The organism is Streptomyces finlayi (assembly GCF_014216315.1).
GTDB lineage: Bacteria > Actinomycetota > Actinomycetes > Streptomycetales > Streptomycetaceae > Streptomyces > Streptomyces finlayi_A.
Map to the genome: position 1 here is coordinate 3,823,410 of NZ_CP045702.1, position 457,042 is coordinate 4,280,451.

Below are 457,042 nucleotides of genomic sequence, written 5' to 3' on the forward strand. Positions count from 1 at the left end.
CGGTGACGCCTTCACCATCGCCTACACCCTGCCCACGATGATCTACATCCTCACCGTGGGCGGCGGGCTGAACTCGGTGTTCGTCCCGCAACTCGTCCGTTCCATGAAGAACGACGAGGACGGCGGAGAGGCATTCGCCAACCGGCTGCTGACTCTCGTGATGGTGGCACTCGGCGTGATCGTCGCCGTGGCGGTGTTCGCGGCTCCCTGGCTGATCGGCATGATGTCGCAGACCATCGCGACGAACCCCGACGCCAACAGCGTCGCCGTCACCTTCGCCAGGTACTGCCTGCCGACCATCTTCTTCATGGGTGTCCATGTCGTGATGGGCCAGATCCTGAACGCCCGCGGGAAGTTCGGCGCGATGATGTGGACCCCGGTCCTCAACAACGTCGTCATGATCTTCACCTTCGGCCTGTTCATCTGGGTGTACGGCACCTCGGGCGAGTCCGACATGGGCGTGACGACGATCCCCGACGAGGGCGTCCAGCTCCTGGGAATCGGCACGCTGCTCGGGCTGGTCGTCCAGGCCCTCGCGATGATCCCTTACCTGCGCGAAGCAGGTTTCCGCTTCCGCCCGCGGTTCGACTGGAAGGGCCACGGGCTCGGCAAGACGATCAAGCTCGCCAAGTGGACCGTCCTGTTCGTCCTCGCCAACCAGGCGGGCGTCCTGGTCGTCACCCAGCTGGCGACCTCGGCGGGCGAGGCATCCGGCAAGAACGGCACGGGCTTCCTCGCCTACTCGAACGCCCAGCTGATCTGGGGCATGCCGCAGGCCATCATCACCGTCTCGGTCATGGCCGCTCTGCTCCCGCGCATCTCCCGGGCGGCCCATGACAACGATCCCGGCGCCGTCCGCGACGACATCTCACAGGGACTGCGGAACTCGGCCGTGGCCATCGTGCCGGTCGCCTTCACCTTCCTGGCGCTCGGCCTGCCCATGTGCACCCTGCTGTACGCCACCAGCGGCACCGAAGCGGCCCGCTCCATGGGCTTCATCCTGATGGCGTTCGGCCTCGGCCTCATCCCGTACTCCGTGCAGTACGTCGTGCTGCGCGGCTTCTACGCGTACGAGGACACCCGCACCCCCTTCTACAACACCGTCATCGTGGCGGCGGTCAACGCAGCTGCCTCCGCGCTCAGCTACGTGCTCCTTCCGGCCCAGTGGGCCGTCGTCGGCATGGCGGCCTCGTACGGGCTGGCCTACGCGGTCGGCGTGGGAGTCGCCTGGCGCCGGCTGCGCAACCGGCTCGGCGGCGACCTGGACGGCCCCCGCATCGTGCGCACCTACGCACGGCTCTGTCTGGCGGCAGTCCCCGCGGCGGTCGTCGGCGGCGGCATCGGCTTCGCCCTCCTCGCCGCTCTGGGCGAGGGCGCCCTCGGCTCGCTCGCCGCATTGATCTGCGGCGGCATCGTACTGCTGGGCGTCTTCTTCCTGGCCGCGAAGAAGATGCGCATCGAGGAGCTCAACGGCATGGTCGGCATGGTCCGGGGGCGACTCGGACGGTAAGTGGGAAAACCGGGCAGCACAACCTTCGCCGGACACCGCGTGTCGTGCATAGCGCCGGAGTGTGGGCACAATTGGCGTGACTGTGCAGAGCCGGCTGGCATCGCTCAACGGATGGGGAGGCAGGAACGACGGTGGCGGAACGTAGCACGGCTGCCGTCGACGTGGCCGACAACAGCGGCAGTAAGCCGCTGACCGCCAAGGCGGACGAGGCCACGACCGACGGGACCGCGGAACCCCAGGACGCAGCAGGCGTGACCCCCAAGGACTCGGCCGGTGGGCGAGAGAACTTGCGTGACATCCCCCCGGCGCCGGATGTGCACAGTGGCCACAAGCTCGCCGGACGGTATCGCCTCGAAGAGTGCGTCACCCGTCTGGACGGATTCAGCAGCTGGCGCGCTGTGGACGAGAAGCTGCGCCGCGCGGTGGGAGTGCATCTCCTCCCCGCAGACCACCCGCGTGCCCGCTCCGTGCTGGCCGCCGCCCGGTCCTCCGCTCTGCTCGGAGACCCGCGCTTCGTCCAGGTCCTGGACGCCGTCGAGGAGGACGAACTCGTCTACGTCGTCCACGAATGGCTCCCGGACGCCACCGAACTCACCGCCCTGCTGGCCTCCGGCCCCATGGAGGCTCACGACGCGTACCAGCTCGTCAACCAGATCTCCCAGGCGATGGCGGCCGCGCACCGCGAGGGCCTGGCTCACCTGAGGCTCACGCCCGGAGCGGTGCTGCGCAGCTCGACCGGGCAGTACCGGATTCGCGGCCTCGCGGTGAACGCCGCCCTGCGGGGCATCACCGCGGAGCGCCCGCTGCGTACGGACACCGAGGCCATCGGGGCCCTGCTCTACGCCGCCCTGACCCATCGCTGGCCCTACGAGAACGATGCCTACGGGCTTTCGGGTCTGCCCAAGGGAGTAGGGCTGATCGCCCCCGACCAGGTGCGGGCCGGCGTTCACCGCGGACTCTCGGAAATCGCCATGCGCGCGCTCGCCAACGACGGCGCCACCGCCTCCCGCCAGGAACAGCCCTGCACCACGCCGGACGAGCTGGCCAAAGCTGTCGCGGCCATGCCGCGCATCGTGCCGCCGGAACCGACGTTCACCGCACCGCCCGAGTACCAGCGCACCACCTACCAGCAGGGCACCTACGGGCGTCCCTCGTCCCGTCCGAGCCATGCGCCACAGCCCGTCATGGCGCCGCCGCCCCCGCTGCAGAGCCGCACAGGCAGGGCCCTGAAATGGGCCGTGTCCGCACTCCTGATCGCGGCGCTCGGTCTCGGCAGCTGGCAGCTGGCCGAGACCGTCCTCGACCGTGACAAGGGCCCCGTGGACCCGGGCACCACCCAGACGACCCCGGACGACGACAAGAAGAACGAGGCGGACGAAACCGGCAAGCCCATCACCATCACCGGAGCCAGGGACTACGACCCGCTCGGTCGCGACGGCTCCGAGAAGCCCGCCGCGATAAAGAACGTGTACGACGGTGATCCCAGCACCTTCTGGCACACGGACGGCTACGCCACCGCCGCCTTCGGCAACCTCAAGGACGGTGTCGGAGTTGTCCTCGACCTCGGCAAGGTCCAACAGGTCGGTGCCGTCGATGTCTCCTTCCTCGGAGGCACCACATCGGTCGAACTCCGGACGACAGAAAGCTCAGCCGTGCCGGCGTTTCCCAGCGGATTCACGAAGGTTGCCGACGGATCAGGAGTGAAGGTGTCCCTCAAGCCCGGCGAAGCCGTGAAGGCGCGGTACGTTCTCGTCTGGCTGACCAATCTGCCACTGGGCGATGACGGTAGATTCCGCGGCAAGGTATCGGCCATCAAGATCACCAGCTGACGGCAGCAGGGGAGGGGGCTCACCGTTGGACAACGCCAGATTCGCCGACACGAACGACCAGGATCTTCTGGCCCAGCACGTAGCCGGTGAACCGGACGCCTTCGGTGAGCTCGTGCGGCGGCATCGTGACCGGCTCTGGGCAGTGGCCCTGCGCACGCTCGGCGATCGTGAAGAGGCAGCGGACGCTGTGCAGGACGCCCTTATCTCCGCCTTCCGTGCCGCCCACACCTTCCGGGGCCAGTCAGCGGTCACCACATGGCTGCACCGCATCACCATCAACGCCTGCCTCGATCGCGCCCGCAAAGCGGCTTCGCGGAAGACGTCCCCGGTCGATGACGCCGATCGTCTCGATCAGCTCCTCGAACCCCACGAGTCCGCCGAGGCACCCGCCGAGCGCCAGGATCTGCACCGCGAGCTCCTGGCTGCGCTAGCCAGGCTGCCGGCCGAACAGCGCGCCGCGCTCGTCCTCGTCGACATGCAGGGCTACCCGGTCGCCGAGGCGGCTCGCATCCTCGATGTTCCGACCGGCACCGTGAAGAGCCGCTGCGCGCGTGGACGCGCGAGACTGGTCCCCATGCTCGCTCATCTCCGCGGTGATGCCGGGGACAGCGGCGGCTTCGCTGCGGGAAGGAACCGCACGCAGGCGCCATCCGTCCCACCGGCGGCGGGACCGAGAGATGCAGGGGTAAATGATCCTGCTGCTGCGAAGGGAGGAGGTGGGCGCTCGTGACTTCCACGGCCGACACGGACCAGCACCCGGACGTCTCGGAGATTTCTGATCTCACGGAGGGACTCCTCTCCGCCTCCCGCACGGCGGACGTCCGTCATCACATCGACGGATGTGCGCTCTGCGACGACGTCCGAAGTTCGCTCGAGGAGATCCGCGGTCTGCTCGGGACGCTGTCCGGCTCCCAGAAGATGCCCGACGAGGTCGCCGGCCGTATCGATGCGGCGCTCGCCGCCGAAGCGCTCCTCAACGCCACCGCTCCCACTGAAGCGACCTCTGTTTCACGTGAAACAGAAACTCCTGCCGAGGAGTCAGCCGGTTCCAAGTCCGGCCCCTCCGGCCCCACGGATCGCCCTGCGGGACACCCGCGGGGAACGACAGGTCCCAGTCGTCGTCCCGCCCGTCGTCGGCGCCGGACTGCTGTGCTCGGTGCTGCTTTCGGTGCAGCGGTTGTCGGTGTGAGCGTTTTCCTTCTGCAGTCGGTTCAGCCGTCATCTCAGAGCTCGGACGCCGCGAAGATGGCTGACAGAAGCTCCAGCACGGCAGGCGGCGGTGCCCGCACCTTCTCGGAAGGCACGCTGGAAGGCCGCGTCGACGCCCTCCTCACCAGCGCGTCGGCTTCTCAGCTCCCGGGTGACGAGAAGAGCGAGCCGACCACCGACTCACGGCTGACCCCTGAAGTGTCGTCCGCGGACCCCTCCGCACCGAGAAGCCCGCTCCGCGCTTCCGCCGTCCCCGTGCCCTCCTGCGTACAGCAAGGCACCGGTCGCGACACCCCGCCGCTGGCCGTCGAAGAGGGCATCTACCAGGGCACCGAGGCCTACCTCGTCGTCCTGCCCCACCCGACGGACGACTCGCGCGTGCAGGCGTATGTCGTCGATGCGGTCTGTGTGGACACCACCCCAGCCGCAAAGGGAAAGCTGCTCCTTACTCACTCCTACACCCGCCCCTGAACTCTGCGCCGAATGCCGCGGCACGTCGGGAATGCATGGCCCGTAGGATCCGTTGGGTGGGGTGAGAGTCGTTGAACCGGCCCCAGTAGGCAGTAGGCAGTCTGCAGAGACGAGGAAGACACCTGTGAGCGACGTCCGTAATGTGATCATCATCGGTTCCGGGCCGGCGGGTTATACCGCCGCCCTGTACACGGCTCGTGCGTCGCTGAAGCCGCTGGTGTTCGAGGGCGCTGTCACCGCTGGTGGTGCTCTGATGAACACCACCGACGTGGAGAACTTCCCCGGCTTCCAGGACGGCATCATGGGCCCCGAGCTCATGGACAACATGCGCGCCCAGGCTGAGCGCTTCGGCGCTGAGCTCATCCCGGACGACGTGGTCGCCGTCGATCTGACCGGTGAGATCAAGACCGTCACGGACACGGCGGGTACGGTTCACCGAGCCAAGGCGGTCATCGTCACCACCGGTTCCCAGCACCGCAAGCTCGGTCTGCCCAACGAGGACGCCCTCTCCGGACGTGGCGTCTCCTGGTGCGCGACCTGCGACGGGTTCTTCTTCAAGGACCAGGACATCGCTGTGGTGGGCGGCGGCGACACCGCCATGGAGGAAGCAACCTTCCTTTCCCGCTTCGCCAAGTCCGTGACGATCGTCCACCGCCGTGACTCCCTGCGTGCCTCCAAGGCCATGCAGGAGCGCGCCTTCGCCGACCCGAAGATCAAGTTCGCCTGGGACAGCGAAGTCGCTGCGGTCCAGGGCGAGAAGAAGCTTTCCGGTCTGACGCTGCGCAACACCAAGACGGGCGAGACCTCCGAGCTCGCGGTAACCGGCCTGTTCATCGCTGTCGGCCATGACCCGCGCACCGAGCTCTTCAAGGGCCAGCTCGACCTCGATGACGAGGGTTACCTCCAGGTGGAGGCGCCCTCGACGCGCACGAACCTGTCGGGTGTATTCGGCGCCGGAGACGTCGTCGACCACACCTACCGCCAGGCCATCACAGCTGCCGGTACCGGATGCTCCGCCGCACTCGATGCCGAACGCTTCCTTGCCGCGCTCTCCGACGAGAAGCTTGCCGAACCGGAGAAGACCCCCGCGGTCTGACCCACGGTGACCCCACCCCACCCCGCGAAGTTAAGGAGGCCGCCGTGGCCGGCGCCCTGAAGAACGTGACCGACGACACCTTCGAAGAGGTAGTCCTCAACAGCAAGAAGCCCGTACTGGTCGACTTCTGGGCCGCTTGGTGCGGTCCCTGCCGCCAGATCGCCCCCTCCCTGGAGGCAATCGCGGCTGAGCACGGGGACCAGATCGAGATCGTCAAGCTGAACATCGACGAGAACCCGGCCACCGCCGCCAAGTACGGCGTGATGTCCATCCCGACGCTCAACGTCTACCAGGGTGGCGAGGTCGCCAAAACCATCGTCGGCGCCAAGCCGAAGGCCGCGATCCTGCGCGACCTCGAGGCCTTCATCGGCGAGTAGCGCGACCAGCAGCCAGCGCGCTCTGTTTCACGTGAAACGGGCCCACCCTCAGAGGGTGGGCCCGTTTCCCTATGGGTGCCGGTCTACTCAGAGCGGCCGCAGCGCCGGCTCCTTCTGGACAGCGCCCAGCAGTCTGTCCAAGGCCAGCTCGACGTCTTCCTTCCAGGAAAGTGCCGTCCGCAGTTCGAGTCGCAGACGTGGGTACTTGGGATGCGGACGTACGGTCTTGAAGCCGACCGCCAGCAAGTGGTCCGCCGGGAGAACACAGGCGGGTTCCTTCCACCGGGCGTCACCGAACGCCTCGATGGCCTTGAACCCACGACGCAGCAGATCCTTCGCGACTGTCTGCACCAACACCCGGCCCAGCCCCTGCCCCTGATAGCCCGGCAGGACCAAAGAGGTGATCAGTTGCACGGCGTCGGGTGCCACCGGGCTCGTGGGGAACGCGGTCGAGCGCGGGACATAGGCAGGCGGCGCGTAGAGAACGAAGCCGGCCGGCACGTCGTCCACGTACACGACTCGGCCGCAGGAGCCCCACTCCAGCAGAACGGCGGAGATCCAGGACTCCTTCTCCAGTTCGGTCCTGCCCGCCTTTACCGCAGCTTGCCCACTGACCGGGTCAAGCTCCCAGAAGACACACGAGCGGCAGCGTCCGGGGAGATCCGGAAGGTTGTCCAAGGTGAGCGGTACGAGCCGACGCCCCATGAAGGCGGTTCCTCACTTCCTTCGCCCGCCGCACCACGTGCGGCTGCCAGCGCACTCCGTTCCCGGAACAAGCTGCCGAAGAACCCTCCGACAGCCCCCAAGCCCAGGCCGACCGTCACCAGCCGACTGCGGCTCACTGCTCGCATACCCACGACCTCCTCCGAGGTGGCATCAAGGTGAGTGCGCCATACCAAAACGAATCGTATCCACCCAGACGTGCCACGGAAACCGGGAGAGAGCAAAGGGCGGACCGTGGTCCGGCACATGCCCGGCCCCGGCCCGCCCTCGGTTCGATCCGAACGGTCAGTCCTCGTCGCCCTCGGCGCCCTCGGCGGGCTCTTCGGCGAGTACCCGGTCCAGCACACGCCCCTCACCCGGGGCGAGGCTGCCGAGAATGCGGTCCAGATCCTCCATCGAGGCGAACTCGACGACGATCTTGCCCTTCTTCTGACCGAGGTCGACCTTTACCCGCGTCTCGAAGCGGTCCGAGAGCCGAGTCGCCAGATCCCTCAGAGCCGGGGACAGCCGGCCGCCCGCACGTGGCCCCTTCGGCTTGGCGGAACTCGCAGGGGTGGACCCCAGCAGAGTCACGATCTCCTCCACGGCCCGCACCGACAGCCCTTCAGCGACGATGCGGTGGGCCAGTCGGTCCTGCTCCTCCGAGTCGTCCACCGAGAGCAGGGCCCGTGCGTGACCGGCCGACAGCACGCCTGCCGCGACCCGGCGCTGCACCGGCGGTGAGAGCCGCAGAAGCCGCAGTGTGTTGGAGACCTGCGGACGGGACCGGCCGATCCGGTCAGCCAGCTGATCGTGCGTGCACTTGAAGTCCCTCAGCAGCTGGTCGTACGCCGCCGCCTCTTCCAGGGGATTCAGCTGGGCACGGTGAAGGTTCTCCAGGAGAGCGTCGAGAAGGAGCTTCTCGTCGTCGGTCGCCCGCACGATCGCGGGAATCCGCTCCAGACCTGCCTCACGACACGCCCTCCAGCGCCGCTCGCCCATGATGAGCTCGTAGCGGTCGTCCGCCACCTTTCGCACCACGACGGGCTGGAGGAGACCCACCTCCTTGATCGAGGTGACCAGCTCGGCAAGCGCGTCCTCGTCGAACACCTCACGTGGCTGCTTGGGGTTCGGGGTGATCGACCCCAGAAGAACCTCGGCGAAGTACGCTCCGGCCGCATCCCGCATCTCGGCTGCCGCCTCCGGCTCGGCGACAGGAGCACTGGGCTCCGGCACCACCGGCGCAGTCGGCAACGTGGTCACCTTGGCCGCGGCCACACCCCGCTCGGCGGTGCGTACATGATTCGCGCCCGGCCCGGACCCGAGGGACCCGACCTGTCGCTCCTGCGGTGCAGCGGGGATCAGCGCACCGAGCCCACGTCCCAGCCCTCTACGACGCTCACTCACTGAATGCCCTCCGAAACCCTCTGCTGGCTGTTCTGACTGCCCGTCCGGGCATGCTGTGCCTCGTAGTGCACCCCGACGCCCCTCAAGGCGATCTCGCGGGCCGCCTCGAGGTACGACAAGGAACCGCTGGAACCCGGGTCGTACGTCAGCACCGTCTGCCCGTAGCTCGGCGCCTCGGAGATACGCACCGACCGCGGAATGCTGGTCCGCAGCACTTCCTTGCCGAAGTGGGTGCGCACCTCCTCCGCAACCTGGGAAGCCAGCCGCGTCCTGCCGTCGTACATGGTGAGCAGGATCGTCGACACGTGCAGATCCGGGTTGAGATGTCCTCGTACCAGGTCGACGTTCCTCAGGAGCTGACCCAGCCCCTCCAGCGCGTAGTACTCGCACTGGATGGGGATCAGGACCTCGGCACCGGCGACGAGGGCGTTGACCGTCAGGAGGCCGAGCGAGGGTGGGCAGTCGATGAGGATGTAGTCGAGCGGCTGCTCATACGCCTGGATCGCCCGCTGCAGTCGGCTCTCGCGTGCCACCAGTGACACCAGCTCGATCTCCGCACCGGCGAGATCAATGGTGGCAGGGGCACAGAAGAGACCTTCGATGTCCGGGACGGGCTGGACCACTTCGGAGAGCGGCCTGCTGTCGACCAGGACATCATAGATGGAGGGGACTTCGGCGTGGTGGTCGATCCCCAGAGCCGTGGAGGCGTTCCCCTGCGGGTCGAGGTCGACCACCAGGACGCGAGCACCGTGAAGTGCCAGGGCTGCCGCAAGGTTGACCGTGGAGGTCGTCTTGCCTACCCCACCCTTCTGGTTGGCCACCACCATGACCCGCGTCTGGTCAGGTCGGGGCAGCCCCTCGCCGGCGCGGCCGAGGGCCTCAACCGCCAGCTGGGCCGCACGACCGATGGGTGTGTCGTCCATCGGAGGCGGTGTTTCACGTGAAACACCGTCCCCCGCAGACTCGGTTCGGGGACCGGGGACCGGATCGGTCATCGGTCCCGCGATGTTGGCGTCGGACCGCAAGGATTCACTCTCCTCGACTTCAGGCTCGCAATGAGCAGAGCCTGCCATGCTTTCGGGGTCGTGAACCAGCGAGGCCCGCTCTTCTGTGGATGAATCCACTTCTGTGGACAACTCGGCAACCCGTACGAGCTTGCGGTCGCGCGGCGTGGCAGCCGCACGACCGCGGCTGATGATTCCCTGCAGCAGAGAGCGACGTTTCACGTGAAACACGATGCCCGCGAAGCGCCGTCAGCCTTCTACGACACTCCGCACCAGGTACGTATGGCTGCTTGTATGGAGCATCACCGACAGAAAGCACGAACTGTACGTAAAGCCCGGAAACGGTCAGTCATGACCGTGTCCGGGCCGCCGCTCAGCGGCGTCGGCGGGTGCGGCTGACCCTCGCCGCCTTGGCCCTCTTTGCGGCGAACCTCACACCGCCGGGACTCTCTCCCACCACCACGCGTACCACCGTGGTCGTCGGATCGACCACGCCCTCCCCTACGTGCAGCACCTCGGTCTCCACCACTCCGAGCTTGCTGAGCGCAGCGCGGGCTCCGTTGATCTCCTCCTCGGCGGCATCACCCTTGAGCGCAAGCATCTCCCCGTACGGCCGCAGCAACGGAACGCCCCAGCCGGCAAGTCGGTCGAGCGGAGCCACGGCGCGAGCCGTCACGACATGGACCGGCTGCAGGGTGCCGAGGACTTCTTCCGCCCTGCCCCGCACGACCGTCACGTGATCAAGCCCCAGCAGCTCGACGACCTCCTGAAGAAAGTTGGTCCGCCGCAACAGCGGCTCCAGCAAGGTGATCTTCAGGTCGGGCCGCACCAGAGCCAGCGGGATGCCGGGAAGACCCGCCCCGGAGCCCACGTCGCAGACCGTGACACCTTCCGGAACCACCTCGGAGAGCACCGCACAGTTCAGCAGGTGGCGCTCCCACAGCCGCGGTACCTCGCGAGGGCCGATCAGCCCGCGCGTGACCCCCGCGTCCGCAAGCAGTTCCGCGTATCGGACAGCCTCTGGGAAGAGCTCACCGAATACCGCCTGCGCCTCCTCAGGCACCTGGGGGAGCTCTGCTGCCTCCGTCACGGGGACCGTCCTTCCGTACCGCACTAGCGCACTGTGGGTGGCTGACTATCAGGCTGACAAAGATCGGCCCCGCCTGCGAACAGACGGGGCCGACAGTACAAGGATCCGGTCAGGCCGGCAGAACGACGACGAAGCGCTGCGGCTCCTCGCCCTCGGACTCGCTGCGGAGACCTGCTGCCGCGATCGCGTCATGCACGACCTTGCGCTCGAACGGCGTCATGGGATCCAGCTTCACCGGCTCACCGGAGCTCTTGACCTCGTCCGCGGCCTTGGCGCCCAGCGCGGCGAGAACCTCACGCTTCTGAGCCCGGAAACCGCCGATGTCCAGCATCAGACGGCTGCGGTCGCCGGTCTCCCGGTGGACAGCGAGACGCGTCAGCTCCTGAAGCGCCTCCAGGACCTCACCGTCGCGCCCGACCAGCTTCTGCAGATCGCGTGCGGACTCGCTGATGATCGAAACAGCCGCCCGGTCAGCCTCTACGTCCATGTCGATATCGCCGTCGAGGTCAGCGATGTCGAGCAGGCCCTCAAGGTAATCAGCCGCGATCTCACCCTCCTGCTCAAGGCGGGTCAGAGTGTCGCTGCCCTCAGCGGCCGCGGTCACGGTGCCTTCCGTCACGGATGGACTCCTTCTTACTTCTTGGACGGGTGCTTGGGCCGCTGCGGGCCCTTGCGCTGTCCGGACTTGGCTTGGCGTGAGGAGCCGGAAGCGGGCTTGCCCGCCGTCTTCGGCTGGTCGTCCTGTGCTGCGTCCTGCGAGGCGTCCCGCTTCTCCAGCGAGGTCTTGGCCTCCGGCTCGGTGGAGTCGGCTTCCTTGGCCGCACCGGACTGGGCGGCACCCGTGTGGCGCTTCGCCTTCGTCTGGCGTTTGGGCTGCTGACGCTTCGGCGCGGGAGCACCCTCGGCCTCGGCGATCGCGGCGTCGCTCTTGGCGACGGTGCCGTCCTCCTGGGCCGCGAGACCCAGCTTGGCCAGACCCGTGATGAACTTGCGCTCGATGTCGTTACGCTCCGTGCCCTTGGCCACGACCCGCTTGACCGTGTTGCGCCGCGTCCGCCCGCGTACCTGCCCATGAGCGGTGACACTCTTCAGCACACGCCCCAGGTACTGCTCCTGCGCCTTGCTGCCCGGAGTCGGGTTCTGGTTGATCACGTACATCTGCTGACCCATGGTCCAGACGTTGGTGGTCAGCCAGTAGACAAGGACACCGACGGGGAAGTTGATGCCCATCACGGCGAAGATGATCGGGAAGATGTACATCAGCATCTTCTGCTGCTGCATGTACGGGGTCTTCACCGTCAGGTCGACGTTCTTCGTCATCAGCTGGCGCTGCGTGAAGAACTGCGAGGCCGACATCATCACGATCATGACGGCCGTGACGACACGGACGTCCATCAGCGAGGCACCGAGCGCCTGGACCTTCTCTTCGGTGTCCATGAACTTCGCGGCCAGCGGAGCGCCGAAGATGTGTGCCTGACGCGCGCTGTCGAGCAGCGACTGGTCGATTTCGCCGATCTTCTTGTTCGAGGCGATGGACGACAGCACGTGGTACAGGGCGAAGAAGAACGGTGACTGCGCCAGGATGGGAAGGCACGAGGAGAGCGGGTTGGTACCCGTCTCCTTGTACAGCTTCATCATCTCTTCGGACTGACGCTGTTTGTCGTTCTTGTAGCGCTCCTGGATCGCCTTCATCTTCGGCTGGAGCACCTGCATGTTCCGGGTGGACTTGATCTGCTTGACGAAAAGCGGGATCAGACAGATCCGGATCAGGACCACCAGGGACACGATGGACAGGCCCCAGGCCCACCCCGTGTCATCACCGAAGAGCGCGCCGTAGACCTTGTGGAACTGGACGATGACCCAGGAAACAGGCCAGGTGATGAAGCTGAACAGACTGGCAATCGTGTCCACTAATCAGGCTCCTTGAGCTTTGGACGAGGTCTCTGTGGCCGGGCTGAGGGGTTCGGAGACCGACCCTCCGGACGGCACATCAGCGGCGGAGTCCCCGCCCTTGCCACCGCGCGAAGAGCTGCGCAGCAGTTCGTGCCAGCGCGGACGTTTGCGCGGCGGAACATGGTCCACACCGCCGGGTGACCACGGGTTGCACCGAAGGATGCGCCAGGCGGTCAGCGCTGTTCCCTTGATCGCACCGTGCCGGTCGATCGCCGTATATCCATAGTGGGAACACGACGGGTAGTAGCGGCAGACAGGCCCGAGAAGCGGGCTGATCGTCCACTGATACAGCTTGATGAGAGCCAGCAGCGGGTACTTCATCGCGCGCCCCCTCCCAGTAGCCGCTGAAGGGCGGCGTCCAGGTCTCGGGCCAGCTGGGCATGCTCGGCGTCGCCCGATCCGGGCAGCGCTCGTACGACAACAAGGCTACCGGGGGGCAGCTGAGCCAGCCGTTCGCGGACCAGATGGCGAAGCCTTCGCTTCACCGCTGTGCGTACGACCGCTCCACCCACAGCTTTGCTGACAACGAAACCCGCACGCGGCGGGGGAGCACTCTCCCCAGTCACGTGCGGGTCCGTTGAACCGCTGCTCAGATGGACGACAAGTAGCGGGCGACCAGCCCGGCGTCCTCGTCGTACCGCGGTCGCGAAGTCCTCGCGCCGCCTCAGCCGATTCTCGGTAGGCAGCACGTCATGGACCTGTTAGCGATCAGGCGGACAGGCTGCTGCGGCCCTTGACACGGCGGTTCGCAAGAATCGCACGGCCGGCACGGGTACGCATACGCAGGCGGAAACCGTGGGTCTTGGCACGACGACGGTTGTTCGGCTGGAAGGTGCGCTTGCTCACTCGGGGGCTCCAGAAATGATCGTGGATTGGCGGGACATCGCCTGGCTGTCACCGTGCGCCCACGAGGAACTCGCGTAAACGCCTTCAGTGCACCGCTTCACGATCACACGATCGTGATCTTTGCCCATCGGAGGCAGGCGGCAGCAGCCATCGACAACTCGACCTGGTCACGGTACGCGCGGCTGCGCCATCCGGTCAAACCGGCCCCGCGCGACCCCCCGCTGTGCACAGCCTGTGGACAACAACTTGAACCGTTCGGGTCGGCCTGACTACCGTGGATGAACTCCGGTTCTTTTCCTTCCCGACTGCCGGGCCTCACCCGACCCGACCCATCCCGTCCCGAGAACCACACATTCGTGGGACCTGCGAGAGAGCGTGCCCTGTGGCTGACGTACCTGCCGATCTTGCCGCAGTGTGGCCACGCGTGCTGGAGCAACTGCTCGGGGAGGGGCAGCAGGGCATCGAGCCGAAGGACAAGCAGTGGATCGAGCGCTGCCAGCCCCTGGCCCTGGTCGCCGACACCGCACTGCTCGCCGTGCCGAACGAATGGGGCAAGCGCGTCCTGGAGGGCCGGCTCGCGCCGCTCATCAGCGAGACGCTCACCCGTGAGTGCGGCCGTCCGATCCGAATCGCGATCACCGTCGACGACTCGGCGGGCGAACCGCCGTCCCCGCCGGCACCCCCGATGCATCAGTCGCACCAGGGCCAGCAGTCGCATCTCTACCAGGGGCAGCGCGACGAGCCCCAGCACGACGACGCCTACGACAATTACGGCCGCCGGCCCTCCGACGACGGCATGCCCACGGCCCGGCCGGCCTACCCGGACTACCAGCAGCAGCGTCCCGAGCCCGGCGCCTGGCCGCGGACCCAGGACGACCTGTCCTGGCAGCAGCCCCGGCATGGCGGCTATCAGGACCGCGACCCGTACGCGAACCCGCGCCCCCAGCAGCCGCAGCACGACTACCGTCCCCAGCCGCCGGAGCGCCAGGGATACGAGCAGCAGCGACCCGACCGTCACGACATGCAGGAGTCTCAGCCCCAGCACCGCCAGAACGGCCCCGGCACTGGACGCGGCGGCCATCCCGGCACGATGGGCGGGCAGTCCTCGCCCTCATCGCGTCCCGGCGAACCGCAGGCCCGGCTGAACCCGAAGTACCTCTTCGACACCTTCGTCATCGGTGCGTCGAACCGATTCGCGCACGCCGCGGCCGTGGCCGTCGCCGAGGCCCCCGCGAAGGCGTACAACCCCCTCTTCATCTACGGGGAGTCGGGGCTCGGCAAGACCCACCTGCTGCACGCCATCGGGCACTACGCGCGGAGCCTCTATCCGGGGACCCGGGTGCGGTACGTGAGCTCGGAGGAGTTCACCAACGAGTTCATCAACTCGATCCGCGACGGCAAGGGCGACACCTTCCGCAAGCGATACCGCGATGTGGACATCCTGCTCGTCGACGACATCCAGTTCCTGGCGAGCAAGGAGTCGACGCAGGAGGAGTTCTTCCACACCTTCAATACGCTCCACAACGCGAACAAGCAGATCGTGCTCTCCTCGGACCGGCCGCCCAAGCAGCTGGTGACCCTCGAGGACCGGCTCCGCAACCGTTTCGAGTGGGGCCTGACGACCGATGTGCAGCCGCCCGAGCTGGAGACGCGCATCGCGATCCTCCGTAAGAAAGCGGTCCAGGAGCAGCTCAACGCCCCGCCCGAGGTGCTGGAGTTCATCGCTTCCCGCATCTCGCGGAACATCCGGGAGCTGGAGGGCGCCCTGATCCGGGTGACCGCCTTCGCCAGCCTCAACCGGCAGCCGGTCGACCTCGGCCTGACCGAGGGCGTACTGAAGGATCTGATCCCGGGCGGTGAGGACGCGGCCCCCGAGATCACCGCGCCGGCCATCATGGCGGCGACCGCCGACTACTTCGGCCTGACGGTGGAGGACCTCTGCGGATCCTCGCGCAGTCGCGTGCTGGTGACCGCCCGACAGATCGCCATGTACCTGTGCCGTGAGCTGACGGACCTGTCCCTGCCGAAGATCGGCGCCCAGTTCGGCGGCCGTGACCATACGACGGTGATGCACGCGGACCGGAAGATCCGTGCGCTGATGGCGGAGCGGCGCTCCATCTACAACCAGGTCACCGAGCTCACCAACCGCATCAAGAACAGCTGACGAGCCGGGGACTCGGCTCCGTACGACGAAGGGCGCCCCCGGGAGGCCGTTTTCGGTCCTCCTGGGGCGCCCTTCGTCGTGGAGACAGGGACGGGGAGAGACCGGCAAGGGACCGAAAGAGGGCCGGAGGAGGCCCGTCACGCGGCCGCAGAGGGCTCCGTTGGGCGCTGAAGATGCCTCCGGAGCCGCTCGAAACCCCTCGCGAACGGCGACCGGGCAGCTCCTCCGCGCTTTCGCTGTTCGAATAGCCCCTCGTGGAAGGCACTTCTCCACAGATCTGCGGGTAATCCGCCGTCCACAGCCTGGGGACTACAAAGTTGTCCATAATGCGTCCACAGGTAGGACTGTCGATAGTTCATCAGACCAGGTCAGGTGGCTGGGGATTTGTGGTCAACGATGATCCACAGCCTGTGGACAACTTATTTGTCCACAGGGGGCCGTTGGGGTTGTCCACCGTCGGCCCACAGGCTGGATGATGTTGTCCCCAGCTTCTCCACACCCCTGTCCACTGTTCGGCAACCCGACATGCCCTCTCACCGTCCGGAGTGAAAGGCGTCACACCAAGGGGGTCGGTTGGGCTGTGGGCAACCGGGGTAAAGCTGGGGACGGCCCTGGGGAGAAGTGACCGTCTCCTGTGTACCGGGTGTGCAGAACTTTCGTGTGTCCACAGAACCCCTTAGTTGTCCACCGGTGCCGCCCACAGGGTCGGTGGACAAAAAACCGGGCCTGACCTGCGAAAACGAGGTTATCCACGGTTTCCACAGGCCCTACTACTACTGCCACACATAGTTAGCCAGGAATCCGCTTCGAAGTGGGGCCTGTGCATAACTTCGGCCGGACCGCTCCGGACCGCTTCTCGCGACTTGACCCCGAGCAGCAACGAGTGTCGGTGCCGTACGTCAGACTGGACCCCGGCGTCCTCCCCAGCCCCACGGCAGGAAGACCCGACCAGACGACGAAGGCCAGCAGGGCGAGCGAGCAACAGCAGGAGGCGGTTCCGGTGAAGATCCGGGTGGAGCGCGATGTACTCGCGGAGGCGGTGGCCTGGGTGGCCCGGAGCCTCCCGGCCCGTCCGCCGGCCCCCGTTCTCGCGGGCCTTCTCCTGAAGGCCGAGGACGGAGCCCTCAGCTTCTCGAGCTTCGACTACGAGGTCTCGGCACGGGTCTCGGTGGACGCGGAGGTCGACGAGGACGGCACGGTGCTCGTCTCCGGCCGGCTGCTCGCCGACATCTGCCGCGCCCTTCCGAACCGGCCGGTGGAGATTTCCACAGACGGTGTACGGGCGACCGTGGTCTGCGGCTCCTCGCGATTCACACTCCACACCCTTCCTGTGGAGGAGTACCCGGCGCTGCCGGAGATGCCCACAGCGACCGGCACCGTTGCCGGTGAGGTCTTCGCATCGGCCGCCGCCCAGGTGGCCATCGCGGCGGGCCGGGACGACACGCTGCCCGTCCTCACCGGGGTGCGGATCGAGATCGAGGGCGACACCGTCACCCTCGCCTCCACCGACCGCTACCGTTTCGCGGTCCGTGAGTTCCTGTGGAAGCCGGAGAACCCGGACGTCTCGGCGGTGGCCCTCGTGCCCGCCAAGACGCTCCTGGACACGGCCAAGGCACTGACCAGCGGTGACACGGTCACGCTCGCGCTGTCCGGTTCCGGTGCCGGTGAAGGTCTGATCGGTTTCGAGGGCGCGGGCCGGCGTACGACCACGCGGCTGCTCGAAGGCGACCTGCCGAAGTACCGGACGCTGTTCCCCACCGAGTTCAACTCGGTCGCGGTCATCGAGACCGCCCCCTTCGTCGAGGCCGTCAAGCGTGTGGCCCTCGTCGCCGAGCGGAACACCCCGGTGCGCCTCAGCTTCGAGCAGGGTGTGCTGATCCTGGAGGCGGGTTCCAGCGACGATGCACAGGCTGTGGAGCGCGTCGACGCCGTGCTCGACGGTGACGACATCTCGATCGCCTTCAACCCGACGTTCCTGCTGGACGGACTCAGCGCGATCGACTCCCCGGTCGCACAGCTCTCCTTCACGACGTCCACCAAGCCCGCCCTGCTGAGCGGCCGGCCGGCCGTCGACGCGGAGGCGAACGACGCGTACAAGTACCTGATCATGCCGGTCCGCCTCTCCGGCTGATCCGGCGATCGGACCCTTCACGGCAGCACCCGGCGGGCTCGCTCGACGCTGAGCAGGCCCGCCGCGCTGTCCCCTGCCGGGCGTAGGCTCGGCCTTGGGTACGAATCGGCACAACGCTTAAGGAATCTCTGATGGAGCTCGGTCTCGTCGGCCTCGGCAAGATGGGCGGCAACATGCGCGAGCGCATCCGCCGCGCAGGCCACACCGTCATCGGTTACGACCGCAACCCGGATGTCTCCGACGTCCAGAGCCTCGAAGAGCTCGTGGGCAAGCTCAAGGGCCCGCGGGTCATCTGGGTGATGGTCCCGGCGGGCGCCGCGACCCAGTCCACCGTCGACGAGCTGTCGGCCCTGCTGTCGCCCGGCGACATCGTGGTCGACGGCGGGAACTCCCGCTGGACGGACGACGAGAAGCACGCCGTCGAGCTGGGCATCAAGGGCATCGGCTTCGTCGACTGCGGAGTCTCCGGCGGTGTCTGGGGCCTTGAGAACGGCTACGCGCTGATGTACGGCGGCGACGCCGAGAACGTCGCGAAGGTCCAGCCGATCTTCGACGCCCTCAAGCCCGAGGGTGAGTTCGGCTCCGTGCACGCGGGCAAGGTCGGCGCCGGCCACTTCGCGAAGATGGTCCACAACGGCATCGAGTACGCCATGATGCAGGCCTACGCCGAGGGCTGGGAGCTCCTGGAGAAGGTCGACTCCGTCACCGACGTGCGCGAGGTCTTCCGCTCCTGGCAGGAGGGCACGGTCATCCGTTCCTGGCTGCTCGACCTGGCGGTCAACGCGCTGGACGACGACGAGCACCTCGACAAGCTGCGTGGGTTCGCCGCCGACTCCGGAGAGGGCCGCTGGACGGTGGAGGCCGCCATCGACAACGCGGTGCCGCTGCCCGCGATCACCGCGTCTCTCTTCGCGCGGTTCGCCTCGCGCCAGGAGGACTCCCCGCAGATGAAGATGATCGCCGCGCTGCGCAACCAGTTCGGCGGCCACGCGGTCGAGAACAAGAAGTAGATCAAGAAACGATCAAGAAGCAGTTCGAGCAGTACCGGCTCGGAGCAGGAAATCGGGAGGTCGGCGCACATGCATGTCACGCATCTCTCGCTGGCCGACTTCCGCTCGTACGCCCGGGTCGAGGTTCCTCTCGACCCGGGCGTCACCGCGTTCGTGGGGGCCAACGGCCAGGGCAAGACGAATCTCGTCGAGGCCATCGGCTATCTCTCGACACTCGGCAGCCATCGTGTCTCGTCCGATGCGCCGCTCGTGCGGATGGGAGCCGAGCGGGCCGTGATCCGGGCCGCCGTCACCCAGGGCGAGCGTTCACAGCTGATCGAGCTCGAACTCAATCCGGGGCGGGCGAACCGCGCCCGGATCAACAGGTCTTCGCAGGTCAGACCCCGTGACGTACTGGGCATCGTACGCACCGTGCTGTTCGCTCCCGAGGATCTTGCCCTGGTGAAGGGTGATCCCGGGGAGCGCCGCCGCTTCCTCGACGAACTGGTCACGGCGCGATCGCCGCGGATGGCCGGGGTCCGTTCCGACTACGAGCGGGTGCTGAAGCAGCGCAACACCCTGCTGAAGTCCGCGGCGATGGCACGCAGGCACGGTGGCCGTTCGATGGACCTGTCGACGCTGGACGTCTGGGACCAGCATCTGGGCCGGGTCGGTGCCGAGCTGCTCGCGCAGCGGCTGGACCTGATCGCGACTCTGGAGCCCCTCGCGGACAAGGCGTACGGCGATGTCGCCCCGGGCGGCGGACCCGTGACCCTGGAGTACCGCAGCTCGATCGGCGCCGGGGTGGAGCCCGCACGGACCCGTGACGAGCTGTACGAGCAGGTGATCGCGGCGCTCGCGGAGGTCCGTAAGCAGGAGATCGAGCGGGGCGTGACCCTGGTCGGTCCGCACCGTGACGATCTTCTGCTCGGGCTGCGCGGGATGCCGGCGAAGGGTTACGCGAGTCATGGCGAGTCCTGGTCGTACGCGCTGGCGCTGCGCCTGGCCTCGTACGAGCTGCTGCGCTCCGAGGGCAACGAGCCGGTGCTGATCCTGGACGACGTGTTCGCGGAGCTGGACGCGCGGCGCCGGGAGCGGCTGGCGGAGCTGGTGGCCCAGGGTGAGCAGGTGCTGGTGACGGCCGCCGTGGACGACGACGTCCCGGGCGTGCTCGCGGGTACGCGGTACGAAGTGTCCGAGGGCGGTGTGGAGCGGGTATGAGCAGCCTTAGAAGGATGTCGGGGGTCTCGGGTCCCGGTCCGGGCGCTGCCGAGCCCTCGCTGGATTCCGTGGGTGAGCCGGATGTACGGGAACGGGTGGCGAAGCAGCCGGAGGTCTCCGGGGTCGACCTGGCACGGGTGGCCCTTCGTGCGGCCAAGGAGCAGGCACGTGCGCGTGGCGCTGCGGCGCAGCAGAAGAAGCAGGCCAGGCGCGGTGGTGGTCTGCGGTCGGGGGCGCGGTCGGACGGTCGTGATCCGTTGTCGCTGGGTTCGGCGATCAACCGGCTGATCACCGAGCGCGGGTGGGAGACGCCCGCGGCGGTGGGTGGGGTGATGGGGCGGTGGCCGCAGATCGTGGGCGACGATCTGGCGAATCACTGTGTGCCCCTGCGGTACGACGAGGCTCCGGCCGAGCGTGTGCTGACCGTGCAGTGCGATTCGACGGCGTGGGCGACGCAGCTGCGGCTGCTGGCTCCGCAGCTGGTGGCCCGGTTGAACGCGGATCTCGGGCACGGCACGGTGCGTGTGATCAAGGTGCAGGGGCCGACGGGCCCGCAGCGTCGCTTCGGACCCCTGCGGGCGCCGGGAAGCAAGGGCCCCGGGGATACGTACGGCTGAGCTGGCGTTTCCCGCTCCGCAGCGAGTGTGCCCCGGCCTGTGCCGGGGCTTTTCGCTGAGTGGCGCCCGGCAGTTCTCCCCTCGGGGCGCTGCCCGCTGCTCCCGGGGTGCGGTGTTATGCACAGGTTCGCGGCCGACTGTGGATCTGCGGCGTCCCTCACCGTAGCGAGAGGTTGACAGGCCGAAGCGCTCAATGCCCGTGTGAGCCTCCTCAGCCCCCTTCCCGGATATGGGGAGTCGGCAGGCTCCGGTTCAGGGCGGCACATGGGGACTCAGGTACCGGCAAACCCCCATTCGTGTCGGCGCTACCGGTAGACTGGTGAGTAATCCCGTCCCTGTGCGGGATTCGTCGATACAAGCCGAACGACGCAGCCGCTCCCGCCTGTCCGGAGAACGGCCTGTGCTGTGCCAGAAAGGGCGCTTCGTGGCCGATTCCGGCAACCCCAACCAGAACAACCCGTCCACAACCGGTGAGAACGGCGAGGTCACGTCCTCGTACGACGCCAGTGCGATCACGGTGCTCGAGGGCCTGGACGCGGTCCGCAAGCGGCCTGGCATGTACATCGGTTCCACCGGTGAGCGCGGTCTCCACCACCTCGTGCAGGAGGTTGTCGACAACTCGGTCGACGAGGCGATGGCCGGGCACGCGGACGCCATCGACGTCACGATCCTCGCCGACGGCGGGGTGCGCGTCATCGACAACGGCCGCGGCATCCCGGTCGGCATCGTGCCGTCCGAGGGCAAGCCGGCCGTCGAGGTCGTGCTCACCGTGCTGCACGCGGGCGGAAAGTTCGGAGGCGGCGGCTACGCCGTGTCCGGCGGTCTGCACGGCGTCGGTGTCTCCGTGGTCAACGCCCTGTCCACACGGGTGGCCGTGGAGATCAAGACGGACGGCTACCGCTGGACCCAGGACTACAAGCTCGGTGTCCCGACGGCCCCGCTGGCGCGTCACGAGGCCACCGACGAGACCGGTACGACCGTCACCTTCTGGGCCGACGGGGACGTCTTCGAGACGACCGAGTACTCCTTCGAGACCCTTTCGCGCCGCTTCCAGGAGATGGCGTTCCTCAACAAGGGCCTCACTCTCAAGCTGACGGACGAGCGCGAGTCGGCGAAGGCGACGGTGGGCGCGGACAGCGTCGAGGCGGTCGACGTCCCCGAGGAGGAGACGACCCGGACGGTCACGTACCACTACGAGGACGGCATCGTCGACTTCGTGAAGTACCTGAACTCCCGCAAGGGCGACGTCATTCACCAGTCGGTGATCGACATCGAGGCCGAGGACAAGGAGCGACTCCTCTCGGCCGAGATCGCGATGCAGTGGAACACGCAGTACACGGAGGGGGTCTACTCCTTCGCCAACGCGATCCACACGCATGACGGGGGTACGCACGAGGAGGGCTTCCGTGCGGCGCTGACCTCTCTGGTCAACCGGTACGCGCGCGACAAGAAGCTGCTGCGCGAGAAGGACGACAACCTCACGGGTGAGGACGTCCGCGAGGGTCTGACGGCGATCATCTCGGTGAAGCTGGGCGAGCCGCAGTTCGAGGGCCAGACGAAGACCAAGCTGGGCAACACGGAGGCCAAGACCTTCGTGCAGAAGGTCGTCCACGAACAGCTGACGGACTGGTTCGACCGGAACCCGAACGAGGCCGCCGACATCATCCGTAAGGGCATCGCCGCGTCGACCGCCCGCGTGGCGGCCCGCAAGGCCCGCGACCTGACCCGCCGCAAGGGGCTCCTGGAGAGCGCCTCGCTGCCGGGCAAGCTCAGCGACTGTCAGTCGAACGACCCGACGAAGTGCGAGATCTTCATCGTCGAGGGTGACTCCGCCGGTGGTTCGGCGAAGTCCGGTCGTAACCCGATGTACCAGGCCATCCTGCCGATCCGAGGCAAGATCCTGAACGTCGAGAAGGCCCGGATCGACAAGATCCTGCAGAACACCGAGGTCCAGGCCCTCATCTCGGCCTTCGGAACCGGGGTCCACGAGGACTTCGACATCGAGAAGCTCCGCTATCACAAGATCATTCTGATGGCGGACGCCGACGTCGACGGCCAGCACATCAACACCCTGCTGCTGACGTTCCTGTTCCGCTTCATGCGGCCGCTGGTCGAGGCGGGGCACGTCTACCTCTCGCGCCCGCCGCTCTACAAGATCAAATGGGGCCGGGACGACTTCGAGTACGCGTACTCGGACCGCGAGCGCGACGCCCTCGTCGAGCTCGGCAAGCAGAACGGCAAGCGGACCCGGGAAGACTCGATCCAGCGCTTCAAGGGCCTCGGCGAGATGAACGCCGAGGAGCTGCGCATCACCACGATGGACCAGGACCACCGGGTCCTCGGCCAGGTCACCCTGGACGACGCGGCGCAGGCCGACGACCTGTTCTCGGTGCTGATGGGCGAGGACGTCGAGGCACGGCGCTCGTTCATCCAGCGCAACGCCAAGGACGTCCGTTTCCTCGACATCTGAGTCGGCCGTACAAGCAAGCCGCAGTGCGAAAGGACTTTGACCAGCAATGGCCGACGAGAACACCCCTGTGATGCCCGACGAGGAGCCCGCTGTCCCGGGCATCGGTATGCGTGTCGAGCCCGTCGGGCTCGAGACGGAGATGCAGCGCTCCTACCTCGACTACGCGATGTCCGTCATCGTGTCGCGTGCCCTGCCGGACGTGCGGGACGGTCTGAAGCCCGTCCACCGCCGTGTGCTGTACGCGATGTACGACGGCGGCTACCGGCCCGAGAAGGGCTTCTACAAGTGCGCCCGCGTCGTCGGTGACGTCATGGGTACCTACCACCCGCACGGCGACTCCTCGATCTACGACGCGCTCGTGCGACTGGCGCAGCACTGGTCGATGCGCATGCCGCTCGTGGACTCCAACGGCAACTTCGGTTCTCCGGGCAACGACCCGGCCGCGGCGATGCGGTACACCGAGTGCAAGATGATGCCGCTGTCCATGGAGATGGTCCGGGACATCGACGAGGAGACCGTCGACTTCAAGGACAACTACGACGGCCGTAACCAGGAGCCGGTCGTCCTCCCGGCGCGGTTCCCGAACCTGCTGATCAACGGCTCCGCGGGCATCGCGGTTGGTATGGCCACCAACATCCCGCCGCACAACCTGCGCGAGGTCGCGGCCGGTGCGCAGTGGTATCTGGAGCACCCGGAGGCTTCGCACGAGGAGCTGCTGGACGCGCTGCTCGAGCGGATCAAGGGCCCCGACTTCCCGACGGGCGCGCTCGTCGTCGGCCGCAAGGGCATCGAGGACGCGTACCGCACGGGCCGCGGCTCCATCACGATGCGCGCGGTCGTGGCGGTCGAGGAGATCCAGGGCCGCCAGTGCCTGGTCGTCACCGAGCTTCCGTACCAGACCAACCCCGACAACCTCGCGCAGAAGATCGCCGACCTGGTGAAGGACGGCAAGGTCGGCGGCATCGCCGACGTCCGTGACGAGACGTCATCGCGCACCGGTCAGCGCCTGGTCGTCGTGCTCAAGCGCGACGCGGTCGCCAAGGTCGTACTGAACAACCTCTACAAGCACACCGACCTGCAGACGAACTTCGGCGCGAACATGCTGGCGCTCGTCGACGGTGTGCCGCGCACCCTGTCGATCGACGCGTTCATCCGCCACTGGGTGACGCACCAGATCGAGGTCATCGTCCGGCGTACGAAGTTCCGGCTGCGCAAGGCCGAGGAGCGGGCGCACATCCTGCGCGGTCTGCTCAAGGCGCTGAACGCGATCGACGAGGTCATCGCACTCATCCGGCGCAGCAACACGGTGGAGATCGCCCGCGAGGGCCTGATGGGCCTCCTGGAGATCGACGAGATCCAGGCGAACGCGATCCTGGAGATGCAGCTGCGCCGGCTGGCCGCACTGGAGCACCAGAAGATCACCGCCGAGCACGACGAGCTCCAGGCGAAGATCAACGAGTACAACGCGATCCTGGCGTCGCCCGAGCGGCAGCGGCAGATCGTCAGCGAGGAGCTGGCGGCGATCGTCGAGAAGTTCGGCGACGACCGGCGTTCCAAGCTGGTGCCCTTCGACGGGGACATGTCCATCGAGGACCTGATCGCCGAGGAGGACATCGTCGTCACGATCTCCCGCGGCGGCTATGTGAAGCGCACGAAGACGGACGACTACCGCTCGCAGAAGCGCGGCGGCAAGGGCGTGCGCGGCACGAAGCTCAGGGAAGACGACATCGTCGACCACTTCTTCGTGTCGACGACGCACCACTGGCTGCTGTTCTTCACGAACAAGGGCCGGGTCTACCGGGCGAAGGCGTACGAGCTTCCGGACGCCGGCCGGGACGCGCGCGGTCAGCACGTCGCCAACCTGCTGGCCTTCCAGCCGGACGAGCAGATCGCCGAGATCCTGGCCATCCGTGACTACGACGCGGCGCCGTACCTGATCCTGGCGACGAAGGGCGGTCTCGTGAAGAAGACCGCGCTCAAGGACTACGACTCGCCCCGTTCCGGCGGCGTCATCGCGATCAACCTCCGGGAGACGGAGGACGGCAGCGACGACGAACTGATCGGTGCGGAGCTGGTATCGGCCGAGGACGACCTGCTGCTCATCAGCAAGAAGGCCCAGTCGATCAGGTTCACCGCGACGGACGACGCGCTGCGTCCTATGGGCCGTGCCACCTCGGGTGTGAAGGGCATGAGTTTCCGTGAGGGCGACGAACTGCTCTCGATGAATGTTGTCCGGCCGGGTACGTTCGTGTTCACTGCCACCGACGGCGGGTACGCGAAGCGGACCCCCGTCGACGAGTACCGCGTTCAGGGTCGGGGCGGCCTGGGTATCAAGGCTGCCAAGATCGTGGAGGACAGGGGCTTGCTCGTCGGTGCGCTGGTGGTGGAGGAGACGGACGAGATCCTCGCCATCACGCTCGGCGGTGGTGTGATTCGCACGCGAGTCAATGAAGTCAGGGAGACGGGCCGTGACACCATGGGCGTCCAACTGATCAATCTGGGCAAGCGTGACGCCGTCGTCGGCATCGCGCGCAACGCCGAGGCCGGTCGTGAGGCTGAAGAGGTCGATGGGACCGTTGATGCCGAAGGCGAGACGGTCGAGGCTCCGGCCGAGAACGTGGTCGAGGGCACTGCCGGGGGCACGGAGCCTTCGGCCGGGTAGCACGAGGAGTAGAGCGTGAGTGGAGCCACGGGCGCCGGTTCGGCCGCTTCCGGAGATGGAGCGAACGGTGCCCGTGGCCCTGCCACGGACTCCCAAGGGGGCACTGTGACGGACACTCGGGGGCCACAGCCCCAGTACGAGGGATATGCGACCGGGCCGTTGCCCGGTGAGCGTGAGCCCGCCCAGGGACCTGTGGGTCCCTACCACCCGCCGCAGGCGTACGCGGCGCCTGCGGGCGGCACACAGGGCGGGGGCGGCACCATGGGGGGATCGCAGGCCACACGCCGTCCTCGGACGGGCGCACGGACCACTCCGCGAACGCGTAAGGCGCGTCTGCGGGTGGCCAAGGCCGATCCGTGGTCGGTGATGAAGGTGAGCTTCCTGCTCTCCATCGCACTGGGCATCTGCACGGTGGTCGCGGCCGCGGTCCTGTGGATGGTGATGGACGCGATGGGCGTCTTCTCCACCGTGGGCGGCACGATCAGCGAGGCCACCGGTTCGAACGAGAGCAACGGCTTCGATCTTCAGTCGTTCCTGTCGCTGCCGCGGGTGCTTGTCTTCACCTCGGTCATCGCGGTGATCGACGTGGTGCTGGCCACCGCGCTGGCGACGCTGGGCGCCTTCATCTACAACTTGTCGGCCGGCTTCGTGGGTGGTGTCGAGCTCACTCTGGCCGAGGACGAGTAGCGCGCCAGGTATCGATTTTGGGACTGGCCCCGACGTGCGCTAATCTTCAGAAGTCAGCGCACAGCGCGGCGGGGCTATAGCTCAGTTGGTTAGAGCGCATCCCTGATAAGGATGAGGCCACAGGTTCAAATCCTGTTAGCCCCACCAGTACGGCAGAGGCCCCCAACCATTCGTGGTTGGGGGCCTCTGCCGTTTCCAAGGGGATCTTGGCTGTCCGGTGCGGGCGGCAGCCGATGCCGGCTTGCGGGGGCACCGGGGGTGTGGCAGTGGTGGTGCGGGATCAGCGGGTGCGGGACCGGTGGCGAAGGATCAGCTCAGCGGTGCGGGCGCACGGAAAAGGCCCCTGTCCGGTGTGAACCGGACCTGGGGCCCTGGGGGTCGGTCGTGGGTGCCGCTCGGTGCTCCCGGCCTCCGCGCGGCGCTCTCAGCGCGCGCTGTGCCGTCAGGGCGGAAGAAGTGAGGAGTCGCTCGCCGGGGCGCCGTGGGTGGTGCGTGTGCCGTCCGTGGTGAGCGTGGCGTCCGTCGTGTCGGCGGACAGATGCCGGGTGGCGGGCGAGGAGCCGTGGGCCTCGGCGCGGATGCGCTGCTTCATCGTGGGTGGCAGCGCCCTGTCGCGCGGAAGGGTCCATCGGACCGCCGGGGCTGTCGGAGTTGCCGCGGTGGCACCCGTGTGCTCGTGGGTCGTGACCGTCGGCTCGGCGGCCGTGGCCTGGCTGGTGGCGAGACCCAGCGTCGCCAGGATCGCGAAGAAGGCGGTGATGAAGGCGGTCCAGATGCTCTTGATCCTGCGGGCGCTCATGGCCCCTCGCTTTCGGGTGGTCCGGTTTGCTTACCTTTCCGATGATGTGGATTCGGCCCGCGATTTCGGCGACCGACGCCCCGGGCGCGCAGTTCTTCGGATGAACACCACTCGTATGGTGCAACCGGTCCGGAGAATGGCGATTTGGACGGTCGGGTGAGGTGGGTGACCGGGCCGCAGTTGTGTTCCAGGCAGGTCACCGATCGGTATCGGCCGGTGTGTATAGTCGATCGGCAGAAGTCCCTTACGCCAAGGAAAGACGAGGTCGCGCGGTGAAGAAGCTTCTCCTGGTCGCACTGGCTGCCATCGGCGGGCTCCTCGTGTACCGCCAGATCCAGGCGGATCGCGCCGAGCAGGATCTGTGGACGGAGGCGACCGACTCCGTGCCCGCAGGTTCGGGTGTGTGAGACGGAACAGTCCGTTGCGGGCCCCGGTCGCTGAGCGGCCGGGGCTTCGTGCTGCCCGGGGTGCGTGTCCGCCGTTGCGGGAACGTGACAGTGATGCTCTTGAGTTCACCTACGCAAATCGCTAGCTTGCGAGAGCAAATCAGCTGGGATTTCCGTCTAGGGGGCACGGGTGACGGCACGTGAGCACCGCCGCGCTGCGGCAGCAGGGGTGTTGGTCGGCGGGGCGTTCCTCGCCCTGATGGCAGGGGCGCTGCCGGTCGCGGCGTCGGCGTCGGCGCAGGCGGTCGACGGCGATACGAGTGGGTCCGGCGGCAGCAGTCTCGTCATGGTGCTCGACTCGTCCGGTTCCATGGGCGACGACGACGGCGCGGGCAGGACCCGGATGGAGTCCGCACGCGCGGCCGTCGGCACGGTGGTCGACGCCCTGCCCGACGGGCATCCCACCGGCCTCCGGGTCTACGGGGCCGACCGCCCGCAGGGCTGTACGGACACCCGGCTCGTACGGCCGGTCGAGAAGCTGGACCGGGACGCCGTGCAGACGGCTGTGGCGGCTGTACGGCCCCGAGGTGACACCCCCATCGGGCTGTCCCTGCAGAAGGCCGCGGAGGACCTTCCCGAGCCCTCCGGCGGTGCCGTCGGCACGCGTACCGTCCTGTTGATCTCCGACGGCGAGGACAACTGCGGTACGCCGAAGCCCTGCGAGGTCGCCGAGCAGCTCGGAAAGGACGGGACGGGGCTGCGAATCGACACCGTGGGCTTCCAGGTCGAGGGCGCGGCCCGCGAGCAGCTGGAGTGCGTCGCGCGGGCGGGCAACGGGCGGTACTACGACGCGCCGGATGCCGCCGCACTGGCCAGGCAGCTCCAGCGGGCGGCACAACTCTCCGCGCACGGGTACCGGTTGAAGGGTGAGCGGGTCGCGGGCGGAGCCACCGTAGGCCGGGCTCCCACGCTCAGGCCCGGGCAGTACCTGGACACGATCGGACAGGGTGAGAAGCGGTACTACGCCGTCGACCTGGACGCGGTGTCCACGGTGGACTTCGCGGCGACGGCCGTGCCGCAGCCCGGTGCGGCGGTCGATACGTTCGACGGTCTGAGCACCGCCATCGTGTACGGCGCGGGCAGCGGCTGCGTCACCAGCACCGAGCACTTCTCCCAGCGGGAGGGGGCGACCCCGCTGACCTCGGCCGTCTCCCGTATCCGTTCGGTGGACGGAAACCGCCGTTGTGACGAGGCGGGCCGGTACTGGCTCGTGGCGGAGCGGAAGAGCAAGAAGGGTTCGGACGGGGCGCGTTGGCCGGTCGAGCTGCTGTACGGGGTGGAGGCGCCGCTCGCCGGTGGCGTGACTCCGGCCCAGTCGCAGTCGGAGTACGGGGCCGGTGGCAAGACTGCCGTACTGCCGAGCGGGGACCCGCGTGACGTGCGGGGCGGCACCGGCTTCAACGACGCCAGGAAGCTGGGCGAAGGGGTGTGGCGTGACCGGGTCCTGCCGGCGCAGACCCTTTGGTACAGAGTCCCTGCCGGGTGGGGCCAGCAGGTCCGCTACGACGTGGAGTTCGCCAACGAGCCGACGGTGAAGGGGTTTTCCGGTACCTATTCGTACGGCGGGACGCAGCTGTTCACCCCGGCCCGCTTCCCCGTCAGCACGGAGGGCGGCGAGTTCGCGCCGACGACGCTGTACAGCGGGCGTCCGGCGGCGGTCAGGATGGGGTCGGTGCCGGTCGCCTGGACCAACCGTTTCGAATACGGCTCCGCCGTCCGGCCCGTGCACAGCAAGGGCGACTTCTACATCGCCGTGACCCTGGGCGCGAAGGCCGCGGAGATCGCGGAGAACCCGCGGATCGGCTTCGTACTGAGGGTGGCGGTACTCGGGAACGAACTGGCCGGGCCGCAGCACGGTGCGCCCGCCCTGGCGGACAAGGGCGGCGACGAGCACGGCAAGAAGGCGGACAATCAAGGCAATTCCACTGCGGCCGAAGACATCGGTGGGGCGGGCGGGGCAGGATGGACCGGCAGCGCGGCCGCTGCCGGAGCGGGCGCCGTGGTGGCTGTGATCGCGGGACTCGTGTTCGTACGCAGTCGGCGCAGGGCGGCCACGCAGACGACGAGGGGAAGCGCGTGAAAAGGCAGCGCAACAGGGGCCGGGTGACGCTCGCGTCCATCGCGGCGATGTGCGCGGTGGCGGCGCTGCCGGGGCAGGCGCACGCGGCCGACGAACCGGCTCCGTACGCCTTCGACCCCGACGCGAAGAAGGTACCGGGGGCGGAGACCAACGCCGAGGCGTCGGAGCTGACGTCCGGTTCGGTCTACCGGAGTGCGATCAAGCCGGGCCAGAAGCTCTACTACCGGCTGAACCTCGACGACGCGACCAGCGCCTACGTCTCCGCGGTGGTGGTGCCCGAGGCGGGCGGCAAGGTCGCCTACGGGGACGGCATCACCATCAGCATCAGGGACATCGACGACACGCAGTGCAGTGCGGAGGACGCGAACTTCGGCCCGGCGGAATTCGCCCGCCCGATCGCCGCGTACGCGCACCGGATCGTCGAGAAGGGCAACAGCACCTGCCGCGAAGGCGGTGAGTACAACGTACTGATCGAGCGGAAGAGCACCGCGACCTCGTCCCCCGCCGAGTGGGACCTGGAACTGCGCTACGCCTCGGAACCGGAGGCGAAGGCCGCCGACGCACAGGCGACCGTTGCGCCGGAGAACTGGTCATCGGCCTCGCCCACCCCTCCCACGGGTAAGCGGAAGAGGGCCGGCGGCAGCAGTTTCCACGACGCCACCGGTCTGGTGACCGGTGAGTGGCAGGACGACATCGCCGCCGGGCAGACGCGTTTCTACCGGGTCCCGGTGGACTGGGGACAGCAGATCTTCGCCAGCGCCGCGCTCAGCAACAACAGCAGGTCGACCGAGTATCTGGGCAATGCGCTCGCGCTGTCACTGGAGAACCCGGCCCAGGGCCATGTCGACAGCGAGACGCTCTCCTACTCAGGAGAATCCGCCTCCGTCGCGCTGGCACCGCTGCCTCCGGTGGACTACCGGAACCGGTTCGACCCCGCGTCCGACGTCAGCGCCATGCGCTTCGCAGGCTGGTACTACCTGTCGGTGACGCTGAGCCCGGAAATCTCGAAGTTCTACGGCGACAAGCCGCTTCCGCTGCGGTTGAAGGTCAGCGTCCGCAATGAGGCGAAGGAGTCGCCGTACGCGGGTGCGGCCGGCATCTTCGGTGTCAGCGACGAGGACAAGGACATGGCGCAGAGCGGGCAGAGCGCCCCGCAGGCGGCTCGGAGCGGCACGATGCGGCTGGTGGCCGCAGCCGGGATCGGCGCGGGAACCGTGCTGGTGCTCGGGCTGGGGGCGTGGACGCTGCTGGCCAGGCGCCGCACGGTTCCTGCCGTTGTTCCGCCGGGAGCGGGCGGGCCGCAGCCGCCGTACGGTGGTCCGCCGCCGCAGTCCTGGTAGGGCGGGGGCTCCGGGCGGAGGGCTCCCGCGTGCGGGCCAGGTCGGCGGATTCGGCCGTCGGCGGATTCGGTCCGCGGGTTCAGGCCTGGAGGTCAGGCCTGGGGTTCAAACCTGCGGGTCAGATTTGGGTCAGCGCCCAGATGCCCGCCGCGAAACAGAGCAGAGCGACGAGCAGGACCGGGATCGCCACCTTCGGGGGCGGTCCCGGACGCGTCTGGCGGGCGGGCGGGCCGTGGTGCGGGGTGGCGGCCGTCGAGATCGGCGCGCCGGGATGCGGAACCTGCGGGTGTTGGGCGGTGTAAGCACGAGTAGGAGACGGATCGTGCTGCGCCGCGGTGGCGGGGGCCTGGGCGAGATCCGGCGTGGCGGCGGGGAAGGGGGAGCCAGGATGCGTCTGGAGCGGAGGGTGCGGGATGGTCGCCTGAGCCGGGGGAGGTGGTGGCGTGGTCTGCCGGGGAGGCGGCGCGAGGTGGAAGCTGCCGGTCTCCGACATGGGGGCGGGGACGGGCGTGGGCGTGCCCGGCGGCTGCGCACCGGAAGCCGGGGAGTAGGTCTGCGGGTACGGCTGCTGTGCGTTCGGCTGCTGGGCGGAGTTCTGCGGGGCCTGTGCGTCCTGCCGGGCGTTCTGGGGCGCAGGCTGCGGAGTTACGGCCTGGAGAGGCGTCTGCGCGGGCGACTGGGCGGCTGTCCGGGCGGCTGCCTGGCCCCCGGTGAGGGGGCCTGCGGGGCCGAATCCGGCCGGCAGCGGTCCGATCTGGTCGAAGACCTCTACCGGCTCCTCGCCCTCGCCCGGCTCGGGCAGCATTTCGACTGCCGCCGTGAGGGCCTTGCGCGCGCCCGTGGCCGTCCGGAAGCGGGCCTGCGGGTCGGGTTGCAGCAAACCGGCGAGGACCTGCCACAGCGGCTCGGGGATTCCCTGCGGAGCACTGGGAGTGCCGTACGAGGCGAAGTGCTCGACGAGCGCCTGGGAGTCGGGCTTCTTGCCCTGGAGCAGATAGAGCGCGACGAGCCCGACCGCGAACAGGTCGGCGGGGAAGTCCGGCTCGGCGCCCATCATCTGCTCGGGCGCGAAGTAACCGGGGGTTCCCACGACGTAGTTGGTCTCGGTCAGCCGGGGCTCGCCCTTGCGCATCGAGATACCGAAGTCGGAGAGCCGCAGATGCGGCCTGCCGGCCCCGGTGGCCTCCATGAGGATGTTGGCCGGCTTGATGTCGCGGTGCACGACACCTTCCGCGTGCACCGTGGACAGCCCGGAGAGCAGCTGGTCGAGGAGCATGCAGACGAAGCGCGGGGGCAACGGGCCGTAGTCGCCGATGACATGGGCCAGCGAACCGCCGCTGACGAGGTCCATGGTGAACAGGACCTTGTCGTCGTCGGCGGCCCAGCTCGCGGGCGCCAGCACATGGGGGTGCTCGATCCGCAGGGCCTGCTCGCGTACGAAACGCAGCAGCGTGTGAGCATCGCTCTGCTGAAGCACCTTGGCCGCCACATAGCGGCGACGGCGGTGGTCCCAGGCACGCCAGACGGCGCCGACCCCACCGCGTCCGATCGGATCGATCAGCTCGTACCGACCAGCGAAGACCTCACCCATTGCGCTGCGTCCGCTCCCAGTTCATTTTCGGCTCGTGCCCGGTTCCAGGGAGTCGTCTCCCGGCCCGGTTGCTCAGCTCTGGTGTCCTTCGTAGTGCGCTACCGCGTCCGCGGTGCGCCCGGCGCCGTACACCTTGAGGAACTCTGCCAGTTCCGGGTGCGTCGGGGCGAGGGAGTCCGCCGCATCGATGATGTCTCCCGCCGCGGCGACCGACCGCAGAAGGGACTGGATCTCGCGTACGACACGCCTGACGGTAGGTGCTCCGCCCGTGGTCGAGGTCTGACCGGTGGAGGTCAGGACCGACCCGCCCTGTGACTTCTTGATCTCTTCCATCCGGTCGGTCGCCTCTCCCGCACTGAAACTGCCGTCCGCGACCTGGCTGGCCAGTTCCTGAAGGGCCTGGACCCGCTGTACGACCGCGGGGTTGCCGATCTTGGCGCGCTGGCCGCTCATCAGCTGGGAGAGCATGGGAGCCGACAGCCCGAGCACCGCGGCGAGCCTGGCCTGGTTCAGGCCGAGATCATCGATCAGCCGACGGAAGAGCGCCCCCAGCGGCTCTCCGTACCAACTGCGCTGAAGCTCTCTGGCTCTCGCCGTCGCCTCTTGCTGCGCTGCGTCCATTTGCGTCTCCCCTTCGCTGCGGCTTCGCTGCTGCGAACCTCGTCGTGCATCTTACGGAGAGGGCTTGCCGACCGGGAGTCCTAATCCTTTTGCGGGTTTCAGGGGGTCACCCGGTACTCTGTTCTGCGACGGTCGCCGCGACACGGACGTGTTCGGTGCTGTCCCCGTTTCGGGGCCTTAGCTCAGTTGGTAGAGCGCTGCCTTTGCAAGGCAGATGTCAGGAGTTCGAATCTCCTAGGCTCCACATCGCTACATCCCTCTGACCTGCGGATACGCAGTCTGGGGGGCTTTTTGTCCCGATTTTCTGTGTTGATACGTCAACGCGATGGTGTTGACAAGAGGAGGTCAGAGGCCCGAAAGCCGGGTTATCTCGGGGTTTCCTGCCGGGTCTCGCTCTCCTGTGGTTCTCCTGGGCATAGCCGGGATGCGCGGTGCCCCGGCCGCCAAATGCCTCGTGCGGGGCGACGACCATCACCAGGTTGGCCAGCATGACCGCGATCAGCGCCAGTCGCGTGGGCGTGCGTGTCAGGTCGAAGAAGTTCGTGAATCAGACGGTGGAGAACCCGGCCCAGGGTGACCCGATGGTGATCTTGATCGAAACCCGGCTGGGCGAAGAAGTCGTAGGTTTAAGTCCGACACGGGTCGACGGCTCTGCGCACGGGCCATGACTGGTTGGCTGGGGAGCCTCATGGGTCACTGCCCCCGTATCGACGGCACACAACGGGCCGACACCGGCCCGAACGTCGAGCCTGGAGTGCCGGGCGCGAACACCAGGAGCAGAACAAGGCCGTGCCCCGAACGGGCGGCTCTTATGCTTCCGCAGCTGACCGTCAGGGTGGCAACCTCGCGGTCGGGCAGGGCGTCGACGCGTTTCCCGGTCTCGGCGTCGATGACGATCGTGGCATAGCGGTGGCGGCGGCGTAGGGGGAAGTCGTCGACCCCGACCACCCGCGCGGTTCTTTGATTAGCCAGCCCCTGTCCGCCATTCGAGCCGCCTTCGACCGGACGCCCTCGATCTTCGCCGGCACCCGCTCCAGACCGAGCGCCGAAGCGATCTCCCCGCAGGGCAACGCCGTCTCCGAAGCGGCCAGGACCTTGACGATCTGCTGATAGTCCGGCGAAAGCGCCGACACCTCGTGTTCCGCCGGGGGTTGCGGCCGGTGTCCACGCTGTGCGCCATCTTCCCGAGTGGGGCGCTGACGCGCTGGTCGCCAGGGCCGCCCCTGAGGCGTACGAAGGACACCGAGTGCCCTTCGTCGACCTCAATCGCTGAGGCCGATAGCGCGCCCCTCGGGAGGTGGGCCGGGAGCGCGGTGGCGTAGTCGAACCTGTGGCCGTTACAGGTGGGACGCGATGGCCGGCATGAGGTCCTGGAAGGTGCGGCCGTCGGCCGGGCTGCCGATGGCCGTCATCTGCCAGCCGGTGCCGTTCCGTTGTACCTTGGCCATGATCTGGGCGGTGTGTCGGCCGCCGCCGGTGAGGGTGTAGCGGGCGAGTTCCTGGCCGTTGGTTTCGTCCAGGAGGCGGCAGAAGGCATTGTCGACCTCCTCGAAGGTCTGGCCGGTGAAGGAGTTCACCGTGAAGACGATCTGGTCGATGTGGGCGGGGACGCGTTGCAGGTCCACGACGATCGACTCGTCGTCGCCGCCCTGGCCCGCGCCGCCGACGCGGTTGTCGCCGGTGTGGCGTACGGATCCGTCGTCGCTCACCAGGTGCTGGAAGAAGACGACATCCCCCGGCTGCTTGTCGGCGAAGAGCACCGCCGAGGCGTCCAGGTCGATCTCGCGGGCCGTGAGCTTGGCGAGAAATCCCTTGCGGGGTGCGGACTTCCAGCCCAGTCCCATCCGTACGACGCTCAGCGCGCCGCCGTCGGACTTGCTGAGGCTGATCTGCTGGCCCTTGGTCAGGTTTACGGACATGTGCTGCCTCTTCGTTCGGGTCGGGTGAGCGGCGCGCTGTCGGCCGGGGGAGGGCCTCGTGCCTTCGGTAGCGCGCGAAGTCAGGTGCGCGCGGGCCCGCTGCCGGTGCCGCCGCCCGGCCGCTCGCCGGCACTGTTGCCGGGTTGCGCCCGGATGATGCGCGGGGCCGGCTGCTGTGGGTCGGCCGCGGCGGCCTCGGTCTTCATCGCTTTGGTCTCACTCTTCAGGATGCGAGCCGCCTTGCCCACGTTGCGGGCCAGCTCCGGAAGCTTCTTGGCACCGAAGAAGACAAGGACCACGATCAGGAGTATCGCGAGCTCGCTGAGTCCGAACATTGGCATCCGCTCTCTTGAAGTGGCCGTGGAGGACGGGGCGGGCACGGGGCGCCGAACGCGGTCCGCACCCCGTGCGGCAGTGGCAGGTCAGACGTTGACGCCGAAGTCTTTGGCGATGCCGGACAGTCCGTTGGCGTAACCCTGTCCGACCGCGCGGAACTTCCACTCCGCTCCGTTGCGGTAGAGCTCGCCGAAGACCATCGCGGTCTCGGTGGCGGCGTCCTCGGACAGGTCGTAGCGGGCGAGTTCGGCGCCGCCTGCCTGGTTGACCACACGGATGAAGGCGTTGCGTACCTGGCCGAAGCTGTGACCGCGGTTCTCGGCGTCGTGGATGGAGACCGGGAAGACGATCTTCGATACGTCGGCGGGGACGGCGGCCAGGTTGACCTTGATGACCTCGTCGTCGCCCTCGCCCTCACCGGTGAGGTTGTCGCCGGTGTGCTCGACCGAGCCGTCCGGGCTGGTGAGGTTGTTGAAGAAGACGAAGTGCTGGTCGGAGGCGACTTTCCCGGCTTCGTTGACCAGCAGGGCGCTGGCGTCGAGGTCGTAGTCGGTGCCGGTGGTCGTGCGGACGTCCCAGCCCAGACCGACCAGTACGGCGGTCAGGCCCGGGGCCTCCTTGCTGAGCGATACGTTGCCGCCCTTGGCCAGGCTCACACCCATGTCGTACCCCTATCCCGCGTATATCGCGTGTGGAGGAGCCGGGTCCGTTGCCCGGCTTCCCAGTGACAGCCATAAATCTACAGGACTGTAGAAATGAATGGGGCTTGTCAGGGCGGGCGCATCGGTATCGGCTCGAAGTGGGTGTTCAGGCCCGGGCGGTCAGAGGTGCAGGCCGGTGTAGGCGGGGCCGACGGTCAGGGTGACCGCGCCCGGTGTGGAGTTCTGGTCGGCTTCGGGGGTGGCCGGGGTCCTGAGCCGGGCGGCCAGGGCGCGGGCCTGTTTTTCGAGGCCGGGCGGGTAGGTCACGGTGGTTGCACCGGCGCGCCGGCGCGTTGTCGGTGCTCGTGACCGTGTAGCCGGCCGGGCGCAGCTGTTCGGCGGCTTCGCCTGCCGGCCGCTGGTGTCCGTGCCGTTGAGGATCTGGATCCTGACGGCGTGGGCCGGGGTGCGCGGTGACGCGGTGAGTTCGGCCTTGTCGATTGCCCGGTCGTTGGCCAGATCGGTGAACAGGTCCTGTGCCTGCGGGCACTGCCTGGAGATGTTGGCCCTGTCGGTCGGGATGTCGACTCATGGTGTCCAGGTCCTTGCCGTACTTCGCGTTCGCACCGTCGCGGCTGTCCGACCCGACGACCAGGATGTTCTTCGCGCCGGGGCTGAGATTGACCGGACTGTCGCCCCCGATCTGGTTGTCGACGTCCGTCGCGTGGATGTTGCCGCCCAGTCGCTGGTACAGCCATGCCCCTGTCCCGCTCGCACCGACGAGCAGGACGACGAGAATGCTGTCGGCCCAGGTCAGGAACCAGCCTCGCCAGGTCAGCCGGGCCTTTCGGGCTTTCGCGCGGTGATCTCCCCGCCGCCGGGCGCCGGGCCCGTGCTGTCTCGCCATACCGCTGACCTGCACCACCCGGCCCGCGGGCCCTGTCGTCCTGCGCACCGCCGTACCGCCCGGCCCCCGGCCCCGTTGAATCCGTGAAGGCGGAACCTGGAATCTACAGTGGAGTAGAAGATAGTGGACGCGGGCGGAGGGGACGGCTGATGTCCAACGTCGCTGCCCAGGCCGCCCTTGTGTGGTCGCGTACAAGGCAGCCGCACCAACACCGGTCGAACGGAGTCGGGCGGCCGGGCTATCAGTCAGTACGATGAACCGCTCCCGTAGCGTTACGCGCGGGCCACGAAGCGGGAGGGAGACGACATGACGGACCAGAACCAGGACGGTGCCGGCCGGCATCCTCGCCGCCGCGGCCAGGGAGAACTGGAAGCACAGGTGCTGGCGGCGCTGCGACAGGCACCGGGGCCGGTGAACGCCGCCTGGGTGCAGGAACGGCTCGTCGGCGATCTCGCGTACACCACCGTGATCACCATTCTGACGCGCCTGCACGCCAAGGGAACGGTCGCCCGGGAGCGGACCGGCCGGTCCTTCGCCTGGACGCCGACTGCGGACGATGCTGGGCTCGCCGCCTTGCGGATGCGGAAGGTGCTGGACGGGGAGGCGGATCGTGAGGCCGTCCTGGCCAGCTTCGTGACCGCCCTTCCTCCGGGGGACGAGCAGCTTTTGCGCGGCCTACTGGCCCAGACGACCCACGAAGCGGAAGACTGACCTCATGGGGGTCTTCGTCTTCCTGCCGCTCGTACTGCCCTTAAGCGCATGGCCGATCGCACGCCTGGCCGAGCAACACCTTCATCCGCGCGCCGCCACCCTGCTGCTGACAGTGGTCGCCGCTGTGCTCGCGGTGTGCAGCACCCTGTGCCTGGCGCTGCTGATGGTCGTCGGTACCGCGCAGCTGCCCGGCAACCCACTGCCGGACGGCTGGTCGGACCCGGAGGTGCGCGTGGCGGTGCCGTACGACGAGGTGGCGGGCAGGGTGGCCATCCCGGCCCTGATCGCCGTGCTCATCTCGTGTACCAGGACGGGGTGGCGGCATCACCGCGTACGCCGCCGCGCCGGACGGGCGCTGGGGGGACTGCCCGCGACGTCGGTGGCGGTACTGCGGGACGAGACGCCGTACGCGTACGCCCTGCCTGGTGGGCGCCGCGACCGGGTCGTGGTGACGACCGGCATGCTGGCCGGTCTGAACGCACCGGAGCGCCGGGCCCTGTTCGCCCATGAGCGTGCCCACCTGTCCGGCCGTCACCACCGCTTCCTGCTGGCCGTGCAGCTCGCCGCGCGGGCCAACCCGTTCCTGCGGCCGCTGCGTACCGCCGTGATCTACACCGCCGAGCGGTGGGCGGACGAGGACGCGGCTGCGGTGGTCGGCAACCGGCGCGTCGTGGCACGGGCGATCGGCAAGGCCGCGCTGGTCTCACGCGGCGCGCCCATCGCCACCCTCGCGGGGTTCGCGGCCGCCGGGCCGGTGCCGCGCCGGGTGGCCGCCCTGCTGGGGCCGGCCCCCGTCGCACGCGTCTGGCCGTCCGTATTCACCACGGTGGGACTGGCGGCCTGGGGTGCGGCGGCGGGCACCACGGTCTCGGCGCTCTCCTCCGCGAACGCAGCCGTCACCTTGTTCTTCATCCTGCACGCGGCCACACCGATGTAGACGGCCTCAGTGCCGACGGGGGGCCTGCCGCCTGATCAGCGGCGGGCCTTGAAGCGTTCGAGCGCGGTCACGCCCACGGCGGCGAGCGCGATCTGGATGACCCATTCGATCCAGTCGACGCCCTTGGTGTCCGCGACGCCGAGACCAGCCGCGATGCCGGTGCCGACGAAGGCCGCGGCGATGCCGACGCCGATCGTCCACAGGACGCCGATGCGCCGGCGCCCCGGCAGGACGAGCCGGCCGAGTACGCCGATGACGATGCCGATCACGATCGCGCTGATGATGCCGGAGATCTCCATCACTGTCCCTTCTCGCTACGTCTTGTGCTGTGCGGATGCCCGCGGCGGACGTGACCACGCGTAGGGCGGTGCTGTGGCAGAAAGTGGCCGAGCCCCGCCCGGACGCGGGGGGTTACAGGTCGAACTCGTGCGGCGGCAGGTCGAGAGTGAAGCACGCCTCGCGTACGACGGCCTGCTCGTCCTTGTCGAAGTCGCCGTCCGCTCCGCCGATGACGATGCCGATCTGGATGACGGCGCGTGCCTCGGCGGGCTTCTTCTTCGCCTTGGCGATCTCCTGCATCACGCTGACCTTGCCGAAGGCGAAGTCGGCGGTGAGCTTGTTCAGGTTCTCGTCGAAGCGGCGCCGGAGGTCGTCGGCAGGAAAGTTCTGCAACACCTCGTTGGTGGCGATGAGCTGGGCGACGCGCTGCCGCTCGGATGCGTCGACGGTACCGTCGGCGGCGGCCACGAGGGCGCACATCGCCATGCTCGCGTCGCGGAAAGAGCCGCTCTTGAGGTCGTTCTTCTTCGCCATGAGCTGGGTCTGCATCGTCGATGCGGATTCCTTGAGGCGGTCCCAAAGGGCCATGAGCACTCCGTATGTGTAGGGGCTGCCCGGCCGAAGGGAGACGGCCCGGACAGTCATTTCTTCTACATTTATGTAGAAGTTATCAGGGTCGGCAAGGGCGTCTCAGCCCTCTTCGCCCTCTTCCTCGTCTCCTTCGAAGAAGTCGCCGACCTCGTCGACGACTTCGGCCGCGACCATCCCTCCGACGACGCCGACGGCGAGTCCTGCCGCTCCGGCCGCCACGACGGTGCCCATGCCGGGGCCGGAGCGGTGGCTGTGACCGTCGCCGTGGTGATGCTCGCCGTGCTCGTACGAACCGTGGCTGCCGTGCGAAGCGTGAGCGCCGTACGAGGCTCGGTGCTCGACCAGTTGGCGCATCCAGGCATCGACCTCGCCGTTCCAGTCGCGGTGCTTGACGTCGTGGTGGCTGACGGTGAAGCGGGTCGCCGAGTCATGCCCCTCGGAGAGGAACCCGCCGCGCTTGTCGGCCTCCAGGACCACGTCCATCCCGCCCGGGTTCGCCAGGAAGGTCACCTCGATCTCGTTGACCGCGTGCGCGTACTGCGCCGAGGGGGCGACCTCGATCTCCTGGTAGAAGGGCAGCTGCTGGCCGGTCCCTCGAATGTGTCCCAACTCCAGGTCGGCGGACTTGAAGGTGTATCCGCGCTGCCCGAGGGCTTCGAGGATCGCCTCCTGCGCCGGCAGCGGTTGTACCGCGAGCGGGTCCAGGTCACCCTTGTCCTTGGCGCCGGCCACCGACAGCTCGGTACGCACACCGAGTACGACGCCGAGGCTCTGGCCGTGCAGTTCGGTGATGGGGGTCTCCCACGGCAGCGTCACGCTGAAAGGAACGCTGCGCTGCTCCCCTTCGGCGAGGCGGAAGTTGCCGCCGACGGCGAACCGGTCGAAGACGACGGCACCCTCGTGCTCCCCGCCCTCGTGTTCGGCCTCGACCCGGGCGACCAGCTCCAGGACGATGTGCTCGATCGTGAAGTCCGCGTTGCCGCCCTTGAGGCGGATCTGCCCGGTGAGGCTGCCTCCGGGCAGCACCGCACCCGCATCAAGGACCGTGTCCACCGTGGGCCCGCCCACGCCGAGTGAGCCGAGCAGCCGTTTGAACACCATCGTGGCGTTCACTCCTTCTTCTGTGCGTGTGGTTCCTGAGCGGCACGCCGGTTGTGCTCCGAAGCCCTGGAGCGCAACCGGCGTACAGAACGTGGTTACTTGGCGGAAGTATTCAGCGCGGCCAGGGCCTGCGCCCACCGCACGTACTTCAAGTCGGCCAGATCGGCGACCGTCTTGACGCCGAACGCCTCCTGGAGGAGCTCGCCGTCCCGGTCCGAGACCCCCTTCAGCGCGGATATGGGGGCGGTGAGTACCTCGGGCAGACTCTTGTCCGCCCACGCCTTGTCCAGCACCTTGTCCAGATTGATCGAAGCCACGACGGCCCTCCCACGGAATTCGGATGGATGGTGCGTGCGACTGGCCGGGACCGGAAGGTCCGGGCCACCCGCACTTCTTCTACATGCATGTAGAAGCATAGGGCCGTGAGGTGGCGTCGGGGTCGGAACCCAGAGACTTGGGACTACTGGCACCCCGCCGTGCTCGTTTGCCATTCCTTTACAGTGAGTGTAGAAGTACGCCGTTTCTATGCCCCCTGTCATGACGCTCTTGAGAAGGAGCTACGGACCCGCGATGGGTGAACCTCCCAGTACCAGCCGTGCCATTCCCTGCCCGCAGAGCGTGAACCGCGGGACGGGGGTGACACGGTGACCGAAGTTCTGTTGCTTCTCCTTGCCCTCGCTCTGACGCTGGCCTGCGCGCTGTTCGTCGCGGCCGAGTTCTCCCTGACCACCGTCGAGCGCGGCGAGCTGGAGCGCGCCGCCGAGGCGGGCGAGCGCGGCGCCGTAGGGGCGCTGAGGGCCGTACGCAAACTGACCTTCCAGCTCTCCGGCGCCCAGCTCGGCATTACCGTCACCTCGCTGGTGATCGGCATGCTCGCCGAACCGTCCCTGGCCTCCCTCCTGCGCGGCCCGCTCGAAGGGCTCGGGCTGGGCGCTGCGGCCTCCTCCGTTGCCACGGTGCTGGGCGTCGCCGCCTCCACCGTGGTGCTGATGGTGGTCGGTGAGCTGGTGCCGAAGAACTGGGCGATCTCGCGTCCGCTCGCGGTCGCCAAGGTGGTGGCAGGGCCGCAGCGCGGCTTTACCGCGGCCTTCGCGCCGTTCATCCGGCACCTGAACAGCACCGCGAACCGGTTCGTACGCCGCTTCGGCCTGGAGCCGGCCGAGGAGCTGGCCTCCGTCCGAACCCCGGAGGAGCTCGTGGCACTCGCCGAGCACTCAGCGCGTGAGGGGGCGATCGAGGTGGACTCCGTCGAGCTGTTCGTGCGGACCTTGCGACTGGGCGAGCTGACCGCGGAGAACGTGATGACCCCGCGCATCGACGTTCTCGCACTCGAAGCGCACGCCACGGCCGCCGACGCGGCCAACCTCACCCAGGCAACCGGCCTGTCCCGCTTCCCCGTCTACCGCGAGAGCCTGGACGAGGTCATCGGCACCGTCCACATCCGCGATGTCCTCGCCCTGGCCGCCCAGGAGCGGGCGACCACCCCGGTCACGGCACTCGCCTCCCCGCCCCTGCTGGTGCCCGACAGCCTCCCGGCTGACCGGCTGCTGGAGCGGATGCGTGCGGAGCGCACGATGGCCGTCGTCATCGACGAGTACGGCGGCACAGCAGGCGTCGCCACCGTCGAGGACATCGTGGAAGAGGTCGTCGGCGAGGTGCGCGACGAGCACGACCCGCTGGAGGTCCCCGACCTTTTGCCCGCGCCCGCGACCGAGGACGGCCGCGCCAACTGGGAGGCCGATGGCAGCGTACGGATCGACCAGCTCACCGCCATAGGGCTGACCGCGCCCGACGGTCCCTACGAGACCGTTGCCGGCCTGATCGCGACCCGTCTGGCCCGTATCCCCGCCCCGGGCGACAGCATCGAAATCGGCGGCTGGCGGCTGGACGTGCTGGACATAGAGCACCACCGGGCCGACCGGGTGCACATCACCGAGCCTGCCCGGCTCACACAGCATCTGGAGGAGGCCCGATGACCACCCTGCAACTCGCCATCGGCACCCTGACCCTGCTGACGAACGCGTTCTTCGTGGCGGCCGAGTTCGCCTTGATCGCCGTACGTCGCAGCCAGATCGAACCGGCAGCTCGCCAGGGCCATACACGTGCCCAGATCACCCTGTGGGGCCTGGAGCACATCTCCCAGATGATGGCCACCGCCCAACTAGGGATCACTGTGTCCTCGCTGGTGCTCGGCGCAGTCGCCGAACCTGCCATCGCCCACCTGCTGGAACCGGGCTTCGAGGCAGCCCATGTCCCGCACGCCCTGGTCCATCCGGCCGCCTTCGTCATCGCCCTCTCCGCGGCCACCTACGCGCACATGCTGATCGGCGAGATGATCCCCAAGAACATCGCGCTGGCCGAGCCCGCGAAGACCGCGCTGCTGCTCGGCCCTCCGCTGGTCGCGCTGACCCGCGCCCTGCGCCCGCTGGTGTTCTCCATCAACGCCTTCGCCAACGCCCTGCTGCGGCTGCTGAAGGTCGAGACGAGGGACGAGGTCGAATCCGTCTTCACGGACGACGAGCTCGCCCGCCTGGTTGAGGCATCCAGCGCGGCCGGGCTGCTCTCGGCAGCCGACAGCGAGCGGCTGCGTGACGCCCTGGAACTGGGCACCCGGCCGGTCGGCGAGATCGTCCTACCCACCCAGAAGATGCATACCGTCGACCACACCATCACCCCCGCAGGGCTGGAACGCATCGCGGTAGCAGCCAAGCTCTCCCGCTTCCCGGTAACCGGCCCGGCCGGAGCCGTCCTCGGCTACCTGCATATCAAGGACACCCTGGGAGTGGCCGACCGGGACAAGCCCTTCCCGCGCACCGCGTTGCACCCCGTCACCCGGATCCGCATCGAAACCCCGCTGGACGACACCCTCACCGCGCTTCGTGCCGCCGACAGCCACTTGGCCGCCGTAACCGGCGAGGCCGGTGTGGTCATCGGGTACGTGACCATGGAGGACGTACTCGAAGAACTCGTCGGCCCGGCAGCCGCCACCGCATAGCCGGGCGTCCCCCGGGCCCATGCCTACACCGGGTCCCGGATCTTCCCAGGCAGTGCGCGGCAACACTGCCTTACACACACATTTTCCTCATCCACCCATTCAGAAGGAGCGCTCCTTGTCTGCCAGAACGACGGGCCTCGATTCGCCGGGGCACAACCGCAGGCCACTCGGCCACAGCCGTGACACGCGGTGCGGTGTCCTCGCTCGATCGACTCGCCGATGAGTGCCGTACTGGGGCTGCTGGCCGTTGTTCTGCTGACCGTCGGCACCGGCTATTTCGTCGCCCAGGAATTCGCGTACGTCGCCGTCGACCGGCTGGCACTGGCCCGGGACGCCGAGGCGGGCGACACGCGAGCCGCTCGTGCCCTGAAGGTGCTGGAACGGCTCTCCTTCATGCTCTCAGGCGCGCAGCTGGGCATCACAGTCACCGGTCTGGTGGTCGGCTTTCTCGCCGAGCCTTCCGTCTCCGCGCTGCTCAAGCCCGTGCTGGAGGGCTTTGGCCTGTCCGGCGGAGCCGTCTCCGCGATCTCCGTCGTGCTCGCCTTCGTCCTGGCCACCTTCGTACAGATGGTGCTGGGTGAACTGGCCCCGAAGAACCTGGCGCTGGCCGTGCCCGAGCAGCTGGCGAAGTCACTGGCTTCCTCCACCCTCGTCTATCTGAAGATCGTGGGCCCGGTGGTGCACGTCTTCGACGGCGTCGCCAACAAGCTGCTGCGCAAGGTGGGGATCGAGCCGGTCGAGGAGCTGCACCACGGCGCGACCCTCGAAGAGCTCAGCCATCTGATCGGCGAGTCCCACGAGAAGGGCCACCTGCCGGCCGACACCGCCGAACTCCTCGATCACGCACTGGAGTTCTCCGAGCGCACCCTGGACGAGGTGATGGTCCCGCGCGCGGACGCCGTGTTCGTACGCAAGAACGCCACCGCCGCCCAGGCCGTCGAGCTGATCGCCAAGCACGGCCACTCCAACTACCCGGTCCTGGGCGACCACCCGGACGACGTCGCAGGGGTCCTCGGCGTACGGGATCTGATGCGGCTGCCCGCCGCCCTCTTTGAGCGCACCACCGCTGGAGAGGCCGCTCGCCGGGCTCTGTTGCTGCCCGACACGCTCCCGCTGCCGGACGCGGTGGCACAGATGCGTGAGCGCGACGACGAGTTCGCGGTCGTCCTCGACGAGCACGGCGGCGTCGCCGGGATCGTCACGTATGAGGACATCGCAGAGGAACTGGTCGGCGACATCGTCGACGAGAGCGACACCGTCGTCGAGCTCGCTGTCGCCGACGGGAACGGCTGGCTTGTGGACGCCGGGCGCCGCCTGGACGAGGTCGAGTCCGCCACCGGCATCGCGCTCCCCGAGGAAGAGGACTACGACACCGTGGCCGGCCTGATCATCGACCGACTCGGCCGATTCCCCGCCATCGGCGACCACCTCACCGCGGACGGAGTCCGTATCCAGGTACTGAGCCTGGACCGCCACGTCCCCGAACGCGTACGTATCGAGCCGATCGAGCAGTCGGACCAGGGGGCACAGGCATGAGTTTCCCCATCGCACTCTTCATCACCGTCGTGCTGCTCATCGGCAGTGGCTTCTTCGTCGCCGCCGAGTTCGCGCTGGTCGCAGCCAAGCGACACCGCATGGAGAAGGCAGCAGCCGAAGGGCAGCGAGGCGCCAAGGCAGCGCTCGCCGGAATGCGTGAGCTGTCCCTGATGCTCGCGGGCGCCCAGCTCGGCATCACCATCTGCACCCTGGGCCTGGGCTCCATCTCCAAGCCGGCCATCTCCCACCAGGTCGACCCGCTGCTCGTCAAACTGGGTCTGCCCAGTGGGCTCAGCTACGGCATCGCCTTCGCCTTCGCCATGCTCGTCGTCGTCTTCCTGCACATGGTGATCGGCGAAATGGCCCCCAAGTCGTGGGCCATCGCCCACCCCGAGCGCTCAGCGATGCTGCTCACCCCGCCCTTCCGTGCCCTGGTGAAAACCGTACGGCCGCTGATCTGGCTCCTCAACAAGATCAGCAACTTCCTGGTACGGATGTGCCGCGTGCAACCGCGCGACGAGCTGACAGCCGTGCACAACCGCGAACAGCTCACCCACCTGGTCGCCGAGTCCGAACGCCTCGGCCTGATCAACAAGACCGACTCCGAGCTGATCACCCGCTCCCTGACCGAACCACAGACCCCGGTCGCGGAGCTCCAGACCCCGGCAGGCGACATCATCACCGTCCCCGCCGACGCCGACCTCGACGCGATCCTGGCCACAGCCACCGCAGCCGACCGCTCCCGCCTCCTCGTCCGCGATGGCGACGCGGTCCTCGGATCGATTCACGCCCGCGACGCCCTGGTCGCCCGCACCCGCGGTCGCAATGTCACCGCACGCGAACTGGCCCGGCCCGTACCCGAGCTGCACAGCGGCGACAGCATCGCGCACGCGGTCGAGCAACTACGCCGCAATCGCGCATCGCTCGCCGTCATCCGCGACGAGCACGGTCGGCTTACCGGACTGATCAGCCTGGACGACCTGATCGCCCGGCTGATGGGGCTGCAAGCCGCTTAGCGCGCCAAGGCTCAGCGAGGGTGTCCCAGAGCGTACGCCTTGCCCTGGGCCGGGTACGGGATCCACAGCTTCCTCAGATTTGCTCAAGCGTTGCCGGGTGCCGTGTGCCGACCGCCCTGAATGATGAGGGTGAGAGGCTCTGGTCGGCGGGTGAAATTCACTAGAGCAATGGATGTCGGACCCGTGTTGATACGTCAACACGGGAGCTTGATCGAGGCGGATGGAGCAGGATGCAGGAGGATGGAAACAGGTCCTAATGTCCCGGTTCTCCGGCGTTTCCGCAGGTCAGAGACATAACGGTTTTGGGTTCGAATCTCCTAGGCTCCACTCAATAAATGCCCTCTGAACTGCGGAAACGCAGTTTCAGGGGGCATTTTTTGTGCTTTGAGATACGGGTTTCCGGGCCGGACCTTGGTGCTCTTCGTGCGGCCGGCGGACTCGTGGTGGCCGGGGCAGACCCCGGCCCAGGACGCGAGGTGCTTGGCCGTCGCGAAGCGGGCGCCGCTTCGTGCTCGGAGTGCGGACGCACGCCATCAGCCCCGTCAGGGCAGACAGAAGCACCTCCGGCGCGCGCCGAAGGAATTACCACGCCCCCGGCGCGCACCGAAGGTGCGCTGGATCTCTGAACTGCGGAAACGTGGTTCGGAGGGTGCTTTTCGTTCCCTTCGCGGTTCGGGTGTGTGGCCGACGAGGAGATCCTTGGTGGCGACGGTTCCGGAGGCTCGGAGTCGGCAAAGTGCCCCCTGACCCGCGAAATCGCAGGTCAGGGGGCACTTTGTACGTGGTGCCCGGTCAGGGGCGGTCGTCGCGGTCGGTGCCGTCCAGGCGGTTCGCCTCGGCGTCGGAGTGCCTGGGCTGGACGTCCGGGTCGAAAACCGTCTGGCCGCTGCCGTCGACGGAGCTCAGGGGTGCGCGGTCGTCCACTTCCGTGGGGGCAGGCGGTTCGACGAGCCAGTCCGGGTTGGCCTGCTTGTCCCACCACCTCCAGGCGGCGTAGGCGCCACCAGCCACGAGGCCGAGCACGGTGAGGTTTCTGGCCAGCCGGCCGGCCTTGGCCCGCCGCCGGTGTTTCCTGACCAGCTTCTGGATTTCCTTGGCCGTCACCTGGCCGCGCAGTGCGGCCAGTGCCGCCGCACTGCGTGCGGCGGCCTCCTCGGCCATCGGCTGGGCCATGGACACCGCGTGCTCGACGCGCGGAACGGTGTAGTCCGCGGCGCTCCGGGCGGCGTGGCGGGTCCGGACCGCGGCGCGCTGTGCGGCCAGATCCACCTTGGGCGGCACGTGTGTACGCGCCAGTTCGATATGTGGTGCGAGGTGTGCCACGTACTGGATACGGGCCTGGTGGGCTGCCTTGGACATTTTGGGCGCGATTCGCACACGTGCCTCGTGTGCGTAGTGCGCTGCCTGTTCCTTGGCCGTGTCGGCATAGGGCGCCACCACTTCCGCGGCGTGCTGCGCGCTCTCCTTCGCCGAGTCGGTTGCGGCGCGCACGCTGTCGATGCGGGTCACGAGATCCTCCTCCTTGGTGGCGGGTAGGTACTCCGCCTTTCCACCCAAGTCGAAATCATGCCCGCGGGTGCCCCGCGTGGCATGCGGGGCGGGCATCCGGGTCATGCATCTCCATCCCGGACATTGGGGTGCAAGGGGAGCGTGGCGACGACAATGCCACGGTTCGGGCCGCGGCGCGCCACATCGTCGTGCACTCGGCCCTGTGGGCCCTCGCGGCCGCATGTCGCGACCGGTGCTCCGTGCGAGGATCGGGGACGTCAGTGCGTACTTACGGAAGGCAGACTGTGGCCGAGCAGCTTTACGCCACCTTGAAGACCAACCACGGCGACATCGAGATCCGGCTCCTGCCGAACCACGCGCCCAAGACGGTCAAGAACTTCGTCGAGCTCGCCAAGGGCGAGCGTGAGTGGACCCACCCGGCGACCGGGCAGAAGTCCACGGACAAGCTGTACGACGGCACTGTCTTCCACCGGGTCATCAGCGGCTTCATGATTCAGGGCGGTGACCCGCTGGGCAACGGTACGGGCGGCCCTGGGTACGAGTTTCGTGACGAGTTCCACCCGGACCTCAGCTTCAACAAGCCCTACCTGCTCGCCATGGCCAACGCGGGCCCCGGCACCAACGGCTCGCAGTTCTTCCTGACCGTTTCGCCGACCGCGTGGCTGACCGGCAAGCACACCATCTTCGGTGAGGTCGCCGGTGACGCCGACCGGAAGGTCGTGGACGCGATCGCGGCCGTGCCGACCAACCCGCGCACCGACCGCCCGGTCCAGGACGTGGTGATCGAGTCCGTCGTCGTCGAGACGCGCTGAACCGGGGCCCTGCGCCGACCGGCCCTGCCTCTCCGGAGGGAACCAACCGCCCTGCTCGTCCGTACTGTTACATAGCGGACGAGCAGGGCGTCGGCGTTTCCGTCGACGCAGGGACGCAGGGACGCAGGACCGACCGAGGGGCGAGGACCGATGGACCAGCAGCCGCCAGCAGGCCAGGACCCGTCCGCGGTCTCCGACAGCCCGCCCACCTGCTACCGCCACCCCGGTCGCGAGACGGGTATCCGCTGCACCCGCTGCGAGCGCCCCATCTGCACCGAGTGCATGGTCGACGCGTCCGTCGGCTTCCAGTGCCCCGACTGCGTCCGTGGGGGCTCCGGCACCGGACACCATCCGGCCGCGAACCAACCCCGCACGGTGGCGGGCGGCACCGTGGCCGCGGACCCGCGGCTGGTCACCAAGATCCTGCTCGGCATCAATGTGGCGGTCTTCATCGCGGTGCTGGCCGTCGGGGACCGGCTGCTCGACGATCTGCTGCTCTTCGGCCGGGCGTACGCCCCCGACGGGCTGGAGGGAGTCGCCGAGGGGCAGTGGTACCGGCTGCTGACTTCGATGTTCCTGCACCAGGAGGTGTGGCACATCGCGTTCAACATGCTGGGGTTGTGGTGGCTCGGCGGACCGCTGGAAGCCGCCCTGGGCCGGGCCCGCTACCTCGCGCTCTATCTGCTGTCGGGGCTGGCGGGCAGTGCCCTCACCTATCTGATCGCCGCGCCCCAGCAAGCCTCGCTCGGTGCCTCGGGATCGATCTTCGGTCTGCTGGGTGCCACGGTCATCCTGATGCGCCGGATGAACTACGACATGCGGCCGGTCCTCGCGCTCCTCGCGCTGAACCTGCTCTTCACCTTCACCTGGGGCGGCATCGCCTGGGAGGCCCATGTCGGTGGTCTCGTCGCGGGCATCCTCATCGCGATCGCCATGGTGCACGCCCCGCGCGAGCGCCGGAACCTGGTGCAGTACGGGACCTGCGCACTGGTTCTCGTCGCGGTGATCGGTATCGTCCTCGCCCGGACCGCAGCGCTCAGCTGAGCAGGTCCTGAGCGATTTTGATCCTTCGGGACCAGAGTTGTCCACAGAGGGTGCCAAATCTTGTGCATCCCGTGGGGAACATATGCGCCCCTTGTCGCTGAGCTGGGTTTTTCCAGTCAGGACAAGGGGCGAACCCTCCCCGAACGGGGGAGGGTGTAGTCACACCGGCGTCAACTTCGGCGCAGGTTATCCACAGATCGTCCGACCTTTTCCCCCGCCTGTGGATAACTCTGTGGGTAACTCAGGGCAGGGCTTGCGGGAGCGGAACTGATCGTGGTGGGACTACGGAGCGGGACTACGGAGCGGGACTACGGAGCGGGACTACGAGGTCGCCCTACCGAGGGCTACTTCCACTGGGTGGAGACACCGAAGCCGCCGGCGATGAAGCCGAAGCCGACGACGATGTTCCAGTTACCCAGTGCCTTGATGGGCAGGTTGCCCTCGGTCACGTAGAAGACGACGATCCAGGCCAGACCGATCAGGAACAGCGCCAGCATCACGGGCGCCACCCAACTGCGGTTGGTCAGCTTTATGTTCGTGGCCGTCTTCGCCGGAGGGGGCGTGAAGTCGGCCTTCTTGCGGATACGTGACTTCGGCACGAGGAACTCTCCTGTCGATGCGCTGCGTGACCGCGCAGAGAACTGTGGCTGACGCCGGGGCTGGGCACGGAGGGGGAATGCTGCCGCCCCCGGGCGTCCGTTAGCGTAGTGCTTCCGTGGCGCCTAAGGAGATAAGGGTACGTTGAGCAATTCTGCCGACCTTCCCGAAGACCCGGTCCGGGACGCCTCGCGATGGGCGGTCCGGGGGCTCACCGCTGCCGTTTTCGCCCTGGCCGGACTGATCTTCGTCACCAGTGCCAACACGGCCAAGGGTACCGACATCCGTACGGACTCCTCGCTGCTGAAGCTCTCCGATCTGATCCAGCAGCGCAGTCAGAACAACGCCGACCTGAACGAGTCGACCGCCGCGCTCCGCGAGGACATCGACACCCTGGCCCAGCGCGACGACGGCAGCAGCAAGGCCGAGGACGCCAGGCTCAAGGCGCTGGAGAAGGCGGCGGGCACCACGAAGATCACTGGAGAAGCGGTCGGCGTCACGCTCGACGACGCTCCTCCGGACGCCACGGCCAACCCCGGGTACCCCGAGCCGCAGCCCAATGACCTGGTCATTCACCAGCAGGACCTCCAGGCCGTCGTCAACGCGCTCTGGCAGGGCGGCGCCCGCGGCATCCAGGTCATGGACCAGCGGCTGATCTCCACGAGCGCCGTCCGCTGCGTGGGCAACACCCTGATCCTCCAGGGCCGGGTCTACTCCCCGCCGTACAAGGTCACCGCCGTGGGCGACCCCGACCGGCTCAAGCAGGCACTCAACGACTCCACGGCGATCCAGAACTACCAGCTGTACGTGAAGGCGTACGGACTGGGCTGGAAAGTCGACGAGGACGACCGGGTGACTCTTCCCGGCTACTCGGGCACAGTGGATCTCCACTACGCGGAGCCTGTGGAGTAGTCCCCCGGGGAGGCTGGCCGGTGTCGCTGCGACTGTTCGTCAGAAGTTTCAGCGAGCTGTGCATCACCGTGGGCGCACTGATCATCCTCTTCGTCCTGTACATGCTGTTCTGGACGGGCGTGAAGGCGGCCGGAGCCACCGAGGGCGAGATCGACACGCTCCGGAGCCGGTGGGCCCAGGGCGCCGTCTTTGTGCCGACGCCCGCGCCCGCATCCGATTCCGGACCCGGGCCCGCACCGGCCCCCGGTCCCGTACCCGCAGCTCCGGCGTACCGGGACGGAAAACCTTTCGCGATGATGTACATCCCCCGCTTCGGCAAGGGCTGGGAGTGGCCCGTACTGGAGAACACCGCGGTCAGGACCTTGCAGAAGGGACTCGGCCACTACGCGGGGACCGCTCGGCTGGGGGAGACGGGCAACTTCGCGGTGGCCGGTCACCGGCGGACGTACGGGGACCCGTTCAAGGACTTCCCGCGGCTGCGTCCCGGGGACGCGGTCGTGCTGACGGACGGGACGACCTGGTTCACGTACCGCATCGGCAAGAGGCCCTACCGGACCGTTCCCGGCGACACGGCGGTCATCGACCCCGTGCCCCGCAAGTCCGGTTTCGACGGCCCGGGCCGCTACCTCACGCTGACCACGTGCGAGCCGGAGTGGGGCAGCAGCCACCGGCTGATCGTCTGGGCCCATCTGGATGCCACCCAGCCCGTGACAGACGGCAGACCGGCGGCTTTCCACAGCTGACCCACGCCTGAGCCCCGGCCCTTTAGTCTGGGTGCTGTACCGAATGAAGGGGACGGCATGTACGGCTGGATCTGGCGGCATCTGCCGGGCAACGCGTGGGTGCGGGCAGTCATCTCGCTCGTGCTGGCCCTGGCTGTCGTCTACGCGCTCTTCCAGTACGTCTTCCCCTGGGCCGAGCCGCTGCTTCCGTTCGGTGATGTCACGGTGGACGGCGAAGGCACCAGTGGAGCGGGGACCGGTCAGTGAGCGCACGCATTCTCGTCGTCGACAACTACGACAGCTTTGTCTTCAACCTCGTCCAGTACCTCTACCAGCTCGGCGCCGAGTGCGAGGTGCTGCGCAATGACGAGGTGACCACGGCCCACGCCCAGGACGGCTTCGACGGAGTCCTGCTGTCGCCGGGTCCCGGTGCTCCCGAGCAGGCCGGGGTCTGCATCGACATGGTGCGCCACTGCGCCGCCACGGGCGTCCCGGTGTTCGGCGTCTGCCTCGGGATGCAGTCGATGGCCGTCGCGTACGGGGGCGTGGTGGACCGCGCCCCGGAGCTGCTGCACGGCAAGACCTCACCGGTGACCCACGAGGGCAAGGGCGTCTTCGCCGGGCTTCCGTCCCCCTTCACCGCCACGCGCTATCACTCGCTCGCGGCCGAACCGGACACGGTTCCGCCCGAGCTGGAGGTCACGGCGCGCACGGCGGACGGCATCATCATGGGGCTGCGCCACCGCGAACTGGCGGTGGAGGGTGTGCAGTTCCACCCGGAGTCGGTGCTCACCGAACACGGTCACCTGATGCTCGCCAACTGGCTGGTGCGGTGCGGGGACGCGGGGGCCGTGGCGAGGTCGGAAGGGCTCGCGCCGGTGGTGGGCAAGGCCGCCGCGTGAGCGGACCCCGCCCCGAACGAGGTGCCGGAGACGAAGGCCCGTACGCACAGGGTGCGTACGAGGCCGACGGCACGTTCGTGGCGGCGATCGACCAGCTCGCGGACCCGCTGACGGACCCCCTGCCCGGTCAGCGGCCGGGTCAGCACGCCTCGCCCTGGTTCAGGGCGGGCAACATCCCGGCCGACGGTGCGACCCCTCCGGCGCCGCCCCGCGCACAACAGCCCCAGCAGGGGCTCCAGGGGGCCCAGCAAGCCCAGGAAACCCCGAGGGAGTGGTACGACCCCGAGGGCTACGAGCGGGACTGGTACCGCCAGGCTGAGCCGGTCCGGAGCACGGCTTCCGCCGCTGCCCCTCCCCCAGGGCCGGAACCGGGACCGGGGCCGGACGTGGTGAGCCGCCCCGCTCCGCCCGCTGCCCCGGTTCCCGCGGACGACGAAACGGTCGGTCTCCGTACGGCCGATGTGGCGCCGCCCCCGCGGCCTTCGGCAGCCGCCGACGGACCTCGTACCCAAGGACGTGCCGAGCGCCGGAAGGCGGCCAAGGGGCGAGGGCGGCGTCGTACGGAAGCCACGGCCGGGGCGGACCCGGAAGCGGCGCGGCCCGCCGCTCCGATGTCACGGGTGGAGGCGCGCAGGGCGGCCCGCGCGGCCAAGGACAGCCCGGCCGTCGTCGCCAGCCGGGTCGTGGGCGAGGTGTTCATCTCGCTCGGCGTGCTGATGCTGCTGTTCGTCACGTACCAGCTCTGGTGGACCAACATCCGTGCCGACCTGATCGCCGGCAAGGAGACGAACAAGATCCAGGACGAATGGGCGAGCGGTGAGCGCAGACCCGGGGTCTTCGAGCCGGGGCGGGGCTTCGCCATCATGCACATTCCGAAGCTCGACGTCGTCGCGCCGATCGCCGAAGGCATCGACAAGGAGAAGGTCCTCGACCGGGGAATGATCGGCCACTACGGCGAAGGCAAGCTGAAGACCGCGATGCCCTCGGCGAAGCAGGGCAACTTCTCGGTGGCGGGACACCGCAACACCCACGGGGAACCGTTCCGCTACATCAACAAGCTGCTGCCCGGCGACCCGATCGTCGTGGAGACACAGGACGCCTACTACACGTACGAGATGACGAGCATCCTTCCCCAGACCTCGCCCTCCAACGTCTCGGTGATCGCGCCCGTCCCCGCCGGCTCGGGATTCACCGCGCCCGGCCGCTACCTCACCCTGACGACCTGTACGCCCGAATTCACGAGTACGTACCGCCTGATCGTCTGGGGCAAGATGGTCGACGAACGGCCGCGCAGCAAGGGGAAGCCCGACGCGCTCGTGGGCTGAACATCATCACGACAGGGGCGGTGCGGTGGCAACGAGGACCGAGCACGAGGCGCGGAACGGCGGGACCGGGTCTCCGGTTCGCCGCGGCGGCCGTCACCCTGTCGCCACCGCGATCAGCGTCTTCGGCGAACTGATGATCACCGCGGGCCTGGTGCTCGGCCTCTTCGTCGTCTACTCCCTGTGGTGGACCAACGTCCTCGCCGACCGCGCGGCCGACAAGCAGGGCGACACGGTCCGCGACCGCTGGGCGGGCGGACCGGGAGCCCTGGACACCAAGGACGGCATCGGATTCCTGCACGTCCCCGCCATGAAGAACGGTGAGGTGCTCGTCAAGAAGGGCACCACCACCAAGGCGCTGAACGACGGCATCGCGGGCTATTACACGGACCCGGTGAAGTCGGCCCTCCCCTGGGACGACCAGGGAAATTTCACGCTCGCCGCGCACCGGGACGGGCACGGCGCCAAGTTCCACGACATCGACAAGGTGAGGGCGGGCGACCCGGTCGTCTTCGAGACCCGGGACACCTGGTACGTCTACGAGGTCTACAAGAAGCTCCCCGAGACCTCGAAGTTCAACGTCGGTGTGATCGAGCCGGTGCCGAAGGAATCAGGTGTGAAGAAGCCCGGCCGCTACATCACGCTGACGACCTGCACGCCGGTCTTCACCTCGAAGTACCGCTACATCGTGTGGGGCGAGCTGGTGCGTACGGAGAAGGTCGACCGGGACCGGACCAAGCCGGCCGAGCTGCGCTGAGCCGCCCGGCTGCTGAGGTACCGCGAAGGGCCCCGTTCACCATCTGGTGGTGAACGGGGCCCTTCGTTCGTACGGGGGGTGCCTGTGTGGCCGTGCGGATTGGCTCCGGTCAGTCCCTGGAGCCCAGGCCGCCGAAGAGACCACCGCCGTCGTCCCCACCGTTACCGCCGCCGCCACCGTCAATGGTGAAGAGGGTGACGGTGCTGCCCTTCGGCACCGGGGTGTTGCCGCCCGGATTGCTGTTGAGCACGGTGGCGTTCGGCTTGTCCACGGAACCGGGGGCGAGCGCGACCACGAAACCGAGGCCCTCCAGCTGGCTCTTGGCGTCCTGGTACTTCTTGCCCACCAGGTCGCCCGGAACAGTGACCTGCTCCGGCTGCGGCGGGCCCTTGGAGACCTTCAGGACGATCTGGACATCCTTGGCCTGCTTGCTCGGCCCGTTCGGCGTCTGCTCGACGACGACGCCGGCCGGCTCGGTCGAGTCGACCTCCGCCTTCGAGACGCTGACGAAGCCGAGGCCGTTGAGCTGGGCCAGTGCCGCGTCGTACGTACGGGTGCGCACGTCAGGAAGGGAGAACATCTTCTCCTTGGCCACAGTGATCGTGACCTCGGACTCCTTCTCGGCCTTCGAGCCGCCCTCCGGGTCCTGCTTGACGACCGTGTCCGGCGTCTGCTCGGACTCGACCGACTTGACGGTCACCGAGAAGCCCTGGTCCTCCAGGGTCTTGCGGGCGTCGGACTCGGTCTCGTCGGTGACGTCCGGGACCTCGACCTTCGGCGCCCCGGAGGAGACGACGACCGTGACGGTCTCATTCTCCTTCATCTCGCCGGTGTCCGGCGACTGGCTGCAGATCTTGTCCTTCGCCTGGGCCTCGCACGGTTCCTTGCCGCCGACCTTGAGGGTGACGCCGGCGTGGGCCGCGAGTTTCTCCGCTTCCGGCACGGTGGATCCGACCAGGATCGGGACCGGGACGGTGCCGTCGTCCCCGTTGGAACCGAAGACGGCCCTGCCGATCAGGATGGCGCCGACCAGTACGAGAACGCCCGCGACGACCAGCAGGATCGTCGAGGTGTTGCTCTTCTTCTGGCGCCGCCGGTCGGGGCGCTCGTCGTGTCCGTGGCGGTCGTCCGCGTTCACGGGCGGGAGCATGGAGGTCTGCGCGTTGTGCGGGTCGGCAGGGCGCAGGGCGGTCGTGGGCTGGTCCGGGTTGTAGCCGCCGTAACCGCCGTAGCCCGCCGCGCCCATCGCCGCCGTGGCCGCGACCGGCTGACCGTCGAGGCAGGCCTCGATGTCGGCCCGCATCTCGTCGGCCGACTGATAGCGGTAGTCGGGGTCCTTGGTGAGGGCCTTCAACACGATCGCGTCCATCTCGGGCGTGATCTCGGGGTCGAAGTTGCTCGGCGGCTGAGGCTCTTCCCGTACGTGCTGGTAGGCGACCGCGACCGGCGAGTCCCCGACGAACGGCGGCCTGACCGCGAGCAGCTCGTAGAGCAGGCAGCCCGTGGAGTACAGGTCGGACCGTGCGTCGACCTGCTCGCCCTTGGCCTGCTCCGGGGAGAGGTACTGGGCGGTGCCGATGACGGCGGCGGTCTGGGTCATCGTCATACCGGAGTCGCCCATCGCGCGGGCGATGCCGAAGTCCATGACCTTGACCTGACCGGTGCGCGTCAGCATGACGTTCGCCGGCTTGATGTCACGGTGCACGATCTGGGCGCGGTGCGAGTACTCAAGCGCCTGGAGGATGCCCACCGTCATTTCGAGGGTGCGTTCGGGCAGCAGTCTGCGACCTGAGTGCAGCAGTTCCCTGAGCGTCGACCCGTCGACGTACTCCATCACGATGTACGGGATCGAGACCCCGTCCACGTAGTCCTCGCCGGTGTCGTAGACAGCGACGATCGCGGGGTGGTTGAGCGAGGCGGCGGACTGGGCCTCACGGCGGAACCGGGCCTGGAAGGACGGATCGCGGGCCAGGTCGGCCCGCAGCGTCTTCACGGCGACGGTGCGTCCGAGCCGGGTGTCGTGGGCGAGGTAGACCTCGGCCATGCCACCACGGCCGAGCACCGAGCCCAGCTCGTACCGGCCGCCGAGGCGACGCGGCTCTTCCATACGTTCCAGCCCTCTCCGTCAGTCCCGACCGCACCCGTGTGTGGTCCGGCGGTGCGCTGTTCGCGCATACGCTACCGGGCACGCGCCAGGCGATCGGCCCGCCCCCGGCAGCTGATATCCGACCGGTATCCCAATGTGCTGGCATGACGGCCGCTGTGACGGCCATCACATGCCGTCGATGACTGCCTTCATCACATTCCTGGCAATCGGGGCGGCCAGCCCGCCACCGGAGATGTCGTCCCGGTTGGCGTCGCCGTCCTCGACCACCACTGCGACGGCCACCGGGGAGCCACTGTCGGTCTTGGCGTACGAGATGAACCAGGCGTACGGCTTCTCGCTGTTGTCGAGACCGTGCTGGGCGGTACCGGTCTTGCCTCCGACTGTGACGCCGTCGATCCGGGCGTTGGTTCCCGTGCCCTTGCTGACGACCGTCTCCATCATCTGCTGGACCTTCCGGGCGTTCTCGCCCGAGAGCGGTCGGCTGAGCTGTTCCTTCTCGTGGTTGTGGATGACGTCCAGGTTGGGCGCCTGGCGCTGGGCGACCATGTACGGCTGCATGAGCTTGCCGTCGTTGGCGATCGCGGCGGCGACCATGGCCATCTGGAGCGGGGTGGTGCGGTTGGACGCCTGACCGATGCCCGCCATCGCGTTCTGCGGCCGGTTGTCCTTGGGGTAGATGCTCGCGTCGGAGCGGACCGGAGTGAAGATCTCCTTGCCGAAGCCGAACTTCTCGGTCTGCTCGATCATCTTCTCGTTGCCGAGGTCGTCGCTCATCTTGCCGAAGACGGTGTTGCACGACCAGCGGAGCGCTTCCCGGAGGGAGGCGTTCTCACACGGGATGGCGCCCTCGTTCTTCAGCTGGACGCTCGTCTGCGGCAGCGTCCAGGGCAGCGGGGACTCGGTCTTCGCGTCGATGTCGTCGTAGAGGCCGTTCTCCAGCGCCGCGGCGGCGGTGACGACCTTGAACGTGGAGCCGGGCGGATAGGTCTCCCGCAGGGCCCGGTTGAGCATGGGCTTGTCTTTGTCCTTGAGGAGCTTCTGCCGAGCGTCCGAGTCCTTGAGGGAGTTGCCCGCGAAGACCGAAGGATCGTACGAAGGCGTGCTGGCCAGGGCCAGGATGGCGCCGGTGCGCGGGTCGATCGCCGCGACCGCGCCCTTCTTGCTGCCGAGGCCCTTGAAGGCGGCTTCCTGGGCGGCCCCGTCCAGCGTCGTGACGATGTTGCCGCCGGTCTTCTTCTCGCCGGTGACCATCGACAGTGTCCGGTCGAAGAACAGCTGATCGTCATTGCCGGTGAGGATGCCGTCCTCGATGCTCTCCAGCTGGGAGGCGTCGAAAGCCTGGGAGGAGTATCCGGTGACGGGCGCCCACATGGGCCCGTCCTTCCAGACCCTCTTGTACTTGAAGTCACTTCCGCTGGTCTCGACGGAGCCGGTGACCGGGTTGCCGTCCACGATGATGTCGCCGCGCTCGTGTGCGTACCGCTCGATCTGGACGCGGCGGTTGTACTTGTGACCGTTCAGCTCGTCGGCGCGGACGTACTGGAGCCAGTTGTCCCGGATGAGCAGGGCGAGGACGAGCACCCCGCAGAAGATCGCGATCCGGCGCAGTGGCTTGTTCACGGCCGGACGACCTGCGTCATCTCGGCGTCGGAAGTGGGCGCGGGAGCCGGTGCGGGGCGGCGGGCGGTGTCGCTGATGCGGATCAGGATGCCGATCAGTGCCCAGTTGGCGATCACGGACGAACCGCCGGCCGCGAGGAACGGCATGGTCATGCCGGTCAGCGGGATGAGTCCCATGACGCCGCCGGCGACGACGAAGACCTGGATGGCGAAGGAGCCGGACAGGCCGACGGCGAGGAGCTTGCCGAACGGGTCACGGGCGGCGAGTGCGGTACGGACACCTCGCTCGACGATCAGACCGTAGACGAGCAGGACGGCCATCATTCCGGCGAGGCCGAGTTCCTCACCGACGGTGGCGAGGATGAAGTCGGAGTTGGCGGCGAAGCCGATCAGGTCGGAGTTGCCCTGGCCGAGGCCGGTACCGAGGGTGCCGCCCGAGCCGAATGCCATCAGGGACTTGGACATCTGCTCGCTCGCGTCCTCCTTGCCCCAGCCCGCGAAGGGGTCGAGCCAGGCGGTGACGCGCTGCTGGACGTGCGGCTCGAACGTGGCTACACCGACGGCGCCGGCCGCGGACATCAGCAGACCGAAGACGATCCAGCTGGTGCGTTCGGTGGCGACGTACAGCATGACGACGAACATGCCGAAGAACAGCAGTGAGGAACCGAGGTCGGTCTCGAAGACCAGGATCAGGATCGAGAACGCCCAGACCATGAGGATCGGTCCGAGGTCACGGCCTCGCGGCAGGTAGAGACCCATGAAGCGGCGGCTGGCCAGTGCGAGGGCGTCGCGCTTGACCATCAGGTAGCCGGCGAAGAAAACCGTAATGATGATCTTGGCGAACTCACCGGGCTGGATCGTGCCGACGCCGGGGATCTTGATCCAGATCTTGGCACCGTTCACGGCCGGGAAGAACATCGGCAGGATCAGCAGGAACAGCGCCAAGACCATGGAGATGTACGTGTAGCGCTGGAGAAGTCGGTGGTCCTTCAGCGCCACCAGAACGACCACCAGAAGCCCCACCCCGACTGCGGAGAACAGCAGCTGCTTGGAGGCGGCGGGGGCGAAGGTTTTGAGTGCCTGGAAGCGTTCGGACTGGTCCAGGCGCCAGATGAGCGCCAGTCCCAGACCGTTCAGCAACGTGGCCAGCGGCAGTAGCAGCGGGTCCGAGTACGGGGCGAACTTGCGGACTACGAGGTGTGCCACGCCACCCAGTAGGGCGAGCCCGATTCCGTATCCGAGCATGCCGGAGGGCAGCTCGCCGTTGATGGCGAGGCCCACGTTGGCGTAGGCGAACACCGAGATGAAGACGGCGAAAATGACAAGCGCCAGCTCGGTGTTGCGGCGACTCGGTGCGTCGATCGCACCGATGGTGGTCGTGTTGGTGACAACGCTCATGTGCTGGGGCCCCCTACGGCTTACTGCTTACCGCACTGCGGGACCAGCTTTTTCTCTTCCTCCGAGAGGCTGGGGCCGGGAGTGGGAGTCGCTGCGGTCGGCTTGGTCCCCGTTGCGGAGGACGCGGCGGAAGTCTTGTCTGCGGGAGCACCGGCGGTGCCCCCGGCCTGGCCCTCGCCGGTGCGGGCGTCGGCCTCGGCCTCGGCTGCGCGGCGCTGGGCGTCCTTCTTGCAGGCGGATGCCTGTGCGGCGAGTTCGCCGACCTTCTTGCGGGCGTCGCCGAGGCTGCCCTCGGCGATGGTCGCCTCGACCTGCTTGCGCTGGTAGGGCGGGAGGTACTTGAGTTCGATCTCGGGGTGGTTCTTCTCGACCTTCGAGAGCGAGATCCAGGCGAGGTCCTGGCTGATGCCGCGGTACAGCGCGACGTTCTCGTCCTTCGCACCCACGTAGTACTGCGTCTGGGTCCAGCGGTAGCCGCCGTACAGACCGCCGCCGATGACAGCGAGCGCGAGGATGACGTAGAAGGACCGCTTCAGCCACTTGCGGCCGCCGCGCGGTTTGGTGAAGTCGTCGTCGGTGTACGAGCCGAAGGCGCCGTCCGGCGCTCCGGCGTAACCGTTGTCGTCTCCGCTGCCGGGCGGGCCGAAGCCGCCGGCGGGCGGCGGGACGGGGCGGCCGAGTCCGGCCGCGCGTCCGGCCGGGGTCTGCATGGCCCCGCCGTCGTTGTGCTGGGCGGCCTGGTTCTCGGCGACCGCTCCGACGATGACCGGGGTGTCGTTGAGCTGACCGGCCAGGGTGTCGTTGCTGTCGACGTCCAGGACGTCGGCCACGATGCAGGTGATGTTGTCGGGGCCGCCGCCGCGCAGGGCCAGCTGGATGAGGTCCTGGATGGTCTCCTGGGGGCCCTGGTAGCTGGCCAGGGTCTCTTCCATCGTCTGGTGGGACACGACGCCGGAAAGCCCGTCCGAACAGATCAGATAGCGGTCACCGGCCCGGACCTCACGGATGGAGAGGTCGGGTTCGACGTGGTCACCGCTGCCGAGCGCCCGCATCAGCAGGGAGCGCTGCGGGTGGGTCGTGGCCTCTTCCTCGGTGATCCGGCCCTCGTCGACGAGACGCTGCACCCAGGTGTGGTCCTGGGTGATCTGCGTCAGCACACCGTCGCGCAGAAGATAGGCGCGGGAGTCGCCGACGTGGACGAGGCCGAGGCGCTGACCCGTCCAGAGAAGGGCGGTGAGCGTGGTGCCCATGCCCTCCAGCTGGGGGTCCTCCTCGACCATCAGACGCAGCTGGTCGTTGGCCTGCTGGACCGCCGTGCCGAGCGAGGTCAGGATGTCGGAGCCCGGCACATCGTCGTCGAGCTGGACGAGCGTGGAGATCACCTCTGAGCTGGCGACCTCTCCGGCCGCCTGGCCGCCCATGCCGTCGGCGATGGCGAGAAGGCGAGGGCCGGCGTAGCCGGAGTCCTCGTTGCCTTCCCGGATCATGCCCTTGTGCGATCCGGCGGCGAAGCGCAGGGACAAGCTCATGCGCACCTCGCCCGTCGGTTCGGGGTACAGCCGGTCTCGAGCCACACTGCCCACCCTCCGGTCGGGAGCCGGGCCGGGTCCGTCGTAAGGACCGCCGCGGCTCGCTCGCTCCGCTCGCTCATTGTCGTACTACTTCCGCAGCTCGATGACGGTCTTGCCGATGCGGATCGGCGCGCCCAGCGGAACAGGCGTCGGGGTGGTGAGTCGGGTCCGTTCGAGATACGTGCCATTGGTGGACCCGAGATCCTCGACGATCCACTGGCCGTCACGGTCCGGGTAGATCCTGGCATGCCTGCTGGACGCGTAGTCGTCGTCCAGCACGATCGTTGAGTCGTGCGCCCGGCCCAAGGTGATGGTCTGGCCCTGGAGCGCCACCGTAGTACCCGTGAGGGTGCCTTCGGAGACGACCAGTTTGGTGGGTGCCCCGCGGCGCTGGCGCCCGGGCTGCTGGCGCTGCTGCGGTGGAGCCGCGGCGGCGGATGGTTGGCGCGCCTGTTGCGGGCGCGTGTCGGCGGCAGTGCGGCGTGAGCCGCGCTGCGTGACGCGCGTTCCGAACAGGTCGCTTCTGATGACCTGGACGGCCACGATCACGAACAGCCACAGAACGGCTAGGAAACCTAGCCGCATGACCGTCAGGGTCAGCTCTGACATTGCCCCCGCTTCACCCTTCGGCTTGCCGGTAAACGATGGTTGTACTACCCACGACGATCCGCGAGCCGTCGCGGAGCGTAGCGCGGGTGGTGTGCTGCCCGTCTACCACGATGCCGTTGGTAGACCCGAGATCCTGGATCGTCGAGGGCGTTCCGGTCCGGATCTCACAGTGCCGGCGCGATACGCCGGGATCGTCGATCCGCACGTCGGCGTCGGTGCTTCGTCCCATCACCAACGTCGGGCGGGAGATCTGATGGCGGGTGCCATTGATCTCGATCCAGCGCCGTACCTGTGCGTCCGGCAGGGCGCCGGGCGTGGTCGGAGGGCGCCGGTCGGTCGAGGGGCCGCCTGAGCGTCCTGCGCCCGGCGGCGGGGCCGCGGGCATGGGCGGAGCGGCGGTCGGGGGGTAGCCGTAACCTCCGGGCGCCTGGGGGGCGGCGGGCCGCCCGGGGGCCGGACGGTTCGGCTGTGCGTGCGGGGGAGGACCGGCCGGCGGCTCGGACTGGCTCCCCTGTGACGAACTCGACGCGAGCGTCCGGCTGCGGACACGGTAGAGCCCGGTGTCGAGGTCGTCGGCCTTCTCGAGATGGACCTTGATCGGGCCCATGAAGGTGTAACGCTGCTGCTTGGCGTAGTCCCGTACGAGGCCGGACAGCTCGTCGCCGAGTTGTCCGGAGTACGGGCTGAGCCGCTCGAAGTCGGGTGTGCTCAGCTCGACGATGAAGTCGTTGGGTACGACGGTCCGCTCGCGGTTCCAGATCGTGGCGTTGTTGTCGCACTCGCGCTGGAGGGCGCCGGCGATCTCGACCGGCTGTACCTCGGACTTGAAGACCTTGGCGAAGGTGCCATTGACCAGACCTTCGAGACGCTGCTCGAAACGCTTCATGACTCCCATGGGGCACCTCCTCCGGTGTCGTCATCCCTGTACTGCTTACTGATCGTATCCACGCGTCGGGAAATCGGCTGGTTCCCCTTCTCTGCCCAGTGGATGAGTGTCACCCCTCACACGGATCGTAGAGGTGACCTCCTCATAGTGTCCCGCACGTGGGGTGCGGTCAGGAGGAGTGGGTACGGGGGTTCCGCGTTCCCGCTTCCCCTCATGTGTTCGCCAAAACAACGGATGTGAATCCACCCAGTCCATCGTGCTAATCTTCCGGTTGTCGCCAGGCGCTCACACCGAACGGTGAGAGAGTCTCAAAACAACACTCATGCGCGAGTGGCGGAACGGCAGACGCGCTGGCTTCAGGTGCCAGTGTCCTTAGGGACGTGGGGGTTCAAATCCCCCCTCGCGCACAATGGAGCACCGATGGCTGGTGCTTGGCAGTAACGCAGAAACGGTCGTCATCGGAGTCACGATGGCGGCCGTTTCCGCGTTGTGCTGCGTGGGGTCGGCGGACGGTGACGCGACGGGGCAGGGCATCTTCTTCCTGCTGGTCGTGCTGAGCATCGGCTCGTACGCGTCGGTCGCGGTGATCGGTGGCGCGGGAGCGGTGCCGGCGCTGTGGATCAAGGCCGGGCCGGCGCTGTGGATCAGAGCCGGGCCGGCGGTCGGTGCCTCGCTCGTGGTGAGCGTGGCCGGCATGGCGCTCGCCGGGCCGGTGTTCGGCCTCGTGGACCACGGGCTGGGCGGGCTCTGGGCGATGGCCTGGCTCTACTCGGCGGGCATCCTGCTGATCGGTGTGGGACTGCACACCTTCCTCAGGCGCTGGACGACGCTCGGCCTGATGGTGCTGTTCGTCATGCTCAACTTCACCAGCTCCGGCGGAATCTTCCGGCCCGAGTTGCAGTGCAGCCCGGTTCCTTCGGGGCCCTCCACTCGTTCCGGAACGGCGCGGGCTTCGTCGAGGGCGTTCGCAGCCATGTGTACTTCGGTGGCCACGCGCTGGGCGTCACCTGCTGGTGCTCGCGATGTGGTTCGTGGCGGGGCTGGGTGCTGGTCCTGGTGGGTGTGGCCGGGTGGGCCGAGGCGCGGCGGCGTGGGGTCGTGGCGGCTGCGGAGGCGCCTGGTTCCCGGGCCCGGGCCGAGGAGGAGATGGAGGAGATCGTCGGCGTCTGACCGTCTGACCGTCGGACCGTCGGACCGTCGGACCGTCGGACCGTCGGACCGTCGGCACGCGGCGAGCGGTGCGACAAGCGGCCTCCGATTCGGCGGTCGCAGGGGCCCTCGTGGCCCTCGGCGCCGTTGTCCACAGGGAGATCGACTACTTGTCCACAGGACCGGACGATTGTTCGCGAACGGCGGTACCTTCATCGGGAAGTGACGGCGGACGGCCGGCAGGCGGGGGAGGCGGCGTTCCATGGGTGAGATCGATACGACTGCACCGGGGCAGCGGACCGGGGCGGGTGGCGTGCGGATTCCGGTCGTACCCGGGTTCGCGCGGCGCTCGGCACCGGGCTCGTCGGCGGCGGGGGCCAACGGTTCGCCGAAGGCGGCGGGCAAGGCGCTGAGAGGCCGGGTGCCTCGGTCCGCGCACAGCTCCCTTGCCCTGCCCCCCGGCCGCCCCGACGCCGTACAAGCGGTCGAGGAGTCGAACCGGGGCCGGGTGCCCGGACTCACTCCGATGAGGGTGGGGCGGATGGTGGCCACACCGTTCGCCTTCATGCGCGGCTCGGCTGGGCTGATGGCCCACGACCTCACGGGTACGCCGGTCACCGGGGTGGGCGCGCAGATCTGCGGGGACGCGCATGCCGCCAACTTCGGGCTGTACGGCGACGCGCGCGGCAATCTCGTCATCGATCTCAACGACTTCGACGAGACGGTCTTCGGCCCGTGGGAGTGGGACCTCAAGCGGCTCGCCACCTCGTTGGTGCTCGCGGGGCGCGAGGCCGGTGCCGACGAGGACACCTGCCGCAAGGGCGCGTACGACACCGTGGGCGCGTACCGGCGGACCATGCGACTGCTGGCCGGACTGTCGGCGCTCGACGCGTGGAACGCCATCGCGGACGAGGAACTCGTCTCGCACACGGACGCGCGGGACCTCGTGGGCACTCTGGAGCGGGTCTCGGAGAAGGCGCGCAACAACACGAGCGCCCGTTTCGCGGCCAGGTCCACGGAGGAATCGGAGGACGGCGGACGCTGCTTCATCGACGCGCCGCCGGTGCTGCGCCGGGTACCGGACGAGGAGGCGGCGGCGGTCGCCGCCGGGCTCGGCGGTTATCTGAACACGGTCTCCGAGGACCGGGTGCCGCTGCTCGCCCGCTACGCGATCCACGACGTGGCGTTCCGGGTGGTCGGCACGGGAAGCGTCGGTACGCGGTCCTACGTGGTGCTGCTGCTGGACCACCGGGGGCAGCCGCTGGTCCTTCAGGTGAAGGAGGCCAGGCCCTCCGTGCTGGCCCCTCATCTTCCGCGGGCCGGTTTCGACGTGGCCGAGGTCGCGCACGAAGGCCGCCGGGTGGTGCTCGGGCAGAAGCGGATGCAGGTCGTCAGCGACATCCTGCTCGGATGGGCCGACGTCGACGGGCGGCCGTTCCAGGTGCGTCAGTTCAGGAACCGCAAGGGCAGTGTGGACCCGGCGGCGCTCGCGGCCGATCAGGTCGACGACTACGGGCGGATGACCGGTGCGCTGCTCGCCCGTGCCCACGCGCACAGTGCCGATCCTCGTCTGCTGGCGGCCTACTGCGGCAAGAACACCGAGCTGGACGAGGCGATGGCCTCCTTCGCCGTGACGTATGCCGACCGGACGGAAGCGGATCACGCCGAGTTGGTGCGGGCGGTCGCGGCGGGCCGCATAGCCGCCGAGCCCGGCGTCTGACCGAGATCCCGGAGGCCTGGCGTCCTCGGTGTGCCGGTCCTGGCCATACGCTGGACGGGTGACCCACGAAGCCGCCGGGGTGCCAACCACCCGGAACGACGATGACCGGCAGGACAACGACCGGCAGGACGCGCAGTCCGCTGCCCAGGGCGAGCCGCGGGGCGGCCGGCCCGATGGTGGGGACGGTGCGGCCTCTGCCGGAGGCGCTGCGGCCTCGGCGGAGGGTGCGGCGCCGCGTCCGCAGGAGCGGCTGGCCAAGGCCGTGCGGGTGGCCGAGCAGGCGCTGATCGAGTTCGAGATCGCGGTGGAGACCTTCCGGGTCGAGGTCGAGAACTTCTCCCGGCTGCACCACCAGAAGCTCGGCCCGATGTACGCCCGGCTCGACGAGCTGGACGCGCTGATCGCGGAAGCCCATGCGTCCAGGACCGGAGATCCGGAGGATGTGCGCAAGGCCCAGGAGGCGCGGGCGATCGTCATGCCGATGCCCGGGGTCGAGGAGCTGTTCCACGACTGGATGGACTCCGACGGCCTGTCCCCCGAGGCCGCCGCGATGCTCACCGAGCAGCCCGTCAGGCCGCCCAAGCGGGTCAGGCCCAGCGAGGAGGCCCGCAAGCTCTACCGCGAGCTGGCACGCAAGGCGCACCCGGACCTGGCGCCGGACGAGAGCGAGCGGGAGCGCCGCGATGAGTTCATCACCCGGGTGAACGCCGCCTACGGGCGTGGCGACGAGGCACTGCTGAGGGAACTGGTCCAGGAATGGGAGGCGGGACCGGTCGCACCGGAGGCCCGGTTCAGCGAGAGCGAAGAGCTGTACGCACGGCTGGAGTGGCTCAGCCGGCGCAAGGAACTGCTGGCGGTGCTGGCCAAGGAGCTGGAGCAGAGCGCCATCGGGTCCATGCTGCGCATGGCGCCGGATGACCCGGACCGCTTGCTGGAGGACATCGGCGAGAAGCTGCTCGCCGAGGTGTCACAGCGTGAGGCCGAGCTGGCGGACCTGGTGCAGTAGCGTTCCGGGTATCCCCTGCCGCGTACGTACGAGAGAAGGCATGACCCATGAATTTCGCCCCGTTGCCCTCGGTGGATGTCGCGGCGGTGCCGTCGGACGGCTTCGTGCTGGACGTCCGGGAGAACGACGAGTGGGCGGCCGGGCATGTCGAGGGCGCGCTGCACATCCCCATGAGCGACTTCGTGGGCCGCTTCGGTGAGCTGACCGAAGCGGCGGAGGACGGACGGCGTGTCCATGTGATGTGCCGGGTCGGTGGCCGGTCGGCCCAGGTGACGCAGTACCTGGTCCAGCAGGGCATCGACGCGGTGAACATCGACGGCGGGATGCAGGCCTGGGACGGTGCCGGGCGGCCGATGGTCGCGGACGGCACGGTCCCGGCCTTCGTCCTCTGAGAGTTCAGCCGGACCTACGGCGAGGTCAGCCGAGGGCGTGGGCGGCCAGCAGGTCGCCCAGCGCCTCCTCATGGGCTGCCGCAGGTCCCAGCGAGAGCTCGATCTGCTTCGCCCAGGCGTGGAAGCGGTGCAGGGGGTAATCGGTGTCGGCGCCGATGCCGCCGTGCAGATGCTGAGCCGTCTGCACGACGCGGCGTACGCCTTCCGAGGCCCAGATCTTCGCCACGGCGATGTCCCCGGCGGCGGGCAGGGCCCCGTCGGCTCCGGTGGAGAGCCGCCAGGCGGCCTGCCAGAGGGTCACTTCCATGGCGCGCAGATCGATGTACCGGTCGGCGGTCTGCACGGCGACGGCCTGGAACGTGGCGACGGGAAAGCCGAACTGCTCCCGCTCGCCCGTGTACGCGCTCGTCATGGCGAGCACGCTCTCGCCCAGACCGAGTGCGAGCGCGCACGTTCCGGTCGTGAGGACGTTGCGCAGCCACTCCCAGGCGCCCTCGGCTTCGATCAGCTCATGGTCGTCGACGTGGACGGCGTCGAGCCCGACCTCGGCGAAACGCTCGCCGCTCGTGGACACCTGCTCGGCCAGACGGACGCCTTCGTGCGTACGGCGGACCAGGGCGAGGACGGCTCGTCCGTCCGCCGTGTGGGCGGGTACCGCGATCCGGTCCGCGCACTGGGCCCACGGCACCGCCGACTGCACCCCGTCGAGCACCCATCCGGCTGCCTCGGCTGTTGTGGCCGTTGCGGGAGTACCGGTCTCTGTTCCCGTTCCTGTCCTGGTCGCTGTTCCGCGCAGCGGGGCCCGGCGGGCCGTTACGGAAAGCTCGGCCGGGTCGTGGCCGGTGCGGCCGTTGGCTCCGACCGTGAGGACCAGCTCGCCCCGGCCGAACTTCGGCAGCAGCTCCGCCGCCAGAGCCGCGTCGCCGTACCGCTGTACGACCATGGCGACCGCGCAGCCTTCCAGCAGGGGTATCCGGGCCAGCACCTTCGCCGACTCGCGCAGCACGAGACAGAGGGCGATCAGGTCGAGCCCCGCGCCGCCGTGTTCCGGGGCCAGCGTGAGGCTCAGCAGGTCCGTGCGCGCGAGCCCGGACCAGAGTGGCCGGTCCATGTCCTCGGCCACCGCCCCCAGGGTCAGGGCCGGGCTGGGAACACCGTCGGGCGCGACCCCGGCGAAGACCGACGTCGCCGCTTCGACCACCGCCCGCTGTTCCTCGGTGAAGGTGAAGTCCACTGTCCCGGCCTCCCGCGAACCGTAGTGTCCCTGAACCGCCGGGCCCGCGACCGGACCTGACGGGCCCCGACCTGACGGGCCGTCAAGATAGAACAGGTTCCAGGAGAAGGGAACAGGGCGAACGGGGCCGGTGCTCACGCTCGGCGCAGTCAGCGGTCGAAGTCGAGCTTCACCTCCGGGGTGACCGGGTGCGACTGGCAGGCGAGGACGAAGCCGGCCTCGGTCTCCTCAGGCTCCAGCGCGAAGTTACGGTCCATCCGCACCTCACCCGACACGAGGAACGCGCGGCACGTGCCGCACACGCCGCCCTTGCACGCGTACGGGGCGTCCGCCCGGCTGCGCAGCACCGTCTCCAGAAGAGATTCCGCGCCCTGCACCGGCCAGCTCCCCGAGCGGCCGTGAAGAGTCGCGGTGAGGGTGCTGTCCGCGGGGGCGTCGATGCGGGCGGCGGGGGCCGGGCCGTCATCGACGTGGAAGATCTCCTGGTGGATACGGGAACGGTCGGCACCCAGCTCCCGCAGCGCCTTGTCCGCACCCTGCACCAGGCCGAGCGGCCCACAGAGGAACCAGCCGTCGACGTCCGCGACGGACAGCAGAGCCGGCAGCAGGCCGGTCAGCCGCTCCCGGTCCAGGCGGCCCGACGGGAGACCGGCCGCCTGCTCCTCCCGCGAGAGGGCGGTGACCAGCTGGAACCGGTCCGGGTAGCGGTCCTTGAGGTCGGCCACCTCGTCGAGGAACATCGTCGAGGCCGCTGTCCGGTCGCTGCGGATCAGACAGAACCTGGCTGCCGGTTCGCGGGCCAGCAGCGTCGATGCGATCGACAGCACAGGCGTGATGCCGCTGCCGCCGACGATCGCGGCGAAGAATCCCGGCCGCGGCCGGAGCACGAAGCGGCCCATCGGAGGCATCGCCTCCACCTGGTCACCGACGGCCAGTTCCTTGAGGGCGTACGTGGAGAACGCCCCGCCGTCGACCATGCGGATGCCCACACGCAGCACCGGGGAGGCCGGTGCCTCGACGGCGGGTGTGCAGATCGAGTACGACCGGCGGATCTCCTGGCCGTCCAGGGCGTAGCGCACGTTGAGGTGCTGGCCAGGGATGTGGCGGAAGGTCTCGCGCAGGTCGTCCGGCACGGCGAAGGTGACGGCCACCGCATCGTCCGTGATCCGTTCGATCGCGCTGACCCGGAGCGGATGGAACATCTACAACTCCTTGAAGTGGTCGAACGGCTCGCGGCAGGCCACGCAACGGCGCAGCGCCTTGCACGCCGTGGAGGAGAAACGGCTCAGCAGCTCGGTGTCGGTCGACCCGCAGTGCGGGCAGCGCACCGCGAGGGTCAGGGGCACCGGTCCGCCCGTGCCGCCCTGGGGGCGCGGGGGTGCGATACCGAACTCCGAGAGCTTGCGCCGCCCCTCGTCGCTGATGTCGTCCGTCGACCAGGCGGGGGCGAGGACGGTGACCACCGAGACGTCCTTCATGCCGTGGTCGTGCAGGACCCGCTCGATGTCGGCGGACATGGCCTCGATCGCCGGGCAGCCCGTGTACGTCGGGGTGAGCCGCACCGTGACACTGTCCGGACCTTCCATGTGGACACCGCGGAGCACGCCGAGCTCCTGGAGGGTCAGTACGGGAAGTTCCGGGTCGGGAACGGCGCCCGCGAGCCGGTGCAGCTCCGCTTCCAGCAGGGTCTCCGTCACCATGACGCCCCCGGGTGGCTGCGGTGCAGGTGCTGCATCTCGGCGATCATCCTGCCGAACGGCTCGGTGTGCAGTCCCTGGCGGCCGGCGCCGGCCTGCCAGCCGCCGGACTGCGGTCCTGCCGGGACGGTGAGCGTGGCACGCTCCACCACGTCCGTCACGGCGGCGAGCCAGTCGGCCCCGAGTGCCTGCCAGTCGATGTCGATGCCTTCGACGGGCTGGAAGAGCTCGCCGGTGAAGCGCCACAGGGCGTCGAGGCCGCTCCGCATGCGCTCGTGGCTCTCCGCCGTCCCGTCACCGAGGCGCAGGGTCCACTGCTCGGCGTGGTCGCGGTGGTAGGCGACCTCCTTGACCGCCTTCGCCGAGAGGTCGGCGAACTCGCCGTCCCCGGCTGCCAGCCGCTCGTACAGCAGGTGCTGGTAGACGGAGAAGTAGAGCTGCCGGGCGATGGTGTGGGCGAAGTCGCCGTTCGGCTGCTCGACCAGCTGCACGTTGCGGAAGGCCCGCTCCTCGCGGAGATAGGCCAGCTCGTCCTCGTCGCCGACGAGTGAGAGCAGCACGCGGGCCTGGCCCAGCAGGTCCAGGGCGATGTTGGCGAGCGCCACTTCCTCTTCCAGCACGGGGGCGTGGCCCGCCCACTCGCCCAGCCGGTGGGAGAGCACCAGTGCGTCGTCGCCGAGGGCGAGGGCCGCGGTCACAGGTGCTTCACCCCTTCCGGGATCTCGTAGAACGTGGGGTGCCGGTAGGGCTTGTCGCCGGACGGTTCGAAGAAGGAGTCCTTCTCGTCCGGCGAGGAGGCCGTGATCGCCGTCGACGGCACCACCCAGAGGGAGACACCCTCGGAGCGGCGGGTGTACAGGTCGCGTGCGTTGCGCAGGGCCATTTCGGCGTCCGGGGCGTGCAGGCTGCCCGCGTGGGTGTGGGACAGTCCGCGCCGTGAGCGCACGAACACCTCCCACAGCGGCCAGTCGGTGGAACTGCTCATGCCGTTGCCTCCCCGGGCTGTGTGGCCGTTCCGGTGGGTCCGGGCCGTCCTGCGGTGTGCTTCGTGGCGTATGCCGCCGCCGCGTCGCGGACCCAGGCGCCCTCTTCGTGCGCTGTGCGGCGCTGGGTGAGGCGCTGCTCGTTGCAGGGCCCGTTGCCCTTGAGGACCTCCTGGAACTCCGTCCAGTCGATCGCTCCGAAGTCGTGCCGGCCCAGCTCCTCGTTCCACCGGATGTCCGGGTCGGGGAGTGCGAGCCCGAGTGCCTCGGCCTGGGGGACGCAGATGTCCACGAAGCGCCGGCGCAGCTCGTCGTTGGAGTGCCGCTTGATCTTCCAGGCCATCGACTGCTCTGAGTGCGAGGAAGCATCATCCGGCGGGCCGAACATCATCAGGGACGGCCACCACCAGCGGTTCACCGCGTCCTGCGCCATCTCGTGCTGGGCCGGGGTCCCGCGGCTGAGGGCGAGCAGCAGCTCATAACCCTGTCGCTGGTGGAAGGACTCCTCCTTGCAGATCCGGACCATCGCGCGGGCGTACGGGCCGTAGGAGCAGCGGCAGAGCGGCACCTGGTTGGTGATCGCGGCTCCGTCCACCAGCCAGCCGATCGCGCCGACGTCCGCCCAGGTCAGCGTCGGATAGTTGAAGATCGACGAATACCTCTGGCGTCCGGCGTGGAGCTTGTCGAGCAGCTCCTCGCGGCTCGTGCCCAGGGTCTCGGCTGCGCTGTACAAATACAGCCCGTGTCCCGCCTCGTCCTGGACCTTGGCCATCAGGATCGCCTTGCGGCGCAGCGAGGGCGCGCGCGTGATCCAGTTGGCCTCGGGCTGCATACCGATGATTTCCGAGTGGGCGTGCTGGGCCATCTGGCGGACCAGCGAGGCCCGGTACGCCTCCGGCATCCAGTCGCGCGGCTCGATTCGGTCGTCCGCTGCCACCGCTGCGTCGAACGCCGCGGTACGGGCCGCTTCCTGTGCCGCGTCCCGCTCCGTCTCCGCCGCGCCTGCCGCGCTGTGCTTCTGCTGGTCCGCAGTCACTGCCGCCATCCCGGGCTCCCTACCGACCGATCGTTCGGTTCAATGACTTCAATGGTGAGTCGGCGGCCCGTAGGGTGTCAACCCTGTGGATAACTGAGTGGTGATCGACGGCGATCGGGGCGGGATGGATGCGGACCACGGCGGGGGCGCCGAGAGCGAGCGGAAGGCCGCGTGGCCGGAAGCGGTGGGCCACCGGGCCGACGGGCCTGTCGGCGAACCTGCCGACGGGGGTACGGACGCCGGTACGGGCCGGATTCCCCGGCAGGACGCAGGGCGCGATGCCGGGCTGGACCCAGGGCCGAACGGGTCGCCACATCTCTCGCCGGCCGCGGATACGAACGGTGGAGGGGATGTCGTCCCTCCGGCGGCCGCAGCCCGCCGGAGCGGGATAGCCGGGCTCTCGCTCCCGTACCAGGTCGTCGCCGCTCTGGCACTGGCCGTGCTCGGGGTGCTGGGGGCCGTACACCTGGCCATGGTGTTTCTGCACGTCGCGCCGTCCAACACCCTGACGAAGCAGCACAGCGAGGCGATAGACGACTGGGTCTACCCGGAGTTCGAGCAGAACTGGAAACTCTTCGCTCCCAACCCGCTCCAGCAGAACATCGCCGTACACGTGCGTGCCGAGGTGGCAGGCGACGACGGCCGCCGCATCACTCCCTGGATGAGCCTGTCCGGTGAGGACGGCGAGGCGATACGCGGCAACCTCCTCCCGAGCCATGTCGATCAGAACGAACTCCGTCGCGGCTGGGACTTCTTCCTGAACTCGCACGACAGCGAGAACCGTTCCAACGGTCTGCGCGGAGACCTCTCCGAGCGCTACGTCCGCCGCATCGTGATGCTGCGCCTCGACGCGCACGACTACGGCGGCACGGTCGAGCGCATTCAGGTCCGCTCCGCCGTACGGTCCGTCCCGGCACCGGCGTGGAGCGAGGAAAAGACCAACACCAGGCCCACCTACCGGGTACTCCCCTGGTGGACCGTGGACCCCGCCGATCTACCAGGGGACGACGCGGCGGCGCGGGCGTCGCAGGGCGAGGAGACGGACAAGTGAGCACTCCCACCGAGGTGCGGGACGGCGGCCTGGACTCCGGCCGGTTCCCGGGCCCCACGCCCGTCGGCAAGCTCGCCCGCGGCATCCAGCGTGTCACTTCGGCAGCCCTGGGGCCGTACCAGAGCGCCGTCATCCGGATCGGCTTCTCCGCCACGTACCTGCTGTTCCTGCTGCGCGAGTTCCCGCACCGCCACGAGATGTACGGGCCCGACGGCCCGTGGCAGTGGGGCATGGCGGAACAGCTCATAGGGAACAACGGCGCCTTCACGGTGCTGATGTGGTCGGACGGCACGGTGTGGTTCGAGAGCGTGTACGCGCTCGCGCTGGTGTCGGCCGCGCTCCTGATGGTCGGCTGGCGCAGCCGGACCATGTCCGTCCTCTTCATGGCCGGTGTGCTGTCCCTGCAGAACCGCAGCATCTTCATGGGCGACGGCGGCGACAACGTCATCCACCTGATGGCGATCTACCTCGTGCTGACCCGCTGCGCACAGGTGTGGTCGCTGGACGCGCGGCGTGCGGCGCGCAATGCGGCCAGGGCGGCGGACGGCCTGGCTCCGGTCCGGGACGTGGCGGGCCCGGTCCTCTGGGCCGTGCTCGGCCCCGTCCTCCTTGTGGCCACGCTCATGGGCGGTCTCGGCGACACGTACTGGCTGCCGGTCCTGCTGTGGGTGTTCTGGGTGGGCAACGGTGCCTGGTGGGCCGCGAACCGCTTCGCCCCGGACGGGGAGCCGCGCTCACTGCTCGACGTCCTGGCCAACCTCGCCCACAACGCCACACTCGTCGTGATCATGGCCGAGGTCTGCCTGATCTACGCGACGGCCGGCTGGTACAAGATCCAGGGAACGCGCTGGCAGGACGGTACGGCGCTCTACTATCCGCTCAAGCTGGACTACTTCACGCCGTGGCCCGGGCTCTCGGGCATCCTCGCGTCCAGCGGCCTGGTGGTGATGGTGCTGACGTACGGCACGGTCCTCGTGCAGGTCGCCTTCCCGTTCACGCTGTTCAACCGGCGCGTCAAGAACGTGCTGCTGGTCGCCATGATCGGCGAGCACGCCGGGATCGCCGTGCTGCTCGGACTGCCCTTCTTCTCCATGGCGATGATCGCCGCCGACGCGGTGTTCCTGCCGACGGTCTTCCTGGTGTGGCTGGGGGGCCGGGTCACGCTCACGCGGGAGAGGCTCTTCTCCCGTCGCCGTGGAGGACACGGCCCGGCGTCCGACCGCGAGCGGGCGGAGGAGGGCGAGGGGGAGGTCTCGCGGCAGCGTGGCGGCGCGGGTCATACGCTCGTCGGGTGAGCAGCGAGAACGGCACTACAGAGCCCCCTTCGAACGGGGCACCCGATCCGGCGGCGGAACCGGTCCAGTACGACGAGGGATACGGGCCGGAGGTCGGCGTCGGGCCCCACCCGCTGCCGTGGCCCGAGGGGGAGCGGTACGACCCCGAGCTGCTCGCCCACGGAGACCGGCGCAACGTCGGCGACGCGTACCGGTACTGGACGCGGGAGGCGATCGTCGCCGATCTGGATCTGCGGCGGCACGACTTCCATGTGGCGGTGGAGAACTGGGGCCACGACTTCAATATCGGCTCGGTGGTGCGTACCGCGAACGCCTTCCTCGCGAAGGAGATCCACATCGTGGGCCGGCGGCGGTGGAACCGTCGGGGGGCGATGGTCACCGATCGTTACCAGCATGTGCGGCATCACCCCGACACGGCTGATCTGACCGCTTGGGCGGCGGCCGAGGGGCTGCCCATCATCGGCATCGACAACCTTCCCGGTGCGGTGCCCCTGGAGCGGACCGAGCTGCCGCGGCGCTGCGTCCTGCTCTTCGGGCAGGAGGGCCCGGGGCTCACGGAGGAGGCGCGTCAGCACGCGTCGATGGTGTGCTCGATCGCGCAGTTCGGATCGACTCGGTCGATCAACGCGGGGGCGGCGGCCGCGATTGCCATGCACGCGTGGGTGCAGCGGTACGCGGACGTTCCGGAGCCGGGCGGTTCGGGGGGCTGAGCGGGCCGTGGGTGCCGGTGCCGGGTGCCGGGGTGCCGGTGGGTGGGGAAGCCGGCGAGCCGCAGGCTTCCCCACCCACCCGGTTTCAGGCCTGGCGGCGGACCTCGATGACCCGGAAGCGGTTCGCGACGAACGCGCCGTCGCACAGTGCCGCGTTAGCCGCCGGGTTTCCACCCGAGCCGTGGAAGTCCGAGAAGGCAGCGGTCTGGTTGACGTACACCCCGCCGGTCAGGTTCAGCGAGAGCTGGGCCGACTCCTCGAAGCAGACCGTCTCCACCTCGCGCTCGACCTCCGGAGACGTGGTGTACGCGCCGACCGTCATCGCTCCCTTTTCGCGGATCGTGCGTCGCAGCAGGGCCAGCGCGTCCGCCGTCGAGACGACCGAGACCGCGAACGAGACCGGGCCGAAGCACTCCGACAGATAGGCCGCGCCGTCGTCCGCCTTGGTGCCGTCGAGCTTGACGATGACCGGCGTACGGACCACCGCGTCCGGGAAGTCGGGGTTGGCCACCGTGCGCGATGCCAGGGCCACCTCGCCGAGCTCCGCGGCGCCGTCCACCCGGGCCTTCACGTCCGGGTTGACCAGGGCGCCCAGCAGGGCGCCGGCCCGGGCATCGTCGCCGAGCAGGCCGGTGACGGCGGCGGCGATGTCGGTGACCACGTCCTCGTAGGACTTGTCGCCCGCGTCCGTGGTGATGCCGTCGCGGGGGATCAGCAGATTCTGCGGGGTGGTGCACATCTGGCCGCTGTAGAGCGAGAGCGAGAAGGCCAGGTTGGCCAGCATGCCGCGGTAGTCGTCGGTGGAGTCGATGACGATCGTGTTGACTCCCGCCTTCTCCGTGTAGACCTGCGCCTGGCGGGCGTTGGCTTCCAGCCAGTCACCGAAGGCGGTCGACCCCGTGTAGTCGATGATCTTGATCTCGGGACGCAGTGCCAGGGTCTTGGCGATGCCCTCGCCCGGCCGCTCGGCCGCCAAGGCGATCAGGTTCGGGTCGAAACCTGCCTCGGTGAGGACCTCGCGTGCCAGCTGGACCGTGAGCGCCAGCGGAAGCACCGCGCGCGGGTGCGGCTTTACCAGGACCGGGTTTCCGGTGGCGAGGGAGGCGAAGATGCCCGGGTAGCTGTTCCAGGTGGGGAAGGTGTTGCAGCCGATCAGCAGCGAGATACCGCGACCCACCGCGGTGAACGACTTGCTCAGCTGGAGCGGGTCGCGCTTGCCCTGGGGCTTGGACCAGTCGGCGGTCCGCGGAGTGCGGACCTGCTCCGCGTACGCGTACGCCACCGCCTCCATGCCGCGGTCCTGGGCGTGCGGGCCGCCCGCCTGGAACGCCATCATGAACGCCTGCCCGCTGGTGTGCATCACGGCGAGGGCCAGCTCATGGGTGCGTGCGCTGATCCGGGAGAGGATCTCCAGGCAGACCAGGGCCCTGGTCTCCGGTCCGGCCTCGCGCCAGGCGCCCATGCCCGCGCTCATGGCCGGCAGCAGGACGTCCAGATCGGCGTGGGGGTACTCGACGCCGAGGGCCGGCCCGTACGGAGAGGTCTCGCCGCCCGTCCAGCCGTCGGTGCCGGGCTGGCCGAGGTCGAGCCGGGTGTTCAGCACGGCGTCGAACGCGGCCTTGCCCTCGGCCGGGCCCAGGCTGCCGGGGGCACCGCCCTCGCCGTATGCCTTCGGGTGCTCGGGGTGCGGGGACCAGTAGGCGCGCGTACGCATGGCGTCGAGGGCCTGGTCGAGCGTCGGGCGATGGGTCTCGGACAGTTGCTGGGGGGAGAGCTCGGCGGCCATGACGGACCAACTCCTCATCGAGCTGGGCAGGGACGGGCGGACGGAGTTAGAGTAACCGAACGATCGGTCGGGGCAAGGGCCCCCGAGCAACCTGTGGACAACTCATGGGGGAGGATCGCGGGCATGACTACGGCCAAGCGGGACACGTACACGCCTGAGACGCTCCTCACCGTGGCCGTCCGTGTCTTCAACGAGCGTGGCTACGACGGCACCTCGATGGAACACCTCTCCAAGGCGGCCGGCATCTCCAAGTCGTCCATCTATCACCACGTGAGTGGCAAGGAAGAGCTGCTGAGGCGGGCCGTCAGCCGGGCGCTCGACGGGCTCTTCGCGATTCTCGACGAGCCCGGCGCGATGCGCGGGCGCACGATCGAGCGGGTCGAGTACGTGACGCGCCGGACCGTCGAGGTGCTGACGACCGAGCTGCCCTACGTCACGCTGCTGCTGCGCGTGCGGGGCAACACGAAGACCGAGCGCTGGGCGCTGGAGCGCCGCCGCGAGTTCGACCAGCGGGTGTCGGAGCTGCTCAAGGCGGCGGTGGCGGACGGCGATCTGCGCGCCGACGTCGACATACGCCTGGCCACGCGGCTGCTCTTCGGGATGGTGAACTCCCTGGTCGAGTGGTACCGCCCGCACCCCGGCGGCTCCGCCGAGGCGGAGCAGCTGGCGGACACGGTGGTCCAGCTGGCCTTCGAGGGGATGCGGGTCACTCGCTGACCAGGCCCTGGGCCAGATCCGTCGGGCGGTCCGGCCCCGGCCCCAGGTCGGTCTCCTCGAACACCAGCAGGGTGCGGGTGGAGAGCACCTCGGGGATGGACTGGATCCTGGTCAGGACCAGTTCGCGCAGCGCCCGGTTGTCCGGGGTGTGGACCAGGAGCAGTACGTCGAAATCGCCGCTCACCAGCGCGATGTGCGTGGCTCCCGGGAGTGCCTGGAGCTGTTCGCGCACCGTGCGCCACGAATTCTGGACGATCTTGAGCGTGATGTACGCGGAGGCGCCCTGCCCCGCCCGCTCATGGTCCACCCGTGCGCTGAAGCCACGGATCACGCCGTCCTCCACGAGCCGGTTGATGCGGGCGTAGGCGTTGGCGCGCGAGACGTGGACGCGGTCGGCGACCGACCGTATCGAGGCGCGGCCGTCCGAACGCAGGATGCGGAGGATGTCGCGGTCGATGGCATCGAGCGGTCTGGCGGGCGGAAGAGGGCCCGGGTCCTCGCCCCTCTCGGCCATTTGTTCAGACGCCATCTCCCCGTACCTCCCTGTTGTGGACGACCTGCGCCTATCCCAGGCTGTGGAGAACCGTTTGTCCACAGGCTGACGGCGCCTGTAGCCAAACTGCCGCCGCGACCGAACAATCGGTAGGTGAGGCGCACCACAACCGCGCCTCCCTTACCCCTCGACATTTCGACATATTTCGACACCCTCGATCTACCTCGATGCCAGGAGGTGCTTGTCATGACGGTCCAAGAGCTGCCCGGCGCGGCTGCCTACCGGCCCACGCCGCCCCCGGCCTGGAAGCCGCTCACAGACCCGGCGCCACTGCTCCCGGACGCGGAGCCGTACCGCGTGCTCGGCACGGACGCGGCGGCCGACGCGGACCCCGCTCTGCTGCTGCGGCTCTACACCGAGCTGGTGCGCGGTCGCCGCTACAACGCGCAGGCCACGGCCCTGACCAAGCAGGGCAGGCTCGCCGTCTACCCGTCGAGCACCGGGCAGGAGGCATGCGAGATAGCGGCCGCGCTCGTGCTGGAGGAGCAGGACTGGCTCTTCCCCAGTTACCGCGACACCCTCGCGGCCGTCGCACGCGGACTCGACCCCGTCGAGGCACTGACCCTTCTGCGCGGCGACCGGCACACCGGATACGACCCGCGCGAGCATCGCATCGCCCCGCTCTGCACCCCGCTCGCCACCCAGCTGCCGCATGCCGTGGGTCTGGCCCACGCCGCGCGCCTCAAGGGCGACGACGTGGTCGCCCTCGCGATGGTCGGCGACGGCGGTACCAGTGAGGGCGACTTCCACGAGGCGCTGAACTTCGCGGCCGTCTGGCGTGCCCCGGTCGTCTTCTTCGTACAGAACAACGGCTTCGCGATCTCCGTCCCGCTGGCCAAGCAGACCGCGGCGCCCTCCCTGGCCCACAAGGCCATCGGATACGGGATGCCCGGCCGGCTGGTCGACGGCAACGACGCGGCCGCCGTGCACCAGGTGCTCGGTGAGGCGGTGTCCCGCGCCCGGCGTGGTGAGGGACCGACGCTCGTCGAGGCCGTCACCTACCGGATGGAAGCCCACACGAACGCCGACGACGCCACGCGGTACCGCGTCGACAGCGAGGTCGAGGCATGGCGGGCTCACGACCCGATCCGGCTTATGGAGCGGGAGCTGACCGGGCGCGGACTGCTCGACGAGGGCGGCATCGTGGCGGCGAAGGAGGCGGCGGACGTGATGGCCGCCGGACTGCGGGAGCGGATGAACGCCGATCCGGTGCTCGATCCCATGAGCCTGTTCACGCACGTGTACGCGGAGCAGACGGAGCAGCTGCGCGAGCAGGCGGCGCGCCTGCGCGTCGAGCTGGACGCCGAGCACGACCAGCACGACGACGACCCGGAGGAACGGCGATGACGACCGCAGCGGCGGTTCCCGGCACGCAGTCGGGGAAGGCCAAGCCGGCCACCATGGCGCAGGCCCTCGGGCGTGCGCTGCGCGACTCGATGGCCGAGGACCCTTCGGTCCATGTCCTCGGTGAGGACGTCGGCACGCTCGGCGGGGTCTTCCGGATCACCGACGGCCTGGCCAAGGAGTTCGGCGACGACCGTTGTACGGACACTCCGCTGGCCGAGGCGGGAATCCTGGGCGCGGCGGTCGGCATGGCGATGTACGGGCTGCGGCCCGTGGTCGAGATGCAGTTCGACGCCTTCGCCTATCCGGCGTTCGAGCAGCTGATCAGCCATGTCGCCAAGATGCGCAACCGGACCCGGGGCGCCATGCCGCTGCCGATCACGGTGCGGGTGCCGTACGGCGGCGGAATCGGCGGGGTCGAGCACCACAGCGACTCCTCCGAGGCGTACTACATGGCCACGCCAGGTCTGCACGTCGTCACACCGGCCACGGTCGATGACGCCTACGGGTTGCTGAGGGCGTCGATCGCCTCCGACGACCCGGTGATCTTCCTGGAGCCGAAGCGGCTGTACTGGTCGAAGGCGGCCTGGTCGCCGGAGGCCCCGGCGCCGGTCGAGCCGATCGGACGGGCGGTCGTACGGCGTTCCGGACGCAGCGCGACGCTCATCACGTACGGGCCGTCCCTGCCGGTCTGCCTGGAGGCGGCGGAGGCCGCGGTGGCCGAGGGCTGGGACCTCGAAGTCGTGGACCTGCGCTCGTTGGTGCCGTTCGACGACGAGACCGTCGCCGCGTCCGTTCGGCGTACGGGGCGGGCCGTGGTCGTCCATGAGTCCTCCGGATTCGGCGGCCCCGGCGGGGAGATCGCCGCGCGGGTCACCGAGCGGTGCTTCCACCATCTGGAGGCGCCGGTGCTGAGGGTCGCCGGATTCGACATCCCGTATCCGGCGCCGATGCTGGAGCGGCACCATTTGCCGGGAGTGGACCGGGTGCTCGACGCGGTGGCCCGTCTGCAGTGGGAGGCGGACAGCTGATGGCTCAGGTGCTGGAATTCAAGCTGCCGGACCTCGGTGAGGGGCTGACCGAGGCGGAGATCGTGCGCTGGCTGGTGGAGGTCGGCGATGTCGTCGCCATCGACCAGCCCGTCGTCGAGGTCGAGACGGCCAAGGCGATGGTGGAGGTGCCGTGTCCCTACGGGGGCGTGGTGACGGCGCGGTTCGGCGAGGAGGGAACGGAACTTCCGGTCGGAGCACCGCTGCTCACGGTGGCGGTCGGTTCCCCGGAGTCCGGGGCGGGCTCCGCCACGGGATCGGGGACCGGGGCAGGGGCGAACGGTTCCGGCTCTCATTCCGGTTCCGGTTCCGGTTCGGACGGGGCCGAGTCGTCGGGCAACGTGCTGGTGGGTTACGGCACGGGGGCGCCGGCGGCACGTCGCCGCCGGGTCCGTCCGGAGTCGGTCTCGGCGCGGCCCGTGGCGCCCGAGCGGGCTCCCGCCGCCGCGGGTGCCGCCTCTCCCGCCGTCGCCGGACAAGAGGTGCGAGGGCCGGTGGCCGTTGTCTCGCCCCTCGTACGCAAGCTTGCCCGGCAGCACGACATCGATCTGCGGCGGGTGGCGGGGTCGGGGCGTGACGGGCTGATTCTGCGCGCCGACGTCGAGGCCGCGATCCGCGCGGCGACGGAGCGGACGGCCGCGGATGCCGCTGGGACGGGCGCACCCGTGGCGGCTCCGGTGGTCGCTGCGGCGCCCGGTGCCGGCTCGGCGCCACGGTCCGGGCTCGGTGCCGCCGAAGAGCGGGTTCCGTTGCGCGGGGTACGCGGCGCGGTGGCCGACAAGTTGTCGCGCAGCCGGCACGAGATCCCGGACGCGACGTGCTGGGTCGACGCCGACGCCACGGAACTGATGGCGGCCCGCGCGGCGATGAACGGTGCCGGCGGTCCGTCCGCGGGCCCCAAGGTGTCCGTGCTCGCGCTGCTGGCCCGTATCTGCACGGCGGCCCTGGCCAAGTTCCCCGAGCTCAACTCGACGGTGGACCCGGCCGCGCGGGAGATCGTGCGGCTCCGCGACATCCACCTGGGCTTCGCCGCCCAGACGGAACGCGGACTGGTCGTGCCGGTCGTCCGGGACGCGCAGTACCGGAACGTGGACTCGATCGGCGCCGAGATCGCTCGGCTGACCGAATCGGCCCGTACGGGGAAGCTGACGCCGGCCGAGCTGACCGGTGGCACGTTCACGCTGAACAACTACGGAGTGTTCGGGGTCGACGGTTCGACACCGATCATCAACCATCCGGAAGCGGCGATGCTGGGCGTCGGCCGGATCATGCCCAAGCCGTGGGTGCACGGGGGCGAACTGGCCGTACGCCAGGTCGTGCAGCTCTCGCTCACCTTCGACCACCGGGTCTGTGACGGAGGCACGGCGGGCGGGTTCCTCCGGTACGTTGCGGACTGCGTGGAACAGCCGGCGGTGCTGCTGCGCACCCTGTAGCGGCGGTGGTGTGGGCCGCGCGGGACCGGGCCGGCGGGTACGTCAGGTCCCTGGGGGATCAGCCGGGACGGGGTACACGCATACTCGGTGCATGACCGCCTATGACGCCATCGTCCTTGCCGGAGGGGCCGCCGAACGCCTCGGCGGAGCCGATAAACCCGGGGTCCTGGTCGGCGGCAGGTCGCTGCTGGACCGGGTCCTCGCGGCCTGTGCCGGAGCCGGGACCACCGTGGTGGTAGGGGGCCGGCGGCCGACAGGCAGGCCGGTGACCTGGACGCGAGAGGTGCCGGCCGGCGGGGGGCCCTTGGCGGCACTCGGGGCCGGGGTGCGGCACACGACGGCGGAGCACGTTCTCGTACTCTCCGCCGACCTGCCGTTCCTCGGCGCGTCCACGGTCGGGGCGCTGCTGGCAGCCGCAGGCGAGGACAGCCGGGAGGGCGCCCTGTGCACCGATCCCGGCGGGCGAGACCAGCCGCTCGTCGCGGTGTACCGGGCCGAGCCGCTGCGCCGTGAACTCGCTCTGGTGGCCACCGAGCACGGCAGCCTCGCGGGTCTGCCCCTGCGGCTGCTGACGGCCGAACTGGACCTCGCCCGGGTCGAGGCCGGTCCGCTGGACTCTTTCGACTGCGACACCTGGGAAGACATCGCCACAGCCCGGGCCCGCATCAGGGAGCATGGGACCGTGCTGGATGAATGGATCACCGCAGTCAAGAACGAACTCGGCATCGACCTCGACGTCGACACCGGCCTCCTGCTCGACCTCGCCCGGGACGCCGCTCACGGCGTCGCCCGGCCGGCCGCGCCGCTGACCACTTTCCTGGTCGGTTACGCGGCGGCGAAGGCGAGCAGCGGTGACGCCCCGGAAGCGGTGGCGGACGCGGTGGCCGAGGCCGCCCGCAAGGCCGCCGCGCTCGCCCTCCGGTGGGAGGAGGAGGCGGGGGCCACGAAGAGCGAGGCCGATCCGCAATGACGGGACATCACGAGCCCGGTGCCGGTACCGGCGGCTTCCCGCCGCCGGGTGCCGACTCGTCCTCGATCCCGGCGATGGCGGCGGAAGACGAGCGGGCCGTGGAAGAGGCTCTGGCCCTCGTGGCATCGAACCGTCCGGACCGCGGGGTGCGTCCGGGAGAACGGGAGCCCTCAGCTCCGGGCTCCTCAGCCGCGCACTCCCCAGCTCCGTGCTCCCCAGCTCCGGGCTCCTCGGCCCCGGACTCCCCAGCCTCGCACTCTCCCCTCCCGCGCTCCCCCGCCGCCGTGCCGTCGCCCCCCTCCCGCCCCAGGCGCTCACGAGCGAGAGCCACCCCCTGGGAAGAGGCACGCGCCCTCGCCGCACGGGCCGGGCGGGACTTTCCCGTAGCCGCGCACCGCCTTCCACTCGACCGGGCCCTTGGGCACGTCCTCGCAGAGGCGCTCCGCGCGCTCACCGATCTGCCGTCCTTCGACACCTCCGCCATGGACGGCTGGGTCGTCGCCGGGCCGGGTCCGTGGACCGTCCGGGAGGGTGAAGGGCTCCTTGCCGGGCACGGGGCGCCGGGCGCGCTGCCGGACGGAGAGGCCGTGCGGATCGCCACCGGGGCCCGTCTCCCGGCAGACGCCACCGCCGTCATCCGCAGCGAGCACGCGCACATCGACGAGTCCAAAGGGCTGCTCTACGCACAGCGCGAAGTCGTTCCCGGGCAGGACATCAGGCCCCGTGGCCAGGAGTGCCGGACCGGTGACGAACTGCTCCCCGCCGGAACCCTGGTGGCTCCAGCCGTCCTCGGGCTGGCCGCCGCTGCCGGCTACGACGCCCTGGCCGCCGTGCCCCGCCCCCGCGTCGACGTCCTCGTACTCGGTGACGAACTCCTCACCTCCGGCCTCCCGTACGACGGGCTCATCCGGGACGCGCTCGGCCCCATGCTCGGTCCCTGGCTGCGAGCCCTGGGCGGAGAGGTCGGCGAACCCCGCCGGCTCGGGGACGACGCGGCGGCTCTGCGCCACGCCCTCACCACATCCGACGCCGACCTCGTGGTGACCACGGGTGGTACGGCCGCGGGCCCGGTCGACCACGTCCACCCGGTCCTCGCCGACATCGGCGCCGAGCTGTTGGTCGACGGGGTCGATGTGCGCCCCGGCCACCCCATGCTGCTGGCCCGGCTCCCCTCCCCGGGGCCGTACGTCGTGGGCCTCCCCGGCAATCCCCTGGCAGCCGTCTCCGGTCTGCTCACGCTTGCCGAGCCCCTGCTGCGGGGCATCGCTGGGCGGACGGCCCAGGACCCGTACCGGGCGCTCGTCCATGACGAGGTCCAGGGGCATCCGCACGACACCCGGCTCGTGCCCGTCGTCCATCGGGCGGCGCGCGGGGGCGGGTTGGACCACGTCGTGCCCCTCCACTACAACGGCCCGGCCATGCTCCGGGGGATCGCCGCCGCTGACGGGCTGGCAGTAGTGCCACCGGGCGGGGTACGGTCCGGCACCGAGGTGGAGATCCTCGATCTGCCGTGGGCCTCGGCGATGCCGTGGACGGAAGGGTGTTTCACGTGAAACTTCCCGGCCAGGACGCGATGGCCAGGCGCGCCGAGGAGCACATCGTCCCGACGCGGGTGATGTTGCCTCGCCGGGTCATGGACCGGCCACTGCGGCAGGTGGCCAAGCGGCTGGCGATGGCGATGATGGTGCTGGTCGCCACGGTCCTGATCGTCTATCTGGACCGGAGCGAGTACCACGACAACGCCGACGGCAGCGTCGACTTCCTCGACGCGGTCTACTACGCGACGGTGACGCTGTCGACCACCGGTTACGGCGATATCGTTCCGTACGGTGACGGCGCCCGGCTCATGAACGTGCTCCTGGTGACGCCACTGCGCGTGCTCTTCCTGATCATCCTGGTCGGCACGACTCTCGAGGTTCTGACGGAGCGGACCCGTGAGGACTTCCGGCTGAACCGTTGGAGAAGCAACTTGCGTGAACACACCGTGGTCGTCGGATTCGGCACGAAGGGCCGGTCGGCGATCCAGACGCTGTGCAGTACGGGCCTGAAGAAGGAACAGATCGTCGTCGTCGACCCGGCCTCGAAAGTGATCGAGGCCGCCAACGCCGAGGGCTTCGTGGGCGTGCTGGGTGATGCGACGCGCAGCGATGTGCTGCTGCGCGCCGAGCTCCAGAAAGCGCGTCAGATCATCATCGCCACCCAGCGCGACGACACCGCCGTCCTGGTGGCGCTGACGGCGCGCCAGCTGAACCGCGGAGCGAAGATCGTCGCTGCCGTGCGCGAAGAGGAGAACGCGCCGCTGCTGCGTCAGTCCGGCGCCGACGCGGTGATCACCAGCGCCAGCGCGGCCGGGCGTCTGCTCGGTCTCTCCGTGCTCAGCCCGAGCGCGGGCACGGTCATGGAGGACCTGATCCAGCAGGGCAGCGGGCTCGATCTGATCGAACGGCCGGTGATAAAGGCCGAGGTGGGCAAGAACGTGCGGGAGGTCGAGGACCTGGTCGTCAGCGTGCTGCGGGGTCACCGGCTGCTCGGTTACGACGATCCGGCGGCCAGCCCGGTGCAACTGACGGACCGCCTCATCACGATCGTGCGCGCTTCTCCGTCCAACCTCCAGGCGGGCCTTCCGCAGGGGAACGGGCGGCGGTAGCGCGGGGCGGGAGGGCGCCGTGAGCCCTCGGCTCGCTGCCGGTGCGCGCCGCACGGAGTAGCCTCGCCGCCATGCATGCGATCACGATCCCCGAACCCGGTGGCCCCGAGGCGCTCGTATGGGCCGAGGTGCCCGATCCCGTACCAGGCGATGGCGAGGTCCTCGTCGAGGTCATGTCCAGCGCGGTCAATCGTGCCGATGTGCTGCAGCGGCAGGGCTTCTACAACCCGCCGCCCGGCGCCTCCCCCTACCCGGGCCTGGAGTGCGCGGGCCGCGTCGCGGCGCTCGGCCCCGGAGTCACGGGCTGGTCGGTCGGCGACGAGGTGTGCGGGCTGCTCGCGGGCGGCGGTTACGCGGAGAAGGTCGCCGTACCGTCCGGGCAGCTCCTCCCCGTACCCGAGGGTGTGGATCTGACGACGGCCGCGGCGCTGCCCGAGGTGACGGCCACCGTCTGGTCCAACGTCTTCATGGTGGCGCACCTGCGCCCCGGCGAGACCCTGCTCGTGCACGGCGGGTCCAGTGGCATCGGCACGATGGCCATCCAGCTGGCCAAGGCGGTCGGCGCACGCGTCGCGGTCACGGCGGGCGGGCCCGGGAAACTGGCGCGTTGCGCGGAACTCGGCGCGGACATCCTGATCGACTACCGCGAACAGGACTTCGTCGAGGAGATCCACAAGGCGACGGACGGCGCGGGTGCCGACGTCATCCTCGACATCGTCGGTGCGAAGTACCTGGACCGGAACGTGCGGGCGCTCGCCGTGAACGGCCGCCTCGCGATCATCGGTCTCCAGGGCGGTGTCAAGGGCGAGCTGAACCTGGGCGCGCTGCTGAACAAGCGGGCCGCGGTGACGGCCACCTCCCTGCGGGGGCGTCCGCTCGCCGAGAAGGCGGCGATCGTGGCCGCTGTGCGCGAGCACGTCTGGCCGCTGATCGCCGGTGGTGTGGTCAGGCCGGTCGTGGACCGTACGGTGCCGATGGCGGACGCCGCCCAGGCGCACCGGGTACTGGAATCCAGTACGCACATCGGCAAGGTGCTCCTGCTGGCACCGGCAGCCGTCTGAGCAGGGCGAAAGCGCAGGGGCCCGGCACACGACGCGGAACGTCACGTGCCGGGCCCCTGTGGCGTGTAAGGGCGCGGGCGGTGCTTACAGGTACGGGCCGGACCGGATCGGTCCGTGGGGGTCCGAGCCGCCTTCCTCGGCCTCATGGCTCGTTCCGGGCGGCAGGGCACGCCGCATCTGCTCCAACTGGGCACGGGCAGCCATCTGCTGGGCGAACAGCGCCGTCTGGATTCCGTGGAACAGCCCCTCCAGCCAGCCGACCAGCTGGGCCTGAGCGATCCTCAGTTCCGCCTCCGACGGCACCGAATCCTCGGTGAACGGCAGAGAGAGACGCTCCAGTTCCTCCACCAGCTCCGGCGCCAGCCCGTCCTCCAGCTCCTTCACGGAGCTGGCGTGGATGTCCTTGAGCCTGACGCGGCTCGCCTCGTCGAGAGGAGCCGCCCTGACCTCCTCCAGGAGCTGCTTGATCATGCTGCCGATGCGCATGACCTTCGCCGGCTGTTCGACCATCTCCGTCACCGGGACCTCGCGGGATTCGTCGCCACCGTCACCGCCGCCGATAGCCATTCCGTCCTGCCCCACTACGAGGACTTGGGGGTGCTCCTGCGACCGGTCATTCCTCGGCATCTCCATGCCGCCATTGTCTCGCACACGTGCCGTACACCACGGTGGTGCCCCCGGAAAGGAGTGATCACCCTCTCCGAGAGCACCGGAAGAGCCGGTCAGTGGCGCTTCTTCACCCCGCCCGCCTGGCCTGCATCGTCTGCGAGCCGGAGAACGCGGCGGCGAGCAGGCCGGCCAGTACCGGTACGACGAGAGCCAGGAGCCCGATGGTCTCCCACGGCAGCACGATCGGTGTGTACGCGGAGTCCATGGGCTGCTCGCGCATCGACTCCATCGCGTCGCGCAGATCGATCAGACGCAGAGCCACCGCGGGTACGAGGCCGGCGGCTGTCCCCAGCAGGACCCCGGTGAGCGCGACCACCAGGCACTGGAAGCCGGAGAGCGTACGTCGCACGGACGGAGGCGCGCCCACCGCGCCGAGTGTGGTGAGGTCGGCCTCCGCGTCCGCCTTGGCCAGACCGGTCGTGATCGCGGCGGCGCCCAGGGTCACCAGACCGGCGAACAGGGCGAGGATCAGCAGGACGATGTCGGTGCCGTTGCCGAGCCGATTGCCTGACATCAGGTAGGCACCGCCACCGGCCAGTTCGATCGCCGACGCGGTCGCCTGGTCCTCTGCTTCCGTCGGGCGGTGGGCGAGGGGGTAGACACTCCCGTAGTCCTGGGTGTGCAGACCGAGCCGCTCCGCCGTCCGCTGCGGAACGATCAGACGGATGCCGGGGGTGTCGGCGTACGCGTCCGGGGCGACGTGGACCTTCAGGCGGTCCGTCGTGCTGCGTGCCGCGCCCGGGTGCGGCACGCGGTTCTCGGTGTCGCGGTCGTTGTACGTGTGCACGGCCTTGAGGGTGACCTCGCCGTTCTTCGCGTACGCCGAGTTGAGCAGGACCGGTGTGCCCGCCGCCAGGGCCTCGGCCGCCGCGGGGTCGTCGAGTTTCACGTACGTCGTGAGCAGCTTGGCGTCGCCCACCACGATCTTGGAGGAGTCCGTGCCGAAGGTCGTCATGAGCATGAACTCGTCCACGCAGGGCGGCGAACTCATCAGGTTCTTGTGCTCGGTGGCGGACAGCTTCCGGGCGAGCGCCTTGGCGCCCGCGCCGCTCAGCGGGCAGGTGTGGCCCTTGCCGGTGGGTTTGACCAGCTCAAGGGTGCCGCAGCCGTTCTCCTCCTCGTAGTAGACGGAGCAGTCGCTGCCCGCCCAGACCCGTCCGTAGTCGGCCCGTCCGCCGCTGAGGGAGAGATGCCGCTCGGCGGCCGCCCGCGCCAGGGGAAGCTGCGTGACCTGTTCGGGGCCGTCGGCGACGAGCGCGGCCGTGCCCTGGGTGAGCGAGGGCGTGTAGTCGTACTCCTGCTCGGCCATCGTGCTGCTGGTGTACGTGGCGATGGCCACGGTGCCGGCGACGGCCGCCATCACGGCGGCGACGGCGGGCGCGGTGCGGCCCCGGTTGCGGGACGCGTCGCGCAGTGCCATCCGGGGAGCGAGCGGCAGTCTGCGACCGAGCCGCCCGAGGAGTCCGACGAGTACGGGGATGCAGGCGAGGACGCCGAGTTCGGCGAGGACCGAGCCGCCGGCGACCATGGGCGTATCGCCGTTGACACCGCCGTGGACGGCGATCGCGACTCCGCACGCGATGGCTGCGGCGCCCAGGGAGGGCAGCACGCGGGAGCTGCGACGGGTCCCGCGCCGGCCGGTCAGGGATTCCAGTACGGACTGCCGGCCGGCCACGACCGCCGGGGCGAGTGCCGCCAGAACGCCGGTGACCAGACCGAGCGCGGCGATGGCCAGGAGTTCCCCCGGGGGTACGGAGAGTTCACCGAAGCGGTTGCCGGTCCACCCCTCGATCAGCGGACGGAACAGCACGGTCAGCGCGAGTCCGGCCACGACGCCGAGCACGGCGCCGACTCCACCGAGCACAGCGCCACCGGCGAGCACCACGGCCCGGATGTGACTCCGGTCGCCACCACACGTACCGAGCAGGCCGAGCTGTCTGCGCGACCGGCGTGCGCCGACCGCGAAGGCCGGTCCGGCGAGCAGCACGATCTCCAGAACGGTCAGGGCGACGACGGTGACGACCGCCGCGCTCGTCCCCACCGAACTTCCGGAGCTGCCGCTCATACGGGCGGCCATCGGGATGTCGGAGTTCGGCGGCGGGTCGAGGACGACCTCGCGGGACAACACCAGGACGCCCTTCTCGTTGGCTTCGAGCACGTCAGGCCAGCCCACTCCGGCTCCGCCCGCGGCCTTGACGAGCCACTCCGTACCGCCTGGCTGGGGCGGCAGGACCGTGTCGTCGCGGTCGGACGCCGTCTTCCACGGGGCGATGACCGCGCCCGGATCGGCGTACAGCGCCTTCTTGTCCAGGTCGTCGGGCAGTTCGACGGTTCCGGTGAGCGTGTACGTCGTGCCGGGGCCGCGCACCGTGACGCGTGAGCCGATACGGAGTCCGGACGAGTCCATGAAGGGCTCGGTGGCGACGAGCTCGTCCTTGCCGTCCGGGAACGCGCCGTCCACCAGCTCGATCTGGCCCCGGGCCAGCGGGTCCGCGGTGCGGAACTCGACGATCTCCGTGCGCGCGATGCCGTGCCGGGTGGTGACGACGGCGGGTACGGACCGCTTGGTGAGGTGGCGCGACCCCTTCGGGAACGCGCTCGGCACGTCGACCGGGCCGCTGCTCTCCACGCCGGTGAGTGCCTGACCACCCCATGTGGCGCCGTCCGGCATCTGCTCGACGGGCCCTCCGCCCATGCCCGGGTCGCTGTACACCGCGTCGGCCGCACCCATGCGGGCCGTCAGTTTCTCGGCCCGGTCGGGCAGGGCACTGCGATACGTCACATCGGCGGCCGACACCCCGAGGACCGGCAGGGCGATCATCGCGACCACCAGCGCGCTGCGGCCCTTGGCCCGCATGGCGTCCCGGCGGGCCATCCGGAAGGCGGCACGCCACCCCGAGAAGACGCTCACTTGGCGCCCTCGGCGGTGAGCAGTGAGTCGGCGCCGGACACGAGTGTCTGGTCGACGATCGAACCGTCGCGGAGGAACACGACCCGGTCCGCCCAGGCCGCGTACCTCGGTTCGTGCGTCACCATCACCCCTGCCGCGCCCTGGTCGCAGCGGCTGCGCAGGAGTGCGAGGACGGACTCGCCGGTCTCGGAGTCGAGTGCTCCGGTCGGCTCGTCCGCGAGGACGAGGCGGCGGTCCCCGACCAGGGCGCGGGCGATGGCGACGCGCTGCTGCTGGCCGCCGGACATCTCGTCGGGGAAGCGGTCGGCGATCTCGCCGAGGTTCATCTCCTCCAGTGCGGCGAGGGCTTCCTTGCGCGCCTTGCGGAGTGAGACGCCGTCGAGTTCGCGGGGCAGGGCGATGTTCTCCGCGGCGGTGAGGGCGGGGATGAGGTTGTAGTCCTGGAAGACGTAGCCGACGCTGCGGCGGCGGAGGGCGGAGACGCCTTTGCGGCCGAGCGCGGCGATGTCCTGGCCCTCGATGACGACCTGCCCGCTGCTCGCGGTGTCGAGGCCGCCGGCCAGCGTCAGCAGGGTCGACTTTCCGGAACCGGAGGGCCCCATCACGGCGACGAGCTCGCCCGTGTGGACGGACAGGTCGACCCCGCGCAGCGCGTGGACCCGGGCGACACCGGAGCCGTGGGTGCGCGTCAGCGCCCTCAGCTCCAGCACGGGCGCGTCCACGGACAGGCCGGTGGACGGAGACGGAGACGGAGACGGCGACGGCGACGGAGACGGGACGGACGAGGACATGGCGGGCGTTCCCCCCTGGGATGTTCTGCTGGGCTCTGGGCTCTGGGCTCTGGGTCTTGGTCTGCGAGTACGCGAAGTACGCGAGCGAGCGGGTGTACGGGTGCGCGGGCGCACTGGTGAGGCCGCGGGCGTGGATGCGGTTGCGGTCAGTGGCCGGTGCGGGGCCGGGCCTCCGCGGCGGCGCGGGCGGTGCCGCGCGCCGCGGCGGCCCGGCCCGGCCGGGCCTCCGGTTCGGTGGCGGCGGCCTCGGCAAGGCGTACGAGACGCGATTCGCAGTGGTCCAGCCACCGGGCCTCCGCCTCGGCCTGGAAGATCAGCTGCTCCACCACGAGGAGCCAGGCGACGTCGTCCCGGTTGGCCGGAGCCGCCGTGAGGGCCTGTGCCTTCAGCCGGGTGTACTCCTGCATCGCCTTCAGGGTGTGATGGCGCTGGGCCTGGATCACCGCCCGGATGTCGACGCCCGGGGCGCCGACCGCCATGGCGAGCTTGATGGCCAGCTCGTCGCGGGGCGGGTTGCTGCGGTCCACGGGTGTCCCGAACCAGCTGAGCAGTTCGCTGCGGCCGTCGTCGGTGATCGAGTAGAGGGCGTGGCCCGCGTCGTCCTCACCGTCCTGGACGACCATGCCGTCGCGTTCCAGCCGGCTGAGCGTGGTGTACACCTGGCCGACGTTCAGCGGCCAGGTGGAACCGGTGCGCGACTCGAATTCGGTACGGAGCTGGGAGCCGTAACGCGGCCCTCGCTCCAGGAGGGCCAGAAGCCCGTGACGGATCGACATACTCAGTATGTATACCGAGTATGCTCCTTCGGGCAAGCCCTGAAGCGATCGTGTGCGGCTCAGCGGGCGCGGCGCATCCGGAAGGCCAGGAATCCGAGACCCAGGCCGACCAGGGCGATTCCGGCCCCCAGCGACACCTCCTGGACCTGCCGCACGGCGGGGCCGTCCAGTGCCTGAGGAGCCGACTGCGGCGCGCCGGCCGACGTGCTGGGCGTGACCTCGGCCGGAAGCACCTCACCGATGTCCGGCTCCGGCTCCTCCTCTTCGAGCAGGGCGTCGGCGCGGGCGAGTTCCAGCGGCGACAGCGAACGTCCCGGCCTGGTGCGCCCCTCGCCCGCCGGCCTGCCCGCGAGGGGCGACCGGACGGCGGAGGCGGACGGGCTCGCCGACGATCCGCCGGGCGGCGGCGCCGCGCTCCCGGAAGGCGGCCCGGCCGGACGGGAGGCCGCTGGGGGGAGCGCGGACGGTGAGCCGGAGGGGACGGCTGGCGGCGACGTGGAGGCCGCCGAGGCCGAGGGTCCTGCGGACGGCCGGGAGGCGGGCGCTGAGGGCGTCGGCCCCGGTGCCGAGGGGAGGGGCGGGGCGGTGGCCGTGGGGGCGGGCGAGGGGCTGCCCGTGGCCGCAGCGGGAAGGTCGGCCGAACGGCTCGTACCGGGAAGGTCGGCCGAACGGGGGGCGAGCGCGAGGGGTCCCCGCGCACCCGCGTCCGAGGGAGGAGTGCCTGCCGAACGGTGCGCGGCCCCGCCGGGCGCACCGGGCACCCGCTCTGCCGCGTACGTCCAGCTCACGGGTCCCAGCACCGCCGCCGCGCTCACCGCCAGGCAGAGCACGCGGCGCGACGCCCGGGACCACCGAGACGGGAGGAGTCCAGGAGCCATGCGCTCAGAGTCACACGGGCGGATATGTCCGGCATCCCGGATGCCGCCCCGCTCCGTCGGACGGGTGTGGACGCGCCGACCGGTGTCAGGCGGGGTCGCCCGTGGAGATCCTCAGTTCGAAGTGGGCACCGCGCTCCGGAATGGCCGTACCGGAGGACGGGAACTGGTCGACGACCTGGTCCTCGGCGTAGGTGTTGCCCTCCACGTCGATGACCTTGACCGTCCAGCCCGCAGCCAGGGCGCATGCCTTTGCCGAGAGGATGTCCTTGTAGATGAACCTCGGAGCCTGCACCTTCTGCGGGTCGTCCGAGTCCTCCATCGCGTCCGTGCAGTCCTCTTCGTCCATCGTCCGGTTGCGCTCCGGCGGCTTGTGCTCGCCGGCCACCGTCTCCCCCGTGCCCGGGTCGCCGGTCTTGCCGGTCTCCGGGTCGTCCTTGTTCAGGGTCAGCGCCGTGACCAGGCCGCCGATCGCGAGCAGCGCGACCACGACCGAGCCCACGATGACCGGCATGTTCCGCTTGGAGCCACTGCCGCCGTGGCCGCCGGTCCCCTGCGCGGACATCGTGTACGGGGGAGGTGTCCGGTGCGCCGGGGTGGCCGGGCTCTGGTACGCCTGCGGGTAGCCGTAGCCGTAGCTCGGCGCGGGCGCCGGAGTCGGGGCGTACGGGCCCGGCTGCTGGAACGGCTGGTGGGGTTGCGGCTGGTACGGCGTCTGCACGCCCTGCGGTGCGGGCGTGCCCTGGTCGACCGGCGGGAAGACGGCGGCGCCGACACCCGCGCCGCTGTGCCCCGGTGCTCCGCCGCTGACGATCACCGGGGCGCCGGACCGGCCGCCCGCGTTCAGCACGCGGGTGACCTCGTCCTGCATCGCGGCGGCGCTCGGAAAACGCTCGTTCGGGTTCTTCTTCAGCGCGCGGGCGACGAGCGCGTCCATCGCGGGAGTGATCGAGCGGTTGATGGTCGACGGAGCGACCGGCTCCTCCTGCACATGCGCGTACGCGATGGCCAGCGGCGAGTCCGCGTCGAACGGAATACGTCCAGTGAGCAGCTGGAACAGCATGATGCCGACCGAGTAGAGGTCGGACCGCGCGTCCACGCCGCGCCCCAGCGCCTGCTCGGGGGAGAGGTACTGCGGGGTGCCGACGACCATGCCGGTCTGTGTCATCGACGTCACGCCCGACTGCATGGCGCGCGCGATGCCGAAGTCCATGACCTTGACGATGCCGCGCTTCGTCATCATGACGTTGCCGGGCTTGATGTCCCGGTGGACCAGGCCCATCTCGTGGCTGGTCTCCAGCGCGGCCAGCACGTCGGCCGTCACCTTGAGCGCCTTGTCGGCCGGCATCGCGCCGTACTGCTGGATGTCCGACTGGAGGACGGAACCGAGCGGCTGGCCCTCGACGTACTCCATGACGATGTACGGCATCAGCGCGCCGCCGAGCTCGTCCTCGCCGGTGTCGAAGACCGAGACGATGTTCGTGTGCTGGAGCTTCGCGACCGCCTGCGCCTCACGGCGGAAGCGCTCGCGGAACGACTGCTCGCGTCCCAGCTCCGTGTGCAGTGTCTTGATCGCGACCTGACGGTCGAGCGCCGAGTCGTACGCGAGATACACGGAAGCCATCCCGCCCTCGCCGAGCAGGTCGCGCAGCTGGTAACGGCCGCCCGCGACCGAACCGCCCGCGTAGCGACCCTGAGCGCCGTGTGCGCCGTCCTGGCTCATGACTAGCTTCCCCCTCGGCGCGCAACTGAGACGTGACGCGAAGATCCCGTACTCCGGCCAGTCTGCCCGAGGGGTACGACACGTCAAGCCAGGTGCCCGTTCCGTGACCGTACGCACAAGAAGCGTCTCGGAAGCGTTACAGGAACAGCATGGAATTTGCGTACTCGGCACGCGAGCCGATTGGATGGCCGGTCCCTCTCGGAACAGGGGTGTCGGGCGGAGCCTGTAGCGTGACGTGGCAATGCAGCAAGGCACCCGTGACACCCGCGGACGCGCGGACCGAAACGACGGCGAGGACTGATGGCACCCGGATCCGAAGCAAACGGCGGCGGAGTTTCGGATGGCACCGACTCCTGGGGTACCGGCGGTGTGGTCGGAGACGGGCGCTACCGGATGACCCACCGGCTCGGCCGCGGCGGCATGGCCGAGGTCTACGCCGCGGAGGACGTACGTCTGGGACGCACCGTGGCGGTGAAACTGCTCCGTTCCGACCTCGCCGAGGACCCGGTCTCCAAGGCCCGCTTCACGCGTGAGGCGCAGTCCGTCGCGGGCCTCAACCACCACGCGATCGTCGCCGTGTACGACTCCGGCGAGGACGTCGTGGGCGGCCGGACCGTCCCGTACATCGTGATGGAGCTCGTCGAGGGCAACACCATCCGCGACCTGCTGCTCAACGCGGAGTCCCCGCCGCCCGAGCAGGCCCTGATCATCGTCTCGGGTGTGCTGGAAGCTCTCGCGTACTCGCACCAGCACGGCATCGTGCACCGTGACATCAAGCCCGCCAACGTGATCATCACGGAGTCCGGCGCGGTCAAGGTCATGGACTTCGGCATCGCCCGTGCGCTGCACGGCGTGCAGTCGACGATGACCCAGACCGGCATGGTCATGGGCACGCCCCAGTACCTCTCCCCCGAACAGGCACTCGGCAAGGCGGTCGACCACCGCTCCGACCTGTACGCCACCGGCTGTCTGCTCTACGAGCTGCTGGCCCTGCGGCCCCCGTTCACCGGTGAGACCCCGCTCTCGGTCGTCTACCAGCACGTACAGGACATCCCGGTCCCGCCGTCCGAGGTCTCGGACGGCGTACCGCCGGAGCTGGACGGGATGGTGATGCGCTCGCTCGCGAAGGACCCGGACGACCGGTTCCAGAGCGCCGAGGAGATGCGCGGTCTCGTCCAGTACAGCCTGCAGATGCTCCAGGTGCAGGGCGGCCACACCGGTACGTGGAACACCGGCCCCGTCATGGCGCGCGAAGGCGGCCACACCTCGCCGATGAGCTCGGTGGGCGGTACGCCGGCGATGGGCTACCCGACGCACGGGGACACCTCGCAGGGCCCGATCCTGCCGCCGATGAACCCGGATGACGGCGGTTACGTCGGCGGCGGGCACAACGGCGGCCGCGGCCGCGGCAAGATGTGGCTGTTCGTCCTGCTCGCCCTGGTCGCGATCGGTGCGGGGGTCGCCTTCGCCGTCGACGCGGCGCAGGAGACCGGTACGAAGAAGCCGCAGACGCCCGCCACCACCCCGGCCTCGCCCTCGCCCTCGAAGTCGTCGGAGACACCGTCCGAGGAGCCGACGGAGGAGACCGAGGCGCCGGACACCTCCACGGGCGGCCAGTGGGAACCCACCGCCGAGCCCACCTGGACCCCCGCCCCGAAGCCCACCGAACCCACCGGCACGCCGACCACCACGCCGCCCACCACCGCTCCCGCCACCGACGGTGGCACCGGGACGGACGCGGGCACGGGTGACGAGGGCGGCACCGGCGACGAGGGCGGCACGGGCGACGAGGGCGGCACGACCGAGGGGACGACCGAAGGCACCACCGAGGGCGCGGCCGAGGGCGCGTCGACCGGAGCGGGCGAGGCAGCCGGTACCGTCGCGGGCACCACGCCGTAGGGGCCCGCGCCCGGCCCTCACTCCGTGAAGGCCGCGCAGACCGCCTCGTACTCACGCGTCCACCACACCGCCAGGGCCGACACCGCAGGGAACTGCGGGTCGGCCCTGCGGTCGTGCAGGCGATAGCGCCAGCGCAGTATCCAGAAGTCGTTGAGCCGCTCCCACCACACCCGGTGCACCGCGGCGGCCAGCTCCGCCGTGCCCGCCCCGGCCGCCCGCCGGTAGGCTCGCGCGTACGCCCGGACCTTCTCCAGGTCCAGTTCCCCGGCCGGCCTGACGAAGAAGATCGCCGCGGCCCGCACCGCCTCCTCCGCGCGCGGCTGGACGCCCAGCCGGTCCCAGTCGACGATCGCGACCGGATCGGCGCCCCGGTAGAGCAGGTTCAGCGGATGGAAGTCGCCGTGCACCCATCCCGTGGCCGGTCCGTCCGGGGTGGGCGGCTTGCGGTGGGCGTGCTGTTCGAGCAGGGCGCGGCGCTCGACGAGCCGGTGCACGGCCAGCTCGTCGAAGGCGTCGCGGGGGCGCAGCCCGCGCGCCGCGGTCAGCAGGTCGTCGATCAGCTCGAAGGTGTCGGCGGGCTCGGGACTGCCGTAACCGGGCCGGGGCGGCGGGCCGCCGCCCGGCCCCATCACCTGTTCAAGACCGGTGTGTACGGCTCCGAGCAGGGCCCCCAGCCGGCGCGACTGGGCGGTGGTCAGCTCGGAGCCCGCCCGGTGGAGGCCGTCGATCCAGGGGTGCAGGGCGTAGCAGGTGCCGTCGATCACCGTGACCGTGTCACCCTCCGTGTCCGTGATGGGCGGGGCGACGGGGACGCCGAGCGAGTGGAGCCGCTGGGTGGCCCGGTGCTGGCGGACGATCGTGGCGCGGTCACCGGTGGCGTCGTCGAGGTGGTGCTTGTCCAGATGGTGCTTGAGGAAATACGCGCCACGCGTGGTGGAGACGCGGTAGCCGTGGTTGAGCAGGCCCTTGGTCAGGGGCTCGCAGGCGAGCGGTTCACCGGCATCGGGATAGCGGCGCAGCACCTCGCCGACCGGGGGAACAGGTGGACGGGTTGCATATGAGCGCGGCACTTACCAAATGGTAGATCACGCTACGTGGCCGATTCGCTGACTTGCGTGGAAGCTCAGAGTGTGCAAGGTGACGAAGTGCGGTTCGAGCCGGAGATAGACCGGATCGAAGGGCTCGTCATTGGCCGTGAGAGGCACGGGACCGAAGAGTTCCCGCTGCTCGGGGCGGGGATGGACGATCCTGGCCGGTCCGGTGAACTGCACGGACCAGGGGTCGTCGCCGCCGTCGGCCGCGGTGTTGAAGTTGTCCGCCCCGTACGCGATGACGCTGCCGTCGCACGCTTTGTGGTGGCCGAGCCCCCGGTGCAGCCGCAGGAGCACCTGGTCCTCGGCCACGATGTGGCGGGCCACGGCCAGAATGGGGAGCGCTCGCATGCTCGTCGCCAGGCGGCCGTACGGCACCCGGCCGAGCAGCTCGATCGCGTGGAGTTCCTCAGAGGCCATGCGTCCACTGTCCGCCACCTGTAGGGCCGGGGTAAGGGTCCGCGGCCCCGGTTGACCCGGGACCAAAGTCCCGTAAGCGCCGGAGCCGCGCGATCACCGGGGGTTCCGGCCGATCACCGCGGGTTCCACGCGGTCACCGCGGTTTCAGCGGCGCTCGGCCTGGAGGCGGGCCACGTACGCCGCGGCCTGGGAGCGGCGCTCCATGCCCAGCTTGGCGAGCAGGCTGGACACGTAGTTCTTGATCGTCTTCTCGGCGAGGTGGAGCCGCTCGCCGATCACCCGGTTCGTGAGTCCCTCCCCGATCAGATCGAGGATCTTGCGCTCCTGGTCCGTGAGGCCGGACAGCTTGTCGTCGCCCTTGCCGTTCGGCCCGTCGCGCAGCCGCTCCAGCACCCGCGCGGTCGCCGCCGGGTCCAGCAGCGACTTCCCGGCCGCCACGTCCCGTACCGCGCTGAGCAGCTCGTTCCCGCGGATCGCCTTGAGTACGTAACCGGAGGCACCGGCCATGATCGCGTCGAAAAGGGCCTCGTCGTCGGCGTACGACGTGAGCATCAGGCACTTGATGTTCTCGTCCTGTGAGCGGACCTCGCGGCAGACCTCCACCCCGCTGCCGTCCGGCAGCCGTACGTCCAGGACCGCCACGTCGGGCCGGGTGGCGGGGATGCGGACCAGTGCGTCCGCCGCCGTGCCCGCCTCTCCGACCACCTCGATATCGGCTTCGGAGGAGAGCAGTTCATGCACCCCGCGGCGGACCACTTCGTGGTCGTCCAACAGAAATACGGTGATTTTTCCATCTTCGCGCACAAACGCAGTCTCACACACTCACCCCTTCCCTGCCGCTGCCGGCCGGGATAACGTGCCGTTGTTCCGGCGGCCTGCAAGGCTGTTACCAGTGCTGTGACCAGCGAGAGTTCCCGTTTTTCTCGATTTACTTGGAAATCCAAGCAAAAACGCAGGTCAGAGAGTGCTTCGCAGTTATGCGCTGCACTGGGTAACGTGCCTTTGGCAGGGTGCTCGCCGGGGCACCTGTCACGCCTGTTCCCGGCCGAGCTGCACCCACCCCGTGCACGGGTCCGGACATAGGCGAGCCGCACTGGTTCCCGGCAGACCCCGGGTACCGGACCGACGGAGGAGCACGCACGTGACCGTGGAGAGCACTGCCGCGCGCAAACCGCGACGCAGCAGCAAGCGGACCAGCGCCGCGAAGACGCCACAGAGTTCCGAGCCTCAACTCGTACAGTTGCTGACCCCCGAAGGGCAGCGCGTCGAGCACCCGGACTACGAGATCGACCTGACCGCGGACGAGCTCCGCGGCCTGTACCGGGACATGGTCCTCACCCGGCGCTTCGACGCCGAGGCGACCGCGCTCCAGCGCCAGGGCGAGCTGGGCCTGTGGGCCTCGCTGCTGGGCCAGGAGGCCGCGCAGATCGGCTCCGGCCGGGCGCTGCGCGACGACGACTACGTCTTCCCGACCTACCGGGAGCACGGCGTCGCCTGGTGCCGGGGGGTCGACCCGACCAATCTGCTCGGGATGTTCCGCGGCGTGAACCACGGCGGCTGGGACCCGAACACCAACAACTTCCACCTGTACACGATCGTCATCGGCTCGCAGACCCTGCACGCCACCGGCTACGCCATGGGCGTCGCCAAGGACGGCGCGGACTCGGCCGTGATCGCGTACTTCGGTGACGGCGCCTCCAGCCAGGGCGATGTCGCGGAGGCGTTCACCTTCTCGGCCGTCTACAACGCCCCCGTGGTGTTCTTCTGCCAGAACAACCAGTGGGCGATCTCGGAGCCCACCGAGCGCCAGACCAGGGTCCCGCTCTACCAGCGCGCCCAGGGCTTCGGTTTCCCCGGCGTCCGGGTCGACGGCAACGACGTACTCGCGTGCCTGGCCGTCACCAGGTCGGCGCTGGAGCGGGCGCGCCGCGGCGAGGGCCCGACCCTCGTCGAGGCGTTCACCTACCGCATGGGCGCCCACACCACCTCCGACGACCCGACGAAGTACCGGGCGGACGAGGAGCGGGTGGCCTGGGAGGCCAAGGACCCGATCCTGCGCCTGCGGACGTACCTGGAGAACGAGAAGGTCGCCGACGAGGCGTTCTTCACCGCGCTGGACGAGGAGAGCGAGACCCTCGGCAAGCGCGTACGGGAAGCGGTACGGGCCATGCCCGACCCGGACCCGATGTCGCTCTTCGAGCACGGCTACGCGGACGGGAGCAGCCTCGTCGACGAGGAGCGCGCCCAGTTCGCCGCCTACCAGGCATCGTTCGCAGACTCTGCCGAGGAGGGCAACTAGCCATGGCCGTGGAAAAGATGTCCATCGCGAAGGCGCTCAACGAGTCGCTGCGCCTCGCCCTCGACACGGACCCGAAGGTCCTGATCATGGGTGAGGACGTCGGCAAGCTCGGCGGCGTCTTCCGGGTCACCGACGGACTCCAGAAGGACTTCGGCGAGGGCCGGGTCATCGACACCCCGCTCGCCGAGTCCGGGATCGTCGGTACGGCGATCGGTATGGCCCTGCGCGGCTACCGGCCGATCGTGGAGATCCAGTTCGACGGGTTCGTCTTCCCCGCGTACGACCAGATCGTCACGCAGCTGGCGAAGATGCACGCCCGTTCGCTCGGCAAGATCAAGCTGCCGGTCGTCGTGCGGATTCCGTACGGCGGCGGCATCGGTGCCGTGGAGCACCACAGCGAGTCGCCGGAGGCCCTGTTCGCGCACGTCGCGGGGCTGAAGGTCGTGTCGCCTTCCAACGCGTCCGACGCGTACTGGATGATGCAGCAGGCCGTGCAGAGCGACGACCCGGTCATCTTCTTCGAGCCGAAGCGGCGTTACTGGGACAAGGGCGAGGTCGACACCGAGTCCATCCCCGGACCGCTGCACAAGGCGACGGTGGCGCGTACGGGCACCGACCTCACGCTCGTCGCGTACGGGCCGATGGTGAAGGTCTGCCTGGAGGCGGCCGCGGCCGCGCAGGAGGAGGGCAAGTCGGTCGAGGTCCTCGACCTGCGTTCGATGTCCCCGATCGACTTCGACACGATCCAGACATCCGTGGAGAAGACCCGCCGCCTGATCGTGGTCCACGAGGCCCCGGTGTTCTACGGCTCGGGCGCGGAGATCGCCGCCCGCATCACGGAGCGCTGCTTCTACCACCTCGAAGCACCGGTGCTGCGTGTCGGCGGCTACCACGTCCCGTATCCGCCGGCCCGGCTCGAGGACGAGTACCTGCCGGGACTCGACCGGGTGCTCGACGCCGTCGACCGCTCGCTGGCGTACTGAGGAGAGGGTTCGTGACGACGATGACCGAAACGTCTGCTCGCTTCCGTGAGTTCAAGATGCCCGATGTGGGCGAAGGACTGACCGAGGCGGAGATCCTCAAGTGGTACGTCCAGCCCGGTGACACCGTCACCGACGGCCAGGTCGTGTGCGAGGTCGAGACGGCCAAGGCGGCCGTGGAGCTGCCGATCCCGTTCGACGGGGTCGTGCACGAGCTGCGCTTCCCCGAGGGCACGACCGTCGATGTCGGCCAGGTGATCATCACGGTGGACGTGGCGCCGGGCAGCGGTGACGCGGCCCCCGCCCCGGTGGCGGAGCCCGTGGCGGCTCCGCAGCCGGCTGCCGAGCCGGAGGCGCCGAAGGGCCGCCAGCCGGTCCTGGTGGGCTACGGCGTGGCCGAGTCCTCCACGAAGCGCCGCCCGCGCAAGGGTGCCGAGGCCCCGGTACAGGCCGCCGCGGCGGTACAGGGTGAGCTGAACGGCAGCGGCAGCGGCGGGGTGGTGCCGGAGACCCGGCCGCTCGCCAAGCCGCCGGTCCGCAAGCTGGCCAAGGACCTGGGCATCGACCTGTCGACGGTCACGCCGACCGGCAAGGACGGCATCATCACCCGTGAGGACGTCCACGCGGCGGCCGCGCCGGTGGCGGAGCCGGCCGCTCCTGCCGCTGCCGCTGCCGCCGAGCCCGTGGCGTCGGCGCCGGTGGCTGCCGCAGCCTCCGCCCCGGGTGCCCGGGAGACGCGTATCCCGGTCAAGGGCGTGCGCAAGGCCATAGCGCAGGCGATGGTGGGCAGCGCCTTCACGGCTCCGCACGTCACCGAGTTCGTGACCGTCGACGTGACGCGCACGATGAAGCTGGTGGCGGAGCTCAAGGAGGACAAGGACATGGCGGGGGTGCGGGTCAATCCGCTCCTGATCATCGCCAAGGCCCTCCTGGTCGCGATCAAGCGGAACCCGGAGGTCAACGCCGCCTGGGACGAGGCCGGCCAGCAGATCGTCCAGAAGCACTACGTGAATCTGGGCATCGCCGCGGCCACCCCGCGCGGACTGATCGTGCCGAACATCAAGGACGCGCAGGAGCAGACGCTGCCGCAGCTCGCCGCGTCGCTGGGCGAACTGGTCTCCGTCGCGCGCGAGGGCAAGACGTCTCCCGCGGCGATGTCGGGCGGCACGGTGACGATCACCAACGTCGGTGTGTTCGGCGTCGACACGGGAACGCCGATCCTGAACCCGGGTGAGTCCGCGATCCTCGCGGTCGGGGCGATCAAGCTCCAGCCCTGGGTCCACAAGGGCAAGGTGAAGCCCCGACAGGTCACCACGCTGGCGCTGTCGTTCGACCACCGCCTGGTCGACGGCGAACTCGGCTCCAAGGTCCTCGCGGACATCGCGGCGATCCTGGAACAGCCGAAGCGGCTGATCACCTGGGCCTAGCGGGTCCGGTGGTACGTGTTCGAGAGGGCTCGCGCGGAGTTCGCGCGGGCCCCTCGTCATGTCCGGCGTCGCCGCGGCGCACGGAGAAGGGGCCCCGCGAGCGCGGAGCCCCTTCTCCGTGCGCCGCGGGGCTACAGCTTGAAGCCGTAGTCCATGAGCTTCTTCGCGTCCGCGGTCCGGTTCGCCTCGGACGAGGAGGTGAGGACCGTGCCGATGACCGTCTTGCCGTTACGGGTCGCGGCGAAGACGAGGCAGTACTTGGCGGTCGGCCCCGAGCCGGTCTTCACGCCGATCGCGCCGCTGTACGAGCTGAGCATCTTGTTGGTGTTGGTCCACGCCATGTAGCGGTATCCGCCGCTCTTCGTGGTCACCTTCTGCTTCGTCGACTTCGTCTTGACGATCGCGCGGAAGGTGGAGCTCTTCATCGCGCTGCCGGCGATCTTCGTCAGGTCGCGCGGGGTGGAGTAGTTGTTCCCACCCCCTATGCCGTCGAACGAGTCGAACTTCGTGTTCTTCAGGCCGAGGGACTTCGCGGTGGCGTTCATCTTGCCGATGAACGACTTCACGCGGGCCCCGCGCGTGGTGCCCGTACCGAACTTGTCGGCGAGGGCGTACGCGGCGTCGCAGCCCGACGGGAGCATGAGCCCGTACAGGAGCTGGCGGACGGTGACCTTGTCGCCGACGATCAGCCGGGCCGACGAGGCGCCCTTGGAGACGATGTAGTCGCTGTACGCCTTCTGGATCGTCACCTTCGAATCCAGGTTCAGATTCTTCTGCGACAGCACCACCTTGGCGGTCATGATCTTGGTGGTGGAGCCGGTGGAGCGGCGCGTGTCCGCGGCCTTGGTGAAGAGGGTCTTGCCGGTGCCGTCGTTCATCACGAAGCCGCCCTTGGCGACGATCGTGGGCTTCGGCGGTGCGGCTGCCTGGGCCTGGGTGGCGAAGGCGCTGCCCGCGAGGACGGCGCCGGCGGTGAGGGCCACGGTGGCAGTGGCGGTTGCGCGGTATCCGCGCTTCATGCCGAGATTCAACTGAACGCTCCAAATGCCCGTGATATGCGGCTACATAAGGGTGCCGCTCGGTGATGAGACTCATGACCCGGGGTAATGGATGTACCGCAACAGGGGTGAATTCAGGGGTATTTCCGGAGTGCCGCCGACCGGCTGCGGTATTTCATATCGTGGACCGGTCATCGCATGCGTCCATGTTGTATCTATGCTGTGTGCATGCCTGCCGCGCCCGCCGTTCCCGCCAAGCCCGCCGTCCCCGCCTCGCTCAGGCGGCCGCCCGCCGCCGACCGTGTCTACACCCACGTCAAGGACGCTGTCCTCGACCGTCGTTACCAGGGCGGGACGCTCCTCACCGAAGGCGATCTGGCGGAGGCCGTCGGCGTATCCCGTACGCCCGTGCGCGAGGCGCTGCTGCGTCTCGAGGTCGAAGGGCTGATCAAGCTCTACCCGAAGAAGGGCGCCCTCGTGCTCGCCGTCTCCGCGCAGGAGATCGCGGACGTGGTGGAGACCCGTCTGCTGGTCGAGGAGTTCGCGGCCCGCAAGGCCGTCCCCGCGTCCGCGCAGCTGATCCGCCGGCTGGAGGACCTCCTGGAGGAGCAGCGGCAGAAGTCCGAAGATGGTGACCTCGCAGCCGTCGCCGTCAGCGACCGCTGCTTCCACGCCGAGATCGTGCGCAACGCGGGCAACGAGATCCTGTCCCGTCTCTACGACCAGCTGCGCGACCGGCAGTTGCGGATGGGCGTCGCCGTGCTGGAGGCGCACCCCGGCCGGATCGCCGCCAACATCACGGAGCACGGGGAACTGCTGGACGCCATCAGGGCCGGGGACGCGGACGCCGCCGCGCAGGTCGTACGGCGCCACGTCAGCCGGGTCAAGGTGCTGGTCCGGGGTGAGGACCGGTGAGTTCCGGGGCCGCCCCCACTCTCTCCCTGCCCGGTGACCCGCCCGGTGGCCGGCGTGCCGCCCGGATCTGGGGCATCGGCGTCGCCGTCTACTTCGTCGCCATCATCTTCCGTACGAGCCTGGGAGTCGCCGGACTCGACGCCGCGGACCGCTTCGACGTCAACGCGTCGGCGCTTTCCACGTTCTCCATCCTCCAGCTGCTCGTCTACGCCGGTATGCAGATACCCGTCGGGCTGATGGTCGACCGGCTCGGCACCAAGAAGGTCCTCACGATCGGGGCCGTGCTGTTCACCCTGGGACAGCTCGGCTTCGCGCTCTCCCCCTCGTACGGCATGGCGCTGGCCTCGCGCGCCCTGCTCGGGTGCGGCGACGCGATGACGTTCATCAGCGTGCTGCGGCTCGGCAGCCGGTGGTTCCCGGCCCGGCGGGGGCCGATGATCGGGCAGGTCGCCGCGCTGTTCGGGATGGCGGGCAACCTCGTCTCGACCCTGTTCATCGCCCGCGCGCTGCACGGCTTCGGCTGGACCACGACATTCGTGGGCAGCGCGGCCGCCGGTGTCGTCGTGCTGGTGTTGCTGCTGCTGTTCCTCAAGGACCATCCCGATGGCCACGAGCCGCCGCCCGCCGAGCACGCGGGCGCCGCGTACGTGCGCAAGCAGATCGCCGCGGCCTGGAGTGAACCCGGCACCCGGCTCGGGATGTGGGTGCACTTCACCACCCAGTTCCCCGCCATGGTCTTCCTGCTGCTCTGGGGCATGCCGTTCCTGGTCGAGGCCCAGGGGCTGAGCCGGGGAACGGCCGGTGAGCTGCTCACGCTCGTGGTGCTCTCCAACATGGCGGTGGGGCTCGTCTACGGGCAGATCATCGCCCGGCACCACGCGGCGCGTGTCCCGCTGGCGCTCGGTACGGTCGCGACGACGGCCCTGCTGTGGGCCGTGACGATCTTCCATCCGGCCGACCACGCGCCTATGTGGCTGCTGGTCATCCTGTGCCTGGTGCTCGGTGCCTGTGGCCCGGCGTCGATGATCGGCTTCGACTTCGCGCGCCCCGCCAACCCGCCGGAGCGCCAGGGCACGGCGTCGGGGATCGTCAACATGGGCGGCTTCGTCGCCTCGATGACCACGCTGTTCGCGGTCGGTGTGCTGCTGGACGCGACCGGCGACAACTACCGGATCGCGTTCGCCTCCGTCTTCGTCCTGGAGGCGCTCGGCATCACCCAGATCCTGCGGCTGCGGGCCAGGGCGGCGCTCAGGGAACGCGACCACCACGTCGTCAGCAGGGTCGAGGCTGTGCACGTGCCCGCGTGACGCGTCGGCACCCCGGCCGGCGGCGCGCCCGTCTCGTCGCTCGAGGACGGGCGTCGCCGACCGGTGGAACTACGGCGTCACGGCGAAGTGGTGCAGGATCGCGGCGCCGAGGTCCTGGTCGCCCTCGACCTTGATCCGGTCCGCGACCGCGGTCGCCCTGACCCTGCCGCAGGCGAGGCGGTAATACGTCTCCCAGTCCATCGCCAGCGTCACGGCGGGACCCAGGGAGGGCGCCCCGTCGATCGAGCCGCGGCCGTCCGCGTCCACACGGACCGTGCGCAGGAACTCCACCGGCCCGTGCACATCGAGCACCACCGCCGAATTGGCGGGCGCGCCCGCGTCCTTGGCGACGACCTTCGGCAGTGCGGAGAGCAGGGTGTCCCGGGCGACGAGGGCGCCGGGGGAGTCCAGGTTGCCCGGGAGGCCCAGCGTCGTACGCAGGTCCTGCTCGTGCACCCAGACGTCGAAGGCCCTCATGTGCAGCGCCACTTCCAGCGTCTGTTCCGTCCCGAGCGGCGCCCGGACCATGGTCTCGGGGGCCCGCGACTCGTTGCGCAGCTGGCGGGCGCGGCGGATGACGGTGTACTCCAGCTCGGAGGTCATCTCCGGCGCGGTGTGGTGGCGCCGCACGTCGACCTGCATCTCCATGTACCGCGTGAAGTCGTTCTGCACGTGGTACAGATCGCGCGGCAGTGTGTGGATCGGGCGCGGATCGCCGAGCATCTCGCACTCCATGCCGATGATGTGCGACACGATGTCGCGCAGCGACCAGCCGGGGCACGGCGTGCGGCGATTCCACTCCCCTTCGACGAGCGGCTTCACCAGCTCGGCTATCGACTCGATGGAGTGGGTCCAGGCGTCGGCGTAGGTCTGGAGGCTGGGATGGACGGTCACGGGACCCCTCGTGCGGTTCTGCGGTGCATGGGCTGGAGAGCAGGGAGTACCGGCGCGCTGGCCGGAACTGACGGCGCTGTCTGCGGGATGCTGTCTGCGGTTGAGGTTCGTTGGCTAAGTTACGCTGCGAGCAGGCACCCCGGCAGTGCTTTCGTGTGACGATCGTAGGCCCGTGTTGACGGCTCGAATGCCAGGACGGTGGTAGTGTGCGCGCCTCCCTCATCCAGATCGCAGTAGAACCGGACGAATCCGTCAATGCCCGCAGAGAACGCGTGGCTTCACTGGTCGGCTCCCAACGGGGCGCGGACCTGGTGGTTCTCCCGGAACTCTGGCCGGTCGGCGCCTTCGCCTACACCGCGTTCGAGGACGAGGCCGAACCTTTCGAGGGCCCCACGCATCAGGTGATGGCGAAGGCCGCGGCGGAGGCCGGGGTGTGGCTGCACGCCGGCTCCTTCGTCGAACGGGCGTCGGACGGCGCCCTGTACAACACCTCGCTGGTCTTCTCGCCCGAAGGCGAGCGCGTGGCCTCCTACCGCAAGATCCACCTCTTCGGCTTCGACAAGGGCGAGGCCGTGATGATGGGCGCGGGCGAGGAACTGGTCACGGTCGCTCTGCCGCAGACCACCCTGGGTCTCGCCACCTGTTATGACCTGCGTTTCCCGGAGCTGTTCCGCGGGCTGGTCGACGCGGGCGCCGACACCCTGGTCGTGGCCGCCGGCTGGCCGGAACGCCGCCGCGCCCACTGGACCCTGCTGGCGCAGGCCCGCGCCGTCGAGAACCAGGCGTACGTCCTGGCCGTCGGCACCGCGGGCACGCACGCCGACGTCCCGCAGGCCGGGCACAGCATCGTCGTCGACCCCTGGGGCGAGGTGCTGGCCGAGGCGGGCGGGGACGAGGAGATCCTGACCGTGGAGTTCGACCCGGCCAGGACGGCCGCCACGCGGGACCAGTTCCCGGCTCTGAAGGACCGCCGCCTCGGCCTCGCCGCGCCGCGCTGACTCATGGGTGCGGGCGCCTGTTTCACGTGAAACAGGCGCTGGATCATCCCTCCTTGTCCGCGAGCACGATCACGCACATCGACACGGCGATGAGCAGGGCGGTGTCGGCGTCCTCGCGTACGACGTCGATGCCGTACGTGTCGCGCACGGTGAGCCGGCGCCTGGAGATCTGGGCGAGCAGCTCCCCGTCGTAGTCGATGGCGAACTCGCGGTCGAGGATGCGTCCGCTGACGTCGAGTTCGGTGCCGTCCACCAGCGTCACCCGGTAGTGGTTGCGCAGCAGCGACAGCCGCTTCCGCTTGACCTCGGCGAGTGGTTCGCCGTCGCGTTCGATGATCATCGTGTCGCGCAGGCTGATCAGCTTCTGCCGCAGCTCGATGAGGATCCGGCCCTGCGTGTCCTTCAGCTCGAAGGTGTCCCGCATCCGCATGGCCTTGCCGTCGACCAGGAAGACCTTGCGGCCCTCCGTGTCCTCGATCCAGTAGTCGTCACCGATGGCGAACAGTCGCTCACGTACGAGAAGTCTCATGGCTCACAGGGTCCCCGAGCCCCCTGCGGAATGCGTGCAGGGCACGGTGAGGGCCGACGTTCATACCAGGATGGCAAGCTTGAAGCATGAACGATGCCGCCCCGGCGCCCACCCCCGCGCCCCGCCGTGCCCGTGTCCGTGCCCCCGAGCTGATCGGCAAGGGGGGCTGGATCAACACCGGCGGCAAGGACCTGAAGCTCGCCGACTTCCGAGGTCGCACATTGATCCTCGATTTCTGGACGTTCTGCTGTGTGAATTGTCTGCATGTCCTCGATGAGCTCCGTGAGCTGGAGGAGAAGCACCGCGACACGGTGGTGATCATCGGTGTGCACTCGCCGAAGTTCGTGCACGAGGCCGAGCACCAGGCCGTCGTGGACGCCGTCGAGCGGTACGAGGTTCATCACCCCGTCCTCGACGATCCCGAGCTCGCCACCTGGAAGCAGTACGCCGTACGGGCCTGGCCGACGCTCGTCGTGATCGATCCCGAGGGGTATGTCGTCGCCCAGCACGCCGGTGAGGGGCACGCGCACGCCATCGGGAAGCTGGTCGAGGAGCTGGAGGCCGAGCACGGCGCGAAGGGCACGCTGCGGCGGGGCGACGGCCCCTATGTCGCTCCGGAGCCGGTGGCCACGTATCTGCGCTTCCCCGGCAAGGCGCTGGCCCTCCCCGACGGCGGCTTCCTGGTCTCCGACACCACACGGCACCGCCTGGCCGAGCTCGATGGGGACGGCGAGACCGTCCGCCGGTACTTCGGTACGGGTGAGCGCGGGCTGGTGGACGGCGGGCCGGACGAGGTCAGGTTCAGTGAGCCGCAGGGGCTCGCCGTGCTGCCCGACGGGCGTATCGCCGTCGCGGACACGGTCAACCACGCGATCCGGGCGCTCGACCTGGGCACCGGCCTGACGAGCACGCTCGCCGGGACCGGCCGCCAGTGGTGGCAGGGCGCCCCGAACCACGGCCCGGCCAAGGACGTCGACCTCTCCTCGCCCTGGGACATCGCCTGGTTCGACGACCGCCTGTGGATCGCGATGGCGGGCGTGCACCAGCTGTGGTCGTACGACCCCGGGACCCTGAGCGTGCGGGTCGAGGCGGGCACGACGAACGAGGGACTGGTCGACGGGCCCGCCGCCGAAGCGTGGTTCGCCCAGCCCTCCGGGCTCGCCACCTCCGTCGACGGCGAGCGGCTGTGGGTCGCGGACCCGGAGACCTCCGCCCTGCGGTACGTCGAGCGGGACGGCTCCGTCCACACCGCCGTCGGTACCGGGCTCTTCGACTTCGGTCACCGCGACGGCGCCGCCGGCCAGGCACTCTTCCAGCACCCGCTGGGCGTCACCGCGCTGCCCGACGGGTCCGTCGCCGTCAGCGACACGTACAACCACGCGCTGCGGCGGTACGACCCCGTGAGCGGCGAGGTCACCACGCTGGCCACGGATATGCGCGAGCCCAGCGACGCGGTGCTGGCCGACGGTGATCTGGTCGTCGTGGAGTCGGCCCGGCACCGGCTGACCCGGCTGCGGCTGCCCGAGGAGGCCGTACGCGTCTCGGGCGAGGCCCACCGGACGCAGCGGGAGGCCACCGAGGTCGCGCCGGGGGCGCTCCGGCTCGATGTGGTCTTCCAGGCGCCGGCCGGTCAGAAGCTGGACACCCGGTACGGTCCCTCGACCCGGCTGCTGGTCTCCTCCACGCCGCCCGAACTGCTGGCGGAGGGGGCGGGGCCCGGCACGGACCTGTTCCGGGAGCTCGTCTTGGCGGACGGGCTCACGGAAGGCGTGCTGCACGTCTCGGCGATGGCGGCGTCCTGTGACGACGACCCGGACAACGAGTACCCGGCCTGCCATGTCCACCAGCAGGACTGGGGCGTGCCGCTCCGGGTGACCGCCGATGGTGTGTCCCGGCTGCCGCTGGTGCTCGCGGGCATGGATGACGCCTGACCTTCTCGTCGCTCTCCGACGGCGGCGCCGCGTGCGGATACGCGGGCGGGCCCGGTCCGGTGGAATCCTCCGGACCGGGCCCGCGGGCCGTTCGGGGTGCCGGCCCGCGCCCCGTTCGGGGGTGACGGGCGCCCGCGCTCCGCTCGGGGAGCCGCCGCTCAGAAGTCGTCGGCGCCGTTGCGGAGTTCGGGGGTCCAGTAGCCGGTGGCCCAGACGGCCGGGTCGACGGCGATGCCGCCGGAGCCTGGAGCCTGCACGGTGGCCGTGTGGTCGCCGCCCTCGAGTTGTACGGAGAAGGCGGACACCGGCTCGTTCTCCTCGTCGACGCCGCCGTCGGACAGCTTCACCAGGGCGTACGCGGGAGCACCGGCCGGGAGCACGACCGGGGCGGCCGGCTTGCTCTTGGCGACGGCGGGCACGTTCTCCTTGTGGCTCTCCAGGAACTGGACCTTCGGGAAGCCCTTGATCGTGCAGCTCTGTCCGGAGGTGTTCTTCGCCGTGAGGACGATGTGTGTGTAGGGCGGGCCGTCCTGGCGGGCGGCGCTGATGGAGACGTCCTCGGTGGTGCAGACGGGTGCGGCCCCGGAGGCACCGGTGCCCGCGGTACCGGTGCCGGTGGTCTGCGCGGCGGCGGTGTCCTGCGGGGTCCCGGTGTCGTCGGCGGGCGCACCGCCGCCGCCCGGTGCGGAATCCTCGGCGGTGGCGGATGCGGAACCGCTGTCCGCCGGGCCTGCGGACTTCGTGCCGGACGCGTCCCCGCCACAGGCGGTGAGGGCGAGGGCGAGCGCGGCGGTGGTCGCGGCGGTGAGCAGGGCGGATCGGTGACGGTACGTGCGCATGAGGGGTCCCCCGGGTCGGGTGGTGCGGAGTCCGACGCGTCGGGTGGTCGGTCCGGCGGTCGACGGGCTGAGAGGTGGGGCGATCCGGGGCTGTTTCCCGTCGTTGCGGTGAAACGCCCCTGACCTGCCGACATCCATGAGTCTGCCGCCCGACGGTGACGTTTCGCTGTCGTGCCGCTAACGTCCGGCCGCGATCCCGCCGCGCGAGCCCCCGGCCGCCGCGTCAGCCCGGCGCGTCAACACGCGCGTCAGCCCGGCGCGTCAGCCGTCGTCGGAGAGCCTGAGGACTGCCCGCTCGTACCGTCTGCTGTGGTCCGGATCTGCCGTGACCTGGCACAACGCTCCCAGGGCCCGTACCGCGCCCTCGCTGAATCCGGTGTCCTCCGCCTCGCGGGCGGCCCGGTTGAGCAGCCGTATGCCCTCGCTCTTCGCGCCCAGCGCGAGGTGTGCCTCGCCGCAGAGGGTCGTCAGCAGCACCCGGCGGGCCGCCTCCTCGTGCTCGGGTCCGAGATCCAGGGCGGCACGGGCGGCGTCGAGCGCCTCCTGCGGCCGGTTCGCGGCGAGCTGCATCCGGGCGAGGTGCTGCAGGGCGAGCATCTCGGTGTGGGCGTCCCGCTCCTCGCGGCCCAGCTCGATGGCCCTCGCGCAGCCCTCCAACGCCGACTCCAGATCCCCCTGTCCGGCCTGGACGATCGCCAGGTTGATCAGCGCGGTCGCTTCGCCGAGCGGGTCCCCGGCCTGCCGGGCGAGGCCCGGGGAGCCCTCGAGCAGGGCGACGGCCTCGGCGGTCCTGCCCTCCTCGGTCAGGACCCAGCCGAGCAGCGTGGTCACCCGGGACTCGGCGTACGGATCGCCGAGGTCGCGCGCGGCGGCGAGGGCCGTCTCCAGCATCGGCGTCCAGTTGTCCCGTGCCCGCCACACCACCTGGGGCCACTGGAGCAGGATGATCCGCCAGGCCCGGTCGTCGAGCCCAGCGGTACGGGCCGCGGCGGCGGCCAGGGTCAGGTCCTCGCGTTCCGCGGACAGCCAGTGCATCGCCTCAGCGCGGCCGGTGAAGTCGCGTACCGCGGTGGGGCGGTGGAAGGCGTCCGGCAGGACGAAGCACGGCTCGCCCCCCGGCTCGGCCGTGTCGGCGGCGGCGAGCGCGGTCGCGATGTAGTGGTCGAGGACGCCGATGAGGGCCTCGCGCCCCGAGGCCGGGTCCAGGCCACGGGCGTACAGGCGGACGAGGTCGTGCAGGACCCAGCGGGCGGGCGCCGTCTCCGTGACGAGGTGGGCGGCTCCGAGGCGTTCCAGCGCGGTCGCCGCGGTGACCGGGTCGGTGCCGGCGAGCGCGGCCGCCGTGTACGGGTCGAAGTGCCCGCCGGGGTGGTGGCCGAGGCGGGCGAAGTGGTGCACGGCCTCGGGCGGCAGCTGCTGCACGGTCAGCCGCAGTGCGGCCGAGACGCCGGTGTCCTCGCCTTCGAGGTAGGCCAGCCGGCTCTGTTCGTCGGACAGTTCGGCGGCCGTCCCGGCCAGGGTGCGCCCCGGGCGGCCCGCCAGGCGTGCCGCGGTGACCCGGAGGGCGAGCGGCAGTCCGCCGCAGAGCTCGGCGATGCGGCGGGCCGCCACGGGTTCGGCGAGCACCCGCTCCTCGCCGAGCACGCCCGCCAGCAGGGCCACGCCGTCCTGCGGGCCGAGGATGTCGAGGGGGACGGGCCTGGCCGCGTCCGAGGCGATGATGCCTTCCAGCCGGTGGCGGCTGGTGACCACGGTGACGCAGTCGGTGCCGCCCGGCAGCAGTGGCCTGAGCTGGGCGGAGTCGCGGGCGTTGTCGAGTACGACGAGGAGACTGCGGCGGGCGGTCATCGAGCGGAAGAGCGCGGCGGCGGCCGGGACGGATTCCGGGACTCGGCGGGGTGCGACGCCGAGTGCGAGCAGGAACTCGCGCAGGATCTCCAGTGGTTCGGACTCACCGGTGTCGCTGAAGCCGCGCAGATCGGCGAAGAGGCGCCCGTCGGGGAACGCGGCGAGATTGCGGTGCGCCCATTGGAGCGCGAGTGTGGTCTTTCCGATGCCCGTCGGCCCGGTGACCAGGCAGATGGGTGCCTCGCCCGCCGCGGCCCGGGACAGTGAGGCCAGTTCGGGGAGCCGCCCGTGGAAGCCGCGCGGTGCGCGGGGCAGCAGGTCGGCGGTGTGTGACTCGCTGCCGTGGTGCGCGGGAGCGAGGGCGGGGGCGAGGGGGGCCGGCACGTCGACGCCGATGGCCGCCGGGCGGAGCTGCGTGGGCACGGGTCCGGGGCCGTCGGAGGACCGCGGGCCCTCCCCGGGGTCGCCCCGCAGGATCAGGGCGTACGCGTCGGCGAGTTCACGCCCGGGATCCACGCCCAGCTCGTCGGCGAGCAGCCGCCGGGTGCGGTGGAACCAGTCCAGGGCCTCCGACTGCCGGCCGGACCGGTACAGGGCCGTCATCAGCGCCGCCGCCAGCGACTCCCGCATCGGGTGCGCCACGGCCTCCGCCCGCAGCACCGCGGCGGCCCGGTTGTGTTCGCCCAGGCGGGCATAGGCACCGGCCAGCTGCTCCACCGTGGCCAGCCGCGACTCCTCCAGGGAGTGCGCGGCGGCCTGGAGCGGCGGGCCGGCGAACACACCGGTGAGCGGGGGGCCCTGCCACAACGCGAGGGCTTCCTTGAGCATCAGCACGGTGTCGGTGGCGCTGCGCTGCTCGCGCGCGAGCATGAGCAGCTCCTCGAACCGCTGCGAGTCGAGCAGTGATTCCGGCACCCGCAGCAGATAGGCGTCGCCGAGCGTGGTCAGTTCGACCTCGTACGCCTGGGCGTCGGCGCCCATCAGGAGGGCGCGCAGCCGGGACACATGGCCCTGGATGACGGTACGCGCGTGCAGCGGAGGTTCGTCGTCCCACAGCGCGTCCGTCAACTGGTTGATGGAAACGGGCGTGTTGGCGCGCAGTAGCAGGGCTGCGAGCAGGCTACGGCGCTTGGCGGGCCCCAGCGGGAGGGGACCCGAGAGGGTGTCGATGGAGACGGTGCCGAGCAGCCGGAACTCCACGAGTGCCTCTCGGTGGGGGGGAGGGACGCACCCGGTCGGGCGACGCGTGCACCCAGAATATCGGGGCGCGGGTGCGCCCGGATGCCCGGTGCTCCCAGGTGGGACCGGCCGTCCCCCGGAGCCTTACGGGTAGCGGCGTCCCTCCTCGGGTACGACCGCCGTGGGCGGTACGACCATGCGGCGGCGGCGCGCGATGCTCACATAGGTGAGGACGCCGATGAGTCCGACGACCATCATGATCCAGCCGACCAGGTCGACGTTGACGCTGTCCAGTTTCCAGTCGGTGGCGAAGGCGAGAATTGCCCCTGCCCCGATGAGGACGATGCATCCTCCGAGTCCCATGAGTTCTGCCTCCTCGATGGCCCGGAGGCTCCGGGCCGGTGTACGGATCGCGTACCCGGCTTGCCAACGCCCATGCGTGGGAAGGCCGTCGGGACAACAGCAGGCACCCCCCGGCCGCTGGGCCAGGGGTGCCTGGTGGTCACACTGCCGCGGTGTGCCCGGTGACCGGGCAGACGCCTGTGGGTTCGGCACCGTCGACACTCTGATCAGGGCGTTCCGCCGCAGGCTCGACACGACACCGACCGTGTACCGGCGCCGGTTCCGGACCGGCACGGAATGACAGCGGTCCCCCTGCCGTCCGCCGGCAGGGGGACCAGCGGGTGGTTCTGTCAGCCCGCCAGGAACGCCGTCAGCGCGTTCGCGAGCAGGTACGGGTCGTCGGCGCCGCACAGCTCACGGGCGCTGTGCATCGACAGGATCGCGACGCCGACGTCGACGGTCTGGATGCCGTGACGGGCGGCGGTGATCGGTCCGATCGTCGTTCCGCACGGCATCGCGTTGTTGGAGACGAACGTCTGCCACGGCACCCCGGCCTTCTCGCACGCCGCCGCGAACACGGCCCGGCCGCTGCCGTCGGTCGCGTACCGCATATTGACGTTGACCTTGAGGATCGGTCCGCCGTTGGCCACCGGGTGGTGCGTCGGGTCGTGGCGCTCCGCGTAGTTCGGGTGCACCGCGTGCCCGGTGTCGGAGGAGAGGCAGACGGTGCCGGCGAAGGCACGGGCGCGGTCTTCGAGACTGCCGCCGCGCGCGAACACGGAGCGCTCCAGGACGGTGCCCAGCAGCGGGCCGTCGGCGCCGGTGTCCGACTGCGAGCCGTTCTCCTCGTGGTCGAACGCGGCGAGTACCGGGATGTACGGAATCTTGTCGTCCGGCTGTCCGGCGACGGCCGCGAGCGCGGCGGTCGCCGCGTGCACGGAGAGCAGGTTGTCCATCCGGGGGCCGGCCAGCAGCTCCCGGTCGCGGCCCAGATAGGACGGCGGCTCGATGGCGTGCGGCATCAGGTCCCAGCCGGTCACGTCCTCGGCGTCGACGCCCGCCTCCTCGGCGACGAAGCGGATCAGATCGCCCTCCTCGACGTCGCCCAGGCCCCAGATGGGCTGCATGTGCTTCTGGCGGTCGAGCTTGAGGCCGTCGGAGTTGGCCGACCGGTCGAGGTGGACGGCCAGCTGCGGTACGCGCAGGAGCGCCCGGTCGACGTTGACCAGCCGGTGCGTGCCGTCGCGCAGGGAGAGCCGGCCGGCCAGGCCCAGGTCCCGGTCGAGCCAGGTGTTCAGGAGCGTCCCGCCGTAGATCTCGACGGCGACCTGGCGCCAGCCGTACGAACCGGTGTCCGGCAGCGGCTTCACCCGGAGGTTCGGCGAGTCGGTGTGTGCTCCGGCGATCCGGAACGGGGTGTGCGCCTCGGCGCCCTCCGGCACGTACCAGGCGATGATCGCCCCGCCGCGCAGCACGTACTTCCCACCGGAGGCCGCGTCCCAGGCCGCGGTCTCCTCGACCTGCCGGAAGCCGGCCTTCTCCAGTCGCGCGGCGGCGGAAGCCACCGCGTGGTACGGGGAGGGGCTGGCCATCAGGAAGGTCATCAGGTCGTCGGTGTGCCCGCGGTCGAAGCGGAGGGGAGAACTCATGTTCTTCACTGTAACGACGGTGGAGAGGGAGGATTCACGGTTGCCGCGCGGTGGCACATGCCGCGTATGCCGAGCGTGCCGGTACGCCCGTGGGAACCATCGGTACAGCCGTCGGCGCCAAGCACTTGATCATGGACTTGGTACGGCTCCGGAGGTCCTGTCGCTTCTCGGTGTTCGATTGAACTGGTGGGCCGACGCGAGCGCCTTCTCCAGCGCGGGCCGCACCTTCACCCGGGTGCTGTTCTGCTCCTTGTGAACCTTGTGGTACTCCGCACTGTGGAGGCCTCCAAGCTGGCTCGCCAGCTCTTGGCGGGCGGTCGACGTCCTCGCGTACATAGAGAAGGCCCGCCCCGTAGCGGACGCTGTTCAACAGCGTCCGTAGCGGGGCGGGCCTTCTCGCAGGCTGCGACAGGCGGGACGCGTACTAGAACGCGGCCTCGTCCAGCTCCATCAGCGAGTTGTCGACGGCCTCCGCGAGCGCGCGCTCGGCGCCCACACCCGGCAGGATGTTCGCGGCGAAGAACTTCGCCGCGGCGATCTTGCCCTGGTAGAAGGCGACGTCCTTCGGGGAGGCGGTCGGCAGCTTCTCGGCGGCCACGGCCGCGCCCCTGAGCAGCAGGTAGCCGACGACGACATCGCCGGAGGCCATCAGCAGCCGGGTCGTGTTGAGGCCGACCTTGTAGATGTTCTTGACGTCCTCGCCGGTCGCCGTGAGGTCGGTGATCATCGTGCCGACGATCGCCTCCAGGTCCACGGCCGCCTTGGCGAGCGAGTCGACCGCGGTGGCGAGCTCCTCGTTGCCCTGGTGCTCGGCGAGGAACTTCTTGATCTCCTCGGAGAGCGTGTTCAGCGAGGCGCCCTGGTCGCGGACGATCTTCCGGAAGAAGAAGTCCTGGCCCTGGATCGCCGTGGTGCCCTCGTACAGGGTGTCGATCTTGGCGTCACGGATGTACTGCTCGACCGGGTACTCCTGGAGGTAACCGGAACCGCCGAAGGTCTGGAGCGACTGGGCGAGCTGCTCGTACGACTTCTCGGAGCCGTAGCCCTTCACGATCGGGAGCAGCAGGTCGTTGAGGCCGTTCAGCGCCTTCGCGTCCTCGCCCGCGGCCTCCTTCTCCTGGATCGCGTCCTGGACGGTGGCGGTGTAGAGCACGAGGGAGCGCATGCCCTCCGCGTACGCCTTCTGCGTCATGAGCGAGCGGCGTACGTCGGGGTGGTGCGTGATGGTGACCTTGGGCGCCGTCTTGTCCATGAACTGCGAGAGGTCCGTGCCCTGGACGCGCTCCTTGGCGTACTCCAGCGCGTTCAGGTAACCCGTCGACAGCGTCGCGATGGCCTTCGTGCCGACCATCATGCGGGCGAACTCGATGATGCGGAACATCTGGCGGATGCCGTCGTGCTTGTCACCGACGAGCCAGCCCTTGGCGGGGTGCTGGTCGCCGAACGTCATCTCGCACGTGTTGGACGCCTTGAGGCCCATCTTGTGCTCGACGTTCGTCGCGTACACGCCGTTGCGCTCGCCCAGCTCGCCGGTGGTCCAGTCGAAGTGGAACTTCGGGACCATGTAGAGCGACAGGCCCTTGGTGCCGGGGCCCGCGCCCTCGGGGCGCGCCAGGACGTAGTGGAGGATGTTCTCGGACATGTCGTGCTCGCCCGAGGTGATGAAGCGCTTCACGCCCTCGATGTGCCAGGAGCCGTCCTCCTGCTCGACGGCCTTCGTGCGGCCGGCGCCGACGTCCGAACCCGCGTCGGGCTCGGTCAGCACCATCGTCGAGCCCCACTGCTTCTCGACGGCGATCTCCGCGATCTTCTTCTGCGCCTCGTTGCCCTCTTCGAAGAGGATCCCGGCGAAGGCCGGGCCGGAGGAGTACATCCAGACGGCCGGGTTCGAACCGAGCAGCAGCTCCGCGTAACCCCAGATCAGGGAGCGCGGCGCGGTGGTGCCGCCGATCTCCTCGGGCACGCCCAGGCGCCAGTACTCGGAGTCCATGAAGGCCTGGTACGACTTCTTGAAGGTGGCGGGCACCGGAGCGGTGTTGGTCTCCGGGTCGAACACCGGCGGGTTGCGGTCGGCGTCCGCGAAGGAGGCGGCGAGCTCGTTCGCCGCGAGGCGGTTGATCTCGTCGAGGATGGTCTTCGCGGTGTCGACGTCCATCTCGGCGAATGTGCCGGTGCCATACACCTTGTCGCGCCCGAGGACCTCGAAGAGGTTGAACTCGATGTCGCGGAGATTCGACTTGTAGTGCCCCATGGGAAGGCTCCGTAATCAATAGCAGTGGCGCGCAGCGCCCCGGGGAGGGGTCAGGGTCGGGCGACGAGCTGGCGTGGGTATATCAGCTGACCTCTACGATGATGCTACCCGTCAGTAATAAGGCGCAACCCCTCAAGGGGCCGATGTGTCCGATTACTCTTTGCGGCATGTACGGCTATGACCAGAACCCGGGCGCGCAGCAGCAGATGGGTGGCGGCTACGGCGAGCAGCCGCTGTATCCCGAACCCTCGCCGCCGTCCCTGGCGGACGCGGTCCGGGCCTTCACCACGGGCTCTCTGTCCGCGGAGGACTTCCAGCAGATCTTCGCGACCTCGAAGGTCTACTGCCCGCGCGGGGACAATCCGGGGTTCCTGGCCCTGCACAACACCCAGCAGCCCGTGATCCCGATGTTCACCACCCTCAAGGAGCTGCGGCTGTACGCGGGCAAGGAGTCGAAGTACTTCGTGATCACCGGCGCCGAGGTGATCGACCTGCTGCCCACCGGCTACGGCTTCGTCCTCGACATGGAGGGCGACCACCGCATGGTCTTCGACGCCAAGGCCGTGGAGCAGATGGTCGACTTCGCGATGCGCCGGATGTACGGCTAGGACTCGTCGCTTCCAGGACGGCCGACGCGCGGCCGTCCTGGCGGGCCCGCACCCCTGGGGTGCGGGCCTTCGTGCTGTCCGGGGCCGGGCGGGGAATGGATCCACCCTTGCAGGATGTTCACCATTCAACTAAATTGGAATCAGGACAATCCAGGAGGTGGCTTCCGATGCCCGCAGTGACCGTCGAAAACCCGTTGAGCCTGCCCAAGGTGGCTGCCCAGGGCGACGCCGTGGCCCGTCCCGTGCTCGCGGTCACGACCGCGCCCACGGGGTTCGAGGGGGAGGGCTTCCCGGTGCGCCGGGCCTTCGCGGGCATCGACTACAAGCACCTCGACCCGTTCATCATGATGGACCAGATGGGTGAGGTGGAGTACGCCGCGGGCGAGCCGAAGGGCACGCCCTGGCACCCGCACCGCGGCTTCGAGACCGTGACCTATCTGATCGACGGCACCTTCGTCCACCAGGACAGCAACGGGGGTGGCGGCACCATCGAGAACGGCGACACCCAGTGGATGACAGCCGGCTCCGGCCTGCTGCACATCGAGGCCCCGCCGGAGTCCCTCGTCATGTCCGGCGGCCTCTTCCACGGCCTCCAGCTCTGGGTGAACCTGCCCAAGGCCGACAAGATGATGCCCCCCCGCTACCAGGACATCCGCGGCGGTCAGGTCCAGCTCCTCGCCTCCCCGGACGGCGGCGCGCTGCTCCGTGTCATCGCCGGTGAGCTGGACGGTCACGAGGGCCCGGGGATCACCCACACCCCGATCACGATGATCCACGCCACCGTCCGTCCCGGCGCCGAGGTGACCCTGCCCTGGCGCGAGGACTTCAACGCCCTCGCGTACGTCCTGGCCGGGCGCGGCACCGCCGGCGCGGAGCGCAGGCCCGTCATCAAGGGGCAGACCGCCGTCTTCGGCAGCGGCTCCTCGCTGACCTTCCGCGCGGACGATCTCCAGGACGGCAACAGCCCCGACCTGGAGATCGTCCTGCTCGGTGGCAGGCCCATCCGCGAGCCGATGGCGCACTACGGGCCGTTCGTGATGAACAGCCAGGCCGAGTTGAAGCAGGCGTTCGAGGACTTCCAGGCCGGACGCCTCGGCACCGTGCCCGCCGTCCACGGAATGTGACCCCCCGTCCGCCCGCCGGGCACGGGTGACGAGCCGTCACCCGTACGCCCGCGCGGGCGGGCCGCCGTACGCGCTCCGTGATCGGGTGGGGAGAGTGCAGACCCCCAAGCCCCTCCTGCCCGACGGCGCGCGCCGGACAGCCGCGTGGTGCTGCGTCCTGCTCCTCGTCATGGGTGTCACCGCGGTCGCCGTCTGGCTGTGCATCGTGCTCAAGACGGCCGTCACGCCGGTCCTGCTCGCGCTGCTCGGTACGGCGCTGCTCGGCCCCGTCCACCGCCGGCTGGCCGCGCACGGGGTGAACCGTTCGCTGGCCGCCGGACTGACCTGTGCCGCGCTCGTCGCGGTGGTGGGCGGCGCCGGGTACATCGTCGCCACCGCGCTCATCGACACGGGCGGCCAGATCGTGGACTCGCTCAAGGACGCCGGTCAGTGGATCATCGACCACTTCGGTGTCGCGGACGGCACGGACGTGGACGACCTCGCCGACAACGCCAAGAACCTCGTCGGGAAGTTCGGCGCCAGTGCCGCGGGCGGCCTGCTCAGCGGGATCAGCCTGGTCGGCTCCTTCGTGGCGACCGGCTTGCTCGCTCTGCTGCTCACGTTCTTCTTCCTGCGCGACTCCGACCGGGCCGCGAACCTCGCCCACACCATCGCCCCGCGCGGCACCGGTGATCTGGTGGAGGCCGTGGGGCGGCGGGCCTTCGAGGCCGTCGAGGGCTTCATGCGGGGCACCACGTTCATCGCGCTGATCGACGCCCTGTGCATCACCGTGGGTTTGCTGGTCCTGAGCGTCCCGGGGGCGGTGGGGCTGGGGGCGCTGGTGTTCGTCGGGGCCTACATCCCGTATCTCGGGGCGTTCATCTCCGGTGCGGTGGCCGTCCTGGTCGCGCTCGCCGACCGCGGTCTCGTCATCGCGGCCTGGGCGCTCGGGGTGGTGCTCGCGGTCCAGGTGCTGGAGGGCCATGTCCTCCAACCGGTGATCCAGAGCCGTACGGTCCAGATGCACCCCGCCATGATCATGATCGCGCTGACCGCGGGCGCCAGTGTCGCGGGCATCCTGGGCATGCTGCTCGCGGTCCCGTTGTGCGCGGCGGCGTTCGGAGTCATCGGGGAACTGCGGAAGGGGTACGCGGCCCCGGAGCGCGGCGAGCCGCCGGAAGCCGGTGAGGGCCCGCCCGCGAGCCGGGCCGACGCCTGAACCGCCGCCGGCCCGGCCTCAGGGAGCGGGCGGCTCCTGCGTCTCCTGCAGCTCGAACCAGATCGACTTCCCCTCGCCCCGCGGGTCCACCCCCCACGCGTCGGCCAGCATCTCCATCAGCACGAGCCCACGCCCGCTGGACGCCATCTCGCCCGGCCGCCGTTTGTGCGGCAGCTCGTCGCTCCCGTCGGCGACCTCCACGCGCAACCGCCGCTCGCCCCGCTCCCCGCCGGCCTCCGCCACCATCAGCGCGTCGCCGTCCGTGTGGACGAGCACATTGGTGGCCATCTCCGAGAGCATCAGCACCGCCGAGTCGACCTGCTCCGGGTCGGCCCAGTCGTGCAGCAGTTCGCGCAGCTGCTGCCGGGCCGCCGCGATCCGCTCCGGATCGGCCTGGGCGATGGTCATGGCGGTGCGGCGCGGGGGCGCCTGCCGTGTCGTGGGGCCCTCGCGGCGGAGCACCAGGACGGCGATGTCGTCCTCGCGCCGGTCCGCCAGCGGCCCGGTCGTGTAGTGGGACGTCGGGCCGTGCACGGCTTGGACCAGGGCGTCGGCGAGCTTCTCCAGGTCCCCGGTCGGCTGCTCAAGGATCGGCCGTAGCCGCTGCCAGCCGGTCGCCATGTCGTGTCCGCCGGTCTCGATGAGCCCGTCCGTGCACAGCATGATCGTTTCGCCCGGTTCCAGAACGACCCTGGTCGTCGGATAGTCCGAGTCCGCCTCGATGCCCAGGGGCAGTCCACCCGCGGTCTGCCGGATCACCGCGGTGCCGTCCACACTGATCACCACCGGGTCCGGATGTCCTGCCCGGGCGATGTCCAGGGTGCCGGTCTCCGGGTCGGCCTCCGCGTACAGACAGGTCGCGAAGCGCGGGCCGGCGCTCTCGCAGCCCCCCTGCTCCTCCGCCAGGCCGGCGAGGAAGCGCGAGGCCCGGGAGAGCACCGCGTCGGGGCGGTGTCCCTCGGAGGCGTACGCGCGCAGGGCGATGCGCAACTGGCCCATGAGTCCGGCGGCCCGTACGTCATGGCCCTGGACGTCACCGATGACGAGGGCCATACGCCCGTTGGGCAGCGGGATCATGTCGTACCAGTCGCCGCCGACCTGGAGCCCGCCGCCGGTGGGGACGTAGCGCGCGGCCACCGGCATCCCCGGGATGCCGGGGCCCAGCGACGGCATCATCGAGCGCTGGAGGCCCAGCGAGAGCTCGCGTTCGGTCTCTGCGGCCCCGGCACGGTCCAGAGCCTGGGCGAGCATCCGGGCGACCGTCGTCAGTACGGCGCGCTCGTCCGGCGAGAAGGACACGGGGTGCCGGAACCCGGCCATCCAGGCGCCCATCACGTGCCCGGAGGCGATCAGCGGCAGGAACGCCCAGGAGCGGCGTCCGAAGCGGCGGGCCAGCGGCCAGGTGGCGGAGAACTGCCGCCGGTACTCGTCCGGCGACGGCAGATAGATCGCCCGCCCCGTCCGTACGGCCTCGGCGGCCGGATAGTCCGTGTCCAGGGGCATGTCGGCGAAGGGGTGCTCGTCGCCCACGTGGTGCCCGTGGTGCCCGATGATCGTCAGCCGCTCTCCCGCGACGCCGAACACGGCGAGGCCGTCCGGCGAGAACCCGGGCATCGAGAGGGAGGCGGCGACCCGCAGCACCTCCTCGGTGGACCGTGCCTCGGCCAGCGCCCGGCCCGCGTCGAGCAGGAACGCCTCACGGGAGCGGCGCCAGTCCCCGGTGATCGCGGTGTGCTCGGCGGTGGAGTCCGGTTGCGGCTCGGCGACTTCCTGGAGGGTGCCCGTCAGCACGTAGCTCTGCGGGCCTCCGCCGGCCCGCAGGACCGGCTTCGACCGGCTGCGCACGATACGGAGCACGTGGCCCGCCTCGTCCACGATCCGCAGCCGGGCCTCGGCCAGGGTGCCCTCGGAGACCGCGAGATTCACGACCCCGTAGATCTCGTTCCAGTCGACCGGGTGGAACCGGGAACGCACCATGGACTCTCTGAAGTCGCCGGGCTCGGCGGGCAGGCCGAGGAGCCGGGCAGCCTCCGCGTCGAGCGTGACCGTCCCGGCTTCGTTGTCCCAGCACCACAGACCGGTCGCGATCGCGGCCAGGACTTCCTCGGTGCGCATTGCCCCACTTTAAGAAGATGTGCCCGCAGGACGCCACCGAGGGGACGGGGCGCCGGGCCGGCCGGCCGGGGGCCCGGACCCGTCGCCCGATGTCTCCCGCAAGACCTCGAAACGACAACGGCAATGCTGGGGTGCGGACGCGGACGGTAGCCTGGGGTGGCTGAGACCGCCCTCCTGTTCCCCGTCGGTCTCGATCCGCCTCGAATCGCTAAGACTGGATGAACGACGATGCATCGGTACAGGTCCCACACCTGCGGCGAGCTCCGCGCCTCTGACGTCGGCACCGACGTCCGGCTGAGCGGCTGGCTGCACAATCGCCGAGACCTGGGTGGCATCCTCTTCATCGATCTGCGCGACCACTACGGTCTGGTGCAGCTCGTCGCCCGCCCCGGCACCCCCGGCAACGACGCCCTGTCGAAGCTGACCAAGGAGACCGTCGTCCGGATCGACGGCAAGGTCTCCGCGCGCGGCGCCGACAACGTCAACCCGGAGCTCCCGACCGGTGACATCGAGATCGAGGTCACCGAGGTCGAGGTCCTGGGAGAGGCGGCCCCGCTGCCCTTCACGATCAACGCCGAGGACGGCGTCAACGAGGAGCGGCGTCTGGAGTACCGCTTCCTCGACCTGCGCCGCGAGCGTATGCACCGCAACATCATGCTGCGCTCGTCGGTCATCGCCTCCATCCGCTCCAAGATGGTGGCGCTCGGCTTCAACGAGATGGCGACCCCGATCCTCGCCGCGACGTCCCCCGAGGGCGCCCGCGACTTCGTGGTCCCCTCCCGGCTGAACCCGGGCAAGTTCTACGCGCTGCCGCAGGCCCCCCAGCAGTTCAAGCAGCTGCTGATGATCTCCGGCTTCGACCGCTACTTCCAGATCGCCCCGTGCTTCCGCGACGAGGACGCCCGTGCGGACCGTTCGCCCGGCGAGTTCTACCAGCTCGACGTGGAGATGTCCTTCGTCGAGCAGGAAGACGTCTTCCAGCCGATCGAGAAGCTCATGACCGAGCTCTTCGAGGAGTACGGCAACGGCCGCCACGTCACCTCGCCGTTCCCGCGCATCCCGTTCCGCGAGTCGATGCTGAAGTACGGCAACGACAAGCCGGACCTCCGCGCGCAGCTGGAGCTCGTCGACATCTCCGACGTCTTCGCGGACTCGGAGTTCAAGGCCTTCGCCGGCAAGCACGTCCGTGCCCTGCCGGTCCCGGACACGGCGGGCCAGTCCCGCAAGTTCTTCGACGGCCTCGGCGCGTACGCGGTCGAGCACGGCGCCAAGGGCCTCGCCTGGGTCCGGGTCGGCGAGGACGGCACCCTGGCGGGTCCGATCGCCAAGTTCCTCACCGAGGCGGACGTCAAGACGCTCACCGAGCGCCTGTCCCTCGTCCCCGGCCACGCCGTGTTCTTCGGCGCGGGCGAGTTCGACGAGGTCTCCAAGATCATGTCCGTCGTCCGCGTCGAGGCCGCCAAGCGCTCCGGCCACTTCGAGGAGGGCGTCTTCCGGTTCTGCTGGATCGTCGACTTCCCGATGTACGAGAAGGACGAGGAGACCGGCAGGATCGACTTCTCGCACAACCCGTTCTCCATGCCCCAGGGCGGCATGAAGGACCTGGAGGAGAAGGACCCGCTGGACATCCTGGCGTGGCAGTACGACATCGTCTGCAACGGCACCGAGCTGTCCTCCGGCGCCATCCGCAACCACGAGCCCGACGTCATGCTCAAGGCGTTCGAGATCGCCGGCTACGAGGCCGAGACCGTCGAGAAGGAGTTCGCGGGAATGCTGCGCGCGTTCCGCCTCGGCGCCCCGCCGCACGGTGGCATCGCCCCGGGCGTCGACCGCATCGTGATGCTGCTCGCCGACGAGCCCAACATCCGCGAGACCATCGCCTTCCCGCTCAACGGCAACGCCCAGGACCTGATGATGGGCGCCCCGTCCGAGCTGGACGAGACCCGTCTGCGCGAGCTGAACATCCAGCTCCGCAAGCCGGTCGCCTCGGCGAAGGACAAGGACAAGGACAAGGACAAGGACAAGACGGAGAAGTAGCCCGTCGATGTTCCACGTGAAACAGCCCCCGGTGCTCAGTCGGGGGCTGTTTCACGTGCGGGTGCCGCGCGTGGGGCGCGGGGCGGTGGTCCGCGTACGGCCGGACGGCGCGTCTGAAGAGGCGTCAGGAAGGCCCCAGCGCACAATGCGACCTGAGACCGCGTCAGCCGAGTCACTCAGGAGCCCTCGTCGTGTCCGCTTCCCGACGTCCGTACGCCACCCTCGCCGCACTGCTCCTCCTGGTCCTCACCGGCTGCTCCACACAAGCGCCCGCACCCCCCGAGCCGCGCGGTGCGCCAGGTCCTCAGTCGATGCCGGCGTCCGCGCGCCCGAAGGCTCCCCGGCCCGCGGAGATCCCGGCCCTCGGCCCGCGGACCAGGGCCGCGATCCCGGCCACGGCACGGCAGGCGGTCGTCGTCACCGGTAAGGCCCGGGACTCCAACCGGTCCACCGCCGTCCTGTACGCCCGTGACGACCTCGCCAAGGGGTGGAAGGCGGCGGCGGGCCCGTGGCCCGCGCACAACGGCCTGGAGGGCTGGACGGACTTCCATGTGGCGGGCGATCTCAAGTCGCCGGTCGGCGTCTACACCCTCTCCGACGCGGGCGGGCGGCTTCCCGATCCGGGGGCCCGGCTCCCGTACGACGAGCATCCCCGGTTCGCGTTGAGCGGCGAGGGGTTCTTCGGGGAGTCGCTCGAAGGGTCCTTCGACTACGTCGTCGCCATCGACTACAACCGCACGCCCGGCGTCACCCCCCTCGACCGGGAGCGCCCGCTCGGCGAGAACCGGGGCGGCGGCATCTGGCTCCATGTGGACCACGGTGGCCCGACCCAGGGCTGCGTCTCGCTTCCCGAAGCCCGGATGAAGGACCTTCTCCGGGCCCTCGACCCGGCGAAGAAGCCGGTGATCGTGATGGGGGACGCGAAGACCCTACGCCGCTGAGGAGCCGGGCGGCAGACAAGAGGGCCGGGACCGCGGGTGCGGTGTCCCGGCCCTCTGCCGTCGTGCACAGGTGCCTAGCGGTGCCTACGCGGCGCCCAGCGGTGCCTACGCGGGCTTCTCCTCCAGGCGCGGGAACAGCACCGCGCCCTTCGTCACCGTCGCCCCTGCGGTCAGCAGGCCCCAGGTGCCCGCGTCCTGCACCCGCTGACCGGCCAGGGCGCCCAGGGACTCCTCGGCGCCCAGGGACTCCCACAGCTTCTGCGAGGTCTCCGGCATCACCGGGTTCAGCAGGACGGCCACACCGCGCAGCGCCTCCGCGGCGGTGTACAGGATCGTCGCGAGACGGGCCTGACCCTCCGGGGAGGTGTCCTTGGCGACCTTCCAGGGCTCCTGCTCCGTGATGTAGCCGTTGACCTGCTTCACGAAGTCGAAGATCGCCAGGATGCCGGCCTGGAAGTCGAGGTCGTCGCCGATCTTCCGGTCGGCGATGGCGACGGCCTTCGCCAGCCCCTCCTGTACGGCCTGCTCGGCGTCACCGGCGGCCGTGGCCTCCGGAAGCGCCCCGCCGTAGTACTTGCCGACCATCGCCGCGAGGCGAGAGGCGAGGTTGCCGTAGTCGTTGGCGAGCTCGGAGGTGTAGCGGGCGGTGAAGTCCTCCCACGAGAACGAGCCGTCGTTGCCGTACGCGATCGCGCGCAGGAAGTACCAGCGGTACGCGTCCACGCCGAAGTGCGAGGTCAGGTCCTGGGGCTTGATGCCGGTCAGGTTCGACTTGGACATCTTCTCGCCGCCGACCATCAGCCAGCCGTTGGCGACCACCTTGCCGGGCAGCGGCAGCCCCTGCGCCATCAGCATCGCGGGCCAGATCACCGAGTGGAAGCGCAGGATGTCCTTGCCGATCAGGTGCACGTCGGCCGGGAAGGTGGTGTCGAACTTCTCCTGGTTGGCGCCGTAGCCGACGGCCGTCGCGTAGTTGAGCAGCGCGTCGACCCAGACGTAGATCACGTGCTTCTCGTCCCACGGCACCGGGACGCCCCAGTCGAAGGTCGAACGCGAGATCGACAGGTCCTGGAGGCCCTGCTTGACGAAGTTCAGCACCTCGTTGCGGGCGGACTCGGGCTGGATGAACCCGGGGTTGGCCGCGTAGAACTCCAGCAGCTTCGGGCCGTACTCGCTGAGCTTGAAGAAGTAGTTCTCCTCCTTGAGGAGCTCCACCGGCTTCTTGTGGACGGGGCACAGCTTGGTGCCGTCCTCGGCCTCGATGAGGTCGCCCGGGAGCTTGTACTCCTCACAGCCCACGCAGTACGGGCCTTCGTACCCGCCCTTGTAGATCTGGTCCTTGTCGTACAGGTCCTGCACGAACTCCTGCACACGGTCGGTGTGCCGCTTCTCCGTCGTACGGATGAAGTCGTCGTTCGTGATGTTCAGGTGCTCCCAGAGGGGCTTCCAGGCCTCCTCGACGAGCTTGTCGCACCATGCCTGCGGGGTGACGTCGTTCGCCTCGGCCGTACGCATGATCTTCTGACCGTGCTCGTCCGTGCCGGTGAGGAACCACACCTTCTCGCCGCGCTGACGGTGCCAGCGCGTGAGCACGTCGCCTGCGACGGTCGTGTAGGCGTGGCCCAGGTGAGGAGCGTCGTTGACGTAGTAGATGGGGGTCGAAACGTAAAACGCCTTCACGCCTTCGCTCGACTCCTGCTTCTCGGTTCCAGTGGCCGCCATGGTCGAAATCCTAACGGCCATCGGCTGGTCCCCTCGCACGGATAAACGCGGCGCGGTACGACGACGGCGGTGCCCGGCCGCTGGGGCGGGCACCGCCGTGTCGGTGCTGTGCGTGGATCAGACGTGGATCACAAGGGGATCAGCTGCTGGTGACGTCCTCGCGGGCGGCGGTCCAGGCGGGGAGCGCGGACAGGATCTCCCGGTAGAGCGTGGCGTCCGGAACCTCGCGCGGCGCCGGGCCGGCGTGGAAGAACGCGGCGTTCTCGACGTCGAGCCTGCGCAGGAAGTCGAAGCCCTTGGCGTCCTCGTCACCGAAGGCGACGAACTGGAAGAACAGCGGCAGCCGCGCCGCGTCGGCCAGTGCCTGGCGGGCGGCCTGCTTGGCGTCCGGCGGGCCGTCGGTCTGGAAGATCACGAGAGCGGGACCGGTGGCTTCCGACTTCTCGTAGTGCGCGACGATCTCCTCGACGGCACGGTGGTAGTTGGTACGTCCCAGACGGCCGAGCCCGGCGTGCAGCTCGTCGATCCGGCCCTCGTGGGCGGTGAGGTCGACGGCTCCGGTGCCGTCGATGTCGGTCGAGAAGAAGACGACGGGCACGGTGGCGTTCTCGTCGAGGTGCGCGGCGAGGGCCAGGGTGCGGTCGCCCAGGTGCTGGGCGCTGCCGTCCTTGTAGAACGGCCGCATGGACCCGGACCGGTCGAGCACCAGATAGACGGTGGCGCGGAACCCGGTGAGCCCGTGCTCCTTGAGCCCGGCCTGCGCGGCCTGGTAGGAGTCGACGAGCTGGGGCGCACGGGCCTTGACCTGGGCGAGGGACACGGCGGGTTTGGCCGCGGGGGCGTCGGCGGGACTGTCGGTGGCGACGGGCTCCACGGTGGCGGGCTCAGCAGCGGCAGGCTCGGTGGCGGCGGGCTCCACGACGGCAGGCTCGGTGGCGGCGGGCTCCACGACGGCGGGCTCGGCGGCGGTGGGCTCCACGACGGCGGGCTCGGCGGCGGTGGGCTCCACGGCGGTGGGCTCCACGACGGCGGGCTCGGCGGCGGCGGGCTCGGCGGCGGCGGGCTCCACGACGGCGGGCTCCACGACGGCGGGCTCGGTGGCGGTGGGCTCGGCGGCGGTGGGCTCCACGGCGGTGGGCTCCACGGCGGCGGGGGGCGGGATGATGGCGGAGACGGAATTGGTCTCAGGCGCGGCCTCGGCCTCGGCGGCCGGTTCGGCCTCGGCCTCGGACTTGACCTCAGCCTCGGGGGCCTGCTCGGGGGTTGCCTCCGGGGCCGGCTCCGGGGTGACTTCGGCCGTCTCCGTCTCCGCCGCTGGGGTCGCTGCGGCTTCCGTCTCGGGCGCCGTCTCGGGCGCCGTCTCGGGCGCCGTCTCGGGCGCCGTCTCCGTCTCCGTCTCCGTCTCCGTTTCCGTTTCCGTTTCCGGTGCCGGGTCCAGGTCGAGCGTGATCGGTTCCGGCTCCGCCTCGGGCTCGCTTGCGGCGGCGACCGGCTCGGTCGTCGTCTCGGGCGCCACCTCGGGCGGGGCTACCGCTTCGGCGACTGGCTCCGCGACCGGCTCCGCGACCGCTTCGGCCGTCGCCGGCTCCGCGGCGGGAGCCGCCTTCTTGTGGGAGGCGGAGCCCTGGGCCGGGACCGTGGGCGTGGTGGCGGGGGCGGACGACGAAGTGGCGGCCGCCTTGTCAAAGGCAGCCGCCACCAGGTCCGAGGCCAGTCCGCTGTCCCGCTCGCCGGACCGCGCGGCCGGCGTGGTCGCCGAGGAGCCGGACAAGGAAGAAGCGGACGAGGAAGAAGCGGAAGTGGAAGCGGAGGGAGAAGTGGAGGGGGAGGACGAGGCCGGGGCCGGCACCGACGCCTTCACGGCCGGTGCGGGCTCGGCCGCCGAAGTCGTCTCCGGCTCCGGCTCCGTGGGCTGGGTGCGCTCGGCCTGGGGCGGGACGGTGGCCGTGGCCGACTCGTCCTGCTCCGTGCGGCCGAACACCTTGCGCAGCAAGCTCCGAATGCCCATGGGCCAAGCCTTTCGCATGAGTTGGGTGCGTGATATGTCCGTCCTGCGGGAATTGATTCCTGGCCAGGGCGGATACGTAAGGTTAGCGGCCGGATCCGGCCGTTCGGCGGCACGGCCCGCCCCGGGGACAACTGAGCCTCAACCGAGCCCCAACCGAGGCATTGCCGATTTCCGGCCACATGGGGAGAGCAGCGGTGGCCCGGACTTCACCCCGCGTTCACCGGGAGTCCCTCCTACCGCGTGACTGCGCACCTACCGTCACGCAGGACACACAAATGGAAGGAATCCACGTGCGCAATCTGCTGCCGCTCATCAGCTCGCATCCGGGCGGGCGCTCTGGGCTGACCTGCCGCTACCGCTGCGGCGACGCCTGCTTCCAGGAGATACCGAACACCAGCGACAACGAGTACGCCGGCGATGTCATCGCCGGTGCCCTGTCGCGCCGGTCGATGATGCGCGCCGCCGCCGTGGTGACCGTTGCCGCTGCTGCCGGGACCGCCACCCTCGCCGGTCCGGCCGCCCCGCAGGCCGAGGGCGCCGCCCTCGCAGCTCCGGGCCGCTCGCCGAAGTACCCGCACAAGCCGGGCGTTTCGGGTGCTCGCGGGCTGCGGTTCGCGCCCGTGGCGCCCAACAAGGACGACAAGGTCACCGTCCCGGACGGCTACGAGCAGAACCTCGTGATCGGCTGGGGTGAACCGATTCTGCGCGGTGCCCCCGCGTTTGATCCGGACCGTCAGACCGCGAAGGCGCAGGCGGGCCAGTTCGGCTACAACGTCGACTTCCTCTCGCTGCTCCCGCTCCGGGGTGAGCGCGGCCGCCAGGTCCTGGTCGCCAATCATGAGTACACGGACGAGAACCTCATGTTCCGTGGTTACGATCCGGCCAATCCGACCCGTGAGCAGGTCGAGATCGCCTGGGCGGCGCACGGGCTCTCCGTCGTCGTGGTCCAGGAGGAGCACCGCACAGGGAAGCTCGCCGCCATCGGCCGTCACCCGCTGAACCGCCGCCTCACCGCGACCAGCGAGTTCCGGGTCACCGGACCTGCCGCCGGCAGCCACCTGCTGCGCACGTCCGCCGACCCGTCCGGCCGCAAGGTCCTCGGCACGCTGAACAACTGCGCGGGCGGCACCACTCCGTGGGGCACCACGCTGCACGGCGAGGAGAACTTCAACCAGTACTTCGCCAACGGTTCGAGCGCCACCGACAAGCGGTACGGCATCGGTTCGTCCACCACCGAACGCAAGTGGGAGCGTTTCGACAAGCGCTTCGACGTCGCGCAGGAGCCCAACGAGCCGCACCGTCACGGGTGGGTCGTCGAACTCGACCCGTTCGACCCGGAGTCCACCCCGCGCAAGCGCACCGCGCTGGGCCGCTTCAAGCACGAGGCGGCGCAGCCCCGGCTGACCTCGGACGGACGCCCGGTCGTGTACATGGGCGACGACGAACGCTTCGACTACTTCTACAAGTTCGTCTCCAGCAAGCGGATGAAGAAGGGGAACTCGCGGGCCGCCCGCGAGCACAACCTGACCCTGCTGGACGAGGGCACGCTGTACGTCGCCAAGCTGACCGGCGACTCCCCGGCCGCCGAGCTCGACGGCACCGGAAAGCTGCCCAGCGACGGTGAGTTCGACGGCAGCGGCGTGTGGATCCCGCTGGCGACCGACAACGTCTCGCACGTGCCGGGCATGACGGCCGAAGAGGTGTACGTCTTCACCCGTCTGGCCGGTGACAAGGTCGGCGCCACGAAGATGGACCGCCCCGAGGACGTCGAGCCGTCGCCGCGCACCGGCCGCGTCTACATCGCGCTCACCAACAACACCGACCGCGGCAAGGCCGGGAAGGCCGGCGCGGACGAGGCGAACCCGCGCAACCTCAACAAGCACGGCCAGGTCCTGGAGCTGGCGGAGCACTGGGACGACCCGGCGGGCGACGGTTTCGCCTGGCGGCTGTTCCTCGTCGCGGGTGACCCGAACGACCCCTCGACGTACTTCGCCGGCTTCCCCAAGGAGAAGGTCAGCCCCATCTCCTGCCCGGACAACGTGGCCTTCGACGACCACGGGAACCTGTGGATCTCCACGGACGGCAACCAGCTCGGCTCCCACGACGGCCTCTTCGGCGTCGCGACGCAGGGCGAGCGCCGCGGTGAGCTGAAGCAGTTCCTCACCGTCCCGACCGGCGCCGAGACCTGCGGCCCGGTGATCCAGGACCGTCGCGTCCTGGTCGCCGTGCAGCACCCGGGCGAGGTCGACGGTGCGACCGTCGAGAAGCCGGCGAGCAGCTGGCCGGACGGTCCGGGGAAGATCGTCCGCCCGTCCGTCGTCGCCGTATGGCGCAAGGACGGCAGGGACATCGGCGTCTGATCCCGCCGATTCCCACTGCCGAAGCAGGCAGAACACCAGCCCTGCGCCCATGCGGTGCAGGGCTGATGTGCGTCGCAGGAAGGGTGTCCGCGCTCCCGAGACGCCCTGCCGGCGTGGCCCGGCCGCTGGGGTGACGGCCAGTCAGTCCAACGTGACCTGCACGTTTCTCACGAAGGGTCCCCACACGGGAATACCGTCCCGCAGAACACGTCTCACGGCCTGTGCCGTGGTGGCGGGGGCGATGCTGCGGACGGAAAGTCCGCTCGTACGGCGCCCGTGTGCCTGCGCCCCATTAGAGTCGGTCCCATGGTTTCCGGTGAGGCACCGCAGGCGGCGGGCAGCGTCCGTGTCGACGTCTGGATCTGGTCGGTCCGGCTGACGAAGACCCGGTCGCAGGCCGCGGCCGCCTGCCGGGCAGGACATGTGCGGGTCAACGGCGACCGCGCCAAGCCGGCACAGGCACTGCACACGGGCGACGAGGTGCGGCTGCGGCACGACGGCCGGGACCGGATCGTGGTCGTGTCGAAGCTCGTGAAGAAGCGGGTGGGCCCTCCCGTGGCGGCCGAGTGCTTCGTCGACAACAGCCCGCCTCCGCCGCCCCGCGAGATCGCCCTTCAGGTCCCGGTTCGCGACCGCGGCACGGGCCGCCCCACCAAGCGCGACCGGCGCGAGATGGAGCGCCTCCAGGAGCGGGGCCCCGGGCCGGACCGCTGAGCCGGTCACTCTGCGTGTTTCACGTGAAACACCCCTGAGGCCGGAGGACCTAGGGTTGAGGCGAGGCGATCGCCCTGGCCGCGGCCACTTCCTGACGCAGCGGCTCCAGCACACTGTCCTCGTCACCCACCAGCTCGGCCCGTACCTCCACCAGCTCCTCGCTCGACCGGAGTCCCTCCGACAGCTCCCGCAGCTGCTGCTCGGCCGCGGCCACCTCGGCGGGCAGGGGCGCCGCGGCCCCGTGGTCGACCCGGACCCGGGCCGCCGTCGTCGCGTCCACGATCCGTTCGACGGCGACGACCAGCGGCCACCAGGCAGCGGCGTGCGTCCCGACGGGAGGCGGTTCCGTGAGCGCCCGCTGGAATTCGGAGCGCACGGCCGAGAGATCGCGGTAGAGCCGGCGCCGGGTCCGAACCCGTTCCGCCTGATCGGCATCGAGGCCGTCGAAGGCAGACGCCACATAGTCGGCGATGTCCGTCACCGCGTCCGCGAGCCGGGAGCCGATCCGGGTGTGCCAGCTCTCCGGCCAGAGCAGATAGCCGGCCACCAGCACGATCGCGCAGCCGAGCAGACTGTCCAGGAGACGCGGCTGGACCAGTGCGATGCCCTGGTGGTTCAGCAGGTCGGACAGCAGCAGGATGACCGGGGTGATGGCCGCGGTCTGGAAGGCGTACCCCTTCGCCGTGAGTGCGGGAATGAGCGCGGCGAGCACCACCATGACCGGCACGTCCCACCACCCGATGGGTACCTCGGCCAGCACCGGTGCCGCGATGACGAGCCCGGCCGCCGTGCCGACGGCGCGCAGCACCGCCCGGGAGAAGACCGAACCGAAGTCCGGCTTGAGGACGAAGGTGACGGTCAGCGCGACCCAGTACGACCGTTCCACGTCGACCAGCGAGGTGAGTGCCTGCGCCAGTCCGATGCACAGGGCCAGGCGCAGTCCGTACCGCCAGGACGTCCCGGAGAACAGCACACTGCCGGCCGACCGCCGGATGCGTACGCCGAGTGCCGCGGGCCGCCCGAGCCGGTCGTCCACGTTGTACGGATCGGGTTCGGTCTTGTGGACGACGGCTGCCGCATGACGCAGGGCGCTGTCCACCGCGCGGGTGGCGGGGGACTCGGGTTCCGGGAGGTCGAGCACCGGTACGCCGCCGCGGTTCTGCTCCACGTCGTCGGCCAGCGCGCGTACCGCCGCCGGAATCAGGCCGGGCAGCGGGCGCCGCGTCAGATGGGCGGCGGGCGCCGCCTCGAGGAGCGGGATGACGACGTTGAGCTGGGACAGCAGCCGCACCATGGAGGTGCTGCGCCCGTGGTAGAGCGCCCGGCGGGCGAGCACCAGGTCGTAGGAGGCGTTCAGCGACTGGGTGACGTCCTGGCGCCGCTCCTCGTACGCGGACGTGCCGGCGGCGGCCAGCAGGTCGGCGATGGCTCGGTAGGTGTCCGCGACGGCGGCCCGTTCGGGGAGTTTTCCGCGGAACGGCCAGGCCAGCAGGGTCAGGACGAGCACCACGAGTCCGCCGACTGTGAGCAGCAGCGGGGCCACCCACCAGGGGTTCGGCATGGGCAGTCCGGCGCCGACCACCGTGTTGAGCAGGAGCAGCAGTCCGGAGACCGAGGCCACGGCGCCGATCGTCGACATCATCCCGGAGACGAGGGCGATGACGGTGAGCACGGCGACGGCCGCCCAGCCCGTGTCGAAGACGAGCGTGCCGAGCATCATCCCGAGGGCGCCGAAGATCTGCGGCACGGCGATGTTGAGGATGCGCATCCGGTAGGCGTCGGCGGTGTCGCCGATGACCCCGGACAGCGCGCCCATCGAGACGAGAGCGCCGTACGTCGGACGGTCGGCCGCGAACCCGACGGCGAGTGGAGCCGCCAGCGCCACGGAGGCGCGGGCGACGGCGGCCCAGGGAACGGGAGCGGTCTGCGGGCGCAGTCCGCTCAGCAGCCAGGGCGGCGGTGCCGCGCGCTTCCGTCCGGCGTCGGCCCCGGCCACTGCGTGCCCCCTCCGTACCGCCCTGGTGCGGGTCAGCTCTTGTAGTTCTCGACCTCTTCGGCCGGCCTCACCTTCGCCGTTGACGGGTCCTCACCGAATTCGCTGAGGGCGCGGCGGCGGCGCAGGAGGTCCCAGCACTGGTCGAGCCTGACCTCCACCGTACGCAGCCGGGCCTTCTCCTCGTCGGAGAGCCCCATCTTCGCGGTGGAACGGTCACGGAGGGCCCGTTCCTCGGAAATCAGCTCGTCGATGGTGTCGAAGATGTCCCGGTCGGCCATGACGCCTCTTTCGGTCGCGGGGTGGTGGTTGTGGTGGGCATGCGGTCAGAGCACGAAGAGGGTCTTGCCGCGCGCACCGCCCGCACGGTTCTCGGCGAGTGCCTGGGGTGCCTTCTCCAGTGGGAGTTCGAGGGCGATCGGCACGCTCAGAGTTCCGCTCGCGGTGGCCTTGGCGAGGGTGGCGAGCAGGACGGCCGTCGGGGACAGGCGGAAGTCGGCCGCTCTCGTGCCGGCGGGGGCGGTCGCCGGACCGGCGGCACCCCGGGTGCTGAGGGCGACGCCACCGGTGCGTACCAGCGCCGCGTGCGGAGTGAAGGAGGCATGGTCCGTGGAGACGAGGTCGACGACGGCGTCGACGCCGTCAGGACACACCTCGCGCACCGCCGCTTCGAGGGCGCCGGGTCCGGCCGTCGTGTCGATGGTGACCGAGGCCCCCAGCGCACCCATCCGGGTCCGCTCGTCGCCGCGCACCGCCGCGAGCACGCGCACGTCCCGTGCGGTGGCGAGCTGCGTCAGACAGCTGCCGACACCGCCTGCCGCACCGATGACGAGCAGCCGCCCGCCGGGGCGTACGGCCGCGGCCTCCAGGATCTGCGCGGCGGCCATCCCGGCCGACGGGAGCGCGGCGGCGGTCCGCAGGGGCAGTTCGCCGGGGGCCAGGACGATGGGGGAGTCATGCGGTACGGAGACGTACTCGCAGTACGTCCCGGTCCCGGGCTCCGGCCCGGAAGCGGTCCCGGAAGCGGTCCAGGGAGTGGCCCCCGGAGCCGGCCTCGTGACCCGGCCGAGGACCGCGTCACCCACCCGGAAGGGGTTGTCGCCGCTGCCGATCATGTCGACCCTGCCCGCGAAGTCCACGCCGATGACCAGGGGGAACACCTGCCGGGCCGGATCGCCTCCGGCGCCGTCGGCGGTCATCCAGTCCTGCGGGTTGAGGGAGGCGTACTCGATCTTCACCCGCACCTCGCCCGCCGCGGGTTCCGGCTTGGGGACCTCGACGAGACCCGGCTCCGCGCGGAACGCTGTGACGGCGATGGCTCGCATGACGGAAGACCTCTCAGTCGCCCCCGACTCTCACGGTCCCACTCTCGCCCGGCCCGCACGCGAGCGCACATCGGACCCCGCCGGTCTCCCGCGCCCGTACGGCAGTGGGGGAAAGGCGCTACCCGGCGCTGGGCGCCCGGCGCGTCAGCACCACCCGCGCCACCACCGCACCGACCGCCACCACCGCCCCCACCAGCAGCACCACCCACACCGTCGTCCGCAGCGAGGCGGTCAGCGCGTCGAACACCGCCGCCGCCCCGTCCCGGTCGCTGCCCGGCACCTCGTCCAGCACCCGGCTCCGGCCCACCGCGACCAGGACCCGCAGCACGAGCGCGCCGAGCACCAGCCCCGCCCCGGCGACCGAGGCGGCGAACAGCGCGCCCCGCAGCCGCCGCCGTACCGCCGCCGTACCCACCACCAGGACGATCAGCACCAGCGTCCCGATCGCGGGCCAGACGCTGCAGTACCGCAGCCATCCGAGCCGGCCGCGCAGTTCGTCCGCGCGGTCGGCCGAGAGCAGAGTGATGTCGGTGTGCTGGACGGGAATCAGATCCGCGAACGGCACTCCGTCGTTGACGAGTCCTTCCTTGACCTGCTGGACCACCGGAGCCAGATCGATGATCACGGGCTCCCCGCTGTTCCCGTCCAGAGCCTCGGTCACCGTCTCGTGGGAGGTCCGGTTGGCGAGGTCCCAGGCGTTCTGGAACGCCTCCGTCGTCGTGAACGACCGCACGGCGCCGCGCAGCAGCTCCTCGACGGCGTCCTGGAGCGGCCCCACGTCCAGCTGCTTCATCGCCTCGTCCGTGATCAGACCGGCCACCGTGCTCTGCACGGCGGCGTCGGAGGCGAGCGGGGAGAGCGCGGTGACATACCGGTCGGTGTCGTCGATCTCCAGGTCGACCCAGGCGGCCAGGGCGCTCAGGGGCACCAGTACGGCGAGCAGGACGAGCATGACGGCCGACAGGGTGACGGAGAGGTAGGTGCGCACACGCTCAGGGAATCCCGTACGGGGCCGGGGCGCCCCGATCCGTACGCCATTCGAGTTGCCGGGCGGCGCGGTCGGGTGTGCCCTGGAGGAACGGGGACGAGGGAAGGAGCTCTCCGCCATGGCCACACACGCAGCCATGCCGTCCCGCGGGTCCCACGGGTCCCGCACGCGGACGACTGCCCGGCATCACGGTCCGCTCGCCTGGATGGTGCCCCTCGCACTGGGCGTCATCTTCGGTTTCTACGCGGCGTTCATCGAGCGGGACGGCGGCCCGGTCACCGGCGGACAGGTCGTGCTCGGACTGGTCTCGGGCGTGGTCCTCGCCGCGCTCTGCTTCGCCCTGGGCCGCTACCGGCACGCGCTACCGCGTGAGCTGCGGGCCGCGGCGTTCGGTGCGCTGACGGCCTGTGCGATCGGATTTCTGACGAGTCTTACCGGTACCAGCGTGCTGCGGTCCGCCGGCATGGGAGCGTTGGTGGGAGCCGGTGTGTTCTGCGTCGCCTTCTACGTCTACTACACGCGGGAGGACTGAGCACCGGGGCCCTGAGGGGGAGCACGTCCGATCGCAGGCGCGACCGCCGGAACACTCCGGCGGTCGCCGTTCGCCGCGCCACCCCCTCGCAACGACAAGGGATGGAACATGACGACGGAACTGGCCATCGAGACCAACGGGCTGGTGAAGATCTTCGGAGACAACCGCGCGGTCGACGGCGTCGATCTCGCCGTGGCGCCCGGGACCGTGTACGGCGTCCTCGGGCCGAACGGCGCGGGGAAGACCACCACGGTACGGATGCTGGCGACGCTCCTGCGCCCCGACGGCGGCGAGGCGCGGGTGTTCGGCAAGGACGTCGTGAAGGACGCCGACGCCGTACGCGGTCTGGTGAGTCTCACCGGGCAGTACGCCTCCGTGGACGAGGACCTCACCGGTACCGAGAACCTCGTACTGCTCGCCCGGCTCCTCGGCCACGCGAAGCCCGCGGCGCGTACGCGCGCCGCGCAGTTGCTGGAGGCGTTCGGGTTGACCGGGGCGGCCGGCAAGCAGGTGAAGAACTACTCGGGCGGTATGCGCCGCCGAATCGACATCGCCGCGTCCATCCTGAACACCCCGGACCTGCTCTTCCTCGACGAGCCGACGACCGGGCTCGACCCGCGCAGCCGCAACCAGGTATGGGACATCGTGCGGGCCGTCGTCGCCCAGGGCACCACGGTCATGCTGACCACCCAGTACCTGGACGAGGCCGACCAGCTGGCCTCCCGGATCGCGGTCATCGACCACGGCAAGGTCATCGCCGAGGGGACGAAGGGCGAACTGAAGGCATCGGTCGGCGCCGGCTCCGTGCATCTGCGGCTGCGGGACGCCGAGCAGCGCCCCGAGGCCGAGCGGGTGCTGTCCGCCGCGCTCGACGCGACCGTGCAACTGGACGCGGACCCGGTCGCCCTCACCGCCCGCGTCAACGGGCACGGCACCGAACAGGGTGCCGCCGAACAGGCCGCACGCGCCCTCGCGGAGCTGGCCCGCTGCGGGATCACCGTGGACAACTTCTCGCTGGGACAGCCCAGCCTCGACGAGGTCTTCCTCGCGCTCACAGACAGGAAAGGAGTGGCGGCATGACCACCACGACCGACAGAACCGGGCTGCCCGAGGACGCCGCACTCGCCGCGCCCGACGCGGAGAGCCTCGCCGCCCTGCTGGTCGGCCAGGAGCGGCCGCCGAGACCGAGCGCGCTGTCGGCGTCTCTCACGTTCGGGTGGCGGGCCATGCTGAAGATCAAGCATGTGCCGGAGCAGCTCTTCGACGTGACGGCGTTCCCGATCATGATGGTGCTGATGTACACGTACCTCTTCGGTGGTGCGCTGGCCGGTTCCACCCAGGAGTACATCCAGTTCCTGCTGCCCGGCATCCTGGTGATGAGCGTCGTGATGATCACGATGTACACCGGGGTCGCGGTCAACACCGACATCACCAAGGGAGTCTTCGACCGCTTCCGTACGCTGCCGGTCTGGCGGCCCGCGGCGATGGTCGGCTATCTGCTCGGGGACGTCCTGCGGTACATCCTGGCCTCGGCGGTGATGCTGACGGTCGGCATCCTCATCGGCTACCGGCCGGACGGCGGACCGCTCGGTGTGCTGGCGGGCGTGGCGCTGCTGGTGGTCTTCTCGTTCTCGTTCTCGTGGATCTGGACCATGTTCGGGCTGATGCTGCGCACTGAGAAGTCCGTGATGGGCGTCAGCATGATGGTGATCTTCCCGCTGACCTTCCTGAGCAACGTCTTCGTCGACCCGAGCACGATGCCGGGCTGGCTCCAGGCGTTCGTGAACAACAGCCCGGTGACGCACCTCGCCTCCGCCGTACGGGAACTGATGGCCGGCGGCTGGCCCGCGACGGACATCGTCTGGTCGCTCGGGTGGTCGGCGCTCTTCGTGGCGGTGTTCGGCTCGGTGACGATGCGGCTCTACAACCGCAAGTGAGGACGCGGTTCCGCGCCGCGTCCTCACTCCCGGTCGCACATGCCCGGGGGCGGGCACAGACTGGAAGGCGAGGGGGTTCTCGGGTGCGGCACGGCCGATCGGCTCTGGAGGAGTCATGACGGCAACCACGCGGACGGATACGCCCGTCGCCATGGAAGGCGACGGTCTGGAACTGCGTATGCGGGACGTCGGCGGAGACATGTCCGTCGCCTTCGTACGGTTCCCGAAGGGCACGGACATGGGTCCGGCGCTCAAGGGGCAGCCCGATGACCTGTGCCAGTGCCCGCACTGGGGCTACCTGCTCAAGGGCCGGCTGAAGATGCGGACCAAGGCCGGGGACGAGGTGTACGAGGCGGGGCAGGCGTTCTACTGGCCGCCGGGTCATGCGCCCGAGGCGCTTGAGGACTGCGAGTACGTGGACTTCTCGCCCACCAAGGAGTTCAACGAGGTGATCGACCACGTCAAGGCGCAGTCGGCCTGACAGGCGTGGAGCGACCGGCGGCACCGACGACGAGCGGCACCGACGACGAGCACGCAGGACGAGCACGCAGGAGGGGCGGCCCGCATGACGCGGGCCGCCCCTCCGCCGCCGTTCCCGTCAGTCGCGTACGAAGGTCACCTCAGGCGCGTACGACGGTCACCGGGCACGGTGCGTGCTGGGTGACGTGGAGGCTGACCGAGCCGAGCAGGGTGGCCGCGAAACCGCTTCGGCCGCGGGCGCCGACGACCAGGAGACTCGCGCCCTTGGCCCGCTCCAGGAGTGCCTGCGTCGGGTTGCCGATCACGACGATCTTGCTGATGGCGGCGGCGCCCTCCGCGCCGAGGGCCTCCTCCAGCGCCTCGTTGAGCGAGACGGTGGCCAGGGCCTGAGGGTCGAAGTCCTCCGGCAGGCCCGGCATCATGGACGCCCAGCTGGTCGCGGGATACTCCCAGCTGTTCACCGCCTCGACAAAATCGCCGGTCAGTTCGGCCTGGCGTACGGCCCAGTGCAGTGCCTTGATCGACGACTCGGAGCCGTCCACGCCCACGACGATCCTGCCCATGTCTGCCTCCAGCTCGGTTCAGCTCGGTCCAGCCTGATGCGACGTTCGGTCCAACTGTAATCAAGCCGGATATTCCGCCCCGTCGGGGTGCCTGCGGCGCGTCAGTCCAGGCGGAGGTCGGCGAGCTGCTGCTCGAACGGCACGACCGCGTCCTCGCCGTCGGCCAGGCCGAGCGCCCTCGTCGCCCCGGACACCGTCCGTCCCAGGACCGCCGAGGCGAGCTCGCCCCCTGCCCGCCGGATGCGGGCGGGCAGGCCCTCGGTGTACTCGTCGCCGGACGAGCCCCAGTCCTCCGAGGCCGCGTACACGGAGGTCGGCAGGGTCACGGCCCGCAGATAGGCGAAGAGCGGGCGGAGCGCGTGCTCCAGGACCAGCGAGTGCCGGGCCGTGCCGCCCGTCGCCGCGATCACGACGGGCTTGCCGGTCAGCGCGGTGTGGTCGATCAGGTCGAAGAACGACTTGAACAGTCCGCTGTACGAGGCGGTGAAGACCGGTGTCACCGCGATCAGGCCGTCCGCCTCCGTCACCGCTTCCATCGCGTCCCTCAGGGCGCGCGGCGGGAATCCGGTGACCAGGTTGTTCGCGATGTCGACGGCCAGATCGCGCAGCTCGATGATCCGCACGTCGACCCTGCGGTCCTGGTCGGCCTCCAGCCGCTCACGGGCGGCCCCGGCCACCCGGTCGGCCAGCAGCCGGGTGGACGAGGGGCTGCTCAGCCCGGCCGAGACGGCGACGATCTTCAGGGGAGCGGTGGCGAACACGGTACTCAGACCTCCTTGGCGGCAGTGGTGGCGGCGACCGCCGGGTGGACCGGGCTGCTCTCCGGCACTCCGGCCGGCCGCAGCCGGGCGAACTCCTTGCGCAGCACCGGCACGACCTCTTCGCCGAGGATGTCGAGCTGCTCCAGGACCGTCTTGAGCGGGAGTCCCGCGTGGTCCATCAGGAACAGCTGGCGCTGGTAGTCGCCGACGGAGTCACGGAAGGACAGGGTCCGCTCGATGACCTCCTGCGGGGAGCCGACGGTCAGCGGGGTCTGCTCGGTGAAGTCCTCCAGCGAGGGCCCGTGACCGTAGACGGGCGCGTTGTCGAAGTACGGGCGGAACTCCCGTACCGCGTCCTGCGAGTTCTTCCGCATGAACACCTGGCCGCCGAGGCCCACGATGGCCTGCTCCTCGGCGCCGTGCCCGTGGTGGGCGAAGCGCCTGCGGTAGAGCTTCACCATCTTCTCGGTGTGCTCCAGGGGCCAGAAGATGTTGTTGTGGAAGAAGCCGTCGCCGTAGTACGCGGCCTGCTCGGCGATCTCCGGGGAGCGGATGGAGCCGTGCCAGACGAACGGCGGGACGCCGTCCAGCGGGCGCGGGGTGGCGGTGAAGGACTGGAGCGGGGTGCGGAACCTGCCCTCCCAGTCGACGACGTCCTCGCGCCACAGCTTGTGCAGCAGGGCGTAGTTCTCGATCGCCATCGGGATGCCCTGACGGATGTCCTTGCCGAACCAGGGGTAGACCGGTCCGGTGTTGCCGCGGCCCAGCATCAGGTCGATGCGGCCGTCCGCGAGGTGCTGGAGGGTGGCGTAGTCCTCGGCGATCTTCACCGGGTCATTGGTGGTGATCAGCGTGGTGGAGGTCGAGAGGATCAGGCTCTCGGTGCGGGCGGCGATGTAGCCGAGCGTGGTCGTCGGCGAGGACGGGACGAACGGCGGGTTGTGGTGCTCACCCGTCGCGAAGACGTCCAGGCCCACTTCCTCGGCCTTGAGCGCGATCTCGATCGTCGCCTTGATGCGCTCGTGCTCGCTCGGTGTCCGACCGTTCGTGGGATCGGTGGTGACGTCTCCGACGGTGAAGATCCCGAACTGCATGACGCCCGCCTCCAAGAGGTTTTGGTTGAATATTGAACTATGTGAACACATCCTACAACGAGGCACCCCCGCGACCTGTTCCGTATCCCCGGACGTGTCGGTTTCCGCTGGTCGGCGCCCCACCGCTCGGCCCGCGCGATCGCTTCCCGCCGTGCCCCGAAGATCTCCTCCCGGGCCGGGACGGAGGAGAGCCCGGTCACCGGAGCGGCCGGCACGATGAGGTGCCGGCCGGCGTAGGTCGTGGCGTGGTGGGTGAGAACCCCGTTGCGGAGGGTGGGGCGGTGCCGGGAGCGCCGAGCAGTCGCGGCCAGGTCGATGACCAGGCTCGTGTCCCAGGCGCGGGGGCGGTCCTTCGGCCAACCGCCCGGACGGAGCCGGGCAGTTACTCCGAGGTCAGTGCTTCAGCGCGGCAAGACCCTTCTTCATGTCCTCGGCGTTCATCACCGGCTGGATCTCGATCCTCGCGCCGAGCTGCTCGAAGAGCGGCTCCGCGATGCTGGGCAGCCGTGAACTGTCCTGCATGTCGAAGACGAAGGTGCAGGACCGGCCGCCCTCGCTGGGGCCGAAGTAGGACGCCTCGGGCTTGAGCGCTTCCATCATCTCCTGCATGACCTTCAGCAGCTGGCCGCTCTTGAGCGCGTCGTTCGAGACCTGGGTGTCCAGGTGTGCCCTCATCATGACTCTCATCGCAATTTCGCTCCTCACGCCCACCACGACCGGCGCGGTGCGGTCCGCGCTCGCTGAGACCTGGTGACGTCCCGCTCAGGCTCTCCTCGGGTGATCGGGGCGGCAACATCTCGTCCGCCGTCCGAGCCGGGCCGGTGCGTACTCCGGACGCGCCGTACGCCCACGGCCCCTCCCCGTACACTGGGCCGCATGACCTCCGTACTGTGCCGGAACTGGTGGCGCTCCTCCTAGGAGCGGCCACCTCATCTGCACGGAACCAGGGCCGTTCGACATGGACGGCCCTTTTTTGCTGCCTCCGGGCGGCGCGGATCCCCGGTTCGGCGGGCCGTCCTCCACGCATCAGCTACCCGCGCGAGGAGAGACCGACCGTGACCATCACCGCTTCCTCAATCCCGGCCACCGCGATCCCCACCACGCCCGCACAGACCCGCAGCACCGAGCTCGAACAGCAGCTACGGCACACCCCCGAACGCTTCCGGGTCCTGACCGGCGACCGCCCCACCGGCGCCCTCCACCTCGGCCACTACTTCGGCACCCTCCACAACCGGGTCCGGCTCCAGGACCTCGGCGCGGAGGTCTTCGTGCTCGTCGCCGACTACCAGGTCCTCACCGACCGGGACGTCGCCGAACGGCTCACCGAGTACGTGGACGGGCTGCTGCTCGACCATCTGGCGACCGGCATCGACCCCGCGCGCACCACGGTCTTCAACCACAGCGCCGTGCCCGCCCTCAACCAGCTCCTGCTGCCCTTCCTGAGCCTGGTCTCCGTCGCCGAGCTGGGCCGCAACCCCACGGTGAAGGACGAGATCGCGCACTCCCGGCAGTCCTCGGTCAGCGGGCTCATGTACACCTACCCCGTCCACCAGGCCGCCGACATCCTCTTCTGCAAGGGCAACCTGGTGCCCGTCGGCCAGGACCAGCTGCCGCACCTCGAAGTGACCCGGACGATCGCCAGGCGCTTCAACGAGCGGTACGGGGCCGTCTTCCCCGAACCGGACGCCCTGCTCTCCGCCGCACCCCTCCTCCTGGGCACCGACGGCACCAAGATGAGCAAGAGCCGCGCCAACTCGATCGCGCTCTCCGCCGACGAGGACGAGACGGCGCGGCTGATCAAGGGTGCGAGGACGGATGCCGAGCGCCGCATCACGTACGACCCGGAGGGCAGGCCCGGAGTGTCGAGCCTCGTGCTGCTCGCCGCGCTCTGTCTCGACCGCGACCCGCACGAGGTCGCCGAGGAGATCGGGAACGGCGGCGCGGCCGTCCTCAAGCGGACGGTGACCGAGGCGGTCAATACGCGCATGGCGCCGATCCGGGCCCGGCGCGCGGAGTACGCGCAGGACATGGCGTACGTACGGTCGGTGCTGCGCGCGGGCAACGAACGGGCGAACGAGATCGCCGAACGGACCCTGGACGAGGTACGGGACGCGATGGGCGGCCTGCGGTAACCGCGCCGGGCGGCTTCAGCGGCGCGTCATCGTCCGCTGCCCGCGCAGGAGTTCCGCCAGACCACGGCGGGTCGCGGCGATCACCACACGGTCCTCGGGGCGCAGTACGTACCCGGGGTGCAGGTCCCAGACCAGCCCCTGCGTCTGCCCTGCCGTCCCGGCGGCCGTCAGGTCGCGCTGCCGGTCTGCGGGCGGGGTGGCGTCCAGGGCCAGGACCCGCCAGGCACCCGCGCGGAACGCCTGCTCGACCGTGCGGCCCTCCAGCTGGGGGTGACCGGCCACCCCCAGCGCGGCGAACAGCATGACCTTCCGCTCGACCGGGATGGCGCCGAGGATCTGCCGGCCCATCATGGCGCCCGCGAACGACGGGGCGGCCAGATGGGAGACGGACCGGGAGCGGGTCAGGGCCTGGGGATGGGCGGTGCGCAGGGTGCGGTAGACGGCGTCGGCGAACCCGTCGTCGTACAGGCGCAGCACCACCCGCAGGTCCGGTTTGACCGAGCGGGCGTACAGCGCCGCCTCCAGATTCGTGGTGTCGATGCTGGTCAGAGCCAGCAGGGCACCCGCGCGATGGATCTTCGCCGCTTCCAGGACGCCTTCCTGGGTGACATCTCCTATGACCGTCGGGACATGCAGGCTCCGGGCCAGCGGGATACCGCGCGCCTCCGGGTCCTCCTCCACGACGACCACCGGGATGTTCAGTTCGCGCAGCCGCACCAGGACACGGGTGCCGATCTTGCCGAGTCCCAGCAGCACCACGTGTCCGGACAGTCCGCGTGGCGGGCGGCGCAGCGACGAGGTGGTGCGCAGGGAACCGAACGTCTCCAGGACGGCGGCGACCAGCAGGGGCAGCAGCATCAGTCCGGCCAGGCCGGAGAGCAGCTGGATGATCTGTCGGCCCGGCGGGTCGTCGAGCGCGGGGTCACCCATCGCGAACAGGTCGAGCAGCGTCAGGTAGGCGGCGTGCAGGGGGTGGTAGCCCGTGGACAGCACCGAGGCCACGGCCAGGCCGAGAACGGCCGCCGCGACGCCTGCCGCCGACCAGCGCAGCCTTCGCGAGAACACCTGGCTCAGCGGCGCGCCCCGCCCGCCCATGCGCTTCGCCGGCCGGTCCGGGTCCGCCTGGCTGATGTTCTCCAGGACGATGGTTCCGCGACCGGCGGCGGCCGCCACCGAGGCGGCGTCCGGGAGGAGCTGCGGCCCCTCGCCGCTGCTGTCGGAACCCTCGGCGCCCGCCGGGTCGTGCGTGGTGGAGGAGAGCAGCGCGAGCGTGCACAGCCCCGGGTCGGCCACCTCGCCGTGGCGTGGCGGCGGCCGCTCGGCGGCCCGCAGGAGCAGCCCTTCGGCCTGGATGACCTTGCTGCTGCCGGTGAGGGCGGTGGCGGCGAGCGCGGGGGCCGCCGTGTCCGCGTCGGAGAGGACCGTGGTGGAGGCGTCGAGCGCCACCTGGTCGAGTCCCGGCATGGCCAGCACCGCCGCCTGGTCGAGCAGCGTCTCCAGATGCTGGCCGAGCTTGCGGTTGTAGAGCCGGATGACCAGGCGCACCCGTGGGTTGAGGCGGCGGGCGGTCAGGGCGGCCCGGATGTTGCGCTCGTCGTCGTCGTAGACGAGCGCGAGCGCGGCGGCCCGGTCGATGCCCGCGTCCTCGAACACCTCGTCGGAGGGCTCGGGCGCCTCCAGGATGCGTACGGCCTCGACCCCGGCGTTCGTGTCGCCGGCCGCGGTGCCTGCCGCGCCGCCGTTGCGGTTCATGGCCGCCGACATGCGGCCGAACAGGGCCGCCGCCCGGCCGCGTTGGGTCATCTGGCTGTCCGCCCGGCCGGGGTCCCGGCCCGGCGGGAGGACCAGGGTGACCCGCTCGCCGTAGACGTAACGGAGCTCCACGGCCAGGCGCCTGGCCAGGGTGTCGTCGCCGCAGACGACCATGTGCCCGCCTTCGGCGGCACGTTGGGGCTGCTGAGGTAGTGGGGGCACGAAACCCAGCATGCCTTGCTCCCTCCGGTTCAGTCCGGCAGGTCGGTGATCTTGGCGTGACGCGCCCGGGGCGGGCCGGCGAGGAGGTGGCGCGGGTCCGTCGCCCGGACGATCGCCGTCTCGACGGCCGCGATCCGGTCCGAGAGCAGCCCCAGCGCCGCGACCGCACGGGACATGGGGTCGCCGTCCGGTCCGCCGAGTGCCTGCGTCCGTACGTACGAGGCGGTGACCGCCGCCCAGCGGTCGGCCTGCCCGGGGGTGAGGGTGCCGCGCAGGGCGGCCAGCTTCAGCAGGCTGGACTCGGCTCCGGTGGTGAGCGTCTGGGCCTCGCCCGCGTAGTGGTCGTCGATGACGGCGGACAGTTCCTCGTCGTTCATGACGGGCTCGATGCGCTCCGCGATCTTGTTCATGTCGCGGTAGGAGCCCTGGAGCCGGAACGGCGGCTCGGTGCGCGTCGCGTCCGTCCGCGCCGCCGAGGCGATGTACGCCGCGTTCACCGCGAGGACGGTGTCGCGGGCGGTCAGGAGGTGCCGGAGAACGGCGACGATCCGGTCCCTCTCGGCCGGGGTGTACGGGTGTTCCAGCCGGTCCGCCCGCGCCGAGGGGTCGGTCCCGGAGGCCATCCGGACCAGCAGCGCGAGGTCTTCCCGGGACCGGCCGGCCAGGGGGGCGAGCGCCGGGTTTGCGGTCAGCGCGTTCTCCACGAAGCTCAGCGCGAAGACGTCCTCGCGGCCACTGAGCACCTCGCCGAGATTCCAGACGTCGGCCCGGTTCGCGAGCATGTCCGGAATCCTGAACCGCTCCCCGGACTCGGTGTACGGATTGCCCGCCATGCACACCGCGAACCGCTTTCCCCGCAGGTCATAGCTGCGCGGCTCACCGTTCCTCACCCCTTCGACACGCCGGGTGGCATCACAGAGCGGAATGAACTTCTGGAGCAGTTCCGGCGAGGTGTGCTGGATGTCGTCGAGGTAGAGAAGGGTGTTGTTGCCCGCCTCCAGGGCGAAGTTGATCTTCTCGATCTCGTGGCGCGCCGTCGTGTTCTTCGCCTGCGCCGGGTCCAGGGACGTCACGTCATGGCCCAGATTCGGCCCGCTGATCTTGACGAGGACCATCCCGAGCCGGTCGGCGACGTACTCCATGAGCGTCGTCTTGCCGTAGCCCGGCGGTGATACGAGCAGCAGCAGGCCCTGCGAGTCGGTGCGCCGGTCGGCGTCGGCCGTTCCAAGCTGCTTGGCCAGGCTGTCCCCGATCAGCGGCAGGTACACCTCGTCGAGCAGCCGGTTCCGTACGAACGCCGACATCACGCGCGGCCGGTGGTCCTCCAGCCGCAGCTGCCGGCGTGCGTCGGCCACGAGACGGGTGCGCTGCTGCTGGTAGGCACGGAAGCCGGGGACCGTTCGGGCGCGGAACTCCTGGGTACGGGCGAGCAGTTCATCGATCCGGACAGTCGTCCGGCCCCCGTCGATCCGGGGGTGGTCGCCGAGCAGACCCTCGACGACAGCGGTGAGCGGGGCGTCGCACGCGTACCGCTCCAGCCCCGGGCACAGCTCCACGGCCACGGCCTCCGCCAGCTCCCCCGGCCCGGCCTCCGCCCCGCTCGCGGCGGCGTACGGGCCGAGCCAGCCCTCGACGAGCTGGCGCCGCGCCGCGAGGTCGCCGCCGAGGGCGGCGAGGTCGTCGTCGTACGCCGTAGTGCCCGTGGAACCACGGAACGTGTCGAGGAACGCGCGCGTCGCCGCGCTCGTCACGAACCCCGCGGGGCCGCTCGTCAGCTCCTCGAAGAGGTACGCGGCGACGGGATCCGCCGATTCCCCGCCGACCGCCTCGGCCCACTCCTCCTGGAGTACGGCGATGGCGGGCGCGAGCCCGAAGGTGTCGCGGGCCCGGGCCAGCGACACGGCACGGCGGGTCCAGGACGTACGCCGGGCCTCGTCGGCCCCGTACGTCCAGAACAGTTGCGCCGCGGCCCGCACCTGCGGCGGGAAGCGCAGCAGCCCCGCCCCCGCGTGCAGCCGCAGCAGCGCCGTCAGAAGAGCGGTGGCGTCCTCGTCGTGGACCCCGCGCTGATAACCCTCCTCGTACGCGGCTGCCGCCGACTCCCTTACCAGCGCGGCGAGTTCAGCGGCCCCGAGAGCGGCCAGGGTGTCCGCTCCGTGCGTGTCCAGGAGCCGCGCGGCGAGGTGTTCGGCGCGGTAGACGGACGGCGACTCCGAGGGCAGGAGCATGTCCCAGTAGGGACGGGTCGCCGCGAACGCCGGGTCGGTGACCGGCGCGCGGTAGTCCGTCCCGGTGAGGGTGAGGGCGAGGCCGTCGCCGGACGGGACGAGCGTCAGATCGAAGGGCTGGGTGGTGACCGCGAACCGGTGCCGTCCGAGCCGGATCACGGAGCCGCCGTCGGCGTACAGTTCCGTGCGGTCGCGCAGTGCCCGCCCGGCCTCCTGCCGGGCCGCCTTCAGCCGGCCGTCCAGCTCCTCGGCGCGTACGGGATCGCCCAGTTCACGCAGCTCGTCCGCTGTGCGGCGCACCTTGGCGACCATCGGGTCGGAGGCGAAGTAGGTGTGGACGGCGTCCAGGTCCGCCAGTCCGGTCAGCCGCCGGGAGACCGTCTCCAGGACCCGGCTCGCGGAGTCGGCGAGCCGCTCGGCGCGCCGGGCGCGGGCGTCCTGGAGGGCCTGCTTACGGGCCGAGAGCGCCTCGTAGACCTCGGTCCGCCGCTCGCCCAGCGCGCCGAGGAAGTCGTCGGAGTCCGCGAACCGGGATTCCAGGTTCTCCAGCCTGAGCAGCAGCCGGGCCAGCTGCTCGTCGCAGGATTCGGGGGAGTCCGCGGCGGCCAGTGCCGCCGTGACAGCCTGCCCGAGCAGGGCGAACTCGGCCGCGAACTCGGCCCGCCCCTCGTGCGAGAGCAACTCCCTGCGACGGGCGTCGAGCGTGGCTCGGGCCCGGTTCGCACCGCCCAGCACCTCCCCGATGCGCTCCAGGATTGACGTACGGACGGTCGCGTCACCGATGTCGAGACCGGTGACCAGGTCCGTGACGGTGCTCAGGCCGTCCGTCATCGCCGCCAGCCGGCCGGCCGCCGCTGAGGCGTCCGCGACGGTGGCGAGCTCCGCCGCTTGCGCCGTGAGCCGCGCGATGTCCTCGTGGTACCCGGTGAACGCGTCCGCACGGCCGAGGAAGGCCACGGCCCGCTGGGTGGCCGACGCGAGGTCGCTCTCGGCGTCGGCGCAGAGCGCGGCGATCCGCTCGGTGTCGGCGTACCGCATCTCGGCGAGGGTCGCCAGGTGGCCCTGCGCCTCGCGCAGTTCGGTGAGCCGGTCCACCCACGCGGCGGCGGTGTCCGGGGCCTCGCCGCGGAGACGGCGGACCAGGGCGGTGAGCCGGTCAGCCGTCTCGGTGAGGGCCGCGGCGGCCCGGCCGGTCAGCTCGGTGACGGTCTCGAACTCGGCGAGAACCTGCTGGGCCGTCTCCCGCAGCTCCCCCAACGGCGCGTGCAGCGAACCCAGTTCGGCGTCGGCCAGCCAGTGGTACCGGTCCCCTGCCCGTACGCAGTCGGCGACGAGCTGTCGGTACACGGCGGCCGTCGGTGTCATCGTCCGGACGCCGTGGGCCAGGGCGAGGCAGTCCGAGATCCCGCGCACCAGGTCGGCGTTGCCTGTCCGGGCGAGGGGGCCGGTGCCGGCCGGCCGTGCGGCGGCGTACGTGTCGGAGACGTACGGGGTCCGCCAGCGCTGCAGGGGGTGCACCCGGCTCGCGCCGTCGGCGTTCTCGCGGAGCAGCACGAGCGTGCCGTCGTCGAGCAGGGCGTGGCCCCGCCCGGTGAGCGGAGTGGCGACTTCCTGGCGGATCAGGTTGTACGGGAGGAGGAGCGTGCGGCTCTCGTCCCGGGAGCGGAAGACGTACAGGACGTCTTCGCCGTTGGGTGAGCGGACGGCCCCTTCGAAGACCGGGTCGGTCAGCTCCTCCGCGATGTCGAACGTCTTGGCGATGCCGGTGGTGAGGTAGTAGCCGCCTGGGAAGATGATCCCCTGGTCCTCGGGGAGGCGGTGGCAGGACGGCCCGATCCCGTCGAGCCGCTCGACGGCCGACAGCAGGGTGTTGAAGACCAGGTACCGCCAGGTCTCCTCCTTGTAGGGGCGCACCCGCAGCAGGACGAGCGGCCCGGACTCCGCGTACTCGACGTCGGCGTCCGCGAGCGACTGGAGGGGCTCGTCGACCGGTTCCTCGTAGATGCCTCCGGGCGACTCGGTGTCGTTGACCGTCTTGACCGTGAGCGAGCCGCCGAGCGTGTCGACGAACAGCGCACCGGACCCGCCGACCGCGATGTGCGGATGGCGTCCGGGGACGTGCGACTCGCGGCCCGTGGGGGTCCAGGTGAAGTCGTGCGCGTCGGGGAAGACGTGATCGCGGTCGCCGCGCGCGTCCATGAACGGTCCGGGGGAGCCGTCGGGCCGCAGCTCCCACCGCAGGACGCGCAGGTCATCGGCGGTCTCCCCGGTCCGGAAGACGGCGAGCAGCCGACCGTTGACCCGGCGCAGCCGGAGCAGCCGCGCGTCACGGAAGTAGCGGTGCAGCCCGGCGAACTCCCGCACGAAGGCCTCGTCGGAGAGCGGCCCCCCGTCTCCCTTCGCCTCCTCCAGTTCGGCGGTACGGAGCAGGAGGACGTCCTCCACCGAGACGTCACCGCCGGCCCCCGGCCCCCGCTCGAACCCGAACAGCAACTGCCCGCCCACGGCCACCAGGTCCCGGACGACGGCCTGCCGCCCGGTCCGGATCTGCTCGGTGGACAGCAACTCCAGTCCAGCGGACCCGAACTCCTCGGTACGCCGGGCATTCAGCGCCTCGGCCCGCCGGACCAGTTCCCCGGCCTGCCGTGCGAGCCGCCGCCGAAGCACCTCATAGGCCCCGTCCTCCACACCGGTCACGCCCCCGAGGCTGCTGTCGCTGTCCATGACGTACGGCTCCCTAATCCCTGTCCGCAACCAATTCCCCGCCGCCGTTCCCGGCCGGCCGACCGGAGCTCGTCCGGCGGCCCGCATCCAGCCCATCCCGCCGGGCCATATGAAGCCCGTCCGGCGATTGAGGACAAGACGTCCACCAGGACGGGCCTCACCTCTCGGACCGGCCCGCCCGCAGGTTCCCTCCCGGTCCCCAGCCCTGCCGGGCCATATCAAGCCCGTCCGGCGATTGAGGACAAAGCGGCCCCCGGCCCGCCCGCCGCCCTACGCGACCGCCACCCCGCTACGCGACACCGGCACCGCACCCGGCACCGCACCCGGCACACCCTCCGTACCCCCCACCCGCACATCCGCCAGCCCCAACTTCCGCGCCGCGTCCAGCAACTGCTGGACCTGACCGGCCGGGGCCCCCGAAGACGCCCCCATCATCCGCATCAGCAACGCCGACACCGTGAGGTTCTGCACGTCGCCCGTGGACACCGACCCCAGGACCCGAGTGAGGTCGTCCGTGAACGACGAGTCCCCCTTCAGCCATCCCCCGGCCAGCGCCTGCGCGGTCTGGGAGTTCTCCACGAACCCGTCGATGCTCTTGCCGAGCGAGATCGACGACACCAGCCGGTCGAAGAAGACCGAGTCGCCGCCGACGATGTCGATGTCCGCGTTCTCCAGCCCCGTAGCCAGCACCGTGGCCTGCGCCTCCGCCACCTGCCGCTGGACCTCCAGCCCCGCGAGCCGGATCTCCTTCTCCGCCTCCAGCCGCAGCCGGTACTCCTCGTGCCCCCGCGACGCGTCGTCCAGCGCCGCCATCGCGGCCGCCTTCTCCGTCAGCCCCGCCGCCTCGGCCTTCAGCTTCTCGCCGATCATCGCCGCGTCCGCCGTCGCCTGCGCCTGCGTACCCTCCGCGACCGCGAGTGCCTTGAAGCGAGCGCCCTCCGCCTCGGCACGCAGCCGCGCACCCGTCGCCTCCGCCTCCGCGCGCCCGGCCTTCTCGATGACGTCGGCGTTCGCGTCGCGGACCTGGACCTCCGCCAGCCCGGCCGCTGCCGACTCCGCCTGAATGCCCTCCGCGAGCCGCAGCTTCGCCTTCGAGTCCATGTCGGCCGTCTTCAGCCGGGCCTCCGCCAACGTCAGCTGCTCAGCGGCCAGATGCGTCGCCGACACCTCCGCGGCCTCCGCCGCCTTGATGTCCTTGACCAGCTTCTCCTGCGCCTCCGCCTCGGCCGCGATGATGACCGCCCTGCGATGGCGCTCCGACTCCTCGACCGCCCGCAGGGTCAGGATCGACTCCTCCTGCTCCGCGACCGTTCGGTCCACCGCGATCCGCTCCCGGATGACGTCGGCGACCTCGCGGCGCTCGGACTCGACCTCCTTCATCGCGGCGATCCGGTTCAGCTCGGTCTCGCGCTCGCGACCGATGACCTCCAGCATCCGGTCCTTCTCGATGCGCTCGTTCTCGACCGCGATGACCCGCTCACGGTTCTTCTGCGCGACGGCGATCTCCCGGGCCTGGTTCTCGCGCTGGATGCCCAGCTGCTCCTCGGTCCTGATGAACGCCCCCTGCGAGCCGAGCCGTTCCTCCTCCTGGACCCGCGCCGTCGCGGCCTCCTCACGTGCCCGCAGCGACTCCACCTCGCGACGCTGCTTGATCTCCGCCTCGGCCTGCCGGCGCTCCAGCTCCAGGATCGTCTCCCGGGCGTCGACGTCCTGCCGGGTGATCTCCTTCTGCTCGGTGCGCTGGAACTCGTTGGTGCGCACGTGCTCGATCGCCGTCAGCTCGGTGATCTTCCGGATGCCCTGGGCGTCCAGGATGTTGGCGCTGTCGAGCTGCACCATCGGTGTCTGCTCGAGGAAGTCGATCGCCGCGTCGTCGAGGTGGTACCCGTTCAGGTCGGTGCCGATGACCCGGATGATCCGGTCCCGGAACTCCTCGCGCTTGGTGTAGAGGTCGACGAAGTCGAGCTGCTTGCCGACCGTCTTGAGCGCCTCGGAGAACTTCGCGGCGAAGAACTCCTGGATCGCCACCTTGTCGCTCGCCCGCTGCGTACCGATCGCCTGGGCGACCTTCACGACGTCCTCGGACGTCTTGTTCACCCGGACGAAGAAGTTGATGTGGATGTCGGCGCGGATGTTGTCCTGACAGATCAGCCCTTCGCGCCCGGTGCGGCGGATCTCGATGGTCTTCACCGAGATGTCCATGACCTCGGCCTTGTGCAGCACCGGAAGGACGACGGCCCCGGTGAAGGTGACGTCCACCTTCTTGGTCTTGGAAATGATCAGCGCCTGGCCCTGCTCCACCTTGCGGAACAGACGGGTCACGACGAAGAGGAGGGCAAGGGTGATGAGCAGGACAACGGCGACGAGCACGCCGATGCCCAAGGAGATGGAATCCATGACAGTCCTTGGCGGCTGGTGAGGAGAAGAAGAGGGAGGAGGGCGTCCGGTGAGCGGTCAGCCGGTGGTACGCGGCAGCTCTCGTGGCCCCGGATCGAGCGCGGTGTCGTAGGGCGAGACCCAGAAGAACTCGCCGTCGTCGTCGTACGCGTAGAGGAGCCCCGCGCCGCCCGCGACGAGTGGCTGTCCGGCGTCGTGCGCCGGAAGTGGTGGGTGCGGGCGCAGACGCCGGACCTGCACGACGGCGGTCGAACCGTCAGCAGCCGCGACCTCGGCCTGCCCGAAGTCGGCAGTGACGGTTCCGGTGCGGATCGTGCAGACCTGCCCGAGGAAGTCCTGCCGGGAGGGCGGTGACTGTGCTGGGAAGCGTCGGCGGAACAGGCGTACCAGCGTCCGTACCGTGCCCCAGGAGAGCAGCAGCGCTCCGGCCGGTACGGCGACGGAGAGCACGGCCCTCGTACCGCCGGTGGCGGCGCTGCGGTGCAGCAGTACGGAGCCGGTGAGGCTGGTGAACCAGGCGACGAGGACCAGCAGGGACACCGAAACGGTGACCGGCACCCCGGCGATCCCGGCCGACTCGGCATCGATGTCGGTGTCGAAGGCGTCGTGACCTGCGGCTCCGGCCAGTACCAGCAGCCAGTAGCACACGACGACGACCAGGGCGGCACCGAAGAGAACGGCAGGGAACGCGACTGCGGCAGTCAGGAATTCGGTCATCGTCCACCCCCTGCGTCCTGTGCTCCGTGTCCGGTACGGGAGGGAGGCAGCCGGCTGCCGCGTCACCGCGAACGGCTTGCGGCAGCCGGGCCGTCCCCCGTGCCCCCCGTGTGTTCCCCCGTGCGTTCCCCCGTGTGGTGCTGACCGAAGAGTGACAGCCGGTACCGTTTCACCGCACTGCCGGAATCCGGCAATCTTTACGCATCGCTGATGCCGGGCACCGGCAGCCGTCCGGAGGCGTTGAGGAAGCGTCGGAGACGTAGCAGGACGGGGGAGGGGTACACGTGCCGGATCCGGAGATTCCCGGAGGGTTCCTCGGGGACTACGCCCGCATATTGGGCGAAGTCGCCGCGACGGGGCGCCGGTTGACCCGCGAGGAGTTGGAGGTCCGCCGCGCCCTCGGCCGCGAGGCCGCCGAGGCCGGCCATCAGCTGCGCGCCCTGGTGGCCATGCATCTGGCGCAGACCCGCACCGCCTGGCCGCAGGCCGCGACCGCGGCGCCGGCCACGGCCGATTCCGTCCTGGCGGCCGTGGAGCAGGCGGTCGACGCCTTCGCCGAGGGCTTCGAGCGCGCCCAGCGACTCACCGTGCGGCGTGAGGAGGCGGCGCGGCGGGAGTTCATCGACGACCTGTTGTACGGGCGCAGCGACCTGGGCCGCCTCGCCGAGCGGGCCACCCGTTTCGGGCTGCGGCTCTCGCGCGCCCATGCGGTGGCCGTGGCGGCGGGCCCGGAGGCGTACACCGAGACGGACGCGGTGCCGCGGCATGTGGAATCCGCGCTGCTGGCCCGCTTCGGCAGCCGGAAGATCCTGCTGACCACGAAGGACGGGCGGCTGGTCTGTATCGCTCCCGGCAGCCAGCCGGACGTCCTGCGCTACTTCGCCAAGCAGGCCCACGCGGCCACGGACGGTGGTCAGGTCGCGGTGGGCCGCCCGCACCAGGGGCCCGGTGGTGTCGTCCACTCGTACGACGAAGCGCTCGACGCCCTCGACCTGGCACGGCGGATGGGGCTCGAAGAGCCGGTGCTGTACGCGTCCGAGCTGCTGGTCTACCCGGTGCTGACCCGCGACCGGGAGGCGATGGCCGACCTGGTGCGCAGTGAGCTCGGCCCGCTGCAGAAGGCGAGGGGTGGCGCGGAACCACTGCTGAAGACGCTCTCGGTGTACTTCGACGCGGGCTGCGTCGCGGCCGAGACGGCCCGCCGACTGGCGCTGAGCGTAAGGGCCCTGACGTACCGGCTGGAGCGCATCCGCCAGCTGACCGGCTCGGACCCCTCCGACCCGGTGCACCGGTACACGCTCCAGACCGCGGTGATCGGCGCCCGTCTCCTGGACTGGCCGGCCAATGAGCTCTGAGAGGAAGGTGGCCGGGGGCGCCCGAGGGGGTGTGTGCGCCCCCGGCCTGTGCCGGGCGTGGGGCCGATGGCCGGTCGGTCCGCGGTCATCCGGCGGTCCGCGGTCATCCGGCGGTCCGCGGTCATCCGGCGGTCCGCGGTCATCCGGCGGTCTGCGGTGCCGGAGTCCTTGTCCGGGCCTGAGTGGGGCCGTCTACAGGTCGAACTCGTGCGGCGGCAGGTCGAGCGCGAAGCACGCCTCGCGGACGACGGCCCGCTCCGAGGCGTCGAAGTCGCCGTCGGCACCGCCGATGATGATGCCGATCTGGATGACCGCACGCGCCTCGGCGGGCTTCTTCTTCGCCTTGGCGATCTCCTGGAGCACGCTGACCTTGCCGAACGCGAAGTCCGCGGTGAGCTGGTCGACGTACGTGTTGAAGCGCCGCTGGAGGTCGTCCGCCGGGAAGTTCTTGAGCACGTCGTTCGACGTGATCAGCGCGGCGACGCGCTGCCGCTCGGGCGGGTCGATGGAACCGTCGGCGGCGGCGACCAGTGCGCACATGGCCATGCTCGCGTCGCGGAACGCCCCGCTCTTGAGGTCGTTCTTCTTCGCCTCCAGCTGCGTTTGCATCGTCGACGCGGATTCCTTGATCCGATCCCACAGGGCCATGCCGTCTCCATAGGTTGCGTTGGACGAACTGCGCGGTTCCCATCGAACTCTACAGACCTGTAGAGACAAACGGGCGAACGCCACGCGGCCCCGGACGGGTTCACGTCCCGTTGCTCACCCTGCCGCGTTCCCGCCGCCCGCCCCGTGCCCTCCAGGGCCGGGACACACCCGTGCCCGGCCGGGGAACCCCTCGGCCGGGCACGGGTGGTGGTGCGTGCGCTGTCAGTCGGTGATGTCGATCTTTCCGTCGGTCCTGGGGTCCGCGGCCTGGGCCGGGACCTCCGGGGCCGGGGCCGTGCGGTTCTTCAGGTTCTCCAGGAGGGCGCCGAGGTCGACACCCGTCGTGGAGTTGAGGAGTTCGATTCCCTGCGCCACGTTGTCCGTGACCGTGCGGGCCAGCTGGCTGGCGCCGTCCGTGGAGATGACCGTCAGCTTGTCGATCGCGCTCAGCGGCTCGGAAGCCTTCGCGACGACCGTCGGCAGGACCTCGACCAGCATCTGGAGTACCGCCGCGTCCCCGTACCGGGCGAACGCGTCGGCCTTCTTGTGCATGGCCTCCGCCTCCGCCGCGCCCCTGGCCGCGATCGCCGCGGCGTCCGCCTCGCCCTCGATGCGTACCGCGTCGGCCAGGGCCGAGCGGTGCAGCTTCTCGCCCTGACCGGTCAGACGGGAGCGCTCCGCGTCCGCTTCGGCTTCCTTCACCTGGGCGACGCGGCGGGCCTCCGCCTCCTGCTCGGCCTGGTAGCGGGCCGCGTCCGCGGGCTTACGGACCTTGGTGTCCAACTCGCGGTCGGTCAGGGCCGCCTGGCGCTCGGCCACCTTCTCCTGCTCCTGGAGCACTTCCTGCTGGCGTGCGGCCTCGGCAAGCGGGCCGGCCGCGTTGGCCTTGGCGGCCGCCGCTTCCGTCTCGGCCTTGATCTCCGCCTGCTTCAGGTAGTACGTCCGCTCGGCGATGGCGATTTCCTCGGCCGCCTTCAGGCGGGCCTGCTCCGACGCACGGCGCGCGATGGCCTCCGCGATGTCGGCCTCCTGCTTGGCACGCGCCGCCTCGGGCCGGCCGAGGTCTTCGAGGTACGAGCCCTCGGTGGTGATGTCCTGGATCTGGAAGGCGTCCAGGATCAGCCCCTGCCCGGAGAGGCTGGCCTCGGCCTCCTCGGCGACCTGGCTCGCGAAGGCGGCACGGTCGCGGATGATGTCCTCGACCGACATCCGGCCCACGATGGCGCGCAGTGCGCCGGACAGCACTTCCTGGGTGAAGCCGACGATGCCGTCCTGCTGCTGGAGGAAACGCTGGGCGGCGGCCCGGATCGCGTCCTCGCTGCCGCCGACCTTGACGATCGCGACGCCTTCCAGGTTCGACTTCACGCCGCGCAGGGTGACCGCACCGCGCACGGCGATCGGGATGTGGCGGCTGGAGAGGTCCAGGGTGAACTTCTGCTGGACGAACGGCACGACGAAGACGCCGCCACCGACGACGACCTTCTGGCCGCTGTTGTCGATGCTGGTGGCGCCGGTGACCGGATCGGTCGACCTCTTGCCGCGCCGACCGGTGATGATGAACGCCTCGCTGGGCCCGGCCACCTTGTAGCGGGTGATCACTACGAGGCCGAGGAGTACGACGAGTACGACGATGCCGATGACGGCAATCAGGACTGGGCTCATGAGAAGGGTCCCCCCTGCCTCCCGACGAGGGGGACGGCAGATCGTTTTTTCGGTCGAACAGTCAGTGGTGGACGGTCAGACGGTGGTCAGCGTTCCACCGGGCGTACCTGGACCGAGGTGGTCGACAGTGCGGCCTCCACCCAGATCTCGGCGCCCCGTTCGACGGGTTGCGGGCTCTTCGCGGCGAACTTCACGGTCTGGCCCGCCAGTCGCAGCAGCACCTCGCCGTACCCCCCGGCCGGAATCGGCGTGACGACTGATCCCGAGGTGCCGATCAGATCGTCCTCGCGCGGCGTGGGGGTCGTCTGGTCCCGCATGAGGGCCCGGCTGAGCTTCCAGGTCACCCACGCGGCGGCGATGCCGGCGGCGACGCCGGCCGCGGTGGCCGCGACCGCGCCGAGGCCGGTCGTGCCCAGGACGATCGCGCCGCCGAAGCCGAGCATCGAGAGGAAGCCCGCGATGACCGGCAGCGAGAGGAAGCCGTCGAGCAGGCCGTCCAGTACGCCGCCGAACAGCCCTTCGAGGATCCCGTCGAAGATCAGGGAGAGCGCGAGAAGAGCAATTCCCGCAATGCCGAGACCAAGAAAGAAGGTCACGCGATCACTCCCCGGTTTTTCGATCTTCTCGACGTATCCCGACATCTACCGTCGAACTGGCTGGATGATCCCATACGTCGAGGGCCCGTCACACTGCCGGGTCCCGGCAGTCTTTACGCGACTTTGATGCCGGACAGACGACCGGCGAGGGTGTCCAGCGACTGGAAGGTCGCCCCGAACAGGGCCACGTGCTTCCATCGCAGATCCCCGTCAGGACCCACCAGGAAGATCGCCCGCCGCACGCCGATGCCGGGTGCGGAAACCCCGTAGGCCTTGGCGATCTCGCGTCCCTCGTCGGCAAGCAGCGGCATCCGCAGCCCGTGTGCGCGGGCGAACGCCTCATGGCTGTCCACACCCTGTGGACTGATTCCCCAGACCTCGGCGTCGAGTCCCTCGAATGTCTCGAACCCGGAAGAGTAGGAGCAGAGCTGCTTCGTACAGACCGGAGTGTTGTCTCCCGGATAGAAAGCGAGGACGACGGCCCGCCCGCGCGCCTTCGAGAGCGTGAAATCGCTGCGCTCGAAAGCGTCGTCGGTGAGAATTCCGCCGGGCAGGGTGAAGTCCTGGACCAGCTGTCCGAGTTGAGGTCCCGATGCCATGATGGCTCCCTTGGTTGCCGTACGTGGACGCATGCGTGCCCCGTACCGTGAACGTATGGCAAACCACCCACCCCTGGCTGCGGTACTCCTCCTGCACGGTGGCCGTGAGGCAGGCACCGGGCCGCCTCCCTTCGGCCCGCTGAATCTGCCGGCGGTCCGGATGCGCCCCTTCCGGCAGGCCGTCACGAAGGCCACGCTCCCGGCGGGTGTCCTCGTGCGCAGCGTCCGCTACACCTGCCGCGGCTGGAACGGGCCCCGCGAAGACCCCCTCCACGACGCCGTACGCGCCCTCGACGCCCTTCGGCACGAGGCCGGTGACGTGCCCGTGGTGCTCGTGGGTCACTCCATGGGCGGCCGCGCCGCCCTCCGCGCCGCCGGGCACCCTCTCGTACGCGCAGTGGTCGGCCTCGCCCCTTGGTGCCCGCCCGAGGACCCGGTCGAGCAACTCGGGGATCGTGACGTCGTCCTGCTCCACGGCAGCCACGACCGCGTCACGAGCCCCCGCTCCAGCCGGGCCCTGGTCGGCCGGGCGCGCGGTGCGGGAGCCCGGACCTGCCTCGTCACGGTCGAGGGCGGTGACCACGCGATGCTGCGCCGCGCCCCGCTCTGGCACGAGCTGACGGCTGCCCTGGTCACCGGACTACTCGGTCGGAACGCCCTGCCGGACGCCGTCTCCGCCGCGCTCCGGCTGCCCCCGGACGCCGACTCGGCTCAGGGCGCGTTCGGTATGGACGCACTGCCGCGCCCGTACGCCGTGGCGCGCACGGAGGCGCGTTCGTAGACCTCCGGGTCCGGTACGCGGGCCGGCACTCGGACCACACGTCCTGCCTCGAACTAGGCGCCCTTCGGGGCGTAGTGGCTCAGGAACATGTCGACGCCGCTCGTGATCAGACGGTCCGTGGCGGTGTCGTCGACGGCGGTCCCGTACGAGCTGAAGACCAGGTGCGGGAAGACGAGCAGCGCGTAGAGCTGCACGATCGCCGTCTCCAGGTCCGGGATGTCCAGACGGCCCCGTTCCGTGAGCCGGCGCAGGGCGTCGGCGACGGCCGGGTGGTGACCCTCGGGGCCGTGGCCCTGCCAGGCGGTCCCCAGTTCGGGGAAACGGTGCTGCTCGGCGGCGACCAGGTTGCGGAGGGCGGCGACGTCCGTGTTGCCGCGTACCGCCGCCACCCAGGCGCGGGCCGCGTCGACGAAGGCCGTGCGGAGGTCGGCGGCGTCGGCCAGGCCGGTGAGCGCTGCCGTGGGCGCGCCGCCGAGCGGTTCGTCCAGGGCGCCCGTGATGACGGCCGTGAACAGGGCTTCCTTGCTGCCGAAGTGGTTGTAGACCGTCACCTTCGATACGCCCGCCTCGGCGGCGATGACGTCCATGCCCACGCCGAAACCCTCACGGAGGAACGCCGTGCGGGCGGCTCCGACGATGGCCAGGCGCTTCGCTTCGGCGCGGGGTCCGGCGGGGGGCTGCTTGGCGTTCATGGGGACAGGCTAGCAGCGAGTTGAACTGTACAGTTGAGTTCAAATGAACTGCACCGTACAGTTCATTCCATGAGTCGTTCCGAGGTTCGTCAAGGCCATTCCCCTGCCCGTCCCGACGCGCATCCGCACCCTGACCACCCCGCCGTCCCACGGCGCTGGGCCGTCCTCGCACTGATCTGCGCCGGCCAGTTCATGCTGGTGCTCGACGTGACCGTGGTGAACGTCGCGCTGCCCGGCATGGCCGCCGATCTGCACCTCGGCCGCACCACGCTGACCTGGGTCGTCACCGCGTACACCCTCTGTTTCGGCGGCCTGATGCTGCTCGGCGGACGGCTCGCCGACGCGCTCGGGGCGCGGCGGGTGCTGGTCGCGGGGCTGGCCGTCTTCACCGCCGCCTCGCTGGCCACCGGGCTCGCGGACAGCGCCGCGCTGCTGATCGGCGGCCGGATCGCGCAAGGCGTCGGGGCCGCGCTGCTGTCACCCGCCGCGCTGTCGCTCGTCACCACCACGTTCCACGGCGAGGAGCGCAACAAGGCGCTCGGCGTGTGGGCCATGATCGGCGGTACCGGTTCGGCGATCGGGGTGCTGCTCGGCGGTGCGCTGACCGCGGGGCCGGGCTGGCAGTGGGTGTTCTACGTCAACGTTCCCGTGGGCCTGGCGCTGCTGGTGGCCGTCCCTCTCCTCGTCCCGGCCCGTGCACCGCAGCCGGCCCGGCTCGATGTGCCCGGCGCGCTTCTGGTCACCGCCGGTACCGGTGCGCTGATCTACGGGCTGGTCGAGGCCGGGGACTCCGGCTGGGGCTCGGCGGCGACGCTGCTCCCGCTCGCGGGGGCCGTCGTGCTGTACGTGGGCTTCGCAGGGGTCGAGCGGGTCGCGAAGGCGCCGCTGATGGACCTGCGCATGTTCACACGGCGACCGGTGCTCGCGGGGGCGTTCCTGATGCTGATCGCGACGGCGCTGCTGATCGCGTTCTTCTTCCTCGGTTCCGTCTACCTCCAGCACGGGCGCGGCTTCGGGCCGATGAGGACCGGTCTCGTCTTCCTGCCCGTCGCGCTCGCCGTCGGCGTCGGCGCGCATCTCGGGTCACGGCTCGTCGGGCGGATCGGCAGCCGTACGACCGCTGTGGGCGGGATGGTGACCGCCGCCGCCGGGTGCGTACCCCTGACGTGGCTTTCGGCGGACAGCAGTGTGTACGGGGGGCTGCTTCCCGGGCTCGTCGTGGCCTCGTTCGGGCTGGGCGCGGTGTTCGTGACGGCGACGACGACGGCGCTGGCCATGGTGGACCACCGGGAGGCGGGGCTCGCCTCGGGTGTCGTGAACACCTTTCACGAGGTGGGGGGCTCCATCGGGGTGGCGGTCGTGTCGACGGTCGCCGCGGCGGGGATCGCGGGCGGGAGCGCGGCCATCGGGGCGTTCGGTGACGCGTTCACGGTGTGTGCGGTGGCGGCCGGGGTGAGCGCGGTGGTGGCGCTCGCGCTCGTACCGCAGGGGAAGCCGCAGTTGTCGGGGCCGCACGTGCACTGAGCGGTGGCGGAGCGCCGTGGGAGCAAGCTGGAGGACCTGCTGGAGGAGGTGCTGGACCGGTTCGGGCAGGACGCGGAGGTCGGCATCGCCGTCATGGCCTCCCGGACTTCGCGCTGAGAGCGCCGGGTCCGCCGACGGACGGACGGGCGGGCGTTGTCGGTGGGCGGTGGGAGGATCAAGGGATGGAACCCCTCCTCCTCGCCGATCTCGAAGCTGCCATCAGAAGCAGTTGGGACGCCGACACGACCACTCCCGTTCACCGCCCGCACTGGAATCCCGACAATCCGGCGCGGGACCAGTGCGGGGTGACGGCCATGGTGGTCAACGATCTGCTCGGCGGCGAGCTGATCCGCGGTGAGGTCCGGGTCGACGGCGTACAGACGGACTTCCACTGGTGGAACCGGCTGGGCATGGGCATCGAGATCGACCTCACCCGTGAGCAGTTCGGACCGCAGGAGATCGTGACGGGCGGCACGGTCGTGCCCCGCCCCGCGGAGATCGTGAGGCTCCGCGAGGAGTACGAGCTGCTGCGCGGGCGGGTGCTGGAGCGGCTGCGGGGGCAGGTGCGGCTGCGGGTGTGACGGCTGGGGGAAAAATCACCAGCCCGTCCACAGAAGGTGGTTGACCAGTAGCGCGACCACCGCCTGTGCGGTCAGCCAACCGCGCCGGGCCGTGTCGGGGAGCAGTGCGGCGGCGGGCAGCAGCCAGAGGACGAAGGGCTGCCAGATCCGTTCCGTCTCCGCCTTGCTCATGCCGGAGAGGTCCGCGACGAGCAGGGCCAGGAGCGCCGCCAGGGCGAGGAGACCCAGTCGCTGTGCCGCGTCCGCCGGGTCCCGGCCGGTCCCGCTGCCCGGGCGCAGGGTGCGTACGGCGCCGGGGGCCGCGGACAGCGCGCGGCGCAGGCCCGCGACGGTGGCGAGGCCGGCGGCGAGGGTGGTGCAGGCGAGGTTCGCCCAGACCCAGTAGCCGTACGGGCGGACGCCGCCCGCGCCTTGGTAGTAGCGCTCGACGAGCAGGTGGTAGGCGTCCCACCAGTTGAAGCCCGCCAGGGTGAAGGCGAGCGGGACGACCGACGCACCCAGCAGGAACGGGACGAGCGGGCGTGCTGTCCGGGCGAGTGCGAGGACGGCGAGCAGAAGCACCGCGATCAGCGTCAGCCCGTACGACAGGTAGCAGGTCAGGCCGAACAGCAGCCCGGAGACGAGTGCCGGAGCCCAGATGCCTTTCGCCCCGCCGCCCGTCGCGCCGCCGGCCATTGCGCCACGGCATCCGCGCCGCGTCGCCGCCAGTGCCAGGAAGGTCACCGACCAGGCGGCGACCGCCGCGAAGTAGCCGTCGGCCGAGACACCCGCCCACACGGCGACGGGGGCGAGGACGAGGAACGGAGCGGCCCGGCGCGCGAGGTGTTCGTCGCCGAGGGCGCGGAGGGTGATCAGGACGGCCACCGAGGCGGACACGGCGAGCAGGAGACACCACAGGGCGGCCCAGGCGCCGCCGCCGAGCCCGATGCGGTCCAGGCCGACGAAGGTCAGCGTGGCGCCCGGCGGGTGCCCGGCGACATGGGCCGGCCAGTTGCCCGGGGGGCCGATCAGGATGTGGTCGTCGAAGCCGCGCAACGCGGCGCCGATGTCGTCGAACCGGTCGATGACCCGCAGATACTCGTGCTTCGTGGTGAGGCGGCGTGCGACGCCACGCTCCCAGCCGTCGATGAGTGCCAGCGACAGCGTCCAGGCGAGAGACGCCGTCCAGGCGGTGAGGAGCAGACCCCGCCACGGCAGCCGCGCGGCGAGGACCGGCCCGTACGCGATGACGGCCACGGCCACCACGACGGCGGCCGGGGTGCCGGGGCCCACGTGCGGATCCCATGAGGCCAGCAGCGGTGGCCACTGCACTCTGAGACTCCCGTTGGCGTGCTGGATCGCGCGTCCGACGAGCACGGCCACCGTGACGAGCAGGACGCCCGCCCCGGCGGCGAGCAGATCGCGGAGCCGCCCGTAGCGGTCATCGGGGCTGAGCGGGGCCTCGGATTTCAGCGGGTTCTCGGTTTTCAGCGGGTTCTCGGTCTTCACGCTCGCACGGTATGCAGGCGGGGACGGCTTGCGGCGGTGCCACGGGGTGACGTCAGACTTTTGTCAGGAGTCGCAGCAGCCCCGGCTCCCCGTACCGGACATAGCGTCGGAGCATGGACGCCAGACGCCGGATCCGTACGCTGCCCAGACCTCTGCCCAGACCTCTGCCCAGATCCCTGCCCAGACCCCTGCGCGGCGCCTTGACCACCCCCGCCGACCCCGGGTTCTGGCGCAGCCCGGTACGCGGGGTCCGCTTCACGGCGGTGCTCGGAGTCGTCCTGCTCGCCGGACTCACGCTGCTGTTCGTGACCGGGCTGCTGTCGTACGCCGCCTACAACCCGGACCTGGCGGCGGTCAACGACAAGACGCCGGGCAAGGGATGGCTCGGGTTCTATCTCTTCGACTGGCCGACCGGCCCCGTGTGGCTGTACCGCCTGAACCAGGGGCTGCACGTCACCGTCGGCATCGCGCTCGTACCCGTCCTGCTGGCGAAACTGTGGTCGGTGATCCCGAAGCTCTTCACCCTGCCGCCCGTCCGGTCCATGGCTCACGCGCTGGAGCGGATCTCGCTGCTGCTGCTCGTGGGTGGCGCGTTGTTCGAGTTCCTCACCGGGCTGCTCAACATCCAGCTGGAGTACGTGTTTCCGGGGTCCTTCTATCCGCTGCACTTCTACGGGGGATGGGTGTTCTTCGCCGCGTTCCTCGCCCACACCGCGCTGAAACTCCCCCAGGCCGTACGGGCGCTGCGCGGCGGTGTCCTGCGCGAGGGCGTCCTCCCGGCGGACCGGGACGAACCGGCGCCACCCGGCCCCGCCCCGGCGACCGTCACCCGGCGCGGCGCTCTGGCCGTGGTGGGCGCGGGGTCCCTGCTGATGCTCGCCACGTCGGCGGGACGGAGCTTCGACGGACCGCTCCGCGCCACCGCGCTCCTCACCCCGAGGGGCGGCGCGGAACCCGGCCGGGGTCCCAACGGCTTCCAGATCAACAAGACCGCCGCGTACGCCGGTGTCACCCGGGCCGATACGGGCGAGGGCTGGGCGCTCACCGTCAGCGGGCCGGCCGGTGAGATCCGGCTGTCCCGCGACCGACTGCTCGCGATGGACCAGTACAGCGCCGCCCTGCCGATCGCCTGTGTGGAGGGCTGGTCGACATCGGACCAGTGGTGGCGTGGGGTACGGCTGCGGGATCTCGCGGCGCTCGCCGGATACCCGGCGGACCGGCCGCCGGACGTCCTGGTGGAGTCCGTGCAGCGGCGTGGCTCCTTCCGCCGGGTGGCACTCCGCGACAACCAGGTACGCGACCCCCGCTCACTGCTCGCCCTGCGGGTCAACGGCGAGGATCTGTCGCCCGATCACGGATATCCGGCGCGGATCATCGTGCCGGCGGCGCCGGGCGTGATGAACACCAAATGGGTGGGCCGGCTGACCTTCGGAGAGCTGCGATGAGTACGCGGGCGGAGCGGCCCGGGCCGCGAAGGGGAGTCTGGCAGCGGTGGTACGGGGACGGGCCGCTGCATCTCCTGCTGCTGGCCGCCACGTTCTGCCTCGCGGGGTACGCGGGCGTGCGGCTGCTGGACGGCGACACGGTCGGCATCGTCCTGTGGTTCGCCGGCGCGGCACTCGTGCACGACCTGGTGTTCGTACCGGCGTACTCCCTGGTGGACCGGTCCGTGCGCCGGGTGCTCGGCCCGTGGTCCGGGCGGATCAACTTCGTACGCGTACCGGCCCTGCTCTCCGGTCTGCTCCTGCTGACGTGGTTCCCGCTGATCACCCGGCAGACAGAACGCTACGAGTCCGCGAGCGGGCTTTCCCCCGACGTGTTCCTGGGGAACTGGCTGCTGATCACGGGCGGGCTGTTCGCGGCGTCGGCGCTCTGGTTCGTGGTCCGCGCCGTGCTGCTGAGACGCAGGGACACGAAGGGGCGGCCGCCCGTCTCCCACTGATCGACGGGCTGCCAGTGGGGCGGGCGGGCGTACCGGAGCAGGGCGGGTGTGGAGAGGCGGGCCCAGGGGAAGAGCGCCTCGGTGGCTGCGCCCGACCGCGTACCGCCTGCCGCTGTGCCCGCTCCCGATCCCGCTCCCGCTCCCGCTCCTGCCCCTGCCCCTGTCTCCGTCCCTGTCTCCGCCCCCGTCCCGCCGCGTCCGTCGTCCAGCCGGACCAGGACCCGTTCGTCGATGTCCTGGGCCGTGGTCTCGGCGATGAGGAGGCCGCCCGGCGCGAGGAGTTCGGCGGCCCGGTGAAGGAGCGCGTGCGGATCGCCGCCGATGCCGATGTTGCCGTCGATGAGCAGAACCGTTCCCCAACGGCCCTCGCCGGGCAGCGGATCGAAGACACTGCGGTGCAGAGCCGAGCCGCCGAGGCGCAGAGTGCGGGCGACGGCCGCCTCGCTCACATCGATGCCCAGCGCGCGGTGTCCGTGCGCGGCGAGTTCCGCGACGAGGCGGCCGGGTCCGCAGCCGACGTCCAGGACCGGGCCCTCGCAGCGGCGCAGCGCCGACAGGTCCGCCGTGTCGGCGTCCGCGCACCAGCGCTCGACGTCCAGGGGCAGCAGCCAGCCGTCCGTGCGCCGCAGGAACAGCGGACCGTGGCCGTTGCGCAAGGCGTTCGCGTACGGATCGGTGGCCCAGGGGGCAGGGGTGAGTGCCGGGTGCGCCGTATCCGTCGGGGCGTTCATCGGGCCGCTGCCGGGGTCAGCCGGGCGAACGCGGCGGCGAACGCGCCGTCCGGTGCGGCGGCGGCTACGTGGCCGGCGTCCCGCGCCGTGTCCACGTCGCGGAGTCGCGGCAGGTCGCGCACGGTGAGTCCCGCGTCCACGAGGCGGCGGCGCTGGACCGCGCCGGTCTCCGGGACGGACATCGGTACGCCGAGCAGCAGGCCGGGATCGGGGGTGGCGAGGCCCAGCGCCCAGAATCCGCCGTCGTCGGCCGGTCCGAACCAGGCGTCGCAGTGGTCCCAGCCGTCCGGGGCGAGGGCGCCGGCCAGGTGGACGGCACCGGCCTGCGGGGTGTCCATACCGAGGAGGAGCGTGGGGCCGGTGCAGCCGGCGAACGCGGCGGCGAGCCGTTCGTCGAGGCCACCCGTGCTCTGCGGGACCACGTCGATGCCTGGCGGCAGCCACGGTCCCGGCCGCCCGTCGAGGACGACGACCCGGCGCCGGGCGGGGAGGGCGAGGACGGTGCGCAGCGTGTCGGCGAGGGCGGCCTCGGCGAGCTGGGCCGCTTCGACAGGGCTGAAGGGGGGACAGAGACGGGTCTTGACCCGTCCGGGGACGGGTTCCTTGGCGATGACCAGGAGCGTGGTGGGGCCGGTGGGGCCGGTAGGGTGAGTGGTCCGGCTCATCGCGTCGCCTCCGTGTGTACGGTCACCGAGCGGCCCGGTGGCTGCTGCCGCAGCACCGCCCGCATATCGCGCACCGCGTGCCAGGTGCCCCGCCAGGTGCCGGTCACCTTCGACTTTCCGGTGCGGGGGAGGTACGGGACGTCCCTCTCCGCGACGCGCAGTCCGGCGTCGGAGGCCCGCACCACCATCTGGAGCGGGTAGCCGCTGCGGCGGTCGGTGAGCGCGAGGGCGAGCAGGTCGGTGCGGCGGGCGGCCCGCATCGGGCCGAGGTCGTGCAGGCGCAGACCCGTGCGGCGGCGCAGCATCCGGGCCAGCGCCAGATTGCCGGCCCGTGCGTGCGGCGGCCAGGCGCCCTTGCCCTCGGGGCGGCGGCGGCCCAGCAGCAGGTCGGCCTCCCCGCCGGCGATCCCCCGTACGAAGGAGGGGAGCAGAGCCGGATCGAGTGAGCCGTCGCAGTCGCAGAAGCAGACGTACTCCGCGGTGGCCGCGAGCAGCCCGGCGTGACAGGCCGCGCCGAAACCACGCCGCGGCTCGTGGACCACCGTCGCGCCGAGCGAGCGGGCCAGCCCGGCGGAGCCGTCCGTGGAACCGTTGTCGACGACGATCGCGCGCCAGCCCGGCGGGATGCGTGACAGCACGCCGGGCAGAGCGGCCGCCTCGTCGAGGCAGGGCAGGACGACGTCGGCGCGGGGGACTGCGGAGCTGTGCGGTGAGGAGTCGGTCACGCTGTTCACCCTACGGAGCAGAATCCGGCATTTCGGGCGTCAGGATCTTACGAAACGTGGACATCGGCCAACCGGGGCACTCTGTGGAGGCCCGCGCCGCGCCGGCAGGTGCCAAGGTGGGAGCCATGCTGACCACCCCACCGACCGCCCGTCCCGATGCCCCGGCCGGGTGGGTGCTCGTCGTGGACGACGACCCGACCGTGGCCGAGGTCGTCGCCGGCTATCTGGACCGGGCGGGTTACGGGGTCGAGCGGGCCGACGACGGGCCTTGCGCACTGGAGCGGTTCGCCGTGCGGCGGCCCGATCTGGTCGTCCTGGACCTGATGCTGCCCGGCATGGACGGCTTCGAGGTCTGCCGCCGGATGCGTGCGCGGGGGCCGGTACCGGTCATCATGCTCACGGCGCGGGGCGACGAGGACGACCGCGTCCTCGGCCTGGAGACGGGGGCGGACGACTACGTCACCAAGCCGTTCAGCCCGCGCGAGCTCGTCCTGCGCGTCGACTCCGTACTGCGCCGGTCCCGAACCGCGACCGGGCCGGACGCCGGAAGGCCGCCGGCGCCGTTCGGCGGCGCCGGGCTCGTCCTCGACCCGGCGGCGCGCAGCGCGACGCGCGACGGCGCCGTGCTCGCCCTGACGCTCCGCGAGTTCGACCTGCTGGCGTACCTCCTGCGCCACCCGGGCCAGGTGTTCACGCGTGAGGAGCTGATGCGGGAGGTCTGGGGCTGGGACTTCGGCGACCTGTCGACGGTGACGGTCCACGTACGGCGCCTGCGCGGCAAGGTCGAGGCGGATCCGGCCCGGCCCCGTCTGATCCGCACGGTGTGGGGGGTGGGCTACCGCCTCGATCTCCAGGGCGGTAGCGCCCCCGACGCGGGGAGCGGGACGCCGTGAACGACATCCTGCTCATCGCGCTCTTCGCCTTCATGGGCGCCGCCGCCGCGGGCCTGCTGGGCGCGCTCGTCCTGCGGATCTTCCGGCACCGTTCCCTCGTCGTCTCGCTGACGGTCGTCGCGGCGGTCGCCGTGACGGCGATGCTCGCGGGGACGCTCGCGGTGGCCTGGGCGATGTTCCTCTCGCCGCACGACCTGACGGTCGTCACGACCGTGGTGGCCATGGCCGCGGTGGTCTCCCTCGCGACGGCGATGCTGCTGGGCCGCTGGGTGGCGGCGCGGAGCCGTGACCTGACGCTGGCGGCGCGCTCCTTCGGGGACGGCGGTACGTTCGCGGCCCCCGAGGGCGAGGTGACGGCCGAACTGGCCGCCCTCACCAGGGAGTTGGCGGCCACCAGTGCCAAGCTGGACAGTTCCCGGGAGCGGGAACGTGCCCTGGAGACCTCACGGCGTGAACTCGTGGCGTGGATCTCGCACGATCTGCGGACGCCGCTGGCGGGACTGCGGGCGATGTCGGAGGCGCTGGAGGACGGGATGGCGCCGGACCCGGCGCGCTATCTGCGGCAGATCCGTACGGAGGTGGAGCGGATGAACGACATGGTCGGCGACCTCTTCGAGCTGTCCCGTATCCACGCCGGGTCGCTGACGCTGACCCCCGCGCGCGTCTCCGTGTACGACCTGGTCGGGGACGCCCTCGCGGGTGCGCATCCGCTGGCGCGTGAACACGGTGTACGGCTGGTGGGTGACCGGATCGACTCGGTGCCGGTGGAGGTGGACAGCAGGGAGATGAGCCGGGTCCTGGGCAACCTCCTGATCAACGCGATCCGCCGCACGCCGGCCGACGGCACGGTGGCGGTCGCGGCCCAGCGGTGCGAGGGCGGGGTGATGCTCTCGGTGACCGACGGGTGCGGGGGGATTCCGGAGGAGGACCTGCCCCGGGTCTTCGACACGGGCTGGCGCGGCACGCACGCCCGGACCCCACCGGCGGGCGCGGGCCTGGGCCTGGCGATCGTGCGCGGCATCGTGGAGGCGCACGCGGGGCGTGCGGCGGTACGGAACGTGGTGGGCGGCTGCCGCTTCGAGGTGACGCTGCCGGTGTCCCCGGGCTGAGGCCCGCTCCCCCGTCCTCGGACGGCGAGGGCTCGTCCTCAGACGGCGGACGGGCTCGGAACGCCCCGCAGACCCGCCGCGGCGAACTCCTTCATGCCCGCCTTGAAGCCGACCTCCGGCCGCCACCCCAGCTCTCCGCGCAGCCGGGCCGAGTCCGCCGTGATGTGGCGTACGTCCCCGAGGCGGTACTCCCCGGTGACCACCGGAGCCGGCCCGCCGTGGGCCGAGGCGAGTGCGGCGGCCATCTCGCCGATCGTGTGCGGCTCCCCGCTCCCCGTGTTGTACGCGGTGAAGGAACCCGGTGCCCGCTCCGGCAGGGCTTCCAGGGCCCTGACGTCCGCCGCCGCCACATCCCGTACATGGACGAAGTCCCGCCGCTGCCTGCCGTCCTCGAAGACCCGGGGCGCCTCACCCCGGGCCAGCGCCGAGCGGAAGAAGGAGGCGACCCCGGCGTACGGGGTGTCGCGCGGCATCCCCGGGCCGTACACGTTGTGGTAGCGCAGCGACACCGCACGGCCGCCCGTCGACCGTGCCCACGCCGCCGCCAGATGCTCCTGGGCGAGCTTCGTCGTCGCGTACACGTTCCGCGGATCCGCTGGAGCGTCCTCCGGGACGAGGCCGGGCACGAGATCCGCCCCGCAGGAAGGGCAGAGGGGTTCGAAGCGGCCGGCGGCCAGATCGGCCTCCGCCCTGGGGCCGGGCCGCACCTTCCCGTGCCGGGGGCAGTCGTACCGGCCCTCGCCGTAGACCACCATCGACCCGGCGAGCACCAGACCCCGTACGCCCGCCGCCGCCATACCGGCGAGCAGCACCGCCGTGCCGAGGTCGTTGCACCCCACATACGCGGGCGCGTCCGCGAAGTCCTTGCCCAGCCCGACCATCGCCGCCTGGTGGCACACGGCGTCGATCCCGGCCAGCGCCCCGGCCACCGCCTCCCGGTCCCGTACGTCGGCGACGACCGACCGGACGCCGTCGGGGACCGCGGGCGCTGAACCCCCCATGTGCGCCGACGGCAGCAGGGCGTCCAGCACGACCGCCTCATGCCCGGACGCGACGAGGGCCCGGACGATCTCCGACCCGATGAACCCGGCTCCGCCGGTGACCAGTACGCGCATGAACGCCACGCTAGGCCCGGCGGGACCGTACGGCCCGGCTCGGCGCACCCGTGTCACCGGAACGTAAGACCCCGGCACGGGTACCGGGTCCGGACAGGGGTGTAGCCCTTCACGACGGGGGATGCGTGAAGGGCTACGCCCGCATTATGGCCCCACGCCAGGCGCGCATCCAACTGACCAACCGGTCAGTCGGGAGCGCGTCCCGTGCACGCGAGCCGGCCCCTGAGCGGTACGCCCGTCGATGCCGCGTGCCGCTTCGCCGCCCCGAGGATCAGCTCCGAGAAGCCCTGCGTGTCAACGGGGAGCTGCGGCGTCCAGGGACCGGCAGCTGAATATCTGCATTGGCCGACATAGAATATTGCCAGCCGGCGGGGGAAATTACCGAAGGGGCGGCCGCAGTTTTATGCCCGCGACCCGAGTGACATGGCCTACAGTCCCGATCCCGGCGAATCGTGCTACTGTTGATCTCAGTTGCAGTTGTGGTTCCCAAAACTTCAAGTGCTCTCGCCGGTTCTATATCGGTGGGCGCGCTTTTGTATTTCCGGGTCTTTTCCGGAAGGGGCAATCATTTGCGGCGACGTAGGGCTCGCACAGTGTGAGCTCACGGGCACTGCCCCGAAGGAGATATGACATGGCTACTGGCACCGTGAAGTGGTTCAACGCGGAAAAGGGTTTCGGCTTCATCGAGCAGGAGGGTGGCGGCGCTGACGTCTTCGCTCACTACTCGAACATCGCCTCTTCCGGCTTCCGCGAGCTGCAGGAAGGCCAGAAGGTGAACTTCGACGTCACGCAGGGCCAGAAGGGCCCGCAGGCGGAGAACATCACCCCCGCCTGATCACCTCAGGCGTATGGCGCAGCTGGGGCCCGCACCTTGGGGTGCGGGCCCCAGCTCGTTGTTGTTTTCGGGGCCCGGCGACGAGCCCCCGCAGGACCGAGTACCATGCTCCACCCCGCACGTACCACATCTTGACCGATCCATGACCGATACCTGAGCGACTCCCCGGTGACTTGTTCCGGATGCATGTCGGTCATGTCGAAGCAGTCAATCTGAAGCAGTCAATCTGAAGCGCCGGATACGGCTTGTTCCCAGCGGCCGCGCTTTATTTTTCGTATTTCATCGGCTCGTTCTTGCGATTCTTGGCGCCGCTCAGGCTGCTGCTGCCCGATAGAGAATCCCTCGATACGCGCCATATCGAGGAAGGTTCTGCATGAACCGCGATCGCACAGCTCGTACGAACGACCGATTTTCCCGGACTCGCGCAGGCGGTCCGTCCGCAGGCAGCAGTCGCACCGCCAACGGGTTCCGCTCGGCTCCTTCGAGCCGTCAGGGAGGCTCCTCCCAGGGCCGTTCCGGTGGTGGCTCGGGCCGCTCCGGTGGCTACGGCGGCCGTCGGCCCGCAGGGCTCAAGGGCGAGTTCGCCCTGCCGGTGACCATCACCCCGGCGCTGCCCGCGGTCGAGGCCTTCGGTGACCTGGAGATGCCCGCACCGCTGATGGCGGCGCTCGTCGCCGAGGGCATGTCGGTGCCGTTCCCGATCCAGGCAGCCACCCTGCCGAACTCGCTCGCCGGACGCGACGTCCTGGGCCGTGGCCGTACCGGCTCCGGCAAGACGCTCGCCTTCGGTCTGGCCCTGCTGGCCCGTACCGAGGGCCGCCGCGCCGACGCCCGCCGTCCGCTGGCCCTGGTCCTCGTCCCCACCCGGGAACTGGCCCAGCAGGTCACCGACGCGCTCACCCCCTACGCCCGGTCCCTGAAGCTGCGCATCGCGACCGTCGTCGGCGGCATGTCGATCGGCCGCCAGGCCAGCGCCCTGCGCGGTGGCGCCGAAGTCGTCGTCGCCACCCCGGGCCGGCTGAAGGACCTCATCGAGCGCGGCGACTGCCGCCTCGACCGTGTCACCATCACCGTCCTCGACGAGGCCGACCAGATGGCCGACATGGGCTTCATGCCCCAGGTCACCGAGCTGCTCGACCAGGTGAGCCCCGACGGGCAGCGGATGCTGTTCTCGGCCACCCTCGACCGCAACGTCGACCTGCTCGTCCGTCGCTACCTCAACGACCCGGTCGTCCACTCGGTCGACCCCGCGGCCGGTGCGGTGACGACGATGGAGCACCACGTGCTCTACGTCCAGGGCGCCGACAAGTACGCCACGACGACCGAGATCGCGGCCCGCGAGGGCCGGGTGATCATGTTCCTGGACACGAAGCACGCCGTGGACAAGCTCACCGATCACCTGCTTTCCAGCGGTGTACGGGCCGCGGCCCTGCACGGCGGCAAGTCCCAGCCGCAGCGCACCCGCACCCTTGACCGGTTCAAGACCGGGCACGTGACGGTGCTCGTCGCCACCAACGTCGCCGCTCGCGGCATCCACGTCGACAACCTCGACCTCGTCGTGAACGTCGACCCGCCGAGCGACCACAAGGACTACCTGCACCGCGGCGGCCGTACCGCCCGTGCCGGTGAGTCCGGCAGTGTCGTCACGCTGGTGCTGCCCAACCAGCGCCGCGAGATGACCCGGCTGATGGCGGACGCCGGCATCACCCCGCAGATCGCACAGGTCCGCTCCGGCGAGGCCGAGCTGAGCCGGATCACCGGTGCCCAGACCCCGTCCGGTGTCCCGGTCACCATCACCTCACCGCCGTCCGAGCGGTCCAGGAGCGGTGGTTTCGCCGGCCGCGGCCGTCGCAGCCGCCCCGCGCAGGGACGCCGCCCGGGCGCACCCGCGGCGGAAGCACGTACCGCGGCGCCGCAGCGCCGCACCGACCGGGCTGCGTGAACCCGAACCGGTAAGTCCCCGTCCGGCCGTCCCCACCACCTTGTTGAGGCACTATGCGCTGTGTCATCGCCCGCTTCCCCTTCGATCTGTTCAAGAACGAAGTCGAGGATTCGATGAAGGGCATCAAGCCCGAACCCGTCACCGGTGACGCGGTGGTCATCAGCCGCCGGGTCTACCCCGTCAAGCAGGTCGGCGAGGTGATCACCCGGCAGGACCGTCGTGACTTCTCCTCCTCCGAGGTCACCCGGGCGCTGACGCGCCTCGGTTTCACCTGCCGTTCGGCCGCGGTGCCCGCCCCCGCGGTGCCCCTCACCCCGATGGAGAACGCGTCGGCGCTGCTCGGCACGCCGGACCCGGTCTGAGCCCTGGTCCGCGCGCGTAGCTCGTCACTCGCGTAGAACGCACCGCACCCCTGTGCCCGTGGTCCGGGCCCAGGGGTGCGGTGCGTTCTACGTGACAGCCGTTCCGCCGGTCGACGCAGACAACTGGCGCTCATCGAGAACAGGGCCACTGTCACCGGCTGAGGCGACCGTCCGTACGGACGAGAGGTCAGGGCGCGGGCTTCGGCGCGGGCTTCAGGGCCCAGTTCATCCGGGGCTCCACGATGATGCGGAACACCCGCCGTACGGGTGAGGTGCACAGCAGCGTCACCATCACCGCGGCGGCCACCGTCACCGCTACCCGGCCGAGCGGGGTCTGCAGGAACGCGTGGTCGTAGAAGTCCTCGTACGTCGCGGTCCTGATGACGAAGCCGTGCAGCAGATATCCGTAGATCGTGCCCGCGCCGAGCGCGCTCATCCACAGCTTCCCGGTCGGCACCCAGGCGAGGAAGCACGCGCTGAGCACCACGGCTGCCGCGAACAGCAGAAGCGTCATCGCGGCCCCCGCCCAGACGGGCGAGGCCAGCTCCTCGGCGCTCTGGCGCCGGTAGAACCACCGGGTCGAGATGCGCGGGACCGCCCAGTAGGCGACGAGCAGCGCCACGGCGCAGACCGGCAGGGACAGGATCCGTGCCATGGGGCGGCGCACCAGGTCGAAGTGGTGCGGGCGCAGCCGCAGACCGAGCACGTAGAACGGCAGGAACTGCAGTACGCGCTGGAGCTGGAGGTCGCCGCCGATGCCGTTCATCATCGACGCCATGGCCGCGATGGCCACGGACACGGCCACCGGCCGGCGGATCACCTGCCAGATCGGGGTGGTCAGCCGCCAGATGAACAGCGCGGGCAGGAACCAGAGCAGCCAGTACGGGTCGACGATCGTCAGCGGCTGGGAGGGGCGCTCCACCAGGCGCTCGAACACGGTGTACGCGACTTCGAAGATGACGTACGGCACCAGGAGCTGGGTGACCAGCTTCCACACCCGCTCCGGCCGCAGGTCGAAGCTGCGGGAGAAGTAGCCGGCGATCACGATGAAGACCGGCATGTGGAAGGTGTAGACGAAGGTGTAGAGCGCCTCGACCACGCGCCCGCTGCCGGGCAGGGGTTCCCAGGCGTGGCCCATCGCCACCAGGACGATCGCCAGATATTTGGCGTTGTCGAAGAACGGGTCGCGGCCGGGGCGGGCACCGGCCGCCGCTGTCCCGGCTTCCGCTGGGGCCTGGCTCGGTGTCTGCGAGGTCAAGGAGGTCACGCCGACACCCTAGTGACCGCCGCGAGCGAGGTTTCCGGTGCGTGGGGGCGGGCGGTGCGGCCGACGCTTCTTGCGTGGGCGTTTTGTGGGGTTTTCTTGCGTGTATGAGCGATGGAGTACCCGGAGACCTTCGCCCTCCGGTGGCATACGCGAGCAGTGGCGCGACGACAGCCATGGGCATGACCACGTCGGCTGCCCGTCCCCGTGGTCATCTTCGAGATCGTGCTGGGCGTTCTCAGCGGGCCCGACATACTCGGCTGGGCGCGTGGCGGGGTACGGGATCCAGCTCGCCGCGGCCCGGGGCGGCGCCGACCGGCAGCCACGCGATCGTGGGCGCCGCCATGGTGTCCGTACTGACGTATCCGCTGGTGGCCGTCAGGCTGCTGCGCACGTCGGACGGTCAGTGGCCGGGGACGCCGCCCCTGTCCGCGGAGACGGCGCACCCGTGGTGACGGCAGGCCCGGTCAGGCTCCTGGGATGAGGACGATCTTGCCGACCGTGCGGCGGGCGAGCAGGTCCTCATGGGCGCGGCGGGCCTCCGCGAGCGGGTAGCTGCCTCCGGCCACCGGCTTGAGGCGCCCTTCGGCCACCAGGCCGAAGAGTTCCTTGAGCGGACCGCTGACCGCACCCGGAGCCGCCAGGGCCGGCCGCAGCCAGAAGCCGACGACCGCCGCGTTGAGCCGGTTCAGCCGGGCCGGGTCGAGCGGGGTGAACCCGGACCGGGCCGCGTTGCCGTAGCTCACCAGCCGGCCGAAGGAGGCCAGGGACCCCAGGGCCTGGTCGAAGAGCTCGCCGCCCACCGCGTCCAGGACGACGTCCGCCTTCTCCCCGTGGGGGTACGTGATCACCGCGTCCGCACCGAGTCCGAGGACGAGGCGTTCCTTCGCGGGGGTCGAGACCTGGGCGAGCACCCGTCCGGCGCCGAACTCCCTGGCCAGCTGGACGGCGAGGCTGCCCACTCCGCCGGCCGCCGAGTGGACGACGACCGTCTCGCCCTCGCGCAGGCGGGCCGCCGAGCGGAGCAGGTGCCAGGCGGTCAGGCCCTGCATCATCAGGGAGAGGGCTTCGGCGGCGCCCAGGTCCTCCGGGATGGGCTGGACGGCGGACTCCTTGGCGACCACCTGCTCGGCATAACCGCCCGAGACCCTGGCGAGCACCCTTGTGCCGTCGGCGGTGCGGCCCACGACCTCGCTGCCGGGGACGAACGGCAGTGCGTCGGCGGTCAGGTAGGACCCGTCCACCTGATGGGTGTCCGCGAAGTTCACCCCGGCCGCCTCGACGGTGAGGAGCACCTCTCCGGGGCCCGCGACGGGAGCGGCCAGTTCAACGGGTATGAGGACTTCAGGGCCACCGAAGCGGCCGAACTGGATAGCGAGCATGCCGCACGGTATCGCGCGGCCACCCGCAGTCGGGAGAGGGACAGAATTTCGGCCAGATACAAGAAAGGACGCCTGAAACCAGACGGCCGGTTTGTTAGCCTGATGTGTCCGTCGTCCTCCTGCGTTCACGCGGACCGCCGGACCTGCCCGGACCCGACCGACCAGTTGTTGATCACGCCCCGGAGCGTCAGGATGGCCAAGCAGGACCGTGCGGTGCGTACGCGCGAAGAGTTGATCCGTTCGGCCGCCATGGCCTTCGGCCGGAGCGGGTTCGGGCTGTCCTCGCTCTCCGACATCAGCAACGGCGCCGGAGTCAGCAGCGGCGCCCTGCACTTCCACTTCAGCAGCAAAAGGGAGTTGGGGGAGGCGGTCGAGTCGGCGGCGGCGGAAACGCTGCACGGAATCATGGCGCCGTGCCCGCCCGGACACCCCGATCCGCTGCGCCTCCTGGCCGACACCTCCCACCTGCTGTCCCAACGCCTCACACAGGACGTGGTGCTGAGAGCCGGGTTCGCGCTCGGCGGCGACGCCGCCTGGCAGGGGGGCGCCGAACTCTGGCTCCAGTGGCGCGGTTGGGTCGCGGCGACGCTGGCCGTCGCCGGTGAACGGGGCGAGCTGGCGGCGGACGTGTCGGCCGACGCAGTGGTGTCCGCCGTCACGGCGGCCGTGGTGGGCTCGGAGATCCTGGGGCGTGCGGATGCCGAGTGGTCCTCGTGCCGCGCGGTCACCCAGTTCTGGTCGCTGATGCTGCCTCGGCTCCGGGTGCGCGCGGAGGAGGCGGGGCTGCCTGAGCCCGTATCGAACAGCCCTGCGACACTGCGGCCATGAGCAACGATCTCCTCTCAGACAAAGTCGTCCTCATCACCGGGGCGAGCAGTGGCATAGGCGCGGCGGCGGCCCGCGTGTTCGCCCAGGAGGGCGCGAAGGTGGTGCTGGCCGCCCGGCGCGAAGAACGCCTGGCCGCGCTGGTCGCCGAACTGCGGGACAAGGGCGCGGATGCGGCCTACGTCGTCACCGACGTCACCGTGGCGCAAGACGTCTCCCGGGCGGTGGACTTCGCCGTATCGACGTACGGGCGGCTGGACTCGGCCTTCAACAACGCCGGTCTCGGCGGTGACCGGACGCCGATGCACCTGATGGGTGACGACGTCTACGACACCCTCATGGACGTCAACGTACGGAGCGTGTGGAACTGCCTCCGGTACGAGATCGCCGCGATGCTCACCACGGGTGGCGGCTCGATCGTCAACAACAGCAGCGTCGCCGGGCTGGTCGCGATACCCGCCGCCGCACCCTACATAGCGTCCAAGCACGCCGTGGTCGGCCTCACGCGGGCCGCGGCCGACGAGTACGCCGGGCAGGGGATCCGGGTGAACGCCGTCGCTCCCGGGACGACGCGCAGCGAGATCACGGCCGACTGGTTCGGGCGCAACCCCGGCCTGGAGGAGATGGTCAACTCGCGTACTCCGCAGGGCCGTACGGCTGAGCCCGAGGAGATCGCGGCGGCTGCGGCGTGGCTGCTCAGCGACCGCTGCCCGTTCCTCACGGGCACGGTCGTACCGGTGGACGGCGGGTTCATCAACCAGTGACACCCGCGTACGGGGCGGGGGCCGGCGGACTGCCGGCCCCGCCCCGTACGGTCCACGGCGCTACGTGACGGGGCCGCTCAACTCGATGTGGAACGCGGGCTCTTCGTCCTGCACACCCGTGACCCTCACCGCGGTGAGGCCGACGCCGGGGGACGGCAGCACCTCGGCCTCGAGCCAGCAGGGCCGGTCGAATTCGACGTACCGCCCGAACGCGCTGGCTATGCCCGTGGGCTCGAAGGACGCCGGGGAGAACACCGCATTCGCCGCCTGGTAACCGGCCTCCATGAGGGCCAGTCCGGGGACGTGGTCGACCGGGTGGTCGAAGAGCAGGGTGTTGTCGGCGTCGTTGCGCAACTGCCAGCGGTGGGGGTGCTCGGTGGCGGACAGCGCCACGTCCGCCGGGGTGATCCGGCCGACGCTGTGCGGGGCGACGGGAGCGGGAAGCGGCCATTCGTTCCAGCTGCCGGAGAGGTGTTCACCGCGCAGCCGGCGGTAGGCGGCCGGCGAAATCCAGCCGAACTCGGAATTCGCCACCGCCACAGTGGTGTTGTGTTGGGTCACGTGAACATCCATGCCGAGGCCGCTGACGTTCTTCCCGCGGCGGGTGGGCTCCGACACCTTGATCCCGATCTGCAGGGCACAGGGGCTGTCGGTAGGCACCCGGAAGCCGGGCCGGACCGTGAAGTTGAAGTCGTGGAGCAGAGTCTGATGACTGAGCGGTACGTCGTAGGCGGCATGGGCGATGACGAGGCCGCTCTGCCGGATGGTCTGCGTCAGCACCCGGGGGTCGTAGGCATGACCGACGGCGCCGGCGGGCCAGCGGGCGGTGAGCGTGAAGTCACCGGGGCCCAGGCGTTTCCAGTCGGTGATGAATACGGAGGTCGAGCGTCGGAGATGGACGATCTCCTTGGGCACGGCGGTCAAGTTGTCGTCAATGACTGGAGATTCGGACACGATCCCCCCCGGACGTGGCGCAGTGTGATGATGCTCGCGCTGATATGATACCGGCTCACCCGTTTGTTTTGAAGTAAGCGCAAAGACGAGGTCAAGGGAGCGCAAGTTGGCCAGACAGCAACGGGCGATCCGCACGCGCAGGATCTTCCTGGAAGCGGCGGCCGAGGTCTTCGACGAGCACGGTTACGACGCCGCCACGATCGCATCGATCCTTGAGCGGGCTGGACTCACCCGAGGTGCACTTTACTTCCACTTCACTTCGAAGGAAGAGCTTGCGCGAGGAGTTCTCGAAGAGGCGGTGACCGCCGAGGGGCTCACTCCGCAGGTGTTCAAACTCCAGGAATGGGTGGACATAGCCCTGCTGCTGGCGTACCGGCTGCCTCGTGAGCCGATGCTCAGCGCGTCGATCCGACTGTCCGTCGACCCGCGTGCCCGGGGTCTTTTCGGTACCCGCTGGCCGGACTGGATCGAGATGGGTACGGAGATCCTCACGGAGGCGAAGGCGCGCGGGGAACTGCTTCCGCACGTCGATCCCGAGGTCACGTCGCGGCTGTTCGTCGGGGCGTGGACGGGAGTTCAGCTGGTCGCGGAGTCGATGGCGGAGCCGCCGGACCTGGTCCGGGAGATCTCGGCCCTCTTCGAACTCATCCTTCCCAACAACGCGGTCCCGGGCGTGCTGTCGCGGCTGGACATCTCTCCGCACCGCGCCGAGCGCCTTCTCAGGGAGAGCAGGGAAGCGGTCGCCTCCTGACCGGGGCGCCGAGGGTCCGCCGACGGGTCCGAGGGGCGGGAATGGCCGAAATGGCCGGAATTATTCGGATGGGCGTAAAAAGCGCGCCCGGTATGTTTTGCCAGCGGCCCTGGGACAGGGGGTCGCCTTCTTCTTCGGGGCGCTCCCTCCTTGATCCTGACTCAGGGCCTGGCGCTCCGCGCGCTTCGCCCCTGCCCGAGCCCTGGGCCGCCCCTCCCGCCCCCGCTTCACTCGGTTGGCTGGCACGGCTGCGAGGTGGACGCGCAGCCCGCAGGGTGGACGTATGCCCATGTGGTCGCGTCGGCTCGTGCTGTGTGCCGTGTTCATGCCGCTGGCTTTCCTGGTCCTCCGGGACGCCCCGGTACGGTTCGACGCGCCCGAACACCACAGCCTCCCCGTGGCTCCGCCCGGGGCGCCGCGGCCCGACATCGTCCCCCGGTCGTCGTGGCATGCCGACGAGCGCATGGTCAAGCACGCGGCGGCGTACACGGGCCGGGTGAGCGCCGCCTTCATCCACCACACGGGGCACGCCAACGGCTACGACTGCGCCGACGCCCCTGAGCTGCTGCGCTCCATCCAGGAGAACCACATCAAGGCGGACGGGTGGGACGACATCGGCTACAACTTCCTCGTCGACCGCTGCGGAACCATCTACGAGGGCCGGGCCGGCGGCATCACACGGCCGGTGCGCGGCGCGCACACCAAGGGATTCAACGCGGACACCGTGGGAATCGCGGCGATCGGCACCTTCGGGGCCGGAGTGCCCGTTCCGGCGGCGGTCGTGGAGGCGGTGGCCCGGGTGATCGCGTGGAAACTGCGCCCCGGGATCGACCCGCGGGGCTCCGTGCGGCTGGTCTCCACGAACGACGAGAGCCGGTACCCGAAGGGCCACGCGGCCGAGCTCCACGTCGTGTCGGGACACCGGGACAGCTATCTCACGGACTGCCCCGGCGACGCGCTGTACGGGCAGCTGCCCGCCATCCGCGAGGCGGTGGCGGCCTTCCGCGAACGCCGGCGGTGAGGCCGGCGTACGCGGAAGGCCGCGAGGGCCGCTGAACGCCCACCGGCACCCGTACGCCCACCGGCACCCGTACCGCATGACCTACCGGGACACGTACTGCGCCAGGACGGCCTGCACCTCGTAGATGTCGACCCCCTTGGAGAAGGTCTTCGTGACCGGCAAGGGGGCCCCGGAGATCCAGATGTTCAGTTCGGCCTCGAGGTCGAACGTGCCGGCGGTCTCCACCGAGAAGTGCGTGATGCTCCGGTACGGGATCGAGTGGTACTCCACCTTCTTGCCCGTGATCCCCTGCTTGTCCACGAGAATGAGCCGGTGGCCGGTGAACAGAATCGTGTCGCGGATCAACAGATAGGCGGCGCTGATCTGTTCGCCCTGTGCCAGCAGCCGGGCGTATTCCTCCTGGGCCTTGCCAGGATCGATCGTGTGCGCGTTTCCGAACAGTGCCATGTGCGACCCCACCTACTCGTACAGAACGATTTTTTCGCACTGTAGTACGGCAGGCCGGGGGACCTAGTCGGCCGGCGCTACGAGTGGGCCCTGTCCTGCGGCTTCTCCGTGTCCGCTGCCCGGTGCCGGCGGCAGTCGGGGTTCTTGCACGGGCCGGGTTCCCATACGGGGACGAAGATCCCGAGCGTCTTGCGCCGGGTCAGTGTCGCCTCGACGGGCTGCTTGCAGACCCGGCACGTGAATTCCGTCCGTCTCTTGGGCTCACGCTGGTGACTGGGCATGTTTCCACGGTAATCCCGTGACAGACGTGCGGAAAGTTTCCCCTGGGCGCACCCTGGTAGAAGGGGATGTCCGGAGGGGGTTTCCGGAGGTGGACGACATGTTGAAGACCGCTGTCGGATGGCACATCGAGCTCGAATTCGAGGAGGACAGCAGCCACACGCGTGCGGCTGCGATGGTGCGCCTCCCTGACGGGACCGAGATGCGCTCGCACGGCTATGCCAGCCGTCACCCGAGTGACGCCGAGCAGCCGAGGGTGGGCGAGGAGATCGCGGGCGGCAGAGCACTCAACGAACTGGCGATGAAGCTGCTGACCAAGGCGCACGACGAGATAGACGAGGCGTCGGGACGTCCGTCCTACCCGCTGACTCCGTGAGCTCGCAGATCTCCGCATCAATCACGGTTTCTCCGCATTCACGGTTCCTCTGCGTCACGGTTCACCCGGCACCAGGTGCCGGGTGAACCAGTCGCGTGCGAGGTCGGTGACCGTGTCCAGGGCGCCCGGTTCCTCGAAGAGGTGCGTGGCCCCGGGCACGACCTCCAGGCGGCTCTCGCAGCGCAACTCGGCCTGAGCCCGCCGGTTGAGGTCGAGCACCTGCTCGTCGTGACCGCCCACGATGAGCAGGGTGGGAGCCCGTACGTCCCCGAGCCCCGGTCCGGCGAGGTCGGGACGACCGCCGCGTGAGACGACCGCGCCGACCTCCGCGTCGGGGGTCGCGGCTGCCCGCAGGGCGGCGGCCGCGCCGGTGCTCGCCCCGAAGTAGCCGATCGGCACGTCCACCCGGTCGCGCAGCCAGCCCGTGGCATGCCTCAGCCGCCGGGCCAGGGTCTCGATGTCGAAGACGTACGCACGGTCGCCCTCCTCCTCGGGAACGAGCAGGTCGAAGAGGAGGGTGCCGAGACCGGCCCGGTTCAGGCCGTCCGCCACCGCACGGTTGCGGGGGCTGTGGCGGCTGCTCCCGGAGCCGTGGGCGAAGACGACGACCGCCCCGGCGTCCTCGGGGAGGGCGAGTTCTCCGGGCAGGGTGAGGCCGTCGGCCGTCACCTCGGCCTCGGTCGTACGGACGGGGCGGTCCGGCGCCGTGCCGCGGTGGGCTGCCCGGGCCAGCAGCGCGACGACCTCCTCGTCGGGGGTCTGCGAGAAGTCGCGGTACCACTCGCCGACGGCGGAGAACAGGGCCGGCGCCGACAGGCACACCACGTCGTCCGCCCGGGCACGGAGCCGCTCGACCGCGCTCGGCGGCGCCACGGGCACGGCGAGCACCACGCGGGCCGCCCCGTGTTCCCGTACGACTTCGCACGCGGCCTCGGCCGTGGCGCCGGTCGCGATCCCGTCGTCGACGAGGATCACCGTGCGGCCCTCCAGCGGCACCCGGGGGCGGCCGGCGCGGAACGCGCGGGCGCGGCGGGTGAGTTCCGCCTGTTCGGCACGTTCGACGGAGGCGGCTTCCTGTTCCGATACGCCGGCCCGGCGGACGATCTCCTCGTTGATGACCTTCACCCCGTCCTCGCCGATCGCACCGAACCCCAGCTCGGGGCGGTACGGAACGCCGAGTTTGCGGACGACGATCACATCGAGGGGCGCACCGAGGGCCCGCGCCACTTCGAAGGCCACCGGGACGCCGCCGCGCGGCAGACCGAGGACGACGGGACGCTCCTTCGCGAGGTGCCGGAGCGCTTCGGCAAGCTGCAGTCCCGCTGTGGTGCGGTCGGTGAACAGCACGCCGGTTCACCCCCAAACCGGGGAGACGGGAACCACGTACACGTACTTCGAACCAACCTCATCCGGGGCGGTCCGGCAAGTCGGGGCACGGGCGGCCGTCAGCCCTCGGCGGTCCGGCGGCGGAGCCCGTACACGGCGGCTCCCGCGAGGAGGACCGAACCACCGATGAGGACGGAGTGGAGGGGCAGAGTGAAGGCGAGCGCGAGACAGCCGGCCAGGCCGAGCAGGGGCACGGGTACGGGCGGGCGGCCCTCGTCGGGGCCGAGGGTGCGGGCGGCGGCGTTCGCGACGGCGTAGTAGACGAGCACGCCGAAGGAGGAGAAGCCGATGGCGTCCCGTACGTCGATCGTCGCGGCCAGGACGGCGACGACGGCGCCGACGGCGAGCTCGGCGTGCTGGGGGACACCGAAGCGGGGGTGGACGGCGGCCAGCGTACGGGGGAGGTGGTGGTCGCGGGCCATGGCCAGTGTGGTCCGGGAGACGCCCAGGATCAGGGCGAGCAGCGAACCGAGGGCGGCGAGGGCCGCACCGGCGCGCACGACGGGGGCCAGGGCCGGGACGCCCGCCGCGTGCACGGCGTCGGTGAGCGGGGCGGTCGACTGGGCGAGCCGGTCCGGGCCGAGGACGGCCAGGACGGCGACGGCGACGGCGGCGTAGACGACGAGGGTGATGCCGAGGGCGAGGGGGATGGCCAGGGGAATCGTGCGCTTCGGGTCGCGGACCTCTTCGCCGAGCGTCGCGATACGGGCGTATCCGGCGAAGGCGAAGAACAGCAGCCCTGCGGCCTGGAGCACCCCGCTCGCCGTGATGTCGCCGCCGAGGTCGAGACGGGCGGCCCGGACCGTTTCACTGGTGAGGAGCGCGGTGACGACGGCGGCCAGGACGGCCAGGACGACGGCCACGATGGTCCGGGTCAGCCAGGCCGCCTTCTGCACACCGGTGCAGTTCAGCGCGGTCAGCACCACGACGGCGGCCACCGCCACCGCGTGCGCCTGGCCGGGCCAGGCGTAGGCGCCGACGGTGAGGGCCATGGCGGCGCACGAGGCGGTCTTGCCGACGACGAACGCCCAGCCCGCCAGGTAGCCCCAGAAGTCGCCCAGGCGTTCGCGGCCGTAGACGTAGGTACCGCCGGACCGCGGGTAGCGGGCGGCGAGCCGGGCGGAGGAGGTGGCGTTGCAGTACGCGACCACGGCGGCGAGCGCCAGGCTGAGCAGCAGCCCGGAACCGGCGGCCCCGGCGGCGGGGCCGAGCGCGGTGAAGACACCGGCGCCGATCATGGAGCCCAGTCCGATGACCACGGCGTCCCGCACTCCGAGCTGCCGTCGCAGCTCACCGGTCTCCGGCTGACTCATGGCTTGGTCCTCCCCGCGCGTCCGGGCGTACGGCCCGGCTTTCGGCGCACGGTAGCGCAACGAGGTGTCCGGGCAGGGGAGGGGGCGTGCCCTAGGTCCGCGACCGCGACGTGACCGGCGCCACAGGAGAGTGCTTTGCTTTCCCTTTACTATTGGGGGGCCCGGGTGGCATCCGCCCCGGATCCGCACCGTATGACCGCCAGGAACGACCACCGTAAACCGCCATCCGAACCGAAAAGGAGCTCCGGTCCCGCAATGGGTGAGCCTCCCAGTACGAGCCGTGCCATTCCCGCCCCGCTGCATCGCAGGGCGGCGGTGGCACGGTGAGCGAAGTCCTCCTTCTCCTCCTCGCGCTCGCGCTGACGCTGGCATGTGCGGTGTTCGTCGCGGCCGAGTTCTCCCTGACCACCATCGAACGTGGTGAGCTGGAGCGGGCCGCACGGGCCGGTGAGCGAGGCGCCGAGAGCGCCCTCAAGGCCGCCAAGCGCCTCACGTTCCAACTGTCCGGCGCCCAGCTCGGCATCACCGTCACCTCCCTGGTCATCGGCATGCTCGCCGAACCCTCCCTGGCGGTGCTGCTGCGCGGCCCCCTGGAAGCGGTCGGCCTGCCTCCGGGCGCCGTCCCGGCCGTCGCCACAGTCCTCGGCGTCGCCGCCTCCACCGTGGTGCTGATGGTGATCGGCGAGCTCGTACCCAAGAACTGGGCGATCTCCAACCCGCTGGCCGTCGCCAAGGTGGTGGCCGGTCCGCAGCGTGCGTTCACCGCCTGCTTCGCGCCGCTGATCCGGCACCTGAACAACACCGCGAACCGGGTCGTACGCCGCTTCGGCCTGGAACCCGCCGAGGAGCTGGCCTCCGCCAGGACCCCGGAGGAACTCGTCGCCCTCGCCCGGCACTCCGCCCGTGAGGGCGCGATCGAGCAGGACTCCGCCGAGCTGTTCGTCCGTACCCTCCACCTCGCCGAGCTGACCGCCGAGAACGTCATGACGCCGCGCGTCGACGTCCGCGCCCTGGAGGCCGGCGCCACCGCGGCCGACGCGGCCAAGCTCACCCTGGCCACCGGTCTCTCCCGGTTCCCCGTCTACCGCGGCAGCCTCGACGAGGTCATCGGCACCGTCCACATCCGTGACGTACTCGCCCTGGACGAGCCGCTGCGCCACCGGACCCCGGTCACCGACCTGGCCACCGCCCCGCTCCTCGTCCCCGACTCGCTGCCCGTGGACACCCTCCTGGGCCGGCTGCGGCAGAGCCGCACGATGGCGGTCGTCATCGACGAGTACGGCGGCACCGCGGGCGTCGCGACCGTCGAGGACATCGTCGAGGAGGTCGTCGGCGAGGTCCGCGACGAACACGACCCCGACGAGCGGCCCGACCTGGCGCCGGGCGCACCGTCCCCGGACGGGCGCGCGGTCTGGCAGGCGGACGGCAGCATCCGGCTCGACCAGCTCGAAACCATCGGCTTCGACGTGCCGGAGGGCCCGTACGAGACCCTCGCGGGCCTGGTCGCGACCAGGCTGGAACGCATTCCCGTGCCGGACGACGGGATCTTCGTGGACGGCTGGCAGCTGACCGTCCTGCACGTCGAACACCACCGCGCCGACCGCGTACGCGTCACCGCGCCCGCGTCGGCTCCCGAGCCGGCTCCCCTGCCGGACGCCGCGTCACTCGTCGAGGAGGGCTCCCGATGACCATGCTTCAGCTCGCCATCGGTCTGTTCACCCTCGTCACCAACGCCTTCTTCGTCGGGGCGGAGTTCGCCCTGATCTCCGTACGGCGCAGTCAGATCGAACCCCGGGCCCTCAAGGGCGACGCCCGCGCCAGGAGCACGCTGTGGGGTCTCGAACACCTCTCGGCCGCGATGGCCACCGCCCAGCTCGGGATCACCATCTCCTCCCTCGTCCTGGGCGCAGTGGCCGAACCGGCCATCGCCCACCTGCTGGAGCCGCCCTTCGCGACGGTCGGCGTGCCCGAAGCGCTGGTGCATCCCATCGCCTTCGTGATCGCGCTGGCCCTCGCCACGTATCTGCACATGCTGGTCGGCGAGATGATCCCGAAGAACATCGCGCTGGCCGCCCCCGCACAGACGGCGCTCGCGCTCGCCCCGCCGCTGGTGGCGCTGACCCGGGCGCTGCGCCCGTTCGTCTTCGGAATCAACGCGTCCGCCAACGTCCTGCTGCGGCTGATGAAGGTCGAGCCCAAGGACGAGGTCACGTCCGTCTACACCGACGACGAGCTCGTACGGCTGGTGAAGGACTCCAGCGAGGCCGGTCTGCTCGCTCCGGCCGACGGCGAACGGCTGCGCGACGCCCTGGAGCTGGGTACCCGGCCCATCGGCGAGGTGATGGTCCCGCTCAACAGGACCGTCACCGTCGGCCATGACATCACCCCGCAGCAGCTGGAACGAGCGGCGGCGACCTCGGGCTTCTCCCGGCTGCCGGTCACCGGCCCGGGCGACGAGATCCTGGGATACCTGCACATCAAGGACGCCCTCGGGGTCGCCGAGCGGACCCAGCCGCTCCCGAGGAGCGTCTTCCACGCCGTCATCCGCGTCGAGATCGACACCCCGCTCGACGACACCATGACCGCGATGCGGGCCGCGGGCACGCACCTGGCGGCCGTGACCGGCGGCAAGGGCACCGTCATCGGCTTCGTCACGATGGAGGACGTACTGGAGGAGCTTGTCGGCCCCGCCGCGACAGGCCGCGCGTGACCGTGCCTTCGGCCCGCGTGACCGGGCCCTCGGCCCAGGTGTCCGTTCCGCCGGGTGGGGAAGCCCCCAAAAGCCCCGGGGCTTCCCCACGCGCGGGCACGGGCGCCGGTCAGCGCAGGGACGACAGCATCTCCGCGCCGAACGGAATGATCTCGCCGGTCCGCCCGCGCAGCGTCTTGGCCGCCCACTCGGGGTCGGCGATCAGCGCACGGCCGACGGCCACCATGTCGAACTCGTCGCGCTCCAACCGCTCCAGCAACTGTCCGACGCCGGTGACGCCGGAGCTGATGCCCTGGAAGGCGCCGAAGAAGTCACCGTCCAGACCGACCGAGCCGACGGTGACCGTGGGCCTGCCGCTGATCTTCTTCACCCATCCGGCGAGGTTCAGGTCGGAGTCCTCGAACTCCGGCAGCCAGTAGCGGCGGGTGGACGCGTGGAACACGTCGACACCCGCCTCGGCCAGCGGCGTCAGCAGCGCCTCCAGCTCCCCGGGCGTCGCGGCGAGCTTCGCCCCGTACGCGTCCATCTTCCACTGGGACATCCGGAAGAAGATCGGGAAGGCGTCGGACACGGCAGCCCGGCACGCCGCCACGATCTCGGCCGCGAAACGGGTCCGTGCGACGAGGTCGCCGCCGTAGGCGTCCGTACGCCGGTTGGTGCCCGACCAGAGGAACTGGTCGATCAAGTACCCGTGCGCGCCGTGCAGTTCTACGCCGTCGAAGCCGGCGCGCTCGGCGGCGGCCGCCCCGTCGGCGAAGGCGGTGACGACGTCGTCGAGGTCCTTCTGCGTCATGGCGCGGCCCTTGGGGTCACCCGCCAGCGACACCCCCGAGGGGCCGACCGGCTCCGCGTCCACGACGGGCGGGGCACCCTCGGTGCGGGTGACCCCCACGTGCCACAGCTGCGGAATGATCGCCCCGCCCGCCTGGTGCACGGAGTCCGCGACGGCGGCCCAGCCGGCGAGCGCGTCGGCGCCGTGGAACCGCGGGACGCGGTCGCTGGTGCCCGCGGAGTGGTGGTCGATGTAGGTGCCCTCGGTGATGATCAGCCCCACACCGCCGGCCGCCCGCCGCGTGTAGTAGTCCGCCACGTCCTGCCCGGGGACGCCGCCCGGGGAGAACTGCCGGGTCATGGGAGCCATGGCGATGCGGTTGCGCGAGGTCAGCCCGCGCACCGAGAACGGGCGCGAAAGCGTGTCCGCGGCGCGGTCGGCATGTACGTCTGTCACGTCAGGTCCTGTTCAGTCGCTGCGGGTGTCCTGTGGGTGTCCTGCGGGTGGCAACATCCGGGTGCGTCCCGGCCATCCCCGGCCGCGCACGGTGTGGTCAAGGTCTCGCGGTGACCGGTGGATTGAACCGGGAGTACCCGGGCCGGGACCAGCGCAGGCGCGTGGCCGCCGTGATCTCCCGTACGCCCCCGATCTCAACTCGACGAGCCGCCGCGCCCCGGGAATCCGGGCGGCCTGCGCCGCGTTCCTGCACTTCTACGACGTCTCGAAGAACGGCACCCGCCGCTGGTGCTCGATGGCGGGCTGCGGCAACCGCGCAAAGGCCCAGCGCCACTACGCGCGGCGCGGCGGCGCCTGACGCGACCGCGTGGGGACGCGGAAGGGCGCGAGGGCGAGAGGGTGAATGCGGGAGGGGGAGGGTGGCATCACTCCCCGCCCGTTCCCCCGTTCACCGGCCCCGCGCACGCACGCGGACATGCGCGGGGCGGCCGACTGTGAACGGTGAGGAACCCCGGAGCAGCAGAGAACTCCGGAGCAGTCGAGAACTCCGGAGTGGCAGGAGGCTCCGGAGCGGTGAAGCGCTCAGGAGGGGTAGGGCTGGGGCTCAGGACAGCAGGGGCTCAGCCGGCGCTCTCGCCCGCCTCCGCCTCCGCCTTCGCCGCCGTACGGCGGTATTCGACGTTGATGCGCTGTGCTTCCTCCAGCTGGTCCTCGAGGATCACGATGCGGCAGGCAGCCTCGACCGGGGTGCCCTGGTCGACGAGTTCACGAGCGCGGGCCGCGATCCGCAGCTGATACCGGGAGTAGCGACGGTGGCCGCCCTCGGAACGGAGCGGGGTGATCAGGCGGGCATCTCCGAGAGCACGGAGAAAGCCGGCGTTGGTGCCGAGCATCTCGGCCGCCCGCCCCATGGTGTACGCGGGGTAGTCATCGTCGTCGAGCCGGCCGCCCAGCGCATTATCCGCTGTCATCTGCACCTCTTCCTGGGAACGCGTCGAGGGGCCTTGGTGCCGTACGGCACCAAGGCCCCGAAGGAAATTCAACACCATCTGTCGGCCTCAGTGCTGCGCCGACCTGCTGTTTCCGCAGCCGCGCCCTGAAGAAGGGCCGGAGTGCGGGGATCGCGATTGCTTGACCGGGAACCACCTTCCATTCCGGGGTCTTGCGGTACCCGGGCCGTTTCCAACCTGCCCGGGCGATCCTGATGGCGCCTGCATCCTCCGTTCTTTCCCTCTGGATGACAGATGCGCGGCCGGCGTAGCCATGGGCGCACCTCGAACGGCGTGCGCCATGCCGGCGTACTGCTGGTGGCGGCCCCTGATCACTTCGGGCCACCCGGTCCGGTCGTCAGCCCCGTCGCCGTCCTGCGAAAACTCTGGCTTCGACGCTCCACGACCGCACCGAACTGCGTGTACCGCTGCCCGGCCATTCACCTCGGCCGGGCCGTTCAACCTTGGCTACGAGAGAAACCATAGCCAGCCAGATGCTCAATGTCTACCTTCGTCAGCGCAGATTTTCGCGGACTCGGCGACGAGGTAATCGCCCTCCGGCGACAGGGGCCGCACCGTCACCCGGACGGCCCGAGAGATGGCCGGTCGGCCCGGCCAATAGACTCGGGTTTCATGTCGAAGACTGACGAGCTGCTCGTGGACATCGCCGCCATGGTGGAGTCCGGGCACAGCAATCAGATGTCCCTGACCGTGGTCGCCGGTGGTGCTGTCATCACCGGCCGACTGGCTCCCGAAGCCGTGTGGAGGCAGCGTGTTTCGGAGGTCCTGACGGACTCGGCCCGCCTGGGCGAGTTCTCCGGCATCTTCACCACCCCCACCGGCAAGCACGACCCGCCCACCCATCTGCACTTCCATGTCGCCCGCATCCTTCAGGGCACGATCGGCATCCCGGAGACGGGTGGGATGTACCGGGTCTCCATCAAGGACGTCAGCGCCTGGACGGTGGGCGACTTCAGCTACGACTGAGCCGGCACCGGGCGTCCGCTGGGATGGTGGGCCACGTGACAAGTGAAGTGAAGTGAAACGAGAAGGCCCAGGTCGGTGACCTGGGCCTTCTGCTTGAGCGTGGGAACGGTTACGGAGTCACGCGGTTGCCGCCGAAGGTGACCGCGAGGCGGCCGTCCGGGGTGTAGGTCCAGGCCAGGGCGCCTGCGTAGGAGGAGCAGCGGGAGCCGTTCGTGCCGGACCAGAACTGGTTCGTGCCGTCGGCGTCGCCCACGGTCTTGTCGTTCGTGCCGCTGCCGCTCCGGCACGAGACGTTGTTCCGGAACACCGACGTGCCGCCGTCGAAGGAGAAGTTGCGCTCGGAGTTGTCGATGCTGATGTTGTCCGAGACCGCCATCGTGCCGAGGTTCCGGTTGTACGTGAATCCGTGCTTGCCGTTGTCGTAGGCGATGTTGCGCCGGACGACGTGGTTGACCTTGATGTCCTCGCCGCCGAGCTTGTAGCCGTTGCGGTCGCCGCTGGAGTTCTGGCTGCCGTCGCTCAGTGTGCCGTTCTCGTAGGCGAGGGAGTCCTCGATGGTCACGGCGCCGATGGGGCCGGTGTCGGTCTTGGTGTAGAGGTCCCAGCCGTCGTCGATGTTGTTGTGTGCGACGGCGTAGCGGAAGACGTTGCCGGAGCCGACGGTGAGCTTCGCGGCGAAGCCGTCGGCGTCCTCTCCGTCGGAGTCGGCGTTGTCGTGCGACTGCGCGCTGAGGACGAGGTTGTCGGACGGCCACTGGTCGCGCGGGGTGGTGGAGGCCATCCGTGAGAGCTGCAGGCCGGTGTCGCGGTTGAAGCGCGTCACCGTCCGCTCAATGGTGTTGTTGCTGCCACCGACGAAGATCCCGTTGTCACCGGCGTGCTCGACGACCAGTCCTTCGATGTTCCAGTACGAGCCGTTCACGGCGAGCCCGCGGTTGGCGGGGTCCTCGGTCATGGCGGCGAAGTTCAGCACCGGGGTCTCGCCCGGGTAGGTGGACAGCTGCTTGGGGGCACTCGCGGTGCCGCTGTTGTCCGGCGCGATGGTGACGGTCCGCGCGAGCGCGTACTTTCCGCCGCGCAGGTAGATCTGCCCCCCGGACGGGACGCGGGCGAGCGCCGAGGCCAGCGTTGTCGGAGCGGCCTCCGTCCCGGCCGCGCTGTCGGTGCCGTTCGGTGCGACGTACAGCGTGGTGCCGGCCGGCGGGGGCGTGGTGCCGCCGCCCGCCTGGACCTCCACGTCCACGTAGTCGATGTTGGGCAGCCCGGTGGCGGTGGTCGGGCTGAGCTGGATGGTGTTGCTGCCCGCCCGTACCGGCACGGTCAGCGTCTTGGTCGCCCAGGTCGCCCAGGTTCCTGTGCCCTGGAAGGACGCGGACCCGGCTGCCGAGCCGCTGACCGTCACATTCGCGGGCCGTGCGGTGGTGGTCCCGTTGGCGAAGCGCACCTGCACGGTCGCGGTGCCGGCCGCGGCGGCGTTCACGGTGAACTGCGCGTGGGCGCCCACCGCGTTGCCGGCGTTGCAGAAGCCGGTGTCGGAGTAGCCGCCCCACTCGGACTCGATGGCGCCGCTGCAGACGGCGGGGGAGCGCTCGGCCTCGTATCGGACGGCTGCGGCCTGAGCCGAGGTGCCGGATACCGCGACGAGAGTGCCGGCCAGCAGGCTGACGCACGCGATGACGGGTTTCAGTTGCATCGTTCGTCTCCAGAGGGGGGTTGGTACCGAGAGGGGAGGAGGGGGGAGAGGCGGCGGGAGTCGGTTGCGGCCGACCCCCTTCTGCGGCGGTTCGGGTGTGGGACGGTGGCAACGGCCTGTCCGGGTGCATGAACGGACGGGCCGACCAAGCCGCTCGAGCAAGGACAGCAAGCGCTTTCTGTGGACAGTAAGCGCGTGTCGTGGTCACGTCAACGGTCGCGCACATGGTCAATGTCCATGTGTGTGTGCGTGCGCTCACGGTCCGGGACCGGGGCGACAACTTCGCGGGTCGCAGTGCTCAGTGCGCTGCGGGCGTCACTCCTGCGTGGACCTGATCTGCTGGAGCACGTCCGTGTAGACCGACCGTTTGTCGGGGCGGGCGTGGTCGGCGGCGTGCCTGAGGGCGGGGACCGTCGGAGCGCCCAGGGTGAGGAGTCCCTCCGTCGCCGCCGTGCGGACCACGGGATGCGGATGCTCGAGCAGGGCAGCCAGAGCGGGGATCGCGGGGGCCCAGGCGGCGTGGCAGAGGGTGTGGACCGCCGTGCGCACGATGCTGGGCTGGGGGTCCTCCAGGAGCACCGAGGTATGGCCCAGGTGGGTCGGCCGGTCCATCGTCACCCGCGAGGTCCGGTGCGCGTGGAGACGTACTCCGGGCTTGGCGTGGTGCAGCAACTCGCCGATCAGCGTGCGCAGTTCGGGGACCGGCACCTGGGCGCGGTCCGCCTCGGTCAGTTGCGTGAGTGCGCGGCGTACCTGCTCGGGGGTGCCGGTCCGGGCCAGGCGCAGCAGCTCCGGAGGGGAAGGCGGGGAAGGGGGGGACGGGCGGTGCGTGTCTTCGGCGGGGGTGGTCCGGGCCTGTGGTGCGGCGTGCGGACCGAGCAGCGGTCCGTCGACGGGACGCAGCCGGTCCGCCAGGTGGTCGCGCCCCTCCGCCCGCAGCCGCCGGCAGGTCGTGGTCAGCGCGGAGGTACGCAGGAGCGGGCGGCCGACGAGCAGGTCCAGGTACCCCCAGGACCCGTCCGTGAGTTGGTCGCCGAGGTGCGTCGCCAGCACGTCGGCGGGAACGTGGAGCAGCGCGTCCGCGGCTGCCGAGGTGGTCGCGGGCGGGCCGTCCTCCCACCATTCGAGCAGCAGCGGGATCAGCGGTTCGAGGTCACACGGGTCGAGCTTCGCCGCGACGGCGGCCACCCTGCTGCGCAGGATGCCGTCGGCCCTGAGTTCTGCCTCACCCATGACCGCCAGCGTGCGGGCCAACACGGGACCGGCGCCGGCCGGCAGGTCGATGCGGCCCTGGAGAAACGCTCGGAGCACGGGCACGGTGGCGGCAGGCTCGGGCCACGTGAGGAGGGCCAGGGCCGCCGTCTCCCTGCGGTCCGGAGCCGGTCCCCGCAGCATGGTCAGCAGCCGTTCCCGAAGCGCGGTCGAACGGGGCTGGTCGAGATCGTCGATGCGGAGGGTGCGTGGGGTGGGCGGCGCCGGTGGGCGGGCGGCCTCGGTGAGGGTCCAGGGCGGTGCGTCGAGGGGCTGGAGAACGGTCATCCAGTCGATGAGGGCCGTACGGACCTCCGGGGCGGCCGGGGAGTACGCCTCGACCAGTGCGGCCAGACGGTCCCGGGAGCCGGCCGTGCCGTCTTGAGCCCTGCGGAAGGCGGCCAGGGCGTTCGGCGTGCGTACCGCCGCGTCCAGCGCGGCCCGCCACGCCCGGACCTCAGCGGGTACGGAGTGCGCGGAGGGCTTGTCGACGCCGAAGGCTTCCCTCAGTACAGCGGCCTCGGCCGGCCACGGGGCGCCGCCGAGCCGCGCGGCGGCGAGGGCCTGTTCGAGATCGGCGCGGACCAGCACGGCGTCGAGGCGGCGCAGCAGGGTGAGGGTGGAGGTGGGTCCCGCAGGACCGGGAGGAAGCGATCGTACGGCGTCGGCGACCGCAGGCCTTCTGGCCGCCGTCAGCTTGGGTGCCGCGGCGGCGAGCACCGCGACGAGGTCCTGCCGGTCCTGGTCCGAGGCTTCGCGGAGCGCGTCGGTCAGGACCTGAGCGAACTGGGCGAACGCCGTCAGTTCCGCATCGGTCCAGGGGGCGGGGCACAGCCGCATCGCGAACCGCACCAACCGCTGCCGCGCGGAGGGTTCGGCGCCGGCAAGCCGCAGCCAGTCCGGGAGCAGGGGCCGCAGCGTCCACAGCCGGTCGGGGAGCGGGGGTTTCGCCCTCTGGGCGACGCGCAGCGCGATCGACGGATGCCAGCCCTCCGTGGCCGGCGAAGTGACGTCGGGGTCGGGCCTGTCGCTGCCGTCGCCGCCCGTCGGCCGATACCCGGTGGGCGGGGTGATGCCGTGCCTGGCCAGCGGTGCGGCGAGGTCTTCGGCCGTCCCCTCGGTGAGGGTGACCCGGCCGTTCGCCACCAGGGCGAGCAGGGCCGGTGCGACCGGTGAGGCCTGGTCGTCCAAGGCGCGGACGGAGCGCGCCGAGAGTTCGCCGGAGAGTGCCTCCAGCAGCAGTCCCACGGTGCGGGGGCTGTCACCGCGTTCGGCGGCGGCGACCAGTGTCGCCGCGTACGCCGTGCCGAGGACGGTACGGAGTGCTTCGGCGATCGTGGAGTGCAGCCCGGGATTGTCGTGACGGCCGAGCCAGAGGAGCAGTTTCGGGACCGCCGCCGGTGTACCGATGCGTACCAGCACCGCGGCGGCGGTCTTCTTGATGTTCATGTTCGGATGGTCGAGGCATGCGGCGACCGCGGAACAGGCCCAGCGGGCTCCGGCGTGCCCCAGGGCGAGGAGCGACTGCCGGACGGTCTGGACGTCCCCGGCCGTGGTGAGCGCGATCAAGGTCGCCGACAACGCCTGGGCGTCGTCGCCCCCGGTGTCGCGGGCGAGCAGTGCGATCACGTGCTTGCGTACATGCCGGTCGCGGTGCCGCAGCATGCGGTGCACGCGTGCGCGGGTCCGGAAGTAGGGGGCCCGCAGGAGCAGTTCGAGCAGGATCGCCTGCTCGGAGTCGGACAGCCCCGGTCGTTCCAGCAGGTCCAGCGCTGTCGTGGCGACGAGTGCGTGACCGGCGGACTGTGCGTCCTTTGCGTCCAGGAGACAGGACGGCCGGATCTTTCTCCGCTCGTGGAGACGGCGGCCCAGGGCGTGCAGGGCGTCCACCACCTCCTGCGGCACGGCGGGTTCACGGACCGGGGGTTCGCCTCGGGTTCCGGGGGCGGCCGCGCCCGGTACGCGGGAGGCCGCCAGCTCGGTCACGACGCGTGCGAGCAGGCCGGCGATGACCGGGAGCGGCCCGGCACTGCCGTGGGCCGCGAGTCGGCACAGTGCCGCTACCGGATTGCCCGGGTCCATGTGCGCGCCGAGCAGGGCGAGTTCCTGTTCGTCCGGTCCGCCGAGGTCGGCGGCGATGCGCGGCGGCAGGTCGGCGGGATCGAGGCGTACGAGGAGGGCGCGCCGCTGGGCCGCGTTCCCCGCGCCCCCGGCCTCCCCCGTCAGATGCCACAGCAGCTCCAGGGCCCGGGTCCGTACGGCTCGCAGGTGGGGCGCGATATCGGCTGCGGGCGCACCTTCGCCCTCCGGCGCACCTTTGTTCTCCGGTGCGCCTCCGCTCGCCGGTGCACCTTCGCCCTCCGGCGCACCTTCGCTCTCCGGTGCGCCCAGTCCGAGCCCGTCCCTCAGCGCCCGTACCGTCCGGTGCCCTCCGATGGCCTCCAGAGCCTCCAGAGCCGCAGCGGGCGCGGACGGCAGCAGGGCGATCACGGCCTCTTCGGCATCCACGTGCCGGATCACGCGGATCGCGTCCAGGAACGGCCTCGGCGCGGGCGCCACCGGCAGTACGCGGGTGATCGCGGCCCCGATCGGGAGCTCTCCCGTGCCTTGCCCGGCCAGGGCGACCAGCAGCGCGAGCCGCCGGGGCCAGCTCGGGTCGCCGGGTTCCGCGTCCACCAGGACGCGGAACAGCACCTCGCGGCAGGTGAACAGGATCGTCGCGACCTCGACAGGCGGAACCGTGTGGTCCGCCAGCGCCAGGGCGACGAGGGACGGCACGTGTCCGGCCTCCGCGAAGTGCCCGCGCCGGTGCAGCCCGCGCAGGCAGGTGACGAGGGCAGCGCCGAACAGCAGCGGGTCGCGCACGGCCAGCGCCGTCAGGTCACCGATGTCACCCCGGACCGCCAGATCGCCGAGCAGCTCCAGCGCTCGGCGACGGAGCCCCGGCGGCAGGTCGGGATCACCGGCGACCTGCCGTACCAGGTCACCGTGCCCGTGGTGGGCTGCGACGGCGAGGGCGGCCTCGGCGACCTTCGGCCTGGCGCTCACCGGGCCGACGGCAAGGAACGGAGCCAGCCTGCCAGGCGGCAGCGGGTCCAACGCCGCCCACGACTCGGTGAGTTCGGCGAGTGCCGCTTCGGTGACGGCTCCGCCGCCGCCGAGCAGGCCGCTCACGACCGCGCGGACGCGGACGGGGGCCAGCAGCCCCGCCCGCAGACCCTGCCGGGCCAGCCGCAGTGCCTGGAGCCACAACGCCGGGTCACCGCTGTCCACCAACGCGTCCACGAACTCCGCGGGCCGGTGCGCTTCGGTGACATCCACGTCCCGGACGGCCTGGTAGAGCAGTTCACCCGGAGGTTCGTCACGGATCACCGACGGGTCGTTGAGCAGTTCGGCACGCAACCAGGCGATCCGTACCCGTACGGGCAACCCGGCCGTACGCCACCGGGGCCACGAACGCCCTCCCAGGAACGGGCCGAGCCGTTCGTAGAGCCCCGCCAGCACGAGCGCCGTCTCCGGCGCTCCCGCCCCTACCACCGACACCGACCCAGGCAGCAACGCCGCGTACTCGGCCCCCACGTGTGCGCCGAGGGCCGGGCCCGACCTGACGCGTTCGGCGAGAAGGACCAGTCCCCGACGCCGAACCTCAGGATCACCGTGCCGGATCAGCCGACCGAGAGCGGCCGGCGTGCACACCCCGGTGTCCGAGGGACCGGACAGTGCTCCGAGGTCGGCTCGGCGTACTGCATCGTTGAACGCTTCGTCCGCCGACATCGTCATCAGCGGATGCTAACGGCGGCGTCACCGCCCCCACCACCGAGATTCATACGAGCACCCACGACCGGACTGTTGCGGTACGCGTCGCCCTCGTCGGACGGCCCAGCCGGAGGCCGACGCCGATCCGCTCTTCGAGTACGCCGAGCCGCGACTCGTCGAGGCGGGCGGCCTCCGAGGCCAGAGCCGGGACGTCGGCGATCCCGGTGAACGCGGGTCCCCGCCAGATCCTCGAAACGCGCCGCGTCCAGTTCATCGCGGTCGGCACGCAGCAGATACCCGCCGGGCCGGTCAACCCAGTCACGCACAGGCGCTGTTGCGGTGTACGCGGATCACCCGGAATCCGAGGGGCCGCGCAGGTGTCCGTCCTGGTGCACGGGTGTCGGCGGGCGCGCGGCGAGGAGCCGACGCAGTGCCGTGGGTGTGTGGCCGAGGTACTGGCGCAAGGTCCGGCAGAGGTGGGCCTGGTCGGAGAAGCCGAGGTCGGCGGCGAGGGTGGCGAGGCTGTCCTCGCCCGCGTCCAGACGGTCGAGGGCCCGGCCGACACGGACCCGGTTGCGGTAGCGGGTCAGCGAGACGCCCAGCTCGCGGGTGAAGGAGCGGCTCAGACGGTACGGCGAGACGCCGAGGAGCTCCGCGAGTGGCAGAAGCCCCTCGGAGGCGGGGTGGGACGCGCCGATCGCATGCCGGGCAGCGGCGACGAGCGCCGCCTCGTCCCGGCCGGGACGGACACCGGGCGGAACGGCTCCGTCGACGGCCTGGCCGACGGTGGCGGAGAGAAGACCGAGTAATTCCTCGGTCACCGCATGGTCCACGTCGCCGGTGCGTGCGGACGCGCAGAGGCGGCGGTGGGCCAGGTCGAGACGGGCGTCCACGTAGACGCTCTGCCGAGCCGGGCGGGCGCCCTCACCGGCCACGACCCTCCACAGTTCGGGCGTCAGGCTGATCGATGTGCACGCGTCGCCCCCGGCGGCCGGGTGCGCGAAACGCTCCTCCTCGCCCGGGATGCCGAGATAGGCCACGGTCGGGTCGACATCGGCCGAGGTGCCGGCCGTCTGCCTGCGGAACCGGCCGCGGCGCACGAGTACGACCCGGTAGTCCTCGCGCACCTCCGTTTCCGACCACAGGGTGTGGTCGTCACGGCAGTTCACCGCGGTGACGCGGAAGCCGGGCCGGGTGGCGAGAACGGTGGAGGTGAGCACCCTCGAACGCTACGCCGGGGGTCGGACAGTCACCCCGCGCAAGAATCTTCAAGACCGGGACGGGTGGGACGAGGAAGCTGAGCGCAGCCCTTCACCCCGTACCGCCGGCGGGGACCGATCACCCGACAGGAGAAGCTCACATGGCTCACATCCACAAGGAATTCCTGATCGACAACTCCCCGGAGAACGTCTGGGAGGCCCTGCGCGAGGTGGGGGCCGTGCACCGGTGCCTGGCGCCGGGCTTCGTCACGGACACCCGCATGGAGGCGGACATCAGGATCGTGACCTTCGCGAACGGTCTCGTCGTGCACGAGCTGATCGTCGACATCGACGAGGAGGCCCGCAGGGTGGCCTACGCGGTGGTCGGCGGCGCGATGACACCGAAGCACCATCACGCCTCGATGCGGGTACTCGCCGACACCGGAGGGCGCAGCCGGTTCGTCTGGACGACAGACGTGGTGCCCGACGAACTCGGCGGCCCCATCGGCGAGATGGTCGAGCAGGGCGTGGCCGTCATACGGGAGACGCTGAAAGCCACCCCGGACGGTCAGCGGTAGTGTCGCCGCCCGTCCGCGTGCGCCTTCAGCCTGCCCACTGCCTCGCGCACCCCCAAGAGCCCAGGTGAACACCGTCAGACCGGCGTCGATGGGGCGCGGATACGCCGGAGTCACCGGCCGACCGGCCCCGCGCCCTTCACCAGCTCACTCACGGACGGCAGCCGAGGGTGCAGGCCAGGCGGAAGAGGTCGCGTTGCTGGAAGGAGGCCGCGGTCGCGTGGGAGAGGGCGTCGAGCTGGGGGGCGGCGAGGGCGCCCAGGGGGTTCTGGAGGATCGCGCCGGGGTGGTGGAGATCGTGGATCCTGGTGAGCCAGGCGAAGGAGCGCCGTCCGATCGGCTCGCCGGCGTCGAGCCGGCCGGAGTAGACGACGTAGCGCCCGTTGGGGGCTGTCATGACGGCCTTGAGACGGCCGCCGTCGCCGACGACGGCGGCCGGGCCCGCGACCGGTGCGAGGCCGTTGGCCGGGTCGAAGAAGTGGATACGCGCCTCGGAGCCCGCCTTGCCCCCGACCACACCCCACTCCGGCACGGCGAACAGCTCGGACAGCCGGACGGTGTCCCGTCGGGCCACCGGCTCCAGCCCGAGTTCGTCCAACCGCCATAGCGTCAGGCCGCCGTGGTTCCCCGCCGTGACGAGAAGGTCGTCGTCCGCGAAGATCGGTCCCGAGACGTCCGCGTGCTCCTGCGGTACGGCGGCGGCGGCCAGCGCCCTGGTGAGTGCGGCGTCGGTGGCGATGAGGCGGTGGCCGTCGCACAGGACCAGTCGGTCTCCACCGGGCGTCACCGCCACCCGGTTGAGTGCGAGGGCGCGGCGGGGGGAGGCGGTAGGGAGCCAGGCCAACAGCTCCGGTCCGAGCGGGACGCGGGGTGGCAGCCGTGCCGGGGAAGCCGTCGGACCAGCCGTAACGCGTCGGCCGGCGGCGCGGCGCAGACGACTTCCCAGTACGCGGACCAGTCCCGTAGTTCCGCGAGGCGCACGGCCTCGGTGCCGAGCACGGCGGACGACAGGGGCTGCCGGTACCGCGGTTCCGGCAGCCATCCGTGCACGCTCCTCCGGATTCTCCGGCAGGCCGACGGACCGCAGGGCCAGGCGGGGAGGCCGCGCTGTTCGCGCCATCGAGCCGTGCGTATCGATGCTGGTCGGACGAGGTGGCCTCGGCTGCCGCGGACCGCCCGCGCCTCCTCGGTGGTCGAGTCGGACTATCTCCCTGCCTAGCGCATGGAAATCTATCTCAGCGAGAGTAGACATTGGGTCGTGTGGTGGCTATGGTTTCTCTCGTAGCCGAGATCGAGCAAGGCCCGGCAGAGACGAACTGCCAGGTAGCAGTAACGCTTAGCCGCAAGACGGTGCGGTGGTGGAGTTCCGAAGCCAGGGTTGTTGCAGGACGGCGACGGGACTGACGACCGGACCGGGTGGCCCGCAGTGGTCAGGGGCCGCCAGAAGCAGGACAGCAGTTCACGCAGTACCAGATCAGTAGGTAAGTGAAGTTCGCGGTATCAGCAGTGCGGTACTCAGCGGTTCCTCGGTAAAGGCGTCGGCTGCGGGCGCGCGTGCCGGGAGGTTCGGCAGTGGGGTTCTGAGCCAGAGCAGATGCAGGACGGGCGACGGGGCTGGCTGTCGGAGAGTGGCGCTCTTTCAGGTCACCAGCAGTACGCAGTACGCATCACCGGAAGTACGCAGTTGCAGTGAAGTGGTCAGTTCGTCCAGAGGGAAGAACGGAGGAGCCTCGCGCCATCAGGATCGCCCGGGCGGAATGACTGGGCCCGGGTACCGCAGGACATCGATAGTGAGGTGGTCTCCGGTCAAGCAACCGCGATCCCCGCACACGCGACGGCATTGTGGTCGTGTCTGCGGAAACAGAGGGCCGGCGCAGTATCAGGGCCGGCAGATGGTGTAGCAGTTCCTTCGGGGCCCTGGTGCCAATGGCACCAGGGCCCCTCCACGCGTTCCGCAGAGAGGTGCAGATGACAGCAGACGACTCGTTCGGCCGTCTTGACGACGACGACTACCCCGCCTACACGATGGGTCGGGCCGCCGAGATGCTCGGCACCACGCAGGGATTCCTCCGTGCCATCGGCGAAGCCCGCCTGATCACGCCGCTCCGCTCCGCGGGCGGACACCGCCGCTACTCCCGCTACCAGTTGCGCATCGCAGCCCGCGCCCGGGAACTCGTCGACAACGGGACCCCCATCGAGGCCGCCTGCCGCATTGTCATCCTTGAGGACCAGCTCGAAGAGGCACAGCGCATCAATGCCGAATACCGCCGCACCGACTGATCGGTTGATTCACCACGTGCGTCGAACGGTGAACTCACGGCGCGGGGGCGCGGAGGCTGAAGTGCTGCGCACCCGCCGGACGCCGGCAGGTGCGCACACGCAGTAATCGACGTCGCATCGGTCATGACGGGACCCCACTCCGCGTTCCTGCCGCCCGCGCCCGATGGCAAAGGCGGTGCGGTTGGAGTCGTAGGCGCTGTCAGGCGATCTGTGAGCTCGTACCTCGGAAGTCCGTCGCGACGTCTCCTGACATGCGCGCCCCCTCTCAGCGAGTGTGGGCGATGAGGTGCTCGCCGCGGCTGCGCACGCGAGGGTCTGCCCCGGCCGGGAACACGAATGGGTCACTTCTTTCGGCAGGCCGCCATTCGCCAGGGCCGCTCGCATTTCACTTGGCCGCCGACCTGTTTCCGAAGCCGCCGAAACAGTGAACCCTTATTTCCCTACAGGGCTGCGTTTCGTCGACGATCGGAGAGGGTTTGACTGCCGCCTTTCGGATGGAAAGGCTCAGAGGGCCGACTTTATATCAGTGGGCTGCGCGGTGCGAGTAAAGAGACTGCCTCTTCGTTTTCGTGATATAGTCGAATGAATTTACAGGACGCCACGAAAAAAGGGGAATGGCGTGAATACCGAGAAGGTTGCGGCTCGACGTCTTACGGCTGGAGAGGCTTCAGAATTGGGCCTCCAGGACGCCATCTTCGTCTCGGCGGAGATGGATGGCCTTCCTCTCGACTGCTACGCCCCGGCTTTCCTCACGAAGCCGGGGAAGAATTTCGAGGGAGGGTCCTTCACCGCCAGGACGATTTTCGGTGAGGAAGTACATGTGCTTCCTGATAATGCCGAAGAGCGCGGGATCTGGATTGCGGACAAGGCGGGGGAAAAGATCGAGGTTCTCCAGAGCGCAGGCGTCCTCCTGAACCTCGCCCTCTTTGTGCCCGACGGTAGGAAGGAGTCCCTGGATTCGCTCTACGCCGCCGCACGGGAGGCGTTCGGTGCCGGGATCGTTCAGCGCTGGAGCGAGGAAACCGTCGCGGTGCCGGACGTCAAGGTCGACCTGTACGAGGAGCCGGCCCGGGGGCGGAAGAACACGAACGGTCAGAACCGCGATCGCCGGGCCCTGGACATCTTCCCGACCCGAGTGCGGTTCCTGGAGCCCAGCGAGGGCTGGAAGTTCGTCGTCGAACCGCACAAGGAGGTCGTCGATGAGACACCGACGATCTGACCTGATGTCAGATTAAGTCTCGATCTTCGCGGGAGCCCGTCAGCTTGTTGACGGGCTCCTCTTCGTCCGTGGCAGTCGGCGCCGGTGAAGTGCGACGTGGAACCGGACCGCCGCAGTTCCTCGCGAACGGCTCGCGGGTACGTCCGCGAGGCCGTTGGCCCCCTCGCCCGTCGCGGAACTCCCGCGTTTGTCGCCGGCCCTCTGCGGCTTCGTCTGCACTCCGTAACAGAGAGAACGCCTACGGGCGTTCGTATGTCTTCATAGGGGCACGGCATCGACGGCGGTAACAAAAGGGGCGGGCAGACATGGCAAAGCACAAGGGAAGGGGATGGCACGGCCGGCTTCTCGCGGCGGCGCTCGGGGTGACGGCGGTGGCCGCTGCCACCTCGGTGTGGACCGCCCAGGCCGACCCCGCCGGAGCGCGGCAGCCGCAAGCGCGTGTCGCCCCGCCCGTGACCAAGGTGGCGGCGGAGATCGCGCACGCCTCGGACCGCGGCGCACGGGGCGTCAACATCACCATCGACGACGGCCCGGACCCGGTCTGGACGCCGCGGGTGCTGCAACTGCTGAAGGACAGCGGGGTGAAGGCCACGTTCTGCATGGTGGGTACGCAGGCCCAGGCGTACCCGGACCTGGTCAAGGCGGTCGTTGCGGACGGGCACCGGCTGTGCAACCACACGGTCTCGCACGACACCACCATGGACACCCGGTCCGAGGCCTACCAGTCCCAGCAGATCCTGGATGCCGAACGCATGATCATCAAGGCGTCCGGAGGCGTCCGTTCGCAGTATTACCGGGCCCCCGGCGGTGCCTTCACCCCGTACAGCCGACAGCTCGCCGCGTCCCGGGGGATGCGACCGCTGGGCTGGAACGTCGACACCAAGGACTTCGAGCATCCCGGTGTGGACAGCATGGTCGCCACCGTCAAGAGTCAGATCTCCAACGGGCCGACCGTCCTCTTCCACGACGCGGGAGGGGATCGCTCTCAGACCCTGGCCGCTCTGCGCGAGGTGCTGCCCTGGCTCGAGCAGCAGGGGTACTCCTTCGGCTTCCCCGTGCGATGACTCCGGGCTCGGGGATCACTCGGCAGATGCTTCCGAGCTCTCCCGAACCGTCCATCGCGCCCGGCATCATGCTGCGTCCGGTGACTCGCCTTGGGCGGACGGCAGCAACGCGTCCATGCTCCTGCTGTCGCAGCCGTCCGTCGCGCCCGCCGTGCACCCCGCCGGCGACGGGACGGCCGGCCGCCGGCGCCAGCGGGGCACGCGGCCGGCGTCCCGGCTACCTGTTCAGCCAGTCGGTGGGGGTCACCGCCTGGTCCGTGAGGACCTGGAGGTTCTTTCCGCCGGCGGCGTCGACGGCGTAGGTGCTGTGGGTGTGGTCGAAGTCGTCCATGGCGCAGAAGGCGATCCGGGTGCCGTCGGGCGAGAAGACGGGGCCCTGGATGCTGCTGAGGGAGGTCGTCCAATGGCTCTGCAGCTCGGTGACGGCGCCGGTTGCTACGTGGACAGCGCTCGCGCCACCCGGCTGGCCGGGATGGAACGCGGCGCCGCCAGGGTGAGGCCATGCCCTGGCGGCGCTTTCCACCGGGGCGGGTCAGTGGGCGTCGCCGGAGGCGACCGCGAGTCGCTTCGTGAAGGACTTGCCGCCATCGGTGGACTCGTAGACGCCGTCCTGGCCGGCGGCCAGGACGCGCCGGTCGGTGACCGCTGTCAGCGCCTGTGCCTGCCCGCCGGGCACGGTGCCCGTCTTGTGCCAGGTGGTGCCTTCGTCGTTGCTTCGGTGCAGCCCGCCCCAGTCGTCGAGTCCGTACAGGGCGTCCGGTGTCGCCCAGGAGACGAAGGCCATGGCGGGTTGGCGGCCCGCGGCGAAGGTCGTGCCGCCGTCCGTGCTCTTCGCGAGGCCGTCGGCGGTGGTGGCCAGCACGGTGTCCGGGTCGCCGGGGCTCACGGCGATGTCCAGCGCCTGGATGCGGGCGCGGTCGTCCCAGGTGGCGCCGTCCTTGCTCACGCGCAGCAGGGCGCTGGTGCTGTCGTAGCCGTAGATGGCGCCCTGGGCCAGTTCGAGGGCGTGGAAGTCGGCCTCGCCGCCGAGGGAGCGGGGCTTCCAGGTCTTCCCGGCATCGGTGCTCTCGATCAGGCCGTGGTTGGCCTGGCCGGCGGTGGCGTCGGGGGCGGGGTGACCGCTGGCCAGGAACGTTTTCGCCCCGACCACGGTGAAGCCCATGAAGTCGTCCTCGCTGTCACCGACCCGTACGGCGGTGCCGCCCTTGCCGGTGGTGAAGAGGCCGTCGTGGGATGCGACGTAGAGCCGCTGGTCGGCGGGGTCGATGCCGAGGCCATGGACATGCCTGATCGGCGTCGCGTGCGCATCGTGGTCAGCGGCGGCGCCCTTGCCGGTGTCCGTGTGATCAGCTTTGTCCGTGGGGCCGGTGTTCGTGGAGCAGGCGGTCAATATCAGCGCGAGGACCGCTGTGGCCCCGATGGGCCACTTCCGCATTGCATTCATGATCCTTGTCCTTGCGAGGGGTGGGAACGGCGGGACTCGGAGCCGGTCGAGGATGCCCTGCGGCTGCTTGATCTGCCGCGAACGGCGAGCAGCAGGACCCCGGCGGCTCCATACCTGGGCTTCCTGACATGGCGACCGTAGCGGTTGGCACCGCCTGGTCTGTGCTGGTGCTGCTTGGCCTCTTCGGACACAGGTGGACCCGTTACCTCCATCCTGGATCTCTTCAGCCTGGTCCCTGACCGCGAACCCGACTGTTCCGGCTCCGAACTCCCCGGCCAGGGAAGCGAACTGCTGGCTGGTTGCATCCGCCCTGGCAGCCGCGATCCGAAGGGAAGATCACCGGACGGATGGGGCGAGGCGCCCGGCAAGCGGCTTCGGGAGCGCCGGCGACCAGGTCGGTCCGCAGGTGATCGGCGGTTGCCCACCGACCACTCGGCGGGAGGCGATGCCGATGACGGTGGCCAGGTAGAGCCAGCCTGGCGACTCGGCGGCGGCCACACTCCTCGCCCTCCGTTCTTGCTATCTCGCGACCACGAAACCCAGGTCACCACCACAATCTGAGGTCTCTACCGAACCCTGGGCGGTTCAGACCGCCAAGGGGCGGGGACGGGCGTGGTCCCGGGCAGTTCGGAGGTGTCGTGCGGAGCTCCGCCACCTGGTCGCTGGGGAGCATGACGGTGATGCGGGTTGTTGAGGATGCGCTGGCAGCGCAACGGGTCCTGCCAAGGTGCGTGCTCAGGATGGGCCGGCGGGTCAGAGAGGGATGATGCGGGCCCGGTTGCCGCAGAGCTTGGCCATGTCGTCGCTGTCGGACGTCAGCAGAGCGACGGGTTTCGGCTGGCGCAGGGCGACCTCGGCGACCGTGGCGTCGATGGCGTACTTGTGCCCGTGCAGTCCGACGCCCTTGAGGAGCTCCGCTGCCGCTTTCGCGGTTTGTTCGGTGACCGGCTCCACCTTGACACGGGACAGGGCCCAGTTCAGGCGAGGCACGTTGGTGCGTGAGTGGCTGACTTCCACGATGGTGTTCGCCCCGATCACCAGGTCGGCTCCCATGTCGTGGAAGACCTGCAGCATTGCGAGGAGCTTGCGGTCCTGCGCGATCCAGGCGGAGAGCCCTTCCGAGTCCAGGACGACGGTCTCGATGCGCTCGCTCACGCGGTGTCCGCGTTCTCGGAGGAGCCGGCGGCGCCGAAGATCTTCGCGTGGGCCTCGGCGAGCTCCTCGTCGCTGAAGTGTCCGTGTTCCTCCTCGTGCCGGCGAAGGTCGTCGCCCAGGAGCTGGTGCCGGATCTGGCGGGCTACGGCTTCCGCCACGTAGCCGGAGACGTTGTCCGTGAGCTTACGCAGCTCCGCGACCTGATCGCTGGGGAGCGTGACGGTGATGCGAGTCGTTGAGGACATTCGGTAAGCATACTGGAGTATGCGCGGGATGGTCCGGCTTCTGCGCGTGCGGGTGAGAACCCGCAGCAGTGCCTCTGGCGGGCAAGCGAAAGGCCCCGGTCGCTGACCAGGGCCTTAGCTCAAAGAGCGGGTGACGAGAATCGAACTCGCGCTCCCCTCTGTGTCGCGAGATGTGGTGGTGCGGGCGCGCTCAGGCAGAGTTGACGTCGAGGGTGAAGTCGAAGCTCCCCGCGCCATAGCGGCCCAGGCCGATCATCACCAGGCCCGTTCCCTCCAGCCGGCGCGCCATTCCCAGGGGGCCGGTGTCCATCGGGCGCATGCCGGAGTGGTCCCAGGTGAGGGCGACCGGGTGAGGTAGGTCGGCGGAGGTGGTGGTCTGTTCGCAGAGGGTGTTGCCGTCCCAGGTGAAGCTCACCTGCTCGGCCACGGTGACGCCGTCGGAAGCGAGCCGTTGTTTGGCGGTGTGGCGGCCGAGTGGATCGTAGAGGTAGCGCCATCGAGGCACGGGCGGGGCACGTCGACGGCAGGTCATCAACCTGAGGTTCTTCGCCGGAGCGGGTGACAGGAAAAGGAAGCCGCCCGTGGTGCAGACGCCGCGGTGGCGCAGACGTCAGGCCCAGAAGGCTTCGGTGACGACGATCTGTGGGTCGGCGTGGCGGCGCATGAAGGTGTAGATGAGCCAGCCGCGTCCGCCGGCCAGGTCCACGATGTGGGGGCCACCGGGGCTCGTGGAGGCCAGCGGTCGGACGGTCATCCAGTGCGGGAGCGAGGCATCGGCGTCGATTCCCCGAAAGTACGGGTCTTCGGCACTGACCAGTTCCGCACGGGCACTCATGACCAGGTCACTGCCTTCGGCGGGCATGTCCTGGAAGTCGTGCTGCGCCTGCTTCGTCCAGTCCATTTGCCAAGGCGGCCGGAGTGGTTCGTCGATCACTCTCCGGGCTTCCTCTCGGCGGCTTCGTGCCGGAGACGGCTGTACTCCTCCAGAAGCCGGATGGACTCCTCGGGGTCCTCGGACTTGGCGGCGCGGGCTTCGAGGTCGCGAAGGTGCGAGTCGAGGACGGGATTCCGCGCGATGGCGTACTGCGTCCACCACAGACGCATGAAGGCCGGCACGGGGGTGATGTTGAAGGCGTCGCCGATGACGCGCTTCCAGTGAGCCTCAAAGTCCGGGAGGAGGTGCGGAGTGTGTTCCTGAATCGCCAACCGAAGTGCTTGAGGCGTGTGTTCGGGCATGGGTGGCAACCGCAGGGGTTCCCCCTCGTACCCATCGAAGTGGAGTGCATGGGCGGGCATGGTTCGGGCTCCTTGGTATGGAGGGTGGGTCAGGCGGCCTCGTGCCGGTCCTCGTGCGACTGGTGCCGACGGGCCATCTGCTCGAACCACTCGGCCGGCACCAAGTAGGCGACCGTCTTCCCCTTACGGGTGATGGCGGCGGCCTCACCGGCGATCCGGGTCCGGTCCAGGATCTCGCCCATCCCCTTGCGCAGGTCGATGGTTGTGTACGTCTTCGTCTCCATACGCTGAAGCATATAACAACTATCATAGTTGACATATGTGCTCGTGGGGTGCTGGCGACCTGAAGAAGCCGACGGACGTGTTGGGTGCAGAACGGGTACACAGGGCGCTCGATCGGACTTGAGCAACACCAAAGCCCCAGGCTGTCGGCCTGGGGCTTCAGGTAGTGCTTCATAGAGCGGGTGACGAGAATCGAATTCGCGCTCTGAGCTTGGGAATCACCGGTGCTTTCCCCATCTGCTCGCGCTGTGACCTGCACCTCTGTCGCCAGAGGTTGCGATCCCCCTGGCCTATCAGCGCCGTGATTGACCGCTGGTTACCGCTCTGAAGGGCACGGATGGGGCACGAACGCGATTACTGCCGGGGAACGGCCCTGGGAGTGTCACGCCCAAGCGGTGATGAGGTCGTCGGGGGTGAGGCTGAGGATGCCCCTGGCGCTGCTTCCGCTGCGGGCGACGGCGAGCAGAGGGGTGGAGTCGTCGGTGCCGGGCAGCTGTGAGCGGTGGGTGACGAGGCGGGCGAGGTCGCGGTTGTCGAAGGGCTTGTTCTCCAGCCACTTGATGGATCCGACGAGGGTGATCTTCTTGGCGATGGGGGAGTGGTCGGCGCCGACGAGGTCGATTTCGGGGTCGTTGGTACGGGTCCAGTAGCCGCCGATCACGTTGGTGGCCTCGGGTAGCCGGTCGTCGGTCAGGCGCCATAGGGCCTCGCGGATCACAGGTTCGACGGCGCGGCCCCGCCAGGACGTCCAACTGGTGCGGATCGACTCGAGTACCCGGTCTCCACGCCCGCGCTCGATCATGGGGATGCCGGGTCCGATGAAGGCGAGCCAGAAGCGCAGGTGTGGGTCGGCGATGCGGTAGCGGCTCTCGCGGCTCGGCCTGGTGGACAGCGGAAGGTCGGCCGCCACCATTCGTCGGCTGGTGAGGAGCTCCAGGGAACGTTTCACGGAGCCTGGATTGAGGTCGCCGGCTGCCCGGCCGATGAGGGTGAAGGTGCGTTCCCCGTGTCCGATGGCGCTCAGCACGGTGCGGGCCTGTGCCTCGGTGGGGAACTCGGCGGCCAGAGTGCGCTCGCCGCTGACGAGGAGGGCGGATGTTGGGCGGACCAGTGCCTGCTCCAGGTAGTCCCAGAGAGTGGCACCCGGAGGCCATTCTTCAAGGATGAGCGGGAGACCGCCGGAGACAAGAAAGGCGTCGAACGCCTCAGCCGGCGGGAGGTCGAGCATGGCGGCGACCTCGGCCGGATTGAGCGGAGGTGCGACCATCTCGGTGCCGCGCTGGTAGAAGGGGCGACCGTAGGTGTTCAGCTGCTCCATCATCGCGATGTCCGAGCCGATGAGGACGAGCAGTACGGGGAGCTTGGACAACGTCCGGTCGAAGGCCTTCTGCAGCGCGCCCTCGAAAGTGGGGTCGTCGCGTACGAGGTAGGGCATCTCGTCGAGCACGACCACGCTGGGCGTGTCCTGAGGCAGGACACCGGCGAGCAGGCTCATAGCCGCGTCCCAGGTCTGCGGGGTGGCGAAGTCCGTGACACGGCCGGCGTCCGGGAGCGGAGAGGCGGCGAGTTCGGCGGCGAAGCCTGCAAGGTCCTCGGCCTTCGAGCCACCGACCGCGGTGAAGAAGACATGGGGAAGCTCGGTGCGTTCCAGGAACTCCTCCACGAGCCGGGACTTGCCGACGCGCCGCCGCCCTCGGATCAGCACGGCGCGACCGGGCCGCCCGCCACGGCCACCGGTTCGTACGGGGACCAGTAGGTCATTCAGCGGGATCTAGCGAGGAACCCCGGGCCTTCAGGCCCGGGAGGAATCGCTTCTCAAGATTGCTCTGACCCGCAGGTCACGACGGACGCTTCTGCTGCTCGATGTACTCCTTGATGACGGACAGCGGTGTTCCGCCACAGCTCGCCGCGAAGTATGAGGGCGACCAGAAGTGCGCGCCCCACAGGTAGCGGCGGATGTGGTCCGGGTACTCCTGGCGAAGCCTGCGGGCGGACACGCCCTTGAGGGAGCCCACCAGCTTGGAGATGGAAACTTTGGGCGGATAGTGCACGAGAAGGTGCACGTGGTCGCGTTCGCCGTTGAACTCGACCAGCTCCGTTTCGAAGTCGGCGCAGACGGACCGCATGACCTCCTCGCAGCGGCGAAGGATCTCGTCGGTGAAGGGTCCGTGCCGGTACTTCGGTGTGAAGACCAAATGAGCATGGAGAGTGTGGACAACCGTTCGACCCCTGTGAATATTGGGGTTTGGTTCCCAGCGTGGTGACATAGGTCAATTGTAGTACGATGCTCCGCATGAAGATCGTCGTGCAGGTCAAGCTGATGCCGGATGCCGTACAGGCGCCGGCCATCGGTGCGACCCTGCGCACGGTCAACGACCGCGCCACCTGGGTGTCGCGTTCGCACACGGTGTACCGCGTGAGTACGAACTGCGCAAGCACACCTACGCCGAGCTGAAAGCCTCCGGTCTTGGGGCGCAGGCCGCCCAGCACACGATCAAGAAGGTCCGCGACGCCTACACCACGCTGAAGGCGAACATCCGGGCCGGGAACCTGGGCAAGCCAGGGTCGAAGCGGCGCGTCAAGGCGGAGTCGAAGCCCATCGCGTTCCGGCCGGATGCGGCGCACCCGTACGACGACCGGTGCCTGTCCTGGCAGTACGACGCACAGACGGTGTCGATCTGGAGCACAGCCGGACGGTTGAAGGATGTCCGCTTCGCCTGCTCCCCGGATGCGCTCAAGACGCTCCGCGAGTACCGCAAGGGCGAGTCGGATCTGATCGAACGCGACGGAGTGTTCTACCTGATCGCGGTATGCGAGGTCCCCGCAGCCTCGGTCAATGAGAACCCGGCCGGGTTCATCGGCGTGGACCTGGGCATCGTCAACATTGCCACCACCTCCACCGGCTACCGAGCCGCCGGGCGCGGCCTCAATCGACACCGAAAGCGGCAGATCGTTCTTTCCTGTGGGCAGATTACTTGCATCAATGAAAGTTGCACAAATGCAATGCATTGCTTCCGCGCTCGTGGTCGCCGTCCCAAGAGGCCGAGGTCGGCTTGTATGCGGTCGACCTGTTGCGGCATGCCATCTCACCGGTGCCCCCGGGCTCGCCCTGGAGGCGCGTACTGGAGCCACGCTCAGGGACACGGGTGGACCAGGCCGGACAGTCGTCCGAGAAGGCCGCGCTGATCTATCAGCACTCGGATCACGAGCGGCAGAGAGAGATGACTGGCGGGCTGGACAAGATGCTCCGGGCCGCTCGCGGGAAGGGTGCTGAACAGCGGACAGATGGTCAAGGTGGTACGCGACGCTTGGGCCGATCTGGAAAGCAAGGAAGCCCGGGCCTCTGACCTGGGGCTTTCATATGGAGCGGGTGACGAGAATCGAACTCGCGCTCTGGGTTCGGGAAGCACCGCGCTCGCGCCGGCGAGCAGGCCGCTGACCTGGTTGGTGGGTCTGCGAGGGCGGTGCGGCGTGGGCTCTGGTGGCCGTGCTTGACCGCTGTTGTCAGCTCCGAAGGGCACGGATGGGGCACAGCAATTGCGGGGTGGTGCAGCCTGCCCCGAATCGCGTCCTTGCCGAGCGGCCGGCACCCGTGAGGTTGTCAGTCTTCGTGCGGAGCCTCCAGCTCCTGGAGTCGTTCGCCGATGTCGCTGGCCCATGTCTGTGCCCACTGCCGCAGCCTGGTGATTGCTTGCTCGTCGAGTCCGTAGGCGGCGAATTCCGTGTCGTCGATCCAGTCGGCTCCGCCCAGTCGAGCTTGCAGCTCGCTCAGGTCGAAGGAGTCGCGGGCATGGCGCCGTCCGAGCTCTTCGAGTTCGACGTGACTCCAGTGGTTCGCTGCGGCCTGAACGTCGATCAGGTCTCTGGCGAGCCCGCGGTCGGACAGCGCGCGGACCTTGGTTCCGACGACATCTTCGAGTGACAGCACCAAGCCGTGCTTGGTGTGCACAGGCGGTCGCCAGAGGGCTTCCTTGAGGATGTCGACTTCGCACTCTTCACGGCTGGTGGGATCGGTGACGATCAGGCGCGCGGACAGCGGGTCTGTTTCCAGAGCACTGACCTGCCACCCGCGCTGCTCCAAGCCGATGCGCACGGCAGTCGCAATGTCCTCCATGCGCTCGGGGTTCTCGGTCGCGACGTCGAGGTCCTGGCTGAGCCGGTCGACCAGGCCGTGCGCCTGGACCGCGTAGCCGCCGGTAAGCGCCAGAGGGTAGGAGCCGCCTACGGCGAGCACGTCTGCAAGCAGGCGACGGTGCAGGTCGGTGAGGTTCACGCAGCGGCCCGGGCGCTGTGGGCGAGTTCGTCGAAGGAGCGTTCCCAGACTTCACGGACATCACGGCTGATCAGTGTGCGCAGTGTGGGCCACAGTCTGATGAGAAGGCCGCGATTGAGGTACTGGACCAGGTCGTCGTGCCGGCCCTCGGCCAGGACGATTCGGTAGTAGCTCATCCGCAGCCGCGGCTGATCGAGGTCGAACGTGGTCAGTCCCGACCACGCCAGGTGAAGTGGCAGGCTCACTGTGCCGTGCTCGGGGCCAGCAAGTTCGGACAGTGCTGCGGGCGCGCGCCGGGCGAACTTGGCACGGCGAAGATCGGAAAGACTGGGCTGGGATGCCATACGCCGATTATCCAGGGAGAGGTCACCGGGGCCGACCGGACGGTGACAAGGTGCTGCATGGAAAAAAGCCCCCGGCCGCTGGCCTGGGGCTTTTTCATGGAGCGGGTGACGAAAATCGAACTCGCGCTCTGAGCTTGGGAATCAACGGTTCTTGACCTGTCACAGTGGCCCTGGCCTGCATGTTTTCCCGGAGGGAGGGAGATCGGTGTGGCCTCTGGCAGCCGTGCTTGTCCTCTGTTGTCCGCTCCGAAGGGCACGGATGGGGCACGGCGACCGGGAGGGGCGGCCCTCGGCGCATGCCGAGCGGGTGGCGGTCATGTACTACCCCTGTGAGCCGTGCGCAGTGGCACGGAGCGCTCGGAGGGGTGCCGTGAGGGGCGGGTCGCGGCAGTGATTCGCTCTGGCGGCGATCGTGGTCAGCCTGTGGGGCCCTTACTCCAGCCGCAGGCAGCCGCAGTGGACGGCCCGCTGCGGCTGCCTGCGGAGCCCGTGACCCAGTCGAGCCTGAGGCGTCTGGAGTACGTAACGTACTTGACGTACTTGCTGAGAGAGGGCATCCTGATAGGGACCCGGAGGAGGGCACCATGTCCGCAGTGCACTACGAGAGCTACACCGAGGCGCGGACGCACCTCAAGGATCTTCTTGACGCGGCGGGCGAGGGCCGGGTGGCGACAGTGCGCCGGGACACTGGCCGGGCTGCGGTCGTGGATGTTGAGCGACTGCGCCATTACCTGTCACTGGTCTGCTCGGCGAGGGCGCAGGTTGTCGCGGAGTCCGGAGGCTGGTCGATCTTCATCCCGGGGCTCCCAGTAGCAGCGGACGGGGCGTCCTTTGATGAGGCCATCAGTGAAATGGTCGATGCTCTCCGTGAGTATGCCGAGGATTGGCAGGACCGTCTGCGCACAGCCCCTAACCATCAGGACAACTGGGGTCTGGTGCAGCTGATCGCTCTGAGCGATGACCAGCAGCTTGCCGACTGGCTGGTTGGAACAGGCCGGTGAACCGACCGCAGCCGGACCGTGAGCGTCATGAGAGGTTCTGTGCCGTCGAGAAATGGGAGCGCGTACGAGACGCGCGCGGGCGCACCGGAACTCATCACGTCACCTACGAGCTGACGCTTCACGATGCGCGGACCCTGCGCACGAGGATTTCCCACCCGGTGGACCGCACGGTCTACGGCGCGGGGATGTGGGGTCACATCCTGCGGGACCAGCTCGACGTCTCCGAAGGTGAATTCTGGGACTGCGTGCTCGATGGCCGGCTCCCGGACCGGGGAGCCCCGGAGGTGCCGAAGGAAGCCCTGCCTGCGGACCTGGTGCATTTGCTGATCCATCGGGTCGGTCTCGCAGAGGAGACGGTTGCCGAGTTGACCAAGGAAGATGCGGTGGCTCGGCTCCATCAGTACTGGACCGAGGGAACCTGAGTACAGGCGGGCAACAGGCAAATCCACCACGCTTGCCCGGCGCGGGGTGCCGTTGATGCCCCGACCTTCGGGTGGGCGGGACCCCCTGAAACTCCGACCTCTGGATGACGAAGAGAGGCCCAGGTCGCTGACCTGGGCCTTAGTTGTGGAGCGGGTGACGAGAATCGAACTCGCGCTCTGAGCTTGGGAATCAACGGTTCTTGCACTGCCATGGTGGCTCTGACCTGCATTTTTGGCTGGATTGGGTGAGGTCGGCGAGGTCCCTGGGTGCCGTACCTGACCGCTGCTGTCCGCTCCGAAGGGCACGGATCGGGCACGTCGACGGATGGTCATCAACCTGAGGTCGTGTGCTGGAGGAGGGTGACAGGAAAAGGAAGCCGCCCCTGGTGCAGACGCCGCGGTGGCCCACCCGTCAGGCCCAGAAGGCTTCGGTGACGACGATCTGTGGGTCGGCGTGGCGGCGCATGAAGGTGTAGATGAGCCAGCCGCGTCCGCCGGCCAGGTCGACGATGTGGGGGCCACTGGGGCTCGTGGAGGCCAGCGGTCGGACGGTCATCCAGTGCGGGAGCGAGGCATCGGCGTCGATTCCCCGAAAGTACGGTCTTCGGCAGTGATCAGTTCCGCACGGGCACTCATGACCAGGTCACTGGCTTCGGCGGGCATGTCCTGGAAGTCGTGCTGCGCTTGCTTCGTCCAGTCCATTTGCCAAGGCGGCCGGAGTGGTTCGTCGATCACTCTCCGGGCTTCCTCTCGGCGGCTTCGTGCCGGAGGCGGCTGTACTCCTCCAGAAGCCGGATGGACTCCTCGGGGTCCTCGGACTTGGCGGCGCGGGCTTCGAGGTCGCGAAGGTGCGAGTCGAGGACGGGATTCCGGGCGATGGCGTACTGCGTCCACCACAGGCGCATGAAGGCCGGCACGGGGGTGATGTTGAAGGCGTCGCCGATGACGCGCTTCCAGTGAGCCTCAAAGTCCGGGAGGAGGTGCGGAGTGTGTTCCTGAATCGCCAACCGAAGTGCTTGAGGCGTGTGTTCGGGCATGGGTGGCAACCGCAGGGGTTCCCCCTCGTACCCATCGAAGTGGAGTGCATGGGCGGGCATGGTTCGGGCTCCTTGGTATGGAGGGTGGGTCAGGCGGCCTCGTGCCGGTCCTCGTGCGACTGGTGCCGACGGGCCATCTGCTCGAACCACTCGGCCGGCACCAAGTAGGCGACCGTCTTCCCCTTACGGGTGATGGCGGCGGCCTCACCGGCGATCCGGGTCCGGTCCAGGATCTCGCCCATCCCCTTGCGCAGGTCGATGGTTGTGTACGTCTTCGTCTCCATACGCTGAAGCATATAACAACTATCATAGTTGACATATGTGCTCGTGGGGTGCTGGCGACCTGAAGAAGCCGACGGACGTGTTGGGTGCAGAACGGGTACACAGGGCGCTCGATCGGGCTTGAGAAGCCGTAGTTCAATCGATCATGTGGTCTGGCGGTCGAGCTGATGTTCTGTGCATCGGTCCCGGGTGGGTGATCCTCGTGCGGTCGAGGCATGAAGACAGGGCCTCTTGGAAGCGAGTGGTTGTTGAGATCACCGTTTCCAGGAGGCCCTGTTGTTCCAGTTCACCGCATCGATGGGTCCGGAGGCCAGTGGTTCGGCGCGGTCGTGTGACTGTCTCGCGCGCGTGTACGGAAACGCGTCCGATCAGCCCGAGCGTCGACGCCGGTATCCGACGGATATGTCGGACGTGGAATGGGCGCGGGTGCGCCCGTTGCTGCCGGTCCCGGCTTGGCTGGGCAGGCGGGCGGGCCGGCCGGAGTCGTATTGCCACCGGCAGATGATCGACGCGGTCCGCTACCTCGTCGACAACGGCATCAAGTGGCGGGCGATGCCCGCGGACTTTCCCTGCTGGGAGCGGGTGTATGCGTTCTTCCGCCGGTGGCGGGAGCACGGGTTGATCGCCGAGTTCCACGACCGGCTGCGCGAGCAGGTCCGGACGCGGGCAGGCAGGAACCCGCAGCCGAGCGCGGGGATCGTGGACTCGCAGTCGGTGAAGGCCGCCGCCAACGTTCCGGCCGCCTCACGTGGTTACGACGGGAACAAGAAGATCAACGGGAGGCGTCGGCACATCGTGACCGACACCCTGGGGCTGCTGCTGAGCGTGCACCGGAACCAGCCCGCGCAGCCCCACCGGGGGCTCTCCCGCCAGGGCCCCGGCAGGGGCCCTACGGCTCCCACCGCGTCGTAGAACCACACATGCTCGCGTGAAAGGGGCTGACATCGCTGTCACGGCAACGTTGGCCCCTGAGTGTGATCGCCGACCGCGCTTCGCAGGTGCGGTCGGCGGTGGGTTCGGAGATCGTCAGGCCGCAGCCTCTCGGCCCCTGCGCGTCCGACGGTGGAGGATCTCGTCGAAGGTGGCGCGGGCGCCTGTGGGGTCGATGTAGTGCATGGCCAGGAGGGCGGCGATGACGGCGCCGACGAGGTCGTTCTGGACCTCGGACCAGGCATGGTCGTCACCGCAGGTCGTGAGGCCCTTCAGGCCGTGGAGGGCGTGCATGGCCTCGCCGGCCTCCTCGGCGACCTTCCCGACCTGGAGGGCCTTGAGTTCCTCGTCGGGCAGATGGGCGCCAGCCGCTCGGCAGACGGCGGAGAGCTTCTCGATGTTGTCCCACAGGGTGTCCATGGCGGACCTCCGGGTCGATGGGTTCGGCTATTCCTGTGCGGGTCGTCCGAGCTGGCGTACGGTCCATCCGGCCATGCGCCAGGCGTCGGCGTCGATGAGGTTGCGGAGGTCGACGAGGACCGGGGCCGCGACCAGTGGGGCGAGGGCCTTGGGGTCGGCCTCTCGGAAGTGGGGCCACTCGGTGGCCAGGACGATCAGTTGGGCGCCCTGGACGGAGTCGTCGAGGGCTTCGGCGTAGTCGAGCTCCGGGTGTCGGCGCAGTGCCGTGGGCACGGCGTGCGGGTCGTGGACGGTGACGGTCGCACCGCGCTGGTGCATGAGGGCGGCGATCGCCAGGGCCGGGGATTCGCGGACATCGTCGGTGCCAGCCTTGAAGGAAGCTCCCCAGACGGTGACGCGTACGCCGTCGACGGGGTGGCCGAGGGTCCGCTCGATGAGCTTCAGCGCAGCGGTGGGGCGGGATTCGTTGACCTGCTCTGCCGCCCGCAGGAGGATTGCTGCCTCGGTGGCTCCGAGGGTGCTGGCTGAGGCTGTGAAGGCGCGGACGTCCTTGGGGAGGCAGCCGCCGCCGTAGCCGGGGTCGGCGTTGAGGCCGCCGCGGCCGATACGGGGGTCGAGTCCGATGGCCTCGGTGAGCTGCTGGACGTCGGCTCCGGCAGCGGTACACATGTCGGCGACACCGTTGATGAACGAGATCTTCATGCCGAGGTAGGCGTTGGCGGCGCCCTTGATGAGTTCGGCGGTGGCGGGGTCGGTGACGAACAGCGGGATCCCGTTCGCCAGGAGAGGTGCGTAGACCTGGCGTACGGCGTCCTCTGCGCGGGCCGAGGGGACGCCGACGACGATCCGGTCGGGTCGCAGGGTGTCGTCGATGGCGTGGCCCTCGCGGAGGAACTCCGGGTTCCAGACGACCTCCACGTCCTCACCGGCCGGGGAGAGACGCGCGAGGAGTGCGCCGAGGTCGCGTGAGGTGCCGACGGTGACGGTGGACTTGCCGATGATCACCGTCGGACGAGACAGGTGCGGGGCGAGGGCGCGGGCGGCGCCGAAGACCTGTCCGGTGTCGTAGCTGCGTCCGTCCGCGTCGATCGGCGTGCCCACGGCGAGGAAGTGGACGTCCGCGAACTCGGCCGCCTCTTCGAGGCTGGTGGTGAACCGCAGTCGTCCAGTGGCGGTGTGGGTGCTGAGGAGTTCGGGCAGGCCGTCCTCGTAGATAGGGCACTCGCCGACGTTGAGACGGTCGATCTTCGCCTGGTCCAGGTCTACGCCGATGACCTCGTGGCCGATCTCGGCCATGGCAGCGGCGTGGGGGATGCCCAGGTGACCACAGCCGATGACGGATACGCGCATGGGGTCGACGCTCCTTTCCTTGCCTCTCGCCCGCCCGGGGAGTCCGGGCCGGCCGGGTGCGTCACGCTAGCGCCACCACCCGGCGCGGCCCTCTTCGTGCAGGTCAATCAACCAGCCTGCTGCTTCAGGAGATTGACCAGTGCGCGCAACGCCTCAGCGGCGGTTGCCCGGCACACCAAGTCACCGTCCTGGGGCCCCTCCAGCGGGTACGGCATGAACTGGCCGTCGTGCCAGAAGCCCTCCGGGTCCAGATAGACGACCTGCATGCCGCGAGCCCGGGCACGAGCCTGGACCTTGCGCCGGTCGGCGTGCAGGCCGACGACGAGGAGTGCCTTGGCGCCGTCGACCCACTCGACGTCGGGTACGGCTTGGTCGTAGCGGCGCATGAAGCACTCGTCGAGCCCGGCCCGCGCGGCGAGCACGTCGAAGTTGTTGGTGATGACCGGACCGACGAGGTGCCCGGCGTCCTTCAGTTCCTTCAGTGCCCACATGGCTGGGGTCGGCTCGGCCAGGAAGCAGGCACGGAACATCTCCACGAATTCCGCCGTCTTCTCCTCCGGCTCCGTCAGCACCTCATGGAGGAGCGGGTCCGCTGTCGGGGAGAGGGTGAAGCGGTGCTCCCGCGGCTCGTGGCCCTGACGGTCGGTGACCCGGTAGATCTCGTGGAGCCGGTGCAGGGGCGGGATGCCCGCCTCGACCGACGTACCGCATCCGATCTCCACCTGGAACGGTCGTAGGTTCGCGAGGACGGATAGGTCCGGCACGCGGGTCGGCGTGCCGGGGCGGTCTTTGAACCGGATTCCGGTGGAGAGCACGTTCCACGGCAGTTGCCGGACAGCGGGCGGCGGCGCGTAGGACACAGAGGCGATCTGCACGTCCAGGCTCCGGTAGCCGGCTGGGAGGGTGCGGCCCGCAGAGGCGTCCTGGGGGTGGACGTCGTGCTCGGTGATCCGGCACTTCAGATCCCGTCGGGTCCATAAGAATCCACCGGGAGCCTCCTTCCAGCCGCCAGCGGCGAGCGAATCCCACAGGGCGTCGTGGTGCGCGGCGACCTCGTCGGCCGGGGCGGACGCGGAGTGATAGAGGTACAGGTCGGTCAAGCCGATGGCCGGCGCAGCCGTGGTGGGCACCAGTCCGTACCGGTAGCGGTAGTGGATGATCCGCCGCCGTGCGTCGTCGGAGGCCGCCCAGCCGGACTGGCCGGCGGTGGCCTTCTCCTGGGTGCGGCGCCAGATGCCTTCCTCGATGTAGCGGGGGCGGTCGGCGTCGCCGAAGTACGTCTTCCAGACCTGCTGCTGGTCGGGGACGAGCTGGTCGATGACGATGTACGGGATGTCCATGATCCCTCCCTGTGGAATCACGCGTGGATGTTCCAGATGGCTGACGAGGTGCAGGCCGTCCCGCTCCGGGCAGCCGAAGCCGCGCTGGGCGGGGCGGTTCTTCAGCGCCGCTCGACGAGAGAGCAGCCTGGGAGGCTCCGGCGGTCGAGCGCGGGCAGACGGCGGCGGTGCCGGGAGCGGCCTCAGCGGTCGGAGGGCAGGCTCGCGTCCGGTGCGACGGCGGTGGGCCGATGGCCAGCTCCTTCAAGGAGCGGGCCGGCGTGCTCACGCAGTGCCCAGGCCGGTCCGACCAGGCCGGCGACGGCCAAGAACGTGAGCGCGATTCGACCTCCGTGGTCGGCGCGTGCGGTTGTGGACGCGGCGATTCGGGCATGGCGGCGCCGTGCCCCGGTCACGAGGTGCCGCCGAGGGCGCGTTCGTGTGCATCCAAGAGGCGGCTGGTCTGCGCGTACAACCGCTCCAGCTCCGCCGTGGTGAGGATGAGGGCGCCGTTGAGGGGCGAGCCGTCATCGAAGTGGAACTCGACGGGAACTGACCCTTGCCGGGCCCTCGGGTCGTAGACCGCGTCCCGGCCGGCCAGCAGCGTCGCGTGGGTGGCCTTCACCGGCACGGGCCTGAGCGTCGTCCCGTCAGCGGGCGCGGACCACTGGGTCCCGCCCCCGGGAGGGCGCAGGTGGTAGGTCGTGGCGGAGCCCTCACCAGGGAGGGCGACCACGACCCCCACACGGTCCTCGCGGGCACTGTCGGTGGCGAGGTCGCCGAGCCGGGGAATGAAGGGAGCTGCGGTACCTAACCCGGCTCCCTGGGATGGGAGGTGGGGAGAACGTCGTGGCGTCATGCCCTGAAGTTAGGGGCCGGCCAACCCTCGAATATGAGCCGGAGGAATACGACCTCTATCCGTCCAGGTGGAAGCGGTCGGACATGCGCCGCAGCTTCTCCCGCGTGGCTGCTCGTTCCGCGTAGACGATGCTGCGAAGCGTCGAACGGGCGATGGGGTGGTTCCGTACGAGCTGGGGCGCGATCCGCTCGGCTGTCTCCAGTTCGGCCAGGGCCTTTCCCCGGTTCCCGTCCCACAACCAGGCTCGCGCGACATCCATGTGGTGATGTCCCTGGCGGGAGTTGGGCAGCGAACCCACCAGTCCCGGGCTGGTACGGCGGTTTATCTCCAGCGCCTTGCCCTGCTTGCCCATCTCCAGCGCCACGCTGATCGCGTGGATCTGCACGTTCCCGGCGGAGAACGTCAGCGAATGCCGGTCGTACACCGGTGCCCCGACATACGCGTCCATGCGCTCGGCAGCAGCCTTCGCGTGTCCGATCCGGTCCTCGGCCTCCGAGGCGCGGCCGGCTCGGGCGGCGGAGACCGCAGCCCGTAGCTGCAGCGTGCCCCAGGCCCGCACGGCCAGCGGCTCACCACGGTCGTACTCCTGCTCCACCGAGGTGATCGCCTTGTCCGAGAGCGTCAGAGCGTCGGCCCAGTCAGCCGTCGCCCACATGTCCCAGACCCTCATCCAGTCGGCGACGGCGGGCAGCACCGGATCTCCCGACAACCTGGCTGACCAGGCGGCCCGCTCGCAGGCCATGGCGACCAGTTCGGGGTGCCCGAGGGAGTGGGCGGCGGTGTGCGCGAACTTGCAGCACACGGCGTAGATGGCATACGCCTCCTCCCGCTCGTGCCCCTCCGACTCCTCAGCCAGGGCGCGCGCCTCGCGGAACAGGTCCGGGAGAACGCGGAGAATCGCCACGTTGGAAGCGGTGTCCCGCAAGCGGTGCAGCCGGGTCACCTCACGCCACAGCTGTGATGCGGGCCGCGGAGCCCCGTCGAAGACGGGGACGAGGTCGTAGCGGCGCAGCTCGCGCAAGATCGACGAGGCGGCAACCTGCCACTGGTTGTCGTCTGGGGAGCTGCTGTACGGCCGCCCGATCAGGTCGTTCGGATGGACGTGCAGCTCCGCGGCCACCTGGTTGAGCAGCCCGACCCTGTCCAGCTCGATCAGGCCACGTTCCATCTTCGACACCCAGCCCTGCGACTTCCCCAGGGCCGTCGCAAGGTCGGCCTGTGGCATACCCAACCGCAGCCTCGCCCTGCGGACGCGCTTGCCGATCTCCTCGGCTTCCTCCAGCATCAGGACACCTCCCGGCCGCCGGACGATCCGGCGCGATCGCCGGTCTGTCCGTACAGAGTTCGTCTCCAGCACGGTACCCATGACGCGGCTTGCGCGTGAGACGAGCTGCCGGGACAGGGGTGCCACAGCCGTGTTCCCTGCTTCGCCATGAAGGGCCAACACGAGGCAGGGGAACTTTTGCCTTATCGGCGACCGGCTCGTCCGAGCCAGGTGCTGAGTTCTCCGTCGTTGCTGCTACGGCAGCGGATCATGTTGATGAGGAACACACCACGTCGCATTTCGCCGGAGGCAGCCAGTGACCGTCGTGACCGTCTTGCACCCGGGATCTATGGGCGCGGCGGTCACCGCCGAGCTTGTCGCCGGCGGCCATGAGGTGCTGTGGGTGCCCAAGGAACGCAGTGAGAACACGTGGCGCCGCGCGAGGGAGGTCCGCGCCACAGCTTGCGACTCGCTCGCGGAAGCGTTGTCCCGTAGCGCGGTCGTTCTCTCGGTCTGCCCACCGCAGGCGGCGGAAGACGTGGCAGCGGCCGTGGCTGCGCACGCCTTCGCTGGGGCGTACGTCGATGTCAATGCCATCAGTCCCCAGCGCGTACAGCGCATCGCGGAGGAGATCCGCCCCGGCTCCGGGGTCGTCGACGGCGCCGTCTTCGGTCCGCCGCCAGGTGAAGGGCGTACGGCACGGCTCTATCTCGCAGGGGTCGGCTCCGCCGTCGACCTGGTGGAGCCGCTGTTCACGGACTCTTCGTTGGATGTGTGCCGGGCAGGCGAGGCCATCGGTTCGGCTTCCGCCCTGAAGATGGCCTTCGCCAGTTACCAGAAGGCCGCTCGTACTCTCGCGGGGGTCTCCCACGCGCTCGCACACGCCCATGGAGTCGGCGACCAGCTCACAGCTGAAGCCGAGATCATGGTCTCGGCGATCCTCTCCGATCCGGGGTACCTGCCGAGCGTGGCTGCCAGGGCCTGGCGCTGGGCGCCTGAGATGGAAGAGGTCGCCGATACTCTCCGGGCGGCCGACCTGCCCGCGGACATGGCCGAGGCCACGGCTCGGGCCCTTTCATTCTGGGAGCAGGACAAGGACCAGTACGACTTGCCGGTCGCGCAGGTTCTCTCTCAGCTCCGGTCGGGAAGAACCGCTTGACCCTGCTTCCGCTGAGAGTGCCTGCCCAGGGCTGATCACCTACGCCGAGGCCGAGAGGTAGCGGTGGGTGTGGCCGGTGTCGCAGGCTGCGGGAGAGCTACGGGGCGTAGGACGGTGCTACGTGCCTGTGCCGCCTGAGCTTGCCGCCTTGGAGCGGGCCTCTGCGAGAGCCGTTGTACGCGCCAGGCCAGTGTGTGTGCTGGGGAGCGGGCGTCGTCGAGGGCGCGTTCGTCTGCCGCCTGCTGCAATAGCCGGCCGGGATCGTGGCCTGCGGTCTCCGCGGCGGCCAATGCGGTGGTCAGCGCATCGGTGGCGGGGTCGGCGAGGATTTGGTCGGCGTGTGCGGGGGCGGTCCGGCGGATGAGATGGGCGTACCGGACTGCGACCTTCCGAGGCGGTCGATGCTGGTCGGCAGCAAGCAGGTGCCCGGATGAGGTTCGCTCGTAGGCGGCTTGGAGGTGGAGCAGAGTCTGGTGGGCGGCTGCGGTCTGCTGGTTGTGCTGTCGTTGGTCGTGCCAGCGGGCGGCGGCACCGTTCCGACTCTCGGCGACGCGCGTTCCCTTTTCGGGAAGGCCGCCTGATGGCTGCCCGCAAGCCGCAGCGGCGGCGTGAATTCGGCACCGTTCGTCAGCTTCCTTCGGGGCGGTGGCAGACGCGCTACTGGGCTCCGAACGGCAGCCGTCGCACCGCCCCGGAGACCTTCGAGACGCGTACCGAGGCCCAGACCTGGCTCACGCTCACCCAGGCAGACATCGAGCGCAAGTACTGGGTGGATCCCGACGCCGGCTCGATCAACTTCGAGACGTACGCCATGAAATGGGTCGCGGAGCGCGGGCTCTCCGCCACCACGGAGGAGCTGTACCGAAGGCTCCTGCGCCTGCACCTGCTGCCCGCGTTCGCCTCGATGAACCTGGATGACATCACGCCGCCGGGCGTGCGCACGTGGCGCGTCGAGCGGCTGGAGGCTACCGGTGGCCGACACCGGTGCCAAGCTCAAGGACCTCATGGTCCGGGCCGGTCAGTCCTCTGAGCGCGCGCAGCTGATCTATCAGCACTCCACCAAGGAACATCAGCGCAGGCTCGCTGCCCACATCGATCTCGATGTACGCCGCCAGCAGGCGGCTACAGGTTCAGGGGGCGGCGGCGCGACCGTTCACCCGCTGGTGCCACGTCCTCCCGGACCATCCGCCCCACGGGCTGCGCGGCGTTGATCGCAAAGGAGCAGACAGTCCGCACCGCGCACGCGACGCAGGCGACTTGGAAGCGATCTCACGATGCGGGACCTGGTGGCGGAGCGCTCGCCCTCATGCGCGGCGGATCCACTATCGATGCAGATGAGAAGGGTCTTTATGGCACGCGAATGGCACGAGCCCTAAAAATGGTCTAGACAACAAACAAGGCCCTGGTCTCCGACCAGGGCCTTCATCATGGAGCGGGTGACGAGAATCGAACTCGCGCTCTGAGCTTGGGAAGCTCATGTTCTACCATTAAACTACACCCGCGAAGCGCGCCGATGATCGGCAGTGCATCGCCGCACACTCTACCTCATGGCAGGCCCCCGGCGTCGGCGCCGCGGGGTCTTCGCGCTGTTGGGGTGGGTGTGTGGTGGTGTGGACGCGGGTGTGGTGAAGGGGAGTTGAAGGCGTAGCGTGGTGGTCGGAGTGCCGCCTGGAGTGGCGTCCTGTTCATCCCCTAATGTGGCTTTCTCGTCCAAGGCTTGGTTGGGGAAGGGGCTTGATGGAGTCGATGGAGCGCACCGTCGTCCGTTGTGCCGAAGGGCACGTTTTTACTACCTCGTCGTTCCCGATGCAGCAGCTCGGGTCCGGCCGGATCGGCCCCGGGCGGCTCATCCGCTGTCCGCGCTGTGCCCGGTTGAGACAGGCGGTGCCCGTGGTGTTCGAGCAGCGGTAGAGCAGCAGCAGTGGTAGAGCGGCGGTAGCCAGAGGCGCAGGACAACACGGCCGCCGTGGAGCAGTCGTAGGGCTGCGGTAGGACGTTCGGCCGGGGTGTGACCGGGGGTTCCGGGCACGGCCGAGGGCCGGGAGACAGTGGCAGGCAGGCGCGCGAGGGCGGTCCGGTTGGGGCGGGCTCGCGCGTTCTGCGTATCCTCGGGACGTGCTTCTCTCAGATAAGGACATCCGGGCCGAGATCGACGCCGGACGGGTACGCATTGACCCGTTCGACGCGTCGATGGTGCAGCCCTCGAGCATCGATGTGCGGCTCGACCGCTACTTCCGGGTGTTCGAGAACCACCGCTATCCGCATATCGACCCTGCCGTGGAGCAGACAGACCTGACCCGCATGGTCGAGCCGGAGGGTGACGAGGCGTTCATCCTCCACCCCGGTGAGTTCGTGCTCGCTTCCACCTACGAGGTCATCTCGCTCCCCGACGATCTCGCGTCGCGACTGGAGGGCAAGAGCTCGCTGGGTCGGCTCGGGCTGGTGACGCACTCGACGGCCGGGTTCATCGACCCCGGCTTCTCCGGTCACGTGACCCTGGAGCTGTCGAACGTCGCGACGCTGCCGATCAAGCTCTGGCCGGGTATGAAGATCGGACAGCTGTGCCTGTTCAAGCTCAGCTCGTCGTCGGAGTTCCCGTACGGCTCCGAGCGGTACGGCTCCCGGTACCAGGGGCAGCGCGGGCCGACGGCCTCGCGTTCGTTCATGAACTTCCATCGGACACAGGTGTGATGCCGGATGAGCGGTGACGTGCGGGAGAACCTGACGTACGAGGGCTTCGGGCTGGCCGTGCGCGAACTCGCGCAGGCCGTGGCCGACGACGGGTACGAGCCGGACGTGGTCCTCAGCATCGCGCGGGGCGGGGTCTTCGTCGCGGGCGGGCTGGCGTACGCGCTGGACTGCAAGAACATCCACCTGGTCAACGTGGAGTTCTATACGGGCGTGGGAACCACCCTCGAGATGCCGGTCATGCTGGCACCCGTCCCCAACGCGATCGACTTCTCGCGCAAGAAGGTCCTGATCGCCGACGACGTGGCCGACACCGGTAAGACCCTGAAGCTGGTGCGGGACTTCTGCATCGACCACGTCGCCGAGGTCCGCAGCGCGGTCATCTACGAGAAGCCGCACTCGCTCGTGAAGTGCGAGTACGTGTGGAAGAAGACCGACCAGTGGATCAACTTCCCGTGGAGCGTGGAGAAGCCCGTCGTGCGCCGTGAGGGACAGGTGCTCGACTCCTAGGCCAGCGTGGTGGGTCGGACAACCGACGGACGACGGAGAAGGGCCCCCGGCATTCGAGCCGGGGGCCCTTTCGTCGTCCGCGAGGGAGTGGGAGGTGAGGGAGCGGAGGTGGGAAGGGCTCAGATCGTCCCTAGTTTGATGATCGACAGCAGGGCGATCAGCTGAATCGCGGAGGCGCCCAGCGCCTTCGGCCACGGCAGGTCGTGCGACTTGCTCACCATGGAGGTGAACAGCGCGCCGGCGGCCAGCCAGGTGATCCAGCCGAGCACCTGCACGAGGAGGTTCTCGCCGCCGAGGAATACCGCGAAGAGCAGGCGCGGGGCGTCCGTGATCGACATGATCAGCATCGAGAAGCCCACGGTCGGCTGCCAGGAGCCGGTGCCGCCGAGCTGGCGGGCCAGGGTGTGGGTGACCGCGCCGAGGACCAGCCCGCCGATGACGAAGCCGATGCCCGTGACGACGACGTACGGCACGGCGGTGGAGATCGTCGCGTTGATCGCCTCGTCGCGGGCCTGGTCGAAGCCGAAGAGCGCGAGCAGGCCGTAGAGGAACGTGACGACGAGCGCGGGGCCCCAGACCGGGTAGTCGCGCATCTGCCAGAACGTCGGGCCCGGCCGCATCACGATGCCCTTGAGCAGGTCCTTCCAGGGCAGGCGCGGGCCTGCGTGCTGGGCGGGCGCCTGCCCGGAGAGGTACGTGTTCCCGTCGTTGTACGGGTCCTCGTTGATGCTGAACGCCTGCGTGTGACCCGGGTTGTTGGCGTACGGGTCCTGCGGCGGGGCCTGGTGATACGGATCACCGAAGTACTCCGGCTCCCCGTGTCTGCCCGCGCTCTGCCCGCCCTGGTGCCCGGCGGTGCGAGGGCGGCCCTGGTGCCCGCCGTTGTACGGCGGAGCGCCGGTGCCCCCTGCCGGGGGCCATGACTGCTGGCCGTACGACGGAGGCGGTGCCTGCGTGCCGTACGGCTGCTGCTGCGGGTGTTGTTGCGGGGTGCGGTTGTTGTCCCGGCCGCGTCCGATCCTGAATCCAGCCACGAATCGAACGTACCTGGTCCACGTGGGTGTGGTGGGGGAGCCGGGGGAACCCGCCCGGCTTTGCGGCCGAGCTGTGACATCCACTAAGGGGCCACCAGGGGTGAACTCAGGGCAGCGTCAGGGCAGGAACAGGGCCGTGCTGAACGTGAGGCGCGGGCGGTCCGGGGTTGTCGACGGGTACAGGGCGATCAGGTCCGTCTCCTCGCCGCGGTACGTGCGGACGGCGGTGTCGGGCTTCTTGTCGCCGTCGAAGTCCGCGTAACGGAGCAGTGTCGTCTCCGTGGGTCCCGAGCCGCTGCGGACCGGAGCCGTCGGGACACCGTGCGCCGGGGCCTTGACGCGGTACGTGCCCCCCGGGCGGGCCGGACCGGTCGCGGAACCGAGCAGGAGGGTGGCCGTGGCGGCTGTGCCCGGCCGGAGCGGCTTGGCGGAGTGGACGAGGTCGTCGTAACCGTCGCCGTTCGTGTCGGCGCGGGGCTCCGGGGCGGCGAGGTACGGGCCGCCGCCCGGCAGGGACGCGGCGGCGCGCGGGGCTCCGGCTCGGGTGAACGGACCCCGGAGGTAGCTGATCCGGCCCTCGCCCGCCGTGACGGCGAGGTCGGTGCGGTCGTCGCCGTCGAAGTCGCCGCAGACCGGGTGGTCGGGCCATTCGTTGCCGAACCGGGCCCTGTCGGGGATGCGGAGGGTGACGGCTTTGCCGGTCAGGCCCTCGGGGGAGCCGAAGAGGACCTGGAGCGGTATGGGCGGCCGGCCGATGCCGTTGTACGGGGGGTCCGTGGCCACCACCAGGTCGGTGAATCCGTCGGCGTCGAGGTCACAGGCCGCCTGGGCGTCGAACGCGACCGGGAGTGTGTCGCCGGACTTGGCCGCGTGCGTCCGAGCGCTGAGGAGCTGGCGCGCCGCAGGGTCGAGGCCGCCGTCCCCGGAGCCGTAGACGACGCCGATCCCCACGTCGTCGCCGTGGCTGTCCTGCGGGGCCTTCACCAGGTCGTCGATGACGAGGTCGCGGTTTCCGTCGCCGTTGAAGTCGTCGGCCGTACGGCTTCCCTTGCCGCGCGGGACCGGGACGCGGGGAATGTCGGCGGTACCGGCGAGTGCCTTGGGCGGGGCGTCGCCGTTCTTGCCCGTCGCCGCGGTGGGTGCGGACGAGGGGTCACTGGCCGAGGAGGGGCTGCCGCAGGCGGTCAGGAGGAGCAGGCAGGCGGCGCCGGCGGCGAGCGCGGCGGTGGACCTGGCGGTGGACCCGGTCGTGGATCTCGGCAGGGGCGGTGTGATGCGTGTCCGCACGGGAGTCCCTCATCCGTCGTGGTCTGCGCCGCGTGGTGTTCGCCACGTGGTGCGCGATATGCGTCGGGATGTGGGGGCGGGGCGGGGCGGTGCCGACGCGTTCGAAAGTGTTCGGCCCACATGATGCTCCAGATGTGTGATCCCGTACATGTCCGGGGTCACACCCAGAAGCGGTCACACGCGGAAGCGGGGTCACACGCGGAAGCGGCCGGTCCTGCCCCCGAGGCAGGTCCGGCCGCTTCTGTCCGTACGACAGCGAGTAGGACGCTGTGGGCTACTTCGCCGGTTCCGGCTCCGGTGCGTCCGCCGTTTCCGGCTCGCCCGCCGGGTCCGCCGGGGTCTTCACGGACTCGAGCAGCAGCTGCGAGACGTCGACCACCTGGATCGACTCCTTGGCCTGGCCCTCGTTCTTCTTGCCGTTGACCGAGTCGGTCAGCATGACGAGGCAGAACGGGCAGGCGGTGGAGACGATGTCCGGGTTGAGGGAGAGGGCTTCGTCGACGCGCTCGTTGTTGATGCGCTTGCCGATCCGCTCCTCCATCCACATCCGGGCACCACCGGCACCGCAGCAGAAGCCGCGCTCCTTGTGGCGGTGCATCTCCTCGTTCCGCAGACCCGGAACGCTCGCGATGATCTCGCGCGGGGGCGTGTAGACCTTGTTGTGACGGCCCAGGTAGCACGGGTCGTGGTACGTGATCAGGCCCTCGACCGGGGTCACGGGGATCAGCTTGCCCTCGTCCACCAGGTGCTGGAGCAACTGCGTGTGGTGGATGACCTCGTACTCGCCGCCGAGCTGCGGGTACTCGTTGGCGATGGTGTTGAAGCAGTGCGGGCAGGTGGCGACGATCTTCTTCGACGACTTGGGCTTCTTCGTCGACTCGTCCACCCCGCCCTCCTCGTCGAGGGACTCACCGAACGCCATGTTCAGCATCGCGACGTTCTCCTGGCCGAGCTGCTGGAACAGCGGCTCGTTGCCCAGGCGGCGGGGCGAGTCGCCGGTGCACTTCTCGTCGCCGCCCATGATCGCGAACTTCACGCCCGCGATGTGGAGGAGTTCGGCGAACGCCTTCGTGGTCTTCTTCGCCCGGTCCTCGAGGGCGCCTGCGCAGCCGACCCAGTAGAGGTAGTCGACCTCGGAGAGGTCCTCGACGTCCTTGCCGACGATCGGGACCTCGAAGTCGACTTCCTTGGTCCACTCGACGCGCTGCTTCTTGGCAAGACCCCAGGGGTTGCCCTTCTTCTCCAGGTTCTTGAGCATCGTGCCCGCCTCGGACGGGAACGCGGACTCGATCATCACCTGGTAGCGGCGCATGTCGACGATGTGGTCGATGTGCTCGATGTCGACCGGGCACTGCTCGACGCAGGCGCCGCAGCTGGTGCAGGACCACAGGACGTCCGGGTCGATGACGCCGTTCTCCTCGGCGGTGCCGATGAGGGGGCGCTCGGCCTCGGCGAGTGCCGAGGCGGGGACGTCCTTGAGCTGCTCGGGGGTGGCCTTCTCGTTGCCCTCCATGTCCTTGCCGCCGCCTGCGAGCAGGTACGGGGCCTTGGCGTGCGCGTGGTCGCGCAGCGACATGATGAGGAGCTTCGGGGAGAGCGGCTTGCCGGTGTTCCAGGCGGGGCACTGCGACTGGCAGCGGCCGCACTCGGTGCACGTGGAGAAGTCGAGGATGCCCTTCCAGGAGAACTGCTCGACCTGGGAGACGCCGAAGACGTCGTCCTCGCCCGGGTCCTCGAAGTCGATCTCCTTGCCGCCCGAGGTCATCGGCTGCAGCGGGCCGAGCGCGACCGAACCGTTGGCGTTCCGCTTGAACCAGATGTTCGGGAAGCCGAGGAAGCGGTGCCAGGCCACACCCATGTTGGTGTTGAGCGAGACCGTGATCATCCAGGTGAAGGACGTGACGATCTTGAGTGCCGCGACGGCGTAGGTGATCTGCTGGAGCGTGCCGAGGCTCAGCCCGTCGAAGGCGGCGACCAGCGGGTACGAGGCGAAGAAGCCCGGCTCCCAGCTGGTCACGTGGTGCTGGGCTCCCTCGAGGCCGCGCAGCGTCATGATGCAGACGCCGACGATGAGGATGACGGCCTCGACGAAGTACGCCTGGCCGGTCTTGGAGCCCGCGAAGCGGGACTTGCGGCCGGCCTTGCCCGGCCGGTTCAGCTGACGGATCACGATCAGGGTCACGATGCCCAGGACCGTCATCAGACCGAGGAACTCGGTGAAGATCTCGTACGGCAGCCAGTCGCCGATGTACGGGATCAGCCAGTCGGCCTGGAAGAGCTGGCCGAAGGCGTTGACGATCGTGAGCAGCAGCGAGAAGAAGCCCACCGCCACGAACCAGTGCGCGAAGCCGACGATGCCCCAGCGGTTCATACGGGTGTGGCCGAGGAACTCCTTGGCCAGCGTGATGGTGCGCTGTGTGGGGTCACCCGTGCGGGTGCCCGCGGGTACGGGCTGACCGAGTCGCACGAAGCGGTAGATCTGCGCGATGGCGCGGCCGAAAAGCGCGACGGCCACCACCGTGATGACCAGCGACACGATGATCGCGGCGAGTTGCATTTGGGGGCTCCTCGGGCCTGCGAGGGGTTGGGTTACACCAATGATTATGGATTACTAAGCAGTAACTTAATGAGTCTGTGACGACACTATCCACTTATTCCGCCACGCTGTAGCCGGGCAGGCGGTGATCTGCGTCGCTCAGGCCGCCCTTGCCGCCGCGCGGCAACCGGTACAGGACGGCGCGCAGGGCCGCCCGCAGGGGAAGGCGTACCGCTTCGGCCAGAATCGCCAGGTCGAGCCCCATCCAGTGGTGCTCGGCGTAGTGCTGGTCGAGCAGGGCCGGTTCGTCCCAGGGCATCCCGGAGCGCGCCCGTACCTGGGCGAGCCCCGTCAGGCCCGGCCGCAGCTCCTGACGCCAGCGCCTGGCCCCGGGCCCCTCGGTCCTGGGGTCGCCCGGCGCGAGCGGCGCGGGACCGACGAGTGAGAGCTCTCCCCTTACGACGTGGGGCAGCCGGGACAGCAGGTCGAGGCGGCAGTGGCGGGTGCGCAGGGAGCGCAGCTCGAAGGTCCGGCCGTCGAGGCCGGTCCGCTGTTCACGTGCCAGTACGCCACCGGCGGGGCGTCGTACGGCGAGCGCGAGGGCACCGAGGGCGAGCGCGGGGGAGGCGAGGGCGAGGAGGGCCGTGCCGAGCGTGAGGTCGAGGAGCCGCTTGGCCGTCGGCCGGGCGGCGGCGCGCCAGGCCGCGAAGGTGACGGCGCGCTTCACCGTACGGACGAAGGCCGCGACCGCCTTCGCCGTTGCCTTCGTCCTGGCGTTCCTGGCCGTCCTGGCCGTCCTGGCCGTCCTGGCCGTCTTGACGGTCCTGGCCGTCCGTGAAGGGGCGTGGGCCCTGGTTCGTACCGCAGTCCGGTTCGCGTTCCGCATCGCACCTGCCCGGGGGATCGGTGGTGTGCCGGTTTTGACCGGCTCACGGCCATTTTGTGACAGAACGATCCCACGGTGCGATGGTGGGTGGGGGTGTGTGGCGCGCTGGAGGGGGCGGGTGTCGCCTCGCGGGGCGCGCGGTGCGCGGATGTGTGCGGAGGGCTGGGTGGGAAAACTCACTGGTCAGCCGGAGTGTGAGCACGTTAGTTGAGTCTGATCGACTCAGGTCCGTTGACTCTGGGGCGAGTGTCATGCATCCTTGAGTCAGATCCACTCAAGTATTTAGTTGGAGGAACCGAAATGGCACGTGCGGTCGGCATCGACCTGGGCACGACTAACTCCGTCGTGAGCGTTCTGGAAGGCGGCGAGCCCACCGTCATCACCAACGCCGAAGGCGCCAGGACCACGCCGTCCGTCGTCGCCTTCGCGAAGAACGGTGAGGTGCTCGTCGGCGAGGTCGCCAAGCGCCAGGCGGTCACGAACGTCGACAGGACCATCCGCTCCGTCAAGCGCCACATGGGCACTGACTGGAAGATCGACCTGGACGGCAAGAGCTTCAACCCGCAGCAGATGAGCGCCTTCATCCTGCAGAAGCTGAAGCGTGACGCGGAGTCCTACCTCGGCGAGAAGGTGGCCGACGCGGTCATCACCGTCCCGGCGTACTTCAACGACTCCGAGCGTCAGGCGACCAAGGAGGCCGGTGAGATCGCGGGCCTCAACGTCCTGCGTATCGTCAACGAGCCCACCGCCGCCGCGCTGGCGTACGGACTCGACAAGGACGACCAGACGATCCTCGTCTTCGACCTCGGTGGCGGCACCTTCGACGTGTCCCTCCTGGAGATCGGCGACGGCGTCGTCGAGGTGAAGGCCACCAACGGTGACAACCACCTCGGTGGTGACGACTGGGACCAGCGCGTCATGGACTACCTGGTCAAGCAGTTCGCCAACGGTCACGGCGTGGACCTGTCCAAGGACAAGATGGCTCTCCAGCGTCTCCGCGAGGCCGCGGAGAAGGCGAAGATCGAGCTGTCCTCCTCCACGGAGACCACGATCAACCTGCCGTACATCACGGCGTCGGCCGAGGGCCCGCTGCACCTGGACGAGAAGCTCACGCGCTCCCAGTTCCAGCAGCTCACGGCGGACCTTCTGGACCGCTGCAAGAGCCCGTTCCACAACGTCATCAAGGACGCGGGCATCCAGCTCTCCGAGATCGACCACGTCGTTCTCGTCGGTGGCTCGACCCGTATGCCGGCCGTCGCCGAGCTCGTCAAGGAGCTCACGGGCGGTCAGGACGCCAACAAGGGTGTGAACCCGGACGAGGTCGTCGCCATCGGCGCCTCGCTCCAGGCCGGTGTCCTGAAGGGCGAGGTCAAGGACGTCCTGCTCCTCGACGTCACGCCGCTGTCCCTCGGTATCGAGACCAAGGGAGGGATCATGACCAAGCTCATCGAGCGCAACACCACGATCCCGACCAAGCGTTCCGAGATCTTCACGACGGCCGAGGACAACCAGCCGTCCGTGCAGATCCAGGTCTACCAGGGCGAGCGCGAGATCGCGGCGTACAACAAGAAGCTCGGGATGTTCGAGCTCACCGGTCTGCCGCCGGCCCCGCGTGGTGTGCCGCAGATCGAGGTCGCGTTCGACATCGACGCCAACGGCATCATGCACGTCGCTGCCAAGGACCTCGGCACCGGCAAGGAGCAGAAGATGACCGTCACCGGTGGCTCCTCGCTGCCGAAGGACGAGGTCAACCGGATGCGCGAAGAGGCCGAGCAGTACGCGGACGAGGACCACCGCCGTCGCGAGGCCGCCGAGTCCCGTAACCAGGGCGAGCAGCTCGTCTACCAGACGGAGAAGTTCCTCAAGGACAACGAGGACAAGGTTCCGGCCGACGTCAGGACGGAGGTCGAGGAGTCCCTCACCGAGCTGAAGGAAAAGCTCAAGGGCGAGGACACCGCCGAGATCCGTACCGCCACCGAGAAGGTCGCGGCCGTCTCCCAGAAGCTGGGCCAGGCGATGTACGCCAACACCCAGTCCGAGGGTGCGACGCCGGGTGCGGACGCTCCGGGCGCCGGTCAGGCCGACGGTGACGATGTCGTCGACGCCGAGATCGTCGACGACGAGAAGGACTCCAAGGGCGGTGCGGTGTGACCGAGGAGACTCCGGGCTTCGAGGAGAAGCCTGACGTCCCCTCCGACACCACCCCTGACGGAGCTGAGCCGAAGGACGCCACCCCCTCTCCGGAGGAGGAAGCGTCCCCGGCCGGGGACTCAGTACAGACCGCGGGTCTGACAGCGCAGCTGGACCAGGTCCGTATGGCGCTCAACGAGCGTACGGCCGATCTCCAGCGGCTCCAGGCCGAATACCAGAACTACCGTCGTCGCGTCGAGCGGGACCGGGTCACGGTCAAGGAGATCGCGGTCGCGGGTCTCCTGTCCGAGCTCCTGCCCGTGCTCGACGACATCGGCCGCGCGCGGGAACACGGCGAGCTGGTCGGCGGCTTCAAGTCGGTGGCCGAATCGCTCGAGACGGTCGTCGCGAAGCTGGGCCTCCAGCAGTTCGGCAAGGAGGGCGAGCCCTTCGACCCGACGATCCACGAGGCCCTGATGCACTCGTACGCGCCGGACGTCACCGAGGACACCTGCGTGGCGATCCTGCAGCCGGGGTACCGCATCGGCGAGCGCACCATCCGCCCCGCGCGGGTGGCCGTGGCCGAGCCGCAGCCCGGTGCCACGTCGGCGGCGAAGGAAGAGCAGACAGACGACGAGGAGAGCGGTGGCACGGAGGAGGTCTGACATTCAGTCCGACCACCTCGGTGCACACCGACCGGCCAGGAGCCCGGCCCCAGGGCGGGCTCCTCGGCCGATCGTCCGGAAGGAGGGACGTCGATGAGCACGAAGGACTTCGTCGAGAAGGACTACTACAAGGTTCTCGGCGTCCCCAAGGACGCCACCGACGCCGAGGTCAAGAAGGCGTACCGGAAGCTCGCCCGCGAGTTCCACCCGGACGCCAACAAGGGTGACGCCAAGGCGGAGGAGCGCTTCAAGGAGATCTCCGAGGCGAACGACATCCTCGGCGACAGCAAGAAGCGCAAGGAGTACGACGAAGCCCGCGCGCTCTTCGGCAGCGGAGGCTACCGGGCGGGTCCCGGCGGCGCGGGGGGCAACTTCAACTTCGACCTGGGCGACCTCTTCGGAGGCGCCCCGGGCGGCGGTCAGCCCGGCGGCGCGGGCGGTTTCGGCGGCGGCGGCGGCGGTCTGGGAGACGTCTTCGGCGGCCTCTTCAACCGCGGCGGCGCCGGTACCCGTGTGCAGCCCCGGCGCGGTCAGGACATCGAGTCCGAGGTGACGCTCAGCTTCACCGAGGCGGTCGACGGGGCCACGGTCCCGCTGCGGATGTCCAGCCAGGCTCCCTGCAAGGCGTGTTCGGGCACCGGCGACAAGAACGGCACCCCGAGGGTCTGTCCGACCTGCGTCGGCACCGGACAGGTGTCGCGCGGCAGCGGCGGTGGCTTCTCGCTCACCGACCCCTGTGTGGACTGCAAGGGCCGCGGCCTCATCGCCGAGGACCCCTGCGAGGTCTGCAAGGGCAGCGGACGGGCGAAGTCGGCCCGCACCATGCAGGTCAGGATTCCCGCGGGCGTCCTGGACGGCCAGCGGATCCGGCTGCGCGGCAAGGGCGGTCAGGGTGAGCGCGGCGGACCGGCCGGCGACCTGTACGTCGTCGTCCACGTCGACGCCCACCCCGTCTTCGGCCGCAAGGGCGACAACCTCACGGTCACCGTGCCGATCGCCTTCACGGAGGCGGCACTCGGCGGCGAGGTGAGGGTCCCGACGCTCGGCGGCCCCCCGGTCACCCTGAAGCTTCCGGCCGGCACCCCCAACGGGCGTACGATGCGCGCCCGCGGCAAGGGCGCCGTCCGCAAGGACGGCACCCGCGGCGACCTGCTGGTCACCGTGGAGGTGGCAGTGCCCAAGGACCTCGCACCCGAGGCCCGGGAGGCACTGGAGGCATACCGGAAGGCGACCGCGGAGGAGGACCCGCGGGCGGAGCTGTTCCAGGCTGCGAAGGGAGCTTGAGGTGGACGGCCGTCGACGTAACCCGTACCAGCTGACCGACGAATCACCGGTGTACGTGATCTCGATCGCGGCCCAGCTCTCGGGCCTGCACCCGCAGACGCTACGCCAGTACGACCGCCTCGGCCTGGTCTCTCCGGACCGCACCGCCGGGCGCGGCAGGCGCTACTCGGCCCGCGACATCGAACTGCTGCGCACGGTGCAGCAGTTGTCGCAGGACGAGGGCATCAACCTGGCCGGTATCAAGCGCATCATCGAGTTGGAGAACCAGGTCGCCGCGCTCCAGCAGCGCGTCGCCGAACTCTCCGCCGCGGTCGACGGGGCGGCGGTGGCCATGCAGCAACGCGAGGCCCAGGTGCACGCCTCGTACCGCCGCGACCTGGTCCCCTACCAGGACGTGCAGCAGGCGAGTGCGCTGGTGGTGTGGCGTCCCAGGCCCAAGCGGGTCACGGACTAGGTTCTGTCTGGAGTTCCAGCGCGGGAGAAGGAGCGGCGTCCGGTGCCGTCGAATCCAAGGCGGAGGAGGGAGCGATGGCGGAGCCCTCGCGACTGACGACAACGCCGGAGGCGGCGGTGCCGGACGCCGCGACGCCGCGGGGGAACTCCAGACAGGACCTAGCGGCGCCGTCCCTCAGGAGGCCCGTCACCCGGCTCGTTCCGGGTGGCGGGCCTCCTGCGTGGGCGCGCCCACGGTTTCGACCAGGCCCGACTGGACGAGGAGCGCGCCCAGATGGGTGCGATGCGGGCGCGGCAGGTATGGACGCTGGTGCCGAGCTTGTGCTGGACGGCTGTGAGGATGCCGGGGGCGGTGGCCGGAAGCTGCTCACGAAGGGAGTGGCCTGCGCCCAGAGCATCTCTGGAGGCAGGGAGCGGGGGCGAGTTCGGCGCGGGCGATCCGTCGTCGAGATGGATCAGGACCCGTCGGGGGAGCCGGGAACTCTCCCGGTCAGGAATGCTGGTCCAGGATTCCTGACCGGGCGATCAGGTAGCCGAGTTGGGCGCGGCTGTTGCTGCCGAGTGAAGTGCTCAGCTTGGCGATGTGGGAGCGGCAGGTGCGTACGTTCATACCCAGCCGGCGGGCGATCGCCTCGTCGACGTGGCCCTCGATGAGCAGCTTGGCGATGGAGTGCTGTACGCCGGAGATGCCCGAGGGGCTGGGGTCGTACGGGATCGGTTCCTGCAGGGGGACGGCGCGTTGCCAGAACTGGTCGAACACCTTGACGAGGTATTCGACGATGCCGGGGTGCCTCAGTTCGAGTGCCACGCGGCGGTCGTCGGTGGCGGGTATGAAGGCGACCGTGTGATCGAAGATCATGAGGCGTTCTATGAGCTCTTCGAGCGTGCGTATCTCCACCTTCCCCTCCGCCATGCGGGCCGCGTAGTTGAGGGTCCCGTGGCTGTGGCGGACGGTGTGCTGGTAGAGCGTCCGCATGCTCACACCGCGCTGGGTGAGCATGCTCCCGCGTTCCAGTGCGGTGTTGAGCGCGTCCTCGCTGCGCCCGCCGCCCGGCTGGATCGTGAGGACCTCCGACCGGCACTCGGTCAGGGCGAGTTCGATCGAGGCGTTGATCCGGTCGATGCCTTCGAGCACAGTGATCGCATGGGTGATCGGCGGCGTCTGCGCGCTGATGGCCATGAAAGGCTCGAAGGCTTCGGTGAGCTCCACCGAAAGGCGACGGCGGTCCTGGATCTCCCGTTCGATGGGGTGAAGGCGCTGGGTGAGAGCCGCCGACGGCGGTACGGGACGGAGCCATGTCGGGTCGTCCGGGTCGGGGTGCAGGAGGGCGAACTCCAGCAGGCATGGAGCGAGGCCTACCTCGGTCCGCGCGATCTTGCCTACGCTGAGCGCGCTTGCGTACAGCCGCGCTCCTTCGTCGCACAGGGAACTGACAGGGTGTGGATGTGTCACGTTTGCACCGTTTGTAGTCAATTCTCCACCCCCCAGGAACATGCATCAGCAGGAACATGATGCATCGGTTCTGTGGCATTGACGTGCCTGGATGAGCAATCGTCTTGTCATGCGGGGGAGAGGAAACCTTGGAAGTGAGGACGAAGCCAACTATGGGTAACAGAATGCTTCGCTCGGTGCTTGCCGCGGCCTTCTCCGCCGGGCTGACATTCGGGGCGATGAGTGCCCTGGGTCCGGCTTGGGGAGGCGGGCCCGCGGGGGCGTCGAACTCCTACGCCCAGGCCGCGCCGCCGCCGGATCTGGCGTGGGACAGCGCACCGGCCAGGACGACCGACGGAGCCACCAGTTCGGCACTGCCGCCCGATCTGGCCTGGGACACCGTTCCGAAGCGCGGGTCCGGCGCATGACCACCCCGCCGGACGACCGCACCTTCCGGCGCGAGATGGCCACGGCCTATCGCTCCGGGTGGCACTTCATCGATCTGCTCACGGCACTCCCCCGCCGTGGTGACTCGGTGATGGTCACCCTGTTCGGTGAGCCGATCGTCGTCGTGATGGAAGAGGGCGAGGACGTCCGCGCCTATCGCTGTCTTCGCCGGCCCCGGGGTGCTCCGCAACCGGTCCGCTGTGCCGTGAGGTACGGCATGATCTTCGTCAATCTCGATCAGCGGGACCACGAGCTGTTCGAACCTGAAGCCATCTCCGCCACCCCCCGCAGTGCCTGAACGACCCCCGTCGTTCCATATCGTTCAGGCGCTTCCCCCACACAGCGGCGCCATCGTGACCTGAACACGATGGCGCCGTTGTGCTGCCCGGGGCCATGACGCCGGGGCGGTTCAGACTCTTCCGAGTGCCCGGTCCAGGGCGATCTCGATGACGACCCGTTCCGGGTTGGGCCTCGGTGTGCGCTCGTAGCGCTGCGCGTAACGGCGTACCGCGTCGTCGACGACGTCCTGCTCCGTGCGGATCGTCGCGACGCCCTCCAGCGTCGCCCAGCGCGCCTTCTCCATCTGGCAGACCGCGACCCGTGCCTTTCCCGGCGCGACGGCCAGGACGTTGGCGACCTTACGGCTGCCCTTGCTCGTGATGACCCGGGCGAGCCCGGCCTCGGGGTCGTACGTCACGCCGACGGGCACCACGTGCGGGGTGCCGTCGGGGCGGAGCGTCGTCAGCGTGCATACGTGGCGCTCGCGCCAGAAGGCGAGGTACTCGGGGCTGGGACTGCGTACATCGTGCATGGTCCAAGCGTAGGCAGCCGGGACGCCGTGGTGCGGTGGCGGGGCCATGTGGCGGGCGGTTCACTCGAAACGGGCCCGGGTGGCGGTCCCGTTTTCGTCTTGAGCGGAGTACGCTCAACTTTATTAACGACCGACACGGCATACCGCCCATCGCACGGAGGAGAGAGCGCACGTGGACGCCGAGCTGACCAACAAGAGCCGGGACGCCCTCAACGCGGCCACCAACCGGGCCGTGAAGGACGGGCACCCCGACCTGACTCCTGGACATCTGCTGCTCGCCCTGCTCTCGGGCGAGGACAACGAGAACATCACCGACCTGCTGGCGGCCGTCGAGGCCGACCAGGTGGCCGTACGCGAAGCGGCCGAACGGCTCCTCGGGGCCCAGCCGAGCGTCACCGGCTCCACCGTCGCGCCCCCGCAGCCCAACCGCGAGCTCCTGGCCGTCATCGCCGACGCCGCACAGCGCGCGAAGGAGCTCGGCGACGACTACCTCTCCACCGAGCACCTGCTGATCGGCATCGCGTCCAAGGGCGGCCGCGCCGGTGAGATCCTCACCCAGAAGGGTGCCGGTGCGAAGAAGCTGCTGGACGCGTTCGAGAAGAGCAGGGGAGGGCGACGGGTGACCACACCCGACCCGGAGGGTCAGTACAAGGCCCTGGAGAAGTTCGGCACGGATTTCACGGCCGCGGCCAGGGCGGGCAAGCTCGACCCCGTCATCGGCCGGGACCAGGAGATCCGTCGCGTCGTCCAGGTGCTGTCGCGGCGTACGAAGAACAACCCCGTGCTCATCGGTGAGCCCGGCGTCGGCAAGACCGCCGTCGTCGAAGGGCTCGCCCAGCGCATCGTCAAGGGCGACGTTCCCGAGAGCCTCAAGAACAAGCGGCTCGTCTCGCTCGACCTCGGTGCGATGGTCGCCGGCGCCAAGTACCGCGGCGAGTTCGAGGAGCGGCTGAAGACCGTCCTCTCCGAGATCAAGGAGAGCGAAGGCCAGATCATCACCTTCATCGACGAACTCCACACCGTGGTCGGGGCCGGCGCCGGCGGGGACTCCGCGATGGACGCGGGCAACATGCTCAAGCCGATGCTCGCCCGCGGCGAACTGCGCATGGTCGGCGCGACCACGCTCGACGAGTACCGCGAGCGGATCGAGAAGGACCCCGCCCTGGAGCGCCGCTTCCAGCAGGTCCTGGTCGCCGAGCCCTCCGTCGAGGACACCATCGCGATCCTGCGCGGGCTCAAGGGCCGGTACGAGGCGCACCACAAGGTCTCCATCGCGGACTCCGCGCTGGTCGCCGCCGCGGCCCTCTCCGACCGCTACATCACCTCGCGCTTCCTGCCCGACAAGGCCATCGACCTGGTCGACGAGGCCGCCTCCCGGCTCCGCATGGAGATCGACTCCTCACCCCTGGAGATCGACGAACTCCAGCGCGCCGTCGACCGGCTGCGGATGGAGGAGCTGGCGCTCAAGAACGAGCCAGACCCCGCGTCCAAGCAGCGACTGGAGAAGCTCCGCCGCGACCTCGCCGACAAGGAGGAGGAGCTGCGCGGCCTCACGGCCCGCTGGGAGAAGGAGAAGGAAGGGCTCAACCGTGTCGGTGAGCTGAAGGAACGCCTCGACGACCTGCGCGGCCAGGCCGAGCGTGCCCAGCGCGACGGGGACTTCGACACCGCGTCCAAGCTGCTCTACGGGGAGATCCCCGGCCTGGAGCGGGAGCTGGCCGAGGCGGACGAGGCGGAGCAGGAAGCCGCCAAGGACACCATGGTCAAGGACCAGGTCGGCCCGGACGACATCGCGGACGTCGTCGGCGCCTGGACCGGCATCCCGGCCGGACGCCTCCTGGAGGGCGAGACACAGAAGCTGCTGCGCATGGAGGAGGAGCTCGGCAAGCGGCTGATCGGACAGACGGAGGCCGTGCGGGCGGTGTCGGACGCGGTACGCCGTACCCGGGCCGGAATCGCCGACCCCGACCGTCCCACCGGCTCGTTCCTCTTCCTCGGACCGACCGGTGTCGGCAAGACCGAGCTGGCCAAGGCGCTCGCGGACTTCCTGTTCGACGACGAGCGGGCCATGATCCGCGTCGACATGAGCGAGTACGGCGAGAAGCACAGCGTCGCGCGGCTCGTCGGCGCCCCTCCGGGGTACGTCGGGTACGAGGAGGGCGGTCAGCTCACCGAGGCGGTGCGCCGCCGCCCGTACAGCGTGATCCTGCTGGACGAGGTCGAGAAGGCCCACCCCGAGGTCTTCGACATCCTGCTCCAGGTCCTCGACGACGGCCGCCTCACCGACGGACAGGGCCGCACCGTCGACTTCCGCAACACGATCCTGGTCCTGACGTCCAACCTCGGCAGCCAGTTCCTGGTCGACCCGCTGATCGAGCCCGAGGTGAAGAAGCAGCAGGTCCTGGATGTCGTACGCGCCTCGTTCAAGCCGGAGTTCCTCAACCGGCTCGACGACCTCGTCGTCTTCTCCGCGCTGTCCGGCGAAGAGCTCTCGCACATCGCGGGGCTCCAGATCGGCCGCCTGGCCAAGCGCCTCGCCGACCGCAGGCTCACCCTCGACGTCACACCGGACGCCCTGGCGTGGCTGGCCGAGAAGGGCAACGACCCGGCGTACGGGGCACGGCCGCTGCGCCGCCTCATCCAGACGGCGATCGGCGACCGGCTCGCCAAGGAGATCCTCGCGGGCGAGATCACGGACGGCGACACGGTGCGGGTGGACCGGGTCGGGGACGGGCTGGTCGTGGGTCCGGCGTCCGCGGCGAAGTCCCTGTAGAACACTCCGGAAGGCAGGTCCCCGGCCGGGAGTCCCACGTTCCCCGCCGGGGACCCGCGTTTGCGCGCAAGGCCGTGCCCGGTGCTCTGCGCATGCGCCGGGCTCGCGGTACGGGCTGTGCCGTCCTGGCAGCCCTTGCCTGGTCGAAGGCCCGGGGGACAGGCACGGGAACGATTCCCCTCAGGGCGTAGGACCAATGGGCGTCATTCGACGTTAGGGTCGAAGGCAAAGTCAGGCAACCACGCGCGATCCACAGGAGTAACCGGCGATGTCTATCGACCCGTCCTCGATTCCCAACTTCGGGGGACAGCCCGATCCGCAGGCGGCGGGACCCGCTGGCCCCGTCGTCCCTGACCAGGACCTCGTCAAGCAGCTGCTCGAGCAGATGGAGCTGAAGTTCGTCGTCGACGACGAGGGTGACCTCGCCGCGCCGTGGGAGGAATTCCGCACGTACTTCATGTTCCGCGGCGAGGACGAGCAGCAGGTCTTCTCGGTGCGTACGTTCTACGACCGCCCGCACGCCATCGGCCTGCGTCCCGTGCTCCTCGACGCGATCGACGACTGGAACCGCCGCACCCTGTGGCCGAAGGTCTACACGCACGCCCACGAGGCCGAGGAGGGCGCCGAGGCGTCCGTGCGGCTGATCGGTGAGGCGCAGATGCTCATCGGTACGGGCGTCAGCCTGGAGCACTTCGTCTCCTCCACGGTCAGCTGGGTGCGGGCCTCGATCGAGTTCGACAAGTGGCTCGTGGAGCGTCTCGGCCTGGAGTCCGCCGAGGGCAAGCCGGACGACACCGAGTCGCCGGAAGCCTGATCACGACGCCCGGCCCGGCCCGGTGCGGCGCCCGAGAGGCCGCCGCACCGGGCCGGACCGCTGTCCGGGGCGCTCAGCGCGTGAGCGTCTTCAGACGGCTGACCGCATCGGTCAGGACCTCGATCGCACCCTTGGCATTCGAATCGGAGTCTGTCTCGTTCACCGATCTGTCGCGGAACCCGAAGGCTGTCGCTGCCAGGGCCGCCGCCCTGGGATGCCTGCGTGTCACGCACCGAGACGCGCCCGACATGGTGTTGACCACGGCCATATACGCAGAGCGCGCCGAGGAGAACCTGACCACGGCGTCCCGGCTGTTCCTTGCGCTGTCTGGTGGGAGCGCAGTTCAGGACGCGAGGCGTTGCAGGCGGCTCGTGGCTTCGTCGAGAACGTCGTCCCTCTTGCAGAAGGTGAAGCGGACCTGGCTGCGGCCGGCGTCGGGGTCGTCGTAGAAGACGGAGTTGGGGATGGCGACGACGCCGCAGCGTTCGGGGAGGGCGCGGCAGAAGGCGTAGGCGTCCTTCTCGCCCAAGGGGGTGATGTCGGCGGTGATGAAGTACGTGCCCTGGGGCTGGTAGACCTCGAACCCGGCCGCGCGCAGCCCGTCGCCGAGCAGGTCGCGCTTGCGTCGCAGGTCGGCGCGGAAGCCGTCGAAGTACGAGTCAGGCAGTCGGAGGGCCTCGGCGATCGCGTACTGGAAGGGCCCCGAACTGACGTAGGTCAGGTACTGCTTGGCGGTTCGGACCGCTGCGACGAGCGGGCCGTTCGCCGTGACCCAGCCAACCTTCCATCCGGTGAACGAGAAGGTCTTGCCTGCGGATGAGATGGAGACGGTGCGCTCGCGCATGCCGGGGAGGGCCGCGATGGGGCGATGCGTGCCCTCGTAGACAAGGTGCTCGTACACCTCGTCGGTAACAACGAGCAGGTCGTGCTCGACGGCGAGTGCGGCAATGGCGTCCTGCTCTTCGGCGGAGAGGACCATCCCGGTCGGGTTGTGCGGGGTGTTGAGGAGCAGGAGGCGGGTCTGCGGAGTGATCTTGGCCCGAAGCTCGTCCAGGTCCGGGCGGAAGGACGGGGCGTGCAGAGTGAGCGGCACGCGCTTCGCGCCGGCCATGGCGATGCAGGCGGCGTAGGAGTCATAGAAGGGTTCGAAGGCGATCACCTCGTCGCCCGGCTCCAGGAGCGCCAGCATGGTGGCGGCGATGGCCTCGGTGGCGCCGGCGGTGACCAGGACCTCGGTTTCGGGGTCGAAGGGCAGATCGTAGAAGCGCTGCTGGTGCTCGGAGATCGCGGCGCGCAGTTCCGGAACCCCCGGGCCGGGCGGGTACTGGTTTCCCTTGCCCTCCCGCAAGGCGCGGACCGCGGCTTCGCGGATCTCGTCGGGGCCGTCGGTGTCGGGGAAGCCCTGGCCCAGATTGATCGAGCCGGTCCTGGCGGCCAGCGCGGACATCTCCGCGAAGATGGTCGTGCCGAACTCGGTGAGCCGGCGGTTGAGCAGTGGTCGTCCCTGTGTCATGGCTGCCATCCTGCCGCCGAAGCCCTCCTGTGCCGAGCTCTCCGTGCCGAAGCTCTGGAGTTGCTCAAGTCGGCTTTGGCGCGGGGAGGCCGAGGGAATCCCCCTGTCACAACAGGGAGCGGGGTGACCTCGCTTCGGGGGACGGAAAGGCGTTGAGGTCCGTGGAGACATTCATAGGGGTGCTGGTCGGGATCGCCGTCGTGGTGGCCGTCGGCGGCGTGGTCGTCGCGGTCGTCCGGGGAGGCAGGCCGGTGCCCGGGGGGAAGGCGTCGAGGCGTCGCCGGGCTGCCGGAGGAGCAGGCGGCGGTGGTGGCGGTTCGGTTGGGTCCGGCGGCGACTTCTCGTGCGGGAGCGGCAGCTCGTCGTGCGGTGGCGGTGGCGGTGGCGGGGGCGGTTGCGGCGGAGGCAGCTGACAACGGGAAACCGGTCCGTCGGCGGGCCCAGCGAGTCGGAGGCGTCCGGTGGGTGAACTCCCGCCGGACTCCTTTTTGTTGAGCCACGCGGAGAGAATCGACTGAACAGTTGAGCGTGCTGCCCCCTGGGGGATGGAAACCACGTCAAGTTGGGCAAAAACGCTGTGGGTGCGGCGTACTTCGTGATTCCCTCCTCGCAGAGAACATTCAGCCCTCGGACCCCAGTTGGACCTGATCGGGCGTTTCCCTCCCCCACGCGCATCGCCAGGGGGCGCCCCCTGTCCATGTGTCCATGTGTGTTTGCGGAGCCGAACCATGCTCACGACCCTTCATACGGCCTACTCCGACACCCGCGCCGCCGACCTGGCCTGGGCCCTCGGACGGGAGCCGCTGCCCGCCCTCGCCGTCCTCGACCTCCAGTTCGAGCAGGCGAAACTGCAGTTGAGGCTGCTCGGCGCTTCCCATCAGGTCCTCCTGGAGGAGGATCGCGGCACCTGTTCGGAGACCGTTGCCTGTATCCCCGGAAGCAGTACCCCGTTGCCTCTCGGTGTCGCCAAGCGGTCCGGCGACTGGGAGTACGAATTCGCGGCGCGGGTCGAGACGCTCACCGAAGGCGCGTTCGCGGGCCGCGCACAGGAGTTGCTCGCGCTCGTCGCCGATCATCCGCACGGACTGGCGGGGACGTTTCCCGGCAGTCCGCACGCCTTCACCGCGCTGCTGGCGCAACAGGCCGAGGGGCAGGTGCGGTGGCGTACCTGGCACGCGTACCCGCAGGAGGGGCAGTTGGTGGTGACGCGCACCCGGGTGGGGGTGCGGGTGCCGACCCCGGCGCTCTGACCGGAACCCTGACGGGAACTCCGACCGCCTCCGGAGTGAGGGACCGGATCCGGGATGCGCCCATGCCTCACTTGCACCCGTGTGGGTGACAAGCGGCGACCGGTTCGTGACGTAGCGTTCGTTTTGTGATCGACCAGCAGGTGCCGTTGCGAGGGGTCGCCGAGCGGCTTCCCGTACGGCCGGGGACCGGACGGTTCCTCGTGCTGGCCACTGTCTTCATCTGCGCCGCCTGCGGTCTCGTGTACGAGCTGGAGCTGGTCGCGCTCGCCTCGTACCTGATCGGTGACTCGGTCACGCAGGCTTCCGTCGTGCTCTCCGTGATGGTGTTCGCGATGGGGATCGGATCGCTCCTCGCGAAACGTTTGCGCAGCCATGCGGCGGTCGGGTTCGGACTCATCGAGGCGGCCCTCGCGCTCGTCGGCGGTTCGTCGGCGCTCGTGCTGTACGCCTCGTTCGCGTGGCTCGGGGAGTCGCGACACGCCCTGGTCGGGTTCTCGCTGACGATCGGCGTACTGATCGGCGCGGAGATCCCGCTGCTGATGACACTGATCCAGCGCGTCGACCGGCAGGACGCGGGCGGGGCCGTCGCCGACCTCTTCGCCGCCGACTACGTGGGCGCGCTCGTCGGCGGGCTCGCCTTTCCGTTCCTGCTGCTGCCCATGCTGGGGCAGCTCACCGGGGCGCTGTTCACCGGTGCGGTCAACGCGGCGGCCGGCGGGGCGCTGGTGCTGTGGCTGTTCCGGCGGGATCTGAGTTCCCGGTCGCGATGGCTGCTGGTCCTCGCCAATATCACGGTGATCGCGCTGCTGGCCACGGCCACGGTGCTGGTCGACGACTTCGAGCGCGCCGCCCGGCGCGCGGTCTACGGGGACCGGGTGCGGGTCGCCGTCCAGACCGAGGTGCAGGAGGTCGTTCTCACCGGGGAGGGGCGGGAGTCCCTGGACCTCTATCTGGACGGGCGGCTGCGGGTCAGCGCCCGCGACGAGTACCGCTACCACGAGGCCCTGGTGCATCCGGCGATGCGCGGGCCGCACGGGCGGGTGCTGATCCTGGGCGGCGGCGACGGCCTGGCAGCCCGCGAGGTCCTGCGGTACGCGGGGGTGCGGACCGTCACGGTCGTCGAACTGGACCCGGCCGTCACCCGACTGGCCCGGACGGACCCCGCGCTCTCCGAGCTGAACGGGTACGCGTACGAAGACCCCCGGCTCAGCACGGTCGATGAGGACGCGTTCGACTGGATGCGTGCGGCGCGGGGCTCCTACGACGTCGTGGTGGCGGACCTGCCGGACCCGGGAATCACGGCGAGCACGAAGCTGTACTCCGCGGAGTTCTACGGGCTGGCCGGAGAGGCCCTCGCGCCGGGCGGGCGTCTGGTGGTGCACGCCGGGCCGGTGGGTGTCAGACCGCGGTCGTTCTGGACGGCGGAGGCCTCCGTGCGTGCGGGCGGCCTGTCGACGCGCCCGTACCGGGTCACCGGCAGGGGCACCGGATTCGCGGCCGGTCCGGACCGGGTCACGGAGCAGACGCGGGAACCGCGCGACTGGGGCTTCGTCCTGGCCTCACGACGGACCGTGCCGGCTCTTGCCCTGGACCCCGCCGCCCCGGAGCTGCGGTCGCTGGGGGAGCGGGAGCTGCGGAAGGCGGGCGTGGCCGCGGAGCGCGTACGGCCGCGGGGGCAGGCGCCGTCGACGCTGGTGCACCCGCGTTATGGGGAGGAACCGTGACGGGGCCGTGCGGGACGCGGAAGCGCGGGCATGCGGAAGGCGGGAAGCGCTGACGTGGTGGCCGGGGCTGAGTAGGCTCGGCTTCCATGGAGCATGAGGTGTTCGTTCCGGTTCCGGTCCTGTCCCTGCGGCGGACGCTGGGCGATGCTGCCCGGGTCGCGCGGTGTGTGCCGGGACTCCAACAGGATGCCGAGGCGTCTGCGGGCCCGCTGGCCGGGCGCCTGAAGGTCAGGGTGGGCGGTCACACGATCACGTACCGGGGTGCGCTGCAGCTCGCCGGCCGGGACGGTGACACCTTCTCCGTGGCGGGGGAGGGCGTGGAGGCCCGGGGCACGGGCTCGGCGAAGCTGGCTCTGACGCTCACGCTCACGGAGACCGACGGCGGTACGACGATCGGGTTCGCCGGCACGGCGGGCGGTGACGGCCGCATCGCGGACCTGGAGGACGCGGCGGCCCTGGCGGCGGCCCACCGCCTGCTGGACCGCTTCACGCAGCAGTTGGTGACGGAGTCGCTGGCGGCGGCGCCGGGGGAGAGGGACGCGGAGGCTGAGGCGGCGGAGGCGGCAGCGGGGGTGGCGGCGAAGGCGGCTGGTGAGGCCGCTGCCGACGAGTTGGGCGCTGCGGACGAGCGGGGCGCTGCAGACGAGTTGGGTGCCGCGGACGAGCAGGCCGCTCCGGATGAACAGGACGTTTCCGACGAGGCTTCGTGCGACGAGCCGGAGCCCGGGAAGGGGTCCGTTTACGACGCACCCGTGCCGCCGCCCTCGCTCGACCCGCGCGCCGAGGTCGAGTTCACCGTGCCGGACGAGCCTCCGGCCGAGGCCGCACACGCCAGGCGCACCATGATCGGGCGCAGCACCGAGGAGGTCGACCACGCACCCCCGCGCGGCCGGTACGCGCCCGTGCCCTCGCCCGATGCGGGCGGGGCGGCGGCGGCCCTGCGATGGATCGCCCCGGCGGCCGCCCTCGCGCTCGCCTCGGCGGTGGTTGTGAGCCGTGCGCTGCGGCGCCGTAGGTAGCGGCACACGTAGTGTCGTGGGGTGAGCAGAGTCGCGAAGAACGTCCGGCTGACCGTCGGCGACGCCGAGTTGACCATTGACCCCACCCATGGCTGCCGGATCGGCAGCTTGCGGATCGGTGGCACCGAACTGCTGCGCCAGGGGGAGAAGTACGGCTGCTTCCCGATGGTGCCGTGGTGCGGGCGTACCGAGAACGGGGAGTTCCGCAGTGGCGGTGTACTGCACAGCCTGCCGCCGAACTCCCCACCGCACGCCATCCACGGCACCGGGCGCGACACCGCCTGGGAGACCGCCAGGGAGGCCGAGAACGAGTCGGCCTTCTACTACGACCTGGCCGATCCGTGGCCGTACCCGGGCCGGGTCACACAGACCTTCGAGCTCGCCGAGGAATCGTTGACGCTCCGGATGGGCGTCGAGGCGCACGTGGACTCCTTTCCGGCGCAGGCGGGCTGGCACCCGTGGTTCCTGCGCAACCTCGGGGGTCAGGATGTTCGGATCGGCTTCGACGCCGCCTGGCAGGAGGAGCGCGGCGAGAGCCACCTGCCGACCGGCCGCCGGATCGACCCGCTGCCCGGGCCGTGGGACGACTGCTTCGGGATGCCCGACGGCGTCGACGTGAAGCTCACCTGGCCTGAGCAGCTGGAGCTGACGGTGAGGAGCCGCGACGAGTGGGTCGTCGTCTACGACGAGCAGGACGAGGCGGTGTGCGTCGAACCGCAGTCCGGGCCGCCGAACGGGCTGAACACCACACCACGGCTGGTCACCCCGATCGAGCCGCTGGAGATCGCGACGACCTGGAGCTGGGTGCGGCTCTGACCGGCGACGGCAGCGCTTACCCTCGTTGACATGACTGACGTACGCGCTGAGCTGCTCCAGCAGATCAAGGACAAGGCCGTGGTGCACGGCAAGGTGACCCTCTCCTCGGGTCTGGAAGCCGACTGGTACATCGACCTGCGCCGGATCACGCTGGACGGCAAGGCCGCACCGATGGTCGGCCAGGTGATGCTGGATGCCACCGCCGGTCTGGACTACGACTGCGTCGGCGGGTTGACGCTGGGCGCCGACCCGGTGGCCACGTCGATGCTGCACGCCTCCGCGGCGCGCGGGAAGAGTCTGGACGCCTTCGTCGTCCGCAAGGCGCAGAAGGCGCACGGTATGCAGCGCCGGATCGAGGGCACGGACGTGAAGGGACGTCGCTGCCTGGTCGTCGAGGACACCTCGACGACGGGTGGTTCGCCACTGACCGCCGTGGAGGCGGTGCGCGAGGCCGGGGGCGAGGTCGTCGCCGTCGCCGTGATCGTGGAGCGGGGAGCCGCTCCCGCTGTCGCGGAGGCCGGGCTGCCGTACGTCCACGTCTACTCCGTGGCGGACCTCGACCTGGCCTGAACGGGGTCCGAGTGGAGGCCTGGACCGGGTCTGACCTGCGGATTCGAACAAGGGCGGGCTGTTTCACGTGAAACAGCCCGCCCTTGCGCATGTCCGAGGGGAGGAGGCCGGGTGGAGCCGCGGCGAGAGTCTGGGAAGATGGGGGCGACGATGACGTCGCCCCCAGGTCAGGGACCAGCACTGCACACCCGCACATCCCAAGGAGCGGACAGATGCCCATCGCAACCCCCGAGGTCTACGCCGAGATGCTCGACCGGGCGAAGGCAGGCAAGTTCGCCTACCCGGCGATCAATGTGACGTCTACCCAGACCCTGCACGCTGCACTGCGCGGTTTCGCGGAGGCCGAGAGCGACGGCATCATCCAGATCTCCACCGGCGGGGCGGAGTTCCTGGGCGGCCAGTACAGCAAGGACATGGTCACGGGCGCTGTCGCGCTGGCCGAGTTCGCGCACATCGTCGCCGCCAAGTACGACGTCACCGTCGCGCTGCACACCGACCACTGCCCCAAGGACAAGCTGGACACCTATGTGCGTCCGCTGATCGAGGTCTCCGCGGAGCGCGTCGCCCAGGGTCGGAACCCGCTCTTCCAGTCGCACATGTGGGACGGCTCGGCCGAGACACTCGCCGACAACCTGTCCATCGCGCAGGAGCTGCTCGCCAAGGCCGCAGCCGCCAAGATCATCCTTGAGGTCGAGATCACCCCGACCGGTGGCGAGGAGGACGGCGTCACGCACGAGATCAACGACGAGCTGTACACGACCGTCGACGACGCACTGCGTACGGCCGAGGCGCTCGGTCTGGGCGAGAAGGGCCGCTACCTGCTGGCCGCTTCCTTCGGCAACGTCCACGGTGTCTACAAGCCGGGCAACGTCGTGCTCCGTCCCGAGCTGCTGAAGGACCTCCAGGCGGGTGTCGGCGCCAAGTACGGCCAGACGTCTCCGTTCGACTTCGTTTTCCACGGTGGCTCCGGTTCCACCGCGGAGGAGATCGCCACCGCGCTGGAGAACGGCGTCGTGAAGATGAACCTCGACACCGACACGCAGTACGCGTTCACCCGCCCGGTCGTGGACCACATGTTCCGCAACTACGACGGTGTGCTGAAGGTCGACGGCGAGGTCGGCAACAAGAAGGCGTACGACCCGCGCAGCTGGGGCAAGCTGGCCGAGGCCGGCATGGCCGCGCGTGTCACCGAGGCGTGCGCGAACCTGCGCTCCACGGGCACGAAGCTGAAGTAGTCGGCACCAACGTGTTGTGTGGGCCCGGTACCCCTTGGGGGCGCTGTCGGTGAATTCGGGCCTGGTTGCTTCGCCCCGTCGTTATGCGGCGGGGCGGAGTGCTGCCAGGGGGCTGGTTCGTGTGCGTGCGTGGGGTTTGTCGGTGAGCCAGGCGGGGCTGCTGGTGCTGGGCGCGGCGATCGCCTGGGCGACGGTGCGGACCCCGGCGCAGGCGGCCCCGCCGGCGTGCACCGTGCACTGCGGGGTCGGGGCCCCGCCCCTTGAGCCCGTACGCCGGACGCGAGACGTGCCGGAGCGAGAAGCGGGCTGATGCCCCACGGGCCGGTCCCACCAGGCACACTTGAACCCATGTCCATCCACGAGAACCTGCTCGGGGGCCCTTCCCCGACCCATCTGCCCGACGACCCGGAGCCGCGCGAGCTGCTCGCCAACGGCACGGCGCCCGCCGATGTCGCAGCGAAGTACCCCACCTCCTCGCTGGCCTGGGCGCAGCTCGCCGACGAGGCGTACGAGGGCGGCCGGGTCATCGAGTCGTACGCGTACGCACGCACCGGCTACCACCGCGGCCTCGACGCCCTGCGCCGCGCCGGCTGGAAGGGCCACGGACCCGTCCCGTTCGAGCACGAGCCGAACCGCGGCTTCCTGCGGGCGCTCCACGCCCTGGCCCGCGCCGCCGGGGACATCGGCGAGAAGGACGAGTACGAGCGCTGCTCGACGTTCCTGCGTGACTCCTCGCAGACCGCCGCCGACACCCTGGGCTGAGCCGCCCCGCGCCGCACCGGGCCCCGTGGACGACGAGGACGTCCACGGGGCCCGGTCGCGTGAGCCGCCTCCCGGGCGACGGCACCCCCGGTCGCGGCTTAGGATGTGCGGGCAGGGGACCGGAGCTCCACTTCCTCACGGAAGGGGCGGACCGCTACCCGGAAGCTCGTGTCGAGGAGACAGAAATGTCGACGAATCACCCCGACCCCGAAGCCACCGGTGCGGCCACCCCGCACCTCGACTTCGCGGGAACGACTCCGTACGAGGACTATGTCCAGGCGGATGTCCTGACCCACCTCCAGCACCTTCGCTCGGACGACCCCGGCGAGATGGTCTTCCTGGTCACGACCCAGGTCATGGAGCTGTGGTTCACGGTCATCGTCCATGAGTGGGAGACCGCGGCGCACGCGCTGCGCGAGGACCGCATACCTGTGGCGCGTGACGCGCTCAAGCGGTCCGTGCGGGAGCTGGAGGCGCTGAACGCCTCCTGGACCCCGCTGGCCGGACTCACCCCCGCCCAGTTCAACTCCTACCGCGGGGCGCTCGGCGAAGGCTCCGGATTCCAGTCGGCGATGTACCGGCGGATGGAGTTCCTGCTCGGGGACAAGTCCGCCTCCATGCTCGTCCCGCACCGGGGCGCGCCCCGTGTGTACGCCGAGCTGGAGAAGGCACTCCAGGAGCCAGGCCTGTACGACGAGGCGCTGGCCCTGCTCGCCAGGCGCGGGCACGCGGTGCCGCAGTCGGTGCTCGGCCGGGACCTGTCCAAGAAGTACGAGCCCTCGCCCGAGGTCGAGGCGGTCTGGGCGGAGATCTACGCCAACCCCGACCAGCACGACGAGCTGGTCCGCCTCGGTGAGGTGCTCACCGACGTCGGTGAACTGGTCTGGCGCTGGCGCAACGACCACCTGGTCGCCACCCGCCGTGCGATGGGTTCGAAGACCGGAACCGGCGGTTCGGCCGGTGTCGCCTGGCTGGAGAAGCGGGCCACGAAGAACGTCTTCCCCGAGCTCTGGACGGCCCGCAGCCATGTCTGAGACCTTCGCCGACCCGCCCTTCGCCGGCACGTCCTTCGCCGAGAAGGCAGCGGCGCTCGACACCGCCGATGAACTGGGCAAGCTCCGCGAGCTGTTCACCCTCGACGACACCGTCTACCTCGACGGCAACTCGCTGGGCGCACTGCCCCGCCATGTGCCCGCGCGGCTCCAGGAGGTCGTCACCCGCGAGTGGGGCGAGCTGCGCATCCGGTCCTGGGACGAGAGTGGCTGGTGGACCGCGCCCGAGCGGATCGGCGACCGCATCGCCCCGCTCGTGGGGGCAGCCGCCGGCCAGATCGTGGTGGGCGACTCGACGAGCGTGAACGTCTTCAAGGCCGTCGTCGCCGCGAGCCGCCTCGCGGCGGACGGACGCGACGAGATCCTGGTCGACGCGACGACGTTTCCCACCGACGGGTACATCGCCGAGTCCGCCGCCCGGATGACCGGTCACCGGATCGTCCCGGTCGCGCCCGCCGACGTACCGGCCGCGCTCGGCCCGCGTACGGCGGTCGTCCTGCTCAACCACGTCGACTTCCGCACGGGCAGGCTCCATGACCTGCCCGGGCTCACCGCCGCCGTGCACGCGGCGGGCGGCCTCGCCGTCTGGGACCTGTGCCACAGCGCCGGCGCGCTGCCCGTCGGTCTGGACGAACACGGGGTCGACCTGGCCATCGGCTGCACGTACAAGTACCTGAACGGCGGGCCCGGTTCGCCCGCCTATCTGTACGTCGCCGAGCGCCACCAGGCGGCCTTCGACTCCCCGCTGCCCGGCTGGACGTCACATGCGGACCCGTTCGCGATGACGTTGGGATACGCCCCCGCCGAGGGTTCGGTCCGGGGCCGGGTCGGCACCCCCGACATCCTGTCCATGCTGGCGCTCGAGGCGTCGCTGGACGTGTGGGACGGGGTGGACGTGTCCGCCGTACGGGCGAAGTCTCTCGCGCTGACGGACTTCTTCCTGGAGTGCGTCGCCGCGTACGTGCCGGAGGGCCGGCTCACCTCGGTCACCCCGGCCGCGCACGCGGAACGCGGCAGCCAGGTCGCCCTGCGGTGCGAGGACGCCGAGCCGGTGATGCGCGCGCTCATCGAGCGGGGCGTCGTCGGGGATCTGCGGCGGCCGGACGTGCTGCGGTTCGGATTCACACCGTTGTACGTCGGGTTCGCCGACGCGGAGCGTGCGGCGCGGATTCTCGCGGACGTGCTGGCGGAGCGGGTACAGGCGTAACCGCCGGGTCGTCCGGCTGCCGCTTTGTCCACAAACGCCGTACGGGCCCGAGCGGGCCCGTGCGGCGGTCGTGGACGACCTGACCGGTGGTCATGAACGACCCGCCCGGTGCTGATAACGTCCCCGCAGGTCAGGACAGTTGGGCACAGGTGTAGGACGGTTGGAGCAGCATGTCGGATTCTGCCGCGCGTGATCGTGATGCCGCCGAGGAGGAATCGGCGCTGGCCCACCCGGTGATCGCCCCCGACCGGTCGGCGGCCTACGGCAGCCATCCCGATCAGGTGATCGACTTCTACGCTCCGCGTGACGGCAGAACCGGGGCGCCGCTCGTGGTACTGCTGCACGGCGGGGCGTGGCGTGCCCCGTACGACCGGCACCATGTGTCGCCGCTCGCGGACTTCCTGGCCCGGCGTGGGTTCGCCGTCGCCAGTGTGGAGTACCGGCGGGGCGGTGGGATCCCGCATCAGCACGACGGGGGACCGGCCGCGGGCCGCTGGCCCGAGACCTTCGACGACGTGGCCGCCGCGATGGACGCGATGCCGGTGCTGGCCGGGCGGGAGCTGCCGCAGGCCGATGTGCGGCGGATCGTGGTCACCGGACACTCCGCGGGTGGTCAGCTGGCGCTGTGGGCCGCCGCCCGGCACGTACTCCCCGAGGGGTCGCCGTGGCGGCTGCCCGCGCCGCCCCCGCTGCGCGGCGTCGTGGCACTGGCCCCGATCGCCGACTTCGCGACGGCCGCCGAGCTGGACGTGTGCTCGGGCGCCGTGCATCAACTCCTGGGCGGTGAAGGCGAGTTCGCGGAACGCAGTGGCTTTGCCGACCCGGCGGCCCTGCTGCCCACCGGTATCGCGACGGCCGTGGTGCAGGGCCTCTGCGATCTGACCGTGCCCCCGGCGGTGGCGGAGGCGTTCGTCGACGCGGCGGCGAAGGGGGGCGAGATGGTGGGACTGACGCTCCTGGAAGAGGTCGGGCACTTCCCGCTCATCGACCCGTCGGCCGACGCCTGTGCGGTGGTCGCCGAGGAGCTGGCCCAGCTCGCCTGGTGAGCCCGGACCGGCCTTCCGGGTGGCCGTGTAGTCCTTGCGACGGACGCCCGGGAATCCGTATCACTGCTGACGACCCCGCTCGCCGTGCCGCCTACCGTGAGAGGCGTGACCGAGACCAAGACCAGAAGCCCTGAGTTCCGGGTGGCCGCAGAGGCGATAGGCGGCCTGCGCCGGGATCTGCTGCGTGACGTGTTCGCCTACCGCCCGCTGGACCCTCTGCCGGCCGGCGGGCGGCTGATCCGCCTGCTGCCGCGGCGGATCGGCGAGGTGGCCGTCTGGATCAGGCACGGTCTGGTGCTGTTCGCCGCGCTGATCACGGTGCTCACCGGCATCGGGATCGGGCACGGCCAGCTCCTCCTGGGCCTGCTGCCGGCCATTCCGGTCGCGATGACCCTGGTCAGGCCCGTCGCCGCGTTCTGGGGCTCGATGGCGGCGACCCTCTTCGTCGGTGTCCTGGGGAACGACTGGCCGTGGGGCCCCAGCAGCTTCCTGGCCCACCTGGTGGTCCTGGTGGTCGTCGCGGCCAGGACCCGGCCGCGTACGGCCGCCTGGATGTGGGTGCTCTCCGCGCTGCTGGGCATGCTGATGGAGAAGGCCGGGCCCTGGAAGTACTCCTCCTCCACGGCTCCCTTCCTCGTCATCTCCGCGTTCGCCCTGCTCGTCGTGACCGTGGTGCAGGTGCGGCGCGACGCCCAGCGCGAGGTGACCGTGCAGCGCACCGTGACCGCCGTCGAGCGTGACCGGCGCACGCTCCTGGAGGAGCGCACGACCATCGCCCGCGAACTCCACGACGTCGTCGCCCACCACATGTCGGTCGTCGCGATCCAGGCCGAGGCGGCTCCGTACCGGGTGGAGAACCCGCCGCCCGAGCTGGAGCAGGCGTTCCTCACCATCCGGGAGAACGCCGTCGCCGCCCTCACCGAGCTGCGCCGCGTCCTGGGAGTCGTGCGGGCCGAGGACTACGAGGCCCCCGGTGCCCCCCAGCCCACGCTCGCCGAGCTGGACCGCCTCCTGGCCAACGTGGGAGACGCGGGTCTGCAGACGGAGAAGACGGTCACCGGGGCCGTACGCGAGCTGCCGCAGGGCGTCGAGCTGTCGGCGTACCGGATCATCCAGGAGGCGCTGAGCAACACGCTGCGGCACGCTCCGGGCGCCACCGCGAAGGTGGAGATCGGTTACGTACTCGCAGGACTCGGGCTGCGCGTCGTGAACGGGCCGCCGACCGGTCTCGTCAAGCCGTCGCCGGGGGCCGGGCACGGCATCACGGGGATGCGCGAGCGGGTGGCCATGCTCGACGGTGAGATGACGGCCGGGACGACGGCGGACGGCGGGTACGAGATCGCCGCCTTCATCCCCGTACAGGCCGTACGCGAGCCGGCCGCGGATGACGTGCCGGCGGATGACGTGCCGGCGGGCGACACGGTGGCGGGCGGCGCCGTATGAACCCCGTCAGGGTGCTGATCGTCGACGACCAGATGATGGTCCGTGAAGGCTTCTCCGTCCTCCTCAACGCGATGCCGGGCATCGAGGTCGTGGGCGAGGCCGTCGACGGCCGCCAGGCCATCGCCCAGGTCGCCGCCCTTTGCCCCGACGTCGTACTGATGGACATCCGGATGCCGGAACTCAACGGCATCGAGGCGACCCGCGAGATCGTCGCCGCCGACGCGGACGCCAAGGTCCTCGTCCTCACCACCTTCGACCTCGACGAGTACGTGTACCAGGCGCTGCGTGCGGGGGCCTCCGGCTTCCTGCTGAAGGACGCCTCGGCTCGCCAGCTGGCGGAAGGCGTACGCGTGGTGGCGTCCGGGGATGCGCTGCTCGCCCCGGCCGTGACACGGCGCCTGATCACGGAGTTCTCGAAACTCTCCGAGGCGCCGCGGGCGCCCGCGCTCGCCCGGATCGGGGACCTCACGGAGCGGGAGACGGAGGTGCTCGTCCTCATCGCGCAGGGGCTGTCGAACGCGGAGATCGCCTCGCGTCTGGTGGTGGCCGAGTCCACCATCAAGACCCATGTGAGCCGCATCCTGGTGAAGCTGGGGCTGCGCGACCGGACGCAGGCGGCGGTGTTCGCGTACGAGGCGCGGCTGGTCACACCCGGGTAGGGCTTCGTCCCGGCGCGTACCAGGCCGCCGGTGCGCAGGGCACTCACCTCTCGAACCGGGCCCCGGCCCCGGGTAGCGTCGGGGCATGTATGTGTCCTTCGACCCCTGGTCGCCCGCGTTCGTCGCCGATCCGTACCCCGCCTACACCGCGCTGCGCGCCGCCGGCCGGGCGCACTTCTTCGAGCCGACCCGGCAGTGGCTCGTCCCGCACTACTCCGACGTGTCCGGGCTGCTGCGCGACCGGCGCCTCGGGCGGACGTATCTGCACCGCTTCACCCACGAGGAGTTCGGGCTCACGCCGCCACCGGACGCGCACGAGCCCTTCCACACGCTGAACGGGCAGGGGCTCCTCGATCTGGAGGCCCCCGACCACACCCGTATCCGGCGACTGGTCTCCAAGGCGTTCACCCCGCGTACGGTCGAGCGGCTGGTGCCGACCGTGGAGCGGCTGGCGGCGGAACTGGTCGACGCGTTCGTCGCCTCGGGCGGCGGCGATCTGCTGGCGGCGGTCGCCGAGCCGCTGCCGGTCGCCGTGATCGCCGAGATGCTGGGGGTGCCGGAGGCAGACCGGGCGCTGCTGCGGCCGTGGTCCTCGGCGATCTGCGGGATGTTCGAGCTGAACCCGTCGCAGGAGACGGCCCGGGAGGCCGTCCGGGCGTCGGTCGACTTCTCGGCGTATCTGCGGGGGCTGATCGCGGAGCGCCGGACGAACCCCGGTACCGACCTGATCTCCGCACTCATCGCCGCGCACGACGAGGGGGAGCGGCTCAGCGAGCAGGAGATGATCTCCACGTGCGTGCTGCTGCTGAACGCGGGGCACGAGGCGACGGTCAACACCACCGTGAACGGCTGGTGGACGCTGTTCCGGCACCCGGACCAGCTGGCGGCCCTGCGCAAGGATCACGGGCTGCTGCCGACGGCCGTCGAGGAGCTGCTGCGGTACGACACCCCGTTGCAGATGTTCGAGCGCTGGGTGCTCGACGACATCGAGATCGGCGGGACGGTCATTCCTCGGGGCTCGGAGGTCGCGCTGCTCTTCGGTTCGGCCAACCGGGACCCGGAGCGGTTCGCGGAGCCGGACACGCTGGATCTGTCCCGGTCGGACAACCCGCACATCACGTTCGGGGCGGGTATGCACTACTGCCTGGGTGCGCCGCTGGCGCGCGTCGAACTGGCCGCCTCGTTCGGGGAGTTGCTGCGCAAGGCGCCGGGTGTGCGGCTGGTCTCCGAGCCGCAGTGGCACCCGGGTTACGTGATCCGGGGACTGAAGGAGTTGAACGTGGAGCTCTGAGGGGGTACCTGGTACGGAGGGAACGGGGAACAGGGAACGGGGTACGGAGGGTACGGCGGCAGGGGGTGGCGGTCCGGTTCAGCAGCCCGGCCCGCAGGCGAGGGGCGGGCCCGCGAGGACGTCGAATCCGCAACCGACCGCGGTCAGCGCGGTGAGCGCCAGTGCCGGGACGACGGCCTGGCGCCACTTTCCCCGTACGAGGGCGAAGAGGACGAGGCCCGCCGCCGTCCCGCCGAAGAGCATGACGGGGAGGCCGAGCCAGAGGACGTTCAGCTCCGACGCGCCCTCGAAGCCGCCGAAGATGCCATGCCTGCCGTACGGAACCCAGGCGGTCAGGCCCACGAGGGCGCCGAGGGCTGCGGCGAGGCAGCCGGCGGTGCCGGTGACGGCCTCTCGTCGTGTGTCCATGTGGGGGTGGACGCGGGCGGTGGGGCCAGGGGTTCCCGAGCGGTCCGGGGGCCCGGCCCTTCGCGAGACGCGTCTGCGCGAGGGCGGGGCCCCCGGTGGCCCCGCCGCCGGCCCCCGCTCGTCAAGCGCCCGTCGTTGCCCGGCCGGGAGTCGTTGCCCGGCAGGACCTAGGTCAGCATGTCCCGGCGGCGTAGGGCCGTCAGGCCCGCGGCCACCAGGACTGCCGCTCCCGCTGCCATCAGCAGGACCGGGGACCATGCCATCTCCGTGCCCGGGAGTTTCGGCAGGTGGCCGAAGGGGGTCAGGTTCATCACCGACTGCGGCAGGTCGAGGGCCGGGCCGATCCAGCCGATGAGCAGGCTCGCTCCGACCACGCCCCAGGCCACGGGGGCCGCCTTGGGAAGGGCCCCGTACAGCAGGACCGCCAGGCCGCCCAGGAGCCAGACCGCGGGCAGCTGGACCAGGGCCGCGCCCAGCACCGGGCCGAAGTCGTCGCCGTAGCCGATGGCCAGACCCAGGCCGCCCGCCAGCATGACGGCCACCGCCCCGCCGAACGCGATCACCAGGTGACCGGCTGCCCAGCGCAGCCGGCCCAGGCGGTTCGCGACGAGGGGTTCGGCACGTTGTGAGGTCTCCTCGCCGTGGAGGCGCAGGACCGATGCCACCGTGTACAGCGCGGCCATCATTCCCAGCATCCCGGCCATCGCGGCCAGGAACGCCTGGGTCATGGCCTCCTGGCCGCCCATCCGGGCGAAGATCTCCCTGGCCTGCTCGTTGTCGCCGACCAGATCGGCCGCGGACCCGGCCATGCCGCCGAAGACGACGCCCGCGACGGCGAAGGCCACGGTCCAGCCGAGCAGGGTGCCGCGCTGCAGCCGCCAGGCGAGGCCACCGGCCGTGCCGAGCCGGCCCTCGGCCGGTCCCGGCCGGGCCGGGAAGAAGCCCATGCCGATGTCACGCCGGCCCGCCAGGGTGTACGCCGCCGCGCCCGTGGCCGCGATCGCGGCCACGGGGAGCAGCAGCACCCACCAGCGGTCGCCCGCGTACGGCCGGACGTTCTCCGCCCAGCCGATCGGCGAGAGCCACGTCAGGACGGAGGAACCGTCGCCTCTACCCGAGTCGCCTGCCGCGCGCAGCAGGAACGCCATGCCCAGCAAGCCGCCCGTCATTCCCTTGGCGAGCCGCGCGCTCTCGGTGAGCTGCGCGACTATTGCCGCCATGGTGGCGAAGACCATGCCGGTGGCGCCGATCGCGAGTCCCAGGGACAGCGCTCCGGTGCTGCCCCGGCTCGCGAGGCCGGCCGTGATCAACAGGGCGACCAGCCCGTTGGCGACGAGTGCTGCGAGCAGCGCCGAGGTCAGCGGGGCGCGCCGTCCCACCATCGCCGAGGAGAGCAGCTCCTGACGGCCCGACTCCTCTTCCTCCCGGGTGTGCCGGATGACGATGATCAGGCTCATCACGGCGGCCAGCGTGGCGGCGAAGACGCCGAACCGCCAGGCCACCAGTGCCCCGAGGGAGTCACCGAAGACCGGTCCGTACATGGCGCGCAGCGAACTGTTGGCCGTCATCGACCGGGCGACCTCGGCACGGGCGTCCGGGGTGTCGTACAGCGCCTCGATGGACGAGCCGCCGCTGACGACCATCAGGGTCAGCACCAGCACCCAGACCGGGAGCATGATGCGGTCCCGGCGCAGGGCGAGCCTGAACAGGGGCTTGGTGCCGGTGAGCCGGCTGGAGCGGCCGGGGCTCCGTACCGCGAGGTCCGCACTCATCGCGTCATCGCCTCTGTGGCCTTGGCCGGGGCCGCGGTGTCCTGGTAGTGGCGCAGGAACAGCTCCTCCAGGGTGGGCGGCGAGCTGGTGAGCGAACGGACACCGGAGGTGGTGAGCGCGCGCAGCACGGCATCGAGCTTGTCGGTGTCGACCTGGAGCCGTACGCGCCTGCCCTGGACGTCGAGGTCGTGGACGCCGGGCAGGTCGGTGATCCCGTTGGGCGCGGCGGCCAGTTCGGCGGTGATGCTGGTACGCGTCAGGTGGCGCAGGTCCGCGAGGGACCCCGTCTCGACGGTGACGCCCTTGCGGATGATGCTGACCCGGTCGCAGAGCGTCTCGATCTCGCTCAGGATGTGCGAGGAGAGCAGCACCGTCTGTCCGCGCTCACGGGCGGCTTCCCGCACGCAGTCCGTGAAGACCTCTTCCATGAGCGGGTCGAGCCCGGAGGTCGGCTCGTCGAGGATCAGCAGGTCGACGTCGACGGCGAGTGCGGCGACGAGGGCGACCTTCTGACGGTTGCCCTTGGAGTAGGTTCGGCCCTTCTTCGTGGGGTCCAGCTCGAACCGCTCGATGAGACCGGCGCGCCGCTGCTTGTCGAGGCCGCCGCCGCGCAGCCGCCCGTAGAGGTCGATGACCTCGCCACCCGAGAGGTTGCGCCACAGCGTGACGTCGCCGGGGACGTAGGCGATGCGCCGGTGCACCTCCACCGCGTCGTCCCAGGGGTCCCGGCCGAGGATCTGGGCGGCACCGGAGTCGGCCCGCAGCAGTCCCAGCAGGACCCGGATGGCGGTGGACTTCCCGGAGCCGTTGGGCCCGAGGAAGCCGTGGACCTCACCCGTCTCGACGCTCAGGTCGAGGCCGTCCAGCGCATGTGTCCGCCCGAACGACTTGTGCAGTCCGGCCACGGTGATCGCCTTCGTCATGATTCACAACTTACGCTAGTTTCACAAAGTTGTGAAGTTAAGGAAGTGTATAAAATCCTGTACGAGAACGGGAACGAAAACGAGTCCGGGGGCGATGGGGAGACGGTGGAACGATGACCAGCGAAACCGATGAAGCCGGCACGGACGAGCGTCGTGGCGACGAGGCCGTGTCGCGGTTCGTGGAGCGGTTCGCCGCCGATATGACCGAGGCGGGCATGCAGCGCATGGCGTCCCGTGTTTTCGCGGCGCTCCTCGCGGACGACGACGCCTCGATGACCTCGGCCGAGCTGGCCCTCGCCCTCCGGATCAGTCCGGCCGCCGTCTCCGGCGCGGTCAGCTATCTGACCCAGGTCAACATGGTCAGCAGAGAGCGCGAGCCGGGCTCCCGCCGCGACCGCTACCGCCTGCACAACGAGATCTGGTACACCGCCTTCGCCAGCCGGGACCGCGTGCTCACCCGCTGGGAGGACACCCTCAAGGAGGGCGCCCGCACCCTGGGCGTGGAGACCCCGGCGGGCGAGCGGCTCGCGGAGACGGCGGAGTTCTTCGAGTTCATGCAGGCGGAGCTCGCGGGCATGATGGCCCGCTGGCGCGCGCGCCACGCGGCCCCGGGCGGTGAGGCGGACTGACGGGCTGACCGGCGTGCCGGGCATGTGCTGCTCCCGCCCGCGCCCGGCCCGCCGGTCGCTATCCCGCCACCGGCGGAAGTATCAACGACCACGCTCCCGCCCGCACCGTCCACGTCCGCGTCCGCACCGGCCCCGTGACATGTATGTCGGCCCGGTAGCGGAAGTCCGCGCCGGAGACCGTCACGGCCTTGGCCTCCCGGGATTCCGTCATGCCCTGTCCGGTGTGTATCACCACGTCGACCAGGCCGCCGGCGCCCTGCGTGGTCACCGACACACCCTCGACCGGGCGGTCCAGGTCGTTCAGCAGGACGCCGTCCGCCTCCACCCGCAGCCGGTACGTGCGCGGCGGCGCGTGGGCGGTGGCGGGAGCCGGGCGGACCAGGGACGCCACCAGCGAGCGGCAGGTGTCCCAGGCCGCGGTGACGCCCGTGTGCGCGCCCTCGCGCGACGGCGGCAGCGCCGGAATGCTCAGCCTGCCGAGGACCACGCCGTCGCTGTCGTCGACCAGCAGGTCCAGCCGGCGGACCGTGCCGTCGAGCGCCGAACGGGCCGCGGCCACCGCGCCCCGGGGCACGCCGAGCGCGTGGGCCAGTTCCAGCGTGGGCGCCGCGCCGACCGGGATCAGGGACAGGGCGCCGCCGGACAGCTCGCGCTCCCGGTGGAGGTGGGCGACGGCGCGCAGCAGCGCCCGGTCGTCGCCGACGACCACCGGCCGTCGGCTGCCCCGGCGCGACAGGGCTCTGATGAACTCCTCGGGGGTGTCCGGAAGGCAGATCTTGGCGTGCGAGCCGGCGCTCAGCACATCCTTTGCGATACGGACGGACTCACCGTCGGTCCGGCGGGCAACCGGGTCGATGAGCACCAGAAACTGGTGGTCGCCGTCGCCGGGGGGCTCTGCAGCCGACACCTCGGTCCTTCCTCGGGTAGCATCTTGGTGCAAGAGCCCCTTGCGCTATTGCGCCAGGGGCTTCGTCTATTCCGGGGCACCCGGTTCGACGGCTCAGGCTTTGCCGCACATCGTCGTGCGGCAGGTACACCTTTACGTACGCCCCCTGACCTTGGACATGCCCCGCCCGGAAGGGGTGTACGCCTGTGCCCGCACTTGTGCTGCTCGGTGCTCAGTGGGGTGACGAGGGCAAGGGGAAGGCCACCGACCTCCTCGGTGGATCCGTGGACTATGTCGTGCGCTATCAGGGCGGCAACAATGCCGGCCACACGGTCGTCGTGGGCGACCAGAAGTACGCACTGCATCTCCTCCCGTCCGGAATCCTGTCACCGGGGTGTACCCCGGTCATCGGTAACGGAGTCGTGGTCGACCCGGCGGTGCTGTTCTCCGAGCTGAACGGGCTGAACGAGCGAGGCGTCAACACGTCCAAGCTTCTGATCAGCGGTAACGCTCATTTGATCACTCCGTACAACGTCACGGTCGACAAGGTGACGGAACGCTTCCTCGGATCCCGCAAGATCGGCACCACCGGTCGCGGTATCGGACCGACGTACGCGGACAAGATCAACCGCGTCGGCATCCGGGTCCAGGACCTCTACGACGAGTCGATCCTCGTCCAGAAGGTCGAAGCGGCCCTCGACTTCAAGAACCAGATCCTCGCCAAGCTCTACAACCGGCGCGCGATCGAGTCCGGCAAGATCGTCGAAGAGCTGCTCACGTACGCGGACCGGCTGAAGCCGTACGTCTCCGACACGACGCTGGTCCTGAACAACGCCATCGACGAGGGCAAGGTCGTCCTCTTCGAGGGCGGTCAGGGCACGCTGCTCGACGTCGACCACGGCACCTACCCCTTCGTCACCTCGTCGAACCCGACCGCGGGCGGCGCCTGCACCGGTTCCGGCGTGGGCCCGACGAAGATCAGCCGGGTCATCGGCATCCTCAAGGCGTACACCACGCGCGTCGGCGCCGGTCCGTTCCCGACGGAGCTGCTCGACGAGGACGGCGAGGCGCTGCGCCGCATCGGTGGCGAGCGCGGTGTCACCACCGGCCGTGACCGTCGCTGCGGCTGGTTCGACGCCCCGATCGCGCGGTACGCGACCCGGGTCAACGGTCTCACCGACTTCTTCCTCACGAAGCTGGACGTGCTGACCGGCTGGGAGCAGATCCCGGTGTGCGTGGCGTACGAGATCGACGGCAAGCGCGTCGAGGAGCTCCCGTACAGCCAGACCGACTTCCACCACGCGAAGCCGATCTACGAGATGCTCCCGGGCTGGTCCGAGGACATCACGAAGGCGAAGACCTTCGACGACCTGCCGAAGAACGCGCAGGACTACGTGAAGGCGCTCGAAGAGATGTCGGGCGCCCCGATCTCGGCGATCGGTGTCGGCCCCGGCCGCACCGAGACGATCCAGATCAACTCGTTCCTCTAGAAGATTGCTGAAAATATTGGGTTCTGGCCCCGCTCCGGGTGGAGTGGGGCCAGTCTTGTGTTCATGCAGGGGGAATGGGCTGGGGAGAGCGTCGGCGAGGACGTGTGGGAGACGTGCCGGGAGTTGATCCCGGCCGGGAGTGTGTTCGCGTTTCTGGCTGAGCATCGCGAGGTCATCTTCCCCGGTGCCATGTTCACGGACATGTATCCCTCGACGAACGGGCGTCCCTCGTTGCCGCCGCAGGTGCTGGCCGCCACGGTGGTGCTCCAGAGCCTGCACGGGCTCTCGGATTTCGAGACGGTGCAGGAGTTGCGCTGCGATCTGCGCTGGAAGGCCGCGTGCGGACTCGGGCTGCATGACACTGCGTTTGATCCGTCATTGTTGACGTATTTCCGTCGTCGACTGCAGCGCTCCGGTGACCCGAACCGGCTGTTCGCGAAGGTCAGGGAGGTCGTCGCGGCCACCGGTGTGCTCAAGGGGAAGCAGCGCCGGGCGCTGGACTCGACGGTGTTGGACGACGCGGTCGCCACCCAGGACACGGTCACTCAGCTGGTCGCCGCGGTCCGCCGGGTGGTCCGCGAGGTCCCGGGCGCCCAGCAGGTCGCCGACCGGTGGTGCACCGCCCACGACTACACCGATCCGGGCAAACCGAAGATCGTCTGGAACGACGAGCAGGCCCGCGCCGATCTGGTCGATGCCCTGGTCACCGACGCACTGAACCTGCTGGGCCGGCTGCCCGAGCAGGAGCTGGGAGAGGCTGCGGCGCACGCGGTCGGCCTTCTCGCGCTGGTCGCCGGGCAGGACGTGGAACCCGTCGACGGCTCCGACGGGCGGGACGGGCGGTGGCGCATCGCCCGTCGCACGGTCTACGACCGCACCGTTTCCACGGTCGATTCCGAGGCCCGGCACATCCACAAGAACCGCTCCCGCCACCAGGAGGGTTTCCGTGCCCATGTGGCGTTCGAGCCCGAGGAAGGGCTGTTCACCGAGGTCGCGCTGACCGCCGGCAGCGGAGCCCACAACCACGAGGCAGCCGTCGCCCGGGATCTCCTCGCCGACGAGGAATCCCCGGTCACAGTCCTGGGCGATGCCGCTTACGGCACCGGCGAGTTACGCGAGCACCTGCAAGAGCAGGGACACCACCTGGTCCTCAAGCCACCACCGCTGCGGCCGGCCGTCCCCGGCGGTTTCACCGCCGACGACTTCGACGTCGACACCACGAACGGGCAGGTCACCTGCCCGGCCGGACACACCGTTCCCCTTGGCCAGGTCCGCCGGGGCGGCGAACGCCAGGCCCAGTTCAAGAAACTGTGCACCGGCTGTCCGCTGCGGGAACACTGCACGAAGTCCAAGACCGGCCGGGTCTTCACCGTCCACGCCAAGTACGACCTGCTCAAGGCCGCCCGTGACGAGGCTGCCACCAGCCCCGGCTGGCAAGCCGAGTACCGGCGTTGGCGGCCACCGGTCGAACGGGCCATCGCCTGGCTCGTCGCACGGGGCAACCGCAGAGTGCCCTACCGCGGCGTCCTGAAGAACGACACCTGGCTCCACCACCGCGCAGCAGCCCTCAACCTCCGCCGACTGATCCACCTCGGACTCACCCGAACCGGCGACACCTGGGCCCTCACCCCGCCCACCGCATAGCGAAAGGGCCGCCCGGCCCACGGCCGGACAGCCCCCACACAAGATCTTCAGCAGCTTTCTAGACCGGGAAGCCGAAGAGCGGGAGGGCCGGAGCGCACACAGCGTCCCGGCCCTCCCGCGTCCCGCGCGGACGCACCGCCTCAGTCCTCCCCGCAGATCCGCAGGCCCTTCGGGGTCGCGCAGGGCAGATGGCCGTGGGTCCTGACGATGTCCTGGCCGCTGCCCCGGCTGAGGTAGCCGAGGAAGCTGGACGCCAGCGAGTCCGCGGGCGGCTGGCCGTAGCTGTAGGCGTACTCGATCTCGCGGTACGGGTAGGTGCTGTCACCGATCGTGTCGACGGATGGTGTGGTGCCGTCGATCGCCAGATGGTGCAGCCCCTTCAGCGCGGTCCCGGCGCGCAGCTCGGTGTAGCCGATGGCTCCGGGGAGCTTGGCCACGGTGGACAGGACCTGTTCGGTGCTGTCGAGTTCGCAGCGGGTGACCACGGCGTGCGGGTCGTCCTTGGTGGCGCAGTCGTGCGAGGACTGGGCGGGTTCGTTGCGGTCGAGTACGCGCCGCTGGAAGACCTCTCGGGTGCCGGAGTTGGCGTCCCTGCTGACGAGCAGGACCTTCAGGTCGGGGCCGCCGAGGTCCTTCCAGTTGCGGATGTCTCCCTGGTAGATCTTCCGGATGTCCGCCAGCGAGAGGTCGCGCACCGGTACCCGGTCGTTGACGACGAGGGAGAAGAGGGAGACCGCGACGCGGTTCTCGCGCAGCTGCGGGTAGCCGTCCGTCTTCGGGCCGTCGGAGAGGGCGACCAGTGCGGGGGAGCCGGACGTGGACGCGGCGCCCTGCTCGGCGAGCCGCCGTACGCCGGCGGTGGAGCCGTGCGCGTCCACATGGATGGTGGAGCCCTCGCACTCCTTCTCGTACTTCTCCGCCAGTTCCCGTACGACGGGGGCGAAGGCGGTGGAGCCGGTGACCGTCAGCTCGCCCGTCGCGCAGCCGATGGGCGGCGGGCTGTCGTCCCGTACAAGGATGAGCGAGGCGAGCGTGACGACGCAGACGGTCAGGGCCACGGTGATCAGCCGGGCGGCCCGGCCGAACAGGGGCGGCTTCTCGTCGGGGCGGGCGGCCTTGTTCGGGGCCACCACGCCGTCCCGGATGCCGCCGGTGACCGTGATGGGGTTGCCCACGTTCCCACCGGTGAGCAGGACGAGCAGCTTGAAGTGGTCGTTGCGGTTGAGCGGGACGCGGGGGAGCCGGATCAGGGCGCCGCTGTGCCGCATTCCGCCCGCCGGGGTGAAGTGCTCCATCAGATGGCCGGCGTCCGGTGACTGCGTGACCGCTATCCCGCGGACCGTGCGACCAGTGAACTCGACGGTCAGGCCGTGCAGTTCACGTCCGGTGTAGTCGTCGTCGGCGATGGACTGCGAGCCGTCGTTCTCCACCCGCAGCAGGACGAGCGTGGCGTCGGCCATGTCCGGCGTCTCGTTGAAGAGTCCGAGCCGCACATTGGCCCGCCCCTGGCTGACGTCGCTGCCGATCGGGGTGTCCATCTGGACCCGGTAGCCGATGCGTTTACGCCGGGGTACGCGGCGCTCGTACCAGAGCACCCCGACGGAGGCCAGCACACCCAGTACGGCGGTGAGCACGGCTACGACGTTCTCGGCGCTGAACCACTCCACGGCTTCCTCGCTCCCCCGAGCATGACCGAGCATGACCGAGCATGACTGGGCATCACCGCGCATGACGGGGCATGACCGGGCATTCGGTCATGCCCCCCGACGCGCACGGACGGGCGCCCGGCATGGCCATCGGTTCGCGTCACCGTATGTGCGTAGCAGCGGAGTTGGAGGACGAGGTGGGCTCCCGTCGACAGAAATTCGCCCGCTGTTCGCCCGTCGCGCCAACCTTGGTCTAGACCTTGACAGGTACAGACCATTCCGCTTGAGTGACGGTCACCCCCATGGCGGCGTACGGGCATCCCCAGCGCCGCGCCGAAGGAGTGATCACCTTGATCAGACGCGTCCTGAGTCTGCTCACCGCGCTGGGCGCGATCGTCGCGACGATCGTCATCCTCCCCGCCACCACGGCCGCGGCGGCCACCTGCGCCGCCGCGTGGAACGCCTCGGCCGTCTACACCGGAGGCGGCACCGCCTCCTACAACGGGCACAACTGGTCCGCGAAGTGGTGGACCCAGAACGAGGTCCCGGGCACCGCCCAGGTCTGGGCCGACAGCGGCACCTGCGGTTCCGGCGGTGGCACGGATCCGGGGCAGCCCGACCCTTCGGGCTTCGTCGTCAGCGAGGCGCAGTTCAACCAGATGTTCCCGAGCCGGAACTCGTTCTACACGTACAGCGGACTGACGGCGGCCCTGAGCGCCTACCCGGCGTTCGCCACCACCGGCAGCGACACGGTCAAGCGCCAGGAGGCCGCGGCGTTCCTCGCCAACGTCAGCCATGAGACCGGCGGTCTGGTGCACATCGTCGAGCAGAACCAGGCCAACTACCCCCACTACTGCGACAGCGGCCAGCCCTACGGCTGCCCGGCCGGCCAGGCCGCCTACTACGGCCGCGGCCCCATCCAGCTCAGCTGGAACTTCAACTACAAGGCGGCCGGTGACGCCCTCGGCATCGATCTCCTGCGCAACCCGAACCTGGTGCAGCAGAACGCGTCCGTGGCCTGGAAGACCGGCCTCTGGTACTGGAACACGCAGAACGGCCCCGGCACCATGACGCCCCACAACGCCATGGTCAACGGCGCCGGATTCGGCGAGACGATCCGCTCCATCAACGGCAGCCTGGAGTGCAACGGCGGCAACCCCGCCCAGGTCCAGAGCCGTATCGACAAGTACCGGGCCTTCACCCAGATCCTGGGCACCGCCCCCGGCTCGAACCTGAGCTGCTGACCCAGGCCCCCACCCGGACGGGGGGTGCGCACGGTTCCGGCCGGGCACACCCCCGCTTCGGTGCCCGGTCGGGCGCGTTGGCAGGATCGTGGACCATGACTCCGGACAACGACAGCGCGCCCGATGCTCCCGAGGGCTGTGGCGCCCCGGCGCACACCGAGGACCGGCTCGCGCTCATCGACCATGCCCTGGCCCTGCCCTTCCCGGCCGGGGACGGGAACACCGGCGTACGCGACAGCGGCCCGGGTCACCACTTCCTCATCCTGCAAGCGACCCAGGACTTCTGGGACGACCGCTCCGCCGAGGTCGTCGAACCCGCGGAGCAGGAGATCGAGGACGAGTTCAGCCGCCTCGCCACCGAACTGACCGAGCGCTGGGCGGAGCCGGAGACGGTCGAACTGTGGCCGTATCTGGAAGGCGGCGAGGACGGCTGTGAGCAAGGCGGCGAAGGCGGCGGGGCGGCCCCGGAACCCTTGAGCCGGCTCTGCAATCTCGCGGGCAGCATGCAGGTCTGGCGCGTCCCGGGCAGCGGACGCTGGGTCGGCCTCGCCGTGGGCCAGGCCGACCCCGAGTTCCCCATCTGGCTGCTCGCGGCCGTGGGGGCGGACTCGGCCCTGCCGGCCGGCTGACCGGAGCGCGGAGGCCCGGAGGAGACGGGAGGCGCGGGGCTACACCAGGGACGGCTTCACGGACATCAGCAGATGCTGGTGCGTGGTCCCTGCCGGTACCGGATCGCCGGTGAGCATCGCGCGCTGTCCCGGCCCCAGCAGGTGCAGCCGGACCACCGGCTCCTCGAAGGAGGTCAGGGCGTCCATCAGATACGAGGGGTTGAACGCCACCGTCATCCCCTCGCCGCCCTCCAGCGTGGCCGGCAGCCGCTGCGAGGCGACATCGTCCTCGTACCCCGCCTGGAGCAGCACCGTGCCGTCGGCGGCCGAGAAGGTCAGCTGGACCGGACTGTCGCCGTCCGCCACCACCGCGACCCGCCTGACGGCCTCCACCAGCGCCGCCCGGTCCAGCGCCACGAGCGCCGGGTCCGGCATGGCGAACAGCTTGTCGTGGCGCGGCAGCCGCCCGTCCAGCAGGCGCACGGTCGTCCGCATCCCCGCGTGCTCGAAACCGGCCGAACCGGAGTCCAGGGCGACGCTGACAAGGCCCGAGCGGCCCAGTGAGCGCGCGATCTCGGTCAGTCGGCGGGCCGACACCACCACATCGGCAGCCGCCTGCGGATCCGCCGCCTTCCAGGGCAGCGTGCGCACCGCGAAGCGGTAACGGTCGGTGGCCGCCAGCGTCATCGTCGTACCGTCGAGGCCGAGCCGGATGCCGGTGAGGGTGGGCAGGGTGTCGTCACGCCCCGCTGCCACCGCCACCTGGGCGACCGCCGCCGCGAACTCGCCCGCGTCCACCGCCCCCCGGACCTCCGGCAGCGTGGGCAGGGCCGGGTAGTCGTCGAGCGGCAGGACCGACAGGCCGAACCGGGCACCGTCCCCCGTGACCGTGAACCGCGAGCCCTCCACCGCACACTCCACGGCGCCCTCGGGCAGCACCTTGCAGATGTCGAGCAGCCTGCGCCCCATCACGAGCACCCGTCCGGGCCGCGGCGTCCCGGCCTCCACGTCGATACGGGCCGATGCCTCGAAGTCGAGCCCTGAGATGCGCAGTCGGCCGTCCTCCGCCGCGAGCAGCAGCCCGCCCAGGACGGGCACGGGGGACCGGGTGGGCAGCACGCGGGCCGCCCAGGCGACGGCGTCGGTCAGCGCGGCACGTTCAATGCGGAACTCCATGGCGGGGCTTCTCCTCGTCGGTCACCGAAGTGCCGACGCTAGGGGACGCCACTGACAGTCCCCCGGCGCGGAGTCGGCAGCTCCGGCCGGAATGCACTTGACCTCAACCTTGGTTGACGTACGAGGGTCGTGTCATCGAACGGCGAGACGAGGAGTTTCTGATGACACAGCCCAGGATCCTGGTGGCCGGCGCGACTGGAGGCCATCCTGCCGGTCCAGGCGGAGATGCTCGACGATCCGGAACCGGTCAACGACGAGGTGGAGCGGATCACGGGCACTCCGGCCCGGTCCTTCAGGCAGTGGGCGCTGGACCACGCGGCGGACTTCCGTTGAGACCGGACAGACCTGCCGCGAGCCGCTGGGACCGGACGGATCTGAGCCCTGTCGAGACCCGAGAAGGCAGACCCGGAGAACACCGGCAGAGCCGAAGAAGCCGGCGAGAGCCGACGACAGCGACCACCCCCGTGGGCCGATGCCGTCGCGCTCCCCCCGGATTCCCTGAGTGCCCGGCTTCCCCCGAAGGCCGGGACACGTCCGGACTCTAGGCGGCCGGGCAGCGCGCAGGGAGCTTCACTTCGCACTCCCTGAGGCTCCCGGGGTAACAGTTCGCACAGCCGGACCGGTACGCTTCGCTCCCATTTCGTGGAACAAGCAGGTCGAAGGAGGACAGGTGCACGCGTCGGAACGGGCCGAGGACGTGCTGCGGATGCACCGCCTTGCCCGTGTCGGCGGGACGCCGGAGCTGCTGCGCTGGCTCGCCCAGCGCTCCGAAGGCTGGGCCGGTCTGCTGGATTCCGAGGGCACGGTCCTCCACGCGGCCGCCCCGGCCTCGGGGGTACTCCCCGAGGTGCTCCAGGAAGCCGCCGCCCTGGCGGCCGAGGGCGTCGTCGTGCTGAAGGGCCGGGGCGTCAGCGCGTACTCCTTCGACAAGGACGCGTACACCGGGCTGCTGTTCCCCCTGGACGGCCCGGCCGGCACTCCCGTCCCGGTCCTCGCCGTCCTTGCCCCCCGCCCTCTGCCCGCCGGGCTGTCCACGCTCCTGGCCGACGTGATGATGCCCCTGACGCTGTGCTGGGAGTCGGAGAGCGTCGAACGCAAGCGCCGCCGCGTCGACCTCGCGGAGTCCCGGGGCCGGGAAGCGGTCCTGCACCTGCTGATGACCGGCCAGTTGTCCATCGCCCACCAGGTGGCGGGCGCGCTTCGGCCGAGGCTCCCCGATCCGGTGCAGGTGTGCGTCGTCGAGTGTTCGGGCGGGAGCCGCGACGAGGTGGCGCGGATCTGTACGGACGTCTCGGGCGGCAGGTCGTGGATCGTGCGGTGCCCGGTCTACGCACGCCATCTGATCCTGGTGATGCCGGCGGGGGCGACGGCGGACTGCGCGCCCCTGGACCTGGCGATCTCCGGCCTCGTGGACGACTGCGTCGTGGGTATCAGCGAGGAGATCCCGCTCTCCGACACCGCGACCGGCTACCGGCAGGCGTTCCACGCCCTCGCCGTGGCCCGTGGACTCCCCGGCAGGCATGCGCGGTTCGGCCTGTCGCCGGAACCCGCGATCGTCGTCGGCGGCGCGGGCGCGCAGTGGGCCGACACCCTGCTCGGCCCCCTGCTGGCGTACCGGCCGAGGCGCTCCCAGGACCCCGGGAGCCAGGAACTGGCCGCGACCCTCGGCTCCTGGCTGGCCTTCGCGTCCGGGGCCACCCAGCACCTCAAGATCCACCGCAACACGCTGACCGCCCGCCTCCGGATGATCGGCGAACTGCTCGGCCTGGACCTCGAACGTCTCGCCGACCAGGCCGCGCTCGACCTCGCCCTGCGCGTACGGGCGACCCCCGCCCTCCCCCGAACCACACCCACGCCCCCCGGCACGCCCGCGTCCGCCCCCGACCTGGACGGGCTGCTGGCCGGTCCCGCGCTCCAGGCCTGGGCGGCCGAGCAGGTATGGGCGCTGGCCCCGGCCGGTGACACGGCAGAGGCGACCCTGCGCACCTGGCTCGCGTGCGAGGGCCGCCTCGGTCCTACGGCGGAGGAGCTCGGGATCTCCGTGCCGGGCGCCCGCAAGCGGCTCACCCGGCTCGAAGCCGTACTCCAGCGTTCACTGCTCCGGACCCCGAGCGCCCGCTACGACCTGTGGCTGGCGTTCCGGGCGGCGGACCTGGCTACGTCGTGAAGATGAAGTACTTCCAGCTGCCGTGCGTGGTGCTGTTCACGCTGTCGCCGGAGTGCCCGTTCACGTACGAGGAGCGCACGCGCATCTTGTAACCGGTGTCGTGCGGACCGGTCAGCGTGATGGAGGTCCTGCCGGTCGTGGAGAGGGCGAAGTAGCCCGTGCCCACGTCGTACCAGGTGCCCTTGTAGTAGAGCTCCAGGGACAGCTTGTGGGAGCGGCCCTTGTAGTAGCTCATGGTCGTGTTGAAGTCACCAACCGCCGGACGGGCCTGGCCCGGGTGTGCGCTCAGCCCGCCCAGGTGAGGAACGTCGTCCAAGCGCCGGGGGCGACCTCGAAGGCGGGGCCTTCGGGGACCTTGGAATCCCGGACGTGGACGGCGTGGGGGCAGGCGGCCACCTCGATGCAGTTCCCGCCGCCGCTGTCGCTGTACGAGGACTTGTGCCAGTCGAGGGCGACCTTGATGCAGTTCCCGCCGCTGTCGCTGCTGTAGCTGGACTTGAACCAGCGCAGGGTGTTGCTCATTCCCGATCTCCTGCCAACCGCTCGATGAGGCCCAGCGATTCACGAGGACCCAGGGCCTGTGCTCGGATCTTCGCATATCGCTGGGCTCGTGTACTCACCGCCGCCGGATCACTGATCAGCAAGCCCTCGTCCTGAACTTCAAGGAACAGGAGACGATCATGGTTCGGATTCTCCACCAGGTTCATGTCTCCGCGATCTCCGGCGTGCTCGCCGCTCAGTCCGCAGTCCAGCGGCAGGACCTGGAGCGTGACGTTGCGGCGCCGGGCGCACTCCGCCAAGTACCGCATCTGCTCCCGCATCACCTCCTTGCCGCCGATGTCACGCGTCAGTACCGCCTCCTCCACGATGAGCTCGATCAGGGCCACAGGCTCCCTGTCGAACAGGGCCTTGCGTGCCATCCGCGCTTCGACCAGCTCCGCCACCCGCTGCTCGGGTAGCGGTGGATAGCCGCCTCCGATCAGGGCGCGCGCGTAGTTCTCCGTCTGGAACAGACCATGGACGACGAGGGACGTGTACAACATCAGCCCCACCGCGTCCTCCTCCAGGAGCGCGTAATTCTGGAACTGCTGCGGGTACTTCTCCATGCGCACATACCGCCGCGCCGTCTCGAAGAAGTCCGCGCTCTCGTCGAACACCCGGTGCAGCGCGACCAGCATCGCGTCACTCGCAGGCTGGGCGTTGGTCTCCATCGCGCTCACGGCGGCTGCCGAATAGCCGATCTCGGCACCCAGCTCCTCCTGGGTCCACTGTCGTTTGATGCGCATCGCGCGTGCCATTTCGGCCACCATCTGTGCCGTCGGACTCGCCGTTTCCTTGTTTTCCGCTCGCGCCATTGCGATCCCTTTTCGACTCGACCGGTCTCAACCGGTCACTACCCGACCTCGCCGAACACGACTGAGGTGCAGAGGAGTTCGCGCAGGTCAACGGGTATGCGACGCCCCTCGTCAGTCAGGAGAAACGCTAGACGTTCGGCCGCACAATGTCCCTGTGAATGCACTGAATCGTGAACGGAACATCGAGTGGATTCCGGACTCCGGATTTCAACTGCGCAAGGCGGGCGTGCAATTCGACGCCGTCCGTGTCGACGGGGACGAGGGGCGGCGGCTCGCCGATCTCATGGAGGCGATCACGGGTGGCGAGCCCGGCCCCGTGATCACCGAGGCGAGTGGCAGGCGGGGCGTGTACTTCCTCGTGCCGGCCGGGACGACGTCCGGGCGGGCGTGGCCGGCGGGAGTGACACGGCTCAACGCGGCGACCGGGTCGGTCAGTTACGTACCCGTGCCGGCGCTGTTCGGGCGGACGTGGCCGCTGGCCTGGCGGTATCCGCCGACGTGTCCGGGGCGCTTCGTACACACGCTGATCCTGTTCAACGCGGCTTTCATGCTCCTGGGGTGACGGGATGAGCGATCAGTACCTCCAGCCCGCGTGAATGACGACGTTCTCGCCGTTGTCCCTGGCTCCGACGCATATGTCGCGCCAGTCGAGCAGCCAGCCGCTGGGACGGCAGGTCTCCTGCTGGAGGTCCAGTTCGCGGATGATCTCCGGGCGGGACATGCCGTCCTCGCCGACGACCGTCAGGAGGAGCCAGCAGCCTCCGGATCCGCAGCCCTTGCCTTCGTCGACGACGGTGATGCCGGGCGGCAACGGAGGGAGGGCCCTGGACGACGGGGCGTCCGAGCCTTCGGAGATCATCAGTGCGTACAGGAGGCCGACCACGAGGGTGAGGGCGAACTGCGTCCCCAGGAAGCCGATCGCTCCGTTGCGGAGGGGGATCCATTCCGGGGGAGGGGAGTTCTCGTGGCGCCCTTCCAGCCCCGCGCCGCAGGCGATGAGCAGGGACGCGAGAGCCGTGAACACCAGGTGGGCGTCGGGCCGGGGGGCGTAGATCCAGCTCTGCTGGACACTGACCAGCAGGCCCGCTCCGACGAGCAGCGCACCGCCGATCACGAAGCCGGTGACGCGGGTGCGGGCGATCGTCATCCAGACGACGGCGGGCGCGACGGCGAACAGTATCCCCAGGATGGTCAGCATGCAGTGCAACTTTCACCCGACGGCGGTGACATGACGGGGGACGTCATGCCACCGCCGTCCGGTTCCGGCGGTGGGAGTCGCCCTGACCACCCGCGATCTGTTCTGACCGCCCCGCCGGGCCCCGCTGCTGTCCTCACGCGCCGCCGGCGTCCTCATGGACCGCCGGCCTCCTCATGGGCGGGGGCCGATTCCGTCTCCCCCGGCGGCTGTGCCGCCCACCGCGCCCACCGCCTCGGACAGCCGCTCCAGCACTCGCACCGTTTCCGCGAACCCCTCCGGCCCCAGCTCCTCCGCGAGCCGCGCCGCGAACGCCGCGTGGCCGGGGCCGATCCGGTCCATCGCCGCATGCCCCTCCTCCGTCGGACGGAGGAGCTTCGCCCGGCGGTGGGCCGGGTTCGGTGCGTACTCCGCCAGCCCTTTTCCCGCCAGCAGATCCGCGATCCGCTGCACACTCTGCCGGGTCGACCCCATCGCCCGTGCGATCCCGGACACCGGCATGGGCTCACGCACCACGGCCCCCAGCACCTGCCACCAGGCCGCCGTGAGCCCGGCCGGCCGGGCCAGTTCCTCCGATACGGCGAGGAGCTGGCCGTTCAGCCGGAACACCCCGAGCGCCGTCCTGCTCAGCCGTTCCTGGTCGTCGGAGCCGGTCATCCCGCCAGCACCTCGTACGCGCTCGCGTCCGAGTCGTGGAACAGCCGGTACCAGGCGTCCAGCTTCTTCGCGTCGTACACCCCCAGCAGCCCGAACACCTCGCGCGCGAGCGCCACCGGCTCCGTCGGCCCGGCCGTGACGAGGCCGCCGTCCGTCACCGCGTCCGCCTCCACGTACCGCGCGCCGCCCGCGTACCCCGTCCCCTCCAGGTAGTAGGAGACCGCGCTCGTGTGGGCCCGGTCGTCGAGGAGGCCCTCGCGTGCGAGCCCTGCGGTCGCCCCGCAGATGGCCGCGACCGGCACCTCCGTGTCGAGGAAGGCGCGGGCGGTGCGGGCGAAGGGGGCCAGCTCGTCACCGGTGTCCCAGAGGCCCGCCCCGGTCAGGACGAGCAGTGCGCTGTCCTCGGGCCGCAGCTCGTCCAGCGCCAGATCGGGCTGGATACGTACCCCGCCCATGGTGGTGACCGGTTGTGTCGTGAGACCGACCGTCCGCACGGTGTAGCCGTTCTGCGTGAGATGAGCCGTCGTGTACCCGGTCTCCCAGTCGGCGAAGGTGTCGTAGACGGCGAGATGAACGGTCTTGCTGGTCATGGCGACCTCCAGAAGGGGAAACGCGGAACCTTCGTTGCATCAGTCTGTGACAGCAGGCTGTCATGAAGGCAGCATGCTGTCAACTGTGCCGGTCGGCCGGAACGGAACCCGACACCCTGCCGAGCCGAACGTCGCACGCCATACAAGGTGGCCATGGAGCCCGCCCCGACCAGCACCTACGCTCACGGCATGACCCCTCATGCCCCGTATGTCGACTCCGCAGCCGGAGCGGCCGTGAAGGCCGCCGACCGCGCGCACGTGTTCCACTCCTGGTCCGCCCAGGGCCTGATCGACCCGCTCGCCGTCGCCGGCGCCGAGGGGGCGTATTTCTGGGACTACGACGGCAACCGCTACCTCGACTTCACCAGCGGCCTCGTCTACACCAACATCGGCTACCAGCACCCGACCGTCGTCGCCGCGATCCAGGAGCAGGCGGGCAAGCTCGCCACCTTCGCGCCCGCCTTCGCGATCGAGGCGCGCTCCGAGGCCGCACGCCTCATCGCCGAGCGCACCCCGGGCGACCTGGACAAGATCTTCTTCACCAACGGCGGTGCCGAGGCCGTCGAGAACGCCGTCCGTATGGCCCGGCTGCACACCGGTCGTACGAAGGTGCTCTCCGCCTACCGCTCGTACCACGGTGCCACCTCCACCGCGATCAACCTCACCGGTGACCCGCGCCGCTGGCCGTCCGACAACGGCTCGGCGGGCGTCGTCCGTTTCTGGGCGCCGTTCCTGTACCGCTCGCCCTTCTACGCCGAGACCGAGGCCGAGGAGTGCGCGCGGGCGCTCCAGCACCTGGAGGACACGCTCGCCTTCGAGGGGCCGTCCACCATCGCGGCGATCATCCTGGAGACGATCCCCGGCACGGCGGGCATCATGACGCCGCCGCCCGGCTATCTCGCGGGCGTCCGCGCGCTCTGCGACCGGTACGGGATCGTGTTCGTCCTCGACGAAGTCATGGCCGGCTTCGGCCGTACGGGCAAGTGGTTCGCGGCCGACCACTACGACATCACGCCCGACCTGATGACCTTCGCGAAGGGCGTCAACTCCGGTTACGTACCGCTCGGCGGGGTCGCGATCAACGCGGAGATCGCCGCGACCTTCGAGACCCGCCCCTACCCGGGCGGACTCACGTACTCCGGTCACCCACTGGCCTGCGCGGCGGCCGTCGCCACGATCAAGGTGATGGAGGACGAGAGGGTCATCGAGAACGCCGCCCACATCGGCGAGCACGTTCTCGGCCCCGGTCTGCGCGAGCTGGCCGAGCGGCACCCGTCGGTCGGTGAGGTCCGCGGCCTCGGCGCGTTCTGGGCGCTGGAGCTGGTCCGCGACAAGGAGACCCGCGAACCGCTGGTGCCGTACAACGCGTCTGGCGCGGACAACGCTCCGATGGCGGCCTTCGGCGCGGCGGCGAAGAAGAACGGCCTGTGGCCGTTCATCAACATGAACCGCACCCACGCCGTGCCCGCCTGCAACGTCACCGAGGCGGAGGCGAAGGAGGGGCTGGCGGCCCTGGACGTGGCGCTCTCGGTCGCCGACGAGCACACCGCGTAAAGGAGACCCGCCCCCTTTCGGTTCCGGCCCGCTCCGGCCGTCTCCGGCTTCCCCTGCCCGGAAGCGGGCAGACACGCCTGGCTTATGGTGACCGGAACCGAAAAGGGGAGGGGGCGCCATGGGGGCGAGCGGAGGCGTGACCCGCAATACGCTGCGGCAGCAGATCGCGGACGCACTGCGTGACGAGGTGCTGTCCGGGCGTCTGCAGCCGGGCAGGGAATTCACCGTCAAGCAGATGGCGGAGCAGTACGGGGTCTCGGCGACCCCGGTACGCGAGGCGCTGTTCGACCTCTCCGCGCAGGGCCTGCTCGAATCGGACCAGCACCGCGGCTTCCATGTGCGCGAATTCAGCGTGGCCGACTACCGGTCGATGGTGGAGGCCCGCGCGCTCGTGATCGACGGGGTGTTCCGCGGGGTCTTCCAGGGCGAGCAGCCGGCCCGCGCCCGCCTCGGCCCCTACCGGGACGCGCTCGTCTCCGTGCGCCGCCGCGCGGAGGAGGCGTCCCGGGCGGCCCGCTGTGGGGACCTCGACATCCTGATCGGTTATGACCTGCGCTTCTGGCGTGAGCTCGGCGCGATCGTCGACAACACGTACATCACTGATTTCCTGCACCGACTGCGCGTCCAGGCGTGGGTGTTCGCCGTGCCGTACCTGCGCGGGGACGCCGACGTACTGGACTGGCTGTGGAACGGCCATCAGGAGCTGGTCGAGGCGATCATCGAGGTGGACGAGGACGCGGTGCGCGCGGTGCTCGACGCGTACAAGGAGCACGGCCTGAAGTGGGCCGACCGGCTCGCGGCCGGGAACCCGGCGCACCCGGGTCGCGGCACGGGGGCGGCCGGACCGGCCGAATAGGCCGGCTGGTCCACTGTGCGCGGCGTTCCGTCCGCATTACGCTGTCCCGACCATCGCACGAACCCGTTGGAGAGCGAGAATTCGTGGCCTGTGACCTGTGGCTGGTCCCCCTCGTCGACGTGCTGTGCCACAGCCCCGACAACCCCTTCGCCGAAGAGATCGCCATCTACGACAAGGCGCTGGGCGACGCAGGTCTGCCGCCCGTCCCCGTCTACGCCTACATGCCCGGCCTCACGGGGGACGTCGCCCCGGTCGCGGGGTTCGACTACGACGCGCTGCACTTCCTGCGGCGCGCCTACATGCTCCAGCTGAGCGGCCTCGCGGTGACACCCGTCGACGAACTGGGCGGGGACTACGAGCAGTTGCTGGAGATGTTCGAGCAGAGCGCGCAGCACTCGCATCTGGTGTGGCACTACGACCACGCGGGGGCGTACGTCCCGGTGGACTTCGATGTCCCGCTCTCGAACGACGAACTGCTCGAGGGCGGCGGCCCGTTGGGTTCGTCGCACGGGCTGCTGCGGGAGCTGGAGTCCGTGGCCCCTTCGATCGGCATCGACCCGGCGAACCCGCCGACCGCCCCGCTCCCGCCCATCGGCCCGACGACACTGGAGGAACCGGCCGGGCCGATCCTCCACGACGACAGCCCGTTCGCCCGCGAACGCCATGTCTGGCTGGGCCTGCACGCGGCGGCGACGAGGAGCCTTGCCCAAGGCTCCATGATCATCTTCAGCTGACCGGCCGACCGACCGACCGGCCCCTCCCGACCCCCGGCCGCCACCTTTCCCTGCCCACCCCGGCCCACTCCGGCCGCCGCCCTTCCCTGCCCACCCGGGACCCCTCCGGCCCGTCCGCCGCTTGGAGGCAGGCCATGGGCAGGCAGGGGCGGACAAGGCAGTACCCGGGAACGCGGCCCCGGCCCGCGCGGGGCCGCAACCCCGGCCCGCGCCGGGAACGCAACCCCGCCGCTGCGCCGGGCCGCCCGCCACCCGCCGCTGCGCCGGGCCGCGCCACCACCCGCCCCTACTCCGGCGGCCGCTGCCGAGGCATATTCGGCCGTCCCACAGTCGGCATGGCGAACCGCCCCACCGCGCCCCCCGGCTCCGCCCGCCCGCTCCCACCGCCCGACACCATCGACTGCATCCCCATCGGCGCGGGCCCGGCCCGGAACTCCACCATCCAGTCCGCCGTCTCCGACCGCACCAGCTCCGTGACGTCCTCCGAGAACCGCCGCAGCACCCCGAGGCACCGTTCGGCTGCCTCGCTCGCCGTGCCCTCGGCCGGTCCCAGCACCTCCCGTACGCACTCCGACGCCCAGTCGAACTGGAGCACCTGGAGCCGCCGCTGCACCGCCTGCGCCGTCGCGAGGTTCCTTATCCATCCCGACGTCAGCCCGAAGTACCGGTCGCACGCCATGCACGCCGCCCCGAGCAGCAGCGACAGATAGCCCCAGCCCGCCGCCCCGTCCAGCGCGCCCGTCAGGTCGAGCAGCGGCAGCGCCGCGCCCGACACGGCCCCGGCCGCCGTGCCCAGTCGCAGCGCCCGTGCCGCCCGCCGTTTCCGGAGGCGGTCCTGCAGATACCAGTCCGCCGTGCGCAGGGCACCGCCCTCGACCCAGCGGTAGAGCTCGTCGAGACGCTCGGCCGGCTCTCCCCAGTCCCCGAGCGGGAAGGCGCGGCTCGTGAGGTCGGTTGGCGCACGCACCCCCCGGGCCGGACCAGAGGGCCCGGTTGGACCGGAGTGCTCAGTTCCGGTTTCTCCACCGGTTCCCTCGCCGGACTCCTTGCGGGGCGGCCCTTCGGGCTGCATCTCCGGCTGACTCACCGGGGCACTCCTCTGCACTCTGCGTAGGAACGACGTGGGTTTCTCTGACTGACACGGGGTAACTCTGCGTTACCGCTGAGGCGTGTGGGTGTACTGATACGCATCCTTCCTACCGCCGAATGGTGGGCCGTGGAGTCAAAAACGAGGGAACTCTGCGTGTACGCGGCCTGTGATCAGGTATAGGAGGGTGAGCGCCGCGTTCCAAATCTCACCCGAAAGAGTTGCTCCCTGGTGAGTGGGGCGCGCCGACCGGCGAACACGTAGGCTCGGCATACCAAACATTTGTCGTCGAAATGCCAGGAGTGACCGTGATTCCCGGTGGTGGTCAGTCGAATATGCAGCAGCTGCTCCAGCAGGCCCAGAAGATGCAGCAGGACCTCGCAGAGGCCCAGGAGGAACTGGCCAGGACCGAGGTCGACGGACAGGCGGGCGGCGGCCTCGTGAAGGCCACCGTGACCGGTTCCGGCGAGCTCCGCGCCCTGGTGATCGATCCCAAGGCCGTGGATCCGGAGGACACCGAGACGCTCGCCGACCTCGTCGTCGCGGCGGTCCAGGCGGCGAACGAGAACGCGCAGGCGCTCCAGCAGCAGAAGCTGGGCCCGCTCGCGCAGGGTCTGGGCGGCGGCATCCCGGGCCTTCCCTTCTGACCCGGATCCCCGCCTACTCATACACAGACCTACTGATACCCAGGCGTACCAACTACGGTACGAGCAGAGCAGCACAGCACCAGAGAGGCTTTCCGTGTACGAAGGCGTTGTTCAGGACCTCATCGACGAATTGGGCAGGCTGCCCGGCGTCGGTCCCAAGAGCGCGCAGCGGATCGCCTTCCACATCCTGCAGGCCGAGCCGACCGACGTACGGCGTCTCGCGCATACGCTCCTGGAGGTCAAGGACAAGGTCCGGTTCTGTTCGGTGTGCGGCAACGTCGCCCAGCAGGAGCAGTGCAACATCTGCCGGGACACCCGCCGCGACCTGACCGTCATCTGCGTGGTCGAGGAGCCGAAGGACGTCGTCGCGATCGAGCGGACCCGGGAGTTCCGGGGCCGTTACCACGTACTCGGCGGCGCGATCAGCCCGATCGAGGGCGTCGGTCCCGACGACCTGCGGATCCGTGAGCTGCTGGCCAGGCTCGCGGACGGCTCCGTCACGGAGCTGATCCTGGCGACGGACCCCAACCTGGAGGGCGAGGCCACCGCGACGTACCTGGCGCGGATGATCAAGCCGATGGGTCTCAGGGTGACCAGGCTGGCCAGCGGCCTGCCCGTGGGCGGCGACCTCGAGTACGCCGACGAGGTCACCCTGGGCCGCGCGTTCGAAGGCAGGCGACTTCTGGATGTATGACGCCCGCGCTGTGCTTCTCCGGCCCCACTCACCGTTCGAGACCGCGCCTACGGGAGGTCCCCTCGATGTCTGACGCCACGCTGAACTCCGTCACGCAGGACCCGGACGACTTCGCCGTCCAGATCGCTGACCAGATCAAGACGTTCATCGTCGCGGTCACCGAGGTGTCCAAGGTCGAGGAGCCGGAAGAGGCCGTCCCGGTACTGCTGCTCCAGGTCTCGCAGCTGCTGCTCGCGGGCGGCAGGCTCGGTGCGTACGAGGACGTCCTGCCCGACGAGCGCTACGAGCCGGACCTCGGTCCCGAGCCGGACGCGGACGGCCTGCGGGAACGTTTCGCGGCCCTCCTGGAACCGATCGACGTCTACTCCGAGGTCTTCGACCCGTACGAGCCACGCAAGGCGCCGGTCCCGCACCGCATCTCCGACGACCTGGCCGACCTGGTCACGGACCTCGGCCACGGCCTGGCCCACTACGAGGCGGACCGCACGGCCGAGGCGCTGTGGTGGTGGCAGTTCTCGTACTTCTCCAACTGGGGCTCCACGGCCTCCGCGACCCTGCGCGCCATCCAGTCCCTGGTCGCGCACATCCGCCTGAACCAGCCCCTCGAGGAGCTGGACGGCCTGGACACGGACCAGGACCCGGGCGACGCGAACCTGGCCGAGGAAGCCGGCCGCGTGATGTTCCAGGAGATCGCGGGCCCCTTGGGCATCCGCCCCGTGAAGTAGGCCGCGCACCGAGTTCCCACGCGGTCGTCGGCGGCACACCGCCGGGGCGGCGCCCACGCGGGCGCCGCCCCGGCGTCTTTCATGCGGTGGCCGTGCCCACCACGTGCCGTGGCACGATCCGGATCGCGATGCGGACCACCTCCGGCGGGAGCGCCAGGTACTCCTCGCCCGCGCCCGGACCCTCGTACTCCTGCGCGATGCGGACGGCCAGGGCGCGGCCGGGGTCGGGGGCGACCGTCGCGGTGCCGCGGATCTCGACGTACTGGAGCGGGTCCCTGGGGTCGTACACCGTCAGGCTGACGCGAGGATCACGGCGTATGTTGCGGTCCTTGCGGCGGCCCTCGGCGGTGGAGACGAGGATGTCGTCGTGGTCCCGGGTGATCCAGACCACGGAGGTCTGCGGACCTCCGTCGGCGTTCACGGTGGCGAGGACGGCGGGCAGGGGCTCGTCCAGGAGCTTTCGAACGGCTTCGTTCCACGTAAAGGGCATGACGCGAGCCTACCGAGGGGGCCTTGCCGCAGGTCACCCCGAAGCTCGAGCCCTGAGCCCTTCTCCTGCCCGAACGGGCAGTGCGCCGTGGCACTCATGGCCCTGTACGGCATCGTCCGCACCGGCCGGATCGTCCGCACCGGCCTATCGTGGAGTTGTCCATCGGTGTGGGCTGGGACACAAACGGGCGTGGTTCACGGTTCGGCGGGCAGCAACCTCCTACGAGCAGTCCGGGGCGACACGCCGGACCACCTGGTGGGCGGGACATCTCATCATCTGGTAAGGACGGGTCGATTTCGGACTGCTCGTTAAACTGAGCCGACCACACCATTGAACTGAGCGAGGAGCGCACGTGGGCCTTGTCGTGCAGAAGTACGGAGGCTCCTCCGTAGCCGATGCCGAGGGCATCAAGCGCGTCGCCAAGCGAGTCGTAGATGCCAAGAAGAACGGCAACCAGGTGGTTGTCGTGGTGTCAGCGATGGGCGACACGACGGACGAGTTGATCGATCTCGCCGAGCAGGTTTCCCCGATCCCTGCCGGGCGTGAGTTCGACATGCTGCTGACCGCGGGAGAGCGGATCGCCATGGCGCTGCTGGCCATGGCGATCAAGAACCTGGGCCACGAGGCCCAGTCCTTCACGGGCAGCCAGGCCGGCGTCATCACCGACTCGGTGCACAACAAGGCGCGGATCATCGACGTCACGCCGGGCCGTATTCGTACCGCGCTCGACGAGGGCAACATCGCGATCGTCGCCGGGTTCCAGGGTGTGTCCCAGGACAAGAAGGACATCACCACTCTGGGCCGGGGCGGGTCCGACACCACCGCTGTCGCGCTCGCGGCGGCGCTGGATGCCGAGGTCTGTGAGATCTACACCGATGTGGACGGTGTCTTCACCGCCGACCCCCGGGTCGTGAAGAAGGCCCGGAAGATCGACTGGATCTCCTCCGAGGACATGCTGGAGCTGGCCGCGTCCGGCTCCAAGGTGCTGCTGCACCGCTGCGTCGAGTACGCACGCCGTTACAACATTCCGATCCACGTCCGCTCGTCCTTCTCGGGACTGCGCGGCACCTGGGTCAGCAACGAGCCGCAAGGGGACCAGCAGGTGGAGCACGCGATCATCTCCGGAGTCGCCCACGACATCTCGGAGGCCAAGGTCACGGTCGTCGGCGTGCCCGACAAGCCGGGCGAGGCCGCCGCGATCTTCCGCACCATCGCGAACGCGGAAGTCAACATCGACATGGTGGTGCAGAACGTCTCCGCCGCGACGACGGGCCTGACGGACATCTCCTTCACCCTCCCGAAGTCCGAGGGCCGCAAGGCCATCGACGCGCTGGAGCGGCAGAAGGGCTCGATCGGCTTCGATTCGCTGCGTTACGACGACCAGATCGCCAAGATCTCCCTGGTCGGCGCGGGTATGAAGACGAACCCGGGCGTCACGGCCACCTTCTTCGAGGCACTGTCCGACGCGGGCGTGAACATCGAGCTGATCTCGACATCCGAGATCCGTATCTCGGTGGTCACCCGCGCCGAAGACGTCATCGAGGCCGTGCGTGCCGTGCACACCGCCTTCGGACTCGACAGCGACTCCGAAGAGGCTGTGGTCTACGGAGGCACCGGACGATGACGCACAGCCGCCCTTCGCTCGCGGTCGTAGGTGCGACCGGGGTGATCGGCGGCGTCATGCTCCAGATCCTTTCGCAGCACGCGGATGTCTGGGGCGACGTGAAGCTGATCTCCTCCCCGCGGTCGGCCGGCCGGAAGCTGGTCGTCCGCGGCGCGGAGACAGAGGTCCTCGCGCTGGACGAGGACGTGTTCGACGACGTCGATGTGGCCCTCTTCCTGGTGCCGGACGAGGTGTCCGCCCGATGGGGGCCACTCGCCGCGTCCAAGGGCACGGTGGTCGTCGACGACTCCGCGGCCTTCCGTATGGACGACGACGTGCCGCTGGTCGTCCCCGAGATCAACCCCCATGCCGCCCGGCTCCGGCCGCGCGGCATCGTCGCGTCCCCGCACTGCACCACGCTGTCGCTGATCGTCGCGGTCGGTGCCCTGCACGCCGAGTTCGGGCTCCGGGAACTGATCGTCTCCTCCTACCAGGCCGTGAGCGGCGCGGGCCGCGAAGGCGTCGCCGCACTCCGCGGGGAACTGTCCCTGGTGGCCGGTACGGAGCTGGGTACGCACCCCGGAGACGTACGGCGGGCCGTGGGCGACGGGGCCGCGAGCCCCTTCGCCGCGCCCGTGGCGCTCAATGTCGTGCCATGGGCGGGTACCGACGCCGGGGACGGCTGGTCGTCCGAGGAGATCGCGATCCGCGAGGAGTGCCGGAAGATTCTGGACCTGCCGAGCCTGCGGGTCACCGCGACCTGCGTGTACGTGCCCGTCGTCGCGACGCACTCCATGTCCGTCCACGCGCGCTTCGAGAACGAGGTCGCCGTCGACCGGGCCCACGAGATCCTGGCGACCGCACCCGGGGTGGTGCTCTTCGACAATCCGGGGACCGGCGACTTCCCCACGCCCTCCGATGTGGTGGGCACTGATCCGACCTGGGTCGGCCGCGTGCGGCAGTCCATGGACGATCCGAGGGCGCTGGACATGTTCATCTGCGGCGACAACCTCCGAAAAGGTGCCGCGCTCAATGTCGCCCAGATCGCCGAGTCGGTGGCCGCCGAATTTCCCCGGACCTGATCGAACCGGTTTTGTAGGTTCTGTGCACCACTTGTGAGTAATTGGTGGTCTGAACCTCTTGAGCTGGGACATTGCCGTATCCGACGATGATCTCCTGGCTTTTTGCAACCGCGGGTCGGGCGGCTGCGTCTATGCCGTCACTCTTGCGTGGCGGGGCGCATGTATGGGGCATTCGGGGAAGAGCAGGTACGTATGAGGGCATGTCGCACAGCGCCAAACGCGATGGCGCACGCGTACAACCCTGACGTGGGGAAGCGTGTCCAACTGGCGTGGCAGAGGTTCTCGACATCACAGTGGTGGGCCCGTCGCGAGGCGCTTCATTGCGTCCGCTCCGGAGGCCCCGCGCAGCCGGCGGTATGCCGGTGATCGCGCCCATGCCGGCGGCGCGCTCCACCCGGCTGCCTTCGCAGCGCGCGGGCGCTGAGGAGACGGTGGCTGCGGGGACCACGGTCGACCACCTCACGGAGACCTACAGCGCCCACTACCGTTCGCTGCTCGGCCTGGCGGCCCTGCTGCTGGACGACACGGCGTCCTGCGAGGACGTCGTGCAGGAGGCGTTCATCCGCGTGCACTCGGCGCGCAACCGGGTACGTGACCCGGAGAAGACGCTCGCGTACCTCCGCCAGACGGTGGTCAACCTTTCCCGCTCCGCGCTGCGTCGCCGCATCCTCGGTCTGAAGCTGCTCTCCAAGCCCATGCCCGACATGGCGAGCGCGGAGGAAGGGGCGTACGACCAGCTGGAGCGGGACGCGCTGATCAAGGCCATGAAAGGGCTGCAGCGACGCCAGCGGGAGGTGCTGGTGCTGCGCTACTTCGCGGACATGACGGAGGCCCAGGTCGCGGAGACCCTGGGAATATCGCTCGGCTCGGTCAAGGCATACGGTTCCCGAGGCATCGCGGCCCTGCGCGTCGTGATGGAGGCGCAGGCATGAGTGGCCCCGAGTACAGGCGTGAGAACGACCGGACTGGAAACGGAATTGTGAACCACGGGTCGGACGACACCTCGGACTCCCCATCGGACGCCGCTGCGGATATGTCCGCCAGTGCTTCTGCGGCTGACGCCGAGGAGCGGGACCAGGAACTCGAACCGGAACTGGAACTGGAACTGGAACGGGACGTGGCGCCGCAGCCGGAACCGGAGCCGCACAGTGTGCAGGCCCGCGACGCGGCTGACGACGAGGACTCCGCCCCGGCCGTCGAGCGTGATGTCCCCCTGTCGGCCGGCTCCGCTGATGCCTCCTCCGCCGGCACGAGCGTGCTGACCAGCCTCTTCGGTGGTAAGCCGGTGAGCGGCCCCGAGGCGGATGCCGACGCGGGCACGGACGCCTCTGCACGGGCCAGGCCTGATGCCGGGGCCACGCCTGATGCCGGGGCTGGACTCGACGAGCTCGCGCTGCGCCGTCTTCTGCGGGGCGCCGTCCAGGACCTCGAACCCTCCAGCGGCACCCTCGACCACCTCCACCGCGCCGTGCCCGCCCGGCGCGCGCGGCGGCGGCAGGCGGTCGTCGGAGTCGCCGCGGCGGCGCTGCTGATCGGTACCGCCGTTCCCGCGTTCGTCCACGTCGCCCGGTCGGACGGCGACAACGGCGTCAACTCCGCCATCGCCGGCCACGGGGAGCAGGCCCAGGGCGGCAGCGGCGAGGAGCCGGCCAAGGAGCCCTGGGACGACAAGGAGCCCGGGCCCGCCGACAACGTGACCGACGGCGACGAGGGCGAACCGGACGTGTCCGAATCCCCGTCGTCGGGCGGCGACGGAGATGTCCCCGACCCCAAGGGCAACGGTGGCGTCGCCGACACACCGCGCTCCGAGGCGCCCGCCGTGTCCAGCTGCGGACCGAACCAGCTCTCAGTCGTCTCGGCCGAGTCCGGCGCCCCGGGGGCGGACGGCACGGTGTACGGCACGTTCCGGATCTCCAACATGTCCAGTACGCAGTGCTCGGTGAGCGGCGCGGGCTCGGTGGGCGTACAGGCCATGGGCGCGGCCGACCCGCTCAAGGTCCAGGTCGTCCGGCACACGGCGGGCGACCCGGCTTCCGGGCTGCCCGATCCCTCGCTGGAGCCCGGCGTGGTGATGCTCAAGCCGTCCATGGCCTACGAGGTGCGGTTCGCCTGGGTGCCGTCGGACACCTGTCCCTCGACCGTGCCCCCGCCCAGCCCCACGCCTACGGACGGTGCCGGTGGCACCACCGGCGAAGATATGGCCTCGGGGGGCCCGGAAGCGCAGTTCGCGGGCGAGGACGGTGGGACCCAGGACGGCGGCATCGTGGTGACTCACACCGCGGAGGCGGGCGCCCCGTCACTGGCGACGACGATCTCCAACGCCTGCGCGGGCACGGTCTACCGCACGGGAGTCCTCGCGGCCTCCTAGGTCCTGTCTGGAGTTCCCCCGCGGCGTCGCGGCGTCCGGCACCGCCGCCTCCGGCGTTGTCGTCAGTCGCGAGGGCTCCGCCATCGCTCCCTCCTCCGCCTTGGATTCGACGGCACCGGACGCCGCTCCTTCTTCCGCGCTGGAACTCCAGACAGGACCTAGAGCCGGCGACAGCGACAGAGTGACGCGAAGTGATGTGAAGTGATGCGAGAAGGGGCGGTCCGCAGGCGGACCGCCCCTTCTCATGCCTGCCCCCGGCCGGAGCCGACACGGCGCTCAGTCGGCGTCGGCCGCCAGCCCCAGATCCACGTCACGCGCGGCCTCGGCCTCGCGCCGCACCAGACGGAACCACATGAAGAGCACGAAGCCGCCGAAGACGAACCACTCGCCGGTGTAGCCCAGGTTCTGGAACGCCTTGAGGTCGAGCCCGCTTCCCGCCGGCGCCTCGGCGGGCACCGGCTTCAGCGCGCTCTTCACCGAGCCGCCCGTGCCGCCCGTGCTGCCCGAGCCGCCCGTGCTGTTCGTGCCGCCCGAGCCGCCCGACTCCGGCTTCTGGAGCGTGACCCAGGCGTCGTACACGTCGTACGGCACGAGGTTCACCAGCGACGCGGCGCTGATCATGCCGAGCTGGCCCTCGGGCAGCCCGCCCGAGGAATGGGCGCCGTCGGTGCCCGCGTTCTCGGACGCCTGGAGATCACCGGTCACCGTGACCTCACCGGACGGTGCGGGGGGCACCTCGGTACTTCCCGCGGTGCCCGGCAGCCAGCCGCGTAGGACCGGGAGGGCCTTTCCGCTGTCGGTGAGAAGCATGTTGAGGACGTAGAAGCCGCTGCGGTCGTCCAGCTCACGGCCGGGGACGAGGAACTGCTCGGCGTACGTCCCGGTGGCGGTCGCGGGGCTGCCGGACGTCACCTTGTCGACCGGCAGCAGGGAGTCCAGGGGCTTGGCGGCCCTCGTACCCGGATCGGGACGCTGCCCGGCCTCCTCGTGCGACTGCACGCGGTCCTCGAAGCGGCCGAGCTGCCAGGTGCCCATGAACACGCAGAACGGTATGGCCAGCACGACGAAGAGGTTGATCCCCCACCATCGCGGGGTCAGCAGGAACCGGTACACCCCTCCACGGTACGGTCCCCGCTCCGCGGAGAGGGCGCGGGGGCCCTCAGACGCCGGACGGGCCGGATCTCAGGTGCCGGAGCGCGAAGTCCAGTTCCAGGCGCACCTGCTTGATCCTTTCCTCCACGACGAGGGAGCCGTGGCCCGCGTCGTACCGGTACACCTCGTGCACCGCGTCGCGGGCCTTCAGACGGTCCACGTAGTTCTCCACCTGACGGATGGGGCAGCGGGGGTCGTTGACGCCCGCCGAGATGTAGACGGGGGCGCGCACCGAGTCGACGTACGTGAGTGGGGAAGAGGCCTCGAAGCGCTCGGGCACCTCCTCAGGAGTGCCGCCCAGCAGCGTGCGGTCCATCGCCTTCAGGGCCTCCATCTCGTCGTGGTACGCCGTGACGTAGTCGGCGACCGGGACGGCGGCCAGGCCCAGAGCCCAGGCGTCCGGCTGCGTACCGAGGCCGAGCAGGGTCAGATAGCCGCCCCAGGAACCGCCCGCCAGGACCGTCCGGACCGGGTCGGCGAGACCGGATTTCACCGCCCAGTCGCGGACGGCCGCGATGTCCTCCAGCTCGATCAGCCCGACCCGGTGCTTGAGCGCGTCCGTCCAGGCGCGGCCGTAGCCGGTCGACCCGCGGTAGTTGACCCGGACGACGGCGAACCCGTGGTCCACCCAGGCGGCCGGGCCGGACGCGAACGTGTCGCTGTCGTGCCAGGTGGGGCCGCCGTGGATCTCGAAGACGGTCGGGAAGGGGCCGTCCCCCGTGGCGGGCCGCTGGACGAGGGCGTGGACACGGCCGCCGGGGCCCTCCACCCACGCGTCCTCGACGGGCACCGAAGCCGGGGCCTTCGCACCCGGCGGGTCCAGGACCACCGTGCCGGTCGTGGACCGGACGACGGGCGGCAGCGCGGCCGAGGACCAGAGGTACTCCACCGTGCCGTCGGGGCGGGCCGTCGCACCCGACACCGTGCCGGCGGGGGTCTCCACCCTGACCGGCGCCTGAGCGCCGGGCTCGTACCGCCACAGCTCGCTGCGGGCCTCGAAGCTGTGCTCGACGAGCAGCGCGGAGCCGTCCGGATACCACTCGGCGCCCACGTCGCCCGGGAGGTCGATCGGCAGGTCCGTCTCGGTCCCCGCGACCGGGTCCCAGATCATCGGCTCCCAGCGGCCGCGGCGCTGGTGCCCGACGAGCAGCCGGGTGTCCCCGGCCACGGGGGCGAAGCCCAGCACGGCGAGACCGAGCTCCTTGGTGCCGCCCTCGGTGTCGTCCAGCTCTGCGACCGTCGAACCGTCCGGCCGCACCACCCGCAGCGCCGAGTGCATCGCGTCGCCGTGCTCCGTGTGCTCCAGGGCGATCAGCGTGCCGTCGTGGGAGAGGTCTCCGACCCCGGCGGACTCCCGGTGCCGGTAGATCTCCACCGGGGCGCCCGAGGGCCGTACGACGTGGACGGTCGTGCCCTCCTCGTCGGTGGACCGGCCGATCACCGCCGTACCGTCACGGCCGATGGCCAGACCGGCCGGGTAGGAGGCAAGGAGGCCGGGGGCGGCTGGCTCGTCGTCCCCCTGGGCGCCGCCGAAGGGCTGCCGCATCCACACACCGAACTCGTCGCCGTCGGTGTCGCTGAACCACCAGATGGCCTCGCCGTCGGGTGTCAGCACCCCGTCGGTCGTCCCGTTGGGCCGGTCGGTCACCTGCCGCTGCCGCCCGGTGGACCGGTCCCAGGCGTAGAGCTCATACGTCCCGGTGGCGTTGGAGACGAACAGTGAGCGGTCAGGGGCGTCCTCGGCCCAGTCGGGCAGGGACACGCGGGGCGCGCGGAAACGCTGCTCCCACTCCGGCACGGACGAGACGTTCTGTGTGTCGCTCATGCCTCCATCCAACCCGATCGGGCGCCACGGCCGAGTGGCCTGTGGATAACTGTTCGCGCGACCCCCGGCCCGTGGGTAGCTTTCGGTCATGCATTCACCGACTCCGGATGACTGGCACGACACCAATCGCGCACGGTGGGACGAGCGCGTGGCGATACACGAGGCGAGCGACTACTACGACCTCGACGCGTTCCTCGCGGGGAAGGACGCACTGCGTGACTTCGAGCTCGCGGAGGTCGGGGACGTCACCGGGAAGTCCCTGCTGCACCTCCAGTGCCACCTGGGGCTCGACACCCTCTCCTGGGCCCGGCACGGTGCCTCCCCCGTCGTCGGCCTCGACTTCTCCGAGCCCGCCGTGGAGACCGCCCGGCGTCTCGCCCGTTCCCTCGGCCTCGGCCCGGAGCGCGCGGCCTTCGTGGCCGCCGATGTGTACGACGCGGCGGAGGCCGTCCCCGATTCCTCGTACGACATCGTCTACACGGGCGTCGGCGCGCTGAACTGGCTGCCCGACATCCGGCGCTGGGCGGAGACCGCCGCCTCGCTCGTCGCGCCCGGTGGCTTCCTCTACCTCGCGGAGTTCCATCCGCTGACCGACGCGTTGGACGACGAGACGGGCTCCCGGGTCACGTACGACTACTTCAGCCACGAGGCATGGGTGGACGAGACCCCCGGCACGTACACCGACCTGGACGCACCGACGATCCACAACCGCAGCGTCGAATGGCAGCATCCGGTGGGTGAGGTCGTCTCGGCGCTGGCCTCCGCGGGACTGCGGATCGAGCTGCTGCACGAGCACGACGTCTCGCTCGTCGCGCGCTTCGGCACGCTGAAGCCGCAAGGTGACGGCTACTACCGCTTCCCGGCGGACCAGCCGCGTATCCCACTGATGTACTCGGTCAAGGCATCACGCCCGCTCCAGGACAGGAACGGGAGTTCATGAACGTACGGCGGTCCACCGGAGCGGGGCTCCGGTGGACCGCCGTGTCCGTGGCCCGTTACGCGGCCGAGCGGAAGGCCGGCAGGTAACCGCCCGCCTGCCCCGTGGCCTTGGGATGGTACGAGTTGTAGACCGGGATGGACACGCTGTGGAGCCAGGCGTCACCGGAGCACAGCTCGTGCCCGGTGAACTCGTCCACCACGCTGGAGAAGGTGAATCCGGCGTCGGCGGCCCGCTTGGCGGTGACGCCGTTCAGGATGTCCGACGCCCTGTTGATCGCACCCCGCTCGGTCTCGGTGAGGCCGGCGATGCAGCTGCCGGACAGCTTGTAGAAGCGCGGGTACCCCAGCACCACGACACGGGCCTGCGGGGCCCGCGAACGGATGTTGCTGTAGAGCGAGTCGAGGCGTCCAGGCAGCACGTTCTGCACCTGCGAGATCGCCGCGTTCACGCTGTTCACGCAGGTGGCCTCGCTGGACAGGACGCAGTCCGTCATGACGCTCGCGAATCCGACGTCGTTGCCGCCCGCGGTCACGCTGACGAGGGCAGTCGACGAACTCAGCGCGCTCAGCTGGCCGCTGGAGACCGAGCTGGTCGTCGCGCCCGAGCAGGCGACGAAGGCGAACGAGGAGGGGGCGTTCGCCGCGGCCCAGAGGTAGGGATAGGCCTTGGTGCTGCGTCGGCAGTCACCGCTGTCGGAGAGGTAGTTCCCGGCGCCGACGCCGGAGGAGTAGGAGTCACCGAGAGCGACGTAACCACCTGCGGCGGCGGAGGCCGGAGCGGCGGCCCCGAGCGCGGCGACCGCGGCGAGCGCGAGGGTGGTGACGGATGCCCAGATTCTTCGTACCGACATGGCTGCCAACCTTCGAAGTGCGGGGGGAGAGGGGGTATTTGATGGGGCGCCCCAGTTTCTAGCAGCTCTCGGTACCCGCCGGTAATACCTGCGCAGGAAGTCGTCTGAAATGCCCGAATGATCGTTCGGGACCCGTAGCTCCGCGCGTAGATAAACCTCGAGCGGTCCCTGAAATAAAGGCGATTGGGGGGACACGGGATGTAACTCGCTTGAACGCCGACCGAGGGCGTCCGTACCGTTTCGCCGCCAGGCGCACCGCACGAAGGAGACCTTGCATGACGGGTACGAAGATGCACCCCGACGAACTCGCCGTCGACGCCGCGCTGGTCGGCCGGCTGGTCGCGGCGCAGTTCCCGCAGTGGGCGCGTCTCCCCGTCTCCGCGATCCGCTCAGCGGGCACGGACAACGCGATGTACCGGCTGGGCGAGGACATGGCCGTGCGGCTGCCGCGCGTTCCCCGCGCGGCAGGACAGGTCGCCAAGGAGCAGCGCTGGCTGCCCCACCTCGCCCCGCACCTCCCGCTGGCCGTGCCCGTCCCGCTGGGGCTGGGTGAGCCGGGCGAGGGGTACGAGCTGCCATGGTCGGTGTACGGCTGGCTGGATGGCGAGAACGTCGACGACGTACCTCTGGTCGGCGCCGGTCAGGAGCATGCGGCCGTCCAACTCGGACGGTTCGTGGTCGCGTTGCGCGCCGTCGACGCGACCGGCGGCCCGGCGGGCTTCCGTGGCGGCCCGGTGCGCACGCGCGATCCGGAGGTCCGTGCCGCGATCCGCGTCCTGGGCGCGGACGGCACGGTGGACGGGGACCTCGCGGCGGCGGCCTGGGAATCGGCTCTCCGGCTCCCGCAGTGGGAGGGCGGACCGGTCTGGCTCCACGGTGACCTGCTGCCCGGAAACCTGCTCGCCCGGGACGGACGCCTCACGGCCGTCATCGACTTCGGCGGGCTCGGCACCGGTGACCCCGCCTGCGACACGATGCCGGCCTGGGCCGTGCTGCCCACCGGATCGCGCGGTCTGTTCCGTGACGCTGTCGAGGTGGACGACGCGACCTGGGCCCGGGGGCGGAGCTGGGCGCTGTCCTTCGGCCTCATGGCGCACCACTACTACCGCGTCACGAACCCCGTCCTGGCCGCGGTGGCCCTGCGCACGGCGGGCGAGGCCCTGGACGACTTCCGGCGCGAGGGCTGACCTCGCCGGCCGGCCGACCGGCCGATCCCTGCGGCTGACGTCGCCGACCGGCTGGCCGCTCCTGCTGACCTCGCCGGCCGCCGGGCTGACCGGCCGCCGGGCCCGGCGGCGCCCCCGCCGTAGGGATGCGTCAAGAGCGGCCCCCGGCCCGCAAAAAAGGGACCCGTTAACGGCAGCGGCAGCCCCCCTGGGAGGGCGTTTCCTCGGAATGTCCGAGCGGGCATGGACCGGCTGGTCCAGCGCAACGTGCTGGCGATGTCCGGGCGCGCGGTCGAGGCGGCGGGCGACGTCTCCACGCTGCTCCTCGACAAGACGGGCACGATCACCCTGGGAAACCGCCAGGCATCGGAGTTCGTACCGGTCAAGGGAACGACGGAGGCCGAACCCGCGGATGCCGCCCAGCTCTCCTCGCTGGCCGACGAGACCCCCGAGGGCCGCTCGATCGTGGTCCTGGCGAAGGAGACGTACGGACTGCGGGAGCGCCACCGCGGCGAGCTGGAACACGCCGACTGGATCGAGTTCACCGCTCAGACGCGGATGTCGGGGGTGGACGTCGGCCCGCGCAGGGTCAGCAAGGCAGCGACGGGTTCCGTCCTCGCATGGGTGAGGGAGCGCGGCGGCCTTGTCGCCGAGGACGCGCAGGCGCTCACGGACCGCATCTCGCAGGCCGGCGGCACGCCGCTGCTGGTGGCTGTGGAGAACGGCGGGGGCGCCCGGGTCCTGGGGGTCGTCCATCTCAAGGACGTGGTGAAGGAGGGGATGCGGGAGCGGTTCGACGAGCTGCGCCGCATGGGCATCAGGACGGTCATGATCACGGGCGACAACCCGCTGACCGCGAAGGCCATCGCCGAGGAGGCGGGAGTCGACGACTTCCTGGCCGAAGCGACGCCCGAGGACAAGATGGCCCTCATCAAGCGGGAACAGGCGGGCGGCAAGCTCGTCGCGATGACGGGCGACGGTACGAACGACGCACCGGCCCTCGCCCAGGCGGACGTCGGGGTGGCCATGACCACCGGCACCTCGGCGGCCAAGGAGGCCGGGAACATGGTGGACCTGGACTCCGAACCCACCAAGCTCATCGAGATCGTCGAAATCGGCAGACAACTGCTCATCACCCGCGGAGCGTTGACGACCTTCTCGATCGCGAACGATGTCGCGAAGTATTTCGCGATCGACCCGGCGATGTTCGCGGTGGTCTATCCGGGCCTGGACAAGCTCAACATCATGGCGCTGTCCTCGCCGGAGTCCGCGATCCTGTCCGCCGTCGAATTCAACACGCTGATCATCGTCGCGCTGGTTCCGCTGGCTCTCAGGGGCGTCAGGTGCAGGCCCGCCGGTGCGGAGAGGATGCTCCGCCGCAACCTCGGCATCTACGGACTGGGCGGCCTGGTGGCCCCGTTCATCGGCATCAAGCTCATCGACCTGCTCATCTCGTCGCTCCCCGGCCCGCGTTGACCTAGGAAAGTGCTGACCGGAAAACTCAACGGTCAGGTGGGTATGGCGGGGTAGCCCCTCGGCGGTGACGGTCGGGGGGCTGTTTCGGTGCGGTGCGGGTGGGTTCGTGTGTCAGGCGGTTGCCGGGGTGAGGGTGACGTCGTGGCCGAGGGCCTTGAGTTGGCGGACGAGGTCTCGGCTCTTGCGGTTCGGGTCGAGATTGCGGGTGTGGAAGTCGGCTCCGAGGTCTCGGTAGCGGGCGGTCGGGTCGTTCATGAGGTGCCAGACGGACACCAGGATGGAGCGGGCGACGGCGACGAGGGCTTTCATGTGGCCTCGGCGTTTGACGATCCTGCGGTAGCGGGCGCCGAGGAAGGTGTCGGTCCGTGCGGCGGAGATCGCTGCTTCGCCGAGGGCGCCGCGGAGCCAGGGGTTGCCCTTGCCGGTGGGCCCGGAGGTGTTCTTGCCACCGGACTGGAGGGTGCGCGGGGAGAGTTTCGCCCAGGACACCAGGTGTCCGGCGGTGGGGAAGACCGACATGTCCGGGCCGATCTCGGCGAGGATGACCTGCGCGGTATGGGGGCCGACGCCGGGGATCTCGTCGAGGCGCTCGGTGTCGGTGATCGGCATGAGGGTGCCCTGTCCGGGGCCTTCGCCGTCCTCGGCGGTGGACAGCTCGGCCAGGCGCACGGTGATACGGGCGGTGAGCTTGTCGATCTGCACGGTGAGGTAGTCGACGGTGTCCAGCAGCATCCGGCACATGAACCCGTGATGCTCTTCGAATCGGCCGGTCAGGGCCTCGGCCAGGGTGGCGTGGCTGGCCTTGATCGTGCCGTGGGCGAGGTCCGCCAACGCCTTCGGACTGCGTTCGCCCGCGATCAGGGCTTCCAGCATCGCGCGTCCGGAGACGCCGAAGATGTCGGAGATCACGGTGGACAGCTTGATCTGGGCGTCCTCGAGGAGTTTCTCGGTGCGCTGCTTGTGGCGGGTGCGCTCATGGGTCATGACCGCCCGGGCCCGGGTCAGGTCGCGCAGTTCACGGACTGGTTTCGGGGGCACGAACGAGGGCCGGAGCATGCCGCGTTCGGTGAGTTTGGCCAGCCAGACCGCGTCCAGGCGGTCGGTCTTGGGCCGGCCGGGGACGTTCTTGACGTCACGGGCGTTGACCAGCCAGCACTCCAGACCACGCGATTCCAGCAGAAAGAAGTACGGCTTCCAGTACGTCGAGGTGGCCTCCATCACCACCCGGGTGACGCCCTGGCAGATCAGGTGGTCGGCCAGGTCCAGGATCGCGCCGCTGGTCGCGACGGTGTTGAAGACCCGCTGCACGCGCTTGCCGGGCTTGTCCTCGTGCGGCATCCGCACACACACCATGCCCGACGCCTTGGCGATATCGATCGCCGCGACACGGGCCACGAGCTCCTCGGCCTGCTCGATCTCCTCCATGCCACCACTGTCGTCGGTGTCCCTCATGCGCCACTCCCAAGCCTTGATCCGTACGGGATGACGCCTGCCCAAGGGGCCGCGGGGGGAGCGAGAATCTGACCGGCGTGCTCGATGGCAACAGTGCGTGGCCCCTCTGCGGCCCCGGCACCAGACTGACCTACGGGCTCAACGTCCCAACGAGCTACCGGCATCGGCGGGCAGGCGCCGCAGCCATGTTTTCACGCCAGCAAGGCGCACCCGAAGGGAACAGAGAGACTGACCTGCAATGAACAGCTCCCCGAAGAACACCACCCGGACACTGGGCGCGGCACTGCGTGCCCTGCTCGTCCTCACCGTGATCTGCGGGGTCGTCTACCCCCTCGCGGTCACGGGCGTCGCCCAGACCCTGTTCCACGACAAGGCGAACGGCTCGGAGATCACCTCCGACGGCCGGGTCGCCGGCTCCGCACTCATCGGCCAGCGCTACGACCTGCCCACGAAGAAGGGTGCGGAGACGGCGGCCCCGGACCTGAGGTGGTTCCAGCCGCGCCCGTCCAACGGCCTGGGCACCAACGGGGTGAACACCCAGTACGCCCTCATCCTCTCCGGCGCGACCAACCGCTCCGGCGACAACGCGGAACTGATCCAGTGGGTGAAGGACGCCAAGGCAGCCGTGATCAAGGACAAATCGACCCCCGGCCACCCGGTGACCCCGTCCGAGGTCCCGCCCGACGCCGTCCCTCCTCCGGCTCCGGCCTGGACCCGCACATCTCCCCGGCGTACGCGAAACAGGTCAACCGGGTCGCCGAGCGGAACCATCTGGACGTGGGACGGGTCGCCGCACTCGTGGAGTCGCACACCGACGACCGGATCCTGGGCTTCATCGGGGAGCCGCGGGTAGGGACCGGACCGCGTGAGCGGAGCCGCGGGGCGGCCCGAGAAAGCGGGGGCCGCCCCGCCTCGCCCCGTCCTACGCTTGAAGTGCGGAACCACCGGATGCGGTCGGCCGCACCCCCACCGGAAACGCGCCGCCGGGAGATGACCTCCATGAGACAGCGCCATCACTTCCACATCGACCACGCGGGCCACTCGGTCACGGCGACCGTCGAGACGGGCCACACGGTGCGGGTGGAGGTACTGGTCGACGGCAAGCAAACCGGCTACGCCACGACACACGGCGACCGGCCTGTCGCGGTACGCATAGAACTCCCGACCGATCCACCGGCGCCGGCCACGGTACGCGTGAAGCCGGGCCCCGGCCTCCCCGCGTGCCTCTTCGAGGTACCGGTCGCCGAGCCCCGGCCTATGTCGCCGCGCGCGTACTGAGCCTTCTGGCCCGCACATTCTGAGCCGCGCTCGCACGTCGCGACTGATCAACCGGCTACGCTCGCACGGCCTCGCACCGCCTCGCACCCGGTCAGTTGTGCCCGAACTTCCGCTCCTTCTTGTGCGAAACGCTCTCCCCGATCACACGGGCCGCATCGGGCGAAGCCTGTGTCGGCTTCTGCGCCTTGGTCTCCTCGGTGGCACTGCGCTCATGGCCACCGGTGCGAGCGCCGCGGTTCTGCCGGCTCTGTTTCTTGCTCACGATCGCGCCTCCTGTCAGCGTCCCGGACGGCGGGCACTTCCAGATTCGCATCTGCGTACGAAGGTCGCATGTCAGGCAGGAGTACGGAGTCCCGGCGGTCGGAGTGGTCAGGGCCGTGGTCATGGCAACCGCCGAGCGGGCGGCAGACGTTGGGTCGATGCGCAGGACCGCGGGCGCCGACTGCCCGGGAGAACGCGGGTGCGTACGGTATCCGGCCCGTGCCAGGATGACGCAGGGAAGCGAGGTCTACGTGGGCGAGTCGATGCGGTTCAGCCTGGCGCTGCGCGCGTGGGCGGCCGGCGGAGCGGAGTCCGGTGCGGCTGCCGCGGTGGCGCGGGAGCTGGCTGACGGAGTACGGACGATCGTGCTCGTCGAGGGGAGCAGCGATCAGGTCGCGCTCGAAGCGCTGGCCACACGCCACGGTCGCGACCTCGACGCGGAGGGCATCGCCGTAGTACCGCTCGGAGGCGCGACGAGCATCGGCCGCTTTCTGGACGTCGGCGGTCCTCCGGGGCTGGGCCTCCCGCTGGCCGGTCTCTGCGACATCGGCGAGGAGCGGCATTTCCGACGCCATCTGGAACGGGTCGGGCTCGGATCCGGCCTCACATCCGCCGGACTGCGGACACTCGGGTTCCAGGTGTGCGTCGCCGACCTGGAGGACGAGCTGATTCGTGCGCTAGGGGCCGACGGCGTACAGCAGGTGATCGAGGACCAGGGAGAAATGCGCCCCTTCCGCACCTTCCAGGGCCAGCCGGCCCAGCGGGAACGGCCCGTGGAGCACCAACTGCGACGCTTCATGGGTACGCACAGCGGCCGCAAGGCGCTCTACGCACAGGCACTGGTCGCGCACCTGGACCTGGCACGCGTCCCCCGGCCACTGGAGCGACTGCTCGCGCACGTCTGACCCCTGCCGGCCACCCGAAGCCGCGCTCAAGCTGGGAGCCACATCCCCGACTCGACTCCCAAGCGGCTCCCAAACTGGCCCCCAGGGACGAGTCAGGGGCCCGACCCGCTCTCGCGGATCAGGCACCTGACCTGGTATTTCAGCTGTCGGGGTGGCGGGATTTGAACCCACGACCTCTTCGTCCCGAATGAGGGTCGGGCGGTGATCTTGCCTGCGCGGATGGCGTTTTCCCTGGTCAGAGTGTCGGGGTGCCGTGCTCTCGGGCGTTCTCGGAGGGGCTCGGGGAGCGGGTTGGCTCCCAGATGGCTCCCAAACAACAGTCACCTACCGGCGGGCTCTACGGGGTGGCGCGGAACTGATCACGGCGTTGTTTGCGCGCCTTGCGCAATGCGGCACGTTGTCCGGGCTGTACGTAGACGAGGAAGACCGCCTCCTCGATGAGGGAGGCCACATCTCTCACTTCGTCGTGGGAGAAGGACAATCCGTCGTGGAGGCTCCAATTGCCGAGGCTGCGCGCTTCGTCGAGATCCCGGACGACCTCCCCTGAGACGCCTCGGTTGACCAGGTCCGCAATCTTCCCCTTGAGGTTGCTTCCCGTCGCACCCCGGTCCTTGCAGATCTCCTCAACCGCGGCGCGGTACATCGCGGCTGCGGCTCGAAGCGCCCCTGCTTCCTGGCATCGAGTGCCCTCGCTGAAGAGGTCGCGCATGGCATCGGGAGCCGCCTCGTGCAGCAGGTTTGCGCTGCGCCGCGGATGTACGAGAACCACGAACCGGACCTTCGATTCCTTGCTCTCCAGCGCGGTGGCGAAGGTCTCGCTGTCATCTCCTTGGGGCAGATCCGGACCCCAATGCTGATGGAGCACGGATGTCTTATGGCACCGCTGGCATGACAGAACGTGTTCCACCACACGCCACACATCCGGTTTGGCGGGAGGTGTCACGGACGCGGCGCCGCCCCCATTGAAGTCGGCACCACTCTGCCCGGGGCCGACCGGCCTGTCGATCAGCTCGGGCCAGACCTCCCGCCTGCTCAGGTGGTCGAACGCCACATTCAGCTTGCAGTTCGGGCACTCACCTGCCGGAACTCTGCTGTCGAGGTCCTCGATGGATACATGGCTGCGTGTGCTCATCCTCAAGGGATACATCGTCCATGCTCTATGTGCTGCCGAGTTTCTATGTCGCAACCTGGACATCGTCGCATCGCTGACGTCGGCCCCGGCTCATCGGACCGTGCCCTGGTGATCGCGGCGTGTCATATCTATGTCGCGCCACCGCTCGCGGGTCCGTGATTCTCCGTCGATCCACCGTGCTTGTGCGGTGCTCGCTGTGAGTGAGCGACGCCTCGATCTTGCGCGAGAAGGTTGACTTGCCGATCCCTCCCACCTCATGGAAGACGAGGACGCTGCGGCGTGGGCTCTCCAGGTCCTCCACGTTGAAGTGCGCACCGGTTACGCGCCGTGTGTGCTCCGAGAGTCAGGCTGTAACTGCCTGCCCACTGCGACTCCCGGTTCGTGGACGCCTCATTGGCGGTGATGCTCCGGTCGTTCGAGCTGAACAGCGTTCGAAGATCCCGACCTGCCACGCCTTGCCTCCCCCTTGGCGATCAACTCCGGCGAATCTACGCGTGCGTGAGGAAGGCGAGGCAAGGCCGCCTTCTGGCAGCCCTGTCGACGGTCGGCAGACCCCACACTCCCCGCCCCTCCAAGGCAACCACCCGTACGAGTTATTGCCCCTGACGCGGACCCGGGGTGAGCTGTTGTCATGCATCGCTGGTCTCCCTTGAACAAACGACAGTTCGCCCTGCTTGGCCGCCTCGCGAGCAGCGCGGAGCCCGAACCCTCCTGGGACCCCAGCGACTGGCGCTCCGCCTACGCGCTGCGTGACCGCGGGCTGGTGACGATCAAGCGAGGTGGTGGTGAGGTGCATACGCAGGTCACCGATGCGGGCACCTTCTACATCCAGCACGGCCACCACCCGGACGACCCTGCCCACGCCCAAGACAAGAAGATCACCAGGGGGCAGGACCAGTTCCTCGCCCCAACGAGTGACCCAGATGTCGATCGACCGCGCGCCCTGGCCGTGCAGAAAACCATCAGCCAAGTGGGAATTGAATCAGCGAGGTCCGGGCCGGGCAGTGGGCCAAGGCCGCGTTACACGTACCCCGAGGCAGCGGAGATCCTACGAGTCAAGGAACGGTGGCTTCGGGAGAACGTCAAGCGGCTTCCGCATTCAAAGAAGGGCGTCACCGTGACGTTCTCTGAAGCCGACCTCGACTCGATAGACGCCATGTTCCACCATCAACCTGCCGTTCCCGTGGCCCCTACCTTCCCGCCCGGGGCTCACCCGCTCGCTGGCTTGAAGCCCATCGGATCCCGAAGGCGCGGACAGTGATGCAGTCGCGCCGCGAGAGGCCGTACGAGGCACCCGCCATACTCGTGCGGCCCTGTGCGATTGCAGTCGAGGCGGTCGGCTGTCCGCCTCGCAGACGTACGGGCAGCCACAAGCCTCCGGGACCGCCCGAGCGCTCGTCTCCTGGCTGCTCAACTGGGCGATGCAGGGCTGAGACCCGCCATCAGACGCCGTGCTCTGCCTCCGATTCACCCAGTCCTGCCACAGCCTTCGGCTGGGTGTCGGCTCACTCGGGTCTTGCTGACTAGGTCACCTGCCTGCTTCGACGTGCGGGCAGAGCGAGCGCTGTTGGTAGCCGCCGAGTACATCACTGCCGACCGCGGCCCAGAACCCCCTCGATTCACCGAGGTGGCCGCCGCGAGTATGCCAGGACAGACCAGGCTGCTCGGCACGCAGCGCGGCCAGGCCAGCGATGCCTAGCCCGCACCGCTGGTACTGCGGCAGGGTATAGGGCTGCTCAACCCAGCCGATGCGACAGCGGCGGCAGATCCGATAGTCGACGGCGAACGCAGACTCGCCAAGAAGATTGGCTGCTCGTTGGCGCCACCCGATCCGCTCGGGCCCTCTCTGTCAGCCTTGGGTGAGACGTCTCGCTTCGGCGGGTTAGCCTGAGAGGGCACTGACAGGAGAACTATCCCCTCATGACCAGTACCAATCCCACGGGATCCGACCCGGCCCCCAGGCCGAAGCGCCGTTCGTTCAGTCCGGAGTACAAGCTGCGGATCGTCGCCGAGTACGACGCCGCGCCCAGGAACGAGAAGGGCGCGGTCCTGCGCCGCGAGCGCCTGTACCACTCGCACGTCACCGAGTGGCGGGCCGCGCGGGATGCCGGGGCCCTGGAAAAGCTGGTCGACAAGCGCACCAGCCCGGCGAGGCCGAAGAAGCCGGCCGCCGAGACGGAGAACGAGAAACTGCGCCGCCAGGTGGAACGGCTGGAGAAGGAACTGGCCCGGAACAAGGCCGCACTGGAAGTCATGGGAAAAGCTTCCGCGCTCTTGGAAATGATCTCCGAGAGCGCGGACTGAATCCTGCCGCCGGCCCTGTCGTGGCCGAGGCGTTCACCGGCGTCGAGGCCCAGCTGGGCATCACGGCCGCCTGTCGGCTGACCGGTCGGTCCAGGGCCACCCATTACCGCCGGCTCCGGCCCCCGCCACCACGCGAAGAACGTGCCCCGCAGGTGCAGCCGTCGGCCCTGTCGGACGAAGAGCGTGCCGTGGTGCTGGAGTTGATGAACGGCGAGGAGTACGCCGAGCTTGCGCCCGCGCAGATCTGGGCCCGCGAGCTGGACGCGGGGCGCTATCACTGCTCGGTCTCGACGATGTACCGGATCCTGCGCGAACAGGGGCAGAGCGGCGAGCGCCGACGGCAGGCCACCCATCCCGCCAGGACGGTGCCCGAGCTGGTCGCCACCGGGCCCTCGCAGGTGTTCACCTGGGACATCACCAAGGCGGCCGGACCGGTCAAGGGCGTCTGGTATCACGCCTACGTGATCATCGACATCTTCAGCCGGTACATCGTCGGCCACACCGTCGAAGCGGCCGAATCAGCGACACGGGCCGAGGAACTGATCCGCGAGACCATCACCCGCAACGGCATCGTGCCCGAGACGGTGCACGCGGACCGCGGCACCTCGATGACGAGCAAGAAGGTCTCCCAGCTGCTGATCGACCTGGGTGTGACGCGGTCGCACTCGCGGCCGAAGGTCTCCAACGACAATCCTTACAGCGAGGCCCACTTCAAGACCACGAAGTACATGTCCGACTATCCCGAACGGTTCGATTCGCTGGCCCACGCCCGCGAGTGGTTCGACGCCTTCATCGCGTACTACAACCACGAGCACCGGCATTCCGGCATCGGCTGGCACACACCCGCCTCCGTCCACTTCGGGACCGCCGAGGAAGTCCGCGACCAGCGCGCGGTCACTCTCGCCGAGGCTTACGCCCGCCACCCCGAACGCTTCGGCCGCCGCCCCCGACCACCCCAGATACCCCAAACGGCCTGGATCAACGACCCGGCCAAGCGCCGCGAACCCGCACCACAAACCCCATAGCGATACGACCGTCTCACTGGACTTGAAATCTTCCGGGGTGAGATGGTGTCCTGCCACGGAGTGTTCAGCTGGGGAACGTCCGGCCAGCCGCGCAGCCGGCCGAACCTCCCACCGCTGACCCATTGCAGTGCCTCGCGCCAGAGAACCCGTCCGGATGCGCGCCCGATTTTGTGGGCCTGGCTGGCGAGGCATACGGCTGCTTGCCTGTCGTCATCTATCGTCATGCCTCACTCCGTACCCGACAGCCGCGCGCCACCAACGTCCACATTCCTGACCACCGGCCTGCTGCCCGACCGGCGGCCGTCGCGACTCGTAACGCCGGACGGCCTCGGCTCGTGTGTTCGGCGGGCCCTCAGCTGTCCGTTTGAAGTTTCCTGTTGGTGCCGGAGCGGCCGATGTCCAGGTCCAAGAGCTTGAGCAGCGGCGTGCCAGCTGTTCCAGAAGCCCAGAAGATCGATGTCGACGAGCGAGAGTTGGTGCTTGGCTGCGAAGGCGCGGGCAGGCTTGGTAAAGACACAGGAGGCGACGAAGAGTGGGACGTCGGCTCCGTGTTCGGAGCGAACGGTGCGCTTGAAGGTCTGGAGGTCCCGGCTGCCCACTGAGCGGTGCTTCGCGTACCGCTTGCACTGGATTACGATCTGGCGACCGTCGGGTAGCTTGCCATCACGGATGGCCAAGGGGACAGATCAGAGCCCGAGCATTGCGACTAGGCCCGGCAACCGCCACAGGTTGCCGGGCCTCCGTGCACTCGTCAGTCGACGAGGTAGTGGGCTTCGATGTAGGCGACGGTGGAGTCGTACGGCTCCCCCACAGGCTTCAACGTGTACCGACGGAAGACTGCGGCGGTGGCGCGGCGGGCGCCTCGGTTCCGAGCGTCGGCGTTGTCCCATGACCGGGCGAGGGTGCGGGTAACCACCTGGTCGATCTCCTCGGCCAGGTTCCTCTCCGTGATCGTGAGGCCGGACGGTGCGTGATCGAGGATAATCCGTGACAGGACACCCACGTGGTCGTCGTCGAGCACGACGACGGCTTCGGCGGGGTGCTTCTCGGCGTTCACGATGGCGCGGGCGATCCGCAGCGCTTCGGACAGGAACTCCAGGGCGTCCTGGGCGTTCTGGATGATCCGGTCCCGCAGCTGCTTGATCCGCTCCGCGAGGGCGGTGTACTTCGCGGACCCCGGTTCGACGCCCTTGTCGAGGGCGGCCTTGATGTGTTCCAGGATCTCCGCCGCGGACGGCGGCGTATTGTCCTCGCCGCCATTCTTGTCAGCCTTGGGTCGGACGAGGGCCAGCAGTTCCTTGAGTATGGCGATGCCCTGGGCGTCCAGGACGAGGGCTTCCTCCTGGGAGGCGACCACGGAGAAGGAGTGGACGTGAGCATTGATGATCTCCAGGACCATCGGTCCAAGCTCGGCCAGCCGTTCCTTTCTCTCCTCGTCGGAGGACTTCTTGAACAGGGTCGTGTACACGGACCCGAACAGCCCGAAGCCGTCCCGATACTTGGCGACCCGCTTGTCGGTGTTGATGAGTGGGTACAGGCGGGCCAGGAGCCGGTAGTCCTTGGAGAACACCTCGGCGGCGCCAGGGTTGGAGTCCAGGAAGACGTTGATGGCTCGCACGGACTCGTATCCGTGGACCGTGAGATCCAGGTTGTCCACGTCCACGAAGAGGTCTTCGATACGGGCGAAGACGGTGCGGAATTCGGCGACCAGCTCGGACAGGTCGGTGACGAACCCGCCACCCTTGCCGGCCCCCGCCGAGGTGGGGTCGGCGACGGCCCGCTGGACCTCTTCGCCCAGGCTGACGTAGTCCACGACCACGCCGGAGGTCTTCACAAACCCGCTCGGGGACACCCAGGTGCGGTTCGGGCGGGTGATCGTCTGGAACAAGGTGTGGGCCTTCAGCGGCTTGTCTAGGTATAGGACACCCTCGTTGGGGGCGTCGAACCCAGTCATCAGCTTCGCGGTCACCACCAGGAAGCACAGCGGGTCGTCGGGAGTGAGGAACCGTCGCTTTTGCTCCTCCTCCTCGGCCTCCGAGAGCTGGTACGGCCGCATGGTGGGGTCTTCGTCCTTGGAGTCCGAGACGGAGATGTTCACCTCGGCGGTGATCCCGTCATGGCTCCCGACCTCGGCGAGCACCTGTGACGCCTCGAAGCCGGCCAGCAGCTCGTTGATCTTGTCTGTGTACGCCACGGCCAGCTCGCGGTTGTAGGCGACGACCTGGGCCTTGAGGCCGTTGCGATAGGCGCCGGCCAGGTAGTGGTCCACGATGTCCTGGCAGACCGCGTGAATGCGGTCGGGGTTGGCAAACACCGAGGTGAGGCGCCCGAACTTGCGGGACAGGGCCTCACGATCGGGGTCATCGAGGTCGAAGTCGTCGGCAAACTGGTCGAACTCGGCCTGCAGCGCCTGGTCGTCTATCTCGAAGTCGACCGGGTGCGGATCCAGCATGACCGGGACGGTTGCCTCGTCCAGCAGAGACCGGTACACAGAGTACCGGTGCAGCACCCAGTCCGGGTCGGTCTCCTCGCCGAAGAGGGCGAAGGTGTCGGTGGCGAGGTTCCTGACGGGGGTCCCGGTCATGCCGAAGAACTTCGCGTGCGGCAAAGCTGCGCGCATCTGCCCGGCCAAGGACTTCGACCGGGCGGACTGGGTGCGGTGTGCCTCGTCGACCAGCACGATGATGTTGCCCCGGGCCGACAGGCTCTTGCCCGCGTCGGCGAACTTGTGGACGGTTGTGGAGATGACGCCGCGGACGTCGTCGGCGAGCAGGGCGCGCAGTTCGGCGCTGGTGGCGGGCTGGTGGAAATAGGCGCTCCCCATCGCGGAGGTGAACACCCCAGAGGTTTGCCGGACGAGCTGGGTCCGGTCCGAGAGCAGAATGATCGTGGGCGACTCGGTGCGGGCGTCGGCCAGCAGCAACGAGGCGGCGAACACCATCAACAGTGTCTTCCCGGATCCTTGGTGGTGCCAGATCAGGCCCTTCGACCCGCCCGCCAGGACCCGCTCGTGGATCAGGTGCGCGGCTTCCATCTGCGGGTAGCGGGGCAGGTACTTCTTGTCCGCCCCACCCCCGGAGGTGTCGAACAGTGCGAAGTTGGCGAGCATATCCAGGATCGTCGCCGGGTTGAGCAGCAGCTCGACGGAGCGTTGCACGTCGGCCTGCCCGGACAGGTTCTCGTCATCGGCGGTAGAACGGAACGGCTGCCACAGGTTCGTGGGCGCACCTGCGGCACCGAACCGCAACTTCAGCCCGTCGGAAGCGACGGCAAAGACGTTGGGAGTGAAGAACCACGGGTACTCAGTGGCGTACACATTGTTGATCTCGCGGGCGGCGTCGGCCCACCCGGACTTCGCGGTCGGTGACTTCACCTCGACCACCACCAGGGGCAGGCCGTTGACCCAGTACACGAGGTCGAACCGGCGGGAGGTCTTGCCAGGGACGGTTATGGTCACTTCGTCCGACACGACCAGCGTGTTGGCGATCGGGTGCTCGAAGTCGATGACCTTCAAGGCATGCCACACGCCGTCCGCGTCCCGGAACTCCTTATGCCCGCGCAGCAGGACCAGCACCTGCTCGTTGGCCCGCACCAGGCCGCCCTCGACGGCGTTGACCGTGGCGACGATCTCCTCGACCACCGCGTCCACGTCGAACCCGTCGATCACCACGGGGTTGAGCCGGACGATGGCCTCCCGCAGCTGGCCGGCGACCACCGTCTGCGTCATCTCACGCGGCAGTAACCTGCCTGCCGTGAAGGCCCACCCCATCGGGAGGGACCATTGGATCATCACGTTCTGGAACTCACGTTCCCGAACACCCTTCGCCACGGCTCAAACCCCCAGCTCTGCGGACTCAATGTCGATCGTGCGATCCAACAGCCCCGACAGCACGCCAGCTCGGACCTGGCGGAGACGCGCTGCCTCAGCGCGGACGGCGTCGCTCTGGCGGCCGAGTGCATCCAGGGGTGCCGTCATCTCGTCCTGTTGCTCCACCGAGATGTCGGGGACTGCCATCTTGCTGGCCCGTGCAAACCCGAGTGCTTTGATCCCGGTGCCGGTAGCTTGCGCCGCGAACCGACCGGTCTCGTTCGCCCACCGGCACCAGTGAAGGGCGTATTCCGCGGTCGAAACCCCCGAGCGCGGGCGGAGCCGGATGACGTGCTTGTCGAAGCCAACGAACCCGCCGACTTTCCCGGCCCAGCGAGCTGAGTGTCCAAGCCCTGCACCACCTTCGACCAGGAGGATGTCGTCCGGTAGCACGGCGTACTTCTGCTGCTCGTGCGGTTCAAAGTTCATGGTCTTCAGGTCAGTCTCTCTGTTCCCTTCGGGTGCGCCTTGCTGGCGTGAAAACATGGCTGCGGCGCCTGCCCGCCGATGCCGGTAGCTCGTTGGGACGTTGAGCCCGTAGGTCAGTCTGGTGCCGGGGCCGCAGAGGGGCCACGCACTGTTGCCATCGAGCACGCCGGTCAGATTCTCGCTCCCCCCGCGGCCCCTTGGGCAGGCGTCATCCCGTACGGATCAAGGCTTGGGAGTGGCGCATGAGGGACACCGACGACAGTGGTGGCATGGAGGAGATCGAGCAGGCCGAGGAGCTCGTGGCCCGTGTCGCGGCGATCGATATCGCCAAGGCGTCGGGCATGGTGTGTGTGCGGATGCCGCACGAGGACAAGCCCGGCAAGCGCGTGCAGCGGGTCTTCAACACCGTCGCGACCAGCGGCGCGATCCTGGACCTGGCCGACCACCTGATCTGCCAGGGCGTCACCCGGGTGGTGATGGAGGCCACCTCGACGTACTGGAAGCCGTACTTCTTTCTGCTGGAATCGCGTGGTCTGGAGTGCTGGCTGGTCAACGCCCGTGACGTCAAGAACGTCCCCGGCCGGCCCAAGACCGACCGCCTGGACGCGGTCTGGCTGGCCAAACTCACCGAACGCGGCATGCTCCGGCCCTCGTTCGTGCCCCCGAAACCAGTCCGTGAACTGCGCGACCTGACCCGGGCCCGGGCGGTCATGACCCATGAGCGCACCCGCCACAAGCAGCGCACCGAGAAACTCCTCGAGGACGCCCAGATCAAGCTGTCCACCGTGATCTCCGACATCTTCGGCGTCTCCGGACGCGCGATGCTGGAAGCCCTGATCGCGGGCGAACGCAGTCCGAAGGCGTTGGCGGACCTCGCCCACGGCACGATCAAGGCCAGCCACGCCACCCTGGCCGAGGCCCTGACCGGCCGATTCGAAGAGCATCACGGGTTCATGTGCCGGATGCTGCTGGACACCGTCGACTACCTCACCGTGCAGATCGACAAGCTCACCGCCCGTATCACCGTGCGCCTGGCCGAGCTGTCCACCGCCGAGGACGGCGAAGGCCCCGGACAGGGCACCCTCATGCCGATCACCGACACCGAGCGCCTCGACGAGATCCCCGGCGTCGGCCCCCATACCGCGCAGGTCATCCTCGCCGAGATCGGCCCGGACATGTCGGTCTTCCCCACCGCCGGACACCTGGTGTCCTGGGCGAAACTCTCCCCGCGCACCCTCCAGTCCGGTGGCAAGAACACCTCCGGGCCCACCGGCAAGGGCAACCCCTGGCTCCGCGGCGCCCTCGGCGAAGCAGCGATCTCCGCCGCACGGACCGACACCTTCCTCGGCGCCCGCTACCGCAGGATCGTCAAACGCCGAGGCCACATGAAAGCCCTCGTCGCCGTCGCCCGCTCCATCCTGGTGTCCGTCTGGCACCTCATGAACGACCCGACCGCCCGCTACCGAGACCTCGGAGCCGACTTCCACACCCGCAATCTCGACCCGAACCGCAAGAGCCGAGACCTCGTCCGCCAACTCAAGGCCCTCGGCCACGACGTCACCCTCACCCCGGCAACCGCCTGACACACGAACCCACCCGCACCGCACCGAAACAGCCCCCCGACCGTCACCGCCGAGGGGCTACCCCGCCATACCCACCTGACCGTTGAGTTTTCCGGTCAGACAAGTCTAGTGTCCCGCCGCCGAGGTTGGCAGCTCGCAGGTAGGGGTGGACGTGTTCGCCCACCGACTGCCGGGCGGACTTCTGACGTCCCAGCAGCATGTCGAACTTCTTGCCGGCTGGCATGGTGGCCGCGTCCTGGCTGCTGAAGAGGTCCCGGCGAAGTCGCGACTCAACCCTGGTCAGTGCCTCTGCCTCGGTGTCGAGTGCGCTGATCTGCTCTTCTACCGCGCTTGTTGTCTCGACGATCCGCTTCTGGACCGGCAGCGGCGGCAGCATGACAGTTGCCGCATAGAACTCCTTCAGGCGGACGTTCAGCAGGCCGTGTGAACGTGCCCCCTCCCTGAGCATGCCAGCGAGTGAGCCGAAGAACTGGTTCGAGTTGAGGGCAAGTTCCAGGTACTCGGGAAGCGCAGCCCCGTCCTTGGCCTCGAACACGAAGTACAGCGGAGAGACAATGCCCGGCGCGTCGCTGAGATTGCGAGCCACCGTGCCGTAGGCGGCCGACTTCGACGTGCTCTTGTTGTAGACGAACTGCCCTGGCGCGACAACGTAGTAGCCCGAGGTGTCTTTGCTGGCGACTTTCTTCGTGAAGAACGATTCCTGCGCGATCAGCCCGTGCTCGGCGGAGACGGTCAGGACGTTCTGGTTGGTTCCATCTACGTTCTTCGTCGTGACGCGCGTGACGACTTCCGACAGCGAGACCTGCCGCCAGCCACTCATCGAAGCCCTCGATCCCTGTGGCGGAACTGCCACCTTGTGGCGCACACGAGTCTGCAAGTTACCGAGGGCAATCTGCTGCCAGTCACTCATCGAAGCCCTCGATCCCTGCGGCGGAGAGGAGAGCGAGCATGCGCTGCTCGGTCTTCTGCCGCTCTGCTCGGGCGATGTTGTAGGCGTCGATGAGGGTGCCGAGGTCTTCCTGCTCGGCGGCGGCCTGCTTGACGTACCGGCCGATGTTGAGGTCGTACCCGTTCGCCACGATCTCCGTGGTGGGCACGAAGCGTGCTGCCAGGCCACCATCTCCGTCGGGGTCCACCAGGTTGCCATCAGCGTCGAGTTTGGAGTGGTAGGCGGTCACCGTGTCCGCGATGTCCGCGTCGGTGAGGATGTTTCGGTTCTTGGCCTTGGCGAACCGCTTGGAGGCGTCGACGAATAGCACCCCGCCCTGACGCTCCGGGGCCTTGGTGCCAGGCGCTCGGAACACCAGGATCGCCGTGGGGATGGAAGTCGAGTAGAAGAGGTTCGCTGGCAGCCCGATCACGGCTTCCAGGAGGTCATCGTCCAGGATCTGCTGGCGGATGGCTGCTTCCTGACCGCCGCGGAAGAGGACTCCATGGGGCAGGACGACGCCGGCGCGGCCCCTCTTCGGGTCCATAGACGCGATCATGTGCTGCACGAACGCCCAGTCTGCCGACGACTGCGGCGCGACCCCGCCGATGGCGCGCGGGTCGTTAGTCCAGGGCTTCCACTTCAGACTGTAGGGCGGGTTAGCGAGGATCACATCGAACTGCGCGACAGACCCGTCCGGCTTCTTGAAGCGCGGGTCCTTCAGGGTGTCGCCGACCTGGACATGGAACTGGGTGAGGTTGTGCATGAAGAGGTTCATGCGTGCCACACCCGCAGTGTCCGGTACGGCCTCTTGCCCGTACAGGCTGAGCGTGTAGCCACGCCCGCCGTGGGTCTTCAGGAGGTTCGCGGAGGCGATGAGCATGCCGCCCGACCCGCAGGTCGGGTCGTACACCGACTCGTAGCCTTTGGGGTCCAGGACTTCGACGATCAGCTCGACGACCTCGCGCGGGGTGAAGAACTGGCCAGCGCGGGTGCCGGACCCGTCGGAGAACCGCTTCAACAGGTACTCGTACGCCCCGCCGAGCACGTCGTGGGACATGTTGCCCTCGTGCATCTTCGGGGTGCGGTCCATCGACTGCATGACCGCCGCCAGCACATCCCCAGACAGGACCTCCTCGGATGTCCAGGTCATGGACCCGAACAGGCGGGAGAACTTGTCAGGGTTGGCCGTCTCGATGGCTTGCAGGGAGGCGCGGACCCGCTGGCCGAGGCCAGCCTGGGTGATAGTGGAGAGGATGGACGACCAGGAGGCGCGACGCTCCTTGACGGTGCCGGGGTGGATGAACGGGATCTCGAACGACTGGTAGTCGCGGTACTCGATCTCGTGGGCCTCCTCGGCGGAGAGGTCGCCCAGGCCCTCGTTGTCGGCCAGAAACTCCTGGTGCTGGTGCTCCCAGGTGTCCGACAGGTACTTCCAGAACATCAGCGGGAAGACGACCGAGGAGTATTGCGCTTCGGGCATCGCCACGCGCAGCTCGTCGGCGGCGTCCCACAACCGGTTCTGGATCTCCTGCTGGGTCACTGCCATCAGTCGAGGGTGTCCTTGCTCGTCAATGGATGGCGACCCGAGGGACGTGATAATCCTGCAGGTCTGCCTATTTCGGGCGTTCTCGGCATATGCACGTCGGGTGTGTCCCGTTGTGTGGACATGCGCGGGGCGTCGCATTGCCTGTGTGGGCAACTCGCCAACGATATCCCTCCCCGGGGCCATCAAATTCGGCAAACAGCCCGAACAAACGAGGCGGCGAGCATTTGTGGATCTCTTTCCCGCTCCAACATGCTGCCCACCCGCCACCCACGGCCCTGACCTGGTCATCATCGGCGGTGGCCATGCGGGCTGCGCCGCCGCCCACATGGCCACCAGCAGCGGTATGCGCAGCGTGCCTGGGCAACGGGTTTACCCCATGATGGCCCGAGAGATCCGCTACATCGCATGCTGTCCCGTCGGCGGTGAGCTGGTCATCGTGGTCAGCTCGAGGCCGTGACCCCGACTGCGGAACGGAACCAGCCCACTGCCGTCGCGATCCCCTCGTGGATCGGCTGGGGCGTCACCGTGGGGAACAGTGCTCGCAGACGCGCACTGTCCGCCTGCGAGTGGGGGACGTCCCCGGTGCGCAGAGCCTTGTGCTCCCGGCCGGTGAGCTGCCCGGTCGCGGATTCGATCTCCGTGATCAGGTCCAGCAGCGAAGTACGGGTCCCGAAAGCCAGGTTCACCGGGCGGGGGTCCATCACCCGGTGAAGAAGAGCGGCGGTGAGGACGTGGCAGACCGTGCCCACGTAGGTGAAGTCCCGCGTCTGGGTGCCGTCGCCGTGGATCGTGACGGGCTCGCCGGAGAGTGCGGCGCTGATCCACTTCGGGATGACGGCGGCGTACGGATGGTCGGCGCGCTGGCCGGGGCCGTAGACGTTGAAGAAGCGGAAAGGGAGGACCGGCAGGCCGAAGCTGTGGTGGTAGGCGCTCAGGTATGCCTCCGTCGTGAGCTTGGTGACCGCGTACGGGCTCATCGGGGCGGTGGCGAGGTCCTCGTGCTTCGGCAGGTGAGGGTTGGCGCCGTAGACGGAGGACGAGGAGGCGGCGATCACGTGCGGGCCGCCGGCGCGGCGGGCGGATTCGAGGACCTGGAGGGTGCCGGTCGCGTTGGCGTGGTGGCTGGCCAGGGGGTCCTGTAAGGAGCGCGGTACGGAGGGAAGCGCGGCCAGGTGGACGACGGCATCGGCCCCGCGAAACGCCTGGTCGAGCAGAGCGGCGTCCTGGACGTCTCCCTCGAAGAAGTCGACGTCGAGGCCGCCGAGATTTGCTTTGTCCCCGGTGGAGAGGTTGTCCACGACCCGGATTCGGGTGACGTGGGGTTGCTCGGCCAGGACCCGGGCGAGGTTGCCGCCGATGAACCCGGCACCGCCGGTGATGACGATCTGCATGGGTGACCTTTCAGAGAGAGTCGACGTGGGCGCCGGCCCCGGCGAGCCGATGGCGGCAGTCGAGGATGTACGGGGCGTGCGCGCTGATCAGGGGGTAGTCGAAGGCGTCGTGGTCGGCGAGGAGGACGACGGCGTCGGCCGCCGCGAGGCGGGCTGGGGTCACATCGACCTGCTGGAGGCTCGCCAAGCCGACGGCGCGGGGATGGGCTTCGTCCAGGACGTGGGGGTCGGCGGCCTGGACCTCGGCGCCCATGCCGGTGAGGAGTTCGGCGATGCGAGTGGCCGGTGTCTCCCGGGCGTCCCCGGTGTTGGCCTTGTATGCCAGGCCGAGCAGCAGGATCCGGGAGCCCTTGAGCGGCTTGCCTCGTTCGTTGAGGCCCGCGACGAGGCGCCGTACCACGTAGTCGGGCATGTGGTTGTTGACGTCGTTCGCCAGCTCGACGAAGCGGAAGTTCTGCCCCAGGGCCCGCTCGACCCGCCACGACAGGTACGAGGGATCGACGGGCAGGCAGTGACCTCCGACCCCGGGGCCAGGGGCGAAGCGCATGAACCCGAACGGCTTGGTGGACGCCGCGTCGATGGCCGCCCAGACGTCGATGCCCAGGTCGTGGGCGAAGATCGCCAGCTCGTTGGCGAGCGCGATGTTCACGTGCCGGAAGGTGTTCTCGAGGAGCTTGGTCAGCTCCGCTTCCTTGCAGCTGGCCACGGGCACGACCGTGTCGACGAGCGACGCGTAGAAGGCGCGGACCGCCTCCATGGAGGACGGGTCGATGCCTGAGACGACCTTGGGTGTGTTCTCCAGCCTCCAGGTGGGATTCCCGGGGTCGATGCGCTCCGGGCTGTAGCCGAGGTGGAAGTCGCGGCCGGCGGTCAGCCCGGAGCCGCGTTCGAGGAGTGGCCGGAACACCTCCTCGGTCGTCCCGGGGTACGTGGTCGACTCCAGGACCACGGTCGCTCCGCGGGTGAGGTGGTGGCCGAGCGTCCGCGCCGCTTCCTCGACGTGCGACAGGTCCGGAGCGCCGTCGCGCAGCGGCGTCGGGACGGTGACGACCGCCACGTCGAACCCGGCGCAGTCGGACGGGTCGACGGTCGGCTGGTAGACGCCGGCGGCGAGGAGAGGTGCCAGTCGCTTGTCCGAGATGTCTTCGACGTACGACTCACCGATCACGAGCCGCTTGATCCGCCCGGCGTCCACGTCGAGACCGACGACGTGGTGCCCGACCTCTGCGGCTCGCACCGCTAACGGGAGCCCGACGTATCCCTGTCCCACGACGACGACGCGGAGCCCGCGGGGCTTGTGATTCCTGGTCATGCGGTCCACCTCACTGAAATTGGGGGCTGGGGGAGCGGGGACGTACACGCGGCGCGGGACCCGCGGTGGGTGGTGGCCGTAAGATGGGGCGCGCCTCGGCCGTACGGGACTCGCTTGGCCGCCTGTCTCGGACGGCCGAGTGCTTTTCGGGTGAGGCATGGGGAGTCGGGAAAACCCGCAGGCTGGCCCAACCCCCGGTTCGATACGATGACGATGGCCTGCAGCCTCGTTCCGTCACCTTGTGTGACGGGTGTGTGCGATCGGAGTGATCGCGTCAGCTGCGGCCTCCCGACCTGGGCCCGCCGTGGCAGTGGCACCGGCGCCGTATTGCGTACGAAATGGAGCATCCAAGGATGGCTCGACACCTGGTAACCAGCGCGCTTCCCTACATCAACGGGATCAAGCACCTGGGCAACATGGTCGGGTCGATGCTTCCGGCGGATGTGTACTCCCGGTACCTCCGCCAGCGTGGTCACGACGTCCTCTACATCTGTGCCACCGACGAGCACGGCACGCCGGCCGAGTTGGCCGCCAAGGAGGCCGGGCTCTCGGTCGCCGAGTTCTGCGCGCAGGCCCACGACGCGCAGAAGGCCGTGTACGACGGGTTCGAGCTGGCCTTCGACTACTTCGGCCGCAGCTCTTCGCAGCAGAACGTCGAGATCACCCAGCATTTCGCGCGCAAGCTGAACGAGAACGGCTTTATCGAGGAGCGTGCGATCCGGCAGGTGTACTCGCCGGTCGACGGCCGTTTCCTTCCGGACCGGTACGTCGAGGGCACCTGCCCGCACTGTGGCTACGACAAGGCGCGCGGCGACCAGTGCGAGAACTGCACCCGCGTCCTCGACCCGACCGACCTGATCGACCCGCGCTCGGCGATCAGCGGTTCCACGGACCTGGAAGTCCGCGAGACCAAGCACCTCTTCCTGCTGCAGTCCAAGCTCCAGCACGAGGTCGAGGAGTGGATCGCGACCGTCAGCGCCGAGTGGCCGCACCTGTCCACGTCCATCGCGCGCAAGTGGCTGACCGAGGGCCTGAACGACCGCGCCATCACGCGGGACCTGGACTGGGGCGTGCCCGTCCCGGCGGACACCTGGCCGGAGCTCGCGGCCGAGGGCAAGGTCTTCTACGTCTGGTTCGACGCCCCGATCGAGTACATCGGCGCGACGAAGGAGTGGGCGGACGCGTCCGCCGACGGCGAGAGCCGCGACTGGAAGTCGTGGTGGTACGAGGCCGACGACACCGTCCGCTACACGCAGTTCATGGCCAAGGACAACGTCCCCTTCCACACGGTGATGTTCCCCGCCACCGAGCTCGGCGTGCGCGAGCCGTGGAAGAAGGTCGACGTCGTCAAGGGCTTCAACTGGCTGACCTTCTACGGCGGTAAGTTCTCCACCTCCCAGAAGCGAGGCGTCTTCACCGACGCGGCCCTGGAGATCCTGCCCGGCGACTACTGGCGCTACTTCCTGATCGCCAACGCCCCCGAGTCGGACGACTCCTCCTTCACCTGGGAGCACTTCACCGCCACGGTCAACAAGGACCTGGCCGACACCCTCGGCAACTTCGTCAACCGCGTGCTGTCCTTCTCCCGTAAGCGGTTCGGCGACGAGGTCCCGGCCGGTCGTGCCGCCGGCGAGGCGGAGGCGAAGCTGGGCGAGGAGATCGCACGGCTGCTCGGCGAGTACGAGGAGCAGATGGAGGCGCTCCAGTTCCGCAAGGCCGCCGCCGCCCTGCGCGCTCTGTGGTCCGCGGGCAACTCCTACCTGGAGGAGAAGGCCCCCTGGCTGGAGATCAAGACCGACGCCGACGGCGCCGCACTGACGCTGCGCACGGCGATGAACCTGATCCACCTGTACGCGGTCGTCTCCGAGCCGTTCATTCCGACTTCGACCGCCGCCATGCGCGGGGCCTTCGCTCTGGAGAACGACACCGCGACCTGGGTGACCGCCGACCAGGCCAAATCCCTGGACACCGTCCCGGCCGGTACCGCGTTCACCGTGCCGCCGGTGCTCTTCGCGAAGATCACGGAGGAGGACCTGGAGTCCTACCGTGAGCGCTTCGGCGGCGCCTCGGAAGGCTGACAGGCATCCTCGCCCCCGTACCGTCCCGGCTCTCATCGGGCGGTACGGGCGTCGAGGAGGCCGGGCAGCTCCGCAGGTGAGGCGTTCATCAGCCGGATACGCGGAGCCGGGCCGCCGACCTCCACCCAGGTGATCCCGGCCGAGCCGGGCACGTGCTGGAGGTAACGGTCGAAGCCGCTCCCGGTCAGCCACAGCAGCAGGCAGGCGATTCCTCCACCGTGCCCGACGAGGACGGTCGTTCGCCGTGCCCCGGAGCAGACCTCGTCCCACAGATCCACATAACGGGCCTGGACATCCTCCGATGACTCGCCGCCCGGAGTGCGAAGCCGGTGGATCGGCACACCGTGGCGAGCGGCCTCAGCGGCGGCGAGATCTCTGGGCCGGCCCCCGAGGTGCCCGCTGTCCTTGGCGGCCAGGCGCTCGTCGACCTGGATGTCGGCCGGGGCCAGCGCGGTAGCGAGAATCTCGGCAGATTCCCGGCCGCGGGACATCGGGCTGACGAGCATCTGGTCCACGGTGATCCCCGCCGCCGCGAGGTGCCCGCCGACCGTCCGTACGTCGGCCCGACCCCGCTCGCTGAGCCTGCCACCGATCGCGCGACCCTGGTGGATGCCCTGGAGGTTCTCCTCCGTCTCACCGTGCTTGATCAGGTAGATGTGTTGGGTGCTCATGGCGTTGTCTCCCCTCATTCCGGTCAGTCCCAGTGGCGGACGTCGACACGTGCGGAAACGGCGGCGGCGACCTGCTCGTGCTCAGCCCGGCTCATGGCGGGGAAGCGGTCGTGGTGCCACTCGACGTAGAGGACGGAGACGAGGTCGATCGTCCCGTCGGCGAGCAGCTTTCTCAGTACGGGGTACTCGGCACCCTCGATGTCCATCTTCACGACGACGTGGTCCCCCGGGGCGACGGTCCGGCGGAGCCAGGCGCTGAAGTCCACCGCGGGTACGGGGACGGGCGAGCTGTAGTCGATCTGCTGGTCGTACATGGGAGGGACCCGCTTGCCGGGCATCACGGTGGAGCTCTCGTGGTGGCCGAGGAAGAGGTCGATCGTCCCGTTCTCGGTCCACACCGCGCTGGGGGAGACCTCGGCCAGGCCGGTGTGGTCGGCCTGCTGGAGGTTCGCGTGGATGGAGGGGAGCAGGCTCACGTTGGGCTCGAAGGCGTAGAAGTCGTGGTCCGGCAGCTCGTGCATGAAGCGCCTCAGCACGACTCCGAGGTTCGCGCCGCAGTCGACGAAGATCTTGCGCATGAGGTGTTCTCCTGGTCGGTCATCGGAGCGTTGAGGTCGATTTCCCGTACGACGCGATCGGCGAGCGTGACGAAGTCGCCGGTCCGGGGGAGGTAGCAGCGCTCCACGTAGCGGACGGTGATGCGGCGTACGGGCTCCTCGCCGCGGTAGGCGGGCAGATCGCCCCACCAGTAGAGCTGGCCTCCGGGCGCCTTGAGGTGACGTAGCCACCGAGGCAGGGGGCTCTTCCGTGTACCGGCGTTGAGCCGGGTGAACATGGTGGTGAGGAAGGCGACGTGCTCGGCCGACCGTTCCTCGTTCCTGTGCGGTCGGCCGTAGGACTGCTTGAGCGCGTGCAGCCGGTCCGGGTCTGCGCCGGCCTGGACGAGGAGATCCCGAAGCCGCCGGTCCCAGACGATTCCGAGGTGGCCGTGGAGGACGGGCTCGTCCGTCAGGAAGTAGCCCTCGACGCGGCCGAACTCGCGCTCGTACGGGCACATGTAGTCGTTGTAGAGACCCCGCGTCTCCCCGGAGGCGGTTTCCACCTGCCAGTGGAGCCGGGCGGTGAAGGGCGCGTCCCACCACCCCAGATGCCAGGGCTGCCACAGCAGGTCGGCGGCGCTGAGCAGGATCACAGCGAGCGCGACCAGCGCGGCCGGCCAGCCGAACGCCGTGCCGTGATCCGTGCCGGGGAGCAGCGCGACGGCTGTCGCGAGGCCGATGTTGGCGGCGACGTTCTCCCAGAAGAGGATGCCGGAGGCGATGGCGACGACGAGGTTGAAGAGCGCGGTCGCCACCAGGATCGCGATCAGCAACCGTCGGTCGAGGAACGCGACCAGCCCGGCGGCCTCCACGACCATCGTGAGGACGTTGACGGGGCGGTCGATGACGCCCGCTCGGCGCAGGAGCCGGGACACCGTCCGGGAGGGGAGGAAGCGCGCCCAGCCCCAGGAGTACGCCGAGGCCACGAGGTAGTGCGTGCGGTTGTGCCAAGCCCATGACCAGGGGCGAGGCCCCAGACGTGCCTTGCTCCAGACCGGTTTGACGTAGTGCGACAGCGAGACGCAGCCGAGCACCAGCACGAGACCGGCCGTGGAGTCGGAAGAGGGCGGGGCGAGGACCGCGGTCACGAGGAACCAGGCGAGGTACGCCTTCAACAGGCGCACCGGCATCATCGCGTGGTGCTGCCAGCCACGCAGCCTGCCGCAGTACACGGCGATCCAGGCCAATAGAGCGGGAGCCCAGAGGCACGAGACGACGGCGAGGAACAGTAGGAGCAGCTTGTCCCGACGCTGCGGACCGATGGGCTCCGTGACGTCGTGGTCGCTCGTCACGCCGCGCCAGGTCAGCAGGGCGATCACGAAGACGACGAACCAGCGCAGCGGCCCGGGCGGGGGCGACGTCCGGAGCGCCAGAGGGGCGATGACCGCTACGGCAGCGCCTACGGCCAGGGGTGTTGGGTGGCGGGCCAGGGCCCGTACGGTCGGGGAGACACCGAGGCGGTAGCACGCCACGACGGCGGCCACGACCGCTCCGGTCGCCACGTACGAGGGATCCAGGGGAGTCGACATGTCCAGCTACCCCGCGACCGGAGCGGGTATCGGCCGGTCGACCGCCGGCAGACTCTCCAGGTACGAGGCGATCCGCTCCCGGGGGTCAGCCGAGAGGTACAGGTCCCGGTGGCGTACGACGTTGTCGCTGAGTGCTCGACCGCGCGCGAGGAATTCGAGGACAGCCCTGCGTTCGATGCGCGGGGCCGAGGTTCCCAGCCCGGCCTCGTCGATGACCTTCGCGCACCAGTGCTGGTCGTAGGTGGGTAACGGGATGAGGTGCACCGGTTTGCCGAGGACGAGCGCCTCGCTGATCAGGTTGAAGCCGGCGTTGGAGAACACGGCCTCCGAGCGGGCCATGTCCGCGATGAACGCATCGCGGTCGAAGGCGCGGATCTCCACGCGGGCGTCGGCGTACCCGCGCAGTGACCTCAACTCCGTCGGCTGTGTGTAGATCCGTAGCGTTCGGTCCGGCACGGACTGGCGGAAGATCGAGGCCAGTTCGCGGACGGACTCCTCCGGGCCGTGGTCGAAGTAGCGGGAGAAGTAGGCCGTGACGAGGGGCTCGGTGGTGACCGGTGCCGATCTGATGAGATCGGGAATGACCGGGGCGATGAACTCGATTCTGCGGTCCTCGGCGTCGAGAGGGACGTAGGAGCAGATGAAGGACCGGTCGACGCGGGGGGCGAAGTACCGCAGTCGCTGCTCGTCGGCTGTACGGGCGTACCGGCCGACGGTGGGAAGGTCCAGGTGTCGGTACTTGCTCTGCTGGTCGATGGAGATGAGTGGTCGGCCGAAGTGGTAGGCGAGGCGCGGGGTGTTGGGCTCGTAGTCGGTGACGAACACGTGGGGGACGCCGCTGCTTCGGACAAGCCGACGCAGTTGGAGGTGTCGGCGGAGACCTTCCGGCGCCTGGCGGATGTTCGCGGCCACGGCGTCGCGAGCGTGGATCCGGTCGTCGCGTGCGAGGAGCGTCGGCATCCATCCGTCCCAGGTGGGGAAGCCGAGGTCCCGGAAGTACGCGACCCGGTCGGAGCCGTTGGTGATGATCCGAACCTGGTGCCCGCGGTCGCGGAGGTACTGGGCGATCGCGCTCTGCCGGACGGTGTGTCCCATGCCGATGCCGTTGACGCCGATGATCACGTTGAGCGGCTGTTCGCTTCCGTTTCCGGACACGAGGATTCCCTTCCTTCGGTCAGGAGAGCCGGGTGATGACATTGCGGGTGACCGCGGAGACCTGGGGATCTGTGGCCAGAAGGCGGGCCCAGTCGGTGGTGGCGGCGGTGAAAACCGTGCCGCCCGCTGTGAAGACGCCGAGGGTGGCGGCCCGGGGGCTGGGCATGGGCTCACGGGCGGCGGAGTTCCAGTCCGGGGGGAGCTCGGCCAAGCCGAGGATCTCGAAGTCCTTCGGCGTTCCGTCCTGCCCGGTGGGGCGCGGTCGGCCGACTTCGTCGTACTCGTAGGCCGCGCCGTCGCACTCGTAGCCGATCAGCGCCCCACCGTGGCCGAGGCTGTCGCCGGTCCTCAGCCCACTTCCCGAAAACACCCAGTGCCCGGCGTCCGTGACGATGAAGCCACGGGGAGAACGGGTGCCGTCCCAGTGACCACCGCCGTTGCGGTAGCTCACGCCCAGGAGTGAGTTCTCCGGCTCAGACTCCCACCAGTGGTCCGGGCAGCCGTACGAGCTGTCCGGGTCGGTACCGGCGGGGGTGCCGGGCGGGAACTTGTCGCAGGACAACCCCGCCCCGTCCGGAGTGACGCCGACGCGCCACCAGCAGGTGTTGGCACCGAAGTTGGCAATGTGGCCGCCGGCGTCACGGAAGGCGGTCACGTGGCGTCGGGTCTCGGTGCTCCAGTATTCGTCGTGACCGGCGGAGACCAGGAGACGGTAGCCGTCACGCAAGAACAGGCCCTCGTGGAGATCCAGGTCGGTGCAGTAGTCGGCCTCGATCCAGTTCCGTTCCATCCACGCGATGAAGTGGGCGTCCCAATGAGCGAACGTCTGCCGGGGGGACGACGGGTCGTACGCGTCCGGCAGGCCCTTCACCGGTCCGCCTACACCGCCCCCGGGACGGCGTGTCGTGATCTGGGAGGCACTGTAGAGGCTGCCGCCGCCCGCTGTGTTGTACGCCTGGTAGGTGAACGTCGGGATCTTGTAGAGGATCCCGCGGCCGGAGGGCGCGGAGGGAGTGACGACGAGGAGGACGCGCCCCTCCCTGGCGTCCAGCGGCGGAGTGCCGGACGGGCGCTCCGTGCCCAGGACCGCGATGTAGACACCGGACCGCCACTCCGGGGGTACGAGGAACTCGTACGCGGGCCACCGCCAGTCGGCGTCGAAACGTCCGGAGGACGCGGCACGGCCGGGCCACTCGACGTGTCCCACATGCTGCGGTGTGGCTCCCCAGCGGTAGAAGTCGACGTGGAAGCTGGGGGCGGTGGTGGAGATGTGCAGGCGCACCACCTCGCCGGCGCGCACGCTGGGCCGGGCCGCGTATCCGTTGACCGCGATCACGCGCCCTCCCTGGGGCGGGCCACACCGGACAGATGGAACGCGTCGATCGTCTCGACGTGGGCGTCCCAACCCAGGCCATCCAGCTGGGAGGTGAGGTCGGCGGGGTCCCGGAGCACCTTCACGGCGACGTGGCGGGAACCGTCGGAGAGGGTGCGACGTACGGTCGGCACCGGCGCCTCGTCCACCCGTTCCTCGATCTGCGCCTTCGCCGACGAGTCATCGAGGAACACCACACGGCCGCCCGGCGCCAGCGCCCACCGGAGCAGGTCCCAGAACGGTTCCATCTCGACCGGCGGCACATGGCTGAGCCAGAAGGCGAAGAACACCGTGTCGTACTGGCGGTCCGGCTCCCATTCGAAGATGTCCGCTTCGATGAAACGGGTCGCGGTGCCCCGCATACGGTCGCGTGCCCGGCGGAGCATCTCCGGTGCCGCGTCCAGCGCGGTCAGGCTGCGGGCCCGGGGGAGGAGCAACCTGGTCCACTGGCCCGTACCGCAGGCGAGCTCCAGGACGTCACCGCTGACCGGTAGCGCGTCAAGGGCCTTCGCGAGCCGCGGCATGCTCATGCGGTCGCTGTACGTGTCGTCGTACTCGCCGGCTCGATCGCGGTAGTAGGCGATCTGCCGTTCGGACCAGTCGTCCGAACCGTGCTGCTGTGCCTTCGCTTCGGCCATCGTGTAACCACACCTCTCGTCTGCCTGCGGAACGGTGGAGCTCCGTGTTGAGCAGACTGCCGAGCTGCGGCGGGCAGCGGGCTGCCGTGGTGTCGCACTCGCGATGCATAACCGCCGCTGGCCAGGCGGCGGGCGCGTTCTCGGCCAGACCTGGCCGGGATGGCCCGGGTGTCGCATCCGTGCTGAACTCCCGTCGCAGTGAAGGCCCTACGCCGCTGGTCAGACCGCCCTACGCTGTTACCGTCGTTGGTGTCGGTCGAAGGAGCTTCGGTGGCCACAGTGCAGCGCTGGACCGGACGGGAGGCGCGCGCTCTGCGGCTCGCGACGCGTCGGAGCGTGCGTGGCTTCGCGTCCTACCTCGGCGTCAGCGACCGGACGGTGTCCAACTGGGAGGCCCGGGGCGAGGAGATAGTCGTCGCACCGGACTCCCAGGCGTTACTCGACACGGCGTTGGAACGGAGCGAAGCGGAGGTGCGGCAGCGCTTCTGGGACTCCGTCGGCGTTCCAACGCCCTCGGTCTCGGCGGCACCGGACCCTTACCTCCCGATACCCGTTCCGGAGCCCGGCTTGGTGCACAGGTCAGAAGATCTCGAAGGGCTCGTCTCCGTCCTCCGGGAGGCGTCGCAGGACGACAGCGTCGCCACGGTCGCCCTGTGCGGCCCTGGTGGATTCGGTAAGACGACGCTGGCCACCCAGGTCTGTCACGACCCCCGCCTCCGGGACTCCTTCTCGGAGATCCTCTGGGTGGAGACCGGCGAGGGATGCACGGCCGCCAGGGTCGTCGAGCTGATATCCGACCTGTGCGTACACCTCGACGGCGATCGCCCGTCCCTCGCGGACCCGGAGCAGGCCGGCTTCCACCTCGCCCGTCTGCTCCAGGGGCGACGTGCGCTCCTCGTCGTCGACAACGTCTGGTCCGCCACCGACCTCGGCCCTTTCCTGCTCGGTGGCGATGACTGCGTACGGCTCGTGACCACGAGGAACGTGCGCGTGTGCCCCAGCTCCGCGCGAGTCGTACGCCTGGGGCCCATGGCCCCGGGCGAGATCCGGGAGCTGCTCGTCCGCAACGTCGGGACTCTGGACCACGCCGAGGCCGCCCGCCTCGCCGGCGTGTGCGGAGGGTGGCCCCTGCTCGCGTCGATCGTCGGGGCGAACGTCTCGCAGGAGGTCGGCTCCGGTGCCCCGGCTGATCGCGTCGTCACGGAGACGAGCGCGACTATCCGCGCGTACGGCCCTCAGGCTTTCGACGTCTGGGACTCCGACCAGCGCAAGAACGCCATCGGGCAGGCGCTTGAGTCCAGCCTCCGCAGCCTCGCGGAGAGCGTCTCGATCGCCGGGCGCACCGACCTGCGGGACCGGTATCTCTCGCTGGCCGTGTTCCCTCCGTCGGTGCCGATTCCCATGTCGGTCCTCACCGACTGGTGGGGCACCGCGAACGGATGGGATCCGCACGTGGTGCGGCAGTTCTGCAGGGTGCTGTCCGACCGGTCCCTGATCAGCGCGTACCTCGCCGACCGGAACGCCATCGTGGTGCACGACGTGTTCCGGTCCTACCTGCGCCATCTGGTCGGTGATCGGTGGGCGGCCCTTCACCGATCCCTGGTGGAGGCGTACCGGCAGCACACGGGCGGCGCCTGGGAGACCCTGGACGAGACGGAGGGGTATCTGTGGCGCCACCTTCCCTACCACCTGTGTGAGGCTGGCCTCGACGCCGAGCTCGTCAGCCTGCTGGCCTCGCCGACGTACGTCATGCGCAAGGTCGCGCTCGTCGGACACCAGTCGCTGACCGCGGACGCCGCCGTGCTCGACGCCCTGCCCGGGCGGCATGAGGTGGGCCACCCGCAGCATCAGGTGTGGGCGACCGCCCGTGCCCTGACCGGCGCCGGATATCTGCTGAACGGGCTGGAGACCCCGGCCGACATCGCCTCGACGCTCTCGATCGTGCTGCGCCGCGCATCTTTGCCCGAGGCCACCCGGTTCCTGGAAAACGCTGCGGGGGAGGGGACAGTGCTCGCCCCGAAGTGGTTGCTGCCCCCGGAGGAGCGCCCCGCTGCGGCGACGGAGCGCGGTCACATCGGTGCGGTAGTCAGCGTGGCCGCCGTCCACGACCTCGTGGCGTCGGGCGGCGAGGACGGGGTGGTCAGGCTGTGGAACCTGAACACGGGCCGACTCCTCCGAGCCCACGAGGCCCACACCGGCTGGGTGTTCGCCACCGCGCTCTCCGCGGACGGGATGGTCCTCGCTTCGGCGGGGGACGACGGAGCGATCCGGCTCTGGCGCACGGACACCGGCGAACCTGTAGGGGTGCTGCCGGGGCACAACCGTCGTATCCGCAGTCTCGCCTTCTCCCCGGTCGACCGCGTCCTGGTCTCCGGTGCCGAGGACGGCGCCGTATGCGTGTGGGACCTGGAGCGGCTCGTGCTCCTGCGTACGATGCGGGCGGCCGGCACCCCCGTCTGGTCCGTGGCGATCGGCGGCGACTCCGACTCGCTCGTGGCCGTGGCCGGCGAGGACGAGTTCGTCCGCCTCTTCGACCTGCGCACCGGCCGCCTCCTGGACGAACGCGCGGCACACCGGGACTGGGTCCGCTCCGTGGCCTTCGCCCCGGGCTCCTCCCTCCTGGCCTCCGGTTCCGGCGACCGCTCCGTGGCCGTGTGGGACGCGGCTGACGGACGACTCGCCCTTGTGCGCAGGATCACCGATCTCAAGGCGCGCGTGCGCGCCGTCGTCCTGGCCGCACACGACGACTTGGTCGTGGCCGCCACGGAAGAGCCGAGAATCCAGGCGTTCTCGGCGGAGAGCCCAGTGGGCGAGACCCAGCTACCGCCGGGAGTGGACTGGGTGCGCTCACTCGCCGGAACGGGAGACGGCACGGTGGTCGCCGGATGCGAGGACGGCGCCATTCGCGTCTGGGCTGTGGGGAAGAGCAGGCTGAGGACCCTGGCCGACGGCTCGAACACCGTGTGGTCCACACAGTTCGCGGCCGGCGGACGCACCGCCGTGGTCGGCGACGGCGTCGGCGGCGTCGGGGTCATCGACACCACGACCGCGACAGTCAGCCGGAGGCTCCCGGCGGCCCACGGACGCGTCTGGTCCCTGGCCTGCGGAGAGGAACACATCGCCGCGGCGTGCGGCGACGGGGCGGTCAGGGTCTGGTCACTGCTCGACACGGCCTGGTCACTCACCCTGAACCAGGACACCCCGCGCACGTGGGCCGTGGCGATGGCCCGTGCGACGCCCCGGGTCGCCGCGAGCACGGGGGACGGACACATACGGTGCTGGGATCTCCCCACCGGGACTCCGCTGTGGAGCCAGGACGTGCACGCCGGACGCCTACGCTCGCTCTCCTTCGACGACGCCGGAGACCTCCTGGCCGCCTGTGGTGGCGACGGTTCCGTACGCGTGTGGCACGCCACCACGGGGGAGTTCCGGAGCCGCTTCAGCAGCCCCAGCGGGTGGGCTCGCGCCGTCACCGTGGACGGATCGGGCAACCGAGTGGCGGTCGGGGCGGGAACCGGCGATATCGCGGTACGGCATCTGGGGACGGACCGCTTCGCCTCCCACCTCTCCGGCCACACGGGCCGCATCCTCATGCTCGGGTTCACGAGCGACGAGGACCGCCTGGTATCCGCCGCGGCGGACGGAACGGTGCGCCTCTGGTCGCTCGGCGAGCAGCGACAGATAGCCAAGGTCAGGGTGGACGCCTCACTGCACTGCGCGGCATTCGAACCCAGGACGGGCGAAGTGCTGGTGGGGAGCGCGGCCGGCGTCGTCGCCCTGGGGATCACGGACACATGAGCGAGAAACGAAGGGCTTGGACACCATGACAGAGAAGACCTCCCGCGCCTCGGGCGAAGAGGCGGCTCGTACCTCCACATCGGCCGCCGCGTCGAATGCTCCGGTCATCCTGAGCAACGAGGCCGGTTCGTTCGCCTGGGGTGTGCTGGCCAAGCGCCACCCTGCTCTTGTCCAGCAGGTGCGAGACGCGTTCCCGTACAGCCGACGCCAGCACGAGGCCCTCGACGCCCTGCTGGACGAGATCACCAACGGTGTTGTCGAACCACTTGCCCCCGCGGAACGCGACCACGAGCGCTGGGCGGTCTCGGGGCAGGAGCACTTCGGCCGCTCCTGGTACGACGCTCCGTTCCTGTGGGCGGAGAGCTACTTCTACCGAAGGCTCCTCGGTGCGGTCGGGTACTTCGGCACCGGCCCATGGCGGGGAGTCGATCCGTTCGCGCCGTTCAAGAAGGCCGAACTGGGAGGCGACGCGGTGGAAGAGGAGCTGCGCGCCCTGGACGCGCTCGCGAACGTGCCGGCCGAGGAGCGGGCCACGGCCCTGGTCCAAGCCTCGCTCTGGGGCAACCGCGCGGACCTCGGCTTCCGCGTCGCGGCAGGGGGACCGGAGGTCGGAGATACCGCCGCCCCCGCGTTGGTCGCCGACGACAGCGTCCTGCTGTGGCAGCTCCTGCCGGTCGGAGCCGGCTCTACGGTCGCCGTGGTGGCGGACAACGCGGGTCGAGAGCTGATCCCCGACCTGATCCTCATCGACCACCTCCTCGAACAGCGGCATGCCGACCGGGTTGTGCTTCACGTGAAGCCCTACCCCTACTACGTCTCCGACGCGATGACGGCTGACGTCGTCGACTGCCTCCGTCGCCTCGTCGAGGCACCGGGTGAGGCCGGCCGGATCGGCGGCCGGCTGTGGAAGGCCATGGCGGCAGGAACCCTGGAGGTCCGAACCCACCCGTTCTTCTGCGCTCCTCAGCCGTACGGGGAGATGCCCGAGGACCTTCGCGGCGAGTTCGAGAGCGCCGCGCTCACCATCCTGAAGGGCGACCTCAACTACCGTCGTCTGGTGGGCGACCAGTTGTGGGACGCCACGGCGTCCTTCGCCGATCTCACCACGTACTTCCCGGGGGCCGTCGCGGCGCTCCGGACCCTGAAGTCCGACGTCATCGTCGGCCTGGAAGAGGGAACGTTGGACGCTCTCGAGCGCTCCGGGGACGCCTGGCGTACCAGTGGCACGCACGCGCTGATTCAGGTGCGGCAGTAGGGCGGGCGAGCGGTACCACCGGTTGGTCCTCTTCCCGGACATCACCAGCCCGGACGGTGCCACCGCCACAGGCCGCTGAGCTGAGGGCTTCCGTCTGATGCCGCGTTCGAGGCCAAGGTCGTGAGAACGCGTCACGGTTCGTGAGGCCCCCAACGGGTGGGGAGTGCCCAGTTCGCCGCGAGCAGACAGGAAAGAGCCGCCGAGCACTGGCCAACGGCCGCTGGAGCATGTCAACGTGGACGACCTTGCAGAACAGCAGGTCAAAGCGTCATGCGCCATGATCGCGTGTCCTGTGATCACCGGATCACCCTCAACGGCTAAGGCCCGGACAGCTGCGTTGCATATCTGACCCGGGCGGCCATCGGCCCCGCGCCGGAAGCTCCCGCCCAGGCGTCGCTGCACCGCCGTTGGCGGCAGAACACTCCCAGCCCTTGGAGGCGCCCCTGTATCCCAACCCTTCGCCGAACCCGTCCATGCCGAACCGAGGTGCCCCGCCCGCCTACTGGGTCGGCCCCCGACATCTGGCCGGTGACGACGGATGTCTCTACGACGTCGTCGCGGATGCACTCGCCGGCCTCGGCTGGACGAGTCTCGTGCTCGTGCGGGGAAGGCAGGTGCCCAACGAGGCGCCGAGCGAACGACAGGTCGTTCGGAGCACAGTGCTCCACATCAGCCCCGACGCCCTCCGTTGGGCCCAGTGGGTGCTGCCGGACGAGCCGTTCCACCTCGGTGGTCTGCCCGTCGCTTGGCAGGTCTCCGCCCGTCCGAGCGTGATGAGCCCGCTGGCGGAATGGTCTGCCTACTTCACCCCCGATGTCCCGGGTGAGGCCGTCACCGACCTCCTCTTCGCACTCGACGCGTGCGAACGGCCCACCGCCGCGTCCATCGGCCCCGCGGCGGTCCTCGACGCGGTCATTGGGCACGGCTGGCTCCGCGACGCTGACCAGCCTCATACAGTGGCGATGCACCCCACCTTCACCTCCCGCCTCAGTTTCGGCGAGGTGCCGCCCCTCATCCAGGATGCAGATCCTCGCGTTCTGACCGAAGGGACAGACGGGTGCGGGCCGATGGGTTGGCAGGCGTGGGCTGAACTCGCCATGGGCGCACCGTACCTGTGGGCTGCTTCGTTCAGTGCCGGCGTGCCGCATGACCTCGTCGCCGCATTCGCCACGTCCCTCAGCTCCAGCACACCGGTACTCCGCCGGGTGCTGCCCGAGAGTACAAAGGACCGGCTTATGTGCGCTCCGGCGGGCTGAGGAGCTGACCAAGCAGCGAGGCCGGGCCTCCCTTGTCGGGAGGCCCGGCCTCGTGCTGTTCTGCTTCGGCGTCACCTGCGCGCTGTGCCTGGCGACTGCCGGGCTTCGGTCGAATCAGACGTGGGATCTACCGTGAATGATCGGAGGCCGGGGAGTATCCGAAGCCGTCGCTCCCGCCTTTACCCCGCCACCAAGTGACGCGGCTCGGCGTCAGAAGGCGTACGGAGCGAAGCGACGGACCGGCTCGGTCACGAGGCCGAGCAGTCGGTCGAGCTCCAGCCGGTCGTCCTCACCCATGAGTTTGACGGCGTTGCCAAGCTTGCTTTCGGTGAGCTGCGACATGAACGGAGCGAGAAAGCGCACCAGTGATTCCGGCGCTTCATCCACCGTCTTTCGGTACTTTCGGTATCGCGCCAGCTGTTGCTGCACCTCTTCAAGGTCGGCGCGAGTGGCCGTGAGGGCAAGGGCTTGTTCTTCCTTGCTGAACGGACGGCCATCGCGGTGAGTCCATGTGTTGGTGTCGGGTCGGTACTTGAAGTCCGAGTCGCAGAGAAGGGCGACGACGGAGGGTTGGACTTCAGTTTTTGGCATGCAAGTGCTCCTCATGGAAACCGGCCGGGGGCGTGCAACAAGGGTCTGGAGAATTGCCGGTTTCCCCAACCGGCGATCGTCGGCTATATTCCGCCGCTCGCCCGGTCAGCGGCGGCGGCTGAGGTCGCTCGCCGCTGTGGCCGCCGACGGTGCTGTGAGCGTCGCGGGCGGCGTACGTCGGTTGTCTCGGGCGGGGGCACCCTGGCGGCTCTCGGGTGCTGCGGGGAGGTGGGCGCTGCGGCGCAGGCGCCAGACGAGGACGTCGCTGATGGACGAGGCGGTGTCGAGTTCACGCCGTCGCGTGGCGTCGGCGAGCAGAGCTGCCGGGTCATGGCCGGCCTGCTGCGCCTCGGCGAGGGTGGTGGCCAGTGCCGGCCAGCCGGGCTCCGCCCGTACTTGATCGCTCAGTTCGGGAAGAACACGGTGAAGGAGCTCGACTTGTCGCTGCCGCATGCGCGGACTCAGGCGCTGGCCTCGCTCCCGGAGGGCGGCCATGGGGTGTTCCGCAGCAGCTTGGTAGGCGGCGCGGAGGTGCTCGGCGGCCTGTTCGGCGGAGGCTGCCTGCTGGCCGTGATGCCTTCTGGCGTGCCAGTTCGCCGCGGTGACGGCGAGGAAGAAGGCCATGTCGATGAGCATGGCGGTGGCGGCTCCGTCTTCGCCGCGGCCGAGGGCGGGGCCGCTGTGGACGAGGTCATGGGCGGCCTGTCGCAGGGCACGGTCGTGCCCGCGTACGGCGCGCACATGGGAGCGGCTGGCCCTCTCGAACACGAAGGCTGCCTGCCGGAGTTCGGCGCGTGTGTGGGCGGCAGAGGTCTTGGAGAGCGCGTCCAGGACCTCCCCTGCTGCGGCGATCTGCGCTGCTGCCGTGCCGTCGTCGCCGTGATCGATGATCAGCAGGGCCTGCCAGCTGGCAGCCGCCGCTCGGCGCCGAGCGAACGCGGGATGGGTCACCGGCGGCAGGGCGGGCTGCACCGGCGCGGGCTCGCCCTCGGAGCCCACCGCCGTGCGCTGGGACCAGCGTTCGCGTAGGCGGGGCAGGGACAGGTCGGGGGAGAGTGTGGAGCCGGCATAGAAGACTGGTTCGGCGTCCTTGTTGCGGTCGTCAGGAAGCGCGAGCTTGTACCCGAGCAGGTCGCCTGATGGTGCGATCCGCTTGCGGACCAGTAGGCCGTCGGCGGCCAGGCGGTCGAAGAACTCGTCCGTGGAGGCAGCGCCAGCTGATGCGCCGCGCACAGCCTCGCGCAGCTTCTCCCGCGCCGTGCGCTCCCGCCCTTGACGTTCGGCCTTGTGGCGTTCGGCGCTGGTGGGGCGTTTGGCTGCGGTGCCGTCGCCGGGGGTGACGCGGTGCAGGTCGTAGTCGGCTTCGATGAGCCGGGCTTCGGCCTGGGCACGTTGGCCGGAGCGGTGGTGGTCGGGGCGGCGGCCGTCCTCACGTACGAGGGTGGCGATGATGTGGATGTGGTCGTCGGCGTGGCGGACTGCGGCCCACCGGCACCCGGCGTCGTCTGCGCCGCCGGAGTCGATGCCGGTGGCCGCCACGATGCGGCGGGCGATGTCGCCCCACTCCTCGTCGCTCAGGACGCGGTCGGTGGCTGCGGCGCGAACGGAGCAGTGCCACACGTGCTGGTCGGGCCGCTGGCCTTCGTCGAGGAGGTGCAGTGGCTGGTCGAGAAGCCGCTGGAGGTCCTCCTTCGTCGCGGAGGGGTCCCGACCGGGGTCAGGTGCCATCAGGTAGTCGAAGGAGGCGACCAGGTGCGGATCGACGTGCTCGTCGCGGGTGCCCTTGCCGTAGAGGTAGTTGAGCAGCCCGCGGGTGCTGCTGCCTTGCTTGTGGATACGGGGGATCAAGCGGTCTCTTCTTTCTGGCCGTTGTTGATCCGCTCGACGGCCGCCTTGGTGGCCGTGGCCGCGCGGCGGACGTCGGCGAGGGTTTCTTCGATGTGGGCGACGTCGCCGCCCGAATTGAGGGTCTTGGTCATCTGGTTGAGGTTGCTGCCGGCCCAGCCGAGTTTTCGGCCCGTGGCAAACAGCTCGGTGAGGATGTCGTGGTCGGCGGCGATGGCTGCGGCGGTGCGGGTCTGGTCGCGGGCGGCGGCCAGGGCGGAATGGGCGAGGAATCCGGCGATGCTCATGCCGACGGCGTCGGCGCTGGCCTGGATGATGCTGTGTTCGCGTTCGCTGAGGCGGACGCTCTGGGCGGGGCGCTGCTTCTTGTCACGCGGGCGCGATTTCCCCTTGGGCCGGCGCTTGCGGACGGCAGTACCTGGCTGCGATCCGCCCTCGGTCGCAGCCCTCCCGACCGGCGCCCCCTGGCGCTGGTCGGACCCCGCCACCCCCGGGGCGGGGCTGGGTTCGGACGCTCCCCCTGCGGGGGAGTGTCCGAACCTCCAACTTGCTCCGCTTTGGGTTGGCGTGGTGTGGGTCGCGTTCTGGTGCACGGGGCTGTTGGGGTACGAATCCTGTATGGAGATCAGCTCCTGGTTGGGGAGGGGCGAGCGCACCGGGCCGACGAACGGGCAGCAGCCCCGCCTCCCGCTGGTTCGAGTGGGAGAGCGCGGGGGAGGGCCGTGCGTACCTGGCATAGCGGTGCGAATGAGGCGGGCCCGTGGACCAGACGGAGTGGCTGGTCCACAGGCCCCGTGCGGGCGTTCGGGGGCTGACCGGATATCCGGTCAGCCCGACGGGATGCCGCTCTTGGCGTCCGGCTCTGCGGCTAGAAGGGCCTTGAGTTCGGTGAGCCGGTCTTCGGAGATGGTGAGCTCGGCCGCGCGAATGGCGTTTCGCAGCACGGCGCGAGTGGCTGTTCCGTGCGTAGCGATGGCCCTGCGGCCGATCGCGAGCAGTTGCTCCATTTCGGCGCCGGGAGGACGTCCGTAGCGTTGCGCGGCGGGGACGTCGACCTCGGGGGCCGGCTCGGTGGTCTCGCGAGCGGGGGCCGAATCGTGCAGGGGAAGTCGGTTCTGCACGGATCGAGGAGGCAGGAGCTCGGAGCGCAGGCGGGAGGCGGGGTGTTCCGTGGCCTTCTCGCCCTGCAAGGCGTAGTCGGCACTCGGCTGGCCGCGCCGGAGCGTTGTCGTCTCGCCGCGATGCGTCGCGCCACCGTCCAGCGTGGAAGCAGTCCAAGGCGATGCGAGTTCGATGGTGGCCAGCGCTGCCGCGTGACGGCGGACGGCGAGCTGCTGCAGCAGCACTTCGCGTTGATGCTGGTCGATGCCCACCGCGGCTTGGCCGATGGCCTGTGAAAGCCGTCGTGAAGTGCGCCGACCTCGCCAGCCGGCGCGCTGCTTCTGGGTTCGCTCCGCGAGATGGGAGGCCAGGGCGACGGCCTTGCGGGTGGCCCGGTCGCGGGTGATCTGAGAGGCATCACGATCGCGTGCGGCGATGCCGAGGCGGGAGAGAAGGCGCTCGCGTGCTTCGCGCCCGACCCGGGCGAGCACGCTGTGGGAAGCGCCCTCGGGTGTGCGGATGCGCAGTTCGATGCCCATGGCCTGATGCCAGAGCAGTGCGGCCATGATCGGGCCGACGAAGGCTCGCACTGTGCCGCCGACCACGCCTGACTCTGCGTACGCGGGGATCACCTGTACAGCGGTGATCACCCAGGTCAGGGTTCCGGGCAGGCCGGGTGCCTGCTTGGGCCCGTGCAGGTTCTGCCGCGCGAGCAGCGCCGTGGCGAAGAGGGCGAGTTCGGCCGCGGCGAACATCGCGATGCGCTCGGTGGTACCGCTCATGTCCAGGTAGTCGGCGGCGAACCGCCAGCTGGTGTCAGCACTGTAGGCGGTACAGCCGACCGCGGCCAGTGCGGCGACCCTGACCGCAGGCGTTCCGGGCTGGTGCTTGCTGCGGTTCCGGGTAGTGCGCCGGCAGATCAGGAAGCCGACCAGCAGCATCGTGCAAGTGCCCAGGAGGGCGGTAAGCGTGAGAGACGTTGAGGTCCAGTGCCCGAATGCGGGCAGGGCGAGTGGCGTCATACAGGGGTCTCCAGAGAGGCCCGCCGCGCCGTTTGGGTAGGCGTGGGCGCGGACGGGCGGCGTGGGCAAGGAGTGAGGGGGGTCGGCGCCGTGCGGTCAGGCGCGGGGCCGGCGTCTGCGGTCTGCGCCGGTGAGGACGACGGTCGTGGTCATCTCGGCGAGACGGGAGGCGACGCGGTCGCCGACGGCGTCGCGCAACGCGGCGGTCGGCAGATTGGTCGTGAGGAGCGTGGGGAGTAGATCCGTGTAGCGGCGGTTGATCAGCCGGTACGTGATCTCCTCGGTCCACTCCGATTGCTTGGCCGCGCCGAGGTCGTCCAGGATCAGCAGCGGGCAGGTGCTGAGAGTGGCGAGGTCTCGCTCGGCGTCGTGGCCGGCGCGTGGGCGCAGGCGGGCGTACAGGTCGGCAGTAGTGGCGGCTTCCCACCGCAGTCGCACACCGGCGGTCAGCAGCGACCGCACCGCGCCGTACGCCTGGTGCGTCTTGCCGGTGCCGGTGGGGCCGGCGATCAGCAGGGACGGTCCGAGCGCGATGCCCCGGGTGCCGCTAGGGCCGGGCCGCGCGGCGAGGGCCACTTCGTCAACCCAGGCGGCAACCTGCTCGTGACCGGCGAGGGCGTCGCGGTAGCGAGGTGGGATGCGTGCCTCGGCCAGTTCCAGTGCGGTCACCCGCTCCGAGGGCGCCTCGGCGGGGGCGGCGGTCGCGTCGATGCCCCGGTCGGTGAGGATCGTGTCGAGGCGGGCTGCCAGGGAACTGATGCGCTGCGGTTCCCGGCTGGTGGTGGCTGTGGTCACAGCTGGCCTCCGTAGGCCGCCTCGACGTCAGCGGATGCCGGGTTGGTCCACGCGCGGTGCGGGGCGGCAGCTGCCTGAGGGGTGTTCATTGCCTCGTTGACCAGGCTCGGCAGCAGGTTCGCGGACAGGCCCTTGGCCCGCATACGGCTCATCCCGGCGCGGATGTGCTCGGCCGAGATGCCTTCGCCGAGCAGTTTGCCGGTCATCTTGCCGAGGCGGCCCAGTACGTCGCTGGGCGGGCGGTGTTCGCAGGAGGCGACGTACTCGCCGACCAGGTCCCTGGCCGAGATCGACCCCGAGACGGTCGGTGGTGCGGGAGCGCTGGCGCTCCCCACCGGAGGTGATGCTAGATCCAGGATCCTAGGTCCTAGATCCGGAACCTGATCCCTCACCGCCATCTCCCGGCGTTGTGGTGAGGGCTCACTGAAATTGCCCTGACCGGAAAACTCAACGGTCAGGTGGGTATGGCGGGGTAGCCCCTCGGCGGTGACGGTCGGGGGGCTGTTTCGGTGCGGTGCGGGTGGGTTCGTGTGTCAGGCGGTTGCCGGGGTGAGGGTGACGTCGTGGCCGAGGGCCTTGAGTTGGCGGACGAGGTCTCGGCTCTTGCGGTTCGGGTCGAGATTGCGGGTGTGGAAGTCGGCTCCGAGGTCTCGGTAGCGGGCGGTCGGGTCGTTCATGAGGTGCCAGACGGACACCAGGATGGAGCGGGCGACGGCGACGAGGGCTTTCATGTGGCCTCGGCGTTTGACGATCCTGCGGTAGCGGGCGCCGAGGAAGGTGTCGGTCCGTGCGGCGGAGATCGCTGCTTCGCCGAGGGCGCCGCGGAGCCAGGGGTTGCCCTTGCCGGTGGGCCCGGAGGTGTTCTTGCCACCGGACTGGAGGGTGCGCGGGGAGAGTTTCGCCCAGGACACCAGGTGTCCGGCGGTGGGGAAGACCGACATGTCCGGGCCGATCTCGGCGAGGATGACCTGCGCGGTATGGGGGCCGACGCCGGGGATCTCGTCGAGGCGCTCGGTGTCGGTGATCGGCATGAGGGTGCCCTGTCCGGGGCCTTCGCCGTCCTCGGCGGTGGACAGCTCGGCCAGGCGCACGGTGATACGGGCGGTGAGCTTGTCGATCTGCACGGTGAGGTAGTCGACGGTGTCCAGCAGCATCCGGCACATGAACCCGTGATGCTCTTCGAATCGGCCGGTCAGGGCCTCGGCCAGGGTGGCGTGGCTGGCCTTGATCGTGCCGTGGGCGAGGTCCGCCAACGCCTTCGGACTGCGTTCGCCCGCGATCAGGGCTTCCAGCATCGCGCGTCCGGAGACGCCGAAGATGTCGGAGATCACGGTGGACAGCTTGATCTGGGCGTCCTCGAGGAGTTTCTCGGTGCGCTGCTTGTGGCGGGTGCGCTCATGGGTCATGACCGCCCGGGCCCGGGTCAGGTCGCGCAGTTCACGGACTGGTTTCGGGGGCACGAACGAGGGCCGGAGCATGCCGCGTTCGGTGAGTTTGGCCAGCCAGACCGCGTCCAGGCGGTCGGTCTTGGGCCGGCCGGGGACGTTCTTGACGTCACGGGCGTTGACCAGCCAGCACTCCAGACCACGCGATTCCAGCAGAAAGAAGTACGGCTTCCAGTACGTCGAGGTGGCCTCCATCACCACCCGGGTGACGCCCTGGCAGATCAGGTGGTCGGCCAGGTCCAGGATCGCGCCGCTGGTCGCGACGGTGTTGAAGACCCGCTGCACGCGCTTGCCGGGCTTGTCCTCGTGCGGCATCCGCACACACACCATGCCCGACGCCTTGGCGATATCGATCGCCGCGACACGGGCCACGAGCTCCTCGGCCTGCTCGATCTCCTCCATGCCACCACTGTCGTCGGTGTCCCTCATGCGCCACTCCCAAGCCTTGATCCGTACGGGATGACGCCTGCCCAAGGGGCCGCGGGGGGAGCGAGAATCTGACCGGCGTGCTCGATGGCAACAGTGCGTGGCCCCTCTGCGGCCCCGGCACCAGACTGACCTACGGGCTCAACGTCCCAACGAGCTACCGGCATCGGCGGGCAGGCGCCGCAGCCATGTTTTCACGCCAGCAAGGCGCACCCGAAGGGAACAGAGAGACTGACCTGCAACTTCCCGGTTCACGGACGGCTCGCTACATTCACCGGACCCCTCAGGTGCTCCACGGTGAGGGCTCGCGGCATGTTCACGGAGGACACCGTGAACAGGTGTGGCCGACTCGGTAGACCGGCTTCCCTGATGACGCGGGCAGGACGGGCAGCGACTGCCGCTCGGCCGGTTGATCTTCTGGTGGCGGGCCCAGGTGACGATGTGCAGGTAGCGCTTGCCGTCGTCACCCTCGTACCGGCAGACCAGACCGGCGCCGTCGAGCTGTGTGAGGTCGTCCTCGACCTCCAGGGGGCCGTGTTCGGGGCGGAGGGACCACAGGGCGCCGGCGATGACAGCGGCCTGGTCGCGGAAGCGGCCGTGGTCGTCTGCCTGGGTGAGGAGGCCGAAGAAGGTCCGCTCGGCGTGGACGCTCACCGCGGCGAGCGACTCGGAGATGAAGGCTTCCGGCTTGATCGTGCGTATCCGCGCCATACCTATCGCCCCGCCTTCGTGGGCAGAGCAGGCGACTTCGACGACGAGGATGCGACTACGGCCGCGAGGGCTGTAGCTTGTTGGGGCATAGACGGTTCCTCACCCGGTGGCGTTGTGACCGCCACCGTCTTGATCGTTCAGGTACGGGCGATATCGGTAGGGACTCCCTGACCCCCGGCGTTGGCCCGCCGGGGGTTTTCATGTGCTCGGAGTCGCAAGGTGTTCCGGGTGCATGGCCAAGACAGCCACACCCTCCCCGCACAAGTCCAGCATTCCGCCGAGAAAGCAAACAGCTCTCGGCGAACGCGTCGTGCGCGGCTTCCCTATAACGGTAGACCCGAATTAGCGGTTGACCTAGAAGCGGCACAAATGGGGCGACTGGTGAAACGCCGTCTGCCTGCATCGGCGATCGGTCTGACGTGACCGTGTGATGCAACGACCCACGTCAGGTCAGTCGGAGGTGGTGCGCCTCCCGGATGAGCATAGGGATTTGGTCAGCGGCGGATTCCGGTCTATGTTGCGTCGCTCGCGGGATCCAGGGGACCCAGATCTGACAAAAAAGACGTGGAACATAGCAGCAGATCGCCGGTTACCCAAACCGGCAATGCGGAGCTACAACAGACGCATGCCTGAAATCCCCCTGGGAATTGGTCCGGCCGGCGTGCTGACCGCCCAAGCCATTACCCGTTCCCGCGCAGCGCGCGGATTCGCTCAGCGCCAGCTGGCCGAAAGGGTGACCGCGCTCGGCCGCCCCATGACCATCACGATGCTGTCCCGCATCGAATGCCGGCAGCGCCGCTGCGACGTCGACGACCTCGTCGCCATCGCAGCCGCCCTCGACGTCTCGCCGCTCACGCTGCTCGCCGAGACGAGTTAGCGAAGCCCTCGCAGCGCTGTCCGGGTGGGCCAACACCCTGCAGCGTCCGCTCACATCACCTCACCCGTACCAAACGATCAACCGGCGCGTCACGGGTCACACCACCGCGCCAGAGAAGGAACCCCCTTGCGCCAAGAGGCCATTCCCCCTGCCTCGTCGCCCTTCCGCCGCCAGACCGCGAAGGAGGCGATCCCGCGTGGCTGAGCAAACAGGCGCCGAGGTCGCACCGGCCCGCCTCTACCGCCCCGACGAGGTCGCCGCCGTACTCGGCTGCTCCGCCTGGTGGGTCAAGGACCGCGCCCGCCGTCGCCAGATCCCCTTCGCCCGAGTGGGCCGTGCCTACCGCTTCACCGCCGCCCATCTCGCCGAGATCATCCGCCTCCACGAGGAGCGACCGACCATCGCTGCCCGGCCTCCGTCCCCCGGCACCCCGCCTGCGGCACCTGCCCGACGCTCCGGCGCCCCCGAGCCGGGTGCAACCTCCGGCCGCCTGCGCGCCAGGCCACCGCGCCGAACCGACCGAGCCGCATTCGACACCGCCGCGTAGAACGCCGCACCGAAGAGGAAGGAAACGTACTTGGGTTTCGCGGAGAAGCGCGGAAGCTACTGGCGTGCCCGATACAAGACCGCTCCCGGCAAGCACCTCACGGTCGTCGACGAGCAAGGCAAGACGATCAAGTTCGCCACCAAGGGCGAGGCCCAACGCTCGGCGAGCGAGGCCGAGAACAAGTACCGACGCGGCGACTGGCGCGACCCCGCCCTGGGGCAGGAGACGTTCGGCGAGTACGCGAGCCGCTGGTACGCGGACCAGGATCTGGCCGCCTCGACCATGCAGAACTACAAGCGCCACATCGAGGAGCACCTCCTCCCCGACTTCGAGGACCATGCCCTCGTCGGCATCCTGCGCTCGGACGTCGACCGGTGGGAGAAGAAGGAGAGGGCGCTGTACGCGGCCTCCAGCGTGAAGACCTGGCGCTCCACGTTCCACCTGATCTTCGAGGACGCGATCGACGAAGGGCTGATCACGTCGAACCCGGCGACCAGGCGACGCGGGCGGGGCAAGCGCGCGGGCCGCTCCCGTGACCGAGGCCCCGAGAAGGTCGTCACCGATCCGCTCGGCATCCTGCTCACCGCCGAGCGGGCAGCCCTGCTGTCCGGCCGCGACGACGAGTTCGTCGCCGTGGTCCTCAAGGGGTACACCGGCATGCGCTGGGGCGAAGTCGTCGGCCTGGAGACCGAGTTCGTTCGCGCCGGCTCCGTCCGTGTCGAGTGGCAGCTGTACGAGCTCGACTCGGGTGAGATGGTGCGCTGCCCGCCCAAGGACGACAGCTATCGCACCCTCGACTCGATGGACTGGCTGTCCGCCCTGGTCGCCAACCATGTTGCCCGCACGAAGCCGACACCCTGCCCCTGCCACGGCAGGACCTACGTCTTCCGTGGCCAGGGCGTGGCTCGTACCGGAGGGCACCAGGGCGCGAAACTCGTCGACGTCGCGCGCCGGGCCGAGGTCTCCACGGGAACGGTGTCCAACGTCCTCAACCACCCTGATCGCGTCGCCGAAGCCACCCGAATACGGGTGGAGAGGGCCGTCAACGACCTCGGGTTCGTGCGTGGCGGAGTCGTGGCGGAACATGCCGCTCACTGGCGCAGGAACGGCTTCGGGACCTGGCTGTTCACCCCGGCGGTGTCAGGCTGGTACCCGAAGAAGGCCCCGCAGGAGGCGCGCCCCGTTCCTCTGCTCGGCGAGCCTTGGCCCGGCGTCCCCGTACGGGGACGCGGCGCCGGCAACCGGGCCGACGCCTGCTGGCTCCCGATCGCGAAGGGCCTCACGCCTCACGGACTGCGCCACACCCACAGGACCGTGATGGAGGACCTCGGCACCGAGAAGGTCCTGATGGACCAGCGCATGGGCCACATCGACGGCTCTGTGTCGGCGCGTTATGCCCACGTCACGTCGGGCATGCGCAAGCGGCTGATGGCCGGGATGACAGAGCAGTGGGAGGCAGCTCTCGACTCGCGGCTGGCTATGTGTCCCACATCATCGGTGCGCGTGCTCCGCGACCTTCTGCACGTACGCAGGCAAGCACGCGGCCTGGAGTAACACCGGTAGCGAGTTACGCCTGTGCCCCACGGGGGTGCAGGCGTACGAGCGCTTCGTCGTCGCTCGAAGGGATGGGACTACCCACCGATCCTGACCACGCCGACGGAACCTGGGGCGCTTGCTCGATTCCGCCTGGTGGTTTTGGTGAATCGGCGGGCGCTGGTGCCAGCAGACCTGGCTCAATAGGCGCATGGAAATGGGTGAGCACTGGGCGTATCGCGTGAGGCCGAAGGACCTGGGCAGCGCGGTTCACCAGGTAGAGATTGTTCGTGTCGGCGGCCCCGGCAGAACGGGCGGGGTCCACGTGCGGTTCCTTGACGGTGACGCCGCCGGGCTACAGGAATGGGTCAACCCCGCGTGCCTCGTGGTTCCGTGGGCGGAGGCCGAAGAGTTCCACGCAGACGACGCGGCGGAGTTGGCGTTGGCCGAGGCGTCGCGACACGTGAGGGGCAGCACGGAGTTCGAGGCCGCGCGGCTGATCCTCGGGTTCGTCAGACCGAAGAGCAAACTGCGCCTCCGGCGAGGCGTCCAGGACGCCGGCATCCTGGACATGGGCCGACTGGATGAGACCGCACCGCTCGTCGGTATGGACCCCGCGAAACTGCGGGACGATTCTGCGGTCCGCGAGAACCGCGACGGCCACTGCCTTGCAGGTTGGGCAGTCACTGAACGTCTCGCCCGCCATGTGGCCGAACGTCTCGCCGACACGATCCTGCCGGAGGTGGACCGCAAACAGCAGAGCCTTGAGCAGGAACGTGCCCAGGGTTCTTGGTATTCCTCCTACAGCCGTCGCGATGACCGCAAGCTGGACGCCGAAGCGACCGTCCTGAGGACCGTGCGGGCCTGGTGCGGCGAGGACAAGTCCGAGCGCTATGACGAACTGGTCGCCCTGCGGGCGGAGGTCATCCGGCTCGGGAAACTGGTCGAGCGGGCGGTGACGACCCTACGTGACCGCGGACACGGCTTCATCGCCTCCACCATTGAGCGCGAGCTGGGCGTCCATATCTCCAGCCTTGATCCAGACGTTCGTCGCTGAAGTCGTGCCGCCGGTCCGGCTCCGGCTTGGGTGACGCGACTTCCACCTGAGGCTTCTCCTTCACCGACTCCACTCTCTCGGGACGCTGCGGGTGCCAGCCGTCGAGAAACGGCCGCAGCTGGTCGCCCGTCGGCTGCGCATGGAAGCCGTGGCCGGTAAGTCCCCTGCCGCGCACAGTGGGGTCGAGCCGCTCGGCCTCGGCCTTCCCCCACGCCGACCACTCCCGCAGCCTTTCGGCGTCGAGATCGTCGCTCGACGTGGCAGCGGCCTTGTCCAGCGCTGAGCAGAAATCCCTGATCTCCCCCGCAGTCCGCCAGTGCTCCAAGGCCGTACTGAAGCGCTCGACCCGCACCGCGTCCACGGCCTTGATCGTCGCGACGCTGACAGCGGCCTCCCACTCCTGCTGCCTGCGCTGCATCTCCTCCGCTTCCTGTAGGCGGCGCTCTTTCTCCTTCCGCTCCCGCTCCTCACGCAGTCGCAGTTGCTCCGCTTCCCGCTCCTCCCGCAGCCGCCGCTGCTGAGCCTCGCGCTCCAACCGAGCCCGTTCCTCCTCCTCGGCGTGTGCCTTGAGCGCGCGGAAGACCGAACCGATTTGGTCCTCCAGCGACTTCTTGGCGGTGTCGGCCCAGTCCTTCTTCCATCCGGATCCGTAGCTGTAGCCCGAGTGCTGGCTGAGATGCAGTTCCAGCTCGCCGGACGGCTCGGACCGGTTCGCCGGAGTAACCCGCTGCCAGTCGTACGTACGCCGGCCCGGTTGCTTGGGCACGTACCTGACCTGCTTCTGCCGCTCGCGGAAGCTGACCTCGTACGTCCTGCCGTGGACCGTCAGCAGGGGGCGCGCCTGCCTGCGCTTCTTGGACACCGCGATCTCGCCATGGCGAACGAGGGCCTGCTCGGTGAGGAGACGGAGCAGTGCGATCACCCGGGGGAGGACCTCCTCGGAGATCTCAAAGGCACTGTGGTCTGTGGTGACCGCTGCGACCACGTCCTCAACGCCGGTGATCACGCGGCTACGAGCCAGGCGAATCCGATTCCATTCGGTGTCGTCCTCGCCGGTCACCCTGAGCAGGCCGAGAACGAAATCACCCCTCTCCCGCCCCGTGTGCTTGAGGTGGTACCCCTCGGGGGCGCATTGACGCGCAGCATCGAATGCTCGCCGGTAGCGCGCCCGCTCCCCGTCGCTCGGGTTCGGGATGCGGAGGAAGCGGCCGGCCTCCTGCACTTGGGTGATCAGGGCCGCGCCAATTGCGGCCGGTGAGGGGCGCGAGGGCTTCGCAGCCGCAGACGAGGGTGCTGCCTGTCGGCTGGGAGGGCCAGCCTGTGGTGTCAGCTTGGGGGTCGCCGAACGCTGCCTGCGTGGAGTCCGCTCCGGCCGGTCCGGGTGGTGCCCGTGCTCCAAGTAGAAACGTCCGTCGTTGGTGATGTCCGCCTGCCACCTTCCGCCCTGCTTCGGCATGATGATCAAGCCCCGCCCCTTGAGGGCGTGAGCGGTGGCGGCAAGTTCCGGGCTGTCTGAGGTAACAGGTTCCGTCCCCTCCCCAATGCGGGTGAGCAGGACCAGCTGGCGATCATTGAGTGGCGACCAACGGTGCATGGCACGGTCGTACCGTGTGTGCTCGCGTCAGCACAACCTGTATCAAGAAATTCGCTCAGGTTCCCTACGAGGGGTTCCTGTGGGATCAATTCGCCTGAATGCGACCTGCCGCTTGTGAGCGTGGCAGGCGCGATGCGCACGACAAGGCGTTTCACGACTTTACGCCTTCCTCGCTGTGAACCGGACCAAGACTGGGTGACCCGGTTCAAACGAAGGAAGGGAACCTTATGCAGAAGCAAGCAGTGCAAGTCGCACCCGAGGGAACCCATGGGGAGGGCAGGATCCGAGCGCATGACGCCTGGGCATTGGAACTGCCGGTACTGCTGGATGTGATGAACACACAGGCAGTCGAGATCGACCTCGGGCAGCACGGCATGCAGGCTGCATTGGCCGTCCTTCCAGACCGGATCTGCGTGCTGGTGCGCCCCGGCCTCAGCGAGCAAGAACTGTCGGTTGCCATCCGGTCGCTTCTCGCTCGATACATTCACCGTCCCTTTCCTCACCTGGTCCTCTGGCCGCAGCGAGAAGGCCAAGGTGTAGTGGTGAAGGAGCCGAGCGACGTGTTGGCGGACTTGGTGCTGGGAGACCCGCCGGACGCGACGGCCGATGTCCTCCATCTCTACAAGGATGGAAACTGGGCGCCGAAGGACGGGTGGCGGAGCGACGAAGAGGTCCTCATGGAGCTCCTGAAGCTTGCTGCCGTCGACATGAAGGGCGTAGTGGAGGACATCCCTGAGGAGATGTACCCGCTACCCGACGGGCTGGGTGCCGTCGTCTCCGCCGGCTACGACAGTGAAGGGCTGGCACACCCGCTGGTGTTCCTTCGAGGTGACCTGGCCGTCGGCCTGCGCGTCGATCTCCTCGGCTTCTGCCTCGCGCTGGCCGCCGGCACCGAGCACGAGGGCCGGAAGCCGGACGAGAACGGTTTGTTCTATGTCGGCACGGATGCGGGACCGGTGTGTGGCCCGGGGACAGCGCTCCTCGGCGCTCTCATGGTCCAGCGCTTGGGGCGGCGTCCGGGAGACTGCGCTTTCAGACTCCTCGACCCGCCGGAGGATTCCGCCCCAGGGGTGGAGTCCGCTGCTTGACCGCGGGGAGGCTCTGCCGGGCGTCCGTTCCCGTAGGTGTCGCGTCGAGGTTCTGCTCGGCAGGCTCAACGGCGGCTCCCTGGGAGCCGGATCCTGAGATCGGCTCCCAAACGGCTCCCAAGACGCCCCCAGAAACGAGTCAGGGGCCTGATCCACTAAGTGGATCAGGCCCCTGACCTGGTGTTTCAGCTGTCGGGGTGGCGGGATTTGAACCCACGACCTCTTCGTCCCGAACGAAGCGCGCTGCCAAGCTGCGCTACACCCCGATGTCACGCGGTCTCCCGGCGACATCGATTACTTTAGCCCACCCACGGCTGGAGGCGAAATCCGGTTTTGGCGGGGGCAGGGGGTCCCCAGGCCGTGGGGCGGATGCGGTCCAGGCCGATCAGCAGTGTGGCCACGGCGGTGAAGAGCAGGCCCAGGGCCAAGGGCGTTGGTCAGGACTCCGGCGTAGTCGTAGGTGTCGACGTCGAGGAAGGGATACGGGTAGCGGGGGGTCGGTGTCGGGGGAGAGGAGAGCGCCCCGGGTCAGGGCGAAGGCCAGGTACGCCGAGGGGTAGACAACTGTCCCTATTTTTTTGGTGGATGTGCGGTGTTCTCTGTGAATACGTTGGTGTCGTGAAGCTTTCTGGGTGGGCGGCGCGAAACGGTGTGCATTATCCAGACCGCGTGGACGTGGGCGAAGGAGGGCCGGATGCCGGTCCCGGTCGTTCAGACGCGGTGCGCCGACCAGCCGAAGGTGACGGCGACCAGGATGTTCGCCTGGATCGTGAAGTAGCTCAGGACCTGGAGCGGGGGCCCGGTGCCCAGGTCGATGGCCAGTCCGGTGACCGCCGCCCCGCACACGAGGACGCGGAAGGCGGCGGTCACGGGCCTGCGGGGCCGGGTCTCGTAAGGGGACCGCTACGCGGACCGGGGGCGGGGGAGCAGGGCGGTCCGCGGTGAGGTCATGATCTTCACGGTAGGCGGGGAGGCCGGACCCCGCGATTCGTTCGTACGCCGAAGCCTCGACCCGTACGCCGACGCCTTGGCCCGCGTCGGCGCCTCTTGCCCGTACGCCGCGGCGCCCCCGCCCGTACGCCGGCCCCTCGGCTCCTACCTCGTCCCCTCGTCCCCGCGGGCCATGACGCCGGTCGTGGCCTCAGTCGCGGGGTGTGAGCGTCAGCAGCGTCGCCTCGGGCGGGCAGGCGAACCGGACCGGGGTGTAGCGGTTCGTGCCGCAGCCGGCCGAGACGTGCAGGTAGGAGCGGCGGTCCCCGACCGTATGGGTGGAGAGCCCCTTGACCCGGTCCGTGTCCAGGTCGCAGTTGGTGACGAGCGCCCCGTAGAACGGGATGCAGAGCTGGCCGCCGTGGGTGTGGCCCGCCAGGATCAGCGGGTAGCCATCGGCCGTGAAGGCGTCGAGGGTACGCAGGTACGGGGCGTGGACCACGCCGATGGAGAGGTCCGCGGCGGTCTCGGGGCCGCCCGCGACCTCGGCGTAACGGTCGCGCTTGATGTGCGGGTCGTCGAGGCCGGTGAACGCGATGTCCAAACCGTCGAGCTTCAGCCGTCCGCGCGTGTTGGACAGGCCCAGCCAGCCGGCGGCGTCGAACGCGTCCCGCATCGGTTCCCACGGGTTGTGGACGACACCGACCGCGGGGGCGTTGCCGTTGAGGCCGTGGTTGCCCTGCACCTTCTCGAAGAGGTACCGGGCCGGGTTACGCAGCTTGGGCCCGTAGTAGTCGTTGGAACCGAAGACGTAGACCCCGGGGAGCTCCATCAGCGGACCGAGCGCGTCGAGCACCTCAGGTACGGCTTCCGGGTCCGAGAGGTTGTCGCCGGTGTTCACGACGAAGTCCGGGCGCAGGCCCGCGAGCGACTGGAGCCAGGCCCGCTTCTTCCGCTGGCCGGACACCATGTGGATGTCGGACACCTGGAGTACGCGCAACGGGCGTGCCCCGTGCGGGAGTACGGGGACGGTGATCCGCCGCAGGCGGAACGAGCGGGCCTCGAACCCGGCCGCGTAAGCGAGGCCGGCGACGCCGACCGCAGCGCCGACAGCTGTGACTTTCAGGGGTACTCCGTAGCGTGCGCGCATGTGCCCATCGTCGCAGACACGGTGCCGCGACGGGAAAACGCACGGGCGTCGGGTGCCCCGTACCTGTCACAATCGCCGCATGACCACGCTCAAGTCCAAGCTCAAGGAAGACCTCACCACGGCCATGAAGGCGCGTGACGAGCTGACCTCGTCCACGCTCCGGCTGACCCTGACCGCGATCACGAAGGAGGAGGTCAGCGGCAAGACGGCACGCGAACTCTCCGACGACGAGGTGCAGAAGGTGATCGCCAGGGAGGCGAAGAAGCGCCGCGAGGCCGCTGAGGCGTTCGCCCAGGGCGGCCGGCAGGCGCAGGCCGACCGGGAGAAGGCCGAGGGCGAGCTGCTCGACGCGTACCTGCCCAAGCAGCTCACGGACGAGGAGCTGACGGGCATCGTCACCGCCGCGGTCGAGGAGGCGAAGGCCGCCGGAGCCGAGGGGCCGCGTGCGATGGGCGCCGTCATGAAGATCGTGAACCCGAAGGTGGCGGGCCTCGCCGAGGGCGGCCGGGTGGCCGCGACGGTGAAGAAGCTCCTCGCGGGCTGAACACGGACAACGCGAAGAGGGTGCCCCGAGCAATTTCCGGGGCACCCTCTTCGCGTTGTCAGGTGGACGACACCGTCGTCGGGTCAGTCGCGGCCGCGGCCCCGGCCACCGCCGTCACCACCGCCGTCACCACCGGTGGCGCCGCCGAGGAAGCCGGGCGGAATGCTGATCCCGTCGCCGGGCTTGTCGTTGTCCCGGCCACCGCCGTCCTCTTCCTTGTCGCCCTTGTCCGCTTCCTTGTCCTTCTCCGGCTTGGTGTCACCGCGCGGGACCTTGACGTAGTTGAACGAGGGTGTCTCGCCCGCGCTCAGCGCCTCGGTCATCGCCATCCGCCAGATCGGGCCCGGGAGGCAGCCGCCGCAGACCTTGTCGTAGTACTGGCCGCCGATGGTGAGGTTGTACATGCCGTCCTTGTCACCGACGTCGTCACCGACCCAGACCGCGGTGGACAGGTTCGGCGTGTAGCCGACGAACCAGGCGTCCTTGCGCTCATCGGTGGTTCCGGTCTTGCCCGCGTTGTCGCGGTCGGTAAGACCGGCCCGGGTTCCGGTGCCGTCCTCGATGACACCCTTGAGCATCTGGTTGATCATGTCGGCGGTGGTCTCGCTCATCGCCCGATCGCAGTCGGTCTTCGGGACGGGCAGGGACTTGCCGGCCCTGGTGGTGACCGCCTCGATGGCGACGGGAGAGCAGTACGTGCCGCGGTTGGCGTAGGCGGCGTACGTGGCGGCCATGCCCAGCGGGGTGTTCTCCTCACCGCCGAGCGTGATCGACGGGTCCTCGCCGATCTTCACACCCGTACCTTCCTCGTACCCGAGCTTCTTCGCCATGGTGACGGTCTCGCACAGACCGACCTTCTGCTCCAGCCGTGCGAAGTAGGTGTTGATGGACTTGCCCAGCGCGCTGGTCAGGTCGAAGGGACCGAACTCGGACTTCAGCTCGTTCTGCACGGACCACAGGTCCGATCCGGTGGGGCTGCCGGCGCAGTTCCGGTAGTCCCTCTTCTCCATCTGGATCTTCCACGGGTCGTCGTAGACCTCGGTCGGGCTGATGCCCTTCTCCAGGGCGGCCGCCGCGGTGATCGGCTTGAAGGTCGAGCCGACCTGGAAACCGTAGGTCGTGCCGCCCATCTTGCTGCCGACGGCGAGGTTCATCACCGTCTCGTGCTTCGTCCCGTCGAGCCCGTACGGCCGCGACTGCCCCATCGAGAGGATCTTGCCGGTGCCGGGCTGGACCTGGACGACCGAGGCGGCGACGCCGTCGCTCTTGTAGACGTGGGAAGTGGCCGCCTTGTTGGCCGCTGCCTGTGCCTTGGGATCGAGGGTGGTCTTGACGGTCAGGCCGCCGAGGTCCCACAGCTTCTTCCGCTCAGCCTCGGTCTTGCCGAAGGCGGGGTCGGTCAGGACCGTCTTGCGGACGTAGTCGCAGAAGAATCCGGCACCTTCGACGGCGGTGATACAGCCGCTGCGAGGCCTGCTGACCTTCAGGCCGAGCGGACTCTCTATCGCCTTGTCGGCCTCGGCCTGTGTGATGTTCTTGGTCGCGGCCATGCGCATCAGCACGGTGTTGCGGCGCTTGGTCGCCTCCTGCGCGTCGTTGACCGGGTCGTAGCGGCTCGGCGACTGGACGATGCCGGCCAGCAGCGCGGCTTCCTCCACCTTCAGGTTCTTCGCGGGCTTGGAGAAGTAGCGCTGCGAGGCGGCCTCGATGCCGTACGCCTGCTGTCCGAAGAACGTGATGTTGAGGTAGTTCTCCAGGATCTTCTTCTTGCCGAGCTCCTCTTCGACCTGGATCGCGAACTTGAGCTCGCGGACCTTGCGGCCCAGGGTCTGCTGGGTGGCCTCCAGGACTTTCGCCTGGTCGTCGCCGGCCTCCTCGACGAAGACGTTCTTCACGTACTGCTGGGTGAGCGTCGACGCACCCTGGGCGGCCCCGCCGGCCTGCACGTTGCGGTTCATCGCACGCAGGATGCCCTTGAGGTCGATGGCCCCGTGCTCGTAGAAGCGTGAGTCCTCGATCGCGATGATCGCGTCCTGCATGTACGGGGAGATGTCCTTGAGCGGGACGACGGTCCGGTCGCGGGAGTAATCCGTCGCGATGAGACCGCCGCTGCTGTCCAGGATCTTGGTGCGCTGACTGAGCGGTGGCGTCTTGAGGTTGGAAGGGATTTCGTCGAATCCCTCGACCGTCCCCTTGGCCGCGAGGCCGAGCACTCCGGCTGCCGGCAGTGCGATACCTGCCAGGACAGCTCCGGATAGTGCGGCGACACCGAGGAACTTGGCGGCCTGCTGGGTCGTCGTGAGACCCCCGCCCGAGCGCTTCTTTGGCATGGGGGCAGCCTACGTTCTCATTCGCCGGACAGGCGTATATGCGTTGGCCTAAGCTGCTCTCAACTGTCACAGCAGTCTGGTTTCGTTTCAACCCCCCGTGCAGTTCCAGCCATCTTCGTTCGCACCGTCTTCCCGACCCGAGGCGCTCCCGAATTCGCCCCGTGTGTCGTGAAATGCCCACAGCGACTTGGGTGCACTGTCCCGATTTTAGGGTGATGGTCCCTTATGTCCTCACCTCACTCCTCTGGGTGATCTGCCGCGTACGCATAGTCCGTTCGGGCCATCGAAGATTGGGCCCGAAGGGGGTGTTGTGCTGTCCCTACCTTCCGTAACGTCCTCAACTGGTGGCGGTGAATATGCCGCCGCCGCCGTGGGGGAGCCTCGATTCGGGAGAGGACGGCGCCGGGATGGGCTGGGTAACCGACTGGAGTGCGCAGGCAGCCTGCCGCACTACCGATCCGGATGAACTGTTCGTACAAGGGGCAGCGCAGAACAGGGCCAAGGCGGTGTGCACCGGTTGTCCGGTGCGGACCGAGTGCCTGGCCGATGCGCTGGACAATCGCGTCGAATTCGGCGTGTGGGGCGGAATGACGGAGCGGGAGCGCCGCGCACTGCTGCGCCGACGACCGACCGTCACGTCCTGGCGCCGCCTGCTGGAGACCGCTCGTAGCGAGTACGAGCAGTCGACGGGCATCCTGCCCGCAGCGGTCGGCCTGGACGACGACGTACTGCATGAGACGTACGCCGCCGTCGGATAGGCGCGCGCGAGCCCGTTCCCCGTGAGGGGTTCGGGCGAGTAGCGCCTAGGCGGCTCCGGCCGGAGCGGAAGCGGAACCGGCCGCGAGCCGGTCCCCGATGGCTCGGAGACCTGTGAGGTCATGTACATCGCCGGGCAGTGCGGCCACTTCGGTGACCGCGACCTCGGGGTGGAGTGCGGTGAAGCCGTCGCGTGTGCGCTGTTCGCGCGCGACGACCTGCATGCGCTCGGCGTGCAGCCGCAGCAGACCCGCGGTCAGCTGGTCGACCGAGTGCGGCATGGACGGCTCGTGCTGTTCCTTCGTCTCGTGCGAATGCGACGGGCGCGGCTCGGGCTCTTCGTTCGGCTCATGCGGCGCGCGGGGTGCGTGCGGCTTGTCGTGGTCGTCCGGGGGCAGCGGTGTGCCGTGGGCTTCGGGAGAGGCGCCCCCCGGGTCCACCGGGTTCACCGGGTCACTAGAGGCAGCCTGCCCGGTCGTCTGATCCACAATGCCGCCGTCTTCAAGATTTTCCGCGGCGGCCAGCGCACGCTCCGCGGTCAGCCGGGAAGCCTCGCTGCCGTGCACCCGGTTGAGCACCAGGCCGGCCAGGGGCATCTCCTCGGCGGCAAGTCGCTCCACGAAGTACGCCGCCTCGCGCAACGCGTCCCGCTCCGGTGTCGCGACGACGAGGAACGCCGTGCCGGGCGCCTGGAGCAGCTTGTACGTGGCATCGGCGCGGGTGCGGAATCCCCCGAACATCGAGTCCATCGCGGCGACGAAAGTCTGTACGTCCCGGAGGAACTGACCGCCGAGCAGCTTACCGAGCGTCCCCGTCATCATCGACATGCCGACATTGAGGAACTTCATCCCGGCCCGGCCGCCGATCTTCGCCGGAGCCACCAGCAGCCGGATGAACTTGCCGTCCAGGAACGAGCCCAGCCGCTTCGGCGCGTCCAGGAAGTCCAGTGCGGAGCGCGAGGGCGGCGTGTCGACGATGATCAGGTCCCACTCGTCGCGCGCCCTCAGCTGCCCCAGTTTCTCCATGGCCATGTACTCCTGCGTGCCCGCGAAACCGGCCGACAGGGACTGGTAGAAGGGGTTCTCCAGGATCGCGCGGGCCCGTTCGGCATCGGTGTGCGCCTCGACGGTCTCGTCGAAGGTCCGCTTCATGTCGAGCATCATGGCGTGCAGTTCACCGCCGCCGGCGCAGTCGATGCCCTCGACCCGGCGGGGGACGTTGTCCAGCTGGTCGATGCCCATGGACTGGGCGAGCCGGCGTGCCGGGTCGATGGTGAGGACCACGGCCTTGCGCCCGCGCTCCGCGGCACGTACGCCGAGCGCCGCGGCCGTCGTGGTCTTGCCGACCCCGCCCGATCCGCAGCACACGATGATCCGGATCCCTGGATCGTCCAGGAGCGCGTCCGTATCGAGCACCGGTGCGACGTCCGGTCCCGGGGTCATGACCCCACCTCTTCCCCTGCGCCTTGTTTGCGGAGCTCCGCCGCCAGGTCGTGCAGCGCGGGGAGATCCACCCCCTCACCGAGCAGCGGGAGTTCGGCCATCGGCAGGCCCAGACCGGTCAGCACGGCGCGCTGCTCACGCTCCAGCGAGACCCGCTGCGCGTGCTCCGCCGCCTGCTCGACCAGCGGCCGCACGAGTGCCGCGGAACCGGTCACACCCGCCCGGGTCAGCGTCTTCGCGATCTCCTTGCGGCGGGCGCCCGAGGCCGTCCGCAGCGCGTCCTCGTCGAGCAGGTGCGGGCGCACCATGTTGACGATGACCCGGCCCACGGGCAGGTCGCCGGCGCGGAGCTCGGCGATGCCGTCCGCGGTCTCCTGGACCGGCATCTCCTCCAGCAGCGTCACGAGGTGCACCGCCGTCTCCGGGGACTTCAGCACGCGCATGACGGCCTGTGCCTGATTGTGTATCGGGCCGATCCTGGCCAGTCCGGCCACCTCGTCGTTCACGTTGAGGAAGCGCGTGATGCGGCCGGTGGGAGGCGCGTCCATGACCACGTGGTCATAGATGAAACGTCCCTGTTTGTCCTTTCGGCGTACGGCTTCGCACGCCTTGCCGGTCAACAGGACGTCCCGGACGCCCGGTGCGATGGTGGTGGCGAAATCGATCGCCCCGAGCTTCTTGAGCGCCCGGCCGGCGCCGCCGAGTTTGTAGAACATCTGGAGGTAGTCCAGAAGGGCCCGCTCCGCGTCGATCGCCAGGGCATGCACCTCCCCGCCGCCCGGCGAGACGGCGATCTTGCGCTCCTCGTAGGGAAGGGCCTCCGACTCGAAGAGCTGGGCGATGCCCTGTCTGCCCTCGACCTCGACGAGGAGGGTGCGCTTGCCCTCGGTCGCGAGGGCGAGCGCGAGGGCGGCGGCGACCGTGGTCTTACCGGTACCGCCCTTGCCGCTGACGACCTGGAACCTGCTCACTCCTGGAGCCTAACCAGTAGTGCCCCGGGCTACGCACGAGACCGTACGTGCCAGGTATTACAGTCGGCCCTATGACCAAGTGGGAATATGCGACTGTGCCCCTTCTCGTGCACGCGACCAAGCAGATCCTGGACACCTGGGGCGAGGACGGCTGGGAGCTCGTCCAGGTCGTGCCCGGGCCCAACAACCCCGAGCAGCTCGTGGCGTACCTGAAGCGGGAGAAGCCCTAGTGGCGGGCGTTGTCGAAGCGCGCCTCGCCGAGCTGGGCCTGACGCTCCCGGACGTCGTTCCGCCACTGGCCTCGTACCAGCCGGCCGTGCAGTCCGGCGTGTACGTCTACACCTCCGGGCAGCTGCCGATGGTGGAGGGCAGACTCGCCGTGACCGGCAAGGTCGGCGCCGAGGTGACCCCCGACGAGGCGAAGGAGCTCGCCAGGACGTGCGCGCTCAACGCCCTCGCGGCGGTGAAGTCCGTCGCGGGCGACCTGGACCGGATCGCACGGGTCGTGAAGGTCGTGGGCTTCGTCGCCTCCGCCTCCGACTTCACCGGCCAGCCGGCCGTGATCAACGGCGCGAGCGAGCTGCTGGGCGCGGTCCTCGGTGACAAGGGCGTGCACGCGCGCAGCGCCGTGGGCGTCGCGGTGCTGCCGCTGGACGCACCGGTGGAGATCGAGGTCCAGGTCGAGCTCGTCGAGGCCTGACCCGTACCAGCCGTCACCAGCGATCCGTTACCAGCGATCCGTGATCCGTGATCCGTGATCGGTGATCGGTGATCCGTGATCCGTGATCGTGATCCCGCCCGGTCCGCGCGACCGGGCGGGATCATGCGTGTAGGGGGTACGCCGGGGTCGTGCGTGTACCGGGCACGTACGGACCATCCGGGACCCTCGAACATCGGGACGGTTCCGGATAGCCTCCGGCCATGTCCAATGGTCAGTGGTACCCACCGGAATGGCCCGACCGGATCCGGGCCCTCGCCGCAGGCGAGCTGACGGCCGCGACTCCCAGGCGGGCCGCCACCGTGATGCTGCTCCGGGACGCTGCCACGGACATCGGGAGCGGACCGGCCGTGCACATGCTGCGCCGCCGTACGTCCATGGCGTTCGCCGGCGGTGCGTACGCCTATCCGGGCGGCGGAGTCGATCCGCGCGACGACGACCGTCCGGTCGGCTGGGCCGGCCCCTCGCTGGAGCACTGGGCCGGGCGGCTCGGCGTCGCCACGGTCACCGAGGCGCAGGCCATCGTCTGTGCGGCGGTCCGCGAGACGTACGAGGAGGCGGGCGTCCTCCTCGCGGGGCCGACGCCCGGCACGGTCGTCTGCGACACGACGGGTGCGGACTGGGAGGCCGACCGCGAGGCGCTGGTCGCCCGCGAGCTGTCCTTCGCCGCGTTCCTCGACCGGCGGGGTCTGCTGCTGCGTTCCGACCTGCTGGGCGCCTGGGCGCGCTGGATCACCCCGGAGTTCGAACCACGCCGCTACGACACCTGGTTCTTCGTCGCCGCGCTCCCCGAAGGCCAGCGCACCAGGAACGCGTCCACGGAGGCCGACAGGACCGTGTGGATCACCCCCGGTGAGGCTGCCGACGGCTACGACCGGGGCGAACTGCTGATGATGCCGCCCACCGTGTCCACGCTAAGGGCGCTCAGGCCGTACGGGACGGCCGCGGAGGCCCTGAAGGCGGCAGATGACCAGGACCTCACTCCCGTACTCGCACAGGCCCGCGTGGACGGCGACGAGCTGGTGCTGAGCTGGCCGGGACACGATGAGTTCACCAAACACATGCCCGCCCGGAGCGCGGGAGGCGAAGGTTCGTGAGCGACGCGGCGGCACTTCCCGGACAGCCGCGGGGCGGAGTCCTCTCCGGCCCCGCCACCCTCCGTACGGTCAACGTCCTCGCCCCGAACGCCTCGGCGATGACCCTGGACGGGACCAACACCTGGATCGTGGCCGAGCCGGGTTCTGACCTGGCGGTCGTGATCGACCCCGGCCCGCTGGACGAGACCCACCTGCGGGCGGTGATCGGCACCGTCGAGCGGGCCGGGCGACGTGTCGCGCTCACCCTCCTCACCCACGGCCACGCCGACCACGCCGAGGGCGCGGAACGCTTCGCCGAGCTGACCCGTACGAAGGTGCGCGCCCTGGACGCGGCCCTGCGTCTGGGCGACGAGGGGCTGGGAGCGGGCGATGTGATCGCCACCGGCGGACTCGAACTGCGGGTGGTCCCGACCCCCGGGCACACCGCGGACTCGCTCTCGTTCCACCTGCCGGCCGACGGGGCGGTGCTCACCGGCGACACCGTCCTGGGGCGCGGTACGTCGATGGTGGCGCACCCGGACGGGCGGCTGGGGGACTACCTCGACTCGCTGCGGCGGCTGCGCTCGCTGACGGTCGACGACGGCGTGCACACCGTCCTGCCGGGGCACGGTCCGGTCCTGGAGGACGCACAGGGGGCTCTGGAGTTCTACCTCGCCCACCGTGCGCACCGCCTGGCCCAGGTGGAGACGGCGGTGGAGTCCGGGCGCCGGGTGCCCTCCGACGTCGTGGCCCACGTGTACGCGGACGTGGACCGCTCGCTGTGGCCGGCGGCTGAACTGTCCGTACGGGCCCAGCTGGAGTACCTGACCGAGCACGGACTGATCTAGGTCCTGTCTGGAGTTCCCCCGCGGCGTCGCGGCGTCCGGCACCGCCGCCTCCGGCGTTGTCGTCAGTCGCGAGGGCTCCGCCATCGCTCCCTCCTCCGCCTTGGATTCGACGGCACCGGACGCCGCTCCTTCTCCCGCGCTGGAACTCCAGACAGGACCTAGGAATCGAGCAGCGGATCCAGGGCCCGACCTACGGATGAGGGGCCGTACCGGCGGATCAGGGACCGGACGGGCCCCAGACCCCGCCGGGCGGCCCGGGACGCCGAAGGGCCCCGCCGGTGGCGGGGCCCTTCGGCAACATCACACGGTCAGCGGGACCGCTTCGCCAGCCGCTCCACGTCCAGCAGGATCACGGCGCGCGCCTCCAGGCGCAGCCAGCCGCGCCCCGCGAAGTCCGCGAGTGCCTTGTTGACCGTCTCCCGGGAGGCGCCGACCAACTGGGCCAGCTCTTCCTGGGTCAGGTCGTGCACGACGTGGATGCCCTCCTCCGACTGCACACCGAAGCGGCGCGACAGATCGAGGAGCGCACGGGCGACACGGCCCGGTACGTCGGAGAAGACCAGGTCGGACATCTGGTCGTTGGTCTTGCGCAGCCGCCGGGCGACAGCGCGCAGGAGCGCGGTGGCCACCTCGGGGCGGGCGTTCAGCCAGGGCTGGAGGTCGCCGTGGCCGAGGCCGAGCAGCTTGACCTCGGTGAGGGCCGTCGCCGTCGCCGTGCGCGGGCCCGGGTCGAAGAGCGACAGCTCTCCGATGAGCTCGCCGGGACCGAGGACGGCCAGCATGTTCTCGCGTCCGTCGGGGGAGGTGCGGTGGAGCTTCACCTTGCCCTCGGTGACCACGTACAGGCGGTCACCCGGGTCGCCCTCGTGGAACAGCGCGTCGCCGCGCGCGAGGGTCACCTCACTCATCGAGGCGCGGAGCTCCGCGGCCTGCTCATCATCGAGCGCCGCGAAAAGCGGGGCGCGCCGCAGAACGTCGTCCACGAGTTTTCTCCTTGTCGGCCTGTTCAGGGAACCGTGGTCCCCATGATGCCGGACGGTAAAACAGTGCGATCAATCACAAACCAGTTTGACGCACGGGAGTGTCCGACCGAACGGCAGGGGGCGATTGAGGGCGGATGCCCAGTGATCGGGGCGGATGTCAGTGCCTGGCCCTAGGCTGGCCGGGTGTCCAGAACGCCGGTGGGAGCGCAGGTTGAGGGGGCTGACGGGCTGCCGGAAGACCGTGGTTCCGCTGTGGGCGAACGGTCCACGCGGTACCCCCCAAATGCCATGAAACACCCTGACGAGCCCACCGCGGGGAAGTTCGCGACGAAGGCTCCCAAGACGATGAAGGCGGCGAATCCGGTGAGTGCGGTCAAAACGGGCAAGGCGGTGAAGGCGGCCCACCCGGTCAAGACGGCGAAACCGGAGTCGCACCTCGCGATGGTGCGCCGCGCCCGCCGGATCAACCGTGAGCTCGCCGAGGTCTATCCGTACGCCCATCCCGAGCTGGACTTCCGCAATCCCTTCGAGCTTCTCGTCGCCACGGTGCTCTCGGCGCAGACCACGGACCTGCGGGTCAACCAGACCACTCCCGCGCTGTTCGCCGCCTACCCGACGCCCGAGGACATGGCGGCGGCCGATCCGGAAGAACTGGAGGGGCTGATTCGGCCGACCGGCTTCTTCCGGGCCAAGGCCAAGTCGCTGATAGGGCTTTCGACCGCGATCCGGGACAGCTTCGACGGCGAGGTCCCCGGCCGGCTCGCCGATCTCGTCACGCTGCCCGGGGTGGGCCGCAAGACGGCCAACGTCGTCCTGGGCAACGCCTTCGGGGTCCCCGGCATCACGGTGGACACCCACTTCGGCCGACTGGTCCGGCGCTGGAAGTGGACTGATGAGGAGGATCCGGTGAAGGTCGAGGCGGACGTGGCCGCGATCTTTCCCAAGAGCGAGTGGACGATGCTCTCGCACCGTGTGGTCTTCCACGGCCGCCGTGTCTGCCACTCCCGCAAGCCCGCCTGCGGTGCCTGCCCCATCGCGCCGCTCTGCCCTTCGTACGGGGAGGGCGAGACGGACCCGGAGAAGGCGAAGAAGCTGCTGAAGTACGAGATGGGCGGCTACCCGGGCCAGCGCCTCAGCCCCCCGCCCGACTACCCGGGCAAACCGGCACCGCCCCTCGGGGCCGAATGAGGGACGGGCGCGGCCCGAGCCGTACGGAACCGAGCGGAATGGCCCCGGAACGAAATGGCCCCGGAACGAAATGGCCGATGACAGGCGTTGTGAAACGAAGGGGGTGCAGATGACGCACGCACAGGGCACGAGATCCGCTCCGATGCCGTCGTCGGGCGTGCCCGCCGAAGACGGTACGGGCGGGTCCGGCAGGGACGTCGTCCCCGTGACCACCGAGGGGCTGCCCGAATGGCTCGCCCCCGTCGCCCGCGCGGCGCGGACGGTGCGGCCCCGGCAGCTCAGCCGGTTCCTGCCGCCCGAGAGCGGTGCGGGCCGCCAGTCGGCCGTGCTGATCCTCTTCGGCGAGGGCGAACACGGCCCGGAGCTCCTCCTCATGGAGCGCTCGACCTCGCTGCGCTCCCACGCGGGCCAGGCGTCCTTCCCCGGCGGCGCGCTGGACCAGCAGGACGGTGACCCGGTTACGACAGGGCCGCTCAAGGCCGCGCTGCGGGAGGCCGAGGAGGAGACGGGCCTCGATCCGCAGGGCGTCCAGCTCTTCGGCGTGCTGCCCCGGCTGTACATCCCGGTGAGCGACTTCGTGGTGACGCCCGTCCTCGGCTGGTGGCGGGAGCCGACCCCGGTCGGCGTCGTCGACCCGGCCGAGACCGCACGGGTGTTCACGGTCCCCGTGGCAGATCTCACGGATCCGGCCAACCGGGTGACCACCGTCCACCCCAGCGGCCATCCGGGCCCGTCGTTCCTGGTCGGATCCGCTCTCGTCTGGGGATTCACGGCCGGTGTGATCGACCGGATCCTGCATTTCTCGGGCTGGGAGCGGCCCTGGGACGCGACCAGACAGGTGCCGCTCGACTGGCGCCCATGACAGGCTGACTGCTCCATCCCGTGCTGCGCTGCTTTGGCCCGGCCCGGATCCCGTCGGACGGACGACGGGCCAGGTGACGAATCTGCGAGGCTAGAGACGGTGAACGTGCTGGACATCCTGCTGCTGGTCGGCGCCGTGTGGTTCGCGGTCATCGGCTACCGCCAGGGCTTCGTCGTCGGCATCCTGTCGGTGATCGGCTTTCTGGGCGGCGGACTCGTCGCCGTGTATCTGCTGCCGTTCATTTGGGACCAGGTGACCGACGGTTCGGAGGTCTCCTCCACGGCCGCCGTCGTCGCGGTCATCATCGTGATCGTGTGCGCCTCCGCGGGCCAGGCGTTCACGACCCACCTGGGCAACAGACTCCGCCGGTACATCACGTGGTCGCCCGCACGCGCCCTGGACGCCACCGGCGGCTCCCTGGTCAACGTGGTGGCGATGCTCCTGGTCGCCTGGCTGATCGGCTCCGCCCTGGCCGGCACGTCACTGCCGACTCTCGGCAAGGAGGTCCGGAGCTCGAAGGTCCTCCTCGGCGTCTCACGTGTGATGCCCGATCAGGCGTCCACGTGGTTCACGGACTTCTCCTCGGTCCTCGCGCAGAACGGCTTCCCGCAGGTCTTCAGCCCGTTCGCCAACGAGCCCATCACCGAGGTCCAGGCCCCGGACCCGGCCCTCGCGGGCAGCCCCGTCGCCGCCCGCGCCATGAAGTCCATCGTCAAGGTGGAGGGCATGGCTCCGGGCTGCGGCAAGCTCCTCGAGGGCACCGGCTTCGTCTTCGCCGACCGCAGGGTCATGACCAACGCCCATGTAGTCGGCGGAGTCGACGAGCCGACCGTCCAGATCGGCGGCCAGGGGCGGTTGTACGACGCGACGGTCGTCCTCTACGACTGGGAGCGCGACATCGCCGTACTGGACGTGCCGGACCTCGGAGCCAAGCCCCTGCGCTTCACCGACCGCGACGCGGAGACCGGCGACGGCGCCATCGTCGCGGGCTTCCCGGGGGGCGGAGACTACGACGTACGTTCCGCGCGGGTCCGCGGACGCATCGACGCCGACGGCCCGGACATCTACCACCGGGGCACCGTCCGCCGCGATGTGTACTCGCTGTACACGACCGTGCGGCAGGGCAACTCCGGTGGCCCGCTGCTCACTCCGGACGGAAGCGTGTACGGAGTGGTGTTCGCCAGGTCCCTCGACGACCCGGACACCGGCTACGCGCTGTCGGTCGACGAGATCCGCCAGGACATCGAGCGCGGTCGCACCGCGAACCAGCAGGTCGACAGTCAGAGCTGCGCGCTCTAGACGGGGTGTGCCGGACAGGCCCTGGGGCCTCTCTTGCGAGAGGCCCCAGGGGACTGCGGGTTCCGTCGGAAGAAGGTGGCTGCGTCATCCACGGGGATGACGCAGCCGCGCCGAGACCCAGCGGGCCCGGCGGCGGAGGATGCGCGGAATACCAAGCTGGGGATCATGAAAATCATGCACTTCGTGCACCCGGCCCTGTGGGCCGCCCCCCTCGTGAGTGCTCGGACCGACCATCGCGGTCGAGCGGCGGTTGCGTGCTGCGTCACCGAAGTCGTGCGTCCAGCCCATACCCCGACGTCTGCCCGTCACCCAAGGTCGGTAATCGTGCGAGAGTCAGCCAATTGGCCTATGCGGCAGGCAATTGGCTGTTCGTCGCACACGTGTGCTCCAGGGCTAGCGGTCGGGCTCGGGGTCCTTGAGCCAGTTGACGAGTTCGGTCGAGAACCCCACCGGGTCCTCCTCGTGGGGGAAGTGCCCCAGACCGTCGAAAAGTCGCCAACGGTACGGCGCTTCCACGTACTCGCCCGAGCCCGCGGAGCTCCGCGTACGGATCGCCGGATCGAGTGACCCGTGCAGATGCAGGGTCGGTACACGCACCGGCCGCTTCATCCGCCGGTTGAACTGGACGCCGTCCGGCCGGGCCATGGACCGCACCATCCAGCGGTACGGCTCGATCGAGCAGTGGGCCGTCGACGGGATCGTCATCGCGCGCCGGTAGACGTCCAGAACCTCGTCGTCGGGGAAGTCCGCGACACCCGGCCCCGCCCAGTCCCTGATCAGTTGGCCCACGAGGGCCGCGTCGTCCGCGACGAGCGCGCGCTCCGGCAGCCACGGCCGCTGGACCCCCCAGACGTACGAGCCGGCCCGGGACTGCGAGAAGTCGGAGAGCATCGCCGAGCGCCAGCGGCGCGGGTGCGGCATCGAGGACACCACCAGGCGCCGGACCAGCTTCGGACGCATCACGGCGGCGGTCCAGGCGAGATAGCCACCCAGGTCGTGGCCGACCAGCGCGGCGTCCGGCTCGCCGAGCGAGCGGATCACGCCGGTGACGTCGAGGGCCAGGTTGGCCGGGTCGTACCCCCGGGGGGTGCGGTCGCTGCCGCCGACCCCTCGCAGGTCCATGGCCACCGCCCGGAATCCGGCGTCGGCCAGCGCGGTCATCTGGTGGCGCCACGTCCACCAGAACTGCGGGAAGCCGTGCAGCAGGAGTACCAGGGGCCCGTCGCCCAGCTCGGCGATGTGGAAGCGCGCGCCGTTGGCAGCCACGTCCCGGTGGGTCCATGGGCCGTCGAGGCGTACGGGGCTGCCGGGACCGGCCGGGCCCAGGGGGCTCGCTGCCGGACCGGACGCACGGAAATCGGGGAGCGTCATGTGGACGAGCGTGCCACAGCGGACGCCTTGTCCTGGACCGGGCGACTTGCGGTGGCCTTGTCCGCCAGGGTGCTGCCCTTCGTCGTGACGGCCGTGCCGGGCAGGACCGAGCGGCGGGGGTGAGGCTTGACTCCCTGGAGGACGGCGGCGGTCTGCTTGGCCGAGGCGATGGACTTCTCCGGCGGCTTGACCTTCTTGAACTTGGCCAGGCCGAACAGCGCCAGCAGGGCTCCCAGCAGGATGAACGCACCGCCCACGATCAGGAACGACCAGGCGAGGCCGAGGCCCAGGTTATGGATTCCGTAAGCCGCCGCGAAGCTCAGCACCGGGAGCGAGAACAGAAACAGCACAGCCGTGACGATGAACGACACGCTGCCGATGACGCCGCGCTTCACGTCCTGACGTACTTCCGCCTTGGCCAGTGCGATCTCGTCGTGTACCAGTGCCGACATCTCGGCCGTCGCCGAAGCGACCAGCTGTCCGAGACTGCGGTCGCCGTTGCCCGCGTAGTTGCCGGGGTCGCTCATCCCTGACTCCCTCTCCTCTTCAACACATCCGGTGTCAGATCATGCCGGACTGTCCGGCTCGCTGCTCGCTGCCCCCGCCGCTCGGGCCAGGCGGCGATGCTCGGCGGCCTTCTTCTCGAGCATCGCGGCCATCCGGAGGTGGTACTCCGGGTCGTCCTGCTCGTAGACGTCCGGGACGCCGTCCTGGTCCTCGTCGAGCTCCTCGGCGTCGAACAGCGCCTTGTACCGACGTACCCGCAATTTGAGCAGTACACCGGAGAGTACGGCCGCGACCAGGGATCCGATGAGTACGGCGGCCTTGATCTCATTCACCATCTCACCCTCGCCCTCGAACGCGAGTTCCCCGATGAGCAGGGAAACGGTGAAGCCGATACCGGCGAGCGAGGCGACGGCGAAGAGATCCGCCCAGGCCAGGTCCTTGTTGAGCTCCGCCTTGGTGAAGCGGGCGGCGAGCCAGGTGCCGCCGAAGATGCCCACGGTCTTGCCGACGACGAGACCGAGGACGACGCCGAGCGTTTCGGGCCGGGTGAAGACGCCGGCGATCGCGTCGCCCTGGAGGGAGACGCCCGCGGAGAACAACGCGAACAGCGGGACGGCGAAACCGGCGGACAGCGGGCGCACAAGGTGCTCGATGTGCTCCCCCGGGGAGTACGCCTCGCCGTCACGCACGGTGCAGCGCAGCATCAGACCCATGGCGACACCGGCGATGGTCGCGTGGACGCCGCTGTTGTACATCAGCCCCCAGATGACCAGGGCCAGCGGTACGTAGACGTACCAGCCCCTGATCCCGGCGCGCAGCAGGAAGTAGAAGACCACCAGGCCGACCACTGCTCCGCCGAGCGCCATGAAGTCGATGCTGTCGGTGAAGAAGACCGCGATGATCATGATCGCGAAGAGGTCGTCGACCACGGCGAGGGTGAGCAGGAACGCACGCAGGGCGGAGGGCAGCGAGGTGCCGATGACCGCGAGGACGGCGAGTGCGAACGCGATGTCGGTGGCGGTGGGGACCGCCCAGCCGGCCATGGAACCGTCACCGACGAGCGCGGTCAGGGCGTAGACGAGGGCGGGGACGGCCATACCGCAGAGCGCGGCGATCACCGGCAGGGCGGCAGCCTTGGGATCCTTCAGTTCACCCGCGACCAGTTCGCGCTTGAGCTCGACACCGGCGACGAAGAAGAAGACGGCGAGAAGGCCGTCGGCGGCCCAGTGGGCCACGGAGAGGTTCAGTCCCAGGAATTCGGGGCCGAAGTGGAAGTGGCTGACCGACTCGTAGCTCGCCCCGAAGGTGTTCGCCCAGATCAGTGCGGCGACGGAGGCGACCAGCAGGATGATGCCGCCGACCGTCTCGGTGCGCAGTGCCTCGGCGACGTAGTTCCGCTCGGGAAGGGGGAGGCGTCCGAGGACGGTACGACGGGGGGCGGGCGGGGTGGGAGTGGGCGCGGCCACGGTGGAGACCTCCGGGTCGGTACGGCAGCGGGGCATGGCTGTAGCACTTGCCGACCAGACTTCCCGGCGCACCTGATGGAGATTTCTGATGATGTTGTTGACGAAGGCACCACTGTACCTGGGGGCACTCGGAGCCGTATCGAACGATCTTCACACTAAACGCTCGAGGGGCACTCGGCTCGTTGCCGGGTGCCCCTCGTCGCAGTGGCTGTCAGTCCTCGGAGGAGGAGGGCAGCTGCGTCGTGATCAGGTCCATCACGGTCGAGTCGGCCAGCGTGGTGACGTCTCCGACCTCACGGTTCTCGGCGACATCGCGCAGCAGACGGCGCATGATCTTGCCGGAACGCGTCTTGGGCAGCTCGGCTACCGGCAGGACCCGCTTGGGCTTGGCGATCGGGCCGAGCGTCTTCCCGACGTGATTGCGCAGCTCCGCCACCAGTTCGTCCGATGTGGTGGCCGTGCCCCGCAGTATCACGAAGGCCACGATGGCCTGGCCCGTCGTCTCGTCGGCGGCGCCCACGACAGCGGCCTCCGCGACGGCGGGGTGCGACACGAGTGCGGACTCGACCTCGGTGGTCGAGATGTTGTGCCCGGAGACGAGCATGACGTCGTCGACCCGGCCCAGCAGCCAGATGTCGCCGTCCTCGTCCTTCTTGGCTCCGTCGCCCGCGAAGTACTTGCCTTCGAAGCGGGCCCAGTAGGTGTCGAGGAAGCGCTGGTCGTCGCCCCAGATGGTGCGGAGCATGGAGGGCCATGGCTCGGTGAGGACGAGGTAGCCGCCTCCGCCGTCCGGGACCTCGCGTGCCTCGTCGTCGACGACGGTGGCCGAGATACCGGGCAGCGCGCGCTGGGCCGAACCGGGCTTGGTCGCCGTGACCCCGGGCAGCGGCGAGATCATCATCGCGCCGGTCTCGGTCTGCCACCAGGTGTCCACGATGGGGCACTTGTCGGCACCGATGTGCTTGCGGTACCACATCCACGCCTCGGGGTTGATCGGCTCACCGACCGAACCGAGGATGCGCAGCGACGACAGGTCGAACTTGGCGGGGATGTCGTCACCCCACTTCATGAACGTCCGGATCGCGGTCGGCGCGGTGTAGAGGATGGTGACGCCGTACTTCTGCACGATCTCCCAGAAGCGCCCCTGGTGCGGGGTGTCGGGCGTGCCCTCGTACATGACCTGGGTGGCGCCGTTGGCCAGCGGCCCGTAGACGATGTACGAGTGCCCGGTGACCCAGCCGATGTCGGCGGTGCACCAGTAGACGTCGGTCGCGGGCTTGAGGTCGAAGACGGCGTGGTGGGTGTATGCCGCCTGGGTGAGGTAGCCGCCCGAGGTGTGCAGGATGCCCTTCGGCTTACCCGTCGTGCCCGAGGTGTAGAGGATGAAGAGCGGGTGCTCCGCCTCGAACGCCTCGGCGGTGTGCTCGGCGGACTGCCGGGCGGTGATTTCGTGCCACCAGACGTCGCGGCCCTCGGTCCACGCCGTGTCCTGGCCGGTGCGCCGCACCACGAGGACGTGCTCGACGGAAGCGATACGGGCGACGGCGTCGTCGACCGCGGGCTTGAGTGCGGAGGGCTGGCCCCGGCGGTAGCCGCCGTCGGCGGTGATGACGATCTTGGCGTCCGCGTCCTCGATGCGGGCTGCGATGGCGTCTGCGGAGAAGCCGCCGAAGACCACCGAGTGCGCGGCGCCGATGCGGGCGCAGGCCAGCATCGCGACGGCGGCCTCGGGGATCATGGGCAGATAGACGGCGACCCGGTCGCCCGCGACGACACCGAGTTCGGTGAGGGCGTTGGCGGCGCGGGAGACCTCGTCCTTCAGTTCCGCGTAGGTGATGGCGCGGGTGTCGCCCGGTTCGCCCTCGAAGTGGATGGCGACGCGGTCGCCGTTGCCCGCCTCGACGTGGCGGTCCACGCAGTTGTACGCGACGTTGAGCTTGCCGTCCGCGAACCACTTCGCGAAGGGCGGGTTGCTCCAGTCGAGCGTCTCGGTCGGCTCCGTGGCCCAGCTCAGGCGGCGGGCCTGCTCGGCCCAGAAGCCCAGCCGGTCCGCCTCGGCCTGCTCGTACGCCTCCGCTGTGACGTTGGCGTCGGCGGCCAGCTCGGCAGGCGGAGCGAACTTCCGCTCTTCCCGAAGCAGGTTGGCGAGGCTTTCGTTGCTCACGACTTCTCCCAGTCCCAGGGTGTCCGTTGTGTCCCGGGGCATAGCTCATCAGGCCCAAGGCCGGGTGACAAGTGTCTGCCGGGAATTGGTTTAGACCTGTGTTCTCGTGTATGGGGCCACAGACCCCGCTTCCGCGAGCAGCTGGTGCGTGCGGAAGCGGGACCACAAGGTCTCACGGACCGGGCGGGCAAGCGGTTCAGCCAGGGCGCGGTCGGCGCGGGCGTGCCGTTTAAGGAACACGCGGTCGGCGCGGGCGTGCCGTTTAAGGAACACGCGGTCGGTTCGGGTGTGCCGTTAGGGGAAGGGCGTGGTCGGTTCGGGCGTCTCCGCCCTGCCCGGACCTGCGCGCGCTGTGGGTGTGCCGCCCCGTCAGGCGTGCTCGCCGGCCGTGCCCTTCGCTCTGGTGTCCTCAGGCGTGCGTGCCGCCTGCCGTGCGTACCACCGTGCCTACTTCAGTCGTGGGCGCCGGCGTCGAGGGCCGTGCTGAGGCCGAGGCCGGGGCCGACCCGGTCGAAGACCTCGTCGGGACCTGTACCCGCGCTGGCCCCCTCGGCCAGCAGATACGCCTGGGCCTCGCCCACGTGGAAGTACATGCCGTGGAGCTCCAGCGTGCCGTCCGCCAGTCGGCGCGCTACCGATTCGTGTGCGCGCAGATGGTCCAACTGCTGGACCACATTGGTGAGGCAGAGCTGCTCCACCGCGTCGGCTGGCAGCCGACCGGAGATCCGGGCCCAGGAGTGGTGACGCGACGCCATCCGCTCCAGGCTCGGCAGCCCGTGCCGCAGCCAGCGCCACAGCGGAGTCCGGGGGGTGTGCGGCTCTGTGCTGAGCAGCGCCTGCATGGCGCCACAGCCAGAGTGCCCGCAGACGGTGATGGATCCGACCCTCAGCACATCCACCGCGTACTCAATGGCGGCGGCCACTGAGTCGTCGCCGCTTTCGGTGGTTTCCGTGTCCGGCGGCGGAACGAGATTTCCGACGTTCCGCACGGTGAAGAGGTCACCCGGGCCGCTCGACGTGATCATGCTGGTGACCAGCCGGGAATCGGCGCAGGTGATGAAGAGCTGGGAGGGGCGCTGGCCCTCGGCGGCCAGTCTGGCCAGCTCCTCACGGACCAGCGGAGCCGTATTGCGCTGGAACGAGCTGAGGCCGTTGAGCAGGCGGTGGGCTCCGGCCGGGCGGGCCCCGGACGGGCGTGGCGCGTCGCCCGCTGTCGCGCCTCGGGTGTCCGGACCTGTCGGCGCTTCGGCGCCGCCGACGCCGTCCAGGTCCCACGGCCCCGCTGCGCCTCGGCCCGTGGCGTCCTGCGCGGTGAACCCGGTGCGGGTGGCGGTGGTCTGCTCGGACCGGTCGTGGCAGTGGTGATTGCGCCAGGGGGTCCAGGGGCGGCAGCAGGAATGCGCCGCTGCCGGGGGCTCGGCGACCCGGGCGCCCGATCTGCCGGTGAAGACGACCTGGCCGCCTTGGGCGAGCTGCGTACTGCGCCAGTCCTGGATCGTCTCGAATGCCGCGTGGTCCATGAAGAAGCCGTCCAGCTCGACAACCGCGTCGACCCCGTGAGGGAGCTGGCCGAGCATTCTGCTGAGCCGCGGCACGGCGAGGAACGTCAACTGGCCTCGCACGGTCACCAGATGGCGACCGTCCTGCTCCGTCACCGTGATTTTGGTGCGGGCCAGCCGGTGCAGTGCGACAGCCACCGCCACCGCGACGCCGAGGACCACGCCCTTCAGCACACCGAAGAGGACGACTCCGGTGATCGTCGCGCCGTACACCAGGAATTCGCGGTGCTTGTGGACGTTACGGATGTGGGCGAAGCTCACCATCTGGAGACCGACCATCATGACCAGGGCGGCGAGCGCGGCCAGCGGAATCCACTCGAGCACCGTGACGAGCAGGGCCGCGGCGAGCAGCACCCAGACGCCGTGCAGCACGGTGGCCGCGCGGCCGGTCGCCCCCGCCCGCACATTCGCCGAACTGCGCACGGCGCCACCGGAGATCGGCAGGCCGCCGAGCAGGCCGGCCAGTGAGTTGGCGATGCCCTGACCGCGCAACTCCCGGTCGAGGTCGGAGCGCCTGATCGGCTCATGGCCGGAGGGTCCACCGTCGGAACGGTCCGCCACGCGGTCCGCCGCCATCTTGTCCACGGCGACCGCAGCGAGCAGTGACTCCAGGCTGGCGACCAGCATGACGGTGAACACTGCGGTGGCCAGGGCGAGAACGGGACCCTGCGGCATCTCGGGCAGGGCGTGCGAGCGCCAGGACGGCAGGTCGACCCGGACGATTCCGGGGGTCGCGAGTGCGGCGACCGCGGTAGCGGTCACAACGGCGGCCAGCGCGGCCGGAATCCTGCGTACCGCCTGTCCGGCCCGCCCGGGGAGGCGCGGCCACAGCACCAGGACGGCGATGGTCAGTGCGCCGATCAGTGGTGCGGCCGGGCTGAGCCGCTCCAACTGGGCGGGCAGAGCGAGGACGTTGTCGACCACGGAGCTCTGGGGCGAGCCACCGAGCACGATGTGCAGCTGGGCCAAGGCGATGGCCACGCCGATCCCGGCGAGTGTGCCGTGCACGATGGCGGGGCTGACGGCGAGCGCACTGCGGGCCGCTCTGAGGGAGCCCAGCAGGATCTGCAGAAGTCCTGCGCCGATGGTGATCGCGCAGGTGGTGCGCCAGCCGTAGATCTGGATCAACTCTGCGGTGACGACGGTCAGTCCGGCCGAGGGGCCGCTGACCTGAAGCGGGGTGCCGCCGAGCAGTCCGGCGACGATGCCGCCGATGGCGGCGGATACCAGGCCGGCCTGGAGCGGGGCGTCCATGGCGACGGCGAGGCCGAGCGACATGGGAACTGCGATGAGGAAGACGGTGATCGACGCCGACAGGTCGGCGCCGGCGATGCGGAAGCGGCGCCCGCCGGGAGGCGGTGGCGGGCTGTGCGGTCGCTTCATTCCTGAGGCCCGGGAAGGGCGCGAACTACGTGATGAGTGGTCGTTGCGGGTTGGGACGCAGGCAGACATGTTCCCGTCTCCTCCGGGGCAGCGCGGTCGCGGAACGTGGGGACGCGGCCGTGGGTCACGGCGTGCAGCGGGGGGATTTCTCAACTCTCGGTAAACGAATCGTAATGCAGAGTAAAGAGATGCGTCCATGTTCTAGGGCAAATGGTCTGTTGAGAAACCCAATCGGGTGAATATGCAGTTTTTCATTCGGTCTGTCGTCCTGCTTTGTGGGGCTTGCGTGCGACGTTGGCCGCGCCGGTCGGCACTTCGACGCAAATAACCTGCAAGGAAGAGGGTGGGCGGATGATGGCCGCCACGAAGAGGATCGTCATGGGTGTCATCGCGACGGCGCTGGTCGCGGGTCTGGCGGGGTGCGCCGGCTCCGGCGCGGGGTCGGGGGCAGCCGGGTCAGGTGCCGAGCAGGGGGCCAACGGCCCTAAGGAGGAGGCACCGGGCGCCGCGCCCAAGAGCAAGGTCCAGCTCATCGGCGACGGATCCACCGCGTTCACCGGAGCGCAGCCGAAGCTTCCCGTGCCCAAGCGCCTGGCGCCCGGTCAGAAGCCGCCTCAGTTCGTGGTGTTCTCCTGGGACGGTGCGGGAGAGGACAGCCAGAGGCTGTTCTCGCACTTCCGCGAGGTGGCCAAGAAGAACAACGCGACGATGACGTACTTCCTCAGTGGCGTGTACCTGCTGCCGGAGGAGAAGCGGCACCTCTACAACCCGCCCCAGCACTCCGCGGGCCGTTCCGACATCGGCTTCAACGACACCAAGGGCATTCGCGACACCCTGACCGAACTGCGCGCCGCCTGGCAGGACGGCAACGAGATCGGCACCCACTTCAACGGCCACTTCTGCGGCAAGGACGGCGGGGTCGGGACCTGGTCCGTCGAGGAGTGGAAGAGCGAGATCCGCCAGGCGAAGTCCTTCGTGCAGAGCTGGAAGTCCAACACCCCCGAGCTCAAGGCCGAGGCCCCGCTGCCCTTCGACTACGAGAAGGAACTCGTCGGCGGACGCACCCCCTGCCTGGAAGGGCAGGAGAATATGGTCGCCGCAGCCCGGACGATGGGCTTCCGTTACGACTCCAGCGGCGTCGGCAATCAGGTGTGGCCCAAGAAGAAGGGCGGCGTCTGGGACCTGCCTCTCCAGCTCGTCCCCGTACCGGGCCGCGCTTTCGAGACGCTTTCGATGGACTACAACTTCATGTTCAACCAGTCCGGAACGACCAAGGGCGACCCGGCCAAGCACGCGTACTGGGGCAACCAGATGCGTGACGGCCTGATCCAGGCATTCGACCGCTCGTACAACGGCAACCGGGCGCCGCTGATCATCGGCAACCACTTCGAGTCCTGGAACGGCGGCACGTACATGCGTGCCATCGAGGAGACGATCGAGACCGTCTGCCCGAAGGAGGGCGTGCGCTGCGTCTCCTTCCGGCAGCTCGTCGACTGGCTCGACGCGCAGGACCCGGCGACGCTGGCCAAGCTCGGCACGCTCGGTGTCGGTGAGGCACCCAAGGAGCCCTGGGCCACATACCTCGCCCCGGTGTCCCCGGGAGAGCCGGCCGCCGAGCCCGCGAACGCCGAGCCCGCGAACGCCGAGCCCGCGAACGCCGAGCCCGCGAACGCCGAGCCCGCGAACGCCGAGCCTCTGAACGCCGAGCCCGCCGCCGAGGCGGACTCGGGCGAGCGGTCAGCCGGCTGACCGCTCCAGCTGCTCGGCGGGTGAGGACGGGCGGCTTGGGGACGGTGAAGGCCCCCCGGAGCCGCCCACCTCACCGGACTGCGGCCTCTTCCGGTCAACGTCACGCGGGCTGGGCGGCGCCCGTCCGTGCGCACCGCTCGTCGAGCACGAAGGCGGGGTCGACCTGTGCGGCCAGGTCGGCGCCCGTCTTCGCGTTGCCCCAGCTTTCCGCGTTCTTCAGGTGGAAGTGGACCATCTGGCGCGTGTAGCGCTCCCAGTCGCGGTGTGCGTAGGAGTCCTCCGCGGCGTTCTGCAGGGCCTGCAGTGCCATCCGGTTGTCCGCCTCCAGCAGCTCGAACCGGGAGGGGCGGCCCTTCTCCATCGAGCGCACCCAGTCGGAGTGGCCGACTCCCACCAGCAGGTCGTCGCCCACCTCCGCCTGGAGGAAGTCCAGATCGTCCTGGCACTGGACCTTGTTGCCGACCACTCTCAACGCGACGCCGAAGTCCCGGGCGTACTCCTTGTACTGGCGGTAGACCGAGACACCCTTCCGCGTGGGCTCCGCGACCAGGAACGTCATGTCGAAGCGGGTGAACAGCCCGGAGGCGAACGAGTCCGACCCGGCGGTCATGTCGACCACCACGTACTCGTCCGGGCCGTCGATCAGATGGTTGAGGCACAGCTCCACGGCCCCGACCTTGGAGTGGTAGCAGGCCACGCCCAGGTCCGACTCGGTGAACGGCCCGGTGGCCATCAGCCGGATCTCCCCGTCGTCGAGCCGGACCGTACGCGCGCAGGCGTCGTAGACCGGGTTGTCCTCGCGGACACGCAGGAGTCGTGAGCCCGCGCCGGGCGGAGTCGTCTTGATCATTGTCTCGGCGGAGGCGATACGCGGATTGCTGCCGCGCAGGTAGTCCTTGATGAGAGGAAGCTGCGCGCCCATGGCGGGCAGGGCGGCGGCCTCCTCGTCATCAAGGCCGAGCGCGGCTCCGAGGTGCTGGTTGATGTCGGCGTCGACCGCGACGACATGGGCTTCATTGGCAGCGAGGTGGCGGATGAAGAGCGAGGACAGCGTTGTCTTGCCGCTGCCGCCCTTCCCCACGAAAGCGATCTTCATGTTCACCTAGGGTAGTGGTCCGATCGCGGTGCGCTGTCGCACTTCGTGAAGAAGACCACTCCAAGGCGGTAAGGGGGTAGGGGGCGCGTAGCCTCGCTACTTATGAGTACGACTCCCTCAGATCCGCTCGCCGCACTGGCCGCCCTGCCCGGTGTGACCGATGCCGTGGACTCCGTACGCAAGGCCGTGGACCGGGTGTACGGCCACCGTGTCATGCGGCGCCGGAGCAACGAGGTCACCGCGGAGGCGGCCCTGCGTGGCGCCCGCGGCTCCGCCGCGCTCTCGGGCGCCGACTGGAATCTGGAGGAGGTGCGCCGGCGCACCGACTTCAGAGGTGACGACGAGGCCCGCACGATCGGTGCGGCTCTGCGGCTGACCGCCGAAGCGGGGCAACTGCTTTCCATCTGGCGGCAGTCACCCCTCCGTGTCCTGGCCCGTCTGCACCTGGTGGCGGCCGGTGGCGCCTCTCCCGACGACACGGTCGGGCGGCCGAGGCTCGCAGGTGAGGCGGTCGACGAGCCGCTGATCGAGGCTCTGGTCCCGGATGCCGGAGAGGTGGCCGGCCGGCTGGAAGGGCTCTCCCAGCTGATCATCGCGGGCAGCGCGGCGCCCGCGCTGGTGTCCGCGGCGGTCGTGCATGGTGAGCTGCTGGCGCTGCGCCCCTTCGCCTCCCGAAACGGTCTGGTCGCCCGGACGGCCGAGCGGATCGTGCTGATCGGCAGTGGCCTCGACCCGAAGTCGATCTGCCCGGCCGAGGTGGGCCACGCGGAGCAGGGGCGGGCGGCCTACCTCGCGGCGTTCGAGGGATATCTGACGGGAACGCCGGAAGGTATGGCCGCCTGGATCGCGCACTGCGGTCGCGCGGTGGAGCTGGGTGTGCGGGAGTCGACCGCTGTCTGCGAGGCGATGCAGCGAGGCGCCGCGTGAGGCGATGACGCTCGCTGATTCGTCTCACTGCCGCGTCTGCGGCCCGCTGGTTCCGCGGCTACAACCCGACCCGTGGTTCTTCCACGGCTGCGACTCACGGCCTCAAAGGGTTGCGGCGGTACCGGTTCCGGTACCGCCGCTGGCATGTCCGCCGGGTTACCAAGCGTCCTCTGTATATGCCCATCAGGTCGGGTACTTCGCCCGTGCCCTGGTGCGGCTGGCCCGTAATCGACGGGTCGACGTCGCGTGGGTGCCCAGTTTTCATGCGCGGTCCGTGGGGCCGTCCTGCGTGTAAAGGTGATCCTCTCGGATGTCCTTGGTCTCGCGGGCCGTTGACTCCTTTGTACTCCCCTTGGGGAGGAAGGGGAAGTAGTGGCCCGACTTCTTTACTTTTGGGTTGAAATGCGGGCGATTCGGGTGAGTGGGCAGGGCCTGGTGAGAGGTCAGGTGGGGAGCGCGGCGGCGCGGCGGCGGCTGGTGTACCAGACGAGCCCCGCGGTGACCGCGGCCGCTCCGACGGCCGCCACTGCGACCAGCGCGGGGCGTGGGGGCATCGAGAAGGCGGGCAGTCGCTGCTTGAGCCGGACCGGCCGGTCGAAGACGAGAACCGGCCACTCCCGCAGGGTCGCCTCACGTCGCAGCGCGCGGTCCGGATTGACCGCGTGCGGGTGGCCGACCGACTCCAGCATCGGCACGTCGGTCGCGGAGTCGCTGTACGCGTAACAGCGTGAGAGGTCGTACCCCTCCGAAACGGCCAGCTCCTTGATCGCTTCCGCCTTCGTCGGCCCGTAGGCGTAGTACTCGACCTCGCCGGTGAAGCAGCCGTCGTCACCGACGACCATCCTGGTGGCGACCACGCGGTCCGCGCCCAGCAGTTCCCCGATCGGCTCGACCACCTCCGCGCCCGATGTGGACACGATGACCACATCGCGTCCCGCGGCGTGGTGCTCCTCGATGAGGGTGGCGGCCTCGTCGTAGATGATCGGGTCGATCAGGTCGTGGAGGGTCTCGGCGACGATTTCCTTGACCAGTTCGACGTTCCACCCTTTGCAGAGCGCGGAGAGATATTCACGCATCCGCTCCATCTGATCGTGATCGGCGCCTCCGGCGAGGAAGACGAACTGTGTGTACGCGGTGCGCAGTACGGCACGGCGGTTGATCAGTCCGCCTTGGTAGAAGGACTTGCTGAAGGTCAGCGTCGATGACTTCGCAATGACCGTCTTGTCCAGGTCAAAGAAGGCTGCTGTGCGCGGCGAGAAGCAGTTTTCCACAAGGGTGAGCATAGGGGCCCACCATTCGGCGTAAACTCTGGCGTGTGGGTTTGCCTGAGAAGGCTCTCGGGTACACCATGGAAGTCACGGATCGTTCGCGACCGTGCTAACCCCGGTCCGACTCCTCCCCCCCCCGAGTCGGCCGTGGGGACGACCCCCGCTCTCCCCCCCGGCGGGGGTCGTCGCATGTCCGGACGCGGTTTTGCCGTCCGGAATCAAGGTTTTCGCCCTCCCTCAGCCCGCTATGGCCTGGCTTTGCGTGGAACTTCCCTCAGCCTGCCTCGTCACGGTGCGTCACGGAAGGGCTGCGCTCGGAAGTCGCTGAAACGGGTTACCGAGATATTCACAGTGCCGGAGTTGTCCACAGTTTTGCAGCAAGATCCACATCTTTTTCCGAAGCGCTGCACGGTGATTCCACCCGTGAAGTCCACGGGTTCCGGAATCGCGCATCTCGGAACGCTCCGAGATCGCCGCGAACCGTACTGAAGGGGCAGTGTGAAGGGGGCGGGATCGTGGCTCGATCGATCGCACGAGAAGGCATGCCCAGCTCGGAAGGCCGTCGGGGCGGACCGTTGATCGTGACCGAGGACGTGGAGTTGCTCGACGATCTGCTGAGGCTCTGCGCGGCGGCCGGAGCTGAGCCGGAAGTTCATTACGGGCCGCCCGAACACAGGGGCGGCTGGGAGCAGGCTCCGATGGTTCTGGTGGGCGACGACGCCGCCCCGCGCTGCCGTGGCATCGCCCGCAGACGCGGCGTGATGCTCGTCGGGCGGGACCAGGACGCCCCGCACGTCTGGCGGCAGGCGGTGGAGATCGGGGCCGAATATGTGCTGCGGCTGCCCGATTCGGAGGGCTGGCTCGTCGACCAGATCGCCAACGCGGCGGAGGGTGTGGGGCGTCCCGCGCTGACCGTCGGCGTGATGGGCGGGAGGGGCGGCTCCGGCGCATCCACGCTGGCCTGTGCGCTGGCCGTGACCGCCGCCAGGTCCGGCCGGCGGACCATGCTGATCGACGGCGACCCGCTGGGCGGCGGCATCGACGTACTGCTCGGCGGTGAAAGGGCCGAGGGCATGCGATGGCCGGATTTCGCCCAGTCCAAAGGGCGGGTGGGCGGTGGCGCCCTGGAGGATTCCCTGCCCGCCCTGCACGGGCTGCGGGTACTGAGCTGGGGCCGCGACGACGAGGTGGTCATCCCGCCGCAGGCCATGCGAGCGGTGCTGGCGGCAGCGCGCAGACTCGGTGGCGTGGTCGTCGTGGATCTGCCGCGCAGAGTGGACGAGGGCGTGGCCGAGGCGCTGGCTCAGCTCGATGTCGGCCTGCTGGTCGTGCCCGGTGAACTGCGGGCGGTCGCGGCGGCCCAGCGGGTGGCGTCGATGGCCGGAATGATCCTGGAGGACCTGCGGGTCGTGGCGCGCGGTCCCTACGCCGCCGGCCTCGACGAGCGGTGGGTGGCCAAGGCGCTCGGGCTGCCGCTCGTCGGTGAACTGCCGTGGGAGGCAGGTCCCCCAGCGGCTCATGACGACGGCGCGCCGCCGGGGAGCGCGGCGCGGGGGCCCCTGGCCCGGTTCTGCACCGCCTTCTGGGAGCAGGCGGGCGCAGTCGGTGGCGGAAGCCTCGCCACCGGACTTCCGGGCGGAGGTGTGTCATGACGGAGGCTCTGCTCGACGCAGTGCGGCAGCGGCTGGCCCGCAGTGGCGCCGCACCGACCCCGGCGGGGGTTGCGGCCGCCCTGCGCGCCCAGGGACGGCTCCTGGGGGACACGGAAGTCCTCGGGGCGGCAAGGGAGTTACGGGGCGAGCTGGTCGGCACCGGGGTACTGGAGCCGCTGCTCGCCGATCCGGCGGTGACCGATGTGCTGGTGTCCGCGCCGGACCGGGTGTGGGTGGACCGGGGTGCCGGACTCGAACTGACCGGGGTCGCCTTCGCGGACGCGGCCGCCGTACGCAGGCTGGCTCAGCGGCTCGCGGCCGTTGCGGGGCGGCGTCTGGACGATGCCAGGCCCTGGGTCGACGCACGGCTGCCGGACGGGACCCGGATGCACGCTGTGTTGCCTCCGGTGTCCGTCGGCTCGACCTGTCTGTCCCTGCGCGTAGTGCGGCCCAGGGCGTTCGCGCTCGCGGAGCTGGTCGAGGCGGGGACGGTGCCGCCGGGCGGCGACCGGGTGCTGCGGGCCCTTGTGGAGGCCCGGGTCTCGTACCTGATCAGCGGGGGCACGGGCGCCGGTAAGACGACGTTGCTTTCGAGCCTTCTCGGGGCGGTCGGGGAACAGGAGCGGATCGTGCTCGCCGAGGATTCCGCCGAGCTGCGGCCTGACCATCCCCATGTGGTGCGCCTGGAGTCGCGACCCGCCAACCAGGAGGGGGCGGGGCGCGTGACGCTGCGGGACCTGGTGCGACAGGCGCTGCGGATGCGGCCCGACCGTCTGGTGGTCGGGGAGGTGCGCGGCGGCGAGGTCACGGAGTTGCTGGCCGCGCTGAACACCGGGCACGAGGGAGGCTGCGGCACGGTGCATGCCAATGCGGCCGAACACGTCCCGGCCCGTCTCGAAGCCCTGGGGACGGCCGCCGGCCTTGACCGGACGGCTTTGCACAGCCAGTTGGCGGCGGCGTTGTCGGTGGTGGTCCATCTGGTGCGGGACCGGAGCGGGCAGCGACGGCTCGCCGAGGTGCATGTCCTGGAGCGTGATGAGGCGGGGCTGGTGGTGACGGTGCCCGCGCTGCGCTGGGGCGCCGGGGGATTCGTACGGGAGCGGGGCTGGGAACGGCTGCGCTCGTTGATCGGGGGCGCGCTGTGACAGCCATGGGGCCGGGGCATGTGACGTACGCGACGGTGATGTGTGCCGGGATGGCGGCCTGGACGGCCGTGCGGCGCGAGCAGGCGCGGCGTCGGGCGCGGCTGCTGTTCGCGGACGGGGCGCCGGAGCCGAGCCGGCTGAGGGCCCACTGGTCGGCGATGTCGGTGTTCCTCCGTGAGCGGCGCGAGTGGCTGTGCGTTCCGTTGGCGGTGTTGCTCGCCGTGCTGGGTGAGTCGGCGCTGCCGTTGGCCGCGGGGGCCGTGGCGGTGCCGCTCATGCGGCGGTGGCTGCGTGTGCGGTCCCGGCGGCGGGAGCGGGAGCGCGCGTCGGATGCGGTGATGACGCTGTGCGGTGCGGTGGTGGGGGAGCTGCGGGCGGGGCGTGAGCCGGGCCAGGCGTTGCTGGTTGCCGCCCGCGAATCGGCGGTGGCACTGGGCGGGGCGGAGGCCGCGGTACTGGCGGCCGCGCGGTTCGGTGGGGACGTGCCGGGTGCGCTGCGACAGGCGGCGGACGGACCGGGGCGTGAGGGGCTCGCCGGAGTGGCGGCATGCTGGCGGGTCGCGGTGGACGGCGGGGCGGGGCTCGTGGCCGGCCTGGACCGTCTGGAGGGTGCCTTACGTGCGGACAGGCGCCGGCGGGAGGAGTTGCGAGCCCAACTGGCGGGCGCCTGGTCGACGGTCGTGGTGCTGGCGCTTCTGCCGGTGGCGGGTCTGGGACTGGGTGCCGCACTGGGGGCCGACCCCTTGCGGGTCCTGTTGCACAGCCCTGGAGGGCTGGCCTGCCTGACCGCGGGAGGGCTGCTGGAGACGGCGGGCCTCCTGTGGGCCCGGCGGATCGTCAGGGCGGGTGAGGCGGCGTGAGCGGGGCGACGGGGGGCGTCGTCCACAGCCTGGGGGTGATGGGAGTGCTGGTGTGCACCGCCGCGTATGCGGTTCTCGCCCTCATGGGACGGCGGCGGGAGCGGGTAGTGCGCAGACGTGTGGCGCTGCTGTTGGCGGTCGGTGCGGGGAAGCGGCGCCGGTGGCGGCCGGGCGTCACCGCCGGTGTGCGGAAGTGGGTGGCGCCCTTGGGGGCGGCGGCGGTCGGGTGGGTCCTGGTCGGCGGACTGCCGGGCTGCGCGGCCGCTGCGGCCGCGGCATACGGGATGTGGCGTCGGCAGCGGTCGTGGAGGGCGCGTGATGACGCTGCCGCGGTGGCGGAGGCCGCCGTGGTGGTGGGGCAGCTTCCGCTCGCAGCCGATCTGCTGGCGGCCTGCCTCTCTGCCGGGGCGGGTCCGAGGGAGGCGGCGGAGGCGGTGGGTGAGTCCATGGGTGGCCCGGTCGGTGACCGGCTGGCCGGGGTGGCGGCGGAGATCCGGCTCGGCGGGGAACCGGCCGGGGCGTGGGGGCGGTTGGCGGAGATACCGGGCGCGGGTCAGCTGGCGCGCTGCCTGGACCGGGCGGGAACGACCGGGGCACCGGCGGCGGAACCGGTTGGCCGGCTGGCGGAGACGATGCGCGCCGAACGGTCGAGTGCGGCCGTGGCCCGCGCGCAGCGCGCCGGCGTGCTGATCACCGCACCGGTCGGACTGTGCTTCCTGCCCGCCTTCCTGGCCATCGGGGTGGCGCCCGTGGTGATCGGGCTCGCGACCGGGCTGTTGTCACCCGGCTGACGCGGGGCGACCCCTTGCGCAGGGGCCCTTGGCGGTCCGACGGGCACCTGGCGGTCCGACGGGCACCTGGTGGTCCGACGGGCACCTGGTGGTCCGTCGGGCACCTGGCGGTCCATACGTATCGGTTCACATCAGTCCACATCGATTCACAGAAATCGACATATCTATTTCGGGGGTTGAAATGAGTGGCAACTTCATGGGGCGGGTGCTGGATTCGGCGCGGCGGGCGTGGAGCGGCAAGCGGGGGTCGCTGGGCAGGTTCGGACGGTCGGACCGCGGGATGACGACGTCCGAGTACGCCGTCGGAACCATCGCCGCCTGCGGGTTCGCCGCGGTGCTCTACAAGGTCGTGACGAGCGGGCCCGTGCTCACGGCGATGCAGTCGCTGATCAAGGACGCGCTCGATGCGAAGTTCTGAGGGTTGCGGGGCCGGCGGAGGGGCCTGGGCCGGGCGGCGGTGGCGGGCGCGGGCTCCTGCCCCTCCCGGCAGGGACGAGGGCGCCGTGACGGCGGAGGCGGCGATGGTCATCCCCGCCCTTGTCGCCTTCGCGGTCGTCCTGGTGTGGGCTCTGGTGGCCGCAGCCGATCAGATCCGGTGCGTGGACGCGGCGCGGGCCGGGGCGCGGGCAGCGGCCCGTTCGGAGCCGGAGGCGGCGGTGCTGGACACGGCGCGGGCGGCGGCGCCTGGACAGGCGCGGGTCGAGGTGGAGCGGTCGGGGGAGCTGTGGCGGGTCCGCGTGGAGGCACCGACACCGGGTCCTGGGCCACTGACGCTCACGTTGAGCGCCGAGGCGGCCGCACTTGCGGAGGACACGGTGGGGGAGGAGCCGTGAGGAGCTGGTGGAAGCGGGGGCGGGAGCGGGAGCGGGAGCGGGAGCGGTGGCTGAGGCGGGGAGGCGGCTCCGGTGATCGAGGGCTGGCGACGGTGTGGGCGGCTACGGCCACGGCCACCCTGTGCGCGGTGTTCGCGGTGGTGCTCGCACTGGGACAGGCCGTGGCGGCCCGGCACAGGGCCGGCGGTGCGGCTGACCTGGCGGCCCTCGCCGCAGCCGACCGTGCCCTCCAGGGCCCGGCAGCCGCGTGCGAGGCGGCCGGGCGGGTTGCCGGGGCTCAGGAGGCGGTTGTGGTGCGGTGCGCCGTGCAGGGGGAGATCGCCGATGTGACGGCCCGCGCCCGCTTCGGCCCGTACGAGCCAGAGGTCAGGGCCCGCGCGGGGCCGCCGGACGAGGCGGCGCGGGCCGGGGGAGCGCGGGCCGGGGGAGCAGCGGCGCGGGCCGGGGGAGCGGCGAGGGGAGGGGGTTCGGCGGCTACGGCTTCGGCGTGTCTTCCGGGGGTGGGGCAGGGGCAGGGGCAGCCGGGTCCGGGGGTGCGGTGCGTAGGAGTTCGGTGAGGAGGCGTACGGCGCCGCGCTTGTGCAGCGGCTCGTTCCCGTTGCCGCACTTGGGGGACTGGATGCACGAGGGGCAGCCCGCGTCGCACTCGCAGGACGCGATGGCCTCGCGGGTCGCCGTCAGCCACGTCCGGGCGGTGTGGAAGGCCCGCTCGGCGAAGCCGGCGCCGCCCGAGTGGCCGTCGTAGACGAAGACCGTGGGCAGCAGGGTGTCCGGGTGGAGCGGCACGGAGACTCCGCCGATGTCCCAGCGGTCGCAGGTGGCGAAGAGCGGGAGCATCCCGATCGACGCGTGCTCGGCGGCGTGGAGAGCGCCGCCGAGGATCTCCGGATTGATCCGGGCGGCATCGAGCTGGTCCTCGGTGACCGTCCACCACACGGCGCGGGTGCGCAGGGTGCGGGGCGGGAGGTCGAGTTTGGTCTCCCCCATGACCTCACCGGTGATCACCCGGCGGCGCAGGAAGGAGACGACCTGGTTGGTGACCTCCACGGAGCCGTAACAGAGTCGTCCGTCACCCCACGGGATCTCCATGTCGGTCTCCAGGACGGAGATGGCGGTGGTGTCGCGTGCGGTGGTCGAGTACGGCGGGCTCGCCTCCTCGACGAGGGCCACGGAGTCCTCCAGGTCGAGCTTCCGCACCAGGTAGGTGCGGCCCTGGTGGAGGTGGACGGCGCCCTCGTGGACGGCGGTGTGCGCTGCCGACTCGTCGACGGTTCCGAGCAGACGTCCGGTGCCCTCTTCGACGATCTGGACCGGGCGGCCGCCCTCGCCGCGGATGTCGGTGAGATCCGCCGCCCGCTCGCGGCGGGTCCAGTGCCAGCCGGAGGGCCGCTTGCGCAGTAGTTTCGCGGCCTCCAGCTGAGGCAGCAGATCGGGCACGGCAGGACCGAAGAGCGCGATGTCGGACCCGGTGAGAGGCAGTTCCGCGGCGGCCGCGCACAGATGGGGGGCGAGGACGTACGGGTTGTCGGGGTCCAGGACGGTGGACTCCACGGGCTGCTGGAACAGCGCCTCGGGGTGGTGGACCAGATAGGTGTCCAGGGGATCGTCCCGGGCGACCAGGATGGCGAGTGCGCCCTGACCGGAGCGGCCCGCGCGTCCCGCCTGCTGCCACAGGGAGGCCCTGGTGCCCGGGTAACCGGCGATGACGACGGCGTCGAGGCCCGAGACGTCGATGCCCAGTTCCAGGGCGGTGGTGGCGGCGAGGCCGAGTAGTTCGCCGGAGTGCAGAGCCCGTTCCAGAGCGCGGCGTTCCTCGGGGAGGTAGCCGCCGCGATAGGCGGCGATCCGTTTCGGCAGCAAGTGGTCCACCTCGGCGAGGCGTTCCTTCGCGATCACCGAGATGAGTTCGGCGCCGCGCCGCGATCGCACGAAGGCCACCGAGCGGACGCCTTGAAGGGTCAGGTCGGTGAGGAGGTCGGCGGTTTCCGCCGTGGCGGTACGGCGAACCGGGGCGCCCCTCTCGCCGTGGAGTTCGGTCAGCGGGGGTTCCCAGAGGGCGAAGACCAGTTCGCCGCGGGGCGAGGCGTCGTCGGCGACCTCCTTGACGGGGAGGCCCGTGAGACGGCCCGCGGCGACCGAGGGGTCCGCCGAGGTGGCGGAGGCGAGGAGGAAGACCGGATCGGCGCCGTAACGGGCGCACAGGCGGCGCAGGCGCCGCAGCACCTGGGCGACGTGGGAGCCGAAGACGCCCCGGTAGGTGTGGCACTCGTCGATGACGACGAAGCGCAGGGCGCGCAGGAAGGAGGACCAGCGGGGATGGGAGGGCAGGATGCCGCGGTGCAGCATGTCGGGGTTGGTCAGGACGTAGTTGGCGTACTGGCGTACCCATTCGCGTTCCTCGACGGGGGTGTCACCGTCGTACACCGCCGGCCGGATCGCGTGGCCGAGTGGCTCCGCGAGGTTCTTCACGGACCGTCGCTGGTCGGCTGCCAGGGCCTTGGTGGGGGCGAGGTACAGGGCGGTGGCCCCGCGTCCGTTCGGGGCCTGTGAGCCCTCGAGCAGGGTGCTGAGCACCGGCGCGAGGTAGGCGAGGGACTTCCCGGACGCGGTGCCGGTGGCGATCACGACGGATTCGCCGTCCAGCGCATGCTCCGCGGCGGCTGCCTGATGGGCCCACGGATGGCCGATCCCGGCCTGCTGAATCGCCGCGACGACTTCTGGGCGGATGCGATCCGGCCAGATGGCATGGGTTCCCGCCCGCGGGGGCAAGTGCTCCGTATGAGTGATGCGCGCGGACCGGCCCGCCCCTGCGGCGAGCCGGTCGAGGACCATGGAGGGAGAGGGGCGGGATCCCCCGCTCTCGGGCGGTCGACTGGGGCGGTGATTCTTGGCCATCGGCACCGAGTGTGTCACTGGCGTGGCGGACAATGGTCCCAAGGCGTCGTGCATGGCGGCTGGTAAGTGATTGAATGCCATCGCGGCTGGCGATCCGTCCCCTGGCTCCGTCGGGGAGACCGAGGGGCGACCGCTCGATAGCAAGGTGCTGGAGGATCCGTGGACCTGTCCTTGTCGACTCGCAATGTGTCCGGCCCTGGTGGCGACCGTACGGTCGTCGAGGTCGGTGGCGAGATTGATGTGTATACCGCGCCCAAGCTGCGCGAGCAGTTGGTCGAGTTGGTGAATGACGGCAGCTACCACCTGGTTGTCGACATGGAAGGTGTCGATTTTCTCGACTCCACCGGCCTCGGCGTGCTCGTGGGCGGCTTGAAGCGCGTCAGAGCCCATGAGGGTTCACTGCGCCTGGTCTGCAACCAGGAGCGCATTCTCAAGATCTTCCGGATCACAGGTCTGACCAAGGTGTTCCCCATTCACACCACGGTCGAAGAGGCTGTCGCGGCCACCGACTGACGTCGGAGCGGGCCGGCCTCATCTGGCCGGCCGGCAGGCAGTGAACAGCCCGGCACGCGGCAGCAGGCAGGCCGCTTCGAGCAGGTGGTCGGCCCTGGGCCGACTGCCGGCTTTGTCGGCTTTTCCGGAGGGTGGAGAGCAGGGGGACCGGGCTGCACGCCCGGGCCTCTGACAAGCACGCCCGTACGTTCGAGGGGGATCGCATGGCCACCGTTGAACTCCGCTTCAGCGCTCAGCCCGAACATGTCAGGACGGCGCGCCTCGTGGCAGCCGCCGTGGCTCGCCGGGCCGGGGTGGACGAGGCGTTGCTCGACGAGGTCAGACTGGCTGTGGGCGAGGCGTGCAGCCGTGCCGTCGGGCTGCATCGCGGTCATGGCATCACCGCCCCGGTGACCGTCGTGCTGACCGATGAGGAGAAGGCTTTCTCCATCGAGGTCGGCGACGAGGTGCCCGGCCCCGGCAGCGAGGCCGCCACCGCGGCCGGACCGTCCGGCGCCACGCCCGGAGGGCGGAGCGGCTCGATGAGTACCGAGTCCGACGGCGACGCTGAGGACGAGATGGGTCTCGCGGTCATCAGTGGCCTGGTCGATGACATGGAAGTCAGGTCGGGCGCGGACGGCGGAGTGATCCGCATGAGCTGGCCGACGAAGTCCGCCGCGCCGCCTTCCTGAGTCCCGTGTGCGGTTTGGCCGGGCGCGCGTGACCGGACCTGCGGCTGGACCCGAACGGTCGCGCCCCCGCCCCCCACCGCCTCCGGGGCCCTCCAACCCCCAATGGTCCTGAGTTAGCTGCCCGGGGTGCGATGATCTTGGGGTGGAGCGGATTGAGGGTGTGGCCGCGGGGCGGCTGACGGATGACGTGTCGATCGGGTTGCTGGCGGCGGTGTTCCCGGAGGAGGCCGTGCGGGCGGCGATCGATGAGGCGGGGGCGCGTGAGGAGCGAACGCGGTCGTTGCCGGCGAAGTTGATGATGTATTTGTCGCTGGCGTTGTGGTTGGAGCCGGGCAAGGGGTACGTGCGCACCCTGCGGGGCCTGCTGGAGGGGCTGCGGTGGTCGCGGGGCGGCTGGGGCGAATACCGGGTGCCCAGTGACGGGGCGATCTCGCTGGCCCGTTACCGGTTGGGTGAGGCGCCGTTGCGGAACCTGTTCGACGAGGTCGCAGCCCCGGTGGCCGATGAGCGCACCCCGGAGGCGTTCTGGCGGGGGCTGCGGTTGATGGCGGTGGACGGCACGGTCTTCGATGTGCCCTCGGGGAAGCGGAACGAGGCGGCGTTCGCGGTTCCGGCCGGTGGAAGCCGGCCGCAGGTCCGCCTGGTGGCGCTGGCCGAGTGCGGCACGCTGGCCCTGACCGGGGCGGCCTTCGACTCCATCGCGGTCGGTGAACGCACCCTGTTCACCCGCCTGTTGGACCGGTTGGCGCCCGGCATGCTGCTGCTGGCCGACCGCGGCTTCCCCTCGTTCGGCCTGTACCGGGCTGCCGCCGCGACGGGCGCACAACTGCTGTGGCGCGTCTCGGCTTCCTTCACCCTGCCCGTCAAGAAACGGCTGGCCGACGGCACGTACCTGTCCGAACTGCGCGGCGAGCGGAAGTCGCAGCGGGTCACGGTACGAGTCATCGAGTACTCCGTCGCCGACGACGGCGGAATCAGCGAGGTCTTCTGCCTCATCACCACCCTGCTGGACCCTGAGCACGCGCCCGCTTTGGAGCTGGCCCGCAACTACGCCGAACGCTGGTCGGTGGAAGTGCTCTTCAAACTGCTCAAGGTCGACCTGCGGCAAAGTGGCGGCATCCTGCGCTCGGGCAAACCCGAGGGAGTACGACAAGAACTGTGGGCGCTACTCTGCGTCTACCAGGCCCTGCGCACCCTGATCGCCAGGGCCGCCGTGATCGCGGGCATCGACCCCGCCCGCATCAGCTTCCCGCCCGTCCTGGACGCCGTCAAAAGCTCCCTCAGGACGGCTTTTTCCCCCTGACCAGCTCGCGAAGGCCCTGCACTTCCTCATAGCCGACCTCCCCGGCATGCACATCCGAGACCGCCCCACCCGCACCACGCCCCGCACCACGAAACGCCCCCATCTCAGCTACCAAACCCGCAGCTCAACCGACCCCGGAACCCGGCGCGTCACCCGCACCATCGTGCTCCACACACTGACACCCGACCCGATCTAACTCATGGCCATTGCTCCAACCCCTGCAAGGCCACCCCCAGTCATCCCTGGCCACCTCCGACATCCCCGGCCACCCGTTGGCCATCCCGGCCCCGGCCACCCCTGGCCATCCCCGGCCATCCCCGGTCACTCTGCCGGGTGCACATGACCGAGCATTTTCCGGGCCCTGCTGAGCAGGGCCATTTTCGTTTCCGCTTGATCGGTGATCTCCCGGCAATGCCTCTGCCCCGTTACTGCATTTGGGTCGGATCAAGGGTGAGGTCATTTGCCGATTGAGGGATGAAGGTCAATTCCATTACGCACCCACTGTTTTGATCGGGTTCTGCTCCCTACAATCCGTCCACGTCTTGAGCGCTGAGCGTCAAGGAGGACGTATGGCGGGGTTCTTCAACACACCACTGGCAGAACTGACCCAGTTTTCCGCACCTTCCGACCGTCCCACCTCACTCGCGGCCGCGGTTCTCACCGATGACAACCGGCTGATCATCATCGTGGTCGCGGTCGTCGCCGTCGCCGCACTGGTCGTCGCCCAGCTGCTGACACGCCAGGTCCTGGCGGCCGGCGAGGGCACGGAGCGTATGAAGGAAATCGCGGCGGCCGTCCAGGAGGGAGCGAATGCGTATCTGGCGCGACAGCTGCGTACCGTCGGCATTTTCGCCGTCGTCGTGTTCTTCCTGCTTCTGCTGTTGCCGGCCGACAACTGGTCGCAGCGTGCGGGAAGGTCGTTGTTCTTCCTGGTGGGTGCGCTTTTCTCGGCGGCCACCGGGTACATCGGCATGCGCCTCGCCGTTCGCAGCAATGTGCGCGTCGCCGCGGCCGCGCGTGAGGCGACTCCGGAAGAGGGCGAACCGGAAAAGGATCTCACCGCCGTATCCCACAAGGCGATGAAGATCGCTTTCCGTACGGGGGGCGTGGTCGGCATGATCACGGTGGGCCTCGGCCTGCTCGGCGCCTCCTGTGTCGTCCTCGTGTACGCCGCCGACGCCCCCAAGGTCCTGGAAGGGTTCGGCCTCGGCGCCGCGCTGATCGCCATGTTCATGAGGGTCGGCGGCGGCATCTTCACCAAGGCGGCCGACGTGGGCGCCGACCTCGTCGGCAAGGTGGAGCAGGGCATCCCGGAGGACGATCCGCGTAACGCCGCGACCATCGCCGACAACGTGGGCGACAACGTCGGGGACTGCGCGGGTATGGCGGCCGACCTCTTCGAGTCGTACGCCGTGACGCTCGTCGCCGCACTCATCCTCGGCTCGGCCGCCTTCGGTGACTCCGGACTGGCCTTTCCCCTGATCGTGCCGGCGATCGGCGTGATCACCGCGATGATCGGCATCTTCGCGGTCGCCCCGCGGCGTACCGACCGGAGCGGGATGACCGCCATCAACCGCGGGTTCTTCATCTCCGCGGTGATCTCGCTCGTCCTGGTGGCCGTGGCGGTCTTCGTCTACCTGCCGTCCTCGTACGCCGAACTTGACGGGGTCACGGACAGCACCATCGCCTCGCACGGCGGCGATCCCCGGATCTTCGCCCTGGTCGCCGTCGCCATCGGAATCGTGCTCGCCGCGCTGATCCAGCAGCTCACCGGCTACTTCACCGAGACCAACCGCCGCCCGGTCAGGGACATCGGCAAGTCCTCGTTGACGGGCCCGGCGACCGTCGTGCTCGCCGGGATCTCCATCGGTCTGGAGTCCGCGGTCTACACCGCGCTGCTGATCGGGCTCGGCGTCTACGGGGCGTTCCTGCTCGGCGGTACGTCGGTGATGCTGGCGCTCTTCGCGGTGGCCCTCGCGGGCACCGGGCTGCTCACCACCGTCGGGGTCATCGTCGCCATGGACACCTTCGGGCCGGTTTCCGACAACGCTCAGGGCATCGCCGAGATGTCGGGCGACGTCCAGGGCGCCGGGGCGCAGGTACTCACCGACCTGGACGCCGTCGGCAACACCACCAAGGCCATCACCAAGGGCATCGCGATCGCCACCGCCGTCCTGGCGGCGGCGGCGCTGTTCGGTTCCTACCGGGACGCGATCGCCACGGCGGTCGAGGACGTGGGGGCCGGAGCGGGTGAGCTGGGGCTGAGCCTGGACATCTCGCAGCCCAACAACCTGGTCGGGCTCATCCTCGGCGCCGCCGTCGTCTTCCTCTTCTCCGGTCTGGCCATCAACGCGGTGTCCCGGTCCGCCGGGGCGGTGGTCTACGAGGTGCGGCGGCAGTTCCGCGAGCACCCCGGGATCATGGACTACACGGAGAAGCCGGAGTACGGGCGCGTCGTCGACATCTGCACCAAGGACGCGCTGCGCGAACTGGCCACGCCCGGACTGCTCGCCGTGCTGGCGCCGATCGCGGTCGGATTCAGTCTCGGGGTCGGGGCGCTCGGCTCGTACCTCGCGGGTGCGATCGCGACCGGCACTCTCATGGCGGTCTTCCTCGCGAACTCCGGTGGTGCGTGGGACAACGCCAAGAAGCTCGTCGAGGACGGGCATTACGGCGGCAAGGGCAGTGACGCCCATGCCGCGACCGTCATCGGTGACACGGTCGGAGATCCGTTCAAGGACACGGCAGGCCCCGCGATCAACCCGCTCCTCAAGGTGATGAACCTGGTTGCCCTGCTCATCGCCCCGGCGGTCGTGCAGTTCAGCTACGGGGAGGACGCGAGCCCCGGGGTGCGGGCGGTGGTGGCGGTGTTCGCCATCGCCGTCATCGTCGGGGCGGTGTACGTGTCCAAGCGGCGCGGTATCGCCATGGGCGACGAAGGCGGCACCGGGGACGGAGGAGATGAGGGAGGCGGCGGCCGTCCCGCCAAGTCGCCAAACCCGGCGGCCATTTCCTGAACCGGCGTGGTCGGCCGCAGGTGCCCGGACAGGCCCCCGAGGCCGTCGTGCCAGCTCAAGCTACGGGCGGACAACTCCTTCTGAGGAGGTGTCCGCCCGTAGCGCCGCACGGTTCTTCACTCGCATCGGTGAGTTTCCGTACGTCTGATCGAGTGTTTGGGTGAGTTGTATCTCCCTCATTTCCCTTGGTGCAAATGGCTGCAAAAGCCCGTACATCCGACCACCGGCGCCAGAATGTCGCCTACTTGGCGTGTAAGTTCCGGGGCCGAGAGCCTTGGAAGGGACCCAATCCGGTGAACAAGAAGCTTGCAGCCGCACTGTCCGGCGGTGCGGTACTCGTACTGACGCTGTCGGGCTGCAGCGACGACAGCGACGACAAGGTCAACGACTGGGCCAAGGAGGTCTGCGACCAGGTCCAGCCCCAGCTGCAGAAGATCGCGGACGCCAACGGCGACATCCAGCGGCAGACCGCGGACAACAGCAAGCCGGCCGACGTCCAGGCGACCGACTCGGCCGCCTTCCAGCAGATCTCGCAGGCGTACAAGGCGCTGGGCGCGGCCGTGAACTCAGCGGGCCCGCCGCCCGTCGACGACGGCGAGACCACGCAGAAGGAGGCCGTGAAGGAGCTCAACGCCTCCTCCGTGGCCTACGCGGGGCTGAAGACGAAGGTCGACGCCCTCGACACGAAGGACCAGGCGAAGTTCGCCGACGGCCTCAAGGGCATCGCCGACGAGCTGAACAAGATCAGCACCAGTGGCGACCAGGCGCTGAAGAAGCTGCAGTCCGGTGAGGTCGGCGCCGCGATGGCCAAGCAGAAGGGGTGCCAGAAGCCGAAGGCATCCTCTTCGCCGTCCGCCGGATCGTCGGTGTCACCGTCCGCCTCGGCGAGCAAGAAGGCGTGACGGCGCCCGGGAAGGCGTAACAGGCACACCAGGGAAAGAGCCTGGTGGACCGCTGTTCAGCGGCCCGGCCGCCCTCGACGGGCGCCGGGCCGCTGCCATTGTCGGTGGGAGCGGACACAATGGGCGGGTGAGTACGACCAGCCTTCCCGCATCCGACCGTATCCCCGCGCTCCGCGAAGCCCTGCTCGCCGCCGCCTTCACGGCGGACGGGCTTCTCGAACGGCTCGGCGCGTCCGCCTACGCCGCGCTCGCCCGCAGCGAAACGGTCCCCGCACTGCGGGCGACCCGAGGTGAAGCGCCGCTCGACACGCTTGTGCGGCTCTTCCTTCTCCAGCGTCCCGTCCCGTACGAGCGGGCCGGCGCCGCGCTCCCCGTGGAGGAGTGCGTCGAGGACGGCTGGCTGAGACGTGACGGCGACGAGGTCCGTGCGGCCGTCGACGTCCGGCCGTACGGCGGGCCGGAGGGCGAGGACTGGTTCATCGTGTCCGACCTGGGCTGTGCCGTCGGCGGGGCGGGCGGCATCGGTTCGCACGAGGAGGGCGTCGTCCTCGGCGTCGGCGGGGCGTCGACCACGCTCGCCGGAATCACCGTCCGTGAGCCGGTGGCCTCCGCTCTGGACGTCGGCACCGGCTCGGGCATCCAGGCGTTGCACGCCTCCCAGCACGCCACCCGCGTCACCGCCACGGACCTCAACCCGCGAGCCCTGGCCTTCACCCGGCTCACTCTCGCCCTGTCCGGAGCCGCCCCGGCCGATCTGCGCGAGGGGTCCCTCTTCGAACCGGTGTCGGGCAAGACGTTCGACCTGATCGTCTCCAACCCGCCGTTCGTGATCTCCCCGGGTGCCCGGCTGACGTACCGCGACGGCGGAATGGGCGGCGACGACCTGTGCCGGACCCTGGTGCAGCAGGCGGGCGACCGGCTGAACGAGGGGGGATACGCCCAGTTCCTCGCCAACTGGCAGCACGTGGAGGGCGAGGAGTGGCAGGACCGGCTGCGCACCTGGGTGCCGCGCGGCTGCGATGCCTGGATCGTGCAGCGTGAGGTGCAGGACATCACGCAGTACACGGAGCTGTGGCTGCGCGACAGCGGCGACCACCGCTCGGACCCGGCCGAATACACCGCGCGCTACGAGGCGTGGCTCGACGAGTTCGAGGCCCGCGGTACCAAGGCGGTCGGCTTCGGCTGGATCACGCTCAGGAAGACGGCCGCGGCCGAGCCGTCGATCGTGATCGAGGAGTGGCCGCATTCGGTGGAGCAGCCGCTCGGCCCCGCGATCGAGGCCCACTTCGCCCGCCAGGACTACCTCAGGGACCAGGACGACGCGGCGCTGCTGGCAGCCCGCTTCACGCTGGCCGCCGAGGTCGTGCAGGAGCAGGTCGGGCTGCCGGGCGCGGAGGACCCCGAGCATGTGGTGCTGCGTCAGCACCGGGGCATGCGCCGGGCGACGAAGGTCGACGCCGTCGGGGCCGGGTTCGCCGGCGTGTGCGACGGATCGCTTCCCGCCGGCCGGATTCTCGACGCCATCGCCCAGCTGATGTCCGAGGACCCGGTCCTGCTGCGCGACCGCACCCCGCAGGCGATCCGGCTGCTGGTGGAAGAGGGTTTCCTTGAGCCGGTCCGGGACAGCGCTTGATGCACCGGTCTCGTGAGGGCGTCCCTCGGAGCGACTCGGACCGCGGTCAGTCCGTGATGGGACATCTTCTGCGGACGAGAGAGGCGAGAGAGACGAGACGCGCGAGACGGACGCGGCGGAGCCCGTCCTTTCCGGAGCTGACCTAGTACATCGACGCCGCCCCCGGCGGGCGGTGGGAGAGCGACGGCCGCTGCTCGGCGCCCCCTCCTGCCGGACGCTGTTCAACCAGGCGAAGCCGCTCATGTTCGCCGGTACCCTGCCGGCTGGTCCGCTGCCGTATCTGCTGTTCCGAGCTGCTGTTCTTCGCCCGCCTTGAGCGTCAGTTCGGAGTGCCGGATGACCGCTTCCATCAGTCGGACCGCAGTGCTCGCGTCCTCGTCGGCCTGCGTCCACGGCGACACCACGGCCCTCTCCCACGGGCGCCGGTTCGGCACGCGCGGAGCGGTCCCTCCCAGCCCCCGCCACCGCGCTCCGCTCCGCTTCGGCCGTGCCCTGTCCTACGTAACCAACGGGCTTCTCATCAGCACCTTCACCCTCACTACCGCGTGCCCTCTGCCGGGTCTGCGGATTCCGCTCGAGTCCGTCCCAGGGTTCGTGGCGGCATTGCTCGCGGCTTCCGGCGGATGCTCCGCGTCCGGGCCCGGAGTGGGGGCGCTCGGGTTTCGCGTACGGGATGTCCTCCTGGCCTCGAATGTCGCCTGTTCCGTACTTCTCCCGCTGACCGGGGCGAACGGTGCACGGGCCGAGCCGCGTGGGTGGATGCGCGTCGGCGCCGTACTCCCGCCGGCCCGTGCGGCAGCCGGTGAAGCACCACCCTCGACTCGCCACTCGCGGCCCTCGACTCGAACCCGGCACGTGATGTGAGCGGGCGGCGGGGCGGCGGGGCGGCGGAGGAGGCGGGGCCGGGGGAGTGCTGTTCACCCTGGGTTCGTGTCGGCGACGCCCCGGCGTGGAAGCCTCCCTCTGCTGGCGCGTTTCGCGACGACGAGTGACTTCGAGGGGTAGGGGTACGGACATGGAGAACGTCACCGCCGTCTTCGCCGGCACGGCATTCGCGCTGTTCGGTGCCGCGCTCCTGATCTGGACCGGGGCGCGCACGCTTCACCGCGCGCCGGTGGCTCACGGTGTGAGCCCCGTCGCCTCCACCGCGCTCGCCACGCTCTTCGGCGCGATCTTCCTCGTGGTCGGCTTCTGGTGCTTCAGCCGCGTCTGATTCCCACGCGCAGCAGGGCCTGACCCCCGGCGGGGCACCTCCGGACGGCTCCGGCGACGGACCTCCTGCGGCACCCCGGGAACCGCAGGCAGGAGCCATGCGCACTGCGGACCGAGCGGTCCGGGCGGCAGGAATGGCGGAAGTCGGGTTACCGTTCGAGTGGCCGTTGCGGGCTTTTGCCGTTTGACACGGGGGCGGGTTGTACCGTCACACTCCGCAGCGACAGCACCGCGTGCAGCGTCATTGCGCTGCCCGGATGCCCACTGAGTGCCGACCGGAGAGAAGAGCGAAGTTGTCCCCGACCAGCGAGACCGCACAGGGCGGCCGCCGACTCGTCATCGTCGAGTCGCCTGCCAAGGCGAAGACGATCAAGGGCTATCTCGGCCCCGGATACGTCGTCGAGGCGAGCGTCGGGCACATCCGCGACCTCCCGAACGGCGCCGCCGAGGTGCCGGACGAGTACACCGGTGAGGTACGCCGTCTCGGCGTGGACGTCGAAAATGACTTCCAGCCGATCTACGTCGTCAACGCGGACAAGAAAGCCCAGGTCAGGAAGCTCAAGCAGCTGCTGGCCGAATCCGACGAACTCTTCCTCGCCACCGATGAGGACCGCGAGGGCGAAGCCATCGCGTGGCATCTCCAGGAAGTCCTGAAGCCCAAGGTCCCGGTCCACCGGATGGTCTTCCACGAGATCACCAAGGACGCGATCCGGGCCGCCGTCGCCAACCCGCGCGAGCTCAACCAGCGCATGGTCGACGCTCAGGAGACCCGCCGTATCCTCGACCGTCTTTACGGCTACGAGGTGTCCCCGGTCCTGTGGAAGAAGGTCATGCCCCGTCTGTCGGCGGGCCGTGTCCAGTCCGTGGCGACCCGCCTCGTCGTCGAGCGGGAGCGCGAGCGCATCGCCTTCCGTTCCGCCGAGTACTGGGACCTGACGGGCACCTTCGCCACCGGCCGTACCGGTGACGCCTCCGATCCCTCGACGCTCACGGCCCGCCTCAGCGCGGTCGACGGACGCCGCATCGCCCAGGGCCGCGACTTCGGTCCCAACGGGCAGCTCAAGTCCGCCTCGGGCCAGACGTTGCACCTGGACGAGACGAACGCCCGCGCCCTGGCCGCGGCGCTCGCCGACTCCACGTTCGCGGTCCGCTCCGTCGAGTCGAAGCCGTACCGCCGTTCGCCGTACGCACCGTTCCGTACGACCACCCTCCAGCAGGAGGCCAGCCGCAAGCTGGGCTTCGGGGCCAAGGCCACGATGCAGGTCGCGCAGAAGCTGTACGAGAACGGCTTCATCACCTATATGCGTACGGACTCCACGACTCTCTCGGCCACCGCGATCAACGCGGCCCGGGCGCAGGTCACGCAGCTGTACGGAGCCGATTACCTGCCGGACAAGCCGCGCACGTACGCCGGCAAGGTCAAGAACGCGCAGGAGGCGCACGAGGCGATCCGTCCCTCGGGCGACCGCTTCCGCACCCCTGCGGAGACCGGCCTCACCGGCGACCAGTTCCGGCTGTACGAACTGATCTGGAAGCGGACCGTCGCCTCCCAGATGAAGGACGCCGTCGGTAACTCGGTCACCGTCAAGATCGGCGGCCGGGCGAGCGACGGCCGGGACGCCGAGTTCTCGGCCTCCGGTAAGACGATCACCTTCCACGGCTTCATGAAGGCGTACGTCGAAGGCGCCGACGACCCGAACGCCGAGCTCGACGACCGCGAGCGGCGCCTGCCGCAGGTCGCGGAGGGCGACGCGCTGACCGCCGACGAGGTCACGGTCGACGGCCACGCCACCAAGCCCCCCGCCCGTTACACCGAAGCCTCGCTGGTCAAGGAGCTCGAAGAGCGCGAGATCGGCCGCCCGTCGACGTACGCCTCGATCATCGGGACGATCCTGGACCGCGGCTACGTCTTCAAGAAGGGCACGGCGCTCGTTCCGTCGTTCCTGTCCTTCGCGGTGGTCAACCTGCTGGAGACGCACTTCGGCCGGCTGGTCGACTACGACTTCACGGCCCGTATGGAGGACGATCTCGACCGCATCGCGCGGGGCGAGGCCAAGTCCGTGCCGTGGCTGAAGCGCTTCTACTTCGGTGCGCGCGAGGACACGGCCGGTGCGGGTGCGGCCTCCGACGCGGGCAACGGCGACGGCGACCACCTCGGCGGTCTGAAGGAGCTCGTCACCGACCTCGGTGCGATCGATGCCCGGGAGATCTCCTCGTTCCCGGTCGGCAACGGCATCGTGCTGCGTGTCGGGCGATACGGCCCGTACATCGAGCGCGGTGAGAAGGACTCCGAGGAGCACCAGCGTGCCGATGTGCCCGAGGAGATGGCACCCGACGAGCTGTCCGTGGAGTTCGCCGAGGAGCTGCTGGCGAAGCCCAGCGGCGACTTCGAGCTCGGTGCGGACCCGGTGACCGGGAACCAGATCATCGCGAAGGACGGGCGCTACGGCCCGTACGTCACCGAGGTGCTGCCCGAGGGCACCCCGAAGACGGGCAAGAACGCGGTGAAGCCGCGGACCGCCTCACTCTTCAAGTCGATGTCGCTGGACACGGTGACGCTGGCCGACGCGCTCAAGCTGATGTCGCTGCCGCGTGTGGTCGGTGAGGACGCCGACGGTGTCGAGATCACCGCGCAGAACGGCCGCTACGGCCCGTATCTGAAGAAGGGCACGGACTCGCGGTCGCTGACCTCCGAGGACCAGCTCTTCGACATCACGCTCGAAGAGGCCCTGGCGATCTACGCCCAGCCCAAGCAGCGCGGCCGGGCGGCCGCCAAGCCGCCGCTGAAGGAACTGGGCAACGACCCGGTGAGCGGGGCGCCGGTCGTCGTGAAGGACGGCCGCTTCGGTGCGTACGTCACGGACGGCGAGACGAACGCGACGCTGCGGAGCGACGACAGCGTCGAGGAGATCACGCCGGAGCGCGGCTACGAGCTGCTCGCGGAGAAGCGCGCCAAGGGACCCGTCAAGAAGAAGACGGCGAAGAAGGCCCCGGCGAAGAAGGCCACGGCGAGGAAGACGACCACGGCCGTGAAGAAGACGGCGGCGAAGAAGACCGCGGCCAAGAAGACCACGACGGCGGCGAAGAAGACGACGGCCAAGAAGGCCACAGCGGCCAAGAAGACGGCTTCGTCGGCATCGGCGTCCAAGGACGACTGAGCACGGGCTGAGCATGTGCGAGGCGGAACGGCGGGGCCTTCGGGTCCCGCCGTTCCGTATGGGCCCGCGCCTGCGCTGAGCCCTGTTCCCCACCCGCCCCGCACCCTTGGCGGCCGTATGTTCGGATGGGGCCAACGGTGACCGCACCGCTCCGGATAGGCTGGGCGGATGACGCGAGCCGAGCAGCCAACGGTCGTGAGCCCCACCTCCGACACACTTGCCGCAGACTCACGCGAGCGCGCCGTACGAGCCCTGTTGCGTGTTCCCCCGCTCAGGCGGTTGTGGAGCGCCCAGCTCGTCGGCAGTATCGGCGATGCACTCGCCGTTCTCGTGCTGGTGCTGCTGTCGCTGCAAGCGGCGGTCCTGGAGGGCTCATTCGGAGCCGGGTACCGAGGGGTGGCCTTTGCGGTCGCCGCGGTGTTCGGCGCCCGGATTATTTCCACGGTTCTTTTCGGAGCCGTACTCCTGGGGCCACTGACGTCGCTCACGGGACCAGGCGGACCGGTGGACCGGCGATGGCTGATGATCGGAGTGGACGGGCTGCGGCTCGCGCTGCTGGTCGTCGCCCCGCTGTGGATCGACTGGGTGCCCGACAAGGCACTCATGATGATCCTGATCACCGTGTTCGTCACCGGGGTCGGTGAACGGCTGTGGACGGTCGCGAAGGAGAGCGCGGCCCCCGCGCTGTTGCCCGCCCCGCCCATCGAGGGCGCCGCCGTGCGCCCGCTGCCCGACCACCTCGGCGCACTGCGCAGGCTCTCCCTGCGGACGAACTTCCTCGCCATCCCCGCCGCCGGCGCGGCCCTGCTGATCGCGACCCTGGTCGGCAATCTGCTCGGCGCCGGACTCGACTGGTTCTCGTTCCACCAGGCGGCACTCGGTTCGTACGTCGCTGCCGGACTCTTCTCCGCCTCGATCTCGGTCCTGTACTTCCTCGCACTGCCCGCCACCCCGACACCCCGCCCGCGTTCGCCCCTGGAGGGCCTGCGCCGTCCGGCTACCGGCACGGGGCCCGACAGGGGCCGCACCGGCACCGTTCCGCTGATCGTCGGGGCCTGCGCCGCGGTCGCCGGGGCCATCGCCGCCGCGGCGGCGGTCTCCGTACTGCACGCCCTCGACCTGGGCGGCGGCCCCGCCACGTTCGCGCTGCTCGTCCTGGCGCTGACCGGTGGCACCGGCCTCGGCATCCGGACCGCGCAGAAGGTGCTGCCCACCCTGTCGCGGCGCCGGCTGCTGGCGTTCTCCACCGCCGTCACCGGAGTCGCGCTCCTCGCGCTCGGCCTGGTGCCGGACACGGCGACGGGGCTCCTCCTCGCGCTCCTCGCCGGTTACGCGGCCGGTGTCGCCGCCAGGACGGGGCACACGCTCATCGACCAGGAGACGGAGGAGTACCGGCAGGCCAGGACCACCGAACACCTCCAGGCCGTCGTCCGGGTGCTCATCGCGCTCGGTGCCGTCGGCGGGCCGCTGCTGGCCGCCGCGATCGGCCGGCACCGGCTGGCCGCCGGTGACTTCGTCTTCGCACACGGCGGGGCGGCGTTCGCGCTCATGCTCATCGGCGCGCTGCTGCTGCCCGTCGCCGCGGTGCTGCTCGCCAGGACCGACGACCGCGCGGGTGTGCCGCTGCGGCGCGATCTGCGCGAGGCGGTGCGCGGCGGTGATCCCACGGTCGCGCCCGCCGACACCGGCTTCTTCCTCGCCCTGGAGGGCGGCGACGGAGCCGGCAAGTCCACCCAGGTCGAGGCGCTCGCCGAGTGGATCCGGGCCAAGGGCCACGAGGTCGTCGTGACGCGCGAGCCGGGAGCGACGCCGGTCGGCAAGCGGCTGCGGTCGATCCTGCTCGATGTGTCCTCGGCCGGGCTCTCCAACCGGGCCGAGGCGCTGCTGTACGCCGCCGACCGCGCCGAGCACGTCGACTCGGTCGTGCGTCCGGCGCTGGAGCGCGGTGCGATCGTCATCTCCGACCGCTACATCGACTCGTCCGTCGCCTACCAGGGCGCGGGCCGTGATCTGTCCCCGACCGAGATCGCCCGGATCTCCCGGTGGGCGACGAGCGGCCTCGTACCGCATCTGACGGTGCTGCTGGACGTGGACCCGGAGGCCGCGCGCGAACGGTTCACGGAGGCGCCCGACCGGCTGGAGTCCGAGCCGCCGGAGTTCCACGCCCGGGTGCGTTCCGGCTTCCTCACCCTCGCGGCGGCCGACCCGGTCCGCTACCTCGTGGTCGACGCCGGCCAGGAGCCGGAAGCGATCACCACTGCCGTACGTCACCGGCTCGACCGGGTCCTTCCGCTCTCCGAGGCCGAGATCAGGGCTCAGGAGGAGGCGCGCAGGGCGGCCGAGGAGGAGGCCAGGCGCAAGGCCGAGGAAGAGGCGGCGCGAAAGGCCGAGGAGGAACGGCTGGAGCGCGAGCGGCAGGAACAGCTCGCCAAGCTCCGTGCCGAGGAGGAGGAGCGCAAGCGCCGCGAGCTGGAAGAGGCGCGGCAGCGCGAGGCCGAACGGCAGGCCGAGGAGGCCCGGCTGCGGGCCGAGGAAGCGCGTCGTCTCGCGGAGGAGGAGCGGGTCAGGCGCGAGGCCGAGGAGCAGGTGCGCGCGGCCGAGCAGGAACGCCTCCGCAGGCAGGCCGAGGAAGAGGCGCGGCTGCGCAAGGAGGCCGAGGCGCGGCGTCTGGAGAAGCAGCGCAAGGCGGAGGAGGCCCTGCTGAGGGCCGAGCAGGCACGGCGTCAGGCGGAGGCCGAGGCCGCGTCGAGGGCGGAGGCGGAGGCCGCTGCCCGGGCGGCCGCCGAGGCCGCCGCCGCTGCGGCGGCGGAGCGGGCCGAGCGCGCACAGGCGTCCGACCGCGCGGACCGCGCGGAGCGGTCTGAGCGCTCCAACCGCTCCGACCGCTCCGGGCCGTCCACGCCCGACAACGAGCTCACGGTGCCGACGCCGATCATCGGGGCGAACGAGGTGACGCAGCCGGTTCCTTCGCCGGTGGCGCCTCCGGCCGACCGCCCGCACTCCGACGGCCCGCACTCCGGCCGCTCGCGTCCGGACGCACCCCGCTCCGCGCGGGAGGCCTCGGACGACGCCGATACGGCCATGCTGCCGCGCGTCGAGGATCCGGCCGGGCGTCGTCCGGCACGGGACGCGGACGAGACGGCGGTCCTGCGGCCCGTACGGGACGAGGCACCGTCCGACCGGGTGCCGCCGGGCATCTTCCGCGACGAGCGCCCTGCCGCGCGCGCCTCGGAGGGCGAGAACGAGCGCACGCGCGAGCTGCCGCAGATCAGCGACGACCCGCGGGCCACCCGGGACGCGTACGACCGTCAGGCCCACCAGAAGCGCCCCCGTCCCGACTGGGCCGAGGAGACGCCGCTGGACGACCTGCCGTCCCTGGCCGACGAACTGCTCGGCGGCCATGACGAGGACCCCGGCCCGTCCGGCCCGGGCCGCCGTCCGCGCGGCTGACCGATCCGCACTGTCCCTCGGCGGGCCCGGCATTCCGGGCCCGCCGAGGGCGTGGGACGTCCGTTCCGGCGGCCGGAAAGCCCGGATTGTCAGACCCTTCCCCCACAATGGGAACCGCCGACGGAAACCCGCCGACGGGAATCCGCGCCAGTACCGCACCACCCCACCAGCGCCCGACGCACGCACCACCACACCACCGGAAGGGCGGTGACCCATGACCGTATGGGACGACCTCGTCGGACAGGACCGGGTCCAGCAGCAGCTCGCTGCCGCGGCCCGGGACGCCGACACGCTGGTCACCGCCATCTCGACCGGCGAGCCCGTGCCTCCCGGCTCGAAGATGACGCACGCCTGGCTGTTCACCGGACCACCCGGGTCCGGTCGGTCCACCGCCGCCCGTGCCTTCGCCGCCGCACTCCAGTGCACCAGCCCGGACCGTGCCCTCGGTGGCATCCCCGGTTGCGGCTTCTGCGACGGCTGCCACACGAGTCTGATCGGTACGCACGCAGACGTCGACGTCATCCGTACCGACCTCCTGTCGATCGGTGTGAAGGACACCCGCGCGCTGGTCCGCCGCGCCCAGCTCTCCCCGGCCGTCGGGCGTTGGCAGGTCATCATCCTGGAGGACGCCGACCGCCTGACCGAGGGCGCGGGCAACGTCCTGCTGAAGGCCGTCGAGGAGCCCGCCCCCCGCACGGTGTGGCTGCTCTGCGCGCCCTCCCTGGAAGACGTCCTGCCCACGATCCGTTCCCGCTGTCGCCACCTCACGCTCCGTACGCCGCCCGTCGAGGCCGTGGCCGACGTCCTGATCCGGCGGGACGGCATCGACCCCGAGCGCGCCGTGTCCGCGGCCCGCGCCACCCAGGGGCACATCGGCCGGGCTCGACGCCTGGCCACGGACGAGCGGGCCAGGGCCCGCCGCGCCGCCGTGCTCAAGCTCCCGCTCCGGATCGACGACGTCGGCGGCTGCCTGAAGGCGGCCCAGGAGCTGATCGACACCGCGACCGACGAGGCCAAGCAGACCTCGGACGAGGTGGACGGCAAGGAGACCGAGGACATGAAGACGGCGCTCGGCGCCGTCGCCGGGGGCAGGATGCCCCGTGGCACGGCGGGACTGATGAAGGAGCTGGAGGACAAGCAGAAGCGCCGCAAGACCCGTTCGCAGCGCGACAGCCTCGACCTGGCGCTCACCGACCTGACCGGCTTCTACCGCGACGTCCTGGCCCTCCAGCTCGGCTCGCGCATCGCGATCGCCAACATCGACGCGGAGGACTCGCTCGACCGGATCGCCCGGTCGTCGACGCCCGAGCGCACCCTGCGCCGGATCGAGGCGGTGATCGCCTGCCGCCGGGCGCTCGACCGCAACGTGTCGCCGCTGCTCGCGGTGGAGGCGATGACGATGGCCCTCCGGGCCGGCTGACACAGCGTCGCAGGTGGGACGGGCATTCACCCGAATGAGCAGGGAATCGGACGAGTCGTCACACGGCGACTACGCTCCGGGGATGGACACCAGGCGCCTGCTCCGCATCTCCGCCACCGCGCTCGGCACTGCCGGCCTTCTCATCTCCGGCTGCAGCAGCGGATCGTCGACGACAAGTGCGTCGGCCGCCGGTGCCTCGGCCCCCGAGGATCTCAAGCCGTATTACGCGCAGAAGCTGAGCTGGCGGGACTGCGGTGTGGAGGGCTTCCAGTGCACCACCATGAAGGCGCCGCTGGACTACGCGCAGCCCGACGACGGAGACATCAGGCTGGCCGTCTCCCGTAAGAAGGCCACCGGACCGGGCAAGCGGATCGGCTCGCTGCTGGTGAATCCGGGCGGACCGGGCGGCTCGGCCATCGGCTACCTCCAGGGGTACGCGGCCATCGGCTACCCGGCACCGGTCCGCGCCCGGTACGACATGGTGGCCATCGACCCGCGCGGAGTGGCGCGCAGCGAGCCGGTCGAGTGCCTGACCGGCAAGGAGATGGACGCCTACACCCAGGTCGACCAGACCCCCGACGAGGAGGCCGAGGCCGGAAAGCTGAGCGCGGCCTTCCAGAAGTTCGCCAACGGCTGCGAGAAGCGCTCCGCGCGCATCCTCCCGCACGTCTCCACCGTCGAGACGGCCCGCGACATGGACGTCCTGCGCGCCCTGCTGGGCGACGAGAAGTTGCATTACGTCGGGGCGTCCTACGGCACCTTCCTCGGGGCGACGTACGCCGATCTCTTCCCGGACCGGACGGGCCGGCTCGTCCTTGACGGCGCGATGGACCCGTCCCTCCCGGCCATCGACATCAACCGCGACCAGACAGCGGGATTCGAGGCGGCGTTCCAGTCCTTCGCCGCGGACTGTGTGAAGAAGGAGGACTGTCCCCTCGGCACCACCACGACGGACGCGGCGGGCACCGCGCTCAAGAAGCTGTTCACGGACCTGGACGCCAAGCCCGTCCCGACCGGCGAGAGCCGGAAGCTGAGCGAGTCGCTGGCCACGACCGGGGTGATCGCCGCCATGTACGACGAGGCGGCCTGGCCGCAGCTCCGTGAGGCACTGGCGGGCGCCGGGCGCAGCGACGGCTCCGGGCTGCTGGCCCTCGCCGACAGCTACTACGAGCGCGAGCCGAACGGCTCGTACGCCAACCTCATGTTCGCCAACGCGGCCGTGAACTGCCTCGACCTCCCCCCGGCCTTCGACTCCCCGGACGCCGTACGGAAGGCCGTCCCCGGCTTCGAGAAGGCTTCCCCGGTATTCGGCAGGGGCTTCGCCTGGGCGGCCCTGAACTGCGGCTACTGGCCCGCGGACGCCACCGGAACCCCCCACCGCACCGAGGCGGAGGGCGCCGCGCCGATCGTCGTGGTGGGCACCACCCGCGACCCGGCCACCCCGTACGCGTGGGCCGAGTCGCTCGCGGACCAGCTCTCCTCCGGCACCCTCCTCACGTACGAGGGCGACGGGCACACGGCGTACGGCCGGGGCAGCGACTGCATCGACACGGCGATCAACGCGTACCTCTTGGAGGGAACGCCTCCCGAGGACGGCAAGAAGTGCTCCTGACCTGCGCGTACGCCTCCGGGTGCGGCCGGTGCGGAGCACCTCCGGAAACTGTGTAGACTTGGGCCCGCTGCTGATCGCACTATGGTGCGACAGGGCGTGCCGCCTTAGCTCAGTTGGCCAGAGCAACGCACTCGTAATGCGTAGGTCTCGGGTTCGAATCCCGAAGGCGGCTCGGATTAGCCCCAGGACTCACTCGCCGTGACCTGGGGCTTTTTCCATTCCTTGACCTAACTCCTGTCGGCGCGTCAGCCCAGAGGCTTCGCCAGGCGGCCCCTGGTGGCCGACCGGTGGCCAAACGTGCAAATGGCGTGCAGCGGCGGTGTCCGGAAGCATCGACGGGGGCGGGCGGGCGGCGGCCTGGTTGTTGTTCTATCCCTACAAGTCTTCGTCCAGCACCGCCGCCTGGGAAGGCTTCGGTCGGGTCCAGGTGTCCTGAAGTCGTGCGCCAAGGAGGCGGGCGGCGCGGCTCCGCGTCGTTACTAGGGGTTCTTCTTCGTGCTCAGCCGCGTGAACACCCAGCCCCACCTTCGGCTGTGTCGGCAGTGGCTGGAGCCCCAGGGCCTGCAGGAGGTCGATGCGCCAGTGGCTCGCTCAAGACTGCTCGGGGGTCGCCGATTGAGCCGCGCTCGAAGCGGCGGCGCGCTTGGGTTGGCTGTCCATAGGGAGGGAGATAGTCACGCTATGCGATCTCTCGCGGTCTGCTGCGACTGATGGGTGACGTTCATCACATGCCGGAGCCCCGGTCAGATATCCGCTGACCGGGGCTCCTTCACGCCTGAATCAGGCGGAACGTTCTTCCTTGGCCTCGTCGCTCTTGCGCGGAGGTGTCATCCTCGGCCGGCGGGGAGAGGGCGTCGGCTCCCCGTCCTTCACCGCTGCCAAGGGCGTCCGGGCGTGCGGCACGAGCTGCACGACCTTCTCGGCGGCGTCACGAGCGAGATCGTCCAGGACCGACTGGTAGATGTCCCGGGTGATCCGCGTGTCCGAGTGGCCGAGCGTTTCGGAGACCACCTTGATGTCGACCCCGGCAGCGAGCATCAGCGTCGCTGCGACGTGGCGAAGATCGTGGAGCCGGATCGGAGGAAGACTAGCGGCTTCCACCAGACGCTCGAAAAGGTCGCTGACCTTGCCAGGGTGAAGAAGGGAGCCGTCCTCCTGGGTGAAGATCCGACCGGTGTCCTGCCAGCCCTCGCCCCAAGCCTCCCGCTCCCGTTGCTGGCGAGCCTTGTGAGACAGGAGGTCCTGGTTCGTCTCCGCGTCGAGGGCGATCAGGCGAATGCCGCTGTCGGTCTTGGGGGCGCCCTCGTGGACCTCCCAGCCGTCCTGCACGAGCTGCGTGGCGATGGCGAGGGAGCGAGCCTTGGCCGAGTGATCTTCCCAGCGGACGCCGCACCCTTCGCCGCGTCGTGTCCCCCGGAAGGCGATGAGCCGCCAGAGCACGTACAGCCGGTCCTGCTCGACGAAGTCGAGGAACGTCGCCGTCTGCTCGGGGGTCCAGACCATGACCGGCGAAGGCTTCTCGCCGGTCTCCTTCCAGCGCGCAATGCGCTCGTCGCTCCAGACGAGGGCCTTCGGCTTCGTGCCCGGCAGCAACTCGACGTGCGCCGCCGGGTTGAAGGTGGGCATCACCTGCTGGGCGATGGCGACGTTGAGCGCGGCGCGCAGGGTGTCCCGGATATGCGGCTGCGTGTTGAGACCGGTGATCCGCCGGAAGGGAGGCATCGCGTCGAGCTGAGCGCGCAGCCAATGACGTCGGGCACGGTTCTCTGCACCCTTGTTCGGCGTGGCCTTGAGGTCGTCGCGCACGACCCGCCGCTGGGCGTTCTGTTCCTGGATCTCGATGTTGCGCTCATTGATCGCGTCGAACATCGAATCGATGTGGTGAACGCGGAGCTTGTCGAGGCGTAGATGCCCGAGATGCGGCTTCAGGTGGACGCGGATATCGCACTCATAGCGGGTCGCCCCACCGCGCCGCAGACGCTTGCGCCCCGCCAGCCAGGTGTCGAGCCACTCCGCCACGGTGACCTTGGAGTTCAGGGACTGCCCTGTCTTGAAGCGGCGGCGGGTCTCGTCGTAGTCCGGAACGGGGTCCTTGTCCTTGACGCAGTTCTCCAGGAGGTCGCTGATCTGGGTCTTGCCCCAGGCGTCGTCCTCCTCGGGAATGGCCATGAGGGCACGGACCTTGTCCAGCTCCTCCTGGGCCTTGGTGGAGGTCTCGAAGCCGCCACGACGAAACCGCCTGCGGTCGCCGTTCTGGTTGGGTTCGAGTTCCTGGACGGCGGTCCAGGTGCCGTGTCGGCGCGAAGACTTGAGCTTGGGGCAGGAAGCGCCGTACTCCTTGTTGGTCTTCGGGTCCGTGCAGCGGCACCGTCGTATGAGGTTGCCGTTCTTCACTCGCTGTCCTCCGAGGGGGTCGGTGTTTCGGGCTGGTCGACGAAGGCCAGCTCGTCAGGCAGGGATGGAGGTGCCAGGTCGCGGTCGCGCATCCGGCCACGGAACGTGCGCAGTTCCTGGCAGTCCTCGAACGCGTGCTCCTCGTAGCCCTCGGCGCGCTGCAGGAGGGTGGCTCTGCGGGCCCGGTCCAGGGTGGTGCTGGCCGACCGCCGCCTTTCCCTGGCCAAGGCGTGGGAAGACATCGCGGCAGCCACCAGGTCGCCGTGCTGACGGAAGAGGTCGAGGATGTCCCGAGCGGAGCCTTCGGGGGCGGGCTCGGCCAAGGGCGTCTCGCCGGTGAACCATGCGACCGCATCCCAGGTGGAGACTTCGCGACCGGGGAGGGCTTCGACCGTGGCTGAGGACCCGAGTGGGAAGAGGAGGGTCACCGGCGGGACGCCGAGGACGTCAGCCAGTACGACGACCTCCGCGACGGTGATGCTCGTCTTGCGCCCCGACTCCAGATTCTTCATCGAGTGCTCGGTGAACTCCGGCAAGCCGCGGTCGGCACAGCCTTGGGCGACCTCCGCCATCGTGAGGCCGGCGGCCTTGCGCGAGTCCCGCAGGCGCCGTGCGATCCGACCGGTGAATGCTGTCGGCCATTGGTCAGGTGTCATGGTGACACTTTAGGCAGTCAAAAGGCGCTGCTGCAACTTCGTGATACACCTACGGCGTCACCGCGACACGAGATTTCCCCAGGGGGGCACCATGGCAGCATCTGATTCGTCCCGTGAGGCACGAGGGCTGACGGGCGACGAGCTGCTTGCCCTTCCTGCCGTGATCGACCTCGACACCTCAAACCGAGCGCTGATGATCGGCCGATCAACGGGATACGGACTCGCTAAGCAGGGGGAGTACCCGGTCAAGGTGCTGCGGCTCGGGAACGCCTACCGGGTGGTCACCGCCGACCTGCTGAAGCTGCTCGGACTGGAACGCCATCAGCCGGGGGACGGGAAGCCTGAAGCCAGAGCTGACGAACACCGCAGCTACCCACGCAACGCTCGGCTGCGACCCAGCCGAGCTCCTGCCTAAACTGGTGGCGACTTGATCACATCAACCACATGTAGCAAGGGCTCCTGGAATCTACTGCCAGCGCAGGGGGCCATGGGACTGGCTGATATCGACGCGCATCTGGCCGGTGAGGACGAGGAGCTGCTGGCTCGACGGCGGGCTCGGAACCCGGGCCACGGTCGAGGCGCACGTGCGCCGCTGCATCGTGCAGTGGGAAGCCAACGGCCCAGTGCATGCCTTGGGAATTCGGGTGGCCGCATCGGCGGTACTGACCGGCACGGTCGAGGTGCAGTTCGACCAGCCGTATCTGACTCCGAGGCAGGTCAACATCTCCTACGGGCTCTATCCGGCTTGGCGGGGGCGGGGATTGGTCACGCGTGCGGTGGAGCTGGCCAGTCAGCATGCCGCCGCGTACGGGGCGGTGATCAGGCTAATCCGGGTAATCCGGCATCCGCGACCGCTTCCCGGTGGGCTTCGTGCCGGTGCAGCGCAGAGCTGCTCAGGACGGCAGCGTGATGGACTGGTTCGGGCGCGAGCTGTCTTTGACCTACGGCTCAGGCGGCCTTCGCCCTGTCGACGATGACACGTAGGTGGCGGTCGTCGGCCTGGCGGTTTCGCCAGATGATGCAGCGGCGGATCATGCTGCCCCGTTCCTTGTGGGTGGCGTGGGCGGTGCCGTCCAGGGTGAAGGTGCAGGACGGTGAACTGGGCTTCGATCCGGTTCAGCCCGGAGAAGTTTATCGGGGTGTAGGCGCTCTTGACGTTGTTCGCCGTTGCCAGGTGCCCACTGTGCAGCTGTTCGTGGTCAGGTGCGGGGAGAAGATGTCGCAGGCGATCGCGACACGGACGTCGACCGGGCAGAGGGTGGGCTGTCGGGGACCGGAGTGCCGGCCCCCGACATAAGGCGGCTTACTTCAAGATGTCTAGTGCAGGTAGGGCATCCACGATGCGCACCGTCTCCACACTGACCGTCACGATCTTCTTCAGGAGGTCGATGATGTAACGCGGGTCGTCGGACCAGTCGTTGGGGTCGTTGACGATGCCGCTCGCCTTGTCCTGCTTCACCTGGTAGCGGTCGATGATCCACTCGATTGCCGAGCGGGCACCCAGCTGGTAGCGGTACGCCTCCTCCGGGATGTTGGAGAGAGTGACTCGGCTGTTGTAGATGATCGTTGACTTGTCTTGCTTGGAGCGGACCTTCATTTTCACGACGCGGTAGAGCTCGGTCGGGTCCGTGTCCGGGGAACCGGTGACCGTCTCGTCGAGTGCGGCGTACGGCTTCACTGACTCGTAGTTGATGTGCAGGCCCGCGAGCCTGCGGCCAGCCTCGGCGAAGCCACGGAAGTCTCGGACCTTGGGGATGCGGGGCAGCGACTTTTTCAGGTCGGCCGCGAACTGCTCCCGGTAGGCGGTGGAGTGCAGCAGGCCATAGACGTAGTAGAAGACGTCGTCCTTGGTGACGGCGTCGCCGTAGGTGCTCTGGTAGTCGAGGAGGGCGGCGTCGGTGATGTTGTCGATGCGTTCGTGGTCGGCCGCCTCCTCCGCGGTGCTGAATAGGTCGTCGCCAGCACTCGGAGCGCGGTAGGTGTAGCGGGGGTAGAACTGGCCGTTACTGGAGCCCCAATAGGCCAGGTCGGGGATGTGGTTGACAGCGTGTGCCGAGAAAGGCTTGTCCGACCCCAAGCCCGTGATGTAGAACCCCATGTTCTGGTGTCGCGGGGTGGGGAAGATCCGCGGCATCTGCGACCGCTCATGGTTCAAGTGGCGGTCGAAGTAGACAAGCTCCTTCATGAACGGCCGATAGGCTGCGCTTGTTACCCGTTCGGCACCGAAAGCGATCGTCTCTTTTTTGGCCAGATAGCCCTTGAGGCTCCGAGACCAGCTGATCTTCTGAGGGTCCAGGTCGATGAAGCCATCAACATGATCGCGTGGCGAGGTGATCCTCAACACCGTTGCGTTTACGTCCGCGAGCGGCTCGCAAGTCCGTGCTCGAAGAACGTGACAGTGGTGTGGACGGTGTAGTTCTGGCTGGTCGTGGGGTGTTGTCCGGCGTTCGGGCCGTACTTGCTGGTGGGGTTCTTTCGGGTGCGGGCCTTGACGCGGTGCCGGTGGCGGGCGGGGTGCAGGGCGTCGAGGACGGCCCGGCCGATGGTGCCGACGAGGTCGGCGGGTCCCGTCGGGGGCAGGATCGCGGTCGCGGTGGTCACGGTGTCGCCGGCGGTGGTCTGCAGGACGGTGAAGCTGATGCGGTCCATGTCCAGGCCGGGCCGGGTGCAGGCGGTGTCGGAAGCGGCACGGATCAGGGCCTGGTAGGTGGTGAGCAGGGCGTAGACCTCCTGGTCGAGGCCGGTCAGGCTGCGGGAGCGCAGGACACGGCCGTCCAGCATCGTTGCCTTGATCGAGAAGTACGTCGTCTCCGACTGCCACCGCTCGTGGTAGAGATCCACGAGCCTGGCAGCTGGGTGGGCGGCCGGGTCGAGGAGAGTGGTGAGCAGGCGCCACTGCTCGGTGCGGACGGTGCCATCGGCCAGGGTCACGGTGACGGACGCCTCGATGACGCGGACGGTCAGCATGACGGGCAGGACGCCGTAGCCGATCCGGGCCAGGTAGGAGCCGTCGTCCAGGTGCCGGAAGGGGGTGGGTATGCGGCGGGCGGAGGAGCGCACCAGGAACTGGGCGCCGGTGGCCTGGACGTCCCGGGCGAACTCGTTCGCGTCGAAGCCGGCATCGGCCAGCAGGAGCATCGTGCGGTCCAGCACACTCAACAGGCGTCCCGCGTAGGTGAGTTCGCCGTCACTCTCGGGGCCGAACGCGGCGGCCAGCACGGCACGGGTGCCACACTCGACCAGGACCACGAGTCGTAGCAGCGGGTAGCCGAACTCCACGCTCTCGCCCGCCCGCTTGGGATAGCGCCAGGTGAGCGCCTCCTCATCGGGCACGTGCAGCAAGGTGCCGTCCACGGCCACGGTCCGAAGCCCCCGATAGAACGAGCCGGCCTGCCCGAGGTGGGCGACGGGTCCGGCGAGGATCTCGAACAGCCGCCGCAGCGGTGCCGCTCCTATCCGCCGTCGGGCCCGGGACAGCGAGGAGACCGCCGGACGCACCAACGGCAGTCCCTCCAGCCCCGCCGTCAGCTTGCCCCACACGCCCCGATAGGAACAGTCCTCGAACAGGGCCAGCGCGAGGACGAAATAGACCACCACCCGGGACGGCAGCAGCCGCAGCCGCTTCTCACGTGACCCTGTCTCATCGATCACCGCGTCCACCAGTACGAAGTCCACGATCTGGGTCAGCTCGCCCAAGTGGCCGGGCGCGTACACACCCCCGGCCGCCTCGACCGTGCGCGTGATGACAGACTTCTCCTGCAACGGGACTCCCGATGATCTTCTTGCTCGACACAAGCTGATCTATCAGGACGTCCCGTTGCGTCATTCAACAGGGCTTGACCTGCGACTCAAAACCCAAACGCAACGGCGTTGAGGTGATCCTGTGCTCCTCGCAGTATGCCTTGAAGTCCTCGACCTGCGAGTTATAGAAGTCGATCATCGACTCAGCAGTCTCGCGTACGCGGTCAGCAGAGTAGTTGTAGACCCAGACATCACGGTTCGTCTGGAGCCCTGCCGAGTACACGCCGAATAGTGCGGTGTGCCCGCTCTTGCCGGACTTGTCTCCGAGGGGCTGGAATTCCCCGAACCGGTCATCCCGCTGGTTGATCCAGTCACCCTCCGGGCTGGGTGTGATCGGCTGCCACTCCACTGTGTCCAGGTCGTGCCCCGCCACGGTGGCGAGCTTTTGCTCGCGGCTGAGGTAGTCGCCGATGTCCCGGTAGAACAACCGGCAGCCGCCACCGGCACCGGCTCCTCCCTTGACCAGGAGCAGGATGGCGATGGTGCTGCGGCTTCCCGAGCCGAAGACCTTGCCGCCTTCCTTCCTGGACTGCTCGCCGGCCGTCCGCTGGTTGCCCCGCAGGTTGTAGCAGTAGATCGCGTCGAACTCCTCGGCCAGAGACTTACGCAGGCCGTCCGCAGTGTTCCCGTCGATGTAACCGCCGTTGGAGACGTAGCAGATGACGCCCTCATCCTTGAGGCGGTCGGAGGCCCAGCGGATCGCGCGGATGTAGGAGTCGTACAGCGAGTTCTTGTTCGTGGCCGTGGACTTCACCGCGTAGGTTTCCGCGATACGTCGGTCCAGCTCCTCGTACTTCTGGTTCTGGTTGTCGTCGTTCTGGCTGTCCTGGCCGGCCGAGTACGGCGGGTTGCCGATGACGACGCGGATGTCCTGCTCTTGCTGCTTGCGCGCCCGGTCGCTGTTGCCGTCGAGCAGGCCCAGGCGCAGCTGCTTGCTGCCTTCGGCCAGCTGGAAGGTGTCCGTGAGAACGATGCCTTCGAAGGGGACATAGTCGTCGCCCTGGTGCTGGTCGTGGAAGGCGGCCTCGATGTTGACGGCGGCGATGTAGTACGCCAGCAGCACGATCTCGTTGGCGTGCAGCTCGCTGGTGTACTTGCGGAGCAGGTCGTCGGGTTTGATGAGGCCGGACTGGAGCAGCCGGACGATGAAGGTGCCGGTGCCGGTGAAGGGGTCGATGATCTGGACGCCCGTGTCCGAGAGCGAGGTGCCGAAGTGCTTGCCGAGGGCCTGGTTGGTGGCCCGCAGGATGAAGTCGACGATCTCGACGGGGGTGTAGACGATGCCTAGAGCATTGGCGGTCTTGGGCAGGGCCGTCTTGAAGAACTTGTCGTACAGCTCGATGATGACCCGCTGGCGGCCCTCGTGGTTGTCGATGCCCTCCGCGCGTTCCCGCACCGACTCGTAGAAGCTGTCGAGCTTCTTGGCTTCTTCGCCGATGGCTTGGTCGTCCAGGGTGTCGAGCATGCGCTGCATCGCCTGGGAGACCGGGTTGTGGTTGGAGAAGGCGTAGTCGGAGAAGAGGGCGTCAAAGACGGGCTTGGTGACCAGGTGTTGGGCGAGCATGTCGATGGCGTCGGTCTCGCTGATGCCTGGATTTATGTTCGCCCGTAGCTCCTGGACGAACTCCTCGAAGGCGGCCTTCTTCTCGGGGAGTTTGAGTGCGGCCTTGATGCGGGCGACATGCTTCTCGGCGATCTGGGCGATGTCCTTGGCCCAGTCCTCCCAGTAGTGGCGCTCGCCGACTTTGGTGACGATCTTGGCGTAGATGGCCTCGCGCCAGTCCTCGACGCCGAAGGCGGCCTGGACCCACTTGGGGGCCGCGGTCGTGTCGCCGGTGCCATCGCCGAGGGAGTCCTCCTCCGGGCCGGCGTGGCCGACCATGATGTTGTCGGGGCGCTGCTTGTTCAGTTCCAGCTGGTTAACGGTCGCGTTGAAGCGGTCGTCGTGGGCGCGAAGGGCCTGGAGGACCTGCCAGACGGTCTTGAAACGTGCGTTGTCCGCGAGGGCCTTCTCCGGGGCCATGCCCGCCGGGATACCGATGGGCAGGATGATGTAGCCGTACTGCTTTCCCTCGGCCAGGCGCATGACACGGCCGACGGACTGGACGACATCCACCACGGAGTTGCGGGGGTGAAGGAAGAGGACCGCGTCCAGATCGGGGACGTCCACGCCCTCGGAGAGGCAGCGGGCGTTGGAGAGGATGCGGGCCTGGTGCTCGCCCGGGTCCTGCTTGAGCCAGTCGAGCAGCACGTTGCGGCGCAGGGAGTTGAACGTGCCGTCGACGTGTTTGACCTCGCAGTTCAGGATGTCCTCGTCGGCGCCGTCGTAGGCGCTGACAACTTCCGCGAACAGCTCGGTGATCTTTTTCGAGTCGGCGATGTTCTTGGCGAAGGCGACCGCGCGTTTCATCGGGGCCTCGCCTGGCTGGAAGCCGGTGCCATCGGCGAAGCTTCCCGACCGCTTGGCCAGGCCGTTCCAGCAGCCGACGATCTTCACGGCATCGTCGAGCTGTGACAACTCGCTGTTCTGGTCGGCGAACTGCTGCTGGAGGGAGGAGGCGACGTACTCTTCATCGACGGTGAGGATGAGGACCTTGTAGTCGGTGAGCAGGCCCTGTTTGACGGCTTTGCCGAAACCGAGTCGGTGGAACTCCGGGCCGTACAGCGTCTCATCGTCCATGGAGCACAGGACAGCGTCGTTCTGTTTGGCGTCGGACTTGGTCTCGTCGTTGAACAGACGCGGCGTCGCGGTCATGTACAGACGCCGGTCGGCCTTGAGGAAGGCGTTGTCGTGAACCTTGACGAACTGCGACTCGTCCTTGCCGACCTTGTCGGCCAGGGTGACGCCGGTGGTGCGATGGGCTTCGTCGCACAGGATGAGGTCGAAGTCGGGCAGGCCGGTCTTCTGTGCCTGGGCGACGGTGGTGATCGACTGGTATGTGGAGAAGATTACGGAGAGGCCGTGGGTGGTTTCGGCCCGCTTCATCTGCTGGATCAGCCGGGCGGGATCGGTGGTGGCGGGGAAGGCCAGGTCATGGCTGCTCATGTCCTGGTTGTCGCTGTTCACCGTCTGCTTGCTGGCCTTGGCATCTGAGCAGACCGCGAAGCTGTGCAGCGGCGTCTGGCTCTGGGCGGTCCATTCCCGCAGGGTCTGTGACAGCAGCGAGATCGACGGCACGAGGAAGAGGACGCGGGTCGGCTCGTCGCCGCCCTTCTCCGCTGCGACCCGTTCGGCGATCTTCAGCGAGGTGAACGTCTTGCCGGTGCCGCACGCCATGATCAGCTTGCCGCGATTGTGACTGGTGAAGCCCTCGAAGACCGCGTCGACGGCTTCTTCCTGGTGCGGGCGCAGCGACTTCTTACGCTCAAGGTGCAGTTGGAGGTTCTCGCCGGGCTTGGGCCAGACGATGTCCCAGTCGACGGGGCTCTGCGCGATATCGGCCAGACCGATCCGGGTGACCGGGATCTGCTGGCTGTTGAGCGCGTCCTCGGCGTTCTTGCCCCACTTGTCGGTGGTGGAGATGATCATGCGGCTGGTGAAGGGTGCCTTGCCGGAGGCGGTGAAGAAGGAGTCGATGTCCGCCTTCTGAAGGATGTGATCCGGCTCGTAGAACTTGCACTGGATCGCGCAGAAGTCACCAGTGTCCCGTTCCCGGGCCACGAGGTCGATGCCGGTGTCGATCTTGGTGCCGTTGCCCGGCCAGTCGGTCCACATCCACACGTCGCTGAAGTGGCCGGTGTACTGCGGGTCGGTACGCAGGTACTGGACCATGAGCTGCTCGAAGCGCGTTCCGAGATCGCGGTTCGTCTCCGAGCCGTCGCGGATCATCTTGAGGATGTCGTGCACCGTCGTGGCCACTGAGCTTCGGTTCCCCGTTCCAGTCAGAGGTGCGCACCCGCGTACCGGCAAGATCGCACCAGATTCGTCAAGGCAGCCTAACCGGCAGCGCCTCTTCATCACCCTAGAGTCACAGACCTGCCTTGCGAGGACAGGGGGCACTGCGGAAGCAGCGAACATATCTGGGCGATCGGGGCGAAAGCGAATAGAGGTGACTAGCGACCAGGCAGCACGAGGAGGCGAGGCAAAGCGCGATGGTCACGAAGATCCTCGACTTCCAGCATTGGGTTGGCAAGCACGAACCGCGTCCGAGCATGGACAGCTCCACCATCGCCAGGGAGCCCAAGCCGGCCTCCTGCCGCTGCGGCCACCTAAATGGACTCCTTTCACACTTGTGGGAGCCTCTGGAACCACTGGTCGCCGACGACCATGTCGTGGATGCCTCGTGCTTCGCAGTAGCGCACGAGGTCCGACATCCGGTTGATGAATCCGTGGCCGTTGAAGTTGAGGGAGGTGTTGCACAGGACACCGACGCCGTGTTCGGCTGCGAAGGCGGAGAGCAGGGTGTGAAGTTCCCGATTGCTGTTTCGGCTGACGGTTTGGACCCTGGCGGATCCATCCACGTGCGTGACGGCCTGGACGGTCGAGGAACGCCTGACCTTACGGAAGTACAGCATGTAGGGATCTTCGAAGGCTCCGTCGAAGACCGTGTCGACGTCCTCGATTCGGCAGCACGGTGCGATGGGGCGGTAGGTCTCGCGCTGCTTGATGGTGTTGAGGAGGTCTTTGGTGTCCTGCCGAAATGGCTCGGCCAGCAGCGAGCGGTTGCCCAGTGCACGGGGCCCGATCTCCCAGCGGCCCTGGACCCAGGCCACCACGCGTCCTTGGCCGAGGGCTTGTGCCAGTGCTCGATGATCGAGTGCGGTGCGCTGCCACAAGGCCGGTTCTGGCCGTGTGTCGTGGACGAAGTCCAGTCCGCTGTACACGTTCCAGTCGATGTAGGGGTCGCCGGTCATGGTGGTGAGCGCATCGATCGCGGTGCCGATGGCTGAACCGGAGTCGTTGGTGCAGGGAGGGACGAACACCGAGGAGAAGTGGCCGAGGTTGGCCCACTCGGCGTTCCAGTCGCAGTTGAGCCCGCAGCCGCCCGAGATGCGCAGGGGAGTGCCAGCCGGTAGGTGTTCGCGGGCCGCGTCTGCGAACAAGGCGAAGATCCGCTGGGTGAGAAGGGCGGCGGCCGTCTTGGTCACTTGGGACTCGACGCCGGCGTTGTACAGCGCGCAGTCGCGGAAGTCCTTCTTGGGGGCCGGGTACACACTGTCGGTCTTCAGCAGCCGGTCCACGGTGGCGCTGATGTCCGCGTCGGCGTCCTCGGGATTGGCGTAGGCCGCCAGGGCCATGAGTTTTCCGGCGTCGTTCAGCCGGGGCAGCGCACCCTCGTCGGGGAAGCTCGGGTCGGCGAGGGCGAACAGGAAGGAGAAGCGGCCTCCGGGCTCGGTGAGCACGGGTATGTGCTTGACGACCTTGAAATGCTGGTCGACGAGGTAGAAGGCACCGGTGTCTCCTTCCCATACGAGGACGGTCTGCAGTGGGTGTTCGCCCCGCGGTGCCATACCGAGGGCCATCATGAGGTGGGAGCGCTCGTGTGAGGAACTGAAGAGGCGTACCTCCTTGCCGAAGAACCGCATCGGGCGCTGGGTGAGGGCGTCGAGCCCGTCGTAGCCGGCGCCGATCGAGCGGTGCCGCATGGCCCCCTGCTCGCGCCATCCTCCGAGGGCCACGACGTCGGGCAGCTGGTCGACGTGTTCGGCGATGTCGAGGATGGTGTTGACGTTCACGGCCGCGTAGCGTCCGAAGGAGTCCTTCTCGGACTCCAGGGAGTACAGCAGCTGCCGGTCGCGGATTACGGCGACGGTCCCGTCGTGGCCTGGCTTGAGCGCGAATACCAACACTTCGGACTTCCCCTCCAGAATGCGACTGGTACGGGGCGTGTTTGTGCATCGTTGGATGCACAAACACGCCCCACTGGTGCCTGATGCGTGGAGCTGGTTTCGGCGCGGCTGCTCTGCGCTACACGCCGTCGATCTTGGCCACCTTGCGGCCAACCTTGAGGTAGACGGTGTCAGAGACTCCCACCAGGCCAGCGGCAGCGAGGGCGGCGGTCACGGTCTCGTGCAGAGGACGGACGATGTCGTCTTCCGACAGGTTCACCGTTCGTTGGCCTTCCTCGGTCTCCACTACGACGCGCAGACCGTTCTGCTTGGCAAGGCGGCGGCCCGCGGACATGCTGGGCGTGAACTCCAGCACCTGGGTCAGTACGGCGCCCACCGATTCGCCGCCGTGTGAAGCGTCCACGACGGGCAGTGACTCGACGTCGCTGAAACTGCGCTTGGAGAATTGGGAGGTGAAGTGCCGACGGGCGGCAGCCGCTGCCTCGCGGCCGTGCACAGCCGCGACGGCTTCGCCGGCGAGAACCTTCTTCAGGTCCATCGGGTGCAGGGTCTTGTTCTCGATCCGGGTGACAGCGGCGTCCACCTCGGTGTCGGTCCATTCAGTCCATGCCTTGAGGTAGGGCACGGTCAGCCGGTCCGGAATCGACATGATCTTGCCGAAGATGTCGTCCGAGGCGGCAGTCAAGGGAATGTAATTCCCCTTGCTCTTGCTCATCTTGGCCCCGGTGCCATCGGTGCCTTCGATCAGCGGCATGCTGATGACCAACTGCGGCTTCTGGCCGGCGATCTCCATGACCTTGCGGCCCATCTGCATGTTGAGCAGCTGGTCGACGCCACCAAGCTCGATATCGGCGTGGATCTTCTCGGAGTCGATCGCCATGACCACGGCGTAGATGAACTCCGACATCGCCAAGCCCTGGCCCTGGGCGAGGCGGGTTCGGAAGTCCTCTCGCTGCAAAGACATCGATACGGGGATCTGAGACAGCACCCCGATTAGCTCAGGCAGCCGGATCTCGGCGAGCCACTCGCTGTTGTGGCGGAAGTCCGCTCGCTGGAAATCGAAGAACGGTGCCACCTGGTCTCGGTAGGTGGCCAGGTTCTTGGCGATGTCCTCGTCTGTCAGCGGAGGCCGCTCGTCGGACCGGCCGGAGGGGTCGCCGATCTTCGCGGTGATGTCACCGATGATGAGCACCACATGGTGTCCCATCCTCTGGAACCGGCTGAGGATGATCATTGGGACGGTGTGGCCGAGGTGGACATCGGCGGAGGTGGGATCGATGCCGAGCTTGACCCGCAGCGGCCTGCCTTCGCTCCTAGCCACGTCGATGGCCGAAGTCAGAGAGTCCAGCGAGGGCAGAATGCCGACGGTTCGGCCGGCGATCAGTTCAGCCTGCTCCTTGGGACTGAGGTCGGACAGGTCAAGCTGACGCCTGGCGCTGGTCTCGGCCAGAAGGTCCTCGACGGTCTTGTCAGAGGAGAGGTCCTGCGCGAGCAGCTCAAGGGCTCGCGCTTCGGATTCGCCAAGGCGTGTCATGGGGTTCCTGTATGGATCGAAGGCTCGCTCATAGGACGGGCGAAGTATACCTGAGGGAACGTGTCCGATGCTGGCGTTTTTCATGGCCACAGCTCTTTAACGTGCACCAGGAAATCCGCGAACTTTCTCTTCTCCGAATTCCATCGGTGATTGTTCTCGGCGCAGTCTTGATGGATGCGCATGAGATCCTCGTGGGGACAGTAGGTCATCTGATGCATCAGTTGGAAAACGGGCGACGACGCAGGGTCTTGACAATTGTCGTCCTGGACGAGCCGGACGATTTCGTCGTGCGGCGTTTCGACGCTGATCCCTGACCCCGGGATGCTCTTCGAGAACTTGGGGTGGCCGTTGAACCCCGAGTTGAGTCGAGCGTACAGGGCGGCCAGAATGAAGCCGCCGCTCAAGGGTGCGTCGTCATCGAACCGGTGGGCCACCTCCTGCGCGAATCGTACGTATTTGTGCTCGTCGACACCCAGGAGCACTAGGACGGCTTCGTGGGTCTGGCCCAGGGTGACGAAGTCGGAGGCCATCAGGGCAAGTGAGAGGCGGCGGCGGAAGGTCATGGTCGCGTCCACAATGCCGCGTGCGACGTAGTACGCGTGGTTGTCCTCCTCGGCGGTCAGGAAGTCGTTCTCCTGGGTGTATCGCCCGAGCAGGTACATATTGGTCAGGGCTTCGTTATGGTCTCGCTGGTTGCGGAGGATTCCCTTCGTCTCGTCGAATCCCAGACGTTGCGCGAAGAGACGGAAGCGTTCGGAGAGCTCGCTGGTGAACTCGTAGGACCGTCCGCGACCGTTATAGGCGTCGAGATCTCCCAAAACGATCTGGCACTTCTCTCCGCCGTTTTGCAGGCGCACCATCTTCATGATGTGAGAGGCGGTTGCCATGTGGGGTGGTCCGGACATTCCGAATCCTGTTGTGACGATTCGGCTCCTTGCGGATGCGGCTGTATAGCGGTCGGCCGCATGATGGCAGAGATAGCGGAGGTTCAGTTCATTCTGGCTCAACCCGGCCAGGTCGAAGTCGAACCTCTGGAGATCGAAGGGGCTGTATCCGTATTCCTTGACGATGCTCCGGTAGTAGTCCTCGGAGAACAGTACGGGTTCGGCGGTCACGGTCTCTCCTCGGCGAGGTCATGCGGGCGAAGCCGCTTCGGCAACGAGTACGGCTTTGATCGGTCGAATGCCCGTACCAGTGGTGACGGCCGCGACAGCCGAAGGCAGGGAGCGGAGCGGGAATCGGCACCCGACCAGCGGGTCAGCCCACGCCGGGCGCTGGGCAAGCACCTGCAGGGCCTCCGGCAGGTCGCCGGTGCCGTGCCGGCGGCAGTAGCTGAACGATCCGGTGATGGTGATCGACCGGCGGAAGACGTTCCGCAGGTCGTGGTGCAGGCGCACGCCCGGATCGTAGGCGTTCTGTACGAGGACAGTGCCGCCGTCGCGGACAAGGGACAAGGCGGCGTCGAGAGGGCGGTCGTCCCGGCCACTCGCGGCGTCCACCACGGCGTCGAATCCGTTCCTCGGGGCCTCGTGGAGGGACGTGAAGGTGGCGTCTATGTGCTCGGCCACGGCGGCCAGCTTGCCGGCGTTGCGGACGAGTACGGTGACTGACCAGCCGTGGGAAGCGGCGTAAGCCGCGCTGCAGAGAGCGAGCGGGCCGGAGCCGACGACGGCAAGGTTTCCAGGGCGATGGTTCGACAAGCCGCAGCGGATGCCATGGACAGCGACCGCGAGGGCGTCTGCGAGGACGGCCTGTGCGGGGTCGGCCCCCTCAGGCAGAGGCAGTACGTTGCGGCGGGGTGCAACGACGAACTCTGCGAATCCTCCGGGCAGGTCCCAGCCCAGCCGAAGGATGCCCGGGCAGAGATGGATCGCTCCCGTCGCACAGTTCGCGCAACTGTCGCAGGGGACAAGGGGATCGACCACCACAAGAGGGCCGGAGGGGGTACTGAGGTCCCAGCCGACGACTTCGTGGCCTGGGCGCCAGGTGTGACCAGGCGTGGGAATGGGCGACTTGGTGATCTTGGCCAGGTCGCTTCCGCACACACCTGAGAACGCCACTTCGACCAGCGTCTGGTCCGGCCGCGGTTCCGGGCGCGCCAGGCGTGACCACGACAGCGTGCCCTCGCGTACTTCCCATGCCTTCATACATCCCCCTCCTTCGGTCGTCGTGGTGCTCGCGAGGCCAGCATGAAGGCGGGTAGTTGTTCGACGCCGCTGATGGAAGGGCCGTGCCAGGGCCTGTCGCCGAAGGCAATGGTTGAGGGGCCGCCTCTGCGTTCGACGCGAACCGCGGTCAGGCCGGCGGCGGTCGCTCCGCGCAGTTCGTCGCCTCCGCCGTCTCCGCAGTACATCGTGTCCTGTGGCGCGACGCCGAGTTGTCCCGTCACCGCGCGGTAGAGGCTGATATGCGGTTTGACGGCTCCCGCGCGGCAACTGAAGACCGCGACGTCGACGGATTCGCTGAGCGCGGAGCCCTGCCATGCCTCGGCGATGTCGGCGGACGCGTCGCTGAGCACCGCGATCCGGAGACCGCGCTCGCGAAGCGTCCGCAGGACGGCAACTACGTCGGGTGACGCAGAGAGCCGGGCGGTGGCCAGCCGCAGGAGGACGGTGCACAGGTCATGCGGAGTTGGCGTGCCTTCGCCGCAGCGCTGCCAGAGATGTTCGCTGAGCGAGTCGAGCGTCGGCAACCGTCCATCATGGCGTTCGGCCCAACTGTCGATGTACGCCTGTTCGATGACCGCGGCGGGTACCGCGGTGGCTGCGGCTATCGTCTCGGCTGCCTGGAGTCGTTGCGCTCGTGTCGGCGCGTCGACCAGTGTCCCGAACAGGTCGAGCACCAGAGCCTGTGGGTACGCGCGGGGGCCGGGCGAAGGGATGGTCACGGCTCCTCCTGCGGTGACGGGGCCAGGCGGACGCAGGGGCGGCCGGTCAACACGCTGTGAATGCTGGGGCCCCGGTCGCGGTAGTTGCGGCCCGCCAGCACGGTCGACGCCAGTTCGCGCAGCAGCGGCCCCCAGGCCGATCGCCGACGACCTCGTTGCAGGGCTGCTTCTACCTCGTGGGCTCGGGCCTCCGCCCGGTAGTGCCATGTCAGCCGACGCAGCGCACTCCGACTGGCCCACGGGGGAGGGGTGATCCGAAGGTCGGCGAGGCGGACTGCGATTTCGCCGCAGACATCCGCCATGTACTCCTGGTGGGCACCAGGGGTGGCTCGATCGGTCATGTTGTCGCCGTGTACCCGGTAGAACGTCAGAGGGTGCGTCATCCGGGCGCCGAGACCGAGGTCGTCGAGCACGTGGAAGAACTTCTCGTTCGTCACCGGCAGCAGTTTCAGGGCAGCAGCACGGTCGACGATGATGGTGCTCGTGTTGCCGCCCGGGTGGGGATCGGGCAGCAGAGGGCTGCCGTCACCGTCGACAACGTGCTCCCAGTGCTGCACGAGCATGGCGCCGGTCCGGAGATAGCCGGACGCGGTACGGAGCTTCGCCGGCGCGAACCAGTCATCGGCGTCCAGGAAAGCCACCCAGTCGCCACGGCAGTGCCGGACGCTCTCCGTCAGTGTCGCCGCAAACCCACGGTGCGGCAGCGGGATCACCCGAATCCGAGAGCCGAATTCGGCACACACCTCCAAGGTCCGATCGGTCGATCCGTCGTCCAGGACGACGATCTCCTCCAGGCGGTAGTCGCCGGGCTCCTGCGCCAGGCAGCTCTCTACGGCCTGGCGCAGGAAGTGGGCGTAGTTGTGGCTGAGGATGCACACCGAAATATTGGGGGGCATGTTGCCGACGACCTTGGCTGATGCTGCGGGATCTACGTCCATGGGCGTGTGTAGACCTCCAGGTAGGTGGCCATGATCGCCGCATGCTCCTTGATCCGGTGCTCGCTGAACTCCTTTGTCGGAGCGAGATGGTGCCCCTTGCGGAGGCGCTCGGCCACCTCGTCGAGCGCGGTGAGGAACCGGGCTCCGTAGGCGTACTCGGCCCCGTCGGACCAGTCGAACCACACGGGCTCGTCGATTACTCCCGTATGACAGCGGTACTGATCACGGAGGTAGCCCACAGCGGAGGCCACCGGCACCAGTCCGAGGTCGAAGGCGAGTTCCAACTGTCCCGAGTGCGATCCCCATCGGTACGGCAGGATCAGGGCGTCGCATCCGGACGCCGTCTCCGCCACTTCCTCATCGGTGGGGAAGGGCAGGACATCTACCTGGAGACGAGGCTCAGCTACGGCAGTAGCGAGCAGCGCCGCCCAACGGTCGTGCTCCTGCTGCAAGTTGATGTAACCCGGCGCCCTGAGCAGCATCGAAAGGGAGGTGTCGTGCTGGTGGCGGCCGAAGCGCCAGTTGTACAGCACCGTAGTGATGTCGCGGTTGTCCCGCAGCGAGCCGAACAGAAAATACCGCGCATGCCCACTGCCCGGAGGCCGGTGACGGGGAACGGCGTTGGGCGGGACGACGTACCCGTGCGGGATCGTGACGGTTTCCACCTGGTTGCCGAACCGTCTGCGTATCTCGGCCCCTGACGCCTCGGTCAGGCAGACGAAGGGGACGCGCGCGTTCACCAGGGCGCGCAGCTTGCGGTGGTAGTCGATTCTGCCGCTGAAGACGGGGCTGATGTCATGGGCAGTGAAGATCACGCGTCGGCGGAATCGGGCGCATTCTGACAGGACGGACTTCAGAGTCGGCAGGTCGTCGAACTCGACGTGGTGCAGGTGCAGAACGTCGAACCAGTTGAAGGGTCTGTGTTCGAGCAACCATCGCAGCGACATGTCCCGAGGCACTGCTTCAGCGCCGTGCGGTGCAGTGCCGTTGACGATTTCGACGTGCTCGCTCGTGAGTTTGCGGGCATACGGAGTGCGGGCGGGTGCATGCACCACTTTCGTCCGGCTACCCATCACGTCCTCCGGGCGAGGGAAAGGACCTCGGCAGCGACATCGCTCGCCGACGGGAAACCGGGCATCGGGCCGGACAAGCGGCGGGCGTGCTCCTGGAGGGCAGGGGAAGACAGCACGGTGTCGACGGCCGTAGCGACAGCGTCCGGTTTGGGCGGCCATGCGACGGTGAGTCCACACCCGGCCTCTTGTGCGGCTGCCGCCACATAGTGCTGGTCGCGGGCACGAGGCACGGTGACGAGCGGCTTGCCGAACCACAACGCCTTGCTGGTGATCCCATACCCAGAGGTCGTGACCACCGCGTCCACCGACGGCAGCACGTCGGCGTGCGGGTAGTAGCCCAGCACCGTGGCGTTGCGCGGAGTCCCGACGCCGAGAGGGTGGTCCGCCGAGACGGTCACCAAGATTTCCATGTCCGTGTCCGAGAGCCCTTCCAGGGACGCGCGTACGAGGTCGACATCGTCCTGCCAGGCGCTGCTGTTGGCGACCAGGACACGGGAACGCCCTCCGGAAGCCGTACTCGCGCTGGCGGCCGCAGAAGCCGGCCCGGGCTCGTCCCACGGGGGCAGCGAGGTCCGGGTGACGAAGTGCGGTAGTGGGCGAGTGCCCCGGCGAAGGTGCGGATGGCCGAGGAGGAAGGTGCATTGCGGAGACATCCGGAACCACGGTGCCTCTTGCCGCTCCCTCGGTTCAGGGCCGAGACCGACCGCCCCCCGGACTCCGTCCCACCAAGCGGAGTACGCCTCGATCTCCGGGACACCGGTCTTCTCCCACCAGACGCGGTGCATCGCATCGGTCTCGGCACCTTCGTCGAACAGATAGTGCACGTAGGAGGCCCAGGGGACGCCGAGATGTTCAGCGGCAAGGCCGGCACCGATGACGAAGGAGTCAACCAGCAGGACGTCAGGGCGGAACAGCCGTGTGGCTCGTTCGATCTCGGCGTACTCGGAGGCCACCCGGTGATGGAACCAACTGGTGCCGCCGGCAGGGCCCAGACCGTGCTGGTCGCGTCCCTCGGCGCGGGACCAGTCATAGGTGATGCTGGACTCATAGGCCATGAAGCGCGTGCCAAGCGTGTCAGCGAGAGGCTTCAAGCTCGGCAGGCCCAGAAGCATAGTGTCCGTACCCAGGCCTCCCAGCGCCTGCACTGCCGGAACGATCGGATAGAGGCTGCCTCGCTGCGCGTACGGAATCCACAACACGCGAGGACGATGCGGCAGCCTCATCGTGCAGCGCCTTTCTCCGGCTCCACCCTGCTCTGGATGAGTGCCAACTGGGTGGTCTTGCCTCCCCCGGCGTCGTCGCTACGGGTGAGCGAGAAGTCGGCGATCTCCAACCCTCGTGCCCGAACAAACGCACAGAACTCCCGGCTGGCCCACTCTCGGACATGGGAGGTATTGCGGGGAGGGCCCGGGTCCGCGGGGCCGGCCCGCAGCTCGCGTGCCGGGGTCGACAGCACCGCCGCTCGCGCACCACCGTGGAGGAGCGATCCGATGAGGTCCATCGCAACCTCGGGATGGACAAGATGCTCAAGCACGTCCGAACAGACCAGGACAGTCCGGCGAAGCACTTCGACAGGTAGCGGAAGTGCGCGGCACGTCTCTAAGTCCGCTTCGACCCACTGCCCGAACGGCAGGTTCTGCTGACACCAGGCGATGTTGGGGCCGATGTCGACGCCGATGTACTTCCAATCGGGCTGTGCGGCTTGCAGGGTGACGAGCTTGCCACCACGTCCGCAGCCGAGGTCGATGACCACGTCGCAGTCGTTGGCCAGCGCCGCCTGGGCGGCAAAGGGATAGACGTCCGGCTGCCAGACGACACCGTCCTGTTCGTCATCGACGAAGTACTCCGGCGTACCCCGCTGTTCATAGCCGTACGGAAGGAAGTAGAGGTCGGGATCGAGCCCTGGCTCGACCGCGTTCCCAACGGCTATATCGTTTGTTGGCACAGTGCTTCCTCCCTGAGTGCTTCGACTTTCGCCCACGCTCGCCCGCTGTTGATCGCCGCCTCCGCCTGGCCGTAGCCATCCGCCAAGTCCCGGGCGAGCCCGGCTGTCATCAGCATCACAGCGCTGTTCAAGGCGATCAGATGTACATGCGCCGGGTTCCCTTCTCCGGCGAGGGCGTCCAGCACCCACTGCACCGCCTCCGTCGCTGATCTTGGTGGGTGGACGGAGTTCGGCGAGCTCAACCCCAGGTTTTTCAGGTCATCTGCCTCGAACGTGTGGACTGCGCCGACGGTGCCGCCTGTCAGACGGCAGGTGAGGGAACGATTCCCCAGCCCGAACTCGTCGGCGAAGTAGCCGGCGGGGTTGCCCGAAGCCACGACGAGTGCTTCCGAGACCCCGAGACGGCCAAGCACGCGGGCTGCCAAATCGACCTTCGGGTGCGCGAGGCCGAAGACCAGGACCCCACCGCGAAGTCGCGCCGCAAGGGCAGCCAGGCCGAAGCTGAGTGGGTTGAGGACGTGGAATCGGCCCCCGTACACCTGGTCCAGGACGGGAATCATGTCCTCGATCGGGACGAACGCCAAGCGTGAACGCTCGACCGCCGTAATGATGCTTGAGCGGGTACGGCTGTGCGGTAGGCCGAGGCTCTCCGCGAGGTCCCGTGAACCCATGACGGAGGATGTGGCCCGTGAGCCCATCTTGACCACGGAGGCGCCGGCTGCGGCGGCTACGATCGCGCTCGATGTCGAGACGTTGAAGGACTTGATCCCCTTCTTACCGCTTCCGGCGAGGAGCAATAGGCGTGACCCCGAAGGTGAGGGGAGATCGACAGTCTCCACCTCGTCGAGTGAGAGGGCCGCACGCAGAACCTCGACGACATCGCTTTCAGCTGGACCGCGAGCCATGAGACCTGTCAGCACGGCAGTCAACAGGTTGTCCCGGGCCGCGTGGTCAGGGAGAGCCGCGAGGTCGAGCATCGCGCGTCCAACCGTCCCCGAAGCGATGGGAAGTCCGAGACTGACGCGATACAGCACCTCTCGGACGGATGGTGGCGGTGATTGGCAGTCGGACCCGTTGGCTGGGCGCCTGCGCGGCAGCCGCATATCGCCGTTAACCCCCACCAAACAACACCTTCCTGATGCGATAACAGCCCGATGGCCCTCCCGAGTAGTGCGATGCCGCGTTACCGGCGCGGCATTCGTCTCGACAGGTGCGGCCCCCTGCGCCGGGCAGTCCTCGGTAGAACGAGGCACGCGTGCCGGCTTCCCGTCAATGAGGTTGGAGGCGCGGCTGCCCACCCATGCCTTCCCGCCCGCCCCGACCAAGTGAACGTGATCTACGTCATGCTCCGATCGTGTGAGGCGTGGCCTCTTCGGGAGGGACCGCAGAAGCCCTAGGTGGGCGCCGCGACGGTGGAATTTAGTACCAATCACTTGCTTGTGAAGGAGATCGCCGAAATCAAGCGCAGTGGTCACGGTCGTCGGCTGGAATGCTGCGGAACGTCTGCGGGTGGTGGCCGGAAAGCCCCTCATCGACTGGTGCGGCCACGCTTGGACGGGTAACCGTGCGCCGGACTCCATAGGAACGCCCCCTTGCGACTGGGTGTGCAGAGACCATTCCACTCTGCTATCGCCGTGAGCGGACAAGCTGTCCGTAGGAATCTTCTGCAGCAGCCCCTGACGAACAGGATCTGTGTGCTACGGCCCGCATTCCACCGTCCGAAGCAGGCGCGCGAGATGATCCGTGATCGCCTGCACACGCAGTCGCTGTTCGATGACGCCGCCGTGGCCGTCGTGTGCCCTGCACGTCGCTCCCGCCGACTTCCCCTGGGACCTGCCGTCGGCCCCCTCATGTTCTTCCCCGGCGCCCGGCCATCAGGAACGCCGTTGTCCAGGAGCATCGCGCGGATCGCCAGCGGCATCGTGACGCCCGTGCCGCGGGCCGGCAGATGCTCGACCGGGTACCCGACGATCTCCGCAAAGGCCTCCCGGTAGACCTGCCGATCGATCTCGCCGACGTACAGCGGCGTGCGGTCGATGTCCCACAACACGAAGGACCGTTCGGCTTCAGCCGTTCCCGACTCCTTGCCTTCGGCCAGGACGGCACCGCCCTGTGGCTGCGAGCGTGCGTGGGTCCGCACCGGTGCATCAGGTTGGCGCATGCGCCTGGCTACGGTCTGCGACCGGGCGGCGAACGCGGGTTTCCGGCACGTGGAGGAATCGCGCGGACAATCTGTCCGTAGGTAGTTCGCTGCGCACCTCTTGACTGGGGAGCGACAGTCCTACTCACCCTCTGCCCGCATCGTCCCGACATGCCCCACTTCGACCACTCGGTCGGAGGTCCGGTAGGGAGATGCAAGCTACCTCTGGTCGGTTCTGCAGTTCCACGTCGGGGGCGCGATGCCATCGGCTCTGTTAACAGTTGGCGACCACGGGCGCAGGCTTGGACATTATCCGTACTCTGATCGAAGTGCTTCATCGCGAAGGGACACGTCCACCGATGACTGAAAACCTGACGCTGGGAGACCGTCTCCGTATCGCTCGCAGGACACGGAAGCTGTCTGCCGCTCAACTGGCACAGAAGGTCGCAGTCTCCCCGAGCTACGTGCAGAAGCTGGAGTCGGGCGCGCGGAAGGCTTCACCCTCACTGGTGCTGGCGCTCGCCAAGGCGCTGCGCTTCGGCCCTGAGGTTCTGACCGGCCAGCCGTACTATGGCGAGCCGGAGGCCGAGGACGGCGTCCATGCCGTCATCCCTGAGCTTCGCCGCCTCCTGCTCTGCTACGACAGCCCCGACGACCTGGAGATCGCTCCCAGGGCGCTGCCCGTGCTCGCCTCGGAAGTCGACCAGGTGGCGGCCCTGCGCCGCGACGCCCGGTACGCCCCGATGGGCCCCCTGCTGCCGCCGATCATCACCGAGTTGACGCACGTGGCCCTCGGCGGTGGCAACGGCGATCAGGGCAAGGCGTTCTGGCACCTGGCGCGCGCCTACCGCGCCGTGAACTCGCTGGCCCACAAGATGGGCCACCACGATCTGTCGAACACGGCGCTGGAGCGGGTCCGTTGGGCGGCTGACCACTCCGGCGACCCGCTGATGCAGTTCACGGCCGGCTACCTGGTCGCAGGGGCGATGCTCCGCCAGGGCGCCTACTCGCCTGCTCGCCGCAAGCTCCTCGCGCTGCGGACCGAGTTGGAGAGGTTCCAGCCGGAGCGATCCTTTACGGATGACGCGCTCGCTGTCGACGGTGCGCTGCTGTTGAAGCTGGCCGTGCTGGAAGCCCGCGAGAACAACTCGGATCGTGCGGATGCGTACCTGCGCGAAGCCGAGCAGGTGGCAGGTATGGCGGGCAACCGTGATTCCCTGGCGTACGAGATGTCGTTCGGTCCGACGAACATCCGCATCCACGAGGTGCACGCGATGATCGACATGGGCGACACCGAGCAGGCTCTCGCCCGCCTCACCGAGTGGTCTCCGGTTTCTGGCGGCGAGTGGACGCCGCCGGCCACGACCGTCGGGGAGCGGTCGAGTCACCACTTCATCGACGTGGCTTCCGCGAAGCTCGCCGTGGGCGACCGGGCTGGTGCCTTCAGCGATCTCAAGCGTGCTCGGAAGGTTGCTCCGAACCACACGCGTTTCCACCCGTCCGTGCGTGAGACCACTGCGGCACTGCTCAGGGTGGACGCCCACCCCTCCAACGAGCTCTCAGCATTCGGCAGTTGGGCGGGTATGAGCTCAACTTGATCTCCTGTCAAGGGGTTTGGCGAGTGAAACCCACGGACAAGCTGTCCGCGCACAGAACTTGCTGAGTGGAATGGTCTCCTTACACATAGTGGTGAGGAGGCCGTTTCCATGTCTGACGCCAATCCAGCAGCTCGTGCGCTACCGCCGCGCTGGATGCCCATCGGTGAAGAGCCCGAGCTGTGCTCCGCGGGCGAATGGTGGGATGCCGTACGCGCTGTGGAGGACCTGGGCCGGCGCGCGATCGAGATCCTCAACGAGGGCGACGAGCCGGTCGGCCCGGTGATCCTGGACGCCGGTGGGCCGGAGCCTCGGCTGTACTTCCTGGTTCCCGTGGGTACCGCGGCCCGCTGGGATGAGCCGGGGACTGTCGCGCTGGGCCAGAAATGCCACGTCGTCGTGCCGTCCGCCGAGAGCACGACACCTCCGGGGATGCACTGGCATGTCCTCCCGAGCGGCCCGCGATCGCTGACCCGGCCCGATGCGCTCCGCCGTGCGCTGAGCCAGGCACGCAGGGAGCGGCGAGGGTCAGCGGAGGAAGCGGCCTCCTGATGGCCCTGAGCATCTCCTTAGTCCTGGTGCTCGGCATCCTCGTGGTCGTTCTGTTCCGTGCGAAATCCGTTAAGCCCGGACCAGCGATCGTCTGCGTGCTCTTCGGGTTCTTCCTGGCGAGTACGTCCATGGCCCCGAACATCAACCGCTTCGTTACCAGCATCGCGGACATGATCGGCCAGATCCGCTTCTAGGACGACTGACTCGGTACCCAGCCTCCCGCCGCTCGGACAGCGGTTCACCCATGCCCTTCGCGGCCTCATCCGCATCCCCCCACCTGCCTAAGGCCCCCGATGACATTCACATCCGTCCAGGAGAGCACGCCACCTCGTATGGTCCGCACGCATCGGAGGAACGGCCCCGATCCCGCTCGCCGGCGTCGCGTCGTCTGTGGCGAGGGACTCTGATGCGTCTCGTGTATCACCCGGCCGGCCACGACGACGACCTGCGCGTCGCCCTAGTCGAGTTAGAGGCTGGCCGTTGGAGAACGGCACGGGAGCTGCTGCTGGATACGGGCACCCGTTGGGGGCTGCGAACGTCACGTACCCAACTGCTGGCGGTGGCAGCGGCCCGCTCGGACGTGGTCGGCGTGTGGCTCGCCGAAGAGCCCGGCAGTTACGACGCGCAACTGATGAACGTGCGCGTGGCCGTCGAGCGGGCGTTGCGTGCACACCGTCAACAGCATCCACAGACCTCGGAGTTCGAGATCAAGGCGCGGCGTGAGGCCTTGCTGACAGCTCGTCGTGCGCAGCACGATCCTGTGCCGTGGGTCTGCCTGGTGGCGTTGGCTCAGATCGACACACGGCAACTGCGGCGTGAACACCGCCTTATATCCGCCGAACCGATGCTGCCCAGTGGTCCGTGGGGACTGCTCTACGAAGTCAACCAGCGGGATCCGTACAACCGCGAGGCCTACCACCGCGTTCTGCAGTTCCTGCTCGCCCTTGAGGGACCGCGCGCGGCTTCCTTGGCCGCGATCTTTGACTTCGGACGGTGGATCGCGTCGCAGCGACCTGTCGGATCGCCACTGCTGCTTCTGCCCGCGTACGCGCAGATCGAGCAGCGTCGGCGATCGCGCGCCGATCCGCTGTGGCGGCGCCAGTGGGCGCACGAGTCGACGCTCGACTGCACGCTGAACGCCTTCCACGACTGGTTCCACAAGACGAACGCCGAGCAGCGTTCGGTGGCTGATCTGAACCTTCTTGCCTATGCGTTGTGGGCGGGCCACCAGTACCTGGAAGCAGCCGAGGTGTTCGAGGCGATGGGCTCGTACGCGGCCCATGAGCCGTGGACTTCGGCCCATGACGGAGCCGCAGGACCAGACCCCGGCGGGGCGCTGCTTCTTCGAGCGCGAGCCGAGTCCCTTTCCTACGCCCGCACCCACAAGCCGCGCGCCGGACCGCACCCGTGATCAACATCGGCTGCCCATCCCGTCCCAGATTGGCATGAACCCGCCCAGTCTCACTTCCCCTGAACCTTGGAGGTCGTCCATGTCCCGTTTGAATTCCACCCACCGTGCCACGCCCCGAAAGCCGGACGATACGTATCTGCGGGAGCTCGGCTACGAGCCCGTACTGACTCGGCGCATGGGACCGTTCGGGAACTTCGCCATCTCCTTCTCCGTCATCAGTGTCCTGTCCGGCTGCATGACGCTGTACGGATTCGGCCTGAACACCGGCGGCCCGTCCGTGATGCTGTGGGGCTGGGTGCTCGTCGGCGCCATGGTGCTGTTCATCGGCGCCGCGCTGGCCGAGGTGACCTCCGCCTATCCGACCTCCGGGGCGCTGTACTACCAGGCGGAGCAGCTCGGCGGTCGTAAGTGGGGCTGGTACACAGGCTGGCTGAATTTGCTCGGGTTGCTCGGCGCGATCGCCGGAATCGACTACGGGGCCGCCTTGTTCACCGGCGCGTTCCTGAACCTGCAGTGGGGTTTCGAGCCGACGCCGGGCAAGATCATGGTGATCTTCCTGTGCATCCTGGCCGTGCATGCCACCTTGAACCTGTTCGGGGTACGGCTGGTCAGCATCCTCAACAGCATCAGCGTGGTGTGGCACCTGGTCGGCGTCATAGTGATCGTCGGTGCACTGGTGATCGTGCCCTCCCACCACCAGTCCGCCGACTTCATGTTCGGCGAGTTCGTCAACAACTCCGGCTGGTCCAGCACCCTGTACGTGGCGGTGCTCGGGCTGCTGCTGGCGCAGTACACCTTCTGCGGCTACGACGCGTCCGCGCACCTGAGCGAGGAGACGACTGACGCCCAGATGTCCGCACCGCGCGGGATCATCCATTCGATCGGCTGGTCGTGGCTGGCCGGTTTCGTTCTGCTGGCCGGGCTCACGTTCGCCATCCAGGACTACGCGGGCACCGTGGGCACGGCGACCGGGGTTCCGCCGGCGCAGATCTTCCTCGACGCGCTGGGCATGGCGAGTGCGAAGGCGTTGCTCCTGGTCGTGATCGCCGCGCAGTTGTTCTGCGGCAACGCCGAGACGGCCGCCGCGAGCAGGATGGTGTTCGCGTTCTCCCGTGATGGGGCACTCCCGGGCTCGCACTTGTGGCGGCAGGTGGACCGTCGTACCGGCACCCCGCGCATGGCCGTGCTCCTGGCCGTCGTGTGCGCCGCCGTACTCGCTCTGCCGAGCATGTACAGCCCGGTCGCGTACGCGGCGATCACCAGCATCAACGTCATCGGCATCACCCCGGCCTACGCGATCCCGATCTACCTGCGCATCAAGAACCGCCGCCGGTTCCAGCCCGGTCCGTGGAACCTCGGCCGCTGGGGCGTGACGGTCGGCACGATCGCGGTGATCTGGGTCGTGTTCGTGACGGTGCTGTTCTGCCTGCCGCAGGTCCGCCCCGCCGGCGGCGCTCTGGTGTCCGTCGAGACCTTCAACTACGCGCCGGTCGTCTTGCTCGTCGTCCTTGCGGCGGCCTGGGGATGGTGGCACAAGCAGGGCAGCTCCTACGAAGTCCCGGCGCAGAACTTCGACCGCTCCGCGAGCACGTACGAAGACGAGGTCGTGTGATGACGGAGGCCGCGACGAGCAATGGCGCTCTGGCCCACCTCAGCACGGCAGCCGCTCCAGCTTCGGGTGGGCGCTCGGAGAAAGGCTTCTCTCTGACTGACCTGCGCAACCTCGTCAAGGCGGGCACGATCGACACCGTGCTGCTGGCCGTCCCCGATCTGCAGGGCAGGCTGAAGGGGAAGCGGTACGACGCGAACCACTTCCTCAAGCGCGTCGCGCATCACGGCGCCGAGGTGTGCGCCTACGTCCTGGCCACCGACGTCGACATGAGCCCGGCGGACGGCTTCGCACTGACCTCGTGGGAGACCGGCTACCAGGATCTGTCCGTGCGACCGGCGCTGTCGACCCTGCGCGTGGTGCCGTGGCTGCCGCGCACCGCCATCGTGCTCGGCGACGCCGTGCTCCATGACGGAACACCCATCGAGGTCTCGCCTCGCCAGATCCTCCACCAGCAGTTGACCCGGTTGTCCCGGCACGGACTGCACCCCAAGGCGGGGATCGAGACCGAGTTTGTCCTCTACAAGGGCACCTACGCGGACGCGGAACAGGCCGGCTATCGGGACCTGCGGCCGTTGACGACGGAGAACCTGGACTACGCCCTCGACCACGATCCGGTCTCCGACCGATTCTGCCGCCGCCTTCAGCGGGCGCTGGCCGGCGCCGGGATGCCCGTGGAAGCGATCAAGACCGAGGCCGGCCTTGGCCAGGTCGAGGTGACCTTTCCCTACGGTGACGCGCTCACCGCCTGCGATCAGCACCTGCTCTTCAAGCACGCGGTGCGCACCCTGGGCTCGCGCGCCGGTCTGGCACCCACGTTCATGGCGGCCCCGGAAACCGGCCGGGCCAACGGCCTGCACCTGCATGTGTCGCTGTGGTCGAAGGCCATCAGCCAACTCAACGAGCCCGGCAGCGACTACGAGCTGTCCCGGATCGGGCAGCATGCCATCGCGGGTCTGCTCACCGGCCTGCCCGAGCTGGCCCTGTTCTACGCGCCCAACGTCAACTCCTACAAGCGGTTCACGCCCGGCTCGTTCGCACCAACCACGTTCACGTGGGGCTACGACAACCGCACCTGCGCGGTCCGGGTCGTCGGCCGGGGCGAAGGTCTGCACTTGGAGATCCGTGTGCCGGGTGCGGACGTCAACCCTTACCACGCCCTGTCCGCCGTCCTGGCGGCGATCGACCACGGTCTTCAGCGGAAGCTCGCCCTTGGTCCCGAAGAGACCGGCAACGCCTACCGCTCGGGTGGGATCCCCGTGCCACCCACCCTCAGCCACGCTCTGACCGCCTTCCAGAACAGCGCCTTCGCGGAGGAAGCCTTCGGCGCCGAGGTGGTCGAGCACTACGCCCGGCTCGCCCACCTGGAACTCGACCACGACCAACGCATAGTCACCGATGCCGAGCGGCAGCGGTGGCTGGCCCGCGCCTGACACCCCCTCCTCCCAGAAAGGATCTACACCCGTGAGTGCCCGACCGGCGCGTCCGTCCCCTCCGCTGCTTGATCTCACACCAGCACAGGCTCGGATCGCCAACAAGATCGCGCAGGGACAGAGCACCGAAACGATCGCCTCCGACCTCACGATCACCGCCGGAACCATCAACGTGCAGATGAAGCACTGCGGCCAGAAACTCGGCGTGCGCGGTCGCGCGGCCGTCGTCCACGCCTGCTACGTCACCGAGCAGCTCCAGCGCCCCGAGAAGGCCGCCTTCCCGGAGGCCTTCTCGGAGACGGAGATCAAGACGTGGCGCATGGTCGCCACCGGTGCGACCTCGAAGGACTACGCGCAGAAAGCCGGCATCAGCCGCGACGAAGCTCTGAGGCGGGTCAGGGCGATGCGAGAGCGCGTCAAGGCGGACAACGACCCGCACCTTGTGACGCTCGGCTGGAGATACGAGGTGCTCGACGAGTCTCTCGTCGAGATGGTCTCAGGCACCGTCCTTCCGGTCCTGGCGCGCAGATGACCAGGTCCCCACCAGCGCTGCCTGGAAGCCAAACGTCTCGACGGTGCCGTCGTGGCGACCGACGACGAACGCATCGAAGCCGCATGTCGCCAACTGGGCATCGAGTACATCCGGACCGGAGAGCACCTCACCGGCACCGATCGCGTCGCGGAGGTCGCCGAGCGCCTGCAAGCCGAGGCGTACATCAACGTGCAGGGCGACGAGCCGTTCATCTCGCCGACCGCCATCGACGTCATCTCCGAGGCCCTGGAGCACCTGCCGTCGAGCACGCTCGCCGTGAACGCCTACACCGAGCTGGACGACCCCGGCGCCGTCTTGGACCACAACGTCGTCAAGGTCGTCATCGCGGCCCACGGCAAGGCCCTTATGTTCTCGCGCCAGCCCATCCCCTACCCGAAGGGTGACCGACCGAAGTATCTCCGCCAGTTGGGCCTCTACGGCTTCACCGGCCCAGCTCTCCAGCGCTTCCGACAGCTCCAGCAGGGGCCCCTGGAGCGCGCCGAGGGAGTGGAGATGCTCCGCTTCGTCGAACACGGACACGCCGTACAGATGGTCCCTGTCCTGGACGACGGGGTAGCAGTGGACACCCCGGAGGATCTTGCGCGAGCCGCGAGCCGCGAGCCTCCTTGCCGAGCAGGCCGGGAGGCTCATCACGAGTGGTAGGTGAGGGTGAGCCGTCGACTCCTAACACAACGTCACGGCGAGACGCCGCGCAAGGGGAGCCTCGTTCAGGCTGCGAAGCGGCGAGAGACAGTGTCCGTTGTCGTAGGGCGTAACAACCCCCGGCCTTAACGCCTACCGCGCCAATACACCGCTGAGCGTTTCTCGCCCCAGCGCTACGAACCGCTCTTCCATCTCCTCGTACAGTTCGATGGCCTCGCTAGCCCGTTGCTCGTCTCCTTCACCGTCGTACAGAAGCTCCACCTCGTGGCACCAGCCCTTCATGGCCGAGGCCAGGTTGTTCGCAGCGCGGGCGACCCTGTCCGGACCATGCAGCCGCACGAGGCTTACAGCTTCGAGGGTGGCCTCGACGGCTGGCCTGAACCCCACGAGGCTGTCACCCACGTTGGGAGACCGCTGAACGCCTCGGGCTGCCTGAAGCGCCACGTGAGCGGTGTAGCCGACTCGATAAGTGCGGCTGCACTCAGTAACGAGGTTCGAATAGGCGACCGCTCTGCCTTCCCTCTCTGACTGACCGCGTTGGGTGCGCCGCTGTTCCGCGCCACCGAGGCGGGTCGTAGCCAGCGTCCCCAGAACGCCGCTGACCGCGCCTACGACAGTCCCGATTAACCCGACCACTGCTCCGTCCATGTCTGCATTGAAGCCGAAGGAAGCCGAGCACGCCCGGCCCTGTGCAAAGCCGACAGGCTGACCTGGCCCGACGGCCCGCGTGGAAGCCACGTGCAGGGACTCAGTCGCTGACGCTCCAGACGAACGCCTGCGCCTTCGAGCGACTCCTGGTCGCTCGAAGGCGGCCGGCACCGTGTGCGCATCGAACTCCACAGGTCGAGGCCCGTGGAGCAGTCGGCTGCGGCGCTCGCCATCGCTGACTACAAACGGGAGTTGGGGTTCGCGTAGAAGAGCCGACGCGTGGCGACGCGATTCTTTGAGAGGCGCCCCCCAGTATCCGAATGGACCTGACAAGTAAACGGAAATGGACCTGACAAAACAGGATGGTCTATGTCCGGGGGCATTCCAAGATCAATTAAGGACGGCCGCCCAAATTCGATCTCGATGGCCCATTTGTGGCCTATCGCACTTAGGTGACCTTCGCTACACACCCCTCCCATGTGGATCACGGTTTCCTGCTTGTAGGGTTAGCCGCAGACGGTGTGCTGGCCGACCACCACGCACCCCAAAGCGCAAGCTCCTGGCTACCAGCGCCTCGCGTACGAGTATCGGGATTGAGCTGGCGGCGAATATCGGCGGAATCTCTAGGGAGCGACTATGCGTTGGCGTCGAGGCCCTTCACAGCGCGCCTTCGTGAAGGAATGCGAGCGACTGCTCGTGGGCCTCCCTATCCCCACCCCTTTCAGCGTTGAGGCTCTGGTGCGAAATATGGAAGTCCTGCTGGGCCGCCAGATTCGGCTCGTGCCACTGGACGACCCCGACGGAGGTCTCGGCGCAGCGTGCGGGCTTCGGGTTAAAGCGCCGGATTTTACGATCATTCTCTATCGTCGCCGGTCGAGTCGAAATCAAACCGAGCACATCATTCTCCATGAGCTCGTACATGAGTGGTTGGACCACGGCACCTGCCTGACGGCTGCCGAGATCGAGCGATACGTCCCTGAACGAATTCGCCAGGAAGTTCTTCGGCGTTTTCCGTCGACTCTGGTCCAGGGGCGAGTCGATTTCGACAGCCCCGAGGAAATGCAAGCCGAGCTGTCGGCCTCGTTGATAAAGCGATTGGCCCGCCGCCAGTCGGCCACAGGAGACGACATGGTAAGCCTTCTAGAAAATTCGCTTGCTCACCCTGTTGCTCCTCCGCGGCGTCGAGTGTAGCCGCGAGCGCTTGGCGAGCACCTAGGCGCAGTTTCCGGCCTAGTGACTTCCGCCGCGCCCCACAGTCCCCTTACCGGCAGTCAAGTCTGCACTCAACCGACCTTGCGGGTCGACAAAATGCAGCCCGCGTAGAGATCCACTGGTTCCGTGTTCGAATACTTTCAATACCTGACTGCGGCAGTCATGACCGTTATCGCCATCTGGCGATTTCCTGCGGTTCGGTATGGCGACTCTCACCGCAGGGCTCTCTGGGGCGGTTATGCGGGTTTTGCCGTCGCCCTGTGTCTCTACACGCCAGCGGCAATGGATGCGGTCGACCGTATTCCTGTGGTGGACCTGAGCGCCCTACTCAGGCACTTTGCCAGTACCGCAGCGATCATGGCAGCCCTGACATACGTCGCCACCAGCTACGGAAAGAGCACAGAGGCGGTCGTGCCTCGGCACGTCGCGGTCTCACGCTGGATTGCCCGCGCATCATATAAGGCGGGGGCAATAGGCGTCATTCTGCTTACGATCCTGTTCTTCACCGTGGTGCATCGCGACAGGCCAAGCCAAAATTTCCTCATCGACCATGCGGGAGAATGGGGAGTCGCGGTCTATATGACCGTATTCTACTTCTTCCCGCTTATCACGACCGCAGTTTGCGGCTACCAGTGGACGAGGGCGGCGCGACAGGCCGAGAGCACAAGCATGCGCGTCGGGCTGGGGTTGATGGGCATTTCGATGTGGATGGGGCTGGTCCATACAGTCGCCCGTATCACCATTCTTTGGGGTGCAGTAGCCTTCCCCCTAAGCCCTTCCACGGTTCAGTTCCTTGTGGATGTCACGTCGATATGGATGGACCTGCTCTTCCTGATCGTTGCCGCGGGGGCGAGTATCCCCACCACCCGTGCTGCAGTAGCCCGGTGGAAGACATGGCAAACCCTCTACAGGACTTATCCGCTCTGGTTTGACCTGGTGCAAGCTTTTCCTGGGACGAGTCTGTACCCCGCCGGAGGGCGCGTTGCGGAACTCATGCACATACGCGTTCCCATCGACGTCCGCCTAGACCGATGGACTCAGGATATTGCTGACGCTTGCGAGAAGCTGCGGCATTACGCTCCACGAAACCTGATGTTCGCCGCAGAGGACATTACCGCCTCGCATTCTGACCCTGAGCCGGCCGCAGAAGCGTATTGGATTAAGGCGGCACTCCTGGCCGCTGACACCACACCAGTCCGTCCGCATGTCGCTGCGCCCTTGAGGGATAAGCCGTTCGTTGACACCGACAGCGAAGCAGCGTGGCTGGTGCGAGTCAGCACCGCTTACTCGCACATCACGACGGATCAAGCACAGGGGCTTCTTCGGCACTCCGCAAGAGCGGAATCCGAAGTGGATCAATAGCAGCAATAAACCGCCTGTCTGGGACTCGGGGGCAGGCGGCATATTGATCTTGGGAGGCGGGCTTGTGAGTGAGATTCGGCACCTTCGACTGCACGAACTGGCCTGGTACCGTGGGTTGAGCGGACTGATAGGCCCTGCTCCGCCCACTAAGTGATGAATGGATTCTGGCCTCGTGACGCACAGTGCTGTCGTCACCATATACAGCCGAGTCCGCGACGCTGTCCGGTCTGGATGGGCGTCCGAAATCAGTAATGGAGTTCCCGCATGTCCAACCGCACCGGTCTCATCCTCGATTTCGGAGGCGTGCTCACCTCCCCCCTGCTGCCTGCCGTGCTCGCCTTCGAGCAGCGCGAGGGTCTCCCGCAGGGCGCCTGCCTCACGGCCCTGTACAAGGACGACGAAGGCGTCCGGATCACCAGCGACCTTGAGCGCGGAGCGGTTTCTCAGACTGAGTGGAACGACTTCGCCGGGAAGATGCTGGGCGTGCCCCCCGACAACCTCATGGGTCGCATCTTCGGTGACCTTCGCCCTGAGCCGCTGCTGATCAACGCGGCTGCGGCGGCGAGGCGAGCCGGGATCAAGGTGGGCATCCTGTCGAACAGCGTGGGGCTGGCCCCGTGGGACCTGTACGACGGCTTCGAGCTTGAGCGGCTGTACGACGTCGTGGTGATTTCTGAGCAGCACCTGTTGCGCAAGCCCGACCCGAGCCTCTTCGAGATCACGCTCAAGCTCATGGATCTGCCGGCCGAGCAGTGCATCTTCGTAGATGACACCGAAGCGTACGTTCAGGCAGCAGAGCAGCTCGGCCTTGCAGGCGTACACAACCAGGACCCGAAGCAGACCGTGGCCACTCTCTCCGAGCTGCTCGGCGTGGACCTCACCGCGTCCTAGCCCGGCGCCGAGCGCGGGACTGTCCGACCAGGCGCGAGCGACATCCGCCTTCGGCCTGAAGCTCCGAGCTCAAGAACAGCGAAGGGACCTCGGCGCTGCCCCATCATGGGGCAGCGCCGAGGTCCCTTCGCTGTTGTCTGCACTAGCCCGGTGGCGGGAGCTTTCGCTCCGGCCCGCTTGCCAACGGATTCACTCCCCGTCCGGCACCTCTGGCAGCTTGTGCTTCAGTTCCCCGACGAGGTCGTTGATGGTGGCCATCATCTCGGCCGAGAGGCCCCCGCTGTTACCGCGGGCAGCCAGACCGAGGATCTGTCCTCGGTGAATCGAGCCGAGGAAGCGGATCGCCTCCAGGAGTTCGCGGGCCGCAGGGTTGACCTCGGCATCGTCCTGGAAGAGGGCCGCGTCAACCTGGAGCGCCTCGGCTAGGCCGGCACGCACTACGTCGGAAGCCTCGGTGGTGACGCCCGTACGAAGGTCGACGATGTCGTCGGTTGTGACGGCTGTCACGCCTGCGTGATCATTGACGACCCGCGCGATTTCCGCGTCAGAGGGTGCCTCCTGGCCCACGTACCCGTGCTGCAGGAGGTAGTTGATCTTCTCGCCGATCGTGCGGGGTGCGGATGCCTGATCGTCACGCGAGGTCCTGGGGCGAAGGCCGAACGAGCAGTCCTGGGCGGCCAGCAATTCCGCTTCGGTCACCCCGTACGCCTCTGCGAGGGGCTGCACGTAAGCATCGCTGAGCCTGCGCCGACCGGATTCGGCGTTGCTCACTGGCACGCGGCTCGTACCGAGGATCGCAGCGGCTTGCGCCACGCTGAGGCCGGCGTCGCACCGCAGGAGCTGCAGGTCCGGCGGGCCGTCATGGGGAAAGAGAGCATCGAGCGGCTGACTCAGCGCCGCTGCAATCGCTGGGAGCTTCTCACCCTTGGGGAAGTCCTGCCCGCTCTCCCATCGCGCGACGGTGGGGCCGCTGACGCCTACCTCGGCGGCCAACTCCTTCTGGCCAAGGTCCTTGCCCCGCCGGACAGCGCGCACGCGACTGCCGTCGAACTGACGTGGGGGCACATGAACTCCTGCGGCGTGGCGGTGGGGCTGGTCGGGGCGGCGTCTGGGACAACTGTAATCCAGGCTTGATACATCCGCAAAATTAACGTACGTTCCTGTATCGCACCTGTTGATCGGGCCCCGATCCTCAAGTGTGCCAGCCCCTGGAGGACCTTCATGCATGTTGCGTTGCCGTGGCGACTAGCGCAACGCCCCATCGCATTCGGTACCCAGTCGTTGTCGGCCGATCGCGGGAGCACCTTCCCCGATACCGGCCGTCGCCAGCCCTGTGCGACGGGTTAGGGCCAGGGATGGACTTGTCCGCGGGTGTCTACGTATGTTCGTCGTCCCCCGCCGGGCAGCGACCCGGGGAGGGGCGGAACGAGCAGGTGGAAGGCAGGGAGGAGGGGGTGGTGCGAATGCGCGCGCACGGTCCGTGAAGTAGCGCAGCAAAGCAAACCGGCGCCCGGGAGCTACCAACTCCCAAGCGCCGGGCCGGCACCCCGAGGGGCGCCAATTCACATCACGCGGGCGGCGGGGCTTCTTGCACGAAAACCGCCGCACCGCACTCCTACGAACAACGGAGTATCGCATGCTCGCCATGCCGAGCGGAACCCCGGCCTGCCCGGACACCGACCGCCAGCGCCGCCTCGCCGCCCAGCTCGCCGACATGATCCCGGGCGCGGCAACTGTCCGGGTCAGTCTCAACGACCCGAAGGAGGCGTGGCCCCACCCGCACGCCATCGTCAAGGACGAGGCCGGGGAGACCCTGGAGCTGGGGCGGACGACCGCCAGGGTCGCAGCCCGCTGGATCCTGCGAGTCTGGCCGGAGGCGGACTGGACTCGGCCGCACACCTTCGACATCGCCGCCGCGACCCTCACCCGCAGCGACCTGGTCGCCGCCGGTCGGGGCCGCTGACATGGCGCGGATACGAACCATCAAGCCGGAGGCATTCGTCTCCGAGTCGCTCGCCGAAGTGAGCGTCGAGGCAGAGCGCACCTTCTTCGGCCTGCTCACTCAGGCCGATGACCACGGTCGCCACCGTGACAACGCCGCGATCATCGCCGGGCTGCTCTGGCCGCTGCGCGCCGAGCACACCTCGGTCCACGTCGAGGACGACCTCCACCAGCTCGCGACCGCCGGTCTGATCTGCCGGTACACCGGCTGCGACGGCCGCCGCTACCTCCACATTGTGACCTGGTCTGCGCACCAGAAGATCGATAAGCCGAGCCAGTCCCGCCTGCCCTCCTGCCCGCAGCACCACGGTGCCGACCGGTGCGGCCCCTGCGGGGGGACCTGCACCAAGCGGGCCGAGGAGTCGCCCACCCCTCCCCGAGGGCTCGCCGAGGCTTCGCCGAACGCTCCCCGAGCCCTCGATCTGCCCGCGCAGCCCGCCGCGACACCTCACGGCCACGCCGACCAGACCCCCACCGTGCAGCAGGGCGCCTTCGACGGCATGGCAGGCGCCCCTAGCCACGCGGACTCGAAAAGCGCAGGTCAGAACGCATTCGCCGAGGGCTCCCCGAACCCTCCCCGAAGCCTCGGAGAGGGCTCGGCGCCTGGATCTAGGATCTTGGATCCTGGATCTCTTATCCCTACGGGGCGCACAGCGCCCGCAGCCACCGTCTCAGCCAACCAGCTGGTCGGCGAGTACATCGCTGCCTGCGACGAGCGTCCGCCCAGCGAGGTGATCGGGCACCTCGGGCGGATCGCCAAGAAGCTCCTGGGCGAGGGCATCGCCCCGGAGCACATCCGGGCCGGACTGCAGAACTTCGCGGCCAACCCCAAGCACCCGAGCGTGCTGACCAGCATGGTCAACGAGGCCATGAACGCGCGATCGGGCGGTTTGGCGCGGCCGGGAATCCGGCCTAACGTGCCCGCTCACCAGGCGTGGACCAACCCGGCCAACGCTGTCGCCGCCTACGCCGAGGAGCTGTGATGCGCACCCGTACCCGCGAACCGCAGACCCTCGGCAGCGAGGGCACCCTGGACCGGATGGCCCGGATCCTGGCCGCCCGCAACATCGACCCGGCAGCCGTCGCCGACCTGACCGACGAGCCCGAGCCCTTCTCCCCGCTGGACGCCCTGTCGGCGGGGATGCCCCCGCGCTACCGGGCCGCCGTCGCCGACCACCCCCAGGTCCTGGCCTGGGCCCGGGACGTCGCCGAGGCAGCCGTCGCCCCCAGCCTGGGAGCCCGGCGACAGGTCACCACCGGCCCCAGCCTGCTGATGGCCGGGGTCGTCGGCGCGGGCAAGACGCACCAGGCGTACGGGGCAGTCCGGCGACTGGTGCAGAGCGGAGTCGGCGTGCGCTGGCGCGCGACCACCGCCGCCGACCTGTACGCCGACCTGCGCCCTCGGCCAGGAGTCGACAGCGAGCGGGAGCTGGCGGCCGTCAGCCGCTGCCCGCTGCTGATCATCGACGACCTTGGCGCGGCCAAGGCCAGCGAGTGGGTCGAGGAAGTGACGTACCGGCTGATCAACCGCCGGTACAACTACGAACTCCCGACGCTGGTCACCACCAACCTGGCGATCAAAGACCTCCGGGCCTACCTCGGCGACCGCATCGCCTCCCGCCTCGCGCAGATGACCACCCGGGTCGAGTTCGAGCCGGTCGACCGCAGACGCCACCGCGCCGCAGCCTGACCCACCGCAGGCCGCCTCGCCGGGCCGCGCCCTCAGCGCGCCGCCCCATGCACCTCCCGACCCAGCGCACCCCTCCGCCGACGCCCCTGCGCGCGGAGAGCGATCGGAGCAACCCGCATGACCACCACGACGATCAGCCCTGCCCGCCACCGGTCGCTCGGCGACCAGACCTGGCAGGACCAGGCCGTCTGCCAGAGCACCGAGTACAACCCGGTGGACCCCGAAATCTTCTTCCCGGAGCCCGACGAGACCGACAAGATCACCGCCGCGAAGTCGCTGTGCGGCCAGTGCCCGGTCCGCCGCACCTGCCTGGATGCTGCCCTGGAAAGCGGTGACACCGACGGCATCCGGGGCGGACTGACCGAGGAGGAGCGCGGGCCGCTGCACGAGAAGCTCGCCAACCGCCTCGACTACAGCCGCGTCAACGCCACCATCGCCGGGCGGGACGTCCACCTCACCAAGGCCGAGCGCCGCGCAGTCGTCCACGCCGCGTACCGCCACGGGGTGACCGAGCAGCGCCTGGCCTGGCTCCTGAAGATCACCGAGGAGCACGCTCAGAAGCTCTACCGCGAGACCCGCCGCGCCCTGCGCAACCGAGACCTGGAGCAGACCACGAAGACCACCCCGCCCCCCGAGACCGACGGCGAGCGCCTGGGCCGCGACGATTTCGGGACGGCGGCGTGAGCACCGCGAGCGCGCCAAGGACGGCGCCCATCACCGGCTGGGACCGCGCGGTGGTCATCGCCCTGGGCGGCGCGGGGTGCGCCCTGTCGTACGACGCCCTCCAGCAGATGGCCGTCGCCATCCACGTCCGCGGTTTCCTGACCTACCTCTTCCCCCTGGTGATCGACGGCTTCATCGCCTACGGCATCCGGGCACTCCTGGTCCTCCGCGACGCGCCTCTGCGCGCCCGGCTCTACGTCTGGGCCCTCTTCGGCACGGCCACCGCCGCCAGCATCTGGGCCAACGCCCTCCACGCGGTCCGGCTCAACGACGAAGCGGTCGCCGGCACCGGCCTCCGACTCGGGGACACGGTGGTCGCCGTGCTGTCCACCATCGCCCCCCTCGCGCTGGCTGGAGCAGTCCACCTCTACATCCTGATCGCCCGGGGCCCGGTCAAGGGCAGTGACCGGGAGGACCTCGGTCAGGCCGGTCACCTCGGTCAGCCTGACCGGCCCGAGGGCATCGCGGTCACCAGGACTGACCGGGTCGGACAGCAGCAGCCGCAGGCCGGTCAGGTCAGCGCCGGGCAGCCGGTCACTGCCCTGACCGACCGGCCCCGACCGTCCCTGAACAAGCAGGCCCCGAGTCCCCGGTCACTGACCGGGGACAGCGCCCCGGCGGGCAGCAGCCCGGTCACCGGTGACCGCGAACAGCCGCACGAGGCCCCTGACCTGCTCGGACAGCCGGACACCGCGCCGCCGGTCACTGACCGCGCGGTCGGCACCGAGCCGGTCACCGGCAACCAGGACAGCCACGCGCCGGACACCAACCGGCCGGTCACTCCGCCGCAGGTCACTGACCGGGACACCCGGACAGCCAGTGACCGGCGGAGCGACCCGGACACCGAGGAACTGCTGAAGATCGCCCGGTCAGCGGTCAGGGCCGAGGACAAGCTGACCCGCAAGGTGGTCGCCCAGGCGATCCGAGGTCAGCAGATACCGCTGTCCAGCGACACCCTGACCGCCCTGATGGCCCAGCTCCGCGCCCAGCACGGACAGCCGGTCACCTCCGGCCGGAACTGACAGGACAGCACGAGGCGGGTGACCGAGCCGGACACCACGGCCGGTCACCCGCCCCCGGACACGCGCCCCACATCCTTCCGAAGCGAAGCGGAGAGCAACCCATGCGCACCCACCCGGCCACACCCACCGAGGTCAACTCCTGGCTGACCGTCTTGCACCAGCGCGGCCACCTGCACCGGGCCCAATCCGGCCCCGACAACATCTGGACCGTGCAACGAACCCGGGAAAGCCGCCCCTGGACCCTCCACCACCCGGTCCTGGCCATGGACTGGATCGAGGAACTCGTCCGCGAACTGCGACAGGAAAACCCGGAGACGAGCCGGTGACCGCCAACGATCCGGTGGTTACCACCGCCGGACAGCAGCGTGACCCCACGACGGCTCCTGGCGGAGCAAGTTGTCGCGTACGACGGTCCTACGGCCCGTCGTACGCACTTGCCCCCGCCCAGGAGGGCGGGGGAAGTCCGGCTGGTCCCCGAGCGAGGGCGCTCGGGGACCAGCCAGACACCCGGCACCAGGGGGTGCCGGGCGCGGGGGGAGAAGCAGACCGCCACAGCGACCGCGAGCAGCCGAGCCCGAGCGCGTCGCCTTTCCCCGACCGCAAGCCGCGCCGTCGCAGCCGCAACCCGACCGAGCGCACCCGTAAGACGACCACCCGCCTCTCCGACACAGAGAAAGCCGAAATCGTCGCCGCCGCAGCGCAGCGCAGCGTCACCGTCGCGCGATTCCTCGCCGCCGCCGGCCTCGCCGCCGCCCGTGGTTCCACCACCTTGCACACCAACGAACAACTCGACACCGCCATCGACGAGCTGGCCGCCCTGCGCACCGCCCTCTCCCGGGTCGGCAACAACATCAACCAGATCGCCTACGTCCACAACGCCGGAGGGCAGCCCCGACCCGGCGAACTCGAACACGCCCTCACAACCCTGACCCGAATCCTGGCCCGCATCGACGACGTGGCCGACACCCTGGTGAAGAAGCGACTCTGATGGTCCCCAAGATCCGGCGCGGCTCACGAACCCACGGCTTGCTCGTCTACCTGTACGGCCCTGGCAAACGCGACGAACACACCGACGCCCACCTCGTCGGGAGCTGGGACGGCTTCGCCCCCGACCCCGGACGAGACACCAGCCCCGACCCCGATCCCAAGGTCACCCTCGCCCGCTTGTCCGCAGCGCTGGACCTGCGGGTCAAGCAGGCCGGCACCACGGCACCGGCCCAGCACGTCTGGCACTGCTCGGTCCGCACCGACCCCGGCGACCGACACCTGACCGACGCCGAATGGAACACCGTCGCCCGCCGCCTGGTCCAGGCCGTCAACCTCGCCCCTGAAGGCGATCCGGACGGCTGCCGCTGGGTCGCCGTACGGCACGCCGACGACCACATCCACATCCTGGCCACCATGGTCCGAGGCGACCTGCGCCGCCCCAGGATGAACTACGACTTCAAGAAGGCCCAGGCCGAATGCCGCCGCATCGAGAAGGAGATGGACTTGCGCCAGCTCAAGCCCGGCGACGGCACCGGAGCCAAAACCCCCACCAGCGCAGAGCGTTTCAAGGCCGAGCGCACCGGTCGGCCCGAGGCCCCTCGCGAGACTCTCCGCGAAGCCGTGCGCCAAGCCCTCGCTGGGGCGGCCACCGAAGAGGAGTTCTTCACCAGGCTCCGCGAGGCGGGCCTCCGTGTGAAGATCCGAAACGCCCCGTCCGGTGACGCCATCGGCTTCAACGTCGCACTTCCCGGCGACCGTAACCGCGAGGGCACACCGATCTGGTATCCCGGATCCAAGCTGGCCCCTGACCTCTCACTCCCCAAGATCCGCCGCCGCCTGGCCGACGGCACCGCTGACCAGACGACGCACCCGGCGGCGACCGGCGGCCGACCGGACTGGTCCCCGCCCGCCCGGGAACGACGCAACGCCACCGGCATCGCCGAGCGCGCCGCCATCCTGCTCGACAGCGACGACGACGAAGCCGCAGCTCAACTGGTAGGGGTCGGCGAACTCCTGGACGCGGTGACACAGACCTCCCCGGCCGCCACCCGCGCCGAGCTGGGTGCCGCCGCCCGCTCCTTCGAGCGTGCCACCCGCAGCCACGTCCGAGCGGAGCGTGCCGACACGCGGGTGATCCGCTCGGCGGCCCGGGGCATCATCCAGGCCGGCAGCGCCCTCGGCCGTGGCGAGGACGGCGGCACCACCGCCATGCTCCTCTCCACCCTGGTCCTGGTCACGCTGGCCGCCGCCCGCTGGCACTCCGCCCGTGGCCATGCCCAGCAGGCCCATGCCTCTCGACAGGCTGCAGAGCATCTGCGAGCCGCCTACCGCCAGGCCGCTGCCACGCCCATGCAGGCACTGCGCGACCAAGGGCGCGCCCTGCCAGAAGCCGAACGCCGCACCCACCAGGCCACCATCCGCGCAGCCCTGCCCGAAGCAGCGATGCGAGCAGACAGCTCGTCCACGACGACCGATGCCCTGACCGCCACGCTCGCCCAGGCCGAGCGAGCAGGCCACGACCCCAAGACTCTTCTCCAGCAGGCCATCGATATGCGCGAACTTGACACGGCCGACGACGTGAATGACGTGCTGGTCTGGCGACTGCGCCGTCTCGCCCAGCTTCCTGCTCACCCGGGTGAAGCGACTCGCCGCCCGCAGGCCGGCACCAGCCAGCCGAAAGCCTCGACCAATCGCACCAACAACCGGACGGCGCCCACGGCAGCAGCTCGCCCCGCCGCCTCCGACCCGCGCAACCGCCCACCGCGCCGCTGACGAGGGTCCGGCGGGCCGGTTGACCGGCCCGCCGGACTCCGACAAACCCCTGGACAATCCGTTCCACCGGCTGTTACGGATGGAAACAGAAGCACCTCGACCGGGAGATGACGCTCGTGCTCAGAACCACCGACCGCCCCGTAGGGCCGAAACCCGTGCTGCCCGTCCTCCCTGCTGGTACCGACCCCCTGCTGCAACTCGAGTACGAGACGCAGCCGCCCAGCGGCCCCGGCGCGACCCGCTGCCTCAGCCACCCGCGTGAACTGGCCCTCCGGGGGATCCCGGTGATGTGCACGGCCTGCCGTGCCCGGCGCGACTGGCTGCTCATCAACCACGGCCGAAACGTCTGGGTCTGCTGCCGCTGCAGCAACCAGTGGCTCGAACCCGAGATCAGCCGCGCCGACTTCGACGCCCTGATCGCCATCCCGGACGGAACGACCTACCCCAGCGTCGAGCAGGGCCTCACCGCGCTCGGCTTCGACGGGGCCTTCGCCGGCACCTACCTGGATTAGTCGAGCGGAGTGCCGAACGCCGAGGAGCGCCACCGATACGTCGGTGGCGCTCCTCGGCGTTGCGCGATGGTCAGCCGCGGTTCCCGTTCTTCGGCAGCCCACCTCGGAAGTCGCAGCCGGGGCACTCGTCCTCACCCTGGATGTGCCCCTCGTACCAGCCGTGGACGGCCGCGTGGAGGATCGCGTCCTCCACCGAGGCTTCGCCGTTGCGGACTGATGCGATGGCGTTGCCGACGACCACCCGAAGCGCAGCGTTGTCAGGCGAAGGGAACGGTGGGGAGGGCATCGGCGAATCGGACGTCATGGCCGCAGCCTACGGGCGGGCAGGAGCGCCGGTCAGCCGAACGGCGTGATCCCGTGCGGGCTGTGCAGGTCGCTACGGAATCCCCGGCCGACCGGCTTCCAGCCCTGGAACGTGGCGGGTCTCCAGCGCGGCCGGTCCGGCACGGTGGTGTCGTCAGGCGCGGGCAGGCTGCCCCGGCTTTTGCGATTGCGGGCAGCCCCAACGCTGATGCCCAGGTGAGCGGCGACCTCGGGGTATCCCCAGAGTTGCTGGTCGTCGGCCATCGCGTCCTCCTCGTTCGTCGGTGATGAGCGTACGCAACACGCGGCTGGACGTACGGCAAGGCCGCCCCTGCCTGATCGGCGCGGGGCGGCCTTCTGCGGTTCGGTCAGACCTGGGCGAGGCGGTTCGAGAGGTCGAGGGCGGCGGTCGCGACCGCGAGGGCGGCGCAAAGGCCAAGCACCTCGTGGAGGGTAGGGCGGACCAGGCGCGGCCAGTCGTTCGGGGCAGCAGGCCACGAGGCCAGATGCACCTCGGTGGTGGCCAGGCCCAGGTGAGCGGTGACGTCCCACCCTGCGAGGGAGGCGGGCTCCCAGCGAAGGCGAATGCGGCCAAGGGGGAGTCTCGGGGTTTCTACGGCGAGCCAGGTGACGTCGAGCGGCCCGTCGGGCAGGGCGGAGACGCGCTGGACCAGCGCGCCGCGCATGGCGCTTGGCATGGGGCGTACGGCCAGGCTGTGAAGGGGAAGGGCCTGCGAAGGGCGGGATCGCGACGGGATAGGAGCCTCCGGGATTTCTCGGTGGGAGAGGTCAGGCCCAAGCGAGAGCATCACTGACCACCGCCGGGAGGTAGTCCTCCTGGCCGTCGTCGGCGATGAACGCCTTGCCGTCCCGGACGATGACCTCCGCCCCGAGATAGTGGGTGAAGGGGAAGTCCGGGTTGATGGCAAGGCGGATCGGCAGGCTGGGGTCAAGGTCCTGGAGCTGGCGGAGCAGGTGGCCGACGGTCAGATAGTGGGGCACGGGATCCTCCGGGAGCGGTACGGAACGGCATGGCTGGGTTGATGAGTGAGCGTCAGGACGTGTCGAGACGCAGCAGGTCGCGAAGGAGCTTCGGCCCCTGGGTGTGGCTGGTGAGGTGCCGCTTGCGACTCTCGTTGACGTAGCCCTTGCCGGACTGCTTCATGTCCCAGCCGCCGCACGAGCAGATGGCTTGCGTGTACGCGCGGCCGGGGCAGTCGGGGTGGAGCGGCTTGCCGGAACTCGTGTGCTTGTGGTCCGCCGGGCAGAGAGTGCCGTCGGCATGATGGTTGGTGAGTGGGGCGCGGTGTACCACGGGGTTCCTCCGATACAGGGTCGGTAGCGCGGTCAGCGGGTGGGAGTGGCGATGAGCGCGGCCAGGAATCCAGCAACGGCCTCGGAGGGGGTGTAGAGGCCGAACTCCTGCACCCACGGGTCGCCTTCGGTGGACTGCACTCGGACCTGCCAGACGATGCCGCGCTTCCAGGCGGCGGAGTCCTCGGGGAGCCAGCCGACGTAGACACGGCCGTCCGGGCTCGTCGCGTGGACGTTGGCCTCCGGGGTGTCGACAATCGCCCAGCCGAGGGCATCGAGGAGGTCGAGCACCGGGCCCGCGCAGTGGTCGGAGGAGAGCCAGCGGCGGTCTTCCACGGCCGGGCGGACGACGGCGGGCAGGAGGGTGGGGGAGGTGTTCACGGTTGGACGATCCCTTCGTTGACCTGCGGTTTTTCCCAACACCCGTACGTTGACATGCGGTGTCCCGAAGTACGTAGTCCTTTCCCGGGAAGCGGCGTCTGCCGTGGGCGAACTGGCGGCCGTCGGTGGGGGACTCTGACGCCGGGAATGGAACGGCGAAGGCGGTTGTCGTAACTGGGTTGCGGCAATGGGCCGCACAGGACCGAAGGGGGAGCAGGGATGGCGGAGCCGAGCAGACACTGGGACGGGGCCGGGCTGGAACGCAAGGTCCGCGCCGCCGGGCGGCCGTGGACGGTCGGTGACATCGCGATGGTCGCCGACGGCCAGTGGGCCGTCGGTGTGCAGTCCGACGGATGCCGAGACGAGGACGCCGTGGTGCAGGATCGGATCGCGGATGGGCGTCGCGTCGAGTTGACGTTGGAGGACCTGGCCCGCGCGGTGGGCTCCCGCATCGGGGATGCCCACCGCGACGGGGACCTCGGCTGACCGATCAGCGGTGCGGCCCCGGTGCGGCCACCGACGGGCCGGAAGCGGCCGAAGGCGCGGGTTGATCGGGCGACTGGCCCAGGGTGCGTGGAGCGTGCCCGGAGCGGGCGACAGCGGCCTGGGCCAGCCGGGCTGCTGGGGGCCGGTCCGCGGTGGCGGCGGCTTCACGTGCTTCGATCACGTGACTGATGGCCTGAAGGGAAGTCCGGCTCTCGGCTTGAGCGACGCGAAGGTCTGCCGCTGAGCCGGTGATCCTGGGTTAGGGCGTGCAGACGGTCTTGGTGCACAGCCACGGCGTTGTCGGTGACGACCAAGGACGAGCGGATGCGCATGGCCGAGCGCAGGAGCGGCTCGTCGCTAGGGCGGCGGACCGCGAGGGATTCCAGAGCTTCGATCGGGCGGCCCCAGGCTTTCTCGATCATGGTCGTGGCCTGATCGAGTGCGGTGGCGTCGGGCATGGTGGAACTCCCGGCATTCGGAGTGGCGCTTCGGGCGGAGGGGCTGTCCCAGAGAGGCTGAAGCCGATGATCAGCGGCTACGGCGTGGGGGTGTCGGGGCGGCCAGCGGCCTGCCCCCGAGAGCGGGCGAAGGATTGCTCGACCGGTTCTGCGCCGAGGCCCCTGTACGGCTGCGGGCGGCCATGACCCGCAGGTCGGCGGCTGTGCGAGGGAAACGTGCGGCGCGGTTGACGGCCTGCGTGACGGCGGTGCGGCGTACGTCAAGGGGGGTGGGAGCCCGAGGAACCTGGGGGGCGATCGGGCCGACTGGGGTGAGCGAGACCAGGTGCTCCACCTCGCGGTGGATCTGGTGCCGCTCACGTGCCGCCGGGGCTGGATCGGCCATGACCGCTGCCGTTGCGGCGATCAGATGGGAGGGAGTACCGGCGGAGAAGTACGCCTCCGCGCGAGTGCCCCACCCTGGTGGACCCGCCCAGAGCGTTACGGCTTCGTCGTCCGGACGGGAGCGACGGTTGTCGATGAGGATCCCTGCTTGTCCGTCCGGGGCGATGATCTCGACGGTGCCCAGCTCGGCTCCGCCGTCGCGGGTCCAGCCGGCATCGGTCAGGGGCCGGACGGCATCGGCCCAGCGGTACGACGGGCTCGCCAGGAAGCGCCCGTTGCCCTCGTAGGCGTCGGCTTCGGCGTAGTCGTGAGCGAGAGCGGTGGTGAGACCGGCGACGATCTCGGCCGGGGTGACGTGGTTGAAGGTCGCTGTCCAGCGGGGTGCGGAGACGGCCTCTTCGGCTGCGGTGATCTTCCACAGCTCGAAGTCGTCACCGAACCAGCCGATACGGATCCTCTGATCCGGCGAGGTGACAAGCAGTTGGCAGGGGCCCTCGTCGAGGTAGTGATGGGGCCAGTGAGCGACGGGGGCGAAGCCAGCGTCTCCGGTCCCGTTGGAACCGGCCAGGTACATGGGGCTGACCAGTACCTCTTGGTAGGGATCCTGGCTGTAGGGCTGCTGGGTGCTCATAGTCGAGGCTCCGGGGACGATGGAGGGGAACGCGCCCGCGTGCACAGCGGAACGGGCTGCTCGACTGCACGCGGGCGCCATGGCAACGGGGAAGTGCGGCTGGTTCTCAGCACCACCCGGATCACCGGCCCCGAGAGGGGGTCGACTGGGCGGTGACGGCCGACGGCACCCGCGGTTGCGGCTGCGGTGCGTGGCTGAACAGAGCGCTCGGCGCGGCGGCGCTCCGACGCAGGGCCGCTGCAGTTCGGACGTTGTCCGACCCCAGCGGGACGCCGGTGTGGGTCCGGGTGGCCGCCACGACACGGGTCGGCGGTGCCGAGCGATTCCGTGTGGTGACGGGGTCACTCCAGTGCTCGACGGCTGCGTAGACGGGGCCCAGCGCCCGCCCGGCGTCGGTCAGGACGTAGGGGTCGCCGTGGCGGGGCCCGGTACGGGCGACCAAGCCGTCGACCTGAAGCCGGTTGAGGCGCTGCCGGGTGAAGCCGTTGTCCAGGCCGGCCTCCTCGGCGATATGGACGAACCGCATCGGGCCGCCCTCGTCGAGAACCTGGATCACGGCGGTCGAATGCCGTAGGTGCAGCCGCCGCACGGCGTCCTCGACGCGTTCGGCACCAGCTACCTGGCCACCGAGCGACAAGTTGGCCTGGGACCAGCCAGAAAGGGCGTGGTGCACACGAGAGAGCGATTCGCCGAAGGCGCTGAGCTGATACGGAGCGCCATGACGGTCGGCGGCTCGGGTTACCAGTCCGTCAGCGTGCATCTGGGCCAGCCGCTTGCCGACGAGCTGCTCGCTGACGAAGGGGAGCCTGGTCGCGACGTCACGCACACGCATGGGGCTGCCCTGCTGCGCCAGGGTCTGCGCCGACCAAGTGGTCCACTTCGGTGCTATCAGGGAAAGCGCGTCCTCGACACGCTGGGCATCGACCGACCCGATCGAGGCGGCGGAAGACTGAGAGGAGGAGGACATGGGGTGAACTCCGTAAGAGCAAAGGGGGTTTGTGGATTTGCGGTGCGCCTGAGCGGTCAGCGGGAGGTGCTCTCGGCTCGAAGCCTCTGGAGCACCGCGCCGAGGCGGCGGTTGCTGACGTGGACGCCGCGGTCGCGCAGGCCCCGGCGCAGTGCCTCGCGGTTGAGGCGATGCAGGCCGGCGGCGACCTCGCGGGCGGTGGCCAGCAGGTCCTCGTCAGGAGCAGGGATGGTTCGATGAGCCGACGGACGCTGAGTAGAAGCGCGGTCCAGGAGGAGGCGGACATCCAGCAGGTCCCAGACCGCTTCCGCCTCGCTCTGTTCCTGGCGTTCGAGGTCGACGACTTCGGCCGCGTACAGCAGAACGAGATCGTCGAGGGCGTGTTCGCCGGAGCGGTGCCGCTGCCAGGCCGCGTCGAGGTTGCGGCGGGCTGACCGGGCATCGGCACCGGTCTGGGCGAGTCCGTCGAGCCGCCGCAGCAGGATGGGCAGAACAGGGTCGTCGGAACGGCAGGAGGCGTTGCCGCGCTGCAGCTTCTCCAGCGGGCGGCCGTACCGGTGCTCGACCAGGCGGCGGGTGTAGATCGCGGTGGACATGAGGGCGTCCTTTCTAGGGAATCAGCGGGAACGGAACGGCTTGGTGGCCGTGCTTGTCGCAGGTGCGGCGGATGGGTCGACGCCGTGGCCGGAGATCGCTGCAGCGCCGCTGCGGCTGAGGGCGGCGGATACGCGCGGCGTGGCCGTACGAGCGTCTCGAAGGGCCACCTCGCCCTGCGGCGTGAGCGAGAGGAGCTGCCCAGGCCGGTACAGCCCCTCGCTGGTGTCCTGGACGAGTAGCCCGTCGGCGACCAGCCGCTGGACGGTCTCAGGCCAGACCTCCGGGTTAGGGCGCTGGCCCTGTCCGTCGGAGAGATAGATGTAGCCGTAGACCGCGCTCTGGTGGAACCGCAGTCCGCCGGCCTCGACGGCTTCGAGGGCGCGGAGGCGGCGGTCACCCGAGATGGCCCAGTCATCGGCCCGCCCTTTTGCGTCATGAGGGTTCACTCCGCCGCCTCCATCCGAGCGAGCAGGGAGCGGACCAGAGTGGGAAGGCTCTCGGGACCGTCGCCGATCCAGATGTGGTCGGTCGCCTCGCCGAGGACGTACGCGGCGTCTTCGAGCAGACCGCTGGAGATCTCCATGCAGGCGTCGGTGATCCGGGAGGCTGCCAGCAGAGACTCGGAGAGCACCTCGACGTAGTCGACCGGCGCGAGGCCGGCGGCCTCGGCGGCAGTACGGATCGCCGCCAACTCCAGCGCGCTGAAGGAAAAGTCGAACTCGCCGTTCTGCTCCACGGTGGCCCGTGCGGCGAAGGCCGGGTCCGGCGCCTCCGTGGGGATGCCGACGCGCGTGCAGATCCGGTCGACCGAAGCGGTCAGCTCGGCGAGGGACTCGGTGAGCCATCCCAGCGCCGAGGCGTAGGAGGCCAGAGTGAACAGACCCGCCGGAGTCGTGGGGAGAGGATCGTCGGCCACGAAGCCTTCGAGCCGGTCGCTCAGCTCGCAGACGACCCGGGGCCCGGCGGACAGTGCACCGAGCACGGGGTGCAGGTAGGAGCGGCTAGCGGCCGTCGGGTACTCGGCGGTGAGGATGCCGGAGACGCTGTGCGCAACCTCGGTGAGGAGGTCAGCCAGTTCGGTACGGGTCAGGGGGGTGCGGTCGGCGGTCATCGCTGGGGAGCCTTTCGAGAAGCGGCAGCAGTGGGTTGGACTGCTGGGGGAGGAGTTGCCGGGACCGCAGTCGGCTGGTCGACCGCGCGGGGCGAGCGGGATCGGGCGGCCTGCACACGCGCCTCGGAAGCAGAGGCTGTCTCGGGGGCCTGGTGGGGTCCGGTACGCAGGTGTGCCGATCGGTAGACCGCGTAGTCCTTCCTGCTACCGGCGGCGACCAGATAGATCTCGCGCTTGTGGTGCGAAGTCGGCGGAGCCGGGCGGAACTGGATGACCATCCGGTAGGAGACGGACGGATCGACGTAGACCTTGTGGAAGCCCGCGAGGCGACCCTTCAGCGGCAGGCAGTCATCGCTGCCGTGGACCAGGTTCTGCAGCTCCAGCAGAGCCAAGTCACGCATCTCGTCGGGAAGCTCCCGCAGGTCCGCGATGGCGTCCGGATGTGCGGAGAAGGCGAAGCGGGCACGGCTCACATCGACCGCCCCGGGTTCGGTCGCTGTGCCGTTCCTGCCGACGGTGCGCTGGGGGCGTCGAGGCCGGCCTTCGGTATCGCGGAAGCACCGGCCGACCGCGTGAGGGCAGCGCGGGTCCGGAGGACAGCGGCGTCTCCGCGGTATTCCGGCGGCTGCGGCAGCGCGGTGCTGCGGTCGTCCAGCCAGTGCCGGGCGGCGTCCTCGTCGGCGAAGGCACCCTCCCGCATCGTGTACGTGTGAGCGTCGAAGTCCCCCTCTTCGAGGAAGATGCGCATCGGCGCCTGAGCAGCGAGGGAGTCGCGGGTCAACGTCCATGTCTCGCACGGGTCGAAGTCCGAGGTGTAGCTGTCGAGGACCTTGTACCGGTCCCCCGACGTGCGGAGCTTCTGCTCGACCCGCGCGGTGCGATCGTCAGCGGGCTTCATGAAATCGTTGCCGACCTGGGAAATCCGCTCGGGCGGGCAACCGCGCTCGATCAGCCAGTTCTGAGCGAAGGACACGGTGGAGTGATAGGTCGAATCGAACGTGAAGGTGTTTTGGTTGAGGTCCCGCGCGACCTTGATCGCGCGAATCTGCGGCTCGCCAGGTACTCCCCAGGTGACCGAGCCGTCGTGGGCGAGGACGAAGTCGTGGGAGCCGTTGGGGGTGGTGTGGTGCTCGGCCAGGACGGTGAGATCACCGGCCCAGAAACGCTGCTCCGCGTACTCCGAATCCGCGTCAGCGGGCTCGAAGTCATCCAGGCGGAAGTCGAGTTCACTGCTCATGCCGCCAGCTCCAACTGCGGCGCGGGGGTGGCCAGCACACGATGGTTGGGCCGGGTCGCGCTCGTCGTGCACGCGGCGAAGGGACCGTCGGGAGCACGGAGCTGGGCCAGCGCCTGGTCCAGGTGGTCGCGGTGCCACGTCGAAGGGCCGGACAGGCCGGCCTCGGCATCGGTGAGCTGCTGCCACGCGAGCCAGAGGGCGTGCAACCGGGCAACGGCTTCGGGGTGTTCGTGCCACCGCGAACACCAGGGGCGGGTCGTGCTGATCTCTCGGCCGTACACCGGGAGGAAGAGGTAGTTCACCCAGTCGCTGAGGGCGGCGATCTCGATGGCGTACGCCTCGCCGCCCAAGGCGAGGATGAACACCGAAGCGGGGCCATCCTCCTGCGCGGAGCTGGTCGCCTCTGCGGCCGGAACGTCGTCCGCCGACGGGATCGCGGCGGAGGCGGGAGCGGGCTCGGAGCCCAGGCGGTCGAGGATGACGCCGTGCTGCCTGACCTCGGCCATGGTCTTGGCGAGGGTGCTGGCGAGGTCGTCGAGGTCCCCGTCGGGGACGCGGAACGGCTCCGGGTCGGGGGCGGTCGTGCTGGTGTCGGACATGGGGGCGTGCTCCATCTGTGAGACGGCGACATGAGGAAGAGGATCCGGAGGAACGGCGATTTGGTCCGGCCGGAAAAACCCGGTAGTGGGGCGCTACGCCGTCGCGCAGCGAGGGCCGCGCGGGAAGGGCGGCGCCAGCAACTGCACTGCCCGGCTGGCCTGTTGAGGTACAACGCCGTTGCCCAGTGCGGTGAGTTGAGCCGGTCGTCCGAGCCCCGGAGTGGCGGTGACCCAGCCGGGCTCCAGGCCCTGCATCCACTCCACGAAGTCGGCACGAAGGCGTCCGGCCGCGTCAGTGGGCGGCGGCGCGGGGCGGGTGAGCATCTCCCATCGGGTGATGGCGGCTGCGTATGCCCCCCATCGCTGGTCGCCCCCTCGGTTTCCGGAGCCGATTCCGTCCAGAGCGGCAGAACCACTGCCGACAGGGGAGGGCGCCACCCCTTGCCCGGTCGGCGTCCCGGGGTGCCCGTGTCGCTGGCCCGCGGTGTGGGCAGCAGTGACGCCGCCGCACTCGGCAGGGTCATGTCCCCATTGTCGTGCCGCTGGTTGGGCGAGCCCTTGATTCCGTCCGATGCCTTCGGCGTAGGCAGGAGCCACTCCACCTCGTCGGCCAGGTTCGGGCCGTGTCCTCCGCTCTTCCTCTTGGAGGGGTGTTGCGAGCCGCCGTTCTTCGCGATGTTGCTGGTCGGCGTCTTGAACAGCGTGTTCGGCAGGCCAGGCGGCGAGGAAAGTGCGCTCGCGGCGGTGCGGGGCTCCGATATCGGAGGCGCGAAGCACGCGCCACTTCGCGTCGTACCGGAGGTCGGCCAGGGATCCGAGTACGGCACCGAGTGCCCGCAGAGGAGGCTGACCTGGGGCGTCTCCCAGACACCACGGGCAGAATTCCACGTCGCCAGGGGAACCGGCGGGTGAGGTGAGGAGGCCGCGCACATTCTCGATCACAACCAGGCAGGGTCGGAGGGCCTCGACCGCACGGGCCACGTGCAGCCACAGCCCAGAGCGGGTCTGGGAGTTGAGTCCGGCCCGGCGGCCGGCGACCGAGACGTCTTTGACAGGGGAAACCCGCCGTCAGGACGCAGACCCGAGGAACGGCGGACCAGTTGACGGTCGTGATATCGCCCAGGTTCGGGACGCCGGGCCAGTGGCGGGCCAGGATGCGCGAAGCGTTCGGATCGACTTCCGCGTGCCAGGCCAGCGTGCCGCCGAGCGCGGACTGGACGCCGAGGTCCAGCCCGCCGTACCCCGAGCAGAGCGAGCCGATCAGCGGAGGGCACTCGATGGCGGTCTGCATGTCACCGACCCCGAGCGATCCGGTCCGCAGGAGCTGCTGCTCCCGGGACAGTAGGCGGAGGTGAAGCGAATGCAGGAGCCGCGGTCGTGGACCGGCTACGGGCTGCCTGCAGCCGTGCGGACGGAGGCGAAACCGTCGCCGACGCGGCGTGAAGGGAATCGGCGGCTTCGCGTAGGGCCGTGTCCGCCGTGCCGAGCGCGTCAACCGTCACCCGCGCCGCAGCCTCCCGAGCGTCCCGGGCATCGGGTTGGTCGCGCAGGTGCTCGGTCTGGTTCAGGAACGAGAGCTGGTGGACCACGGCCCCGAGAGCGGATGCCGCCTCGCCGGCAGGTCCTACGGCGGCGGCGAAGCTGGTGATAACCCGCGCACTGTGGGCCTCCTGGTCGTGGTCGACGACACGGAAGAGGACTTCGTCACCCAAACCGCTTATCAGCGCGCCGAGTTCGGAGATCTGCCTGGCGACGGCGACGCTGTCGGGTGAGCGGTGGACGTCTCCGGGGACCGGGAGCTTGCCGCGCTGGGCATCGAAAGTCGAGGCCGTGGCACGCAGGGCCAAGGCGTCGGAGATGGGGGTGTTGTTCACGGTGATTCCCAAGGGATGAGGACGAGCGACGGAAAGGGGGGAGGGGTCAGCCGTGTCCGCGAGAGGGCGGTCGCACGGCGGCCGGGCTGGGGGCAGAGCCAGGCCGGGCCGAGGATGGCGAGACTGGGCGCGGCGTGCTGCGGGCGAGCGCCGCGTGCACCTGCGCAGGGGGCGGCCCGGTTGGCGAAGGAGCTGGGGCCGGCGGCGTCGGTGCGGGGCGGCCGTTCGCCGCCTGCCAGCGGGCCCGCACCTCATCGAGTGGACCGAGCGCGTGCAAGGCGTGATTGATCAGCCGCCCGGGGGCCAGTGCCTCGTTCTCCGCCAAGGCTCGGATCTCACGCGCAGAGGTCGCCGCCGTGCGGGTGACCGACGAGCGCATCACCAGCTCGCCGAGCCATTCGGCGCTGCCTGGACCCACGCCGTCGCAGATGGCGGCGAGCTGATCGCTGGACAGCGTTCCGTCGGCCAGCAGGCCGCGCCGCTGGGCCTCCCAGAGCAGCGTGATCCGATCGATGGGTTCACCCCGGTGGTGCAGGGCGCCGAGGCAGCGGTAGAGCTGCCCGTGGGTGGCGTCGGCGAAGTCGCCAGGCCGCAGCCAGCCGACTACCTCGTCCATGGCCTTCGGCTGCTCAGCGAGGACGGCTAGAAGGAACCGCTCGTCCTCGGCGACCTGGTCGGCCCGAACCGGCGGTGGCGCGACCGGGACGGTGGCCACCGGAGCGGCGGGCGCGACCGGGCGCGGTTCGGTACCCCACCGCTGTGCGAGATCGCTGAGCACGCCGGTAAGGACGTCCGCGTGATGCAGGGCTCCCGCGACTTCGCCCTGCAGGGCGTCGGCGCGAGCCGCCTGGTGAAGGCGGATCGCGTGTTCCGTGATGCTGCGATGGATCGCGCCCTCCAGCACCATGCGGCCGTATACCGGAGCGTGCGAGGGACGCGGGCACGCCGAGATCAGGGTGTGGGCGTACACCGCGGTCAGCCCCCGTACGTGGAGGCCAGCCTCGTCGACCGCATCGGTCACCCACGACAGCGGTACGGACTCTTCGGCCAACGCAGGGTGGCCATCGTCCCGGAGCTTGCGCAACGCGGCGAACAGCGCCTGGTGGACCGGCCGGTAGAAGTGACCCGGCGCGAGCCAGTCAAGGTGCGCGAGCTGACCCGGGTCGAGCAGCACGGAACCGAGCACCGCCTGCTCCGCGCCCAGCAGCGGGTTCATCGCTGGCCGCCTGCATCAGAAGCGGGAGGTTCGCTCTCCCGGGCGCGGAGGTCGGCGACCGCCTGGTCGGCAGCGGCCATCGCCTGGGCGAGGCAGTCCAGCGTGCTGGTGAACGTGGGATCGGAAGCGAGTAGCGAGCCGGCCCCGCTGACCAACCACCACTGCCCGTCGCGCAGAACGACCGGCGAGCGTACGAACCGCCCGGGACGCGGCGTGGGCGCGCTCATGCCGACAGCCCGAAGTCGTCACGGCCGTGGGTCTTCGCGATGGCCCGTTCGGTGATCGCCTTCGTCGCACGGGCCGAAGCCGGGCCGACCACCTTGGCGGACGGCTCCTTGTACCAAGGCCGGAGATCGAGCATGGCGACCCGGATGCCCGTGGCGAGGAGCAATGCCTTGCCCTTGGGCAGGGCACGGATCGCATCGGGCGGCAGGATCCGCTCGGTCCGCATGCTCACCGAGGTGGACTTGCCGCCGTCGCTGGTCGACACCGAAGTGGTCTGCACGTCGTGGTCGCCGACCTGCCTGCTGAGCCGGTCGGCGAAGTCCGCGTCGTCGATGCCCGAACCGATGATCTTGACGGTGGCCGCAGACCAGAGCGCGTCCA

General features: G+C 69.5%; 412 protein-coding genes, 6 tRNA genes and 17 pseudogenes (2 of these 435 only partly in view). 213 read left to right on the top strand and 222 right to left on the bottom strand.

Annotation, left to right across the window (positions count from 1 at the left end; translation table 11 throughout):
* The 6 genes from murJ to trxA form a co-directional block, all read left to right on the top strand.
* On the top strand, positions 1–1,510 hold the 3' portion of the coding sequence (gene murJ / locus F0344_RS17690; protein ID WP_185299706.1) for a murein biosynthesis integral membrane protein MurJ. The gene continues 650 nt to the left of window position 1, outside the view; 1,510 of the gene's 2,160 nt are visible here — the last part of the coding sequence; its start codon lies off the left edge, out of view; the stop codon is at positions 1,508–1,510.
* Between the two features lie 131 nt (positions 1,511–1,641).
* Complete coding sequence (locus tag F0344_RS17695; protein WP_185299707.1) at positions 1,642–3,339, top strand: protein kinase family protein; 1,698 nt, start codon at positions 1,642–1,644, stop codon at positions 3,337–3,339.
* A gap of 25 nt (positions 3,340–3,364) precedes the next feature.
* A complete protein-coding gene (gene sigM, locus F0344_RS17700) occupies positions 3,365–4,069 on the top strand; it encodes an RNA polymerase sigma factor SigM (protein WP_258049986.1) in 705 nt (234 codons plus the stop codon).
* A 515-nt stretch (positions 4,070–4,584) separates the two neighbouring features.
* Entirely contained in the window at positions 4,585–5,019 is a 435-nt protein-coding gene (locus F0344_RS36540; protein WP_308460978.1) for a hypothetical protein, read from the top strand.
* A gap of 124 nt (positions 5,020–5,143) precedes the next feature.
* Positions 5,144–6,115, top strand: a complete 972-nt coding sequence (gene trxB, locus F0344_RS17710) for a thioredoxin-disulfide reductase (protein WP_185299710.1) — start codon at positions 5,144–5,146, stop codon at positions 6,113–6,115.
* A 44-nt stretch (positions 6,116–6,159) separates the two neighbouring features.
* On the top strand, positions 6,160–6,492 hold the full coding sequence (trxA, locus tag F0344_RS17715; RefSeq protein WP_185299711.1) for a thioredoxin: 333 nt from the start codon (positions 6,160–6,162) through the stop codon (positions 6,490–6,492).
* An 87-nt stretch (positions 6,493–6,579) separates the two neighbouring features.
* Here the strand turns inward: trxA and F0344_RS17720 are convergent, their stop codons facing one another.
* From F0344_RS17720 to rpmH, 9 genes are all read right to left on the bottom strand, one after another.
* A complete protein-coding gene (locus F0344_RS17720) occupies positions 6,580–7,197 on the bottom strand; it encodes a GNAT family N-acetyltransferase (protein WP_185299712.1) in 618 nt (205 codons plus the stop codon).
* Positions 7,198–7,500: 303 nt separating this feature from the next.
* Positions 7,501–8,601 (bottom strand): ParB/RepB/Spo0J family partition protein, encoded by a 1,101-nt coding sequence (locus F0344_RS17725; RefSeq protein ID WP_185299713.1) that lies wholly within the window; start codon positions 8,599–8,601, stop codon positions 7,501–7,503.
* Positions 8,598–9,674: a ParA family protein gene (locus tag F0344_RS17730; RefSeq protein WP_185299714.1), complete on the bottom strand. Its 1,077-nt coding sequence runs from the start codon at positions 9,672–9,674 to the stop codon at positions 8,598–8,600. Before F0344_RS17730 ends, F0344_RS17725 begins: the two co-directional genes overlap by 4 nt.
* A gap of 304 nt (positions 9,675–9,978) precedes the next feature.
* Positions 9,979–10,695, bottom strand: coding sequence for a 16S rRNA (guanine(527)-N(7))-methyltransferase RsmG (gene rsmG, locus F0344_RS17735; protein ID WP_185299715.1), 717 nt, complete (start codon positions 10,693–10,695; stop codon positions 9,979–9,981).
* 109 nt (positions 10,696–10,804) lie between these two features.
* On the bottom strand, positions 10,805–11,314 hold the full coding sequence (locus tag F0344_RS17740; protein WP_185299716.1) for a Jag family protein: 510 nt from the start codon (positions 11,312–11,314) through the stop codon (positions 10,805–10,807).
* 14 nt (positions 11,315–11,328) lie between these two features.
* Positions 11,329–12,606: a membrane protein insertase YidC gene (gene yidC, locus F0344_RS17745; protein ID WP_185299717.1), complete on the bottom strand. Its 1,278-nt coding sequence runs from the start codon at positions 12,604–12,606 to the stop codon at positions 11,329–11,331.
* A gap of 3 nt (positions 12,607–12,609) precedes the next feature.
* Positions 12,610–12,969, bottom strand: coding sequence for a membrane protein insertion efficiency factor YidD (gene yidD / locus F0344_RS17750; protein ID WP_185299718.1), 360 nt, complete (start codon positions 12,967–12,969; stop codon positions 12,610–12,612).
* Positions 12,966–13,337: a ribonuclease P protein component gene (rnpA, locus tag F0344_RS17755; protein ID WP_185299719.1), complete on the bottom strand. Its 372-nt coding sequence runs from the start codon at positions 13,335–13,337 to the stop codon at positions 12,966–12,968. Before rnpA ends, yidD begins: the two co-directional genes overlap by 4 nt.
* Before the next feature lie 19 nt (positions 13,338–13,356).
* Complete coding sequence (rpmH, locus tag F0344_RS17760) at positions 13,357–13,494, bottom strand: 50S ribosomal protein L34 (RefSeq protein WP_055512249.1); 138 nt, start codon at positions 13,492–13,494, stop codon at positions 13,357–13,359.
* Positions 13,495–13,876: 382 nt separating this feature from the next.
* Here rpmH and dnaA point away from each other — a divergent pair, with 382 nt between their 5' ends.
* From dnaA to F0344_RS17805, 9 genes are all read left to right on the top strand, one after another.
* Positions 13,877–15,658 carry a chromosomal replication initiator protein DnaA gene (gene dnaA / locus F0344_RS17765; RefSeq protein ID WP_185299720.1) on the top strand — a complete coding sequence of 594 codons (1,782 nt, stop codon included), beginning with the start codon at positions 13,877–13,879 and terminating at the stop codon, positions 15,656–15,658.
* A gap of 1,000 nt (positions 15,659–16,658) precedes the next feature.
* Positions 16,659–17,789, top strand: coding sequence for a DNA polymerase III subunit beta (gene dnaN / locus F0344_RS17770; protein ID WP_185302742.1), 1,131 nt, complete (start codon positions 16,659–16,661; stop codon positions 17,787–17,789).
* Positions 17,790–17,920: 131 nt separating this feature from the next.
* Positions 17,921–18,799: a phosphogluconate dehydrogenase (NAD(+)-dependent, decarboxylating) gene (gene gnd, locus F0344_RS17775; RefSeq protein ID WP_185299721.1), complete on the top strand. Its 879-nt coding sequence runs from the start codon at positions 17,921–17,923 to the stop codon at positions 18,797–18,799.
* A gap of 69 nt (positions 18,800–18,868) precedes the next feature.
* A complete protein-coding gene (gene recF, locus F0344_RS17780) occupies positions 18,869–19,999 on the top strand; it encodes a DNA replication/repair protein RecF (RefSeq protein WP_185299722.1) in 1,131 nt (376 codons plus the stop codon).
* Complete coding sequence (locus F0344_RS17785; RefSeq protein WP_258049987.1) at positions 19,996–20,616, top strand: DUF721 domain-containing protein; 621 nt, start codon at positions 19,996–19,998, stop codon at positions 20,614–20,616. The genes recF and F0344_RS17785 overlap by 4 nt, the downstream gene beginning before the upstream one ends.
* Before the next feature lie 400 nt (positions 20,617–21,016).
* Positions 21,017–23,086, top strand: a complete 2,070-nt coding sequence (gene gyrB, locus F0344_RS17790; RefSeq protein WP_185299723.1) for a DNA topoisomerase (ATP-hydrolyzing) subunit B — start codon at positions 21,017–21,019, stop codon at positions 23,084–23,086.
* A gap of 46 nt (positions 23,087–23,132) precedes the next feature.
* Positions 23,133–25,748 (top strand): DNA gyrase subunit A, encoded by a 2,616-nt coding sequence (gene gyrA, locus F0344_RS17795; RefSeq protein WP_185299724.1) that lies wholly within the window; start codon positions 23,133–23,135, stop codon positions 25,746–25,748.
* 105 nt (positions 25,749–25,853) lie between these two features.
* Complete coding sequence (locus F0344_RS17800) at positions 25,854–26,435, top strand: DUF3566 domain-containing protein (RefSeq protein ID WP_185299725.1); 582 nt, start codon at positions 25,854–25,856, stop codon at positions 26,433–26,435.
* Between the two features lie 70 nt (positions 26,436–26,505).
* A tRNA-Ile gene (locus F0344_RS17805) sits at positions 26,506–26,582 on the top strand.
* Positions 26,583–26,877: 295 nt separating this feature from the next.
* Here the strand turns inward: F0344_RS17805 and F0344_RS17810 are convergent.
* The gene (locus tag F0344_RS17810; protein ID WP_185299726.1) at positions 26,878–27,234 is read right to left on the bottom strand and encodes a DUF6344 domain-containing protein; all 357 of its coding nucleotides are present in this window, start codon (positions 27,232–27,234) and stop codon (positions 26,878–26,880) included.
* Between the two features lie 272 nt (positions 27,235–27,506).
* Here F0344_RS17810 and F0344_RS35155 point away from each other — a divergent pair, with 272 nt between their 5' ends.
* The 3 genes from F0344_RS35155 to F0344_RS17825 all read left to right on the top strand — a co-directional run bounded on the left by F0344_RS35155 (position 27,507) and on the right by F0344_RS17825 (position 31,100).
* The gene (locus tag F0344_RS35155; protein WP_003958712.1) at positions 27,507–27,641 is read left to right on the top strand and encodes a DLW-39 family protein; all 135 of its coding nucleotides are present in this window, start codon (positions 27,507–27,509) and stop codon (positions 27,639–27,641) included.
* Between the two features lie 238 nt (positions 27,642–27,879).
* The gene (locus tag F0344_RS17820; RefSeq protein WP_185302745.1) at positions 27,880–29,760 is read left to right on the top strand and encodes a vWA domain-containing protein; all 1,881 of its coding nucleotides are present in this window, start codon (positions 27,880–27,882) and stop codon (positions 29,758–29,760) included.
* On the top strand, positions 29,757–31,100 hold the full coding sequence (locus F0344_RS17825) for a hypothetical protein (RefSeq protein ID WP_185299727.1): 1,344 nt from the start codon (positions 29,757–29,759) through the stop codon (positions 31,098–31,100). Before F0344_RS17820 ends, F0344_RS17825 begins: the two co-directional genes overlap by 4 nt.
* A 118-nt stretch (positions 31,101–31,218) precedes the next feature.
* Here the strand turns inward: F0344_RS17825 and F0344_RS17830 are convergent, their stop codons facing one another.
* Both F0344_RS17830 and F0344_RS17835 read right to left on the bottom strand, forming a co-directional pair.
* A complete protein-coding gene (locus F0344_RS17830; protein WP_185299728.1) occupies positions 31,219–32,691 on the bottom strand; it encodes a serine/threonine protein kinase in 1,473 nt (490 codons plus the stop codon).
* A gap of 72 nt (positions 32,692–32,763) precedes the next feature.
* Entirely contained in the window at positions 32,764–33,312 is a 549-nt protein-coding gene (locus F0344_RS17835; RefSeq protein WP_185299729.1) for a helix-turn-helix domain-containing protein, read from the bottom strand.
* Between the two features lie 171 nt (positions 33,313–33,483).
* On the opposite strand from F0344_RS17835, the gene F0344_RS17840 reads away from it, so the two are divergent.
* Together F0344_RS17840 and F0344_RS17845 are read left to right on the top strand one after the other, a co-directional pair.
* A tRNA-Ala gene (locus F0344_RS17840) sits at positions 33,484–33,556 on the top strand.
* A 244-nt stretch (positions 33,557–33,800) separates the two neighbouring features.
* Entirely contained in the window at positions 33,801–33,980 is a 180-nt protein-coding gene (locus F0344_RS17845) for a hypothetical protein (RefSeq protein ID WP_185299730.1), read from the top strand.
* 25 nt (positions 33,981–34,005) lie between these two features.
* Here F0344_RS17845 and F0344_RS17850 read toward each other — a convergent pair whose 3' ends face one another.
* The 5 genes from F0344_RS17850 to F0344_RS36545 form a co-directional block, all read right to left on the bottom strand.
* A complete protein-coding gene (locus F0344_RS17850; protein WP_185303037.1) occupies positions 34,006–34,260 on the bottom strand; it encodes a hypothetical protein in 255 nt (84 codons plus the stop codon).
* A gap of 389 nt (positions 34,261–34,649) precedes the next feature.
* Complete coding sequence (locus F0344_RS17855; protein ID WP_185299731.1) at positions 34,650–35,231, bottom strand: TerD family protein; 582 nt, start codon at positions 35,229–35,231, stop codon at positions 34,650–34,652.
* An 80-nt stretch (positions 35,232–35,311) separates the two neighbouring features.
* Positions 35,312–35,566 (bottom strand): twin-arginine translocase TatA/TatE family subunit, encoded by a 255-nt coding sequence (tatA, locus tag F0344_RS17860; protein WP_185302746.1) that lies wholly within the window; start codon positions 35,564–35,566, stop codon positions 35,312–35,314.
* Between the two features lie 87 nt (positions 35,567–35,653).
* Entirely contained in the window at positions 35,654–36,229 is a 576-nt protein-coding gene (locus F0344_RS17865; protein WP_185299732.1) for a TerD family protein, read from the bottom strand.
* A gap of 159 nt (positions 36,230–36,388) precedes the next feature.
* Positions 36,389–36,790 carry a LytR C-terminal domain-containing protein gene (locus F0344_RS36545; protein ID WP_185302747.1) on the bottom strand — a complete coding sequence of 134 codons (402 nt, stop codon included), beginning with the start codon at positions 36,788–36,790 and terminating at the stop codon, positions 36,389–36,391.
* A 631-nt stretch (positions 36,791–37,421) separates the two neighbouring features.
* On the opposite strand from F0344_RS36545, the gene F0344_RS17875 reads away from it, so the two are divergent.
* Entirely contained in the window at positions 37,422–37,826 is a 405-nt protein-coding gene (locus tag F0344_RS17875; RefSeq protein ID WP_185299733.1) for a BlaI/MecI/CopY family transcriptional regulator, read from the top strand.
* A gap of 4 nt (positions 37,827–37,830) precedes the next feature.
* The gene (locus F0344_RS17880; RefSeq protein ID WP_185299734.1) at positions 37,831–38,763 is read left to right on the top strand and encodes a M56 family metallopeptidase; all 933 of its coding nucleotides are present in this window, start codon (positions 37,831–37,833) and stop codon (positions 38,761–38,763) included.
* Between the two features lie 35 nt (positions 38,764–38,798).
* On the opposite strand, the gene F0344_RS17885 is transcribed toward F0344_RS17880, so the two are convergent.
* The 4 genes from F0344_RS17885 to F0344_RS17900 all read right to left on the bottom strand — a co-directional run bounded on the left by F0344_RS17885 (position 38,799) and on the right by F0344_RS17900 (position 41,051).
* Positions 38,799–39,062, bottom strand: a complete 264-nt coding sequence (locus F0344_RS17885; RefSeq protein ID WP_185299735.1) for a GlsB/YeaQ/YmgE family stress response membrane protein — start codon at positions 39,060–39,062, stop codon at positions 38,799–38,801.
* A gap of 112 nt (positions 39,063–39,174) precedes the next feature.
* Entirely contained in the window at positions 39,175–39,630 is a 456-nt protein-coding gene (locus F0344_RS17890) for a tellurite resistance TerB family protein (RefSeq protein WP_185299736.1), read from the bottom strand.
* 102 nt (positions 39,631–39,732) lie between these two features.
* Entirely contained in the window at positions 39,733–40,734 is a 1,002-nt protein-coding gene (locus tag F0344_RS17895) for a sporulation protein (protein WP_185299737.1), read from the bottom strand.
* 95 nt (positions 40,735–40,829) lie between these two features.
* Positions 40,830–41,051 (bottom strand): hypothetical protein, encoded by a 222-nt coding sequence (locus tag F0344_RS17900; protein WP_185299738.1) that lies wholly within the window; start codon positions 41,049–41,051, stop codon positions 40,830–40,832.
* 327 nt (positions 41,052–41,378) lie between these two features.
* Here F0344_RS17900 and F0344_RS17905 point away from each other — a divergent pair, with 327 nt between their 5' ends.
* From F0344_RS17905 to F0344_RS17920, 4 genes are all read left to right on the top strand, one after another.
* On the top strand, positions 41,379–42,710 hold the full coding sequence (locus F0344_RS17905; RefSeq protein WP_185299739.1) for a hemolysin family protein: 1,332 nt from the start codon (positions 41,379–41,381) through the stop codon (positions 42,708–42,710).
* Positions 42,707–43,729 carry a hemolysin family protein gene (locus F0344_RS17910; protein ID WP_185299740.1) on the top strand — a complete coding sequence of 341 codons (1,023 nt, stop codon included), beginning with the start codon at positions 42,707–42,709 and terminating at the stop codon, positions 43,727–43,729. Before F0344_RS17905 ends, F0344_RS17910 begins: the two co-directional genes overlap by 4 nt.
* A 219-nt stretch (positions 43,730–43,948) precedes the next feature.
* Entirely contained in the window at positions 43,949–45,265 is a 1,317-nt protein-coding gene (locus F0344_RS17915; protein ID WP_185299741.1) for a hemolysin family protein, read from the top strand.
* A complete protein-coding gene (locus F0344_RS17920; protein ID WP_185299742.1) occupies positions 45,262–46,281 on the top strand; it encodes a hemolysin family protein in 1,020 nt (339 codons plus the stop codon). The genes F0344_RS17915 and F0344_RS17920 overlap by 4 nt, the downstream gene beginning before the upstream one ends.
* A gap of 317 nt (positions 46,282–46,598) precedes the next feature.
* On the opposite strand, the pseudogene F0344_RS35160 reads toward F0344_RS17920, so the two are convergent.
* Both F0344_RS35160 and F0344_RS17930 read right to left on the bottom strand, forming a co-directional pair.
* Positions 46,599–46,769, bottom strand: a pseudogene (locus F0344_RS35160) (transposase); the annotation flags it as partial.
* 304 nt (positions 46,770–47,073) lie between these two features.
* Entirely contained in the window at positions 47,074–47,790 is a 717-nt protein-coding gene (locus F0344_RS17930) for a DUF5324 family protein (RefSeq protein ID WP_185299743.1), read from the bottom strand.
* A 284-nt stretch (positions 47,791–48,074) separates the two neighbouring features.
* On the opposite strand from F0344_RS17930, the gene F0344_RS17935 reads away from it, so the two are divergent.
* Together F0344_RS17935 and F0344_RS17940 are read left to right on the top strand one after the other, a co-directional pair.
* A complete protein-coding gene (locus F0344_RS17935) occupies positions 48,075–48,602 on the top strand; it encodes a peptidylprolyl isomerase (RefSeq protein WP_185299744.1) in 528 nt (175 codons plus the stop codon).
* 150 nt (positions 48,603–48,752) lie between these two features.
* A complete protein-coding gene (locus F0344_RS17940) occupies positions 48,753–49,646 on the top strand; it encodes a rhomboid family intramembrane serine protease (protein WP_185299745.1) in 894 nt (297 codons plus the stop codon).
* A 344-nt stretch (positions 49,647–49,990) separates the two neighbouring features.
* Here the strand turns inward: F0344_RS17940 and crgA are convergent, their stop codons facing one another.
* Entirely contained in the window at positions 49,991–50,245 is a 255-nt protein-coding gene (gene crgA / locus F0344_RS17945) for a cell division protein CrgA (RefSeq protein WP_185299746.1), read from the bottom strand.
* 142 nt (positions 50,246–50,387) lie between these two features.
* Between crgA and F0344_RS17950 the strand changes: the two genes are divergently transcribed.
* From F0344_RS17950 to F0344_RS17975, 6 genes are read left to right on the top strand one after another with little or no spacing between them, the layout of a single operon-like run.
* Positions 50,388–51,155, top strand: coding sequence for a DUF881 domain-containing protein (locus tag F0344_RS17950; RefSeq protein ID WP_185299747.1), 768 nt, complete (start codon positions 50,388–50,390; stop codon positions 51,153–51,155).
* A 20-nt stretch (positions 51,156–51,175) separates the two neighbouring features.
* Positions 51,176–51,898, top strand: coding sequence for a class E sortase (locus F0344_RS17955; protein ID WP_185299748.1), 723 nt, complete (start codon positions 51,176–51,178; stop codon positions 51,896–51,898).
* A gap of 57 nt (positions 51,899–51,955) precedes the next feature.
* Entirely contained in the window at positions 51,956–52,144 is a 189-nt protein-coding gene (locus F0344_RS17960; RefSeq protein WP_173314040.1) for a hypothetical protein, read from the top strand.
* On the top strand, positions 52,141–52,779 hold the full coding sequence (locus tag F0344_RS17965) for an aminodeoxychorismate/anthranilate synthase component II (RefSeq protein ID WP_185299749.1): 639 nt from the start codon (positions 52,141–52,143) through the stop codon (positions 52,777–52,779). The genes F0344_RS17960 and F0344_RS17965 overlap by 4 nt, the downstream gene beginning before the upstream one ends.
* The gene (locus F0344_RS17970; RefSeq protein WP_185299750.1) at positions 52,776–54,104 is read left to right on the top strand and encodes a class E sortase; all 1,329 of its coding nucleotides are present in this window, start codon (positions 52,776–52,778) and stop codon (positions 54,102–54,104) included. The genes F0344_RS17965 and F0344_RS17970 overlap by 4 nt, the downstream gene beginning before the upstream one ends.
* A gap of 25 nt (positions 54,105–54,129) precedes the next feature.
* Complete coding sequence (locus F0344_RS17975) at positions 54,130–54,858, top strand: class E sortase (protein WP_185299751.1); 729 nt, start codon at positions 54,130–54,132, stop codon at positions 54,856–54,858.
* A gap of 109 nt (positions 54,859–54,967) precedes the next feature.
* Here the strand turns inward: F0344_RS17975 and pknB are convergent, their stop codons facing one another.
* From pknB to F0344_RS18005, 6 genes are all read right to left on the bottom strand, one after another.
* On the bottom strand, positions 54,968–56,965 hold the full coding sequence (gene pknB, locus F0344_RS17980; RefSeq protein ID WP_185299752.1) for a Stk1 family PASTA domain-containing Ser/Thr kinase: 1,998 nt from the start codon (positions 56,963–56,965) through the stop codon (positions 54,968–54,970).
* A 165-nt stretch (positions 56,966–57,130) separates the two neighbouring features.
* Positions 57,131–58,585 (bottom strand): peptidoglycan D,D-transpeptidase FtsI family protein, encoded by a 1,455-nt coding sequence (locus tag F0344_RS17985; protein WP_185299753.1) that lies wholly within the window; start codon positions 58,583–58,585, stop codon positions 57,131–57,133.
* Positions 58,582–59,982: an FtsW/RodA/SpoVE family cell cycle protein gene (locus tag F0344_RS17990; protein WP_185299754.1), complete on the bottom strand. Its 1,401-nt coding sequence runs from the start codon at positions 59,980–59,982 to the stop codon at positions 58,582–58,584. Before F0344_RS17990 ends, F0344_RS17985 begins: the two co-directional genes overlap by 4 nt.
* Positions 59,983–60,002: 20 nt before the next feature.
* Positions 60,003–61,511: a Stp1/IreP family PP2C-type Ser/Thr phosphatase gene (locus F0344_RS17995; protein ID WP_185299755.1), complete on the bottom strand. Its 1,509-nt coding sequence runs from the start codon at positions 61,509–61,511 to the stop codon at positions 60,003–60,005.
* A gap of 129 nt (positions 61,512–61,640) precedes the next feature.
* Complete coding sequence (locus F0344_RS18000; protein ID WP_185299756.1) at positions 61,641–62,162, bottom strand: FHA domain-containing protein FhaB/FipA; 522 nt, start codon at positions 62,160–62,162, stop codon at positions 61,641–61,643.
* A gap of 10 nt (positions 62,163–62,172) precedes the next feature.
* Positions 62,173–63,057: an FhaA domain-containing protein gene (locus F0344_RS18005; protein ID WP_185299757.1), complete on the bottom strand. Its 885-nt coding sequence runs from the start codon at positions 63,055–63,057 to the stop codon at positions 62,173–62,175.
* A 315-nt stretch (positions 63,058–63,372) separates the two neighbouring features.
* Between F0344_RS18005 and F0344_RS18010 the strand changes: the two genes are divergently transcribed.
* From F0344_RS18010 to F0344_RS18030, 5 genes and pseudogenes are all read left to right on the top strand, one after another.
* Positions 63,373–63,455, top strand: a tRNA-Leu gene (locus F0344_RS18010).
* 95 nt (positions 63,456–63,550) lie between these two features.
* Positions 63,551–64,218, top strand: a pseudogene (locus F0344_RS36550) (hypothetical protein); the annotation flags it as partial.
* Positions 64,219–64,459: 241 nt separating this feature from the next.
* Positions 64,460–65,917: a DUF2252 domain-containing protein gene (locus tag F0344_RS18020; RefSeq protein WP_185299758.1), complete on the top strand. Its 1,458-nt coding sequence runs from the start codon at positions 64,460–64,462 to the stop codon at positions 65,915–65,917.
* Between the two features lie 58 nt (positions 65,918–65,975).
* Positions 65,976–66,923, top strand: a complete 948-nt coding sequence (locus F0344_RS18025) for a J domain-containing protein (protein ID WP_185299759.1) — start codon at positions 65,976–65,978, stop codon at positions 66,921–66,923.
* A 47-nt stretch (positions 66,924–66,970) separates the two neighbouring features.
* Positions 66,971–67,315, top strand: coding sequence for a rhodanese-like domain-containing protein (locus F0344_RS18030; protein ID WP_185299760.1), 345 nt, complete (start codon positions 66,971–66,973; stop codon positions 67,313–67,315).
* A 25-nt stretch (positions 67,316–67,340) separates the two neighbouring features.
* Here F0344_RS18030 and F0344_RS18035 read toward each other — a convergent pair whose 3' ends face one another.
* The 6 genes from F0344_RS18035 to paaA form a co-directional block, all read right to left on the bottom strand.
* A complete protein-coding gene (locus F0344_RS18035) occupies positions 67,341–68,549 on the bottom strand; it encodes an acyl-CoA dehydrogenase family protein (protein ID WP_185299761.1) in 1,209 nt (402 codons plus the stop codon).
* 149 nt (positions 68,550–68,698) lie between these two features.
* Positions 68,699–69,751, bottom strand: a complete 1,053-nt coding sequence (locus F0344_RS18040) for a 2Fe-2S iron-sulfur cluster-binding protein (RefSeq protein WP_185299762.1) — start codon at positions 69,749–69,751, stop codon at positions 68,699–68,701.
* Entirely contained in the window at positions 69,752–70,249 is a 498-nt protein-coding gene (gene paaD, locus F0344_RS18045; RefSeq protein ID WP_185299763.1) for a 1,2-phenylacetyl-CoA epoxidase subunit PaaD, read from the bottom strand.
* Positions 70,243–70,944, bottom strand: a complete 702-nt coding sequence (gene paaC / locus F0344_RS18050; protein WP_185299764.1) for a 1,2-phenylacetyl-CoA epoxidase subunit PaaC — start codon at positions 70,942–70,944, stop codon at positions 70,243–70,245. Before paaC ends, paaD begins: the two co-directional genes overlap by 7 nt.
* The gene (gene paaB, locus F0344_RS18055; protein ID WP_185299765.1) at positions 70,941–71,231 is read right to left on the bottom strand and encodes a 1,2-phenylacetyl-CoA epoxidase subunit PaaB; all 291 of its coding nucleotides are present in this window, start codon (positions 71,229–71,231) and stop codon (positions 70,941–70,943) included. Before paaB ends, paaC begins: the two co-directional genes overlap by 4 nt.
* Positions 71,228–72,274, bottom strand: coding sequence for a 1,2-phenylacetyl-CoA epoxidase subunit PaaA (gene paaA, locus F0344_RS18060; RefSeq protein WP_185299766.1), 1,047 nt, complete (start codon positions 72,272–72,274; stop codon positions 71,228–71,230). The genes paaB and paaA overlap by 4 nt, the downstream gene beginning before the upstream one ends.
* 88 nt (positions 72,275–72,362) lie before the next feature.
* Between paaA and F0344_RS18065 the strand changes: the two genes are divergently transcribed.
* The 3 genes from F0344_RS18065 to F0344_RS18075 are packed head-to-tail and all read left to right on the top strand — an operon-like array spanning position 72,363 to position 75,321.
* Positions 72,363–73,316, top strand: a complete 954-nt coding sequence (locus F0344_RS18065; protein WP_258049989.1) for a DUF5819 family protein — start codon at positions 72,363–72,365, stop codon at positions 73,314–73,316.
* 14 nt (positions 73,317–73,330) lie between these two features.
* On the top strand, positions 73,331–74,611 hold the full coding sequence (locus F0344_RS18070; protein WP_374940156.1) for an HTTM domain-containing protein: 1,281 nt from the start codon (positions 73,331–73,333) through the stop codon (positions 74,609–74,611).
* Entirely contained in the window at positions 74,608–75,321 is a 714-nt protein-coding gene (locus F0344_RS18075) for a TrmH family RNA methyltransferase (protein WP_185299767.1), read from the top strand. The genes F0344_RS18070 and F0344_RS18075 overlap by 4 nt, the downstream gene beginning before the upstream one ends.
* 85 nt (positions 75,322–75,406) lie before the next feature.
* Here F0344_RS18075 and paaN read toward each other — a convergent pair whose 3' ends face one another.
* Positions 75,407–77,107 (bottom strand): phenylacetic acid degradation protein PaaN, encoded by a 1,701-nt coding sequence (paaN, locus tag F0344_RS18080; RefSeq protein WP_185299768.1) that lies wholly within the window; start codon positions 77,105–77,107, stop codon positions 75,407–75,409.
* 123 nt (positions 77,108–77,230) lie between these two features.
* Between paaN and F0344_RS18085 the strand changes: the two genes are divergently transcribed.
* On the top strand, positions 77,231–77,824 hold the full coding sequence (locus tag F0344_RS18085) for a TetR/AcrR family transcriptional regulator (protein ID WP_185299769.1): 594 nt from the start codon (positions 77,231–77,233) through the stop codon (positions 77,822–77,824).
* Here the strand turns inward: F0344_RS18085 and F0344_RS18090 are convergent.
* Positions 77,814–78,353 (bottom strand): Lrp/AsnC family transcriptional regulator, encoded by a 540-nt coding sequence (locus F0344_RS18090; protein WP_185299770.1) that lies wholly within the window; start codon positions 78,351–78,353, stop codon positions 77,814–77,816. The genes F0344_RS18085 and F0344_RS18090 overlap by 11 nt on opposite strands.
* Before the next feature lie 210 nt (positions 78,354–78,563).
* Between F0344_RS18090 and pdhA (F0344_RS18095) the strand changes: the two genes are divergently transcribed.
* From pdhA (F0344_RS18095) to F0344_RS18125, 7 genes are all read left to right on the top strand, one after another.
* Positions 78,564–79,724 carry a pyruvate dehydrogenase (acetyl-transferring) E1 component subunit alpha gene (gene pdhA, locus F0344_RS18095; protein ID WP_185299771.1) on the top strand — a complete coding sequence of 387 codons (1,161 nt, stop codon included), beginning with the start codon at positions 78,564–78,566 and terminating at the stop codon, positions 79,722–79,724.
* Entirely contained in the window at positions 79,721–80,752 is a 1,032-nt protein-coding gene (locus F0344_RS18100) for an alpha-ketoacid dehydrogenase subunit beta (protein ID WP_185299772.1), read from the top strand. The genes pdhA (F0344_RS18095) and F0344_RS18100 overlap by 4 nt, the downstream gene beginning before the upstream one ends.
* Positions 80,752–82,203: a dihydrolipoamide acetyltransferase family protein gene (locus F0344_RS18105; RefSeq protein WP_185299773.1), complete on the top strand. Its 1,452-nt coding sequence runs from the start codon at positions 80,752–80,754 to the stop codon at positions 82,201–82,203. The genes F0344_RS18100 and F0344_RS18105 overlap by 1 nt, the downstream gene beginning before the upstream one ends.
* Positions 82,204–82,294: 91 nt before the next feature.
* Positions 82,295–83,173 (top strand): NTP transferase domain-containing protein, encoded by an 879-nt coding sequence (locus F0344_RS18110; protein ID WP_185299774.1) that lies wholly within the window; start codon positions 82,295–82,297, stop codon positions 83,171–83,173.
* Complete coding sequence (locus tag F0344_RS18115) at positions 83,170–84,726, top strand: molybdopterin molybdotransferase MoeA (RefSeq protein WP_374940099.1); 1,557 nt, start codon at positions 83,170–83,172, stop codon at positions 84,724–84,726. The genes F0344_RS18110 and F0344_RS18115 overlap by 4 nt, the downstream gene beginning before the upstream one ends.
* Positions 84,684–85,820 (top strand): potassium channel family protein, encoded by a 1,137-nt coding sequence (locus F0344_RS18120; RefSeq protein ID WP_258049990.1) that lies wholly within the window; start codon positions 84,684–84,686, stop codon positions 85,818–85,820. Before F0344_RS18115 ends, F0344_RS18120 begins: the two co-directional genes overlap by 43 nt.
* A gap of 71 nt (positions 85,821–85,891) precedes the next feature.
* A complete protein-coding gene (locus tag F0344_RS18125; RefSeq protein ID WP_185299776.1) occupies positions 85,892–86,881 on the top strand; it encodes an NAD(P)H-quinone oxidoreductase in 990 nt (329 codons plus the stop codon).
* A gap of 84 nt (positions 86,882–86,965) precedes the next feature.
* Here F0344_RS18125 and F0344_RS18130 read toward each other — a convergent pair whose 3' ends face one another.
* The 6 genes from F0344_RS18130 to F0344_RS18155 all read right to left on the bottom strand — a co-directional run bounded on the left by F0344_RS18130 (position 86,966) and on the right by F0344_RS18155 (position 94,626).
* Positions 86,966–87,514 (bottom strand): bacterial proteasome activator family protein, encoded by a 549-nt coding sequence (locus tag F0344_RS18130; RefSeq protein ID WP_185299777.1) that lies wholly within the window; start codon positions 87,512–87,514, stop codon positions 86,966–86,968.
* Positions 87,515–87,617: 103 nt separating this feature from the next.
* Positions 87,618–90,461 carry an FtsX-like permease family protein gene (locus tag F0344_RS18135; RefSeq protein WP_185299778.1) on the bottom strand — a complete coding sequence of 948 codons (2,844 nt, stop codon included), beginning with the start codon at positions 90,459–90,461 and terminating at the stop codon, positions 87,618–87,620.
* Positions 90,458–91,252 carry an ABC transporter ATP-binding protein gene (locus tag F0344_RS18140; RefSeq protein ID WP_258049991.1) on the bottom strand — a complete coding sequence of 265 codons (795 nt, stop codon included), beginning with the start codon at positions 91,250–91,252 and terminating at the stop codon, positions 90,458–90,460. The genes F0344_RS18135 and F0344_RS18140 overlap by 4 nt, the downstream gene beginning before the upstream one ends.
* Positions 91,253–91,398: 146 nt before the next feature.
* Positions 91,399–92,028, bottom strand: coding sequence for a PadR family transcriptional regulator (locus tag F0344_RS18145; RefSeq protein ID WP_185299779.1), 630 nt, complete (start codon positions 92,026–92,028; stop codon positions 91,399–91,401).
* A 59-nt stretch (positions 92,029–92,087) separates the two neighbouring features.
* Complete coding sequence (locus F0344_RS18150) at positions 92,088–92,906, bottom strand: hypothetical protein (protein ID WP_185299780.1); 819 nt, start codon at positions 92,904–92,906, stop codon at positions 92,088–92,090.
* A gap of 85 nt (positions 92,907–92,991) precedes the next feature.
* On the bottom strand, positions 92,992–94,626 hold the full coding sequence (locus F0344_RS18155) for a protein kinase domain-containing protein (protein WP_185299781.1): 1,635 nt from the start codon (positions 94,624–94,626) through the stop codon (positions 92,992–92,994).
* A gap of 300 nt (positions 94,627–94,926) precedes the next feature.
* Here F0344_RS18155 and F0344_RS18160 point away from each other — a divergent pair, with 300 nt between their 5' ends.
* Complete coding sequence (locus F0344_RS18160; RefSeq protein WP_185299782.1) at positions 94,927–96,525, top strand: protein kinase domain-containing protein; 1,599 nt, start codon at positions 94,927–94,929, stop codon at positions 96,523–96,525.
* 17 nt (positions 96,526–96,542) lie between these two features.
* Here the strand turns inward: F0344_RS18160 and F0344_RS18165 are convergent, their stop codons facing one another.
* From F0344_RS18165 to F0344_RS18175, 3 genes are all read right to left on the bottom strand, one after another.
* A complete protein-coding gene (locus tag F0344_RS18165; RefSeq protein ID WP_185302752.1) occupies positions 96,543–97,547 on the bottom strand; it encodes a phosphotransferase in 1,005 nt (334 codons plus the stop codon).
* A 63-nt stretch (positions 97,548–97,610) separates the two neighbouring features.
* Positions 97,611–98,036, bottom strand: coding sequence for a pyridoxamine 5'-phosphate oxidase family protein (locus F0344_RS18170; protein WP_185299783.1), 426 nt, complete (start codon positions 98,034–98,036; stop codon positions 97,611–97,613).
* Positions 98,037–98,180: 144 nt separating this feature from the next.
* A complete protein-coding gene (locus F0344_RS18175; protein WP_185299784.1) occupies positions 98,181–98,840 on the bottom strand; it encodes a response regulator in 660 nt (219 codons plus the stop codon).
* Positions 98,841–99,177: 337 nt separating this feature from the next.
* Between F0344_RS18175 and pdhA (F0344_RS18180) the strand changes: the two genes are divergently transcribed.
* Genes pdhA (F0344_RS18180) through F0344_RS18190 form a run of 3 tightly spaced genes read left to right on the top strand, consistent with a single transcriptional unit; the run spans position 99,178 to position 102,742 of the window.
* Complete coding sequence (pdhA, locus tag F0344_RS18180) at positions 99,178–100,335, top strand: pyruvate dehydrogenase (acetyl-transferring) E1 component subunit alpha (RefSeq protein ID WP_185299785.1); 1,158 nt, start codon at positions 99,178–99,180, stop codon at positions 100,333–100,335.
* A gap of 2 nt (positions 100,336–100,337) precedes the next feature.
* Positions 100,338–101,318 (top strand): alpha-ketoacid dehydrogenase subunit beta, encoded by a 981-nt coding sequence (locus tag F0344_RS18185; RefSeq protein ID WP_185299786.1) that lies wholly within the window; start codon positions 100,338–100,340, stop codon positions 101,316–101,318.
* A gap of 11 nt (positions 101,319–101,329) precedes the next feature.
* Positions 101,330–102,742 (top strand): dihydrolipoamide acetyltransferase family protein, encoded by a 1,413-nt coding sequence (locus F0344_RS18190; RefSeq protein ID WP_185299787.1) that lies wholly within the window; start codon positions 101,330–101,332, stop codon positions 102,740–102,742.
* A gap of 131 nt (positions 102,743–102,873) precedes the next feature.
* Here the strand turns inward: F0344_RS18190 and F0344_RS18195 are convergent, their stop codons facing one another.
* On the bottom strand, positions 102,874–103,761 hold the full coding sequence (locus F0344_RS18195; RefSeq protein WP_374940100.1) for a D-alanyl-D-alanine carboxypeptidase family protein: 888 nt from the start codon (positions 103,759–103,761) through the stop codon (positions 102,874–102,876).
* A 207-nt stretch (positions 103,762–103,968) separates the two neighbouring features.
* Between F0344_RS18195 and F0344_RS18200 the strand changes: the two genes are divergently transcribed.
* Positions 103,969–104,655 (top strand): GntR family transcriptional regulator, encoded by a 687-nt coding sequence (locus tag F0344_RS18200; protein WP_185299789.1) that lies wholly within the window; start codon positions 103,969–103,971, stop codon positions 104,653–104,655.
* Positions 104,652–105,962: an MFS transporter gene (locus F0344_RS18205; RefSeq protein WP_185299790.1), complete on the top strand. Its 1,311-nt coding sequence runs from the start codon at positions 104,652–104,654 to the stop codon at positions 105,960–105,962. Before F0344_RS18200 ends, F0344_RS18205 begins: the two co-directional genes overlap by 4 nt.
* Positions 105,963–106,031: 69 nt before the next feature.
* On the opposite strand, the gene F0344_RS18210 is transcribed toward F0344_RS18205, so the two are convergent.
* Positions 106,032–106,856 carry a maleylpyruvate isomerase family mycothiol-dependent enzyme gene (locus F0344_RS18210; protein ID WP_185299791.1) on the bottom strand — a complete coding sequence of 275 codons (825 nt, stop codon included), beginning with the start codon at positions 106,854–106,856 and terminating at the stop codon, positions 106,032–106,034.
* Positions 106,857–107,062: 206 nt separating this feature from the next.
* Here F0344_RS18210 and F0344_RS18215 point away from each other — a divergent pair, with 206 nt between their 5' ends.
* Positions 107,063–107,854 carry a carbon-nitrogen family hydrolase gene (locus F0344_RS18215; protein ID WP_185299792.1) on the top strand — a complete coding sequence of 264 codons (792 nt, stop codon included), beginning with the start codon at positions 107,063–107,065 and terminating at the stop codon, positions 107,852–107,854.
* Between the two features lie 43 nt (positions 107,855–107,897).
* Here F0344_RS18215 and F0344_RS18220 read toward each other — a convergent pair whose 3' ends face one another.
* Complete coding sequence (locus F0344_RS18220; RefSeq protein ID WP_185299793.1) at positions 107,898–108,383, bottom strand: LURP-one-related/scramblase family protein; 486 nt, start codon at positions 108,381–108,383, stop codon at positions 107,898–107,900.
* 86 nt (positions 108,384–108,469) lie between these two features.
* On the opposite strand from F0344_RS18220, the gene F0344_RS18225 reads away from it, so the two are divergent.
* On the top strand, positions 108,470–110,314 hold the full coding sequence (locus tag F0344_RS18225; protein ID WP_185299794.1) for an NHL domain-containing thioredoxin family protein: 1,845 nt from the start codon (positions 108,470–108,472) through the stop codon (positions 110,312–110,314).
* Positions 110,315–110,472: 158 nt separating this feature from the next.
* Here F0344_RS18225 and F0344_RS18230 read toward each other — a convergent pair whose 3' ends face one another.
* The 3 genes from F0344_RS18230 to F0344_RS18240 form a co-directional block, all read right to left on the bottom strand.
* Complete coding sequence (locus tag F0344_RS18230) at positions 110,473–111,153, bottom strand: DUF4232 domain-containing protein (RefSeq protein ID WP_185299795.1); 681 nt, start codon at positions 111,151–111,153, stop codon at positions 110,473–110,475.
* A 261-nt stretch (positions 111,154–111,414) separates the two neighbouring features.
* The gene (locus tag F0344_RS18235) at positions 111,415–114,201 is read right to left on the bottom strand and encodes an AfsR/SARP family transcriptional regulator (protein WP_185299796.1); all 2,787 of its coding nucleotides are present in this window, start codon (positions 114,199–114,201) and stop codon (positions 111,415–111,417) included.
* 123 nt (positions 114,202–114,324) lie between these two features.
* Entirely contained in the window at positions 114,325–114,543 is a 219-nt protein-coding gene (locus F0344_RS18240) for a DUF6458 family protein (protein WP_185299797.1), read from the bottom strand.
* Between the two features lie 169 nt (positions 114,544–114,712).
* On the opposite strand from F0344_RS18240, the pseudogene F0344_RS36850 reads away from it, so the two are divergent.
* Positions 114,713–114,823: pseudogene (locus tag F0344_RS36850) on the top strand (AraC family transcriptional regulator); the annotation flags it as partial.
* A 49-nt stretch (positions 114,824–114,872) separates the two neighbouring features.
* Here the strand turns inward: F0344_RS36850 and F0344_RS18245 are convergent.
* Positions 114,873–116,171, bottom strand: coding sequence for a M18 family aminopeptidase (locus F0344_RS18245; RefSeq protein WP_185299798.1), 1,299 nt, complete (start codon positions 116,169–116,171; stop codon positions 114,873–114,875).
* Between the two features lie 424 nt (positions 116,172–116,595).
* Positions 116,596–118,422 (bottom strand): acyl-CoA dehydrogenase, encoded by a 1,827-nt coding sequence (locus F0344_RS18250; RefSeq protein WP_185299799.1) that lies wholly within the window; start codon positions 118,420–118,422, stop codon positions 116,596–116,598.
* A 167-nt stretch (positions 118,423–118,589) separates the two neighbouring features.
* Here F0344_RS18250 and F0344_RS18255 point away from each other — a divergent pair, with 167 nt between their 5' ends.
* The 3 genes from F0344_RS18255 (at position 118,590) to F0344_RS18265 (ending at position 121,352) form a co-directional block, all read left to right on the top strand.
* Positions 118,590–119,030, top strand: coding sequence for an SseB family protein (locus F0344_RS18255; protein WP_185299800.1), 441 nt, complete (start codon positions 118,590–118,592; stop codon positions 119,028–119,030).
* A gap of 167 nt (positions 119,031–119,197) precedes the next feature.
* The gene (locus tag F0344_RS18260) at positions 119,198–120,154 is read left to right on the top strand and encodes a pirin family protein (RefSeq protein ID WP_185299801.1); all 957 of its coding nucleotides are present in this window, start codon (positions 119,198–119,200) and stop codon (positions 120,152–120,154) included.
* 94 nt (positions 120,155–120,248) lie between these two features.
* Positions 120,249–121,352, top strand: a complete 1,104-nt coding sequence (locus F0344_RS18265; RefSeq protein ID WP_185299802.1) for an AI-2E family transporter — start codon at positions 120,249–120,251, stop codon at positions 121,350–121,352.
* A gap of 18 nt (positions 121,353–121,370) precedes the next feature.
* Here the strand turns inward: F0344_RS18265 and F0344_RS18270 are convergent, their stop codons facing one another.
* Entirely contained in the window at positions 121,371–123,467 is a 2,097-nt protein-coding gene (locus tag F0344_RS18270; RefSeq protein WP_185299803.1) for an ATP-binding SpoIIE family protein phosphatase, read from the bottom strand.
* A 228-nt stretch (positions 123,468–123,695) separates the two neighbouring features.
* Here F0344_RS18270 and aspS point away from each other — a divergent pair, with 228 nt between their 5' ends.
* Together aspS and F0344_RS18280 are read left to right on the top strand one after the other, a co-directional pair.
* Positions 123,696–125,504, top strand: a complete 1,809-nt coding sequence (aspS, locus tag F0344_RS18275) for an aspartate--tRNA ligase (RefSeq protein WP_185299804.1) — start codon at positions 123,696–123,698, stop codon at positions 125,502–125,504.
* A 191-nt stretch (positions 125,505–125,695) separates the two neighbouring features.
* Positions 125,696–126,445 carry a L,D-transpeptidase family protein gene (locus F0344_RS18280; protein ID WP_185299805.1) on the top strand — a complete coding sequence of 250 codons (750 nt, stop codon included), beginning with the start codon at positions 125,696–125,698 and terminating at the stop codon, positions 126,443–126,445.
* 105 nt (positions 126,446–126,550) lie between these two features.
* On the opposite strand, the gene metG (F0344_RS18285) is transcribed toward F0344_RS18280, so the two are convergent.
* Together metG (F0344_RS18285) and F0344_RS18290 are read right to left on the bottom strand one after the other, a co-directional pair.
* Positions 126,551–128,167 (bottom strand): methionine--tRNA ligase, encoded by a 1,617-nt coding sequence (gene metG / locus F0344_RS18285; protein ID WP_185299806.1) that lies wholly within the window; start codon positions 128,165–128,167, stop codon positions 126,551–126,553.
* 139 nt (positions 128,168–128,306) lie between these two features.
* Complete coding sequence (locus tag F0344_RS18290) at positions 128,307–130,175, bottom strand: VWA domain-containing protein (protein WP_185299807.1); 1,869 nt, start codon at positions 130,173–130,175, stop codon at positions 128,307–128,309.
* A 290-nt stretch (positions 130,176–130,465) separates the two neighbouring features.
* On the opposite strand from F0344_RS18290, the gene F0344_RS18295 reads away from it, so the two are divergent.
* Positions 130,466–132,535: a PhoX family protein gene (locus F0344_RS18295; protein ID WP_185302753.1), complete on the top strand. Its 2,070-nt coding sequence runs from the start codon at positions 130,466–130,468 to the stop codon at positions 132,533–132,535.
* A 306-nt stretch (positions 132,536–132,841) separates the two neighbouring features.
* Positions 132,842–133,249 (top strand): RNA-binding S4 domain-containing protein, encoded by a 408-nt coding sequence (locus F0344_RS18300; protein WP_185299808.1) that lies wholly within the window; start codon positions 132,842–132,844, stop codon positions 133,247–133,249.
* A gap of 49 nt (positions 133,250–133,298) precedes the next feature.
* Here F0344_RS18300 and F0344_RS18305 read toward each other — a convergent pair whose 3' ends face one another.
* From F0344_RS18305 to F0344_RS18320, 4 genes are all read right to left on the bottom strand, one after another.
* Positions 133,299–135,245 (bottom strand): FUSC family protein, encoded by a 1,947-nt coding sequence (locus F0344_RS18305; RefSeq protein ID WP_258049992.1) that lies wholly within the window; start codon positions 135,243–135,245, stop codon positions 133,299–133,301.
* Between the two features lie 32 nt (positions 135,246–135,277).
* Entirely contained in the window at positions 135,278–135,523 is a 246-nt protein-coding gene (locus F0344_RS18310; RefSeq protein ID WP_185299809.1) for a DUF2630 family protein, read from the bottom strand.
* Between the two features lie 45 nt (positions 135,524–135,568).
* On the bottom strand, positions 135,569–136,567 hold the full coding sequence (locus tag F0344_RS18315; protein WP_185299810.1) for an NADP-dependent oxidoreductase: 999 nt from the start codon (positions 136,565–136,567) through the stop codon (positions 135,569–135,571).
* 118 nt (positions 136,568–136,685) lie between these two features.
* Positions 136,686–137,555, bottom strand: coding sequence for a hypothetical protein (locus F0344_RS18320; RefSeq protein ID WP_185299811.1), 870 nt, complete (start codon positions 137,553–137,555; stop codon positions 136,686–136,688).
* A gap of 118 nt (positions 137,556–137,673) precedes the next feature.
* Between F0344_RS18320 and F0344_RS18325 the strand changes: the two genes are divergently transcribed.
* The 4 genes from F0344_RS18325 to F0344_RS18340 all read left to right on the top strand — a co-directional run bounded on the left by F0344_RS18325 (position 137,674) and on the right by F0344_RS18340 (position 140,505).
* Positions 137,674–138,087, top strand: coding sequence for a hypothetical protein (locus F0344_RS18325; RefSeq protein ID WP_185299812.1), 414 nt, complete (start codon positions 137,674–137,676; stop codon positions 138,085–138,087).
* Positions 138,088–138,195: 108 nt separating this feature from the next.
* A complete protein-coding gene (locus F0344_RS18330; protein WP_185299813.1) occupies positions 138,196–139,167 on the top strand; it encodes an ATP-binding cassette domain-containing protein in 972 nt (323 codons plus the stop codon).
* On the top strand, positions 139,164–140,024 hold the full coding sequence (locus F0344_RS18335) for an ABC transporter permease (protein ID WP_185299814.1): 861 nt from the start codon (positions 139,164–139,166) through the stop codon (positions 140,022–140,024). The genes F0344_RS18330 and F0344_RS18335 overlap by 4 nt, the downstream gene beginning before the upstream one ends.
* 115 nt (positions 140,025–140,139) lie before the next feature.
* Positions 140,140–140,505 carry a hypothetical protein gene (locus F0344_RS18340; RefSeq protein ID WP_185299815.1) on the top strand — a complete coding sequence of 122 codons (366 nt, stop codon included), beginning with the start codon at positions 140,140–140,142 and terminating at the stop codon, positions 140,503–140,505.
* 139 nt (positions 140,506–140,644) lie between these two features.
* Here F0344_RS18340 and F0344_RS18345 read toward each other — a convergent pair whose 3' ends face one another.
* The 4 genes from F0344_RS18345 to F0344_RS18360 all read right to left on the bottom strand — a co-directional run bounded on the left by F0344_RS18345 (position 140,645) and on the right by F0344_RS18360 (position 143,609).
* The gene (locus tag F0344_RS18345) at positions 140,645–141,067 is read right to left on the bottom strand and encodes a universal stress protein (protein WP_185299816.1); all 423 of its coding nucleotides are present in this window, start codon (positions 141,065–141,067) and stop codon (positions 140,645–140,647) included.
* Between the two features lie 101 nt (positions 141,068–141,168).
* Positions 141,169–141,828 carry an FMN reductase gene (locus tag F0344_RS18350; protein WP_185299817.1) on the bottom strand — a complete coding sequence of 220 codons (660 nt, stop codon included), beginning with the start codon at positions 141,826–141,828 and terminating at the stop codon, positions 141,169–141,171.
* Between the two features lie 5 nt (positions 141,829–141,833).
* Positions 141,834–142,922, bottom strand: a complete 1,089-nt coding sequence (locus F0344_RS18355) for an LLM class flavin-dependent oxidoreductase (protein WP_185299818.1) — start codon at positions 142,920–142,922, stop codon at positions 141,834–141,836.
* Positions 142,923–143,315: 393 nt separating this feature from the next.
* Positions 143,316–143,609: a DUF3303 family protein gene (locus F0344_RS18360; protein ID WP_185299819.1), complete on the bottom strand. Its 294-nt coding sequence runs from the start codon at positions 143,607–143,609 to the stop codon at positions 143,316–143,318.
* A gap of 368 nt (positions 143,610–143,977) precedes the next feature.
* Here F0344_RS18360 and trpS point away from each other — a divergent pair, with 368 nt between their 5' ends.
* Positions 143,978–145,054 carry a tryptophan--tRNA ligase gene (gene trpS, locus F0344_RS18365; RefSeq protein WP_258049993.1) on the top strand — a complete coding sequence of 359 codons (1,077 nt, stop codon included), beginning with the start codon at positions 143,978–143,980 and terminating at the stop codon, positions 145,052–145,054.
* A 15-nt stretch (positions 145,055–145,069) separates the two neighbouring features.
* Here trpS and F0344_RS18370 read toward each other — a convergent pair whose 3' ends face one another.
* The 4 genes from F0344_RS18370 to F0344_RS18385 all read right to left on the bottom strand — a co-directional run bounded on the left by F0344_RS18370 (position 145,070) and on the right by F0344_RS18385 (position 155,094).
* Entirely contained in the window at positions 145,070–147,040 is a 1,971-nt protein-coding gene (locus F0344_RS18370; RefSeq protein ID WP_185299820.1) for an NAD-binding protein, read from the bottom strand.
* Between the two features lie 17 nt (positions 147,041–147,057).
* Positions 147,058–151,980, bottom strand: a complete 4,923-nt coding sequence (locus F0344_RS18375) for a DNA repair ATPase (RefSeq protein ID WP_185299821.1) — start codon at positions 151,978–151,980, stop codon at positions 147,058–147,060.
* Positions 151,981–152,250: 270 nt separating this feature from the next.
* Entirely contained in the window at positions 152,251–154,377 is a 2,127-nt protein-coding gene (locus tag F0344_RS18380; protein WP_185299822.1) for a flotillin family protein, read from the bottom strand.
* 57 nt (positions 154,378–154,434) lie between these two features.
* Positions 154,435–155,094 (bottom strand): hypothetical protein, encoded by a 660-nt coding sequence (locus tag F0344_RS18385; RefSeq protein WP_185299823.1) that lies wholly within the window; start codon positions 155,092–155,094, stop codon positions 154,435–154,437.
* Between the two features lie 284 nt (positions 155,095–155,378).
* Between F0344_RS18385 and F0344_RS18390 the strand changes: the two genes are divergently transcribed.
* Positions 155,379–156,449, top strand: coding sequence for a PucR family transcriptional regulator (locus F0344_RS18390; protein ID WP_185299824.1), 1,071 nt, complete (start codon positions 155,379–155,381; stop codon positions 156,447–156,449).
* A gap of 192 nt (positions 156,450–156,641) precedes the next feature.
* Here the strand turns inward: F0344_RS18390 and F0344_RS18395 are convergent, their stop codons facing one another.
* From F0344_RS18395 to F0344_RS18410, 4 genes are all read right to left on the bottom strand, one after another.
* Positions 156,642–157,097: a tellurite resistance TerB family protein gene (locus F0344_RS18395; protein ID WP_185299825.1), complete on the bottom strand. Its 456-nt coding sequence runs from the start codon at positions 157,095–157,097 to the stop codon at positions 156,642–156,644.
* Between the two features lie 222 nt (positions 157,098–157,319).
* A complete protein-coding gene (locus F0344_RS18400; RefSeq protein ID WP_185299826.1) occupies positions 157,320–158,759 on the bottom strand; it encodes a flotillin family protein in 1,440 nt (479 codons plus the stop codon).
* Between the two features lie 86 nt (positions 158,760–158,845).
* On the bottom strand, positions 158,846–159,355 hold the full coding sequence (locus F0344_RS18405) for an NfeD family protein (RefSeq protein ID WP_185299827.1): 510 nt from the start codon (positions 159,353–159,355) through the stop codon (positions 158,846–158,848).
* 113 nt (positions 159,356–159,468) lie between these two features.
* Positions 159,469–159,954: a peroxiredoxin gene (locus F0344_RS18410; RefSeq protein WP_185299828.1), complete on the bottom strand. Its 486-nt coding sequence runs from the start codon at positions 159,952–159,954 to the stop codon at positions 159,469–159,471.
* Positions 159,955–160,009: 55 nt separating this feature from the next.
* Here F0344_RS18410 and F0344_RS18415 point away from each other — a divergent pair, with 55 nt between their 5' ends.
* A complete protein-coding gene (locus F0344_RS18415) occupies positions 160,010–160,735 on the top strand; it encodes a dienelactone hydrolase family protein (RefSeq protein WP_185299829.1) in 726 nt (241 codons plus the stop codon).
* Positions 160,736–160,788: 53 nt separating this feature from the next.
* Here the strand turns inward: F0344_RS18415 and F0344_RS18420 are convergent, their stop codons facing one another.
* A complete protein-coding gene (locus F0344_RS18420; protein WP_185299830.1) occupies positions 160,789–161,427 on the bottom strand; it encodes a TetR/AcrR family transcriptional regulator in 639 nt (212 codons plus the stop codon).
* 69 nt (positions 161,428–161,496) lie between these two features.
* On the opposite strand from F0344_RS18420, the gene F0344_RS18425 reads away from it, so the two are divergent.
* On the top strand, positions 161,497–162,951 hold the full coding sequence (locus tag F0344_RS18425; RefSeq protein WP_185299831.1) for an MFS transporter: 1,455 nt from the start codon (positions 161,497–161,499) through the stop codon (positions 162,949–162,951).
* Positions 162,952–163,133: 182 nt separating this feature from the next.
* Complete coding sequence (locus tag F0344_RS18430; protein WP_185299832.1) at positions 163,134–163,532, top strand: YunG family protein; 399 nt, start codon at positions 163,134–163,136, stop codon at positions 163,530–163,532.
* Between the two features lie 15 nt (positions 163,533–163,547).
* Here F0344_RS18430 and F0344_RS18435 read toward each other — a convergent pair whose 3' ends face one another.
* Positions 163,548–165,020 carry a hypothetical protein gene (locus F0344_RS18435; RefSeq protein ID WP_374940101.1) on the bottom strand — a complete coding sequence of 491 codons (1,473 nt, stop codon included), beginning with the start codon at positions 165,018–165,020 and terminating at the stop codon, positions 163,548–163,550.
* A 113-nt stretch (positions 165,021–165,133) separates the two neighbouring features.
* Between F0344_RS18435 and F0344_RS18440 the strand changes: the two genes are divergently transcribed.
* Positions 165,134–166,465, top strand: a complete 1,332-nt coding sequence (locus F0344_RS18440; protein WP_185299833.1) for a molybdopterin-dependent oxidoreductase — start codon at positions 165,134–165,136, stop codon at positions 166,463–166,465.
* A 340-nt stretch (positions 166,466–166,805) separates the two neighbouring features.
* Here the strand turns inward: F0344_RS18440 and F0344_RS18445 are convergent, their stop codons facing one another.
* From F0344_RS18445 to F0344_RS18455, 3 genes are read right to left on the bottom strand one after another with little or no spacing between them, the layout of a single operon-like run.
* Complete coding sequence (locus F0344_RS18445; protein WP_185299834.1) at positions 166,806–167,693, bottom strand: class I SAM-dependent methyltransferase; 888 nt, start codon at positions 167,691–167,693, stop codon at positions 166,806–166,808.
* Positions 167,690–168,358: a TIGR04282 family arsenosugar biosynthesis glycosyltransferase gene (locus F0344_RS18450; RefSeq protein ID WP_185299835.1), complete on the bottom strand. Its 669-nt coding sequence runs from the start codon at positions 168,356–168,358 to the stop codon at positions 167,690–167,692. The genes F0344_RS18445 and F0344_RS18450 overlap by 4 nt, the downstream gene beginning before the upstream one ends.
* A complete protein-coding gene (locus F0344_RS18455; protein ID WP_185299836.1) occupies positions 168,355–169,083 on the bottom strand; it encodes a glycosyltransferase family 2 protein in 729 nt (242 codons plus the stop codon). Before F0344_RS18455 ends, F0344_RS18450 begins: the two co-directional genes overlap by 4 nt.
* A 125-nt stretch (positions 169,084–169,208) precedes the next feature.
* Here F0344_RS18455 and F0344_RS18460 point away from each other — a divergent pair, with 125 nt between their 5' ends.
* Together F0344_RS18460 and F0344_RS18465 are read left to right on the top strand one after the other, a co-directional pair.
* A complete protein-coding gene (locus tag F0344_RS18460) occupies positions 169,209–169,976 on the top strand; it encodes a response regulator transcription factor (RefSeq protein WP_185299837.1) in 768 nt (255 codons plus the stop codon).
* Positions 169,973–171,085, top strand: a complete 1,113-nt coding sequence (locus F0344_RS18465) for a sensor histidine kinase (RefSeq protein ID WP_185299838.1) — start codon at positions 169,973–169,975, stop codon at positions 171,083–171,085. Before F0344_RS18460 ends, F0344_RS18465 begins: the two co-directional genes overlap by 4 nt.
* A gap of 38 nt (positions 171,086–171,123) precedes the next feature.
* On the opposite strand, the gene F0344_RS18470 is transcribed toward F0344_RS18465, so the two are convergent.
* On the bottom strand, positions 171,124–172,200 hold the full coding sequence (locus F0344_RS18470) for an NAD-dependent epimerase/dehydratase family protein (protein WP_185299839.1): 1,077 nt from the start codon (positions 172,198–172,200) through the stop codon (positions 171,124–171,126).
* 631 nt (positions 172,201–172,831) lie between these two features.
* On the opposite strand from F0344_RS18470, the gene F0344_RS18475 reads away from it, so the two are divergent.
* The 3 genes from F0344_RS18475 to F0344_RS18485 all read left to right on the top strand — a co-directional run bounded on the left by F0344_RS18475 (position 172,832) and on the right by F0344_RS18485 (position 175,339).
* Complete coding sequence (locus F0344_RS18475; protein ID WP_151476148.1) at positions 172,832–173,035, top strand: cold-shock protein; 204 nt, start codon at positions 172,832–172,834, stop codon at positions 173,033–173,035.
* 373 nt (positions 173,036–173,408) lie between these two features.
* Complete coding sequence (locus F0344_RS18480) at positions 173,409–174,977, top strand: DEAD/DEAH box helicase (protein WP_185299840.1); 1,569 nt, start codon at positions 173,409–173,411, stop codon at positions 174,975–174,977.
* 53 nt (positions 174,978–175,030) lie between these two features.
* Positions 175,031–175,339, top strand: a complete 309-nt coding sequence (locus F0344_RS18485; RefSeq protein WP_185299841.1) for an SCO5918 family protein — start codon at positions 175,031–175,033, stop codon at positions 175,337–175,339.
* Positions 175,340–175,526: 187 nt separating this feature from the next.
* Here F0344_RS18485 and F0344_RS18490 read toward each other — a convergent pair whose 3' ends face one another.
* The gene (locus tag F0344_RS18490; protein WP_185299842.1) at positions 175,527–176,606 is read right to left on the bottom strand and encodes an acyltransferase family protein; all 1,080 of its coding nucleotides are present in this window, start codon (positions 176,604–176,606) and stop codon (positions 175,527–175,529) included.
* A 329-nt stretch (positions 176,607–176,935) separates the two neighbouring features.
* Between F0344_RS18490 and F0344_RS35895 the strand changes: the two genes are divergently transcribed.
* A complete protein-coding gene (locus F0344_RS35895; protein WP_258049994.1) occupies positions 176,936–177,058 on the top strand; it encodes a hypothetical protein in 123 nt (40 codons plus the stop codon).
* A gap of 12 nt (positions 177,059–177,070) precedes the next feature.
* On the opposite strand, the gene F0344_RS18495 is transcribed toward F0344_RS35895, so the two are convergent.
* The gene (locus F0344_RS18495) at positions 177,071–177,985 is read right to left on the bottom strand and encodes a quinone oxidoreductase family protein (protein ID WP_185299843.1); all 915 of its coding nucleotides are present in this window, start codon (positions 177,983–177,985) and stop codon (positions 177,071–177,073) included.
* A gap of 192 nt (positions 177,986–178,177) precedes the next feature.
* Between F0344_RS18495 and F0344_RS18500 the strand changes: the two genes are divergently transcribed.
* Positions 178,178–178,813, top strand: coding sequence for a ScbR family autoregulator-binding transcription factor (locus tag F0344_RS18500; protein ID WP_185299844.1), 636 nt, complete (start codon positions 178,178–178,180; stop codon positions 178,811–178,813).
* Positions 178,810–179,574 carry a glucose 1-dehydrogenase gene (locus F0344_RS18505; protein ID WP_185299845.1) on the top strand — a complete coding sequence of 255 codons (765 nt, stop codon included), beginning with the start codon at positions 178,810–178,812 and terminating at the stop codon, positions 179,572–179,574. Before F0344_RS18500 ends, F0344_RS18505 begins: the two co-directional genes overlap by 4 nt.
* Positions 179,575–179,634: 60 nt before the next feature.
* Here F0344_RS18505 and F0344_RS18510 read toward each other — a convergent pair whose 3' ends face one another.
* The gene (locus F0344_RS18510) at positions 179,635–180,528 is read right to left on the bottom strand and encodes a ScbA/BarX family gamma-butyrolactone biosynthesis protein (protein WP_258049995.1); all 894 of its coding nucleotides are present in this window, start codon (positions 180,526–180,528) and stop codon (positions 179,635–179,637) included.
* 106 nt (positions 180,529–180,634) lie between these two features.
* Between F0344_RS18510 and F0344_RS18515 the strand changes: the two genes are divergently transcribed.
* Positions 180,635–181,279, top strand: coding sequence for a ScbR family autoregulator-binding transcription factor (locus F0344_RS18515; protein WP_185299846.1), 645 nt, complete (start codon positions 180,635–180,637; stop codon positions 181,277–181,279).
* A gap of 289 nt (positions 181,280–181,568) precedes the next feature.
* On the top strand, positions 181,569–182,300 hold the full coding sequence (locus F0344_RS18520; protein ID WP_185302758.1) for a peptidoglycan recognition protein family protein: 732 nt from the start codon (positions 181,569–181,571) through the stop codon (positions 182,298–182,300).
* A gap of 81 nt (positions 182,301–182,381) precedes the next feature.
* Here the strand turns inward: F0344_RS18520 and F0344_RS18525 are convergent, their stop codons facing one another.
* Both F0344_RS18525 and F0344_RS18530 read right to left on the bottom strand, forming a co-directional pair.
* A complete protein-coding gene (locus F0344_RS18525) occupies positions 182,382–182,747 on the bottom strand; it encodes a PH domain-containing protein (protein ID WP_185299847.1) in 366 nt (121 codons plus the stop codon).
* Between the two features lie 77 nt (positions 182,748–182,824).
* Positions 182,825–183,028, bottom strand: a complete 204-nt coding sequence (locus F0344_RS18530; protein ID WP_185299848.1) for a hypothetical protein — start codon at positions 183,026–183,028, stop codon at positions 182,825–182,827.
* Positions 183,029–183,126: 98 nt separating this feature from the next.
* Here F0344_RS18530 and F0344_RS18535 point away from each other — a divergent pair, with 98 nt between their 5' ends.
* On the top strand, positions 183,127–183,402 hold the full coding sequence (locus tag F0344_RS18535) for a DUF1876 domain-containing protein (RefSeq protein ID WP_185299849.1): 276 nt from the start codon (positions 183,127–183,129) through the stop codon (positions 183,400–183,402).
* Positions 183,403–183,456: 54 nt separating this feature from the next.
* Here F0344_RS18535 and F0344_RS18540 read toward each other — a convergent pair whose 3' ends face one another.
* On the bottom strand, positions 183,457–184,749 hold the full coding sequence (locus F0344_RS18540) for a phosphoribosyltransferase family protein (protein WP_185299850.1): 1,293 nt from the start codon (positions 184,747–184,749) through the stop codon (positions 183,457–183,459).
* Between the two features lie 98 nt (positions 184,750–184,847).
* Positions 184,848–186,101: an APC family permease gene (locus F0344_RS18545; protein ID WP_185299851.1), complete on the bottom strand. Its 1,254-nt coding sequence runs from the start codon at positions 186,099–186,101 to the stop codon at positions 184,848–184,850.
* A gap of 323 nt (positions 186,102–186,424) precedes the next feature.
* Here F0344_RS18545 and F0344_RS18550 point away from each other — a divergent pair, with 323 nt between their 5' ends.
* Both F0344_RS18550 and F0344_RS18555 read left to right on the top strand, forming a co-directional pair.
* The gene (locus F0344_RS18550; protein WP_185299852.1) at positions 186,425–187,789 is read left to right on the top strand and encodes a hemolysin family protein; all 1,365 of its coding nucleotides are present in this window, start codon (positions 186,425–186,427) and stop codon (positions 187,787–187,789) included.
* The gene (locus tag F0344_RS18555) at positions 187,786–188,811 is read left to right on the top strand and encodes a hemolysin family protein (RefSeq protein ID WP_185299853.1); all 1,026 of its coding nucleotides are present in this window, start codon (positions 187,786–187,788) and stop codon (positions 188,809–188,811) included. Before F0344_RS18550 ends, F0344_RS18555 begins: the two co-directional genes overlap by 4 nt.
* Positions 188,812–188,920: 109 nt before the next feature.
* On the opposite strand, the gene F0344_RS18560 is transcribed toward F0344_RS18555, so the two are convergent.
* On the bottom strand, positions 188,921–190,039 hold the full coding sequence (locus F0344_RS18560; protein ID WP_185299854.1) for an NADH:flavin oxidoreductase: 1,119 nt from the start codon (positions 190,037–190,039) through the stop codon (positions 188,921–188,923).
* 238 nt (positions 190,040–190,277) lie between these two features.
* On the opposite strand from F0344_RS18560, the pseudogene F0344_RS18565 reads away from it, so the two are divergent.
* A pseudogene (locus F0344_RS18565) lies at positions 190,278–190,397 on the top strand (CGNR zinc finger domain-containing protein); the annotation flags it as partial.
* Between the two features lie 262 nt (positions 190,398–190,659).
* Here the strand turns inward: F0344_RS18565 and F0344_RS18570 are convergent.
* Positions 190,660–191,010: a MerR family transcriptional regulator gene (locus tag F0344_RS18570; RefSeq protein WP_185299855.1), complete on the bottom strand. Its 351-nt coding sequence runs from the start codon at positions 191,008–191,010 to the stop codon at positions 190,660–190,662.
* Between the two features lie 651 nt (positions 191,011–191,661).
* On the opposite strand from F0344_RS18570, the gene F0344_RS18575 reads away from it, so the two are divergent.
* Positions 191,662–192,015, top strand: coding sequence for a hypothetical protein (locus F0344_RS18575; RefSeq protein WP_185299856.1), 354 nt, complete (start codon positions 191,662–191,664; stop codon positions 192,013–192,015).
* 109 nt (positions 192,016–192,124) lie between these two features.
* Here F0344_RS18575 and F0344_RS18580 read toward each other — a convergent pair whose 3' ends face one another.
* From F0344_RS18580 to F0344_RS18595, 4 genes are all read right to left on the bottom strand, one after another.
* Positions 192,125–193,708, bottom strand: coding sequence for a carbohydrate-binding protein (locus F0344_RS18580; protein WP_185299857.1), 1,584 nt, complete (start codon positions 193,706–193,708; stop codon positions 192,125–192,127).
* Between the two features lie 315 nt (positions 193,709–194,023).
* Entirely contained in the window at positions 194,024–198,739 is a 4,716-nt protein-coding gene (locus F0344_RS18585; protein ID WP_185299858.1) for a HEAT repeat domain-containing protein, read from the bottom strand.
* A gap of 43 nt (positions 198,740–198,782) precedes the next feature.
* Positions 198,783–199,037 carry a BTAD domain-containing putative transcriptional regulator gene (locus F0344_RS18590; protein WP_258049996.1) on the bottom strand — a complete coding sequence of 85 codons (255 nt, stop codon included), beginning with the start codon at positions 199,035–199,037 and terminating at the stop codon, positions 198,783–198,785.
* Between the two features lie 28 nt (positions 199,038–199,065).
* Entirely contained in the window at positions 199,066–199,935 is an 870-nt protein-coding gene (locus tag F0344_RS18595) for a helix-turn-helix domain-containing protein (protein ID WP_185299859.1), read from the bottom strand.
* Positions 199,936–200,075: 140 nt separating this feature from the next.
* Here F0344_RS18595 and F0344_RS18600 point away from each other — a divergent pair, with 140 nt between their 5' ends.
* On the top strand, positions 200,076–200,492 hold the full coding sequence (locus F0344_RS18600) for an SRPBCC family protein (protein WP_185299860.1): 417 nt from the start codon (positions 200,076–200,078) through the stop codon (positions 200,490–200,492).
* Positions 200,493–200,640: 148 nt separating this feature from the next.
* Here the strand turns inward: F0344_RS18600 and F0344_RS18605 are convergent, their stop codons facing one another.
* A complete protein-coding gene (locus F0344_RS18605) occupies positions 200,641–201,333 on the bottom strand; it encodes a hypothetical protein (RefSeq protein WP_185299861.1) in 693 nt (230 codons plus the stop codon).
* A gap of 1,124 nt (positions 201,334–202,457) precedes the next feature.
* Here F0344_RS18605 and F0344_RS18610 point away from each other — a divergent pair.
* The 3 genes from F0344_RS18610 to F0344_RS18620 all read left to right on the top strand — a co-directional run bounded on the left by F0344_RS18610 (position 202,458) and on the right by F0344_RS18620 (position 205,052).
* Positions 202,458–202,769, top strand: a complete 312-nt coding sequence (locus F0344_RS18610) for a MerR family transcriptional regulator (RefSeq protein WP_185299862.1) — start codon at positions 202,458–202,460, stop codon at positions 202,767–202,769.
* A gap of 619 nt (positions 202,770–203,388) precedes the next feature.
* On the top strand, positions 203,389–203,988 hold the full coding sequence (locus F0344_RS18615) for a hypothetical protein (protein ID WP_185299863.1): 600 nt from the start codon (positions 203,389–203,391) through the stop codon (positions 203,986–203,988).
* Positions 203,989–204,293: 305 nt separating this feature from the next.
* A complete protein-coding gene (locus F0344_RS18620; protein WP_185299864.1) occupies positions 204,294–205,052 on the top strand; it encodes a polysaccharide deacetylase family protein in 759 nt (252 codons plus the stop codon).
* Positions 205,053–205,269: 217 nt separating this feature from the next.
* On the opposite strand, the gene F0344_RS18625 is transcribed toward F0344_RS18620, so the two are convergent.
* The 10 genes and pseudogenes from F0344_RS18625 to tnpA form a co-directional block, all read right to left on the bottom strand.
* Positions 205,270–205,575 carry a PD40 domain-containing protein gene (locus F0344_RS18625; RefSeq protein WP_185299865.1) on the bottom strand — a complete coding sequence of 102 codons (306 nt, stop codon included), beginning with the start codon at positions 205,573–205,575 and terminating at the stop codon, positions 205,270–205,272.
* A gap of 9 nt (positions 205,576–205,584) precedes the next feature.
* Positions 205,585–206,496: a F510_1955 family glycosylhydrolase gene (locus tag F0344_RS18630; RefSeq protein WP_308460979.1), complete on the bottom strand. Its 912-nt coding sequence runs from the start codon at positions 206,494–206,496 to the stop codon at positions 205,585–205,587.
* A 753-nt stretch (positions 206,497–207,249) separates the two neighbouring features.
* Positions 207,250–207,651, bottom strand: coding sequence for a PIN domain-containing protein (locus F0344_RS18635; RefSeq protein ID WP_185299866.1), 402 nt, complete (start codon positions 207,649–207,651; stop codon positions 207,250–207,252).
* Positions 207,648–207,896: a type II toxin-antitoxin system CcdA family antitoxin gene (locus tag F0344_RS18640; protein WP_185299867.1), complete on the bottom strand. Its 249-nt coding sequence runs from the start codon at positions 207,894–207,896 to the stop codon at positions 207,648–207,650. Before F0344_RS18640 ends, F0344_RS18635 begins: the two co-directional genes overlap by 4 nt.
* 307 nt (positions 207,897–208,203) lie before the next feature.
* A pseudogene (locus F0344_RS36855) lies at positions 208,204–208,407 on the bottom strand (hypothetical protein); the annotation flags it as partial.
* 99 nt (positions 208,408–208,506) lie between these two features.
* Positions 208,507–208,797 carry a hypothetical protein gene (locus F0344_RS18650; protein WP_185299869.1) on the bottom strand — a complete coding sequence of 97 codons (291 nt, stop codon included), beginning with the start codon at positions 208,795–208,797 and terminating at the stop codon, positions 208,507–208,509.
* 29 nt (positions 208,798–208,826) lie between these two features.
* On the bottom strand, positions 208,827–209,192 hold the full coding sequence (locus F0344_RS18655) for a hypothetical protein (protein WP_030595201.1): 366 nt from the start codon (positions 209,190–209,192) through the stop codon (positions 208,827–208,829).
* Between the two features lie 29 nt (positions 209,193–209,221).
* On the bottom strand, positions 209,222–209,416 hold the full coding sequence (locus F0344_RS18660; RefSeq protein ID WP_103492353.1) for a type II toxin-antitoxin system Phd/YefM family antitoxin: 195 nt from the start codon (positions 209,414–209,416) through the stop codon (positions 209,222–209,224).
* Positions 209,417–209,796: 380 nt separating this feature from the next.
* Entirely contained in the window at positions 209,797–211,185 is a 1,389-nt protein-coding gene (locus F0344_RS18665) for an ATP-binding protein (protein ID WP_185302761.1), read from the bottom strand.
* A 67-nt stretch (positions 211,186–211,252) separates the two neighbouring features.
* A complete protein-coding gene (gene tnpA, locus F0344_RS18670; protein WP_185299870.1) occupies positions 211,253–211,681 on the bottom strand; it encodes an IS200/IS605 family transposase in 429 nt (142 codons plus the stop codon).
* Positions 211,682–211,707: 26 nt separating this feature from the next.
* Between tnpA and F0344_RS18675 the strand changes: the two are divergent.
* Positions 211,708–212,372, top strand: a pseudogene (locus tag F0344_RS18675) (RNA-guided endonuclease TnpB family protein); the annotation flags it as partial.
* 643 nt (positions 212,373–213,015) lie between these two features.
* Here F0344_RS18675 and F0344_RS18680 read toward each other — a convergent pair.
* Positions 213,016–213,687, bottom strand: coding sequence for a nucleotidyl transferase AbiEii/AbiGii toxin family protein (locus tag F0344_RS18680; protein WP_185299871.1), 672 nt, complete (start codon positions 213,685–213,687; stop codon positions 213,016–213,018).
* Positions 213,684–214,031, bottom strand: coding sequence for a transcriptional regulator (locus F0344_RS18685; RefSeq protein WP_185299872.1), 348 nt, complete (start codon positions 214,029–214,031; stop codon positions 213,684–213,686). Before F0344_RS18685 ends, F0344_RS18680 begins: the two co-directional genes overlap by 4 nt.
* Positions 214,032–214,615: 584 nt before the next feature.
* Here F0344_RS18685 and F0344_RS18690 point away from each other — a divergent pair.
* Together F0344_RS18690 and F0344_RS35905 are read left to right on the top strand one after the other, a co-directional pair.
* Positions 214,616–215,032, top strand: a complete 417-nt coding sequence (locus tag F0344_RS18690; RefSeq protein WP_185299873.1) for a prevent-host-death protein — start codon at positions 214,616–214,618, stop codon at positions 215,030–215,032.
* A gap of 158 nt (positions 215,033–215,190) precedes the next feature.
* Positions 215,191–215,454 (top strand): hypothetical protein, encoded by a 264-nt coding sequence (locus tag F0344_RS35905; RefSeq protein ID WP_258049997.1) that lies wholly within the window; start codon positions 215,191–215,193, stop codon positions 215,452–215,454.
* Between the two features lie 412 nt (positions 215,455–215,866).
* On the opposite strand, the gene F0344_RS35910 is transcribed toward F0344_RS35905, so the two are convergent.
* The 3 genes from F0344_RS35910 to F0344_RS18710 all read right to left on the bottom strand — a co-directional run bounded on the left by F0344_RS35910 (position 215,867) and on the right by F0344_RS18710 (position 216,775).
* Positions 215,867–216,010 carry a hypothetical protein gene (locus F0344_RS35910; protein WP_258049998.1) on the bottom strand — a complete coding sequence of 48 codons (144 nt, stop codon included), beginning with the start codon at positions 216,008–216,010 and terminating at the stop codon, positions 215,867–215,869.
* Between the two features lie 175 nt (positions 216,011–216,185).
* Positions 216,186–216,551 (bottom strand): hypothetical protein, encoded by a 366-nt coding sequence (locus F0344_RS18705; RefSeq protein WP_030595201.1) that lies wholly within the window; start codon positions 216,549–216,551, stop codon positions 216,186–216,188.
* A 29-nt stretch (positions 216,552–216,580) separates the two neighbouring features.
* On the bottom strand, positions 216,581–216,775 hold the full coding sequence (locus F0344_RS18710; protein ID WP_103492353.1) for a type II toxin-antitoxin system Phd/YefM family antitoxin: 195 nt from the start codon (positions 216,773–216,775) through the stop codon (positions 216,581–216,583).
* A gap of 400 nt (positions 216,776–217,175) precedes the next feature.
* Here F0344_RS18710 and F0344_RS18715 point away from each other — a divergent pair, with 400 nt between their 5' ends.
* Positions 217,176–217,685 carry a transposase gene (locus F0344_RS18715; protein ID WP_258049999.1) on the top strand — a complete coding sequence of 170 codons (510 nt, stop codon included), beginning with the start codon at positions 217,176–217,178 and terminating at the stop codon, positions 217,683–217,685.
* A gap of 114 nt (positions 217,686–217,799) precedes the next feature.
* Here the strand turns inward: F0344_RS18715 and F0344_RS18720 are convergent, their stop codons facing one another.
* The 5 genes from F0344_RS18720 to F0344_RS18740 form a co-directional block, all read right to left on the bottom strand.
* Positions 217,800–218,123 carry a MazG-like family protein gene (locus F0344_RS18720; protein WP_185299875.1) on the bottom strand — a complete coding sequence of 108 codons (324 nt, stop codon included), beginning with the start codon at positions 218,121–218,123 and terminating at the stop codon, positions 217,800–217,802.
* Positions 218,124–218,150: 27 nt separating this feature from the next.
* Positions 218,151–219,473 (bottom strand): UDP-glucose dehydrogenase family protein, encoded by a 1,323-nt coding sequence (locus tag F0344_RS18725; protein WP_185299876.1) that lies wholly within the window; start codon positions 219,471–219,473, stop codon positions 218,151–218,153.
* A 107-nt stretch (positions 219,474–219,580) separates the two neighbouring features.
* A complete protein-coding gene (locus F0344_RS18730) occupies positions 219,581–220,813 on the bottom strand; it encodes a hypothetical protein (RefSeq protein ID WP_185299877.1) in 1,233 nt (410 codons plus the stop codon).
* Between the two features lie 391 nt (positions 220,814–221,204).
* The gene (locus F0344_RS18735) at positions 221,205–221,528 is read right to left on the bottom strand and encodes a hypothetical protein (RefSeq protein WP_258050000.1); all 324 of its coding nucleotides are present in this window, start codon (positions 221,526–221,528) and stop codon (positions 221,205–221,207) included.
* A 178-nt stretch (positions 221,529–221,706) separates the two neighbouring features.
* On the bottom strand, positions 221,707–222,936 hold the full coding sequence (locus F0344_RS18740; RefSeq protein WP_145764345.1) for a helix-turn-helix domain-containing protein: 1,230 nt from the start codon (positions 222,934–222,936) through the stop codon (positions 221,707–221,709).
* 295 nt (positions 222,937–223,231) lie between these two features.
* Here F0344_RS18740 and F0344_RS18745 point away from each other — a divergent pair, with 295 nt between their 5' ends.
* Together F0344_RS18745 and F0344_RS18750 are read left to right on the top strand one after the other, a co-directional pair.
* Positions 223,232–224,074, top strand: a complete 843-nt coding sequence (locus F0344_RS18745; RefSeq protein WP_185299878.1) for an NAD(P)-dependent oxidoreductase — start codon at positions 223,232–223,234, stop codon at positions 224,072–224,074.
* 580 nt (positions 224,075–224,654) lie between these two features.
* Positions 224,655–225,047, top strand: a pseudogene (locus F0344_RS18750) (tyrosine-type recombinase/integrase); the annotation flags it as partial.
* A gap of 455 nt (positions 225,048–225,502) precedes the next feature.
* Here the strand turns inward: F0344_RS18750 and F0344_RS18755 are convergent.
* A tRNA-Gly gene (locus tag F0344_RS18755) sits at positions 225,503–225,576 on the bottom strand.
* A gap of 613 nt (positions 225,577–226,189) precedes the next feature.
* Between F0344_RS18755 and dcd the strand changes: the two genes are divergently transcribed.
* Together dcd and F0344_RS18765 are read left to right on the top strand one after the other, a co-directional pair.
* Positions 226,190–226,765 (top strand): dCTP deaminase, encoded by a 576-nt coding sequence (gene dcd, locus F0344_RS18760; protein WP_185299879.1) that lies wholly within the window; start codon positions 226,190–226,192, stop codon positions 226,763–226,765.
* Positions 226,766–226,771: 6 nt separating this feature from the next.
* Entirely contained in the window at positions 226,772–227,272 is a 501-nt protein-coding gene (locus F0344_RS18765) for a phosphoribosyltransferase (RefSeq protein ID WP_185299880.1), read from the top strand.
* Positions 227,273–227,391: 119 nt separating this feature from the next.
* Here the strand turns inward: F0344_RS18765 and F0344_RS18770 are convergent, their stop codons facing one another.
* The 4 genes from F0344_RS18770 to F0344_RS18785 all read right to left on the bottom strand — a co-directional run bounded on the left by F0344_RS18770 (position 227,392) and on the right by F0344_RS18785 (position 233,015).
* The gene (locus F0344_RS18770) at positions 227,392–228,306 is read right to left on the bottom strand and encodes a Yip1 family protein (protein ID WP_185299881.1); all 915 of its coding nucleotides are present in this window, start codon (positions 228,304–228,306) and stop codon (positions 227,392–227,394) included.
* A gap of 117 nt (positions 228,307–228,423) precedes the next feature.
* On the bottom strand, positions 228,424–229,593 hold the full coding sequence (locus tag F0344_RS18775) for an FG-GAP repeat domain-containing protein (protein WP_185299882.1): 1,170 nt from the start codon (positions 229,591–229,593) through the stop codon (positions 228,424–228,426).
* 274 nt (positions 229,594–229,867) lie between these two features.
* Positions 229,868–232,150, bottom strand: a complete 2,283-nt coding sequence (locus F0344_RS18780; RefSeq protein WP_185299883.1) for a (Fe-S)-binding protein — start codon at positions 232,148–232,150, stop codon at positions 229,868–229,870.
* Between the two features lie 94 nt (positions 232,151–232,244).
* Positions 232,245–233,015 (bottom strand): sugar transferase, encoded by a 771-nt coding sequence (locus tag F0344_RS18785; protein WP_185299884.1) that lies wholly within the window; start codon positions 233,013–233,015, stop codon positions 232,245–232,247.
* Between the two features lie 300 nt (positions 233,016–233,315).
* Between F0344_RS18785 and dnaK the strand changes: the two genes are divergently transcribed.
* The 4 genes from dnaK (at position 233,316) to F0344_RS18805 (ending at position 237,548) form a co-directional block, all read left to right on the top strand.
* A complete protein-coding gene (gene dnaK, locus F0344_RS18790; protein ID WP_185299885.1) occupies positions 233,316–235,166 on the top strand; it encodes a molecular chaperone DnaK in 1,851 nt (616 codons plus the stop codon).
* Positions 235,163–235,810 (top strand): nucleotide exchange factor GrpE, encoded by a 648-nt coding sequence (grpE, locus tag F0344_RS18795; RefSeq protein ID WP_185299886.1) that lies wholly within the window; start codon positions 235,163–235,165, stop codon positions 235,808–235,810. Before dnaK ends, grpE begins: the two co-directional genes overlap by 4 nt.
* Positions 235,811–235,903: 93 nt before the next feature.
* Positions 235,904–237,094, top strand: coding sequence for a molecular chaperone DnaJ (gene dnaJ / locus F0344_RS18800; RefSeq protein WP_185299887.1), 1,191 nt, complete (start codon positions 235,904–235,906; stop codon positions 237,092–237,094).
* A gap of 1 nt (position 237,095) precedes the next feature.
* Entirely contained in the window at positions 237,096–237,548 is a 453-nt protein-coding gene (locus F0344_RS18805) for a heat shock protein transcriptional repressor HspR (protein WP_185299888.1), read from the top strand.
* A gap of 489 nt (positions 237,549–238,037) precedes the next feature.
* On the opposite strand, the gene F0344_RS18810 is transcribed toward F0344_RS18805, so the two are convergent.
* The gene (locus F0344_RS18810; protein WP_185299889.1) at positions 238,038–239,042 is read right to left on the bottom strand and encodes a helix-turn-helix transcriptional regulator; all 1,005 of its coding nucleotides are present in this window, start codon (positions 239,040–239,042) and stop codon (positions 238,038–238,040) included.
* 176 nt (positions 239,043–239,218) lie between these two features.
* Between F0344_RS18810 and F0344_RS18815 the strand changes: the two genes are divergently transcribed.
* Positions 239,219–239,407, top strand: coding sequence for a hypothetical protein (locus F0344_RS18815; protein ID WP_185303038.1), 189 nt, complete (start codon positions 239,219–239,221; stop codon positions 239,405–239,407).
* Positions 239,404–239,724, top strand: a complete 321-nt coding sequence (locus tag F0344_RS18820; protein ID WP_185299890.1) for a (2Fe-2S)-binding protein — start codon at positions 239,404–239,406, stop codon at positions 239,722–239,724. The genes F0344_RS18815 and F0344_RS18820 overlap by 4 nt, the downstream gene beginning before the upstream one ends.
* Before the next feature lie 111 nt (positions 239,725–239,835).
* On the opposite strand, the gene F0344_RS18825 is transcribed toward F0344_RS18820, so the two are convergent.
* Complete coding sequence (locus F0344_RS18825; RefSeq protein ID WP_185299891.1) at positions 239,836–240,237, bottom strand: pyridoxamine 5'-phosphate oxidase family protein; 402 nt, start codon at positions 240,235–240,237, stop codon at positions 239,836–239,838.
* A gap of 172 nt (positions 240,238–240,409) precedes the next feature.
* Here F0344_RS18825 and clpB point away from each other — a divergent pair, with 172 nt between their 5' ends.
* The 3 genes and pseudogenes from clpB to F0344_RS36555 all read left to right on the top strand — a co-directional run.
* On the top strand, positions 240,410–243,010 hold the full coding sequence (gene clpB, locus F0344_RS18830; protein ID WP_185299892.1) for an ATP-dependent chaperone ClpB: 2,601 nt from the start codon (positions 240,410–240,412) through the stop codon (positions 243,008–243,010).
* Positions 243,011–243,278: 268 nt separating this feature from the next.
* Complete coding sequence (locus F0344_RS18835) at positions 243,279–243,824, top strand: type III secretion system chaperone family protein (RefSeq protein WP_185299893.1); 546 nt, start codon at positions 243,279–243,281, stop codon at positions 243,822–243,824.
* Positions 243,825–243,946: 122 nt separating this feature from the next.
* Positions 243,947–244,150, top strand: a pseudogene (locus tag F0344_RS36555) (prevent-host-death family protein); the annotation flags it as partial.
* Between the two features lie 17 nt (positions 244,151–244,167).
* On the opposite strand, the gene F0344_RS18840 reads toward F0344_RS36555, so the two are convergent.
* Entirely contained in the window at positions 244,168–245,346 is a 1,179-nt protein-coding gene (locus F0344_RS18840; RefSeq protein ID WP_219732142.1) for a pyridoxal phosphate-dependent aminotransferase, read from the bottom strand.
* A 719-nt stretch (positions 245,347–246,065) separates the two neighbouring features.
* Between F0344_RS18840 and F0344_RS18845 the strand changes: the two genes are divergently transcribed.
* From F0344_RS18845 to F0344_RS18910, 14 genes and pseudogenes are all read left to right on the top strand, one after another.
* Positions 246,066–246,587: a DUF2617 family protein gene (locus tag F0344_RS18845; RefSeq protein ID WP_185299895.1), complete on the top strand. Its 522-nt coding sequence runs from the start codon at positions 246,066–246,068 to the stop codon at positions 246,585–246,587.
* A gap of 125 nt (positions 246,588–246,712) precedes the next feature.
* Positions 246,713–248,311 carry a polyamine aminopropyltransferase gene (locus F0344_RS18850; protein ID WP_185299896.1) on the top strand — a complete coding sequence of 533 codons (1,599 nt, stop codon included), beginning with the start codon at positions 246,713–246,715 and terminating at the stop codon, positions 248,309–248,311.
* An 86-nt stretch (positions 248,312–248,397) separates the two neighbouring features.
* Positions 248,398–249,330: an SRPBCC domain-containing protein gene (locus F0344_RS18855; protein ID WP_185299897.1), complete on the top strand. Its 933-nt coding sequence runs from the start codon at positions 248,398–248,400 to the stop codon at positions 249,328–249,330.
* Between the two features lie 21 nt (positions 249,331–249,351).
* Positions 249,352–250,146: an aldose epimerase family protein gene (locus tag F0344_RS18860; protein WP_185299898.1), complete on the top strand. Its 795-nt coding sequence runs from the start codon at positions 249,352–249,354 to the stop codon at positions 250,144–250,146.
* A 30-nt stretch (positions 250,147–250,176) separates the two neighbouring features.
* Positions 250,177–250,716 carry an orotate phosphoribosyltransferase gene (gene pyrE / locus F0344_RS18865; RefSeq protein WP_185299899.1) on the top strand — a complete coding sequence of 180 codons (540 nt, stop codon included), beginning with the start codon at positions 250,177–250,179 and terminating at the stop codon, positions 250,714–250,716.
* Between the two features lie 212 nt (positions 250,717–250,928).
* Positions 250,929–251,951, top strand: a complete 1,023-nt coding sequence (fbaA, locus tag F0344_RS18870; RefSeq protein WP_185299900.1) for a class II fructose-bisphosphate aldolase — start codon at positions 250,929–250,931, stop codon at positions 251,949–251,951.
* Between the two features lie 151 nt (positions 251,952–252,102).
* Positions 252,103–252,261, top strand: a pseudogene (locus F0344_RS18875) (MFS transporter); the annotation flags it as partial.
* A gap of 38 nt (positions 252,262–252,299) precedes the next feature.
* Positions 252,300–252,713 carry a DUF3151 domain-containing protein gene (locus F0344_RS18880; RefSeq protein WP_185299902.1) on the top strand — a complete coding sequence of 138 codons (414 nt, stop codon included), beginning with the start codon at positions 252,300–252,302 and terminating at the stop codon, positions 252,711–252,713.
* 185 nt (positions 252,714–252,898) lie between these two features.
* The gene (locus F0344_RS18885) at positions 252,899–253,747 is read left to right on the top strand and encodes a tryptophan 2,3-dioxygenase family protein (protein WP_185299903.1); all 849 of its coding nucleotides are present in this window, start codon (positions 252,899–252,901) and stop codon (positions 253,745–253,747) included.
* Positions 253,740–254,972 (top strand): kynureninase, encoded by a 1,233-nt coding sequence (gene kynU, locus F0344_RS18890; protein ID WP_185299904.1) that lies wholly within the window; start codon positions 253,740–253,742, stop codon positions 254,970–254,972. Before F0344_RS18885 ends, kynU begins: the two co-directional genes overlap by 8 nt.
* 170 nt (positions 254,973–255,142) lie before the next feature.
* A complete protein-coding gene (locus tag F0344_RS18895; protein ID WP_185299905.1) occupies positions 255,143–256,018 on the top strand; it encodes an alpha/beta hydrolase family protein in 876 nt (291 codons plus the stop codon).
* Between the two features lie 105 nt (positions 256,019–256,123).
* A complete protein-coding gene (locus tag F0344_RS18900) occupies positions 256,124–257,461 on the top strand; it encodes a sensor histidine kinase (RefSeq protein ID WP_185299906.1) in 1,338 nt (445 codons plus the stop codon).
* Positions 257,458–258,120, top strand: a complete 663-nt coding sequence (locus F0344_RS18905; protein ID WP_185299907.1) for a response regulator — start codon at positions 257,458–257,460, stop codon at positions 258,118–258,120. Before F0344_RS18900 ends, F0344_RS18905 begins: the two co-directional genes overlap by 4 nt.
* A gap of 85 nt (positions 258,121–258,205) precedes the next feature.
* Positions 258,206–259,411 (top strand): cytochrome P450, encoded by a 1,206-nt coding sequence (locus F0344_RS18910; protein ID WP_185299908.1) that lies wholly within the window; start codon positions 258,206–258,208, stop codon positions 259,409–259,411.
* 78 nt (positions 259,412–259,489) lie between these two features.
* Here F0344_RS18910 and F0344_RS18915 read toward each other — a convergent pair whose 3' ends face one another.
* The 3 genes from F0344_RS18915 to F0344_RS18925 all read right to left on the bottom strand — a co-directional run bounded on the left by F0344_RS18915 (position 259,490) and on the right by F0344_RS18925 (position 262,514).
* On the bottom strand, positions 259,490–259,819 hold the full coding sequence (locus F0344_RS18915; RefSeq protein ID WP_185299909.1) for a hypothetical protein: 330 nt from the start codon (positions 259,817–259,819) through the stop codon (positions 259,490–259,492).
* 167 nt (positions 259,820–259,986) lie between these two features.
* On the bottom strand, positions 259,987–261,591 hold the full coding sequence (locus tag F0344_RS18920; RefSeq protein ID WP_185299910.1) for an ABC transporter permease: 1,605 nt from the start codon (positions 261,589–261,591) through the stop codon (positions 259,987–259,989).
* Positions 261,588–262,514, bottom strand: a complete 927-nt coding sequence (locus F0344_RS18925; RefSeq protein ID WP_185299911.1) for an ABC transporter ATP-binding protein — start codon at positions 262,512–262,514, stop codon at positions 261,588–261,590. Before F0344_RS18925 ends, F0344_RS18920 begins: the two co-directional genes overlap by 4 nt.
* A gap of 113 nt (positions 262,515–262,627) precedes the next feature.
* On the opposite strand from F0344_RS18925, the gene F0344_RS18930 reads away from it, so the two are divergent.
* Positions 262,628–263,143: a GbsR/MarR family transcriptional regulator gene (locus F0344_RS18930; RefSeq protein WP_185299912.1), complete on the top strand. Its 516-nt coding sequence runs from the start codon at positions 262,628–262,630 to the stop codon at positions 263,141–263,143.
* A 58-nt stretch (positions 263,144–263,201) separates the two neighbouring features.
* On the opposite strand, the gene F0344_RS18935 is transcribed toward F0344_RS18930, so the two are convergent.
* Positions 263,202–264,050: a diacylglycerol kinase gene (locus tag F0344_RS18935; protein ID WP_185299913.1), complete on the bottom strand. Its 849-nt coding sequence runs from the start codon at positions 264,048–264,050 to the stop codon at positions 263,202–263,204.
* A gap of 185 nt (positions 264,051–264,235) precedes the next feature.
* Between F0344_RS18935 and F0344_RS18940 the strand changes: the two genes are divergently transcribed.
* Together F0344_RS18940 and F0344_RS18945 are read left to right on the top strand one after the other, a co-directional pair.
* A complete protein-coding gene (locus F0344_RS18940; protein ID WP_185299914.1) occupies positions 264,236–265,519 on the top strand; it encodes an adenylosuccinate synthase in 1,284 nt (427 codons plus the stop codon).
* 63 nt (positions 265,520–265,582) lie between these two features.
* Entirely contained in the window at positions 265,583–267,163 is a 1,581-nt protein-coding gene (locus F0344_RS18945; protein ID WP_185298508.1) for an IS1182 family transposase, read from the top strand.
* 140 nt (positions 267,164–267,303) lie between these two features.
* Here the strand turns inward: F0344_RS18945 and F0344_RS18950 are convergent, their stop codons facing one another.
* Complete coding sequence (locus tag F0344_RS18950; RefSeq protein WP_185302763.1) at positions 267,304–268,830, bottom strand: substrate-binding domain-containing protein; 1,527 nt, start codon at positions 268,828–268,830, stop codon at positions 267,304–267,306.
* A 329-nt stretch (positions 268,831–269,159) separates the two neighbouring features.
* Between F0344_RS18950 and F0344_RS18955 the strand changes: the two genes are divergently transcribed.
* Complete coding sequence (locus tag F0344_RS18955; protein ID WP_185299915.1) at positions 269,160–270,053, top strand: glycoside hydrolase family 19 protein; 894 nt, start codon at positions 269,160–269,162, stop codon at positions 270,051–270,053.
* Between the two features lie 95 nt (positions 270,054–270,148).
* Entirely contained in the window at positions 270,149–270,682 is a 534-nt protein-coding gene (locus tag F0344_RS18960; RefSeq protein ID WP_185299916.1) for a hypothetical protein, read from the top strand.
* A 39-nt stretch (positions 270,683–270,721) separates the two neighbouring features.
* Here F0344_RS18960 and dnaN (F0344_RS18965) read toward each other — a convergent pair whose 3' ends face one another.
* Complete coding sequence (gene dnaN / locus F0344_RS18965) at positions 270,722–271,837, bottom strand: DNA polymerase III subunit beta (RefSeq protein ID WP_185299917.1); 1,116 nt, start codon at positions 271,835–271,837, stop codon at positions 270,722–270,724.
* A gap of 706 nt (positions 271,838–272,543) precedes the next feature.
* Between dnaN (F0344_RS18965) and F0344_RS18970 the strand changes: the two genes are divergently transcribed.
* Complete coding sequence (locus F0344_RS18970) at positions 272,544–274,004, top strand: helix-turn-helix domain-containing protein (protein WP_185302764.1); 1,461 nt, start codon at positions 272,544–272,546, stop codon at positions 274,002–274,004.
* Here F0344_RS18970 and F0344_RS18975 read toward each other — a convergent pair.
* From F0344_RS18975 to F0344_RS18985, 3 genes are read right to left on the bottom strand one after another with little or no spacing between them, the layout of a single operon-like run.
* Positions 273,994–274,320: a hypothetical protein gene (locus F0344_RS18975; RefSeq protein WP_258050002.1), complete on the bottom strand. Its 327-nt coding sequence runs from the start codon at positions 274,318–274,320 to the stop codon at positions 273,994–273,996. The two genes, F0344_RS18970 and F0344_RS18975, sit on opposite strands and share 11 nt — an antisense overlap.
* The gene (locus tag F0344_RS18980) at positions 274,290–274,526 is read right to left on the bottom strand and encodes a DUF397 domain-containing protein (protein WP_185299918.1); all 237 of its coding nucleotides are present in this window, start codon (positions 274,524–274,526) and stop codon (positions 274,290–274,292) included. The genes F0344_RS18975 and F0344_RS18980 overlap by 31 nt, the downstream gene beginning before the upstream one ends.
* Positions 274,523–275,359: a helix-turn-helix domain-containing protein gene (locus tag F0344_RS18985; RefSeq protein WP_185299919.1), complete on the bottom strand. Its 837-nt coding sequence runs from the start codon at positions 275,357–275,359 to the stop codon at positions 274,523–274,525. The genes F0344_RS18980 and F0344_RS18985 overlap by 4 nt, the downstream gene beginning before the upstream one ends.
* A gap of 154 nt (positions 275,360–275,513) precedes the next feature.
* On the opposite strand from F0344_RS18985, the gene F0344_RS18990 reads away from it, so the two are divergent.
* Positions 275,514–275,921, top strand: a complete 408-nt coding sequence (locus tag F0344_RS18990; RefSeq protein WP_185299920.1) for a hypothetical protein — start codon at positions 275,514–275,516, stop codon at positions 275,919–275,921.
* Between the two features lie 12 nt (positions 275,922–275,933).
* On the opposite strand, the gene F0344_RS18995 is transcribed toward F0344_RS18990, so the two are convergent.
* The 3 genes from F0344_RS18995 to F0344_RS19005 form a co-directional block, all read right to left on the bottom strand.
* A complete protein-coding gene (locus F0344_RS18995) occupies positions 275,934–276,557 on the bottom strand; it encodes a hypothetical protein (protein ID WP_185299921.1) in 624 nt (207 codons plus the stop codon).
* A gap of 171 nt (positions 276,558–276,728) precedes the next feature.
* On the bottom strand, positions 276,729–277,211 hold the full coding sequence (locus tag F0344_RS19000) for a MarR family winged helix-turn-helix transcriptional regulator (RefSeq protein ID WP_185299922.1): 483 nt from the start codon (positions 277,209–277,211) through the stop codon (positions 276,729–276,731).
* Positions 277,208–277,801, bottom strand: coding sequence for a type 1 glutamine amidotransferase family protein (locus F0344_RS19005; RefSeq protein WP_185299923.1), 594 nt, complete (start codon positions 277,799–277,801; stop codon positions 277,208–277,210). The genes F0344_RS19000 and F0344_RS19005 overlap by 4 nt, the downstream gene beginning before the upstream one ends.
* A gap of 189 nt (positions 277,802–277,990) precedes the next feature.
* Here F0344_RS19005 and F0344_RS19010 point away from each other — a divergent pair, with 189 nt between their 5' ends.
* The 3 genes from F0344_RS19010 to F0344_RS19020 all read left to right on the top strand — a co-directional run bounded on the left by F0344_RS19010 (position 277,991) and on the right by F0344_RS19020 (position 280,945).
* On the top strand, positions 277,991–279,355 hold the full coding sequence (locus tag F0344_RS19010) for an aspartate aminotransferase family protein (RefSeq protein WP_185299924.1): 1,365 nt from the start codon (positions 277,991–277,993) through the stop codon (positions 279,353–279,355).
* A gap of 118 nt (positions 279,356–279,473) precedes the next feature.
* Positions 279,474–280,211, top strand: coding sequence for a GntR family transcriptional regulator (locus F0344_RS19015; RefSeq protein ID WP_185299925.1), 738 nt, complete (start codon positions 279,474–279,476; stop codon positions 280,209–280,211).
* An 83-nt stretch (positions 280,212–280,294) separates the two neighbouring features.
* Positions 280,295–280,945, top strand: coding sequence for a hypothetical protein (locus F0344_RS19020; protein ID WP_185299926.1), 651 nt, complete (start codon positions 280,295–280,297; stop codon positions 280,943–280,945).
* 286 nt (positions 280,946–281,231) lie between these two features.
* Here F0344_RS19020 and F0344_RS19025 read toward each other — a convergent pair whose 3' ends face one another.
* Positions 281,232–282,032: an SLATT domain-containing protein gene (locus tag F0344_RS19025; RefSeq protein ID WP_185299927.1), complete on the bottom strand. Its 801-nt coding sequence runs from the start codon at positions 282,030–282,032 to the stop codon at positions 281,232–281,234.
* Between the two features lie 308 nt (positions 282,033–282,340).
* Between F0344_RS19025 and F0344_RS19030 the strand changes: the two genes are divergently transcribed.
* The 3 genes from F0344_RS19030 (at position 282,341) to F0344_RS19040 (ending at position 284,098) form a co-directional block, all read left to right on the top strand.
* Positions 282,341–282,679 (top strand): YbaB/EbfC family nucleoid-associated protein, encoded by a 339-nt coding sequence (locus F0344_RS19030; protein WP_185302765.1) that lies wholly within the window; start codon positions 282,341–282,343, stop codon positions 282,677–282,679.
* Between the two features lie 94 nt (positions 282,680–282,773).
* A complete protein-coding gene (gene recR, locus F0344_RS19035) occupies positions 282,774–283,373 on the top strand; it encodes a recombination mediator RecR (protein WP_185299928.1) in 600 nt (199 codons plus the stop codon).
* A gap of 65 nt (positions 283,374–283,438) precedes the next feature.
* Positions 283,439–284,098, top strand: a complete 660-nt coding sequence (locus tag F0344_RS19040) for a DUF5063 domain-containing protein (RefSeq protein WP_185299929.1) — start codon at positions 283,439–283,441, stop codon at positions 284,096–284,098.
* A gap of 79 nt (positions 284,099–284,177) precedes the next feature.
* On the opposite strand, the gene F0344_RS19045 is transcribed toward F0344_RS19040, so the two are convergent.
* A complete protein-coding gene (locus tag F0344_RS19045) occupies positions 284,178–284,588 on the bottom strand; it encodes a PPOX class F420-dependent oxidoreductase (protein WP_185299930.1) in 411 nt (136 codons plus the stop codon).
* Positions 284,589–284,940: 352 nt separating this feature from the next.
* Between F0344_RS19045 and F0344_RS19050 the strand changes: the two genes are divergently transcribed.
* The 4 genes from F0344_RS19050 to F0344_RS19065 all read left to right on the top strand — a co-directional run bounded on the left by F0344_RS19050 (position 284,941) and on the right by F0344_RS19065 (position 289,641).
* Positions 284,941–286,212, top strand: a complete 1,272-nt coding sequence (locus F0344_RS19050; RefSeq protein WP_185299931.1) for an aspartate kinase — start codon at positions 284,941–284,943, stop codon at positions 286,210–286,212.
* Complete coding sequence (locus F0344_RS19055) at positions 286,209–287,273, top strand: aspartate-semialdehyde dehydrogenase (RefSeq protein ID WP_185299932.1); 1,065 nt, start codon at positions 286,209–286,211, stop codon at positions 287,271–287,273. The genes F0344_RS19050 and F0344_RS19055 overlap by 4 nt, the downstream gene beginning before the upstream one ends.
* 356 nt (positions 287,274–287,629) lie before the next feature.
* Positions 287,630–288,205: a SigE family RNA polymerase sigma factor gene (locus F0344_RS19060; RefSeq protein WP_185299933.1), complete on the top strand. Its 576-nt coding sequence runs from the start codon at positions 287,630–287,632 to the stop codon at positions 288,203–288,205.
* 101 nt (positions 288,206–288,306) lie between these two features.
* Positions 288,307–289,641 carry a hypothetical protein gene (locus F0344_RS19065; protein ID WP_308460980.1) on the top strand — a complete coding sequence of 445 codons (1,335 nt, stop codon included), beginning with the start codon at positions 288,307–288,309 and terminating at the stop codon, positions 289,639–289,641.
* Between the two features lie 276 nt (positions 289,642–289,917).
* On the opposite strand, the gene F0344_RS19070 is transcribed toward F0344_RS19065, so the two are convergent.
* Positions 289,918–290,754 carry an SURF1 family protein gene (locus F0344_RS19070; protein ID WP_185299935.1) on the bottom strand — a complete coding sequence of 279 codons (837 nt, stop codon included), beginning with the start codon at positions 290,752–290,754 and terminating at the stop codon, positions 289,918–289,920.
* 46 nt (positions 290,755–290,800) lie between these two features.
* On the bottom strand, positions 290,801–292,618 hold the full coding sequence (locus F0344_RS19075; RefSeq protein ID WP_185299936.1) for a S9 family peptidase: 1,818 nt from the start codon (positions 292,616–292,618) through the stop codon (positions 290,801–290,803).
* 88 nt (positions 292,619–292,706) lie between these two features.
* Between F0344_RS19075 and F0344_RS19080 the strand changes: the two genes are divergently transcribed.
* Positions 292,707–293,558 (top strand): class I SAM-dependent methyltransferase, encoded by an 852-nt coding sequence (locus F0344_RS19080; RefSeq protein WP_185299937.1) that lies wholly within the window; start codon positions 292,707–292,709, stop codon positions 293,556–293,558.
* Positions 293,559–293,613: 55 nt separating this feature from the next.
* Here the strand turns inward: F0344_RS19080 and F0344_RS19085 are convergent, their stop codons facing one another.
* Positions 293,614–294,408: an SGNH/GDSL hydrolase family protein gene (locus tag F0344_RS19085; protein WP_185299938.1), complete on the bottom strand. Its 795-nt coding sequence runs from the start codon at positions 294,406–294,408 to the stop codon at positions 293,614–293,616.
* Between the two features lie 275 nt (positions 294,409–294,683).
* Between F0344_RS19085 and F0344_RS19090 the strand changes: the two genes are divergently transcribed.
* Entirely contained in the window at positions 294,684–295,595 is a 912-nt protein-coding gene (locus F0344_RS19090; RefSeq protein WP_185299939.1) for an aminoglycoside phosphotransferase family protein, read from the top strand.
* Between the two features lie 216 nt (positions 295,596–295,811).
* A pseudogene (kdpB, locus tag F0344_RS19095) lies at positions 295,812–297,050 on the top strand (potassium-transporting ATPase subunit KdpB); the annotation flags it as partial.
* A gap of 111 nt (positions 297,051–297,161) precedes the next feature.
* Here the strand turns inward: kdpB and F0344_RS19100 are convergent.
* Positions 297,162–298,502, bottom strand: a complete 1,341-nt coding sequence (locus F0344_RS19100; RefSeq protein ID WP_258050003.1) for an IS110 family transposase — start codon at positions 298,500–298,502, stop codon at positions 297,162–297,164.
* A 238-nt stretch (positions 298,503–298,740) separates the two neighbouring features.
* Between F0344_RS19100 and F0344_RS19105 the strand changes: the two are divergent.
* Positions 298,741–299,354: pseudogene (locus F0344_RS19105) on the top strand (potassium-transporting ATPase subunit C); the annotation flags it as partial.
* Between the two features lie 147 nt (positions 299,355–299,501).
* A complete protein-coding gene (locus F0344_RS19110; RefSeq protein ID WP_185302767.1) occupies positions 299,502–299,780 on the top strand; it encodes a hypothetical protein in 279 nt (92 codons plus the stop codon).
* 91 nt (positions 299,781–299,871) lie between these two features.
* Here F0344_RS19110 and F0344_RS19115 read toward each other — a convergent pair whose 3' ends face one another.
* Positions 299,872–300,042: a hypothetical protein gene (locus F0344_RS19115; protein WP_185299940.1), complete on the bottom strand. Its 171-nt coding sequence runs from the start codon at positions 300,040–300,042 to the stop codon at positions 299,872–299,874.
* Positions 300,043–300,292: 250 nt separating this feature from the next.
* On the opposite strand from F0344_RS19115, the gene F0344_RS19120 reads away from it, so the two are divergent.
* The gene (locus F0344_RS19120) at positions 300,293–300,946 is read left to right on the top strand and encodes a TOPRIM nucleotidyl transferase/hydrolase domain-containing protein (RefSeq protein WP_185302768.1); all 654 of its coding nucleotides are present in this window, start codon (positions 300,293–300,295) and stop codon (positions 300,944–300,946) included.
* 337 nt (positions 300,947–301,283) lie between these two features.
* On the opposite strand, the gene F0344_RS19125 is transcribed toward F0344_RS19120, so the two are convergent.
* Complete coding sequence (locus F0344_RS19125; protein ID WP_185299941.1) at positions 301,284–302,078, bottom strand: DUF4145 domain-containing protein; 795 nt, start codon at positions 302,076–302,078, stop codon at positions 301,284–301,286.
* Between the two features lie 631 nt (positions 302,079–302,709).
* Here F0344_RS19125 and F0344_RS35915 point away from each other — a divergent pair.
* The 3 genes from F0344_RS35915 to F0344_RS19140 all read left to right on the top strand — a co-directional run bounded on the left by F0344_RS35915 (position 302,710) and on the right by F0344_RS19140 (position 305,407).
* Positions 302,710–303,339: a helix-turn-helix domain-containing protein gene (locus F0344_RS35915; protein ID WP_258050004.1), complete on the top strand. Its 630-nt coding sequence runs from the start codon at positions 302,710–302,712 to the stop codon at positions 303,337–303,339.
* Between the two features lie 659 nt (positions 303,340–303,998).
* A complete protein-coding gene (locus F0344_RS19135) occupies positions 303,999–304,382 on the top strand; it encodes a transposase (RefSeq protein ID WP_185297728.1) in 384 nt (127 codons plus the stop codon).
* A 20-nt stretch (positions 304,383–304,402) separates the two neighbouring features.
* Positions 304,403–305,407, top strand: a complete 1,005-nt coding sequence (locus tag F0344_RS19140) for an IS3 family transposase (RefSeq protein ID WP_185299653.1) — start codon at positions 304,403–304,405, stop codon at positions 305,405–305,407.
* Positions 305,408–305,634: 227 nt separating this feature from the next.
* Here the strand turns inward: F0344_RS19140 and F0344_RS19145 are convergent, their stop codons facing one another.
* The 3 genes from F0344_RS19145 to F0344_RS19155 all read right to left on the bottom strand — a co-directional run bounded on the left by F0344_RS19145 (position 305,635) and on the right by F0344_RS19155 (position 309,869).
* Complete coding sequence (locus F0344_RS19145) at positions 305,635–306,006, bottom strand: restriction endonuclease (RefSeq protein ID WP_258050281.1); 372 nt, start codon at positions 306,004–306,006, stop codon at positions 305,635–305,637.
* Positions 306,007–306,158: 152 nt separating this feature from the next.
* Positions 306,159–309,236 carry a type I restriction endonuclease subunit R gene (locus tag F0344_RS19150; protein WP_185299942.1) on the bottom strand — a complete coding sequence of 1,026 codons (3,078 nt, stop codon included), beginning with the start codon at positions 309,234–309,236 and terminating at the stop codon, positions 306,159–306,161.
* 3 nt (positions 309,237–309,239) lie between these two features.
* Positions 309,240–309,869: a hypothetical protein gene (locus F0344_RS19155; RefSeq protein WP_185299943.1), complete on the bottom strand. Its 630-nt coding sequence runs from the start codon at positions 309,867–309,869 to the stop codon at positions 309,240–309,242.
* Positions 309,870–309,946: 77 nt separating this feature from the next.
* Here F0344_RS19155 and F0344_RS19160 point away from each other — a divergent pair, with 77 nt between their 5' ends.
* Positions 309,947–311,287: an IS110 family transposase gene (locus F0344_RS19160; protein WP_258050003.1), complete on the top strand. Its 1,341-nt coding sequence runs from the start codon at positions 309,947–309,949 to the stop codon at positions 311,285–311,287.
* Between the two features lie 43 nt (positions 311,288–311,330).
* On the opposite strand, the gene F0344_RS19165 is transcribed toward F0344_RS19160, so the two are convergent.
* The 4 genes from F0344_RS19165 to F0344_RS19180 all read right to left on the bottom strand — a co-directional run bounded on the left by F0344_RS19165 (position 311,331) and on the right by F0344_RS19180 (position 316,467).
* Complete coding sequence (locus F0344_RS19165; protein WP_185299944.1) at positions 311,331–312,197, bottom strand: hypothetical protein; 867 nt, start codon at positions 312,195–312,197, stop codon at positions 311,331–311,333.
* On the bottom strand, positions 312,190–313,764 hold the full coding sequence (locus tag F0344_RS19170; RefSeq protein ID WP_185299945.1) for a type I restriction-modification system subunit M: 1,575 nt from the start codon (positions 313,762–313,764) through the stop codon (positions 312,190–312,192). Before F0344_RS19170 ends, F0344_RS19165 begins: the two co-directional genes overlap by 8 nt.
* Before the next feature lie 440 nt (positions 313,765–314,204).
* Positions 314,205–315,155: an NAD-dependent epimerase/dehydratase family protein gene (locus F0344_RS19175; protein WP_185299946.1), complete on the bottom strand. Its 951-nt coding sequence runs from the start codon at positions 315,153–315,155 to the stop codon at positions 314,205–314,207.
* A 10-nt stretch (positions 315,156–315,165) separates the two neighbouring features.
* On the bottom strand, positions 315,166–316,467 hold the full coding sequence (locus F0344_RS19180; RefSeq protein WP_185299947.1) for a nucleotide sugar dehydrogenase: 1,302 nt from the start codon (positions 316,465–316,467) through the stop codon (positions 315,166–315,168).
* 353 nt (positions 316,468–316,820) lie between these two features.
* Here F0344_RS19180 and metG (F0344_RS19185) point away from each other — a divergent pair, with 353 nt between their 5' ends.
* Complete coding sequence (gene metG, locus F0344_RS19185) at positions 316,821–318,545, top strand: methionine--tRNA ligase (protein WP_185299948.1); 1,725 nt, start codon at positions 316,821–316,823, stop codon at positions 318,543–318,545.
* 32 nt (positions 318,546–318,577) lie between these two features.
* On the opposite strand, the gene F0344_RS19190 is transcribed toward metG (F0344_RS19185), so the two are convergent.
* Genes F0344_RS19190 through F0344_RS19215 form a run of 6 tightly spaced genes read right to left on the bottom strand, consistent with a single transcriptional unit; the run spans position 318,578 to position 324,509 of the window.
* Positions 318,578–319,216, bottom strand: a complete 639-nt coding sequence (locus F0344_RS19190; protein WP_185299949.1) for a histidine phosphatase family protein — start codon at positions 319,214–319,216, stop codon at positions 318,578–318,580.
* Positions 319,217–319,239: 23 nt separating this feature from the next.
* The gene (locus F0344_RS19195) at positions 319,240–319,794 is read right to left on the bottom strand and encodes an FkbM family methyltransferase (protein ID WP_185299950.1); all 555 of its coding nucleotides are present in this window, start codon (positions 319,792–319,794) and stop codon (positions 319,240–319,242) included.
* A complete protein-coding gene (locus tag F0344_RS19200) occupies positions 319,746–321,344 on the bottom strand; it encodes a hypothetical protein (protein ID WP_185299951.1) in 1,599 nt (532 codons plus the stop codon). Before F0344_RS19200 ends, F0344_RS19195 begins: the two co-directional genes overlap by 49 nt.
* Positions 321,345–321,350: 6 nt before the next feature.
* A complete protein-coding gene (locus F0344_RS19205) occupies positions 321,351–322,499 on the bottom strand; it encodes a glycosyltransferase family protein (protein ID WP_185299952.1) in 1,149 nt (382 codons plus the stop codon).
* 19 nt (positions 322,500–322,518) lie between these two features.
* A complete protein-coding gene (locus F0344_RS19210) occupies positions 322,519–323,835 on the bottom strand; it encodes a N,N-dimethylformamidase beta subunit family domain-containing protein (protein WP_185299953.1) in 1,317 nt (438 codons plus the stop codon).
* Positions 323,832–324,509, bottom strand: a complete 678-nt coding sequence (locus F0344_RS19215) for a class I SAM-dependent methyltransferase (protein WP_185299954.1) — start codon at positions 324,507–324,509, stop codon at positions 323,832–323,834. Before F0344_RS19215 ends, F0344_RS19210 begins: the two co-directional genes overlap by 4 nt.
* Before the next feature lie 270 nt (positions 324,510–324,779).
* Between F0344_RS19215 and F0344_RS19220 the strand changes: the two genes are divergently transcribed.
* The 3 genes from F0344_RS19220 (at position 324,780) to F0344_RS19230 (ending at position 330,818) form a co-directional block, all read left to right on the top strand.
* Positions 324,780–328,307: an NB-ARC domain-containing protein gene (locus tag F0344_RS19220; protein WP_185299955.1), complete on the top strand. Its 3,528-nt coding sequence runs from the start codon at positions 324,780–324,782 to the stop codon at positions 328,305–328,307.
* A gap of 25 nt (positions 328,308–328,332) precedes the next feature.
* The gene (locus F0344_RS19225) at positions 328,333–329,562 is read left to right on the top strand and encodes a damage-control phosphatase ARMT1 family protein (protein ID WP_185299956.1); all 1,230 of its coding nucleotides are present in this window, start codon (positions 328,333–328,335) and stop codon (positions 329,560–329,562) included.
* Positions 329,563–329,993: 431 nt separating this feature from the next.
* Complete coding sequence (locus F0344_RS19230) at positions 329,994–330,818, top strand: DUF317 domain-containing protein (protein ID WP_185299957.1); 825 nt, start codon at positions 329,994–329,996, stop codon at positions 330,816–330,818.
* A gap of 210 nt (positions 330,819–331,028) precedes the next feature.
* Here the strand turns inward: F0344_RS19230 and F0344_RS19235 are convergent, their stop codons facing one another.
* From F0344_RS19235 to F0344_RS19270, 8 genes and pseudogenes are all read right to left on the bottom strand, one after another.
* Entirely contained in the window at positions 331,029–331,409 is a 381-nt protein-coding gene (locus F0344_RS19235) for a hypothetical protein (RefSeq protein ID WP_185299958.1), read from the bottom strand.
* A gap of 105 nt (positions 331,410–331,514) precedes the next feature.
* Positions 331,515–333,257, bottom strand: coding sequence for a relaxase/mobilization nuclease domain-containing protein (locus tag F0344_RS19240; protein ID WP_185299959.1), 1,743 nt, complete (start codon positions 333,255–333,257; stop codon positions 331,515–331,517).
* Entirely contained in the window at positions 333,254–333,742 is a 489-nt protein-coding gene (locus F0344_RS19245) for a plasmid mobilization protein (RefSeq protein WP_185299960.1), read from the bottom strand. Before F0344_RS19245 ends, F0344_RS19240 begins: the two co-directional genes overlap by 4 nt.
* Before the next feature lie 339 nt (positions 333,743–334,081).
* Positions 334,082–335,296 (bottom strand): hypothetical protein, encoded by a 1,215-nt coding sequence (locus F0344_RS19250; RefSeq protein ID WP_374940103.1) that lies wholly within the window; start codon positions 335,294–335,296, stop codon positions 334,082–334,084.
* A gap of 177 nt (positions 335,297–335,473) precedes the next feature.
* Positions 335,474–336,172, bottom strand: a complete 699-nt coding sequence (locus F0344_RS19255) for an ATP-binding protein (RefSeq protein ID WP_185299961.1) — start codon at positions 336,170–336,172, stop codon at positions 335,474–335,476.
* Entirely contained in the window at positions 336,169–336,507 is a 339-nt protein-coding gene (locus F0344_RS19260) for a hypothetical protein (protein ID WP_374940104.1), read from the bottom strand. The genes F0344_RS19255 and F0344_RS19260 overlap by 4 nt, the downstream gene beginning before the upstream one ends.
* Positions 336,508–336,705: 198 nt before the next feature.
* Positions 336,706–338,046, bottom strand: a complete 1,341-nt coding sequence (locus F0344_RS19265; protein ID WP_258050003.1) for an IS110 family transposase — start codon at positions 338,044–338,046, stop codon at positions 336,706–336,708.
* Between the two features lie 228 nt (positions 338,047–338,274).
* Positions 338,275–338,754: pseudogene (locus F0344_RS19270) on the bottom strand (hypothetical protein); the annotation flags it as partial.
* A gap of 625 nt (positions 338,755–339,379) precedes the next feature.
* Here F0344_RS19270 and F0344_RS19275 point away from each other — a divergent pair.
* From F0344_RS19275 to F0344_RS19290, 4 genes are all read left to right on the top strand, one after another.
* Positions 339,380–339,631 (top strand): helix-turn-helix domain-containing protein, encoded by a 252-nt coding sequence (locus F0344_RS19275; protein ID WP_032791520.1) that lies wholly within the window; start codon positions 339,380–339,382, stop codon positions 339,629–339,631.
* A 196-nt stretch (positions 339,632–339,827) separates the two neighbouring features.
* Complete coding sequence (locus F0344_RS19280) at positions 339,828–340,178, top strand: helix-turn-helix domain-containing protein (RefSeq protein ID WP_185299962.1); 351 nt, start codon at positions 339,828–339,830, stop codon at positions 340,176–340,178.
* 30 nt (positions 340,179–340,208) lie between these two features.
* The gene (locus tag F0344_RS19285) at positions 340,209–341,732 is read left to right on the top strand and encodes a LacI family DNA-binding transcriptional regulator (protein WP_185299963.1); all 1,524 of its coding nucleotides are present in this window, start codon (positions 340,209–340,211) and stop codon (positions 341,730–341,732) included.
* A gap of 190 nt (positions 341,733–341,922) precedes the next feature.
* On the top strand, positions 341,923–342,768 hold the full coding sequence (locus tag F0344_RS19290; protein WP_185299964.1) for a PE-PGRS family protein: 846 nt from the start codon (positions 341,923–341,925) through the stop codon (positions 342,766–342,768).
* On the opposite strand, the gene F0344_RS35920 is transcribed toward F0344_RS19290, so the two are convergent.
* The gene (locus F0344_RS35920) at positions 342,698–343,774 is read right to left on the bottom strand and encodes a hypothetical protein (protein WP_258050005.1); all 1,077 of its coding nucleotides are present in this window, start codon (positions 343,772–343,774) and stop codon (positions 342,698–342,700) included. The genes F0344_RS19290 and F0344_RS35920 overlap by 71 nt on opposite strands.
* Before the next feature lie 815 nt (positions 343,775–344,589).
* Here F0344_RS35920 and F0344_RS19300 point away from each other — a divergent pair.
* Positions 344,590–345,450, top strand: a complete 861-nt coding sequence (locus F0344_RS19300; protein WP_185299966.1) for a hypothetical protein — start codon at positions 344,590–344,592, stop codon at positions 345,448–345,450.
* A gap of 192 nt (positions 345,451–345,642) precedes the next feature.
* Here F0344_RS19300 and F0344_RS19305 read toward each other — a convergent pair.
* The 3 genes from F0344_RS19305 to F0344_RS19315 form a co-directional block, all read right to left on the bottom strand.
* Positions 345,643–345,716: transfer RNA gene (locus F0344_RS19305), tRNA-Pro, on the bottom strand.
* 445 nt (positions 345,717–346,161) lie between these two features.
* Positions 346,162–346,320 carry a hypothetical protein gene (locus F0344_RS19310; RefSeq protein ID WP_185299967.1) on the bottom strand — a complete coding sequence of 53 codons (159 nt, stop codon included), beginning with the start codon at positions 346,318–346,320 and terminating at the stop codon, positions 346,162–346,164.
* 271 nt (positions 346,321–346,591) lie between these two features.
* On the bottom strand, positions 346,592–347,530 hold the full coding sequence (locus F0344_RS19315) for a metallophosphoesterase (RefSeq protein WP_185299968.1): 939 nt from the start codon (positions 347,528–347,530) through the stop codon (positions 346,592–346,594).
* Between the two features lie 79 nt (positions 347,531–347,609).
* Between F0344_RS19315 and F0344_RS19320 the strand changes: the two genes are divergently transcribed.
* On the top strand, positions 347,610–348,074 hold the full coding sequence (locus tag F0344_RS19320; RefSeq protein WP_185299969.1) for a GatB/YqeY domain-containing protein: 465 nt from the start codon (positions 347,610–347,612) through the stop codon (positions 348,072–348,074).
* A gap of 83 nt (positions 348,075–348,157) precedes the next feature.
* On the opposite strand, the gene F0344_RS19325 is transcribed toward F0344_RS19320, so the two are convergent.
* Entirely contained in the window at positions 348,158–350,404 is a 2,247-nt protein-coding gene (locus F0344_RS19325; protein WP_185299970.1) for a transglycosylase domain-containing protein, read from the bottom strand.
* A 407-nt stretch (positions 350,405–350,811) separates the two neighbouring features.
* Between F0344_RS19325 and F0344_RS19330 the strand changes: the two genes are divergently transcribed.
* Positions 350,812–351,162 carry a WhiB family transcriptional regulator gene (locus F0344_RS19330; protein WP_185299971.1) on the top strand — a complete coding sequence of 117 codons (351 nt, stop codon included), beginning with the start codon at positions 350,812–350,814 and terminating at the stop codon, positions 351,160–351,162.
* A 45-nt stretch (positions 351,163–351,207) separates the two neighbouring features.
* On the opposite strand, the gene F0344_RS19335 is transcribed toward F0344_RS19330, so the two are convergent.
* Both F0344_RS19335 and F0344_RS19340 read right to left on the bottom strand, forming a co-directional pair.
* Positions 351,208–352,602, bottom strand: a complete 1,395-nt coding sequence (locus tag F0344_RS19335; RefSeq protein WP_185299972.1) for an ArsA family ATPase — start codon at positions 352,600–352,602, stop codon at positions 351,208–351,210.
* The gene (locus F0344_RS19340) at positions 352,599–353,573 is read right to left on the bottom strand and encodes an ArsA family ATPase (RefSeq protein ID WP_185299973.1); all 975 of its coding nucleotides are present in this window, start codon (positions 353,571–353,573) and stop codon (positions 352,599–352,601) included. The genes F0344_RS19335 and F0344_RS19340 overlap by 4 nt, the downstream gene beginning before the upstream one ends.
* Before the next feature lie 71 nt (positions 353,574–353,644).
* Between F0344_RS19340 and F0344_RS19345 the strand changes: the two genes are divergently transcribed.
* The 4 genes from F0344_RS19345 to F0344_RS19360 all read left to right on the top strand — a co-directional run bounded on the left by F0344_RS19345 (position 353,645) and on the right by F0344_RS19360 (position 356,215).
* Positions 353,645–353,803, top strand: coding sequence for a DUF4177 domain-containing protein (locus F0344_RS19345; protein ID WP_019992579.1), 159 nt, complete (start codon positions 353,645–353,647; stop codon positions 353,801–353,803).
* A complete protein-coding gene (locus tag F0344_RS19350; RefSeq protein WP_185299974.1) occupies positions 353,803–354,273 on the top strand; it encodes a RidA family protein in 471 nt (156 codons plus the stop codon). Before F0344_RS19345 ends, F0344_RS19350 begins: the two co-directional genes overlap by 1 nt.
* A gap of 221 nt (positions 354,274–354,494) precedes the next feature.
* Positions 354,495–355,388: an NUDIX hydrolase gene (locus F0344_RS19355; protein WP_185299975.1), complete on the top strand. Its 894-nt coding sequence runs from the start codon at positions 354,495–354,497 to the stop codon at positions 355,386–355,388.
* On the top strand, positions 355,385–356,215 hold the full coding sequence (locus F0344_RS19360) for an MBL fold metallo-hydrolase (protein ID WP_185299976.1): 831 nt from the start codon (positions 355,385–355,387) through the stop codon (positions 356,213–356,215). The genes F0344_RS19355 and F0344_RS19360 overlap by 4 nt, the downstream gene beginning before the upstream one ends.
* A gap of 308 nt (positions 356,216–356,523) precedes the next feature.
* On the opposite strand, the gene F0344_RS19365 is transcribed toward F0344_RS19360, so the two are convergent.
* Positions 356,524–357,198, bottom strand: a complete 675-nt coding sequence (locus F0344_RS19365; RefSeq protein ID WP_014046869.1) for a Crp/Fnr family transcriptional regulator — start codon at positions 357,196–357,198, stop codon at positions 356,524–356,526.
* A 345-nt stretch (positions 357,199–357,543) separates the two neighbouring features.
* Here F0344_RS19365 and nth point away from each other — a divergent pair, with 345 nt between their 5' ends.
* The 3 genes from nth to F0344_RS19380 all read left to right on the top strand — a co-directional run bounded on the left by nth (position 357,544) and on the right by F0344_RS19380 (position 360,547).
* Complete coding sequence (nth, locus tag F0344_RS19370; protein ID WP_374940157.1) at positions 357,544–358,386, top strand: endonuclease III; 843 nt, start codon at positions 357,544–357,546, stop codon at positions 358,384–358,386.
* Positions 358,387–358,528: 142 nt separating this feature from the next.
* Complete coding sequence (locus tag F0344_RS19375) at positions 358,529–359,248, top strand: NUDIX hydrolase (RefSeq protein WP_374940158.1); 720 nt, start codon at positions 358,529–358,531, stop codon at positions 359,246–359,248.
* A gap of 99 nt (positions 359,249–359,347) precedes the next feature.
* Positions 359,348–360,547 carry a MarP family serine protease gene (locus F0344_RS19380; RefSeq protein WP_185299979.1) on the top strand — a complete coding sequence of 400 codons (1,200 nt, stop codon included), beginning with the start codon at positions 359,348–359,350 and terminating at the stop codon, positions 360,545–360,547.
* 84 nt (positions 360,548–360,631) lie between these two features.
* Here F0344_RS19380 and F0344_RS35930 read toward each other — a convergent pair whose 3' ends face one another.
* From F0344_RS35930 to F0344_RS19405, 6 genes are all read right to left on the bottom strand, one after another.
* The gene (locus tag F0344_RS35930; protein WP_258050006.1) at positions 360,632–360,835 is read right to left on the bottom strand and encodes a hypothetical protein; all 204 of its coding nucleotides are present in this window, start codon (positions 360,833–360,835) and stop codon (positions 360,632–360,634) included.
* A 105-nt stretch (positions 360,836–360,940) separates the two neighbouring features.
* Complete coding sequence (locus tag F0344_RS19385) at positions 360,941–361,918, bottom strand: alpha/beta fold hydrolase (RefSeq protein WP_185299980.1); 978 nt, start codon at positions 361,916–361,918, stop codon at positions 360,941–360,943.
* Complete coding sequence (locus F0344_RS19390) at positions 361,915–362,445, bottom strand: phage holin family protein (protein ID WP_185299981.1); 531 nt, start codon at positions 362,443–362,445, stop codon at positions 361,915–361,917. The genes F0344_RS19385 and F0344_RS19390 overlap by 4 nt, the downstream gene beginning before the upstream one ends.
* 39 nt (positions 362,446–362,484) lie before the next feature.
* Entirely contained in the window at positions 362,485–363,927 is a 1,443-nt protein-coding gene (nhaA, locus tag F0344_RS19395) for a Na+/H+ antiporter NhaA (RefSeq protein ID WP_185299982.1), read from the bottom strand.
* A gap of 175 nt (positions 363,928–364,102) precedes the next feature.
* Positions 364,103–366,097: an acetate--CoA ligase gene (gene acs / locus F0344_RS19400; protein WP_185299983.1), complete on the bottom strand. Its 1,995-nt coding sequence runs from the start codon at positions 366,095–366,097 to the stop codon at positions 364,103–364,105.
* 410 nt (positions 366,098–366,507) lie between these two features.
* Positions 366,508–369,066, bottom strand: coding sequence for a SulP family inorganic anion transporter (locus F0344_RS19405; RefSeq protein ID WP_185299984.1), 2,559 nt, complete (start codon positions 369,064–369,066; stop codon positions 366,508–366,510).
* A gap of 282 nt (positions 369,067–369,348) precedes the next feature.
* Between F0344_RS19405 and F0344_RS19410 the strand changes: the two genes are divergently transcribed.
* A complete protein-coding gene (locus F0344_RS19410; protein ID WP_258050007.1) occupies positions 369,349–370,746 on the top strand; it encodes a hypothetical protein in 1,398 nt (465 codons plus the stop codon).
* Positions 370,747–370,846: 100 nt separating this feature from the next.
* Here F0344_RS19410 and F0344_RS19415 read toward each other — a convergent pair whose 3' ends face one another.
* A complete protein-coding gene (locus F0344_RS19415; RefSeq protein ID WP_185299985.1) occupies positions 370,847–371,842 on the bottom strand; it encodes an ATP-binding protein in 996 nt (331 codons plus the stop codon).
* A 102-nt stretch (positions 371,843–371,944) separates the two neighbouring features.
* On the opposite strand from F0344_RS19415, the gene F0344_RS19420 reads away from it, so the two are divergent.
* Positions 371,945–372,769 carry an oxidoreductase gene (locus F0344_RS19420; RefSeq protein ID WP_185299986.1) on the top strand — a complete coding sequence of 275 codons (825 nt, stop codon included), beginning with the start codon at positions 371,945–371,947 and terminating at the stop codon, positions 372,767–372,769.
* A gap of 443 nt (positions 372,770–373,212) precedes the next feature.
* Here F0344_RS19420 and F0344_RS19425 read toward each other — a convergent pair whose 3' ends face one another.
* Entirely contained in the window at positions 373,213–374,052 is an 840-nt protein-coding gene (locus F0344_RS19425; RefSeq protein ID WP_185299987.1) for an HAD family hydrolase, read from the bottom strand.
* 527 nt (positions 374,053–374,579) lie between these two features.
* Here F0344_RS19425 and ssd point away from each other — a divergent pair.
* From ssd to F0344_RS19460, 7 genes are all read left to right on the top strand, one after another.
* Entirely contained in the window at positions 374,580–375,689 is a 1,110-nt protein-coding gene (ssd, locus tag F0344_RS19430; RefSeq protein ID WP_185299988.1) for a septum site-determining protein Ssd, read from the top strand.
* Positions 375,686–376,834 (top strand): TadA family conjugal transfer-associated ATPase, encoded by a 1,149-nt coding sequence (locus tag F0344_RS19435; RefSeq protein ID WP_185299989.1) that lies wholly within the window; start codon positions 375,686–375,688, stop codon positions 376,832–376,834. The genes ssd and F0344_RS19435 overlap by 4 nt, the downstream gene beginning before the upstream one ends.
* A gap of 5 nt (positions 376,835–376,839) precedes the next feature.
* Positions 376,840–377,694: a type II secretion system F family protein gene (locus F0344_RS19440; protein ID WP_185302771.1), complete on the top strand. Its 855-nt coding sequence runs from the start codon at positions 376,840–376,842 to the stop codon at positions 377,692–377,694.
* A complete protein-coding gene (locus F0344_RS19445; protein ID WP_374940105.1) occupies positions 377,691–378,485 on the top strand; it encodes a type II secretion system F family protein in 795 nt (264 codons plus the stop codon). The genes F0344_RS19440 and F0344_RS19445 overlap by 4 nt, the downstream gene beginning before the upstream one ends.
* A 196-nt stretch (positions 378,486–378,681) precedes the next feature.
* A complete protein-coding gene (locus F0344_RS19450) occupies positions 378,682–378,903 on the top strand; it encodes a DUF4244 domain-containing protein (protein WP_258050282.1) in 222 nt (73 codons plus the stop codon).
* Positions 378,904–378,988: 85 nt separating this feature from the next.
* The gene (locus F0344_RS19455) at positions 378,989–379,318 is read left to right on the top strand and encodes a TadE family type IV pilus minor pilin (RefSeq protein WP_185299991.1); all 330 of its coding nucleotides are present in this window, start codon (positions 378,989–378,991) and stop codon (positions 379,316–379,318) included.
* Positions 379,319–379,446: 128 nt separating this feature from the next.
* The gene (locus F0344_RS19460; RefSeq protein WP_374940159.1) at positions 379,447–379,875 is read left to right on the top strand and encodes an Rv3654c family TadE-like protein; all 429 of its coding nucleotides are present in this window, start codon (positions 379,447–379,449) and stop codon (positions 379,873–379,875) included.
* Here the strand turns inward: F0344_RS19460 and F0344_RS19465 are convergent.
* On the bottom strand, positions 379,793–382,294 hold the full coding sequence (locus F0344_RS19465; RefSeq protein ID WP_185299992.1) for a DEAD/DEAH box helicase: 2,502 nt from the start codon (positions 382,292–382,294) through the stop codon (positions 379,793–379,795). The genes F0344_RS19460 and F0344_RS19465 overlap by 83 nt on opposite strands.
* Positions 382,295–382,372: 78 nt before the next feature.
* Between F0344_RS19465 and bldG the strand changes: the two genes are divergently transcribed.
* The 12 genes from bldG (at position 382,373) to F0344_RS19525 (ending at position 401,276) form a co-directional block, all read left to right on the top strand.
* Positions 382,373–382,726: an anti-sigma factor antagonist BldG gene (gene bldG, locus F0344_RS19470; protein ID WP_078075833.1), complete on the top strand. Its 354-nt coding sequence runs from the start codon at positions 382,373–382,375 to the stop codon at positions 382,724–382,726.
* Positions 382,727–382,929: 203 nt separating this feature from the next.
* Positions 382,930–383,397, top strand: a complete 468-nt coding sequence (locus F0344_RS19475) for an ATP-binding protein (RefSeq protein WP_185299993.1) — start codon at positions 382,930–382,932, stop codon at positions 383,395–383,397.
* Positions 383,398–383,539: 142 nt separating this feature from the next.
* On the top strand, positions 383,540–384,700 hold the full coding sequence (locus F0344_RS19480) for an IS4 family transposase (RefSeq protein WP_185297178.1): 1,161 nt from the start codon (positions 383,540–383,542) through the stop codon (positions 384,698–384,700).
* 569 nt (positions 384,701–385,269) lie between these two features.
* Positions 385,270–387,717 carry a sodium-translocating pyrophosphatase gene (locus tag F0344_RS19485; RefSeq protein ID WP_185299994.1) on the top strand — a complete coding sequence of 816 codons (2,448 nt, stop codon included), beginning with the start codon at positions 385,270–385,272 and terminating at the stop codon, positions 387,715–387,717.
* 293 nt (positions 387,718–388,010) lie between these two features.
* Entirely contained in the window at positions 388,011–388,619 is a 609-nt protein-coding gene (locus F0344_RS19490) for a small secreted protein (protein ID WP_185299995.1), read from the top strand.
* Positions 388,620–388,746: 127 nt separating this feature from the next.
* Positions 388,747–390,252: a N5-glutamine methyltransferase family protein gene (locus F0344_RS19495; RefSeq protein WP_185299996.1), complete on the top strand. Its 1,506-nt coding sequence runs from the start codon at positions 388,747–388,749 to the stop codon at positions 390,250–390,252.
* A gap of 1,015 nt (positions 390,253–391,267) precedes the next feature.
* A complete protein-coding gene (locus F0344_RS19500) occupies positions 391,268–391,465 on the top strand; it encodes a hypothetical protein (RefSeq protein ID WP_185299997.1) in 198 nt (65 codons plus the stop codon).
* Positions 391,466–391,757: 292 nt separating this feature from the next.
* Positions 391,758–394,622 carry a type I DNA topoisomerase gene (topA, locus tag F0344_RS19505; RefSeq protein WP_185299998.1) on the top strand — a complete coding sequence of 955 codons (2,865 nt, stop codon included), beginning with the start codon at positions 391,758–391,760 and terminating at the stop codon, positions 394,620–394,622.
* A gap of 168 nt (positions 394,623–394,790) precedes the next feature.
* Positions 394,791–398,072: a dTMP kinase gene (gene tmk / locus F0344_RS19510; RefSeq protein ID WP_185299999.1), complete on the top strand. Its 3,282-nt coding sequence runs from the start codon at positions 394,791–394,793 to the stop codon at positions 398,070–398,072.
* 214 nt (positions 398,073–398,286) lie between these two features.
* Positions 398,287–399,492, top strand: coding sequence for a DNA polymerase III subunit delta' (locus F0344_RS19515; protein WP_185300000.1), 1,206 nt, complete (start codon positions 398,287–398,289; stop codon positions 399,490–399,492).
* Positions 399,493–399,574: 82 nt separating this feature from the next.
* A complete protein-coding gene (locus F0344_RS19520) occupies positions 399,575–401,104 on the top strand; it encodes an alpha/beta hydrolase (RefSeq protein WP_185300001.1) in 1,530 nt (509 codons plus the stop codon).
* Between the two features lie 98 nt (positions 401,105–401,202).
* Positions 401,203–401,276, top strand: a tRNA-Thr gene (locus tag F0344_RS19525).
* 608 nt (positions 401,277–401,884) lie between these two features.
* On the opposite strand, the gene F0344_RS19530 is transcribed toward F0344_RS19525, so the two are convergent.
* Both F0344_RS19530 and F0344_RS19535 read right to left on the bottom strand, forming a co-directional pair.
* Positions 401,885–403,498, bottom strand: a complete 1,614-nt coding sequence (locus F0344_RS19530) for a site-specific integrase (RefSeq protein WP_185300002.1) — start codon at positions 403,496–403,498, stop codon at positions 401,885–401,887.
* Positions 403,495–404,154, bottom strand: coding sequence for a helix-turn-helix domain-containing protein (locus F0344_RS19535; RefSeq protein WP_185300003.1), 660 nt, complete (start codon positions 404,152–404,154; stop codon positions 403,495–403,497). Before F0344_RS19535 ends, F0344_RS19530 begins: the two co-directional genes overlap by 4 nt.
* Before the next feature lie 91 nt (positions 404,155–404,245).
* On the opposite strand from F0344_RS19535, the gene F0344_RS19540 reads away from it, so the two are divergent.
* Entirely contained in the window at positions 404,246–404,569 is a 324-nt protein-coding gene (locus F0344_RS19540; RefSeq protein ID WP_185300004.1) for a hypothetical protein, read from the top strand.
* A gap of 533 nt (positions 404,570–405,102) precedes the next feature.
* On the opposite strand, the pseudogene F0344_RS36560 reads toward F0344_RS19540, so the two are convergent.
* The 15 genes and pseudogenes from F0344_RS36560 to F0344_RS35935 all read right to left on the bottom strand — a co-directional run.
* Positions 405,103–405,396: pseudogene (locus tag F0344_RS36560) on the bottom strand (IS630 family transposase); the annotation flags it as partial.
* A 61-nt stretch (positions 405,397–405,457) separates the two neighbouring features.
* Positions 405,458–406,498 (bottom strand): type ISP restriction/modification enzyme, encoded by a 1,041-nt coding sequence (locus F0344_RS19545; RefSeq protein WP_258050008.1) that lies wholly within the window; start codon positions 406,496–406,498, stop codon positions 405,458–405,460.
* Positions 406,499–406,506: 8 nt separating this feature from the next.
* Positions 406,507–407,916 carry an IS4 family transposase gene (locus tag F0344_RS35165; protein WP_185296855.1) on the bottom strand — a complete coding sequence of 470 codons (1,410 nt, stop codon included), beginning with the start codon at positions 407,914–407,916 and terminating at the stop codon, positions 406,507–406,509.
* Positions 407,917–407,980: 64 nt separating this feature from the next.
* Positions 407,981–411,814, bottom strand: coding sequence for a DEAD/DEAH box helicase (locus F0344_RS19550; RefSeq protein ID WP_219732144.1), 3,834 nt, complete (start codon positions 411,812–411,814; stop codon positions 407,981–407,983).
* A 365-nt stretch (positions 411,815–412,179) separates the two neighbouring features.
* The gene (locus F0344_RS19555; RefSeq protein WP_185300007.1) at positions 412,180–413,745 is read right to left on the bottom strand and encodes a carbamoyltransferase C-terminal domain-containing protein; all 1,566 of its coding nucleotides are present in this window, start codon (positions 413,743–413,745) and stop codon (positions 412,180–412,182) included.
* 118 nt (positions 413,746–413,863) lie between these two features.
* Positions 413,864–415,279: a tyrosine--tRNA ligase gene (tyrS, locus tag F0344_RS19560; RefSeq protein ID WP_185300008.1), complete on the bottom strand. Its 1,416-nt coding sequence runs from the start codon at positions 415,277–415,279 to the stop codon at positions 413,864–413,866.
* Between the two features lie 80 nt (positions 415,280–415,359).
* Complete coding sequence (locus F0344_RS19565; RefSeq protein WP_185300009.1) at positions 415,360–416,394, bottom strand: hypothetical protein; 1,035 nt, start codon at positions 416,392–416,394, stop codon at positions 415,360–415,362.
* Between the two features lie 18 nt (positions 416,395–416,412).
* The gene (locus F0344_RS19570; RefSeq protein WP_185300010.1) at positions 416,413–417,426 is read right to left on the bottom strand and encodes an alcohol dehydrogenase catalytic domain-containing protein; all 1,014 of its coding nucleotides are present in this window, start codon (positions 417,424–417,426) and stop codon (positions 416,413–416,415) included.
* The gene (locus F0344_RS19575; RefSeq protein WP_185300011.1) at positions 417,423–418,166 is read right to left on the bottom strand and encodes an HAD family hydrolase; all 744 of its coding nucleotides are present in this window, start codon (positions 418,164–418,166) and stop codon (positions 417,423–417,425) included. The genes F0344_RS19570 and F0344_RS19575 overlap by 4 nt, the downstream gene beginning before the upstream one ends.
* Complete coding sequence (locus F0344_RS19580) at positions 418,163–419,104, bottom strand: glycosyltransferase family 2 protein (protein WP_185300012.1); 942 nt, start codon at positions 419,102–419,104, stop codon at positions 418,163–418,165. The genes F0344_RS19575 and F0344_RS19580 overlap by 4 nt, the downstream gene beginning before the upstream one ends.
* A complete protein-coding gene (locus F0344_RS19585; protein WP_185300013.1) occupies positions 419,095–420,036 on the bottom strand; it encodes a hypothetical protein in 942 nt (313 codons plus the stop codon). The genes F0344_RS19580 and F0344_RS19585 overlap by 10 nt, the downstream gene beginning before the upstream one ends.
* A gap of 140 nt (positions 420,037–420,176) precedes the next feature.
* Complete coding sequence (locus F0344_RS19590) at positions 420,177–421,232, bottom strand: glycosyltransferase (RefSeq protein WP_185300014.1); 1,056 nt, start codon at positions 421,230–421,232, stop codon at positions 420,177–420,179.
* A gap of 164 nt (positions 421,233–421,396) precedes the next feature.
* Positions 421,397–422,122: a class I SAM-dependent methyltransferase gene (locus F0344_RS19595; protein ID WP_258050009.1), complete on the bottom strand. Its 726-nt coding sequence runs from the start codon at positions 422,120–422,122 to the stop codon at positions 421,397–421,399.
* Complete coding sequence (locus tag F0344_RS19600; RefSeq protein WP_185300015.1) at positions 422,104–423,099, bottom strand: hypothetical protein; 996 nt, start codon at positions 423,097–423,099, stop codon at positions 422,104–422,106. The genes F0344_RS19595 and F0344_RS19600 overlap by 19 nt, the downstream gene beginning before the upstream one ends.
* A gap of 884 nt (positions 423,100–423,983) precedes the next feature.
* Positions 423,984–424,220: pseudogene (locus F0344_RS35935) on the bottom strand (hypothetical protein); the annotation flags it as partial.
* A gap of 401 nt (positions 424,221–424,621) precedes the next feature.
* On the opposite strand from F0344_RS35935, the gene F0344_RS19605 reads away from it, so the two are divergent.
* From F0344_RS19605 to F0344_RS19640, 8 genes are all read left to right on the top strand, one after another.
* A complete protein-coding gene (locus F0344_RS19605) occupies positions 424,622–425,860 on the top strand; it encodes a helix-turn-helix domain-containing protein (protein WP_185300016.1) in 1,239 nt (412 codons plus the stop codon).
* A gap of 108 nt (positions 425,861–425,968) precedes the next feature.
* The gene (locus F0344_RS19610) at positions 425,969–426,409 is read left to right on the top strand and encodes a hypothetical protein (protein ID WP_185300017.1); all 441 of its coding nucleotides are present in this window, start codon (positions 425,969–425,971) and stop codon (positions 426,407–426,409) included.
* Entirely contained in the window at positions 426,409–426,603 is a 195-nt protein-coding gene (locus F0344_RS19615) for a hypothetical protein (RefSeq protein WP_185300018.1), read from the top strand. The genes F0344_RS19610 and F0344_RS19615 overlap by 1 nt, the downstream gene beginning before the upstream one ends.
* Positions 426,604–426,815: 212 nt before the next feature.
* Positions 426,816–427,820 (top strand): hypothetical protein, encoded by a 1,005-nt coding sequence (locus tag F0344_RS19620; RefSeq protein WP_185300019.1) that lies wholly within the window; start codon positions 426,816–426,818, stop codon positions 427,818–427,820.
* Positions 427,821–427,899: 79 nt separating this feature from the next.
* On the top strand, positions 427,900–429,432 hold the full coding sequence (locus F0344_RS19625; protein WP_185300020.1) for an amino acid permease: 1,533 nt from the start codon (positions 427,900–427,902) through the stop codon (positions 429,430–429,432).
* Entirely contained in the window at positions 429,432–430,862 is a 1,431-nt protein-coding gene (locus tag F0344_RS19630) for a glutamine synthetase family protein (protein WP_258050010.1), read from the top strand. The genes F0344_RS19625 and F0344_RS19630 overlap by 1 nt, the downstream gene beginning before the upstream one ends.
* Positions 430,863–430,893: 31 nt before the next feature.
* Positions 430,894–431,394, top strand: coding sequence for a LuxR C-terminal-related transcriptional regulator (locus tag F0344_RS19635; RefSeq protein ID WP_185300021.1), 501 nt, complete (start codon positions 430,894–430,896; stop codon positions 431,392–431,394).
* Between the two features lie 21 nt (positions 431,395–431,415).
* Positions 431,416–432,057 (top strand): 3-deoxy-manno-octulosonate cytidylyltransferase, encoded by a 642-nt coding sequence (locus tag F0344_RS19640; RefSeq protein ID WP_185302776.1) that lies wholly within the window; start codon positions 431,416–431,418, stop codon positions 432,055–432,057.
* 132 nt (positions 432,058–432,189) lie between these two features.
* On the opposite strand, the gene F0344_RS19645 is transcribed toward F0344_RS19640, so the two are convergent.
* Positions 432,190–432,705, bottom strand: coding sequence for a hypothetical protein (locus F0344_RS19645; protein ID WP_185300022.1), 516 nt, complete (start codon positions 432,703–432,705; stop codon positions 432,190–432,192).
* Between the two features lie 657 nt (positions 432,706–433,362).
* Complete coding sequence (locus F0344_RS19650; protein ID WP_185300023.1) at positions 433,363–433,770, bottom strand: hypothetical protein; 408 nt, start codon at positions 433,768–433,770, stop codon at positions 433,363–433,365.
* A 273-nt stretch (positions 433,771–434,043) separates the two neighbouring features.
* Between F0344_RS19650 and F0344_RS19655 the strand changes: the two genes are divergently transcribed.
* Positions 434,044–435,279, top strand: coding sequence for an MAB_1171c family putative transporter (locus F0344_RS19655; RefSeq protein ID WP_185300024.1), 1,236 nt, complete (start codon positions 434,044–434,046; stop codon positions 435,277–435,279).
* Positions 435,280–435,543: 264 nt separating this feature from the next.
* On the top strand, positions 435,544–436,170 hold the full coding sequence (locus F0344_RS19660) for an HAD-IA family hydrolase (protein WP_185300025.1): 627 nt from the start codon (positions 435,544–435,546) through the stop codon (positions 436,168–436,170).
* A 189-nt stretch (positions 436,171–436,359) separates the two neighbouring features.
* On the opposite strand, the gene F0344_RS19665 is transcribed toward F0344_RS19660, so the two are convergent.
* A complete protein-coding gene (locus F0344_RS19665) occupies positions 436,360–437,235 on the bottom strand; it encodes a helix-turn-helix domain-containing protein (RefSeq protein ID WP_185300026.1) in 876 nt (291 codons plus the stop codon).
* Positions 437,236–437,806: 571 nt separating this feature from the next.
* Between F0344_RS19665 and F0344_RS19670 the strand changes: the two genes are divergently transcribed.
* From F0344_RS19670 to F0344_RS19710, 9 genes are all read left to right on the top strand, one after another.
* Positions 437,807–438,133 carry a transcriptional regulator gene (locus F0344_RS19670; RefSeq protein WP_185300027.1) on the top strand — a complete coding sequence of 109 codons (327 nt, stop codon included), beginning with the start codon at positions 437,807–437,809 and terminating at the stop codon, positions 438,131–438,133.
* 1 nt (position 438,134) lies between these two features.
* Entirely contained in the window at positions 438,135–439,154 is a 1,020-nt protein-coding gene (locus F0344_RS19675) for a hypothetical protein (RefSeq protein WP_185300028.1), read from the top strand.
* Entirely contained in the window at positions 439,154–439,861 is a 708-nt protein-coding gene (locus tag F0344_RS19680; RefSeq protein ID WP_185300029.1) for an ATP-binding protein, read from the top strand. The genes F0344_RS19675 and F0344_RS19680 overlap by 1 nt, the downstream gene beginning before the upstream one ends.
* 117 nt (positions 439,862–439,978) lie before the next feature.
* Positions 439,979–440,545 (top strand): WhiB family transcriptional regulator, encoded by a 567-nt coding sequence (locus F0344_RS19685; protein WP_185300030.1) that lies wholly within the window; start codon positions 439,979–439,981, stop codon positions 440,543–440,545.
* A complete protein-coding gene (locus F0344_RS19690) occupies positions 440,542–441,606 on the top strand; it encodes a DUF2637 domain-containing protein (protein WP_185300031.1) in 1,065 nt (354 codons plus the stop codon). The genes F0344_RS19685 and F0344_RS19690 overlap by 4 nt, the downstream gene beginning before the upstream one ends.
* Positions 441,607–441,707: 101 nt before the next feature.
* Complete coding sequence (locus F0344_RS19695) at positions 441,708–441,932, top strand: hypothetical protein (RefSeq protein WP_185300032.1); 225 nt, start codon at positions 441,708–441,710, stop codon at positions 441,930–441,932.
* A gap of 194 nt (positions 441,933–442,126) precedes the next feature.
* Positions 442,127–442,594, top strand: coding sequence for a MobC family plasmid mobilization relaxosome protein (locus F0344_RS19700; protein ID WP_258050011.1), 468 nt, complete (start codon positions 442,127–442,129; stop codon positions 442,592–442,594).
* Positions 442,594–444,366, top strand: a complete 1,773-nt coding sequence (locus tag F0344_RS19705) for a relaxase/mobilization nuclease domain-containing protein (protein ID WP_185300034.1) — start codon at positions 442,594–442,596, stop codon at positions 444,364–444,366. Before F0344_RS19700 ends, F0344_RS19705 begins: the two co-directional genes overlap by 1 nt.
* A gap of 107 nt (positions 444,367–444,473) precedes the next feature.
* A complete protein-coding gene (locus tag F0344_RS19710) occupies positions 444,474–444,878 on the top strand; it encodes a hypothetical protein (protein WP_185300035.1) in 405 nt (134 codons plus the stop codon).
* A gap of 70 nt (positions 444,879–444,948) precedes the next feature.
* On the opposite strand, the gene F0344_RS19715 is transcribed toward F0344_RS19710, so the two are convergent.
* From F0344_RS19715 to F0344_RS19740, 6 genes are all read right to left on the bottom strand, one after another.
* Positions 444,949–445,182 (bottom strand): hypothetical protein, encoded by a 234-nt coding sequence (locus F0344_RS19715; RefSeq protein ID WP_184579757.1) that lies wholly within the window; start codon positions 445,180–445,182, stop codon positions 444,949–444,951.
* A 32-nt stretch (positions 445,183–445,214) separates the two neighbouring features.
* Positions 445,215–445,445, bottom strand: a complete 231-nt coding sequence (locus F0344_RS19720; protein WP_185300036.1) for a MarR family transcriptional regulator — start codon at positions 445,443–445,445, stop codon at positions 445,215–445,217.
* Positions 445,446–445,549: 104 nt separating this feature from the next.
* The gene (locus F0344_RS19725) at positions 445,550–445,879 is read right to left on the bottom strand and encodes an esterase (RefSeq protein WP_185300037.1); all 330 of its coding nucleotides are present in this window, start codon (positions 445,877–445,879) and stop codon (positions 445,550–445,552) included.
* Positions 445,880–445,970: 91 nt separating this feature from the next.
* Positions 445,971–446,183, bottom strand: coding sequence for a hypothetical protein (locus F0344_RS19730; RefSeq protein ID WP_185300038.1), 213 nt, complete (start codon positions 446,181–446,183; stop codon positions 445,971–445,973).
* Positions 446,184–446,235: 52 nt separating this feature from the next.
* Entirely contained in the window at positions 446,236–446,496 is a 261-nt protein-coding gene (locus F0344_RS19735; protein WP_185300039.1) for a hypothetical protein, read from the bottom strand.
* A 32-nt stretch (positions 446,497–446,528) separates the two neighbouring features.
* Positions 446,529–446,876: a DUF317 domain-containing protein gene (locus tag F0344_RS19740; RefSeq protein WP_185300040.1), complete on the bottom strand. Its 348-nt coding sequence runs from the start codon at positions 446,874–446,876 to the stop codon at positions 446,529–446,531.
* 219 nt (positions 446,877–447,095) lie between these two features.
* Here F0344_RS19740 and F0344_RS19745 point away from each other — a divergent pair, with 219 nt between their 5' ends.
* The gene (locus F0344_RS19745; RefSeq protein WP_185300041.1) at positions 447,096–447,362 is read left to right on the top strand and encodes a hypothetical protein; all 267 of its coding nucleotides are present in this window, start codon (positions 447,096–447,098) and stop codon (positions 447,360–447,362) included.
* A gap of 164 nt (positions 447,363–447,526) precedes the next feature.
* Here F0344_RS19745 and F0344_RS35940 read toward each other — a convergent pair whose 3' ends face one another.
* From F0344_RS35940 to F0344_RS19815, 16 genes and pseudogenes are all read right to left on the bottom strand, one after another.
* Entirely contained in the window at positions 447,527–447,820 is a 294-nt protein-coding gene (locus tag F0344_RS35940; protein WP_258050012.1) for a hypothetical protein, read from the bottom strand.
* A gap of 70 nt (positions 447,821–447,890) precedes the next feature.
* Positions 447,891–448,835, bottom strand: coding sequence for a DUF317 domain-containing protein (locus F0344_RS19755; protein WP_185300042.1), 945 nt, complete (start codon positions 448,833–448,835; stop codon positions 447,891–447,893).
* Between the two features lie 121 nt (positions 448,836–448,956).
* Complete coding sequence (locus F0344_RS19760) at positions 448,957–449,802, bottom strand: winged helix-turn-helix transcriptional regulator (protein ID WP_185300043.1); 846 nt, start codon at positions 449,800–449,802, stop codon at positions 448,957–448,959.
* A 56-nt stretch (positions 449,803–449,858) separates the two neighbouring features.
* Positions 449,859–450,398, bottom strand: coding sequence for a hypothetical protein (locus F0344_RS19765; protein WP_185300044.1), 540 nt, complete (start codon positions 450,396–450,398; stop codon positions 449,859–449,861).
* 21 nt (positions 450,399–450,419) lie between these two features.
* Complete coding sequence (locus F0344_RS19770) at positions 450,420–450,845, bottom strand: hypothetical protein (RefSeq protein ID WP_258050013.1); 426 nt, start codon at positions 450,843–450,845, stop codon at positions 450,420–450,422.
* Positions 450,842–451,510: a hypothetical protein gene (locus F0344_RS19775; RefSeq protein WP_185300045.1), complete on the bottom strand. Its 669-nt coding sequence runs from the start codon at positions 451,508–451,510 to the stop codon at positions 450,842–450,844. The genes F0344_RS19770 and F0344_RS19775 overlap by 4 nt, the downstream gene beginning before the upstream one ends.
* On the bottom strand, positions 451,507–451,983 hold the full coding sequence (locus tag F0344_RS19780; protein ID WP_185300046.1) for a hypothetical protein: 477 nt from the start codon (positions 451,981–451,983) through the stop codon (positions 451,507–451,509). Before F0344_RS19780 ends, F0344_RS19775 begins: the two co-directional genes overlap by 4 nt.
* Complete coding sequence (locus F0344_RS19785) at positions 451,980–452,747, bottom strand: glycosyl hydrolase (protein WP_185300047.1); 768 nt, start codon at positions 452,745–452,747, stop codon at positions 451,980–451,982. The genes F0344_RS19780 and F0344_RS19785 overlap by 4 nt, the downstream gene beginning before the upstream one ends.
* Positions 452,744–453,346 carry a DUF4913 domain-containing protein gene (locus tag F0344_RS19790; protein WP_185300048.1) on the bottom strand — a complete coding sequence of 201 codons (603 nt, stop codon included), beginning with the start codon at positions 453,344–453,346 and terminating at the stop codon, positions 452,744–452,746. The genes F0344_RS19785 and F0344_RS19790 overlap by 4 nt, the downstream gene beginning before the upstream one ends.
* Positions 453,347–453,439: 93 nt before the next feature.
* On the bottom strand, positions 453,440–453,670 hold the full coding sequence (locus F0344_RS35945) for a hypothetical protein (protein ID WP_258050014.1): 231 nt from the start codon (positions 453,668–453,670) through the stop codon (positions 453,440–453,442).
* A 402-nt stretch (positions 453,671–454,072) separates the two neighbouring features.
* Positions 454,073–454,339, bottom strand: a pseudogene (locus F0344_RS35950) (DNA cytosine methyltransferase); the annotation flags it as partial.
* A gap of 115 nt (positions 454,340–454,454) precedes the next feature.
* A pseudogene (locus tag F0344_RS35955) lies at positions 454,455–454,637 on the bottom strand (hypothetical protein); the annotation flags it as partial.
* Between the two features lies 1 nt (position 454,638).
* Positions 454,639–455,220 (bottom strand): hypothetical protein, encoded by a 582-nt coding sequence (locus tag F0344_RS19800; RefSeq protein ID WP_185300049.1) that lies wholly within the window; start codon positions 455,218–455,220, stop codon positions 454,639–454,641.
* 46 nt (positions 455,221–455,266) lie between these two features.
* Positions 455,267–456,436, bottom strand: a complete 1,170-nt coding sequence (locus F0344_RS19805) for a DnaB-like helicase N-terminal domain-containing protein (RefSeq protein WP_185300050.1) — start codon at positions 456,434–456,436, stop codon at positions 455,267–455,269.
* Positions 456,433–456,663 carry a hypothetical protein gene (locus tag F0344_RS19810; protein ID WP_185300051.1) on the bottom strand — a complete coding sequence of 77 codons (231 nt, stop codon included), beginning with the start codon at positions 456,661–456,663 and terminating at the stop codon, positions 456,433–456,435. Before F0344_RS19810 ends, F0344_RS19805 begins: the two co-directional genes overlap by 4 nt.
* A pseudogene (locus F0344_RS19815) lies at positions 456,660–457,042 on the bottom strand (type IV secretory system conjugative DNA transfer family protein); it runs 1,406 nt beyond the window's last position. Before F0344_RS19815 ends, F0344_RS19810 begins: the two are co-directional and overlap by 4 nt.

Bases quoted from the DNA above. Each gene is read 5' to 3' on its own strand.
- F0344_RS18360 (WP_185299819.1), bottom strand. From the start codon at position 143,609: ATGAGAGTCATGATGAGGGCACACCTGGACACCCAGGTCTCGAACGAC.
- F0344_RS19180 (WP_185299947.1), bottom strand. From the start codon at position 316,467: ATGACCAGGAATCACAAGCCCCGCGGGCTCCGCGTCGTCGTCGTGGGA.
- F0344_RS35910 (WP_258049998.1), bottom strand. From the start codon at position 216,010: ATGACCGTCCGACCGCTGGCCTCCACGAGCCCCAGTGGCCCCCACATC.
- F0344_RS18520 (WP_185302758.1), top strand. From the start codon at position 181,569: ATGTGGTCGCGTCGGCTCGTGCTGTGTGCCGTGTTCATGCCGCTGGCT.
- F0344_RS18710 (WP_103492353.1), bottom strand. From the start codon at position 216,775: ATGGAGACGAAGACGTACACAACCATCGACCTGCGCAAGGGGATGGGC.
- F0344_RS19075 (WP_185299936.1), bottom strand. From the start codon at position 292,618: ATGAGCGACACACAGAACGTCTCGTCCGTGCCGGAGTGGGAGCAGCGT.
- F0344_RS18690 (WP_185299873.1), top strand. From the start codon at position 214,616: ATGTCCGCAGTGCACTACGAGAGCTACACCGAGGCGCGGACGCACCTC.
- F0344_RS19000 (WP_185299922.1), bottom strand. From the start codon at position 277,211: ATGACCGGCTCCGACGACCAGGAACGGCTGAGCAGGACGGCGCTCGGG.
- F0344_RS18765 (WP_185299880.1), top strand. From the start codon at position 226,772: ATGAGCGGTGACGTGCGGGAGAACCTGACGTACGAGGGCTTCGGGCTG.
- F0344_RS18020 (WP_185299758.1), top strand. From the start codon at position 64,460: ATGGGTGAGATCGATACGACTGCACCGGGGCAGCGGACCGGGGCGGGT.
- F0344_RS19335 (WP_185299972.1), bottom strand. From the start codon at position 352,602: ATGACCCCGGGACCGGACGTCGCACCGGTGCTCGATACGGACGCGCTC.
- F0344_RS19570 (WP_185300010.1), bottom strand. From the start codon at position 417,426: ATGAAGGCATGGGAAGTACGCGAGGGCACGCTGTCGTGGTCACGCCTG.
- F0344_RS18240 (WP_185299797.1), bottom strand. From the start codon at position 114,543: ATGGGACTCGGAGGATGCATCGTCCTCATCGGGGCAGGGGCAATTCTC.
- F0344_RS19625 (WP_185300020.1), top strand. From the start codon at position 427,900: ATGTCCCGTTTGAATTCCACCCACCGTGCCACGCCCCGAAAGCCGGAC.
- F0344_RS19465 (WP_185299992.1), bottom strand. From the start codon at position 382,294: ATGGCATTCAATCACTTACCAGCCGCCATGCACGACGCCTTGGGACCA.
- F0344_RS18420 (WP_185299830.1), bottom strand. From the start codon at position 161,427: ATGAACGCCAAGCAGCCCCCCGCCGGACCCCGCGCCGAAGCGAAGCGC.
- F0344_RS17785 (WP_258049987.1), top strand. From the start codon at position 19,996: ATGAGCAGCCTTAGAAGGATGTCGGGGGTCTCGGGTCCCGGTCCGGGC.
- F0344_RS18945 (WP_185298508.1), top strand. From the start codon at position 265,583: ATGCAGGGGGAATGGGCTGGGGAGAGCGTCGGCGAGGACGTGTGGGAG.
- pdhA (WP_185299771.1), top strand. From the start codon at position 78,564: ATGACGGTCCAAGAGCTGCCCGGCGCGGCTGCCTACCGGCCCACGCCG.
- F0344_RS19235 (WP_185299958.1), bottom strand. From the start codon at position 331,409: ATGCCAAAAACTGAAGTCCAACCCTCCGTCGTCGCCCTTCTCTGCGAC.
- F0344_RS19610 (WP_185300017.1), top strand. From the start codon at position 425,969: ATGTCTGACGCCAATCCAGCAGCTCGTGCGCTACCGCCGCGCTGGATG.
- F0344_RS19225 (WP_185299956.1), top strand. From the start codon at position 328,333: ATGACAGAGAAGACCTCCCGCGCCTCGGGCGAAGAGGCGGCTCGTACC.
- F0344_RS19300 (WP_185299966.1), top strand. From the start codon at position 344,590: ATGCAGAAGCAAGCAGTGCAAGTCGCACCCGAGGGAACCCATGGGGAG.
- F0344_RS18000 (WP_185299756.1), bottom strand. From the start codon at position 62,162: ATGTCAGAGCTGACCCTGACGGTCATGCGGCTAGGTTTCCTAGCCGTT.
- F0344_RS18660 (WP_103492353.1), bottom strand. From the start codon at position 209,416: ATGGAGACGAAGACGTACACAACCATCGACCTGCGCAAGGGGATGGGC.
- F0344_RS19715 (WP_184579757.1), bottom strand. From the start codon at position 445,182: ATGACGTCCGATTCGCCGATGCCCTCCCCACCGTTCCCTTCGCCTGAC.
- F0344_RS19135 (WP_185297728.1), top strand. From the start codon at position 303,999: ATGACCAGTACCAATCCCACGGGATCCGACCCGGCCCCCAGGCCGAAG.
- gyrA (WP_185299724.1), top strand. From the start codon at position 23,133: ATGGCCGACGAGAACACCCCTGTGATGCCCGACGAGGAGCCCGCTGTC.
- gnd (WP_185299721.1), top strand. From the start codon at position 17,921: ATGGAGCTCGGTCTCGTCGGCCTCGGCAAGATGGGCGGCAACATGCGC.
- F0344_RS19630 (WP_258050010.1), top strand. From the start codon at position 429,432: ATGACGGAGGCCGCGACGAGCAATGGCGCTCTGGCCCACCTCAGCACG.
- metG (WP_185299806.1), bottom strand. From the start codon at position 128,167: ATGGCGGCCACTGGAACCGAGAAGCAGGAGTCGAGCGAAGGCGTGAAG.
- F0344_RS18030 (WP_185299760.1), top strand. From the start codon at position 66,971: ATGAATTTCGCCCCGTTGCCCTCGGTGGATGTCGCGGCGGTGCCGTCG.
- F0344_RS18825 (WP_185299891.1), bottom strand. From the start codon at position 240,237: ATGCACGATGTACGCAGTCCCAGCCCCGAGTACCTCGCCTTCTGGCGC.
- F0344_RS18780 (WP_185299883.1), bottom strand. From the start codon at position 232,150: ATGCAACTCGCCGCGATCATCGTGTCGCTGGTCATCACGGTGGTGGCC.
- F0344_RS18425 (WP_185299831.1), top strand. From the start codon at position 161,497: ATGAGTCGTTCCGAGGTTCGTCAAGGCCATTCCCCTGCCCGTCCCGAC.
- F0344_RS19275 (WP_032791520.1), top strand. From the start codon at position 339,380: ATGCCTGAAATCCCCCTGGGAATTGGTCCGGCCGGCGTGCTGACCGCC.
- F0344_RS19535 (WP_185300003.1), bottom strand. From the start codon at position 404,154: ATGACACCTGACCAATGGCCGACAGCATTCACCGGTCGGATCGCACGG.
- F0344_RS18100 (WP_185299772.1), top strand. From the start codon at position 79,721: ATGACGACCGCAGCGGCGGTTCCCGGCACGCAGTCGGGGAAGGCCAAG.
- F0344_RS18380 (WP_185299822.1), bottom strand. From the start codon at position 154,377: ATGGATTCCATCTCCTTGGGCATCGGCGTGCTCGTCGCCGTTGTCCTG.
- F0344_RS17890 (WP_185299736.1), bottom strand. From the start codon at position 39,630: ATGGCCCTTTGGGACCGCCTCAAGGAATCCGCATCGACGATGCAGACC.
- F0344_RS17915 (WP_185299741.1), top strand. From the start codon at position 43,949: ATGAGTGCCGTACTGGGGCTGCTGGCCGTTGTTCTGCTGACCGTCGGC.
- F0344_RS17855 (WP_185299731.1), bottom strand. From the start codon at position 35,231: ATGTCCGTAAACCTGACCAAGGGCCAGCAGATCAGCCTCAGCAAGTCC.
- F0344_RS19660 (WP_185300025.1), top strand. From the start codon at position 435,544: ATGTCCAACCGCACCGGTCTCATCCTCGATTTCGGAGGCGTGCTCACC.
- F0344_RS19090 (WP_185299939.1), top strand. From the start codon at position 294,684: ATGACGGGTACGAAGATGCACCCCGACGAACTCGCCGTCGACGCCGCG.
- F0344_RS19385 (WP_185299980.1), bottom strand. From the start codon at position 361,918: ATGACGCTCCCCGATTTCCGTGCGTCCGGTCCGGCAGCGAGCCCCCTG.
- F0344_RS18835 (WP_185299893.1), top strand. From the start codon at position 243,279: ATGTCTATCGACCCGTCCTCGATTCCCAACTTCGGGGGACAGCCCGAT.
- F0344_RS18535 (WP_185299849.1), top strand. From the start codon at position 183,127: ATGTTGAAGACCGCTGTCGGATGGCACATCGAGCTCGAATTCGAGGAG.
- F0344_RS19695 (WP_185300032.1), top strand. From the start codon at position 441,708: ATGCGCACCCACCCGGCCACACCCACCGAGGTCAACTCCTGGCTGACC.
- dnaJ (WP_185299887.1), top strand. From the start codon at position 235,904: ATGAGCACGAAGGACTTCGTCGAGAAGGACTACTACAAGGTTCTCGGC.
- F0344_RS19755 (WP_185300042.1), bottom strand. From the start codon at position 448,835: ATGAGCACCCAGCAGCCCTACAGCCAGGATCCCTACCAAGAGGTACTG.
- F0344_RS18685 (WP_185299872.1), bottom strand. From the start codon at position 214,031: ATGGCATCCCAGCCCAGTCTTTCCGATCTTCGCCGTGCCAAGTTCGCC.
- F0344_RS19315 (WP_185299968.1), bottom strand. From the start codon at position 347,530: ATGCGCGCACGCTACGGAGTACCCCTGAAAGTCACAGCTGTCGGCGCT.
- F0344_RS18450 (WP_185299835.1), bottom strand. From the start codon at position 168,358: ATGAGCCGGACCACTCACCCTACCGGCCCCACCGGCCCCACCACGCTC.
- F0344_RS17990 (WP_185299754.1), bottom strand. From the start codon at position 59,982: ATGAGCGTTGTCACCAACACGACCACCATCGGTGCGATCGACGCACCG.
- F0344_RS18480 (WP_185299840.1), top strand. From the start codon at position 173,409: ATGAACCGCGATCGCACAGCTCGTACGAACGACCGATTTTCCCGGACT.
- kynU (WP_185299904.1), top strand. From the start codon at position 253,740: ATGTCTGAGACCTTCGCCGACCCGCCCTTCGCCGGCACGTCCTTCGCC.
- F0344_RS18610 (WP_185299862.1), top strand. From the start codon at position 202,458: ATGACAGCAGACGACTCGTTCGGCCGTCTTGACGACGACGACTACCCC.
- F0344_RS18395 (WP_185299825.1), bottom strand. From the start codon at position 157,097: ATGGCCCTGTGGGATCGGATCAAGGAATCCGCGTCGACGATGCAAACG.
- F0344_RS19540 (WP_185300004.1), top strand. From the start codon at position 404,246: ATGGCAGCATCTGATTCGTCCCGTGAGGCACGAGGGCTGACGGGCGAC.
- F0344_RS35915 (WP_258050004.1), top strand. From the start codon at position 302,710: ATGCATCGCTGGTCTCCCTTGAACAAACGACAGTTCGCCCTGCTTGGC.
- F0344_RS17885 (WP_185299735.1), bottom strand. From the start codon at position 39,062: ATGGAGATCTCCGGCATCATCAGCGCGATCGTGATCGGCATCGTCATC.
- F0344_RS19200 (WP_185299951.1), bottom strand. From the start codon at position 321,344: ATGTCGACTCCCCTGGATCCCTCGTACGTGGCGACCGGAGCGGTCGTG.
- tyrS (WP_185300008.1), bottom strand. From the start codon at position 415,279: ATGACACGCCTTGGCGAATCCGAAGCGCGAGCCCTTGAGCTGCTCGCG.
- F0344_RS35945 (WP_258050014.1), bottom strand. From the start codon at position 453,670: ATGCTCACCCGCCCCGCGCCGCCGCCCACTGACGCGGCCGGACGCCTT.
- F0344_RS19485 (WP_185299994.1), top strand. From the start codon at position 385,270: ATGGCGGGGTTCTTCAACACACCACTGGCAGAACTGACCCAGTTTTCC.
- F0344_RS36540 (WP_308460978.1), top strand. From the start codon at position 4,585: ATGGCTGACAGAAGCTCCAGCACGGCAGGCGGCGGTGCCCGCACCTTC.
- F0344_RS19390 (WP_185299981.1), bottom strand. From the start codon at position 362,445: ATGAGCGACCCCGGCAACTACGCGGGCAACGGCGACCGCAGTCTCGGA.
- F0344_RS18570 (WP_185299855.1), bottom strand. From the start codon at position 191,010: ATGACAGCGGATAATGCGCTGGGCGGCCGGCTCGACGACGATGACTAC.
- tatA (WP_185302746.1), bottom strand. From the start codon at position 35,566: ATGTTCGGACTCAGCGAGCTCGCGATACTCCTGATCGTGGTCCTTGTC.
- F0344_RS18130 (WP_185299777.1), bottom strand. From the start codon at position 87,514: ATGGAGATGCCGAGGAATGACCGGTCGCAGGAGCACCCCCAAGTCCTC.
- pknB (WP_185299752.1), bottom strand. From the start codon at position 56,965: ATGGAAGAGCCGCGTCGCCTCGGCGGCCGGTACGAGCTGGGCTCGGTG.
- F0344_RS18155 (WP_185299781.1), bottom strand. From the start codon at position 94,626: ATGAGCCAGGACGGCGCACACGGCGCTCAGGGTCGCTACGCGGGCGGT.
- F0344_RS18085 (WP_185299769.1), top strand. From the start codon at position 77,231: ATGACTACGGCCAAGCGGGACACGTACACGCCTGAGACGCTCCTCACC.
- F0344_RS18820 (WP_185299890.1), top strand. From the start codon at position 239,404: ATGACCACCCCGCCGGACGACCGCACCTTCCGGCGCGAGATGGCCACG.
- F0344_RS18040 (WP_185299762.1), bottom strand. From the start codon at position 69,751: ATGTTCCATCCGCTCCGGGTCAGCGCGATCGAACGGATCACGGACGAT.
- F0344_RS18110 (WP_185299774.1), top strand. From the start codon at position 82,295: ATGACCGCCTATGACGCCATCGTCCTTGCCGGAGGGGCCGCCGAACGC.
- F0344_RS18170 (WP_185299783.1), bottom strand. From the start codon at position 98,036: ATGGCCTCTGAGGAACTCCACGCGATCGAGCTGCTCGGCCGGGTGCCG.
- F0344_RS18375 (WP_185299821.1), bottom strand. From the start codon at position 151,980: ATGGACAGCGACAGCAGCCTCGGGGGCGTGACCGGTGTGGAGGACGGG.
- F0344_RS18230 (WP_185299795.1), bottom strand. From the start codon at position 111,153: ATGCGCACGTACCGTCACCGATCCGCCCTGCTCACCGCCGCGACCACC.
- F0344_RS19775 (WP_185300045.1), bottom strand. From the start codon at position 451,510: ATGACCGCCGACCGCACCCCCCTGACCCGTACCGAACTGGCTGACCTC.
- F0344_RS18845 (WP_185299895.1), top strand. From the start codon at position 246,066: ATGCTCACGACCCTTCATACGGCCTACTCCGACACCCGCGCCGCCGAC.
- F0344_RS18705 (WP_030595201.1), bottom strand. From the start codon at position 216,551: ATGCCCGCCCATGCACTCCACTTCGATGGGTACGAGGGGGAACCCCTG.
- F0344_RS19435 (WP_185299989.1), top strand. From the start codon at position 375,686: ATGACGGAGGCTCTGCTCGACGCAGTGCGGCAGCGGCTGGCCCGCAGT.
- F0344_RS19810 (WP_185300051.1), bottom strand. From the start codon at position 456,663: ATGAGCGCGCCCACGCCGCGTCCCGGGCGGTTCGTACGCTCGCCGGTC.
- F0344_RS19475 (WP_185299993.1), top strand. From the start codon at position 382,930: ATGGCCACCGTTGAACTCCGCTTCAGCGCTCAGCCCGAACATGTCAGG.
- F0344_RS18090 (WP_185299770.1), bottom strand. From the start codon at position 78,353: ATGGCGTCTGAACAAATGGCCGAGAGGGGCGAGGACCCGGGCCCTCTT.
- F0344_RS19125 (WP_185299941.1), bottom strand. From the start codon at position 302,078: ATGAGCACACGCAGCCATGTATCCATCGAGGACCTCGACAGCAGAGTT.
- paaA (WP_185299766.1), bottom strand. From the start codon at position 72,274: ATGGCGGCAGTGACTGCGGACCAGCAGAAGCACAGCGCGGCAGGCGCG.
- F0344_RS18505 (WP_185299845.1), top strand. From the start codon at position 178,810: ATGAGCAACGATCTCCTCTCAGACAAAGTCGTCCTCATCACCGGGGCG.
- fbaA (WP_185299900.1), top strand. From the start codon at position 250,929: ATGCCCATCGCAACCCCCGAGGTCTACGCCGAGATGCTCGACCGGGCG.
- F0344_RS18345 (WP_185299816.1), bottom strand. From the start codon at position 141,067: ATGGGCAGGATCGTCGTGGGCGTGGACGGCTCCGAGTCGTCGATCAAG.
- F0344_RS19320 (WP_185299969.1), top strand. From the start codon at position 347,610: ATGACCACGCTCAAGTCCAAGCTCAAGGAAGACCTCACCACGGCCATG.
- F0344_RS18150 (WP_185299780.1), bottom strand. From the start codon at position 92,906: ATGGCTCCTGGACTCCTCCCGTCTCGGTGGTCCCGGGCGTCGCGCCGC.
- F0344_RS19160 (WP_258050003.1), top strand. From the start codon at position 309,947: ATGAGGGACACCGACGACAGTGGTGGCATGGAGGAGATCGAGCAGGCC.
- F0344_RS18575 (WP_185299856.1), top strand. From the start codon at position 191,662: ATGTCGAAGACTGACGAGCTGCTCGTGGACATCGCCGCCATGGTGGAG.
- F0344_RS18920 (WP_185299910.1), bottom strand. From the start codon at position 261,591: ATGAGTGCGGACCTCGCGGTACGGAGCCCCGGCCGCTCCAGCCGGCTC.
- F0344_RS19190 (WP_185299949.1), bottom strand. From the start codon at position 319,216: ATGAGCACCCAACACATCTACCTGATCAAGCACGGTGAGACGGAGGAG.
- F0344_RS19725 (WP_185300037.1), bottom strand. From the start codon at position 445,879: ATGCCAAGCGCCATGCGCGGCGCGCTGGTCCAGCGCGTCTCCGCCCTG.
- F0344_RS18105 (WP_185299773.1), top strand. From the start codon at position 80,752: ATGGCTCAGGTGCTGGAATTCAAGCTGCCGGACCTCGGTGAGGGGCTG.
- F0344_RS17995 (WP_185299755.1), bottom strand. From the start codon at position 61,511: ATGAGCTTGTCCCTGCGCTTCGCCGCCGGATCGCACAAGGGCATGATC.
- F0344_RS19675 (WP_185300028.1), top strand. From the start codon at position 438,135: ATGGCGCGGATACGAACCATCAAGCCGGAGGCATTCGTCTCCGAGTCG.
- paaN (WP_185299768.1), bottom strand. From the start codon at position 77,107: ATGGCCGCCGAGCTCTCCCCCCAGCAACTGTCCGAGACCCATCGCCCG.
- F0344_RS18720 (WP_185299875.1), bottom strand. From the start codon at position 218,123: ATGGACACCCTGTGGGACAACATCGAGAAGCTCTCCGCCGTCTGCCGA.
- F0344_RS19685 (WP_185300030.1), top strand. From the start codon at position 439,979: ATGACCACCACGACGATCAGCCCTGCCCGCCACCGGTCGCTCGGCGAC.
- F0344_RS18370 (WP_185299820.1), bottom strand. From the start codon at position 147,040: ATGCTGGGTTTCGTGCCCCCACTACCTCAGCAGCCCCAACGTGCCGCC.
- F0344_RS19250 (WP_374940103.1), bottom strand. From the start codon at position 335,296: ATGCTGCTGGTCGGCTTCCTGATCTGCCGGCGCACTACCCGGAACCGC.
- F0344_RS19515 (WP_185300000.1), top strand. From the start codon at position 398,287: ATGACCGTATGGGACGACCTCGTCGGACAGGACCGGGTCCAGCAGCAG.
- F0344_RS18310 (WP_185299809.1), bottom strand. From the start codon at position 135,523: ATGGCCGACCGGGACATCTTCGACACCATCGACGAGCTGATTTCCGAG.
- F0344_RS19520 (WP_185300001.1), top strand. From the start codon at position 399,575: ATGGACACCAGGCGCCTGCTCCGCATCTCCGCCACCGCGCTCGGCACT.
- pyrE (WP_185299899.1), top strand. From the start codon at position 250,177: ATGACTGACGTACGCGCTGAGCTGCTCCAGCAGATCAAGGACAAGGCC.
- yidD (WP_185299718.1), bottom strand. From the start codon at position 12,969: ATGAAGTACCCGCTGCTGGCTCTCATCAAGCTGTATCAGTGGACGATC.
- F0344_RS18495 (WP_185299843.1), bottom strand. From the start codon at position 177,985: ATGCTCGCTATCCAGTTCGGCCGCTTCGGTGGCCCTGAAGTCCTCATA.
- F0344_RS18910 (WP_185299908.1), top strand. From the start codon at position 258,206: ATGTATGTGTCCTTCGACCCCTGGTCGCCCGCGTTCGTCGCCGATCCG.
- dnaK (WP_185299885.1), top strand. From the start codon at position 233,316: ATGGCACGTGCGGTCGGCATCGACCTGGGCACGACTAACTCCGTCGTG.
- F0344_RS19580 (WP_185300012.1), bottom strand. From the start codon at position 419,104: ATGGACGTAGATCCCGCAGCATCAGCCAAGGTCGTCGGCAACATGCCC.
- F0344_RS18340 (WP_185299815.1), top strand. From the start codon at position 140,140: ATGACGGCAACCACGCGGACGGATACGCCCGTCGCCATGGAAGGCGAC.
- F0344_RS18740 (WP_145764345.1), bottom strand. From the start codon at position 222,936: ATGCTGGAGGAAGCCGAGGAGATCGGCAAGCGCGTCCGCAGGGCGAGG.
- F0344_RS18225 (WP_185299794.1), top strand. From the start codon at position 108,470: ATGAACGATGCCGCCCCGGCGCCCACCCCCGCGCCCCGCCGTGCCCGT.
- F0344_RS18270 (WP_185299803.1), bottom strand. From the start codon at position 123,467: ATGCGCACCGAGGAAGTCCTGGCCGCGATCGCGACCGGTCTGTGGTGC.
- F0344_RS18140 (WP_258049991.1), bottom strand. From the start codon at position 91,252: ATGTCCTCGTCCGTCCCGTCTCCGTCGCCGTCGCCGTCTCCGTCTCCG.
- F0344_RS18145 (WP_185299779.1), bottom strand. From the start codon at position 92,028: ATGTCGATCCGTCACGGGCTTCTGGCCCTCCTGGAGCGAGGGCCGCGT.
- F0344_RS18725 (WP_185299876.1), bottom strand. From the start codon at position 219,473: ATGCGCGTATCCGTCATCGGCTGTGGTCACCTGGGCATCCCCCACGCC.
- F0344_RS19615 (WP_185300018.1), top strand. From the start codon at position 426,409: ATGGCCCTGAGCATCTCCTTAGTCCTGGTGCTCGGCATCCTCGTGGTC.
- paaD (WP_185299763.1), bottom strand. From the start codon at position 70,249: ATGGTGACGGAGACCCTGCTGGAAGCGGAGCTGCACCGGCTCGCGGGC.
- F0344_RS18620 (WP_185299864.1), top strand. From the start codon at position 204,294: ATGGCAAAGCACAAGGGAAGGGGATGGCACGGCCGGCTTCTCGCGGCG.
- F0344_RS19110 (WP_185302767.1), top strand. From the start codon at position 299,502: ATGAGACAGCGCCATCACTTCCACATCGACCACGCGGGCCACTCGGTC.
- F0344_RS19290 (WP_185299964.1), top strand. From the start codon at position 341,923: ATGGAAATGGGTGAGCACTGGGCGTATCGCGTGAGGCCGAAGGACCTG.
- F0344_RS19325 (WP_185299970.1), bottom strand. From the start codon at position 350,404: ATGCCAAAGAAGCGCTCGGGCGGGGGTCTCACGACGACCCAGCAGGCC.
- tmk (WP_185299999.1), top strand. From the start codon at position 394,791: ATGACGCGAGCCGAGCAGCCAACGGTCGTGAGCCCCACCTCCGACACA.
- F0344_RS19330 (WP_185299971.1), top strand. From the start codon at position 350,812: ATGGGCTGGGTAACCGACTGGAGTGCGCAGGCAGCCTGCCGCACTACC.
- acs (WP_185299983.1), bottom strand. From the start codon at position 366,097: ATGCCCCGGGACACAACGGACACCCTGGGACTGGGAGAAGTCGTGAGC.
- F0344_RS19055 (WP_185299932.1), top strand. From the start codon at position 286,209: ATGACGCACAGCCGCCCTTCGCTCGCGGTCGTAGGTGCGACCGGGGTG.
- F0344_RS18930 (WP_185299912.1), top strand. From the start codon at position 262,628: ATGACCAGCGAAACCGATGAAGCCGGCACGGACGAGCGTCGTGGCGAC.
- paaB (WP_185299765.1), bottom strand. From the start codon at position 71,231: ATGAGCAGTTCCACCGACTGGCCGCTGTGGGAGGTGTTCGTGCGCTCA.
- F0344_RS18715 (WP_258049999.1), top strand. From the start codon at position 217,176: ATGTCGGACGTGGAATGGGCGCGGGTGCGCCCGTTGCTGCCGGTCCCG.
- F0344_RS18895 (WP_185299905.1), top strand. From the start codon at position 255,143: ATGTCGGATTCTGCCGCGCGTGATCGTGATGCCGCCGAGGAGGAATCG.
- F0344_RS19215 (WP_185299954.1), bottom strand. From the start codon at position 324,509: ATGGCCGAAGCGAAGGCACAGCAGCACGGTTCGGACGACTGGTCCGAA.
- metG (WP_185299948.1), top strand. From the start codon at position 316,821: ATGGCTCGACACCTGGTAACCAGCGCGCTTCCCTACATCAACGGGATC.
- dnaN (WP_185299917.1), bottom strand. From the start codon at position 271,837: ATGGAGTTCCGCATTGAACGTGCCGCGCTGACCGACGCCGTCGCCTGG.
- F0344_RS19355 (WP_185299975.1), top strand. From the start codon at position 354,495: ATGTCCAATGGTCAGTGGTACCCACCGGAATGGCCCGACCGGATCCGG.
- F0344_RS18840 (WP_219732142.1), bottom strand. From the start codon at position 245,346: ATGGCAGCCATGACACAGGGACGACCACTGCTCAACCGCCGGCTCACC.
- F0344_RS19760 (WP_185300043.1), bottom strand. From the start codon at position 449,802: ATGTCCTCCTCCTCTCAGTCTTCCGCCGCCTCGATCGGGTCGGTCGAT.
- F0344_RS17835 (WP_185299729.1), bottom strand. From the start codon at position 33,312: ATGGACGCAGCGCAGCAAGAGGCGACGGCGAGAGCCAGAGAGCTTCAG.
- F0344_RS18905 (WP_185299907.1), top strand. From the start codon at position 257,458: ATGAACCCCGTCAGGGTGCTGATCGTCGACGACCAGATGATGGTCCGT.
- F0344_RS18160 (WP_185299782.1), top strand. From the start codon at position 94,927: ATGGCACCCGGATCCGAAGCAAACGGCGGCGGAGTTTCGGATGGCACC.
- F0344_RS19010 (WP_185299924.1), top strand. From the start codon at position 277,991: ATGACCCCTCATGCCCCGTATGTCGACTCCGCAGCCGGAGCGGCCGTG.
- F0344_RS18585 (WP_185299858.1), bottom strand. From the start codon at position 198,739: ATGACGATGTCGGCGGACGAAGCGTTCAACGATGCAGTACGCCGAGCC.
- F0344_RS18925 (WP_185299911.1), bottom strand. From the start codon at position 262,514: ATGACGAAGGCGATCACCGTGGCCGGACTGCACAAGTCGTTCGGGCGG.
- F0344_RS18815 (WP_185303038.1), top strand. From the start codon at position 239,219: ATGAGTGCCCTGGGTCCGGCTTGGGGAGGCGGGCCCGCGGGGGCGTCG.
- F0344_RS18855 (WP_185299897.1), top strand. From the start codon at position 248,398: ATGGAGCATGAGGTGTTCGTTCCGGTTCCGGTCCTGTCCCTGCGGCGG.
- recF (WP_185299722.1), top strand. From the start codon at position 18,869: ATGCATGTCACGCATCTCTCGCTGGCCGACTTCCGCTCGTACGCCCGG.
- F0344_RS19100 (WP_258050003.1), bottom strand. From the start codon at position 298,502: ATGAGGGACACCGACGACAGTGGTGGCATGGAGGAGATCGAGCAGGCC.
- F0344_RS19265 (WP_258050003.1), bottom strand. From the start codon at position 338,046: ATGAGGGACACCGACGACAGTGGTGGCATGGAGGAGATCGAGCAGGCC.
- F0344_RS19590 (WP_185300014.1), bottom strand. From the start codon at position 421,232: ATGGCCTATGAGTCCAGCATCACCTATGACTGGTCCCGCGCCGAGGGA.
- F0344_RS17920 (WP_185299742.1), top strand. From the start codon at position 45,262: ATGAGTTTCCCCATCGCACTCTTCATCACCGTCGTGCTGCTCATCGGC.
- F0344_RS18525 (WP_185299847.1), bottom strand. From the start codon at position 182,747: ATGGCACTGTTCGGAAACGCGCACACGATCGATCCTGGCAAGGCCCAG.
- F0344_RS18555 (WP_185299853.1), top strand. From the start codon at position 187,786: ATGACCATGCTTCAGCTCGCCATCGGTCTGTTCACCCTCGTCACCAAC.
- F0344_RS18500 (WP_185299844.1), top strand. From the start codon at position 178,178: ATGGCCAAGCAGGACCGTGCGGTGCGTACGCGCGAAGAGTTGATCCGT.
- F0344_RS18810 (WP_185299889.1), bottom strand. From the start codon at position 239,042: ATGTTCCTGGGGGGTGGAGAATTGACTACAAACGGTGCAAACGTGACA.
- F0344_RS19765 (WP_185300044.1), bottom strand. From the start codon at position 450,398: ATGTCCACCGCGATCTACACCCGCCGCCTGGTCGAGCACCGGTACGGC.
- F0344_RS18300 (WP_185299808.1), top strand. From the start codon at position 132,842: ATGGTTTCCGGTGAGGCACCGCAGGCGGCGGGCAGCGTCCGTGTCGAC.
- F0344_RS18220 (WP_185299793.1), bottom strand. From the start codon at position 108,383: ATGAGACTTCTCGTACGTGAGCGACTGTTCGCCATCGGTGACGACTAC.
- F0344_RS17960 (WP_173314040.1), top strand. From the start codon at position 51,956: ATGTACGGCTGGATCTGGCGGCATCTGCCGGGCAACGCGTGGGTGCGG.
- F0344_RS19420 (WP_185299986.1), top strand. From the start codon at position 371,945: ATGAGTACGACTCCCTCAGATCCGCTCGCCGCACTGGCCGCCCTGCCC.
- F0344_RS35940 (WP_258050012.1), bottom strand. From the start codon at position 447,820: ATGCCCGACGCCACCGCACTCGATCAGGCCACGACCATGATCGAGAAA.
- F0344_RS18260 (WP_185299801.1), top strand. From the start codon at position 119,198: ATGCCCGCAGTGACCGTCGAAAACCCGTTGAGCCTGCCCAAGGTGGCT.
- F0344_RS18200 (WP_185299789.1), top strand. From the start codon at position 103,969: ATGCCTGCCGCGCCCGCCGTTCCCGCCAAGCCCGCCGTCCCCGCCTCG.
- F0344_RS19785 (WP_185300047.1), bottom strand. From the start codon at position 452,747: ATGAGCAGTGAACTCGACTTCCGCCTGGATGACTTCGAGCCCGCTGAC.
- F0344_RS18410 (WP_185299828.1), bottom strand. From the start codon at position 159,954: ATGGCATCGGGACCTCAACTCGGACAGCTGGTCCAGGACTTCACCCTG.
- F0344_RS19410 (WP_258050007.1), top strand. From the start codon at position 369,349: ATGATGGCCGCCACGAAGAGGATCGTCATGGGTGTCATCGCGACGGCG.
- F0344_RS17875 (WP_185299733.1), top strand. From the start codon at position 37,422: ATGACGGACCAGAACCAGGACGGTGCCGGCCGGCATCCTCGCCGCCGC.
- F0344_RS18630 (WP_308460979.1), bottom strand. From the start codon at position 206,496: ATGAATGCAATGCGGAAGTGGCCCATCGGGGCCACAGCGGTCCTCGCG.
- F0344_RS35930 (WP_258050006.1), bottom strand. From the start codon at position 360,835: ATGGGCTGGACGCACGACTTCGGTGACGCAGCACGCAACCGCCGCTCG.
- F0344_RS19805 (WP_185300050.1), bottom strand. From the start codon at position 456,436: ATGAACCCGCTGCTGGGCGCGGAGCAGGCGGTGCTCGGTTCCGTGCTG.
- F0344_RS19085 (WP_185299938.1), bottom strand. From the start codon at position 294,408: ATGTCGGTACGAAGAATCTGGGCATCCGTCACCACCCTCGCGCTCGCC.
- F0344_RS18915 (WP_185299909.1), bottom strand. From the start codon at position 259,819: ATGGACACACGACGAGAGGCCGTCACCGGCACCGCCGGCTGCCTCGCC.
- F0344_RS18440 (WP_185299833.1), top strand. From the start codon at position 165,134: ATGGACGCCAGACGCCGGATCCGTACGCTGCCCAGACCTCTGCCCAGA.
- F0344_RS19065 (WP_308460980.1), top strand. From the start codon at position 288,307: ATGTCCGCCAGTGCTTCTGCGGCTGACGCCGAGGAGCGGGACCAGGAA.
- F0344_RS17720 (WP_185299712.1), bottom strand. From the start codon at position 7,197: ATGGGGCGTCGGCTCGTACCGCTCACCTTGGACAACCTTCCGGATCTC.
- F0344_RS18995 (WP_185299921.1), bottom strand. From the start codon at position 276,557: ATGCTGACCATCCTGGGGATACTGTTCGCCGTCGCGCCCGCCGTCGTC.
- F0344_RS19600 (WP_185300015.1), bottom strand. From the start codon at position 423,099: ATGCTCGACCTCGCGGCTCTCCCTGACCACGCGGCCCGGGACAACCTG.
- F0344_RS19405 (WP_185299984.1), bottom strand. From the start codon at position 369,066: ATGTCTGCCTGCGTCCCAACCCGCAACGACCACTCATCACGTAGTTCG.
- F0344_RS18475 (WP_151476148.1), top strand. From the start codon at position 172,832: ATGGCTACTGGCACCGTGAAGTGGTTCAACGCGGAAAAGGGTTTCGGC.
- F0344_RS17820 (WP_185302745.1), top strand. From the start codon at position 27,880: ATGGCAGGGGCGCTGCCGGTCGCGGCGTCGGCGTCGGCGCAGGCGGTC.
- F0344_RS17845 (WP_185299730.1), top strand. From the start codon at position 33,801: ATGACCGCGATCAGCGCCAGTCGCGTGGGCGTGCGTGTCAGGTCGAAG.
- F0344_RS18650 (WP_185299869.1), bottom strand. From the start codon at position 208,797: ATGGACTGGACGAAGCAGGCGCAGCACGACTTCCAGGACATGCCCGCC.
- F0344_RS18315 (WP_185299810.1), bottom strand. From the start codon at position 136,567: ATGCGAGCCATCGCCGTCACAGCGTTCCGCGCGGAGCCGGGTCTCGTC.
- F0344_RS19345 (WP_019992579.1), top strand. From the start codon at position 353,645: ATGACCAAGTGGGAATATGCGACTGTGCCCCTTCTCGTGCACGCGACC.
- F0344_RS18580 (WP_185299857.1), bottom strand. From the start codon at position 193,708: ATGCAACTGAAACCCGTCATCGCGTGCGTCAGCCTGCTGGCCGGCACT.
- F0344_RS18655 (WP_030595201.1), bottom strand. From the start codon at position 209,192: ATGCCCGCCCATGCACTCCACTTCGATGGGTACGAGGGGGAACCCCTG.
- F0344_RS19080 (WP_185299937.1), top strand. From the start codon at position 292,707: ATGCATTCACCGACTCCGGATGACTGGCACGACACCAATCGCGCACGG.
- F0344_RS18195 (WP_374940100.1), bottom strand. From the start codon at position 103,761: ATGAAGCGCGGATACCGCGCAACCGCCACTGCCACCGTGGCCCTCACC.
- F0344_RS18325 (WP_185299812.1), top strand. From the start codon at position 137,674: ATGGCCACACACGCAGCCATGCCGTCCCGCGGGTCCCACGGGTCCCGC.
- nth (WP_374940157.1), top strand. From the start codon at position 357,544: ATGAAGGCGGCGAATCCGGTGAGTGCGGTCAAAACGGGCAAGGCGGTG.
- F0344_RS18880 (WP_185299902.1), top strand. From the start codon at position 252,300: ATGTCCATCCACGAGAACCTGCTCGGGGGCCCTTCCCCGACCCATCTG.
- F0344_RS19605 (WP_185300016.1), top strand. From the start codon at position 424,622: ATGACTGAAAACCTGACGCTGGGAGACCGTCTCCGTATCGCTCGCAGG.
- F0344_RS18415 (WP_185299829.1), top strand. From the start codon at position 160,010: ATGGCAAACCACCCACCCCTGGCTGCGGTACTCCTCCTGCACGGTGGC.
- tnpA (WP_185299870.1), bottom strand. From the start codon at position 211,681: ATGTCACCACGCTGGGAACCAAACCCCAATATTCACAGGGGTCGAACG.
- F0344_RS18250 (WP_185299799.1), bottom strand. From the start codon at position 118,422: ATGGGGCACTACAAGTCGAATCTCCGCGACATCGAGTTCAACCTCTTC.
- ssd (WP_185299988.1), top strand. From the start codon at position 374,580: ATGCCCAGCTCGGAAGGCCGTCGGGGCGGACCGTTGATCGTGACCGAG.
- F0344_RS18485 (WP_185299841.1), top strand. From the start codon at position 175,031: ATGCGCTGTGTCATCGCCCGCTTCCCCTTCGATCTGTTCAAGAACGAA.
- F0344_RS19375 (WP_374940158.1), top strand. From the start codon at position 358,529: ATGCCGTCGTCGGGCGTGCCCGCCGAAGACGGTACGGGCGGGTCCGGC.
- F0344_RS18400 (WP_185299826.1), bottom strand. From the start codon at position 158,759: ATGAGCCCAGTCCTGATTGCCGTCATCGGCATCGTCGTACTCGTCGTA.
- F0344_RS18470 (WP_185299839.1), bottom strand. From the start codon at position 172,200: ATGCGCGTACTGGTCACCGGCGGAGCCGGGTTCATCGGGTCGGAGATC.
- F0344_RS17895 (WP_185299737.1), bottom strand. From the start codon at position 40,734: ATGGTGTTCAAACGGCTGCTCGGCTCACTCGGCGTGGGCGGGCCCACG.
- F0344_RS17830 (WP_185299728.1), bottom strand. From the start codon at position 32,691: ATGGGTGAGGTCTTCGCTGGTCGGTACGAGCTGATCGATCCGATCGGA.
- F0344_RS19745 (WP_185300041.1), top strand. From the start codon at position 447,096: ATGGCGGAGCCGAGCAGACACTGGGACGGGGCCGGGCTGGAACGCAAG.
- F0344_RS18960 (WP_185299916.1), top strand. From the start codon at position 270,149: ATGACTCCGGACAACGACAGCGCGCCCGATGCTCCCGAGGGCTGTGGC.
- F0344_RS18335 (WP_185299814.1), top strand. From the start codon at position 139,164: ATGACCACCACGACCGACAGAACCGGGCTGCCCGAGGACGCCGCACTC.
- F0344_RS19175 (WP_185299946.1), bottom strand. From the start codon at position 315,155: ATGCAGATCGTCATCACCGGCGGTGCCGGGTTCATCGGCGGCAACCTC.
- F0344_RS19500 (WP_185299997.1), top strand. From the start codon at position 391,268: ATGGAGAACGTCACCGCCGTCTTCGCCGGCACGGCATTCGCGCTGTTC.
- F0344_RS18385 (WP_185299823.1), bottom strand. From the start codon at position 155,094: ATGACCGAATTCCTGACTGCCGCAGTCGCGTTCCCTGCCGTTCTCTTC.
- F0344_RS18730 (WP_185299877.1), bottom strand. From the start codon at position 220,813: ATGGACATCCCGTACATCGTCATCGACCAGCTCGTCCCCGACCAGCAG.
- F0344_RS17940 (WP_185299745.1), top strand. From the start codon at position 48,753: ATGGACCAGCAGCCGCCAGCAGGCCAGGACCCGTCCGCGGTCTCCGAC.
- F0344_RS19620 (WP_185300019.1), top strand. From the start codon at position 426,816: ATGCGTCTCGTGTATCACCCGGCCGGCCACGACGACGACCTGCGCGTC.
- F0344_RS19680 (WP_185300029.1), top strand. From the start codon at position 439,154: ATGCGCACCCGTACCCGCGAACCGCAGACCCTCGGCAGCGAGGGCACC.
- F0344_RS19040 (WP_185299929.1), top strand. From the start codon at position 283,439: ATGTCTGACGCCACGCTGAACTCCGTCACGCAGGACCCGGACGACTTC.
- F0344_RS19705 (WP_185300034.1), top strand. From the start codon at position 442,594: ATGGTCCCCAAGATCCGGCGCGGCTCACGAACCCACGGCTTGCTCGTC.
- F0344_RS18355 (WP_185299818.1), bottom strand. From the start codon at position 142,922: ATGCAGTTCGGGATCTTCACCGTCGGAGACGTCACCACCGATCCCACG.
- F0344_RS18640 (WP_185299867.1), bottom strand. From the start codon at position 207,896: ATGTCCTCAACGACTCGCATCACCGTCACGCTCCCCAGCGATCAGGTC.
- F0344_RS19170 (WP_185299945.1), bottom strand. From the start codon at position 313,764: ATGGCAGTGACCCAGCAGGAGATCCAGAACCGGTTGTGGGACGCCGCC.
- F0344_RS18115 (WP_374940099.1), top strand. From the start codon at position 83,170: ATGACGGGACATCACGAGCCCGGTGCCGGTACCGGCGGCTTCCCGCCG.
- F0344_RS18460 (WP_185299837.1), top strand. From the start codon at position 169,209: ATGCTGACCACCCCACCGACCGCCCGTCCCGATGCCCCGGCCGGGTGG.
- F0344_RS19720 (WP_185300036.1), bottom strand. From the start codon at position 445,445: ATGGCCGACGACCAGCAACTCTGGGGATACCCCGAGGTCGCCGCTCAC.
- aspS (WP_185299804.1), top strand. From the start codon at position 123,696: ATGCATCGGTACAGGTCCCACACCTGCGGCGAGCTCCGCGCCTCTGAC.
- F0344_RS17910 (WP_185299740.1), top strand. From the start codon at position 42,707: ATGACCACCCTGCAACTCGCCATCGGCACCCTGACCCTGCTGACGAAC.
- F0344_RS18185 (WP_185299786.1), top strand. From the start codon at position 100,338: ATGGCCGTGGAAAAGATGTCCATCGCGAAGGCGCTCAACGAGTCGCTG.
- F0344_RS18985 (WP_185299919.1), bottom strand. From the start codon at position 275,359: ATGGCGCGAGCGGAAAACAAGGAAACGGCGAGTCCGACGGCACAGATG.
- F0344_RS18330 (WP_185299813.1), top strand. From the start codon at position 138,196: ATGACGACGGAACTGGCCATCGAGACCAACGGGCTGGTGAAGATCTTC.
- F0344_RS18430 (WP_185299832.1), top strand. From the start codon at position 163,134: ATGGAACCCCTCCTCCTCGCCGATCTCGAAGCTGCCATCAGAAGCAGT.
- F0344_RS19045 (WP_185299930.1), bottom strand. From the start codon at position 284,588: ATGCCCTTTACGTGGAACGAAGCCGTTCGAAAGCTCCTGGACGAGCCC.
- F0344_RS18545 (WP_185299851.1), bottom strand. From the start codon at position 186,101: ATGAGTCAGCCGGAGACCGGTGAGCTGCGACGGCAGCTCGGAGTGCGG.
- F0344_RS17810 (WP_185299726.1), bottom strand. From the start codon at position 27,234: ATGAGCGCCCGCAGGATCAAGAGCATCTGGACCGCCTTCATCACCGCC.
- F0344_RS19005 (WP_185299923.1), bottom strand. From the start codon at position 277,801: ATGACCAGCAAGACCGTTCATCTCGCCGTCTACGACACCTTCGCCGAC.
- F0344_RS19415 (WP_185299985.1), bottom strand. From the start codon at position 371,842: ATGAAGATCGCTTTCGTGGGGAAGGGCGGCAGCGGCAAGACAACGCTG.
- F0344_RS18600 (WP_185299860.1), top strand. From the start codon at position 200,076: ATGGCTCACATCCACAAGGAATTCCTGATCGACAACTCCCCGGAGAAC.
- F0344_RS19645 (WP_185300022.1), bottom strand. From the start codon at position 432,705: ATGGACGGAGCAGTGGTCGGGTTAATCGGGACTGTCGTAGGCGCGGTC.
- F0344_RS18005 (WP_185299757.1), bottom strand. From the start codon at position 63,057: ATGGGAGTCATGAAGCGTTTCGAGCAGCGTCTCGAAGGTCTGGTCAAT.
- F0344_RS19670 (WP_185300027.1), top strand. From the start codon at position 437,807: ATGCTCGCCATGCCGAGCGGAACCCCGGCCTGCCCGGACACCGACCGC.
- F0344_RS18255 (WP_185299800.1), top strand. From the start codon at position 118,590: ATGTACGGCTATGACCAGAACCCGGGCGCGCAGCAGCAGATGGGTGGC.
- F0344_RS19440 (WP_185302771.1), top strand. From the start codon at position 376,840: ATGGGGCCGGGGCATGTGACGTACGCGACGGTGATGTGTGCCGGGATG.
- F0344_RS17865 (WP_185299732.1), bottom strand. From the start codon at position 36,229: ATGGGTGTGAGCCTGGCCAAGGGCGGCAACGTATCGCTCAGCAAGGAG.
- F0344_RS18245 (WP_185299798.1), bottom strand. From the start codon at position 116,171: ATGAGTTCTCCCCTCCGCTTCGACCGCGGGCACACCGACGACCTGATG.
- F0344_RS19060 (WP_185299933.1), top strand. From the start codon at position 287,630: ATGCCGGTGATCGCGCCCATGCCGGCGGCGCGCTCCACCCGGCTGCCT.
- F0344_RS18885 (WP_185299903.1), top strand. From the start codon at position 252,899: ATGTCGACGAATCACCCCGACCCCGAAGCCACCGGTGCGGCCACCCCG.
- F0344_RS17730 (WP_185299714.1), bottom strand. From the start codon at position 9,674: ATGGCAGGCTCTGCTCATTGCGAGCCTGAAGTCGAGGAGAGTGAATCC.
- F0344_RS18445 (WP_185299834.1), bottom strand. From the start codon at position 167,693: ATGAACGCCCCGACGGATACGGCGCACCCGGCACTCACCCCTGCCCCC.
- F0344_RS19790 (WP_185300048.1), bottom strand. From the start codon at position 453,346: ATGTCCGACACCAGCACGACCGCCCCCGACCCGGAGCCGTTCCGCGTC.
- F0344_RS19450 (WP_258050282.1), top strand. From the start codon at position 378,682: ATGGGGCGGGTGCTGGATTCGGCGCGGCGGGCGTGGAGCGGCAAGCGG.
- F0344_RS19710 (WP_185300035.1), top strand. From the start codon at position 444,474: ATGACGCTCGTGCTCAGAACCACCGACCGCCCCGTAGGGCCGAAACCC.
- F0344_RS18290 (WP_185299807.1), bottom strand. From the start codon at position 130,175: ATGGGCATTCGGAGCTTGCTGCGCAAGGTGTTCGGCCGCACGGAGCAG.
- nhaA (WP_185299982.1), bottom strand. From the start codon at position 363,927: ATGCCCCGCTGCCGTACCGACCCGGAGGTCTCCACCGTGGCCGCGCCC.
- F0344_RS18530 (WP_185299848.1), bottom strand. From the start codon at position 183,028: ATGCCCAGTCACCAGCGTGAGCCCAAGAGACGGACGGAATTCACGTGC.
- F0344_RS19425 (WP_185299987.1), bottom strand. From the start codon at position 374,052: ATGCTCACCCTTGTGGAAAACTGCTTCTCGCCGCGCACAGCAGCCTTC.
- F0344_RS17880 (WP_185299734.1), top strand. From the start codon at position 37,831: ATGGGGGTCTTCGTCTTCCTGCCGCTCGTACTGCCCTTAAGCGCATGG.
- F0344_RS18125 (WP_185299776.1), top strand. From the start codon at position 85,892: ATGCATGCGATCACGATCCCCGAACCCGGTGGCCCCGAGGCGCTCGTA.
- F0344_RS18970 (WP_185302764.1), top strand. From the start codon at position 272,544: ATGCACCGCCTTGCCCGTGTCGGCGGGACGCCGGAGCTGCTGCGCTGG.
- F0344_RS18785 (WP_185299884.1), bottom strand. From the start codon at position 233,015: ATGCGGAACGCGAACCGGACTGCGGTACGAACCAGGGCCCACGCCCCT.
- F0344_RS19165 (WP_185299944.1), bottom strand. From the start codon at position 312,197: ATGAGTGACTGGCAGCAGATTGCCCTCGGTAACTTGCAGACTCGTGTG.
- F0344_RS18980 (WP_185299918.1), bottom strand. From the start codon at position 274,526: ATGAGCAACACCCTGCGCTGGTTCAAGTCCAGCTACAGCAGCGACAGC.
- F0344_RS19195 (WP_185299950.1), bottom strand. From the start codon at position 319,794: ATGCGCAAGATCTTCGTCGACTGCGGCGCGAACCTCGGAGTCGTGCTG.
- F0344_RS19015 (WP_185299925.1), top strand. From the start codon at position 279,474: ATGGGGGCGAGCGGAGGCGTGACCCGCAATACGCTGCGGCAGCAGATC.